The sequence below is a fragment of the Saprospiraceae bacterium genome, assembly GCA_016719615.1.
Lineage (GTDB): Bacteria > Bacteroidota > Bacteroidia > Chitinophagales > Saprospiraceae > Vicinibacter.
This window is the reverse complement of the sequence record JADJYQ010000005.1, coordinates 340001-771765: the sequence shown is the minus strand read 5'-3', so window position 1 is coordinate 771765 and position 431765 is coordinate 340001. Positions and strand designations below refer to the sequence as shown.

Below are 431765 nucleotides of genomic sequence, written 5' to 3'. Positions count from 1 at the left end.
TTTAAATAGAGTAAGAATATTATAAAACAATTAAAAATGCATAAAATAATATTTTTAAATTTAAGTACAATTTTTATGTCTGCAACGATTGTAACAACTTGTGGATGCAATTTACCAATGAAGTTACCAATGGAAAACAAGTGTGATGGTAAAAACCTGAATGTTGAGAAGTTTCGCAATGGCGATCCTATTCCAGAGGCAAAATCAGAAGGAGAATGGAGAACTTATTTACAGGCGGGCGAAGCGGCTTGGTGTTACTGGGATAATTTGTGGATAAATGGAGTGAAGTATGGTAAGTTGTACAACTGGTATGCAGTAAATGATCCAAGAGGATTAGCACCAAATGGTTGGCATATCCCAAGCGATGATGAATGGACGATTCTAACGGATTATTTAGGAGGTGAAGTCATTGCAGGTTTTAAAATGAAATCAAAAAGTGGTTGGTATGATGGGTGTATTATTAGTACTAATAGTAGTGGTTTCTCAGGTCTTCCGGGCGGCTTCCGTTACTATGATCAATTCCACTACATTGGTAAGTACGGCTATTGGTGGAGTTCTACGGGGTACAGTACAAACCGTGTCTGGTACCGCTTCCTGAATTGCGTGGATGGAACAATAGGTAGGTACGACGATGGTGAGGAAATAGGGATGTCTGTTCGTTGCCTCAAAGATTAATTTATTTGATTCATTTGACAATTTACCACGAAGCGGACGATTTTTTAAAATGGTACTTATAGTGATTTACTGTTTATAAGAGGCGATTTATTGTTGGCTATTTTTTGTTTCACGAAAGATTTTGAAAGTGTCCAAAAAATGGAGATTTTAATTTCTAATATAAGTCTAAACCTCCTCGAATGAACTTGTGATAGTAACTTCCAAATGATTCTGCATTTTTAAAATCATTCCAAATATTAATAGGTAATCCATCAAATATGTAACTCTTTTTAGATGTTTCTAAAATAAAATATCCGTCTTTTTTATTACAAGAATAAAATCTTGCATTTATAATCCAGGAACTTTTACTTGTGTTTACTTCATCTGTAAAATTAAACTTGGTGGTTTCAATTTTATTTAATGCTTCGTCGTAGGATCTGAAGTTGTCCTGTAAGGTTTCACAATTTTGTCCTTTGCATGATAAGAAAATAAATAGTAAGAAAATTAATTGAATATTTTTCATTTAATTAAAATTTAATATTTATTAATAATATATTTAAGCAATTATTTACTATATGCATATAAAATTAATCTGAAATTAATCATCAATAATGTTGTTTGATTTTGAATTATTTGTCAGTAATTTTCTAGAATTAATACCCGTTTTTCAGTATCAATAGACCATTTTTTGTAAATATCTAGAACATTTCTTCCTAATAGTAATGGTGAAATAGATGGAGAAATAAATACATTTACATTTTTGCCAGTATTATTTCCAATTTTAATCGAAGGTAGCATAACTCTTCTAAATTCAACTATTGAACCATCAGCCAACTTGTACAATACTGGATTTAAATAATTATTTTTAGTAATAAATCCTTGATTAATAAACTTCGATTCAAGCATTTCAGTAATCGATGTTTCACTAGCACCTGAATCAAGAATATAGTTGTAATTATTATTACAAATTGAAATGCTTAATATATAAACCCCTCCTTTCAGCTCCAATGGGACTTCAATTTTATGTTCGTTATTTAGTGCCGTGCCTTCATTATAATTTTGAGGACTAAATGGATCTTCACTGTCTTTAATTTTATATTTGTCACTTGCTTTTAATAGGGTAATTAAATATATAAAAGCATTGTAAAGTTTTTTGTCAGTATATTTATCGCCTGAAGTACAAGATGCAAATTGACCTTGGTCCAAACCAATAATTATAACTGCCCTTATTTTGAACACATCCATCTAAATTTTTACAAGTAAACTTATTCGACCCAGTCTCTGTAATTTTTACAGAATTAGGATTTATATCGTCTATATGGAATTTCTGGCTTCCATCTTGACTTCGAATACCGTTTCTTTTTTCTATTTGCTCAATTGTTATGTAGCCGTCAGTTGAAAATGAAAAAGTTTTAATTAAATATGATTAAGGATGATTAAGAGAATGATTAATATAAAGAATTGTTTCTTCAATGGACAATTGGTGTGCACAATTTAGCCTAAAATTAGAAATAGAAATGAGTAAAGTGAATAAATTATCTAAATATTTAATATTCATAATGATTCTTTTGAAAAACGAATTTGTAATCTATTTAAAAGATTTTAGTACCCACAATAATTGCCTAGTGAAAGCCTTTCTGTAAGTGAAAATTTATTTTACTAAAACCATACAAACATAATTTCTCAATATCTTTATCCGCTCTTCAAGTATCATGTCGCCTAAAAGACTTGTTCCATCAGGTTCAGTTTGATTCCTTGTTAGAATTTTTATATACTCAGCTTTGACTGCATAATTTATATTTTGCGGAAGGTAACCTCTATATTTTGCAAAATAATAAGGGTTAGCAGTCGAAGTTGTCACTCCAACAACATCCCCTTTATCATTGATTAATGCCCCACCACTATTTCCTGGTTGTATAGAAGCTGAAATTTGCATCATACTTGCATCATCTTCCATTCCTGTGACTGCACTTACTATACCTTCTGTTACTTTAATTCTTGATCCTAATGTTGTTGGATCAGGAAACCTATCGCATACACTTTTGTCCCAATATTATAACTTGTACTAATAGAATATGGTAAATTAACTAAATTTTTAAAAGAAGGATCATTAATAACTATTAGTGCTAGATCATTTGATTTATCAACTTCAACGATTTTAGCCTTATAAATTTCTTGGCCTGAAATATAATCAAATTTTACATCTACATGATTTGCTTCTTTTACGACGTGATAATTTGTAATAATATAACCTTTACTCGAAACAAAAAATCCAGAGCCCCTAGTTTTATAGTCATTAGCTTGACTATTTTCATCTTTGAAATTTGGACGATTATGATCTGCATTTGTTGAATATTCACTAATATCAATGCCATAAATCGCCCATTTATTATTATCTTCTGCATCTCCCTCAATAATATCAAAAACCTTAACATCTTTTGGTAGTTTTTGAAAGATCAAAACTAAAATCTACAATTTCTTCACATTGCAGTTCTTTTCTTAATGGAAATTGTACAAGGTTTCTTATTTTTATAAGTTCAGATTTCCTGTTTCCAAGATAATCAGAAATAAAAAAAGCATTAGGACTGCCAGGTCTATAAGTATTGACCCAACCATAGCATTTCCCGATGCCAATTCTTTATTTAGGTATCTTAAATTTACTACTATAGCACTATCCCAAATTTCAACACTTGTTAAATTTAAATTGTTATTAGACCTCAATCTTACTTTGGGTGAATTATTTGTAGCAATTAGTTTACCCAATGATTGCAATGTATTTTGATTAAGGTTTCTTTTAGATTTGAATTCATTTGCCAAGTAATTTGAATATGACCATTTGTAATTCTCAAATAGTTTATTATAGTTTTGAACAAGGCATTTTTTATAATCGTTTTTTGAAGGATATACATTATCACATGCCAACTGGTTATATTCCTTATGAATTTCATGGCCTTCACAATCTAAAAGCTGAATCAAGCAAGAAATAGTAGATTTATTTTGATAAGAACTACCTGCATAACCAAACGTAAATAAACAAAAAGCTACATCGCATTCATTCAATTTTGCCCTTTTAAATTCTTCATACTTTATTGATTGTATTTTATTCTTTTGATTTAGTCTCAATATTAATTCTTCTTGAAGAATGTCACTATATATTAAATCTCTATTTTGACTAAAGACAACTAACTTTTTAAAACCATTAAGGTGATTTAGATTTTGTCCATTAGCATTGTTTACTAGAGCTATACAAAAGCATATTAGCAATAATTTTAAAATGCTATTCATTTGATTTCTTTATAAAATTAAAAATATATACATTTGAATCCTCATCCTTTCCTGTAAAGCTATCAATGTATTCCCAAACCATTCCTAAACATAAAATTATAAATACCTATAATCGAATGATACTTTATTGGTTTACCATTTATATCTTCAATCTTAGAATCTTTTTTACGAACACTAAAATTTTCTTGGCCATAATCTATACTGACTATTGGTTTTCCTTTAAAAGGATTTCCAGTAACTACAACTTGACAATACTTAATTTGATCAAATTGGTTTATGTTGACGCCATCAACTATAACTTGAGAATATACCCCGGTGTTAAAATGTATAGTTAAAAATAAAATTATTCTTGAATTCATCACTTTAGAATTTATTTTGATCTTTTCCGGGCATAAAGATAAAAAATAAATTTCTTTATTAGGCATCTTAACTCTCATGACAAATCTTTAATACACTCCAATAGCTGGACCAAAATAATTAATAATAAACCCAAATTTACATTCTACCCTATAGGCAAAAATGTAAATCTGGGTTACTCAAAATATTCCTAACATAATGGGTACTAAGGTAAGTACCATGATCCCTGGGATAGTCCTATGGAGTTCATTGGTTAATAGAGTACTGGAGACTCCTCGGTCTAGAAAACCATCAATGAGCTCTTATTGGCTTCAGTAAGTAGGTTATAAAGACTCCAGAGGTTGATTTGACCATCCTTTTGACTGAGTTGGGGTCACTGTAATAACCCTTTACAACAGAGCTTATTTGAGAGTCTGTTAAAGCCATTTCTGGAGCACTTTCATAATAGGGCCTCATCCTGCACTTCCCTATAAAATGAGCAAACTGTGAGTCTGTAAGTGAGTAATTGGTCAGGTTTTCCAGCCAATTTAAATGCTCTTCCGGCCTGTAAATACTGATCATTTCCTTCAATTGTGAGTTTACCATATGGGCAGAGCTGGTTTTGAAATCCAGGACTACCCCATCTGTAGAAACACAAAGATTAGAGCATACAAACACCTGAAATCCCACAAAAAACTTAAAGTGTTGGCTGGCTTTTTGGTCCCTGCCAAGGTTATCCCAGGAATAGGACTTCACTCCACCAATGACTAATGATAGCTGCTGGTTGTTGATGATGGATGTCACTTCTGGAACTCTAAACAAGTACATCATTCGCTCATAGTACAAGGTAACTTCATGTGGGAGTAGTTCTGCAGCTTTTTTAAACTCTTGGCTTCAGGAATCTTCCCATTACAGGGTGAGAAACCCTGATTTGAGGTTCTAGAGCACTAAAGCCTAGAGTGTCAATAGCCTCCCTGGTAGTTTCCACAAGTTGAGCCTGGGAAATAAGAGGATGATTATCTTTTGAGAATACTGGAATTATATGTCTTTGCTTTATTTGCTCCAGATCTATTGGCAAAGTATTAGCCACAATAAATGTTTGATCAATGTCCATTTTCCAAGGATTTAGGGTTTGAAAATTTGTTTACCAGGGCTGCTTTTCGTTCAATGAAAAAGCCCATGTTTTCATCACTTTTATAAGATTTATAGAGTTCTCCTAAGGTTTTAAGGTTATCCGCTGACTGGATTTTAGTGATATTATCTTCTTCTCCAGATAAACACCACTGCTTTATTTTGACTCCAGTAGATTGGTCAATGATGAATTCCGGAGAATTGATAAATAATCCAGTCCTGTCCTTATTACAACTAGCTAAGTGTTTGATATTTAAGTCAAAAACCAAAGTAAATTCATAGTCCACCCCATCCCTTTGGATGGCTTTTAGACCTATTTTCTCAGGGACCATTTTACCATTCTTGTCAGATAGGACATAATCCTGCTTTACCCTAAGGGTGGCTATCAGATGTACTGGAGAATTGATCATCTTTTGAATGAGCTCATTGCGCCTAGGGAGTTACTTTTGCCCAATTAGCAAAGGAATTTCCAGCTAGTCCAGCATGAAAATCTATTAAATACTCCCAGCTATGAGAAATGGAATCAATGACAATGACCTCCATTCCTTCATTTAATGCAAGGTCAATAGCTTGAATGTATTTTTCTGGAGTAAAGGTGGACAAATAGCTTAATATAATAATCTCCTAAATGTGCATAGAGGTCTGAGGAACTGTTTTCAGTGTCAATAATGCACACTTTACTAAAAGATCCACATAAACCTGCAGCTAGTTGAAGGGAGGAGTAGGTTTTACCACTTCCAGATGGTCCTTGAATTGCCATTTTAATTTTGGCTTGTTTTCTTTGTGCTTTTCGAATATTCATGATATTGAATTTTATACGGTGATAAAAAAATTATACAAAAAAGGAAAAGGCGTACACCGAGGGCATACGCCAGTCCTTAAAATGGCAGCAGTTAAGCTTCAACAAGGCTACCATTTTTGCTAAAGGTGTTCACATCTGCTTTTACTTTGGATGGAGTTTCATCAGGAGAATAAGCCCATCTGTAGTTTAACTCAATGATTTCTCCAGTTTCTGGAGCAACAAAATCATAGGGCTCACAATTTTGTTTGATGATCCTTCCAGGAATTTGCTTACCAACTAAAGTAGCAGCTACTTGCTCAGAAAACGTAGAGGAAATACTGCACTTTTTGGCATTTGCATAAAAGCTACCTGTTTGAGACTGGACAATTTCCAGATCTCCTTGAAGAATGAGGACTACAAAGGATTCCCCATCCTGATTTTGCCTTACGGCATAAGCACTTACTGTTACCATTTTCAATAAAATTTAAGAATTAATAAACCCCTATTGAAGGGGGGAGGGATACTTTCCCAACCAGAGATTGACGGGGGTGTGGGAATACCGGGTAACCTAACTCATCATCATATATATTATTTAAAGGAAGAGTTGATCATTTGTATTGATAATAATAGCCCGTAATCAAAATAAATGATAGTATATATTATGAGCTTGCTTGTCATTGTAACAACAATACATAATGTAAAAATGGAAGTATTAAAATCAATAAGTGTTTTGGTTTGAAAGGATCAGTTCGATTAGCATAAAATCGATATAGATTAAATGTCTAAAATCATTTGAATTTAAACGATTAAAAAGAGGCAATAGAAGTCAAAATGAAATGTAGCACAAATAACTTAACCAATAAAAATTCTATATTTTACTTGCAAATTGTTTGCAAATAAAAAAAGGAGCTACAAAATTGCTCTTGTAACTCCTTGATTTTCAGTCGGGGCGGAGGGATTCGAACTCTCGACCCCCTGCTCCCAAAGCAGGTGCGCTAACCGGACTGCGCTACGCCCCGAATTCGGCATGGGTGTGGGTGTGAGTGTGAGTGTGTATTTTAAAGCTTTTGCGCTTAATCTTCTTTCACGTTGCGGTACATACCCAACAACATTTTCGAAATTTGCTCGTATGCCTGATAAAAATCTTCGAAAAGAGCATCATCAATCATCCGCATTCCTTTTAATACATCTAATATAGCTACACATTCAAATGCAGAGGACCGGGCCACTGTAAAAAAATGCTTTTTCTCTTTCGGACTAAATCGACCTGTCCCTTCTGCAAGGTTCAGCTGAATGCTTAAAGTTGCCCTTTTGAGTTCGTCAATCAGGTATTTATCATTCAAAGAGCCGGCAAAGATATACTTTAATACCTTTTGGTTGGTAATCTTGATGAGCTGATATATTTCTAATTTCTCAAAGTCAAACATTCATTGATTTTATAAAAAACAAACTTCAATACACACACTTTCGACCACACTCACACTCACACTCATGTTGAATTTGCGGTGAGGGAGGGATTCGAACCCTCGGTACCCCTTTTCAAGGTACGACGGTTTAGCAAACCGTTAGTTTCAGCCACTCACCCACCTCACCTACAAATTCCTTTATCTTTATTTTTTTTACAGCCTTTGCTGTTCTTTTTATTCCTTCAAGGGAGGGATGCCGACGAATCCGCCTTCATGTCTCCTGCTTAATTTCATATTTCTTTGGGCGGATTGTCGGCATGCTGACAAGCTACGCTTCGTCAGCATTCGAACCCTCGGTACCCTTTTCAAGGTACGACGGTTTAGCAAACCGTTAGTTTCAGCCACTCACCCACCTCACCTACAAATTCCTTTATCTTAATTAAATCCTTCTTCAAGGATCTTTTTTTCTTTCAACTCTTCAATTGCTTCTCAATCTTGCAGCACTCCCACACACCACCCCACACTCCCCCATGCCGAATTCCCCTCACACACACCCCCACACCCCCCCCCCCCCACTCACACCTCCCGATTCCTCGGACCCTCGAGGCCCACACCTCACCTACAAATTCCTTTTATCTCAATAAATCCTTCTTCAAGGATCTTTTTTAATTTTTTTCAATTCTTTAGTTCTGCCTAGATATTATAACACACACCCATACCGGATTCCACACAACCACACACACACACACACTCACACCCATGCCGGATTCCACCTCACCTACAAATTCCTTTATCTTTATTTAAATCCTGCTTCAAGGATCTTTTTTTCTTTCAACTCTTCAATTGCTTCTCAATCTTGCAACACACACACCCACCCACACTCACACCAATGCCGAATTCCTACACACACACTCACACACACACTCACACCCATGCCGAATTCCCACACACTCACACCCACACCCACACTCATGCCGGATTCCACACCCATGCCGGATTCCATTATCTCTAAAAATCAATGAATTACAATGATATTCACGAAATAAGCTCGCAAAAATAGGAAATCTATTTTATTCGTTGGCTTTTCTGGATTCTCTTTTGTACGACTTCTGCAATTTCCCGATAAAGTGGGTCTGCATCGAGAAGGTATTTCGCCATATTACAAGAATATAGAACCGTAGCGTGGTCTTTACCGCCAAAGAATTCTCCAATTTGCTTGAGGGACTTCTGTGTAAACTGTTTGGAAAAGTACATCGCCATTTGACGGGCCATCACAACCTGCCTTTGTCGTCCCTTTCCGACCAATCGTTCCATGGGTACTTTATATTGGTCAGCTACAATTTTAGCAATGATTTCGACACTGAGCTCCTGATTAATTTGATTGACAAAACTCTGAACAACTTCCCGCGCAAGCTCAATATCTATTTTCCTGAAATTCAAAGACGATTGGGCAATCATGGATACTAATGCTCCTTCCAGTTCGCGGATATTGGATTTAATGTTTTGGCAGAGATATTCCATCACATTATCAGGCAAATGTTGCTGATTTTGATCCAATTTGGCTAATAATATGGCCATTCTGGTCTCAAAATCAGGCGAGGTCAGATCTGCACTTAAACCCCATTTAAAACGACTGACCAACCGTTCTTCGATATCCTGTAAGTCTTTTGGCGGCCGGTCGGCACTAAGCACAATTTGCTTACAGTTTTGGTGAAGTTGGTTGAATAAATGAAAAAATATTTCCTGGGTACCTGCTTTGCCTGCAAAAAACTGAATGTCATCCAATAACAAAACATCCAGATTTTGATAAAAATTAGAAAACTCTGATACGCTATTGTTCTTAACGGCAAGGATAAACTGATTCGTAAACTTCTCAGCATTAGTATATACGATGTTCTTATCCGGAGAATTTTGTAAAATGCCATTTCCAATTGCTTGAACCAAATGTGTTTTACCCAAACCCACAGATCCATAAATAACGAGCGGATTAAACATATTGCCAGGCTTTTGTGCAATGTGTAGCCCTGCTTGGCGCGCAACCCGGTTGCAGGTTCCTTCAATGAAGTTCTCAAATTGGTATTTAGGCGATAAATTCGTCTCAAACTTCAATTTTCGAATGCCCGGAATTACAAATGGATTTGCAATAGCCCCTGGATCACTAAATGCTTCTTTTTCAGATTTTAAAGGCTTTTTACTAAATCCGGGCTTGTGGTGATCTTCCACCAAAATTTGGTACTCCAACTTTCCCTGATCTCCTAACTCCTTTCTTACACAACTGCGTAGCAAATTCAAAAAATTGGACTCAATCCACTCATAAAAAAATTTATTAGGTACTTGAATCGTCAATGCATGATCTACCAATCTGATAGGCACTATGGGTTCAAACCATTTTCTAAAATTGTCTTTTGGAACTGCATTCCTAATGAGGTCCAGAATTTTATTCCAAACCAATACGGGATCAGTGGTGCTATGTTGTAAAGTTGGCTTCAATATCACTGCTTCGGAAATAGGGAAAAGGATTGCAAATTTGCAAAATTTCCGTCGACTCTACTGAATAATAAATAAAAATATTTTGTTTTATAAGATCCTGCATCCGTTTATTTTAAATATAACATTTAATCCTCAATTATAAATATATGATTGCTAAGGAATAGGATTTGATCTTAGTTAACCAATGGGTTCCTAAATCCAGCTAAATGCAGGAATTTATCGATCGCCGTTTTTTTATCTTCATCTAAATGATAAGAAATATGTTGTCGGAAATAAGGGATCAGGATTTCCTTAGGAATATTAAATTGCTCAAAATTTTCCTCGTTCAGCAAATAATCAAGTCCTTCTTTAAATGCGTTTCTTAAACACAACTCCATTTCAGCAGATAATTTGTTTTTCGAAACCCACACTGCAAAAACAAAGGGAAGTCCGGTAAAATTATTCCATTCATATCCAAGATCCATAGAATAATTATATTGATGTTCTGCAACAAAAACTTCATCACCAATAATCAATTGAGCAGTTTTTAATTGTATTTGTTGGGTCTCACTTTTGCAAAAACGGACTCCTTTCCAAGCCCAATATTCTTCTGCTAATATTTTAACAAGAATGTTTGAAGTTCTGGATGCATCACTCAATACAATTTGTTCAATTTCTTCAAATTTATATTGACTGAACAAGCGCACAGTCTTAACAGCACTCACAGAACCAATACAATAATCAGTTACTCCATATAGTTTGTCAAAATCACTCAAGGCGCCAACTGGCAGCAATGCGATATCCACTAAATTTTCTTTCAGCAAACTCGCACAACGCGAAGGCAATGCTCGCTCCCACTGCAATAGGCCCTTTTGCTCAAGTTTATTTAAAGCATAACTAAATGGAAGTGAATTTAAATATTTGACGGAAGCTAGTCTAAGCATTAGATGCCAATGTTTTGAGCAAGGTGATCACAATTATTCTCACACACGATTTGCCATTCCTGATCATACCAGCCAACAATATATAAACAAGTATTCTGATGCCCAATAGTTTCCATCAAACTCAATGGTTGTTTCCGTATCAAACACATCATTGCTCGCAACGTTCTTCCATGTGTAGCAACTAAAGCTTTTTTAAAATCTACCAATTGCAAATCATTCAAAAACGATTGGATGCGTTGCCCAAGTTCGTAGGCAGATTCTCCCCCATCAGGTTTGTCGTGATAATTACCTAGTGACCATGATTGAATAATCCGGTTATACTTTAACATGAGGTCCGGATCTCCACATTTTCCTTCGTGCTCTCCCCAACATATTTCATCGATTCTATGATCCCTGATAATTGGTAAACCAGTACTTTCAAAGGCAGCAATCGTTTGATAAGTTCTGATTTGAGAAGAAGCCCAAAATCCATCAAATGCTACATCTTTATATTCATTATAAAATGCTTCTGCTTGCTTGCGTCCGGTTTCATTCAAATGCGAATTTATACTTCTCCCTTGCACTATTCCGGAAAGATTATAATCCGTTTCACCATGCCTCAATATGTAAAGCAATTTCTCCACTGAAATATTTTATGAATGGACAGGTAAAGAATAATACCGCAAGCCTGAATTTAAAGATGTATCTTCTTTTGTATATTCTTTGATCTCATGATAAAGAGAATCTCGTTCAATAGCCCTTCGGCCAACTTGTAAAATCAGTTGCACGATATCATCTGTCGTCATGCTTGGATTCTGTTCTTCAGATCCGGCCATTGAATAAATTTTTGTGGAATCATCTATGGTTCCATCAATATCATCAACTCCAAATGCCAATGATAACTGAGCATAATCCCGCCCAAGCATTGGCCAGTAAGCTTTGATGTGATCAAAGTTATCCAAAAATATTCTGGCGATCGCATAATTTCTTAAATCTTCAATCAGACTTACTTCTTCCAAATGCGACATTTGGTTATTCTTATTTCTGAATTTAAGTGGAATAAAGGTTTGGAAACCGCCGGTTTGATCTTGCAAATTGCACAAACGCAACATATGATCCACGCGATGTTCATAAGTTTCTATGTGCCCGTAAAGAATTGTGGCATTTGATTTCATGCCCATTTCATGCCACAATTGATGAATGCTTAGCCACTCATCGGAAGAACATTTTCCACCCGCTATTTTTTCTCGAATTTCTTCATCAAAGATCTCCGCTCCGCCTCCTGGCAAAGAATCTACGCCCGCAGCTTTCACCATTTTTAAGCCTTCTGCATAACTCAGTTTTGCTTTTTTGAAAATATAATGATATTCTACCGGAGTCAGGGCTTTCAAATGAATTTCCGGTCGATGATTTTTAATGGCTCTGAAAAAATTGCAATAAAATTCAAGATCATATTTAGGCATGACTCCACCTACGATATGTACTTCGGTCACCGGCTTAGAATCATATGATTTAAACTGATCCATCATCTCTTCTAATGTATATTCCCAACCTTCTTCTCTTTTCTTAATCAATCGCGAATAAGAGCAAAAACTGCAGGTATAAAGACATATATTGGTAGGTTCTATATGAAAATTTCTATTAAAAAAGGTCTTGTTACCATGCTTTTGTTCGCGAATCGCGTTTGCCAATACTCCCAAATAGCTTAAATCTGCGTATTTATATAGATCCAAACATTCACCAGCTTCAATCCGCACTCCAGCCAAGACTTTATCGCGTATTTGCAAAAGGTTGGGATGTTTGGGAAGGGTTTTCATGAGAGAAAAATGAATTAAAAGAATTACAAAGTTACAACAACAATTCTCCCTCTTGGTTGCGCCAAGAACTATTATTGAGGATCCCCTATTTTTTCATAGTTTTGCAGGAGTGCTTTCTATACTTATTCCCGAGTTTAAAACAGATGTTCGAAGGCTGGTTACACAGCTATCGAGTCAAGCTGAAACCTTATGTGTTCCTTATGAAATTCTTGTGTTAGATGATGCTTCAGGTGAGCATTGGTTGGAACTTAATACTTCCATCCTGCAATTGAAGAACTGCTTCATTATTGCAAATGATACCAACTGTGGCCGAGCAGCTACCAGAAATAAATTGGCAAGGAAAGCTAAATATAATTACTTGATTTTTTTAGATGCCGATGTCCAAATCCAGAGTCCGGAATTCCTGAAAAATTATTTAAATCTATTCTCTGAAGAACGCGATCAGGTATTTTACGGATCATGTATTTATCCTCCTCAAAAACCCGTCGATGAAATTTATTTATTGCACTGGATGTACGGTACAAAAATTGAAAATCCAAATTTAAATATTCGCCAAAAAAATCCTTACCGCACATTCCATACCGTAAATTTTGCCGTTAAAAATTCAATAATACTCAAATTTCCATTCGACGAAAACATTCGGAATTATGGGCACGAAGATTATGTGTGGGCATGTTTATTAAAACAACATGGAATTGCCATCATACATATCGATAATCCGGTTGTACATGAAGGCATATATTCGACCCGCCAATTTCTCAGAAATACAGTATCAGCTGTAAGAAATTCAATAAAAATTCATAAATCAAACAAAGGACTGATCCAAACTAAACTTACAAAACTTGCAGATTATATTTACCTATTACGACTCCATCAGCTGTGTCTCTTCCTATACAAAAAACTGGAAAAAACAATGATCAGAAATTTAAGGGGACGAAATCCAAATCTTTGGTCCTTGCAAATTTTTAAATTAGGTATCTATTTGAGGTTTTGGTCCAAAAGCTAAACACTTATTTTTGTTAACCAAACCTATATAAATTCCTTCGCTCTTGTTAACTTGCATGGGATTCAGAAATCCCAAACAAAAACGCAAGAACAACATGAAGGCAGGATTAAACATATTGCACTTTATTGTAATATTTTTATGTTTCATAATCAGCTTTTTTATTCCGATTTTCGCACAAAATACCCTTATCGGTAATTTAAAAGATGCCAAAAGCGGAGAACCCTTGATTGGAGCAACGGTTATCTTAAAGGGCAGTTCGATTGGCACAACCACTGATTTTGACGGACAATTTTTGTTAAAATTTGAACTTTCCTATCCAATCTCTTTAGAATTTAGGTATAGTGGATATGCCACCAAAACGATCGACTTAAGCGAGCCCGGTAAAAGTCTGAACATTGAATTGGAAGAAGAATCCGTAATGATCGATGTTGTAGAAATCAGTGGACAAAGGATAAGCGACAAACAAAAAGCGTCTCCGCTCACCGTAGAGTCCATGGACCTCATCGCCATACGAGAAACGCCATCTGCAAGTTTTTATGACGGACTCGGATCCTTAAAAGATGTTGATCTTACAACAGCAAGCTTAGGATTTACCATCATTAATACCAGAGGATTCAACAGCACCAGTCCCGTTCGTTCACTACAAATCATTGATGGTGTCGACAATCAATCACCGGGACTCAATTTTTCATTGGGCAATTTCCTGGGCTCCTGCGAATTGGATGTCAATAAAGTTGACCTCATTGTAGGTGCCAGTTCCGCATTTTATGGACCGAATGCATTCAATGGTGTCATTAGCATGGAAACAAAAAACCCTTTTATCCATAAAGGATTGAGTTTTCAATTAAAAGCTGGCGAACGAAATTTATTGGATGCCTGTTTGCGTTGGGCTGATGCTTTTAAAAATAAAGACGGTCATGAGTACTTTGCTTACAAATTAAATTTATTTTATCTGACTGCTAATGATTGGGAAGCTGAAAATTACGATGCGGTGTACAATTCCATTTCAGCTGATTCGAATCCCGGTGGTTATGATGCGGTGAATATTTACGGTGATGAATACCAGGCTGAATTCGATTATAGAAATGCAATTATCACTTATCCTGGTCTAGGTATATTTCATCGCAGAGGTTATCGCGAAAAAGATTTGGTCGATTACCACTCACAAAACTTTAAAGGAAATGCTGCTTTCCATTTTCGATTAAAGCCAGCATTGTCATATGCATCACCTGAACTTATATTTTCAACAAGTTTAGGCGGTGGCTCTACTGTTTACCAGGGTGATAATAGGTATAGTTTAAAAAATATTACTTTCTTCCAACATCGCCTTGAATTGCTTAAAAGGGAAAAGTATTTTCTACGTTTTTATGCAACGCATGAAAATTCAGGGGATTCCTACGATCCCTATTTTACTGCATTGAAACTCCAGCAATCTGCCAGCGACAATTTTAACTGGGTCACCGCATATAGCAATTACTGGACTTTAAACGTGGTTCCAAAAATTAATTCAAAGGAAGGTTACCCAAAAATTTTAGATTTTCTAGGAAGGCCGAATGAATATAAAGCTGCCGTCAATTCATTTTTATTTGGCTTGCAGGATTCTCTAAGCTTGTGGCATAGTCTCGCTCAGATATTCGCCAATACCGGTAACAATCAATTGCGTACCAATTCCTTTTTCGAACCAGGATCAGCTGAATTTCAAAGTGAGTTTGATGATATTACTTCCCGGATTTCTTTTTCTGAAGGTGGTACAAAATTTTACGACAGATCTGCTTTAGTGCACGGCCATGGTGAATACATCTTTTCGGACCTTGTACAAGCCTCAGATATCAACGATCTGGATATTGTTGTAGGTGCAAGCGCAAGAATTTATTATCCTGATTCAAAGGGTTCCATTTTGCTGGATACAGGAAATACAAACATCAATACTTACGAATATGGCCTTTATGCCGGTGGCAATTTTTCCTTTTTAAACAACGAAATGCGCATTAATCTGACAGGCAGAGTTGATAAACACGAAAATTTTGAATACCTTTTTTCTCCCGCTGCATCCATAGTTTACCAGCCTTCAAAAAATAACTATTTAAGAGTTTCCTTTTCATCTGCGATTCGCAATCCTACCTTGTCAGATCAATACTTGCATTATAATGTAGGGAGAGCCATTTTATTGGGTAATATTAATGGGATCAATGATCTCATAACCGTGAATTCTTTTGTGGATTTTTTAAACAGCGGGATTCGTGATACGCTCGAATATTTTAATGTACCTGCGATACGTCCGGAAAAAGTAAAAACAATCGAAATTGGCTATCGCACGACCTTGTTAAATTGTATTTATGCAGATTTGGGATATTATTATAGCAAATATGAAGACTTCATCGGTTATCAAATTGGCATTAATGCCTTTATACCACAGGGAAGCGCATTACCAACAAGTGTTCAAGCCTATCGCGTAAGTGCAAATGCTAAAGACAAAGTAACGACTCAGGGTTTTTCGATTGGATTAAATTATTTCTTTAACCAACTCTATCAACTCAAAGGAAATTACAGCTGGAATATTCTTAATACGCAAACTGACGATCCGATCATTCCTGCATTTAATACGCCGGAGCATAAATATAATTTAGGCATTAGTGGCAGAGATTTACAAATCCTGGGAATGAATAATTTCGGATTTAATATCAATTACAAATGGATCAAAGGATTCATTTTTGAGGGTTCCCCACAGTTTACTGGATACATTCCAACATATAGTCTAACGGATGCTCAAATAAACTGGAATTGGAAATCTCAAAACACGACTTTTAAATTAGGCGCCTCCAATGTTTTTAATCAAAAAAGTTATCAAACTTATGGTGGTCCATTAATCGGACGATTGGCATATATCAGCATACTTTATGAATTTAAAAAAAATTAATTAAACAAAAAAAATTCGAACTATGAAAAAACTTTACACTTTATTATTTCTTTTATCCATAACCGTCCAGTTTTCATGGGCTCAAAGACGGTATTTAGATCCGATGTTTCCGGTGCTCCGAACAGCTGACGTGGTCTTTGGAAAAAACATTGGTGTAATTACCGGTGCACCCGCAGCAGAAGACTTGAAAGCAGATATTTACACACCTGCCGGAGACGCTAAAACTGATCGTCCATTGGTGTTAATTGCACACACAGGAAGTTTTCTTCCACCACTTTACAATGGTCAAATTACTGGTGCCAGAACTGATTCTGCAGTAGTAGCTACGGCTGCATATTTGGCATCCAGAGGCTTTGTTGTAGCAGCTTATACCTACAGACTTGGTTGGCTGCCCACTTCTCCAGATCAAAATGCAAGAACTGGATCCCTGTTGCAAGCCGCTTACAGAGGTATTCAGGATACCAGAAGCTGTATCCGTTATTTTAAAAATCAGTTGCAGAAGACAGTAACCCTTATGGTATCGATCCATCAAAAATATGCGTATGGGGGAATTGGAACTGGTGGTTATCTGGCATTAGGTACAGGGAGTTTGAATGATTTTGGAGAAGTTACTTTGCCTAAATTTATCAATACACAGACTTTGTTGCCATTTATTGATAGCACTTTATTAGGCAATATGTATGCAACTACACAAACGCCACTTTGTTTGCCAAATCATCCAGCTTACAGTTCAAATTTTCAAATCAGTGTTAATCTGGGTGGAGCTTTAGGTGATTCATCATGGCTTGATGGAGAAGATATCGAACCTGCCTATACGGGAGTACATTGCACCAACGATTTTTTTGCGCCCTATTATGAAGGTCCGGTCATTGTTCCTACCACTAACCAATTTGTGATCTATGCCACAGGAACGAGAAAGTGTATTGAAGTTGCTAATAACTTAGGCAGCAATGAAATACTTAAAAACGTGGACCCGGTTTTAGATGTCTTAAAAAGTGGAATTGATGCTCAAAAAGCAACGCAAACCATTTTGCCTTTGACGCAACAAAATATTCTTTTAGGTACGGATAATTTTTACGGACTTGATATTCCACTCATTTATAATGGAAAAGTGACTCCTCAAGGCTCTCCATGGGAATGGTGGGATCTCAATACCTTAAAAGTCATCGTGCAAATTGTAAACGCCCAACGCGGTACCAATTTCAACGCAGATACACTACACCTCAATGGCTTGGCCACAAATCCTGACATGAGTGCTGATAAAGGAAAAGCTTATCTGGACACCGTGTTTAGATTGGCCCTTCCAAGAATGTGCATTGCTTTAGATCTCGGTTGCCAGGCAGTTGGCTTGAAAGAAGTTGAAGCATCAGAAATAGGCTTATCCATTTCACCCGTTCCAGCCATACATGAAGTGCGTTTTGAAACCAAGGCTGAACATCCGATTCGTTCCGTTTACATCCATGATGTACATGGCAGACTTATCAAAGCCCATTCAGATATTAACTCCGCTAGCTTTGTAATGCCGCGAAATCAATTGCAGGCAGGTTTTTATATTGCTCAAGTACGCACGAAAGACAATATTGTAACAAAGCAAATTATCATTCAAGATTAATAAATTCGCATTAACGTTTTCAAAGGCCATCCATTCGATGGCCTTTTTTTTTATAATTATAAAGTGGCTGAAGAGTTCCAAAATAAATTCATGAATCTTTAGCTAAGTTTGAATAATACAACACAAAATAATGATCCCGGAATTGTCAATAGGAATCGTCGTGACAGTGAAAGGTGGAAAAAAGACAGGCCTCTTCGCAAAAATTTTGCGCTGAAGTAAAGCAGTAATTTCATGGGGCACAGATTTCGAGAAGGGGTATGTATTTGAAGCAGTTTTGGCTCGTAATAGAATTTTAATGACAACTCAGGGATTATTGCTTTAAGCTTATCATATCAGTATATGCGCTCAGATAAGATTTGATTTTATCTGATTTTAGAATTGCATACTCAGTTATCAGCCAACCGGCTATTCCGCAAAAAATTCCAGCCAGAATATCAATGACGTAATGATGTTGGGTATATACAGCCGCCCACCAAATTCCCACTGTAAAGAAGCCAAGAATGGCACTCCATACAAAATAGCGATTCCGGATGCTGTAAATAAACGCGACCAAAGGATAAGCAGCATGCAAAGAGGGAAATGCAGCAAACACATTTGAACTCTTTTCATACATGCCTTTGTAAAGGTTGATATCGAGAAGCGCATCTATTCTTAACAATCCAGCTGCATTTCCAGGTGTCTGAGGAATAAATTCAAATCCATGTAATTGAATATACCAAGGTGGTGCTGCCGGGTAAGTATAATATAGAATAAATCCCAAAATATTACTGACTAAAAAACAAATTGAAAAGCGAAGTAGTTGGTTGGGATTCTTTAGAAATAAATAAAATCCAAATGCAAGAGGAATTGGCACCCAATTAATATAAAAAAGACCTGCAAATAAATCACAAGTTGCGCATAAATGTTTTAGAAAAAATTCATTTGGCGTAAGGATTTCTCCGGCTTCATAAATCCCAAAAATTCCTTTTTCCAAATCGTATAAATCCCGAATGTTTACTTCGTGAAACAAGTAATTCGGAAATGCTTTCATTCCGTCCCATATAATCCAATAGATCAGAAAAATAAGGAATGCAAAGACAAATTTTTTACCGTATGGGTGAATGGTATAGGCTGTAACGCAGAAAACAGAAAGAAATATATGCTCGCCCTTAATTCCAATTAAACTGTTGAATACCCATAAATACATCAATGCCAAAGCGACCAAGATATATTTGTCTTTCGTCATCATTCTCTCCGCTATTAATTATTAATCTTCAAATTCATCTTTTAATATGCAAAAATAAATCCTTTCAATATAAAATACATCTATGAATTTAAGACTCTTTTGCAATGCATGAGCCTGGTGTAGGCCGTATAATTCGCCAAGATAGCCAAAAGTGTAATGGGCAAAGTAAAAAATGAGATCGTCTCAAAAATATGAAATGGAACACCCTCAATATGCCAATAAAAATCTCCGATAAAATAAAAAACCAAGCCGCATATAATCCCGGAGATACCTAGTGTGATGATTCTTTCCGGCCTTTGCATGAGTCCATCACTACAACTTATTCCGAGGCCTTCGGCTCTAGCCCTTATATAACTTACCATCATAGAGCCAATCATGGCTACAAATGCAAATAATGAACTTAAAAAATAATGATAAGAAACCAAATAATAACAGATTCCCAAAAACATGACCAACTCACTGTACCTGTCTAATACGGAATCATAAAGCGCTCCAAACTTGGTTGATGATTGAGTTTGGCGCGCCAATTGACCATCCAGCATATCAAATAAGCCCGCGATCAATATAAGTAATCCGCCCCAACCTACAAATGACAAATCCATGCGTTCTCCTTGTTCTGCTCCAAATACGAACCAAACTGCCACTAATAAATTTAACATAAATCCTATAGTCGTAATATGATTCGGTTTTAATCCAAATAGCATAGCCAACTTGACAGCAGGTGCTAAAATGGATTGCATATATAGTTTGATTCTATCTCGAAATTGCATGTTTTTTGAAGTCATTTCGGAAGTTGATCCCATAGACAAATTTAAAACTCAAATTTAACTCTTGCCCGAATACCTGATTTAGAAACATTCGGATTATCCAAATAATTTAAACGTCTCACATAATCCACTCGTACGATTTTGAAAATATTATAGATGCCTACACTAGCCTCCACATAAGGCTTTTCTTCAAGTGTGTAGGTAGATGCTATCCCATCTGCAGTGGCGGGGAATTTATACAAACTGGCATTTAATGCAGGATCGTTTTCGTCCCTTACTCCACCATAAAGCAATTTTACTGAAAATACTTCCCTCCATTTTAACTTTTTAAACAAAGGGATTTTATTAAACAGGGCACCTGCCAAATAATGATTGTAATTGACAGAATAATACTGATCACTGACGAATTCCAAAAAATTCATCAAATTATAGGAATTCAACTGGTATGAATATGTTTGATTGGCACGATGTACATATAATAATGGAAATGGAACCTGACCAAATACTTTACCTCCTTCCAATGTTAAATCGGCAAATCCAAATTGTGGAAAATAAATTCTCTTATAAAGACTTGCAGAAATATTGTGATAAGCATATTCTCCACCTAAAACATCTTTCAAACCAAGGCCGTAACGCAAGGTAAAGATTGGATGTTTATTAGGCAATGGTACTCTATATAATTTCCCTTGAAAAAATTGTTCATTTGGAGCCCAGCGAAAGGTAAGACCGAGTTCCAAAGTGCGCAAGGATTGAATGCTATTAAGGGTGTCGCTGTAATCGATTTTGTTGTAATGCAATGTACCTGCCGGGTGTTGCGTCCAATGCTTAAATTCAAATTTTAGAGACGTGTGATTTTTAAATTCATTTAAAAACTGGAGTTTGTAAATATCATTGTAAAGCCATTTCTCATTATCTCCTCTCTTAAAAGATAAAAGAAAATTATCTTCCTGCACAAACTGCAATTCCTGACCAGGTATCTTGGTATCTTTTTGCAAACTCACTGTGAGCTCTTTAATCGGAAATACGCTGATTCTGTCTTTCGCAAATGAATAAGTACCTTCTAAATAATATTTAAATTTTTGATCTTTAAAGCCGTAAGCAATATAAGATTCAAACAAATATTTGGTACTGAATACAGGTGTCGTTCTGCCTCCAACACGCAAGCGAAATCCTTCCACCGGATTAAAACTATAGAAGGTATTCACTGGCCCGATTTCAACAGGCCCTGCTACTTTATACCCTGCCAGTAATATAGTCGCTATGTCCATTATTCTTCTGAAGCTTGGCAATTTTTGAAGACTATCCATAGTTGCATATACCCCTGCTTCTGATTTAGTCAAGGTATCATGCCGCGCTTCGACCCAAAAGGAATCTTGTTGACCCGCCAATTTCTTCGCTTCGATTTGAGTCGGTCCTTCATAATCTGAATCCGGTCTGGCCTGATTAAATTTAAAATTTTTATATGAAATGTTCTTCTGACCAAAAATACCCATTTTGGCATTTGTAATTCCAAAATCGGCCATGATCTCATCTTTATCGAGAATATAGCCCAATGAATCTGCTTTCACAAATCGCTGTCGGATGGAGAGTTCTTTTACCCAGTTTAAATTGATTTCTTTATTAACTGCCATCCTGACCTCCTTCACCGCATAACTTCCATTCTTCGTAATAAATAAATCACCCTGAAATAAATAATCAGTTCTGTTCTTTGGATAAAATGACAACTGAAAACAGGAATCCTCATCAATAAATACGGTATCTCTGATATAAAATCTATAAAAAGTTGGAGACAGGTTTGCGATAGGACTTAAAAACAAATTACCAAAAAGTTGAATGTTGCTTTCATAAATATCTATATCCTGATATAAGTATTGAAAATATTCAGCCAGAGATTTGTCGTCAATAAATTGACTAAAGTTCACAAATCTTTCACCTTTTAAAATCTCTTTAGTGGCTTTGGGTTCCTTTCTATAATAGACATCCCAAATATTTTCTTTCAAATAAACGGGCAACAATGGTTTGCCATTCATTTTAGAAGAATCTAAATTATCAAATACAAATTGAAAATTTTTAAAGATCTTTTTATTTTTAAACTTCTCAGAAACATTACTCAATGCAAATTCAAGCTTCTGATATTTTTCATACTCATATTGCTCGAAATTTGATTTTCTGTTAATTTTTTTATTGGCAATAACTTTTTCGATCAATTCAATCGCAGGGTTATTCTTCTTCGAATATTTTTGTTTTGCTGATTTGACAAGCACTTCGTTCAGTACGCTATTGTTAGGCTTTAGTTGAAAATTAATAACTTGTGTCTCACCATATTTTACAGCAATCACTTTGGTTTCATAACCTACATATCTGGCTTCGAGATTTAAATACTTTTTGGAGGTTTCTAAGGTATACAATCCATCAAAATCAGTATTCGTACCGGTGCTTGTGTTCGAAAAAAGCACATTTGCAAATGCCAGTGGCTCTTTTGTATTTGCATCTGTTACAATGCCTTTAATCACGGTTCGTTGAGCCTCTACAATACCAAAAATCAGTATTAAACTCAAAAACAAACCTGTTAATCTCAAAAGTATTGTGTTCATAGAAACTTCCTAATAGGCTTACTAACTATTGTATGTCACTTGGTTATACTTATTAATTTAAAGGACCTTGAAATGGTAAACCTGGCCATACAAAAACTTCACAAACAACAATTCTTTAGAATGAAAGTTGATTTCACATGCGAAAAAACTCAAGTCCGAGACCCATTTAGCAGTGAATATAAAGTTGAACTAAAATGTTTGAATAAACGCCGGCAAGGATGTCATCAGCCATTACGCCCCAAGCTCCAGGCAATTTTTCCACTTTTCGAATGCCTAATGGTTTATAAATGTCGAAAAAACGAAATAAAACGAACCCAGCCAGGTATAATGACCATGATACCGGAATAAACACCAGCGATACCATAATTCCCGCTACTTCGTCTATGACGACTTTTTGTGGGTCCTTGCCCCAAACTGCTAACAGTTTAGAAGAACTCCAAGTTCCTAACAAAATAATGAACAAACTTAAAACAGGCAGCAAATATTCTGCAACGCCTTTATTGGAAAACAAAAAGAATAAAATGAATGCAGCAACGCCTGCAGCTACTGTCCCTGCTCCTTTTCCGAAATAACCTAGCCCGAAAAAACTGGCAATGACTTTATGAAAAAGCATTTACAATGATTCCATTAAATCCTCATAATAATCAAGGCCTAAATGCGTGATGAGGTCCTCTCCCATCAGGTACCTAAGCGTATTTTGTAGCTTAATCAATTGTTTAAAAATATCGTGTTCATGTTTCAATCCTTCCTTGACCTGTGGCGATTTATAATAAAATGACAACCACTCCTGAATGCCCTTCATCTTGGCCCTTTGTGCTAAATCCATAAAAAGTGCTAAGTCTAAAACGATAGGCGCAGCTAATATGGAATCCCGGCACAAGAAATTGATCTTTATTTGCATCGGGTAACCCATCCATCCGAAAATATCAATATTGTCCCAACTTTCTTTATTATCGCCTCTTGGCGGATAGTAGTTGATCCGCACTTTATGATACATTTCTCCATATAAATTTGGGTTTGATTGAGGGTCAAATATTTCTTCAAGCACGCTCAATTTGGAGACTTCTTTAGTCTTAAAATTTTCAGGATCATCGAGTACTTTGCCATCTCTGTTGCCCAGGATATTTGTTGAAAACCAACCGGAAACCCCTAATGCTCTTGAATACAATCCGGGTGCCACGATGGTCTTCATAAGGGTTTGGCCAGTCTTAAAGTCTTTACCTGAAATTGGAGTTTGATTTAAATGGGCCAATTCAACCAAGGCCGGTATATCACAGCTGAGGTTAGGTGCCCCATTTGCAAAAGGAACTGATAATTTTAATGCCGCATAAGCATAAATCATGCTGGGGGCAATACATGGATCATTGTCTTTCAAACCTTGCTCAAAAGCTTTCAAGCTTAAATGCACGTCTGAAGTTTCAACGTATTTTTCAGTGGAAGCACACCAAACAATGACTGCTCTTGAACAATCATTCTCTTTCATAAAATTTTTGATATCCTCCATGAGCATTTGAGCCAATTCAAATTTCGTATCTGCCTTTTTGACATTTGGGCCATCAATATTTTTGACATAGGTATTGTCAAAAACTGCCGGCATGGGTTTAATTCTTTCGAGTTGCTGCTTTAAAGGTTCTAAATGCTTGATTTCCAAAACTTCTGCAGTGACTGCAGCTTCATACATATTATCTTCAAAAATATCCCAACCTCCAAAAACGATGTCTTCCAACTTCGCTAAAGGCACAAAATCCTTAATCATTGGATTTCTGCTTTCCGTTCGTTTGCCTAAACGAATGGTACTCATTTGGGTCAGCGAACCTATTGGCAAGGCAATATTCTTCTTTACTGCTTCAACACCGGCAATAAAAGTTGTTGCTACTGCCCCCATCCCAGGAGTTAAAATTGCCAATTTCCCCTCTGCAGCAGCAGGTTTTTGGATCGAATTCTGATTTTGTTGCATTTAATATTTAGTTTTTTATGAAAGCCACCCCTCTCTTTGGTACCAATTTATCGTTTCTTCCAGGCCCCTTCGAAGATTGTATTGCGCCGCAAATTTAAAATCTCTTGTTAATTCTGAGGTATCACATGCCCAACTTGGTGCAAGTATCTCATGAAGTTTGTCTTTATTGAGTAAAGCTGGTTTACTTTTAAAGATATGGATAAACTCGCTGACACCGGCAATAAGACTACCTGCAATCACCGGCAGATTCAATCGGATTGGTTTAACGCTCAATAGTTGAGCGATTTCTTTGCCAAAGGCAGTTTTATCATAAATGTTCCCATCTGATACGACATACTTACAACGACTGACTTCAGCTTCTAAAGCACTCATTACGAGTTCACTCAAATCTTTGACATAGATAAAACTCAATGTCTGGGGAGCATTACCTATGTATAATTCTATTCCCGCTTTAAGCATTTTTATCATTTGTAAAAAATCTTTCTCCCTGGGGCCATATACCCCGGTTGGCCTAAATACAATAAAATTGAGATCAGGCAATTCTTCAAGATGTTTTTCAGCCAATAGCTTACTTTTCCCATAGTAGCTGCATGGTTGTTCCTGCCTTTCATTAGATAGGATATCCCCGGCAAACTTACCCGGGCCTAATGCAGCTAAACTACTTATGTATACAAATTTTTGGATAGGTCTTTCTGATTCAACCGCTGCCTCAGCTATTATTTTTGTGGCGTGCGCATTCACTGAAAAATAATCTTCAATCTTTTTTGTCTTTGTGATGCCGGCATTATGTAATATATAGTCCACTTGATTTTCGTGTAACAGCTTTTTGAATGCTGGTTTATCAAATAAACTCAAACTATGATATTTTACATTAAATTCTTTCAAATAAGACAAATCACTGTTTGGACGAACCGTCACATGGACCTCAAAGCCTTTTTCCAAAGCTTTTGACACAAAATGGGAACCCACAAAACCGGTAGCGCCTGTAATTAAAATATTTTTCATAAAGCCCTAAAAGTACAAACAGTACGATTCATAAGTACCATCCATTTCGGCAAATACACAAACCGCCTAAAAAAATGAAAGCTCTTGGATTTGATATCATTGGGAAGACTTAATTTGCAGAATCAAACACAGATTTCTAAACCATGGAATACCGTAAACTTGGAAAATCAGGTCTTCAAATAAGCGCTCTTTCATTTGGTTCGTGGGTCACCTTTGACAGACAGGTAAATGAACTGCTTGCCACTGAATTAATGGCTTATGCTTACGAACAGGGCATCAATTTTTTCGATAATGCTGAAGTGTATGCCAACGGTCATTCTGAAATTATCATGGGTCGGGTTTTAAAAAATTTAAAATGGGATCGCAGCAGTTACCTCATTTCCAGTAAAGCGTACTTCGGACGGGGTGATAAACGTCCGAATATGACCGGATTGAGTCGCAAACATCTTTTCGAAGCCTGCCATGAAGCACTTAGCCGCTTACAACTTGACTATATCGACCTTTTCTTTGCACACAGGCCAGATAAAAAAACGCCTATGGAAGAAGTAGTTTGGACCATGCATCAACTCATCCTCCAGGGCAAAATTTTATATTGGGGAACATCCGAATGGTCTGCTCAGGAAATTATGGAAGCACATATGGTAGCAAGGGAAAATCACCTCATTGCACCTATTGTTGAGCAAGCTCAATACAATATGCTCAATCGGGTAAAGATTGAAGTCGAATTTAATCAGATTTATAATACGGTTGGACTTGGTACGACCATTTGGTCTCCTCTGGCTTCAGGCTTACTTACTGGAAAATATACGGAAAATTCAATTCCTGAAGATTCCAGATTACATTTAGCAGAATACGCCTGGTTAAAAGAGAAAACCCTGACTTCTGAAAATCTTGAAATCATTCGACAGCTCAATGATTTCATCTTAGACAGTGGTATAACTTTGTCTCAATTATCCATCGCATGGTGCTTATTGAATCAACGAGTCAGTTCCGTAATTCTGGGTGCAACAAAATTGAGCCAACTGAAAGAAAATCTCAAATCCTTAGATTTGATTTCTTTTTTCAACGAAGCAAATATTGAAAAATTGGAATCCATTTTGAAGAACAAACCAAAAGCTCCTGTTTATTAAACTTTATCTTCTAATTTTGTAAAAACATTAAAATGCGCATTCAATTTTATACATGGGTTTTCATTGTATTGGCTGCAGCCTCGTCTTCTGCACAATGTGATTATTCAAGAGACCAATTTGGTTTTACTGTTGAAAAAGGAATCTTTTATGGTGTATTGCCCGATTATAGAGGCATCATGGATTCACTTTTTCTCGATTTATATATTCCGGTTGGTTCTTCTGAAATCACGAAACCATTAATAATATGGGCGTTTGGCGGCGGTTTCTTTCAGGGAAAACGGGAAGATTTCGGAACTATCTGCGAAGAAATGGCCAAACGGGGTATCCTTTCAGCAACGATTGACTATAGACTGGGCTTTGATGGACCTGGCTTAGGACTGAACCCGCCTTTTTCATTCGATGCAGCCGAAGTTTTAAGAGCCGGCTATCGAGGTGCTACTGATATGAAAGGTGCTATCCGATTTCTCAAAGCTAAACACGCAGACTATGCAATTGATTTAGATCGCATTTGGCTTGGTGGTGCCAGTGCCGGTTCCATCGTTGCTTTGAATGCAGCATTCTTAAATAAAGAATCCGAAAAACCAAAAGAGGCAGGCTCCATAGGTCCGGTCGGAGCCAAAGCAAGACCTGATTTAGGGCCCATTGAAGGCAGTTTGAACTTGAATGGATATGATGCGCAAGTGCAAGGGGTATTTAATATTTTTGGGGCTTTACTGGACACCAATGCAATAGATGCAACAGACCGAATTGCAGTTTTCTCATATCATCAAACGGGAGATCCGATTGTACCCTGCCTCGCCAATACACCCTATTACCCAATCTCGCTGATCGCACAAAACTACCCTATTGTTTATGGCAGTTGTGTTATTACAGACAGGTTGGATCATTTATCAATCCCAGCCACACATTATGAAACCTGGATTTATCCGGGCACCGAACATGCCGTACATAATCAAAATGCGGTTTTGGATTATATGATTGAGCAGGCTAAACCTTTTTTGTGCAAAAATATAACCGCCAACAAACATGCCGTTAAAGACGAAGTATTTCTCATTCCAAATCCAGCCCATGATTTTATTCAGTTGCAAAATTTAAACGGACAAACACATTTTCAAATAATGGATATTTCTGGAAAAAATTTTGATAAAGGAATCCTTAATCAAAATGCTTCCATTTCTATTCATAATTACCCTCCCGGGTTGTATATCATTGCATTAAAGCAAAATTCATTTTCTAAAATTATAAAATGGATCAAATCATAATTTACAGCTGTATTTTTTATGAAGTATGACATATGCATCATCGGTGCCGGAATCCTTGGTGCATCCACTGCCTATCAATTAATCAAAAAAAAATCAGATTTAAAAATCCTGTTGCTGGAGAAAGAAAATTCAGCATCGTTTCATCAAACAGGCCATAACTCCGGAGTCATCCACTCTGGCATTTATTATAAGCCGGGATCATATAAGGCCCGAAATTGCATCCAAGGTTATCAACTATTGATTGACTTTTGTCTGCAGCATAACATCCCATTTAAAAATATTGGTAAACTAATCGTAGCAAACCACGATTGGGAAATCCCGCAAATGGAATCAATTTATCAGAATGGAGTTAAGAATGGCCTACAAGGTTTGCAAATATTAAATAGTGAGCAAATCAAAGAATTGGAGCCCAACGTTACTGCATTAAAAGCGATACATGTTCCACAAGCTGCAATTATCAATTATAAAACGGTTGTTGAAAAATTATTACTTATTTCGCAACAAAATTTCTTAGATATCCAATATAATAAGACTGTAACCGAGATCAATAATAATATTTCAGATATCAGGATTCACTGTAATGATGGAAGTGAGTATGAAACTTCATTTCTCATCAATTGTTCAGGCTTACAAACAGACCGGATTACTAAACTAGCGGGGATTAAAATACCTTACAAAATTATCCCCTTTAAAGGCAATTATTATAAACTTATCGAATCCAAAAAAGACATTGTACAAAAACTAATTTATCCTGTTCCGGATTCAAGATTTCCTTTTTTGGGAATTCATTATACCCGCTTGATGAATGGAGATCAAACATTGGGACCAAATGCTATATTGGCATTCAATCGGGAAGGATATACTCCGAATTCGTATAATTTTAATGACATTCAAGATATCCTGAACTTTCCGGGATTTTGGAAACTCATCTTCAAGTTTTGGAAAACCGGCCTCAATGAATACAGAAGAAATTATTCTAAGGAATATTTTGCCAAAAAAGCTTCCGAAATGACAAAAGGCATTGTGCCCTCCGATTTACTTTATGCAGGGTCCGGAATCAGAGCCCAGTTGGTTGACCGGAACGGAGCTTTGGTTGAAGATTTTGTAAATATCCGCACAAAAAACATGATCCATATTTGCAATGCTCCTTCTCCTGCTGCTACAGCCGGCCTTGCCATAGGCCAACAAATTTGCGATAGCTACTTTGCTGATTCATAATCTTTAAATTTCAAATAAATACCCATATAATTTAGTTCCTGAATTAAGATTAAAGTCTCATGTAAAGCTTAATTCCTCTTAGGTAGCTTATCTTTGTCGTCCGAATAAAAACATGAAAGAAGATTTAAGTTTTAAGGTTAATGTTGACAAAGAATCCTTTGTTTTCCCATCCGATCAAATGGATCAGAGCCAAATTCATCAACTTGATCATCAACATTTTCAATTGCGCGTTGCCCATTCACATTATAACGCGAAATTAGTATCCTTACAGATAGATAAGGGGATTGTTTGTCTACAAGTAGGAAGAAAAAAGAAAGTCATTCAAATAGAAGAACCATTATCTCGCCTCATACACCAATTGGGTTTTAATAAAAGCAAATCCTTATATGATGATGCACTTCTTGCTCCAATGCCCGGGCTAGTGCTGGATATTCGAGTGCATCCCGGTCAATCCATAAACAAAGGAGATCACCTGATTACATTAGAAGCTATGAAAATGGAAAATATTCTGAGATCACAGCATTCCGGAATAGTCAAGGAAATTAAAATTAAAGTTTCCGAAAAGGTTGAAAAAAATCAAACACTGATCTTATTTGAATTACCGGAAAATGGCATCTAATTTTCATTCTTGGCCCTACCAATCTAAACAAAGCTGGATTGACCAAGTTCTAAAGGATAACCCCCGCACGAATAAAAGCGATTATACTTTTCAGCTTGAAGAAGCTATCATTTCTGATCCATTTCCATTTTTCACAGATCTTTCACCGGATACGAACTTGAATATCAACTCAATTGTTCCTTCAAATTGGAAATGTGGAACATTAATATTTTTGGATGATCTGAATCAATCTGCAATAGAATTACAAAATGCATTGTCAAATGGTATAGAATACATCCCTATTACTATTCTTCACAATTACAATACTCTTCAACTTGAAAAAATATTCGACAATATTCATTTAGATTTCATCCAAATTACCTGGTTATTTCCTGATTATTATGAGAATTATAAAAAAACCTTCGATTTTATTCTAAAAATTCAAACAGCAAACATCGCCTATTGTGTAATACCCGAAATAGTATTACATCGAATGGATTTGATACTTTACAATTTTCAATTCATAATTTATCAGTTAAGTCAATATCGGATTGCCTGTTAATTGCTTTAAATAATATTTCTGAAAATAATTCCCAATTAAAAAATCTACTTTTTAAAGTCTACCTTAATCGCGATTTTTTAAAGAACATTTATTCCTTGCGTGCTTTGCGAATTGTTTTTCAAAACATCAAATTGCTTTTTGATTTAAAAATTGATTTTAAAATTGAAGCAAGAATACCAATGGAATATTTAAGTACTGATCAACACAACAATTTGATCCAACTAAGTACTTTGTCATGTTCTGCTGTATTATCAGGAATGGATTATCTGGTATGTGAGCTTCCAAATATTCCATTGGAGCCCAATGCACTAAAATGGAAAACTGCCTGCTTTCATCTTCAGCAAATACTCAAACAGGAAGCAAAATTAAATGGATTGAAAGATCCATTAGCAGGTTCATACTTCATTGATAGTATGACATTAAAATATGCCCATGAATTATGGAGTTCACTCCAGAAAAAAATAAAAGAATGATTCGCAAATTACTGATTGCAAACAGAGGTGAAATTGCCGTACGCATTATTCGCACTGCAAAAAAAATGGGTATCAAAACAGTAGCTGTTTATAGTGCGGCTGATATAAATGCATTGCATACGCAGTTGGCCGACGAAGCATACTACATCGGGGAATCTGCTTCCAGAGATTCATATTTGAAAATGGACAGAATCGTAGAAGTGGCTCATAAAAGTGGTGCTGATGCCATACATCCAGGTTATGGTTTCTTAAGTGAGAATCCGGAGTTTGCTAAAAAACTGGAAGTAGAAGGAATTTGTTTTGTTGGCCCAACTTCTCAATCTATGCTTCAAATGGGTTCTAAAATAAAGGCCAAACAACTTGCTAGAAAACTAAATGTCCCATTGGTTCCGGGCACTGACGAACCCATAAATGATCTTGACTTGGCAAAAACGATCGCCAACAAAACCGGTTATCCTCTTTTAATTAAGGCCTCAGCAGGCGGTGGTGGAAAAGGCATGCGATTGGTGTCGAATGAATCAGAATTGGAAACACAATTAAAATCTGCTTCCAATGAAGCACTTACATCCTTTGGTGATGGTGCTGTCTTTATTGAAAAACAAATCCTCAGTCCAAGGCATATCGAAATTCAAATCCTCACCGATAAATATGGCAATGGCGTTTACCTTTTTGAACGCGAATGCAGTATCCAAAGAAGACATCAAAAAATCATCGAAGAAGCTCCTTCCTGTTGTCTTGATAATTTGGTTCGGGAAAGAATGGGCAGCGATGCTCTGAAATTAGCATTAGCCTGTGGTTATGTAGGTGCAGGAACTATAGAATTTCTCGTTGATGAAAATCTTCATTATTATTTTCTCGAAATGAACACGCGTTTACAAGTTGAACATCCCGTAACAGAATATATCACAGGCCTCGATTTGGTGCAACTACAAATTGAAATTGCCGAAGGAAAAGCCATTCCATTTAAACAAAGTGATCTTAAAATCAACGGACATAGCATAGAACTTAGAATCTGTGCCGAAGATCCATCAAATTCTTTTCTGCCCAGCACAGGCAAACTCGAAGTTTATAAAATTCCTGAAGCTTATGGAATACGTGTAGACAATGGCTATGCTGAAGGAATGGAAATTCCCATACAATATGATCCCCTCATCGCAAAACTCATCGTACATGGGAAGGATAGGAAAGATGCTATTCACAAACTCAAAGCTGCGATTCTTGAATATTATATTGAAGGAATTGAGACAACTCTCGATTACGGTTCATATGTCCTAAATCATCCGGATTTCGTTTCTGGAAATTTTGACACAAGTTTTGTATCAATTTATATGGATGACTTTTTAAACTCTCTAAATGAAGAAACGCACAACGAAGCTTTTGCATTGATGGGTTTGAAAATTTATTTAGCTGAATTGAATAAAATTAAGACGCCATTAAGCCAATCAAAAAACTGGTATACACAACGCAAAGAATTATAAGCGACTTACATGCTGGATTTAAAAAAAATAAAAAATCATATACTCATAACTGACTTTGGAGAAGGCGATGCTCCGACAGAACTGTATGTAAGCTCAGAATTGATTCCGGTAAAATCCCATGTTTTAAAAGAAGATGTAAACCCAGATCTCAAATATTATGTTTCTGGATTAGTTCCCTTTTTAAGAGGGCCCTATGCGAGTATGTATGTGAACCAACCGTGGACGATCAGACAATACGCCGGTTTTTCAAACGCTAAAGAAAGTAATGCCTTCTATAAAAAAAACCTGGAAGCCGGTCAAAAAGGATTGTCCGTTGCATTTGATCTGGCAACACACAGAGGTTATGATTCAGATCATCCCAGAGTCACAGGAGATGTTGGCAAAGCCGGGGTTGCTATTGACAGCATTGAAGATATGAAAAGTTTATTCGAGGGAATACCCCTGGGACAAATATCAGTATCTATGACTATGAATGGCGCAGTTATTCCCATCATGGCATTTTATATTGCAACAGCCGAAGAGCAAGGCGTCGACATAAGTCAGCTTTCCGGAACCATCCAAAACGATATATTAAAGGAATTCATGGTCCGCAATACTTACATATACCCACCTGAAGCTTCTATGCGGATTGTGGGTGATATTTTCAGTTATTGTGCTCATCGAATGCCAAAATTCAATTGTATTAGCGTTAGTGGCTATCATATGCAGGAAGCAGGTGCCAGTGCAGATATTGAATTGGCTTATACCCTTGCTGACGGATTAGAATATGTAAGAACAGGTTTAGCCGCCGGTTTAAAGATTGACGAATTTGCGCCCAGGATTTCTTTCTTTTGGGGCATTGGTATGAATCTATTTGTTGAGATTGCAAAATTGAGAGCGGCGCGTTTATTGTGGTCTGAAATGATTTCAAAATTTGAACCTAAGAATTTAAAATCATTGGCCTTAAGAACCCATTGTCAGACATCAGGATGGAGTCTGACGGCACAGGATCCTAATAATAATATCACCAGGACTACTATTGAAGCATTGGCTGCAATTTTGGGAGGTACTCAATCTTTGCATACCAATGCACTTGACGAAGCCATCGCACTTCCAACTGATTTTTCTGCTAAAATCGCCAGAGACACTCAATTGTATTTACAAAAAGAAAGTGGATTATGTAAAGTAGTTGATCCATTTGGCGGATCTTCTTATTTGGAATATCTTACTCAGGAGCTTTATCAAAAAGCAAAAGAACTCATAGATGAAATAGAGGCAGAAGGCGGAATGACACAAGCCATCCTGAAAGGATTACCTAAAATGAAAATCGAAACTTCCGCAGCTAAAAAGCAAGCCGGAATTGATTCTGGTAAAGAACAAATTATCGGGGTCAATATTTTTAGATCAGATTCAACGATAGATTTTGAAATTCTGGAAATTGATACAGAAAGTGTAAGAGTTGAGCAAATCAAACGACTCCATGAACTTAAAAAGTCGAGAGACGATATCAAAGTACAGGAGACTTTGTTGCAATTGGAAAATGCAGCCCGAAATAAAGAATATAATATTCTTGAATTAGCAGTTGAAGCCGCAAAAGCACGAGCTACTTTAGGAGAAATCAGTTTAACTTTAGAAAAAGTTTTTGACCGTTACACTGCGGATTCGAAAATGATAACAGGAGTGTATGTGAAAAATTTTACAAATACAGACAGTATCCAAAAGGTACGCGCACTTGCCAATTTGTTTTCAAATCTCGACGGCAGAAGACCTCGCATTTTTGTAACCAAACTCGGACAAGATGGTCATGACAGGGGTGCAAGAATTATTGCAACCGGATTTGCAGATTTGGGATTTGATGTGGATATCGGACCCCTGTTCCAAACTCCCGCGGAAGCTGTGAAACAGGCTCTCGATAACGATGTTCATATTATTGGCATTTCTTCACTGGCTGCCGGACACAAAACACTGGTTCCTGAATTAATGGAAATCCTCCGATCAAAAAATGCATCAGACATATTAGTGATTGTGGGTGGAGTAATCCCTGAAAAAGATTTTCCTTTTTTGTTGAATTCCGGAGTTGCAGCCGTATTTGGTCCCGGGACACCCGTTCCGGATGCAGCAGAAAAAGTATTAAAATTGTTGCTGCAAAAATTCTATCCTGAAGCTTTAGCTTAATAGAATTGATTTCACCACTGGAATTTGACCCATTTTAGTTTCTAAATTGAATTTATCTGCTCTTAGCACCGGCTAAGGTCAAACCAATCATTTTCTTTGATCTGTGGTTCTGAGCTTGCTCCATTTCTCCTATTTTTGACTACTTCCATTTAGCCTCTTGCCTAAACCTCAATTCAAGTTTGTCGCTGTTTCAAGCCCACAAAACATTCCAGAAGGGTCATTTGCCTTCATAGTGAGTACCAAAATGGTTTAAAAGGCAGAACCCCCGCAAGAAATTTTTAGTCGAAGTGATTTAAAATTTCCTGGAGCCAAGACATTTCAAGATGAATGTATTTAAAGCGGTTTGATCGTGTAATAGATATCTATTGCTAATTCTGACATCTGATAGTTTCAAAATCCACAAATAATTCGCTAAGGGTTCTATATAAAATACGAAAGCCTCCCCAAACGGGAAGGCTTTCGCTTTTATTTTATTGGATAAGCCTAAAGCTTATTTCAATTTCGTCATTCTCTTCGTAGCTGTATGATCAGCTGCATCTAATTGATAATACAATACTCCATTTGCATCGATATCATCTCTTGTCAAGCGAATTGAATTCAATCCTTTCACTCCCTGGATGTCATAAACTCTGATCACTTTACCGGTTACATCGTAAATGGAAAGTAATGCAGGCGCAGCAGTAGGTAATCTGAAGTTGATCACAGTTTCCACATCAAATGGATTTGGTGAATTCTGATACAATTCAAATACTCCGCTTTCAACAACACCGTCGTCTGTACGGATTCCTAAATCAACACCTTTATCTTCCAATAAAGAGTTGTATGCTTCAGCATAAGTCACATCGCTTGTAATCGCCAACAATTCGTTGATGCTCGCATTCTTTAAGGCTTTGAAGCTTATTGTAAATAATACTTCATCTGCATTAAAGCTTTGCGCTTGTCTGTTATTCCAGCTTGTTGTGATCTTACCTGCATCTACAAATGACAATCCGAAGTTTGTTTCATCCAATTCAAGAACACCAGATTCGAATTTCTCAAAGAACATTGCTGAATTATCAAAATTCAATGTGAACTGATAACCGATAATGTCTGTGAAGTTGCTTGATTTGAACGCGACTGTATAAGTCTCGCCAGCAACTAACTCACCTGATTCGATCTCAAGATGTAATTGCTCATTTGTTCTGCTTGTAGAGCTTGTCACATTATGTGCTATTGCATTTCCTGTAACATCACCCAATTTAACTGCAACAAAATCTTCGTTATGCGTCGATGCATCCACCATTGAAATTGTTTTCTCACGTGGAGCACTATATGGCACAGCTGGATTCGGGAATACATAATCTTTAGGTACAAATGTCCATGACTGAACTTTTGTAAACTCAGAGTTTACACCCAAAATTAACTTCCTGATTTCAGTTACATCTGATGCAGTGATTGAAGCACTTGCATTTACATCCGCAGCTATTAGCTTATAAGGCGTATTAAGATATTCAATACCTAGAATATGTCTTTGAATCTTCACGATATCTGCAGTAGATACTCCATTGACATGGTTATCGTTACGCAATGGTCTTACCATATATTCCATTGTAGGACCATGAGTCAAATCACCAAACATGAAGTGTCCATCTTTCTTAGTAACAACTTCACGCATCATTTGCGCACCGATATACATTTGAACATTTGCAGATTCGGTTTCGTCACCTTTTTCAGTAACAAGATTACCAGTGATTCTTCCTTTCTGTAAACCATCAGGACAGATATCTTGATTGTCCTGAACGATAACTACTGTTCTGCAATAGTCTGTATTTCCTTCTTCGTCTTCAACCCACATTTGTACATCAACTACTAATTCATCATTAGCACCTGCTGCTACGAAATCTGAACAACAGATGGTAATTCCAGTCTTTGTATCATCTCCGTCGAAGTAGAATAATAAGTCTTCTGCATCTGTGCAATTGTCAAAGCTTCCTCTGTCAAGGTCTTTAGCCCAAATTGTAACACAACCACTAGATGGCATTGGTACAGTTATTACACCTGTCAAACAGTATGGAGTTGGAGCTTTGCAGTCCTTCACTTCGAACAACTGACAAGTAATACCAACATTTCCACAACCGTCTTCAACGTGCCAGCAAATATTGTGTATACCTACTGGGTAAGTACCACTTGCACTGAATGGATCATTTTCATTGTCTGCATAAGGATTATCATGGAACAATGGTGTACGACCAGCAGCGAATTCTTTACGAGTTAATGGACCTACAACGGCATCTTTACCGGAATAAGCACCTTTTCCATCGTTAAAGAAATCGATCTTATACTCATAGAATAACCAATCTAATGGGCTACAGTTATCTGTTGCATCAGCAGTGATGTTCAAATGTCCGTAGCAAATTCCATTTGTTTTGACAGCTGGTTCGCAATCACCTACAGTAATTGTTACAACAGGTTTATCTGTATCTGTTACTTTGATGATTTGTAAGTACTCCCATCTTCCGTTAATTGGATCTAAACTTGGATCGTACTGACACCAGTCAATAACAACCCAGGTACGAAGAACCTTGAAGCATGCATCTGGCTCAATAGTGAATACTTCATCAAAATGTTCAATACTTATCAATGAACAAAGATCATCAGCTCCGTTTTCAACAACTGGTCTTCCTAATAATGGATTGTCTGGACTTAAGTCTGCACCACAACCAGCGATGGTTGTAGCCTGACCTGTACAGTTACCTGGCCAGGTAATATCATCATCAGAATCGCAATTGTCTGCACGGTTGATATAGAATGGATCACAGTCAACAACCCAGATGGTCTGAGTAGCTGTTACGCTGATACCATTTGGTCCACGTGCTACAACAGTTCTTGTTAATTGTCCCTGACCACATTCGCGATTATCATTTACACTAATTGTTGGATTGTTTCCGCAATTGCTAAGAACATATCCATCAAATCCCCAAGTCAATTCATATTTTCTATCAGCGTGAGCTGTATCAAATAATGAACGGTAGTATTCACAAGCTCTATTCCATGCCGGTGGATTTGAAGGCGGTGCACCAGGTACGAATCCTGGGTAACCAGTAATATCATTTCTTACGCAATAGTTATAACATACTAAGTCAGTAGTCACGACTTTCTTTCTATCTCCAAGGTCAGTTACTACTCTACCGAATGTAGGATCTGTTGGATCGTCGAGTTTATCAACATCAAACCAGAACCAGCAGCTCACTACAATATTTGGTGGTGCTACAACTGTAGGTACTCCTTTATCCTGAACTTCAATCTCAACCATACAATCGTTGAATTTACCAAACAAGTTACCGTTTTGGTTCATTCTTGAAGGTGCGATCGGACCTGCTCCCGGATCAACATCAAATACTCTCATCACAACCATAATGCTTTGGTTCACATCTGAACAACAGAATTTAACATGGTCGTCGAAGTAGATTTGATTTCCATCAAGAACAGCATTGTCATCACCATTGATACCGGCACAGTTTGTACCATTATCAGCCTGATTTGCATTACTTCCGTTATTGGTTCCACGCAAATGCTCCATGCGAATTGCCTTGAAGAAGATGTGTGGTTTACAATTGTCGAATGAACCATCATTGATGTCTTCAGCGAAGATCTTACCATAGTTTTCACCAGGTGATTGATTTCCACTGATACCTACAACGATGTTGCGATCACATACTGCTGTTGGAGGTGTATTGTCAATAACATTGACTTTAACAACTTTCTCAGTTTTGTTACCACAAGCATCTTCGGCAGTAATTAAAACTGGCCAGATACCTAATTTCATATTGATAACAATCCAGCTTCCATCAGCTTGTTGAATAGAAGTACCAGTCCAAGTCCTTACTGTATATCGAACAGAATCTGCGCAGTTGTCTGTGATCCATGGAGAAGGTACTTCCCATGTTCCATCGCAATTCCAAGGTCCTGTTCCTACTACAACTGTATCTGGATAAAGAACTTTTGGTCCTTCCTGATCAAGTACTTTAATAACCTGTATCCACTCAACCGGATTGATACCAGCAGCTGGTGGTAAACACATATTGCGAACTTTCCAGTAACGAAGGATTTCATAACCGTTTTCACAGATATCATATACTTCATCATCGTAGCGGATGGATAAGTTACAATTCTTATTGTTTTCTGTTAAAGCAATTCCGTCTAAACTTGGAGCACCGGTTCCATGCCACATCACTACGTCATTTGGTCCCCAGCATGCTCTTGCAGTTCTCCAGTTTGGATGCTCATCGTAATAGATAGGTGTAGGTGATGGATGTCCATTATTTACACCTCCGTCAATACAATTCCATCCCAAAGTTTTTGGTAATCTATCTCCACTGAGGTCGCGTGCAAAAGGATCAACAATAGATGGGTCACCACCTGTTGCATACCAATATGCGCTATCCAGTAAATATCCATCCACACAATAAGGCTGTGGAATGATATGCGGAGTTACGTCTTTATTATAAATCTTCGCATCACAGCTCAAAGCTGGAAGATCAAGATTGTCATAATTTCTTGGCCACCTGATTTCAGCAAGATCGAATCCTTTCACCCAAATCGTTTGTGTACACTGTGAACTATTACCCAATTCATTGGTCACCGTAAATGTTCTGTGAATAATGAATACATATGGGAAATCACAATCTTTTGCTTTCTGGATGGTATCATCGTAATGTACATCATAATATATGATACAGCTTGTAATTGCAGGATATCCTAATGCATCAGGATCCAATTGAGAATTACAACTTACTGTAAGATTTGGTGGACAATTGATTCTAGGAGTAGCCTTGTATTCAACAAACACTTTACTCCAGCACTTATTACCAGTCACAGGATCGATCACCGTTACTTTAAAGTATCTGCCGATATCTGCAATGGTAAATATAGTACTGTGTGTTTGGCCTGTAATCCAATCTTGAACGATCAATGTGAATTTGTCTTTACATCCATATTTCACACCTGCCAACAATTCATCTGCAGTAATCTCACCTCTACAATCTGGTCCTAAAGAGAAGTTAATTTCATCCACACAAGCCAGATCGTTTCCACCTGGAGTTGCTTCAATTACTGAAATGGTCCACATACACATCGTGCTGTTGCCGGCTTTATCCGTAGCAGTAGCAACGATCTTATGATCTCCAATACCCAATTGAGTATTCAATGGTGGATTTACATCTATTCTTACAGAATCACAATTGTCATCAGCCCATAATGCAGGATTGATTTCAAGGAATGCAAAGCAATCACCACCTGGCAGATTAATAGAGTAATCTTTCGGGCAGTTAGTGAATACAGGAGCCTGATTATCTCTGATCGTCACACTGAATTCGCAAGAACCAGTATTTCCAGACATGTCAGTCAATGTATATACTACGCGGGTTGTTCCAACACCGAAGAATTGAGTAGTTTTTGTTCCACCTGCAACTCTACCGCCTGTAGGGACCACATGAAGTGGGCAACCAGGAACTGGAATTGGAATGTATTCTACATCTACTGTACCCATGCAACAATTATCCATAACCGTTGGGTGGATCCACATAAAGTTTGCACCGCACTGATCAAGGTCATTGTTGAAAGTAGTATCTCTTTGAGCATAAGCTCTTTGAGAAATTACTGTTAAGCCCCAGCTATTCAAAGTCAATGTAGAAGGTGCTGCAGAATTGTTTTCGATTTCAAGTCTCCAGGTACCTGCTGCAGATTTTGGACATAAAGCTGCAAGTGGCTGCTCAGGCATATAGTTATTACCTGATGCCAAGTTTGCACAAACCGCATTGCGAACTTTTGTCAAATCTAAATCCGAAATACGAGCAGATATGAAATTGGTGAAACCATTACAAGTACCATCATCCCATAATTTGATTCTTGTTCCATCTGGATGAATCAAAGTACCTTCTGTATTGGCAAAGTTGGTAACACTCAAATTTATATTTCTAACCCATACGTCAATGATCTTAGTAGTAGGAGTCACTGGAACATTCAAAGTGAACAGGTAACAACCTGGTCCGCTAAATGTACCCGTATTACCGTTAGGCAACAAGGTGTCATTTGTAGCACACATTGGAGTTTCAAGATCGCTTACTCTTACGTTAAAGCAGCAAGTATCTTTTTGTGCAGCAATCGTTTGAAGAGAAGTTGTCAAACCGTTGGTTGGGAATACATATTGCTGCAATATTGGATTCATTCTACCAATTGACGCAGGATCACATGCCTCAGCAAGTCTCCAGTCATCAGCTATATTGCGATCAAAGATGCAATATCTGTAATAAGATCCTCTATTGGCATTTGTTGCACTTGTTCCACTCCAGCCGGCAGCTGTCATTGGAGGCGTACCTAATCCAACGATATTAAATCCATTGGTAGTTACCGCGTCTACATTTCTCAAACCTAAATGGTTCAATATATATCCGCGTGGCGTACCAATAGTAGCTTCTGACATGTTCATATTAAAGAAGAACTGAGCTGGATTATCAGGGAAACCTGGAACAGCAGCACCAACATGTAATGTCAATACGCCACCAGCACCGAGAATTGGACCAGGCATGTTAGGTAAAGTATAAGTACCTATCAAAGTTCTACCTTCAAATATTTGAAGCGATAAACAACTTACATCAATGGATGATGGACCAAAGTTGGTAATTTCAATATAATCACCATTCACATCAGCAGCTGAAATAAATGCAGGAACCGGGCTAGTTGGACCAACGAGTGTTCCGCCTAATTGCTGAGTTACTTCAGTGATTAACAGGATTGGTTGATCTTGTACTGTATAACATACTTTGTTCAAACCTTTAGGGAAGTTGCTTCCGCTAGCATCTCTGATTCCTTTCTTCAAGGTATCACCTGCTTCATTAGTGATGGCATAAAGTACTGCTGTATGAGGACAAACATCTGTAACAGAAGTTGGAGCCAAGCCCTGAACATTATTGGTTCCGCATACACCAGGAGTATTCACTAAGTCGAGATCACCTGGACAAGTGATAACAGGTACATCCCAGTAGTCATTTACAACCACTTTGATGGTACAAGTATCTCTATTGTTACAAAGATCTCTTGCTTCATATTTAAGAACAGTCGTTCCAACTGGGAATCTGTATTGTGTTGGATTCGGACCATAAATCTGAGTAATTACGATACTGTCAGCTTGCGTACAATTATCTGTAGCAACTAGCTTAGGTACAGTTACATAAGCATCACAATGATCAGCTTCTGCATTTTGTACAATTGGAGGAGGACAGTTCAAGAATCTTGGTCTTTCATTATCAATAATGCTGAACCTACCCACATCACTGCTTACATTTCCACAATCATCAATTGCGAAGAAAGTAACATCAATGAATCGGGTATTACTACAACCCCGCACCCAATTGTTTACGTCATAATTATTGCTGTAATTGATTACATCACTACATTCATCTGTAGTATTAAAATAAGCCCTTCTATTCAACCAGCTTATTAATTCATCATCATTATTACCAGATAAGTTTCCACAACTCATCGTAGTATCTCTTGCAAATGCAATGATTGTAGGAGGTCTAGTATCTCTGATGATAAATGAAGCTTCTCTTGAAGATGAATTACCTGAACAATCAATCGCAGTAAATCTGTATACGACACTATCCGTATTGCTGCAACGATCGTATTCGCGAACGAGATCATGCTCAAAGCGAACGGTTCCATTACAAGGATCTCCAAGGATTGTTCCTCTACCGTTAATCGCTAACCAAGCGTTCAATTGTGCAATGTTTCCACGGCTATCGCATTCAACAATTTCGTTGGCAGGGTTTGCAACCCATACCGGAGGCGTTGTATCGCGAACAATGAATTTAGCTATTGAAGCATTTGAAATATTTCCGCAAGAATCCAAAGCATTGAACATGTAAGTCAAAATGCGATTTTGTCCGCAAGTAACTTCAGTACGCATCAAAGTTGTATCCCAAACGAAAATACCATCTGTCAAACGATTGATATCGTTTTGTAATGGAAGTGTATTAAGTCTATCTAAAATATTCCATTTAAGATTTCTAGCATTCGGTTGTGGTGAATGGAAGCCTGAAGCTGTCATACCACCAAACATAACTACGCCACTACCCCATAAGGATTGAGCAAATACAGGTCTGGTTGCACCACCAACCTCGCGAATCATAACTGTCATTGTCGGAGGACCTACAATTGCATGTCCAAAGAAATTACCAGTATAATTAGCTCCAGTCGGTTGATAAGGTCCAGCCAATATTGCACCTGATGCTGTGACACTTGGTACCCAAGTACCGGCAGGAGGATTACCTGGTGTATACAATATCTGTACTCCACCAAATCCAAGAGAAATATTACCGCCCACATTTGGAGCAGCATTCAGTAATAGTCTACCACCACAAGCTACCCATCCTTCAATTAAAGTACGGTTATTGTTGACAAAAGTATTAAATGCACTTGCTTCACCATCGCCACCATCCAAATAAATGAATCTGTAATTCTGTGAGAAGATCGTAGCAGCAGGAGCATTGAAGTTAAATTGATCCCAATTACCTGCTCCAAAGATTTGATTCATTGAAGTTGTATAATCATCATATCCGGGACCACCACCCCAAGGCAATGAAGTTCCTGTTACAAAAGCAGCACGAGCGCCAGCGACAGGTCCACAACTTACGCCGCTGCAGAGATCCGTTGCACGAGCACCACCATGATTAGCAATCCAAATTTCAAAATCTCTTGTGTTTCCTTGACCATCACATTCAACTGTAGTGTCCTTAGCAGCTGAAGTGATTTCAGGTTGCGTGCGATCAACAACAGTTACACTAGCTTGAGCTGAAGAGCTGTTTCCGCAAGCATCAATAGCCCAGAAAGTAACAAGAGCTGATCCAGTATTGCGATTGCAACCGCCTGTCAAACCATTGAAGTTATTGATATAACTAACTGAAGTGAAACATGAGTCTAAAGCAATTCCATCTCCGTTGGTACGTAACCAACCGGATACCTGAGAATAAGGATCAGTAGTGTTGTCGCATTCAAATGTAGCGTTCACCGGACGTACGTTCCAAATTGGAGGAGTTTGGTCCCGAACCTGTAATGTAAATGTGAAACTGCTTGAATTTCCGCAACGGTCTCTTACTGTAAAGGTCACAGGCACCGCAGCACCGCAATAATCATTGATAAGACCGTTAAAATTATTCGACCATAACAAATAAGGAGATCCATCACAAGCATCGGTAGCAGTAGCACCTGCGTGAGAATCTATCCACTGATAAACTCTTGCATAAACGTCATTTCCGCATTCAACTACGAGATTACCACCACCTGTAACAACTGGAGCAGTTATATCTCTTACGGTATAGTTTGCATAACCAACTCTAGTATTTCCGCAAGCATCGGTAGCAGTAAATTGGAACACATAAGTTCCAGTTCCAGGACTACATGAAGATTGTCTGTCAAATACTCTGCTGGTTACAGTCACTGCGCCGCAATTGTCTGTTGCCGTAGCACCGGCAGCCCATGCCGCCATTGATGGGGACAAGGTTGCCTGACAATCAACTGTAAGATTCGCAGGTACATTTAATACCGGACGAATCGTATCTGTATAAATATTTAATGTATAAGAATTGTTACAACCATTTGGATCATCCACGATATAAGTAACTGCGTAGATTCCACAAGCAGGAGCAACGAAAGTTCCATTTCCACCATTACCCGGATTGGTTACACCGGCACCAGTAAAGGTTCCACCCGGAGTTACAGGAGTCAAAGTAACTGCCTGACCCACGCATGGATTAACAGGTGAAATAGTGAACGAAGCATTCAATAATGTTCCATCGCGGATAACAATAAGCTCACAAGTCTGCTCAGTGCAAACAATTAGTGGATTACCTGGAGTAGCAGGATTTGGACCCGTAGATGGGCCACAAGCTGCTGTGGTAATATTCTCTGTCATGCACAACTGGAAGTTTAATCCACCAGGAGGCACCGGACCATTAATTGTAAATGCACCAGTTGCAGTATTCAATGTTATCTGTGGCAATACAGCAGGATTGGTTCCCCATGATCTGGTTACTGTTCCAGCAGCATCATAACTTGGACTGTTTACCAAAGGTGTAAATGTTGTCACCGGATCATTAGCTGACCAACAAATTTCATTTTGTACGCTGAAATTAGGTGTTGGTTGCTCAGAGATTTGCAAGCAAGCAGAACCTTGAGCGAAACAGTCACCACCAGTAGCACCTGGTACAGTTGCTACTGTATAGGTAAAGCAATAACAACCCGCTTGGGTATAAACCAAATTATTACCCATGATTTGCGCACCTGCCGGAGGTGTATTTGAAAATGTCCAAGTTCCACCAGGGCTGGTTGCAGTACTTGCAAACAACACTGATAATGGAATAACTCCTCCTGGTTCAACAAGACATGGCAATTGTTTATTAGCCAATGTTGCATTCGCAAGTGGAGCAACAACGATATTTCTAGAAAGTACGTTTGTACATCCGTCAGGACTGTTTACAGTATAGGTTACTACATGAGTACCTACACCAGCAATTGAAGGACAGAATAGATAATTTGGATGTGCGCCATTTATGACTACACCCTGTCCTGTAAACACACCACCTGGAGTACCTGTAACCAATGCCGTTAAGTTCACACAAGCTGCATCTACGCAAATAGGTCCGAAACCGGTCCAGTTTGGTGAAGAAGCAGTAGTTGTATTGGTTACGGTAATGGTCTGACAATACTCTTTGCGGCATTCAACGAATGAGCAATTTGCATTGTCGTAATGCTCTTGCATACAAATTGTAGCAGTACCTGCACCAATGATCGTCACTAATCCTCCTGCAGAAACTGTTGCAACAGCTGCATTGCTGGTGCTAAATGCACGAAGGAAGAAAGTGGTCTGAGGATGAGGAAGCGTGCTTTCAAGATAAGTAGGCACTATGTTATAAGAAATCGTTGGAACGCCTGGCGCCCAGCATATTTCATTAGGTAAAGTAAATTTCGGTGTTGGCTCTTCACCAACTGTTAAACGATATTGCATGGTTGATACACAACCTGGAGTAGCTCCGGGCCATGCTTGAACTGTATATTGAACAACATAACAACCTGGATCTGTATAAATCAAAGTATTTACTCCGTTGATAGCTCCGGTAATACCACCACCCAATGCATTTGCAGGGCTAGATACCATAGACCAAGTACCACCTCTTGTAGCCGCTGGGCAAAGGAAGGTTTCGAGGTCAAAAGTACCCATGGTATAATAGGACTCAATATTTACTGGAATAAAGAATTCACTTGCATTTGCAAATCCGCCATAAGTAACAGCAGATCCCAATCTCCTTGTTCCACAAGCTAAAGTGAAGTCATTCTCTGGACAGATTGCATTAACGGGTGCATATACCTCAACATTATGAGACATCACTGCTGTACAACCAGCTCCGTTCTGAACTGTGTAAGTGATCACATGTACACCGGGACCTGCAGCTCCAGGACAGAATTGGTAGTTTGGATGTGCTCCAAAAACAGAAACTCCTGTTCCTGTAAACACACCACCTGTATTTCCTGTGATCAATACATCTAAATCAATACAAGGATCTGTAGTACAGAATTGGTAAGGATTTGGACGCGTCCAGCTTGGATTAACTTCTACGTTGGTTTGTGTAATTGAAAGCAATTCACAATAAGTTCTTGTGCAGAAGCTGGAAGCCCCAGCAGCTCCACAAGCCGCATAATTCAAAGTTTCCGTTAAGCAAATATTGAACACACCTCCACCATGTATAATGATAGTAGGCTCTTGAATATTATTTAAATTAAATGTTGGCACTGGACCAGCTCCTGATTGAAGCGTGGCAGTCCATGCATATACTCTTGAAGACGTTCCGTTTCCGTAAGTTTCTCCTGTATAATTAGTAGGAAGCGTCAAAGAAGCGTCTATACCATCCCAACAAGCTTCCTCCGCCATATCAAAACGCGTTTGAGGTTCTTCTCCAAGATTAATGAATATATCATCTACAGCTTCACCACAACCTCCAATTGCACCAGGATATGCTGCTGGAACAGTATATCTGAGCTGATGACAGCCAGGGCCAGCTACTAAAATTTCATTTCTAACTGTTGAAGCACCTGAAATTACACTCCAAGTACCACCTCGAGTCGTAGCATTGTTTAGATACAATTGATTCAGATCAAAATAAACAAACGGTCCAAATCCAAAATCAAAATCAAAGCAACCTAATGATCTATCTGAAACCAAGCTTGCATTTCTAACTTCATGTACTTCGATCAGCTGACAAGAGTATTTCATGCAAGATGCTTCTCCAGTCATAACGCAAATCAGGTGATAACCAGGACCTGCGACTGATGGATTAAATGTTCCGTTAGGATCATCACCAGTTCCGTCTGTAACACCTGGACCTGACCAGAAAACTTCTGCAACTCCGTCTGGAGAGCCTTCGTCAACTGAATTATCTGGGTTGTTGAGCGTCAATGTGATATCAGTTACATCTTCACAGGTATTCTGTGGAAGTGTGAATGATGGGTCACTAGCTGCATAAACCACAATTTCTAAAGTATCAACATCAGTACAGGTGACTGGTTCTTCAACTTCTAAAGTATAAATCGCATAATGCGTTCCTTCACCAGCTGTTGCCGGATTGAAATCTGCCGTAAGACCATTTCCATGATCTGTTACACCAGGACCGGTCCAAACGCCTAATACACCACAAACTTGCGCATCGCCATTATTTCTTAAAGTATAATCCACATTATCATTTGCACAATATAATTGTGGGCCAATGATATCAATATGTGGTTTCTGACTGATTTCTATAATTCCGGTACAAACGATGTCATCTGGACAGCTTTCTACGCGGTATTCGTATTCTATAGCACCGCAACCGCCGTTGTAAACAACTCCGGTTACCATATCGCCTACTACTACGTTAAAGGCTGGATTATTTGCGGTTATTCTTACAAGGCCATTTCCAGATTGAACGCCAGGATTTGTAATTCCTGATGTAACACCACCAATATATGATGAGCCACCACCACCGCTGGCACCCCAACCAGAACCATGGTCAGTAGTTGATGTTCCTCCACCACCGCCATAAAATCCACCACCACCACCACCGCAGCCGTGAGCTGCAACATTTGTACTTCCATTACCACCTAATCCTAAAGATCCATGTGTAGCACCTCTGGTAAGTAACCCCGCTAATCCTCCGGATGCTTGGGTTCCTCCACCTCCACCAATTGAATTGATATAATTACCACCCGGATCTCCGGTAAGGCCACCGCCATTTCCTCCATTTGAGTTACATGCGGCACCACCACCACCACCGGCTACTATTACTCGATCACCTAATGTATTGCCTCCAACTCTTATATCGGAAGCACCTCCACCTCCACCGCCGTTTGCTACCTGAGGGAAATTATCAAAACCACCATTTCCACCACCGTTAAATCCACCCGGGCTATTCATGTCAGTTACATCATCACCTACTCCTTGACCACCTACGTAAATATTTAATACCTGACCGGGTGTTACAGCAAGGGTTCCAGAAGCATATCCTCCTAAACCACCTGTTCCGCAGAATCCAAACCAACTTCCAGCTCCACCTTGAGCACCCCAGGCTTCGATATTCACCTGAGTGACTCCGGCTGGAACAACCCAAGATTGAACTCCACCTGTATGATTAAATGTTTCTTCAACACCACCTATAATGCCAGTTACTGTAAACTTCCCACCCATTGGGGCGTTTGTTGTCAATAAATCTGCAAAAGATATGGTTGCACCCGGCTCCAAACAAGCAGCATAAGACTGCAAAGTGCAAGAACCCGGTACGTGATTGTCTATTTCTATTATGGTGCAATAAATTTGTTCGCAACGTTGGTCACCAACACTTGCACAAACAGTATAACTACCCGGACCAGGGAATCCATCGCCATCCGAATCGTTAGGAGTGAATGTACCTGTAGTACCGTTATCATCAACTCCACCGCCAAACCATCTGACATTGTCAGCAGTCAACGGGTTTCCGGATAAGTCGTTAGGATCTATTAAACTTAAAACCAATGGCCAGGTATCTGTTTCGCAAAGCACACCGGGATTTCTGATTCCTGCAACACTCGATTGAGGAGCAGCTGCCTGGAAGATGCGAATTACTCTGCCATCTTGAATTGTTTGGCAAATACCTGTTGGGTCAACAATTCTTAATAAAATTCCATATTCACCAGCTGGTACTTGCGTGTTTAAAACCGGATGGCTAAATCCTGTTAAAGGCCCAGTAATAGGTGCTCCACCAATTAAATCATCTGGATTTGGACCAGGACCTACTACGACATCCATAGTAACCACGTAGTCACTACAACCATTCAATAAGAAATACCTTTGGAAAAATGGCTCATCTTGACAATAATCAGTAGCCACATCCCAACCTATTCTTGGACATTCCCTAATGGTAATATTTATGACATCAGTAACTGTAGCACCGCTACAATCATTATAAGTATATGTTATTGTTGACACTCCGCAACCACCGTCATATCTGGCAGCATGAGAGTTGCCCGGGCCCGGAGGCGGAAGTAAATTTAAAGCTAAACCCGGAGTGTTGGAAATCGTCCAAACACCACCTTCAGGAGCTGAGCCTAATAATAAGGTTTCAAGATCCAAAAGTTGATCAGGACACCAGCAAATTCCGAAATCATTGATTAAGAAAGGAGCTGCAAAAGATTGCTCTACCTGGATGACGCGGGTCAATTCCACATGGCAATCAGCATCTCCTACTGTATATGTTACTGCGTAAGCACCGGGAGCCGGTGGATTGAAAATTCCACCACCTGCAGAACATCTGCCGGCTGTGAGCTGATCACCACTCCACTCGCCGCAATCAACACCCGTGATAAATGCACATAAATCTAAAGGCAAATCTGTCATACAAACCGGACCAGGATTGGTCCAATGTGCATCCATCGGATTCGCGCGGATAAATACATTGCAATTAGCTAAAATGCCACTTACGTTTCCGCTGCAATCTTCAGCCCAAACGGGAATTGGCTGAATGCCCAATTCTGTACAATCGAAAGTAGCCAGATCATTGTGCTCAATCGGATCGGGATCGCAATTGTCAGTCGCAACCGCATTATCATCAAACCAATCTGCTGGAACTGTCGCAAATGTATATTGGCAGGTCACCGGATCGATGGCCATATTAAAAGTATCCATTGGAATCGGACATGTTACAGCATCAGGTGCCATAAGGTCCTGGATAGAAATGACATCTGGACAAGTAAGAACTACAGGTCCGTTGCCATTACAATCTGTATAAGTAAATACCACATCAAACATTGCGATAGGAGGACAAGTAAGTCCACTTGCATCAAATGGTCCTGGAGGTGGTGTTTGTATAATATCTGTTGGGTCGATTATTGGATCGCAGTTGTCAGCGAACAGTGAGCTATTTCTGAAATCCGGAATCGTAACCATACAATCGGCATCAGCTGTTAATAAAACTGGAGCCGGACAATTCGCAGGTTGAGCAACTGGCAGTGTATTGTCGGTAATTGTTATTGTAAATGTACAGCAGTTTGCAGGAACAGTAGGACTTGCTCCGCCTGGATTCAATGGACCATTTCCAAAACAATCCTGCGCACAGATGCGGATAACAAGGGTCCTTAAAGAAGGACAACCGGCTCCGGTTACTGTTGGGAAAGTATTGTTTGGAGCTATAATTGGAGCGATCACTCTTTGGCTATAAGTAAACCCTGGTCCACCACAAATATCCATTGAAGTGATCAAAGGTCTGAAATCTTCCACTGTATATTGACAAGCAGCGTTCCAGTTGCGGCTTTGGTTGGCCACGCATGTTGGAACAGGAGCTGTAAGATCGCGTAAAGTCACATTAATTGTACCTATATTAGATAAGTTACCGCAAGCATCTGTTGTTCGGTAAGTCACCGGTTGGACACTCGGACTGGTAGGACATACCAAAGTAAGAGGAGCACCCGTAATTGTGATGTTTGCCAATAAGGTTGCATCATCAGTACAGTTGTCATCTACAACTCCATTGCCCAAAGATGCCCGGATCATCGCCTCAGTGACCTGGCAACCAGCAATGACATCGAAGGTCCTGCTGATAGGATTATCGACGGTTGGAGGAATGTTATCTTCGATTCTAAAGATATCTATTCCGACGATGGAACATAATATATTATCTGCGGGATCAAGCGGATCACCTAGATAAAAATATACCGCAGCAATCTGCACCGTGATATCTGCATCCGAACACGTAGAAGTACGTGGCAAATTCAGCAAAGTCCCGGCAAGCGGAGCCTGTTCCACAGTGATTAAAACCCAGTCAGGGCCGTTCGCGGTTGCAGTCCATCTTGGTAAAAGATCTGGAACTACTGCATTGCAGGCTCCATTAAGTCCACCCAAAAATGGGAAAGGTCCGACAGGTCCAGTTAAGGTACCAGCGGGCCCGGGAGCACCAGCGGGACAAGCTGGGATCTGAGCGTGGCTCATCGTAGCCAGACCAACGGAAAGCAACAGCGCTAGTAGCCATCCAAAAGACCGGAATTGGAATGTAGAATCGTTTTTCATGAGATTAGGTTTACTGTTCATTTTAATTTTAGTTGATGAGGTTTTCAACAAAAAGCAGCTGAATCGCCGGATTGACTTTCTCCTCGTGCACAATGCGCGTTTTGAAATTTCCGGAAATCAGTTGTTTATTGCTATTATCAAGGTTTATCATTCTGTTGTGGAAGGTCCTGTATGTTGGATTAGGTCCCTCAGCTACTGCACCAAAAGCAGTATGTTTTTGGAAAAAGTTCAGGTGATCCTGTGTAACCAGTTCCGGATAAATCAATTTAGAGAACTCAACTTCTCCTAAAGATTTCAAAGAAGCATCTGACGGAATTAGGACGATGAATTTCAAAATATCCATCCTCATAAAGGAATTGAGATATTTACCATTGTCGAGGAATTCGCCATAAAATTCAAAACCCGGTTGCGCTTTGACAGCGGCCACCAATTGTTTATAAGTGGATTCCAATTCTGCTTGTGGAACAAATGAGTTGTTAGCGGCTGGTGTCGGAGGCGCTGCCGGAGCTGAAGTAGCTGCAGCAGGCTCAGGAGTATTCCCTTTTGATTTGCAGGCGCACGACAGGAAGCAAATGGTAGCTACGACCACCATAATAGTCCATGGAATAGAGTAAGACAGACTTAAGTCTGTTAAAATTCTGCGTCTTTTCATCCTAGGTTTGGTTCTATAAGCTAAAAAAGGCCGTCAGGATCTAGTTTATCCTTAAGACAATCAATAACTTACAATATTATGCTTCGTCAGGGATGGCTTCTACATCCCTAATAATACCTTGCAAATATAAGTGCTGGTTTCAATTCGTTACTATAGTCCTGTAAAAAATTTATATTTTTTTTTTACTAAAATATATATAACTATAAATCAGCATTATATAAAACTATTTTTTTAATATGTGTTAATTTAATGTTTCCGTCTCAATACCTTAACCCATATCATATATAAAAAAAAAGGCGGATGTAACCGCCTTTTTTTAATTATCTTACATATTATGAAATCCTTAATTTGTTAGCTGCAAAATCAAGGTTTCACTTCGCAAAGGAGTCTCGATTTTACAAAAATAAAATCCGCTAAAGATGATTTCACTTCTGTCGATGCGGACCACGTTTCTACCTTGCTGTCCATGACCGTTGATGATTTTGATCACTTTCCCTGTCTGTGATACCAAGCTAATCCTGTAATGTTCTGCTTGTGAAAGGTTAAAATGAACCTGTGTTTGATTCGAAAACGGGTTTGGATAGGCCCCTGAATAGAGATCGGCATCAGGTTCTGTTTCCAAGTGATTCAGTTCCGGGCTTATTTTTTCAATCTTCTGAAAGCTCGTAAGCTCGTCTTCTCCATCTTTCAGCGGTGGTATACAGCCTTCATCGTAAACCAAAGTAATGTATAATATTGTACAATTACTTGGTAATGGGGCGTTTAAAGAAGGATTGAGCGCACCATTTCCACAAAGATCCTGAGCACATACCCTTACTTTAGCCAATCTCGGACCGGCAGCCAGGTTTACGACAGGATAAACATTATTGCCATAAGCTCCTTTGATTGGATTGGTGAGCGAAACTATCCGCTGGCTGTATATGATACAAGTGATATCACAATCAGCATCGCAAGCTTCAATGACGGTAGGTTCAGCTGTAAAATTCTGAAAAGGGTAATTCGGATCCGGCCAACAGACTGTAAAATCGGGAGCAGGAATCAAAACAGGTGCAGTAAGGTCTTTTACATAAATACTCACAACTTCAGGATTTGATGGATTTCCACAGGCATCCGTGGTCGTAAAGGTGTAACAATAAACGCCTTCCGGATTGTATGGACAGGTAACCATAGGTCCACCATCATAAGAAATACATTCGAATCCACCATATTCAACAACAAGATTATCCAATAAGGTCGCATCACTGGTACAGTTGTCACTTACATGGGATTCTTTGACCAATGCCAGTAATTGAGCTTCTGTGATTTCGCAATCTGCATTGGCATTTAAAGTGAAATTAGCAGGTAAATTAATAACCGGCGGAACATTTTCTGTCACCGTAACATCAATACTCTGCTCTGCTGGATTTCCACATGCGTCGACGATGTGAAAGGTCCAACAATAGATTCCTTCCGGACATTCAGGATCCTGAGGCGGATTCTGTCCACATGGCGTCACCCAACTATTCGCAACCAAATAATTTTTACTGGTGCAATTGTCTTTCACATGCGCATTCTTTAATAGCAATTTAACGTCGGTAGCGTCAATGATACAATCTGTAGTCACGTTGATGGTCATATCACCAAAGCCAACAAAAGACGGAGCAGTTGCGTCTACCGCTTCAAAATGATCTGTAAGTACGATACTGCATAAGATGTCATCGCTTGGATCCACAGGATTCCCCAAATAAAAATAAATGGCTTCGATATAGACATCGATTTCATCATTGGAACAAACTGCACCTCCTGCCATCGTAATTTGTAAATTTGAAGATGGCGCCTGACTAAGGTTGATCAGTTGAAATCCCGGTCCTGGGGTAGCTGTCCATCTACTCAACAAATCCGGTACCAATACCTTGCAATTGTTGCTATTGATAAAAACAGTTACCGGGGTAAAATTATTTTGGACAAGGGTATTGCCCAATCCTGGATTACAGGGTGGCAATTGCGCATACATGATTTGTGAAATCAACATGCAAAAGAGAAAAATTGGCGTTTTAAGGGAAAAGAATTGGATAAATAGTTTTTTCATAAGAGACAAAATTTGAATTGAATTTTACTTTAGACCCTGTAAATCTAAAGAGAAACCCGCAGACTTCAAATGCTTGTCATTGATGAAATTATATTAATTTTTTAATATATATTATTAATTGTTAATCAACAATTTAAATTAATAAAAAAGGGGTCCTGTCAATCTGTAAACCTGCAATTTTGTACCCACTTGTGCTTCTTTTTGATAGGCCACCTTTCTTTTTAAATCTGGCATCCCCACACTATCATTTGTAAAATTTAGGTTTTGGCCTGCTAAAGCCCTATAAGCATAGCCGGAGTAGGCATTGTTGGGTTCCGGACAGGTATGGTGGATGAAAAACTTCATCTGGTATCCGGCATGTACCCCGGACGCATCTGTCAACATCTCTCTTTCGCGCGCTGGAAGCTTCTGAAGAGCAGCATTGCTCAATGCCAAAATGCGATACCCTTGATTGGAAGCATTCGCAAACAAGTTTTTTCCTTGCATGCGGCTGACTAAAGCTGCATATTCGCTCATGTCCTTTTGCTGTGCAAGGTAATTGCTTAATTCTTCCATTAATTGATTTGAAAGCTCTTGTTTTGCGAGGTCTTGTGGACTTGGAGGTGGCAAAGTGTCCGGCATGACCCGCTTTTCCGACGACCGGCCGGTCACCTGATCAAGCGTTGATGGCTCTTTTTTCATTTTGCAAGACATATGTGTCAATAAGATTGTCATTCCCAGAAAAAAGAGGCAGCTCGATAATTTTTGCATAGTGCTCATTATTTTTTCATTCAAACTGCAAATGTAGCAGCACAATTTGAATTTTGCTTTTTGCGAGTCTCTTCAAATTCAGGCTCTATTTCTCAACCCTGCTTGCACGATTGATGTCTACCTTTGTGCAATGCATACAGATAAAATCAACAAACTGCGCGCTATGAAAGCCAAAGCGCTGGAAGGCGGGGGCCAGGCCAGAATCGAATCTCAACACAGTAAAAAGAAACTCACTGCCAGAGAACGCATTGAATTACTTTGTGATCGGGGAAGTTTTGAAGAAATGGGCATGCTCGTTACGCACCGAACTTCTGATTTTGGAATGCAGGAACAAATGTTCTATGGCGATGGGGTTGTAACGGGTTATGGAAGTGTTGATGGCCGGTTGATTTATATCTATGCCCAGGATTTTACTGTTTTTGGCGGTTCCTTATCTGAAACTCATGCCGAAAAGATTTGCAAACTCATGGACATGGCTTTGCGAAATGGAGCTCCCGTAATTGGCTTAAATGATTCCGGAGGGGCAAGGATTCAGGAAGGCGTTCGATCACTGGCAGGATATGCAGATATTTTTTACCGGAATGTGAGAGCCTCCGGAGTTATACCACAAATTTCTGCTATCATGGGTCCGTGTGCCGGTGGCGCCGTGTACTCCCCTGCTATTACCGATTTTATCATCATGGTTGAACATAGCAGTTATATGTTTGTAACGGGGCCGAATGTTGTAAAAACCGTTACCAATCAGGAAGTAAGTGCCGAGGAACTGGGAGGGGCACATACACATGCTACCAAATCAGGGGTCACGCAACTCACGGCTGAAAACGATAAAGAATGCATTTTGAAAATTCGAAAATTACTTTCTTATCTGCCCCAAAATTGCGAAGAAGCGCCCATGCATTTACCCTATGAATATGGCGACGAAACCAGACCGGAGCTTTCGCAAATAATCCCGGAACTTGCATCACAACCTTACGATATCATTTCGCTTATAAATCAATGCGTGGATCCGCAAAGTTTCTTTGAAATCCAGGAAGATTTTGCAGAAAATATCGTTGTTGGATTTGCCAGATTGGCGGGCCGAAGTATTGGTATTGTAGGAAATCAACCCATGAATCTTGCAGGATGTCTTGATGTAAACGCTTCGCGAAAAGCTGCCCGGTTTGTTCGCTTCTGCGATTGCTTCAATATTCCAATTCTCGTACTTGAAGATGTACCCGGCTTTCTTCCGGGTACGGATCAGGAATGGAATGGGGTCATCAGTAATGGCGCAAAATTATTGTATGCTTTCAGTGAAGCAACAGTGCCACGAATTACAGTAATAACCCGCAAGGCTTATGGCGGGGCTTATGATGTAATGAACAGCAAACACATTGGAGCCGACTTTAATTTCGCATGGCCCACAGCAGAGATAGCTGTCATGGGAGCAAAAGGAGCCAGCGAAATTATTTTCAAAAAAGAAATTGAATCTTCTGATCATCCGTCCAAAACACAATTGGAGAAAGAAAATGAATATGCATCCAAATTTGCAAATCCATACCACGCTTCGGCAAGAGGTTTTATCGATGATGTGATCGAACCCGCAGAGACGCGTATTAAACTGATCAAAGCATTTGCAAGCCTGGAATCCAAAGTGGATAATTTACCACGCAAAAAACATGGCAATATTCCACTTTAATAGTACTGCTCCATTTATCTGATTTCTGACAATCCAAACAGTGATCAGTTTTTTTATTGTTCAGCAATATGAGTTTTTGAGTGATTTCACTTAGATCAATAAAGCTGTTAGATAACTTGTTAATAAATTTCATCAAAAGTGCAGTACCACATTTATCCTTATCTTTGCAAGCTTTAATAGCACACCAAATTGCCGCATTAAAATTCGATATATGATGAATCTATTTAATACTTACATTTTCAAAAAGCAGGATTTCAATAATTTTTCTACGCGAATCTTATTAATGTTGATTTTTACTTTGTTTTTAGGATTTTTTAGTTCCTGCAATCAGGATCAAAAGCAAACATCAGATTCATCTGAAATGAAATTTGAAAAATTGGCAAGTGATCAAACCGGTATTCAATTTAACAATCAATTGAAGGAAACAGAAGAAGAAAATGTGCTCATTTATGACGGCTTTTATACAGGTGCTGGAACAGCAATTCTCGATGTAAACAATGATGGATTACAAGATGTGTTTTTTGTTTCCAATCAGAATGCCGAAAAATTATATTTAAACAAAGGCCAATTTAAATTTGAAGACATTTCGAAAGCCGCTGGCATTGAAGGCGGAAATGAATGGACCGCCGGCGTAGCTATTGCAGATGTCAACAGCGATGGATACGATGACATCTATGTATGTTGCCATATGTTTCTGGATCCCGAAAAAAGACGCAATAAACTTTACATCAATAATCAAAACAACACTTTTACAGAACGCGCCAAAGAATTTGGATTGGACGATCCCGGATTTTCAATTCATGCAGCATTTTTTGATTATGATCTCGATGGCGATCTGGATGTATATGTCGTTAACCAGCCGCCCAATCACAATGAAACCAGAAACCCCATCATGAGCAAGGGGATTCCTGACTATCAGTACTCAGATCATCTCTACCGCAATGAAGGAAACGGTAAATTTATAAATGTAACAGAAGCTGCAGGAGTGCAAAATTTTGCATTCGGCTTAAGTGTAACCATCGGCGATTTTTTCAATGATGGTTATCCTGATATTTATATCGCCAACGATTATGATTATGGAGATTTTTTATATGTAAATAATGGAAACGGTACTTTCCAAAATGTTTCGACATTGGCGATGAAACACATCAGTAATTTCAGCATGGGTGCAGACGCAGCTGACATTAATAATGATGGCTGGCTTGACATTTTTGTTGCAGATATGACTCCGGAAGATCATTATCGCAACAAAACAAATATGTCTGCCATGAGTCCCGAAACATTCTGGAAATTTGCAAACAGCGGACATAATTTTCAATACATGTTTAATACTTTGCAACTCAACCAAGGCAATGGCTTATTCAGTGAAATTGGATTGATGGCAGGGGTTGCAAAAACAGATTGGTCCTGGAGTGTATTATTTTCTGATTTTGATCTCGATGGATTCAAGGATTTGTATATCACCAATGGAATCCTTCGCGACATTCGAAACCGGGATTTTATCAGTTATGCTTTTGATGCGTTTAAAAATAAAAAAACTTCCAATCTGGAAATTATAGAAAAAGGACCTTCCATGCCTCTTTCAAATTATATGTATCGCAATGATGGCTTATTACACTTCGATAATATGTCAGCTAAATGGGGATTGGAAGATAAGTCTTTTTCACAAGGTGCCTCGTATGGAGATCTGGATAATGATGGGGATGTAGATTTGATCGTAAACAATATGAATCAGGATGCATTCATTTATAAGAACCTCGCAACAGATCATAAAACAGGAAATTTTTTGCGCCTTCAATTGGAAAGTAAACAAAAAAATCACAAGTCATTTGGTGCACGTGCATTAATTTATTACGGAGAAAACAAAATGCAAATAGCTGAGCTCTACAATACCAGAGGTTATATGTCTTGTTCCGAACCTATACTGACTTTTGGATTAGACAAAATTGAAAATGTAGATTCACTTATCGTTAGATGGCCATCCGGAAAAACATTGCAATTAAAAAATGTAAAAGTCAATTCCGTTTTAAAATAAAAGAAGAAGAGGCCACTTCCACAATCGCAGAACAACTGCTTCAAAGAGTGCCTTTCATACTTACCGAAGAAATAACTCCCAAATGCTTTGATAAAATTAGCCATCAAGAAAATAAATACGATGACTACAAAAAAGAAGTTTTAATTCCCTATAAACAATCGACTCTTGGCCCGGCACTTGAAAGCGGAGATTTGAATAATGATGGGCTTGATGATGTATTTTTAAGTGGTTCTTCAGGCACTGCATGTCAACTCCTCCTCCAGAGCAGCGATGATCAATTTGTAAAATCTCCATCTCAACCCTGGAATAAATATGCTTCACAAGAAGTATTGGATGTTACGTTTTTTGACGCGGACAATGACGGAGATATAGATATCTATACCGTTAGCGGTAGCAATGAATTTCCGGAAGGATCTCCTTTATTTGCAGACCACCTTTATCTGAATGACGGCAAAGCCAACTTCACAGATGCATCACAAAATATACCTAAACTATTATTTAGTAAAAGCACAGCGGAGGCAGCCGATATTGATGGTGACGGCGATCTGGATTTATTTCTTGGAGGCAGATTAGTTCCAGGCAAATACGGACTTTCTGAAAGAAGTGCTTTGCTGATCAATGATAAAGGAATATTTAAAGATCAAACAAAAGAATGGTGCCCGGAAATGGCTGAACCCTTTGAATGTGTGACCAGTGCATGTTTCTTTGATATGGATCTGGATTTGGATGCAGATTTAGTAGTTGTGGGCGAATGGTCAACAGTGCGCATTTTTAGAAATGATGTAAACAAGTTCACAGAAGTTACCAAAGAATTAAAAACTGACAGTCTGTTTGGTTGGTGGAATATTGTGATCCCGGTAGATGTAAACAATGATGGTAAAAAAGATTTAGTGCTTGGAAATTTGGGTTTAAATGCAAAATTTAAAGCGAGCAAAGAAAAACCTTTTCATTTGTACATCAATGATTTTGATAAAAATGGAAGCTGGGATACTTACCTGGCATCCAAAAGCAAAGAGGGCAAACTTTATCCCGTAAGAGGCAGACAATGTTCTTCTGAACAAATGCCCTTTATTTCAGATAAGTTCAAAACTTATGATCAATTTGCGAAAGCCTCTCTTGAAGAAATTCTGGAAGGAAAAATGGATGGCACTACCAAAAAAATTGCAACTGAATTCAGGAGTCTCATTCTTTATAACAAAGGGAGTAATGGCTTTGAAGTTTCGCCTTTGCCCAAAGAAGCTCAACTTTCTACTTTACAAAGTATGGCTTTTTATGATTTTAATCAGGATGGAATTTCTGATTTACTAATCGCCGGAAATTATTACAACAGAGAAGTTGAAACCGCACGTAATGACGCAAATGTTGGACAAATTTTTATCAATACTCCTCAAGGGCAATGGGTACCTGTATTAAATGCCATGTCAGGATTAAAATTGCAACACGATCTTAGAGAAATGCGCATTGTAAGAGGAAAAAATAAACATATGATCATTGCTGCCAATAATAATCAAGTGCTTCAGTCATTTCTTATAAAATAGGATTGGCAAAGATTTTAAATTACATTAAACAATCTAAATCTGCTCTTGTTACTCCATTGTAGTTTGAAAACAAGGATTCAATTTTAAGACCTTCAGAATGGCGATAATTATTACAGAAGAGTGTATCAATTGCGGGGCATGCGAACCGGAATGTCCGAATAATGCCATTTACGAAGGTGGAATTGAATGGGCCATGGCTGATGGAACGAAATTAAGCGGTCTATATAAATTGGAAGACGGCACTCAGGTAAATGCGGATGATAAATTAAAACCCGTAAGCAACGAATATTATTATATCGTACCCGATAAATGCACGGAATGTAAAGGTTTTCACGAAGAACCGCAATGTGCCGCAGTTTGTCCGGTAGATTGTTGCGTTCCTGATCCTGATCGAAAAGAAAGCGAAGCTAAATTATTAAATCGCCAGTCTAAACTACATTTGGTTTGATTTTGAGAAATTCAATTTTTAAAGAAATTTTTCATTCTCTTCAGGCGATGTTTTTAGCTTCTTAAACCAAATCCAGATCCATAATCCATCAACTCTATTCTTTCATCTATACACCCAAAATCACTACTCTTCGTGGTACTTCGTGACTTTGTGGCCTCGCTTTTTTCGGGATCTTCATTTTAATTGATATTTACTAATAGTCGGTAATACTATTCATCTTTTTTTTGCCACGAAGACGCAAAGGCACAAAGGACCACTAAGTTTTTCCACTTCGTGGTACTTTGTGTCTTCGTGACTTTGTGGCCTCGCTTTTTTCGGGATCTTCATTTTAATTGATATTTATTAATGTTCGGACATACTATTCATCATTTTATTGCCACGAAGGCGCAAAGGCACAAAGGACCACTAAGTTTTTCCACTTCGTGGTACTTCGTGTCTTCGTGACTTTGTGGCCTCGCTTTTTTCGGGATCTTCATTTTAATTGATATTTATTAATAGTCGGTAATACTATTCATCTTTTTTTTGCCACGAAGACGCAAAGGCACAAAGGACCACTAAGTTTTTCCACTTCGTGGTCCTTTGTGTCTTCGTGACTTTGTGGCCTCGTTTTTTCGGGATCTTCATTTTAATTGATATTTATTAATAGTCGGTAATACTATTCATCCTTTTATTGCCACGAAGGCACTAAGGCACTAAGGACCACTAAGGAATTAAGCGCTTAAGTTATCGATGTACCTAACGAATGTTCTTCCATAAGTAATTTACAGCTGCATTTGATAACGCAGCATTTTTCCGAAAAAGCATGCGGTATAAATTACATTTTCTGAAAATTGGTCCTGGTTGTTCCTTTTTTGTTAACAATTGTTAGTTGATAAAATCCTGCTGTCCATCCCGCCAGGGAAATTGTTTTTTCATACGAACGAACGTTTGTTAGTTCATGTATCAGTTTTCCGTTTAAGTCCATGATGGCAATGGTTTCCAGGGGCGATGCCGAACTAATGGTAAGCAAATCTGTGGTAGGATTCGGATAAACATCCACCCCGTTTTTTGCTTTCGGATCATTTGTTCCGGTGATGGTCAGATCGACCTCAATAGTTCGATTATAAGTTCCACAGGGATTGGTGATGGTGAGTTTTACCTTATAAATTTTGGCAGAATCATAGGTATGGACCGGGTTGAATTCGGTAGAAGTTTGTCCGTCGCCAAAAGTCCATAAATAAGTTTCTCCATTGCTGGAATTGTTTTTAAACTGCACGGTTCTTCCGGAAACAATAGACCAGGTATAATTGATTGAAACTGCATTTGCCAATGAAAGTCTTTTAATCGTGATCGCATCATTGGACAGATCAGATTTTACGTGCATGGCAATTCTTTTATCTCCCTGAAGGGTGTACCTCGTTTGATGTGGTCCAGGACCATCAAGATAGCGCGGGTTTCCGCCTAAACCTGCATCAAAGTAATATCTAGGGTTCTGGAGATCGCTTGTTGGAGTTAAACGAATTTGTTTACTATAACATCCTGGATTAGGATCCAAAGTAAAATCGGCGGTTCCTGTTTCAGGATATTTCTCCCGGATCTCTACTTTATCAATGGCCGTGCGATTGTTATGACCTCTTAAAATCTGGAACTCTACCACTACTTTTTTACCCTTAAATTCAGAAAGATCGTAAGCCAGCCAATACCAGGAAGTATCTACTGGAGTCCAGTTCATCGTGGGCGTCGCTTCATGTGTTTTAATTTCCAATGAGCGACCTGATAAACATTCCTTCTCGAGATGTGTAGTTCCGCAAACTTCTTTAACCACGATCCGGAAACTATCCTGATAAATACTGGTTGAAAAAGAATGATGTGCAAAATCCAAATATAAATAGGGTTCTACTGCTGTAGATAAATCAGCTATTTTCGATGTAATGACAATGGGTTGATTTCTGTATACCTGATTCGGATTGTCAAACAACAAAACATTGTCTAAAATTCCCTTTCTGTTTTGGGCGCGTACGGTATTCCAAGTAGAATTATCTAGAGGATTTTGGAGCAACCAATTTGAAGGGAAGCTGCTTGCAACAAATTCTTCTACCATAGGATAGCTGCCTGTTTTTTCCGGGAGCTGAATCAAATCAACAGTCACATCCAAAGTATCGTTGTAGGGGTTTTGATCGCCGAAGTGTTCGACCCACGCTATGATCACTTTTTGCTGCGTGCCGGTTACGAAAATTCCCTTTTCAAATTTTAGCTCCAAAGTATCGTATGGAGCAATACTTAATGCATATGTTTCGGAAACAAGGCCATTGTCTGATTGCGCATAAATGGTAAATTCATCAATTGGGGTGGTACTTCTATTGATAATTTTGAATACCGGCGAAACATAAGCTTCATCGCAGGTGTAATAGCTTGAAGTTGTATTCGCCGAAATGTCAAGACCCAAATCTGTATGAATATTGCAACCGATCAGGGTGTCAGGACTTGCTATGGCCAATTCCCTTCTACTCAGTGCTGTGCCTTCATATCCGGAAATTGAAAACCACTTTTTGGCTCTTGGATTGTTATTTGGTAGTGTAAGAGTTGTTGCTGAACTGATGCCGGCAGGCTCCATATATTTTTCTCCCAATTGGTAGATTAAAAAACTATCCTTAGCAGATCTATTCCAACTAAGTTCCAGTTCATTTGGACAATACTTGCTTACTTGAAATCCCTGAACACCGCTGGTAATTGTGAAAAAATCACTTTGTACCGTATGAAGACCTTGACGAATATGTATCAAACAAGAATCGCTTGAAACATTATTGGGGATCACAAAATTACTCAACCTTGCCCCTGCTGCTTTCCTATCTATTTCAGACCAATGGATTCCACCATTGGTAGATAGTGAAATATAAATACTGTCTGAACCATAGGCTGTAAAATGAATTTGGCTGGATTCAGTAATATTAAATTGCTCTCCACCTATGGGGTAAGTCAATCGCAATTCGCGATCTTCAAACTCATAAAGGATAAAAAGATCTACTTCGTTGGATGGAATAAATTTGCCATCGATTTTAAGAATATACTCACCAGAAGTCGGTGCTAGGATTTCTACCTGTTCAAAATTATTTAAGGTGTCGGTTCCTTTGGATGCACCTGCAGCCAAAGTAGCTGCATTGGGGCTAGGATCCAATACCCAGGGTTTTATTTGCGTACCACTTGGATCTGTTACGATGCAATCCAAATCGTTTATAAGCGCTTTAGAAGCTAATAAAGAGGCTTCTTTTTCCGGCCAGTAAATCATAATTTTAGCAAGTGCTGTATTCGCAGGAATATTTATTTTGTATTCCAATTTTTGCCCTTGCGCGATTTTCATTTTTTGATAGCGTTTGCTTTCTATGAGTTTAAAAGCTCTATAGGCATTGATCACCCCGAATCCAAATTGGTAATCGGGTCCCAGGGTTCCAATGTCTGTAGCGGTATTCATAACAGCCGCTTTAATCAATGCAGACTCGGGATTTTGACCGCCATTAAAATTTTTATAGGCCTGGTACAAAAGCGCGCAAACTCCGGCAACGCCGGGTGCCGCTGCGGAAGTCCCTCCAAAAACGAGTGTACCGTTGTCCGGAGCGGTTGATAATTGATTGGTCCCTCTCGCTGAAATCTCAGGTTTTAATCTCCGATCGCGGGTTGGACCTCTTGATGAACTTGATTCAAGTGTGCCATCCAATCTCAGGTTTGCTACGGTTAAACAGTTTTTACCAATTTTATGCCCGCCTGTAACATTCCCCCATTGGTTTCCGGCTCCATAGCCACAATCTGAATTATTGGAATTGCCCGCAGAAAAAACATGGAGAAGTTCTCTGTTTTCAAATAGTTGCTTATCGACAATTTGGGCTTCGAGAGTATAACCCACATTACAACCATTGCTATATGATGAATTCGTGATGACTACTCCTTCATTTTGATGATAAGGCAAAGTGTTGTCCAAAAAATCAGGCTGATAGTTAATGACAAACAATTCTGCACCGGGAGCCATTCCTATAACTAATGGATCGTAGTTACCGGCTCCGGTCAACACCCCTGAAACTCCATCTCCATGTGTACCTACATCTGCCAGCACGTCATTGGTAATTCTGCCCTGAAAATCAATATGCGGCCCTACAAAGCCATCGTCGCGAACCATCACTTTTACACCCGCACCATCCAAAAATATGTTTTCTGCTCCATTGGCGGTAAGCATATTAACCCTGTGCAGACTTTGACCTTCGCGATCTTCAGGAACACCCGGTAAGGACTCGCAATCTAAAAACTTAACGAACGATTGTTCGGCCAGCCATTTCAATTGCATGTCATTTACCTGAGCATAAGTTATGTCACTGCTGGAATAAAATTTCCCCAATTGGATCGAATGGGATTTTAACAAATTTACACAGCTTGGAGTCAATGTATTTTGAAGAAACTGTATGACAATTTTTGAAGATTCGCCTATTTTTTGGCATTCATTTCCATACAATAAGTTTCTCGACAATTTGTGAGCAGCTGACAATCGGAAACAGGCCGTCAAGCCTTTTAAATCTAAGGCAGATCTTGATACTTCTTGTTTAATTCTGCATAAATAAGTTTGCTCCGGCACATACTCCAATATTTCAATTCCTTGATTGGACAAAAATTGTTGCTCAACTGCAGATAATACATGATCAAATGATAATAAGCGATAATAGTGTTGATCCCATAATTCAGATGCAAAAAAGGACAATCCTTCTGTGCGATCTCTTTCAGAAAAATGCAAACCATTGTGCCAATAAACGGTGGGTGTTTGTTGGGCAAACAAAGCATTGGATAAAACCAGGAAGCTAAAACTGAGAACTATCGATATTTTTTTCATTTGCAGCTTAAATAAGCTACGAATATAAACATCTCAGGCATTTTGAAAGATACTTTAACAAATAGCAGCGGTGTAAGGGACTAAACTTGTTAGCTTACTTCTTATCGGGATCGTAATTTTCTTTAACGATACTCATCAACCTGAGGCAAGGATAATCTAATAATTCAGGCAACTTGTGATTTGCTACCACCAATCTGTAAAAATGGTCCTTGTGAAATAAAACTTTGCCAAATTGCTTGATCTCCATAGAATCCACCGGTGCCAGCGTTTGAATGAGTACCATGGCTTGACCTGTAGTATTGCTCAAAGTTTTTAATTGATCTAACTGCATACCCGATGCCAATTTTTCTTTGGACTCAAATGCAATGAGCGATTTAACAGGTGTTTTATCTAAGGAACGATGATTCCACTTTTGTTCCCAGCTACCCAGATACTGATTTTCCAATACAAACTCCAGGATTCGCAATCCATCTTTTTTAAGTTGTTGAATGTCTTCATCCGTCAATAACCTCTTGGCGTCTATTCGGCCATAAGTGAGATTCTCGCAATCGCCAGATTTGAGATCTGTCCATTCTGTTGCTTTTCTTGAGCAAGCGATGGTAATAAATAAACTTAGCAGACATATACAATAGCGAATCATGTTTGTAAACTTTTTAAAAAGGAATTGACAATTAGTGCAAAACGACTATTCCTGAATCCGAAGAGCAGCCATAATATAAAACAGATCATAATACTAAAACCCAAAGTCAACATGGAGATCAATCGGAACACCCATGTAAGGTCTTCGGTCGCAAGGGTATAAACTCCGATTTTTGAGATGTTCATATTGTATAAGGTAAGCAAATTGACTTTTAAAAGAATGATGAGAGACATTATGGTCAAACTCAAAAGGAGATATTTCAGTTTTGGTTTCCAAAGCATAGGGCTGGCTACAAACAGCGCGATTAGAAATGCAAGTGGGACCGTAAAAAGTTGAAAAATGTACAATTGAATAGAATGACTTGAAATCTTGTATTCTTTCATTTGATTTTTGCGTGCAAAATCATGCTCTGCCTGAATAACTTCCGGGTTTCCGTACCTCAGGTAAAAAATATTTGAATCAAAATTTCCGGCTGCATCCTGATAATTCTGCGTTTCGATGTATGCCTTTGGGAAAGAGGCCTTCAAGAATAACTCTATAGAAGACCTAAAAGAGTATTGAATGGCTGATTGCACAGGATGAAAACTTTGGAGGAAAATGACGATGGCATAAACCCCTAAAAAGAGTAACAGAAACTTGAGGATTTCTTTCATACTACTGTTCCATATGTTTTTTAACCTGAGCGATCCAAACCAACCACATCAGAATAGCGATCAAAGTAAAAATGATGACCCCGCCATGCAGATGTAAGAATTCAAATCCATTTTTCCAATGCACCCCGGCAATATAGAGACCTGCGATTCGGAATAAATTGAGTGTTGACAAAACCAAAAGACCATAAAATAAACCTTTCAATTTATGCTTCCAGGCCACAAATGGAAAAGTGATGATAGCGCATATATACAAAGCAGTTGCTTCGATACCATCGCAACCATTTTTAATGCTGACTCTGAATTCATCACCAACAATATTATCTTCCATTGTTTCCGTTTTAAACTGCATCCAATTCAGCAGTATATTGGAAAGATAAGCTTGTTTATTCAACAAGGGACCCATGATATAATTTTCGTAAAAAGGAGAATAATAAAAAATGTAAAACAAAGACATCAGCAGAATAAAAGCCGATAGAAATCTGAATATAGGAGATTTGGAATTCCACCAGATTTTTAATGCAGACATATTAAATGATTTCGTGTTATAATTTAAAACTGTTGGTATTCAAATTTGACTTCATATTTTAAGAGCTCTTTCCTGCTTTTGAACGATAAAATCCCAATAAATTATTGCTTATTGAAAAGGAGTAAGACGTGAATAAAATAAGCTAATATGGGCACTGTTACAATCATACAAATAATGTCGGCGGTTGTATATTCTCCCCAGATCAAATATATGAGGACCCAACCAACAACGGCCAGAACGCAAGCAATCAAGAAGGCTTTATCAAATACATTGCGATCAAATGGAAAATGCAGCATTTTATAATTTAAGCTACAAAGTTAATAGGTTTCTTGTGAATGGGGAAGGTGGATGGTTGATAGTTGATAGTTGATAGTTGATAGATGCCCCGACATGAAGGAGCCTCTTTTAACAATAACTTGCTGATGACTGGAGTTGGTGGTTGGTATTTCCGACATGAAAATGCTTTTTATTATGGATAAATGATAAATCGATTCATCTTCTGTTCGGAAAACAGAGTTTTCCTTTCGCCCCAGCGTATCCCGCTTTGAAAAAATTTGGCGTGTATATTTTACACTAATAAAGCGGGAGGAGACTACGCAGAGCAGGGCCAATATATACGAGACACCAAAGAAATGGCATGCGAAGTCTCAAGAAAATGTCATCAGCATCTCAGAATTGGTAAAAAAAAAGGGCGATGTAAAACACCGCCCTTTTTTTATAGATTGATTTAACAACTAGTCTTTAACAGTAGATCTCTGAGCGAAATTGTAGATCGCTACAGAAGCAAACGTAAGAATAAGCAAACCAAAGATGAATAAACCCCACTGAGTCATTGTAGGAACTGGAGTTCCACCAATGGTCAAGAGTTTTTTACACTCTGAACCTAAACAACCAACAGCTGCAGGATCTCCGGCAGAATTGAAAATGCTTAAGTCGTAAGTATTTCTTGCACCGTTGTTGTTCGCAAGGAAGATGGTAAATGAACCACATTCTGGAATTTCAAGTGAATAACTTACGTTGGTACCCATACATACAGCACCTGGAGAACCCATATTGATAGGCGGTGCATAACAAGGAGCACCTGCAGCAGTCCATAATAAAATTGGGCCTGTTCCAGTATAAGCAAATGTAATATTACAGTTAGCAACAGCAGCAGCAGTCCAGTTAATGGTAACACACTGAGGCGCTAACAATAAGTTTTGGAATTGGTAAGTTTCCCAGTAAGGAGCAAAATAACCTGGGTTGGTACAAGTACCACCTGGGCAAGCTGAAGCACCTGTTGTTAAAGGCACACCTGTTTGTCCTGTAAAACCTCCTGATTTGAAGGTATCGCAATTATAAGCAGCAGGTTTCATACCATTCATAGCGGTTCTGATAGGGAAAATGGATCCTCCACCTCCACCAGCGAATACCACTCCGGTAGAAAAAAGTATAAATAATATAGCTAATTTTTTCATGATTCTATGTTTAAATAATTATTGGTGAATTAAATGCGGCCTTCGTAAACAGCTCTCAAATAGTAATTGATATCGTTTACATTAACTGGTCTTGAGATTGCTCTAGGAACCATACCTTGATTAGCAACATCGATGCTGATAATCAATTTTTGGTTAGCGATATCAAATAAAAATGTAATTCCTCTTCCAGCAGATTTTTCAATATACTTAAAAAAGTAATTGTTAGCTTCTTGAAAGCTTGTAAAATTGAATCTGGAAAGATTTGCAACATACTCAGGAGCTAAATCTTGCAAGGTAGCATCCAAAACGATAAGCCCATCTGGTGTAACAGTGGCCGATCTTTGTGCATTGGCTGTATTGATCGTAAAAATCAAACATACAAATGCCATTAATTTAATTAAATTATTCATGGTATTGGTTTAAAAAATATTGTGAAAAAAAGGTTTAAAATATCTAACCAATACAATCCGGAAGGACAATAGAGCAACCTTTGTGCTGACATGCATCACGCTCAGGATTGATTGGATCATAAAAACGACCTAATGCTTTTACCAAGTCAGACCCTGCTAGCATAATCGATGAATGAGTCTTGGTTTAGCGCGGACATAGAATGCCCTTAGGCTGGTACAAAATTAGAAAGAATATGTTTTTGGTACCCCCTCGAAAAGGGTATTTTTTATATTATGTTTAATATTAATGTATAAATTACTCATCATTCATTGTTGGTAAGTTATCTTCAGATTTTTTGAGTCCATAATCGCTTTTGGAATGAAGCCAAAATTAATATAAAACCGAATTCAAATTTTTTCAAAGTCAAAATTATTAAATGAAGGCTTATCATCTGCCATTTTATACTCCAAACTTACTCGGGATGTGCTTAAGACTATTTATGAGTTGAGCATTATTTTAATTATGCAAATAAGGCTTTAGAGCGTTTAAGTCTCTATTTTGAAGCACAGAAAATTTTCAAAAATGTTGTCCGTTCACCTATCAATAAAAAAAGCCAGCAGAACGCGGGGGGTTCGGCTGACTTCAGAACTAGTTTACAAGGGTTTTCTTGAGATTATTCGGGGTCGTGGTCAGAATAATGGGTAAAGACAAGAAAACCTGTAGGGTTAAAAATCTTAAAAGCTTCCTAAACAATTTCAAAAAGCTTCTCATACTCTGTATAAAATATTCATCATCAATACCTTTGTCTAGAACTCTTTCAAATGTCCATTTTGTCTGGAGTCCGACATCGCCGCGGTTATTGCATTCAAATGTCCGCAACGACAGTGCAAACTTAGTTGGCAGGAACCGACCTAAAAAGGGTGTTTTTCCTGTTTCCGGAGGGGATAAATCCTGTTATTTTAGGGGATTAAGGTTGAACCAAGCCATGCTTTATGGCATGAAGCACTAAACCAATTCGGGATCTAACATGGAGTTTTTGAAATAAATCGTCTCGATAACCATCAATAGTTTTAGGACTCAAGTGCATAAGATCCGCGATCTGTTTATAGTTTAATTCCGTGCAGCAGAGCACTAAGAATTCAATTTCGCGTTCTTTTAGTGGTGACATCATTTGCGAATCGCCCGGAATACCTTCACTCTTAAAGGAGTCAATCATTACTTTGGCCACATAATCTGAATAATAAAATCCTTTGGTCATGACAGAATGAATCGCTAAAAACAATTCATCTTCCTCGGCATCTTTTAGCACATATCCTTTTGCGCCACTTTTAAACATTTTGATGACCGACATTTCATCGTCATTCATGGTCAGGCACAAGATCCTCATTTGAGGATAGTTCTTTTGAATCCATTCAGCCGTTTCCCAACCGTTCATAAGGGGCATATTGATGTCCAATAGGACTAAATCGGGCAACTGATCCAGAACAGTTAATTTTTCTGTTAATTCCCGCCCATTGCGACAAGTAAAGATGACTTTGAATTCATCCCGGGCATTTAATAAATTGGCAATGGCCTGAACCATCATCGTATGGTCATCAACAATTGCAATTTTTACAGGCATATCTATGGTGTTGCCGGACAAGTGATTTTGTAAAAGTTCCTTTTTCTGGGCTTGAAGTTAGTTCTATATTTCCATTTATCAGTTGAATGCGCCCATTGATATGTTTTATTCCGATACCCATGTCGCCTTCATTTTCTCCTTGAGTCAGTACAAAACCCTTGCCATTGTCCTCTATCCGAATTATTAATTCATGAAAGAGATATTCCAGTTGGATCAGGATCTTTGAACATTGTGCATGTTTAAGAGCATTTGTTATCACTTCCTGGATCACGCGATAAAGTATTATTTTTCTTTGTTGTTCGATTTCAAAACGAATTCCGGATTCCTTTAGATCGACCTCTATGATTTTCATTTGGTTTATTCGCTCGGTATCTTTAGTCAACAATTCAATGAGTGGGTATTTTGCAAGCGCGCCCGGGTCTAAAGATTTTGACAAACGTCTGATTTCTTCCAAAGCTTTACTAATCACCTCAAATAAATTTGGAAAGCGCTCATCCTGGTATTGTTTGAGTAATGATTGGGTTTGAATTTTGGCAATGGTAACCAACTGCCCAATATTATCGTGAAGTTCAAATCCAATTTGTTTTAAGGTCTCTTCCTGAATCTCCAATTCCACCCGGGTCAGCTCTAGTTGATATTTGTTTTTTAATTCCTCCTTTTCACGGATAAACCTGTTCTTATTTCTGAGATAATAAAGCAAGAAACCCAATAAAAGTATAAACAGGATGGCTACAACCAGGCAGCCTATGATGATACTGAAAATGACTTCTCTTTCAAGCATAGCAATCCGAAAAATATGCACAAATACATAAAGTAGCTTAAAAATATAGTGACTTTACGCATGGCTGAAAGTAAATCAATGTAATGTTCGAATAGGTAATTATACATTGCCATATAAGGTATGTTGATCATATAAAATGAAAACAAGCCTACAGCAATCCAAAACATGACATCCTTTTTCAATTGAATGATGCGATCGCTTTCTACCAATTGTTTTAAATAACAAACTGCAGCCATGCATAGTACTATGGAACCTAAAGTAAAACTGTAGGTATGCAGTGATTTAAAAAGTATTTGAATAAACGCGATATTCAAAGCGAAAAACAAGAGATAGATACCCAATGCTACGGTCAATATTATTCTGCAGACTCCAACTTTGAGGTTACGGATCAATAAATAGGTCCACATGACAATAATGATACTCGTCGTCAAATTGTAATATGGCAAGTTAAATGCCAGTTTATTGGCTTTAAATACTGATTGGGTAAGAATAATACCTAAAAGATCACTGACAAATATGAAGCCCAGAATATAGGGAAGTGTATGTAGCGTCGTGCCTGATAGTTTCCTAAAAAAGTATAGGCTTATGATCAAACATAGTGCTTCTGAAGCAATGGCAACATCTTGTAATATACTAGCCACGCTTTACGAAAAGTTTAAGCGCTTAGTATTGGCAACCTGAATTAATGGGACATAAAACATCTGCATTTTTTAATAATGAAGAAGAAGTACAAGGGTTGGGCGGTGGACATAAACCTGCGTGGTTTAAACCAGTGAAAGCTTTGACGGCATCATTCTGACCAAAAAGCCAGTTCAGAAAGTCAGTTTCAGACATATTTTCGGGTTTAAACAATGATTTAGGAGCATTCCAGGGGCCATTAGGATTCACTTCAAACAAATCAGGATCGAAATCTATGTCTTCTCCAACTTCGTTTCTGTAGGTTGGGACAAACATTATAGAAAGATGATTTCTGTGACTATAAGGAATGGAATCTGAATATTCAGAAGTTCCTACTTCCGGATAAACAATTGGGTAAACTCGCAAACCTGAAAAATTGACAGACAAATTATTCTCTTTCACCTGATCTTCGACAGCAGCAATAAAATCCTTGAGCTTTTGTAAATCAAAGGTAAAATACCTACTATCGGCAAAATTAGCACCATACTGACCCGGATTGGTACCTGAAAATGTATCATTGATAATGGCCTGCCTTTGGTCCCGGTATTTAGCGACCATCCGAATCATATCTTTATAAGGTATTTTGTCAAAAGCGGCTGAACCAGGGTTCAAGTTTTGTTGCGAAGGACCATTTTCTTTTTGTGCCAACAATGAATTTGACATACATAAACCAAAAAGCATAAAGATTATTACAAAAGCAGATAAATAGGGCTGGAGGGATAATTTTTTCATAATTGGGAAAAATATTTCTCCAAATGTAATTAACAAAATTTGTATTAAAAAACGAAGAATCTTATTTTTAAATATAAATCGTTGATTATCTGCAATATACTTATTATAAAAACCGTGTATTTCTTTTAAAAAAGGGTGTTTTCACTATTTAAGGGGGTGAAAACACCGGGGTGTTTTCACCCCCCCTCTTGGATAGAGAAATTTATAAACATTCCATTTCTAATTGAAATTCATATGTCTCTATTTTAGGACCCAATTTCGATTTGGCATGTGCTAATGGCTAAAGAAAGACTGCTGCTCATAGAAATCAGCTGGCAGATTAGATTTCCTTGCTAAGCTTGCGTTTGGCTGGAAGTTCAGGCTCCTCACCAAAATAAGTTCTCTATTGCAATTAAAATTTCTGCATTGGGCAGGCAGGGAGGAAGACCAAGCCTTTTTTCAATGAATATTAAGGAAAAGGGATTCTGAGCTCATCAAGCCCGAAAACAGGGATTTTGGAAATTCTTTAAAGAAGCGGAGGAAGAGGGATTCGAACCCCCGGACCTGTTACAGTCAACGGTTTTCAAGACCGCCGCGTTAAACCGCTCTGCCATTCCTCCTGAGCGCATTATTTGCAATCGGCTGCAAATATACAAGGATATTTAAAAGAGTTAAACGGATTCCTTTCGACAAATGCCTAACAATCCTTGAAAATATATCAATGAATGAATCTCATTTGAAAAACATTAAGAATTCTCGCTTTTAATTTTTGTAAGTTTGGATTCAAATACAAAAAATGAGCGGTATGCATATATTAAAAATTTCTGTTTTTGTTCTTGGAATTGCATCTTTAATGACCCAGTGCAAGCCAAAAGAAAGCAATAATTCTCCGGAAAATCCAGCAGATATAGAGCTTCTGCCTTCCGATGCTTCTGCTGAGTTTCCAAATGCCGGAATTGCGTCGATGGATTACCAAAAAGGACAATTTACTTACCAGATTACAGGCGATTATAAATTAGGGGAACAGACTTCAGATGCGCCGCAAAAAATGTGTGCAAACTCAGCTCAGGGCCAACATATCCATCTCATCGTTGACGATAAACCATACGAAGCAAAATATGACAGCTCTTTTCATTACCTAATCTCAGATGGGATTCATTACATCTTATCATTTTTGTCGAGATCTTATCACGAAAGCATCAAAACAACTCAGGCATCTGTGGTTTTAAAAGCCACCATTCAAGATAGTTCATTCAAAAAAGTAGAACCTGTTAATGATCCTATGCTATTTTATTCCAGACCAAAAGGCTCATACATTGGGGAAGATGCTAAAAATATCATGTTGGATTTTTATTTGGTCAATTGCAAGCTGGGTGAACAGTATAAAGTGAAAGCTGAAGTTGCTGGAAAAGAATTCACTATAGACAAGTGGCAAGCTTATTATTTAAAGAATTTGCCCATGGGCGAACATACTTTAAAACTTACATTAGTGGACTCTTCCGGAAATCCGGTCAATACGCCATTGAATCCTGTCAGCAGAACTTTTGTTTTACAGGCACAACCCGGTCAGTAATTCAAAGCTTTGCATGACTTAAAAATTATTCTATATTTGCAGCCCATTCTAAACAAACTGGTGGCTATAGCTCAGCCTGGTTAGAGCATCGGATTGTGGTTCCGAGGGTCGTGGGTTCGAGTCCCATTAGCCACCCATCTTTTGAATTTGAATCGATCATATGCCAATAATTTAGCTTCAAAGCAAGCACGCGTATTTATATCGTAGTTCATCGTGATATATCATTGAATTTTGAAACCAGACGCTTCCCGCCCAAATTTGCATTTATAATATAAGCAACTGAATTTAAATCTGGTATTTTGATCCATGAATTGGATACACTTTCCCCAATAGATATGCATCGACCATCTAATGAATTGACGGACCACCCAAATTTGAAGGATTGGCTTGAAATAAGCATAAATTCGCCTTTTCTGTGGACTATTTTTTGATCCGTTTTTTCCAACTCGTGTGAAATCACAGGTTCGTATAAAACCTTGACCTCTACACGTTCACTTAAACATTGAACATCGGGTTTTCGAATGACCCAATCATAGAAATAATAATAATAACTATCGCCATTGTTGGATGTCAACAGACGGATTTTGTCTTGAATAAAAAGAGGATAATAAAATCCGACATCACTCCTTTGAAGTTTAGGGCTATTTTCACCAAATGACCTCTGATTTTGTTCGAGATTAGTAGTAAGGGTATATAGTTTATCGGATGCAGGAATTAAAAAACCCAAATAGACCTGATTTTTTCCTTCCACCAAATAAACCTCCTTAGTGCCAATTCGCATTCCGAGATCATTGAGCAAATCAATAATTCTCATACCGGGAAAATCAGTATATAGGCTTATGGAATCCAGAAAAATATCTTGATAAACATTAAAATGCATTTGCGCATTGAGAAATGAGGCATGATATGCAGAATTATTGAATAAGGGCTTATACAGTCCGCCATGCACAAAAGGATAAACAAAATTTTTATAAGTTTCTGCCCAATAAGTTCGACTAGCTTCCAGGCTATCAGTTACAAAAGTGCTTCCTGAGAAAACCGGAATTAAATCATTTTCATTTTCATACCACAAAGTTTCTTCTGCATCAGATTTTAAAATAGCAGGTGCTTTGGAAATTAAAGTATCGCTAAGAATGGTTGGTGGTAAAACAGGAGGAGCGATCACGAGATTCAAAGTGTCCGTATAAACGTCTTCACAAAATCCTTTTGCTTTTGCAAAATATTTTCCGGTTTGGCTTACTACAATTTTTTGCGCTGTGCGCTGATCAGACCAAACCACAGCTGCGGCAGGCATCACAGACAATTCTAAAAACTCAGCATTACACAAAATAAAATCATAATTGTGGCTTAAAGAAAACGATTGAACCGGATTTCGAATAAATGCAATGTGATTTGAAATCTGCAAACATTGGTTGCTGTCAAGAGCCGAATAAAAAAACAATCCCTCTTCTTGAACCCGAATGGAATCTAAGTTTGATCCAGTATTCCAATGAACTTGAGCGTAATTTCCAGAAGCACTGATAAGGGTATCTATTTGATCACAATAATAAACGACTTTTCTTTCAATTCCCGCTCCTAATTCCCGAATACATCGGCCTTCTTCAACGACATAATGTTTATCTGCAGACAATTTAAAGTGTTTATCAATAATTCCTGAAGGCCAATAAATCATCAGACTATCGACATTAGAAAAACTTTTAAGTCCAAAATGAACATTAAGTGAATTTTGAATCCCAAATGCTTCTCCCCCATGTAATTCTCTCGATTGAAAAAGCGAACCGGTATATACAACTATGCGTGCTCCAATGCCATTTATATTGGAGTTTTTACCTTTTAAAGTAAATTTAATAAAATGATTTTCATTTCCTGAATTGATCCACAACTGATCTTTTTGATTGTTGGGAGTATTGAGTAAATCCGCATGTAATGCATAAATATCAATAAATCCATCGGAGTTAAAATCTCCATATGCACAAGTGCTAAAATTTGCATCTTGTAAGGGCGTGTGTACTTTTGTAAAATGCATGTGTCCATCATTCAACCATAATTCGGAGGCATTGCCTGAAACTAAAACATCGATATCCCCATCATTGTCAAAATCGGCAGGAATTGCCTGAATGATAATGGCGCCGGAGTTAAAACCGGAAGCAAGAGTAATTTCTTCAAATCCATGATCTGATTTCTGCCTGAATAATCGGCAAGGAGTGTAATGATTGATGACCAGACAATCTTTCAAGCCATCATTGTCAAAATCTTCGAAAATGCTTATCCAACTTTGATCTCCAATATCCAAGCCATACAAATCCGCTGATGAACTCCATTTCCCTTGATCATATAACCATAACTGATTTAATCGCCTGGGATCCGTACTGTCTTCTACGCCAGCTCTGCACTTTGATATATATAAATCCGGGTCGCCGTCATTTTCCAAATCCGTCCAAATACAACCATAATTTCCTGCATCAAAACTTGGATCCGCAAAACCCATTTGAATGATATTAAGATCGCGTTGCAATAAACCTGCGCCATTATTCATGTAGATTCTGTTGACTTCATTGTCGTCACAAAGTGTAAAATCAAGCCAGCCATCGCGGTTCAAATCATAAATTGCTGCAGCCTGAGATAAAAAATAAGTATCGTCTATCAAAGTTTTTGTAAACCCGGATGCATTTTGATATAAAATATGCACCTGAGTTCTCTCCCCACTGATTAAAATATCATTAAAACCGTTGCGATCGATATCCGCTACATTAATAGACCAGGCCGGGAAGGTGTTATGATAATCTAAAGACTGCCAAAAAAATTCGCCGGAACCCAATTGCAGTCCCATCCATAAATGTTTTGCCTGATCGAGGATCAATAAATCATCCAATGCATCGCCATTGATGTCTGCACATGCCACGGGTATGCCACTATAAAATGATTTGTTGGTTGTTTTGTGCGTCCAATTATATTGCGCCGCAGTAAATTGCGCTATGAAATTAAAAAAAAGTATAAAAATAAGGTGGGTGCTACCTTTGTGCATAAATTATATTTTTTACAAATATAAAGAAACGCAAGAGAATCAATGAATTTAAAGTTATTCGCAGACCGATTAGAAATCTACTTTAACTATTATGTAAAATCAAAAACCATTTTTCAAATCCATTCTCCATTTATTCATCATTTTCTGAATGCTGTTTTTGATGCTGATCGCATCTATTATGATTTTCGAACCATAGAACAATACTGGCGGCAGATCATGGATGATGCTCATGAAATTCCGAGCAGTGAATTCGGTAGTTTGCATCAACAATCATTGAAACAGGTAAAAACCTTTGCCGCCAAAGCAATAAGTCAGCCGTCACATTATGAAATATTATACCGCTTGGTCTATTATTTAAAACCGCAAAAGAGCCTTGAGTTAGGAAGTTGCTTAGGTATGAGTAGTTTAGCAATGGCATTAGGAAACAGGGAACAATTGTTGACAACCGTTGAAGGCAATACATTCCTCGCAGAATATTGTAAACAGACTTTTGATAAATATCAAATCAATAACATCCATGTAATAAACCTCTTGTTTTCAGAATTTTTAAAAGACCATCAACTTGAAAGCTATAATCTTGTTTTTTTAGATGGCGATCATCATTACGAAGCCACTTTGAAATATTCAAAACGGATTCTTGCTTCCTTATCTGCAAATTCTGTTTTCGTATTGGATGACATTCATTGGTCAAAAGGAATGAATCGCGCATGGAAAGAAATCATTCATTGGCCAGAAGTCCAATGCAGTCTGGAAACACAACGTTTAGGCTTTCTTTTTAAATCTCCGAAAATTACGAAAGGAAATTTTGTGTTTATTCCTTATCGTTTCAAACCCTGGAGCATTGGCTTATTTGGCTAAAAGCAAACATGGCATGACTTTATTTCATAAAACCTAAACGAGGTCTGTTAAAGACATCTCTGCGATCCTTACCGGGAACGAAAGATTGCACGTCTTCCAACTCTATGATATTTTGGCTGACCAATTGAAGTTCCGCTTCGTCCAAATTTGATAATCGAATATTCTGGTAACGAATAATTTCTTCGCAAATGGATCTGACCAATCTTGCATTACCAAAAAATCTATCTTTTGAATGGAATAAATAGGCGAGATAGGATTTCAAATGGGTTTCTGCAGCATCTGAAATTCGGAGATCTGCATCATTAAACATTTTTAAAGCGATTAAAAAAAGCTCTTCTTCTGAATAATCTTCAAATTTTAAAATTTTATCGAATCGACTACTCAAGCCTGGGTTTGACTTTAGAAAAGCTTCCATGGGTTCCGTATATCCGGCTACAAAAACAAAAAATTGACCGCGCTGATCTTCCATTCGTTTCAAAAGCGTTTGAATGACTTCACTTCCATAATCAGCATGAGTCTGACCAGTACTTGTCAAAGCATAAGCTTCATCAATAAATAAAACGCCACCCATCGCTTCCTCGATCTTTTCAGAAGTCTTGATGGCTGATTGGCCAAGATAACCTGCAACAAGCCCCTGGCGGTCTGTTTCAAGCATGTGACCTCTTTCGAGAATACCTAAAGCTTTATAAATTTTAGCAATAATTCTTGCCACTGTACTTTTTCCGGTACCTGGATTTCCAAGAAACACGGTGTGTAAATAATGTTGATTTAAAACTTCCTTTCCGGATTTTCTGGCGAACTGAACAATTTTTACCAATTCCCTAATTTCTTTTTTAACATTTTCTATACCGATCAGTCTATTGAGTTCGGACATGGCGAGGTCTAATAATTCCTGATCAATGGGAATGAGTGGCTTCGAACGCAATCGTTCCAAATGTATTTTTCGCACATCCTCTATGGTGATTAAGCTTAAAGAATCAACATCTGCATCACCGGGTGCTTCACCATTCATGATTCGTATTCCCAGATTTATTTTCGCTTTATCGACCAAATCGAATACGAATCTTGCATTCCCAAAAGTATGATCTCTGTTTCGAAAAGCGTCTAATATCAAATGATGCAAATCTTCTTTAGCATCTTCATTAAAACTCACTGCTTTTTTTAACATCGCGAATTCAGCAATTTCATAAAGTTCCTGAGGCAGATAATCCTGAAACTCAAAAAACAATTTGATGCGAGATTTCAAACCTGGATTTGAATCCAAAAAATATTTCATTTCTTTAGGATAACCCGCCATGATAACCGCAATGTCACCATCGCCATTCGACATTTCTTTTACTAAAATTTCGATCACTTCGCGACCAAAATCTTTGCTGTCGTCATTCGTGCGGGCCAATGCATATGCTTCATCAATAAACAAGACCCCACCCCGGGCTTTTTCGATAACTTCTTTGACTTTTGGAGCTGTTTGTCCAATATATTCTCCTACCAATTCCGCGCGATCCGCTTCATAAACATGTCCTTTGCTCAAAACGCCCATTTTCTTGTATAGTCTGCCCATCATTTTTGCAATGGTCGTTTTACCTGTACCGGGATTGCCATAAAATATAGAATGTAGGGCCAATTTTTCCAATTCATGGATTCCCTTTTCCTCTCTTAATTGTAAAAACTTAACATATTGGGTATGCTCTTTGACTTGTTTTTTGATTTCCTGCAAACCAATCAATTGGTTCAACTCATCTAATACCTCTTCAAGACTTTCCTCATAGACTTCGTGTCCTGGCAAAAGAATGGGATCAGATTTATAGGGTAAAGTTATTGGAGGAATCCCTTCTTCAAATCCGAAGCCAATTTCAAATGGCATTACCGCCAGCAAATGATCCAGAAATACGACTTCTACCGTGTACAATCCCTCCCACCAAGATCCTTTCACATTTGAACCCCATCCAGCCGTTATAAAAATATTTTCATCTTCTTTTCGCACGGGCACAAGGCGGATCACCTGTCCTTTCAGTTCTCTTGATTCATTGAGGAACTTGATAAACAATTCGCATTGCCAATTTGCTTGATTGCAATTATTTTTTAAAATGAGTTCTGCATATACATATCGCGTTTCTTCTCCTTCAAAAATCTTCAAAAATCGCCTTTGTTCAACTGGAATGTCTTCGAAGGGGCCTTCGTATAATCGCAAAGATTGAAGCTCAACATATGGATTTCCTGTATCAGCCTGGCTAGCTCCCGGGTCCTCCACATAAAAATACCTGCTTCCAACTTTTTCGCCATCCATATAAGCCTCCCAACAGTAGGTGCCTTTTTTCCAAAACGAGCCTTCTTTTTTATTGCCCCAACCTTCACGAATATGAACCGTGTGATCGAATTTTGAAATTTTTCTTCTAAAGTTCAAATTGCAAACTTCTTTTTTAGTTTTGATCAAGCTAAAACAGCGCAATTCTATTTCCGTCTCCCATGATTCCCGATCAAACCACTTATTAATAAACGAAAGTTCGACGTAGATATAAGATGTTGCAAATCGATCGAACACCTGCCTGTATTTTTTCTTATTATCAGCCAACCACTCGGTGGAGGCATAAACTCTGATTTCCCTAAACTTATATTTTTTATTGTCCCCTATTTTGATGATTTCTTCCATAAGTATTGATCGAATTCAAAATTAAATATATAACATAAAATAGAAAGCCATTGACAAATTCGGCATTTTTAAAGGAATTCAACAAATTTTGCCATAAACCTTTTGACCCATGAGTTGTTTTAGTGGCACCATTCCCTATGGCTATCATAAGATTCAAATTTGAAGACAACAGCATACCTGAAAAGACGGTAAACTCAGATGGGTTAGATAAATCCATATTGGAGATTACCGAAGAACAGGACATACACCTCAATCACAATTGCGGCGGCGTGTGTGCTTGTTCGACCTGCCATATTTATGTCAATGAAGGAGCTAAATTTCTGGAAGAAATCAGCGACAAAGAGGAAGATTTTATTGATCGTGCGATCAATCCGAGGCTTGAATCCAGATTAGCATGTCAATGCATCATTTTGGATGAATCGGCAGAGATTGTTGTCGAAATACCTGATCAAAGAAGGATTATTGGCCACGAACACTAAATTTTAAATGAATATGGCTTTCGATGCTATTGAAAACTTACCCATTGATTGGGCGGATCACGAGGACATTGCAATCTGTCTATATGAAAGATTTGGCCCTGCTTTTGATGAATCCAAAATTTACCGCATTCGTTTTACGGAATTGATTGAATGGGTCTTGGAAATTCCAAATTTTACCGGCCGCAGAGAAGATTGCAATGAGGCCCATTTGGAGCAAATTCAAGCAAAATGGGTTTATGAATTTCGCGATAATAAATCCTAATTACTCATCATGAATGTATATGATCGTTTCTTTTCTATAAAAGGAATTGTTCTCGATATTGACGGCGTTTGTACTGACAATTCCATTCTGGTCACAGACCAATCCGAATTTTTCAGAATGATGAATGTAAGAGACGGATATGCTATCAAAAAAGCGCTTCTGGAAGGTTTTAAAATAGGAATTATTTCAGGAGGTAAATCTGAAGGCTCCAGGCGAAGATTCGAATTATTGGGCGTTACGGATATTTATCTTGGCATTGAAAATAAACTTGAAGTATTTCTGGGTCTCCTTGAGCAATGGCAATTATCCGCTGACCAAATTGCTTACATGGGCGATGATATTCCTGATCTTGAAGTCATGCAAGAAGTTGGATTAGCAAGTTGCCCATCAGACGCAGTTCCGGAAATTCTAAAGATTGCAAAATATGTTTCACCAATAGCAGGCGGTCAAGGTTGTGTTAGAGATCTCCTCGAAAAAATTTTACAAGCTCAAGAAAAATGGCTTTAAAAGCCTGGATCTCGCTGATCAGATTTCCGAATCTACTCCTCATTTTTGCCTGTCAGCAATGGGTTTACCATTTTCATTTAAAAGCACATCTACCGCCCGAACCTGAAACCCTTTCAAATTTGGATTTTTTTTATTTAAGTATCAATACACTTCTCATTGCTGCGGGTGGCTTTATCATCAACAATATATTTGATTCAAAACTTGACGCAGCGATCCCTCTGAAAAATCCCATCCCAAATTATATAAAGCTGAGAGATGCCTGGATTCTTTATTTTTTAACAGTGGCCTTGGGAATTATGCTTACGGTTTGGCTTGCAGACAAAACGAATCGGTGGGAGGCTATTTTTTTGAATCCTTTATCCGCATTATTATTATTTCTGTATTCATGGAAGTTAAAATGTTCGCCTATTGTTGGAAATATTGCTGTATCTGCATTTACTTGTGGAGTCATTTTGATAATTCCTTTTGCTTTTTGGCCTTCCTTAAAAATTTTGCGGGCCCTGGATTTTTATTTGTGGCTTAGTTTGATCTACCCAATTCTCATGTTGGCATTATTTGCATTTTTGGTTAATTTCATCAGAGAGATTTTCAAAGACATGGAAGACATGGAATCAGATGCAACACAAAACTGTAATTCAACTGCTGTTTATTACGGCAAACCAAATGCACTAAAAATTGCCCAATTTTTCTGGATCATTCTTATTCTCATTTTAAGTTTTCATATTTACCAATTTTACAGCAAACAACATTTGATTTACTTATTTTTATTCATTGTTTTGCCCGTCATTGTTCTAAGTATATTTATTTTTAAACCGCTACTCAAAAGACGTATTACTTTAGTGAGTTTAGGATTAAAGTGTTTTATGTTAAGCGGATTAATTTATTGGACCCTGTTTAAATGAATCAAAAAATCAACCACCGAAAAATCATTCTGGCTTCATCTTCACCGAGAAGAAAACAGTTACTTGAAGAAGCAGGTTTCTGGTTTGAAACTATCCATCTTGAATTTGATGAAAGTATTCCGGAAGGAATGCCTGCATTTAAAGTTGCCCAACACATTGCCATCGAAAAAAATTTAAGGGCGCTGCCTTTTTTGAAAAAGGATGAGATCGCGCTTACTGCGGATTCAATAGTTATACTCGGGCATAAGATTTTTGGCAAACCCCAAGACAGAACAGAAGCCTATCATATGTTAGCCAGCCTTTCCGGCAAAAAGCACAGAGTAGACACAGGAGTTTGTCTTAGCGATTCGACAAAACAAATTTCATTTACAGGAAGTTCTGAGGTATACTTCAGAGCTATGAATCATGAAGAAATCAGCTGGTATATTGATACTTATCTTCCATTTGATAAAGCGGGTTCTTACGCAGTTCAAGAATGGATTGGTTTATGCAAGATCTCTGAAATTTCCGGCAGTTATGCAAACATCATGGGATTGCCAACAGATCTCGTTTACGAAGGACTTAAAAATTTTGAAGGAGCACTTATGTTTCCCCAATAATACAAAGCCAATCAGACTTTTGATGGATGGAATGCAATTTCAATCCATTCTGTTGTAAATTTTTCTCCATATCCTCTCTATCCGATTCCAAAAATCCTGATAAAGCAATCATACCCCCGGATTTCATTGACTTCGCCAGATTAGCTAAGCTTTCTATTAATACATTTCTGGTTATATTGGCCAGTATGATATGGAACGATTCATCAGGAATACTATTGGCGTCCCCTAAAATCGTCAGCTGAGGTTTTAATTTGTTGATCAATAAATTTTCCTGTACGTTTTCGATGGCTAAAGGATCATTGTCTATAAACACAACATTTTGCGCATCTTTTAACAAAGCATAAATGCCCAGGATTCCGGTTCCGCAACCAAAATCCAAAATTTGCATCCCTTTAAAATCCTTTGTGGTCATCCATTCCAGGATCATAGATGTGGTTTCATGATGTCCGGTGCCAAAGGCCATTTTAGGTGCGATGATGAGTTCATGTTTTACACCCGGATCTGTTGGATGAAAAGGAGCCCGCACCAACAATTGATCCTTGATGCAAATGGAATGAAATTGAGATTCCCACAGTGCATTCCAATCTCTAACCTGGTGAAGTTGCCGGGTGAATGCAATATCGTGTTTATTGCAATAATTCTCTATGGCATTTTGAATTTCCAAACGCTGAAGATCCACAAAAGCTTCTATGCTTTCATCCTGCTGTATGAAAGCCTCTACGCCCAATTCATATAACATGGCAATGTGCAAATCCTGCAACTCGGAATTTATGAATAAAGTAAAGGATACTTGTGGCATTTCTATTCTCAAACTTTCTTAGAAAAAGCTTTCCACGTATTTTCAACCAGTGCGGTTATCGTCATTGGGCCAACGCCTCCCGGCACTGGAGATATCGCTGCTGCTTTACGTGAAACGGCTTCAAAATCGACATCCCCCACCAGTCTATAACCTTTGGAGCTGGAAGCATCTTCCATTCGATTAATACCCACATCGATCACTACAACTCCATCCTTTACCATATCTGCTTTCAAAAATAATGGGATTCCCAAAGCTGCAATGATGATATCCGCTTGTCTGCAAAAGTAGGCCAAATGATCTGTCTTACTATGTGCAATCGTTACGGTGGCATTTCCCGGTTTTGATTTTTTAGACATCATTAAAGCAATTGGCGTCCCTACTATGTTACTTCGGCCTAAGACCAGACAATGTTTACCTTCTGTTTCAATCTGGTATCGATCGAGCATCATCATGATTCCCATTGGAGTGGCGGGCAAGAAAGAAGGCAAACCCAAGGCCATTTTTCCAAAATTGTAAGGATGAAAACCGTCAACATCTTTTGCGGGATCAATGGCCAGATTAACAGCATGTTCATCTATATGGCGCGGCAATGGAAGTTGAACGATATATCCATCAATATCCGGGTCCTCGTTTAAAGATTTAATGACATACAACAATTCTTCCTGACTGGTCGTCGCTGGTTTTTTGATAAGCGTCGATGCATAACCCACTTCATCGCAGGCTTTGATTTTATTGCGCACATATGCCTGACTTGCTGGATTATCACCCAACAAAACAGCAGCTAAATGTGGTGGACGAACATCATTTTGACAAAACAAACGTACCTTATCCTGAATCTCCTTACGGATTAAAGCAGATAATTTGTTACCGTCTAATACTATCATATATTTTTACTGTTGAATGAAAAATAAGAGGCAAAGATAGGACAATAGGCTTTCTTTGGACATAACGATCAGTCCGGATTTCAAAACAAATATATTTACTTGGCTGAGCGCTATGTTGATTTGTTGGTCCATTGCTTTTTTTTTGGTGGTCGGTTTCAGAAAAGCTCCTAATTTCCTTCAGAAAGTATTTTATTAGGCGTGCGAAGTTTGCTCATAAAAAATATAAATCTTCGGATCTCCAAAGTGACTAACTTTCAATTTTCAAAATACTCTCTGGCTCGGCGATTAATGTTTGATTGCATTTCAGCTGCATCAAAAAAATTATCCCCTTTGACTTCATTTGGAGCATTTTTGTACAATTCAATTTCCCATTTTCGATTGAATCGCTCGCCTATTGCCGTCGAATGTAAAAGTCGAAAATCACTTCCTGCCAGATCGGGATTGTAGAATAAAAATTTGACATTGGTTTGTCCGCCTTTTGCAACTTTATGATACTTCCATATTTCATAGGGGAATGCGCCGTTGTCTTTATCTTCTTTTATGATTTCATCCGGCTTACCATAACGCAAATACATGATCCCCCTGTCGGTTTCAAATCCATAACCAAATCCAGATTTAAATTCCTCATCCAAAAACCGGGCGAGTTTCAAATAATTTATAAATGCAAAACGAGCCGTATCCGCGCGTTCGGTAAAATAAGTAAACAAAAACATTCTTTTTTCTTCCTCTTTCTTCTCTTTGAGAAGTTGATTCAAAGTAGAAACATCTACTCCAGAGATCAATGGATGGACAGCCCGCACACCATAATCAACCAGCTCCATCTGAATCGTATCAAAAAATAATTTGTCATCTTTCCTGCTTGTAAACAAATAGTGGATTCTGTCCCAAAATGGATTTTCACGAATAAAATTACTTTGTCTGACATCTAGTACCGTTTTATCAGCATTCATCAACTCTACCTTCAAGACATAACTACCACTTGTTAGTTCACTGATATCCTGTTGAATAAAATGAGGTTCTATACTGACCGATTTCCTTTTTTTATACCATTCTCTAACCGTCACATATCGATTGAAGGAATCTTTCTTAATAATATTAAATTTCATAAAATAGGGCGCCTCCGGATCCTGATCTACATAACTTTCCACATAGGCATACAGTATGTGTTGATGAGCAAGGTAAGTCTGGTATGGCAAAGGCTCGCCGTAAATTCCATTTTTATACAATTGGTGGCTGCTGTCTGAAGATGATTTGGCATACTGTAAAAACTGAATATCCGACAAAGCCCAATGACTCTTTTTATCCAAAACCTCAATAGAATCGATCAAACCAAGTTCAATTGCAGGGTTATTGACATCTTTTAAATTTGTTTCCAGAGTATATTTGCCGGGCGGAATTTCCCATTTTTCTGAATGAAAAAATGGCAATGCTGATTTAGAGAGAGGTGTCTGTAGTTGAAGTTTGTTGGCTTTGATAATCTCGTCTGCTCTTTTTAAGATGAGCGTCAATTCGACAGACATACTCATCAAGCTATCTGCAGTGTAGCTTTTACTCCACTTTTTGTCACTGATGTAAATGCGCAAATCCAAATAAGGCGTGTGACCGGCGGCAAAAAAATTGGAACCCTGAACAAAGGCTTCCTGCGCAAATAAATTGCTGAAACTGAAGATTAGATAGCATGCGATTATCCAACTACATTTCCAATTCATTCTTTCTTCAACTTAAATACAAAGAGTGTTTTCTGAATTTCAACTTTTAGTTCGAGTTGATGATCTCCTTGCTTTTTTAAATGAAACGTATAATCCAATCCTTTTGTGAGTTGTAGATCATTTTTTTTAAGCACATAATGGGCCTGTTGTTCAACACCTAAAAAATTGGAAGTCATAATCGAACCATCGAAAAAGAAGAAAGCCCCTTCTAAAGTATTGGTTAACTTTTCATTTCGAAAGGCTTGCTGAACAATCCATTTCCCGGTAAGAAACTCAGGATCAATTTGGTTTTCATCCTTACAGGCTGCCAAAATTCCAATAAACCCGATGAAGTATAATAATCTTTTCATGTTATAAGAAGGCAAAAATAAGGTATTAAGGGCATTTTTGCGCTGTAATCTCTATTGCTTAGCTTTACAGATTCAAAATGGAGTTTTGAAAAAAGTATTGATCACAGGTATTAATTCAGGCATCGGTTACCATCTTGCATTGTTGTTGGCAGACCACGGATTCAGGGTGATAGGAACCTTGCGCGATTTCGACAAAGCACCAGCTGAAATTTCGCAACATCCCGGTATCCGCGTATTCGAAATGCATATCGATTCTGATGAGGACATTGAAAATGCATACAAGCCAATAAGGGAATTTATCGGACGAGACGGCTTGTTTGCATTGATTAATAATGCAGGTATGGTGGAGCCCGGCCCACTGGCATACATCCCCATAGATAAATTTAAATACGTTTTCCAAATCAATGTCTTTGGACCTTTAAAATTGATTCAATTGTGTTTGGATTCACTTCTAACTCATGGTAAAGGATCTAGGATCATCAATATGAGTTCTGTAAGCGGTTTATTTGCATCTCCTTTTCTGGGTGCATATGCCGGGTCTAAATTTGCGCTGGAAGGATTGAGTGACAGCCTTCGGCGCGAACTGAATTTATTGGGAATTCACGTCATAAAGTTGAATCCCGGGAGTTTAAAAACCGGCATTTGGAGAAAACAGCTGGATATGGCACAAAATACCAGACGAATCTATTTGAGCCTTACCTCAGGCATGCCAATGAAACTATTCTCAAAATGGAATCAGAATCCATCCCGGTAAAAGCCATTGATCAGGCCATATTGCACGCTCTGTTAGCAACTCATCCGAAAACAAGTTACCTGATCCATCAAAAGAAATTTCTTTTTCGGCTACTGACTAAATTATTGCCTGTTAACTTTGTCGATCGATTGATCTATCAAAAATTGAAACAATCCACTAAACACATACGGCCATTTTAAATTCATGATGAGAATCCACTTTTTAGCAATTTTTCTTGCCATCCAGCTTTTTGGCAATTTGTATTCACAGCAATCCTTCACCAGAAAAGACAGTTTGCGTGGAGCACTCCGACCGGAAAGAGCCTACAATGTCCTTTTCTATGATTTAGATATTAAATTCGATATATCCGCGCAATCAATTGAAGGAATCCTGGAAATGGAATATATACCGTCAGAAAACCTCAAAAAGCTTCAGCTGGATTTGTTTGAGAATATGGAAGTTGTAAAAGTCCTCAAAGGCGGTAGAGAACTAAAACATCATAGAGAATTTGATGCCCTATTTATTGAAACAGCAGATTCAAAAGGAAGTAAGGAAAAAATAAAGGTTTATTATAAGGGCAAACCCATCAAGGCTAAAAACGCTCCCTGGGATGGGGGTTTCGTTTGGAAAAAGGATGAAAATGGACAGCCTTGGGTTGGTGTAGCTTGTGAAGGCACCGGTGCGAGTTTGTGGTGGCCCAATAAAGATCATTTATCAGATGAACCCGATAAGGGTATGAAAATCCGATTAACAGTACCAGAAGAACTAATGGCTATATCTAATGGCAATTTAGAAACAGTAAGTCCATCTGAAAAAGGCTTTAAAACCTGGATCTGGAAAGTTTCTTATCCCATCAACAATTACAATGTCAGTTTTTATATTGGCGATTACATCCATATATCCGACAAATACCAATCTAAAGACAGCACTTGGCTGGATCTCGATTATTATGTACTCAAAGGAAATGAAAGTAAAGCCAAAGCACATTTTGAACAGGTTCATAAGATGCTGGAGAGCTATGAGCATTATTTTGAAAAGTATCCTTTCTGGAACGATGGTTTTGCTTTGGTCGAATCGCCCTATTTAGGAATGGAACATCAGAGTGCCATAGCATATGGAAACAAATTTCAAAGAGGATATCTGGGTGGCTTGATTCCTGAGGAATTTAATTTTGATTTTATCATCATCCATGAAAGCGGGCATGAATATTTTGGAAATGCAGTTTCCGTAAGTGACCATGCAGATATGTGGATCCATGAAGGATTTACTACTTATATGGAGGCTTTGTATTTAGAATATTTATATGATAAAAAAGCGGCCCTTCGCTATTTAGATCATCAACGAAAGCTCATTAAAAACAACAGTCCGATCGTGGGCCCAAAAGATGTCAATTATAGTGGATTTCCAGATAGCGATCAATATTATAAAGGCAGCTGGATGTTACAAACATTGCGTTTTGCTTTAAAAAATGACGCCCAATGGTTTAAATTGATCAAAGAATTTTACACAACTTACAAATTCAAAAACATTCAAACAGAAGACTTTATCAATTTTGTCAACAAATTCACCGGCAAAGACTTTCATCCGTTTTTTAATGTTTACTTATACAAATCTGAGATTCCAAGTGTGCAACTTAGAGTCGAATATTCCGGGACGAAAACGAGAATTTTTTATAAATTAAATTGTTCTGAATCAAAACTTGAAATGCCCATTGAGATCAACCTGGATGGTAAAATTATTCAACTTGATGCTAATACCAGTGAAAGGAATATTGAATTCAATAGAGTTTTTAAAAATGTGAAAGCCGTCAATCATCAGGCATTGGTGAATATTCCGTAAGACCCGCGGCTGAGAGGAAAGCTTTAAGCGAAAAGCAAAAAGCAAAAAGCGAAAAGCTCTTGATGCAATAAAAATAATCGCGTATTCTAATATTTCAATAATCCTCCCGACATCATTATCATCTTTTTATTGGATAAGATCTTCATGTCGGGACTCCATAATCTATAATCCTTCATGGTCCTAAGTGCCTTCGTGGCAATAAAAAGATGAATAGTATTACCGACTATTTATAAATATCGATTAAAATGAAGCTCTCGAAAAAGCGAGGCCACAAAGGCACGAAGACACGAAGTACCGCGAAGAGGAAAAACTTAGTGGTCCTTAGTGCCTGTGCGCCTTCGTGGCAATAAAAAGATGAATAGTATTACCGACTATTTATAAATATCGATTAAAATGAAGCTCTCGAAAAAGCGAGGCCACAAAGGCACGAAGACACGAAGTACCGCGAAGAGGAAAAACTTTGTGGTCCTTTGTGCCTTAGTGCCTTCGTGGCAATAAAAAGATGAATAGTATTACCGACTATTTATAAATATCGATTAAAATGAAGCTCTCGAAAAAGCGAGGCCACAAAGGCACGAAGACACGAAGTACCACGAAGAGGAAAAACTTTGTGGTCCTTTGTGCCTTTGCGTCTTAGTGGCAATAAGGATGATCAATAGAATAACGGAAAGCCAAATAGAAAAACATTAAGCTAATATGAAAGCTATATTAGATAAGCTCAAAGGCAAAGAATTTACCTTTTTGAAAATAGAATTGAAATATTAATTATTCTCCAGCTTCTGTAACCGGTTGTTCTTTGACACCGTAATTGCGCTCCTTGATACGGGCTTTCTTGCCTGATAAGCCACGGAGATAGAAGAGTTTTGCTCTCCGCACTTTACCCTTTTTGATCAATTTAATTTCAGATATGTTCGGAGAAGATATGGGGAAAATTCTTTCTACACCTATGCCGCTGGAAACTTTTCTTACCGTAAAGGTCTTGTTTTTTCCCTCTCCACGAATGTTGATCACGTCGCCTTTGAAATCCTGGATACGTTCTTTATTTCCTTCGATGATCTTATAGCTCACCACGATGGTATCGCCAGGTGAGAATTCCGGAATCCGGCTAATGTCCATCAATTGATCTTGTACGTATTTAATGAGTTCCATGGCTTGTGTGTTTAACGAACTTTAAAAAGAGTCGCAAAGGTAGTAAAATAACTTTGAAATCTGGAAAGCCATTTTGCTATCATTAACGAATTAATGTCGCAAAACCTTTACTTTCAAGGAGTTGTCCTCTTGGTGTTTTGTATCGAAGGGTGTAAACATATACTCCATTTGGCAAATTCTCGCCTCCATTGTCTTTCCTACCGTTCCAACCCTGCGTTGGATCGTTGGTTTTAAAAACCTTGGAACCCCATCGATCCCAGATCACCAATTCAAAGTCCGACATCCCGTAGGTATAACCAACTCCTATAAATTCCTCATTATTGGCATCTCCATTCGGAGTGAATGCATTCGGCATATGATATGTCACAATGGGCTCCACATCAATATATTGAATTAAGGTATCGCTACAACCATTGATATGATTTGCAACCAGCTGTACTTTCTGTATACCGGTGTCTCTGAAAGTATATTGAAAAAAGAGCTGACTGAATTTATCTGAATTGTTGATTTCCCAATTTCTGGAACTGGAAAAAGTAGATTGATCGGTGAGACTCACTTTAGGGTTAAATACGTTTATCTTGGAAGGATTGATATCAAACTTAGCTTCAGGAGATTGCCTAACTGTAATTAATTGATTATAAGTCCTTTCGGTATAACAACCTATAGGCGAAGTCACTTGAAGTTTAACAGAAAAAATACCTCCGGATTCATAACGATGGCAGGGTGCCAGCCCCTTGCCCGAAGTACCGTCTCCAAAGTCCCAAAGTATTTGATAACTTGTATCAATGGGCACTGAAAGGTTTCGAAGACAAATGGTCAATGGTGAACAACCCTCTGTTTGGTTGGGATCCACAATTAAAAGTGGTGGCACAGGATAATAAGGAATGGTTATGGTCGTGTCGGCCAGGCAACCATTGACATCCCTAACCTGCAGCATCACTGCTTTTCGGCCGGGGGTCGTAAACGTGAATACTGGATTTTGTGCAAATGCATTTCCGGAGCCTGCAAAATTCCAATTCCATGAAGTAAGCAGATTGCTGCCGGTATAAGAAAGGTCTGTAAACTGGATGGGGCCGGCAACACAAGTATCAAACTGAAATTGATAATTCGCCCTGATATCTGGAAATACATTCACTTTAATATTTAATGAATCCGCACATTGAGTTCCTTTATTGACAAACATTTTTCCAACATAAGTACCCAACTGCGGAAAGCTGAATCTTGCATTTCTTGAAGTACTCGATTGCTTGGAACCCTGAATATCAAAATCCCACTGATAGCTGGAGATGAATTGAACGTCAGTGCTTCGATTGATAAAATCTACATCCAGCTCACCGCAAGAATTGATCACAAATGTTTCTCCACTGTTGATGGTAGAGTCTGCCTGAATACTTGCGAATACTTTCGGTTCGCAGTAAGTTACATTAAACTGAAAATCACGTCTGGTTTCCGTAAGCAGGACTCCATTTCGATATTCTTTGATACAAACTCCAACCACAAACTGGCCTTGTACCTCAGGTTTACCACTAATGAAGCCGGTAATCGGATGAATCGTAACCAGGGGATTCCCACCCATAGGGTATATCGTTGAATATAAAGGTGGTTTAAACGTCACCGGCAAATAAGGCGGTAAACAGGAAGAAGGATCGGGCGTAACTCCAAAACAACTGTTTTTTCCACCTGCCGAACCGTCTTGACCGCCGGCAATAAGAGGTGCACAGAATTCATATGTAATGAGATCTCCTTCATTATCAATAGCTGAATGATCGTAATCGATAGGATTATTGACACAGATCACTACAGGAGGTAGGCCTTTAAATTTAGGACTGCTGTTACAAAGCCTTTGTGCTTCTGCAGTAATCTCAATAGTTAAAGCAGCACCAGCCAGGCCCGGATCCAGTATATTACTAATCGTTTCATTGCGACAACAACGCTGGTAGGAAATATAATATGATCCTGTAGATAGAAGTGCCAAATTTCCTGTTGTAAATTGATAACTGGCTTCTTCCACGCAGACCCCAGGAGGTACTATCAAACAAGGATTACTTGCATTGGGATCGATCCTGTTTATGGGCCCCTGATACCTTAAATTTGTAATATCTTTAACAAAGCGAAATCTACCGTCGATGAGCTTTTCATAAATGCCAAACTTGGCATCGGTGTCAAATAATGCGCCTTCTGGATTGCTGCAATCCCTGTATAATTTCATGGTGATCCTGAAATTGACCGTTTTTCTGGATGTATCCAATAAAATGCATTCATAATACATATCACCACCAACTATATGTTTGGCCTTGAGGGGCATCCAAACGCCACCAAGTCCGAGGACGCATAAACAAAATATAAATTTTTTCAACATCAGATATACAAAAGCAAACGAATGAAAACGTTATTTGGTTATGTAAATTTACAGGTTTATCTGAAAAAATTCCGATTCCATACATGAGCCCTAATAAAGAATGAATCCACGCTATTTTGAAGAAGCCATTGAAACCGCCCAATTGTTATCAACTGGAAAGATTATTCTTTATCCTACAGATACCATTTGGGGATTAGGTTGTTCCATACATTTTAAAAATTCAATTTCAAGAATTTATGAAATCAAAGGCCGGGATATACAAAAATCTCCAATCCTCCTGGTTTCTTCCCTGGAAATGCTCAACAGGTATATCCACAGAATTCATCCTCGCATTGATACTTTGTTGAGTTACCACCAAAGACCGCTCACGGTGATATTTCCCAAAACAAAAGATCTACCCGATGAAGTTCTTGCTTCAGACGGTTCCGTCGCCATTCGCATTTGCCAGGATCCATTTTGCAAAATCATGATAGAAGCTTTGAATGCTCCGATTCTTTCCACTTCTGCAAATTTATCAAACGAGCCCAGCCCGCGCATATTTACCGAAATCTCTGAAAGCATAAAGCAAAATGTGGATTACATCGTAAGGCATAGGCAAAATGAAATGACAGAAGGTGTGGCAAGTACCATCATTCGCTATGATAAGGATGGGGAAATTATTGTGTTGCGGGAATGATGAGGCTTGTTAGTCTGTGGACTTGTAGGCTTTTAGGCTTGTGGGCTTGTAGGAAAAAGTCTGCTTGACTATTTGACTGCTTGGAGGAATAGTCTGTAAGTCTGTAAGTCTGTAAGTCTGTTAGTCTGATGGTCTGTTAGTCTGTTAGTCTGTTAGTCTGTTAGTCTGTTAGTCTGTTAGTCTGTTAGACTGTTAGACTGTTAGACTGTTAGACGTAGTCTGTTAGACTGTTAGATACTGTTAGAAACAACGCGAACTAACGTATGTTAGTTCAATAAATTTCAACTATTTTTAATTTATTTTTTCGAACTTTACTTGTTAAAATAATTTGCTTTTTGCTTTCCCTCTTATAGATTATGGAGTATGGAGTATGGATTATGGATATTAAGAGCTAACGAACGTTTGTTAGTTACGCAAACTATCAACTATCAACTGTGAACTATCAACTGTATATTGCCACCTAAAAACTTCCCTTTATTGCGCGAATGGCAATCTGGATTATTTCATCCTTGCGGAGTCTGTCGCGTTGTTCGAGTTCTGAATTAAATAACCAGGCACATAAAGCATAGCGAAATTCCTGTTCAAATAATTCCGCTGCTATCCCCTTTCGCAAATTTTCGGGGCAAGCCTTGTATTCTTTTTGAATTTGTTCCTTGATTTCTTTGCTTTCGTAAATCCGATCGGGGTGATCCTGAGATATCCTGCTATAGAAAAGAATTTGTTCAAGTATCCTTTTGTCGATATATTCTACTAAATCCTTGTCCTTCAGAATTTGATTTTGATCCTCATAAAGAACATCGGGCAAGACGCCAGGAGCAAACAATGCACTTCCGGCTGATTCAGCAGGAGCTTGCGATTCTTCCGCTGCATCAGCATCTGAAACCGGTACTACCGAATTATTTTGAGTATGATAAGCTTGGATATTTTTTCCTGATAGGGTTGTAAACCGAGCAATGGCAAGCCTGATAGCAGATCCATCTGCCAAATTGAATTGTTCTAAAATCGTTGATTTGCCAAAACTTGTGTCCCCTATAATTTTAGCGCGGTTCAAATCCTTCAGAGCCATTGCAAAAAGTTCTGCCGCCGATGCTGTGTTACTATCCATCAAAACGGCAATGTTTTGCACTTTGAAAAATGCATTTCCCGTAGATTTATATTCTTTCTTTTTGACATGAAAGCCATTCGTATGGAACAACAATTTTTCTTTTTCGTAAATAAGTTGGTTTAAAATATAAGCAACTTCATTCACCAAACCACCACTGTTGCCTCTTACATCGATGATCAAATGTTTTCCTTTTTTCTCTGAAACAAATTCCTCCATGTATTCCATGAATTCCCTGTAGCTGCCTTTAATGAACTGATCTATTTTTAAATAAACAATATCCTGATCCATGAGATGTACCCATTTTACCGCAGGTTCTTCATAAGAATCCACTTTCCATATATGATTTTGTACTTTGTTTGTTTGCCGGTGATAAGCTTTTAGGTTTACAGAATCCAACTTTGAATCCAAAATTTGTTGGAGCAATGCATAAATTCTATCGCGGTTTTTACTGACAACAAGGCCATTCAATTCCAAAACCTCATCCCCATTGCGAATTCCTGATTGGTAAGCTTTACTATTCTTCAATGTATTAAAAAAAACCAGATTGCTGTCTATGAAATAAAGTTCAGTTCCGAATCCGGTTTGTTTGCCGGATAAAGCATTTTGATAAGTTTGAAATTCATCAGCCGGAATGTATTCAGAATAGGGATCCAATGCATTTACATAAGATTCCAAAGCAGATTGAATAAGTTTTTGTTGATTCAAGGAGTCTACATACTTTGATTGAATGTAAGAGATGACATCCTGAATTTTTTGAATATGGTTTTGTTCTAATTTTCGAATTTCGGTTTGTTGTTCAGGACTTGGTGGAAGCAATTTTACTTTAATTCCTGCCCAAAAACCTAACACCGCGACCACTCCTAAAAGCAGTGGTTGCCAAATGCGATAATTGGAATAGCGATCGCCTTCCATTAATAATAAGTGAACCTTCTAACTTTGGCCACATATTTTGCTAAACGAACGACCTGACATGCATATCCGAATTCATTATCGTACCAGGCATATATCGTAACCGTTTTACCGTCTGCCGACATAATAGTAGAAGGGGCATCAACCACACATGCACAGGTGGTCCCGACCGCATTGCTGGATACATATTCGTTAGATGTAGAATAATGCAATTGTTCGACAAGGTCGCCATGTAAACTGGCATCTCTCAATTTTGCAAGAATCTCATCTTTATCTGAGATTTTATCAAGACTTAAATTGAGGATCGCCAATGAAACGTCAGGTACCGGAACTCTCACAGCATTGCCGGTAAGTTTTCCCTTCAGATGCGGCAACACTTTCGCAACTGCACTTGCTGCACCGGTACTTGTGATCACCATATTGATAGGTGCTCCTCTACCTCTTCGCGGTTTGCGATGGAAATTGTCGAGTAAGTTTTGATCACTTGTATAAGCGTGTACAGTTTCTATATGACCTTTTTGCAAACCAAATGCCTCATCTATCACTTTAATGACCGGAACAATGGCATTTGTAGTACAGGAAGCTGCGCAAAAAATATTTTCGTTTGTGGTATCTGCAAGATCATGATTTACTCCTACAACTATATTCGGGATATCTTTTCCGGGCGCTGTAAGTATGATTTCAGAAATACCGGGGCGGAGATGAACGCTTAACTTTTCGCGAGTATCGAATAGACCTGTATTATCGATAAGCAATGCATCTTTGATCCCATAGTCTTCGTAGTTGATTTCAGATGGATGTCCTGCAAAAATGATCAGGATCCGGTTTCCGTTGATAATGGCTTCTTTTCCATCTTCGCTGACTTCAATTGCGCCAGGAAAATTGCCGTGTATGGAATCGGTTTCAAGCAAAGCCAGGCGCTTTAAGACTTCTTCATGTGGATCTTTCATACCGGCGCGTACGACGATTGCTTTCAAACGCAATTGCTCGCCACTACCTGTTTGCGAGATCAATCTCCTGGCAACCAATCTGCCGATCCTGCCAAAACCATACAGGACTACATCGCGAGCTTCGAATTTTCCATTGCTATTTTCAAATTCCTGACTCAATTTGGAAAAAATAAATTCTTCAAGGTTCGATGATCCGTCTTTTTTCATCTCCCATTCAGATGCCAACTTTCCAATATCAATTCGCGAGGGTTGCAAAGCATCCATTTTTGAAATGATCTTGGTAATCTCCAAACTCAAATTCAGATCAAGTGGTTTGTCGATATAGTTTTTAGCAAATAAATGATCGCTGATGATTTGACTTGGTCGCGCGTCGTAGAGGTCTTTTCGAAATAAGACCAATTCTATGGAACGGTCGAATCTAAGATCTCCCACCAACTTACCTAATTCGAGAGCATTTTTTTCTTTTTCCCTCCAATCCTTAAGTTCGAGATCTGCAGCTATGTTTTGGCTAACAATACTCATATCTAATTTTTGCAAATGTCTTAAAAACCCACCTGCCTTCAAAGGAAGTGCCTGCTAATTTTAACCCAGGTACTGCTTCAATAATTTACTTCTGGAAGCTGAACGCAGTTTATTAATGGCTTTGTCTTTTATTTGTCGGACCCTTTCGCGGGTCAATCCGAATTTATCTCCAATATCTTCGAGAGATTCAGGATGTTCAACCCCGATCCCGAAATATAGTTTGATTACATCTGCCTGACGGTCTGTCAAAGTCCCCAACGCCCTTTCAATTTCCTGGCGTAGCGAATCTTTAAATTCGAGTTTGGCATCTGTAGCAGGAGTGCTGTCATTTTCAAGTACATCGAGCAATGAATTGTCCTCCCCTTCCACAAATGGCGCGTCCATCGAAACGTGGCGGGCAGCAACCCCCATGGTAGTTTCGACTTCTTCGGTTGGGATTTCGAGCATAGTAGCCAATTCTTCTGCTGAAGGCTCGCGCTCAAATTCTTGTTCCAATTCCGAAAATGCTCTGTTGATCTTATTTAACGAGCCGACCTTATTTAAAGGCAACCTGACAATTCTGGATTGCTCAGCTAAAGCCTGGAGAATGGATTGTCTGATCCACCATACGGCATAGGATATAAACTTAAACCCTCTAGTTTCGTCAAATCGCTGTGCGGCTTTGATCAAACCGAGATTGCCCTCGTTGATGAGATCGGATAATGAAAGTCCTTGATTCTGGTACTGTTTTGCTACAGAAACCACAAATCTGAGGTTGGCTTTGGTCAATCTTTCAAGAGATAATTGGTCTCCCTGTTTGATCTTTTTCGCCAGGTCCACTTCTTCCTCCGGAGTGAGCAGATCCACTTTGCCAATTTCCTGTAAATATTTTTCGAGAGACTGACTCTCCCGGTTGGTAATGGATTTTGTAATCTTTAGTTGCCTCATGAAAGGTATATTAATCTATAATTCTTTACTAGCCAATAATTTACAGAAAGAAAAACGGTCTGGAACCAAATAAGTTGCGAAAATAATGCCATACCCTGATAAATAGGTCTAAATAGATTTAATGTTTTGCAAATAAAAAAAGTTCAAGAATATGACTAAAAATATGTAAACAATTCTAATATTGCCGCCTCATGCTGAAAAAGCACTTTTAAATTCCAATCAAATCCATCAAATGGGAAGAGTTCAGATACAAGTTGAGTTTATGTTCAAATCGTCGCCGGCGACGGTTTACCTTTTCGTAACTCAGCCTACCTGCATGGTTCGTTGGTTTTGCGACAAGGTCGATAATATTGGTGACAGATATACTTTTGATTGGGAAGGTGACCATGAAGAAGCAACTTTAGCCATAGATATCGAAGAAGAATTGGTAAAGTATGTCTGGGACGAGCGCGAGGATGAGTTCCTGCAGTTTCGCATTTATAAAACGGACATCACCAATGAGACGATCCTGGAGGTCACTGATTATTGCGATGACGATGAAGTAAAAGAGCAGAAGGAGCTTTGGGAGGTCTATATCAAGAAATTTAAGACTTTCTGTGGAGGTTGATAAGGATCCTGGTCCTTTTCATTAGTTTCCCTCCGATCTCCCGCATTAGACGCAGAAAAGAGGATCGATGCTTTTTATATGAAATGTTGATATTATTTCATTCATCAGTTTACCCAAAATAAATCAATATTCCTGTGCCTCCCACTGGGAGTTCACTTTTGTATAAGGTAGTAAGCAGCTGTAGTATAATAATTCCTTAGATAGGGAATTGCCGCAAATATGCTAAACAGTATTTTCGGTTGCAGCCCAAATTTGAATTTGTATATGGGATTTGTCAAGTAAAACCTTTTGTTGACAATCGACAATTGGCTTTGCCTGCAAATTTTTTCAAAACGTTCGATGCTGATTCCGGTTTCTTTTATTTCCATTAATTCTTCAAGCACTGCAGGGGCTTGTTTGGTCAGCTTCAGCAATGATTTGTAAAGAAATGCAGGCAACAAATGAACCCAGGGCAATCTGGCAAGCCAGGAAGAGCGACACATCTGCTGATGCCCACCAAATGGCATATTCCAGGGCGGGAATCCAAAAAAAATCACCCCGTCATTTTTTAAAAACCGAGACAAATGCGGAATAAATTTTTCTTGTTCAGGAATATGTTCAATCACATCTTTTAATACGATGACATCAAACAATTCCATTCCATTGTCCTGCGGACGAAGTTTATAAATGTTTTCGTTGAGAAATTGGATTTGTCCCGATGCAACTGCTTCCTGATGATATTCATTCGCAAGTTCGATCCTGCTCTTGTTCAGGTCAATGCCGACCGCTATTGCAGAAATTTCTAAAAAAGCTTTAAGTACCCCAGCTTCGGCACAACCAATTTCCAGAACTCTAAAATCGGGATCTAGTTTTTTAGAAGTTTGGATGAAAGGAATGATAAAGTCGCGTGCTGTGAGATATTGCATCTCAAAATACCGGTCTTTATCTTTATGATATTCGAACATGGAATCAGTTGCCGGTGAAATTAGGCTTCCGCTTGGCTAAAAACGCATCCACCCCTTCCTGGGCATCTTTGGTAATCATGAGATTGCCAAAGGAGTCCAGTTCAAACTCATATCCGGGAAGCTCGTAATCAAAATAAGAGTTCACAATTTTGATGACCTTTTGAATGGCGACCGGGGCTTTGGCTGCAATTTTTAAGATGATTTCTTTAGATTTTTCCAATACTTGTCCTGGTTCAACGATGTGATTCACCAAACCCAGTCTGTAGGCTTCTTCGGCATTGATCATATCACCTGTCATTAGCATTTCGATGGCTTTCCCTTTGCCGATGTAGTGGACCAGGCGCTGCGTACCGCCATAACCAGGGATTAGTCCTAAATTCACTTCGGGTTGCCCAAATCGGGCATTTGTGCTGGCCACCCGAATATGACATGCCATGGCTAATTCGCAGCCACCTCCAAGAGCGAAGCCATTCACAGCTGCAATTACAGGAATATTTAGCTTTTCAATTTCCGAAAAAAGTGCCTGACCTTTTCTGGCAAGAGCAATGGCCTCCTTCCGATTCAGTCCGACAAATTCGGAAATATCTGCTCCGGCTACAAACGATTTTTGTCCGGCGCCGGTGATGATCAATCCTTTTATATTCTCAATATCCCTTTCTATTTGATCAATAGCTTCGTATAAGTCATTGATTACTTCATGGTTAAGAGCATTCATGGTTTGCTCTCTGTTGATGGTCAGGGTACAGATGCCATTTTCGAGTTGGCTGATTACCTCTTTCATATTTTTAAAATAAGCCGCAAATATATTCAGACTGCTGCTTAAAGTATCCGGTTTCCTGAAAACCTGAGAAATGTTTCCAAATTGAACACAATAGTTAGCAGCAAACGTTAATCATTAGAATTTCCAATAAGTTACATCTATTTTTGCCCAAATTTTAATAAAGCCATTATGAATTTAAGATTCCTTTTAATTTTTTGTTGCCTTTCCTCATTCGTCCTGAATGCTCAGGATGGAGACCTGAATATGAAGATAGTTGCCCATGTTCCTGCACCGGAAGGCGGAAGCGGAATCTGGCATTTTGTTGATAGAAATGGAGTTGAATATGCAGCCTTAGGATCGAGAACAGCTCTGGTGGTTTATAGTCTAGAGGATCCTTCAAAACCAATAGAACGATACAGAGCAAGTGGAGTCAACACTACCTGGAGAGAAGTATTCTCTTATGGCGATTACATATACGGGGTCACAGATGCATCTTCAGACGGGGTCATTATCATCAATATGAAGGAAGCTCCCTCTAAAATCAGTCATAAGTTTTGGACGACCAACGTCACTGCAAATAATCAAACCGGTGATATAACGACATGTCATACGGTATTTATTGATGAAAAAGGGATTCTAAGTCTCAATGGTTGTGGCGCCTGGAGAGGGGTCCTGTTTTTTGATTTAAATGTTAATCCTGAAAACCCAAAATTCCTGGGTTCAGAAACCAAAAGATACTGCCATGACAATTTCGTGCGAAATGATACGATGTATTCCTCTGATATATATGAAGGATTGCTAACCATTTGGGATGTAAAAGATCAGCAAAATCCAAAAGAACTCGCTACGATCAATACCCCATTTGCATTTACGCACAATGCTTGGCCATCTGACGATGCTAAATATGTATTCACAACAGACGAGCGCGAAAATGCTTTTGTTGCATCTTATGACATCAGCGATCTTACCAATATTAAACTACTTGATCAATGGCGTCCAAAAGACACCGAAGGTACAGGTGTCATTCCACACAATACGCGATATTTGAATGGCTATCTGATCACAGCATATTATACGGACGGAGTCAAAATCATCGATGCTCATAAACCGGATAATTTAATTGAAGTTGGTTCTGTAGACACTTATACCGGAAATCAAAGAGGATTTCATGGATGTTGGGGCGTAAGCCCTTATCTTCCAAGTGGTACTATTGTTGCTTCAGACATAGAAGGTGGTTTATTTGTCATTCAACCCGAATACATTAGAGCTTGTTACCTTGAAGGTAAAGTCACAGACAGCATCACCAATGAAGTGATTTCAAATGTCTCTGTTGTTTTGAAAACACCCCGTAAAAATGAAGAACAGACCAATTTGAAAGGACTGTATAAAACCGGCTATGCAACGGCTGGTAGTTATGATGTTGAATTTACCCATCCTGATTACATACCTCAAACTGTGAGTGTTGATTTAGAACACGGTGTAGTTACTTTGCGCGATATAAAATTGGTTAAAAGAGCTACTATCATTCAACGCGTTATTGTAAAAGAGAAAGGAAGTTTGCAGGAAATTGAAGACGCTCATGTAAGTATTTTCAATCCTAACAGAAAAGTAGAAGGAACGACAAATGCACTGGGAGAATCAGCCCTAGCGGTGCCACAAGACAACCAGCAATATCAGATCGTGGCCGGAAAATGGGGCTATTTACATGGTGCAAAAGTTTTGGATTCCCAAAATCCACAAGGGGATATAACCATTCTTATCGAAAAAGGATATCAGGACGATTTTTTGTTTGATTTGAGTTGGAATGTAAAATCGACTGCAAGCGCGGGGCTATGGGTGCGCGCTGAGCCACTCGGTTCAACAAGAAACAACAGACCTGTACAGACAGACTTAGATGTACCTAACGATTATGGTTATGATTGTTATGTAACTGGCAACAGCAGTTCAGATCCATCAGGTGACGATGTAGATGGTGGCGCCACTACTCTTACCAGTCCCAATATGGATTTATCTACTTATCGTCAGCCCTTATTAAATTTGGAGTATTGGTTTACCAATGGCGGCGGAAATAACAATCCCAATGACAGTCTGGCTTTTTATTTGATTAACTATGATCAAACGCCGACAGACACCATTCTGTTTTTTCAAACCGATGTAAATGATACCAACTGGAGAAAATTAGAAAAAATAAAAATCAAAGATTTTCTTCAAAACCTAACATCTGTTAGTCTCTATGTAGTAGCCGGAGATTATGATCCCGGACATTTGGTGGAAGCAGCCATTGATGCATTTCTCATAACAGAAGGAGAAATTGTAACAAACAAACAAACAGCACCTTCTATCGCATTTGAGCTTTATCCTAGCTTGTTTTCGGATGAAAGTTACTTGCGCCTAAATGACCATAAAGCAGATATTTTGTACTGCTCCATATTCAATACCTCAGGTAAACTTGTTGAGCAAATGGAAATTCCGGCTCAGACAAGGATCGTAGCTATAGGTAAAAAATTAGATGCAGGAATGTACTATTTACAATTACAAAGCAAAGATGGACGAAGCGGTTTTGCCAAAATGATTAAAACGCAAAATTAAAAACCGGATTATTCATCCAACCATTGATTTTCCATCGCAAAGCGAACCAGGGAGGCCGTGTTGGCGGCCTGAGTTTTAGATAAAAGGTTTTTTCGGTGGCTATCTACGGTATCCACGCTGATGAATAGTTCTTTAGCTATTTGTGGATTCGTCATTCCTTTGGCAATCCATTTTAATACTTCAAGCTCTCGTCTGGTTAATACCGGAAGATTTTTGTCTTTTTCTCTTTTTTCCTGTAGTTGTATATTGGCCTCATGGCTGAGATATTTCAGGCCTTGAGCAACTGAACGAATAGCAAAAGGAGTTCATTTTTATCAGCATTTTTTACGACATAACCATCGGCACCATTATCTATCATTTTTGCAATATAACTGCCCTGATGAAAAGTACTCAGCGCAAGAATTTTCAATGCAGGATATTCATTTTTAATTTCACTGCACAATTCAATTCCGCTTTTTCCGGGAAGGCTGATATCCATTAAGATCACATCACAGATATGTAATCTTAAAAATTCCAGACATTCAGCTGCATTTATCGCATGCCCGGCCCATTGGATATCGGCTTCATTTTGCAATGCAGTCCGAATTCCTTCTACCACAAGGGGATGATCATCGACGATATAAATTCGAATCAAATTCAGGCGTTTTATACGGGTAATGATATATATATTGAAGTACCTTTTTCCTTAGTTGATTGAATATTCAATTTGCCCTTTAGATACTCAACGCGATATTGAATGTTCATCAAGCCCATACTGGATATGGGTTCCATTGTGCGTTCAAATCCTATGCCATCATCTTCAACTGTAATTTCAACATCCGTTTCTGAAAAAACAAGTTGTACCAAAACGCGATGCGCCTGGGCGTGTTTCATTGCATTGGTAACCAATTCCTGGACGATTCGATAAATGTAAATTTCTGCAGTGGCATTCAAGGCCCGATCAACACCCAGACATTGCAATTTAACTGGAATCGTACCGGAAGTTTCAACCGTTTGTGTATAATCAGCAAGCGCTTCGCGCAAACCTAATTTCACAAGCGCTGCCGGCATTAAATTATGTGCCACATGACGCAGTTCCTGTATAGATTTATCCATCAGATGCATGGCATTTTCAAATTTATAATGATTTTCGGGGCTGATCATGAGATGGTCTTTCATATTCATCATTGACAATTTAATTCCGGACAACATACCGCCCAGGCTATCGTGCAACTCTTGCGCCATTCTTCTCCTTTCATTTTCCTGACCTTGCAAAATCGCATCAATAGTTTGAATGTGTTTATTCCTTTCGAGCTCTGAAATATATTGAAGTTGCAGTTTCCTTTGGTTCGTAAAATATTTATATGCCAAAATAACGATGAGCAGCAAACAAATTAAAGTCACAACAAGCAAAGTGTTTAATCGATATTGCTCCTGGATCTTTATTTTTTGTACATCATTATGCTTTTTTAACTGATCAATCGTTCGCGCTTTTTGCTCATGTTGGTAGCTTGATTCCAATAAATTCATATGTTTGACAGCAGACTCTGTCATCAAACTATCTTTCAAAACCAAGGCTGTTTCCAAGGCTAAAAAAGCTGATTTATAATCGTTTTCTATTCGATAAAAAGCAGACAAATTTTTCCACGCAGCATATTGATTCAGTTTATTCTGACTCATCAGCGCTTGTTTCAAATTTCGCTCAGCATATGCTTTTGCCTCCGGGCCATTTCCATCTTGAAGTGATAATTGAAATAAAGCCGAAAGGACTTCACTTACAGAGTTTCCATGTTTGCTTTGTTCCGCATATTTTAATGCCTGAACTAACAATTTTTTCGCAGATCTATGATCCCCTTTTTGTTGAGCTATGATACCCTTTTTTAAATAATAGGAATAAGTCAGATTGAGTTCTGTGCTATCCGGCATGTATCCTTGCATTTTCGACAACATTTCATCAGCTTTGACAAAATTTTGCGCAGACATAAGTACATTTGAATAGCTTAAACACGCTGTCATGAAATTTAATTTAGAATTTAATTTCTCTGCAGTCTGCAAAGCTAACTGCGCATAATACAATGCTTTGTCTATGTTCTCGACATACCTAAAAATATTAACAAGATCTCTGTAAATATATAATGTAAGATCTTCCACATGAACTGCAAAGTAGATTAAGGATTGCTGATAAGCTTCCTGTGCCCGCAAGTAGTCTTCCAGTCGCAAATACAGTTGGCCACGCAATCGGTGACCAAGCGCATTCATTCGGGGACTCGAAAAAAGGACTGCCCATTCGATCAAACTATCGAGATAGAGATGTGTTGTATCGTATTCTTTTTTAGCCAGGTAATAATTCGCATACCAATAATAAGATTTGCAAATACCTACAGGAAAATTTAATTTCCGACTCAGAGAAACTGCCTCATCAACATAAGCTTTGACCTCTATTCTCTGCTTGAGAAAGGTACTTGTTTCATAAACATTCACCAGGGCTATGATCCTATGGGTATCCTGTTTAGGAAACTTCAAAAGATTCTCGATGGCCTTAGTTTTTCTGGATTGAAAGGCACTATCGGCCCATTCTTGCGTATGCACTTGTGCCGTACAAAAGAGTAAACAGTAAATAAAGGAATACGAATAATATTGGCGTTTGTAAAGGCCTTTCATGCTGTAAAGATTTTTATTTATTGCCAATCCTAATAACTTTTCATAAAAATCCCACTTTCAGGGGATTTTTATAATATTGCAGAAGATCCCCTTTTTGGGTGATTTATGCCCTAAAGCCGGGCTTTACTTTTGTGCCGGATTTAAAATCATTTTTTTCCACATTTCTTATTTCATTCTAAAAAATAAATTAAAAGCAACGCATGAAAATCATCGAAAAAAATTCAACCCAGCTCAGCTTTGAAAGCGCCGAAAATAATCTACTTGAATTCTCTACGAGTAATTTTGGCACTATTGATAGTTCAAAGTATTCTCTTCTCGAATGCTTATATGACAAAAGATTAAATCAACAACCCCTGCATTCGAGATTTGAAATATTAAACAGTTACCTGGATGATTTAAAATCGAATCAACTTTTTACATACAAAAGGGTCATGACAACTGGATGCGATGCGCTCGTGCGAACTCAGGATGGAAAAGAAATGATACACCTTGCATCCAATGATTATTTAAATATGTCGCAACATCACAGGGTGAAGGAAGCTGTGGTGAAAGCTGTAAAAGATTTTGGTTTAGGTTCAGGTAGTGTTTCAATGCTTTCAGGAACACACGCAATTCACTCGCAGCTTGAGAAAAAACTTGCAGCATTTAAAGGCGTTGATCATGTCATGTGTTTTTCGTCCGGATATGCTACCAACATTGGCGTTTTAAGAGCGTTGCTAGGTGAGCGCGACGTTGCCATATGCGATATGTATGCACATGCTAGTCTGATGGATGGTTGTGTTTCTACCAACAGGATGATCTTTAAACACAATGATCTAAAGTCTCTTGAACACTGCTTGCAAAAAGCTAAAAATTACAATAACAAAATGGTCATTATCGATGGAGTCTATTCAATGGAAGGAGACATTGCCAAACTTGATGAAATCATTGATCTTGCCCATTCATATGGTGCCTGGGTATTGATGGATGATGCTCATGGCACTGGGGTCGTAGGCGATTGCGGCCGCGGAACCATGAGTTATTTTGACCATCAGTTTAAAGTTGACATTCTCACCGGAACGTTTAGCAAAGCTGTTGGCGCTGTGGGTGGCTTTGTTGGGGGAAGTAAGGAATTGATTTCATATCTCCAAATTGCATGCAGATCTTATATGTTTTCAACCTCGCCTGCTATTCCTGTTGCAGCAGGTGTTTTGGAAGCCATAAATATCATGGAAGAAGAACCGGAAATCATGCAAAAACTCCATGAGAATATCAATTATTTCAGGCGCAAAATTACAGACCTGGGTTTTGTGATTGGAGAAACACAAACTGCGATCATTCCTTTGATCATTGGTGACGATATCAAAGTTAAAACAATGGCCTATCAATTAAATCAATCAGGCATTTTAGTCAATGCAGTTCCCTATCCTGCCGTACCCAAAAAACAGACCCGTGTAAGAATTTCAATCACAGCCAATTTAACGAAGAGTCAAATGGATTACAGCCTTAAGCATCTAGAACGCGTAGGAAAGGAGTTGAACATTATTAGTACTATTTATCCAAAATCAGTTTTACAAGATGCAGCACTTGTGTAAATCATTCAACGATAGCATTTGTAGCTTACTTTTATTAACATCTCCCATTTTATCCGGTTTAACAACCGATTGCAATGCATTGGTATCAGTGAGTTGAATTTCACTTTAACGAAAAATTTATATACCAGGACGCTTTCAAAAATGAAATGGAAGACAAATCCTAAATACTAGCCTATGTTACATATAAACTCAAATCCCCAATTCCTCGTTGCGCCTGCTATTGTTCTTCTGCACATCTTTTAAGCACAATCTGCAGTCGGGTGCATTCAGCTATCGCTTTCAAATGCTTACTTCTCTGCGCTTCGTCAGGTTTTGATAAATTCATATTACCATCAAAATGGGCTTTTTAGATCTGCATTTAGACTTTATATCAACTCACACTCTACGAATCACATTGCTAAGAATGATTCTCACGTCAACTATATCCTCTGTCCACCAAATATTTGAACAAATATCGAACAAATAAAGCCGATAATTAAAGAGCCGGAAAGGGCGGAATTAAGGTTTCAATATATTGAAAATCTGCTTGATTTTCAATATAAATGCGCCTGGAATGATTAAAATGCCTCAATAAATCATTAATTACTGATTTTCAACGAATTAATTGAAATAAATTTGACATTCCGACAAATTTGAAGTAAATTACATCGAAGTAAGAAGATAAGGCATAAATCAATTTGCATATTCTCTCATTTTAAAAAGCACCTGATAGAATGTGCAGATGAGATTTTCATTTCAATAATTGAATACTTCTTACTTTTTCAGATTTCGAAGAAATTCCCATAATCGAATCGTTTAGACCGATTTTGTTTTTTACAAGTATCTATTGCCTCAATTGATACTAAAATTATTATGATACTATACATCAAATATATGGTCAGCCTGCGATGCAAACTCCTGGTAAAGGAAGAGCTCTTGAAGCTAGGACTAAATTATGTCAATGTCGATCTGGGCACCGTAGAAATCCTGGAAGACATTACTGACGAACAAAAGGAAAAATTGAGGATCAATTTATTGCGATCCGGACTTGAATTAATGGACAATAAAAAAAGCATTTTGATAGAAAAGATCAAAAATGTCATTACGGAAATGATTCATTATTCAGATGAATCACCCAAGGTTAATTATTCAGAATACATCAGCAGTAAACTAGATTACGATTACAATTATTTATCCAATATCTTTTCTGAAGTAAAGGGCATAACTATTCAACATTACATCATTTTAAATAAGATTGAAAAAGTAAAGGAACTATTACTTTATGATGAACTTAATTTGACTGAAATCTCCTATAAATTGAACTATAGTTCTGTAGCCCATCTTTCCAACCAATTTAAAAAAATAACAGGACTTTCGCCTTCCTATTTTAAGCAACTTAAACAAAAACGCAAAGGAAATCTCGAAAATCTATAACAGTTTTCCCATAAAAGTATATTGCGCTTTAGTGTTTATTCATAGCCACTTTTTATTACTGTCTGGATCATTTTAAATCTTCCATTGGCTTTTACAAAATTAGGCATATGTGCTGGAATGACGATTGACTGACCTGTTTCCAATACAATAGATTTTTTATCAATTACGATTTCCGCTTTGCCTTCGATTATTTGAACAAAGGTGTCGAAGGGTGAAGTTTTCTCCGTCAAGCCTTCCCCACTATCAAATGACATCACGCTGATATTGCCAGTAGATTTTTTAAGTATGGTTTTAATAACTACAGAATTCGGGACATATTCAATAATTTCAACTGTGATATGGGCAATCCCCTTTTCGAGTTCTAATGTATTCATCATAATAAATATTTTTCAAAACAATTGCTTGGTAATATTTCAAAGGCTCAATTATGAAGTTTTTAAAAGTTCAAATGGTAATTAAATTCATCCAAAATGAAGCGTGTTCAAAAACAGAACTCAAGGTAGGTTATTAATAATAGATAAAGTTACATAAGACAATTTATTATTTATATGCATTACTTGTTTAATAAATCTCATTCCATCATTTACAACTAATTCAAATGAAATTATAATATAAAAATATTGAGTGCTTCCCTGAAAAAAGCTTACCTGATATCATCAGGTAAGCTGTATTAAAATTTATCTTGAAATCATTATCCCAAACATCCATTACAATTTTGGAATAATATCTATGATAACTGTGCGGTTATAAAATCTTTCTTCAGGATATTCATTATCAAAAGGAGATAAATCCTGGTTTTCACCAAATCCATATACTTCAAATGTGACATCCTTGCGATTGGCAAGTATCAATCCCTTTTCAAGTATTCTTAAAACATCATTGGCACGGTCGAGAGATAAGCCAAGATTATGACTGTCGTCGCCGATGATGTCTGTATAACCATGAACCAATAAGGTTGAGTTCTTAGGAATGTTTGGAACCACAACTTCAGCTATATATTTTTCATAAATTTTTATAGTTCTGTAATCGTTGAATTCATAAATGAAACTGTAGCGCATACCTTCCGCATCTTGAGGCGGAGTCCAAAGGACCATGTGTACATTGGCATCTCTTCTCACAATTTTACCATCTTTGGTAACGCCAATCATCGTAACCTTGTAATCACCTTCTGGCCTGTTTCCAAGAATGGCCTTGCCGGGAATGCTTATGCGATCGTGATAATAAGGTCCAAAAGTTTTCATTGCAGATTTATCATCTCTGATTTCTAAGGACCAGGATGAAAAAGAAGTTTGTGCACCTTTTGCATTAAAGGAAACGTAACTATCAAGGGGTGCTTCCTGCACCGCTTTAATTTCTACAGGTTTCAATAAAGAGCCCGGGCCATTTTGGAATTCCATGAGCAATTCAGATGAGGTACTTTCAATGGAAACTCTACGGTCGCCTTCTTTCAACAGTTTCAATTCAAGAGTTGCACCGGGTTGTTCTGATGGTATTTGTGGTTTATCCAAACCTGAAATATTGATTCGAAGCGAGTTGATGCCAAAAATATCAACAAGATAATTTTTAATTTCATTAGCCATCAATTGACCATCTTCTGGGCCTTTTTCAGATGATCCAACAAGCTGAATCGTAGAAGCTGGATTTTTAAGCATTCTGTCTCCAAGAATATTCAAGACATTATAGTACACAACCATTTGACGCTGTGACCTTCCTTTTAAATTTTTTGGAATTTCCAAATCGAGTTGTTCAATTTGAAATGTCTTGGCTTGTTCCTTGTTTAATAAAACATATCTGTTTGGAATTTCATGAGATCCCAGATCGAAAAATACATAATTTCTGATTGGAAATATTTCTCTTACTTTTCTTGCGACAGGAATGTTTTTTGGCGCAACTACGGAGAAACTAACATCTGAATCAAGAATCATTACTTCTGCCGGCGTCGGAATTAATTTTCCCATTCCCAATTTGATGGCTGCTCCAACTCTTAATGTTGAAATATTCCAGGTCTCAATCGATCTGGGTGATTGTCCGAAATAAGGTTGAAAAGAAATAAAAGGCGATAATACAAATTGTGTATGATGGGCCTGCGATGATAAATAAATATCATAAGCTGCACCAATTTGCATTGATACGAGCGAATTATTCACATTGCTAAAATCTCCATTCACATCAGGTGTAGGTTCTTGTTCAGGAAAATCAGGATTTATTCCTAACTCATAGGTAAAAGATTTATCTATGTTAAAAGCAAAACGGGGTCCACCAAATAAATAAAAATTCGAACCGAAGGGTGACAATCTCAAACTGGGTTCTACGGTGACATAGCTCAAATTTGTTTGCAGATCTGCAGGACAATTACAAATTGTGATCACCTGGTCATAAGATCCTTTGCGGCTATCATAGCCAACTTGCAAACCGATTCCCAAAAGAGTTCCGGGACGGTAATATTCAACAAGTGGAGCAAGATACAAAGCAACACTGGTTCCATCGTGAAAGGCAACGGGTGCTCTAAAGTCCGCATTTAATTGCTGTGTTGAGCCCCGGTAGAAATTAAGGTTTGCTCCTGCAGCCACACCAAACAACCAAGAAGGCCTGGTATATTTCAATTCCTGAGAATGCAGCGGTATAAATAAACTGAAAGTGGTTAATAAGATCATCAATATGTACGTACCCACCGACTTATTTAAGGAACGCGGATTTCGCGTTCCTTTAAAAAATATGATTGTTGTTTTCATTGTAATAAATTTTTAAGGTCTGTTAATAATGTTAGTGCTCGTCAAAACTACAGCACCGTTAATGCATAGCATTCTTCCTTCGGCTGTTGCTCCTGAATTCATCGTGACAGAAGTTAATGCCAGAATATTGCCCTGGAATGATGTAAAATCTCCAATAGTAGCAGAGCTTCCAACCTGCCAGAAAATATTATCTGGTTGGGCACCTCCACTTAAAATGATGCTGCCTCCGGCTCCGCCAATACTTGTAAAGGAAGATCCAATTTGAAAAATCCAAACTGCATTCGGATCACCTTGCGCATCTAAAGTTAAATCTCCTGAAGCAATCAATAAGCTCGAAGTTGATTTGTAAATACCTGGTGTTAGTGTGAGACCTCCCTGATCTCCTGATATCAAAACTGGCGCAGGCACAGAAGCACCTTTTGCAAAATTGTAAGCAGCCGTTAAATCATTTTTTGCTTGAATCAACATTGCTGCGACGCCCGGTGGACTCACATCATCTGAGGCAAAAATGGCTCCGTTTACAACAATACCGGGAGGAAAACCAGTAACAGATGCACGAACTCCCGGACTGATCCCAATATCCATATCATGAATTTCACTTTGCCCTGCATTATTAGTAATTCCAACACCTGCTATAATTCCAAATCGCGCAACGGAATTTAAATTAACATAAGGGGCACCTGCAGGAGGTTTGGTAGTGAATGTCCATATATAATCATTTGCCAGTGGAGTTCCAGCAAGGTTTTTTGCAGCAGTCGTGATCCTTGCTGTATACACTGTATTTGGCAATAGATCACCCGTTGGATTAAATGAGGCCGTAATTCCGGTATAAGTTACTACACCCGCAACAGCATTGTTCCCGGCCGTTAGTAGAAAACTAGTTCCATTGATGGTAAGAGGATCCATCGCAGTACTAAAATTTGCGGTGATGGTTTTATTTAATTCAACAGCTGTTGCATTATTTACCGGATCAGTTGAAATAACTGTTGGCGGTATCAAGACTACGGTAGTAAATGACCATACATAATTACTTACCAATGAAATGCCGGCTAAGTTCTTCGCTCCGGTTGTAATCGTTGCCGTATAAAGCGTATTTGCAATCAAGGGATTGTTAGGTGTAAACCTTGCGATGATCCCAGAATAACTTACCACACCACTTACAGGTATCCCTGCATAGCTTAAGGTAAAAGTACTTGAGTTGATCGTAGCAGGATCCATTTGCACACTAAATGTTGCGGCAACTTGTTTGTTCAAAACGACTCCGGTAGCATTATTTAAAGGATCTGTCGAAATCACCGTTGGAGGTATATTTGCTATGGTTGTAAAAGTCCAAACATAATTACTCACTAACGAAACACCTGCCAGGTTTTTAGCAATCGTTGTAATCGTAGCCGTATACAAGGTATTTGCTTTCAAAAGAGCCAGTGGCGTAAAACTAGCAGTGACACCAGAATAAGTAACCAAACCTAAAACAGAATTAGTTCCTTCCTTTAATAAAAAACTAGAGGAATTAATGGTGGTCGGATCCATCGCTGTACTAAAGCTTGCGCTGAGTACTTTGCTCAATGCAACTCCTGTTGCATTATTAATGGGATCAGTCGAAATAACGGTAGGCGGAGGATTTGCGATGGTTGTAAACGACCACACGTAATTACTTACCAGAGAAACACCTGCTACGTTTTTAGCAATCGTTGTAATCGTAGCTGTATACAGCGTATTTGCTTTTAAAAGAGCAAAAGGTGTAAAGCTTGCCGTAACACCGGAATAGCTAACATTACCCAATATGGAATTCACTCCCTCTTTCAATAGAAAACTAGAGGTATTAATAGTGGTTGGGTCCATCGTAGTACTAAAAGTAGCAGTGACAACTTTATTGATTGCAACTCCGGTAGCATTATTGATTGGACTTGTTGAAATTACAGTAGGAGGAGGTATCGTCACTGTTGTAAATGACCAAACATAATTATTCGTCATATTAAATCCTGCAGCATTCTTAACACTGTTGGTTATTGTTCCGGTGTAAACAGTATTCGACTTTAAATTCACGGAAGGTATGAATGTTGCCGTAACACCAGAATACAATAATATACCAGGAATTAGATTGGAACCTTGCTTTATATAAAAATTGTTTGCATTGATTGTTGAAGGATCCATTGGTACACTGAAAGTTGCTGTAATAATTTTGCCCAATAGTACACCTGTAGCATTATTTGTTGGATCGGTAGCAATAACTGTTGGCGGTATATTATTAACAGTTGTGAATGACCAAACATAATCAGCTGCAATTGAAGTGCCGGCAAGATTTTTCACAGCAGTAGTTATAGTTGCTGTGTAAACTGTATTAGGGTTCAGTGGATTTGTGGGTATAAACGAAGCTCTCGTCCCAAAATAATTAACAGTACCTTGGATAACTGTGGTTCCGCTTTTCAAAATAAAACTACTTGTACTAATCGTAAGTGGATTCATTGGTACACTAAAATTGGCAGAGATTACTTTATTCAACAACACACCAATCTCATTATTCACTGGATCGGTACTTATAATTGTTGGAATGACTATAGTACCGGTACTAAATGTCCAGACATAATCATTCTCCATGGCAGTGCCTGCAAAATTTCTAACGGTTGATGCAATCCTTGCCGTATAAGTCGTGTTTGCAAGTAATGGAGTAGAAGGTATAAACGTTGCTGTATTGCCAGTATAGCTAACGGCACCTGACACTGGTGAAATTCCATTTTTTAATGTAAAACTAGATGCTGTGATGGTATTTGCAACCATCGGTTCACTAAACGTAGCCGAAATATGTTTACTAAGTATCACATTCGTTTCATGATCAAAAGGATCAGTACTTATGACTGTAGGCGGCTGAAAAACCGAAGTCGTAAAAGTCCAAATATAGTCACTGACCAAAGAAACACCTGCAAGATTTTTTATCCTGGTTGTTAGAATTCCCGTGTACGTTTTATTGGACTCTAATAAATTGGTAGGTGTAAAAAAGGCCGTATTTCCGGAGTATGAAATCACACCTTCAATTGCATTAAAATCTTCTTTGATTATAAAACTGGTTTGATCTATGGTAGACGAATCCATAGCCATATTAAAAGTTGCGCTGATTACTTTATTGAGTGCTACGTTATTCTCGTTGTTTGCCGGACTTGTTGTAACTACAAGGGGTCCAATAATCAATCCTGTACTAAACGTCCAAACATAATCTGTCTGCAAAGCATTTCCATTTACATCTTTAACAGCTTGCGTGACTCGCCCTGTATAAATCGTATTTTCAATGAGTGGAAATGTAGGAGTAAATGTAGCAATTAGCCCATCGAATTCGAGCGTTCCTGTTAATAGAGAAGGTCCTGAAATCAAAATTGAATTCAGGTTAATAGTCGCAGGATTCATCTCTTCATTAAAAGTAATTGTAATAATTTGGTCGAGTGGCACACTTGTAGCTCCATTCGTAGGGTTTGTGGAGATCACCAAGGGACACAATCCCGCGACCTCGACAAAATCATCCTTTTTGCAACCTGCAGATAAAATAAGCATGATCAGGGTGAAGTTGCTCAATAGTGTTTTGAATTTCATTTTTATAAAATATTTACACCCGCAACTGGCGGGACATGTGCGAAATAATTTTCACATCACAAAATTGTTATAATAAAAATGAAATACTTTACACAACTCTCGAATACTCTTACAGAATTCAATGATTCATAAAATAACTGAAAACAGTTGTTGTAAAATAATTAACATCAATAAAAAATGAAGTAACATTTTGATTTTATGACTTGAAAGATTATTTTGAATCTTGAACATCATTACCCAACAGATATCCCCAGGGTTTAAGTCCATCTACATGATCCAAAATAACTTTTAAAATAGCGGTGATGGGTATGGATAAAAACATTCCGGAAATACCCCACATTGCTGCCCCTAATATAACAACCACTACTGACACCAATGCATTCAGGCGAACCCGTGAGCCTACAATTTTTGGCACGATAAAATTATTATCTATTAATTGAATAATCACATATAAGAGTACAACTGCCATAGCATAGTTGTAGCCTTCCTTGGTAGTAAGCGCTACTACAACCGTTAGTAGTGTGGCGAACATTCCTCCGATATACGGTATAATATTTAAAAGAGCTCCTGTCAAACCTAAAATAATGGCATGCTCAATTCCAAGAGCCCATAAACCCATGATATTTAAAATGGCTACTATGGCTGCTTCAAGTAACAATCCTATCAGATACCATTGGATAATCTTCTTTGAACTATGTAAGACTTCAAATACTCTGACATGACTCTCTTTATGAAATAATCGCTTGATAAACTCAATAAAAAAATCCTTGTAGTACAAGACCATAAATAAATAAACAGGCAACAGGACCATGGTGAATAAAATGTCGCTCATAACTTGCATGAAGGAGCCGACAGCAGATCCCAAGTATACAAAAATATGGTCTTTCGATTTTTGCATCCATTCCTGAATGACCTCAGGTTTTACCTTGAATTCAGTAGAAATCCAATTTAAAATATTCAAACCGGGCTGTTGATTCTTCTCCATCAAAACAGGAATAGAATCATAGATTAAAGAACCCTGTGCAAAGATCAAATACACGATCGCCAATGCTAATAAAATCGTCAGGATCACAACCACACTTATAGCCAAACTCCGGGGCAATCCCCTTTTTGACATCAACTCCACCAATGGAACCAATAGAATTGCTACAATTAAAGCGTATACAAAGGGTACGATGATGTATTGCCCTAAATATAAGGTAGCCAACAATGCAGAAGCACCAATGGCCAAATATGCAAATTTAATATACCCCGGAAATTCAATAATCGGCTTCATAAAGAGATATATTTTCTCGAATGGAAATAAGGTACTGCTGTATGGGGTTTTTCGCCCTTACAATTACCATGAATAGGAAATTCAGATTTCATCTCGACATGCTTATTCCTTAGCATTTATTATCATGTTAAAAGCCTTTTGCTGCTTTTACTGATCAAATGACTATTATTTAGAAATATTATTTTAATTCCGGGAAATTAAACTTTGTGTTCAGGCTTTTTAAACAGACCTTTCATTTTCTGAAAATAGCTATTACCTGTCTCTCTAATGTTATCCATATTGGCGGATGAAATACCGGTCACAGCTAACATTAAGGCGTTGCCTAAAACTTTCCTCAAGTGGCTATGCGAACTTCCCAGCAATACTTTTTTAGAAAAATATCCGGCCGACAAGCTCATCGCCAATCCCAGAAGATCGCCGGTGATAGAATGGTTTTTATAATGACCTGCCACTGCTGATTTCAATAATTGTATAGGATTGACCTTCTCCAATGATTCTTTAGCATAAGAAACCAAGTCCAACCTTGCCTGTTCGCGCAATTTTTCTTTGGCCAATATAGTAGCTTTCAGTTCAGTTCTAAATGCTGACTCCTTCATTTCAATTTACTTATTAAAATACTCCGAAAACAATTTACTGACTGGCTGCAACAAGAGCTCATATAGGCTGTAATAAAAAAAGACGAATATCAAAACATAAATCCCGGAAACGATTAAAAAACCATAATAAGTTTTCCCAAAAAGTTCTCCCAAATAAAAAGCCAAGCCCATACTAAGAAATAAAAGTATCAATAAAATGACCAACATCAAAATCAGCTTTGAAATAATTTTCGTTACCATCAAAGTAGATTTTTCAAGTGCTTTTAGCTTAGATACCTCAATGCTTAAATGGTAATAGCTTTCAGCTTTATTGAAGAGATTCTCCATGATGCTTATTGGATTATCAGCTTCCGATCTTTCATTCATTGTGTTAATATTTGTTACACCCTATTCAAACATTCAATAATTTCAGATATTTTGAAAATTCCAGACATTCAAAATTCAGAAATGATCTATTATTTTATATAAAAGTTCCCCAATTGGAATGTTTGGATCAGCTTTGTTCGAATGATTATTTTGAATGGTTAATACTTACAAAATCAGGCTGCAAGTCATGTGAATCATTTTTTTTCATCCTTTGAAATTGGTCCAACAAATCATTAAATTTCTTTTCGAAGATCGACAGATAATCGTCTTTCGATTGTAACAATTTCGCTCTTGTGGTTGAGCCCTTATCGGGTGCCAATAAAACTCCCAAAGCTACTCCGGCTGTTACTCCCAGTAAAATGCCAAAAATCAATTTTTCATTACTCATTATAGTGATAATTTAAAGGATCTAGAAATATATTTGATGCCTACTTCATGATAGAAATTTAAAAGTAGCTTCATACAATAAAAGAAAAGATGGAAAGGCAGATCAAGTTAAACCTATTTCATACTACCTTTCCAGGATGGTGCTCCAGAGCAGGATTTCTGGTAACATCTATTTCAAACAAAACTGCAATAATAAACATACAATAGCTTACACTTTTGTAATCATATTTTATATATTTATTACATATGAAACTCTTTAATATTATAATTCTTATTTCGATTCTGAACAGAATACAGACTTAAAAACTTCATCAGAACAGGAAAGAAACGCCAATATATCCAGCATAGGATTTAAGATGAGTGCGATCCAGAATGTAATAAGAGTTGGTAACGATATTACTGCTGTTGTCGCTTATATCAATCAAACCAATAACTCCTCTGAATCCCAAACCAAGCCGTAAACTATTGTCAGCCGAAATTCCAAAATCAATGCCAGCTCCGTATGCAAATCCCAAGTCTCCCTTTTTAACAGATAATACCGGAGTAGTGGGGTTTGTTCCATCTCCACCTGTGCTAAGCAATTTACTACCTACATTGATTCCAATTTGAGGGCCAACGACCAGATTAAAATTCACTGCTTCAGATTTACCTGTATTCAGAGATAATAACAGTGGAATGTTAATATATCGTAAGGTAATATTATGTTCACGATCTACCTCCTTATATTTTTGAGACAGCGAACTGTAAATGATCTCACCTTGCAAGCCAACATGTTCTGTAAAATTTACAGCTAATAAAGCTCCAAAACCTAGACTAAACCTTACTTCGCCGGTAATTGAACCTCCGGTCGAAGATTTAAAATCAAACGCAGAAAAACTCGGCATAAATCTTAAGCCGAATTCACCGGATTGTGACCGGCCGATAAAACTAAAAGCCAACAACAGTATTATTAATGATGTTTTATTGATGTTTAATATACCATACTTTTTCATATAAATATTTTTTATGTTTTTCTTTCACAAAAGTGCAACATCTATATTCAGATAACTTACACCTATTCTTTTATTAGTTACAAGAATCACATATTTACACAATTAATAATATAACATATGCCATATGTATGATAGTCAAGAGATTTAATCCTGATCTCCAGACTTTAGTATTTCATCTTCCTATAATGACAAAATCTTTAAGCTATAATCCTGCACTTAACTTTATGAAGTTATATTTCAAAAAACAAAATGTGAGAAAACTGCAATAATTTTCTTAAAATGTATAAAACTAAATTAATAAATCAAGCTGATCTTTGCATGGTAACAACATCGTTATAAACTTTTTCGCAAGTTGCGAAATACACAAACTAAATTATCATGAACACGAAAGAATTAGAAGGAACCTGGAACGAGCAAAAAGGAAAACTCAAATTAAAATATGCCGTATTAACGGATAATGATTTGATGTACGAAGAAGGCAAACGAGACATCATGCTTGGTAAACTTCAAACTATTCTGGGCAAAACAAAGGAAGAACTCAATCAAATTCTTTCTTCACTTTAAATGCAAATCATTGCATTTAATAGATCCTGATTCAACAGCCATCTCATTAATATCTCCATTAATTAACTAAGCCCTATGAAAAAATTGAACTTTAAAACAAAATTACCAATTGCGCTAATGAGCCTCACCCTCTTGCTCTTCATTTCAAACTGTACCTCACCAAGTCAGGATGTAAAAAATTCAAAAGAAGATATTTCCAAAGCTAAGGATGCATTGATCAAGGCTGAAAATGAAGTGGCTGCAGAAATTATAAGTTTCAAAAACAAAAGTCAGCAACAGATCAACGCCAATGAAGAAAACATCGCACAATTAAAAGACAAAATAAAAAATAACAGCAAGTCCGTTAATTCCGCATTCAAGGAACAGCTAGAAATTCTTGAACAAAAAAATACGGCTATGAAAACAAGAATAAACGAGTACAATAACAATGGCAAGGAAAATTGGCAGGCCTTCAAAACCGGATTCTCCAATGAGATGGACCTTTTGAGTCAATCGCTCCATGATTGTATAGCTGATTTGAAAATTTGAATATTAAATTCCCCTTGTATCTTCCGATATTGCACTTAAGCCAATAATATTAAGATGGTTTTCATTTAAAACAATTTCATGAGACCTTAAACTTCATTGGTACATCTTGATAAAATGTATAAGTGAAAAAAATGAAGCCACGCTGACCTGCTAAATGACATACATTGGCAGGTCAGCCTCATTTAAATACATTTAATGCCAATTTAAATTGTAAATCACGAGGATCACACAACGCATCACTTGCAATCTATTGATGTAAAAACGACCAACAGTGAGCATTGTTGAATTATATTTCGAAATTTACAGCTATAATTTATGACAATTCGTTTTCTAAACTATCTATAAGAAGGAGACATTAAATCTATCGATTAAAAGTTGAACGGCAGCAGAAATAAAATATTTAAAAAGCGTAATAAATGCAAATCTTTATACCTCATTTGTAATAATTGATGAGCGAAATACTTCACCTTTGTAAGGTAATAATTCTATTACAAATCAATGAATTCACATGAAAGCACCTACCACAACCCCAACTCCTGTAAAAGCGAGTTGGGCAGATCAAAAAGCCAAACTTAAAGTCAAATTTCCAGCTTTGGTCGATTCTGACCTAATTTATGAAGATGGAAAGAAAAATGAAATGTTGACTAAAATTCAAGTCAAACTTGGAAAAACACCCGAAGAATTAACGGCTATTATTTCTGCGCTTTAATCCTTTTAGAAATCGTTAAATGTAATGTTTAACGATTTTTTTTATATCAGCCTGTTGCCCAACAGTACCTAATCCATCTATAAAAAACCGATCCCCTCATCATAAATTGCGAACCAATCGCTAAATTGCATCGCTCAAAATTTTTGAGCCTTAATTTTAACATCATGGAAGGAATCATTATTAGTTTAATCCTGGGAGCTATAGCTGGCTGGCTTGCTGGTCAAATATATAAAGGTAGCGGACTCGGAACCATCGGAAATATTGTGGTCGGTATCCTTGGAGGAATTATCGGCTACTGGGGTTTAGGCTTACTTGGAGTAAGTCTGGGGTCCGGTTGGATCGGATACATTTTAACAGCGGCTATTGGGGCAATTGCTCTTCTGGCACTGATTAACTTAGTTATGAAAAGCAAGTAATTTGTTTGAATAATTTCAGAGGAAAATAAAAAATTTGATAAACCCATTTGAATCGATCGCAAATCAATCTTTATTGTACTGCGAAGATTTTTTAAATTAATAAAGAGCATTTGATGTGTAATGATTTTAATTTTTTATTTTTCGATCACTGTTATAAACTCTAATTTTATAACAGTCAAATCCAATTTAAATTGAGATGAGTCAAAACTCGTGAATTCAATATGTGACAGGTAAAACTAAATCAATAGCTGCGTACATTTAATAAACTTATTCCTGAGGCTTTTCGTAAGTCCCGCCATTTTTTCCAAATACAGAAATATGCACATAGCGCTTTGGATTTAAGCGGAGATCCTGTAAAAGAAGATCCAGGTTTTTGGTGGTCTTATTTAGATTTTGGTAGAGCGCAGGATCGTTAATTAGTTTACCCAAACTGCCTTGGCCGGAGTTTACATCTGACAAAACCTGATTCAATTGCACAATGGTTTGTTTGCTCTCACTAACTGTTTGGGTGAGTTGCTCCAGTGTTTTTTTACTTTCCTTCAAGGTCTGGTCTGCGGTTTGAAACATTTTGCCGGGATCGGCAGCAGCGATGCCAGCCGAAATTTTATCCAGATTTTTGACCGTGTTTGAAAGGGCATTTGCATTTTGTGCCAGAGCAGCTGTTACGATTTCAAGATTTTTCATAGAGTTCTGCATACCGCCTGTTGAACTTTCCAATAAATGGTTGATGCGAGAAGTTGATTGCGCAAGATTTGCAATGATGACATGAATGTTTTTCACGGTTCCGGCCAATTGCGTATTTTCATTCGTAGCAGCAGTGTCTAACAATTTGTTGAGCCCATTACCAATGGACTGGGTATAATCATTGATTTCCTCTTTGCTGATCATACTCGATAACATTCCTGCGATTTCGCCGGGAATAAAACTCTTATTCGGAAGACAATCAGATAGACAGATGTTTTGATAATCGAGTATTAATGCCTTTCCGCCCATTAAACCCTGGCTTACCAGGATGGCTTTGGTGTTTTTAGGTAGATTCAAATCCCGTTTGACTTCTATCGTCACGAGAATTAAGTCTGCATTTTCAGGATCAAGATTGATCTTGGTCACTGAACCGATTTTATAACCTCTGATAAGTACTGGTGCTGAAGCATCCATTTGACCAATATCTGTAAACCTAATATAATAAGTATTTGCGCGTTCCAGGATATTACTCCCCTTCAAATATTTGTAACCGAAAACGGAAACAATAATCGTCACTAAACTAAGAATACCAACTTTGACTTCGTTTCTCAAGATGAGCTTTTTGTTAAAACAGGCCCAAAAATAGGAAAAAACGCGACAACTATAGCCTTTGTATCGAGCAGCTGAGCTCCTAAAGAACTGTTAATCTGAAACATGAGTTTTGGATCATTTACAAAAACCCGGCATTCCATCAATTACTAGATGGAAAACTCACCACAAAGGCCTCTTTGAAACCCGCCTGTATCCATTTATCCTGCTCTGAGAGTGCTTGTTGCTTGTCGTGGTAATTTCCGGAATACACCTTGTAAAGGCCAGATTCAAAAACTATTTCAACTGATTTATTTGTACTCCATTGCGCATCATTTCCCGGATCCAGCGGACTGGTAATCAATTGGACTTTGTAAACAGCTTCATTTTGGGGAAGGGACGAAGTTGTATTGTTTATTGTTTGTGCGATCAATTCCCTTTGCGGTGAGACCTTGAAATATTTATGAATTGCATTTACGAGTTGATTGGCTATCGTCATTTGGCCTTCATAGGAGCATAAATATCTGCATTCATCAGGATGACTGAGAAAACCGGCCTCTACCAAAACACCCGGCATGCTAATTTGATGCAACACCATAAAACCGGCTTGTTTTACCCCTTTGCTCTTGCCGGGATGGTTATTTGAAAATTCATCTTCCATAAGTTTAGCAAATTCAATGCTTCTTTGAAGGTTGCGATCCTGTAAGTGGTTTAAAAAGATTAAGGATTCCGTATTCATTTCTTCGAGATCCTCGGATTCGTCTTCAAACAGAACCGATAAATTCTCGCGTTTGGCCACTTCCAGATTGTCTTCCGTTTTATGCAATCCCATGACATAAGTCTCTGTACCTCTTGCTGCCCTGGGATGGCCTCCAAAAGCATTACAATGCAAGGAAATAAAAAGATCGGCATCCAGTTCATTGGCAAAAGAAGAACGCTTTTTCAAAGGCACAAATGAATCTTCTTCACGCGTCAGATAGATTTTCGCCTTGGGCAAACTCACGGTCAGTTTTTCCCGCGCCATTTGGCAGATGGCCAGACAAATGGATTTTTCGCTGCAAAGATGGTTTCCGGCGCCATGATCTTTTCCTCCATGGCCCGGATCCAGAACAATCACCGGGTCTTCCATAAGGTTTTGACAGGAAATATCAGCAGCGGCCCAAAAGAAAATCCATGTTAAGGATAATGCCAAAGGTAATTTGAATGCAATTGCATTCGTTGCAAAGGTGTCGTAGTTTTGCATTTTGAGTAAAATTCAGCTCAAATATACATATTATAATTATACAAATATATAAACATCTATTTTTATTTGATTAAAGTATTATTTATACTTATCATTCATCTTTCGGGGGTCCTGCTTTTTGCCCAGCAAACGGACAGCCTGCCGGATAAACTTGTAAAACCTGTTGCCGACAGTTTGATTTTGCGGGCTGACAGCCTATTGCTCATTTCTCCCGACAGTCTGGAAGTACCTGTAGATTATAGTGCACGCGACCGGGTGCGCTTTGAATATGCCGAGCGCATCATACATCTTTATGGCGATGCCTACATTAAGTATCAGGACATGGAAATCAGAGCTGCCTATATCAGGGTTGAGCTCAATAAGAATTTGGCAACTGCCGAACCGGCCATAGACTCCTTTGGTCAAAAGTCGGGAGTGCCTGAATTTAAAGAGGGGGATCAGAATTTTAAAGCTCAAAAAATAACTTACAATTTCGAATCCAAAAAGGGTTTGATTGAAGAGATTGTCACAAGAGAAGGAGATTTGTACATCCATGGGGCTGAAACCAAATTTATTTCCAAACTCAGCAAAGACAGCGGTGGAGATGATATCATTTACAATCAGCACGCCATCATCACCACCTGCGACGCCGAACATCCACATTATGGCATTTACAGCAATAAACAAAAAATCATTCCCGATAAAGTAGCTGTGGTCGGGCCCTCGCATGTTCAGATTCAGGGCATTCCTACCCCGCTGTGGTTGCCCTTCGGTTTTTTTCCCATATCCAAAAAAGCGCGATCCGGTATTTTGTTTCCGAAAGAATATACTTACGATGACCGGGGATTTGGTTTGACGAATATTGGCTATTATCTACCCCTCAGCGATTATTTTGATTTAAAAATATTGGGAGATATTTTTTTTAAAGGTTCTTATAAAATCGGAGTCAACGGAAATTATAAAAGGCGATATAAGTACAGCGGCTCTTTTGATCTTCAATATGAAAACCGGATCCAGGAATTACCGGCCTCGTATCTCACCAACATCAATCGCCCAATCAGTTTAAAATGGTCGCACAGACAGGAAACCGGTGCACATCCTTACCAGAGTTTCGGTGGCAACGTTCATATTGAAACCAAAGGTTTTTCAAAACTGCAGTCCAATAATTACAATGCGGCCTTACAAAATATTTTAAGATCCAGCCTCAATTACAATTTACAGTTTCCAAATAGTCCGCTGTCCTTGTCGGCCGGAATGTCGCATTCGCAAAACCTGATTTCTAAAATCGTCGATGTCACGCTACCTGAAATAAATCTTCAAATGCGAAGCATCAACCCTTTCAAAAAGAAAAACAGAATTGATGCTTCCGAAAAATGGTACGACCGCATTGCTACCAGTTACAATGCGCAATTCAGAAACAGCGTGCATACGACTGATACCATATTATTTACAGACAAAGTTTTTGATGATCTGCGTTATGGTTTCAAACATGGATTGGATATCAATGCAAATTTTAAAGTCTTGAAGTATTTGAGTTTTAATCCGAGCATTAGTTACGACGAAGAACTCAGTTTTTTTCAGCATGAGATCAATTTGCTTGATTCGGTTTTTTTACCGCCTAACGCGACGGATTCCGTGTATGGAAAATTGGATACCTTACGACGTAACTCTTTTGCTCCCTTCAGAACGATTACGGCATCAGCCGGTCTCAGCACTCAGTTATTTGGACAGATCCTGGCGTCCAAAGGCTGGTTCAGGGGCCTACGCCACCAGCTCACGCCTTCTATTAGTTTTAATTATTCGCCCGATTATCACAAAAACCCTTTCAATTACTACAAAACCTATGATACAGATCTGCGTCCCGAAAAAAACATCAGCCGCGAGTATCTTAAATTTACCGATAGCCCATTTGGGGGATTTTCGGTACCGGGTGAAAATTTTAATATATCATTTAATCTGTCTAACAGACTCGAATTAAAATACTACAAAAAGAAAGACAGCTCTTTTCACAAATTGCCCATCATCGAAAACCTCAGCATCAGCACCAATTACAATGTTTTTGCTGATTCATTCAAGCTGAGTCCGATTGCCGCCAGCGGGAGCAATCGTTTGCTCAATGGCATGGTCACGGTTTATTATGGAATGAGCCTGGATCCCTACGGCAGAGATTTTATAGAAGGTAAGGAGCGGCGAAGCAAAGAATTTGCGATCAACAGAAATAAACATTTGCTCATTCTCAGTTCCGCATTTATCAATACTACTTTTTCATCTACACTTGGACAAATTGTATCGCTGTTTAAAACCGATCCAGAAAATCAAAAAACGAACAACTTACCCGGCCTTGCAGAATTATTCTACAATTTCAACTTACAATACATCTTAAACTTTCGTCACAGCAGACAAGCAAACGGAGAAGACAAAGTTGAGCGCTCGGTACACAGTTTCAGTCTGCAGGGCAACATCCCGCTGACGCGAAACTGGAAAATCAACCTCTCCAATATTTCTTACGATTTCAATTCGAAAGGCTTTCAATATCCCTCACTGGGCCTAGAGCGCGACTTACACTGTTGGTTGATGCGTTTCGACTGGTCACCGCAATTTGGTTATTATACTTTTTTTATTGGCGTTAAACCCGGCAGTCTTGAATTCATTCGCATTCCGAGCAATCAATCATTTACGGGTGCGAATCGGTAGGCAGACTGCTGTTGTTAGTTGTTGGTTGTTAGATGATAGTTGGTAGTTTTTGCTTGTCCCGATATGAAAAAACACTTATTGTCTTAGCCCCTGAAAGTTTCCCCAAAAAAAGTAGCCATTTAAAATATAGAATATTGCTGCACAAAACCTGTTATTCATTAATTCTACTTATTAAGCGTCAAAAGATCCTATCACCGTGCCGCCGATACGGCTGTGGTTGAATGATCGGTCAGGGTGATCGAAGGGGCATGGTTGCGGTTGAGCTGGTGAATGTGGTCGATATTGACGATGATACTGCGGCTGATCCTGAAGAACATCTGCGGGCCTAAATAATCCCAAAAAATACGAAGCGTCTTGGCCACTGTCACATTCCGCTTCGATCTAAGATGTATCGTAGTTTAATTGATCTCCGCCTCAAACTACAGGATGTCGTTGGTCTCAACCATGTCGTATCCGTTTTGTTGGCAGATGTTTGATATTTTATTCTTCAGATTTAGTTCTTTAAAATTTTTTAATTTTGAAACATGAAAAAACAGAATGTGTACTTTTTAGAATATATGAAATATTGTGTAAGTACAACTGTTAGTGGCAACTCTATGACGACAGTGCAAACCGTGAACAGACAGACAATGAAATTAAAAACATTCTTATTTTTTAGCATTCTGACCATTTTGACATCTTGCAATGGACAGACAAAAAACAACGCATCAAACGCGGACAATTCAAACAAACATATTGCATCTGGTGACACTGTAAATGAACTTGGCAAACATTTATGGTATATTTTTCAAGACACAAAAAACAATTACTGGTTTAGTAGTAATGGCGAAGGAGTGTATCGTTATGATGGAAAAACGATAGTCAATTTCACAACAAAAGATGGACTTGCAAACGACACTATAAGACAAATTCAAGAGGACAAATTTGGGAATATTTTTATTTCAACTTTCGATGGTATCAACAAGTTTGACGGAAAGACATTTACTACTTTGCAACCAATCAAAAGCAAAGAATGGAAATTAGAACCCAATGATTTGTGGTTCTATATATTGGGTAAAAAGAATGAAGGTGCTTATCGCTATGATGGAAATAAATTATATAATCTGGAGTTTCCCAAACACTATCTTCACGATGAAATTTATCCACGAGTTGTCAATTCGTTTTTTAGTCCTTACGAAGTGTATTCCATTTATAAAGACAGAAAAGGTGCAATATGGTTTGGCACTTCCGTTTTTGGAGCCTGTCGTTTTGATGGAGAAACAGTAAAATGGATGTACGAATACGATTTGACCTATGTACCTAATGGCGGCACTTTTGGTATTCGTTCAATTTTTGAAGACAAAAAAGGCAGTTTTTGGCTTTGTAACACTTGGCACGAGTATATTTTCGATTTTGAAAAGACAACAAAAAGCGACAGACTTCAATATAGAAAAACGGAAGGTATAGGAAACGAAAAAGTATTTGATGGGGATAAATACGTTTATTTTTCCCACATTGTAGAAGACAACAAGGGAAATATTTGGTTGACAACTTGGAGTCAAGGTGTATATAAATATAACGGAAAAGACATTACGAGTTATTTAGTAAAAAACGGTTCTAATGATGTGAATTTAATTTCTATGTATAAGGACAATCAAGGCAATTTGTGGCTTGGAACACCTGAAAACGGGACATTTAAGTTTAATGGAAACACATTTGAAAAATTTAAGCCATGACGACCGAAAGAATAGCAGCCACTAACAGCACCTACAAGAAATTGGCGGTTCAGTGGTTACATGAAGCTTTGTGCTTCGTATCAAGTTCAGTGGTTGCAGACAGTTTAGTGCTTCGAAATCGCCAACTTTTTGTAGCTGTAAAACGTTATGCTCGACCATTAAAAAAGTGAAAAAATAATAGTTTCTTAATTAGGAAACAAGTATCTTTGCACTAAATGGACCTTAAACCTAGATTTTCAGTCAAATTTCTTGAGGGTGTTAAGGAATTTCTGGATAAATTGGATGAGAAGTCAAGGGATAAGATCATCTACAACATTTGGAAATCTCGCATCAAGAATGACGATGAATTGTTTAAAAAGCTTTCTGGTGAAATCTGGGAATTTAGAACAACATACAATAGTCTGACCTATAGGCTATTTGCATTTTGGGATAAAACTCAAAACAGAGCGGTGATCGCAACTCACGGAATTATCAAAAAATCAAACAAAACGCCTAAGAAAGAAATTGAAAAGGCGGAAAAGTTAAGAATTGAATATTTTAAATCAAGAAAATATGAAAACCTATAGTTTAGATGATTTAACGAATAAATACATTGGGAAAAGAGGAACACCTAAACGTGACCAATTTGAACAAGAATTACGAATAGATTTATTAGGCCAAGCAATTAGACAAGCTAGGCTTGAAAAGAATTTAACACAAGAGCAGTTAGGTGAACTTGTTGGAGTGCAAAAGGCACAAATTTCCAAAATCGAAAACTCAGCAACAGATGCAAGATTTGCAACTGTGTTAAAGGTATTTAAAGCGTTACATGCTAAAGTTAATTTTAGTGTTGAGATCAATAAGAAAAAACTAATGCTAACTGAATAAAATGGCCAGAGCATAACATTGTATTGCCGCCACGCCACATGAAATATATTCTTTCACGCTCGGCAGAGAATATTTATCTAAGCTTTTGCATGGTGACCGCTGAATGCGGCACGACGTCAATATCGACACATTATGTGTTATATAAAAAAAGATTCCAATGAAAAAAGAGAAAACAACATTTAACGGAATAAAATTATTTACAGGAATTGCGCTTTTTATTACTATAACATCTTGCAATGGGCAAGCGAATAATGGTGATAAACAAAACATAATAAAAGAAAAGAAACCAATACCCACTGATTCGAATTTTGAAATCGACCAATCTAACAAGCAGATAAGTGGCGTTATACCTGCTATATTACAAGACAGTAAGGGCAATATTTGGTTTGGCACTCAAAATGGTGCGTTTAAACTATCTGGCGATTCATTAATTCATATTGATGGTTTTAAAAGTGAATCAGGAAAAGGTGTCACCATAGAAGACATTGCAGAAGATAAAGATGGAAGAATTTGGTTTGCGCATCATGCTGGCATTAGCAGTATTGATGGTACATCTGTGACCAATTATTACGAATCAGATGGGTTAGTAAGCAATAGTACATGGTGCATAGAGACGGATGTCAATGGGAATGTTTGGATTGGAACAATAGAAGGGGTTTGCATATTTGATGGACAAGGGTTCACTAAATTCGAACTGCCCGAAGGGAAAAAAGATACAACACTTGCTATATCAAGTACAAAAATGGTTCATAGTATTCTTGAAGATAGTAAGGGTACAATCTGGTTCAGTACTAATGCAGGTCTATTTTCATATACAAATAAAAAGTTAAAAAATATTTCTGGCGCAGTGGGTTTTCCAACCAATTTTGTTAGCAAAATAGTTGAAGACAAAAAAGGTGGATTCTGGGTTTCGTCTTCAAAAGGACTTTTTCATCTCAAAGGGAATAGCTTTACCAATATTTCAGAAATGCATTTTGAAGAAAGTAAAGGAACAGGCAGTTTAATTGTAGATTCTAAGGGTGATACTTGGTTTAATTGCTCTCGTAGTATATACAGATTAAGTGGTGAGAAACTCACTGAATATCGAATAGAAGAAGGAAACTATGGTCCGCTGACTTTTCAAATTTACGAAGACCAGCAAAATCGACTTTGGTTTGTGGGGTTTGGAGGAGCATATCGTTATGAGAATGACAGATTTATCAATATTACACAAAATGGCCCTTGGTAAAAAATACGAACGCATAACAGCAGCTACAAGAATTTGGCGGTTCAGTGCTTCGTATGACAGTTTTGTGGTTCAACTAACATTAGTTCTTCGTATGAACATTTGTGGTAAAAATCGCCAACTTCTTGTAGCTGCAAAACGTTATAGGCGATGCTAACAATTACTCAATACGCCAAGCTAATTTCAATTTTTAATGAATCTATTTCGTCAATTTTTTGTATCTTTGAATAGTGAAAAAAGAGAGAAAAATACAGCTCGATTTTGTAATAGATAAACTAACTAATTCTATTCAAAATACTATTTCCGGAGATAGTTTTGCAACTGAGGTTAGCCGCTTAATAACAACCGACCTTAAACAAATAACTAAGAAAAATGGCTGGAACTTTAACTGGAAGCAAGAACTTGCAAACAATTCAAGAGAGGTTTATAAGTTGACAATATTAAATAATTCAACTATTATTCAAGGCCTATTGAGCTTTACCATGAAGCCTGACCATATTTATATTGAATTGATTGAAAGTGCTCCTTTTAATCTTGGTCGAAATAAACTTTATGAAGGAGTGTCAGGAAATCTTGTTGCATTTGCATGTAAGGTTTCATTTCAAAATGGTTTTGACGGATTTATTTCCTTCACAGCAAAAACAAAACTTATTAAACATTACGAAAAAACATTAGGCGCTTACCATTTCGGAAATCATCTAATGATAATTCACACTGAAGCTGCTAATCAACTATTAAATAAGTATTTTAAAAGTTAATAAAATGGGACACATTAAAGAACCGGTCGGAATTGACCTAATAATCAAAAGCAGACCCCTAACCAAAGAAGAAGAAACTGCCATAAGCGAATATATTCGTACTTACAAAAAATCACATTCTCAAAAACGGATAGTAAAAAAACGATCCGTAGTAACAACAAAAAGAAAAAAAGTTACTGTCTGATAGAATACTCGCTTCTTCGCAATGAAATGGCACCGCCTATAACATGGCATAAACTCTACTCCGCCAAGCATCTTTAGTCATCCTCTTTTAATTTTTTCCGGTAATATAAAGGCAATTTATCAACCTTGGCTGCCAAGGTTTGGCGGAGCAGCGTCTATGCCTGACACGTGTCAGCCTTCAGGCTATGACAATACAATAACAAAATCAAAGCTCTAAATGAACACAACAATAACAAAGAGCAATAATAAAATTATCCAACTTAGTAAATAAATAAATCTATGATATATGGCAAATAAATCAGAAAACAACAGACGCCAATTCATTCAAAAAGCATCAATAGGTTTATTTGGTTTGGCATTAAGCGAAAATTTGTTTGGTCAAACTCAAAACACTTTCAATGCGGATAATAAAATAATTAATAACCGATATCCAGCAATAGACGAGGAATTAACTTACGCTATTGTTAACGCTTCTCATTTTGATTTTGAAAAAGTAAAAAAACTTGTAACTAAAAGACCAGAGTTAGCAAACGCTACATGGGATTGGGGATTTGGCGATTTTGAGACGGCAATTGGTGCATGCTCACATACTGGCAGACGAGATATTGCAGAATTCCTTATAAGCCATGTTGCCAAACCAGATATTTTCACATTTGCCATGTTGGGTATGTTAAGCAGTGTAAAAGAACTAATCAAAATTTTTCCCGGAATTCAGAGTCATCGGGGACCACACGGCATTACTTTATGGAAGCATGTGCAAACTCGATTAGCTAATAAAGACATTACCAGCAAGGACAAAGCAAATGTGCAAAAAGTTGCAAATTATTTGGAAAAGTTAGGAAATTCCAATGTACTTGCCGATAGTATTGAAATGACGGAAAATGATAAAATAATTTTTTTATGAAATTATAAATTTGGCGCTGGTGAAACTGATATTTTTATGATAGAATCATCAATAACTGCTCCTGATTATATCCGTATTCATCGAAAAGGAATGGAAAGTAAGATATTGCTTAAAATAAGCGAAAACACTTTTGCTCCAACAGGTGCACCCTCAGTAAAAATATTATTTGAAGTAAAGGAAAATAAAGTTATTTCATTTACAATCTATGAAACTGAGCCAATGGTAACTGCCGTTAAAATATGAAATTTAATACGGCGTTATTGAAGAGAAAGAAAATAAAAAAAGCCCGAACCGGTAACAACGCTTTGACAAAAAAACTGGACTCATATAAAAAATCATTTTAGTCACAGTAAATTTAGAGAAAATGGCAGAACAACGAAGACATTTTTCCTCCGCATTTCATAGCCTGTGTTTTTTAGGGTTGAACATTTGAAGTTCTATAAAATCCACCTTGAATTTAAATTATGTTTGGTAAACATTTTGTTGAATATTTACAACCTGAACAAGTTCCACAATTCTAATGCGCAAGCATGACTTTCCTGACAAACTGCCGGCGATCATCTCTTATATTAAGAATATACACTCCCGGAGCAAGTGATTCTGTTTCACATATCCAATGGCTTGTAAACTGTCTTATATTTTTATGGGCTATGATCTTTCCATTTGAGGAAATGAATTCAATTTCCAGTGGGAAGCGAAGGGACTCAGAAAATTGAAAATGGATTTCATTTCTGATTGGATTTGGGAATATGGTCACCAAATCAGAGGTCTTTTCTTGCGTATTGATGATAACATCGCAAGCATCCAGAACGATATTGTGCAAAACAAGAGCACTATCTTTACACACTTGTTCCGGTGTTAGATCACCATTGATTCGAATGAAATCACAAAGCGCACCATCTTCCAATGCTTCAAAGGCGATGGTAAATAGAATATCATCGGGCATTGCACTTCGAGGTCCTGAGGCCAGGTCCATCCAACAGGTAGTGATATAACCCATATCCGCATATCGCAAGCCAAAGATTGGATCAGTTAAAGTGATTCCAGAGTTATTTAGAATACTATCAAATTTTAATGCAGCCCGATTAAACTTCATTGTAAATTGATATCCTTCAATATAATTGAAGTTATTGGAATAAAAATCGACCTTCATTTTTTCGCCTTTTCTGATTTGCTTATTTTGAATCACAAATACTAGGCTATCCTTTGGTTCCGGGATTATTATTATAGCAGTATCTGAACTTACTAAATCGTTTACATCGCCTAACTTATAAGCTCTGAAATCAACGATTTTTTTTTCAAAAGACTTCAAGTCAAGCTCTATACTTAAATTGGGAATTCTGGGTATTGAATCAATTACCGGAAATACCAGCCATGCCGGCATTTTGGGAAATTTATCTATTTCTCTTAAGATCAAATTTCTTATTTCTCTAACATCTGCTGCGGTGATTGTTTGCGAATTATTTACATCGGCGAGGATAGTTTGAAAACTATTGTCGAAGCTTTTAATACCTAAACTATGTTTATTAATGGCTACCATATCGCAAATGGAAACAAAAGCATTGGGATCATCATCTTTACTTGCTCTTAATGTGTAATTGGCAGATGGAAGGTCACCGAATTGATAATTTCCATCATTTACCAATTGAAATTTTTTCAATGTATTATTTGTTAGCAATTCGACGATAACATTTTTTGAAGAAATTGTATCTTTTCTTTCGAATATACTATATACTTCTCCCATAATCTTTCCACCGAAATGTCCTCCACATATTCCTAAGGGGTCTGTGACTAATATTTCTGTTTTTGCATGATCTGAATTTCCTTCTTCATCTTCTACCCATAGCTGTACTTCAACAATTAATTCATTATTTGCACCTGCAGCTACAAAATCATCACAACAAACAATAAGTTCTGTCAGCATTTGATCGCCATTAAAATAATACCTTAGGTTTTTATCAGTAGTGCAGTTATCTTGGCTTCCCAGGTTTAAATCCTTTGCGAATACACCGATGCACCCATTTGTTTTCATTTGAACATTGAAGAGGCCTGAGATGATATACGGTGTGGGCGCCTGGCAATCCTTGATTTCAAAAAGCTCGCAGAGCGTCGTGGACAAACCAGAAGTATCTTCAACAAACCAACAAATTTTATGGATACCTACAGGATATCGGCCACTGGCATCAAAAGGATAATTTCTGTTCGTTGTATAGATGTTAAAATCGTTTGAAGGATCCATGCCAGCTTTTAATTGATTTTTAGAAACCTTTCCCACCCAACAATCGTAGCCATTATAAGCACCGACTCCATCATTATATAAATCAATTTTATACTCAAAATTAAGATCATCTTCCGGAGTATCATCATCTGTAGCCGAAGCTTTTATACTTAAAGATCCAAAACAGAGCTGGCTGAGCGAATCCCGAACTGCAGGCGTGCAGTTTCCAACTTCAATGCGGATAACCGGCCGTTCAGCAACAATTTTATGTAAGGGATTTCTAAGATGAATTGATTTGGCAACGCCGGTATTCATTCCAAGGAATAGAAAAACCAATAGCAGATTTTGCACTCTTAAAAAATATAAATTGGGCATATCAGCCAAGGCCCCATTTTCTTTTAGGAATGGAGATTTAGTGTTCATCATTAAGGTGTTTAGCAAACGAATATAAACATTTTTCAGTAAAATAGTATTTTTATTATCCGATATTCGAATTTTACACCGGTCTGGAACAAACAAAGTAGTACTAATTTTAAAAGCTTCCCTTAATTAGCAATGAAAAATACGGAAAATTGCTGTACAAAACCGGGTATCCCTTAAATCTTCTTATAAAGTGTCAAAAAGTCCTCTTTCCGAGCCTCCGATACTGCGATAGTTGAATTATCGGTCAGGGTGATCGAAAGGGCATTATTGCGGTTGAGCCGGGTAATGTGGTCGATGTTGACTATGGCGCTGCGGCTGATCCTGAAGAATTTCTGGGGGTCTAAGGAATCCTCAAAAATGCGCAGGGTCTTGGCCACCGTCACATTCCGCATCGACCGGAGATGTATCTTCGTATAATTGATCTCCCCCTCCAGCCAAAGGATGTCGTTGGTTTCAACCATGTCGTAGCCGTTTTGGTGGGAGATGTTTGAAATATTATTCTTCAGATTTAGTTCTTTAATTTTTCTAATTTTGAAACATGAAAAAAACAGAATGTGTACTTATTAGAATATATCAAAAATTGAGTTAGTACAACTGTTATCAACAATTATAAAAACCGCCATTATGGTAAAAATTAGTGATAAGATGATATTAAATGCAAAGAACTTAATTTTAGTTCTTATGGCAATTCAAATAACATCGTGTACAGGACAAGTGAATGAAAAATCTGTTACTAATTTAAAAGAAAATGAAGTAAACACCCAACCACTCATTTTAAATCAAAGCACGACATTTCCTCAAATTCACACCAACTTAAATGGAATGGTAAGAGAGTTTGTAAGGACGATTCATCAAGACAGAAAAGGGCACTATTGGTTTGGAACAAATGGGGATGGAATTATACGCTATGATGGACGAATACTTGAAAAAATGATAATTGAAGATATCCACCCATATTTTAGGGTTTTAGAAATTGTAGAAGATACCGTAGGTAATATTTGGTTCGGAACATCTGAAGGACTTATAAAATATGATGGTGTAAAATTTAAAACATTTTCATTCAAAGAAGGACTGACAGGTGTGAATGCTGAAATTTGGGGTTTAACCATTGACAAAAACGGGCTTATTTGGGTCGGGGCAACAGGAGGAGTTAGTCAATTTAATGGTGAGATGTTTATACCTTTTTCATTGCCAGCTTCAAAAGCCGAAAACGCAAAACCTATGCTATCTGACAAATTGGTTTTTAAAATCATAGAAGACAAAAATGGAAATATGTGGTTTGCTACTGATGGAAATGGAATTTTTAAATATAAAAATGGAGAATTTATTCATTTAACAGCTAAAAATGAACTTACCGACAATAACGTTGCAGATATTTTGGAAGACATACATGGAAATATTTGGATTGGTACCTTTAATGGCGGTGTGAGTAAATATGATGGTAAAACATACACAAATTTTACAAAGGATGGAATTATTGTAGGTGATGAAACTTACAATCTTTACGAAGATAGCCAAAGGAATATTTGGTTTACGGCAGAAGGTTATGGTGTTTACCGATATGATGGTAATAATTTCAAACAATTCACAACCGAAGATGGCTTAACATCCAATGTCACACAAAGTATTACCGAAGATAACAAAGGACAAGTATGGTTTGGAAGCTGGCAAGGATTATGTATTTATGATGGGAAAATAATTATGAATGCTAAGGACAAAGAACCTTGGACGAATTAAAATAACGGTTGCCAACAATCAGCCGTTATGATGGAAACACAATATATAACATCGGGTTAATAGAAATGGTGTGCGAAGTTATTGATCACTCATTTGTGCTTTTAATAAAATTTGAAGCAGGTTTACAGCTCGAAATTCTAAACCGAAACTTCATTAAGCTCTGTCGCGCTGTGGGGCATCCAAATATGATATTAGAAATATGGAAATTGAAATACGACCATTAACTAAAGATTTGATAGACGATTATTTGTTTTTCTTTGACAATATGATTTTCAAAGAAAATCCTGATTGGTCAAGTTGTTATTGCATCGATTATCATTTTATTGGAGATATTGAATCCTGTACTCGTGAGTCAAACCGTTCTGGGGTAATCAATCTAATCAATGAGAATAAAATGACAGGTTATTTGGCCTTCGAAAATATGAAACCAATCGGATGGTGTAATGCAAACAACAGATTAAATTATCAAAGATTGCTCAAAGACTATGATTATATTGACAATCCTGATGATAAGGTTTGTTCAGTTGTTTGTTTCTTAATCCATCCCGATTACAGGAGACACGGGATTGCAAAAAAGTTGCTTGGACAAATTATTGTAAACTGTTTGAATAATGACTATGACTATGTTGAAGCTTATCCAAAAAAAGTGGAGTTATCTTGTGCAAGCAATTTCAAAGGCCCGTTAGAATTATATAGAAGATTTGATTTCATGATAAGTAAAGAGTATGACAATTATTATGTGATGAGAAAAAATTAAAATAAATATCGTGTACACAGCTTGGATAGAGCAATGGCACCTATTCTTCGTCACTACTTAGACACTACAGCATTTTGCACTTCACAAGTTTTTTCGGATGCAACATTTTCACTTGTAATGAACAAGTAATTTCCTATTTTTACAAAAGGATAATACTATTAATTGTGATCACTTAAATATGGCATCTATTGCACTTATAAATAAGGTCAAAATTTGATGATCTAAACATAGAACTATGAAAAGCAAAATTCTCAATTTCCTCCTCATTTTAAGCTCGCTCATTGGATATCTGGAATGGAGTGGTAACAATCATTCATTTCTGTTTCAAGCTGAAGCTGAAATATTTTCAAAAATTATTTCCAATCCGGCTTCAGTCTTTCACCCTTTAACTATTTTGCCAATGATGGGGCAGTTGATCCTGGTTTTTACACTTTTTCAAAAAACACCCAACAAAATTTTGACTTATATCAGCATAGGTGGCTTAGGACTGCTGTTGTTATTAATTTTGTTGATAGGTCTCATGAATTTGAATTTTAAGATGATCCTTTCCACACTCCCATTCATTGTGATCTCGGTATTGACGATCTTACATCATCGAAAACATGAAGCTTAAAGGATTTGCACCCAATACCAATAACAAAAGCTCTTATTTGAAAATTTCGTTCAGCAAATTTTTATTTGGCGATAATGATATTCGTTAAAATGAAGAGCTCTAAATGTCTTATAAAATTGGCATTCAGAAACTTCCTAAATTCTGCTCATCCTGATTCAGACAGTTTTCCACTTTATCTATCTGTTAAACAAAATCTCTCTGTACTTTGGCAGCGGCCAGTATTTGTCTTCTACATACAATTCCAGTGTATCCACGTTTTCGCGCACTTGCTGTAATACCGGTTTAACTTTGTCGCAATAGTGAATAGCCTCATCACGAGTGTTGGTATGTTTGCCATGATGATCCATCTCAGACCTCAGCTTAGAAATGCTATGGTACACCCCGTCGATACATTTTCCAATCAGCTGAGCCAACTCCGTCTGCGTTTTGACAGCCGTAACTGACAGGCCTGCATCGGTTGCTGACTTGATGTTGTTCAAAATATCGGTCTGGTAACGCAAACAAGCCGGAAGGATTTGATTCATACAAAGCTCCTCTGCCAGATTTGCTTCTATCTGCACTTTTTTAATATATTTTTCGAGATAGATTTCGTAGCGAGCTTCAATTTCTTTTTCGTTGAGGATGTGACTGTCTGCAAATAATTTTTTGGCTTTTGCAGTGACATAGGCATCCAATGCCAATGGTGTTGTTTTGATATTTGGCAATCCTCTCTTGGCTGCTTCATTGGCCCATGCTTCGCTGTAATTGTCGCCTTCAAAAAGAATTCCTTTGCAAGAGGTAATGCAAACTCTTAATTCTTTGAGAATCGCTGAATCTTTTTTCTCACCGGCATTGATATGCTGATCCACTTTTTCTTTAAAGTCGTTGAGCTGATTGGCTACGATCATATTGAGTACCATCATTGGGTCTGCACAATTAGCAGAGGATCCCACCGCGCGAAACTCAAATTTATTTCCAGTAAATGCAAAAGGTGAAGTTCTATTGCGGTCTGTATTGTCAAGCAAAACATCCGGGATCATTTTGTGGATATCGAGTTTAAGATCTTGCTCTTCTTCTTCTTTCAAATCGTGATCCACTCTTTTCTCAATGGCTTCCAAAACTTGGGTGAGGTAGTTGCCAATAAATACTGATATAATCGCAGGTGGGGCTTCGTTGGCTCCCAATCTGTAGTCGTTACTCTCAGCGGCAATACTAGCCCTGAGCAGGTCCGCATGATCGTGGACCGCTTTGATCGTATTTACAAAAAAGGTAAGAAATAATAGGTTGTTGCGAGGTGTTTTTCCGGGTCCCAATAAGTTGGTACCCGTGTCAGTACTCATAGACCAGTTGTTGTGTTTTCCGGATCCATTAATGCCTGCGAATGGTTTTTCATGGAACAGCACAATCAAATGGTGTCTGCGCGCCACGCGATCCATGAGGTCCATCAAAAGCTGGTTGTGATCGACCGCAATATTGCAGGTTTCAAACATCGGAGCACATTCAAACTGGCTGGGCGCTACTTCATTGTGCCGCGTGCGTACCGGAATGCCAAGTTTGTGGCACTCCATTTCCAGATCCACCATAAATGCATAAACGCGTTCCGGAATGGCTCCAAAATAATGATCTTCGAGCTGTTGTCCTTTGGCAGGGCTTCTTCCAAAAATAGTTCTTCCTCCGGCCATGAGGTCTGGACGTGCATAATACATGGCCTTGTCGATAAGAAAGTATTCCTGCTCCCAACCCAGTGTGGCTGTCACCTTATTTACAAATCGATCGAAGTAACGGGCAACTCCAGTAGCAGCTTTGTCGAGTGCTTCTATAGAGCGCAGCAAGGGTGCCTTATGGTCAAGAGCTTCCCCGGTATAGGATATAAATACGGTAGGAATGCAAAGTGTTTTAGAACCAGCAATGTCCATGATAAATGCAGGTGATAAGGGGTCCCATGCTGAGTAACCGCGGGCTTCAAAAGTTGCACGGAGTCCGCCACTTGGAAATGAAGAAGCATCGGGTTCCTGCTGCACGAGTGCATCGCCATCAAATCGCTCAAGAGCCGTTCCTGCCGCATTGATGGTAAAAAAGGAGTCATGCTTTTCTGCCGTACTACCTGTGAGTGGTTGAAACCAATGAGTATAATGTGTGGTACCGTTTTCCATGGCCCATGATTTCAAAGCTGCTGCGATCTGATCTGCCAAATCGCGGGATATCTTTTGTCCGTTTTCAATCCCCTGTTGATAGGCTTTGTAGGCTTCATGTGAAAGATATGATTTCATCTTACTGTCGGTAAAGACATTGTCGGCGTAATAACTTGAAATCTTTTTGTTTTCTCTTTCCTTAGGATTTTTAGGTCTGGATAAAAACAGGTTCATGGCAGCACTCCGGTTGGTTGACATAGCTAAAATTTGATTTTTGTATAATTATGACAGCACAAAATTATTTAAAAATATTTGGCTTTTATGCACTATTCAAAGCTTTTTAACAAAAATTATTAATTAATTTTTATTATTAATTGAATACTCGAGCAAAAAAGTCTGATAATAATCAAATATTTAATTTTTATATGGATAGTAGTGTTTTAGCGGTTATCACACATCAGACAAAAAATTATTTGCTTAGAAATTTGACTCCCCAGATATTTTACTTGACCCAAAATTTAGCCTTGGATCTCAAGTAAATTGGGTGAAAATCTTGCCCAATTTTGACTGGATCCAACTGATTCAATAATTCCTGAGACCCTTTGCTCCAGATATCAGCAGCGGCTTATGATCATTAAGTCTTTAGTGAAAGCTCTGCCCTCTATGCCAATTTTGGAATCGCGTAACGGCCTTACTTGGCTTTTAACTAATAATTTTCATTCTCCCGCTGTGACCCGCGCAATTTTAAATATGGATTCGCCGCTTATGTTCATTTAATTGGGATAAGCTAATCCCGATTTTTGAGATTTCTCTCCAAATCTCTTTTTTCGTCTTTTTCACGAATGGATTCTCTTTTATCGAAGGATTTTTTTCCTGAAGCTACAATGAGCTCAATTTTAATGAATCCACGATCATTCAAATAGATTTTATAGGGGATGAGGGTAAATCCTTTTTCGGATATCTTACGTTCAATTTTACGAATCTCTGTTTTATTGAGCAATAATTTGCGCTCTCTTTTAGGATTATAATCTGTTTCCTGGCTTTGTTTGTATTCTGAAATGTGCATATTCTTGAGCTTGACTTCACCATGCTCCACAATGCAATAGGCATCACTTAAATTCGCATTGCCTCCTTTTATAGATTTTACTTCACTCCCACTTAATACCATTCCTGCTTCAAAGGATTGATAAAAGTGATAAAGATGCGCTGCTTTTCTATTTATTATTTCTAGCTTACTCACTTCACGGCAAATCTCATATAATCTGAATGATGGACTTGATCTCCTTTTAAATTTGAAATGGAACCGGTCATTACATCGAATGCTTCTCTTTTATACATCACGATCTGGGGATAATCGTGCAATTCGTTGATAAATTTTAATTCGATTACAGGGTCTGGAATCCACTTAAACAAAACGGGTTTAAAGTCGTTCTCTTTTACTTTTGCTTCGAAATACCACTCCTCTTTTCCCTGTTTGTAAATTCTCATATATTCATGGACGCTGGCATAGCCCATATTGAGATCATATGCAACACCTGTATATTCGGAATCTGAGATCTTCACCCATTTCTCATAGAATTCCTTGTCTTTGTGTTTCCAAATACCGGTGATCCATTCAATCTCTATGGGTTTAGGATTGATGATGGTTATTGCAGGTTTGCATTGAACCCAAAACATCCCAATAGCGCACATTAAAATTAGCATTCTCATCATCTGCACATTAAATTTTATTCAAAACAAAATCTGTCATCTTTGTGAAGAGATGCATGCGGGCATGCAATCCTCCGATGCCGTGATTTTTATTCGGATAATAATAAGTTTCAAACTGTTTGCGATTTTTAATCAATGCATCTGCCATCTCAATAGTATTCTGAAAATGTACATTATCATCTGCCATACCATGCACTAACAAATAATTTCCTTTGAGTCGATCTGCAAAATTCACCGGTGAATTTTCTTCATAACCTTTGGCATTGTCTTTGGTGCGTCGCATATATCTTTCTGTATAAATGGAATCATACCATTTCCAGTTGGTCACGGGTGCTACTGCAATAGCAGATTTAAATACATCATTACCTTTCAATAAACACAGACTAGACATATAGCCGCCATAACTCCAACCAAAGATTCCTATGCGACCGGCATCTACGAAATCAAGTTTTCCGAGATATTTTGCTGCATCTATTTGATCCTCTGTTTCATATTTTCCCAATTGCAAATAGGTCATTTTTTTAAATTCTTCTCCTCTTCCTCCAGTACCGCGGTTATCAACCACACAAATTATATAATCTTTTTGAGCAAGCATTTGCAACCACCAATAATATCCAAAAGAATTCCATCGATTCATGACTTGCTGACTACCGGGACCGCCATATAAAAACATAAATACCGGATATTTTTTTCCCAGAACAAAATCTTTGGGTTTGATAATGGCCGCATTCATCAATGTACCACTGCTATTCGGAATCTTTGTCAATTCAACTTCAGATAATTTGTAATCTTTCATTTTAGTGGCCAATGTCAAATTGAGTTCCAGATCGCGAACTTTATTTCCCTGGCTATCAATAATGGTGTATTGTGTTGGCGATTTAATATTTGATGAGGACAATACCAGATACTTTAATCCCGGGCTGGCTTGTACACTTTGATAACCGGTTGTTGATCCTATTGGTAAACTAACACCCGTTCGTACATCGACTAGTCTAACTTGTCTTTCAAGTCCGGAATTTACTGCAAACTGACATAATATCTTGGTTTTGTCATCATTAAAGCCGTAAAACTCGCTCATCTCTTCATTTCCGGAGGTCAACTGTTTGTCTAAAGTTCCATTCATATTGTATAAATACAAATGCTTGTAGCCATCCATTCCACTGGACCATAAAAATTTTTGATTTTCTAGAAACTTTAAATGATCTTGTACATCAATATAATATTTGCTTTTTTCTTCTAATAAAATCCTGGAGGTATTCGCTTTTGTATTTATAAGAATCAATTTCAAGTGATTTTGATCGCGGTTCATCCAGCTCACACAAAGCTCATTATTATCCAGCGTCCATAACATTCTGGGTAAATAGTCATCTTCTCTGGGACCTATATTGAGTGGCTTGGCCTTTTTCTTTTTCAAATGATAATTCCAAACGGTCAGTATAGCATTGTCTTCGCCAACTTTAGGATATTTAAAAGTATATTTTTCGGGATACACTTCATTTCTATAATATTCCAGCGTAAATTCCTTGACCCGGCTTTCATCGAATCGAATAAAAGCAATCTGATCTCCCGATGGAGACCATTCATAGGCTTTTGTCAGCGTGAATTCTTCTTCATAAACCCAGTCGGATGCACCGTTGATAATTTTGTTGATGACTCCATCTTTGGTAATTTGTATTATTTTTTGATCATTTAAATCCTGATAGTATAAATTGTTTTCAAATACAAAAGCCACTTTTGTGCCGGTTGGATCAAAAGAAGGATATTTTATTTTTCCTTTTGGAAAAATCCGATCCAATTTTTTAGTTACTCTGTCGTAAACGAAATATTCTGCAACGAAAGAATACCTGTATATGGATTCAGACCCGGTAGCTAGCAACAATTTAGTTTCATCCCGGTTAAAACTATACGATTCTAACTTTCCTTTCAAGCTTGATTGAGATGATGCGTCAAACAAGATCTCAACTTCTTTGCCATCTGCGATTGCGTATTTTGAAATTTGAGTTCCTGTCATTCGCGAGTAATGCAAACCATCTTGCATAAAACTAAAATGCGGCACTCCTTTAGCTGAGAAAGTTCCTTTCTCGTAGATGTCTTCCAGGGTAAATAATTTATCCTGTCCGATGAGTAAGAAAGGAAACAACAATAACAATAGACAGCAGCGAATATTTATCATATTTTACCAATTAATTTAATAAATAAATTCATGATTCTTTTTTTAGAATCGGTGTAAGGAGGGTGAAAATTTCTGAGTAATTTAAACCATTTTCCTTGTACGCTTATTGCGCGAAGGTGTGAAAAACTTTCAAAACCATATCTACCATGATTCGAACCGGTCCCACTCTCTTGCAATCCCCCAAAGGGCAAATTGAAATTGCAATAATTGAGCAGACAATTATTGTAAGTCACACCACCTGATTTAATGTGCTGGGTCATTTCCGACAACCAGGATTTATTTTCACTAAACAGATATAAACTTAGAGGAGTGGACATCTTGTTTAAATTTGAAATGATCTCTTTCTTGTCTTTATAAAATAGAATGGGAAGAATAGGACCAAAGAGTTCTGATTCCATTGATACATGGCCCCAGTCGCTGTTCCATAAAAGCACCGGCTTGATTTTTAAACTTTCTTGATGGTATTCAAATTTACCTTCCAATTGCGCGCCCTGTTCAAGACTTTGGTACACGATCTTGCACAATTTATCAAAGTGATTTTTATGAATGATTCCGCAATAATTTTCATTGCTAATAACATGTTCGCCATAAAAATTTTCAATGGCAAGATTCCACTCGCGAAGGAAAGGATCTTTCAGTTTTTCCGGAAGTAATATAAAATCAGGGGCAATGCATGTTTGCCCTGCGTTCAGACATTTTGCAAATGCAATATCTTTTACGTAACGCTTCAAATCCACATGTTCATCAATGATGACAGGAGATTTACCACCCAATTCAAGGGTAACTGGTATCAATCTGTCTGCGGTCAATTTGACGAGTTTCTTTGCTTTTTCTTTCGAACCTGTAAAGTAGATGTGGTGAAATGGAAGAAGAAGTAGCGATTCAGCGCACTGCGCATCTCCTTGCACTACCATTACTTCATCTTTTGAAAAACAGGATTCGATAATTTCTGCAATCAGTTGAGATGTATGTTTTGTAAATTCAGAGGGTTTCAAAACGATCTTATTTCCAGCCGCCCAGGCAGCAATCAGCGGAATGATACTCAGGTTGATGGGGTAATTCCAAGGTGAGAGAATCAACACAACTCCTTTGGGTTCGTGCAATAAAAAGCTTTTCGTGCCAAACATTTCAAGTGGATTCTTCACTTGCTTTTTTTGCATCCAATATTTTAATTCTTTCCGGGCTTTTCGAATTTCAACCAGGCAGGTTAAAAGTTCTGAGCCATCCGTTTCTGCAAAAGGTTTTTTAAAGTCCTTATTGATGGCTTCTTGGATTGCCATTCGATTTGACAATAATGCCTGTTCCAGTTTTTGAAGTCCATTTAATCTGTACTTTAGGGAAGGAAACGGAGCGTTTCTATATGCATCCAATAAATTCTGGAAGCTCCCTTTTAGGTCCAGGAATTCAAGGGAAAGATGTTCTATAGCAGGAATGGAAGACATAGATCAAAGATAAGCATTGCAGTCTTAGTGCTTGAGTTTTAGGCAGCTTGGATGCATTATATTTGAGCTCAAACTGCACGATATGCATCTGCCACAGCTTTAGCGACCTTATGGGCTACTGTTTCATCAAGCGGTGGAGGAATGATACAATCCGGACTCGGATTTGGAACAGATGCAGCGATAGCAGAGGCCGCAGCAAATTTCATGGAGAGGGTAATTTTTTTTGCTCTTACTTGGAAAGCCCCCAGAAAGATACCTGGAAAAGCCAGAACATTATTGACCTGGTTGGGAAAATCGGATCTTCCGGTACAAACGATAAAGGCTCCTCCTGCTTTCGCTTCTTCGGGTAAAATTTCCGGAATAGGATTGGCAAGGGCAAGAATTAGTGGATCCTTCGCCATGATCTGAATATGCTTTCGATTGAGCAGGTTCGCTTTACTTACGCCAATAAAAACATCCATACCTACCAGAGCATGTTCTACCGTGCCCGACAGATTTCTTGGATTCGTGTAGGCCATGAGTTCCTGTTTAATGCCTTGAAGTCCGATTCGGCTGCGGTGAATAATACCCATGGTGTCGCACATGATGATCTCTTTTACAATGTGCTGGTTGATTGCCGTTGGATCTTTACGTCCGAGATATCTAGCAATAGCAATGCCAGCGGCTCCGGCCCCATTGATCACAATCCTTAGATCCTCCATCCTCCGACCAGTTAGTTTACAGTAATTCATCAAAGCTGCCAACACGACTATAGCAGTGCCATGTTGATCGTCGTGAAATACAGGGATCCCTATATCCTGTAAACTTTCTTCAACTTCGAAACACCTGGGTGAAGAAATGTCTTCCAGATTAATACCGCCAAAAACCGGGGCTAAATTTCGGATGATTTGGATGAGTTCATCGGTTTTCTGAGTGGCCAGGCAAATTGGAAAACCATTGATTCCTGCAAATCTCTTGAACAACATAGCTTTGCCTTCCATAACAGGAATGGCTGCGTGTGGCCCAATATTGCCTAGTCCCAATACAGCAGAACCATCACTCACGATCGCTACCGTATTTCCCTTAATCGTATAATCATAAACTTTTTCAGGGTGGGCATAAATCTCTTCACAGGGTGCTGCAACTCCGGGAGAATACGCTAAGGACAGATCATCAGCCGATTGGATGTCCAATTTGTTTTCGACAGATATTTTACCCCGCAGTTCCTCGTGCAGCTTAATTGAACGCTCAAAAATGTCCATACATTGAATTTCAGTGCAAAAATGCTGCCATTATTGATAATCTGGATATACCTGCCAAATAATTCAATAAAAATGAGCTGTAGCTTTACTCCACTTACTCTTTTATATCTTTTTTCTAAAGGAAAGCAGTTTGTACTTTGAACACAATTTGATTATAAAATTTAGAGTTTAAATAAAAAGAAGCAGTTTTATTTTAAAGTGTCAAGAAATCTTAAGGTGTATGATTAAGCTTAGCAAAGAAACTACTGATTCCAAATGGGCAAAGCATTTGAAAATCAAGTTACCGTTTGCTGCGATTTGGCTGCTTCTTTTGGAAACAAAATTCTAGAATTTAATATTTTTAACCGAGCTTACGAACCCTATGACAAACTTGATGAGTCAACTTTTTAAAGAATTTTTCCAATCTGAAAAAACAGCCGGAATTTTATTGCTATTGGCTACTTCCGTATCATTGATTTTAGCTAACTCAGGTTTTGGAGAGGCATATCTTGGTCTATTCAAGAAAGAAATTTTTGGACATCAAATTTTATTTTGGATCAATGATGCTTTGATGGCGCTTTTCTTTTTGCTGGTAGGATTGGAAATCGAGCGCGAATTATTTGCAGGCGAATTGAGAGATATCAAAAATTCAATGTTGCCCATATTTGCAGCATTGGGTGGTATGTTGGTTCCTGCGGCGCTTTACATGTTATTTAATGCAAGGACTGATTTTGCTACAGGTTTCGGAATTCCTATGGCCACAGATATTGCATTTTCATTGGCCATTTTGGCATTACTAGGAAATAGAATCCCATTGTCTATCAAGATTTTTCTTACAGCGCTTGCGATCATTGACGATTTGGGGGCAATACTGCTTATTGCATTTGCTTACAATTCCGGACTAAGTATAATTTATTTATCTGGCGCTGGTTTATTGATCGCGACCATGTGGATCATGCGGAAAGTGGGTTTTATGAAATGGTGGCATTACATACTGCCCGGAATCGCACTGTGGTATGCAATCCATGAAGCCGGTATCCATTCTACGATTTCAGGTGTCATTTTAGCGTTTCTCATTCCCTTTAAAAAGGATGACGATCATTGTCCTTCATTTACTTTGCAACATTTGCTGCATAAACCTGTGGCTTACTTTATACTTCCACTTTTTGCATTAGCCAACACGGCCCTGGTGATTAGTTCCGAAAGTTTTGCAGCTTTATCCTCCACTTTATCAATGGGGATTATTTTTGGATTGGTGATTGGAAAACCATTGGGGATCTTTTTATTCTGTTATGCTGCGGTTCAAACTGGAGTAGCCAGGAAGTTGCCCGATATTGAATGGGCACATATATTGGGGGTTGGGTTTCTCGCTGGCATTGGTTTTACGATGTCGATTTTTATTTCCATTCTGGCCTTTCCCAATGAAACTTATATCAATATTTCAAAACTTTCAATCCTAATGGCTTCCTTCATTTCAGCGGGCGTGGGTTACGGAATATTGCGTTATTTATTTGACAGGAAGCTGGTATCGCCCTCCTGACCCACAACAGTAAAAAAAAATTGAAAGTAGTGAGGCAGGTATTTTCACTGATTGATTGCAAAGCTGAATCCGCAGCGTATTAAGTTGAAATGAGAAGGCCTGGTTGTTTCATAAAATTCCTCCATACTCCTTTCTTTTCTAATTCATTAAAGGCCAAGAAATTTTATAACGATTATGTCAATATTTAAAAAAAACTAACAAATGTTAGTTACCTGATTGCTTTTTCTGTTCTTGTTGCATCGGATTTGGAACATCTACAGGGCCGGTTCTCCTCCTGGTCCTTCTTTTTTCGGATGATTTGAATAATTCAAATCGCGATGGCTCCTCATTCATATTCCAGCTATTGTTATCTGTATCAATATCTGCTGTTTCTAATAATGGGTCCAATTGGATGGATTTGACTTTTTTAGATCTGATAAAAGTTTTGATTACTTTATTTTCATTTTTTCTCCAGATCTGGACACTTAGTTTTTCATCTTCAAAAGTGCTGTCTTCATAATTCCAACGGAGTATAATGGGCATGACCATTCCACCCTTGTTTGAGAAATGTAATTCGTAGAGATAAGTGCTGTCTCCGCCTTTTTGTAATTCTGCAGGAGCAAGATTTTGGTGAAATAAAATTTTTGGAGTTGCCCGTGGAGATTCATAGTAATAATAAAAATCTCTTAAGCTAGTATCTCTATCTACCAGAAATGACATCCCTGAAGTTCGGTTTCTGTGCTTTGTTATCGTTTCATTTGTGCCGGGTTGCTGCCAATAATAACTCACTTCTCGTTCGGGGGCTGAATGATTGGCGAGTCGCACAAATACACTGTCGATAGAAATATCTACAGGTTCAATATCATAAAACCAGGCGCGCCAAAACCAATCGAGGTCTTCTCCGGAGGCGTCTTCCATGGATCTGAAAAAATCTGCCGGGGTAGGATGCTTAAATGCCCATCTTTTTGAATATTCTTTAAAAGCTTTATCAAAGCGATCCCTTCCAATGATGGTCTCTCTGAGAATATTTAATCCTGCAGCTGCTTTAGCGTAAGCATTGGATCCAAATTGCACGAGATTTTCACTATTGGTCATGATGGGTTCCAGCTGATCCTTTTGCAATTTCATGTAACTGACGATATTCGATGCTGCACCTCGTCCGGCAGGATAATTTAAATCGAATTCTTCCTGAGTCAGCGTTTGCACAAAAGTATTAATCCCTTCGTCCATCCAGGTCCATTGACGTTCATCACTGTTGATGATCATCGGAAAAAAATTATGACCCACTTCATGAATGATCACTCCCAACATTCCGTTTTTAGAACCTTCAGAGTAGGTTCCATCTTTTTCAGTCCTTCCAAAATTGAAACAAATCATGGGATACTCCATACCATTAGAAGCTTCAACAGAAATAGCCACGGGGTAGGGGTAAGGTATTGTAAATTTGGAATAAGTCCGGAGGGTATGCGCAACGGTTTTAGTCGAGTATTTTCTGTATAGTCCATAAGCCTCTTTGGCGTAATAACTCATACACATCACTTTTTTTCCTTCCACTTCTGCAGACATCGCATCCCAAACAAATTTTCGTGAACTACCCCATGCAAAATCTCTTACGTCTTTTGCATGGTATATCCAGGTTTTTTCTTCAGTAGATTTTTTAGCTTCAGCTTTTTTAGCTTCATCCAGGGTGACTACTTCAATGACTTCTGAAGATTTTTTGGCCTGCTGCCATCGCAAATATTGGTCAACACTTAATACATTTTTATAATTCTGGCATTCGCCTGTTGCTGCAATGACATGGTCTGAAGGTACAGTTAATCGAACTTTATAATTTCCAAAAGGTAATGCGAATTCCGCCCGACCTGTAAACTGTTTATGCTGCCAACCCTGAAAATCGGAATAAACACACAATCTGGGAAACCATTGGCTCATGGTGAATAAATGATTTCCATCTTCCGAAAAATACTCATATCCACCTCTGCCACCATGGTCTAAGCGATCCGGAATTTTGTAATTCCATTTTACGTAAAACTTAAAGGAAGCTCCGGGACGCAATGGCATCGGCAATTCAATGCGCATCATGGTTTCGTGAATAAAATATTTTAAAGTTTGTTTTTTAGCATCTGTCACCCTTTCAATATTTACTCCAAAGCCCTGCAAATTTGGCCTTCTATCGAGTTCGAGCAAATTTCTTTCAGTAACCATTTTACCCGTTTTACTGTCTAATGCTGCATAGTTGTTACTTGATTGAGGATGATGTTCGTTTTCATCCAATTGCAACCAAATGTAGTTTAGCACATCGGGGGAGTTATTGTAATAGCTCACCCATTCTGATCCATAGAGATGCAAATTTGCTTCGTCTAAACGCGCTTCGATATCGTAATCTGCTCTCATTTGCCAATATGCGTGGCCCGGCGCACCGGAAGCTGTGCGGTAGCTGTTCGGATCCGACAATATAGTACCCAGTTGTTCAAAACGATTGCCGTGATTGGAAGTGGGATTATTGCGAATGTTTTGCGCAACCGATGCATTGATCATCAGGCAAATGATAACAAATAGAGAGGCGATTTTTTTCATGCTGCAGTTAGACTTTTGACGCGTTCCATTAAGTAATACAAAGATAATATTAAAATTACGAAACTTGTCGTAGTTGTGATTTTTTGATTGCTAATATTCGTGAAATATTGAATGAATCCCTTGATAATCAGTATCATAATTAAAATAATCAATTGCCCGGCTTCTAGTCCGGTATTGAATGCAAACAAAGGCGCAAGCAATCGATCAAAACTTCCCAGCATGGATTTTAATAAATAAGAGAATCCTAATCCATGAATACATCCAAAGATGGATGCAAGTGCATAACGGGAAGTCAATCGGATGGTATCTTGTTCTTTTGATAAAAGATTTAAAAGACAAGAAATGGAAATTGTCGCTGCAATAGCGAATTCAACAAAACTAGAAGGCATATTGATCCATCCCAAAGTGCTTAATGCCAGCGTGAGTGAATGTCCTATCGTAAATGCGGTGATCAGCCAAACCAATGATTTCCAGTTCGTCCAGGCAAAAGGAATGACCAGGACGATAATATAAAGGATATGATCAATGCCTGCGGGATCTAATATATGTGTGAAGCCAGTATGGAACCAAAGTCCGAAATCCTCCATTCTTTCTACTTTTACGTCATGCAAAAATATAAAACCCTATTCGTTAACAGCTTTTTAAAAGCAGGCCTGGTAATCCTGGTAATGCTCTTTGCAGGACTCCGGCATCCCTTTTATGTTGGGCTTGCTGAAATTCAACACAATTCGAAGAACCAATCTCTTGAACTTAGCATCAGGCTTTTTACGGATGATTTTGAAAAATGCCTATCCGCACATTTTAAAACACCGATAAACCTTTATGCAGAAGATAACGCGTCTTTATTAGATTCAATGGTAGCCTTATACATCAACCAGCATTTTAAAATTTATGCGCAAAAACAAAACCTGCCTATGCACTTTGTAGGTTATGAAAAATCGGAGGAAGCTACCTGGTCTTATTTTGAATTGCCATTGGCAACAATTCCGGAAACACTGCAAATACACAATACGCTGTTGTACGATTGCATCCGCGAACAATCGAATATCATGCATTTGAAGACCCATCTCAAAACTTCTAGTTACAAATTGAATTTTCCGGATTCTACTTATCAGTGGGTATTGTATAAAAACTAACAATTGTTAGTTTTTATACTAATTTTAATCGATTTGAATGATTTACGGAATAGCTAAACTTGATCAGGTTTGACGATTAAATTGAATAGCTAATCACCGGTTCATAGATTTTAAGGATAAGCACTTTAAATGATCACAAGCGGCCGGTATAAAAATAAAAAAGCCTTGCAGCATCAATACTACAAGGCTTTTATGATTATCTTTTGATGTTTATTACATCATTCCTACCATACCACCTCCGTGGTGATGGTGACCACCGCCGCCTTTTTCTTCTTTAGGCATTTCGTTCACCACGCATTCGGTCATAAGCACAACACCTGCGATAGATGCTGCTTTTTCCAAAGCAATTCTGGTGACTTTCGTTGGGTCAATAACACCTGCTTTTTTAAGATCTTCATAAACATCAGTACGGGCATTATAACCGTATGAACCTCTCTTGCTGGACACGTTCATAAAAACAACTGATGCTTCTACTCCTGAATTATCTGCAATTACACGGATAGGAGACTCCAAAGCTTTTTTCACGATTTCAACTCCGAATTTTTCATCGTCATTGGTAATTTTTAATTTATCCAATGAAGCAATACTGCGAACCAGGGCAACTCCACCTCCGGTAACAATACCTTCTTCTACAGCGGCTCTTGTTGCATGTAAAGCGTCATCTACGCGGTCTTTCTTTTCTTTCATTTCGACTTCTGTAGGAGCACCTACATTCAAAACTGCAACACCACCAGCTAATTTAGCAAGGCGTTCCTGCAATTTTTCTTTATCGTATTCAGAAGTTGAAGATTCGATTTGGGCTTTGATTTGGTTGATGCGGGCTTCGATCATTTTTTTCTGACCTTTTCCTTTTACAATCGTAGTGTTGTCTTTATCGATGGTAGTTTTTTCGCAAGTTCCCAACTGGGCAAGTTCGCAATTTTCAAGTTTATAACCTTTTTCTTCTGAGATCACGGTACCATTGGTAAGAATCGCAAGATCCTCGAGCATTGCTTTTCTTCTATCGCCAAAACCAGGTGCTTTAACTGCCACCACTTTCAATCCACCGCGCAATCTGTTGACGACCAATACGCCTAAAGCTTGTGAATCCACATCTTCAGCAATGATCATTAATGGTTTTCCGGTTTGCACGACCTTTTCCAGTATCGGCAACATCTCCTGCATATTCGAAATTTTCTTATCGTAAATCAGGATAAGCGGATTTTCATATTCCACTGTCATGTCATCTGCATTCGTGATGAAATAAGCACTTAAGTAACCTCTGTCAAATTGCATTCCTTCCACAACTTCAACCGTTGTTTCTGTACCTTTTGCTTCTTCAACGGTGATCACTCCATTAGTGCCTACTTTTTTCATGGCACTTGCAATCAACTCGCCGATATGCTCATCGTTGTTTGCAGAGATTGAACCAACCTGTTTGATTTTAGAAAAATCATTTCCAATTTGCTCAGATTGTTTAGCAAGATCGGCAATGACCTGCGTAACTGCTTTGTCGATACCTCTCTTAAGGTCCATTGGATTTGCACCAGCTGCCACATATTTCATTCCTGCAGTCACCATCGCCTGTGCTAGGACAGTTGCCGTAGTGGTACCATCTCCTGCAAGATCATTGGTTTTAGAAGCAGCTTCTTTTAAAAGCTGTGCACCCATGTTTTCAATAGGGTCTTCCAGTTCTATTTCTTTTGCAACAGTGACCCCGTCCTTAGTGACTTGAGGTGAACCGAAGCTCTTTTGAATAACAACATTTCTACCTTTTGGACCCAGTGTTACTTTCACGGCATTTGCCAATTGGTCGATACCCGATTTTAATCGTTCGCGGGCATCTGAATTAAAGCTTATTTTCTTTGCCATATGATATTAATTTGAATTTTTTTAATGGATGAAATCTTAGTTTAGATAATTACGAGAATATCGTCTTCCCGCATAATGAGGTAATCAACGCCTTTGTAGCTGAATTCCTGACCGGCATATTTGCCATAAAGTACAATATCTCCTTTGTGCACCGTCATCATATTGCCTTCCTTTCCAGGTCCTACAGCAATGACTTCACCACGTAAGGGTTTTTCTTTGGCAGTATCGGGTATAATAATACCACCTTTGGTTTTTTGCTCAGCCGGAGCCGGCTTGATAACGACGCGATCGTTAATTGGCTTCATATCATTCAATTTTTAGATTAACAGATTAAATTTTGTTTTAGTCTCCCTCCCGAATGCACACATTATGCCAAGCCAAAATTCTGGTACATTTGGCAGTAAAAGCAGACAGGAAATCTTGGAACGGCCTTTTGCTACTGCGATGATTGCGCCATTATGGCATAAATGAAATAAACTATCGCGGTCATTAATATTTCGATAATGCTCAGGATGCTGCCAGTCGAGACCAGATCAATGAAGCAAAAATACAGGCCGAGCAAATGATCGGTGGCCAAAATGTAAAACAGGCCATTATGATAAACATCGTTCCGAAAACGATCAGATAGATCTGCAAAATTCCCTTTAAAAGCCGGATCTCAATAGCATTTTTCAGAAAATACCACAATAGAAAACCGCCAAACAAACAGATCAGCGTCAAACAACTACTTAATGCAGTAAAGATTTCAAAATACGTTCGTTGGATACCTCCGCCAAGATCCATTTGATAATTACTTGTGAGCTCTATCAATTGCTTTTCCTGATCGTTTTTCGCTTCCGGCTTTCCAATAAAACTCAAAGAATGTAAAATAGCAGTGACCAACAGAAAAAAGATGGAAACTTTAAGTGCGGTCTTTAATTGCCTGGATTCATACATAATAATTCGTTTTCTTATTAATTGAAGTTCCCAAAGATAGTGGAAAATGGAGTATGGATGGATTTTGGAATATGGATTATAGATGATGGAGTAAAGATTTTGGAGGATGGATTATAGATGATGGAGCAAAGATGATGTGGAGGGATGATGGAAGATGGATTATCGATATTGGGGCAAAGATTTTGGAGGAAAATTATGGATTAGGATGGTGGGTTCTTCAATTTGGATTGAAATATGAATATTGATGTATTTCAATTTCCGGTTGATCTTGAATAGAATCCACAATGTTCGTTTTCTAAGAACATTTAATAAATCTGGCAAATTCAGACATATTCAATAAAAGTGTATGAATAAATCTCCACAATTAACGCTGGATGAAAAATTATAAATATGTATAAAATGATCATAAATGATGAACAAACATACGCCGACATGTTTTCCAGACTAACAGACTAACAGACTAACAGGCGACCTTTTGGTCGAGATTCATTTTACTGCGTTCCTCCTCCCTGAGCGGGATCTGCCGGCTGTTCGGTGGGAGTTTCTTCGGGCACTGTATTGCCAATATTGCCTTCTGCAGAAGCGATCATGGATGCAACTACGCAAAGGGCGACTAATATACCTGCTAACCACCATGTCAATTTCTCAATAAAATCTGCTGATTTGGCTGCACCAAACATTTGGTTGGCACTTTGTCCGCCGAAAGTTGAGTCAACGCCTCCTCCTTTTGGATTCTGAATGAGGATCACCCCAATGAGCAGAATACAGTCCAAAGCAATCAAAATGGTAATCAACGTCAACATGTTATCAAGATTTTAATTTTTCAATAGCGGCTGCAAATGTACTGCCTTTTTGCGGATATTTCAGCATCAATTTTTCATACATCTCGATAGCATCCTCTCTGTGACCCTGTCGGGCCAATAATCGCGCAAGTGTCTCAGAGACAATCTCTTCGCCTAATGTTAAGCTCTTCTCAACGGCCGATTTGGCTTTTACAGATTTGACTTTTTTGCTAGGTTTTACTTCTTTAACTGGTTTATTTTGATTGATGTTTAAATCTTCGGAATCCGGCGATAAGGTCTTCAGCCAACTGTAAAAATCATCTGCCTGGGCATGTTTTTCTTTTGATTTTTTAATTTTTTTGGCCGGTTTGGTGCCATCCGTTGTGGCCGACTTTTTGGCAATTCTTGCAATTTTCTTTGAATGTTTCATTTCTGTTTGAAATTGTTCTTCAGGAATGATGATCAACTCCTCAACGACCGCACTAACTATTTCGGTAACAGTTTCTGATAAAATTACATCGACCTCCGCTTCTTTGAGTTGCACTTTTTCTTCCTGTAGCTGCGGTTTTATAAAATCAATATCTTGACTACTTTCTAATTTTGGGGTTTCTGATAAATGGATTGCTGTTTCAAGTTTATGCAACAAAGCGTAATCTGGCCAATTTTGGGATGCTGTAAATGCCGGATCGGGCAAATGTGTGATGGCTTCATCTAAAGAATCTGCTGCCTCTAACCATAAAGCAGCTGCCAGTGGTTTTGACTGCAACAATATTTTAGCTTCGTCCTGATTCATATTACCAATTTGTAAAAGCTTTATTAAATATATCTTCTACCAACAATTGGTTGATATCAGACGTAATTTGTTGCTGAATATTTGAAAAATTTACATTCGCATCAAAATCCTGGTACCGCGAAAAACTTAATTTCCAATTTTGTTTTTCATCTTTTACATTTTCCATTTCAACTTCAATGTTGATCGTACATCGGTTGATGGCCGAAAAAATACCGGGTTGCGGGGCTTGACTGCTCACATCAAAGCGGGTAATACGGCATCGAAAAACGAGATCTGGTTTTGTATTATTTAAGGAAAGCCTTGAATCCTTTCTTATTTTATTGGAGAGTGCTTCCGAAAATTCTACAGGATAACTGGCTGGGCTATTGTAATAGACATCTTCTACGGATTCGATGCGGAATGAATTAATATCCGGCGCGATGCTGATTCCCTTAAAACTATAACAGGAAAGCATCAGAAAAAGACATCCGGTCATGAGCACTCCTTTCATCATGTATCCAAAGAATATTGCTTTATTTTTCGATAGAGTGTACGCTCAGAAATTCCCAATTCTTCAGCAGCATCTTTTCGTTTGCCATTGAATTTTTTAAGTGATTTGGAAATCATTTCTTTTTCCATATCATCCAATGACATGGAATCTTCCATGACTTCTACCGCATCAAAATTTCCTTTTTCTTTATGGATGACCATTCCGGACCCTTCTTCGCGGATATTATGCAGTGGGATTGTTTCTTTACTCCACTGTGTGCTTTGCCCGGCATTGTAAGGTATTGCTGCAGGAACTGGAGACATAGCTCCTTCCATAGCTTCGGGCATTTCCAGATCATTGGCATGCACCAATTGATAAAACATATTTTTCAATTGGCTCAGATCCTGTTTCATGTCAAAGAGCAATTTGTATAAAATTTCCCTTTCCTGGAAACTGGTAGGATCCGAAAAATCAGCATTGGGTATTGGTAAATTCCGGGAATGAATATTGGGTATGATTTTGAGCAAATCGTTTTCTGTAATTGTTTTTTGATCAGAAAGTACGGACAATTGCTCAACGACATTCCGCAATTCTCTAACGTTGCCGGGCCAATGGTAATTTTCAATCAAGGATGCGCTTTGTTCGTCCAACTCAATAGCGGTAGTTCTGTATTTTTCGGCAAAATCTTGCGCAAATTTTCGAAATAGAATCAGAATGTCTTCTCTTCGTTCATTCAGCGATGGCACTCTAATGGGAACAGTGTTTAATCGATAATAGAGATCCTCTCTGAATTTTCCACTTCGCACGCGATCGAGTAAGTTTACATTCGTTGCCGCAATCACCCGCACATTCGTTTTTAAAACTTTAGAGGCTCCAACTCTAATAAATTCTCCTGATTCGAGAATGCGTAATAAAAAAGCCTGAGTGTCTTTGGGCATTTCTGCAATCTCATCTAGAAAGATCGTACCACCATCAGCAGTTTCAAAATACCCCTTCCTATCAGATGCAGCACCTGTAAACGAACCTTTCTCGTGTCCAAATAATTCGGAGTTGATCGTGCCTGCTGGGATCGCACCACAGTTGACTGCAATAAATGGATTGTGTTTTCTTGGACTTAAATTGTGAATGATTTTAGAAAAAATTTCTTTGCCCGAGCCGCTTGCCCCGGAGATCAAAACGGTAAGATCTGTCCCGGCGACTCGTATGGCGGTATCAAGCACCTGATGCAGGTTTTCTGACCTGCCATAGATACCAAATCTTTGTTTTATGGATTGAACGGATTCCAATTTTTTCAATTTACGATTTCACCAATCAGTGTTGCACTGGTCACATGTAAGACTTTTACCTGGACATAATCACCTATTCTTATTTCCCCATGATCATCAAAAACGATCATTTTATTATGTGTGTTTCTTCCCTTCCATTGCTGATCTGATTTTTTTGATTTTCCTTCAACGAGTACTTCAAATGTGCTTCCGATGTCCCGTTGATTGTGTTGTAGGCTGATCTTGTTTTGCAATGATATAATTTCGTTTAATCTTCTTTTTTTGATCTCTAATGGAATATCGTCCGGGAATTTTTTAGCAGCCAGTGTACCCGGTCTTTCCGAATACATAAACATATAAGACATGCTGAAATCAGAAAATTCCATTAAGCTTAATGTTTCCTGGTGTTCTTCTTCCGTTTCAGAACAAAATCCGGCAATGATATCTGATGAAATTGCACACTCTGGAATTGCCTTGTTAATCTCGCGAATTTTTTCCATGTACCACTCCCGATCGTAGGTTCGGTTCATCAAATCTAAAATCCTGCTATTTCCCGACTGACATGGAAGGTGGATGTACTTACAGATATTTTGATGTTCTGCCATCGCGCTTAATACATCAGCACTGATATCTTTTGGATGTGAAGTTGAAAAGCGAACCCGCATTTGCGGATCAACCCTGGCAACCAATTTTAATAATTTTGCAAAATCGACGAGGATATTTTGATGCTCGTCTTTCCATTTATAGGAGTCCACATTTTGTCCGAGCAGGGTTACTTCGCGATATCCCTGTGCAGAAAGCATTTGAACTTCTTCGACAATGGTATGTGGATCACGGCTTCTTTCGCGGCCACGCGTAAAAGGCACTACACAGAATGAACACATATTGTCGCAGCCCCGCATAATAGACACAAAAGCGGAAACGCCGTTACTGTCGAGTCTTAAGGGCGCTATATCTGAATAGGTTTCCTCTCTTGACAGAAATACATTGACCGCCTTCTGCCCTTCATCGACGGTTTGGATGAGATTTGGCAAGTCCCTGTAGGCGTCGGGCCCCACCACCAGATCCACTAGTTTTTCTTCTTCCAGCAATTTGCTTTTCAGGCGTTCGGCCATACAGCCAAGGATCCCTACTTGCAAATGGGCATTGTTTTTTTTGAGGGCTTTAAATTCTTTGAGCCGTTTGCGTATGGTATCTTCAGCTTTTTCGCGAATCGAACAAGTATTGAGCAATAAGAGATCGGCCAGTTGAGGATCCGGGGTAAGGCTGTAGCCATTTTTTGCAGGATGCTGGCAACGATTTCAGAGTCCGAAAAATTCATCTGACAGCCGTAGCTTTCTATATAAAACAACCTTTTGAAAGCAACTACATCTGCCTGCACGGTCGCCAAAGCTTCGCCTTGCCGTTCTTCGGGCAAAAGGACCTGTTCGCTATCATTCCGGCTATACAACATATTCGTAAAAAGGACTGCAAAGATACAAAATTCTGCCAAAATGGCAGAAAGGCATGAGAATTAATCCTGAACCAAATTAAAGAAGCTGAAAATCACGGCTGAATAAATAATAACCCGGGCTTTCGTAGGCTTTCTTAATTCTTAGGGAGTGGATTTGGATTTTAAGCGTTTGGTTGAAAAAATTGTTGAAAGCGATATGGAAATATGTCCTAAATTTACGGACAGATGTCTAAGCACTTCATTATGACCACACGAAAATTGAATTATGAAAGCAGGTTAAATAAGCAAATTGCAGCCTTATTTAACGAATCTGAAATGAATTATTTTAAAGTAAAATTTAAGTCTCCTCTGACTTATAATGATTTTCTCTCCAATAAAATGTTGATGATTTCTGCGATAAGAAAAGGAATTCCCTATTCATTGTTTGACTTGATAAAAGAATGGGCTCCGTTTACAGAAAATGACTGGATTGAATTTCTCGACATTTCCTCAAAATCCATGCAACGTTATAAAGCAGCATCCGCGCATCATTTCAAACCCGTGCATTCCGAGAAGATCATTGAAATGGCGGAAGTAACAAAAACAGGCCTTGAAGTTTTCGGCAACATGGAAAAATTAAGACTCTGGTTAAATACACCAAATTATGCTCTGGGCAAACTCAAACCTCTGGAATTGCTCAAAGACTCCTATGGCAAAGAATTGGTCATAAGCGAACTCATTCGCATCCAACACGGAATACTCGTTTAAGTTGGAAGTCTTCAGACTTGTCAGAGAAAAATTTGCGAAGCCCTTATCCGGTAAGGGTGCAGCTCTCAAAGGCGCCCGATGGAATTCCGTCGGGGTAGAACTCATTTATGCAGCCAAAAACAGGTCATTAGCTATGGCAGAAGTGGCCATTCATTTCACATTGGCGACTTTGCCCGATGATTATGTTATAGTAACCATCTTTATACCCGATAACATTGCAATTAAAAAATTATCAGTTAGTGAATTACCTTCCGATTGGAAAGATTTTCCTCACCCCTCCTCAACTCAAAAGATTGGAGATGAATTTGTATTGGAGGGAAAATATGCTGTTCTCATGATTCCTTCGGTGGTGACACACGGTGATTATAATGTACTCATAAACCCCAATCACAAAGATTTTAAAAAAATGGTGATCACTCAAATTGACAAATTTCCATTTGATAAGAGAATATTTAAATAAAATGTATCCGTCCTACCATCTACATCTTTACTCCAGTAGGAAAACGAACGTGTATCATATTATATATCAATTCACCATCAACAAATTGTATTTCAGTAAATGGTTCATTAAATCTCAAGACCATGAAGTTTGCGTTTCCAGTATTGGAACATCCCCACAGAGATCTACCTGACCATGATCCAGGATTCGGGTCAACTTTGGCCATTGTTTATAAATATAAATTAGTGAAGCTAACTTTGTGATTAGAGGTCGACAAAGGCACTTTCCTTTTTTTATCTCAAATTCACATAGGTTTATAATTCAAAACTAAATATGTCTAAGAAATTTAAAATTGCAATCAGAAACGGCCGGAGATTTACAGGTATTTTTATTATTGCATTTTTATTTCAGCTTGTTGAATTATCTGGTCAATTGTCTGCTCATTTGTATTTAGGAGTAACATTATCAAATTATAGCACTCGGTTATATGATAGAGCTTACCACGAGAGATTTAAGCAGTATTACAAATATGCCCCTTTGTTTAATTTTGGATTAAGCTTGAACAAATCAATAGATCATTATGAAATTACTACCGGCGTTGGGATCAACCAAAGAGGTTATAGAGATTATCTTCCTCCTCCATTTGTAAATGGTGAATATTTGCTTAGCGAAAGTACATTTTTAGAAATTCCATTTCTATATACATACAGAACTCATTATTTCAAAAATAAATTAGGCATCGGCGGGGGCATTTTATATAATTGCAGATTGCATGCAGGGGAACATGTCTATGGTGAAGAAGAATTTGGTTTTGATATAAAGGCATTACTTGATATTAAGTTATCAAAGCGATTTAAAACGGAGTTTACTTTTACATTTGGAAATTTTGATAAAATCTTGCGTAACAAACGCATGCAATACGTGCATTATATTTATGGTTTAAACCTGGTTTATAAATTTATGGAAATTTGAAAAGTATGAACTTAATATATTGTATTCCAGTAGCTGGAAAATTGCATTCATTGAAATCCCAAATTTTCAAGCAGACCCTATTGAAATCTACTTTTGAAATTTTCAATTTTAGAAATAAGCTCTGATGTTTTTTCCTGGTAATCTTCTCGTTTTATAGCGTTGAGCGTTTCTTTCACGTCATCTAATTTATCATAGAACATCTTTTCCTGACCCACAAATTGTTTTTCAATTGCTTGTAAAACTTTTTCAATTTGCAAAGCATTTAAATCATTTGGAGAAGTATATTCATTGTCTGCGTATTCTTTGATATATTTTTCTAAACAGCCCAGACTATGCTTAAAGGGTTCCATCAATTTTTCAGGATACTCAAAAGTATAAATGCTTAAATACTGGTGAATGATTCCAATAGAATAACTGTTATCGCAATCGCCCAATTTTTGATAAAAGTGATCGGCCCATGTCGTGTCTGCTTTGAGTTTTGCAATGGCTGCATCTGAAATTCTTTTGTCATGATCAGTAAGCGTGTAAAAAAGATAATCTTCGATTTTTTGTTGGTAGTTTATTTTTTCCAAAGTTTGCAGTATAGCATATTCACCTTCACTCAGTTTGGGCGAAAACATCGCTCTTATACTGCCCATATGCATAAACATATAAATAAGCAATCCTATGATCACATTGAATATCCAAGTTGCTTTGAAGACGATACTTTGACCGAAGCTTCCATCATTTTTGTAAATCGAAAAGGCATACGGAATGATCATAAGTAAAGGCAGTAAAATGTAACTGGAGAAGGCAATGAAATCCATGGGATTTGAAATAGACTGGTTTTGGTAAGTGGACCAATCGGCCCGGATCATCATGGCCGTATAAACTGAGTATAATATACAGGCTGTGCCAATCATCAAAATAACTTTAACAATACCAGTGTTGACATGTATCCATTGAAATGTTCCAAGGTTGTATAATTTTAAACTCAATAGGATACTCAGCACTGAATAACACAAAAACAAAAATATCAAACTCAGATATGGCACTGCAAAATGCCCGCTGTTGCCGTTAGTTTTGATCGAGTTGATAATGACACTGATGAGGTATGTTGCAATAAGCAGATAAAGTATGGTTTTCGGATGCATATTTTATTTTTATATCAATTTAATTCCACCTAGTAGCTATGCCAGAAGATCAATAGAATTTCAAAATAGCTCCAAGTTTTACTAAAAAATGATGATCAAATTTAAAGTCCCGGCTTGAGTCAAAGCCAGCCAATGATGAATTGATCGGCAAGCTGGGATTTTTATTTGTTGTGAGTGATTCTATTTTACACCTACATATCCTGAATTTATTTTTCTGATATTATAAATACCCTACTCCTATATCCCCCGGGTAAAAACATTTGTAAATAATAAGTGCCGGCAGGTAATGCAACTATATCCAGTGTTTCTGTATTCTGGCCTTTATATCCTGAAAACCGGCTGCCACCTACAGCTCGTCCAAATCCATCTATGATCCTGAGGCCAATTGCTTCTACGTCTTCCTGAAGTTCATAATGAATCTGTAAAATTTGATTTACCGGATTTGGAAAAACACTTATTTCGCCAAGCGTATGAACTTCATTCACAAAATTGGGCTGTAAAATAGCATCACCAATATATTTTGTAACAACATCATTGTTAGTTGGCGCAGCTGTTATGTTTATGGTATAATCTTCTGTCTCTCCACTAGCATAAGTTCCACAATACGTTCCAAACGCAACTGTAGACATGACTATGCGCATTCTTGTTTTGCCAATTGTTGCAGTGGAGGGCACGATAAATGAAATGGTAGTATTTCCTAAATTGCTATATTTTTTCTGACCTGCCTTTTCATTGTTTTCTGCGAAATCTCCGTCTCGGTTGTAATCGATATATACTCTGAAATACACTGGTTTTTTAGTTCCGGTATAACCAGGTGAGAGTGTAATTGTTTGACTTGATCCTAATGCCAGATTGGTTGATATGGCGGTACCATCGTAATATCCGCCGTCACTTCCGGATACTCTCGAAATACTTCCAAGAACAACATTATCAATATAACCCGCAGCGGTACTGCTACCCGCAGAAGCACAATGAATTAAAAATTCTGAAGTTACAAAATTTCCACTTCCACTGTTGCAATTGGCTTTTACCCGCCAGTCATAACGTTTTTCAGACAAACCACTTATTACAATACTGGTAGATGTCGTACCTGATGTAGATGTCCAGGTTCCTGAAGTAGATAATTTATAGTCGATCGAATAACTGATGGCTCCGCTCACCGCATTCCAATTGAGTGTGGCTGAGTTTGGTGTGGTCGTTGAATTTAAATTGGTGGGATCTCCACAGATATCTAAAGTAACAAAATTTGTTTGACTGTAATTGCTATTTGAATTGCTACAATTGCTTCTCACACGCCAATCGTAAGAAGTCGATGGTGCCAGTCCGCCTAATGGAAATGAAGTACTGGTTCGTGCTGCATCCAATAAAGTCCAGGTATTGTCGGAACTCAATTTATACTCAAGCCTGTAACTTATTGCTCCTGTTACTGCATTCCAATTTAATGTTGCACTGTTTGTGGTAATGGAAGTAGTGGTCAAGCCGGTGGGTGCATTGCAAATTTCTTCAATGTTTTGGAGCCCACTTTCCCAAACGCCTCTGCCATAGGTTGCCACGCGAAGTTTATTTCCGGATTTTTGTATTTCAACTTCATTAATGGCCACTAAAGGCAATCCCGTTCCATGTTCGGCCCAGGTATTGTTGATATTGTCTCTGTAGTAAACACCAATGTTCATTCCTGCATAAATGGTTTCGGATGCATCTTCATCGACCACTACAGATCTTGCAGAAAGAGAAGGCAGACCGGTTGACAAATTCGTAAATGTGCTACCCATATTTGTGGATACAAAAATTCTATTCGAAGTACTATTGCAACTGATCCAAATTTTCTGTGGATCATTTTTACTTGCATAGATAGAGGTAATACTTGCTGATGCGCTAACCGAATTCCAGTTTGCTCCGCCGTCACTTGTTCGGTATAAAGTAGCGCCCTGAGATGCATAAATGTATTTTGTGTTGGCTGGGGAAACGGCAAGTGCGTCTAACTTGACAGTGATTCCCGGTGATAAATTGGTCCAGCTGCTCCCGCCATTTGAAGATCTCCAAACACCCGTCCAGCCTCCATAAACTGTATCATGGTTGGTGTGGTGCATGACAAGAGGAGTTACCCAATTTCCTTCTGATGGCTTGCTTAAATTCGTCCGGCTGGCACCGGCATTGGTGGTTTTGTAAATAGAGCCATATTGACTGGTACCAATGGCAATATCCGCATTTGTCGGACTAATGATGTTATCCATGCCATCCGCACCGAGCCAATCTACCCAAGTGCTGTTGGACCGCCTGAAAGAGGAGCCATTATCCTGAGCTCCGGTCGTGATCACATTTGCATTTGTTTTTGAACAGGCAATGCGATAAAACTGGCGAATGCCTAAGCCTGCTGATAGGTCCGTCCAATCATTACCATTGTTTGTACTTTTATAAATCCCGCCATCAGATCCTGAATAAATGTTGCTTCCTACCCATTCCAATGCATGCACATCAGCATGGTTATACCCCGTAGAATTTGGATAAGACCAGGCCGTTTCAGCAAGAAATGAAGTTCCACCATTGGTCGATTTCCAACAAATAATCCCGGCAATATGCACTTCATTGACCTCAAGAGGATTCACACAAATGGCCATATCATAAGTTGCCTGACCTGTGGTGCCCGTACCATTGGTCTCGTAACCAAAATAATTGGTTCCGGCAGATGGATTTCCAACAACAGTAGTTATAAAGTTGACTCCCGAATCCGTGGATTTGTACATTCTGCCGAATAGACTTCCGCTGGCCTGCACGGCATATACAACGGCCGGATCATCCGGAGAAACGGCCAAAAGAGTTCTTCCGGTATGTGTAATGCCATTGCCACTGGTCACTGGATTCCAGCTAAGACCGTTGTCTGTTGACCTATAAACGCAACTGGTTCCACTGGAACCGGAAGCATACATGATATCTGGATTTCCCGGTTTAAATTCAATATCTTCTTTAGTGGTGGTATGAACCTGAGTCCAGTTCGTGCCAGCATTTGTTGATCGCCAAATTCCATTGGTTGCGGCACAAAAAACGATGTTTGCATCAGTTGGATGCACTTTTATCTGCCTGCTGTTTGTGGGTCCGCTTCCGGTTGTTGTCCAGCTGGTACCTGAATTGCTTGATTTGAGCACTCCCCCGGAAGAAAGTGCAGCATAGAGAGTTGTAGTATTATTTGGATCAATACAAATATGGAATACACTCATCCAGGATGAGTTAACAAAATCAATTAAGGTCGTCCATGTAGAGCCGCTGTTGGTACTTTTCCAAATACCACCCCCAGGCGAACTCACGTATATGATCGCATGATCCGATGGATCAACAGCTACTGATGTCAATCGTCCATTACCGGGATTCCAACCAGATGTATAATTCCAGGTTTGAGGACCCAATTCTGTCCAGGGCATATTTGCACGGGATTTGAGACCCATACCCCTTAGCGCTTCATAATAAGCCCGGTCTTCTCTTTCGGCAGCAATAAAATAACCAAAATCATCCAGGTGAAACTTGCGCTCGTAGAGCCAGCGCTGGTATTGCTTAAATCCGCTACCCTGACCGGTACCTATATTTGCGAAATAGGCATCAGCCCAGGCTTCGACTTCCCGAATGTTCAGGTCCTTGCGTTCCATCAATTCAAAAACATTGCTTTGAGATTGGCCGGTATTTGCAAATGTGAACACGACTAGTAAAATGCCTATAAAACGGCCGAATGTATTCAGGTTGGGGCTTTTCATGACTAGTAAGTTTGGTTGCTACAAATATAATTACATTCATCCAAAAAAAAGCAAAGGGAAGGTTTTTTTTAAATAATTTGATTGGGTTCCATTTAAGCATTCAGAATTCGTTACCAGGAACGATACTAACAAATGTTAGTTATTGTCCGGATTTAAAAAAAATTGGCCTGTTATATAGCTAAGGAATTTAAGCCACAACCATAGAATCCATTCAAAAAACAGATGAAATTCTATGGAATTTTACGTTTCTTACAAAGAATACATTAAAATTGATCAACGATTTTCAGCACTTAAATTTTTTCCACTTCCATCCATATGTAGGCATTTCGTATCTTCCCCCATGGCTCATTTTGGTCTGCTCGGCACATCGCTCCAACACTCTTTTTCAAAGGCTTACTTCGAAAAAAAATGGAGGGAAGAAAATGTCATCGAACATGATTACGAACTCGTCGAATTGCCCAATGATAGGTCGCTGAGACAATTTTTAAATACAAATGAAAAATTTAAAGGGCTCAATATTACCATCCCTTTTAAAGTTTCCATACTAGACTCTTTGTCTGCGCTTACGACCGCGGCAAAGGAAATCAAAGCCGTAAACTGCATTCTCCGTTCAGACGCCGGTTGGGTCGGTCACAATACAGATGCAGAGGCCTTCTCGTTAAGTATGGAAGGATTTGTACCAAGCAATTTCAAGGCAAAAGCACTGATTTTGGGTAGCGGTGGTGCTTCGCGAGCCGTTCAATATGCCTTAAAACAGATTGATATTGAATACGAGCTGGCTTCTCAAAGCGGTAATGGAATTTCATATGATGATCTTCATCTTCAGTGGGATCCGGCCTGGAAACTAATCGTAAATACGACCCCATTAGGGATGTATCCCGATGTTCAAAGTTGCCCGAAAATACCATATCAGCTACTGGATGAAAGTTTCTACCTGATGGATTTGGTTTATAATCCTGAAAAAACCCTATTTTTGGCACTGGGAGCCAAAAGAGCTTGCCAAACAAAGAATGGCCTGGAAATGCTGCATATACAAGCAGACTTGTCCTGGGAATTCTGGAACCAATAAATCAACTATGGAAGAAACTGACGAGCCTCGTTTAGATTTTAGCAACACGGAAACAGCATTTTCACATAAGTCCGACCGCGAACTTCGCAAAACCTATTGGCTGTTTAAATTCATGAATAAACCCAATGTCGTAAGTGTGGGTAATTTTTTAGGAAACCTCGCAGCTAAATTTCCGTTTCATTTATTTGATCCTATCATTCGGGAGACTATTTTTTACCAGTTTTGCGGCGGCACCAGCTTACTGGAATGCCAAAAGGTGGTTGACAAACTCTATGCGAAAAATGCACTCACCATACTTGATTTTGGGGTAGAAGCCCGGGAGACTGAAGATGACTTCAACCATACCTTAGAAGAAAATTTGCGGGCTATTGAATTTGCCGCTTCGAATCCCAATGTTCCTGGCATTAGCACCAAACTTACTGGTTATGTTCCATTTTCAGTACTTGAAAAACTGCATGCCGGTGATAGTCTGAACGCACATGATCAAATCGCCTGGGAAAGATTGGAGGAGCGCTTTGTGAGTCTTTGCAACCGCGCTATGGAATTGGGAGTCTCCCTTTTCATTGATGCAGAAGAATCCTGGATCCAAAATCCTATCGATCAACTGGTCGATAAGTACATGGTCCTTTATAATAAGGAAAAACCCATTATCTACAACACTTACCAAATGTACCGCAATGGCCGCCTCGATTATTTAAAAGCTAGTTTTGAAGACGCGCAGTCAAAAAATTACATACTTGGAGCCAAAATTGTACGGGGGGCATATATGGACAAAGAGCGCATTCGCGCGAAGGAAAAGGGCTACGAAGATCCCATTTTGGCGAATAAATTATTGACCGACCAACAATACGACGATTCCATCCGCTTTTGTGTAAATCACCACGAGCAGATTAGCATATGCAACAGCAGCCACAATAAAGCCAGCACTTTACTACAGACCGAACTCATGGCTCAAAAGGGGATCCCCAATGATCATCCTTTTTTGAATTTTTGTCAACTATTGGGGATGAGCGATAATCTCACTTTCAACCTGGCTTCAAAAGCTTATTGTGTTGCCAAATATGTGCCCTATGGACCCGTCAGAGAGATCATACCTTATCTTACGCGAAGGGCCAAAGAAAATACCAGCCTCACCGGAGATATGAGCCGCGAACTTGAATTGTTGCATACCGAAATGCTTAGGCGCGGATTATTGAATAATTGATTAATTTTGTCGCCTAACAAGATTATAAGATTTCACAGGATATACAGGATTATAAGATTTGAAAGATTAACAAGATTATAAAAATAATTTAAGATAAATATTATGAAAAAAGTAGGATTCATATTCTTCATCACCCTATTCGTTAGCAGTCTTTCCCATGCACAAAAAATTTATGCCTGGTGGGATGCTGGAGTACGTGTGGGTTACGGTCTGACCGGCTTTCTCAATTCTAATATATTAGATGACAGCAAGTATGATTACAAATTAAAAACCGGTTATTCTTTGGGTGGAAAATTCGGGATGTTTTTCGGTCTCTACAATGGCTTTACCATTGAAGCCAATATTGCATCGTACAATCAGGCCTTCGATTATTCTAGAAACAATACGCAACTCTTACATGAGATCAATTGGAAATCATTGGATCTGGCCTTATTATACCGAAACCAGCGCAATGGAGTGTATGTAGAATTAGGCCCCATGTTGTCACTTATCAATAAAGTCGAACAGGATGATCCTACAGCTCCCGAAAAAACAGACGTGAAAGAGTTTTATGAAAAGAATTACATTTCCGGCGTTTTCGGGGTGGGCGGATATATCTTAAATTACGAAAACTTTACCACTATGCTGGGCATCCGCCTCGGATATGGTTTTACAGATATGGTCAATGCAAAAGGAAGAGCTGCGAATTATCCAAACCCTTCTTCTGTGAGTCAGCCATATGCATCTGAGAAAAGTACAAATGCTGCATTTGTACAGTTGAATCTTGAATTTAATTTTGCATTGGGGTATTATGGAAAATCCTCATGCAGCAAGAGGGCTTCCATGTTTAAAATGTAAATTCAACATCCGTTTGTTTCCCGCAGATTCCGCAAATATAAAATCTGCGAAATCTGCGGGAAACAATCCCTGTTGATATGAAAATCTCCTACTTGCACATAGCATTATTCCAGGCCATGCGAGTTTCTACCATATTTTTATAATGGAAGTTGTTGACATTATTCAATTCTGAAAGGATCATCAATAGAGAGGATAACTCATCCAGACATTGATTATTGACCATAGGATGTTTGATCTTGGACAAACGATCATAATCTGTTTGAAATTGATTCAGGGATTCCCGGATCTCTTCAAGAAATCCTCTATACTCCCGATTGATATATCCTGAAACCTCAGATAATGCTTTCATGGCAACATCAATTTGATCACAGCCATAATCCAATTCATTGGGTACTATAAAATCGCTGTTTTTATCGGCAATCAAACTCCGTTTAGCATCCCATTTTGTACTAATAGCCGTTCTGAGTTTGGACAGTCCTTCCAATTCTGTAAAAATTTCTTTGGGAACATCAGCAGGTGCATTTAAGGCAAAACTGTTATTCTCACTCGACTTTTCGATAAAGGCCTGTAATCTTTCCAAACGTAGGCTATAGGCATTCAGCGAGCCTCCCGGTACCCAGCTTGTGACCCGGTTAAATATGGAATCATTGTCTAATACTTCTTTCGACCATTCGAGTACTGCCGATTCGAATGCTTCTGTGCACTGCGGGTAGCAAGGCGGAAATTCTTCAAATAGTTTATAAATATTTTGGCCGGAGAGCGTCCAGGAATTGATGAGTAATAACAAGCAAATACATTTTTTCATGGTTTAAAATTAACAAAATTGTGGAATTTGGAGAAAAGACTGAAGCTCAAAGCTTAAAGCTCAAAGCTTATGGCTTATAGAGCAAGCTAAAGGATTATCGGGTAAGGAGTATGAATTCAGCATTAACTAACAAATGTTAGTTTTGGGATATATTTTGTTAATACTGACCTGTTTGTAGTAAGACGAGGGTGCAAGCGTCTTCGGTTTGAATGCCATGATATTGCGCAAGTGCCTTTAATTCCGGATTTTCGGCACCCGGATTAAAGATAATCCTTTTGGCTTGTGACGATAAGATGTAAGGATAATATTGCTGTTGATTTGCTGCATTCAGATATATGGTGATGGTATCAACATCCTGCTGTATGGTGGTTTGCCCGTGAATGGGAATTCCGTGAACTTCTTCTTCTTTTTTGCCAATGGCATAGATCTCATGCCCTTTATTTTTCAATAAGGACAAGGCTTTGTAAACACTCCTTTCCGGATTAGAGCTGGCGCCTATAACGATGGTTTTTTTGTTTGTTGGCATATTTTAATAACAAATTGCGGGGCTATAAGTTTTTAAGCATGTTGTGCTAATTTCTGATTATTTGAAGCATGAAAAATTTGTAAAATCAACAAAGTAGATAAGAAATAATTTTTTTATTCTTTAACTTCAATCCCCTCCTTCATTTGATTATAAATTTGATCTGCCTGAATAAACGGTAAATATAAATCAGACAAATAAGTTTCCTTTTGTTTTACAACCAGTATACCCCTTGCTGTTCCTATAATCATTGTTAGTAAAGTCAAAATTAATTTTTGATCCAGTTTTAATTTTTTTAATTCATGATCATATACTTCTTCAATGTTACGGATATTATAAACGGTAATAAATGACAAGGTTATAAGCTCAGGTAATTCAAGTTCATCAGATTTGTAATCGTAAATCAAATGAAATTTAACATGTAAATTATTATCGTTTAAAATATATAAAAAATTAAAGTCAATTTTAATATTTATATTTTTATAAATTAATGTCTCATCAGTGTCTTTATAGGAAAATTGAATTTTATCGAATTTGATTAATTTTATTTCTATTGCCATAAAGCACTAATTGAGAATTTCAGAATTAGCGGCTGAATAATAATTCATACCAGAATGTTCATATTTAAAAGATTCTCCCGAATAATCATTAAACGCGTTTGTAGATATAATTTCTGTGTCTTCTGATTTAATATGAGCAAACAACGCTTCCTCAAGAGATAAAGAAATCTTCAAATGAGTATTTCTATCTGTTTCGAAATAATCATTAAAATCTTCAAATGAGAGAATTGGTACTTTATTAATAGCTAACGATAATTCAATTAGTTTACTCAATTTATGATCAAAATCTCCATTAAGAATTTGAGAAATATATCCTTTGCTCACACCAAGTTGATTTGCGAACTGTGATTTATTAAGATTGCTATCAGATAGATAATTTTCAACTTCTCTGTATAATTTCATCTGAAAATCTACTAACCAGTATTCTTTTGATTTTAATAATTCTTTGCGATTCATCATTGTAAATTTTCGATTGTTGATTTTTTTAGTGCCCTAAATGTTTTAAGATCTTGATTTTGGCTTGTTTTTAACCCCCAAAACACAACTACCCGACCCCTACCATCATGTTGATAATTATAGATACGTAGATGTTTTGATTTAAATTCATATTCAGTGCTTGTATCTTTATTTCCTTTAAGTTTACGATGTTTGGTCTCTGGAAGCGTTTTTAAATTTGCAAGCTGATCCATATAAGCAAGAATAGTTTTGTATTCTGACATATATTGATTGTTTAATTTAATAGATTCTTTAAACGCCTCTTGTTGGTTGACACCGTCTATAACTAAGTCGTAGAACTTAATACTTCCCTGTATTGATTCTATTTCCTTTAACGTAAAGGTAGGCATAATAGTTTAGTTCAAAGTAAACTACTGGTTGGTTTATTAATTAAAAGTAATAATAATAATCTTTGAAAGGCTATTAGTGCTATAACATACTGATATTCAGGTACATAAAAAATATTATACAACCCGTGTAAATTCGTATATCACTGCCTATTTCAATTTTCCAGATCCTGAATATAGCTTTTTTAATTTCTTATATTTCAGGTAAGAGGCATAAGCAGATATGCCACAAATTTGAAGCCCTTTGTAGCCGTCAAGGATGCCGAGTTTTAAAAAATACATTTTAATAAAAGTCCACAGCGGATTGATGATCAAATGATGGATTTTTGCTTTTTTACTTTTTTCAAACAGCGATAATGCGGCCAGATCGGTGTAGTGATTTACTTTAACAAAATGATCATGAATGCTATAGTAACTGTAATGTAAAATATGGCCATCCAATCTTGGAAGGTGATCAGACTTTAGCCTAGGCTCAAACCATTCATGGGGTGTATTTCCGGTCCATTGGCCACATCGCCTGTCGAAAAGCCTCAGATTATAATCCGGGTACCAACAAAACCGCACCCAATGCCCGCAGTAATTGGTAAGTCTGTTTAGCCAATATGCATCAGCCAGTGGTTTTTCTTTCAGACTTAAAATTGACTTTTTCAATTTTTCATCCAAAGCCTCATCGGCATCCAGAGACAAAATGAAATCAAATTGAGCTTGTTCGCTGGCGAAGTTCTTCTGTTGAATATATGAGTCAAAGGGGCGTTGAACGATTTTGGCCCCAAAGGTCTGTGCAATTTCAAGGGTGCGGTCAGTGCTGAAGGAATCAACAACAACTATTTCATCAGCAACTTCTGATAAAGAATTGAGGCAGCGAGTTATATTCTTTTCCTCATTGTAGGTGATGATGACTGCAGAAAGCGGCATATTCGAAATTATAATACTGCAAAGAAAATGAAGCTCGGCTTAATTTTGTTCGATAATTCAATATGAAGATCCTGATGGTTTGTTTGGGTAATATCTGCCGTTCACCGATGGCACAAGGAGTTTTAGAAAACCTGGCCCAGCTGCATCATCTGTCCTGGGAAATAGATTCGGCCGGCACAAATGGGTATCACAATGGCGAACATCCGGACCCCAGAGCGATACGTGCGGCCCAAAAACGGGGAATTGATATTTCCCGGCAAATTTCCCGACAAATTAAAATGGCAGATTTGGATTATTTTGATTGGATCTTAGCTATGGATGATCATAACTTGTCTTACCTGAAATCCATGTGTTGCACTAACGAACAGCGTGGTAAGATCAAACTCCTCATGGAGTTTGCGCAAGATGCGCCACAAATGTTTGTTCCCGATCCATATAATGATCATCGATTCGATGATGCATTGGATTTAATAGAGCTCGCTGGCAAGGCAATTCTTGCTAATTTTACCAAAGACTGAACCTCGTGCAGGCTATTTTGTTTCCCTTACAAATCTTCAAACATGCTCGATTTATCGATAGAAAATGCACTGAACGCACAATTGGAAAAAGAAGCTTTTGCCAGCTATAGTTATCTGGCCATGGCTGTTTGGTGTGACCAGCAGAGTCTGGATGGGTGTGCGCAATTTTTTTACCGCCAATCTGACGAAGAAAGAATGCACATGATGAAAATATTGCATTATCTCATTGAGCGCAATGGCCACATTCACGTACCTGCATTGCAAAAACCTGAATCTGAATACGTAAGTATACAAGAGGTTTTTATATCTACCTTTCAACAAGAACAATCGGTAACCCAATCTATCAATGAACTGATCAACATGGCCCAAAAAGTCAACGATCATTCTACGCAGAATTTTTTGCAATGGTATGTTTCCGAACAAAGGGAAGAAGAAGCCACCGTCATGAAAATTCTCGATCGCATCAAATTGATTGGCGAAGGAGCACTTAGTTTGTACTACATCGATCAGGAAGTCGACAAAATCAATAAACTCATCATGGCTGCCGAAGCCACCGGAGCTTAAGGCACAAACTGCCGGAATCACAGATTTTGTTTTGATATCAAGGTGAAATGGTAACATTAATTATCATATTTCATTTTTTGTCTATGTATTTTAGATTGTTTATCATCGCTTTACACATTAGTTAATTTATTATTTATTCTTAACTGTATAGGTTTAGGAGGAATCAGTTAATTTTAGCGAAAATCTAAAACATGAAATTAGTGAAGCTCGTTTTATTTGCACTTCTCTTAAATGCAACGGCTTTTGCTCAAAGAATTACACCGGTTGTTATTTCCAATGGCGGAAATTATCTAAAAACGGGAAGTTTTGGTTTGGAGTGGACGCTGGGTGAATTTATGGTAGAGACGCTCAATGGTCCTACGAATAAAATTACACAGGGTTTTCATCAAACAAACATCACCATTGTCACCACAAACAATCCCGGTATCAGTGGTCTATCTGTTTATCCAAATCCATTTTCAGATTATCTTATCATTGAAAATACCAGGCCTTCAGAAATTGAATTTCATCTGATGAATGCAGAAGGCAGATGTATTGAATCCAAAAAATTGCATCCGGAATTCAGGAATGGAAAATATAACAATAAAATTTGTACCAATGAATAGAATTTATTTCGCCCTCTTTTTAGCATTTATAACACAGCTGGTTGTTGCTCAAAATGCTGCTTTCAAATATCAGGGTATTGCAAGAAACAACCAAAACGCCCCACTCGCCAACCAGAATATTTCGCTGCGGCTAACGATTCTCAATGCCGCGAATAGTCCGGTGTATTCTGAACAACATATGGTGACTACTTCACCTATTGGTTTGTTCAATGTCAATGTTTGCCAGGGTTCAATGCCTTCAGGCAGTTGCGACGTCATCGATTGGTCTAAACCGGATTATAAATTAAAGGTCGATATGGATGCTTCAGGTGGTACGACCTATGCACCCATGGGAACTTCGCCAATATTGCAAGTACCCACAGCTGCATTTGCTACTAAAGCTTTAAGTGCAACCAATGATGCAGATACGGATCCTCTCAATGAAATTCAGGCGCTTACCTATAATTCGGCCATGCACAGTTTGGTTTTGAGCCGCGGTGGCGGAACGATCGATTTAAGTGAATTAAAAAATGATCCCGATGCTGATCCTGCTAATGAGATTCAAACCATCACTTTGGATTCTGCTACCAACACCCTCACACTTAGCAAAATGGGCGGATCGGTAAAATTGCTTGCCGGAAACGATCTTTGGAAAATGAATGGCACAAACATCCTGGAATACGTGAGTGGCAATCAATCCATCACCTTCGATAAATTGGGTTCCGCACCTTTGAATCTTGCATCTTTTGAAATCAATTTCAGACCTAATGCAAAAAAGAGATTTTTCTCCGGGCCTTCCGATTGGTATGAAGAATTTTGGACTAAACCCGCCAATGCTGTAGGTGATACGATCGTATATGGTTCTATTGTCAAAGAATATCCAACCACTTTTGCGCAACATTACTTGCGCTTCAACAGAGATACTTTTCAATTGGGAAGGATTACCAATACGCTGAACGGTGCTTCCAGAAAAAGCCCAACCAATGATTTTGCATTATTGTGCAGAGCTTATAATGGTGCGACTCCAGTAAGATTGATCGGTGTAGCATTAAATGCATTTGAAGGCATCGGACAAATTTACAATGCCGTGGGCGGTCGTCCTGGTGGTGTGATCACAGCCGCCAATGTCAATAATACGGTAGTACCTTATGTAGGACTCTTTCACCCAACTACAGCCAATACCCTCGTAGGTGGTCTTTTTCTCCAGGGTAATCAATCTGTTCTAAATGCCAATGTGAAAAATTTCTCGATGGACCATCCAAATGATCCCAGCAAAGAGATCTGGTATGCTTGTGTAGAAGGACCTGAAGCAGCCGCTTATGAAAGAGGCAGCATTCAATTGGTCAATGGCGAAGCATATGTTCCATTCTCCGAACATTTTGAATTGGTAATTAATCCGGCAACAATGACCATTCAATTGACTCCCGGTTCTGCTGATTCAGAAGGCCTCGCCGTCGTTGAAAAAACGAGCAAAGGCTTCCGCGTGAAAGAATTGAGAAAAGGTCAGGGCAATTACAGCTTTGACTGGGAAGCAAAAGGTGTCCGCAAAGGTTACGAAGACTATAAAGTGGTAAGAATTAAAGGACTTGAAACTCCGGTTCCGGTGCCTATGCACTCTGGTTTGCCGGAAGTACAGGAAGCGTTTAAAGGCAACGCCATTCCATTAAGATCTGCCCATCAGAACTAAACTTCTAATTCCATTGACATATGTAAATGCCTTCTGGTTTCGATCAGAGGGCATTTTTGATTATGATGAACTGTGATGGACTATGATGGACTATGATGAACTGTGATGGACTATGATAGACTGTGATGGGCAGGATTTTCTAGGTGTAAAGGCTTAAGGGAAAAGGCTAAAGGGTCGAAGGGAAAGGTGATACTTTTTCATTTTTGTCTGAAGCAGAATTTTCAGAATTAGAGAATTTTCAGAATGGAGTATAGGTGTAAAGGCTAAAGGGAAAAGGCTAAAGGGTCGAAGGGAAAGGGGAATCTTTTTCCTTTTTGTCTGAAGCAGAATTTTCAGAATTAGAGAATTTTCAGAATGGCATGAGTGTGAATGGAAGTGTGTGAATCGCCTTTTTCCTTTAGCCTTTGGTCTTTAGTCTTTAGCCTTTCCTCACCCCCACCTACAAATTCCCCCGCAACTCCTGTTCTCTTTCAATGGCTTCAAACAAAGCTTTGAAATTGCCTTTGCCGAAGGATCGAGCACCGCGTCTTTGAATGATTTCGAAAAACACGGTCGGACGGTCTTGAACCGGTTTGGTAAAGATTTGGAGGAGATATCCGTCGTCGTCGCGATCGACTAAAATGTTGAGTCGTTTAATTTCGTTGAAGTCCTCATCGATATGTCCTACGCGCTCGAGCAATGTTTCATAATAATTGTCGGGCACGTACAGAAAATCAACGCCATTTTTGCGCAATTGGTCAACGGTCTTTAGGATGTTGTCGGTTTCGATGGCAATGTGTTGAACGCCGGCCCCCCTGTAAAATTCGACGTATTCTTCGATCTGCGATTTTTTGCGGCCATGTGCAGGTTCGTTGATGGGAAATTTGACATATCCAGTTCCATTGGAAACCACCTTACTCATTAATGCGGTGTACTCTGTAGAAATGTCTTTATCGTCGAAGGTGATCAGCAGTTTGAAGCCCAATACATCCTGGTAAAATTTGACCCATTTGTTCATATCGCCCAATTCGACATTGCCTACGCAATGGTCTACGTATTTTAGACCTGTCGGTTTTGTTTGGATCAAACTTTTGCGCGCCTGAAATCCCGGCATAAACGGTCCCTGATAATTTTTGCGCTCGACCAAAGTGTGTATGGTCTCACCATAGGTTTTGATTCCGGCAATGACGATGCGGCCATGCTCATCATTCAGGACTATGGGTTCGAATGCAGATTCCGCTCCGCGCGCTATAGCCGTGTGGTAAGCTTTTTCTGCATCTTCTACCCAAAGGGCCAGTGCTTTGACGCCATCGCCGTGGCGCAGCACGTGTTGCGTTATTTCGTGTTCGGGTATTAAAGCCGACGTGAAAACAAATCGAATTTTATCCTGCTGCAGCACAGAAGAGCAAAATTCGCGATGACCGGTTTCTGGACCTTTGTAGGCGACCCATTCGAAACCAAAAGCGGTCTGGTAAAAATGAGCCGCTTGTTTGGCATTGCCCACGTAAAACTCGATATAGTCGGTTCCCAAAATCGGGAAAGCATCTGTTATTTGTTGTGTTTTGATATCTGTCAATGTTTGCATAGAACTTAATTTATAGGCTGTGAAAGTAATCAGGAAGTAATATTGTTCATAAGGATCCCGCCACTTTGTCCGTTGCTGAGCCAGGATTTGTGATAATCTGCATCTTCAATGCCGGCGGCTGCTTCGGTCATGAGCAGGGGTTTGAAAGTATCGACCATGACGGCGAGTTCGCGCGTTTCTTTGGCGCCGATGCTCTTCTCGATGGTTCCGGGATGCGGACCATGTGGAATGCCACCGGGGTGCAGGGTGATCATGCCTTTTTCGACGTGTTTGCGGCTCATAAAATCGCCATCGACGTAATAAAGCACTTCATCGCTGTCGATGTTGCTGTGGTTGTAAGGTGCCGGAATGGCCAGGGGGTGGTAATCAAAAAGCCTGGGCACAAAGCTGCAGATCACAAAATTTTTGCCGTCGAAGGTCTGATGTACCGGCGGCGGTTGGTGTACCCGGCCGGTGATGGGTTCAAAATCGTGAATCGAAAAAGCAAAAGGATATACGAAGCCATCCCAGCCAATGAGGTCGAAAGGATGGTTTTGGTAGTGGTAAGGGTAGAGCATATCCTGTTTTTTGATATACACCAGAAAATCGCCTTGCTCGTCGTGGGTTTCGAGTACCGCCGGTTTGCGGATATCGCGTTCGCAGTAGGGCGCATGCTCCATCAGCTGGCCGAAGTCATTGCGGTAACGTCTGGGGAAGGTAATAGGGCCATTGGATTCGACGATCAGCAGTCGGTTATGTTTGTTGTTAAAATGGATCTGGTAGATGGTACCGCGGGGCACGACGAGGTAATCGCCATAGGCAAAATCGAGATTGCCATACATGGTTTTGAGGCAACCCGCACCTTCATGGATGAAGATGACCTCATCTGCATCGGCGTTTTTAAAATAATAGCGATCTTGATTTTCGGTGGGTGCGGCAAGGATGATCTTACAATCGTCGTTGACCAGCACGGGCACTCTGCTTTTCAGATAATCTGCTACCGGCTGGAGCTGAAAGCCTTTCAGACAGCGGTGTTTGAGCTGCCGGTCGTGAAATGTTTTGGGCCGGATGTCGAGCGGATTTTCTACCTGCAGGATCTGTGTAGGTGGATTGCAATGGTAGAGCAGCGACGAAAGGTCTGAAAATCCCTCCGTAGAGAACAACTGTTCCTGATAAAGTTGTCCGTTGGCTTTGCGAAACTGCGTATGCCTTTTTGGAGGAATTTTTCCCAGTTGGTGGTAATGCATAAAGGGTCGTAAATTTGAAAATCAAAGATACGAATTTTATGAGCGACCGCTTTGTGCAGATCATCGTGAAGGGCAAAGTTCAGGGGGTGTCCTACCGGCATTACAGCCGCCTCCAAGCCAGGGCCCTGGGCCTAAAGGGCTGGGTCTGCAACCGCGACGATGGCGACGTTTGTATTTTTGCCGGCGGTCGGCGGGAGGCTGTTGATGCTTTGATCCAATGGTGCCACAGGGGTTCGCCCCAGGCCTTGGTCCGCGAAGTTTTGGTCACAGCCATCGGAGCTTTTGAGGCCGATGATTTTGAGATCAGAGTTTGATGAGCGCTTCCGATGCTAAGTCGCTACGCGCGATGAACCGGATCATCGCGCCGAAAGCCATTTTTGAAAAAATAATTTTAAATTTATTTCAAAGGCGGCTTGATTAGACCCGGCATTGCACTGGTTGAAACCGGGCTTTTGCCTATTCAGTTTAAGCACAGAATTTTAAGACCCATACAGGAGCATCAGGCTGCTACTTTTATGGTCAAAAGCTGTATATATTTGTTCAGGCGGTACGCGCCCATACAGCAGCCCATGAAATCTTACCTGACCGGCATCGTTTTCATTTTGATCTTGGCGGACCATCCTATACGCAGCCAATCCAAAGCCTTCCGCTATTTTACCGACGAAGACGGCCTGCCGGGTATGACGGTATATGGCATCCTCCAGGACCCCAAGGGCTTTCTATGGATTGCCACGAGTAAGGGGATTTGTCGGTTTGATGGGAGGAGTTTTAAAAGGTACCAATTGAAAGGTATTAAAGGATTTGACACTCCATACTCATTTATTGATAAAGAAGGAATACCCTGGTTTTATAACCTCGCTGGAGAAATATTATTTGTTAGAAACGATTCTTTGCAGCGCTTGGAAATACAAGCTATAAAACCGGCTGCCAATATTTATTCTTTATATATTGAAAATCCATATTTATATATATCTTGGTCTCAAACGAGTTCCCCTGCTACTTACCGTTATAATATCTTTAATCTCAAAGAAAATAAAAAATTAGAACATAATTATATATTTCTGGGACCAAAAAATGGAGAGTTAATTGGGTATGATTATAGCCGACGTAAAGATTTATTTAATGTATACAAAGTAGATAAAAATGAACTTATATTTTCACAAAAGATTAGTAATAAAAAACAAGTTGATTTTATTTATGAAATAGACAGATATATACATAATTCAAGTAATCTGGATATCTATATTGCTTCAAATTTTATTCGGATTGTGGATTCATGTGGCAATCTCATAAGTAACAAGTATTTTCCAGATTTAACAAATGAAAATATCAAATACATTTCAATCATCAATGAAGATGAATTATTTATAAACACCAATAAAAATAGTTACTCATTTTTTCTAAAAACCGGTTTATTAAAACTAATACCTTATTTTAATAACTCTATAAATACGATTTTTGAAGACTCTTATAATCGAAGGTGGATTAGCACTACAGACCACGGATTGATTTTAGATCCCAACAATTCTTCTCAGGTAATAAATTATAATCAGGGATTTCTTGCGTCCAATGAAGTATATAATATTAATCATTTATTAGGGTATAATTTTTTAGGCCATAATAATGGTAAAATAAGTTGTATTAAAGAGATAGATTACATAAAGTATCTTAATTTACCCGGATTAGGTCGTGTTCGATTTATTTTAGGATGGAAAAGTAAAACATTATTAATAGGATTAGACTTGGGAATTTATATTCTTAATTCATCATTAAATTCTGAAACAAATTGTTCTGGCATGCAAATTGGCAGCCTGAAAGCAGCCCATATTAAATCAGATTCTGAACTTTTAGTTTGCTCCTCACTGGGAATATACTCTTGTGATCTAAATGAATTAAAAAATGGCAATTGCAAGGAATTTGTGAGTCGCCGAGAACTTGATGCACGTGCGCTTTGTATTAAAAAGTACAAGGGTAGAATTTTTGCAGGAACTGTAAATGGCTTATATGTACGCGGCAATAATTTTTCTTGGCAAAAATTATTAAACAAGGACATATTTATTAATCAATTGTATAATTATAAGGACTCACTGCTTTGGATTTGTACTGATGGTGAAGGCATGTTTCAATTTGATGGTTCCAAAATAGTAGACTCATTAAATATAGATTTTGGCCTTCCAAGCAATAATATTTCATCAGTTTGTTATTTAGATTCCGAGAGAATTGCAATTGGTACTGATAATGGTGCATATATTTATAACTATATTTCAAAGGAAGGATTTATATTAGATCAAATAGATGGATTGCCGGGAAATGAAATTAATGACATAAAATATAACAATGGAGTAGTTTGGATTGGAACATCTAAAGGATTATTTCAAATATCTTCTAATGAATTGATTCCAAATCAAGAAAAACCCCTTATTGAAATCAGCGAAGCATTTGCATTTTCAAGATATGGCTTAATACCTATTCAATCTCGATTGAATCACGATCAGAATCATCTAAAATTTAATTTCCAAACCAGAAGTTTAATTTCCAAAAGTGCATTGCAAATTTATTATAAATTGTTTGAGCAAGATACCCAATGGCTGAAATCTCAATCTAATAGTTTGGAATTCATTGGGCTGGCTGCAGGAAAATATAACTTACAATTAAAAGTCTTAAATGAGGATCAATTGAGTTCTGAAATTGTGACAAAAACATTTGAAATTTATCCACCTTGGTGGAAAACAACTTGGTTTAATGTTGCCATGATTCTGGGGATAAGCACATTAGGAGTAGGATATAGTTTCTTTCGTCATCAAAAAATTAAACGAGAGGAAGCAAAAGAAAGAGCTATTTCAGATCAAATGAATATGCTGCGAGAAGAAGCCCTGCAAAACCAAATGAATCCACATTTTATGTTTAATGCATTAAATGCTATTCAAAGTTTTTTGACTAACAACGATCAGTTTAATGCGATGAAATATTTGTCTAAATTTGGCCGTCTTATTCGAATGATTTTCGAACAATCAAAGCAAAGAAGAATCAGCTTAGAGCAAGAGATCGCATTCTTAAAAAATTACCTTGAATTAGAAAAATTGCGATTTAAAGATAAAGTCAGTATTGAATTTAATATTGCTAATGATGTTGAAGAAAAATCATCTGAAAAGATGATCCCTTCTTTAATCATTCAACCGATTATTGAAAATGCATTTAAGCATGGATTATTGCATAAAGATACTGATGGCAGAATTAGCATTTCAATGGAGTTTGTCAATGGTCAATTTATATGCATTGTAGAAGACAATGGAATCGGAAGACAAAGAGCGGCATTGATAAATACTTGGAAGAAAAATGGTAGAAAATCAACCGGACTTGCTTCTACAAAAGAGCGATTAGGAATACTTGATAAAGGGAAGAAGATGATGGGCCTGGAACTAACTGATTTATATGATCTTAACGGCAATCCAGCCGGTACTAGAGTAGTAATAAAACTGTAAAATTATGCACAAGTTAAAAGCAATTATTATCGAGGATGAAGAACAGAGTCAATTGGCTATCAAAAATATGCTTGAAAGTCATAATGACATGATATCTGTACTTGGTATATTTGAAACTGTAGCACAGGCATTGCCATTTTTAAAAGTAAATGATGTAAGTTTGGTATTTTTAGATATTGAATTGCCAAATGAGTCTGGGTTTTCATTGTTTAATTATAAATTGAATTCTAATCTTAAGGTGATTTTTACTACTGCTTATAATCAGTATGCTGTCCAAGCTTTTAAAATATCTGCTGTGGACTATCTTTTAAAACCGCTAGATCCAATAGAGCTTAAGGAAGCTATTTTAAAAGTGCACAGATTAGACGCTAACCATAAAATGAATGAAGCATACCGTATTCTAATTGATAATTTACATTATGGAAATAATCGAATAGCAATCTCCCACCAAAACGGTTACGACATGGTTGAAACCAACGACATCCTTTGGCTGGAGGCGGAGATCAATTATACGACGATACATCTCCGGTCGAAGCGGAATGTGACGGTGGCCAAGACCCTGCGCATTTTTGAGGATTCCTTAGACCCTCAGAAATTCTTCAGGATCAGCCGCAGCGCCATCGTCAATATCGACCACATTACCCGGCTCAATCGCAACAATGCCCTTTCGATCACCCTGACCGATAATTCTACCATCGCAGTATCGGAGGCCCGGAAAGAGGATTTTTTGACACTTTATAAGAAGATTTAAGGGATACCCGGTTTTGTGCAGCAATATTCCATATTTTTAATTGCTGCATTTTTAGGGGAAACTTTCAATACGACTAATATCTATACATATTACATTTCAGGTGGTTTAAATCACTAATTTGATAAACAAGTACCCAAAGAAATGTATGAATTGAACATTCTATTGCTTGCAATTATCATACATCTCTGCCCAACTCCTTGAAATGTTCATATTAGGGGATACAAATTTTAGCTTATCAATTTCATCAAGAATAGGTTTGCATGAAGCAAAATAATTTCTGGCTTTCTTTTTCCAGAACATGTCTTTTCCGGTAAAGCTGATAGTGCTTTGATCGGGTTTTACAAACACAAAAGCATAATCCGAATTAAATTCAATTCCACCTATATACGGGTAATACTTAAATAATTTAATTGAGGGATAATTTGCTAATACTTCCATTATGGATGGCGATTTACCTCCCATTGTTCCGGAAGCCTTGTAATCCATTACTACAAATTGTCTACTATCAATGATAAATGAATCTACTCTCTTTGGCTCAAGGGGCTTGGTCCCAGGACTGCCCTGTTCATCAAGATATATGAAATGCGTATTTGCAAGGCTGCCTGCAAAAATTAGTGCATCATCGTCGCCGGTAGCGATTACAAAGTACCCGGTTGTTTGCTTATGGGTTTTATCAATATAGACTCCATTCAATACTCTGTCTGTAGGATTGCGTTTAAATCTGGATAGATCAACTTCCTGTGTACTAGAGATTTCATTTGGTTGTTGAACACCGCTTCCTTTTTCCCTTGTAGGAAAAGTTGTTGCATAGGGTTTAATATCTGTAAGATCGCGCATATGGTATAAAGAAGTTGCACCACAGGCTTTCATGGATTTATGCAATTTATCTAAACTTAGTAACCGGCTGTCTTCCCATACCGAATCGTCCTCTAACTTGCTGTACAAATCACCATACTTTTTAAACCCTTCGTAATCGTCGAGGTAAAAATGAAGTTGAAATAAATTAATTAAAGTATGCTTGAGAAGTTTGTATTGTTGTTTGTCACTCTTGTTTAACTTTGATATCTGGTCAGCAAAATAATCCATGGCAGGTTGTATACGTTGACGAGCATCCTGGACATTCATTCCAGATTTATATGACTTGAATTCCTTTTCAATCAGATCAATTTGTTTCTTATAATTAGTGTACTTTGGGTGAGGCGAATCTAGCTCATAAAAAGTCACCCAGTCTCTTTCCTCGCGAAAACCATATTGTTTGGTTAGATGGATGGACAAATCTCTTAAAGCAGTCTCTATGTATTTTTTAACCAGAGGTTTAATGCTCTGGTCTCTTTCATCATTTATTTTCTCGTCAAGATCCCTACTGTGTGCATACCTAGAAGAAGTCCAATCCTGCAGATTTTTGGAATTGCGGATTTCGAAGGTCGTCATCGTATTCTGATTGGCATCCAGAATCCTTATTGTAATAGGTATATAAAAAACAACTTTATAGCTATAAGAATTAGTGATTTTTCCTGCCTTATCTGCGGTAGAGTTGGTGATTTTCCTGTTTTCTGTATATTGAATGCCATCCAAAAGTATATCAATAATAAACTCGCCATCTGCCTCCAATTTTTTATATCCACCTATGTCAATAAAATTATTAATCAACATGATGCGATTCGTTCCCTGAGCCGACAGAAAGCCAACTGGCTCAGAGATCCGTGGCTGGTATGTTTTTAATGGTGACAAAGCAGACGATTCCGGAAAACAAGTATGCGATATGGGCGTGGAATTTTTGTCCATATCTACTTTCTGGCTTAAAAGGCCAAAGTTATAGAATATCAATAGGGCAAAACATGTCTATTTCAGTTTAGAATTTTTGAAAGCTATATAATAATTAATAGCATAAAATCTATTTTATTCCCCTTTCGAATTATAATAATGGGTCAATATGTACTTAAGCAGAATTTAGAATTTCCGTATTTAAAAGTATGATTACATGGACTTGAAAACTCAGAAGTAGGATTGAATTCACTATTCATCATATATATATAGTTGTATAGACTTGTTATTTTTTTGTCATTAAAGTACTCGCTTAAATCAATACAATTTATATTATAACCAATTATATACTCTGATTTAGTGAATAAATAAACACCAAACAAAATAATTTAAAGACTCTCATAACTGACTGTTAAAAAGATTAAATGTAAAATTAAATAATGCAATTAGAACTAATAGCAATATTTATCATTTACGAAGTTAAAAATATTTAGTCATTTTTGTACCTTATTTTTTTATAAATTAGTATATATTTATTAATTACCTACGTAAAACCATGCTTATTTAATTTGTATATATTCATTACGAATTGATATAATATTTTGTCGATGTGTTTTATAAAAAAATAATTGCCGATCTGGAAAATAGTGCCGTCTTGGTTTTGATTGTTTGGACAAATACACTTGTGGTTTAGAAATATTCTTTAACAATCTGAATCAGTAATCATGGAAAGTTCAAATACCGAGAGCCAATCACTTCCTTTGCAGGTAGCTGAATGTAAAAATTTAGTATCAATCCAATTTACCAATAGATAGTCATCCAAGAATTAATAATTCTTCGGATGCAGAAAAGATATTCCGGATAAATTGGGGTGATGATATGGAATTGGTTGAAGAATTCAATGTGTTGTTCCTTAGCCGAGCTAATTATGTAAAAGGTAAAATCAAATTAAGTCTTGGTGAATTGACACTACAATCTAAGAAACAATTAATCATACATCCAACTATATCAAGCCAGGATATTCTAACTCACTTTTATATACCATTATGTTAGTAATATTTCAAAGTAACTCTTTTCATAACCCAAAATGAACACCCATGAAACTATCAGAAATTCAAGTCAGTTATCATCCTAAAAGCGCTGACAGGCCTCAGATTAAAACCAGTCAGGATGCCTATGAATTAATAAAACCACTTTACAGTGAGGATTTCCAACCAGGTTTTACTTTGGCAGGAGTTTAATAGCAAATAGAATGGAATATTCAATTTGTTATATCTTTGAATGCGTTCAATAGTGTTTACCTTGGTTTAATATAAAAGGTGGCAAAAAAGGTGGCAAGAAAAACAAAACCCTTGTTAATCAAAGACTTACAAGGGTTTATCGTAGCCCGTAGGGGAATCGAACCCCTGTTACCAGAATGAAAATCTGGTGTCCTAACCCCTAGACGAACGGGCCGGGAAAGGAGGTGCAAATATAAAGCAGTTTAGAAATTCACTGAACTTTTACCGCTATTTTCTATTTATTTTGCAGTCAAGTAACAAATTATGAAAAGAATCGCCATAAATGGCTTCGGGAGAATAGGCCGCCTCACCTACCGAGCGCTCGCCGAAAGACCCGATATTGAGGTCGTTGCGATCAATGATCTCACAGATATTCCCACTTTAGCCCATTTGCTGGAATACGATACCGCTCAAGGTCGTTTCGACAAAAACATTGGTCATCATCCCGATTCCATTCTGGTCAATGGTCAAAAATTGCTCGCTTTCAGCCAAAAAGATCCTAAAAATCTGCCCTGGAAAGACTTGCAGATCGATGTCGTGCTCGAATGCACCGGTGTTTTCCTGACCCGGGCTGCTGCGCAATCCCATATCGATGCCGGTGCCCGAAAAGTAATTCTATCTGCTCCGCCCAAGGATTCCGACATCCCAACTTTTGTAACCTGGGTCAATGATGATGCGCTCCAGCCCGGAGATCATATCGTATCGAATGCCTCCTGCACGACCAATTGCCTGGCCGTAGTCCTCAAAGTCTTGCATGAAAATTACGGAGTCTCTTTTGCCAGCATGAATACCATACATGCTTTTACACAAGATCAGCGGCTACAGGATGCACCTCACAAGGACCTTCGAAGGGCGCGCGCGGCTTCCATGAACATTATACCAACCAGTACAGGCGCCGGAAGTGCCGTTGAAGCAGTATACCCCGCCATTAAAGGTAAATTAATGGCTTCTTCTTACCGGGTACCTATCATTACTGGTTCTCTGATTGAACTGGTGTGCAAACTGGATAAATCCCCGACCGTTGATGCGGTGAATGCCTTGTTCAAACAATATGCGCAAAACCAACTGCGTGGCATCCTCGAATATACTGAAAAACCACTGGTCTCCACAGATATCATTGGCAACAGCCACAGCGCCGTTTTCGATGCACTCCTGACCCATGTGTCCAATGGTTTTCTCAAAGTAGTGGCCTGGTACGACAATGAAGCCGGCTACTCCGCCCGATTGGCAGATATGTGCGAAAAATTTGCAAAGCTCTAAAGCTATTATCGTGAAAAATCTAAATGTAAAAGATCAATATGTATTGTTGAGAGTGGACTTCAATGTGCCTATCAAAGACGGAATCATTCAAGACGATACACGCATCGTAAAATCACTCGATACCATCCGTTACCTCCTGGATCAAAAAGCTAAAGTAATTGTAATGTCCCATTTGGGCAGGCCTTTAAAAGAATTGACGGCAGACGGACAATTGGATGTGCAGAAATTTTCTTTGAAACCCATCGCCGAAAAACTGGAAGCTCTGCTCCAAACGCAAGTACTTTTTGCAAGCGATTGCGGCGGACCGGACAGCCTTTCAAAAAGATCGCAATTGCTGTCGGGCGGAATTTTACTTTTGGAAAATACCCGCTTCCACAAAGGCGAAGAAAAAGGAGATCCACAACTGGCGCAACAGCTCGCAGTTCTAGGCGATTTTTTTATCAACGATGCTTTGGGTGCCGCACATAGAGAACATGCCAGTACAGCCACCATTGCCCGATATTTCGACAAAGACCATAAAGCATTTGGCCTGCTCATGCAAAGCGAAGTCGAAAACGGCCAACGCGTTCTTAAAAATCCCCATAAGCCCTGCACTGCCATTATCGGGGGCGCAAAAGTTTCTGATAAAATTTTATTGATCTCTAATCTGATGGAATTTTGCGACTCGATACTCATCGGAGGTGGTATGGCTTATACTTTTCTCAATGCCCAGGGATTTGAAATTGGAAATTCTCTTTGCGAAAAAGACAAACTCGAGCTCGCACTCGAACTCATCGCTTTGGCAAAAGCTAAAAATGTGCAACTGCTTTTACCCAATGACAGCGTGGTTGCTAAAAATTTTGAGGATAGCACTGCAACTCTTATTACTGATCATCCGGCAATTCCACTCGAACATATGGGACTGGATATCGGACCAAAAACAATCGAACGCTATACGTCTGTAATTCTAAAATCCAAAACCATCCTCTGGAATGGACCCATGGGTGTGTTTGAAAAAGCAGCGTTTTCAAATGGCACAAAAGATGTTGCCCTGGCCATCGCGGCTGCCACGACAAAAGGTGCTTATTCTTTGGTAGGTGGTGGCGATTCTGTGTCGGCTATCAAAAAATTTAAACTCGGTGATCAGGTAAGCTTTGTCTCGACTGGTGGTGGAGCCATGCTGGAAATGCTCGAGGGAAAAGTATTACCGGGTATTGAAGCGATTTTAAATTAAATCTTTAGACAAGTTCGTTTCTGCGCCCTAATTGTCTGTGTTTTGATGTCGTATATCGTTTAACCCAGAATTGTCATTAGGATTTGTAGTGAGCGTCAAAAATGCAAAAAAGACAGAACTCCTCGCAAGAAATTTGCGCGGAAGTGAAGTAAGTATTTCATTGAGCACAAATTTCGAGAAGAGGACTGTATTTGAAGCAGTTTTGGCTCGTAATAAAATTCTAATGACAATTCTGGGTTTTAAGAAAATTCAATTTTCGGTTTATCAGATGATGGGGCTACACCAAATCATCGGGAAACTGGGTCTCACAAAATCATTTCACAAAATAAAATGTAAGTTACACTGAAAGTACAGGTCTTTTCCTAAATACTAACAAATGTTAGTATAAATTTTTTTTATCGAAAAATAAACGATTATTCTCAAAAATTACTAACGATTGTTAGTAAAAGTACAGTTTCAGAAATACTTTCGAATTACAAACTTTGATACCTTTCCTTGAGTGCAGTCAATCGAAGTTCGCCGTCTTCCAGCTTTTTGCGTTCTTTGGCAACCAAATCTGCAGGCGCTGATGTTACAAATTTCTGATTCTCCAATTTTTGTAGTACCGACTGGATGAATCCTTCCGCATACTTGATTTCTTCAGTTAGTTTTAATTTTTCAGCTTCTATATCCAAAGTTACCGGAAGTTCCAGGTAATAGGTATCGCGAAGCCCCATAAAAGATTGTGCATCCTTTAATTCAGTATCGGTCAGTTGCAGCGAACTTAAGTTGCAAAATTTCATCAATAAACTAATGGCGCCCGGACTTTCAAGCAGTGTTTTTTGATTTCTGTTGAATATAAACAATGGCGTTTTCAAATCTCTGGCCAGTTGATGTTTGGCTCTTAACTCGCGGATGTTTTTGACGACGTTGCGCAATTCCAACATGCTTTCAAGGACATCTTTGTCAGGCGATTTACCTGTAGGATAAGGGCTCACGATGCAAAAATCACCAGCTTCCCTTTGCTTTAATTGATGCCAGATTTCTTCGGTAATAAATGGCATAAAAGGATGCAATAAACTACAGATGGTTTCAAAAGTTTCCTGCGCACATACCAAGAGCGCGTTTGACAAACTTTCTCCTTTTGCAGGTTTGGCTGCTTCCAGAAAAAAAGCACAATAGTCATCCCAAACAAAAGCATAGATCTGCCGCAGAGCTTCCGACAATTTAAATTGACCAAAGAGCTGATCTACCTGCAAACAAAGCTCGTCGCGGCGATGTTGGATCCATTGAATGAGCAATGTATCCTGCTCACTTTCAAAGTTGCCCGATGGATGTTCCCATGTTTTGATTAAACGCAGCGCATTCCAAAGTTTATTTGAAAAATTTCTTCCCTGTTCGCAAAGTTTGTCATCAAATAAAAGATCACCTCCTGCCGGAGAACTCGCCAAAATTCCAAATCGCACCCCGTCAGCACCGTAATCGGCAATTAATTTGAGCGCATCCGGAGAATTTCCCAGGGATTTTGACATTTTACGGCGTTGTTTATCGCGCACCATCCCCGTGAAATATACTTTACTAAAAGGTATGGTTCCATGCCATTCATAGGAAGCCATGATCATACGTGCAACCCAAAGAAAAATAATATCCCATCCGGTAACCAAAACACTGGTCGGAAAGTAATATTTGAAATCTTTCGTATCGTTGGCCCCATCAAAAACAGACATTGGCCATAACCAGGATGAAAACCAGGTATCCAAAACATCTTCGTCTTGTTTTAAATCTTCAATTCTCAAATTCGGATTTCCCGTTTGTATTTTCGCTTGTTTCAAAGCTTCGTCTGCAGTCTCTGCAACAAACACTTCATTACCTAAATACCAGGCCGGAATCCGATGTCCCCACCATAATTGCCTGCTGATGCACCAATCGCGGATGTTTTCCATCCAATGTCGATAAGTGTTTTTAAAATGCTCAGGTATGAACTGGATCTCACTTTCTTCTACAGCTTTGAGTGCCGGCTGTGCAAGATCCTGCATTTTTACAAACCACTGAAGGCTCAAACGAGGTTCTACAACTGCTTGTGTGCGTTCACTCCTGCCAATATTGGTCGTATAATTTTCAATTTTGACTAAAACACCCTCCGCTTCCAGCAAAGGACCTATTTTTTTTCGCGCTTCAAATCTGTCAATGCCCACTAAAATTTTGGCTTCAGCGCTCAGGCTTCCATCTTCATTTAAACAATCAATGACTTCCAGCTGGTGTCTGATACCCAGTTCATAATCATTTGGATCGTGTGCAGGTGTAACTTTCAAAGCACCGGTTCCAAATTCCTGATCGATATAGCTATCTGCAATGATGGGAATTGCTTTATGGATGAGCGGTATGATGACTTTTTTGCCAACGAGATGGGTATATCTCGGATCATCCGGATGTACACATACGGCTGTATCAGCCATAATGGTTTCAGGTCGCTGGGTCGCTATCGTGATGCCTTCGCTATCTGATCCTTCCAATTTATAAAGGATGTGGTACAATTGCGCCTGCTCGGTTTGGTACAAAACTTCTTCGTTGGAGAGAACCGTTTTTGCTTCCGGATCCCATTGGATCATCCTTTTCCCTCTGTATAATTTGCCTTTTTTGTAGAGATCGACAAATGCTTTAATGACTGCCTCCGATCGAATTTCATCCATGGTAAAAGCAGTGCGTTTCCAATCACAGGACGCGCCAAGACTTTTCAATTGATCCAGGATAATGCCACCGTATTTTTCTTTCCATTCCCAGGCGTGCTCCAAAAATTTTTCTCTGCTGATATCCGATTTTCGAATGCCCTGACTTCTCAATAACTGAACGACCTTAGCTTCAGTAGCAATGGATGCGTGGTCAGTACCGGGCACCCAACAGACATTCATTCCTTTTTGTCTGGCGCGTCTGATAAGGATATCCTGAATGGTATTATTCAGCATATGCCCCATGTGCAAAACACCGGTCACATTGGGGGGTGGAATGACAATGGTGAAAGACTCACGAGCATCAGGCTTGGAATCAAAAAAACCATGAGCCATCCACTCAGCATACCATTTTCGCTCTGTAATACCCGGATTAAAATGTGTTTCCATTGTGTTGCAAATCTATTTATCGAATAGCATATCTCATGTTCTTCAAAAGATAAGAACCATTCGTTTTATTTCTATTGAGAAAGACCAATTTTTCTGATAAATTGCCGGAAGGCTTATAGCTAAGTTCTTTTCCGGTAAGTTGACTCAAAATTTTATGAATCGTTTGAGGGTGAACTACAATCATAACGGATGCCGGATATATATGATCGATTTTTTGTACCAAGGCTGCAATATCAGCCTGATCGTAATAAATCAGCTCAATTCGCTTTGAATCCAACAGAGGTTGAACCGTAAGGACATTGTTTCTAAAGGGCGTAGAATAGAATGCTCTCATGTCAAGCTCTTTAAAAAGTTTCAAAAGATGGATGGCCCGATATCTACCTTGGATACTTAAACCGGGATCCATACCAATGGTGTCTTCCTCTGCATGAAATAACAAAAAGATGGATTGTTGCGGATTTTTTGAAGGCCTTTCCAATAAAAGGCTGTCTCCATTGTTAAAATAGGCAATGCCCTTATGGATCCTGATGACCTGCGGGTCCGGTGACTGACACAAGCATACCTGGCTGATCACTGCCAAAATCAAAATAGAAATATATCGAAAAACGGACATCCGGATTTTATTGAACCAACAAAAATAGAATGATATGATTATCAATGGATTCTGTAAAATCTATTTAACAGCTGATTAACGGCCGCAAAAACGCATTTACTTGCTTTTAAATGGGGTCCGAAGTGTATAATTTTTCTGAGGTTTGAGGTATTCCAGGAGATTGGGAACCCAGCGATTGTAAACTTTATTTCGGTGGGTCACATAACAAACCATTTCTTCAGGCACTGCGCCAATCGTACTTTTTATTTCAATCGCAGTACGCGCCAGAGAAATGATCTTAAACCGGCCGCCAATCCCATGTTTTATAAATTGAATCAAAATATTTAAGTAAAGCTGATAATGACCGTTGACTTCTTCCGAGGTACCTAAAAAATGGCCAACCAATTCTTCTCCGTCGTCGATGAAACTGTAAAATGCAATGAGTTGCTCATCGCGAAAAAAACCAAAGACTCTAAATTTGTCTCCTATGCCCATTTTTAAACCTGAAAAATAATTGGGATGTAAATCCACTAAATTAAAATCTGAATTATCTGCAGCCCTCTTATAATACTCAAATAAAATTTTCTCATGTATGCGGATATCTTTCACCGAAAGCTCGCGATGTGTCAATCCGGAAGCAGCTTCCAGGGCTTTGCGCAGCCGCAATCTATATTTCGATTGCAACGCATCCATATAATTTTCAAAACTTTGCCAGGAAGGCTCCAGATATAACAACATAGAGGGCTGTACAAAGAATGGGTGCATAAAATTTAATGGCAATTCCTTGTCCATTTTAAATGAATTCCTGTAAGGAAGCTCTTTGATCAAACAAACAGATGCTCTATGGATCAATTCAGGTTCATCAAACATTGCCTTGAGCAATTGATCAATCATCTCTTGGACATCAAGCATATCAAGGTCATTGCGATACTTAAATCCATAAGCTCCGGTAGCCAAAAGATTTCCACACACTAGCGTAATAAAGTCTACTTTGGAAGCAATCAAGCGTTTGACGTGGTTGTAGAAACAGGTCGTCAAACCTTCTTGCTTTCGCTCTTTCATTTTCAACCTTTCTGCAGCGTTAAAAGGCAATAATTGAAAATAAAATGCAGCCGCAGGTCCACTTTGATCTTCTACTAAAGCATATTTAAATTGAACATTGTTTGGCCGATACAATTCGATTGCCTGAAGATATTCACTACTCAGCAAGAGTGATGCAGGCTGAAGCTGATCCCATTCCTTAAGGAATTCTCCAATCGATGAAGCGATTTTAAAAGAATACCCGGATTTCTGCAACAATGTTTTCAATCGTTCAATTAAACATCAGAATAACTAAACTGGAGGTGAAAAGTTCAAACGACGCTTTATTCCTTCTTAAAATGCAGAGAATAAAGTATATTTGCAATATATGATATGTATATATGTATAAATATGAATAACTTATCAATATTACTAGGCTTTATTGGACTTCTTCTTATTTCTTGTTCCGCTGGCAAAGAACTCCAAAGGGCACAATCGGAAAATGGAATTTTAAAAAATCAAGTCGATAGTTTGTATTCGCATATTGCCCTTCAGCAATCAAACCTATCTGCATTTGAGGATACCAAAATTCAATTGAGAAAAACAGAGCAGACCTTGATCCAATTTTATCAAAAATATGAAGGTTTAGATCCTGCTCAAGCAAAACAAAATACTACGCCTTCCACTTCAAATGCGCTTATGAATGATAAGGATTTGGCATTGCGGAATCAATCCCTTCAAAATCAAATCTCAGTATTAAATGCTCGCCTCGATAGTTTCAGCAAGAATCCCGTTCCATCTAAATCCAGAACTGCGAAAACAGAACAAACAAAATTATCTTTAAAACAACAACAGCAAATCATTAATCTTCAAAAGGAAAATACGGAATTGAAAAAAAACATTCAGGAGTTGCAAGCAAAAAATGATCAATTGGATCGCGAACAAAAACAATTGCTGGAAGAATTTAAAAAAACAATTCAGACATTGGATCTGGTCAATAACCAACTCACAGAAAAAAATGCTTTGATAAAAACGATGCAGGAAAATGTAAGTCTTATCCCAAAAAGAGATGAAACCGAACTTAACGAAGCAAAAGTAGAAAACGAACAACTTAAAACACAGAACAACTTATTAATTCAGAAATTAGAATATTTAAACAGACTTTTAGCAGATAAAAATGCGGAACTTTCTGAAAATATTGCTTCAAAAGACTTGGAAAATCAAATCAAATCTTACGAAGCAGAACTCGATGACAGAGCCCAAGTCATAAGATCTTTAAATGGTTTCATAGATGCCAAAAATGCGGAACTTCAATCTTTAAACGATAGCCTGGAAATTAATCGCGGAAGAACTCAAGACTACCAACAGCGAATGGCCGCATTGGAAAAACAAAACAGTTTATTGGAAGCCCATCGAATAAATGAAGCATCCAAACTAAAATCTGATGCGGATATTCAACATCAAATGGAGCAGTTAAACAAGGATCATAAACTCAAACAGGAAATGATCCGAAGTTTGACTACCGAAGTCGAAAAAGCAAATGAAAATTCTCTAAATTTGAAACGCGAGCTTGAATTGAAAATAAATGAATTAAACGCTGCACGCGGGCAACTTGAAAATTCAAAAATGACTGCAGCAGAAAAGACACAGATTAAAGAAATACAGGACAGCTTGATATTAATCCAAAAGCAAAAATCAGACTTGATGAATGAATTGAATAGCATTCAGAATACATCAGAATCTTTGATGGAAATAAAAAATACAACGGTTCAAAAAAATGCTTTTCTCCAAAAGCAACTGGAATCTGCTGCTTTCGAAATCGGACAACTTCAGAGCCAATTAAAAAATTCCCTACAGGCCAATAAGCCGGCACAGAAGTCCACTCCACCAAATCATCCAAACCTTACGAAACTACACAATAAGTGCAAAGAAATTCTGAATCCCTATTCCAACCAAAAATCCGCTGCAATCATTAGGCAGGGCAGTTTATTCATTTATTTGCCGCATCATATACTGTTTACACAGGATTCCTACGTTATGACTCCGGAAGGATCTGACTTATTGAATAAGTTGGCAGTAGTTTTGAAAAATGAATCAGGCATGGAACTAGAAATTTCGGGATATACCAAAAAATCAGATCCAACCGGATTATCGGTTGATTTTATGATTCGAAATGCCAGTACTGTCTTCAAATTGTTTTCCGCATTGGGTCTACAGGCAAATAAATTAAAATTAGGTGCAAAATACATAGGCGATGATATCATTTCGACGATTGCACCAAAAGGAATAGAACTAAAATCGCATGCGTTTTAGGATTTTAAAACTAAGTATTCTATTAAGTATTTGGTGCTTGTATAATGTAAAGGCCCAGACGCTTCGTTGCCATATCAGTGCAGGAATAAATCCGGTTTCTGTAAACGCTAAACCAAATCTTGCAGTTCGTGAAAAAATGCAATTTCAATTGGTGTTTCATATTTTATACACCACAGCCGAAGAAAATATATCGATGGGGCAGATTGTAAGTCAGGTTCAGGTACTCAATGATATCATGAATCAGGCTGTAGTTTGGCCAAATCCTCAAATTCCTGCAGTATTCAGATCCCTTAAAGAATCTCCGCAATTTCAATTTTGTTTAGCAGATTCAGATCCGCAAGGAAACCCAACGATGGGCGTGACAAGAACTTTGATAAAAGACCTTTCGATTGCCTGCAAAAAGGAATTTGGAAAAAGAAATCTCATGCACAAATCTTTAGGTGGAGTTGATATTTGGGATCCCAAAAAGTATATCAATATTTTTATCATCAATCGCGATCAATGTCCCGTATTAGGTGAGGCGATATTCCCATGGAATGCAAGCTCAGATGAAGATGGTGTGATCATCCATTACAAAGCCTTAGGTTATACGGGCCCAGCAGCTGATTATTACCCTTTTCATCAAGGTAAAACTTTAGTACACGAATTGGGACATTATTTTGGTTTATTACATTTGTCCAATGATCGGTCTGATTGCAACGGAGACGACGAAGTAGAGGATACGCCTACCCAAGCCAATGAATATTTTGGATGCCCAAAATATGAGGCTGAGACTTGTGGAAATCTGAATATGTTCATGAATTACATGAGTTTGGTTGAGGATGGATGTATGTTATTATTTACCAAAGCTCAGATAAACAGAATGCAGCAGATGATCCAAACATACAGGTTAGATTTGCCAACAGCAGCAAACTGTATTCCTACTTCACAAAATGAGCTAACAGATGTTAATGGATCATTTGAAAATGGTTTCTGGCTCCTTTATCACAAAGATCATAAAAATTGGAGTGCGGATATCGAGTTGTACGATACCGGCGGTAAGCTTATCTGGCAATCTTCAGTTGTTGCAGTGCAATATTTAACAATTCCTGATCTCCTACAAGAGATGGGCAGCGGTTTATATTTTGTAATATTGCGCGATCAAAAGAATCAAAAAGTCTTGAAATTATTTACCAATTAATGGCATAAAATGTATTCGAATTTGAAGAAATTGATTTTGTTTTCGATGCTGTTTTATTTTTCATGTAAAAGCAGCCAAAGAATAGAAGTTGCTGAACCCGAATCTATAAAGCACTGGCTGACGATCGAGAAACTTCCCTGTTTTGGGCATTGCCAGATCTATCAACTGTCGATTTACAGAAACGGTTTGGCTATTCTGGAAGGCAAAGATCATATGGATAAAAAGGGCGTTTACTTTACAGAAATAAATAACTCAAGGATGGAAAAACTCATGCGACTTGAGAAATATATAAAATGGCAATCGATCAAATCTGAATACATTGTCAATATTGCGGATCTGCCCATGACCAAATTGAAATATTATGACAAATTCGGGGCCCTCGTAAAGTCTATAGAAGCCAACGCTAATTTACCGGAAGAGCTAAATAGTTTCGTTAAGGAAGCAAGCGGAATTATCGAGAAAGAAAAATGGACTCAGATTCAAAAGAAAAATGAAATGAATAATCCGGAAATTATTTTTGATGAACTGATCGTCGATATGGATAGTACCATAAACATCAATGATCTCGAAGTAAGTTTCCAGAATTACGATTTAAAAACCATCAACAGAATTTCACCATTGATGAATTTGTGGTTGGTCAAATTCAACCCGGATAAAATTGGCAAATATGAAATCTTAACTACACTGCGCAAAAAACAAGGGATCAGGCATGTCAGTTTCAACAGGCGCGTGTTACCTAGAGAATAAACCAGGAATTGTCATTAGAATTCCGGGATCATATGTCTGTTCATATGGCATTCAGAATTTCCTGCAATACATTCTGCTTACTGGGATCTACAAAATTTGAAAAACTTTCTTTCCTAAACCAGCTCATTTGACGTTTAGCATAATTTCTCGTCCTTTGTTTGATAAACTGAACTGCATTTTCCAGACTTATTTTTCCATCGAGGTATTCAAATAATTCTTTGTAACCAACCGTATCCAAAGCCTGAAGCGATTGGTAAGGTCTCAATTTGATGGTTTCTTCCAACAATCCATCTTGCATCATTTGATCAACTCTTGCTTCAATTTTACGGTAAAGCCAGTCCCGGTCTGGCATCAAACAATATTCGCGAAATTCAAAACTGCGATCCATGGGTGCATTTTTTCGAAATGATGAAAAACTTTGGCCGGTCATCTCATAAATTTCAAGGGCTCTGCAAATTCTTCTTGGGTTATTCCGATCGACAAATTCATAATAGACGGGATCAACTTTATGGAGTCTGGCTAGTAAACCGGACAATCCTTCAGCTTCCAATAACAGACTGACCTTTTGCCTGGACGCTTCGTCTGTAGATGGTAAATCATCCAGTCCATAAAGCAATGCTTTGAGATAAAGCCCTGTGCCTCCGCATACAATCGCTCGTTTGTGCTCTTGAAACAACGCATTTAGAACCAACAAAGCTTCTTTCTCGTAATCACCTACAGAATAGCCTGCATCGACTTTTACATGGTCAATAAAATAATGTTTTACAGCTTTTAACATATATTTTGTGGGCTTTCCCGTACCTATATCAACTTCTTTATAAATTTGCCTGCTGTCTGCAGATAGAATCGGGCAGTTCCATTGTTGTGCAAGCTGAAATGCTAATTCCGATTTCCCGCTAGCAGTGGGACCGGATATCACGATAAGTTTGCCATTAGCCATGAATCTATAATTATTTAATTTACTTCACACAGAACTTACCATATCGTGTTTTATAAATTCGTAAAAATATGGGCCAATATAAGCTTTCGCTTCTATTTTAGGCGCATCTTCGTTTCAGGAACTGAGCACATCCCTAAAAATGCTGCGGTTTTATTCATTGTAAACCATCCCAATTCATTTTTAGAAGCTTGTTTGGTGGCATGCTTTCAACATCGAGATCTTCATTTTTTAGTGAGAGGAGATATGTTTGAAAAAAAATGGTTAAAGCCTATTTTAAAATGGACCAATCAAATCCCCATTTTTAGATTTAAGGATGGCTTTACAAACATGAAAAAAAACAAAAGCACTTTTGATGAATCCTTCAAAGTACTTGCCGATGGAAAAGCAATTCTCATATTTCCAGAAGCAAGCACCCTCATGGTAAAATATCTTCGACCGCTCCAAAAAGGCGCTGCAAGACTTGCCCTTGGTGCCATTGAAGAATTTAATATTGAGCCATTATATGTCATTCCAACCGGAATCTTCTACAGTGCACCAACCAAAGCCCGAAGTGATGTCATGATCAGGTTTGGAAAATCTGTTGAAATCAAAAAATGGCTGAGTACTTGTACTGATAACAGCGATAAATTAACTGAAATTACCAAGACTTTTGAAAAGCATTTAGATCAAGTGGTGGTTTCTATTCATCCAGAGCAAGATGTCAGAGAATTTGATAAACTCTGCGATATGGTAGAACCTAAATTAATGCCTTTCCCAGCTGCCCAAAAAATTCAGGCACACACTGCTTTTGAAAAAATGAAACAATTTGCATTAAACTATCAACAGTTAAATCATCAGGATCATAAACTTGTCCGTCAAACCCTTGGCGAATATTCAAATAAATTTACTTCATTGCCTTCTTTAAATTTTAGACTCGATAGCAGTATTTTTCAAAGATCCTGGTTAATTCTAAAACTCTGTTTTACATTTTTAATATCCATACCTGGTATTCTTTGTTATGGAATTCCACTTTTACTGTCCAAACAATTTGCAAAAACCAAAATCAAACATATTGAATTCTATGCACCGGTTCGACTTGCGGTTTCTATGTTCTTACATGCGAGCTTTAGTGTAATTGCATTTTGGGTGATCACAACTCAAATGAATATGTTTTGGGGAATGATCATAGTAGTGCTTTTGCAATTTTCACTTTTTGGATTTATGTTATTTCTGGATTTTGCAGCATATGCAAAATATAGCTTCACCGGAATTTCAGAAATGGATAAAAAAGAAAAACAAAAATTGTTTCATCGCATTGAAAAATTATTTTCTTTGTAATGAAATTGTAGACTTTAAGATCTAATATTTTTAAAATAAATAATATTGTAAATTAAATATAGCACCATTGAATTTAATTTTCATGGCAGCAATTCATATCTCGACCTCATCCAATTAAAGGTTTTATTTGATATTTTAAAGATCATATGAAGCTTTTCTATACTGTAAGTAAAAAATTCCTAATTTATTGTCACTTTGATATGGAATGTTGTATTTTATTTAGGTTTTAATCATTCCGATGGGCATTTTAATAAAGCTCCGGCAAGTACCAATAAATTTAGCTTCTATTACTTGTTAGTTTTCAAGGATCTGCCTTTCTTTGAATCCCAATTATTTATAACAGAATAATATTAGAAGATCATTAAATCCTGTTCTCAACAGGAAATCCATATTCACACTATGAGAACTGCCGGGCCGATCAGCAATGATGCGGCCTTTTTAATTGATTGCAATTTTATTTGAATGTTACCAGATTCCACAACTACATTTGAGCCATTATACAACTTGCTTTCCAAAATATGAATCTATGATGGCTGTTATATATTCGAGCTGATCTGGTTGCAGTAATGTATGTATGGGTAAACGGATTAAACTCGCTTCAAAAGAATCGGCATTAGGCAGAAATTGATTCCGCTTATTCGCATAAAATGGACTCCTGTGTAAAGCCAAATAATGAAAACCAGATTCGATCGATGCATTTTTCAAGAAATGTATAAAATCATCCCTGCGATCAGGTTCTTGTAATTTAATAAAAAAATAAGAACCATTGATTTGGTTTCCTTCCGGCACATCCGGCAATTGGAAGTGACCTTTTTGGCATAATGGCGCAAGTAATTCCATATAAGTTTGCCAGATTTTCACTCTTTTCGTTATCACTTCATTTATGGATTGTAATTGGGCCGCAAGCACACAGGCTTGTATGCCAGACATTGCATATGACGATCCAAGGTCTAACCATTCATATTTCGAGAGTTGCTGCTCTTTGTAAAATTTTCTATTGGTTCCTTTTTCATAAATGCAATTGGCTTTGCTGATCCATTTCTCCCTATTTAATAAAATACAACCTCCTTCCCCGCAAGATATTGGTTTTGTATAATGGAAAGAAATACTTCCCATATCTCCATAAGATCCAAGGGGCCTTCCCAAATAAGTAGCTCCAATCGCATGTGCAGCATCTTCTATCAATGCGATCTGATGTTGCTTGCAAAAATCAACAAGTGCATTCATTTCAACAGCAATGCCGCCATAATGCATGACCACTATGGCCTTCGTATTTGCGGTGACCAAGGGCTCTATGGTCGACAAATCGACCACCGGCCTGTTGGGGAGACAATCTGCGAAACGCAATTCCCGGGTCCGAAGACAATAAGCATTGGCTGTTGAAACATAAGTATAAGCTGGCACAATGACCTCATCTCCTTCTTTCAAATCGAGAATCAATCCAGACATTTCAAGAGCATCCGTACAACTGTTTGTCAACAAACTATAAGCAGGCTTAAAGTTTAAGTTTAACCAACGTACAGCTTCTTCCGCAAATCGATTGTCCGTATTAAAGCTTCCGGTAACTAGTAGCTCTTTGAGATACTGCTCGATCGAAGGATGAAGATTTTCAACATGTAATTGAATGGTTTCCACAAAAAATGCAACTGATGAAAAGAATTTGCCAAAAGTACACACAAAATGATTCCCTTCACATCGCATTTTAAAGCAATGTAACTTTGTGCGCAACACTCATTGAATTCTGTAAGACAGATAAAATGCTAAGCAAAACTAAAACACAAAGTCTTCAAGCAGCGATTATCCATATTCTTGCTGCAGCCATAGGCAGTCTGAGTACTTTGTTTTTGTATCCTAAAGATTTAGAATTATACGGAATTTACGGATTTCTTACCAATACGGCCTCTCTGCTGGTACCCTTCGTGAGCCTTGGTTTTGGAAATGTCATGCTGCGATTTTTTCCATATTATAAAGATCCCGGAAATCATCATAAAGGATTCTTTGGATTTATATTAACTGCCTATGGTATGGGAATTTTAATTTTCTCGTTCATGTTTTGCTTCTTTTATAAGTTCATTTTGGATTCCTTCCATTCGGATAACAAACTCGCCGAAGTTTATTTTTTGATTTTACCATTTACGATACTACTGGTGTGTTATGAATTTGCATCGCAACTTTGTATTAATTTTCAAAAAATTAACTGGACAGCCTGGACTGCCCTCCTATTGAAAATATTTTTACCCCTTTTATTTATACTTTCGATTAAAAATTTTATTGCGTACAAAAGCTTTATCACACTCATCTTTCTTTATTATGCAGTTGTCGTTTGTTGGATCATGATCAGGATCTCAAAAAAGGAATCATTTCTGGTTCAATTTAGCAAAGATTTATACCAACAAACCGAACGAAATAAATTATTACAATATGCCGGATTTTCTTTACTGAGCGGGACAAGTGCTGTGCTTGCGCTGCGATTAGATTCCTTTTTTGTGGGTTCAATGATGGGCGCAGAAGCCACCGGTTTATTTACCTTGGCAATGTTTATGAGCAATGTGGTATTTATTCCTGCGACCGCCATAACGGATGCACTCAATCCGTCTATTGCACATTATAGCAAAGAAAATGATCAAACTGCCCTTTTAAAATATTACCAATCAGGATCTATCCACATGATGATGGCTACCTTTTTTTTAGTGATCATGCTCATGATATCTTTCGATACCTTGAGCAATATAATGCCGAATGCAGCGAAAATTAATGCCATTAAAACTGCAGTGTACTTTCTATTGTTTTCAAGAGCCATCGATGCTGCGACCGGAACCAATCATCATATACTTTCCTACTCCAAATATTATAAATATGAATTGTATCTATTGATCGGAATGGCCATTCTTAATATTTCTCTAAATTATTACCTGATCCCCAAGTGGGGCATTACCGGCGCAGCTTTTGCCACTTTTGTTTCTGTAGGTTTGTATAATCTGTGCAAAACGCTGTTGGTATATTTTTTATTAAATATGCATCCTTTCACCATCCAAAGTCTGAAAGTTTTAGGTATAGCATCCGTCACTTTTGTAATTTTCAATGGTGCATTTGAATTGGAAAATCCATACATGTCCTTGTTTTTACAAATGATTACCTCCGGATTTAGTTTTTTACTTTTGACATTCATTTTCAAATGCTCCCCGGACCTGAACAAATTTGTAGCGGAGAAATTTATAAAAAGGTTTGATGATTAAGGGGCAAAATGGATAGATTTTGAGGATTTGATGAATAAATTGGATTCGGCTTACATATGCCCATTCAGGGTAGATCATTGGCGCAGGAAACTGGCAACTTCTTTTCGTAGACAGAGAGGAAGAAGTCTGCTTGACTATTTGACTGCTTGAAGGGATAGTCTGTTAGTCTGTTTAGTCTGTTAGTCTGTTAGGCTTTATCAAACTGGAAACTGGAAACTTCTTTTCGTAGGCACATAGGAAGAAGTCTGCTTGACTGTTTGACTGCTTAGAGGGATAGTCTGTTAGGCGTTTAGGCTTTTAGGCTTTATCAAACTCGAAACTGGAAACTGAAAACTGAAAACTGAAAACTTCTTTTCGTAGGCACATAGGAAGAAGTCTACTTGACTATTTGACTGCTTGGAGGAATAGTCTGTTAGTCTGTTAGGCTGTTAGGCTTTATCAAACTGGAAACTGGAAACTGAGAACTGAGAACTGCAAGCTTCCTCCTACTAATCAATCCGGTCGATTAATAAAATGAGAGATAAAATGGCCGTTGCCTGGGCAATGGAATCGGCAACAACTTTAGCCCAATCCACTTCTTTCTTTTCGCCTTTAGCCTTGGCAGGCTTTTGATCTTTATAACCCACATTGACAACCGCCCCTTTTGTTACTTTGGGGTACATTTTAAAAAATAAAAAATTCTTGGTCCGATCCACTCGACCGTTTGCATGTTCAACAGTTACCTTTTGAGGGTCTCCTGATTTGGAAATTCCAGCTGCATAATAGTCAATGTAAAACTTTGCAGATTTGCCTTCCTGGTAAGCTACAGATATGGCATTATTGCTGGAAAGTAATTTCTCAGGATATAAATCTTTGACATTGGTTGCTCCTGCTATTCTCACCAGATCTTTTTGCTTGGGTATAAAAAGATAATCTCCTTGTTTTAAAATAATATTGGTGTGCGATTTTACTTTTTCCAAAGCCAAATTTAAATCTATAACCACATAACCAATACTGTCGCTGGATCTGTATAAAGTAGCACCCGCAGGAAATGCCTCTGCTGTCAATCCTCCGGCCCGTGTAATGATATCTGACAAACGTTCGTTAGGGTTGATGAGCGCATAAGGTCCCGGATATTTGACTTCACCTTCCAGTTGTATAATCTGTTGAAACTGAAATTCCGGTTGACTCCTCACAACGATGATATCAAAAGGCTCCAGTTCAAAACCAGGTGAAACCTGATCGGCTTGTAAGGACAATCCCGTGGTGATGGTTTTGACAATGGTTTTAGAGGGTTCCCCGTTTTTAAGCTGCATTCTGAAAACATCAATTCGATTGGAAGCTGCGAAAAAAGTAAAACCACTGGCAAGACTTACAAGATCCGTAAGCTTCATGCCATTGCCGTATGCATATCGCCCGGGATTGCGCACGGCTCCTGAAATTTCAACAAACAAGGCTTCGTCAAAATGACTTTGCGAAAGCACCACTAAACTGTCGTAATTTTTCAAATAAATATTCTCACTTGAAATTTCTGATTGCATGATCTCATCCAGTCTTACCCGGATCACTTCAAAATCTTTATTGTTTGCCGGATTTTTTCGATAGAGAAGTGCACTGTGATAAGCATCCGATTTTAAGCCTCCTGCCAAAAGTATCAGGTCCTTTACACGTGTATCTTCATTGGGATTATAATTAAACTTGCCTTCCTGTCGGACGGCACCATTGACACTGATATACGCCTGATCAACAAAACTGCTTTTTTTATAAATCATCAGTTCATCATTGGCTTGTAATAAAACATCCGCAGCGCTATTCCCACCAATAATGGCAGCCACATTGACCCGCTTTAATGTATACGTGCCGTTGGCATTATGCCTTTTGAGAAATGCCATTTCTAAATTGGATGCATTTGTAAAATCAACTTTCGCAACCAAAGCAGATAATTTAATGCCTGGTACAAATTGATAACTGGCTTCAACGCGCACCTCTCCACTCACATACAACAATTCTTCAGGTCCTGTCTTTATGGAATATACGATGATCTTATCGCCTCTTTTTAAAAGGAAATCAGCTTTTTTTGCGCGTAATTCATCAAACGCTACATCAATGATCACCCTTTTATCATTTTGAATCCTTTCAATTTGCAGCGTCTTTGTGATCGCATTCTCATCAAGGCCACCGGCATAACTGAGCAGTTGATTCAGATTTTCAGTTTCCAATAATTCATAGCGATACGGCCTTTTGACCGCACCCAAAATACTGACTATTTTCTCAGCGACAGGGATCTGAATAATATCGTTGTTCTCGAGGTAAAAATCTTTCTCAACCAGCGGATTCTCCATAAATTTATAAAGATCCAAATTGCTCGATTTCCCCTTTCGGATCACCTTAATTTTACGGACACTTCCTATCTCAGTTGGACCTCCTGCTGCTGCTAAAACATTAAATGCAGTATTCAAAGCAGGTAAAGAATATCCTCCCGCTTGTCTTACTTCGCCGAATACATTGACATTTATCGTTCTGGAAATATTGAGCGAAAGATCAAATTGATGATCGCTGAATCTGTAATATCTTTTAAAAAGATCTCTTAGCAATTTTTGCGCTTTTTCAAGGCTGATACCTCTGAGAAATATTCTTGGCATTCTTGCAGGTAAAATATATCCATCAGCCTGGATTTCAAATACATCATTGTATTGACTCAATCCCCAAATGCTGATGGTAATCTGATCTCCGGTGCCTAAAATATAGGTGGGCGGAGGTTTTTGAGAATCCCCGCTTTTGTATACGCTGAACTGATTTTCGCGAAATAAATGTTGCCCCCAAATTTCGGAGGCTTCTCTTTTTGCATTTAAGCCTAATCGACTTGAGTCTGCCAAACGACTTGTATCTTTTGATGACAAGACCAATTCTTCCGATTTTAAATTCAATGAAGCAGATCTTTTATCAAGCGCAGAAGGAGCCATTTTACGAGATCGCTTTTCTGCTTTTTCCTGTTCTATTTCGCGCATGGCTTGTTCTATTTCTGACTGCATTGCCAGCGCTTGTTCAGCAGTCAATTTGTCCAGATGTGAGAGCTCAATTCCTTTTTCAAATAATTTAGCCCGCAATTCATCTTCAGTGATGCCTCTGTTTTCGAGTTCAAGTTTGGCCTTATCCTCAGCAATTTGCCTGGTTTGAGCAAACAATAGATAGCCTTGCGTATCCAGAATTATTAAAATAAAAAAGAAGATCAGACTTTTAATTTTTCTCATTTTCCGGCAATTAAATACAGACAGGTATAAATTTCTGAATGTTTTCGCAATGCACCTGCATCATTGAAGGATTATTATTTCGAATAGTGATGATTATAATAATCCATATAGGCGCCTGAAGTTACATTTTTCAACCAGTCTTCGTTCTGAAGATACCAATCGATCGTCGCCGACAATCCTTCCTCTATGGCCAGACTTGGTTTCCAGCCAAAGTCATTTTTAATTTTTGAGGCATCGATCGCATATCTCAAATCGTGACCCGGCCGATCTTTTACAAATCGGATCAATTGTCTGGAAGTTCCTTGAACATGCCCCAATTTGAGATCCATGAGGTCACATATCATCTGCACCAAATCAATATTTGTTTTTTCACACTCCCCGCCAATATTATACGTCTCTCCAACTTTTGCTTCATGAAACAGCAGATCGATGGCGGCAACATGATCTTTTACCCATAACCAATCTCGTACGTTCAAACCCTGGCCATAAACCGGCAACTCTCTTTTATGAATAATATTATTGATAATAAGTGGTATCAACTTTTCGGGAAACTGATTCGGTCCATAATTGTTGGAGCAGTTGGACACAATGACCGGCAAATGGTAGGTATGATAAAAAGCGCGAACCATATGGTCTGATCCTGCTTTTGAAGCTGAATATGGCGACCGGGGATCATAAGCAGTTTGTTCTGTAAATGCTCCCGTTTCGCCCAGCGATCCATATACTTCATCCGTACTCACGTGGTAAAATTTATGTCCAACCATTTTATGTTTCCAAAAATCGCGAGCGCATAACAATAGGTTTAAAGTACCGAGTATGTTGGTCTTCATAAATGCCGTTGGATCCTGTATAGATCGGTCGACATGCGATTCTGCCGCTAGATGAATGACATCCGTAATAAGATTGGAATCAAAAATTTTTTTGAGATCGTCAAGCTCATTGATATCGGCTTTGATAAAATGATAGTTGGGAGATGATTCTATGTCTTTCAGATTCTCCAGATTTCCGGCATAAGTGAGCTGATCTAAATTAAAGATTTCATCATCCGGATAATTATTTACAAACCTTCTTACGAGGTGCGATCCTATGAAACCGGCCCCTCCGGTAATTAAAATTCTTTTTTGTAAAATGCTCATGATGCTTTTGGACCTAAAACTTCTTTAAAATATTCATAAGTCATTGCCAGACCTTGTTTCCGGTCAACTTTAGGAGCCCACTGCAATAAATTTTGCGCAAGTTGGATATCGGGCCGTCTTTGTTTAGGATCGTCTTCCGGAAGCGGATGGTAGCTTATTTTGGAAGGACTGCCAATAACCAATCTGAGAATTTCTTCGGCGAATTCGCGAATGGTGATTTCCTGAGGATTCCCCAAATTCACGGGCATCGCAAAATCGCTTAATAACAATCTGTAAATCCCTTCCACCAAATCATCGACATAACAAAACGACCTGGTCTGAGAGCCATCACCAAAGATGCTGAGATCTTCTCCCTGGATCGCTTGCTTGAAAAATGCAGGCAAGACCCTGCCATCATCAACGCGCATACGCGGGCCATAGGTATTAAAAATTCGAACGATACGCGTTTCTAACCCATGATATCGGTGATAGGCCATCGTGATGGCTTCCTGAAATCTTTTAGCTTCATCATACACACCCCGCGGACCAATGGGGTTTACATTGCCCCAATAATCTTCTGTTTGTGGATGAATGAGGGGGTCCCCATATACCTCAGACGTTGATGCAATAAGTATCCTAGCCTTTTTCTCCTTTGCCAGGCCAAGTAAATTATGAGTACCCAATGACCCAACTTTCAGAGTTTGGATAGGCATCTTTAAATAATCTATCGGCGAAGCCGGAGATGCAAAATGCAAAATATAGTCGAGTTTACCAGGCACATGCACAAATTTGCTAACGTCGTGATGGTAAAATTCGAATGCTTTCAATTTAAAAAGATGCTCAATATTGGTCAGCGAACCGGTGATAAGATTATCCATCCCGATAACCTGGTAGCCTTCGCGAATGAATCGATCACATAGGTGTGAACCAATAAACCCGGCTGCACCGGTAATTAAAATTTTTGATGGGCTCATACGTTTGCAAATGTACAAATAAGCCAATAAGTGATTTGATAATCAATGGCAAATAAAGAAAATTTTAAATATATATTAATTTATTTTAATATTTAATTTAGTTATAATTTAATTATTTACACATTATGAAATATAACTATATTAAAGAGACGATTTGTTGATTTTAAAACGATTCCCCTTGCCTTTCTTATTTTTGATCCAGGATCTCACTTTACCTTTAACTTCCACTAATCTATTACCCATATGCTCCAATATAGATCGACCGCAATCATTGTTCTATTCCTGTCCGGAATGTTCACCCTTTACGGCCAGAATTCTGCTGTGTGGTATCCCGAATTTCACTACAGCATGGGGATCCCGGGTGCAGATCTTGCCAAGCGATTTGGTCCACATTTGGGCATTGGTGGAGGATTGAACTACCAAGCTGGTTCCAATAATTTTAATTATGGTCTGCGTTATACTTTATACTTTGGTTCCGAAGTAAAAGAAGATGTTTTAGTGCCGTTTAGAACAGATTTTGAAGGATTGCTCATCGGTTTTGATCAGTTGCTCTCCGAAATGAAATTGCGCGAAAGAGCTTTTCTCATTCAATTTTCAGCGGGTGGTCTCATACCGGTATCGCCCAACACCAGTAGTCGCAAAAGTCTGAAATGGCAAATGGCTTGTGGATTTTATGAACATAAAATTCGCTTCGTAGATGATGCGCGTTCACTCCCGCAGTTCACAACAGCTATGTTGAAAGGTCTCGACAGATTAAGTAATGGAATCGCACTGATCCCTTCCATCGGTTATGAATCGCTTTCCAATAAGGGCAAATTCTCATATTATGCAGGCCTTGAAACTGTTTTTGGATTTACCAATAATCAAAGATCCTTTCATTACGATCTTGGTATTTCCGAACTTGGAAAATCGCGGCTGGACATAATGCTCCAGTTTAAACTCGCCATTTACCTCCCCTTTTATCTCGGCAAACATTCCGAAAACATCGAATACTAACGAATGTTAGTTGCATACCGGATTTTGAGTTTCCTTTATTTTAAAGCCATTCGCCTGGCTGCTTTCTTTTTGCCGGATGCTAAAGCATTTGTAGAAGGTCGAAAAAATTGGGAACTCGGTTTTACAAATTTCAACGCACGTTATCCATTACATGAAAGACCTCGATTATGGGTCCATGCCGCATCTTTAGGTGAATTGGAACAAGGTCGCGAATTAATTGAAAAAATCCGTTCTGAATTTCCGGATTACCTCCTTATTCTGAGTTTTTTTTCACCTTCTGGTTACCAAAAAAGAAAAGATTACGATCAGGTAGATTATGTATGTTATTTTCCTTCAGACATTGGCGCAGATGTGAACAATTTTTTAGATCTTTTGAATCCACAACTTGTTATTTTTATCAAATATGAATTTTGGTTTACAACTTTGTCGCAATTGCACAAAAGAAATATTCCTTATTTTTTTATAGCCGCCATTTTTAGAAAAAATCATTATTTGTTAAGGCCATTTTTTAGAAGCTTGCTCCGAAAGGTCATGCAAGCAAAACATGTCTTTCTACAAGATGAACAAAGCAAAGCATATCTTTTAAGCAAGGGTTATATGCATAGTACTGTCGTTGGTGATACCCGGCTGGACAGGGTCTTTAGAATGGCCCATGAACCATATGCAGATGAGCTTGTATCAACTTTTTGTGCAAATGCTCCCATTTTTATCGGAGGTAGCGTTTGGCCGGAAGACGTCCGACTTTTAAAACCAAGTCTCAAAAACCTTTTGGAAAGATCCTGGAAACTCATCCTCGTTCCTCACAAAATCCGCAAAAAAGATTTGGAGATAATAGAACGCACATTTGAAAATTGTACAGAAAGATACAGCCAATTCGAAAATTTAGAAACGACCAGGGTTTTAATCCTCGACCAGGTAGGCCAATTGGCCCGAATCTACAAATATGCCACACTTGCTTATGTGGGCGGTGGTTTCGGTAAGGGCATTCACAATATTTTGGAACCCGCCAGTTTTGGAATTCCGGTTTGTTTTGGACCGAATTATCATAAGTTTCCTGAAGCAAAAGAACTTTTGGAAAGAGGCCTGGCATTTACCTTGGATTACCCGCCCGAACTTATAGGCATCACGACTCAAATTCAGGGCCGGTCAGCACTTTTGAAAGAGAAAATCCTAACGTACATTGCAGAAAATTTGGGGGCAAGTGATCAAATTTTTATCCATTTACAAGCAGACTTAAAGCATTGGCAAAAGCACACATAAAGGAAATCGAAATTTTAAAACAGGACCTTAGTTCCTTACACATAGCTGTGATCGGCGATGTCATGATTGACAGATATATCAATGGAACTGCGCATCGCATTTCGCCGGAAGCACCGGTACCCATTATATTGCAAAAACAAATTTTTGACAAACCCGGCGGAGCTTCCAATGTGGCAGCCAACCTCAAGTCTATGGGCTGCAAAGTGAGTCTGATAGGATTGGCTGGTAAGGATGAAAATGCTGCGATCCTTGAAAAATTATTGCAAAATTCAGCCTGTGACTGGATTTACTTACTCACGGATCCAGGAAGACCAACTACCTTAAAAACCAGGGTTATGGCAGAAGGGCATCAAATCACCCGGATTGATGTTGAAAGCGAAGAACCTGTGTCTTCATCTATACAAGGCCAGGCGCTCCTCAAACTGGAAGAATTATTTACCGCAGATAAACCAGAAGTACTCATCCTTCAGGACTACAATAAAGGATTGTTGCATCAAGAATGGATAGGAAAAATCTTGCATCTTGCCAAGAAATATGGAGTCAAAACTGCGGTTGATCCCAAAAAGAAAAATTTTTTTGAGTTCCATTTGGTTGATCTGTTTAAACCTAATCTCAAGGAGGCTGTTCAGCAATATCCCTACCCATTTAAAGGATTAAACCAACTACCTGAGCTTCTAACTATCTGAGAAGCAAGCTTAGCTGTAAATCATTGATGATCACCCTGGCTTCAGAAGGCATTTGGATTCAAAGTGGTGAAAAAGGCAGAATTTACCCAACACAGCCCCGAAAAATTGCCGATGTCAGTGGGGCCGGAGATACCGTAATCAGTCTGGCAGCGATTTGTATGGCTCGTTCGTTATCAGATGAGTTTATGGGAATTTGTTGTAATGAAGCAGGTGGGCAGGTGTGTGAGAAAACGGGGGTCTACCCAGTCGATAAAACACTGTTATTGCAGCATTTAGAGAGTTAATTTGTTAAATTTTACAGCTAACAATATACATATACTATATTTGTGCGCTTTTTTAAAAGAAATTTTATTCACGTTCATCAATTTACCGTTTTTATGAAAAGAATTTTTACAGTTTTCACAATTTTATGCCTGAGCGTTGGCATTATGCAGGCTCAGACAATTTTATGGGGAGGTCCCAACGACCCCAATTCTACCTTTGCAGGTGGTTTGAATGGTTGGACTACACAAGGCCTAAGTTCTGCTGATCCAACCAAAGCAGATTCTGCTATTTGGTATTACAGCCCTGCAGGTACTGCAGCCGGAGGTGCTTATTGGGGCGCCAGAGGGCCTATTGCTTCTGCCTCACGCGCCAATGGTGCTATGGTTTTCAATTCAGACTTGTATGACAATGCAGGTATTGTTGGAAACTTTGGAAATGGCAAATGCCCAGCTCCGCACACAGGAGTTTTGACCAGCCCGGTCATCAATTGTTCTACTTTTCCGGGTGTTGCATTGAAATTCAACCAGTATTTTAGAAATTTCCAATCTACTGTTTTTGTAGATGTCACCAATGATGGCGGCGCTAACTGGACTTCATTTCCTGTCAATGGCGACATTGCAGTAAACCAGGAAACAGCAACCAACAGTCAAATTACCATCGACATCTCTAATGTGGCTGCTCAACAGGCGAATGTTCAGATCCGTTTTCGTTTTGAAGGCGAATATTATTACTGGATCGTTGATGATGTTCAGTTGATTGATGTTCCTTCATTTGATTTGGCACTTAACAGCCATTTCTACACACCAGCAGCTTACCGTCAGCCTAAAGATCAGATCTGCTTTGATACCATGATCTTTTCTGCCAATTTGAACAACAAAGGAAGCCAGGCACAAACAAATGTTGTTTTGGTAGGTGAAGTTATCGACATCGACAGAAGAAAAGTCCTTTTCAGAGATTCTGTATTGATTGCACGCCTTGAAACAACAGACGACGATACCTCCTTCCGCACAGACAACTTTTTGTTCCTAATAATTTAGGATTCGGAAGGTATTTTTTCCGTTACACCGTATATGGCAAAGATGCAAATGGTGATTACAATCAAATTGACAACATCCGTGTTGACTCTTTTGAAGTTTCCTTAAATGAATATGCTAAAGCTCCTCGTTCAACCAGTGGTGTTAGAGCAGGTAGTGGAGCAGGTTATATTTTCGGAAACTTATATCGCACATCCAACTGTTGGAATGCAAATGACTGTTGGAAAGCAACCAAAACCCGTTTTTCTATGGTAGCCAATCCTGGAGGTTCTTTAGATGGTTATTCCGTTTCAATTTATTTCCTAAAAGTTACAGATGATGTTGAAGCCGACTGGTCCAATTTTGAAGGCACCGGTGGTATTACTTCACCTTCTGTAGAAATTTTATCTGCAGAATCTTTCACAGGTACAACAGAACAGAATTTCCAAATGATTGAAGTAGACTTGACAGACTTTAATACAGGTGATCCTGGTATCGTTTTAAAACAAAACGCTCGTTATTTTATTGGTTCAGAACATCCACCAACACCTACAGGCGCAGTTCCAATTTTCCACGCTATCAGTAACGAGAAAAGTTACAATGCTCAGTCGTTTTCAACTTTTGTTGTGGATGCTGCTGGAGAATGGTTTAACGGATTCCAAGGTATCAATACACCAATTCAGGAATTGGTTATTGACTTGTGTGTGAAGACTGATGACAAACCACTTGCAGAAAACGTTATGCAAATTTATCCTAACCCAGTTATGGATAATGTATTAAGAGTGTCTTTGAATTTTGAAAAACCAACGGATGCAAACATTACAATTGCACAATTGGATGGAAGAATCGTAGGATTCGACAGCCATAAAGCAATAGAAAAAAGCATCATTCCAATTCCAACTACGGAATTGAAAGCAGGAACTTACCTGGTTCGCGTTTCGACTGAAGAAGGTACTTCAACTAAAAAATTCACAGTTGTGAAATAATATTGCTTAACAGCAAATACAAAACCCGGAAGCACCAACTTCCGGGTTTTTTTTTGCAACTCTGTATAGGGAGGAATGGGTTGAAACCCATTCCTATTGATAGTTGAGGGTTCATTTTTTGTGCTTTTGGGTTTGCGTTTCTAAACTAAATTTTTTGTGTTTTCGTCTTTGAATCCGGCTGAAGCCGGCATTCGTTTGTGTTATATAATCTGGAATGGGTTGAAACCCATTCCTATTGATAGTTGAAGGTTCATTTTTTGTGCTTCTGGGTTTGTGTTTCTAAACTAAATTTTTTGTGTTTTCGTTTATGAATCCGGCTGAAGCCGGCATTAGTTTGTGTTATATAAACTGCTTGAAATTTAAACCGCTCTGCGTAGCCTCTTCCCGCTTTAAGAAACTTCAATGCTTCATACTAAATTTTCAAAGCGGGATACGCTGGGGCGATAGGAAAACTCCGTTTTCCAAACGGATGATGAATTGAATTTCCGGAATGGGTTGAAACCCATTCCTATTGATGATAAATATAAAATTCAGCATTTTTGGGTTCTCGTTTATGAATCCGGCTAAAGCCGGCTGTGTTTAGATTTTGTCTGCAAAGCATGTGCATTCATTACTTTGCGCATTTTTTTTGACAGAAAAATATCCCGATATTTATTCTGAAATCTACTTTAACTGAATTGTTACGATTTATTCTCAATAAATCTTTGCTCCATTATCTATAATCTATAATCTTTACTCTATCATCCTTACTCTTTTATCCATACTCTATAATCGTATCCGTCCCACGAAGTACACTTAGGCAACAATGTCAATGTTTTCCTTCGCGATTGACCTGCACCAATTCTGCGGAAGTAGTTCTGAGATACGATTTATAGGATGATCCTTAATTCTGTGGAAGACATCGGTTAACCAATCATATGGGTTAATGTCATGGAGCTTGCAAGTAGCAAACAAGGAATAAACCATAGCCGATCTTTGGGCTGATTCCTCAGAACCTGCAAACAAATAATTCTTTCTACCCAGAGCCAAAGGACGGATAGCATTTTCTATAAGCTTATTATCAATTTCTACTTCACCATGAACTGTATATGCCAGTAGCTTATCCCATCGTTTGATTGCATATCCAAAGGCTTTTCCAATTGCACTGGCTGGAAGTATAGACTCTACATTTTTATCAAGAAATTCTTTAATAGTATTCAAAACCGGAATGGCATTTTCCTGTCGCCATTTTTGTCGTTCTTCTTTGGATAGTTTTTGTTCTTTGGCAGATTCCTCAATTTTATAAAGAATTTGGATTTGCCTTAACACGTAATCTGCGCGCTGTTTGTCATTATCAAGTGCTTGTTCAAAATAACTTCTGGCATGTGCCCAGCAACTGAACATAATAAAATCTGGATTATTTTCACAGGATTCATAAACGCTATAACCATCTGTTTGTAACTTACCTCTAAATCCCTGGATATGATTATTAAAATATTCTGCGGACCTACCTTTTTGATAAGTAAATAAGACTAAATTTTTTTGTGGATCTCTGCTGACCCACATATATCCTAAATGACATTTTCCTTTTACTTCATCTGATTGCACTTTGATTGGGCTTTCATCCGTTTGTAAATAATTAGCGGATAGAACTTCTTTTTGATGAGCACCAAAAATGGGCTCCAATGCATTGACATATTGACTGCCCCAGCCTCCAAAAGTCGATCGAGGGATATCCACTTGATGCATTCTTTTTGAGTTGTTGGAGGAATCTATAATATGGGTTATGATCCAAATACTTTCCAATAATAGCATAAGCCATAAAATCTGGACCAGCTATGCATTTATCAACTACTCTCGAAGGCATCGGAGCAATGATTATTTTTTCTGACTTTGGGTCTTTGTATTTAGGCCTTTCGTAGCGATTGACATAGATGACTCCTGGAATGTACTCCAATTCTTCAGTGACATTTTTGCCAATACATTTCATATCATCCGTTTTCCCCTCTGGCTCCAGTACAATGACTTCTCGCCTTAAGTGATCTGGCAGTTCTTTCCTTCCTCCGCGTTTGTGTACTGCCTTTTCTCTGGTGTGGGTTATTCTTTCAGTTAAATTTTCTAATGGTTGCTCCTCCTCGTTCACTTGTGTAAATAATGTATTCGGTGGGAGAGGTGGTTCGTTGCTTATGAATCGCTCCGATTTTGCTCCAAATATGAATCGTTTTAATTGCGCTAATTCTTGGCGTAAGTATTCGTTTTCCTTCTTGTATTCTGCAATTTGCGTAAGCAAATATTCATTTGTAATTTCTTTATTTGAATCTTGTATCACAACAACAAGATCGCAATTTATTTTCAATTTACATAATTATTTTTCAAATATTTTTCGCCAATTATATGTCTCTTTCTATAACGAATACTGTTCAATTTAATGCCCTGCATGATACACATTAATTGCGTCCAACTGATGTTCAATTTTATATGATTAGTTTGCGATTCCATAATTTCAAAGGTACCTCTATCTAAACGCTTGCTCAATAATACTAATCCTCCGGTATCGTAAACCATCATCCGTATTTGATTACGCCGTTTATTAGTAAATAGATATACGTCACCGCTCAATGGATTACTTTGCATGATTGATTTAATAATTCCAAACAGTCCGTCATAACTTTTGCGGAAATCTGTAATACCGGTATATAGAAAATACCGGTGTCCGCAAGTAAACGGAATCAACTTTTGGAATTGATCAGTTTCAATAATGTTTCTGATCCGGGATTCGCCTGAAAGTTGATCGTCACTCCATTAGGATATTCCAATCAAATTGTTGAATTTGGTGGTTGGATAGATCCAATTTGAATAAATTCATTTTTTGATTTTGATGGTTCCTTTAAACAGTACTTCTTTCTCCAATATTGAAATTGATGTATTGGGAACCCCTTTGTTGCCATAAAACTTTTAAGCGACATTCCGCTAGTTTCCAATTCAATTTTCAGCAGTTCAAATTCTTGCTTTGTCATAAAAACTATTTTCTGGCAAAGCTATCGGGTGTTTGGGTCTCTCGCAAGATGTACTTCGTAGGACGGATTCAATACAAAAATACTTTCGTAATCATGTCAGATTTTATAGGGGGCTGAACTACATGATATGACAAACAATGAAGATTGTTTATCAGGTTATATCCTTTTGGTTCAGTTTTCATCATGCCAAATGTTAAATAATTATGGTTTAGGCAGCATTTGGCTACGATTAACGTATCTTACATTGGTCTGGCCAATATATCAAAATGAAATTATTAAACTTGATTGTTAAAACTAAATATTAATTTTATGAAAAATTCACATTTTTCTTTTATGGTATCAGTTAAAGGCACCTTAATTTCAATCGGAACTAGACAGATATTGCTCTTGCTTTTATTTGCATTTCAAATTTCTGCGGTTGTTTGTCAGGAAGAACCCTACTATCCCTGTACGCCTCCTGTCATTGATGATTCCGATTTGGAGCATGGAATTCCGACCTTATGTTCCCAATACGGAAGTTATTCAAACTATGTATCATTAGGCGTTGATAAAATATCGGACTTTAATCCAACAAATAATGAACTGTCTGGGTATATAAATATCGATCGCGATTTATTAATCGACGTAAATAATTTTAAGTTTATTAATGCGATTATCATGATAGAACCTGGAGTTTCTATAACTGTAGATGAAAGTATAACATTTAAAATTGAAAATTCGAAATTATTTGCTTGTGATCAATTGTGGGAAGGAATAATACTTACTGGAAACTCCAAAATCCAAACTTCAACAAATACTATTATTGAAGATGCACAAGGAGCGATTCAGACGATTAATCACCAGTGTTATATGGATATTCAAAACACAACTTTCAATAGAAATCGGATTGGAATATATATGGAAGCACCAGCGAATGCATTGATTAAGCCTAACGCATATATTACAGCATTTAGAAGAAACGCTTTCACCTGTACTGGACCTTTAAATGGAACTACTAATGAAATAACGACTGCTGGCATAAAATTAAATCGATTTCCAATCACACTACCTAATGGAAGCATATTGTTTCGCTCCGGATTTAAACGATTAAAATATGGTATTTGGCAGATCAACATAGGAAAACGAAATAGAATGAATTTAAGAAATTTAAAATTTGATGATATTAAAATTGCAGGAATTCGAGCAGAAAATGGAGATGTTGATTTGCTAAACTGCGAATTTCTTAATAATAATAGAAATGTTTCAATTCAAAATGTTTATTGGCTAAATATTAATTGGTGCAACTTTACTTTAAATAATAATTTATCAACACAGTATTTTCAGTATATTTCATTAGGATATAATTCAATTGTCACCACGGTACATAAATCTAATTCATACGTTAATATTGAAAATTGTGATTTTAAAGATGAGTGTGGCACAGCAGGTAGTAGATTTATTTCATTAAATGACAAGGATTATATTAATGACTTTTCAAATTTCCTTGATGGTGATGTGGAGGATAATGTTTTAGTTAATGTAAGACATAATGAGTTTAGGCAGTCATCCACAGGAGTGAGCACCCGTTGCATTTATTTTTATGGGAACTATCCAGAATCATCATTAATTGGATTTTATGATAATGATTACTTTATCGGGAGTGGCACAGGGTTATTTGAAGCAATTAATTCGCAAGGTAAAAAATCTAATTTTTTTGTTTCTGATAATGTTGTACAATACACTTCGACTCCTGTAAATAATATCGATAACTTATTTACATTTAGCGGAGACTATAATATTAAATTTACTTTTTCGGAAAATATTGTGGCTCCATGGGTTGGAAATCCAGATTGTTTAACATCTCCATTGCCCTTGAATCGAATTATTACACCATTTAGTATAGAAAATGCTATGAATTCAATAATTTGTGGCAATCAGGCTTATGATTGTTTTAGAACCTTCTTAATTTCGGGAATATGTGACCATGCTTTATTTTCAAGCAATATTTCGCGATACGGTACACTTTTGGAGTTGTCTGGAAGTTTCTCATCACAGAGAGCCTCTTGGATTGGCAACCAAGATTGGACTGGAAATCAATTTATTCCTTTATGTGGTGGTGGATGGACTGCAGGTATCTGCGGATATCAAGATTATGCAATTTTCTCTCTTTTTAATGTTCATCAGAATCGACCTTCTACCTATTATCCCACTTATTTGACTCCTGAAATCATCCCACAAACAAATATTCATTGGTGGACATATGTTAATCATGCAGTTAATAATTGTAACTCACCAGGATTTCAATTATCTCCTATGGATGAATTAGTTCTCTCCGATTCAATAAGCGAAATGATTACTAATCCAACTTATCTATATAATATCCAATACACTTATTACAAAACATTTAAAAGAAATTTGGATAATCTAACATATCCTTCTGCGGTAAATTCTTATGTTTCCGATATTGAATCCAACACAAATATGGATGTATGGTATGACATTGAATTCGAATATAATAGATTATACTACACTTCATCCACGGATAGTAGCACAATAAAAGAATTATTAAATAATTTAGAAACCTTAACTGTATCATTGGATAGTAATTATCAAGATGCTTTGTCAATTGACGACGATTCATTAAAAATTATTTCTGATAGTATTTATTTTATAATGGATACTTTAAATTCAATATCAATTTTATTGAATGAAGAAAATATTGAAAGAATATCGGACTTATATTCAGAAGTAATAAATGTGAGTACATCTAATGACAATGAACTCTATATGAAAAGGGTTTATTCTGCTTCAATGTTCTATCGACTTAATGGATTTATTACTGAAGAAATGGCAGACGACTTATTCGAAGTTGCCAATAGTTGTCCTTCTGATTTTGGCTATTTGCCATACTTTGCCAATAATTTATTGCCACATTGCTTGCGGGATACTTCGATACAAGATAATGAATGCGAGACTACATCGCCATTAATATTACCGACAGGGCAGCACGAAATCAATCAATATATTTCCAATTTAAATAAAAGTTTAATCAATTTGGACGGTAAATTGATTAAAAACTTTAAACATGAACATCAATTATTTAATGATAGAAGTATTAAGCCCGGACTATATTTTATTAAAACAGGAAACAATGTGGAGAAATATTTTCATAATTAGTTTATCTATTCAGTATTTACCTATAGAAGCACAATACACAAGGGCTGATTATAATTGGCTTATTGGCTCTGATCAATTTAATGATGTCAATAAGATACAGATTATCTTCAATGATTTGGGTCTGGATAGAATTATTGGAATTCAAGCAGATGAGAAGAATAGAATACCTGCGAACTATTCAAATACTGCGGTCTCTAATTCCAAAGGAGAGCTTAGAGTATTTTCTACTGGATGTTATATAGCCAATGAAAAGTATGATACATTAAGGGGCTCACATAATTTGATATCTAAAAGAAAATTGGATTACTGTAGGTCTTGGGTTGGATGGCCTATTGATCAATCTGATTTACTTTTGCCTTGGCCTGATTTGGAAGGAAGTTATAAATTGTTTTATACCAATTGGGGAAATCCTTATATAAATTTTGATGAGGACAGTTTGATGCTTTTTCCAAGTTTTTCGGAGGCTCTATTTAGCTGTAACATTCATACAGATACCCAAAATGAAATATTTTTGGAAAGTTGTTGGGATACTGTATTAGCTGATACTGTTTGTGAATCATATATTACAGCTTGCTATCAAGATAACATAAAGGATTGGTGGATAGTCAACCCGCGAGCTGGATCAAACTGTTATTTTGTTTTTGTATTTAATCATGAAGGAGTTAAAGTTTATTCTAAACAATGCATTGGACCCTTCGTGGGCAGGAAGGATAATTTTGGTCAGGCGAAGTTTAGTCCTAATCGAAATAAATATGCGCGTTTTAATGGAACGCAATTGATTTTATTAGATTTTAATCCATCAGATGGCTCATTTTCGAATCCGATTGAACTTAGGAACAGTGTGAATGATTCAATAAATACTAGAGGAGGAATAGCATTCAGTTCAAACAGTAGATATTTGTACGCTTTTAACATAACAAAGGTCTACCAATACGATTTGTTCGAGCCGGATGTGAAAGGCTCAGAGATACTAATCCGCGATAGCTATATTGATACGCTTGCTGGTATTCATGTGAATTATCACCACGGATTATTGGCGCCTGATGGTAGAATATATATCAGTGAGATGTGGTGGTCTAATAAACTAAGCGTTATTGAATCACCAAATTGCAAAGGAACACTTTGCAATTTTAAGCCTGGTGAAATCTCATTGCCTGGACTTAATTTTTTTAATTTACCGAATTTACCGACTTATCGCGTCTGGGATGATAGCGATGTGTGTTTGGTCAACTCATCGAATGAAAATAAAAGTGAATACGGGAATTTTTATATTTTAGATTTAAACAACTATATTCTCCGTAGGAATTACAAGTATGATGGATTTACCGATTATAAAATGAAAATAATAGATATAGAAGGAAGATTAATGAAGCAATTCCATGGTATGCCTGACAATATTGCTTTGGACCCAATTAAAGGAGGAATATACTTTATACTTTTAGAGAGTGAAGGCAAAACAATGTTTCAGAAGATTTTAATCTTATAGAATGTTATATGAATTAAAAATAGTTCTATTTCAAAATGAAAATTAATTTCTAAATTTAATAAAATTTATTGCTTTGAAAATGACAACACAAACTAGAATTAATTCCCTTTTTTTATTAATTGGCGGAAAAACAATTTTAGAAGCGAATATTCTAGAATCTTATTATTCGCACTCCTTTGCCTTTTTATGACTTACAATGAGGTAATTGCACAGGTGTCTAATTTCTGTACGTCGGCACCACCGCATCAATCAATTTCGCAAAACCCTGATTCTATTAGTTTCGATAGATTTGGAAATTCATATGGTGACTTTTTGGATTCGACGCAGAATGTTAATTTCGAAATCTGTAATTGTGGATATATTGTATCCCTCCGACCAACTACATCCCAGCACCAGGTAGGAGCCATTCCAATTCCGATAACTTGGTCTCGGTATCTTATCCAAGATTGACCTGAGCCACTCATATGGGTTTGCATCATGAGCTTTACAAGAGCCAAAGAAGGAGTACATCATTGCAATACGCTGTGCTGCATCATGGGACCCCGCAAAGAGATAATTTTTACGTCCCAGAGCGAGTGGCCGAATTTTATTTTCAATCAGATTATTGTCCAACTCTACCTGACCATGATCGAGAATTCGGGTCAACTTTGGCCATTGCTTATTAATGTAAGTTAGTGCTTTGCCTAATGCACTTTTGGGTTCCACATCAGTATTCAGTTGAACATCGATCCAGCTACGCAACTCATTCCATATAGGAATAAGTTTTTGGTCGCGATACATTTTGCGTTCTGTAGGTGGTAGATTATTTCCATCTCGCTCGATAGCATAGATTCGTTGTATAATTTCAAGGGCTTGCTCACTGCTGAGCTTGTGCGTTTGGACAGCCTCATGGAACTGTCTTCTTGCATGTGCAAGGCAACCCACGAGTGTAATACCGGGAACTTCTGCAAATTTATCATACACCTGCCAACCGTTTGTCTGAAGTATACCTTGGTAGTTCAACAATATTTCTTTTGGGCCATGTTGTCCACGGCCTTTTCGATAATTGAAGAATACAAGTTTAGTTTGTGGTGAATAATATACCCACTGATAGCCCTGATGCGTACTACCGGGTTTATCCTGATCCAGAACTTTTATCGGCGATTCATCTACCTGTAAATAAGCGCTCGATATTACTTTACGTTGCAATGCTTCATACAGCGGATGTAGCAAAGTACATACAGCAACGAACCACTCATTGATCGTACTATCGCTTACTTCCCATTGATACTCTCTTTTGAACCGTTGGATCTGTCGGTAAAAAGGAAGATGATCGATAAATTTTGATACCAGTATATGCGACAATAAACTTGATTCTGCGATGGCCTTAGGTATTGGACGTGATGGCAATTTACCAATCACCACTCCATTGCCATCAGGTTTTGCATATTTAGGACGGATCGTTCTTTTCTTTACCAGGCTGGCCGGTGTATATTCCAATGTCTCCGTAATCTCTTCTCCGATTTTTACCATTCCGGTGGTGTCTTCTTGTGGTTCAATCAGCACTTCTTCAATAGGCAAATGATCCGGAAGTTCCGTTCGACCCGGATGTTTCTTTGTACTGTTGCGGTCATACTCAATGTGTTGCTTTTGTCCAGCCGGATCTGATATGTTGGTTTGTTCCTCTGTGTTAAAAAGAGAAAGTTGATTTGTATTGACTTGACCAATGAAGCGTTCTTGCTTACTTCCAAAGATCAATTTCTTAAGTTGTGCTAATTCATATTCCAGTTGCCCAATGCGACTTGATGTTTGTTCCTGGAGTTTTTTAATAAAGTCATTCTGCGCTGCAATGATTGCATCCTTTTCGGCAATAATTGCTTTGTAATCCATGATGCAAAATTAATTTCATCATACCTGCCATTACAGTAAATTGCCAACAATATTTACTAACAAGACTATGCCGAAATTGTGGATAACTTACTGAATCTTTTGCGTTGAACACAATGTCGAATGGATACACCACTAAGCAACATGACTAGGTGATCATAACGCAGTGACAATTTTCGATTTCCTTCACTTTGCTCAATGATTTCAAATGTACCTCTTTCCAATCGTTTATGATACATCACATAGCCATCCGTATCCCATACCAGCAACTTCACTTTGTCGCGATCCTTATTAAAAAAAATAAACACATAACCACTCATGGGATTGTCTTCCAATACCTGGCGTACTACTCCACATAGTCCATCTATACCCTTGCGCATGTCAACAGCAGCCGTACAGATAAAATAACGTTGTGCACTATGAAAACCCAACATGGTTCAGCTAAAAGTTTCTTTTCTATTTGCAGATTTCATGTCCTGCAAGTTCGCGCAAAAAAGCAGATGGAGCCTGACCTTTAAACCACATCTCTACTCCGGTAGGAAAACGAACGTGTATCATATTATTTATCACATCACCATCAACTAATTGGATTTCGGTAAATTGCTCATAAGACTCCGAGCTTCGAATTTTGCGTTTCCAATAATGGAACATCCCCACAGAGATATTATAACGTTCGCAATATCTTTTGACAGATTGAGCAGTACTTTTTTGCCGTTCTATATGGCGCTGCCAATACATTGATGTGTTTTTCATAAACGCAAAACAACTAAATCATTTCATATCAGGCAAGATGCACTTAGACGGTGGGATACTTTATTACTTGCATCTGCAAACACAGAAATCACATGAGGTCTTGAAATGTGTCTTTTAGGTCAGGTTTGAAACCGAGGAAGTCTGTTAGTCTGTTAGTCTGACTGGATTGTAGGTTGATAGGCTGGTAGGCATGTAGGTTTGTAGGAACATTAGTTTGGGGGAATGTTTTCATGATTTGGTTTTTACGCTTGACTGTTTGACTGTTTGACTGTTTGACTGTTTGACGCTTGACTGTTTGACTGTTTGACTGTTTGACTGTTTGACTGTTTGACTGTTTGACTGTTTGACTGTTTGACTGTTTGACTGTTTGACTGTTTGACTGTTTGACTGTTTGACTGTTTGACTGTTTGACTGTTTGACTGTTTGACTGTTTGACTGTTTGACTGTTTGACTGTTTGACTGTTTGACTGTTTGACTGTTTGACTGTTTGACTGTTTGACTGTTTGACTGTTTGACTGTTTGAAATTCAAAAAACTAACTATCGTTAGTTTTTTGAATTTCAAACATAACCAGCTCTGCGTAGTCTCCTCCCGCTTTATTAGTGTAAAATCTACACCCCAAATTATTTCAAAGCGGGATACGTTGGGGCGATTGGAAAACTGCGTTTTCCAAACGGATGTTGAATCGAAGTCATTATTTCCCTTGCTCAAAAAACATTTCCTAGTATCTTCAATCTTTGCTCCATCTTCATTGGACCTAACTCCTTAAACCATAATCTCCTCTTTGGGGAGGAATGGGTTGAAACCCATTCCTATTGATGGAATATCTAAAACTTCAGCATTTTCTAATTCCCATTTATTAACATGATTCTTTGGGATCTCGTATACGAATCCGGCTGAAGCCGGCTATGATTGATTTGCCTGCGGTGAAATTCCACTCATTACTTTATGCTCTTTAATTGACAGATAAATTTTCCAATAATTCTTTTGAATTCTGCATTAATAGAATCGTTACGATTTATAACCAAAAAATCTGTTCTATTATCTATAATCTATAATCTTCTCTTTGTGGTCCTTCGTGCCTTAGAGCCTTTGTGGCTATCTTCTTCACATTATTCTTTGGAAACGAATCTACCGCTGGCCTTATCAAACTTCAAACACACCAAAAAAAAAGTCCTGCACTTCTGCAGGACTTTTCTGTTTTTCGTTTTGAAATAGATTTATCAGAAAGTACAATTTAATTTTTTTTGAAAAATAGCCGGTTGAAGGCGCCAACCGGCTATTTATAATCCCATGAACATATCCAAAACTAACTTACTAAAATATAAAATGAAAAGACGAATTTCAAATTGCTGGGGGGTAAGTTCCAGGAAAATTTGTTAATAGGTGCCCCTTGTTTGGTGCAAAGAGCACCCTATTAACAAATTATAATCCCATGAACATATCCGAATTTTACGGTCGCCGATACGTTTACCGGCATTCTGATTGTATTTCTTCCCTTTGTTAAACAATCACAGTACAAGTATCCGACGATTTGAAAGCCCCTACAAGTACAAAAAAATGGCCTTGTCATATATTGTTTTTTTATATATATCCATATATACTAACTAAACAGCTGTAAATCAGGTCTATAATTTTAAGATCACCCATAAAGTGTTTAAAATATTTCTTTAAAAATTTAATTATTGGGTGAAAACCTCTAAAATTTTAACTAAAAAATTTTAAAACGGACTTAAAACATCCGGATTTAAGAGAAAAGTAGTGTCTGTTAGGGTATGTAAAAAGGCAAGGAGGCTTTTCTTCTGGCGGCTGTTCAGACCTAAGGGTCGGATAAACCCATCTTTGTTTTCTACAAAATGGCCACCGCTGTTATAATGCTCAATCACTTCCTCCAAAGTTTTAAAACGTCCATCATGCATATAGGGCGCCGTAAGTACAATATTGTAAAGACTGGGAGCTTTAAATTTCCCATTGTCGATTCTCAATCCGGTAACCACTCCCCGGCCTTTATCGGAAAATCCATCTAAAGATGTTACAGAATCTATCCCATTATTGAAAAAATCATTGGCATGCATCAAGGGTGCAGCGTGACAATGAAAACATTCTGCATCGGGTATTAATAAATCAGTATTAAAGTACAAGTCATTACCTTCCTGTTGATCGGAGTTAAAAAACACCTCCCCTCTCAACTGCCTCTGAAAAAGTGATTGTCCACCGGTAAGTAGAATCCTTTCATATTGTGCAATGGCTTTTGTTGCCAATTCTTTGGTGATTTCTTTCTTTCCACAAATCCCAAAAGCTTTGCGGAACATTTCAGGGTAATCCTTATGTCTTTGCAATTTTTTTTCAACATTGGGCCAATCTTCATGCAATTCTATAGGATTCTGAACGGGCTCTATGGCCTGACTTTCCAAAGTACCCACTCTCCCATCCCAGAACAAACCTTTGACGAAATAAGCCGAATTAAGAACCGTCATAGAACTTCGAGTGCCAATCGTTCCGCCAACACCTGGACTTACGGAAAGATTATCCGTAAAAGCTTTACGGGGGTCATGGCAACTTGCGCAAGACAAAGTACTGTCCAAAGAAAGGATGGGATCAAAAAACAAATGTCTGCCCAATTGAACACCATCTAATGTAAGCGGGTTGTCGGGGGTTTCAGGCAATGGCGGTAGTCCTTTGGGTATTTGCAAAGGATAATCAATAGGATTATAGGGTATGTGTTTTAAATCATTTTCGGATTCGCCCTCATTTCCCTCACATCCAATCAAGAGAAATAAGCTAAAGATCCAATACCAAGTTAAAATTGATTTCATCCAAGTGAATTATTCAATTCTAAAGGCATCTTTAAATCTATTCATAAAAGCATCCATCACTGTACTCTTATTGTGAATTTGCGGATTGCTTGCAATATCCATTCCTTGAAGGCTATCTGCAAAGAGCAATTTATGGTTTACGTGCAAAATGATTTTTGTCGTTTTATCTTTTTCGATTAGAATACTCTTTTTAAAAAGCAAAGGTTTCATGGCGTCGTCAAAACCAGAATGATAGGTAAAATTATATGCCTTGGTACCATCATTGTAAGACCCCTCCGTTTTTGAATAGATATAGGAGTTCCAACCGGCCCAATATCTGCTTCCTTCGCCCAATGGATGTGTTGGCAGATATTCCACAGGTTTGGTTTTGTTTTGTGTTTCTGTCAATCCGAGATTAAATGCCAATGAATCGTATGTAGCCGCAGGTATACCTTCAAACCTAAGGATCAGTCCCTCAGAAGCCTTTGTTTCGGAAACATGATGTTCAGAAATGGAAACATATTCGACTTCTGATAGTGCTTGTTTTAATCCTTCATGGTACAGCGCCAGCTTGCTCAGAAAAAATTCGGACTTGGTAAATAATATATTTCCTCTGTTAAAATAGTCATAGGATTGGCCTTTGACCCAATAGAAATTCTCGTATTCACCCTTAAATGCAATTTCAAGACTTCCGGTACCTTCAACGACGGGTAAATTGTCATCGCAGGCATGGTAAACAAAAGCAAGGGCGAGTATAAAAATCAACTGTATACTTTTTTTCATCTTTCGTGTTTATTTATATAATACGTTTAATCGCCTTAAATGATATTCTAATCGCAAATTTTTTCGGAAATAGTTGAAATGAAATATCTCAAAATAGTAATAAGCAAACATTAAAAATCCATAATGCTCAAAACAGGTTTGGTATGACCATCCATTTCCTAATGTTTTCAGACTAATTTAACTCAATTAACATTAATTTACGCATAAAGGTTCCGTCTGTTGGATTTTACTTGTTGTTCTTTTTTTTCTCAAGCAAATAATTTTGAATGACCTTCTTAACCTGATATGAAAACTCCTTATCCAAAATCCAACTGAAATAATTTTGTTCCTTTTCCCAAACTTCGTCAAAAGTTTGGTTGACATATTTTCCAAAATTGAATACAATTTCAGATTTTTCATTCAATTTCAGCCTTTGAGTGGCATCAATGGTACCCAGATCATTGGTAAAATCATTCAAAGCCTTGATATCATTTCGAACGGGCGTTTGCACGAGCTCTCCGTCTTCATTTACAAAATCGACATTTTTGTAACGCTCCAATTGTCCAAAAAGGACGTCCACAGTTGCGCGGGTATCTGCCAATGCATCATGAGCATTGGTGAGATCTTTACCACAATAAAACTGATAAGCGGCTTTGAGGGTACGGGGCTCCATTTTGTAAAAAATCCTTTGAACATCGATCATTTGCCGTTTATCCAGTTGAAGATCAAAGCCATATCTGTAAAATTCTTCAGCGAGCAAGGGTATATCAAAACGCAGACTGTTGTATCCGGCTAAATCTGCATCGCCTATAAAATCAAACAACTCTTGCGCCAATTCTTTAAAACTAGGTTTATTGGCCACTTCTTTGGGTCCGATACCATGCACTTTAAAGGCTTCATCCGGTATAGGAATCCCGGGATTTACGATTTGGTTAAATTCTATGGGTTCGCCTTCATTTTTCCTGTATTTTATCATTGCGATCTGTAATATCCGGTCCCGGATGACGTGCACGCCCGTGGTTTCAAGATCGAGAAAAATCAGGTCCCGCTTCAATTGAAATGGATTCATGATAGTTGGTTTTGTTCAGCAAAGCCTATGAAACTTATGAATGGGCTTGCCTATTAATAAGTAAAGTTCTTCCGCGGCAAAAGTACAATAAATCATGGGCTGACTCCAGTGATTCCGTTATGCCAATTTCAGTGATTTCTTACCTTTGCAACCCGGTATTAAGGAATATCGGGTTTTTGATTGCAAATTGTTGCGGAAGCGGTAAAATGTTTTGGGGTCCTGTTGGACATCCTTGGTTTCCCGCTGATCGCACAGATCAAGCGCAGATTAAATATTAAAACAAACACCCATTCGGAATTCCACACGCACACCCACACCCACACCCATGCCGGATTCCGGGTGCTTAGCTCAGTTGGTTCAGAGCGCCGCCTTGACAGGGCGGAGGTCGGCAGTTCGAGCCTGCCAGCACCCACAATGCGGAAGATGACTGTTTGACGGGAATGGGTTGAAACCCATCCCTAATTATTGTTGCGGATTCAATTTATGTGCTTTTGGTTTAGGTTTTCACATTAAAATTATCAAGGATTTAATCTATGAATCCGGCTGAAGCCGGCATTAGTTTGTGAAATCGCGTTTTATTTCGCTCATAAAAAATTAACGCCGAGATATGGCAGGTTTGACTGTTTGACTGTTTGATTTGCCTTTTTGCCTGTTTGCCTGTTTGCCTTTTTGCCTGTTTGCCTTTTTCCCTTTTTTCCTGTTTGTTTTGTTGAAATTCAAAAAACTAACTATCGTTAGTTTTTTGAATTTCAAATAATATTAGTGACCCAGCTCTGCGTAGTCTATTCCCGCTTTCATTAGCCAACTTCGTAATAAAATATTTTTTCAAAGCGGGATACGCTGGGGCAATAGGAAAACTCCGTTTTCCAAACGGATGTTGAATCGAAGTCATTATTTCCCTTGCTCAAAAAACATTTCCTAATATCTTCAATCTTTGCTCCATCTTCATTAGACCTAACTCCTTAAACCATAATCTCCTCTTTGGGGAGGAATGGGTTGAAACCCATTCCTATTGATGGAATATTTAAAACTTCAGCATTTTCTAATTCCCATTTATTAATATGATTCTTTGGGATCTCGTATACGAATCCGGCTGAAGCCGGCTGTGTTTGGATTGCCCACGGTACAAGAGCACTCATTACTTTCCACATTATTTATATTAGAATTATCCCGATCGTGATTCTGATATTCGCTTCAACAGAATAGTTGCGATTTATTCCTGTTCATCATTAATCCTCCCGACATGATCGTCAAATTCTTATGAAGTAATTTCTTCTTGTCGTAGCTCCTTAATCCATACTCTATAATCCTTACTCCATAATCTTTACTCCATAATCCATACTCTATTATCCTTACTCTATTGTTTCATAAATATTTTCTTCCAATGTTGTTTCCCATCACTCAATTCCAGCACATACGTACCTGTTTTTAAACTACTGATATCCAGTTGAAATTCTTGTTTACTTACAGATTCTATTTTTCCAGTCAGGGCTATTTGCGATTGTATATTTAAGATCTTCCATTGATTAAATTTCATACTGGCCGTAAATCGAAGGTATTTGCTGACCGGGTGCGGAAAAATTTCAATGTGATGTGGCGTTTGATTTGGGTTACCTGTGGCCGGTATGACTACAGTTACAGGATCCGAGAGTTCACTATGACAACCATTTGAATCAACTACCTCAACGCGATATTCTCCATCAGCGCCGTTGGCCCACCAATATGGAGCGGTGCTTGAACCTGTAAAATTACCCAAATGAAACCAACGGTAACTACTATATCCTGCATCCGAATATACCGAGTCTCTGCTCACTCTTAAACTTGGTTTAGGAGGTTTTGGAAATACGATCACATCGATTTGTTCGGATCTTTCAGCAATGCACCCGAAGCTGTCGATGTAATCAACCCGATAAGTTCCAGCTTTAAAAATCCAAAGTCTTTTGTCTTTTATGGGTAGTTCAATTCCATCCAAATACCATCTGTACTCAAATACATTTCTGGCATCGCAAGCTATCAAAACCGTTGAATCACCCTCACAAAAACTGTTGCGGAAAGGTGGCGTGATGCAAGCTGTGTCTTTTATTTTATCAAATACTTCAAAACTCGATGAAGACAAACAATTGCCTATGGTGACGGCGACATTGTATTTTCCAGGAGCTAAATTTTCCAATGTAGCGCTAGTATCTCCGGTTGACCAAAGAAACCTTGCGTCTGGATTTGAACTGACATTGGTGGATACTCTGGCATCATTAATTCCAGCACAGCTGATACCTTCAACATTTAAAAGAATCCTGAGAGAACAGGTATCAGAAATCTGGTAAATGGCACTTGCACTGGCATCTGCGAAATAGAGATTACCTTCTGCATCTTCACCAAATGTGGTGATCGAATTATTGGAATGATCGTAGACCAGAGTATTGACCGCAGTATTTCCGGCTCTGCGTTCGAGGGTCCATATTTTTCCGCTGCAATAATCCCCGTAAATATATTTTCCAAAGAGTCCGGGATATTTTGAACCTCTGTACACATAACCACCTGTTACCGAACAACCGTTAATATTTTCATCACTCAAATATTCATGAATGGGAAAAGTATAATTGGCTTTTGCTTCGCAACCTGTGGTATTAAAATTCGCATTGCCTTCATAACATCTCCAGCCATAATTTTTTCCTCCGGGATCATTAGCTGCCTCAAAATCAATTTCTTCCCAGTTTCCTTGTCCCACATCTCCAATCCAAAGATCCCCAGTCATTCGGTCGAAACTAAATCGCCATGGATTTCGCAGTCCCATGCTCCATATTTCAGGAGCATAAGAAGTATTTCCTACAAAAGGGTTCGAGCTTGGAATTTTATAAGTAGGGCTCGTATTGACATCAATGCGCAACATTTTACCCAATAAAGCCATTTTTGTCTGGGAATTATTTTGAGGATCATTTGCACTCCCACCATCACCCATACCTATATACAAATAACCATCAGGCCCGAATTTGATACAACCTCCGTTGTGATTAGAGAATGGTTGCACGATTGTCAAAAGTATCCTTCCAGATGTAGAATCTATCCGATTTGAATCAGCAGTGATTTTGTACTCTTCAATGACGGTCTTAGTTTGGGTAGCACGATCCGTATAATTTACATAAAGCAAACCATTGGTTTTAAAATCCGGATGGAAGGCCATACCTAACAATCCCTGTTCGCCTCCTGTTGCCCTTACTTTTGCAGTAATATCAAGAAAAGGTGTCGTTGTCAAAGCATTATTCCGGATGATGCGGATACGTCCAACTTTTTCAATTACGAAGATCCGGTCATCGCCGCAATGTCCAATGTCGACCGGAATAGAAACGCCGGTAATCCAGCGATTAATTTTAATGCCGCTTTGCCCTGCTAAAAAATGGTTGGCTCCTAATACCAACAATGTTGCTAAAATAAAATTTCTCATATGTTATTCAATTTAATCGTTTACGACAACTCTGAATCGGTTGGTGTGTCCCTCTTCATTCATAAGCACGAGGTAATAAAAACCATTTACCAGAAACTTGTTATATATTCTTTGTTCGCCTCTTTGAAAACTAACGAACGTTTGTTTATCGATCAAATGACCCAGACTATTATAAACCTGAAGGTGTACGAGCCCTTGATGTTCCAAATTTTGTATATAAAGCCCTGATTTTTTGGATGAGGGGTTTGGAAATACTTTGAAATATTGTCCACTGGTTTGATTTCTGACAGTCTCATAGGTCGATGTTACCATCTGCACAAAGACCGTGAATACTTTGATACAGCCTTCCACATCCGTAGCAAACAAAGTATAGGGTCCGGCTCTGAGATTGGTAATACTAGAAGTGCGGGCACCATTACTCCACAAATAATTATAGGGACCTTTCCCCCCGCCCAAAGTAATGCTAATGGCTCCGGTACCGTTTCCATTGTCTTTTAAGATCACACTGTCCCTGATAAAAATTTCCGGCCACCAGTTTAGTTGAAGTCTGATGATGCTGTCGCAGCCATTCTCTGCTGCACCATCGATTTCAACATCGTAATTTCCCGGTTCTAAAAATGTTTGATTTCTAAAAGTATAAGCAAGTCCGAAACAAACAGTGTCCTGGAATATTCCGAACGATCTTGGTTTAGAAAACACTTCCACACAATCAGTATCCGTGCAGCCATTAAATCCGGTCACTGTCAGGCAATAATTTCCCCCGGAGTCAATCAACAAATAGGCTAGATTACTTGAATCACTCCAGGAATAATTGAAAAAACTTTGCGCAACACTAAGGGTATCCAGATTTCCTACGCAAATACTATCTGGTCGCAAGATTTGAACTGTAGGAGCCACAGATAATTCAACATCAAAGCAATTCGAACCCGTACAATTATTTTCATCACTGACAGTAATGCAATAAGTTCCGGGTGCATCAATAATTACTTTCCTGCTAGTGTCGCCTGTAGACCACACATATTTGTGATAATTGCCGGCATCCAATTGTGTAGACTGGCCTTCACAAACAAATAGAAAACCGGATGGAATCGGCATAAGGCCTTCTCTAAATGTAATTTTAATTTCGTCTTTATTTGCACAAAAGCCATTGCTGACTTCGTGTATAAAAGTATAGGTCCCGAATTCGCTGACCGTCACAGAAGTCATCGAATTTGTTGAATCAGAAAAGATGCTAGTTCCTGGTCCGGATACAAATTTCCAAACTCCACTTGTATAACTTCCAAAGCTGTTCAACGTTGTCGTGTAACCGCAAATATTTTGATCTAAACCTGCAGACACCAAAGGTCTTTGACGGAAAATCAAGGGTTGAATATTTGAAATACTCAAACAGGGATGGTTAAAATTGATGCCTCCCATATTGTTTTTTCGTCCAACTACGCGGGCAACGTGATACCAAACATTAAATCGGAATCTCGCCGGATCAAAAGGAAATATACCATTTACATTGTTTTTAATAATTGAAGTTGTTGGATTTATTAAATCTGTAAAAATGATATAAGTTGAGAGATCGTTTGGATCCTGGACTTCGGTCCCAATAAATTTTACGGTAAAACTTTGCCCTTCGCAAATCTGCAATGTATCCATGGGCATGGCTCCTGCCTGAGACAGGCAACCGCAATTTTCAAATCCTTTAAATACAATTATACATTTATTGCTGTCGCTAATCTCAAATTCATAAGAGGATTTGCATAAAAGAATATCTGAAATAAAATTTCCGGTAATGGAGTCTATTTTACCACGGCCCTTACTAACAGTATACGGTTTAATTCCTCCTTCGATATCAAAAGAAACTACAAATGCAGAATCGCTTGCAATTTTTTGGATGTCTACATTTCTTATAAACATTTGTGGATTGACATTCAGCGTAATCAAACTAAATGATGTTGTGTCGCAAAAATTGACTGCCCTTACTTTCAATTGGTAAGTACCTGGATTCAGATCTTTGAGGATGGTAAAACTATCTGATGTAGAGGCCATCAGAGAATCATTTAAATACCACATATATGATTCTGCTCCCGGGATAGTATATATGGAATATACATGCTCGTCATTGCCGGGACAAATCAAGAGGTCTCCCGTGATGGCAGCAGGTTCATTTAATTCGAAATTGTTAAATCCTTTTCGAATTTTGATCACATAACTGCAATTATCTCCGTGGCATCCATTCAAAGCCAGTTGATATTTGTTTCCCACAATAAATTCACCAAATTCAATGAGTATGGGACCTTCTTTACATTCGCTTTTACAAATGAGGATACTATCTGGTCTCGCTCCGCAAGATTGCCATAAGGCTGCCTGCATTCCTCTGTAGAAAATTCCATTATCTTCTACACCTGAACAATTGATAGGTAATATCTCGATGATAATACTGTCTGTAGGTGCTACAAATGACAACCACCTTGGATTGTAAACCGGATGCATTGTATCGCAAAGAAAATAATGAAGACTCGTATCAATCACTCCCAATGAACCGCAATAATTGTGTAATTCGATGGTGCTGCAAAATCCCAAAGCTTCCTTGCACTCATTTCCTGCCAGCGGTTTGTCACATTCCAAGGCATTAAAGACAACAACTCTGAAAGTATCGATTAAAATTTCAAAATCATTGATCTCAGGATTAGTTATACGTCCACTATAATAAGCTTCATCCTTGGAAGATGCCTGTATAATTTCAAAAGTATTCTGATTGCTGATGAAGACAACGCTGGTATCCTTAAACCATTTATAGTTATTGTCATTTAATGTTGGATCTGCAAATGTCTGCACGGTATAATTCGTTCCTGCATCAACAAAAATGATGGAATCAATATCAATTGGATCCTGAGGATTAAATGAATAATAATACCGTCTGGGTAATTTCTTTAATGGAATGAGATCTTCGAAAGTAAATTTGTTGCCAAAAATGACCAGCCCAAATGGAAATGAATTGCCCCAAGTGGTTAAACCACTGAAGTCAGGAATATCTGAAAACCGATTGTTTTCAATGCGCATGCTAAAAAGCGGAGCACTCGTGAGGTCAGGCACCCTTCCTGTAAAATCATTATTATAAACCCAAAAGTGATTCATTTGAGTGAATCCTGAAAACGATGCGGGTAATATTCCAGTGAATAAATTAAATTGCAAGTACAACTCGCGCAGGGCAGTTAATTGACTCCATGCCTGCGGTATTTCACCACTCAACATATTCTGACTTATATCGAGCACGGACAATTTATTTAAAGCCGATAGTGAAGCAGGGACGCTTCCAGTGAGTTGATTCTTACTTAAATTGAGCGTGACAAGGTTTGACAATATTCCAAGTTCTTCCGGAATACTTCCTGTGAGTTGGTTATTAGCCAAAGAAATATTTTTTAAGCTAATGCATTGAGATAATTCTTTAGGAATCGTTCCTGTCAAAGCATTATCTTCCAAAACCAAATCCTCCAATTTCGTCAATTGTCCTAATTCTGGAGGTATTGGTCCGGTGAGCTCATTGCCAAATAAATAAAAAATGCGGAGATCAGATAACATTCCGAGCTCAGGAAGTAAGATCCCATTTACATTATTATTGATGAGCACGAGGCTTTGAACGCAACCACTTGGATTGAGTAAAACTCCAGACCATTCGTTCATCGGTTTGTTGAGATTCCATGGTGTGGTCCAGCTCAAACCATTGGTTGCATAATAAAACTGCACGAGTATCGTAGAATCCGAAAAACGAGAGCAGGACCCCGAATAATTTTGAGGTGATTCAATACACCTAGATTCCGGTCGTAAGTCTAAAAATGCTAATATTAAAGCTACATAGAACAGCATCTGCTTTTGGTTTTGAACTGCGAAAATTGGAGCATCGTTTTGTCTTGATGAATAAACATCAATGTTTCAGTAAATATAACTGAAATAGCAGAATTCTACCAAATGAAAAATGGAAATTTAAGCAAAAGCCTTAATACTCCATGGATTGCAAAAGGAAATGCCATATGAAAAAGCAATGATATTAAAAATTAATCTAATGCGTAAAATATTTTAATGCAATAAAATACATATGTAGCTTGGCTTTAATTCTGAGTATTATAAGTTCACTTGCGGTTGGAAAAAGAAATCTCCTAAAAAATGCAGGATTGGAGCATTTGTCTGAAGCAGGATTTTCAAAATTAAAGAATTAACAGAATAAGGAAACACATGTTTCTAGGCCTATACCAATTCTGAAAATTTATAAATTCTGCAAATCCTGATTCTGAATAAAGGGATTTTGTCTGACGCAGGATTTTCAAAATTAAAGAATTAACAGAATGAGGAAACACATGTTTCTAGCCCCATACCAATTCTGAAAATTCATAAATTCTGAAAATTCTGATTCTGAATAAAGGGATTTTGTCTGAAGCAGGATTTTCAAAATTAAAGAATTAACAGAATGAGGAAACACATGTTTCTAGGCCTATACCAATTCTGAAAATTCATAAATTCTGCAAATTCTGATTCTGACTAAAGGGATTTTGTCTGAAGCAGGATTTTCAAAATTAAAGAATTAACAGAATAAGGAAACACATGTTTCTAGCCCCATACCAATTCTGAAAATTTATAAATTCTGCAAATCCTGATTCTGACTAAAGGGTTCTTGTCTGAAGCAGGATTTTCAAAATTGAAGAATTAACAGAATGAGGAAACACATGCTTCTAGCCCCACACCAATTCTGCAAATTCATAAATTCTGCAAATTCTGATTCTGACTAAAGATTTCTTGTCTGAAGCAGGATTTTCAAAATTAAAGAATTAACAGAATGAGGAAACACATGTTTCTAGCCCCATACCAATTCTGAAAATTCATAAATTCTGCAAATTCTGATTCTGACTAAAGAGTTCTTGTCTGAAGCTGGATTTTCAAAATTAAAAAATTAACAGAATGAGTAAACACATGTTTCTAGCCCCATACCAATTCTGAAAATTCATAAATTCTGCAAATTCTCATTCTGACTAAAGATTTCTTGTCTGAAGCAGGATTTTCAAATGAATTAACAGAATGAGGGAAACACATGTTTCTGGCCCCATACCAATTCTGCAAATTCATAAATTCTGCAAATCCTGATTCTGACTAAAGGGTTCTTGTCTGAAGCAGGATTTTCAAAATTAAAGAATTAACAGAATGAGGAAACACATGCTTCTAGCCCCACACCAATTCTGCAAATTCATAAATTCTGCAAATTCTGATTCTGACTAAAGATTTCTTGTCTGAAGCAGGATTTTCAAAATAAAGAATTAACAGAATGAGACACGTTTCTAGCCCCATACCAATTCTGAAAATTCATAAATTCTGCAAATTCTGATTCTGAATAAAGATTTCTTGTCTGAAGCAGGATTTTCAAAATTAAAAATTAACAGATGAGGAGACACATGCTTCTAGCCCCACACCAATTCTGCAAATTCATAAATTCTGCAAATTCTGATTCTGACTAAAGATTTCTTGTCTGAAGCAGGATTTTCAAAATTGAAGAATTAACAGAATGAGGAAACACATGTTTCTGGCCCCATACCAATTCTGCAAATTCATAAATTCTGCAAATCCTGATTCTGACTAAAGGGTTCTTGTCTGAAGCAGGATTTATATGTTGTGGGATTCAGATTTATCTTGTTTAGGGAAATATTTAGGGTTAAATAGAAGCTTGTATTCAAGGCTTAGTCCACCGAAATTTATCAAAAGTCCAAGAGGGTAATCGTAGGCAACAGTATAGTTTTTAGCCTGGACAATATGAACATTTTCAAGATTGGCGACAACTTTATTTTCAATCACAAAATCCGCGCGTCTTGTACCAACTTCAAAATTTTCATAAAACACTATTTGCTCTTGTTCTCTTTGAAAATTTAGGCCTAATCGATCTAATTCAATAGCAAGGCATCTTTGGTAAATAACTTCCTGAAATCCAGGTCCCATGGTATTATGCACTTTCATGGCACAACCTATTATTTTAAATGTTAATTCATCTTTTTCCATTAAGTAAATCTAGGATTTAATCTACCAGCCACCATGTAAAAACGAAAATTTTTATAGTTAATTTTAAAATTCAAGGCCTGTAATCGTTGTTTGATTCAAGATTTTTAGAATTGGATGCACATGTTTCTAGCCCCATACCAATTCTGAAAATTCATAAATTCTGAAAATTCTGATTCTGACTAAAGGGTTCTTGTCTCAAGCAGGATTTTCAAAATTAAAGAATTAACAGAATAAGGAAACACATGTTTCTAGGCCTATACCAATTCTGAAAATTTATAAATTCTGCAAATCCTGATTCTGAATAAAGGGATTTTGTCTGACGGATTTTCAAAATTAAAGAATTAACAGAATGAGGAAACACATGTTTCTAGCCCCATACCAATTCTGAAAATTCATAAATTCTGCAAATTCTGATTCAGAATAAAGGGATTTTGTCTCAAGCAGGATTTTCAAAATTAAAGAATTAACAGAATGAGGAAACACATGTTTCTAACTCCATACCAATTCTGAAAATTCATAAATTCTGCAAATTCTGATTCTGACTAAAGATTTCTTATCTGAAGCAGGATTTTCAAAATTAAAGAATTAACAGAATGAGGAAACACATGTTTTTAGGCCCACACCAATTCTGAAAATTCATAAATTCTGCAAATTCTGATTCTGAATAAAGATTCCTTGTCTGAAGCAGGATTTTCAAAATTAAAGAATTAACAGAATGAGGAAACACATGTTTCTAGCCCCACACCAATTCTGAAAATTTATAAATTCTGCAAATCCTGATTCTGACTAAAGGGTTCTTGTCTGAAGCAGGATTTTCAAAATTAAAGAATTAACAGAATGAGGAAACACATGTTTCTGGCCCCACACCAATTCTGAAAATTTATAAATTCTGATAGTAGTAGGGTCACCAAATATTTACTTCCGGTTGAAGTGTAATTCCAAAAATCTGGAAGACTGAATCAATGACTTGTTGTGAAAAATAAAGAATCTCCTGACCGGTTGCGTCACCGCAATTGACAATTACGAGAGCTTGTTTTTCGTAACAAGCTACATTGCCAATGCGCTTGCCTTTCCAACCACAATACTCGATCAGCCAACCCGATGCGATTTTGTAAGTACCATCAGGCAAATGATAAGCCGGCATTTGTGGGAATCTACTTTTAAGTTCATGGTGTTGATCTTCCGGAATATTTACATTTTTAAAAAAACTACCGGCGTTGCCAATTTCGTTTGGGTCTGGCAATTTACTTCTCCTGATCTGTATTACTGCTTCACTTATCTGACGAATGTTAGGATAACTAATATTTTTTTGTAGTAATACTTCTTTAATAATTCCGTATTCAAGATTTAATTGATGCTTTTTACTCAATCTTAAAATGACGTGGGTAATGATAAATTTATTCTTCAAGCTGTTTTTGAAAATACTGTCGCGATATCCCATTAAACACTCAGCTCGGTTCAGTTTTTTAAAAGTCGACGATTCCAGATCAAATCCTTCTATCCACTCCAAAACATCTTTGATCTCCACACCATAAGCTCCTATATTTTGAACGGGGGCTGCCCCTACTGTTCCAGGTATTAAACTTAGATTTTCAATGCCTCCGTAGTTATGATCGAGAGCCCACATGACTGTTGCATGCCAGTTTTGACCAGCTCCAATTCTGACCAGGACATCCTCTTCGTTTTCTACTAAAACTTCCAGGCCATTCATTTCAACTTTAATTATTGGATCTATGATGTCTTTTGTAAATAAAATATTTGTTCCGCCTCCTAAGATTTTAGTTTGTCTAATATCAGATAAATGCTCTAAAAGTTCAAGGGAATGGAGGTGAATGACATGATGTGCCTGGACTTCTATGCCAAAGCTGTTATATGGTTTTAAGGATATCAAAGTCTATTAATATTGAGCATGTAATAATACGTACTAAACGAACAAAATCCAATAGTATAAAATGAGCTAATACAATGAAGATAAAATCTATGAAATCTAAATTAATTTACACCTCCCCAGGTTCCATCTGCAATTCCACCAAAGTCTTATAAGTTCCTTTCTCTATTGCCAATAACTGTTCGTGCGTGCCGGATTCTACAATTCTTCCTTTATGCAAAACATATATGCAATCTGCTTCGCGAATCGTCGATAGGCGGTGAGCAATGATTAATGATGTCCGGTCATTCATAAGCTCGTCCAAAGCTTCTTTGACTAATCGTTCGCTTTCAGCATCCAATGCAGAAGTAGCTTCATCCAAGACCAAAATGGAAGGATTTTTAAGTATGGCCCGAGCAATAGCAATACGCTGTCTTTGGCCGCCACTGAGCTTAATTCCTCTTTCGCCAACTATAGTATCAAATTGGTCAGGGAAAGACTGAATGAACTCAAGTGAATGTGATTTTTGTGCTGCTGCAAAAAGTTCCTCTTCCGAGGCATCTGGTTTTCCATAGAGAATATTCTCGCGGATGCTTCCGCCGAAAAGTAAAATTTCCTGTGGAACGATGGCAATATTTTTTCGGTAATCTGTAAGATTGTAATTACTTACTACTTGGTCGTCTACTTCAATTTTACCTTGCCCCGGTTGATAAAATCGCATCAGCAATTGTACCAGCGTTGATTTTCCTGCTCCGCTGGCTCCTACAAAAGCAACGCGTTTACCGCGAGGGATCTCAAAGTTGATGTGTTTAAGAACTTCAATTTCACTTCGTGATGGATAAGCAAAGGAAACGTCTTTAAATGCTAGTTTTCCTTCAAACCTAAGGGAAGTTCGATTTTCAGTATTCAGTATGATCTCCTGATCGCGATCCAGGATGTCCTGGATGCGCTCTGTGGCACCAATGGAACCTGCCAAAGCAGTATACAAATTTCCTATACCTGCAATCGCTCCACCAATGATCCCCGTATAAATGATAAATGAAAAAAGATCTCCAATTTGCATCTCACCTGTCTCCACTAGCATAGCCCCTCTCCAGAGTATAAAAAAAAGTCCGCCAAATAAAACTGTTATGATGAAAATAAAAAACAAGCCTCTTTTTTTTGCATATAACATGGACAAGTTCAACATATTTAAGATGGAATGCGAATAACGCCTGACTTCAAAATCTTCGTTAGCAAATGCTTTTACGTTGTGAAATGATTGCAGACTTTCTTCGACGATGATGTTGGTAGCTGCCAATCCATCTTGTCTGGCTCTTGATAGTTTCCGAATGTATCTCCCGAAAAAAATACTGGCGATCACGATGACCGGAAAAGTCATTAGCATGGTGAGGGCTAAATGAGGGGTCATCCATGCAATGATGATGATCCCGCCTATCAATACCACCAATTGCCGGATCAGCTCTGCAAGGGTAATAGAAAAACTGGCCTGTAATTGTTCTACATCAGCAGTCAAACGACTTGTGAGTTCACCAATGCGATGGCTTTCAAAAAAGCCATTTCCTGAGTGATGATTTTTCATAAAGCGCTTTACGCAGGTCTGCCATCCCGTATTCACTCACATAAGCAAAAAAAGTTGTACGGTAATAGGAAAGAATTCCCTGAACGATCAGGATCAGTAAGAACACCCAGCCAAATTGAGGTAAACTCAAATTCCATTTTCCTTTGCCAATCGCTGTATTGGCCATTTCTCCAGCTGCTGCAGGAAAAATCATAAACAGACTGCTCCCGATGACCAGGAAGATCATACCAAAGACAAAATACCATTTATAGGGCTTTATGAACCGAAAAATGCGGTAGGAATTCAGAAGTAATTCTTTGCTGATCTTCGTTTTTGATGTTTCCATAAGGAATGAAAACATCAAATCTGGGAAAGAAGTTTAGAGAAGTGCAGAGTGGAGTATGGAGTATAGATTATAGATTATGTAGTATGGAGTATAGAGTATCGATTATAGAGTATGGATTATAGAGATTATTGATTATGGAGTATGGAGTATAGATTATGGAGTGTCAATGCCTAAATAGGGTTGACCGTTTTGTGTAACTTTTTACTCGAATTATTTGCAGAGAATACATCAAGATTCTGAGGTGTTTTTTGCTCAAAATATATGGGGTTCGATACCCCATATATTTTGTTATTTGCATCAAATGACTCTTTCATCCTCGGTGTTTTTGCAATTGTAAAGTTATATCCAAATTTTCAAATTCAACAGGACTTAATCTTTGTAACTCTTTATGAGGTTTTTCTAAGTTATAAAGTTGTACACTTCGGTCAACCTCTATAGTCAATTGATGATAATTTTTAATATCCCTGTGTATCAAATAGTTATTCTTTATGATTCCATTAATCCTTTCAGCTTTACCATTTTCCCAAGCATATTCACACATACTGTTTCTGATTTCATATTTTGCGGTAAGCTCTAAAAAAGGATTTTGCATAGTATTGTCCACCACCATCGGAATGGAATATTAATTCGCTCATCTTTTGTTTGGCTCGCAACTTTATAGCCATTTTTAAGGCTGGCATTGTGGTACAAATGGTCGTTAAATTATCCGACACGTTATGCCCAACAATTCGTCTAGAATAAGCATCAAGGATAAAAGTTAAATAATAAAACCTATTGTTTAATTCAAAATAGGTTATGTCGCTTTGCCAGACTTGATCAACTCGATTGATTTGGAGATCTATAAGCAAATTGTCAAATCGTATAACCCCTGTGTTGTCTGTTGTTCTTGGCCTAAATACTTTCTTAAGGGACATCAAACTATTTTCTTTACAAAAGGCTTCAAAACGGTCCCTGCCCATGGATTCTGGCCGAATTTTATAAAACAGATCACGCACTCCCATCGTAGGGTGATCTTCACGAATTTGGTGTATGAGCCACAGAAGTTGTGCTTCTATTTCTAGATCCTGGTGATTCCTTTCTATTCTTTGATGAACAGATTGTTTGCTGATATTCATTACTCTGTACAACTTATTTAATGAGAATGGATATCGCTTTCGCTCCTGTCTGAAGTAGCAGATTGTGCTGAAGAATATTTTTTTTAATATCAATCTTGTATGCTTCTTCTGCTAATTCAATCATCTTAGTTTGAAAGTCAATTAGGATCTGTTTTTGACCAATTACTCGTTCCAATTCTGCAACTTTTTGCTTAAGTTCTATTATTTTTTTAGTGTCGGAATTTGTTTCAACAATCATGCGAATTTGGCTTTTAGCTGCACCAAATTTACTCATCCATTTGTATACATTGGTAGGGCTAACCTCGTATTCCTTACAAATTTCACTGACTTTGCTCCTGCCTTGCTCTATCTCGAGAACCTTCGATCGTTTGAAACTTTCTGAAAAATGCCTCGCCATACGCTGCTCAATGCTCATTTTAAATTGCCTTCTAATTGTTGCCATTTTTATGTTTTTTAATGATAAAATATGGTCAACCTATATCAGGCACTGACATATATATAATAGAGTGTGGAGTATTAATGCTAAATGGGGTTGCCCGTTTTGTAATATTCAACTTCACGTTTTATTTTCTTTAAATCTTCTCAGATAAATTTTAAAGTGAAATCTCCTAAAAAAAACCGGTGTACCATTTTGCACATGGTACACCGGAAATTGTCATTAAATTTTAAACTATGTAAAACTTCTGATCTAAAATCAGTGTTCGCTTATAATTTTTGAAACAAGGCCTTAGACAATGGTTGATTTTCGTGATACAAATAAACAACATAAGTTCCTGGCTTCAGATTTGTTAAAGACATTGGGACTTTATTGTCACCTACTTCCAATTCAGCACGCGTTTTTAGTAAACTAACACCCGTTACATCGGAAACAACTAAAGTTACATTTACCTTATCACTGCTTTTAATTGAAACAATGATGTCATCTACTGCTGGGTTTGGACTCACATCGTAAATAACGATATCAAATTTATTTCCAATTCTTCCACCCACGGTGATTCTCTTGGAAACTTTGCACTCAACCCCATTTATTACATAATACAAAGTCACTGTGTAGGTACCTGCTTTAGCATAAGTATGTTTTACAGAAAAATCTGAAGAAGTGTTACCATCTCCAAGATCCCAGTAAAATTTATCTGGTTTGGCATTAAATCCAGCCTCAAGTTTAACGGTGAGTTGGTCGATTGTAAATTTAAAATCATAATTGCATGGATCATTTGGATCGGTTCTGCCGCCTACTTTGACTTCTTTTGTAATTTGGCATAATTTGCCATCTATCAAAACATAGAGTGTGACTTTATAAACACCTGCACGAGCGTAAGTGTGACTCGTTTCAGCATCAGTGCTTCCTGTACCGTCGCCAAAATCCCATTTCAGTTTATCTGCTTTTTTTCCTTTTAGATCAGCACGGAATTTTGCTGATAATTGATCAGTTGCAAATCCAAAATCAAGGCCCTCGCAAGGATCTGCATTTGTTCCTCGGCCAACATGAATCCATGTATTGAGGATGACCGTGCAAAATTCGCCGGTAATTTTTGTAACCACCAGATATTTTCCTTCCTTGGCATATACATGCCTTACTTCTACACCAGTACCCGTTGTTCCATCTCCAAAATCCCAGCTTACCTCTTTAATCGGAATTCCAGCAGAGGCCTTAAAAACATATCCATTGCCCGCTGTGGTATTTAAGGTAGCTGTACTGATATTTACTTTACCACAACATTCATTATTCCATGAAGTTGGAGGAGGTGGTGGTGGAGTGGAGTCCTTTACTTCTACCTTAAAGGTGTATAATTTTTTACAAGTTCCGTTTGTGATGATTAAATTCACCACATAAACTCCCGGAGCATTGTATTGATGTCTTAGGTCTTTACCGGTTCCGCTTGTTCCATCGCCAAAGTCCCAATGGTATTCAACCCTCTCGGTAGCAGCACTTGCGTGAAATTCAACCCAGCCGTCACCATGGACGATAAAATCGAATTTGCCATCACAAGGTTCTCCACCTGAAGTGTTTCTTGCACAAATGACAAAATCCAATTGAAATTTACCTTCCTGAGCAGGTGCTTTCTGAACTAAAGGTGCTGCCTGACAAGGGTCTGTTACACTTACCAGATAAGCTCCAATATTCGGGTTCAATTTGAATTCATGCTCGTAGTAGCCATCTGCGTTCGTTTGAAGGCGAACACCGCCGGAATTGGTTGCCGGGCTAGAAGTTATTGTTACAGCCCAGTCAGCCACTGGCTTTTTGTCGGTGTTGTAAACAAAACCGTAAATTTTAACAGATTGTGCCTCCAGACTAAACATAGAAAGGAGAAAAGCCACAACCATCATTAAAGAATGTCGCATAGAAATTTAAATTTTAAGGTTAGCTAAAAGAATCATTTTGTAAACAATTATATCATACGCTTTTGGCAAGTCGGAGGTTGCCAATGGTACCATATTTAACATATGCTACGTAAAAATACGACTATTTATATGATAATTGCCTAAATTTATTATAAACCAAATCCAGTGAATTGAATATCTGTTTCTTATTCATCTTGTTCAAAACAAATATGATACTGGATATATAAAGTTTCAAATTATGAGAAAAAAAAAGTCCGGACGAGCGTCCGGACTTAATAAACCAATCTCATGAAAAGGTATGAAAAGACGAAGCATCTTTAATCGACATTATCGTGGAGAAATGAGTTCTCTTCCCGTATTTCGGGCTTGTTATCTTCATCCATGTACATTCGTACTTTAGAAGAATTGAACTCTGAAGATGGACTAACCCAATCCAACTTCACATTCCTCCGCTCATAAGCCGGTATATTTTCAGTTTCACTTAAGTTTTTTGTATCCTGTAAGGGAGAAGTCATCACCGGAGTACGGCCCTTCCTTCCATTGACTGCATTCAAATCAAAATCTTTATCAGGAGCTTGTCCGAAAGGTCTTTCAAGCTGATGGTTTTGTGGAACCCAGTCGTTAGCTCTTTTTTCATCGGGTTGTTCTTCAAATTCAAACACATAAGGTTTGCTTTCCGTTTCCCCCTGAGTCATCATTTTTTCTAAATCTTCATCCAAGGCTACTTTAATAGCTACTTCGTCTGTACGAGCCTTATACCCTGAACCAAAACCAGTGGCAATCAAGGTAACGCTGATTTGATCATTAAGACTATCATCAACGCAAGAACCCCAGATCAGGTCCGTTTCGAATCCTGCTTCTTGTTGGATGTATTCGGTAATAACGCCAACTTCATCCATTGTGATCTCCGGATTGCGTCCGGTTGTAATATTTAATAAAATATGTTTAGCTCCACGAATGTCATTATCTTCAAGAAGTGGCGAATTCAAGGCATCTTCAATAACTTTTTTAGCGCGATCATCCCCGGCTGCAGCAGCTGAACCCATAATTGCAACCCCACTATCTTTCATCACAAAATTTACATCTTCAAAGTCGACATTTATATAACCGGGTACAGTTATGATCTCAGCAATTCCTTTTGCGGCAGTTGCCAGTACATTATCAGCATGTGAAAACGCACTTGACATAGGCAGATTGCCATAAATCTGACGTAATTTATCATTAGAAACTACGATCAATGCATCGACATTTTGTTTCAGTTGTTCAATTCCTTCGTGTGCATGTTTACCTCTGCGCGGGCCTTCGAAGGAAAAGGGCAAAGTCACTATGCCAACCGTGAGAATTCCCATTTCACGGGCAACTTTAGCGAGGATCGGACCAGCTCCGGTGCCAGTTCCACCACCCATACCTGCTGTGATAAACAACATTTTAGTATCGGCTTCTAAAAAATCCTGGAGATCTTCTGTTGATTCCATGCAGGCCTTTTTGCCCATTTCAGGGTTATTTCCGGCACCACGACCAACAGTTAAAAGCGGACCTAATTGAATTTTAGTTGGAACAGAGCTTAAATCAAGCGACTGCTCATCTGTATTGCAAACAGCAAAATCCACGCCCCGGATACCTAAATTATACATATGAGTCACTGCATTGGTCCCACCTCCTCCTACACCGATGACCTTTATGATGGAATTTTGACTCATATTATAAAATTCAATATCTGTTTGTGATGTAAAGATACGTATTTATATATTAGAAATAAAAATAAATTATGATTTTTTTTTATATATAAATAAAATAAATATTTCAGAACTCAGAATCTGCCCCTGGTCTAAAAAATCCAGTAAATCCTTCATAGACCCCATCTTTTAATTTTTTAAAAAGACCGGGACTTTTTTCCACTTCAGGGACAGCCCCTTCCAATTCATCTTCAGGATCCAGGTTCATGATATGGATCTGCTTTTTGGTTTCCGGAATATCCGGTAAACCGGGTGTTACTTTTTTCATTGATTCCAATAGGATTCCGATACCCGTTGCATAAGCCGGATTGAGCGCATCTGCATCCATATGTGCTATTTTTTGCTCAAGCGGTAATCCGATTCGAGTAGATAAACCCGTTTGGAACTCGGCCAATAATTCAATATCTTTAAGTTTAGAACCGCCTCCTGTCAATACCATTCCTGCAATCAGTTTATTCTCAAAACCGCTTCTGCGGATTTCCCACATGATGTACTCAAACAATTCTTCTACCCTAGATTGAATGATACGCGATAAATTCTTTTCGGAAATCTCTTTAGGTTCGCGACCCATTAAACCAGGTATTGTAATAATTCTATTGTCCACAATTTCATCTGCAACGGCAGATCCAAATCTCAACTTCAATTTTTCAGCTTGTTCGTGTATGACTGAACATCCGGCTTTGATATCTTTTGTGATGACATTGGAGCCTAAAGGAACCACCCCGGTATATCGCACAATACCATCTGCATAAATGCTTACTTCTGTAGTGCCACCTCCGATATCAATCAAAACAACCCCACCTTCTTTTTCATCCTTCGACAAAACTGCTTCTGCTGTTGCGGTGGGCTCCAATACAAAACCCGCAATTTGCAATTGTGCTTTTTCTACTGCACGTACCAGATTATCCAAGGCTTCTGTATTTGCAGTTATAATATGAAAATTACTTTCAAGCCTTGAGCCCGACATACCTATAGGATCGAGATATCCTTCCTTCTGATTATCGATATAAAATTCTTGAGGTACCACGTGCAAAATCTTATCGCCATGTGGCAAAGCAATTTTATGCATATTCTGAATGAGAATATCAATATCTTCTTGGCTGATCTCCACTTTTGGGTTATCGCGATACATCACTCCCTGATGATGTAAACTCTTTACATGTTCGCCTGCAATTCCAACAAAGACGGTATTTATTTCAAGCTTGCATCTCTTTTCTGCTAGATCAATGGCATCACAAATGGCTTTTGATGTCTTGTCGATATTACTCACGATGCCGCGATTAACACCTTCACAAGGTGCTACACCGTATCCCAACAATTCAACTTTGCCTAACAAATTTTTCTTTCCAGCAAAAGCACTGACTTTGTTTGAGCCTACATTGAGAGCTACGACCAATTCCGGATTTGGATTGAGACTCGTGTCCATTTCTTTAAATTTTATAATTGATTAAAAAATTTCAACTTTCCAATTTTTCCTTCTTTCCTACAATTTGCCCTTTGAACTTTAAATTAATGGTTTCATATACATTCCAACCTTGTCTTCCCATATTCTCCTGATAAAACAATTTTAATCTGTTCAATTTATCTTCTACTTCATCGGCACCACCCAATAATATTTTTTCACCTCCTATTTTAGGAATTAATGTAAAATCTCCATTTACATCCAGATCGATTTGTTCGATCAATGCATGCGCAAAGCTGTCTGCTTGTATAGCGGTAACAAGTTTCAACAAGCTTCCGTAAAACATTTCGCCTTTGGCATCCAATCGATCGCCAGAAACAGGATACCACAATCCTGTAGCCACGGGAACCCGTGACCCATATCTGGAAGAAACTGGAATTTTATATCCCATTTCATCGAGGTAATATTGACCTCCCTTTACGTCTACCACACGAACGACCGGTTGTCTTTGTTCCAATTGGATATGCAATTTGTTTTGAGGATCTATATAAAGGTCTGCTTTACGTACCAAAGCTTGATTTAATAAATACTTTTCAAGTTGATCAAGCTTTAATGCATAAATCCCGATTTTCCTAATATCTTTTTGATAGAAATCCAGCACCCATTTTTTAACATCCGCCACTTCCAACAAACCTCCTTTGCCACCCGTCTCAATTTTAATTTCCAAACCAACTGTTCTCTCAATTCTCTTACTCTTTACGGCATGGATCCATGAAATACCGATCCCTAATAGTATCAGCAAGTTAACGGAGATAAATATCAGTCCTTTGAGTCTTGAATTCATTTGTTGAAGCTTACAGTAGTTAGCATGTTATCATTTGCGCTTTATTCAATTTCGAGCGATCACTTTTATCAAATCTTCTATCATCAAATCAAGATCTCCGGCTCCTAAGGTCATCACAACATCAAGTTCCAGCCTTGACACAAGTTCCAATAACGTTTCCTTCCTACAAATCCACTTTAAAGGATGGTTGATCGTTTCAAACAATCGTTCAGAAGTAATGCCTGGTATGGGTTCCTCACGTGCGGGGTAAATTTCAACTAAAATAATCTGGTCCAAAGCTTCGAGTGCATAAGCAAATGCACTCATAAAATCGCGTGTACGCGAATACAGATGTGGTTGAAAAATTCCAGTTATCCGGCGTCCGGGATAAATATCCCTACAAGCCTGAATAACAGACCGCAATTCCTCAGGATGGTGAGCGTAATCATCGATTAGGACTTTGGCATTCGTTTCCAGTCTCCATTGAAATCTTCGTTGGATTCCCTGAAAATTAAGCAAGCCTTTTCGAATCTGGTCTTCACGCAGGCCTAATTGCAGAGCAACACTTATCGCAGCCATTGCATTACGGACATTATGCTGACCAGGCAAGCGTAAAGATAAATCTTTTATATGATATATTTTACTAATATATTCAAACACCATCCACCCTGATTGGGTTCCAATTATGCTTGCTTTTATCTCTTCATTTTGAAATCCGAAACACTGTACATCTACCCCTATCAATTCTCTTTTGAAAAGTTCTATCATTTCAATATCAATCGTGTCGCTCAACAAAAGCCTTCCGTTTGGTTTTATTCTTTTCGCAAAATCAAGATAAGTTAATTGCATGGCCTCAAGGCTGCCATAGATGTCCAAATGATCGGCATCGAGAGATCCAATGCTCGCAATATCAGGGCTCAATTGCAAAAATGATCGGTCATACTCATCAGCCTCTTCAACCATAATTTGGTCACCCTTATCCAGATAATTCAAACCATAATTCGTGCAAATTCCACCTAAAAAAGCAGTTACTGGAAGTTCAGCATCCACTAACAAATGTGCTAATAATGCGCTGGTAGTTGTTTTGCCATGGGTTCCTGCAACAGCTATATTAAAAACCTGACTTGTTATCCATCCAAGCACTTCTGATCTTTTGTGAACCGGCCAATTTTTATGCAGTACCCATTGATATTCTTTCAATTCTTTTGGAATTGCAGGAGTTAAAATGACGAGGTCAGTTGTTAGAGGAATGAGATCAGGTTGATCTTCAAAATGTATAGACATTCCCTCCCTTTGGAGTTCGTCTGTCAAAGCGGTAGCCGTTTTATCATAACCGTGTATCCGGACTCCCCTTTTATGAAAATACCTGGCGAGATTGCTCATACCAATGCCTCCAATTCCTAAAAAATAAATTGTGCCCAATTCATTTAACTGCATGGCGTCCCAATTTTGATGATTTCATCAGCAATGGATTTAGCAGCCATTGGTTTAGCCAATTCATTGATGCGAATTTTCATCTCATTTAAAAGAGCTTCATTGGAAAGTAATCGCTCAAGTGTTGGCCACAATTCTTGTTTAACATCTTGTTCCAAAATCATATAAGCTGCACTTTGATCGACCAGATATTGTGCATTTTTTCTTTGATGGTCTTCTGCTACATTCGGAGAAGGTATTAATACACTGGCTTTACCGGTCACCATCAATTCGGCTAATGTCAAAGCTCCAGCTCTAGAAATTACAATATCAGCCGCTGCATATGCTAAATCCATACGTTCTATGAATGGAAAAAACTTTACATGGTTCGGGCATTTTTTTAAAATTTCTTTGAGCTCGGATTCATAGCCACTTCCGTACTGCCACAACCATTGCCAATTATTTTGTTGGCTCAATTTATCCATCATTGAAATCAAAGATTCATTGATGGCACGTGCGCCTAAACTTCCACCAAAAACACAAATGGTCGTTTTTTGGGGATCCAACTGAAAAAACCGTTTGGCCTCTGATGGATCTTGACTGATTAATAAATCCTGACGTACCGGATTACCAGTAATCATTATTTTTTTCTCCGGAAAATATTTTTCCAGACCTTCAAAAGCAACACAAATTTTAAGCGCTGATTTGGCTAACAATTTATTTGTAATGCCTGGATATGAATTTTGTTCCTGGATCAAAATCGGAATTCCAATCCAAGAAGCCATTCGAAGAACTGGTCCACTAGCATAACCTCCAACGCCAACAGCTACATCCGGTTTAAATTTAAAAACAGTCCACGCCGCCTTCATCATTGAAAACAGAAGCAGGAAACTCCAACGAATATGATCTAAACTCAATGTCCTTTTTAGGCCCCTGATAGGCAAGCCAACAATTCGATAACCCGCCTGCGGAACTTTATACATTTCCATTTTGCCATTAGCACCAACAAATAATATATCGATATCCGGTATTTTGCTTTTTAGCGCATTCGCAATGGCTATTGCCGGAAATACATGCCCCCCTGTACCGCCTCCACTAATCAGTACCTTCATAATTTAAAACCAGTTTTTGATCGTTGGATTCTTCCTCATCATGTGCATCTGTAGTTTCCGATTCCAGTTTCAGATTATGAATGTGTTTGCTTACACTGATAATCATACCAATAGAAATGCTGGTAAATATTAAGGAAGTACCACCCATACTAATAAATGGCAACGGCAAGCCCGTTATGGGTATCAGTCCAAGCGAAACAGCAATATTTGAAAATGCCTGCATCACCAAATTCACGCCAATTCCAATGGTTAGCAAAGCACCAAAAGCACGCGTTGAGTTACTGACGATACCTACACAATGCAAAAGCAAAGCCATGTATAAAACGATAATTCCAAAACCACCAAAGATTAAACCATATTCTTCACATATGATTGGATAAATAAAATCTGCATAGGAATAGGGTATAAAATATTTCAATTGACTATTGCCTGGGTTAGGAATGAATAAATGTCCATTCGAAATTGCCATTTTAGCCTGTTCGAGCTGATATTCATCTTCAGTACCATTGATAAAACTCGTTATCCTGGATACCCAGGTTTCAGCTCGGGTCATTCCAGGAAACCAATTTTCAAGCAACAATAAAAATGCAAATAACATGATTCCAAAAAGGATGACCAGCAAAATATATTTAATTTGAATACGCCCGATAAACATCATTATAATGGACCCCAAAAATATAACACCCGCTGTACTCAGATTTGAAGGAGCAATTAAACCACAAACAATAAGTATTGGCAACATGATAGGGACAAATGCTGATCGAAAACCTTTGATCACATCCTGTTTATCTGAAATAGATCTGGCGAGATAAAGAATCAAAGCAAGTTTTGCAAAGTCAGAAACTTGAAAGGACACTCCAACGATTGGAATATAGAGCCAACGTTTGGCATCATTGATCGTCACGCCCAGAAAAAAAGTGAGAATTAAAAGAAAGATAGCTATCAGTAATAATACAGGAGCCCATCTGTTGAAACGGGTATAGTCAATTTTACTAAAAATCCAAATAAGCCCTATCCCAACTACAATAAAACTGACATGTTTGATTAAAAAGTAAAATGTATTGTCTGAATTATATTTAGTGACGCTTACTGAAGTACTGTAAACTGCCAACATGGAAATCAAGGATAATATAAAAACTATTGTCCAGATAAAATTTGGCATCAGGATATGATTTCGCCATTTAACTATCCATTGACTCATTTTAGATATTTTTAATTTTTAATAATTTGAAGCCCTCTTTAAATTGGTTTCCACGGTCTTCATAATTTTTAAATAAATCAAAGCTCGCACATGCCGGAGATAATAAAATAGCATCGCCTGCGCTTGCAATTTGTGCGGCTTCTGCGATAGCAACAGACATCGATTGAGTATCTTTTATAATTGGAACGATACCTGAAAATGTTTTTATCAATTTGGTATTATCAAGCCCCAAACAGATGAGTGCTTTTACTTTTTTGCTAACAAGCGGTAACAATACCGAATAATCATTTCCTTTGTCTTGTCCTCCGGCCACCCAAACCAGTGGTTTATGAATGGCATCAAGAGCCCAAAAAACAGAATCAACATTTGTAGCTTTACTATCATTGATGTAATCAACTCCATGGATGGATCCAAGCCATTCAAGCCGGTGCGGATCATTGACAAATGAATCCAGCGCAGCCTGAACTTGCACCTGGGACAGTCCACATAATAAGGCAACTTGTGCTGCGGAACAAATATTGATTGCATTATGCCTGCCTTGTAATCTGCTTGTGCTTATATCTGCGACGAGATTGTTTCCTTGATACAATTTCCCAGTATCGTTTAGGTCTGCATGTATGGAAATAATTTTAGCTTGAATTGGATGTTCACTTAAATATTTTTGGATATTTTCATCTTCATTATAAACTATTAGATGATCATCTGCAGTTTGATTCTTTGTTATTTTAAATTTTGACTGGATATATAATTCCATGTTATATTGGTACCGATCCAAATGATCTGCTGTGATATTTAGTAAAATTCCAATATGCGGTTTAAAATTTATAATTCCATCCAATTGAAAACTGCTCAATTCCAAAACATAATACTTGAAATCACTGCTTGCAACAGCTCTGGCAAATGAATAACCTACATTTCCGCATTTGGAAACATGTAATCCATTTTCATTTAGAATATGGTAACACAAATTTGTAGTCGTCGTTTTTCCATTACTACCTGTTATCCCAATGATAATCCCTTTACAATAGGAATATGCAAATTCTATTTCAGAAATTGCATTTATACCATTTTGTTTGTAAAGTTTTACAATTTCAGATTCTTCCGGTATGCCCGGACTTTTTATTAAAATATCAGGCTGCAATTGCTCTGCAATTTCATGACTACCCTCCTCGAAATCAATATCATATTCGATCAATTCTGCTTTATATTGACTTCTGATGATACCCTGATCACTGACAAAAACAGATAGTCCCAGCTTTTTTGCCAAGAGGGCAGCTCCGACGCCACTTTCGCCCGCTCCAAGAATCACTATCATTATCTTATTTTCAAAGTTATGATCGTGAGGACTGCCAAAAAGATTGTTACAATCCAAAACCGAACTGCAATCGTAGCTTCATGAATACCTTTTTTCTGAAAATGGTGATGTAGCGGAGACATCAGAAATATTCTTTTGCCCTCACCATATTTCCGTTTGGTATATTTGAAATAGCTGACTTGCAAAACAACAGAAAGATTTTCCATAAAAAAAACGCCGCACAGCAATGGAATCAATAATTCCTTGCGCAGTATTATCGCCATCGCTGCTATGATACCACCAATGGCAAGACTTCCAGTATCTCCCATAAAAACCTTTGCTGGAAAAGAATTATACCATAAAAAGCCTACACATGCACCTACAAATGCCGCAGAAAAAATAACCAATTCACCTGTGTAAGGCAAATAAAAAATATTCAGATAATCAGCCACCCGGGCATTTCCCGATACATAAGCAAGAACAGCCAAAGTCGCAGCAATTATTGCCGAAACCCCAGTAGCTAAACCATCAAGTCCATCAGTTAAATTGGCAGCATTTGAAACAGCCGTCACTATAAAAATAACGATAGGAATAAATACTAACCAAATCCAGGTATGTGCATTGTCACCAAAAAATTCGACAATCCAATAATAATCAAAGCGGTTTCCTTTTAAAAAGGGAACATTGGTTAATTGTGTTTTGACATAAACGAATTCCGTTGTCAGGTTTTTCACCGGATCATAAGAGGTAAATTCCTCTACGATCATGTATTGTTGTTTCAATGCTTCGGCCTTTGGCATTCGCACGAGAACTTTTTCATGATATAACATGACAACTGCAATGACAAGCCCACAAACAATTTGGCCAGCAATTTTAAATGCAGCTTTTAAACCTTGTTTATCCTTTAGGAATACTTTAATATAATCGTCTGCAAATCCGATCAATCCCATCCATACTGTTGTAAATAATACCAACTGTATATACACATTATCTAATCTTGTAAGCAATAAAGTCGGAATGATAATTGCTAAAATAATGATGATTCCTCCCATGGTTGGAGTCCCCTCTTTTTCCTTTTGCCCTGTTAATCCAAGATCTCTGACCGTTTCGCCAATTTGGAGATTCTTCAATTTACGAATGATAGCACTGCCAAAAATCATGGATATAACCAAAGACAACAGAATGGCTAAGGCAGCCCTGAAGGAAATGTATTGAAACAATCGGCCTCCAGGTAAATGTAATATTTTTTCCGTAAATTGAAATAAATAGTATAACATATTTTCGGTTAGAAATCTAATTCAATAGTTGAATATTGCAAGAATTTTAAATGAATCCTGCGTAATAATTTGTGCTGAAATTTAACAGTACAGCAGGGACCTGATCCCTTTGGTCACAATCCTCTGCTGTAACTGTTAAAACCAACCTGAGAATGATAATAGAACCTACTCTATTTTCTTTTATAAGTTTTACAAAAATGTATTTAATATTTTTTTATCGTCAAAAGGCAACTTTTCGCCTTTGATCTCCTGATATTTTTCATGACCTTTACCGGCCACCAGAATAATATCGTTTTTTGTCGCTAGCAAACAAGATGTTTTGATAGCTTGCTGCCGATCTTCAATGATCAAATATTTTCCAACATATCGCTCTTCCACACCTTCCACCATTTCCTTAATAATATCGGAAGGTTCTTCACTTCTCGGATTATCCGATGTAAAAATTACTTTATCACTTAACATACAAGCGATTTTTGCCATTATAGGTCGCTTCAATTTGTCGCGATCTCCTCCACATCCAACCACCGTTATTAATTGCTGTTCATTTTTTCTGATTTCAAGAATCGTATTTAAAATCTTTTGCAAAGCATCCGGAGTGTGCGCATAATCAATGATTGCAGTCTTACCTGTTTGTTGATTGAACAAATATTCAAATCTGCCTTCAACAGGATTCAGCAATGACATTTTTTGCAACACTTCCGTTTTTTGCTCACCAAGACCTATTGCAGTTACATATACTGCTAATAAATTGTAAGCATTAAATACACCGATCAATTTTGAATGCCATTCCAAGTGCTCAAACTGAAGATGCAAACCATTTAAACTGTTTTCTAAAATTCTGGCTTTATAATCCGAAATATTTTGAAAACTGTAAAAAACTTGCTTGGCCTTTGAATTCTGTACCATAACACTTGCATTGACATCATCTTTATTCAACACAGCAAAAGCATCTTCGTGTAATTCGTCAAAAAACTTTTTCTTTGCGTATATATATTCCTTAAATGTTCCATGATAATCAAGATGATCGTGGGTAATATTAGTAAATACAGCACACGAATATTGAAGTCCTGAAATTCTTCCCTGATCAATTGCATGTGAACTTACTTCCATAAATACATGACTACATTTCTTTAAATGCATTTCATTTAACAATTCGAACAGGCTTATTTGATCTGGAGTAGTATGCGTTGCCGGAATTACTTTGTTTCCTACTCTGTTCTCAACTGTTGAAAGTAAACCACAGTTATAGCCTAAGTTTGTGAATAAATCATAGAGCAAGCGGGCTACCGTTGTTTTTCCATTTGTACCAGTCACTCCGGTCAGTTTCAATGAATTTAAACGATCGTCGTAAAAGCGATTTAAAACTGAACCTAAAAGCGTTGATATTGCGTCCGTAAAAACATAGGTAACTGCAACTTGAATAATTTCTGGTTTGCGTTCACAAAAAACAATTTTGCACCCATTTTTTATTGCATCAGGAATAAAATCATGACCATCCAGTTGAGTTCCCTTTTTAGCAACAAAAACTGTATTTTCATCTGCCTTTCTCGAATCGAAAGTAAACCCACTTACATTATTGCTTAAAGAACCTACAATTCCAAATTCAGTAGTTCCGGGCAATATGTCTGCTAATAATTTCAAAGAACATTTTTTTAGTTCAGAATAATTTCTACAATGGGACCTTTTACAATGGATCCCGGTGGAACATTCTGATATATTATTTTTCCGTTTCCACGGGGTAATAGTTTTGCTTTATAAGCGTCCATCAAATAACTCGCATCTCTGAGCCCCATTCCTGTAAGATCGGGCATCACATTTGCCTCAAATATTTGTTCATGAACATCAATACCTTCTGAACCTGTATAGGTTTCAACCCAGACGTTTGAATTCGAAGGTTTATAAGGTAAACCTATGAATTGAAAAAGTCTTTCAAAATCATCCTGCATGCCTTTATTTCCAACTGGCATTCGTTCAGAAGCAAGAGCCACTTTAGGCTCAGTGTTCAAAACTGCTTTTTTAGAAAACTCAGCGCGCATACATCTGTCTGCTATTTTTCGGAATACTGGAGCAGCAACCTCAGAACCATAATAAGCTGAACTTTGAGGATTATATATAACAACTATGCATGAATAAATCGGATTATCCGCAGGAAAATATCCTGCAAAAGATGCCTGGTATGTTTTGTTTGCAGCGTCTTTATGAAAATAATTAGTCACCGCAGTTCCTGTTTTTCCAGCAATTTCATACATTTCTGTATAAATGTTTTTAGCTGTACCTCTATCTACAACCGCATGCATCAATGCTTGAGCAATCTTCAGATTTTTTTCCGAAATCACGGTGTCATGCGCAACTTTTGGAGTGTATTTTCTGACCGTCTTATATCCATCAGATATTTGATCTACTAATCTCGGCTGCACGCGAATGCCTCCATTTGCAACTGTATTATAAATGCATAAGATCTGCAAGGGCGTCAATTGAAGTTCATATCCCACAGCCATCCATGGCAAACTGGTACCATACCAAATATTTTTATTTCTTTTTGGATCTTTAATAATTGGCACAGGCTCTCCATCAATTTCAATATTGGTTTTTTGATGTATTCCAAGTTTTTTAAGATAATCGACAAACTCCTTAGGATTTTTTGAAAAATGCTCATTGACCAATTTTGAAATTCCAACATTTGAAGATTGGATAAATGAATAAGCCAGATCCTTATAATGGATACCATGCATTTTGGAATCATACATATTTCTATCATAAAACCGGCATGATCCTCCTTGTAAATCAACACCAGCAGATGTGTCTACGCCTGCAATTTCCAATAAGGCTAATAAAGAGGCCAATTTAAATGTAGAACCCGGCTCTGTAGAATTGGCAACCGCATAATTATAATCTTCTACCAATTCTAAATTTTCATTCCAACCCAGATTTGCAATAGCTTTAATGGCACCCGTTTCAACTTCCATTACAATAGCGCAACCACTTTCTGCATGATGATTCCGGATTGCATCTTCCAAGGCCAGCTCTGCGACTTCCTGAATACCAGTGTTAATAGTTGAATTAACGTCCATTCCTTTTTGCGGAAGAATTTCTTCCAAGCCACTTACGGGGAGGTAAAGATTTGGACCTGCTTTTCTAGTAACTCTATGCCCAACTTTACCCTTTAAATACTCATCGAAACTCTTTTCCAAGCCAATTGGGTCCGCATTTTTTCTATCTAAACCAATAGTTCTGCTCGCAAAGTGTTGGAATGGTTTGATTCTTCTCGTTTCAGACTTTATAATCAAACCACCCGTATTCGGACCAAGACTGAACAAAGGAAATTCCTTAATGGTTGACATTTGTTCGTAGTTCAATCCTTTAGCGATAAACAAAAAACGGTTTCCTTTTTTGTAAGCCTGTTTGAGCCATGCTTTAATCTCGTCCTTAGATTTTGTCTGGTACAAATAAGATTGTAATGCATGTGCTAATGAATCCAGCTTCTGATAAAACAACTCAGGTTTTAAACCGGAAGCCTTCATGTCCATTCGTAATTCAAAGATCGGTTGTGAAGTCGCCAACGGACTTCCATCGTCTGCTAAAATCCTGCCTCTCTCTGCTTCTACAGATTCAACAGTATAATACAAATCTTTACTTTTCTTCCGGAGCTCTTTTCCCTCTCCCATATGAATCATCGCTGCTTTGACAATCAATGCAATCGCTGCTACTGCAAATACAGAAAGTACAGTATAAACGCGTGCTAAAAATTCTCTCTTGCGATCCATCAATTTTCCTTATTCTTTTCGATAAGTATGTGTGGCGGTTGTTCTTTGATAATAATTTCTTTTTCAGAAACTTTCTTACTTACCTGTTCTTCCATGCCTTCATACATCATATCAGATTTGATCGTCCAATATTTCCATTTCAATTTTGTAATATCTTTTTCCAGAAATTGCAGCTTTCGCATTCTGTATTCAGTATATTGAACATTTCCTATATAAATCAAAACCAAACCAAATAAAAAAAACACAAACATTTTATTTTTCCATACGACCATGGCACTCACTGATGGGTATTTTGCCTTGTTTATTTTTGGTGGTTTAGTATATTCTAACATTCTCAAATTTTAACAGCTACCCGCAATTTTGCAGATCGCGATCTTGAATTAAATTTTATCTCCTCAGCAACCGGCATCAATGCATGTTTATATAACGACTTAAAGGGAATACTTTTTTCCTCAAAATCACCCACATGTGGATCTCCGGAACGAATCCATTGTTTGACCAATCTATCCTCCAGACTATGATAACTTATCACCACCATACGACCTTCCGTTTTCAAACATTCAGCACTTTGTTCCATTAATGCATTCAAAGATTGCAGCTCCTGATTGACTTCCATTCGAATGGCTTGAAACAACTGCGCCAAATATTTTTGCTTTTTGCCATAACTAAATGCTTCGGCCCATCGTGCAAAATCAATACAGGTATGAAACATCCTTTTTTGTCGCTCTTTAACCAAAGCAGCTGCTATATGTTTTGCATTGGTTAACTCACCGTATTCCTTAAAGATTTGCTCCAGCTTTTTTTCAGAATATTGCATAATCACTGCTTTCGCATGCAAATGCTGATCTTTATTCATCCGCATATCCAATTCGGCGGAAGAATAGTAGGAGAATCCTCTACCTGAATTATCCAAGTGAAACGAAGACAATCCAAGGTCAGCAAGTATCCCATGAACTTTTTCCTGTTTATAATATTGCAAATACTTCTTTAAGTATTTAAAATCTGAATGAATAAATTCCAATCGATTATCCTGAGGTATGTTTGGTATGACCGCTTTGTCGCGATCAAAGACAAACAATTTTCCTTTCGATGATAAACACTCCAGGATTTTCTTGCTGTGGCCTCCGCCACCAAAAGTGACATCCACATATACACCATCGGGATCAGTCACCAGGTTTTGTACAGAAACATCCAACAAAACTGGCAAATGGTTATATAATGGAGTCTCAGACATCTTTATGTCCAAATACTTCTTCTGCCAAAGCTGAGAAATCACCGGGTTCTCTATCAACCATATTCAAATACTGCTCTTTTGCCCATATTTCAATCTGTTGATGGTATGCAAGCAAAACCAAATCCTGCTTGATGCCAGCAAAATCGCAGAGCAACTTAGGAAGCAATATGCGACCTGTTGCATCAGCATTGAGGACAGTAGCGCCCCGATAAAAATATCTGGAGAACTCTCTGTTCTTTTTAATGTATGGATTTAATTGATTTACTTCCTTCGTCTTTTCGATCCAGACTTCTTCTGGATAAAGGAGCAAACATTTTTCAAAACCACGGTTGACAACGAGCCGAACATCACGTTCTCCGATTTGAGACATAAGAACAGAAGGAAGGCGCAATCTGCCTTTACTATCCATTTTTACATCGTACTCACCATTTAGATTGTACATGTTCTACTCAGTTGGTTTCCTAGGAACAAATGTAGAACTAATTTCCACATTTTCCCACTTTTTACCACAAAAAAAATAATTTTTTTTTTAATATGAATAATGCTGATAATCAACAAGTAAACTTCATTTTAACAAACTCATTGAAAATCAATTATTTATATGAAATTATTAAATAATGCATATATTATTCATTATAGATAATATACGTATGTAATTATATTATATATATTTTATACTCAAGTTATTGATTTGAGCGCCTGTTTTAATGGAACTGAAGAGCTTTCGTCCCGTAGCTTCAGCTTTAAACTGCAAGGAGCTAACTTTAAGCCTCTAATTTTGTTTAAACTGGACCATTGAATGCGACAATGGTTTATCGTAAACCCGAAATAGATGATCAAAGAATTCTCTTATATCACCAATGCAGATCCTTCCTATATTGATAGCTTATATAATACGTATCTGATCGCACCCGAATCTCTGGATCCGGGTTGGCAAAAATTCTTTCAGGGTTTTTTATACGCCCAACAATACGACTCAGCTACATCACAGCCAATTGAAAGAAAAAATACGGAGGAGCAGATGGCCAAAGAAATGAATGTACTCCTGCTTATTGATGCTTTTCGCAAAAGAGGCCACTTACTTTCCGATACGAACCCTATTCGCCTTAGGAAAGATAGAAAAGCACATCTTGATTTGGAGGACTTTTCCCTGACAGAAAAAGATTTGGAAACGCGATTTTACGCTGGAACCAACTTGGGTTTGCCAAATGCTAGCTTGAAAGAAATTCTGCAAAGACTAAAACAAGTTTATTGCAGTAAAATTGGTTTTGAAATTCAACATATAGAATCTAATGAAAAAAGAGAATGGTTGCAGGACAAAATTGAAAAATCACCAGTTGCATTATCTTATGGATTAAGTATTGATCAGAAAAAAAGAATTCTTCAAAAATTAAATGGCGCCGTCATTTTTGAAAAATTCCTACATACAAAATATGTTGGACAAAAACGCTTTTCACTTGAAGGTGGTGAAAGCACTATTCCTGCTCTTGATTTTATGATCGAAATCGCAAAATCGACCGGTGTACAAGAAGTCGTTTTGGGAATGGCTCACCGTGGGCGTTTGAATGTGTTGGCCAACATCATCGGAAAAACATATGAACAAATATTTAATGAATTTGAAGGCACAGCTATACCCGATCTGAGTTTTGGAAGTGGTGATGTAAAATATCATCTAGGCTATTCTTCTCAGGTTTTTACAAATTCGGGCGAAAAGATCCATTTAAAACTTGCGCCTAATCCTTCGCATTTAGAAGCTGTTGATCCAGTTGTAGTTGGTATAGCCCGTGCAAAAGCAGATTTATTGTACCAAAGCAATTATGATAAAATACTCCCGTTACTGATTCACGGCGATGCAGCGATCGCTGGACAAGGTGTTGTTTATGAAACCATTCAGATGTCAAAACTCGATGGTTATTATTCTGGTGGTACGATCCATTTTATCATCAACAATCAGATAGGATTCACCACAGATTTTGATGATGCAAGATCTTCAGCCTACTGCACTGCCGCTGCAAACATGATTCAGGCACCTGTTTTTCACGTAAATGGCGATGAACCAGAAGCAGTTGTATTTGTCTCCAAACTGGCAGTTGAATACAGACAACATTTTAATGAAGATGTTTTTATTGACATGGTTTGCTATCGGAGACATGGGCATAATGAAGGCGATGATCCAAAATTTACACAACCTATACTCTATAGTATTATCAATAAGCATCCCAATGTTAGAGAACTCTATTTAAAAACATTGATTGCCCGGGGCGATGTCGAAGCGATGATCGCAAATGATCTGGAAAAAGAATTTTGGAACTTACTCCAAAATCATTTAGACTCGGTCAGAGAAAACCCATTACCTTATGTTTACCAAGAACCTGAAATTGCTTGGAAAGCATTAAAAAAAATTAATTCTGAACTTGATTTTGAAATAAGTCCTAACACAGGCATAGAATCAAAAAATGCACAGCAATGGTTTCTTAAAACACTTGAGATTCCAAAACATTTTAATATCCTACCTAAGACTAACAAAATCTTTAAAGCCTGGAAATCGAATTTCGAACAGAACATTTTAGATTGGTCGATGGCTGAAATTCTTGCTTATTCCAGTATACTTGCTGATGGCAATAATGTAAGGTTAAGTGGACAGGATGTAAAAAGAGGAACTTTTTCACACCGCCACGCAGTTCTTGTTGATGAGAGCAGCAATTCAGAACACAATAGGCTTAATGGTTTGACAGATCATCAAGGACAATTTTTTATCTACAATTCACTGCTATCTGAGTTTGCCGTATTGGGGTTTGAATATGGTTATTCGCTTGCATCTCCTGATCAATTGGTTATTTGGGAGGCACAGTTTGGTGATTTTTCGAATGGTGCACAGGTTATCATCGATCAGTTCATAAGCTGTGCACAAAGTAAATGGAATCGCATGAGTGGAATCGTACTATTATTACCTCATGGCTACGATGGACAAGGACCCGAACATTCATCTGCACGGCTGGAAAGATTTCTACAAGCTTGTGCAGAGTTTAATCTGGTGGTGGCCAATGTAAGCAACCCCGCTAATTTTTTCCACATCCTTCGCAGACAAATCAAATGGAATTTTCGAAAACCACTTATTATCATGTCTCCAAAATCATTATTGAGGCATCCAAAATGTGTTTCACCATTAAAAGATTTTTGTGGCCAAACTCGATTTTTGGAACTCATTCTTGATCCACCAGAAAATCCAGCTTCGCCATCGATAAAAATGATTTTATGCTCGGGACAGTTTTATTATGATATCCTGCAGGAAAAAGAAAAACACAAGTACAAAAATATTGGAATTGTTCGAATAGAACAGTTGTATCCATTTCCAAAAAAACAAATACAAAATTTATCGCAGCAATATCCCGGATCAAAATGGATTTGGTGTCAGGAAGAACCTCGCAATATGGGAGCAGCAAATTTTATCGAAAATCAATTAAAAGATTTGAATATAGAAATTATTGCAAGACCTTCAAGTGCTTCCCCAGCGGTAGGACATAAAAAAATTCACGACTTACAACTTGTTGATTTGTTAAACTTAATATTTCAATAAAATGCCCGATTTATTTGTTGGACAAAAAACGAATGCCGAAAATTATCAAATTGTTGAAAGTGAATTTCATCACTGCATCCGCGTCATGAGAAATTCTATTGGGTCAGAGGTATTGGTTACTGATTTTGATGGGATTATTCATACAGCAATCATCCAAAACATTGAAAAAGACAAAGCTATCCTGGAGATTAAAAAGATCTACAAAACTGAATCTACTGATATTCCGAAAATTGCTATTGCAATTAGTCTAACCAGTCCGTCCGACAGGTTGGAATGGTTTGTCGAAAAAGCTGTTGAAAATGGCGTTCATGAAATTTTTCCCATGTTATGCGAACGCACTGAAGTCAAAAAGGTAAATATTGAACGATTATTGCGTGTCGTAAAAGCTGCAGCTAAACAAACCATTAGGCCCTTATTACCTCAAATTTCAGATTTAAAATCGTTTGATACTATTTTAAATAATTCATCAACCTATCCTCAGCAATTCATTGGCCATTGTCAGGACGACCTGGAAGGATTTTTAGGAAAATTATATGACGCTAAACTCAATACCCTAGTATATATAGGTCCTGCCGGCGATTTTAGTGCGAAAGAAATAAAAAATGCTTTGGATAAAAATTGCATCCCAGTATCTTTAGGCCCTTATCGTTTGCGAACAGAAACCGCAGGACTTACTGCCATACAAATTTTACAAACCATCAAACAACTATGAAACGCAATTTGATTTTATTAATTTTCTTATATGGTTTAATGAACCTTGGATTTGCCAATCTACCCCCTGTTTATAAATTAAAACTGGCACTACTCAAATACAATGGAGGTGGAGATTGGTATGCCAATCCGACTGCATTGTCAAATCTCGCGAAATATTGCAACAAGGAATTAAATACACAATTTGATCCTCAATATGCCACCGTTGAAATTGGAAGTACTGAGTTATTCAATTTTCCGTTTGTACATATGACTGGACATGGAAATGTAGTTTTCAGTGATGCCGAAGCCCAAAATTTGAGAACTTATCTTCAGGGCGGCGGTTTTTTACATATCGATGATAATTATGGAATGGATCCTTTTGTAAGACCGGTCATGAAAAAAGTATTTCCTGAACTTGAATTTGTTGAATTACCGTATTCGCATCCAATTTATCACCAAAAATTTGAATTCCTTGGAGGATTACCTAAAATCCATAAACATGACAATAAAGCAGCACAGGGATTCGGTTTGTTTTGGCAAGGACGACTGGTTTGTTTTTATTCTTATGAATGTGACTTAGGTGATGGATGGGAAGATCCGGAAGTTCATAAAGATCCTGAGGAAACCAGAAAACAAGCACTCAGAATGGGTGCAAATATTATCCAATATGCATTTAGTCATTAAAACTAAAATAATTTATTACTAGTTTTCAGCTTCGTGCTTTTGAGGCTTTCGGATCGTAACAGTTACGGCAGATTGCAGTTTCCAAGATTGGTTATCTTGAACATAACATTGAAGTAAATACAATCCCGGCACTTGATATCGGATACTCATCACTGAACTAGTCATTCGGTGTCTGATACCATTTCCATAATCAATCAAATAAATATTTTGAGGATTAAAAGCAAGATTGGTAATCCGGGTAACACCACCTACGAGCATTGATCCTTGTACTAATAAATTTTCGGCCCTGTATTGATAAACAGACTTTTGCTCATGCAAACTCAACTGGCTATCTGATGTAGAAATAAGGTTTGAATACGACTGCAAATCCTGTTCCGGCATTTCAACAGTCTGCGCATTTCGAAAAGATTTCCCTAGAACCAAATAGCTTCCGGCAAACCCAATGATGGCAATTAGAAATGCCAAGAGCAAATCTTTTGATCGCTCATTGAGTACGCCTTTTCGCAAATCCCTTAATGACTGTGCCGTTTGTTCCATAATCTTAAGTTTGGGATGGACAAATATAAGGGTATTTAGAGGTAGTTTTTAATATAATTTACTGATTATTAATATTTTATAATTTATATTTTTATTTAATTTATAATGAGCTGATTATATATTGAGATTCTTTGGAACTGTTAGCAAAGCCTTAATTTACAGCCGTCCCCGACATTTGTGTCTATATTTGCCACTCAATTAATACTATGGAATGGATACAACAGGTTTTTGATTTTATTGTAAATATTGAAGGACACCTTACCGCCTTGATAGAATCTTATGGAATTTACATTTATATCATCTTATTCCTGATTTTATTTATAGAAACAGGCTTAGTCATAGCTCCATTCCTACCTGGTGACTCATTACTTTTCGCAGCCGGCGCACTTGCAGCGGGCGGAAATATGGATATTTTTATACTCTTCGGAGTCTGTTTTTTAGGTGCGTTTTTAGGCAATCAGTTAAATTTCGCAATTGGTTCCGGATTCGGTAAAGCCATTTTTGAACGAGAGAAAAAATTCATCAAAATAGAGTATCTACATAAAACTCAAAAATTTTATGAAAAACATGGTGGAAAAGCCTTGATCATTGGAAGATATCTTCCGTTTATAAGAACATTTGTGCCTTTCGTTGCCGGAGTGGGCAAAATGAAGCCTTCAAAATTTACTTACTTCAATCTGGTTGGAGGTTTATTATGGGTTATCCCTGTTTGTGGGATTGGTTATTTATTTGGCAATATTCCTTTCGTAAAAGAAAATTTTTCAATCATAATTATAGCAATACTTATTGTAAGTTTGTTCCCTATGATTTGGGGAATCATCACCGCTATGAAGCATCGAAAAAACTTTTAGAATGCAATTCAGGAAAACACTGCAAAAATATAGTTCACACTTATTAGGAATTGCCGGGATCAGTGCTTTCATATCTTCCTTAAATTTTTTAGGCTGGTTATCATTACAATCAGATGTAGCAGCAATTATAAGATGGCTTGGATTAATGGCCTTATTTTTTATTGGCATTCAAAAAAATAAACTTACTCCCTGGATTTTTATAAGCATGTTAATCGGTGCTGAAATTGGTTACGATTTTCCTGCAATTGGTAAAGAATTGAATGTATTCAGTAAAATTTTTATTAAACTGATTAAATGCATTATAGCACCATTGCTATTCGGAACTTTGATTATCGGAATTTCAGGTCACTCAAATACGAAACAACTTGGTCGATTGGGATGGAAATCATTACTTTATTTTGAAGTAGTAACGACCGTTGCGCTTATCATCGGTTTATTAGCAATTAATTTGAGCAAAGCTGGAGTAGGCATTCAAGCTTTTGAAACCGGTGAAGAAGTTCCTCAAGTAGCTCAAGCGCATGGATGGAAAGACATTATCTTACATAGTTTTCCCGAAAATTTTATCAAATCCATTGCTGAAGGTCAAATACTCCAAATAGTTGTTTTTTCTGTGCTGTTTGCAGTTTCCCTATTAATGATCCCCATTGAGAAGAGAACACCGATTTTAGTTTTTGCTGAATCTCTTTCTGCAGTAATGTTTAAGTTTACTGACCTCGTTATGCATTTTGCACCCTTCGGTGTAGCCGGAGCTATTGCATATACGATTTCAAATATCGGTATTGATGTTTTGAAAAATCTGTTGCTCTTACTTTGTACATTGTATATTGCACTTATCGTTTTTGTATTGGCAGTATTATTGCCGATCGCATTAATATCACGGATTCCCATCCGAAGATTTTTATCACATGTAGCTCAACCTGTTACGATAGCATTTGGCACTGCAAGTTCAGAAGCAGCCTTACCGGTAGCTATGGAAAATATGGAAAAATTTGGTGTATCCCGCGAAGTAGTTGCATTTGTATTACCAACAGGATTGAGTTTTAATCTTGATGGCACAACGCTTTATCTTTCCCTGGCAACTATATTCGTAGCGCAAGCAGCGGGAATTGAATTATCTATTGGACAACAAATAGTCATGATGCTTACACTCATGCTCACCAGTAAAGGTGTTGCAGGTGTAGCGCGGGCTTCACTTGTTATACTTGCAGGAATGGCGTCATCTTTTGGATTACCTGAATGGCCCATTGCCGCTATCCTTGGAATTGATGCTTTAATGGATATGGCTAGAACCGCAGTGAACACTTTAGGCAATTGCCTCGCTACTGCAGTTATTGGTAAATGGGAAAATGAAGTTACGATTCCAAAAAAAGGCGATCATTGGCTTGAGGTTGAACATCCCACTAAAGAAATTGATTTACCTGAAGTCTAAAATTTATTGCCCGGTTTTACCAAAAATTCTTTGCTTAAACCATTCAATATCTTCTTTCCGATTCTCAGGTCTGGGTTCTTCCTCAAGATTAATAATTCCATCGTGATCTACAAGCTTCATTCTAAAAATGATACTTTCATGATCATGTATATCGCCCCGTGTTGAACCAAATCTCAAATCATAATAGTTAAATTCACCTGGAATGGTTTGAACGACCTTGTAATATCCATCGCTGAACCATGGTAATTTCTGCACAAGATATTGATCTTGATACGGGCTTAGCAAATTGTGATTGGCTTGTATGTATTGAAAGGGTTTAAAATCACGTTTTGAGTCAAACATGGAATAATAACCACATACATATCCGGTATCTGTTTTTGCAATACCATACCATAGTACATTATTTAATATCGTTGGAACCGTCATGTACTCCTTCACTTGAATATTTTCTTCGTGCAGACTGTTCAGAAATTTTTCATCAATATTCGACTTATTTATAAATGTAAACAACATATACAATGAACTCAAAGTAAGCCCACTTATTGCTATCAAACTTCGTAGTTTATTTTGTGGACGAATAACTGCAGCGACTAACAATAACAAGCCAAATGGAATCGTGTATAAAGGATCTACTATAGAAATATTAGAAATGGATACCCGATAATCACTAAATGGCCAGAATAATTGAGTCCCGTATGTTGTCAATGAATCTAATAAAGGATGTGTGAAAATGGCCCAAAAAAATAATTGTATCCATATTTTAGAAGATACGTTTTCAAAATAATCCTGTTGCCTTTGTAGCTGCTTGAACCGAAGTGCAAAAAATACAATTCCAACAACGACTAAAGACAAAACGACCAACCAGGGTGTAGTTCCGGCAACCAACTGAGCCAATAAAAAAATGACCGTCGAAGCCATTAGGAAAAATAACAGCCCTAAACCAAAGCCTGCCCATTTCCAATATTTATTCTGGTACCATTTTTTATCATATAGTTTTTTCACCAGTGGACCTAAAATCAACGGAACGATACATGCAAAGATTAATGAATGCATCGGACCTCTGTGAAACATCATTGCATTAACCGGTTCCAAAAAAAATTAGCCATCACATCCAAATCGGGAATAGTGCCCGCTACTCCACCCCAGATCATTGCTCGATTGCCCATCTTACGACCTGCAACCATTTCGCCGCATGCAGCTCCTAATACGATTTGTGTGATAGAATCCATGGTTAAGATTAGATTGTCAAAGTAACAAGCACTGTTCTGTTTTGTTGGAAATATATTGACAATTTTCCCTAAATACCTTTACTAATAATCATTTTCATATTACAAAATATTATAATGTGAATTTTTCAAACGACCAGAAAGTAATAGCTTTCGAGGTTGCTTCCCCAGAAAAGCTGCATTACACGGAAACCAAATTCATATAAGTTTTCCAACTTAGGCCCAATCCTAAAGATATTTTTATGTTTTGGTCTATAAACAATTCAAGTTTTCAAACATTAGTGATTTTCAAATTGTTAGTTGACATTGTGAGTTCGATACATGAAGTATTTATTTGAAATTCCATGTATTGATCTAATAACGTATAATGAAGATTTCGTCTTCTTTTATTTGTAAATTTGTAAAAAAGAGATATGAGCGATCAAAATCAAGCAAATCAATTAAATATTGAGTTATCGGAAGAAATTGCAGAAGGAATTTATTCGAACTTGGCTATTATTTCCCATTCACATTCTGAATTTGTATTAGATTTCATCAGATTAATGCCTAACGTTCCCAAGGCGAAGGTAAAATCCCGCATCGTATTAACGCCCCAACATGCCAAGCGTTTGTTGAAAGCCTTATCCGACAATGTGATAAAATACGAAAATCAATTTGGTACAATCCAGGATCCTGAACCACAAATTATACCACCAATGGCTTTTAATACGCCAACTGCGCAGGCATAAGTTTCCCTAAAAAATTTAGAATAAGAGCGTTTGTGAAGGATTACCACTTGGTAAACCTAAATGCTTATAGGCTTTGTCAGTAGCAATCCGACCTCGCGGAGTTCTTTGTATGAATCCTTCCATGATCAGAAAAGGTTCATGCACCTCCTCGATAGTACCTGATTCCTCACCAACTGCAGTAGCTAAAGTGCTCAATCCTACTGGTCCTCCAGCAAATTTTTCAATGATGGCCAGCAGTATACGGTTATCCATTTCATCAAGTCCTAAGCTGTCAACGTTCAAAGCATTTAAACCATACTTTGCAATCTCCATATTAATTTTACCATTACCCTTTATTTGGGCAAAATCGCGAAGCCTTCTAAGCAAAGCATTTGCAATCCTGGGAGTTCCTCTACTTCGTCTGGATATTTCGTGTATACCTTCAAGTTCAGCCTCAACATTTAATAAACCAGCTGACCTTGCAATAATATTTTCAAGAATATGCTGATCATAATAATCCATATGGCATGAAATGCCGAAACGCGATCTCAGAGGTGCTGTAAGTAAGCCCACGCGAGTAGTAGCACCCACAAGGGTAAATGGATTTACTTTTATTTGGATACTTCGGGCATTAGGACCGGTATCAATCATGATATCAATCCTGTAATCTTCCATAGCCGAATATAAATATTCTTCAACGACCGTGTTCAATCGGTGAATTTCATCAATAAACAGGACATCGCCTTCTTGCAGACTTGTAAGCAAGCCAGCCAAATCACCAGGCTTCTCCAATACAGGACCAGAGCTTGCTTTTAGGTTTGAGCCCATTTCATGAGCTATAATATAAGAAAGCGTTGTTTTTCCTAAGCCGGGTGGCCCATGCAGCAATACATGATCCAATGCTTCCCCTCTCAACTTGGCTGCCGCAATAAATACTTTTAAATTTTCAACGACGTGGCTTTGTCCACAAAATTCTCCCAAATCCTTTGGTCGCAAAGCCCTTTCAATTTGTCGTTCTTCCTGATTCTGATTTTCAGCTTGACTGTCTAATAAGGGATTTCTCATTTTAGGATTTTCAAAGAAATGATCTCAAATGTAAGCGATTCAGCCTAAAATAAGGCTGATCTAAATTAAATAAAATGATAATACAAAGACAGAATCGAATAAGGATCTAAGCTTGATTTAAATTTGTAAAATTATTCACTCCTTTTAAAAATTTGATATGGCCGGACAAAAAATAACATGTGTAAATGGTAAACTAAGCGTTCCTGATCATCCTATAATTCCTTTTATCATTGGAGATGGTACCGGCCCCGATATTTGGGCTGCCTCGGTAAAAGTTTTTGACGCAGCTGTTGCCAAAACATATGGTCAATCCAAGCAAATTGAGTGGAAGGAAGTACTAGCCGGAGAGAAAGCTTTTGATCAAACCCAAAATTGGTTACCTCAGGAAACTCTGGATGTAATTGCAGAATGCCTTGTAGCTATCAAAGGACCATTAACTACCCCCGTGGGTGGCGGAATTCGTTCATTAAATGTAGCATTAAGACAACAATTGGATTTATATGCATGTATCAGACCTGTTAGATGGTTTGAAGGCGTTCCATCTCCTGTAAAAGAACCGGGAAAAGTAAATATGACCATTTTCAGAGAAAATACTGAAGATATTTATGCAGGTATTGAATTTCAATCAGGAACAGAAGACTTGATAAAATTTAGGGAAATACTTCAGCGTGAATTTCCAGACCGATTTAAAAAAGTTAGATTCCCGGATAGTGTTGGGTTTGGAATTAAACCAGTGTCTAAAGAAGGTACAGAAAGGCTAGTGAGAGCAGCCATTAAACATGCTTTGCTAAATAATTCTAAATCTCTTACAATTGTCCATAAAGGGAATATCATGAAGTTTACAGAAGGCAGCTTCATGGAATGGGCATATGCTCTTGCAGTTAATGAATTCGGTGGAACATTATTAGATGGTGGTCCCTGGGTAAGTCTACCAAATGGTTTGATTATTAAAGATGTCATTGCCGATGCATTTCTTCAACAAATATTATTAAGACCGGAAGAATACGATATTATTGCAACCTTGAACCTGAATGGAGACTATGTTTCAGATGCACTTGCTGCACAAGTCGGTGGAATCGGGATTGCACCAGGTGCCAATATTAATTACATTACGGGTCATGCTATTTTCGAAGCAACTCATGGCACAGCACCCAAATATGCCGGCCAAGACAAAGTGAATCCAAGCTCTGTAATACTTTCAGGAGTAATGATGTTTGAATATTTAGGTTGGGAGGACGTGGCTCAAAGAATTACCCGTGGACTTGAAAAGGCCATTCTGAACAGAAGAGTTACGTATGATTTTCATCGCCTCATGGAAAATGCAACATTATTAAAGTGCAGTGAATTTGGGGATGAAATTATTGCAAACATGGACTAATTGTGTAGGATTTTATTCGCAATCTAATGATACTATTGTATTCATAAAAGGGTCTAATCTAATTTATGAATACAATAGTATATGGCAATGGGTAAAATTCGCTAATCTTAACACCAAACTTATCCTTTCTGCCGGGCTCATTTTAATCAGATCGGGTTTAATTATTTCCTCGATGGACGTGATTTTTTAAAGGTATTGTTTTAGTTGAAGCGTAGCTTTCAATACTAAAAAACGAATGATCACATCTAAAATACTATCGATATAGCTATTGTCCAACTGTAGATCATTCTTTTATATATTCATAAATAATCTAAAATCAAATGTTTTTAAAAAAGTTATTAAAGCATGGAAAGGATTTTTAAAAATACTATTTCTGCAAGGCCTAAATTATGACGCAAAAAAAATCCCGAAGCCAATAAGACTTCGGGATTTTTCTTTGAAACGGTGTTCAAAAATTAACCCTTCGGAGTTAAAATGTTTCCATCATTTTTTGGCAAGGTCTGTTCTTCATCTGCAGAAATGTTTCCTTTTAAATTAATTCTACTTTCCTGCCCACCTTCGTTGGTAGTCACACTCACACTTTTGTTGATTGGACCTACGCGTTGAGTGTCATAACGTATTTCAATTACGCCTTTTTCTCCGGGCATAATAGGTTCCTTGGGCCAGGTAGGTACCGTGCAACCACATGATCCTCTGGCGCTCATAATGATAAGAGGTTCAGTTCCAGTATTGGTAAATACTGCTTTACGCAAAGGTTCTGAGCCTTTTTTAATTTCACCATAATCAACTACAGTGGATTCCCACTCCAGATGAGGTCCTGTTGTTTTAGTGGCAGCTGGAACTTCTGCAGGAGTTGTTTGAGCTGAAACTATACCCAGGAAAAGTACCAAAGCAATTAAAGTTAAAATGTTTTTCATTGGATAGAATGTTTTTTAATTATAACAAATGTAACGAAATATCATTCAGATTAAGACACAAAGATATTAAAATCCGATGTTAACACGCTGTTAAATGTAGAATTTAACTCATATTTAGCTATTTGAGCTTAGACGCAGAGGCTAAAAATAAAAGCTTATTTTTGTGTTCCAAATACATATCATGATTCTTCTAAAGCCCATACAGGATATTCTTGATTCAATTTCCGGTGAATTCAGCAATTATAAAAAAGAAGTGATTCAAGATTTTTGGATCTGTCTGGTAAGCAGGGAATGTTCCTTGTTAGGCAGAAAAGAAGTCCTAACTGGCAAAGCCAAGTTTGGAATTTTGGGAGATGGAAAGGAAGTCCCACAGGTTGCTATGGCAAGAGCATTTCAGAAAGGAGATTTCAGATCCGGATATTATCGGGATCAAACTTTTATGATGGCGATCGGATTATGTACAGTCCAGGATTATTTTGCTCAGCTTTATGCAGATCCACATCATGACCCATTCAGCAAAGGCCGTCAGATGAATGCTCATTTTTCTTCGCCATTAAATGATCAATTTGGTTATCCTCTGGATCATACCGGCCATTATAATGTTTCCGCAGACATCTCCAGTACAGCAGGCCAGATGGCAAGAGCTTTGGGACTTGCTTTAGCTTCTAAATATTACCGTAAAATGGATGACCCGATTTTGTCTTCGGGATTTTCAAAAGATGGAAATGAAGTTTGTTTTTGCACCATTGGCGACGCATCTACTTCAGAAGGAATATTTTGGGAAACCATGAATGCAGCTGCAGTCATGCAAGCACCTCTTGCTGTATCAGTTTGGGACGACGGTTATGGAATTTCTGTCCCCATAGAATTACAAACAGTAAAACAAAACATTTCAATAGCACTTTCGGGATTTGAAAAATCTGATAATTCCAATGGAATAAAAATATGTAGAGGCGCTGCGTGGAATTATCCTGAACTGGTGAATCTTTACAAGGACGGTATCGAAGAATGTCGTCAGAATCATATTCCAGTTTTGTTTCATATCAGAGAAGTTACACAACCTCAAGGTCATTCAACTTCAGGTTCACACGAGCGTTATAAATCAAAAGAAAGATTAAAATGGGAAGCTGAATTTGATTGCATTCTGAAAATGGAGCACTGGATTTACTCCAGCAATATTCTTACAAAAGAACAAGGTGAACAATTAAAAGAATTGTCCAAGTCGTTTGTCCGTGCTGAAAAAAATATAGCTTGGTCTAATTTCATTGCACCGAATTTGCAATTAAAAAATGAAGTCATTGAATTGCTAACTACCGCAAATTGCCTGGAAGCTGCCAAACAATTGCAAATAATTAAAGAACCATCCGTTCACGAACTCGTTGAATTGGTGAGGCAGTGCTCCATCGCATCCCATTATCCTGAATCGATTCCTTCTTTGAATGCCTGGCTTCGCAATCAATACGAAATAGCACATGATATTTATCATACTGATGTATATTCTGAGACTAAATACGCTGCAATTTCTGTAGAAGAAGTACCCGCAGAATATTCAGAGAATTCGCCCGAAATAAATGGATATCAAATCCTGAATCAGTTTTTTGATTTGAAATTTGAAAACGATAAGCGATTTCTTGCATTTGGTGAAGATGTTGGAAAAATCGGTGATGTAAACCAGGGCTTTGCCGGCCTGCAGGAAAAATATGGAGAAACCAGGATTTTCGATTGTGGAATTCGCGAATGGACAATCGTTGGACAAGCAATTGGAACAGCAATGCGTGGTCTGCGTCCGATCGCAGAAATTCAATATCTGGATTACATCGTATATGCTTTATCACCTCTAATGGATGATTTAGCAACCCTTAGGTATAGATCCGGAGGAAAACAATCCGCTCCGGCTATTATACGTACCCGAGGACATCGCCTCGAAGGAATTTGGCATTCAGGATCTCCTATTGGAATGCTTTTGCATTCTTTAAGAGGAATTTGTATTTGTGTTCCCAGAAATATGACGCAGGCTGCTGGAATGTATAATGCTTTGTTAAAAAGCGACGATCCGGGATTGGTCATTGAATGTTTGAACGGTTACCGATTAAAAGAAACCGTACCTGACAACCTTGAAGCATTTACAGTGGCATTAGGGAAAGTAGAAATTTTAGAAGCAGGCTCAGATTTAACTTTAGTTAGTTACGGATCATGTATTCGGATCGCACAGCATGCTATTGAAACATTGAAACAATTTAATATATCCATTGAACTCATTGATGTACAATGTCTGCTACCTTTTGATATTGATCATGAAATTGGAAAATCCATTGAAAAAACGAATAAATTAGTCATCCTCGATGAAGATGTACCTGGTGGTGCAAGTGCTTTCATTCTACAACAGGCATTAGAAGCTCAAGCTGCTTATAATTTTTTGGATTGCCCACCTCGTACCATAACTGCCAAGAACAATAGACCGCCTTATGGAAGTGTTGGTGATTATTTTACAAAACCTAATTCAGAAGATGTTGTTGAAGTAATATTAGAGATCATGAAATCCTATGATCCATCAAAATTTAGAAGCTAAATTTAGAGTAGACTTGAAATTATTAATTTACGTAAGCAACCATTGTTAATTGTATAAAATAGTACATTGAAAGGCAATTTAGTCATCATACCAACTTATAATGAAATTGAAAATATCGATGCAATTATAACAGCTGTCATTGAATTGCCAATAAGTTGTGATATCCTGGTTGTAGATGATGGTTCTCCTGATGGAACAGGTCAAAGAGTCGAGGATTACACCAAAATGTATCCAGATCGGGTTCACTTGCTCCAAAGAACAGGAAAATCAGGACTGGGCAGAGCCTATATTGCTGGATTCAAATGGGCTTTGGAAAAACCTTATTCCTGTATCGCAGAAATGGATGCAGACTTCTCACATCCCCCCGAAAGACTTATTGAATTATTTGAAACTTGCGGAACAGGCAAAGCAGATGTTTGTGTAGGATCACGATATGTAAAAGGAGGGGGGGTATTGAATTGGCCTTATTCAAGATTGCTTTTATCAAAAGGAGCTTCACTTTATGTGAGATGGATCACCCGTATGCCTGTTCTAGATCCCACTGCGGGATTTGTATGTTATACAAGGGAAGTATTAAAATCAATTGGCTTGGATCACATTCAATTCATTGGATATGCCTTTCAGATTGAAATGAAATACACTGCATACAAGTTAGGATTCTCCATCAGAGAAATTCCCATATTATTCCCTGACAGGATTAAGGGAAAATCCAAAATGAATATTTTTATAATAAAAGAAGCTTTGTTAGGTGTTTTTAAACTTCGATTTAAAATATTTAAACGTCAAAAATAATTTGCAAACAGCACTTTATTTTCTGCCAAAATCAGCAGGATTTTCTCCCCATTCTTCAGTTTCCCATTTAAGTACCGGATTTGAATATTGATGCGTATGTAACCAATCTACAGCTCGCTTCACCAAGTCCTGCAATGGTTTGTTATGATGATCAAAAACCAGTTTTGTGGCTGGATGTTTCAGCTTTACCCATTTTATTGCAATTTTTGAATCAGAGTATATCGGCACTGAGTTTTGTTCCAATTTTTTTAAATATGCCAGTGCATGTACAATTGCCAAAAACTCTCCTAAATTATTTGTGCCTTTCTTTAAAGGTCCCATATGAAATATTTCTTTCCCTTCAAATGGCAAAACGCCGCGATATTCCATATCCCCTGGATTTCCACTGCAAGCTGCATCAACAACTACTGCATTTTCCGGAATGACATTTCTCCAATCTCTGTTGATTCTTTTCTTAGGAACTGATTTTGATTCATAAACTTGCAAATATGCATCTCGAGCTTCTATTTCAGAATTAAAAGCTTTGTATTTTGCATTGGGAAATGCCTTAACTTGCAACAAACATTCATCCCAGGTTTTATAGATCCCTGGCTGATGTCCGTTCCAAACAACATAATATTTGTTTTTTTTAGACATGAAAGAATTGACTTTTATTGATACACATGCTCATATTTATGCTGATGCATTCCAGGATGATAGGGATACCGTCATTAATAATGCACTAAACGTAAATGTACATAAAATAGTCCTTCCTAACATCGATGTTAATTCAATGTCGGGCATGTTAGCCTTGCAAATTAAATACCCTGAAATTTGTTATGCAACCATTGGTCTTCATCCTTGCGATGTAAAAGAAAATTATAAAAATATCCTAAACGAATTTGAATCACAAATTCAAAATCCTATTTTTATTGGCATAGGAGAAACTGGCACTGATGCCTATTGGGATCTTTCGAATTGGGAAGCACAAAAATTAGCTTTCATTACACAGTTGGAATGGGCAAAGTCAAGCAGTAAACCTATAATTATACATTCCAGAAACAGTCTGGATGAAAATATTAAGTTAGTGCAATCACAACAGAATGGCAAAGTATCAGGGGTTTTTCATTGTTTTGGAGGCAACTTGGAACAAGCTAAGCAAATTATTGATCTTGGATTTTATTTAGGAATTGGCGGCACGATTAGCTATAAAAACAACCCATTAAAAGAAGTGATTTCAAAAATTCCATTATCAAGCATATTATTAGAAACAGATTCTCCATATTTAAGCCCCGTACCATTTCGGGGTAAACGAAATGAACCTTCATACATACCAATCATTGCTTCAACTCTTGCACAATTTTATCAATGCCCAATCGATGAAATAGCTTTACAAACTACTCAAAACGCAAATAAGTTATTTCAATTCTGAGTGAAGATCTATTTTTAATAATCTCCGCCGCCTTTCCATTTAATTCCCGCCCAATCATCAAGCTTTAAACGAGCTAATTTTGTACTTTTGCACCAGAGGAAGGTTGCAAGAGCGGTTTAATTGGCGCGCCTGGAAAGTGCGTGTACCCCAAAAGGGTACCCAGGGTTCGAATCCCTGACCTTCCGCTGATTTATGAACACCCATTTCTTTGTTTACATCTTGTATTCAAAATCTGCTGATATTCATTACATTGGACATACTTCCAATTTAGATGATAGGGTTTTACGTCATAATAAAGGTCTTGAAAATTTTACTTCAAAATTTCGACCCTGGACTTTAGTTTTCGCTTTAAAAAAAGACTCTAAAGTTCAAGCATTTGCCCTCGAACTCAAGTTAAAGAATCTTTCAACTTTGAGACTTTTGAGTTTCATCCAAAAATATTCTTCCGACAATATACTTTGATCATTCGTTGGTTCGAACGCTGACGAACAAGGCTTTTTCATTCCATTCCATCTTGAAATTTTCATGCCTTGTTGTCAGCGTGCCGACATCCCAAACTTTCGTTGCTATTTCATTTTATTATTCACCTTTTGGGATCGTCGGCATCCCTGACCTTCCGCTGATTTATGAACACCCATTTCTTTGTTTACATCTTGTATTCAAAATCTGCTGATATTCATTACATTGGACATACTTCCAATTTAGATGATAGGATATCCTTAACTTAAATAAAATTCTATTCCAGACTTACTTCAGAAAAGGAATATTCACTAATAGAGTCACCCGTGCTTCAATGAAGCCAAAGTGATCTTGTCCATTTAAATGAAATCAGAATAACGCGACAAATTTACTTTTGATCTCGCTATCATGCATTGAGAAATGCAAATCAGTCAAATCTCGCGAAATCTATCCTGTATTTTTATTGCAATATTTATAGTAAAATATTCCTGGATTAATATTTTACAAGCAGGGTTTTTCCGCTTTTATGTTTGGATCTTACTTTAAGGATATAGGTACCACTTGCAAGCGCCCTTGTATTTATTTTAAGAAGACTTTGCTTAAGAATTTGACTACCCATCATATCAAACAAAGTTATTTCTTCAATATTATCAGAGGATTCAATATAGCAATAATCCAAAACAGGATTAGGCGATACTGTAATATCCAATGATGCATTCTCGTGTTTTGTGTTCACAGAAATACCTTGAAATGCAAAATATCCGGGTGCAATGCTTGTATTAAAATTATATAACTCGTTAATATCTTTATCATAAACGAACACCTTGCCAAATGATTTAAAATCGGTAACTCCGGCACATAGTACATTAAAATTTTCAGAAAATGACATTCCATAAACGGCATCGTTTAATTCTTTGAATGTTGAAGATGTATTTCCCGTAATATCGTACCGACCTAAAGTAGTCTCTCCAAACTCCTGATAAATTACACCAGACTTCATTAGCGTAGATGTACCGCAAAGAGATTGAACATCGGCTAAATTATGATTCCGCACTTCATTGTTCTTTAAATCTATCACTGAAACTGAACTTCCAGTAAAATCTTTATTGTTAAGACTCAGCAATACATCTTCATAAAGCATTAAGTTTTCAGGATTTTTTCCATCAACACCCAAATCTATAGTTTGATTCCACTTTAAGGAATCCAAATCTATTTTTAAAATCTTTCCAACTTCCTGTCCAAATACGAAACCGTTATTTACCCCTATATATGCTACACGATCCTTCACCACAATATTTTCGGTAGTAAATCCCATTTCAGTCTCTGGAATTTCAAACAATAAACTAAAATCCATTTTATTCAATATTTGCACGTAGGAGTTCAAATTTTTTAAATATTCGCCCCGGGTCACGATAATCAACTCATCTTTTATGGCCAATTTTCTAATCCCTTCAATTTCCTTTGTCCGGATATGGGTCAATGTGTTCAAATTGAATTCTATCAAATATTTATCAGCAGCGATCCAAATCGAATTCTCATGAATGAGGAGATCTGATGCAAATCGTGCATTTGGAATTTCCGAGATTTGCTGATAAGTTTTAGAATTAACATCAAACACGCCTAGGCTCACAGGTACTGTAATTTGACCGCTGACAAAGTCAAAAGACCCTTCATTGAGTACGAATATTTTACTTAACTGACTATTTAATTGAAAAATACATATAACAAATAGTGCTAATATATTTAATAATTTTTTCATGGTATAGATTTGTACAAAGATAGCCCTTATTGGAAAAAAGAAAGTGTATTTCAAATTGAATTTCGAAGTACTTGAACATTCTAAGTATTATCTGCTATAATAGTCATGTAATTGACTTTTCGCAAAAAGATAATTACTGCTTTACGGGATATTTGACATCAACAATTCCCCTTTTAATTTTATCAAGTTTCGATTGTATAATGCGTTTCCGCATTGCGCTAATTTTTTCAACAAATAGGATACCTTCAATATGATCGTATTCATGTTGAATAATTCTTGCATTCATATCATCATACTCTTCCTCGTGCCATTTAAATTGCTCGTCCTGGTATCGGATTTTTATCACCGGCTTCCGCAGTACTTCAGCAGTAATTTTAGGAATACTTAAACAACCTTCATCAAAACCCCATTGTGGACCTTGTTGATCCAAAATTTGCGCATTCAAAAAAACCTTCTTAAACCCTTTGCCTTGGTCCTCCTTTTTATAATACTCCAAAGAGTCAATAACAAATAAACGAATAGGAATTCCTATTTGCGGGGCAGCAAGACCAACTCCTTTTGCAAAATACATGGTATCCCACATATTTTTGATAAGTTGATGAAGATCGGGATAGTTCTGGTCAATGGATTTTGATACCAATTTTAAAACCGGATTCCCATATAAAACTATTGGAAGAACCATAAAATTTAATATTCAATAATGTCCTAAATATCGTTGTAAAATAATAACTGCACTTACCTTGTCGACCAATGCTTTATTTCTTCGATCCTTTTTTTTAACTCCACTTTCCAAAATTGCAGCTTTGGCAGCGACCGAAGTATTTCGTTCATCCACAAAATCAATCTGAACATTTGGCAACATCTGAAGTACCCATTCAGAGAATTTTTCAATTTCCAACATTAAAAATGTGTCCGTTCCATCTTTATGCACAGGTTTGCCAAGTACAATTTTATGTAAATTCTCTGTTGTATTGTATGCGAGCACAAAATCTTTCAAATCATTGGTAAAAATGGTGTCAAGTCCACTCACAATTAATTGCATAGGATCAGTTACAGCCAATCCACATCGTTTAATTCCGTAATCAATTCCCAGTATCCGCGACATCCTCAATTTATATACAAAGATAACTATCTCCTTCCTGATAAAGAACAGGAACGGTAAGCGATAGTTTGATCGCTTACTTAAAAAAAAAGACCCCCTCCATAACTTTTATGGAGAGGGGTCCCATCCCAAAAACAGTAAACTCTTTAGAACAAAACGAATTTAGCCTTACTTGATGACAACCATTCTCTTCGTCGCGGTATAACCGGCCGCATCCAATTGGTAGAACAGAACTCCTGTTGCTCCTAATTGTGATGTATTGAGTTCAAACTGGTTATATCCTTTAGTTGCGTTCATAACACTCTTGTGCAGAACTTTACTATTGAGATCATAAACCGTAATCGTTGCTTGAGCTGCATCTGGCAGTTCATAACCAACAATCGTGAACTCAGAGAAAGGGTTGGGTTGATTTTGGTAAACAATGATTCCTTGATGAGTCTTCACTGTACCATTTTGGTTTCTGAATCCCAACTTGAGATCCATATCTTCAACTTCTGCATTAAAAGCTAATGCAGGAGTAATTATCGAATTAAATTGTAGTGCATTTGAGAGATTACCTTGTGAAAGAGCCTTGAATTTAAGCGTGAATAATTTATCACCATTGTTGACGTCGAAATCAACATTAGTGTTCCAGCTTAAGGTGACCAATCCTTGGCCAAGCGCAACCAATCCTAAATGATCTTGGTTTAGGCTACAAGCCGCTGATTGAACATCTACAAATTCAAGTACTTTTGGATCAAACTGAATCGTAAACTGCATACCAGTTAATCCGTAATTATTTAATACACTGACAGGCACAACCACATCCAAACCGGATGTAAATGTCATTTCTTGTGTGATCAATTCCAAGGTAGTATTGTTTCCTCTTGTTGTCACCGCACCAAATCCTGCAGTTGCATTACCGGTAATATCTCCAATTTTTATTCCCTTGAAGTCAATTCCATTCATGTCTTTATTGAAAGGATCAATTTTGTAACTTCTTGGCCATTTCTCCTTCAATACTTCATCACCTGCATTGCTAAACTGATAAGCAGCATCCACAAACGCCCAGCTCTCATTGTTTGCAAATTTCGAATTGATTCCAAGTATTAATCTTCTCAATTCAACAATATCCTTTGAGGTAATATTCAAGTCATTGTTTACATCCGCCGCAATAGTTTTGTAAGGAGATGTCAATGTTTCAATACCCAGAATATGTCTTTGGATTTTCACAATATCAGCAGTAGAAACACCATTTAATGGATCCGCATTTCTGGAAGCTACAACATTGTAATTTCCATTGTTCAACGGCATGTTTGAAAATGCATATTGTCCATTACTTGTAGTGATCACTTTTGATACCGTTGGTTTGCCCTGCGAATTCTGATCTACAAGACTCACCTCAACATCATTCATAGACTGATTGTCTTCGCGATTGGAAACTAAACCATTGATCGTTCCACTTTGCAATGTTTGTCCGCAAGCCTTATTGTTATCTTGAACTTCAATAAAAGTTCTACAATAAGCCTGTTTACCTGTTAATCTGTCCGTTACCCACATTTGCACGGTTTGTTGACCTAAAGTATTGCAATCAAATACAATCGATCTATTATTTGTGTCGCTGGAAAAGCTGAGTACGATTGGATTTTTACATGCTCCATAACTTCCCTGATCAACATCATTTGCCCATACTTCAATCATACCCCAGTCGATACGTCCATCTCTGTTCGTATCTAAAGGCATCAAATCAATCGCAACTCCATTGATGCAATAAGGTGTTGGTTCTTTACAATTCAGAATCGTAAACAAACGCTCCTCAGCAGTTTTATTTCCGCAACGATCTTCAAAAACATATTTTATTTTATGCGTACCTAATGGATACCTTCCGGTTGCATCAATAAAATTGCCTACCCCAGATCTGATAATATCAAATGTTCCATTATTACCCAGATCTATCAAATATTCCCAAGCGAGTTCATCACCTGGTGTGCAATCATCTGATCCGTGTGCTACGAGGCTTATAAAACCATTCGTACAAGAATCTAGCGTACAAACTGTAGTATCCTGTGTTGGAATAGCATCCAAAGTAGGATCAACCAAGTTATTCACCTTAATGATTTGATCATGTGTGGCTACCTGAAATTGCGCACCTGATGGTGTGTACACAACCTGACACCAGTCAATGACTTTCCATTTACGGATAATCTTATAGCAAGCATCGCCACCCTGGACAATTCTAAATAAATGATCTTGTGAGCTTATTCCTAACAAATCACACTTGGTTTCATTGTGCAGAATTGGAAATAGACCTAATGAGTCCGGAGTTAATCTATCCGGATCTAAGCACATGTAAAGAGTTGTGTCACGTGGCCACCAAATATTGCTGAAGTTATATGGATTAAAGTTCACAAATGTGATGGTTTGAGTACAGGTCTCTGATCCATTTCCATCACTAACAACCCATGTTCTTACGATCGATCCAACATTACATTGTGTTCTATAATCAACATGACTTGGATCGATGTCAAATTCACAATTGTCATGAGCAAAACCATCATGGAAATTAACGGTCACAGGAACTCCTCCTGCACCTTTATAAGTTAATGATCTTGCTTTATTAAAGTATGCAGAATCTGTTTGCATGACTCCAAAAACACTTAGGTCATTTATATCGAAGTGGAAATCACATGAAACTGTAAGATCTTTAGGTGGGTGACAGGTAGGCTTAATTTTATCCTGTACTTCTATTTGCACCATACAATCATTATAGTTACCGTGTTTATCTTTTGCACGGAATATGACAGTTCTTGTTTGACCAACATCAGCACAACAGAACTCCACATATGGTCTGAACCATGTAATGTTCTGACCACAAGGTGCACCATTGTCCATTCTTCTTACCAGAAATGAATCAATATGGCAGTCGTCATAACTTCCATCATCAAATGTTTTTGCATAAACATGTGTTGTCCCGTAAATAGATAGTGATACAACTGTTTCCCGATCACAAATTGCAACTGGTGCAGTTTTGTCCAATACAGTTACGAGTATAGAATCTACGCCGAGATTATAACATTTGTCATAAGCACGATAATAAATTTTATTTACTCCAACAGGTAAAACAACAACTCCTCCATTAGAATTATTCTTGATTCCGCCTGGATACACTAAATCGACGCGTACATCTCTATTATTACAAGAATCAAATACGATTGCCGGAGGTATATTTACAGTTGCCTGACATTTATATCCGCCATCAGTTGTTGCTTCAAAATCATAAGGGGCGTGCACATATGGTGCTTCGCGATCTACAACTTCAATAAACTGCATACAGACACGTACAACTTCGGAGTTACACCACCATTCCCTGATGGTCCACATCCTCATATATTTTTGTACACAATTGATAACCCCTAAATCAATATCTTCATAAGTCACCGCGATATTGCAATAAATATCACGCACAGGCCAAATATCGATGGTCTCAATAATCAAAGGCGATTTTGAAACGGTATCAGAATATTGAGGAACACCTGTATAATCGGGGTGGGGATGGCCATTCTTATCGAGCGGGATTCTATTGTATTGAATATCTTTACAATTGATCGCATTGCCTAAAGCAATGGTATGACTTTCAGGACAAATCACCCTTGCCGTATCAAATCGCTTCAACAAAATTGTATCGCTGCATACTGGCGATTTATTACCCCAAATATCATAAGCTACATATTTGCGAACGACTTGTTTGATATATCGATTATCACAATTTAGTGGCATAATTAATTCATCGGTTAAAATAACCGTGTCTAAACCGCAACCATCATATGCATAAGGAGCATATGTTGATGCGACAAAACAAGGAATTGTATCGCGTGCACATTCAATTGTGGGCGGCAATTTGTCTTCAATCTTTGCATAACCCCAACATCTGTTTCCTGAAATGTTGTCGCGAATTTCAACTTTTAAAGTTTCACCAACATAAGCTCCGGTTACTACCGGTGAGGTAGGAATCGGGATGTCGTATTTTAAAACTCTAACAGTGAATTGTCCGCTGGGACAAGCCGTTAAGGTGTCATTAAGCATCATGGCAGCTGTCACCGTAGCTTGGCAGTTTGCATCTAATGATACTTGAATAAGTGAATTACAAGCCATTGAACATTGGGCTTGGAGTGTTCTGGTGGGATTAAATACTACCAGCCACACAAGGCAGATAGAAAAAAACAGGCGTGAACCTGAATGAAAATTTTTTAATCTGCGGAAGTCAAACGTAAAGTTCGTTTTCTCCATGAGATCCTCTATTTAGTTGTTAAAAAATAATAAATGCATATACAGTCTTACCGAAGTGCCATACTTCAGCAATTGCTAAAAACATTTTTATTCTTCCTCAGATAACCACAGATTTAAATTGAATCTGTTTAGGTTCTTCAAAGGAAGAGCCTAGAGGGTCTAAAATCATTGGGTTGGATGGTAAGCTAAAATGCTTGTAATAAAGAGAGGATCTTTACAATTCTTTGGTTGGGATAAAAAACTTACTACCGCAAAGGTAGAATATATATTCAAATTACCAACTATTTGTTAACTATTTTGTTTCAGCGTATTATAAATAGCGGATAATCGTAATACAATGGCAAATGTAAAGGGCTTGGATATATTTTACACTAATAAATGAGGTAATTTTTTATATTATATTATTTTATAATATATATTTATTTGAATATCAGCTTTTTTTAAATGAATTATTTTTAAAATATTAGACTGTATTCCAAAAATCACATTTCTGCGCTATTTACTTGCGATTTATGGCATCTTTATCAAATTTCCCTGCTCAACTGCATCTCCACTCTTGAAATAATAGATAAAACTTCCTTCGCCAGGCAATTCATTTGATTCAATTAAAATCTCATTCATTCCCTTATGTACCTGAATAATCTTTTGGATCAATATCTTTCCACTCAATTCAAATACATAAAAGTTAGCTTGCCCGCGGGAGCTCGAATGGAAGCGCATTCTACACAGCTCATTGAATGGATTAGGATCTGCAAACCACTCACTGATTCTCGGAATTTCGTCAACACCTTCTATAAAACTAAATAAGATCGGAGTTGGAACGTCCCCGTCTTGAAATATTTCATTCCGCAATTCATTACCCGGACGAATGGCATCAGAAATAATACCACTTCTACTCGCTCTCAATACAAAACGAATCACAGGCTCTCCTGAGTTCCAATGGAAAACATCTTCATTGGATATCAGTGATACTTTTAGTTTTCCATCCTCAAAATTGTATTCATCTTCAGTTAAGTTTCTGTTTTCTTTCCCGTCTATAAAAAGTTGCAACTGATATAGCTCTAAATATTTCGGATCTATTTGCAAATGAAACTGTATTCCACTTGCGTTTAAGGATTTATCTGTTTGTAGCTCCAATTGGATAAGATCACCTTTTGAATACTTTTTATTCATCATGTTCAAACCAACTTTCCGAAGTCGATCTTCCATGCCTTCATCAAAGTTTGAAACTTCATTGCTGATATCCCCAACTTTTATGGCTCTTAAATTGATCAGTGAATCTTGCCAAAATCCATCCAATAGAATACCCTTATCAATTTGATCTGCTAATGGATTTAATACATTCACAAATTTGTACGCTTCATCAATAAATCTCCAGGACTCATTAACTGGAACATTATCAATTTTTCCTAAAATAAGTTTCCTTATCCAGGTAATATCTGCAGTAGTTAATCTTCCATTTTTATCGACATCTGCTGCAATCCATTGGTATGGATTATTAAATTCTTCTACTCCTAATATATGTCTTTGCAGGAGAACAATATCCTGCGTGCTTAAACCATAAGTCCAATCCTTATTGTGGGTCGCTTGTAATCTGTAAGGCTTATTCGTAATAATTCTATTAAAATGATAATTGCCCAAATCATCTGTCATTCTTTCCTGACCCAGACCATCAAGATATACTTGCACTCCAGACATAGGTAGTCCGGCCGTACTTTTTATGATGCCATTTACATCTCCGATTCTGACGGCAGTAGTACAATGATTATTTGGGTCAAATACATGAACCCTGGCAATACAGCTACCGATATTTCCTGCAGAATCTTTTACAAAAACCGTAAAAAAGAATGTATCCGGAATAGTTTGTAAATCTGCACAGGTAATATATCTGCAAGTATCATTAAAATTTGAACTCGAGAAAGCAATGAGTAATTCATCCGATGCTGTACAATTATCATGATAATCATCTAGTAGGCCTCGGGCCGTCAATTTAATACTATCATTAATATTCATATTAAGAAACAAAATTCTACAAACTACTGCAGGGTTTTCAAGGTCAACGACTATTACAGTTGTTGTATCATATATGATTCCGCAAGAATCCTCAGCTGTAAAAATAACTTTTGTTGTACCAACCGGATAATTTCCACTGGCATTGGCACCTCCGCTGTTAAATGAATTCGTGATCGTAGCAAAAACATCACAACCGCTTAAACTGGCAGATTGCAAATTTATAAATCTGGAACAAACGCCAGAACCGTTTCCAATTGTGGTGTCGCGCGGACCGGTCAATTTAGAATGTGCCAGGCTAACTAATAAAATTCTTTGAGTATCTCGAGCAGTCTCTCCAGTACAAGCTGAATAGGCGGTCCAGACTCGCTTCAAAATTTCGCAACTATCGGGATCAAATTCAATGGATAAATCTGTGAAATTAAAGTAAACGCTTGCACAAGTATCTTCAGGTATCGTTGGAAAACTGTTCAAATCAAGCGGACTTCTCCCCGCACAGGCAGGTAAGATAGTATCACGAGCCCAAATAATATCAGCAACATCAAACCTATAATAATTCAAGATTGTAAGTAGTTGTACGCATGAACTATCAACAGACCCATCAGGGTAAGTAATATAAAATTTTCGAATGACCTGGCCATTTTTACAACTATCAATTTCTACATCATCCAGGTATGAACTTTCTATGGAGTCCAAACAAGCTGAAATGACATAATACCTACCTGTAAGATCTAGATCCGTATAATCCTGGCTACAACTTAGTTCCAAATCATTGGGACAAATGGGCGGCGCTACCGGATTTTTATCTTGAACGTAAATTTCAATCATACAAAAATTCATATTTCCGCTGCAATCTGTTGCCTTCAAAACCAACATCAAAGTATCGCCAACATCTTCACAACAAAAATAAACTTCATCGCTATATAATGTATCCTGAGGTCTTCCACATGCTGCAGTCATTCTTCTGATCTGAATCGTATCAATGCAACAATTATCGTGTACCAAACCCCTGGCCGCAATAAATTCAGCGGTGACCGCAATTTTTCCTCTTGGATCAAGTGAAACGACCAAACCAGGCGGACAAATTAAACTTGGGCTAATTCGATCCCTCACCATTATTGTAGATGTGCAGGTATCCGAATTGCCACAAGGGTCAATGGCTATATAATTCAAAGTATGTAATCCAACACTTAAGGTAAGCATACTTCCGGGAACCACAACATAAGAACTATCCACTCTGATGGCCGTTAAAATACCAGCGTTTCCGCTACAAACGTCTGTGACCTGAGCAGCAGGTAATAAGTAACTAGCTGTACATGTATTATATCTCGTAAATAAAACAGTATCCCTCGGACAAACAATATCCGGTTTTGTGGTATCTGAAACGAGAATTTCCTGAGGATGTGATCTCATAGCGCGAGTACACCAATCAACAACCAACCAACGACGGGTAATTTTTATCATTCCTCCACAAACGATTATCGAATCATCAACATGTGATGCAGCAAGATTACATAAGTGACTTACCGTATCACCAAATAAAGTTGGAACTCCTGTACTGGTCAAATCTGGATTTGGACAATAGACTGTGTCATTAGGTGGAAATTGAATGCTGTCTACACTTGCCTTCTTAAAATAAATATCCTGAATACAACTGCTAGAATTTCCGGACTGATCAGTTGCAATCCATTTCAAATGCATAACCATACTATACCTGGGATACAAACAATTAAATTGTTCTAATTGCATATCTGCTAAAAGCATTGCATGTGTTTGACAATTGTCAGTAGAAAATACAAACTGACTATAATTAACTTCAAAAGGATTATTGGCACATGAAATGGTATCTGCTCTGCAAATGATCGTTGGTGGCAATTTGTCTTCTACAATTAATGTTGTCCAACAACTCATACCTGTTGTGGTATCAATAACGGTTGCCGTTATCGTTTTGCCAATATTAGAACAATACACCTTGTTTTGACCTGTTTGTCCCACAAATACCTTAAACACTCCGTAGTTTACATGATTATCCGTCAGCAACATTTTAGGTGAAATTATTGCTTCACCATTCTGGTCCACAGATATTTGCACTTGTCCTTTACAACTTAATTGCGCAAATTCAATAGCTTGATCGCTTAAATTATCAACTCCGTAAGTTGAAGGCCAATCCTCAGGACAGGCCTTCAAATCATTACAGAATTTGAATCCAAACATCCATACTAAAGTAAATACAGACACTTGAATCAACTGTTTTGGGATGGGATGATTTATAAAACGATTTTTCATAAAGGTCGATTTTTTAAAAATCAAAAATGTATGCTTATAATATTTTATAATGCAATTAATTTAATGTGCTGAACTTGATTCTCCTGTGAAAATTTTAAATAATAAATACCAGGAGCTCCAAAATGAATCCTTGGAATTTCAATCTTATTTAATCCCTGTTTTAGTTTAAAAGAAAGCTTTGTCAATATTTTTTGCTCCGCAGAAATAATCTCCGTTGCGATATGCGTATCTTGGTTTGTACGCAGTTCTATTTGTACAGTTTCATCAAATGGATTGGGTGCATAATTTTCAATGTAAAAAGCATTCGTGGAATGATTCCACATTTGTAACAATCCTTCAATATTATATTGCGAAACCGGTGTATACACTGCTTGCTCAAAATCTCTCAAAAAGCTAAAAGTTGGCTGACACTCCAATAGTGAATTTTTAAACTCAATTTCAAACAACGGAGTATTTTTTGAATAATTTATAATATCACTAGAATGATATGCAATTCTCAATACATTTCCACTTATCGAATAATTTTCTTCAGACCATAATGGAAGAGAACTTTTTATTCGGGATAATTCGTTGATACAAAGTCCGTCTAAAACAATACCAAATTGCACACCTGTCAAATCTCTATGGTTCTCCAAATAATACTTAACGGAATGAGCATCCAATTGATAATATACGGTTTCTGATTTTATGGCATTTTCAGAACTAAATCCATTTACGGAATAACTCAAATTCACATCTCCGAGTTTTATAGCCTGAATACTAACTTTTTTATCTTCGAAGATATTTTGAATCATTAAATACTGGCAAGCATCAATTTCCGGAAGTGGAAATAAATTATCTTGAAAAACATACTCAGGATTTATAAAAACATAACTCTTTTTATGAGCTAATTCAGTTACCCTACCTAAAATCAAATTTCTCAAATGAACAACATCCCTCGTTGTCACAGTGCCGCTCATGTCGATGTCTGCAGCAATATGTTTCAAAGGATCGTCGAAAATTTCAATACCTAAAATATGTCTTTGAATCTGAATGATATCAGCTGTAGATAAACCGTCGGCGTAATTTTTAGATAATGATGAATAAATTTGCGCCTGTGCACTTCCAGGTATATCTGAAAAAATAAAATTACCTGTCCGGTTACTTTCTACCGTTTTTTCAATTTGAGAAGATGTGAATTTTACTTGAACATCCGTGACGGCTTGATTATTTTTGGTGGTAATGCTGCCTATAATATTATATTTTTGGATTGATGTCGGACAATTTGAAAATACATCATCGATCACAATAAAAGTGTAGACTTCACTGCTGTTTCCTGCTTCATCCCAAACCACAAGTTTGACTTCCCTTTTGCCAATACTATCGCAGGTATATATCCGAATAGTATCATTCATGTCCGAAGAAAAAGAATATCTTAGATTCTTCGCTTCAGTACAATTGTCGCTACTTTTATTATTAAACAATTTAGCGTTTACCGAAGTCATGGCTCCGTTTGCCATTAAGGTCAGGCTCGAAGAAACACCATACATTGCAATTGCATAAGGGTTCTTTGAATCTCTTACTTCAATTTGAATTTGGATAGACCCTTCATTGTGGCAAGAATCTTTAGCAAAATAGTTTATGAGGTGACGTCCCACCGGAAATAATCCACTTGCATTTTTTCCATTACCGGCCCTGTTTATGGTTTGATCAGAAAAATAATCAACTTCAAACCGGAAGCTGATATTTCCGGTGCTTCCACAATCCATTGCTTGAATATCCGGAAGAATGACATTCCCGGCTTCACAATTTGAAGTTTGGATTCCGACTATGGTATCGTTCACCCCAAATAAAACTGGCGCAATCGTATCAAATATTTTTATCTCTTGAGTATATACATAATAACCATTTTCCGGAACTCTTGGATTCGGCTGGAATAAAGGATTGTATTTACACCAATTGATAACTTTCCAATGCCGCAATACTTTTGCACAAACGCCCCCATGATTAAATTGATAGACATCATCCTGACTGGTTATCTGTAGGAGTGCACATTTATCATCATTTACAATAGGAGCACCAGAATGGATTGTATCCAAATCTACTCTGCATGCATATATCATCGTATGTGGGGGCCAGGTCAAATGTGCCGGATTGAAACCATCAAAATTGTGAGTTCTGTTAATTGTTATGGTTTGTCTGCATTCTGAAATCAGACCATGTCTGTCTTCAGCAATGTAAGACCGTATAAAAGTACCTGAACCGCAAGCATCCAAATTATCTTCATCCAAAGTATCAATATCCAGCAAACCGCAATTATCAAATAAATGCACATGAGCTTTCTTCAATAAGCTGTCCAAATGGACTCCACATTGAACCGTTAAATTAGGAGGGCAGATTATTTCCGGCGGAATTTTATCGCGAACCAAAGCCTCAACCATACAATCTATGTACCTCCCTCTTAACAAACTATCACTTACAGGACCATAACCCGGAAATACATCATAGACCCTTAAGATTAATAAGATGCGAGATGAATCTGCGTCAGCGCAACAAAAACGAACAACATCATCAAAAGCGTTCGCTGGATTGTTTGGCGAAATACAATCAACAATCTGCGTGGCAAACATCCTTTTGATTTTAAAATATAGATGATGGCAGTTGTCTGAAGAACCCCCATCAAAAATATAAGCAGGAGCTTCTGCGAATCCACTTTCAGTTAAACTTATGGATTGTGCAGGTGCACAAACGACTTGGGGTAATTCTGCATCGTGTATGGTTACTGTCATGGAATCGAGACCCGACATACGGCAGTTATCTTCAATTCTATAATACACTTTAAAGACACCGGGAGTAAAATAAAACAAGCCACCATTGGAACTTAAACTTCCATATGTGCTATAAGTCTGAAATGTGAGTATTGGACTGCAATTTCCGCTAAAAGTCGCTGGCGGAAGTTGAATAGTGGTATCACACCTGGAAAGACTTCTGATGTGAATGGTAATATCAGCAGGAGCCTGGACATTTATGGCAAAAGCTGCATCATTCTTTACCACCTCGAATGCAACGGATCTGCCCTGAACGGACAAAAGTAAACATCCAATCAGGACAGACCAAGAGGACATGGGAAATTTCAATACTTGCCAAATTCTTTCTAAAGAGTCTATGGTGCACATATTCGCTGAGTTTCAGTAATCGTTGACAAATGCTACCAGCTATTCATGAATGCCGGATTTTACCAGCTCATAAAGTCTATAAATCTGCTTACAGTTTATTTCTAAACCGGATAAAAGAAATAGACAATTTTAGTAAGTAGCGCTAAAAGTCTGCTTACTGTCGTGGGGATTATTACTGAAATGGGAGATGTTTCTAGGATGTGAGATTTAATCAAAATGATTAATCACATTACAAAATTATGTAATATTTAATTAATTACATAACAATAGATTAAAAATATATTACATTTTTATTTTATATATATAATACTATATTACAAATTATTTAATATTAAACAATAATATAATATGTTATAGACATTTACGATCCCTGTTTTATGCAACTAAATCTATTCTGGTTCGTCCAATTTAATACTTACTAGGTTAAAAGCAAAGTTTGTAGCTCTCTCAATATGATCATGAAAATTCAAAATGCTATAACTAATTGGGCTGAAGATTGATTCCCCTAACTGGATCTTATGTTAAGATTGACCTATATTATTATTATGAGTGTATTCCCAATCTCAATGACTGCGCCTCTCGTATGGACCCGTGTGGTTAATTCACTAAGCCTTAAATAAAAAACTAAATCAAATCGAGTTTATAAGGCTCTATTACGGGTTCCTGATACCTATAACGTTGACAGATTTGTTTGCAATCAATGGCTGTTACCTTCCTGGATTCTATCGATCCCATTCAATTTTTTGAAAAGCAGAGTTGAGCGTGGAGAGATTCAAAAAAATAAACCCAGAATCGCGTTTGATCACAATCATACGCAATTCTGGGTTTAGCTCAAAAAAAAAGCCCCCTCCCGATTGCTCGAGAAGAGGCCATCCCAAAAACCGATTTAACTTTTCTCATGTTTGGCGATCTAAAACCGCCGCACAAAGAGGACTTTGGGAAAGGTGGTGATCGATTAATCGATCACTACCATCCTCTTAGTTGCTGTATGGTTTACGGCATCCAACTGATAGTACAATACTCCACCAGCATTCAATTCAGACTTCTGTACCTTGAAGGTATTTAAGCCTTTTGTGCCCTGTGTTTCGTATACTCTCAATACTTTGCCAGTTACGTCATAGATGCTCAGTTTAACCGCTCCAGCTTCTGGTAAACGGTAGCTGATTACTGTCTCCTTTGCGAATGGGTTTGGAGAGTTCTGGTATAATTCGAATACACCAGATTCTACAACTCCTCTTTCTGTGCGAACACCTAAGTTAACATCTTTGATATTCAATGATGCATCATAAGCTTCTGCTGTTGTAACATCAGATGTGATTGCCAACAGGCTGCCAATACTTGCCTGGCTGCTTGCACGGAATACAACTGTGAACAAGGTAGCATCTGCATCAACGCTTTGTGCTACTTTGTTATTCCAGCTAGTAGTTAAGATACCTTCATTGATTCTTCCAGTTCCGAAATTGCTTTCGTCTGCATTTAATTCTCCAGCTTCAATTCCTTCAAATGTCAATGCTTGACGATCAAATCTCAATGTGAACTGGTATCCAGAGATATTGGTAAAGTTGCTTGATTTGAATTCAACTTTGTACAGTTCACCTGCAACAGTGGTGTTGTTTTCAACTTCAAGGTTCAATTTACCATTGCTTCTAGTGCTGCTTCCAGCTACTTGATGTCCTCTGGCGTTATTAGTTACATCTCCCATTTTAACTGCTACGAAGTTTTCAATGATGTTAGATCCGTTTTGAACATTAGCGTTAATCTCACGAGGAGCGCTATATGGTTTTGTAGGATCCGCGAACACATAAGTCTTCGGTACAAATGTCCAAGACTGAACTTTATTAAACTGGCTGTTGACACCTAAGATCAGTTTTCTGATTTCAGAAACGTCAGCAGCAGTAACAGTTTCACTCAAGTTAACATCTGCAGCAATCAATTTGTAAGGAGAGTTCAATGATTCGATTCCAAGAATATGTCTTTGGATCTTCACGATGTCAGCAGTACTTACTCCATTAACTGGATCATCATTTCTTAAAGGTTTAACCTTATAAGAATTGGCAGCCAAGTCTCCGAATAAGTATTTACCATCAGCCAATGTGATCATTTGTCTCATCATGTTATTTGATAAGTACAATTGAACATCAGTTAATTCAGTTTCGTCATTGTTTTCAGTTTTCAAATCTCCGGTAATTCTACCTTTGAATGAACCTGTGTTAGGACAGATATCTTGATTGTCCTGAACAATAACTACAGTTCTGCAATAGTCAGTATTTCCTTCTTCGTCTTCAACCCACATTTGTACATCAACTACTAATTCATCATTAGCACCTGCTGCTACGAAATCTGAACAACAGATTGTGATTCCAGTCTTTGTAGGATCTCCATCGAAGTAGAATAATAAGTCTTCTGCATCTGTGCAATTGTCGAAGCTACCTCTGTCAAGGTCTTTAGCCCAAACAGTAACACAACCACTAGATGGCATTGGTACAGTTATTACACCTGTCAAACAGTATGGAGTTGGAGCTTTGCAGTCTTTCACTTCGAACAACTGACAAGTAATACCAACATTTCCACAACCGTCTTCAACGTGCCAGCAAATATTGTGAATACCTACTGGGTAAGTACCACTTGCACTGAATGGATCATTTTCATTGTCTGCATAAGGATTATCATGGAACAATGGTGTACGACCAGCAGCAAATTCTTTACGTGTTAATGGACCTACAACGGCATCTTTACCGGAATAAGCACCTTTTCCATCGTTAAAGAAATCGATCTTATACTCATAGAATAACCAATCTAATGGGCTACAATCATCAGTTGCATCAGCAGTGATGTTGATATGACCATAACAAATTCCGTTTGTTTTAACAGCTGGTTCGCAATCGCCAACAGTGATTGAAACTGTAGGCTTATTGGTATCAGTAACTTTGATGATTTGTAAATACTCCCATCTTCCGTTAACAGGATCCAAACTTGGATCGTACTGACACCAGTCAATAACAACCCATGTACGAAGAACCTTGAAGCAAGCATCTGGCTCGATTGTGAATATTTTATCAAACTATTCGATACTAATCAAAGCACAAAGATCATCTGCACCATTTTCAACAACTGGTCTTCCTAATAAAGGATTATCAGGGCTGATGTTAGCTCCACAACCAGCGATGGTTGTAGCCTGACCTGTACAGTTACCTGGCCAGGTAATATCATCATCAGGATCGCAATTGTCTGCACGGTTGATATAGAATGGATCACAGTCAACAACCCAGATGGTCTGAGTAGCTGTTACGCTGATACCGTTAGGTCCACGTGCTACTACAGTTCTGGTTAATTGTCCCTGACCGCATTCGCGATTGTCATTTACACTAATTGTTGGATTGTTTCCGCATGCGCTAAGAACGTATCCATCAAATCCCCATGTCAATTCATGTTTTCTGTCAGCGTGAGCTGTATCAAACAATGATTGATAGTATTGACAAGCTCTGTTCCAAGCTGGTGGATTTGAAGGTGGTGCACCAGGTACGAATCCTGGGTAACCAGTGATATCATTTCTTACGCAATAGTTATAACATACTAAGTCATTAGTTACGACTTTCTTTCTATTTGTCAAATCAGTAACAACTCTACCGAAAGTAGGATCGTTAGGATCATCTAAATTGTCAACATCAAACCAGAACCAGCAGCTCACCACGATATTCGGTGGAGCAACAACTGTAGGTACACTCTTGTCTTGAACTTCAACTTCAACCATACAATCGCTGAAGCGGTTGAATAAGTTACCACCTGGGTTCATTCTTGAAGGAGCAATTGGACCTACGCCTGTTTCGCGATCAAATACGCGGAAAACTACCATTACAGTATTTCCAACATCTGAACAACAGAATTTAACATGGTCGTCGAAATAGATTTGATTTCCATCAAGGATTGCATTGTCATCACCATTGATACCGGCACAATTTGTACCATTATCAGCCTGGTTTGCATTGCTACCGTTATTGGTTCCTCTCAGGTGCTCCATACGGATTACCTTGAAGAAGATATGAGGCTGACAATTGTCAAAACTTCCCTGATCGAAAGATTCAGCAAATATTTTTGCAAAATTTTCTCCAGGAGACTGATTTCCATTGATAGAAACAACAGTTCTGGCTTCGCAAACTGCAATCGGAGGTACATTGTCTAATACGTTTAAAGCAATTCTTCTCTTTGTGATATTTCCACAGCAATCTTCAGCAATGATGTATCCACTTTGAAGACCCAATGGCATATCTACAACGACATAACCACTAGTTTCATTTCCAAGTACAGTTCCGGCCTCAACTTCTACAGTATAATGTATTTCATTACTGCAATTGTCAATCAACCAAGCTGGTGACACTTCCCAACGACCTGTACATGTCCATACTTCCATATTTACTATAAGCGTATCTGGATATAAAATCTTTGGTCCTTCAGCATCAGCAACTTTAATGATTTGGTTCACACCGCCTAACTGGCTAGTACACCAATCCATAACAGTCCACTGTCTGATAATTTTGTAACAACCAACATCACCGGCATCGCAACCAGGAGTTGCAAGGTCAATCGTGATATCTTTCCAGGTTACACCTAAGTTTCTACAGTTAACGCCACCTGGGTAGCCTGTTCCATGCCACATCACAACCTCATCTGGTCCCCAACAAACTGGATTTGTTGGTCTCCAGTTAGGGTGAGCAGGATAATAAATTGGATACGGGCTTGGATGACCAGCATATTCGCCAGCATCGATACAGTTCCAACCTAAAGTCTTAGGTAAACGCTCGCCAGCGAGGTCACCTGCAGGACTTGGAAGGAAACCACCAGTTGCAAACCAATGTGCGGAATCAAGTAAATAACCATCTACGCAATATGGATTTGGAAGGTAGTGTGGAGTAACATCTTTATCATATATCTTACCATTACATGAAAGCATTGGATTTTCGATATTATCCCAGTTTAATGGAACAACTGCATCTGATAAAGTCCCTAAACCAACCTGAATTGTTTGAGCACAAACTGCTTTGTTTCCTGAATTATCAGTAGCAGTCCATGTTCTTACAATAATTCTATCAAATCCAAAATCACAACCTAAGATGCTTACATTGTCTTTGTAAGTCAAACCAGCACCACCGCAGTTTTCAACCACTGTTGGGAAACCTGTATAGTCTGGTGAAGTTGGAGAATAACAAGGTACACAAGTATCTCTTGGACAAGTGATCGCTGGTGGCCATTTGTCTTCTACTGTTGCATGTCCCCAGCAGCTGTTTCCAGTTGCAAGATCGCGAACAGTAATTTTTAATTCACGTCCCAAATCTTGACTTCCAACTTGAACGCCAGGAGTATTAGGTGCGCGATCGATGATTGCATTGGTTACCCAATCGCGTACTTCTACGACGTAATCATCATAACACTTATATGGACCTCCTGAAAGAACTTCGTCAGCTGATATTGTAGCTAAACAGTTTTCATCGAGGCTTATTTGAATTTCATCATGACAAGCTAAAGCAGTTACTGTATTTGGATATGCATTTACGCATACATCAAATGTGCAACGACCTACGTTTCCTTGAGCGTCAACTGCTTCATAACAAAGAGTTGTACAACCTACAGGGAAATAACAGCCAGGACCGTAAGGACGACCACAGGTCTGGCGAATGCGAATCATATTGTCAGCAGTAGCATAAATAATATCTCCTACATAACCAATTGGACGACAAGCACCCAAGTGACCGATAGAAGCTGCTGTATTTGAAGAAATACCACCTGCAATGATACCTGTATTGATTTGCATCAATCCGTTTCCGAAAGGACGACCTCCATTACAAGAACCAAAGTTTGGTGAAATCATTTCAAAACGGGTTCCTAAACCTCCACCGATGAATAAACCTCTGGTTTCTCCAGCAGCAAGGAATAAGTTAGATGTTCTGGTAGAACCAATGTTGACAACAAACGATCCATCGCAGTCGTATACAGTATCTCTGGAAGGCGCGCCCGCACCACCCATATATAATGTATCTCTTGCAGGTGCTGTAACGGGTAAAGCCCTGATACCATCAGCAGCAGTGGTTCTTCTCATCAAAGTCCACAATGCTTTTGGAGATACCCCGTTACAACCGGTAGAGGCAGGGTTATTGTTATAACCTGTCAAACCTTGTTCCCAAGTCTGGCCAGCAGCATTCTTAGCATAAACTTCGAAAATACCACCTGTACTGGTGATACCTGCGCAACCTGCAGAGAATGAACTGATGAATCCGAGAATCGCAACCTGTTGAGGTGTATTGTTGGTAACGTTAAAGATAAATCCTGATGGGTTTACGGCATCGTAACCGCAGAAGGCAAATCCAGCATTACAACCTACAGAAGTAGCTTCATTTACAAAGTTTGCACTTGGACAGTTATCCATAGCCATTAATGGCGGTGCATCCCAGGAGCCTTCGCATTCTCCGGGACCTAAGTTTATGATCACTGCTTTAGGACAACCAATAAAGGTAGGTGGTTCAGTATCTTGAACGTTGATCGGTAATACCGCACGTACTAACTGACCGTTATTTTTAGCAAAAGTTCTAAATACGCGATAAAAACGACCTGCGCTTGCAGAGAAAGTATCGATACCAGCGCCTGCAGGCATCATACTATCTACGCATTCTACGCATGGTCCTCCGAGTCTGAACTGGAATGAAGGAACGCACTCTCCGAAAGTTGTGTTTGCTCCCCAACCATGGTCAGGTCTTACAAAGTTATTACCTACAGTATAAAGACCCGGGGCAATATTATACGTTTGAATAACACCATTACCTGATTGATAATTACCAATAGGAGTCCAAGGACCACCCGCATTGTTTGCTATTTGTAACTGGTAAACATCACCAAATGATGCCGTTTGTGTAGTACCAACTGCTAACTGAATCGCTGGAACCAAAGGTTGACCAGGATTACATGGTGCAGTAGGTGGCCCTTGAGTTGGTAATACAGGTCCAGGAACTGTGGTTATCGTAACGATACCGCAACCGAAACAAGTATTACAACCTTCTGCAAACGTACAACCGGTTTCATTTCTTGGAACATTCGGTCCTAAGTTTACAATTTGAGTAGAAGCGCAACCCGGAACATTCAGGGCTGGCTTAGGTACATTGACTAAAGCGCGGCAACTGCCAAGCGTCAAGCCAATAGTAATGGCAGGAAGGGTGTCATTGGTATTTACACCATTGATCACCGTTTCTCCCACAAAGTAACAAGTACCGGATTGGGTTTGGGCCTGTAATCCGAGACCTGAACTTATCAAGCAAAGCAACAATAAGCTTGTCGCTAGCTTCATAGGATTCGTTAAAAAATTTATTTTCATGAGATTTTGGTTTTGCAATTAAAATAAAGATTAAAAAGCCAGTAAGTCAAAGACTCCTGCTTATTTTTTGAATTTATTGACCATTTCAGTATAGTCTCTATTCCAGCTTTTTGCATAGAAACCGTATGCTCCTGTCGCAGTACCATCATTGCTGTTTTTATGCAATATTGGATATACCTGCGCCATAATAAGGGGCATATCAAAAAATGGCTCAACAACATTGGTTAATACGTGCTGGTAAGCATCAAACAAAATCCTTTTGTCCATGTTGTTTGGATCTTGTTTCAATTCTTCCAACAAAAGATCAACCGCATTCTGAGCAATTTCAGAACACTCAATTTTTGACTTGAGCGGTGGAAGTACAGATTCCGGAGTTGGAACTGATTGTGCTGAGACATGATTTGCGACACTCAGCAAGACCAGCATAAAGACACCGGTTATGAGAGTTTTGGCAGAACATGAAACAGACTCAAAAAAGTAAAAATTCGTCCTTTTCATGAGAAATAGTTTTGGTTATTTAATAAAATTTTTTGCTTCGCCTATATATAAAACACACTGATGTTCCACGCAGACATTGACTGCGCAAACATCAAAGCACTTTACATATTTTTTTCAAGATTTGCAGGAATCGCTTCGTCGGCTTCATCCTTCCCCCTCAGGTTTGCTTCATACCTATATAATCCTACCTGATGAGGTTCAATCCATCTACGCAAAGATATACAGATTCCATTTCTGCCACACTTTTTTTTTAATATTTTATAAATATATGTGTATGACACTGTAAATCAATACTATATAATCTAAAAAATCTTAATAAAACCTTAACTAAGAGGGACATGATGAACCAGGATTGACTGGGATTGACTGTGATTGACTGTGATTGACTTGTGATTGGCTGTGATTGGTTGTGATTGGCTGTGATTGGCTATGATTGGCTATGATTGACTTTGATTGGCTATGATTGGTTGTGATTGGCTATGATTGGTTGTGATTGACTTTGATTGGTTGTGATTGACTTTGATTGGCTATGATTGGTTGTGATTGACTATGATTGGTTGTGATTGACTATGATTGGTTGTGATTGGCTATGATTGGTTGTGATTGGCTATGATTGACTATGATTGACTATGATTGGTTGTGGAAATGATCAGAATTCTACAAAATGATGTAATATCATGTGAACTCCTTCACACTTGGTGCGCTATTATAATACAGAACCCGAGATTCTTTTAGATCCATTACAAGTTGCAGAGAATTAACCAGTTCATCAAGTAACAAAGACTTTGAAGATTTAAAACAGCAAGAATCTATGAACATTTATCCAAATTTGAACTGCTTCAAAAATAATATGTCCATAAATTTTATTGGACCTTGACCATCATCCAAATCATGAATTCACTAGTTAGCTTTCTTCACCGTGATCAATTGTATCGCTGAATTATTATTCGCCACCAATATATAAGGCTCACCGGAATAAGTCTTGCGGATCAATGCAATATTCTTCACATCAGATGAAATTACCAATCCACTGCTTTGTGGGTCTGTTTCGTCAAACCAGCCCTTGGTGTTCCCTTTAAGGAATAAGCCAGATCCAGCATCAGCTCTACCTGTTTCAACTTCAGAAACAAATAAATTGCCTCCGACCAAAAGGTCCTTTATCTTGTCGCCATCGAAATCCTCAAAAAGAATTCCATTAATTGGAGCAATCTGAGCGCGGTTCGGCAATGGTTTCATTTCAAATTTGCCATTGTTATTGATCATAACTACGCTTTGAAATGTATTCGCCTTGTAATTCAACGCATCTTTCAACATTTCACCATAAACTTCTTCCAATGTTGATTTTCCAAATTCATCATATGTTTTGAATTTATCCAATATCTGAGGCATTTGCTCTGAAGAACATTGACGGCCTCTGACCGGAAATAAATTGCCATCTTTTTTATACCAACCCAATACAATATCAGATTTATTATTGTTGTCAAAATCGCCTGCATAGACTTGAAATGGTTTATGCTTAGATGTTTGGTATTTATAATTCGCACCTAAGTTACCCACTATAAAATCCTGATCTCCATCGCCATCCACATCTGCGGCAACAATTCGATTCCACCAACCTGAGGTTTCATTCAAGGCCCAGTCTGCAGAAGAATTCTCTAGTTTGCCATTCTTATTGATAAACAAACTAATATTCATCCACTCCCCTACTACAACCAGATCCATATTCTGATCTTTGTTGATATCCAGCCAAACCGCATCGGTAACCATACCGCAATTGGCGAGTCCTGTAGACCATTTCTCTGTTGCATCTGCAAATGTTCCCTTGTTGTTTTCTAAAAGATAAGATTTGCCTGGAAAGGGGTACTTTCCTGGTGAAAGTCTTCCGCCAACAAATAGATCCTGATCCCCATCATTGTCAAAATCAACAGCAACTACACAGGATCCACTGCCCGTAATTAATGGCAATTGATTCGACTTTATAAAATTACCTTCCCCGTCGTTTTCATAAAGCCTGTCCTGGTATGCTTTGGGATCATCCCATTCGTTTCCGCCACTCACTACATAAAGATCTAAATCACCGTCGTTGTCTTTATCAAAAAAAACAGATCCTACATCTTCGTATTGTTTGTCATCTTCGAAGCATTTAAAATCCGTCCTTGAAAACAATCCGGAAGGATTCTGCAAAAACAAAGCTCCAGCTTGCCCGCTTGCACCTCCTACATAATAATCATCTGCACCATCTGCATTGACATCACCGACACAAATGGCCGGACCAAATTGCGACATTTTATGAGGAAGCAAAATTTGTCTTTTGTGATAATCATCGTAGTCATTTTCTTTATGGAAATAAATTGCATTTAATTCTTCTGTCCGATCTGAAAATAGTTTTCAGGAGTTATTTTGTTTTTCTCCGCATTTATGGCGTCTTTATAGTTGAGAATTATTTTTTGATCTACAGAAATATTTTCAAGCAGTTGTTGTTTGCCATCAGACCAAACTACTTTTAGGGAATTAATTTTTGAATCACTACCGGTACCAAAATAAAGATAATCATCAACTACCGATTGGTAGCCTCTGGTAGTAGTGAGTTCAAAAATCTGATTTCCATTATTGGTAATAATTTCAACTTTTGAATTTAGTTTTAAAGCATACTTTGGTGCATCCAGTTGAACCTTGAGAAAGTGATTATCAGATCTTTCAATGGCGTTATTTTTATATACCAAAGCCTGCTCATCTATATTGTTAACGACAAGATCTGCATCTCCATCATTATCAAGATCGCCATAAGCTGCACCTGAGCTAAAACTTTTATAGGCAAGATTTGCCTCCGATGATTTATCTGCAAATGTCAAGTCACCATTATTTTCGTAATAAAAATTTGGCACCTTAGTCGCGATCATTTGCACATTTTGTTGCCTTAAAAACCGCATAATGGACTCCGAAGGTTCGCCCTTTTTTCTCATTTCATTCGCATGGTTTATCATGGGTTTGAAAAAATCCTTATTCAAAAAATCACGATAATATCCGTTTGAAATATAAATATCTTTCCAACCATCCAGATTAAAGTCATTTAACAAAACGCTCCAACTCCAATCGGTATTATGGATACCACTCATTTGTCCAATTTCACTAAATGTTTTGTTGCCATTGTTTAATTGCAACATATTGCGCATATATGAATAATGGTAACCCATCATGTGATAACGCCAGAATCGCGGAATATCCATGCTGGCAATATTTACTTTCTCTCTATAATTATCTTCAGCAAGCATATCTAAAACCAGAAAATCCAGCAATCCATCATTATTTACATCAGCAGCATCAACGCCCATACTGCTATGACAGGTATGTTGTACAGCAGTGTAGAGAATATTTTTAAAAGTACCATCTCCTTTATTTTCAAAAAAATAATCCGGTTGCTCATGATCTACTGAAATATAAATATCTGGATAACCATCGCCGGTTAAATCAGATGTAACCAAACCTAAAGTCCAACCATAACTAAGAATACCAGAAGAAGCAGTCACATCTGAAAACGTATTATTGCCATTATTTTTAAACAATTTATTGGATGTTTGCATAGGTGGATCGCGAAAGCGATCATAATGTGTGGACTCGCCTGACATCCGATCAGGTGGATGATTCCCAACAACCAGATCGAGATCACCATCTAAATCCATATCAAAAAAACTAGCACAAATGCTATAGCCATTATCATTGATACCAAGTTCTTTGCCCTTTTCTTCAAAACCAAGTTTCCCATTGTTCATGAGCATCAGATTTTCTCGCAAAGCAGGATCCTTATCCGGATAAAAAGAACGGCAGAGATAGACATCTAAAAATCCATCATCATTGATATCTGCCACAGCGCCGCCCGTAAACCAACCCGTAAATTTTGAAAGACCCGATTTTTCGGAAATGTCTTCAAACTTAAAATTGCCTTTATTTAAATAGAGTTTATTAGCGACCAAATTTCCAGTAAATAAAATATCTGTTAGACCGTCATTGTTCATATCAAACAACAGCACTCCACCTCCATTAAAAACATTGATAAATTCTAGCGGATTAGGAAGCATATCAGGTCTTAAGTCGTTTCTGAAATTTACACCGGTATGTACGGAATCCATTAACTCGAATGCCTGTAAATTTTGATCCACCAGTGGTCTTCCGGATTGATTACTATTACAAGCAGTCATCAAAAAGAGTCCCATAAATATGACCCAAAAATTAATTTTACTTTGGATTGTGTTTCTATTTTTAAAATTCATAGTAGTAGCTTAAAATATTATCTTATGTTTCTAAAAAAATATAGTGCATTATTATTAATACCTGCCAGTACACTTGGTTTGGTATTAATTTTAATGGATTTGATATCTTTCATCATAGGGAACAAAGAAACCCGATTCATTTGCTTTCAATTGTTTTCCAAATAAATTTCCCTTCATGCCCTTATAAAAGACACCCACAGAAGCATCAGCACGGGTCGTTTCTATTTCTGCATTAAATAAATTTCCAGCAATGGCGACATCTTTAATACCATCTGCATCAAAATCTTCTACGAGGATAGCCTGAACGGTGCTAAACTGACATGCTTCGGGCAATTTTTTGACCTGAAATTTTCCAGCATCATTCAGCAACATGACGCTTTCAAATAAATGCGCTTTCAGTGATAAACCTGTTTCCAAACCTTCTCCATAAATATCTTTTAGACTCGCATCTGCAAATGAGTTATAATTTGGAAATTTTTGAGCGATCGAAGGCACTTGTTCTGATGAGCACTGACGTCCGCGAACTGGGACCAGATTTTTTCCATTGTATTTTGCAAGAACAATATCAAACGTACCATTTTGATCGTAATCATCACAATAAACCATGAAAGGTTTCTCTGTGGACGCATGAAATTTATAATTAGTTCCTAAATTTCCCACTATAAAATCTTCATCGCCATCGTGATCAATATCAGCCTGGACAATTCGGTTCCACCAACCTTCTGTATTTTGCAAATTGTATTTTTCAGAAGCTGCTTTTTCAAGTTTTCCGGATAGGTTATCAAAAATAGTAATAGGCATCCATTCGCCAACAAGGATTAATTCCGGCAAGGCATCACCTGAAATTTGAGTCCAGACTGCTGAAGTAACCATACCCACTGTTCTGAGTTGAGTTGCTTTTTCGTCAGTGACATCTGTAAAATTTCCTTTCCCATCATTCTCCATCAGATATGATTTGGGAGCATATGGATATTTGTCAGGAATAGTTCTTCCGCCCCTGAAAATGTCGAGGTCACCATCGCCATCCATGTCTGCAACCACAACGCAAGATCCACTTGATCTGATTTTGGGAAGATTTGCGAGGTTCTTCGAAAAATTACCAACACCATCATTGATATACAATCGATCCTGATAAATCGGGAGTTCTTCATCCATTTCTGTACCTCCAGAAATTACATATAAGTCTTTATCCCCATCACCATCCGCATCAAAAAACAGACTCTGCATATCTTCATAGTCTTTATCTTTTTCAAATACCGGAATTTTTTTTGCGCGAAAAGTGGAAGAATCCGTTTGCAGATATAATTGTGCAGCTTTAAAATGTGGCGCGCCTACATAAAAATCCTCTTTCCCATCGTTGTTCACATCCGCAACAGCAATAAAAGGGCCCAGTCTACTAAGCTGATGCGGCAGTAAAATTTGAAATTTATAGTCGTTAAAAGTATTTTCCTGATGATAATATAAGGGTAAGATACTGGGCTCTGTATGTTCCGCAAAAATGGGCTTATAAGATCTCTGAAAATTAGATTGCTGATTCGCTTTTGTATAATCTGCGATGATCATTTGATTAGTACTAACATTTGTTAGTACCAATTTTTTAAAATCCGGCCAATCAATTTCTATGCGATCAATTTTTTCAATATTTCCAAGGCCGAAGTGTGCAACAGGTTCACAGGAAGACAAATAACCTCTTGATGTTTTTAACTGCACGTATTGCGTTTTATCCCCATAAAACAAGCTAACTTTTGCACCAATTCCAAACTGATTAGATGGTTGGCCTTTGCATGCAATCCTCAAGTAATTTTGAGCTCCATCCAACTTGTTTTTATAAATAAATGCCGGGTCATCTATATTGTTAACGACGACATCAAGGTCTCCGTCATTACCCAGATCACCCAATGCGGCGCCATTTGAGAAACTTGTTTCATTGAATCCCCATTCCTTCATCATTTTCTTAAATTCCAGATTCTGTTGATTCTTATAAACATAATTAACCAATTTTACGGAAGGCAAAATTCCCAAAACCTGTTCAACACTGTCCACTATATTATTTTTTGCCTTCAGAAATTGTCTCATTTTTTCATTGGTATCTCTGTCGTAAACATCTCTGCGGTAACCATTAGTGACAATGATATCTTTAAAACCATCATTATCCAAATCACTCATCAATGCAGCCCAAGACCAATCTGTTTTATCAACACCTGCCAATTGAGATATATCGGTAAAAAAACCGTTGCCATGATTGTACTGGAGCACGTTGTGCATGTATTGATCCTGGAAACCCATATCTTTCAATTTCTGAAAATATTCAGGCTGCATCGCCGGCATCGTTGTTTTTGACCTTCGGTAATCTTCTGGTCTCATTTCAACAACGAGGATTTCTTCCTCCCCATCGTTGTTGATATCACCAAAATCTACGCCCATTGAATAATAGGGAACGTGATTGGTCAAGGCTTTTACACTTTCTTTAAAAGTTCCATCGCCATAATTGACAAAAATATAGTCATTTTCTATAAAGTCATTTGCTACATAAAGATCCTGCGTACCATCTTTGTTGAGATCCCCGGCAACTGCACTCAAACCATAACCATAACTTGGATAAAACCCGGCTTCTTTACTGACATCTTTAAACTGCCCATTTCCTTCGTTTCTCAACAATTTATTGGTCGTATTGGGATCAAACTCCCCCTTTTCCATAAGGCCTTTCACTTGCGTAATGGAATCTTCATTAACCCCCCATCTTTCCGGACGGTTTGTTACAAACAAATCCAGATCGCCGTCAAAGTCATAGTCGAAAAAAGTGGAAGCAATAGAGTATCCCGGATCCGCGACACCATATTTATCGGCCTCATCGATAAAAAGTCATATTTTTTTGATTGATGAGGAGCAGATTCTTATTTTTTCAGGAATATTTAGAAATCCGCCTCTTGTGATATAGATATCCATAAATCCATCACCATTAACGTCTGCTGTGGAAACGCCACTTCTCCACCCATCAAATTTGTCGATTCCGGCAAGTGCCGAAACATCCTCAAATTTGAAATTGCCTAAATTTTTATAGAGCTTATCCTGTACCTGATTCCCCACAAAATAAATATCCTGAAATCCATCGTTGTCAAAATCCGCAATAGCCACACCTGCACCATTATATATATAATTAAAACTATAAATATGTTCACGTGGTGTTTCGACGATGACATTATTAAATGTGACGCCTGATTGTTCGGGTGTTATAAGCGTAAATAACTGACCCTCAAAACTCTTATTCTTATCTGTATTACAGGATAAAGTGCAGGAAAGAAAAATGAATAATAAGGCAATTAAACGAGTGGCTGATTGTTCCATCCTTTAAAATTTGGATTGCAAATTTACCAAAGATCATTTTGTAAAAACCAAATTAACAAGGATTTAGGGAATGAACTTTGTAATTCTTCTAAATTTGCGCCAAAATAAGTTTGCATGAAAACACATTTAATTTTATTTTTTTCAATTCTAGTTTTAGGATGTTCAGATAGTCCAAATAAAAATGAAGTTTCTAAAGAAGAAGTTGGTCAGGAACAAAATGATATTTCGAATAGTTCAGATAAACCCACTTTAGATTCCAACGACCCATTTATGATTACAACACCTGAAGGATTTTATGAACCTACCGGACTCAAAAAGTTGAATTTGATAGAAATGTACAAATTAGGTACCGGCGGATCCTTTAAGAAAGATTTTCCATTAAAAAATCAAAACGGTGAACCCGTTGATTGGTCAATCATGGTAAACCCTGAAAAGACCATGTTTATGCAGATGTATACAAATGACAAAGGAGAAGTCGTCGAAGGTGTTGTATTTGAAGTTACAGATGAGATCAAAGCGATGATCATTAGAGTCAGGATGGGAACTAACTAAAAATAGCGTAATTTTTGTCCATCGCATTTGCTTTTTCTATTATTGAAAAGAATGACCTGCCCTAAAGTAGGAAAAGCTCACATGCTTTACCCTTCACCTTCTAATTTCGATGTAAGCAATAGAGAATCCTTAATAATTCGATGTAAGAATTTATTGTCCGATGGAACCAAAATTACCTATTCATCTCAGGTTCAATGAAATGGAATGGGAAGTTATTTGGGCATTTCCGGCTCCATAGCTGGCTTAACAGCCTCTTCTATGACCTCCTTCTTTTTATTCAAACCAAATGTCAGCGTCAACTCGTGGGAACCATTATTAAAATTCTGGAACTCCAAATACGACTGATCGTAAGAATAAAATATGCCTAAGCGGTCCAATTTAATGCCCGCTAACATTGCGATGCGATGCCATGAAGGGTTGAAACTATAGGTAAAACCGGCATAAAGTCTTTCATCCATCAATTTCGCTAGAATATTGAGATCTGTTCCAAAAGGAGCGTCCGAAATTTTGCGCAAACCTAAAGAAGGTTCTAACACTACTCTGTATTCGGGTAAACGCCAAATGCCTCCTAAAAATGCAGTAAAACTCACCGGTTTATCTTCCTCCGGGCTTGTAGAAGTAATATTGGAATCATCCAATTTAGTTTGAACTAGATGTGGAATGCTAATCCCAATGCGATACTTCCCTTTTATTTCTGAATAAAAGCCAAAATCAGCTGCAAAATACTTTTCACCATTTACTGCTCTGTTAATAACCGGATCCGGGTTTTGGTGATTCGGGTCCGTAATAGCTTCATTATCAAGATTATATTGAATATATGCTCCTGAAATACCCAATGACATTTTCATATCTTCGTTAGGCTTAAAATGGTAAGCATAATTCAATTGTCCTAGAAAGCGATTTGCAACACCATAATTTTCATTGTAAACCATGGCCCCCAGTCCCATATTATTTGCCGGACTGCCATCAATACCCAAGGTCAGAGCTTTAGGCGCGCCTTCAAATCCGGACCATTGATTCCTGAAATTGAATAATAATTGGCTTTGTCCTGACATGCCTGTAGCAGCAGGATTTAGCAAGAACAAATTCAAGTAATAATGATTATAAACTGACTGTGCTTTTAATGCAGTTGCATGATCTTGAGCATGTAAGGACTGTGACATCCAAGTCAAGAGTACACCTGTCAAAATGCTTATTATATTTAATTTTTTCATAATATTTAAAATATTATTATACATTATATTATCTTACAATTGTGACCGTTCCTCTGAAATATTGATCATTCTTGCCTGGTTCTAAAACTTTGAGGATCCACATATAAGTGCCTTCCGTCAAAGTGTTACCATCATCATCTTTACCATCCCAGGTATTCAAATAATTGACAGCTCCGAACACCTGATTACCCCACCGGTCGTATATCGTAAGCGTATTTTCAAAATTCGTTACACAATTGATTTCAAAAAACTCATTGAATCCATCTCCATTTGGAGATATCGCCAATCTTGATTTATAACAGTCGTTATCGGTTGGGGTACCAATACAAACGGTAAACTCTTCTGAAGCTGTACAACCATTTGCATCTGTTATTTGTAAGTTGCAGTCACCTGCTGATAAATTATCAGCTATTTTATTAGTATTTCCATTACACCAGGAATAAGTCACTGGTGCTGTCGCCCCGGAAAGTTGGGCTTCCTAGCGGCCATTATTATCAATATTAGTACTTGCGCAAGCTATTTTTTTAACCGTAAGGTCTATTGCCGGAGCATCCGGTAATAACAATAAATTGGATACTTTTGAATTTCCGGCAGCATCTGTTACTGTCACGCGATAGCTGATATTGGGACATAAATTGGTGGCAGTATTGGAATTCAATGTAGTATCATGCGACCATTTATATTTATAAGGCAATCTGGGATCAGTAGACGTCACTGCCACGATAATCTTGCCGTCACATTTTCCCCTGCAACTCACTGGTAAATTGCCCAGTTTTGGATCGATATTTAAGTTTACTGTAATTGTTGGCGGTGTGGTATTTGTAGCATCGCAAATAAACGTATCACATTTGACGCAACTATTCTTGTCTGTAACGCAGTACACATAAGTACCCGGAGCGCAATTAAGCAGATCTTCTGTATTACTTATTACTTGGCCGGCTGCATTTCTCCACTGGTAGGTGTAACCAGGAGTTCCCCCTTTTGGAGTCGTATAAGTAGCGCCATCATTTCCAGAATATCGCTTGGTGCTATCAAGCGTAACCACAATTTCATCCGGTTCGGTTATGTCGGCGCAACCAGTGGCGGTGTTGCCATCGGCATCTGTAACTGTGACACAATATCTTCCCGCACACAAAGAGTCTGCGATATTTCCGCGATCTCCATTACTCCATTGTGCTAACTGGTATGGAGTTTTTCCTCCGGAGGCAGATACATTCAAAACACCCCGGCAATCGCCAAAGCAGCGGTTGGAATCTAACTTTATAAAACTTACAATTTTTAAAGGTGCAGGGTTAACACAAAACGTATCCATTTTAGTACATCCATTTGCATCCGTTATCATAAGCTCATAACAAACCGCTGTAAGATTCATGGGATCTTCTTCTGTTCGAGGCGGATTGGGTTTGTTAGGAAGTCTGAAATATTTGAAAGTATAAGGTGGAGTTCCACCCATGACCGTTAAATCTATTTTGCCATCGCTAACAGTTTGTACGTGAGTTACTACCGCAGAACAAACAAGTTCATCGGGCTGCGTAATTACAACTATTACAGATGTTGTCCTTGCATTTCCATTGCCTTCGTCGATGACAACCAATCTATATTCACCTGCACACAGGTCGGTAGGTGCCAATACTGTGGAGACGACGGCTCCAGAAGGTTGAAGTTGCCATTCATAGCGAAACGGACCTTTACCACCAGTGATCTGTGTATTGCTTACACTGCCATTGCATTCCCCATTACATTTTACATTGGTCTTTGTACCTATTGTAATACTTACAGGTATCATTACTGTTCGACATTTTACCGTAAAATCAGGTTCACCTTTGGTCACTGCAAAATTATCACTGTTGCAATCAGAAAATTCCAATGGACTGCCTAATAAATCGGTAAACTGAATTTTGGTATCAAATGGACAATTTGGAGCAGCTAAAAGTGATTCAAAGCATACCGAAAACATGGATGCGCCATTGGCAAGATCTTGCGGACCAGCTTGTGAATCCCAGGTAACCCGGATAGAATCTTTAACCACATTAAAATTGTTTGGTCCTAATCCAGGCAAAACAATCCCACTGATTCTTTTAAAACTGAGTTTTGTATTATCGAACTTCATGCTGAACTGAAAATTCTGAACGCATTTAAAACCATCAACCCGAATAGGGATGCAAAATTCAGCACCTTCTTCTACCATTGTATCTCGTACATAAAGATGCAAGGTTTTTGCAGGAGCATCAGTGATGGTTAATTTTCCAGAAGTAAATTTTACGGGCACTACATCGCCATTGCCATTGGTAAATTCAACGATCACAGGTACTCCATCAAAAGTGATATCAGTCATAGCTCCCGGATTGCCAACCGGGCGCAAACAAACCTCAAACAAGGTTGTGTTGTCAGCCAGCGTAATTGGATCCCGACCGGCATCCCAGTTAATCTGAACCCCACTTCTATCAGGTAAAGCTGCGTAATTCTGACCCCAGGATAGCGACCAGGCTGCTGAATTTAAAGTGTCAAAAACTGCGACGGCCGTGTTCCAATGCATGGTAAACTGCCCTGTCTGTATAAGTTTAAAATTTTTCGTAGTTACTTTTATGCATTTTACGACACCTGCCGGTGTTGTTTCTGTAGAGGCGATGATTTGAAGTCCGCTGGTATCCGGCGGAGGACCACCACCCTGACAACCTGCGCCATTGATTTTAACTTTTCCATCTGTAGAAGTGAGACTAACTTCATCAAAATTCCCATCTAGGACTTCTATTGAAGTTGGTTTGTTTGTAAGTCTTACAAATGACGAGTCGCATTCCTTGCCGATGAGTCGGAACCGAACCGTAAACAAGGTTGCCCCATTTGCAAGATTTTTGCCAGTACCTCCCGGAGCGTCCCAGGTAAAACCTATCTGGCCATTTTTGACACTGGCACTCCCGACATGGGTTGAAAAATTGACATCATAATTGGCTGTTTTGATCACATCCACTATCGCCAGAACATTGGAATCATAGCTAAAGGAATACTGAGTGGCCAATATGTTGTTGAATCCTGATACCGTGACGGGAACCTGGACTGTATCATTCTTATTACCGGATACATTGGCAATCGTAAGATTTACCTGAGCTGACAGGTTAAAACAAACGAAAAAGCTGAGGAAGAGCAGAACGTAATTTTTCATAGTTTACTGGATTCGGGTAAAATAATGGACTCCAAACCATTTACAAAATTAATATAGCTTTAATAATCTTTATAATGAATATAAGAAATTTATATAATACATTCGTTTTTACTGTTAAAAATGACCATTGCAGGGCTTTTTTAACAGTTTTGAGTCTTATTTGCTTGATTAATAAAGTTCTGAATCAGGTGTTACTTAGGCAAATCTAAGTAAAATACTCAAGTTCACAAAGATCAGACCACTGAATTAATACTTTTCTAAGCATACCGATCGATTCTTTTCAAAGGATTTATGTTACTTACATAAGAAAGCCTGACCATGTCACCATGATCAGGCAATAACACTGCATTTACTCAATCCTTATCATCTGATAAGAATTAATCGTTTTGTATCTGTAAAATCTATGGTATTCATCTGCAGGAAGAAAACTCCATAGGTATTCAATTCTTGTGATTTCAGCTCCAACTCATGGTAACCTTTTGTATATGCCTTCTTAGATCTGTAGATCACTTTGCCATCGAGTTCGTAGGCAATGAATTCTACTTCCTGATCATTTGTCAACTCAAAGGCAATTTTGGTCGATTCTTTGAATGGATTCGGTTGATTTTGATAAAACACTGAAGTTTGTATCTTTTCGGATTCCAATTCACCGCGTACCTTCAAATCAACAGTCATGATTTCAAGGTTTTCATTATAACATTCAGGTTTTAAAACTTGAGAAAGAGATATCCATTTTGCATTTTGTACGGGTACAATTGGTTTTACGACCAGATACCAAATAATATCATTTGCACTCAATTGATAACTAATCTGTTGTCCTAAGGCAATGCGGATTTCATTTGATTGTACATTAAATTCCTCATCGCTGATTTGTATTTTACCTGGTTCAAGTCCAAGTACCTTAACGCGCTTATCATCAAACTGCATGGATAACTGCATTCCTTCGAGATGTGTTGCCGTTTCAAAATAAACCGGAATTCTGTATTCTTTTCCAGCTTCCAATGCCATGTCATCAATAACTAACAAACGTTTGTTTACATTCCTAACGGTTGTTTGTTGCGCATTACTGGCATCGACGTCGATGTTAATATCACCCATCTTCATTCCGAAGAAATCGGCAGTCAATTGATTTCTGTTGATCAGATTGTAATTGATCACTGATTTGAAAGCACATGGATCCATCGGACTAGGCACTGTCGCATTGACCGGCACGAATTTCCAGGATGGTGATTTTTCAAATTTGTTCGTGATTCCCAGAATCAATCTTCTGATTTCAGAAATATCTGCAGCTGTGATTGAACAACTCGCGTTGACGTCGGCTGCAAGAAATTTATACGGAGAATCAAAGGTTTGAATTCCAAGTATATGCTTTTGGATCAATACGATATCATAAGTACTTACTCCATTCACATAATTGCCATTGGTCTTTTCTGCACGAATATTGTAATTCATTCCGGGAGTGATATAATTGAATGCAAACACTCCATTTTTATCCGTGTAAGTCGTGTTGGTTCCTGCAGGGCTGGGTCTTTCCCAAATCGCAGACACCCCTTCTACAGGACTATTTGTAATGGTTGTCACTTTTCCTTGTATGGTCAATCCCGTTGGACATACCTTATTAGGATCCTGAACATCTAATTGAACTTCGCAATATTCAGAATTGCCAGCCTGATCGACTACATAAACCCTAACGATATTGACACCAATGTTTGAGCAAGTGAATAACATAGATGGTTCGAATCGTCCGTTGATCAGGAAGTAATATTTTAAGCTATCTTTTGGAGTGCAATTATCCTCACTGTTTATATTAAAGTCCTTAGCCCATATCTCTACACTCAGTGTACTAGGCATAACAGTAGTAACGATGTGGCCAATACAATATGGAGTTGGTTTCTTACCATCGCGAACAGTAAGCAGGTAACTACATGTTGATTTGTTGTTGCAAGCGTCCCATACGGTGAAAGTCACCTTATGAACCCCTATTGGGAAATAAGCAGATATTGATTTACCTGAGCCTACATAACTACTGTCAACAATGTTGTCGTTGTACAAATCGATATGGTGATGCCATACGAGATCTGATGAATCAGTACAATCATCATCAGCTGAAGCTATAAGATCTATATTTCCGCCACATCCCGGTCCAAATACATCTATCGTTCTGTTATTACAACTGGTTAAGAACCTTGGAGGTACCGTGTTTGTAATTTTAATGACTTGCGTCCATGTCCAATAACCAGGAGAGTTCTGTTGATTTGGATTCCATACACACCAATCGATAACTACCCATTTTCTTAAAATCTTCAAACAGGCATCCGGATCTAAAGTAAATACCAGATCATCATAAGTGGTAACTACGTTTGAACATTTATCAGCTCCATAAACCCAAGGTTTGCCAGTAATGTCGGGCGAAAGTTGTGGTTTGGATAAACAATTTGAATTACTGAAATAATCTATTGGCCATTGTACAGATACATTATTTGCGGTAGAATCAACAATTCGAATGCGTTGCGTACAAGTAGAAACCAAACCTCCGGGGTCTTTGGCTTCAAATTTTCGATAAATATATCCCTGTCCACATTTTAAATCAGTGGTTACCGTTTCTATGACATCTACACCACAACCATCATAGGCATATCCATCAATCAATGGAGCAGAATGCTTTAAATATTTATCTTTGATGACAAAGGTCTTGCGATCGGCTGGATTTTCTCTTACAGTGCCGAAAACTGAATAATCAGCGTAATCAAATTCACAGGAAACTGTAATATCCGGTGGACAGAAAATATAAGGTGCTAATTTATCTTGTACTTCAATTTCTACCATACAAGTATTGGAATTTCCATGAATATCCCAGACTCTAAAACCAACCATTAAAGTCTTGCCTATATCTGCGCAACAAAAATAGACAAAAGGTCCCCATTCATCTCCATTGTAGGCTGTATCACAAGGTACCCCATCGTCCATTCGTTTGGCTTCATATCGACGGATTCCGCAATTGTCGTGTGAACGATCATCAAAAGTTGCCGCTTCTACTTTCGCGCTTCCATCAATGGTAAGTGTTACCACTGTTTTTTGATCACAAACTGCAATGGGTGGAATTTTATCCTCCACGAAAACTTCTGTTGCACAATCGGTATAGTTTCCACATTCGTCGGTTACCTGGAATATCACCCAATTCAATCCCAAAGGCAAATCCGTAATACTATATAGACCATTTGATAGTTTTGTAACATTGGCAGAAGAAGTTCCTTCGTATGTTGGAGAACCGGTAGGAGAGGCTATTTTATAGCCGACTTTTACAGTAGTTCTGCTGCATTCTTCAATAACGGTGGGTGGAGCAAGCAAAGCTGTACCACTACATTTCCAGACATCTGTGCTGATCGTTACATTTAAAGCGCATGTAACTAAAGGTCCGCGCTCATCAACTATTTTGATGACTTGATAATGGAAGTAAACATTTTGTCCATTTGGGCGACACCAATCAATATAGGTCCATTTTCTTAAAACTTTAAAAGTCTTAGGACAAACTGGCAAGATTTGGTCTTCATAAGAAACTGCAATTTTACATACACTCCACTCAGGATAAATGGCTTCGCCAGCAACTGTAGGAACTCCAGTTATGGATGGAAATGGTACTGTATCCAAATCGAGACAATCGAATATGGTATCTGCTGGCCAAACAATATCTACAAGAGGATCAATTTTTCTAAAATACACACATTGTTCGCATGTATCAGAGTGATTGCCACTTCTATCCGTATAGTAATAAGTGATGACCCTTTTTCCAATAATGTTTGGCAAGGAATCACAATCAAATTTAATAATGACATCCGAAATGACATGACGTGTTGTGTCTGAACAATTGTCAATTACCAATGGATTTTCGAGAACATAGTTTTTCTGATTGCAAAATACAGTGTCCGGTTCAGGGCATCTTATCTCCGGCGGATATTTATCTTCCACATAGATAGAACCCCAACAGGAATTATTGCCTAGGTAAACCGCTACGGTGAGCGTTTTTCCAATATGGGCTGAAGTCACTGTTGCGTTTGGCAAAGGAACCCCAGTTGGGCCAAATACCACAACGGTATAAATACAACCAACACCCGGATCTTCAAGGATCATATCGGGCGTAATTTTTGCTTCGCAATTATTATCAACGGAGACCTGGACGAGATCATCGCAAGCCAGCGGACATTGTGCGAAATTTTCCTGAATCAACAAGAAACAAACAAAACCAATGGATAAAAACCATCGGAGTGTTGGTTTGGTGGGGAACAGGATTGTAAAATTTTCCTTTCTCATTTTAATTCGGTTTAAAGGATTGAAGTAAATCAGTTTGTTATCAATTAAAAATATACTCAACAATAGACCACAGGGTCTTCTATCAATTCATTTGTTTTACAGCAAGTTGAACTCATAAGCAGCTTTAATCAGTCCGGATGCATTTTTAACATTGAGTTTTCGCATCAAACTTTTGCGATGAGCGCTTACGGTATCTTTGCTTATAAATAAAAGTGCAGCGATGTCTTTATTGGATTTTCCTTTGGCTACCAAGTCGAGAATTTCTTTTTCTCTTTTGGTGAGCTGATGAGCTGCATTGAACCTGTTGATATTAAGTTTGGATTGAACGTTTTTGCGGTTAACATCTGTTAGTTTGATGTCACTACCCATAAAAATCTCCCCATCCATAACTGTTTCAATGGCATTTTCCAACTCGAGCATTTCTGCATTTTTTGAAAGGAACCCATCGGCCCCTTTTTTAAGAACATCTCTTACAACTTTTGAATCTGTATACATACTTATACATAAGATCCGGAGTTGTGGGTGAAGTTCTTTGAACTTTGGAATCATCTGACCTGAATCAGCATCTCCTAAGTTCAAGTCCAAAAAAAGCAAGTCAACAGGGTCGGCTTGAATCAATCTCAGAACATCCGGAATATTTCCTGCCTCGCCAAGGCAGATCATTGTAAGCCGTTTGTTCATCTGATCGAGCAGCAGTCTGAATCCTTTCAGAAAAAGTTTATGATCATCTGCCACTACAAATCTGATCCCGTCCATGTGTTAAGTCCCGGTTTTTTTGAACATATTATAAAATAGCAAAATAAGTGCCAAAAGACAGGCAAGGTGGTGGCGATTGACCCTAAAAAATGAAAAGGTATGACAAAATAATATATAAATAACTGATATTAATATAATTATATATTATAATAAATATAAATATTTTATACAATAAATGATAAATTTATTTTATGTGTTCTTCATAATCGGCTTTCAAGCAATCGAAAACTCCAATATGGTATCAAAATGAAATCTATAATACAAGAGGATGCTGAATATACGAATCTAATTGAAACGATAATTGACGGAACTATGCCGAAGCAATGGGAAGCTAAATTCAATTGCAGGGTTGGCCTTTTTGTCGGAATAAGGGAAATAGGGATGTTTTGGATTGTCCACCCATAAGGCTTTAAATGACAGAATTCAGGATTTTATTTAAATAAACAGCAATGGAATCAACGATCCAATACTTTGTTTCTCTTTAAAACCCTGAATATCATTTACATATAAAAGTTTTTAATTTATATTTTCAGATTAAACCATTAAAAGCCATCGGGTTTGGGCAATAAAGCTTCAGCTTCTATGATTTCAAAGCCTTTTACACTCATTACAGAAGCCTGAAAACCAGGCAATAAGGAAAACGCCCCAAACTCTCCCTTCTTATTTACGGCAATATAAGCAACTTGAAAGGCCTCTTTGGTTTGGATGGAAGTAAGTCGTTTGATGGCAAGTTTACAAGCTTTTTGAGGATGCATGCCCTGACGCATCATTTCAACAATCGAAAAAGCACCCACTTTTTTAAGAACGGCCTCACCCAGCCCTGTGGCTGTAGCCGCACCGATTTCGTTGTCTACATATAAACCTGCTCCAATAATTGGTGAATCTCCCACCCTTCCGCGCATTTTAAAAGCCAAACCGCTGGTGGAGCAAGCGCCGGAAAGTCTTTTTTGCTTGTCGATGGCCAATATCCCTATGGTATCATGCCTCTCCACATTAATTACAGGTTGGTATTGCGATTTGACCAGCCATTTATGGTATGCCTCTTTTGCAAACGGAGTGAGTAAATTTTCCCTTATAAATCCTTGCTCTAAAGCAAATTGTTGAGCACCCTTTCCAGCCAGGATCACATGTGGGGTTTTTTCCATTACCATTCGAGCCACTGAAACAGCATGTTTGATCTCTTCCAAAAACACTACTGAGCCTGCATTGCCTTCGGAATCCATGATACAGGCATCTAAAGTAACATTTCCTTCCCGATCCGGGAAGCCCCCATACCCAACTGAAGTGTCTTCCGGATTAGCTTCCGCTATTTTAGCCCCTTCTTCAACAGCATCAAGCGCAGATTTTCCTTGAGATAAGCTGCGCCAAGCGCTCTGAACAGCATTCTCGTTGTTCCAGGTTGCAATGACCATTGGGAAACCTGCCTTTCCAGCTGCCCGATCCAAATCTTCTGCAATTTGTTTTAATACTTTATCCATACCCATTCCAAGTATAGCCCCAGCTCCCAGAAAATTTCGACGATTCCACATTATTTGATGATTTGAATTTCATCACAAAATAACCAGGATTCTCCACCTGCACCCAAGTGCCATGCCGGCATTTTGCCTGCATTCCTGGCTGTTAGCCTCAAATATTTAAAATCCCTTTCCGGCTTGAATTCGTAGGATTTTATTAAAGTTGATTCTGCTGTTTGGGGAATTTCCGTTTTCAATGATCCCATCTCAGCAAAAAAGATCCCATCTAGCGAATATTCCAGTTTTACTTCCGATGGCAAAAGAATCCATGACCTTTGATCCTGCAAAAAACGAATTTGAATTGCACCGGGCTTTTCAGTTCGTTCCAATTCCAGTTCAGCAATCAGATCATTTGATTGAAACCCTTGCCAAAAACCATCCCGATAATCTCCACCGCCCAGGACACCATCTATCAAAGCATCAGGACCAGTAGCTGCATATTGATTTGCATATGCCGTTTTTAGGATTAGTTTTAATCCTTTAGGTTTCTCAAAAAAATCTGCTTTTAACCATGAACGGCCAACTTCCTCATTTTTTAATTTAAAAAAAAGTGAACTTCCCCTGAAAATTTCAAAGGAGCCTATATAGTCAAGAATGGGACCGTTTATGGTATCTAAACAATACTGGATTTCCAGATTTTGCAATGAACTTAATTCAATCTTGGTTGAATCCTGGAATACATGCTGGCCCTTAGTAATGTATGGCACAATCTTATAATCATTCCCAATTAATTCAGGAGACCCAACATTTTCAATTTGCATATGATCCGAAAGTGTAAATTCTAATAAATCACCTTCCTTTAGCGAAAATTGATAGCCCGGAAATTTTCCATTCTTAAGAAATGCTTTCACATATGGATGAGAAAGTTCTGAACGCGTCTTGATAGAAATAGGAGATCGGCCCGGAACTTCTATTTGAACACTTCGGAAACTAGGTAAACCTACATCATAAGTAGCATTAAAAGGATGAACCGGGTAAAATCCCAATGCACTGAAGACATACCAAGACGACATTTGTCCACAGTCTTCATTTCCTATTAAACCATCCGGAGTATTTTTATAAAATTGCTCTTTAATCCGGCGAACGTATTTTTGTGTTTGAGCTGGAGACTCCGCATAATTGTATAAATAAGCAAAATGATGACTGGGCTCATTTCCATGAGCATATTGGCCAATCAGACCTGTTATATCAGCCTGTTCTCTTCCGGTCATTAAACTTTCTGAAGTAAAGACAGCATCGAGATTTTTTTTAAAATTTGCAACACCACCCATCAATTGAATCATTCCTGGAATGTCATGGTGCGCACCAAATAAATATTGATATGCATTGGCTTCTGTAAAATGAAAATTGACTTCCCTGGGATCAAAAGATTCAATAAATTTCTGATTAAATTTTGCTTGCAAAAAACCGGTCGCAGGGTTGTACAAGTTTCTGTAAGCAAAAGGAGAATACTTTTTACTTATACGTGATTGGATATATTCGGCTGCAGCAAAATCGAGACTATTTTCAATAGTTTTTGAAACTGATTCTGATTCTTCATTAGAAGCTATATACCCTTTATCCATAAAAAGTAATCCTGAATTTTTTCCAAAATTCAAACTTTGCATTACGGCTTCTCTGGCAAGTGCTGTGTCGAAATTGAAGTCCTTATGTGCCATGGCATTGGCAATCACCGGAATTGAATGATTTCCGATCATACACCAGGTTTCATTTGCCGCGAGTTCCCAGACCGGTAATTGACCGGAAGTTTGATATTGTCTGAGAAATGTGCGGATGAATCGGGCATTGTAATCCGGATATACCAACTGATACAAAGGATGTGTAGATCTGTAAGTATCCCACAAAGAAAACACCGTAAAGTGATCATCTATTTGAGTGGTGTATATTTTATGATCCATTCCAAGGTATCTACCATCAGCATCCTGGAATAGGCTTGGGTGGATGAGATTGTGATAAAGTGCTGTATAGAAAATTGTTTTTTTTGTATGATTATTATCCTTTACGTTAATTCTGGATAGATGATTTTCCCACTCAGTCTCGGATGATTTCTTCATTTCTTCAAAATTGAAAGCATCCCATTCAGCTTCAAGATTAATTGCAGCGCCATCGGCATCAACCCCTGAAATCGCTACATGTAACTGAAGTCTTTTTGAATTGTTGTTTTCAAAAATCAAACATAGTTGGGTGGAATCAGCATTATAACGGAAAGAAGAGATTTTTTTATCAAACTGAATATTGAAAAAGAATTTTTGCCGCTTAGCCCAGGAAGATGAAAATCTAAAACCTTCAAGACCTGTGTCTGATATTTTTGTAAAGCCGGCATCTAAAAGCGGGTCCCTGTGTTTTAAATCCACAACCAACCATTGTTGATCTGCATTTTCAAAAGTATATCGATGCATGCCAGTGCGTTTGCCTACGGTCATTTCAGCCCAAATCGCATGTTTTTCCAATTTTACTTTATAATATGCCGGAGCGGCATATTCTGTTCCTTTTTTAAAAGATGATTTATATATTTGATTAGAAAAAATATCCTGGGGAAGATTTCCTTGACCCGGCATTATTAAAAGGTCGCCAAAGTCTGCAATACCTGTTCCGGAGAGATGTGTATGACTAAAACCATAAATAATTGTGTCGGTGTAATGATACCCACTACAACCATCCCAACCTTCGAGTCTCGTATCAGGACTCAGCTGCATCATTCCGAAGGGATAACATGCTCCGGGAAATGTATGCCCATGACCTCCGGTGCCGATAAAAGGGTTTACGTAGTTGTTAAATGTTTTTCTTTGGCAAGCTGAAATTAGTAAAAAAAGACTGAATAAAACGAAGTAACTAACAAATGAAATTTGACAATCTTTATCGGTGTTATTTTTCAATTGCTTAAATTTAAAGTAAATTCAATTGTTTACGTTTGTAAGTTAGCTTGTTGAAATAAATGAAATTCTTAAAATATATCAACGCATTTTGGGCATTTTGCGTTTTCCACCTGGACGAAACATCATACGTTGATCCATCTGGCCTGCCATTTTCATTCGGCCCTGTTGTTTCATCACTTCATCCAACATTTTCATCTGATCTTTAAATGCATCAATGGTGATGTTTAATTTTTTGAGCTCCCGGTAGACATTGTTAGCTTGAGTAAAGCGATTTTTGGTCAGGTGTATGTTGATCATTTGTATCATGATCATTGCCTTTTCATTATCTGAAGGCAATTTCAAGGACTGCGCTTTCGTCAACCAAACTTCAGCCTCTTCTGTTTTGTTGCGCTGCATAGCGATGCTTCCTTTAATTAAGAAATAATAAGCTCTGTTTGTTACGTATAAAAAATTTGGAGATAGTGTAAGGGCAAGTCTTTTCTCGCAGGCATCAAAATCTGTTGATTGCATAAACATAGCTGCAGATTGAACGGTGCCTAACAAAACATAACTTGCCAATAAAATCAGACCAATAATCAATAAAGGCAAAGCATACCAAAAACTTACCGCAAATGCTAATATCAGGCCTCCTATTAAAAATAAAGCCGTCAAAGCCAATTTCAAATAAATATTTAATGTAAACATATCGTGTGTATCAAATTAGTCAGCAAAGGTAAACTAAAGCCTTTAAAGTTTGAATTTTGGAGTTTTGAACCCTCAAAAATGCTTGAAATTCGATTGAGGTTTCTGCTGGTTAAAAATCGTGCTAATATTTTTTCAAAAATTCATACTGATGAATAATTCACTTAAATGGTCGAGATAAATACATACTACTATTGCCTTTATTACACTATTTTAAGAATTCGAATCGACAAAGCCCAAATCACCATTTTAAAAAAAGATACCTTTGAGCAATAATATAATTGAACTTGAGTTCCTTAATGGATCGAACTTTAATAAGACGAATTTCAAAAACATGAGAATCATATTAATAATAATTATCATACTTAATATATTTAGTGTCAATGGTCAAATTGATCTAAATCGAGATTTTCCCATTATTCCCATACCCAAATCCATACAGGTTGTTGGAGGAACTTATGCTTTGGAGCAATTGGATAAAATGCTCGTCCCCTCCGGATCTGAAGCAGCCATTGAAATTGGGAAAACCATACAGTCAGTATTAAAACTCGGTGACCTAAAAGTTATCAAACAGAAAAAGATTGATAAACCATCACCTAAAAGTTTGACTTTATCATTACTACCAAAAGTAGATCAGGATGAATATTATAAAATAAGTATCACCAAAAACGGAATTTGGCTACAAGGCAGTTCGGAAAAAGCATGGTTTTATGGATTACAGACCTTAGCCCAATTATTTGAATTGCAAGCCGGAAATAAAACAAATAACTCACTTCCTTATTGCCTGATTGAAGATGAACCCAGATTTAAATACAGAGGTTTACATTTGGATGTGAGCAGGCATTTTTTTTCAATTGCTTCGATTAAACATTACATCCGTCTGATGTCCCGATTTAAGTACAATACATTTCATTGGCATTTAACGGATGACCAGGGCTGGCGCATTGAAATTAAAAAATTTCCAAAACTCCATGAGCAAGGGAGTAGCCGTAAAGCTACCTTAAAGGGCCATGCCAGTCATTATCCTGCTGAATTTGATTCAAGCACTTATCAGGGCTATTATTCGCAAGAGGAAATCAAAGAAATTGTAAGTTATGCTTCAAATCATTACATTGAAGTGATCCCTGAAATTGAAATGCCGGGACACAGTACTGCGGCACTATCTGCTTATCCTGAATACAGTTGCAGTGCTGAAGACAGAGATGTGAGTTGCACTTGGGGCGTTTTCAATACCGGGATTTATTGCACACAAGATACAAGCTTGTGGTTTTTGAAAGAAATATTGAATGAAGTTTGTGCTTTATTTCCAGGTAAATACATTCATATTGGAGGTGATGAGGTCTCCAAAGAAAATTGGAAAAAGTGTGAGAAATGCCAGGCTGTAAAAAGGAGACAAAATTTAAAATCAGAAGAGGAACTGCAAAGTTATTTTTTAAAACAAATTGAAAGACATTTATCTGAGAAAGGTAAAACACTTGTAGGTTGGGACGAAATTCTCGAAGGTGGGCTGCCTCCAAATGCTGTGGTCATGTCCTGGCGAGGCACCGAAGGTGGAATCGAAGCGGCCAAAAAAAAGCATCCCGTAATCATGTGTCCCGGCTCCCATTGTTACTTTGATCATTATCAATCTTTGAATAGTTCTGAGCCATTAGCGATAGGTGGATTTACATCACTTGAAAAGACTTATCAGTTTGAACCCATACCTGTTGGTCTAAAAACTAACGAACGTTTGTATGTCTTGGGAGCACAGGGAAATGTATGGACTGAATATATGCCGGAATTCAAAAATGTTTTATACATGGCGTACCCAAGGGCTATTGCTCTCGCGGAGGTCAATTGGGCTTTCCCGTCAAACAGATCTTATCCCGGATTTTTAAGCAGACTTAAACATCATATATCCTGGTTTAAATCTGAAGACATGAATATCACCCAAAGTATGTTAGATCTTTCATATCAAACCAAATATGGAGCACAAGGCATTGAACTCGTTTTTAATAAACCACCTGTTGAAGGAAAAATTCTTGTTGAATCTACCAGGGAAGGTGATGTAGTCAGTGAATATTTAAAACATGACACCTTTATACTTCATAAAGACATTCAATTTAAAGCCTGGTATCAAATGGAAGATGGTTTTATTGGAAAGCCACTCCGCATCGTTTTTAATGATCATTTGGCTGTTGCCAAACCCATGGTACTTAACGAAATGCCCGCAGAAAGATATTTTTCAGGTGGTCTGCAATGTTTGCTCAATGGAATAGACGCGCCATCCAATAAATTCGGAGGTCCGGAATGGGTTGGTATGGAAGGAAAAGATTTTACAGCTATTATAGATCTCGAAAAAAACAGGACTATCAAAGCGGTCCAATTCCAATTTTTCCATGACCCCGGATCATGGATCTACCGTCCTTCAAATATTGAAATTCAAACGAGCGAAGATGGAAAAGAATTTTCAGAATCCATAAAATATCAAATAAGCGAAACTCAATCAAAATATATACAAGCTGAAGTCCCCATGCATGCGATATCCACAAAATTTATCAAGGTCAGTATAAAAAATCACGGCAAGATCAAGGATAATTATCCAGGAGCCGGAAAAAATGCCTGGTTGTTTGTGGGTGAAATACAAGTAAAGTAAAGTTAGTTTAGAAGCAGTTTTTCGGGATACATTGGCAATTTGTTTGAGCTGCCTCATAAAATTGTGCATTATAAGCGAAAAGAATTTCAGTTGAATTCGCAAAAAAAGATGATAGAAATTAAGCTAAGTCATTTTCTACTATAAGTATCCAATTATAGTCATGTTTAAAAACTAAATGTCGCGGAAAAATTTGCGAGAATGGCACTAAAAAGTCATTATTCTTTTTCTGATTTTCAGAATTGTCATGGAGTCGGTTGTAAAGTAAAATCCCGGATACATTTAAATTTGCCTTTAACAACTCCAGGAAATCTTTCGACTCAAATTTTTTTGGGATAGTGCTATCTTCAAAAATATCCATACAAATCAGGTCGTATTTCTTTCTCGAATTTTTCAAAAAGTCTAATCCATCTTCACAATAGCATTTGAATTGTCCGGTAAATATATAGTCCTGATACTTTTCAAATAAAAAAATAATTTCCGGATCTTTTTCTACAAAATCAAAGTTTGCCTGAATATTAAATTTGGACTGTAACATTTGAGGTATGCTTCCCGTCCCCAATCCTAATATTAAAATTGATTTTGGATTCTTAGATTCAATTTTAATTTTTTTAAAAGCGGCAACAAAATGCTCATATTTTAAGCCGTAAGAATAAATGGCTGTATCACTCACTAGCTTAAATTCACCGCAGGACAGAAACAAATGAATGGTAGGGTTGAATTCAGAGGACAATTGTTCTATTGGAATATCCACGATATAACTCAAGAGCTTCCAAAATAGATTGGGTTGTTGACCGGAAGTCAAGTTCATATAGAATCCCAATTCCTGAATTCCCGACTTTCCGAGAAAATATATTCGAACAATTTTTTATTGGAATCTGTTAGAGGAACATGTCTTCTTTCCATTACTTTTTGAGCAGTCGCAAAGAATTTATCCAAAGTAAAAGTTGAGAAACCAGAAGCACCGCCCCAGGCAAAATCTGGCACGAATTGCCGCGGAAACCCTGCCCCAAATACATTAGCCCCAAAACCAACAACCGTGCCGGTGTTGAACATAGTGTTGATACCACACTTCGCATGATCGCCCATGATCAATCCACAAAATAGACTTGCAGTTTTATCAAATCTTTTGGTGTTATAATTCCATAGTTTGACATCTTCGTAATTATTTTTCAAATTCGAAGCATTCGTATCTGCACCAATATTGACCCATTCGCCTATGATACTATTGCCAAGAAAGCCATCGTGAGCTTTGTTTGAATATGCTTGAAAAATGCAATTATTAATTTCGCCACCAATTCTTGATTCGGGACCTATAGATGTTGCGCCATAAATTTTGGCACCCATCTTTACAATAGATCCTTCACAGATCGCTAAAGGTCCGCGCAACATACTTCCCTCCATTATTTCAACATTTCTACCAATGTATATTGGACCTGTTTGAGAATTGAGTGTACAAGCCATCATGCGAGCACCCTCTTCTACAAAAAGCTGATTTCCGATGATCGCATTACTTTCATGGATTGGTGTTGTAAATCGTCCGGCTGTTATCAATTGATAATCCTGTTCCAATTCAATGGCCTTCCTTTGGAATAGTTCCCAGGGTCTGTAGATTCCATTGACAAGATGTTTATCAACGAACTGTTTATTAAATCCATTCAAAGAAAAATGTTGCAGAAAATCCAGGCATTGCTGTTTGTTAAGGCGTCCTGCAACCCATAAATCGTCGCATACCAGAAACTCACCTTCTTGCAAATTAGAAATGAGGTAGCACAGATCATTATTTGGGATCAAATGACCCTGAACCACAAAGTTATCATTCTGAATTTGGGCAGGATAAAGATCAGATAATGGAAAAGAAACGCAATGGCTTGTTTCTGCATGGAATCTCAAAGCCCATTTCTCCATAATGCTCAGAATGCCAAAGCGAAAGGCTGCCAAGGGTCTGGTCCAAGACAGAGGTTTGAACTGATCCTTATGTTGGGGGTCCACTAAAATGAGGTTCCTGATGAACATAAATAAAAAACCCCGCAGGTTGCGGGGTGATTTTTTTTAAGTTTTAGCAAATTTCGATCCTGCGAATTTCTTGTTAAATTTATCAATTCTACCTGCAGTATCTATAAATTTCATTTTACCTGTAAAGAAAGGGTGAGATTTTGATGAAATCTCCAAACGAATCAAAGGATACTCATTGCCATCATCCCATACAATGGTTTCTTTGGTAGCAGCGCAGGAACGCGTCAAGAAAGCCTCATTACATGAGAAATCTTTAAAGACAACAAAACGATAATTAGCCGGGTGCAAATCTTTTTTCATGGCTTTTTTGTATTTTGGAGTGCAAAGATAGTATTTTTTTTAAAATTTTAAAAAATAAATAAGAGGCTTTTTTATTAACGAACTCCTTGATAATCAATAATTAACAAGCAGTTTGTCTCGAAATTTGTACCTTTCCGAACCGAAAAAGCGCTATGAAATTCAAAAAAAACTACCTCCTACCGGTAATCCTCCTTTCAGGCATTTTGGCAACTTACGGAGCTTCCTACATGCTCAAAAACACATTTTGGGGACATACTCCTTTGTATTTATTACTGGGTAGCTGGTTGGTACTTTCGCTTTCCGTTTTTTGGAAATATCAATCTACAAATGAGCATCTTCTTTATTTTCTGCTTAGTACTGCAAGTGGTTTGATTTTAGGCAAAGCATTTGTTTATACCAGTCCTTTATTGTGTATCGGGTTTATTCCGCTGCTCTATGCTACTTACAAGCTAGAGCAGGGATCGAGAATTTTTATGTGGGCCCATTTTTTATACGCGTTTCATGCCTTTATGTTGTGGAATATATTGGCGACTTATTGGGTAGCTAATGCTGCGTTAGTACCCGGATTGGTTGCTTTTATACTCAACAGCTTATTTATGTGTATCCCTTGGTTGGCGGCCATTTGGATTGGACGAAAAATTAAATATCTATGGCTCCCCGCTTTGATCGTTTTTTGGATAAGCTATGAATGGGGACATCATCAATGGGACATTTCCTGGCCTTGGCTTTCATTGGGTAATGGATTTGCTTTTTACCCCAATTGGATACAATGGTATGAATATACAGGTGCATTTGGTGGAAGTTTATGGGCTTTGTCACTAAATGCATTGGGTTTATACATCCTGATCTCTAAAAAGTTAAGACTTATATTATGTTTTTCAGCAATGCTATTATTGGGTATACCCATTTATATTTCGAGTTCCATTTTGAAAACTACTGAATTAAATGGTGAATCAGTAGAAGTTGCCATCGTTCAACCCAATTATGAACCGCATTTTGAAAAATTTTCAGTGGATGAAAATTTACAAATGATTCAATTTGAAAAATTATCCAGAAATTTTATTAGCCCACATACAAAATATCTGATTTGGCCGGAAACCAGTTTTGAGTATTTAGAAATAGGTGCATTTGCAAATGATTGGCGAGTCATAAGGATGCGCGATTTATGTAATATGTATGGGAAAATGTGTCTCGTAACCGGATTGGGAACTTTGAGAACTTTTCGTGAAGGCGAAACACTTTCGGAAGCTGCAAGACCCAGTAATAGAGGTGGGCCCACAAAATATTTTGAAATCCAAAACAGTGCCGCTCAAATTTGTGGCACAGGAAATGATTTTCCGGTTTATGTAAAATCTAAACTGGTGCCAGGTGTAGAAACTTTTCCTTACAGACATTTACTCCCATTTTTAAAACCTATTGTCGACAAACTTGGTGGTTCTATTTATGGCTTAGGAAAACAAAAAGAAAGAAGTGTCTTTGAATCCGATGGATTAAAGATTGCTCCTGTTATTTGTTATGAATCGATTTATGGAGCTTACGTAGGTGAATATATCCGCAAAGGGGCTCAGGCAATATTTATTATGACCAACGATGGCTGGTGGGATAATACCCCTGGCTACCGCCAACATTTGTATTTTGGAGCATTACGTGCTATTGAATACCGAAGGTCTATTGCAAGATCTGCAAACACAGGAGTTTCTTGTTTTATTGATGCAAAGGGGGAAATAAAGGATAGAACTGAGTATGGGAAATCAACAGCAATTCGAAATAACATCCGTTTTTCTAACCAGGAGACATTTTATCTCAAATATGGCGATTTTATTGTTTATATCGCACTTGCGCTTTCCTTTCTGATTCTTATGCTTGGTTTTGGGGCAATTTTGAAAGTTCGGTTTTTAAAAAATCAATAACGCGCACCTCCACAGCATCTACCTGATTTTTTTCTGCAAGAAATACACTTACAAAATCAAGCAAGTGCACCAGATATAAGGATTTTTCCAAATAGGAATCCCCACGAGCATAAATATCCATTACTGATGCAGCATAATGGCCAACAACTTCTTTGGTTAATTCCATCCTTGCCTGAATTCTGGAATATTCTTCGCGATCTCTTATAAAAACAGACGCGACAAATGGATGATTCCAGCGCCAACCAACCAATTCATTATGATTCATTTCAGGAATTACATTATGCCAGCACAACATTTTGCTATTTTCATTGATCTGTTGTCTAAACCTTAAACAAACTGGTTCAAAATGATCAGAACTGTAAATTACGACCCACTTATCCTGTAATAAGTCAGCTAATTGTCTGGCTTGTTCAATGATCTCTTCACGACAATCTTCCATCAATTTAATTGAAGCGATTAATTGTTTCACATAAAAATGATCAATGATATTTAATTTGTGCAATGCATATAGTTGTGCCACCAAAGAATAAGAGAGGCAAGCCCTTGGAGAAGACCACCCAGAAGGCAATTGAATAATATCCTGTTTTAATTCATGAGCCCTTCTGATCAACTCACCACCAGAACTTATGACAACTACTTTTGCACCTCGTTGAACCAATTGATGATATGAAGAAATCGTCTCTTCCGTATTTCCTGAATACGAGGAGACGATGGCCAGCGTATTTTCTGAAATAAAATGTGGCACCGTATAGGACTTTCCAACTGTAATTGGAACGTTACAAACATCCCGAACAATAGCCTCTACAAAATCTGCGCCTACTGCTGAGCCTCCCATTCCACTAATATAAATATTGAGGACAGCTTGCTCACCAGAACTTACGTCGCTCAATTTAAACAATTCCAATCCCTCTTTCAATTGATCTGGAAAACGACGAACCATTTCAAACATACTCATTTCCATGTTTTGTTTACTTGGACTCCGCAAAAATACGCCAATATTTTATATGAAATTGCATATTACACCTGAGCACTTCTCCAAACTGATCATAAAGTTTATTAACTTTCTCCTAATGCGACAAAAATAAATTTAAGCACCAGCTTATATGAATTTCTAAAAATTTAGAGAAAATAATTTGAATTTATTCTCTTTCTAAAAGTCATCTGAATTTAGGCAAGTAATTACTTCCGACAAGGACCGTGGACCTATTTCTATTGTTTTTGAATTATTTCAAATTAGACTTTTCAAATTAAAACTAATTTTAATTTTCTTCCCATTTCGTCTCAATTTTAGATTTATCTTTTTACCCTCTTCTTTTTGAAAACTTGAAAGTATTTTACTTAAACTTAACCAGGAACAAGGCCATCCATTAATGCTTACCAGCTCGTCTTTCGGCAAGATCCCGGCTTCATATGCAGGTGAATTAGGTATGACTTGTGATACATAATAATTTTGCAAATGATTCCCGCCACTGATGATGAGCATTCCCGATTTATCAAATTTTATTTCCTTGTATAACTTTTTAGTAGGTTTCAGAAAAAGTTTTTTCCTATGGTAATCAATATAAAGTTCAAATTTCTCTAACATTAAATTTCCAATCAATCCTTGTTTATTCTGCTTTTCAATTCTAGAATATTCTGTATCAACCATTAAAAAATGCGAAATCACATTTGAAAGAGTAAAAGTATCCAAATAAATGAGCCCAACTTTACCTACAAATCCCTTCAACATACCACCCAATCCGCTCCCGAGATATCCTGGGATCATTTTATCTGGTAAATCAATGTTGGATGTAGAATCCGTGTACATCAAAAGCGACAAACTTGCACCTGTATCCAACAGCAAGTTTAATTTTTGTTTTTGGCCCCATTTAGTAGCTACTTCCGTTTCCAAATAAGGCTTATTTTTATAAATTTGAATATCCAATTCAGTAAATCCTTCGGGTACTTTTGTTGAAAGTGGATGCAGAATGATATTTCGTTTTTTGTAATCGATTTGTATTATAAACTGACTAAAAAGGGAAGCACTTAAAATACCATGTACCGGCTCTCCTATGACCTGGGATATATTAGTGGAGTGATCTTCAAGAACTATGAGCTGCGTTAAACATTTATACCTCAAAGGAAAATTTAAGCTCAGTGGGTGGGTCAATTTCGCAGGAATTTCTGTTTGTAAATCAGATCCAATTACCTTTATATCCCTTTGATATGCATTGCTGATGATATCCGTCCAATATTTCTCAAAGAGAATAGTGTGCTCTGCACCTGTATCAAAAATCAATTGTAATGGAATTACATTTTCAATTTGGACATCAATAATGATAAATGATTGAACATACCTAAAAGGAATCCTGATCGTAGCTTCCTTGGCAAGGATACTATTATGAACAAATAGCGTTTGTAATGAGAATATACAAACTGACAAAAAGACTTGAAATCCGGTTCTATAATGGATTAAAGAATGAATAATTCAAAATTTTATTTCACCTTAAATGTACCACAATATACAACGTTCAAAGAAAATTGAAGATTTGAAGTGTTTCCTTTATAAACCTTAATCGCCAAGGAATTTAATTTCAACAAGAGCATGTTAAAAAACAAACTTTTTTTGATATCGACCCATAATTCCAAAAGGATTGCCAAATGAATCTACAATGACTTCAAAATAGGAGCACTCCAGATTTTTACTATACATGAGTTCCATACTGGCCGTATTTAGAATATCTAAATTCCCGGTTTCAGGGCCGGTATCTGCATTGTCCCTGCGACTGGCGACCAAACCCGAGTTATTTCTGAAAATCCGCAATTCCCGTGACCAGGGTACAATATTAAAATCTGCAACAAGTATTAAATTCTGATGAGCATTGGAGAGCGTATTGGACAGCGCAGTCAGAAACTGATTAAGTTTTCGGTAGGCCATCAGTGTAATAGGCGGCAAATGATTACATACTATAATTTGAAAGCTATCATTCTGCGAGCTCGTAATATATAAATTGAGGACCGGATTGTCCATAAGTTCAAATTCGTTTGGACTGCTTAAGTTGAATTTCGAAAGTATCGCCTTGCCCAAAGGATCTATTCTAGGCAATAAATATTGATACGGATATTCTTGTTGATAAGCCTTTACCCACTCAAGCATATCCGGCGTAAATTCTTGCAAAATGATCACATCTGGTGCTTTTTTAAAAACAAATTGAAGCATTTTAATTTTGTCATCGTTGCTCAAGGTGGGGTTGATAAAAGCCAACTGTATTGCATTAGGACTCGAGAATTTCGCTAGTTTTAAGTCTGTATTAAATGAATTCATGAGATAAAAGGCCATAAGTGCTGAACATATCATAAATGTGTACAAGAGCTTCTCGTGTTCAATAAACAGCGTAATAACTCCACCTAACAAACAAAACAGCATCCAATGGATCGCATAATTTGAAATCAACTTTGCCCATAAAAATCCTTCAGGTGGTGATACAAAAAATAAGCTAACGGCTATAATGAGGATAACCATGCTCCATTGTACCCTCTCAGATTTTATATACCAATCGTTTGAATTCATATTAAGATTATCTCTACGCCACCATTTACTACCAAGTAAATTTATAAATAAACCATATCAGAAAAATATAAAAACATATAGAAAAATATTTGCGAGATTGTATATCATCATATTTCAAGTCAAAATAGTTAAACTCCATTTTATTAAATAGAATAAGTCTTTTTAATGTTATCTGCTCATTTACGGTGAAGCTATTTTACCAAAATTCTAAATTCATCTCATCCATGCAATAAATTATCTTAGTAAACTTATTCTCTCCTTAAAGCTTATTTTGGTGCCATCTGGATGTGCTAAGTTAATGTTTAAAATATAATTTCCAGCGGTCAATGGACTCCCATCCAAATCTTCACCAAGCCAAGTCACCAATTGGCCGTCATAAACCTGATCCCGGTAAACAGGGCTCATCAATTGTCCGCTTAAATTGTATAAATCCAAATAGCATAAGTAAGCGGGTTTATCAATTTTGAACATTAAACCCAAGAAATCTTCAAATCCATCACCATTTGGGCTGATTCTATTTGAATTTAAGTGATAAGGTTTATCTTTCTTTACCGTGTCCAATTTTAAGCTTTGGCTATTGGCTAAACCCGGACTTGCAAAATACACCCAATGGCCTGCAGTTTGCCATGATGATCTGAGCGCAGAAGGCAAATTCATCTCTATTTTCTCCAATGATTTTCCTTCCGGATCTTTGATAAACGGGTGGTGCCATTCTTTTGTAAATGCAAAACTGTCTATAGTATAACGCTCTCTCCCATTATTCAAAGTCAAAAACAAACTTGCACCATTATCTTCCATGGGTAGTATTTCAACTTCCTCTATCTGAACGCGATTATGAATAGGGTATATGCCCATTAAATCGGTGGCATTAGAAGTCATGGCCAGATATTGGTAGGGTGCCAATACTTTATCAATACGCAAAGGGTAAGCTTTTGTGGAATCGAGCCCATCAGACAATTCTAATTTTTGTAAAGAAATATACTTGTTGCTCCGATTATAGATTTCCACAAAATCATGATGGGAACTGTATGCATCGAATAATACCTCAGACCAAACCACATCGCCAGGTTCCGGATCCACGCCTAGCGCAAATTCAAAACTTAAATGCTCAGATAGATTCCCTAAACAATCTGAAATACTTTCAATTTCAATTTTATAATGTTGACCGGCTCTGAGTGGCTGGTGTAAAAGTATTAGTAACTCATTTGACTTATCTGTAAATTCAATGGTAGCAATGGAGCTCGTTGGATTCAACTTAAAAAAACTCGTCAAATTGGGAATATCAGGATGCAATTTTTCACTAAAAACCAATTTAATTTCCCAAATACTTAAAGGATATACTGCCAATAATTGGGGGCCCTGACTATCATAAGAATTGCTTAACCATGAATTTTGAAATCCGGGTGTTCCACCTAAAGGATGCTTACTGAACTTCCATCCTCCTTGGAGCGCACACAAGTCAAATACGGAAACCCATTCCAATGCATAGCCCCCTTCTGCTTTACTGGCATCTTCAAAATCCTGAGATGTGTATTCAACTTCATATACGAGTTCTGATTTTTCATTTCTTATGGAAAGTACATCACCATCGTTATTAAGCGAGGGAAATTTATCCAGAGGTATCGTCTTTCCAAATGGAGAAAACGCAACAGCATCTGAACTGTTGCCTAAAATAATATATTCAGAAGAACGGATGACGCTATCTGGTAATTCGATTGCAGTACTTTCATCATACAATAAGCATGATTTTAAGCTAATATCAGATTCTGTTCTGTTATATATTTCAATGTATTCTGCATCCGGAAGCTTCCAGGCAGGAGATGGGTCGCACATAATTTCGGTAATGCACAAATCGAGGTATTTCGGACTCCGAATGAAATTTATTTCGAAAGCATAAATTTCAGATTTAGAGATATTTCCAAAAAGATCCATCACCTTTTGATAAAACAAAGTATCCTTTTTGGAGGCATAAAGATTTTCGTTAAATTTCAGCTTTAAGTGCACAGGACTTAACCATTCAAGACCATTATGCTCCCCGTTATAGTTAAGTTTGAAAAGTGAATTTTGCTTACTACGTAGCGTGTCTATCGTTTCATTAAAAGTAAAAAGTATAGTGTGCGCATCTAAAATTTGATGTTTAATAATGAGAGGTCTGGTGCTATCATAACCCACGGAAATATTATCAAAAGCAAAAGCTTGTTTACGGGTTTCAGAATACAAACAATGCACACCAAAGTATTGGAATTTATGAAGGTCTGGCAGTTTAAAACTAAAATCAGCAAGTTTTTGGTTTTCGCCGGTTATTAAATTTTCAAGGTATAATTGCCAATAAACCGAAGAATAACAGATGATGTGAAATTTAAAAGCCAATGGTCCTGTAGCTAATATGCCTTGTTGACCTGATGCGATTAAATCTTTATGGACACCTTGCTTTGCATAAATTTTCCAGGTATCTGTGATTCCATTTTCACCAATTTCCAGAATTATTGCAGTGTCTGGTGTAAGACTTAATGAATCTGAAAGTAAAAAAACTTCCAGTTTGTTAGTTGCTGATGGATCAAAATCCAAATAAATATGAAAAGCCCAACTCAGTGAGTCAGCTAAAGAATAGGGTCTCCACAAAGTTGATCGTCCAGCTTGTTTTGCATGTAATTGCAATCGCCCTTCTGAATTTACAATAAATTGTTCCCGATCACCTCGCCATTGGCTATCAAGAACGGAATCAAAAGGATCTGACCATTGGGCAGTTAAATGCGCTGCCGCCCACAGCATAAGGATGCATAGGATGTGTCTCATAATGCGAAGTTAATAAAATAACAGCTTGCATGAACGCATTAACTTTGTAAAAAATAAAAAAAATGCATTTAGCAATAGTGGGTGTTACCGGCTTAGTTGGTCAAACAATATTGACAGTTTTGGATGAAATGGATTTTAAATATGACCAATTGAGTTTCGTAGCTTCAGAGAGATCTGTAGGTAAAACGATTGAATGGAAAGGAGAAGCCCATACCATAAAAAGTATGGTAGATGTCCTTGAATCGAAACCGGATATAGCCTTGTTTTCTGCAGGCGGAAATACCTCTTTGGAATGGGCTCCTAAATTTGCAGCCCAAGGAACTTTTGTCATAGATAATTCATCTGCCTGGAGAATGGATGCAAATTGTCCGCTCGTTGTTCCAGAAGTTAACCCTCATACCTTGAATTCAAATTCTCGAATTATCGCTAATCCTAACTGTTCTACCATTCAAATGGTAGTCGCTTTAAATCCTTTGCATCAGACTTTTGGTATTCATAGATTGGTTATTTCTACCTACCAGTCTTTTACAGGAACCGGAATGAAGGCTGTTTATCAATATGAAGCAGAACGCGACGGAAATCCAGTACCTGAACCCAGAGCTTATCACCACCCTATTTTTGAAAATTGCATTCCACAATGTGATGTGTTTCTCGATAATGATTATACAAAAGAAGAGATGAAGCTGGTTCACGAAACGCGAAAAATTATGAGTGATGCAACGATGCGCATTTGCGCTACAGCAGTGAGGGTCCCCGTACATGGCGGCCATTCAGAATCTGTCAATGTTGAATTGAAAAAGCCTTTTCAAATAGATGAAGTACGAACTTTATTTTCAAAGACACCCGGCTTGGTCTTAATGGATAATCCAGCACTTTTCGAATATCCAACACCCCTACAGTCCAAAAACAGAAATGAAGTTTTTGTAGGTCGTCTAAGACTGGATCCTTCCCATGAAAATGCATTAAACCTTTGGATTACAGCAGATAATCTTAGAAAAGGTGCTGCAACCAATGCCGTTCAAATTGCTCAATTGCTCGTTGATAAAAGCTTAGTTTGACCAAATGATTATATTTTGTTGGAAAATATGATATTTGGATTGATTTTTGCGTCCTTTATTCGTTAAAGCATATAAGAATAATATGAAAAGCTTACATAATGCTAGCTTTGAAAAATTATAATATTAACAACTACCTCTGTTTGAGAGGAAAATGAATCAATTTTTAGTACCGAAAAAACAATTTCATGAGATCCAGATTGGTTATTTGGGGAACCAATAAAGACGAGCAAAGGGTATTACTTGCCATTTCTCTACACGCAGAGGAAAACAAGGTGGCTATTTGGAGCATACCTGAAGCATCCATTACCGAAGATTTTTACAATCAAATGATGACACATTGGAGAGAGGGTTCTGATATCCAGCTGCCAGAAAATGCTGAACATCGAATTATAGAACTTACCATGGCGGAAACAATTCTTCCGGATGATCTGAAAGTTGAAAAGTCGGATGTCATCCAAAGGGCTCAATTGGAATGGCATTTTATCGTGCTTTCTACAAAATTGTATAAAAATTTTAAAACTGAACTGGAAGACCTTGGCGACAAAATAAAACGCCTGGAAGAATACAATGCTGATTTATGGGATGAGCTAAAGCAATTCTGGAATAATGTACAACAACATATTTTTGATAAAAATATCTTACGCGATCATTCGGACTCATTAAAAGAAAAACAAATTCACTTTTTGAAGAGCTTAAAAAACACAGAAAAGCACAACAATCTGTATTCAATCAAAAATCTAAAGAAATATCAACTTCTTTTACCGATAAATTAGACGGCATTGCACAAAAAATCCTGAATGGGTCTGTATTAAAACCTTTGTTTGACGAACTCGTCCAATTACAAAAAGAGCTGAAAGAAAAAGATCTTCAAAGGAAAGACAAAGACTTTATTTTGGCAAGGATTAATGAGTGCTTTAAATCAATTCGGGAAAAAAGAGAAACACAACAAAATCATAAAGGGCAGGGTGAATCAGGCCATGAAAAGTTTCATAAAAGATTTGAAGGCTTGCTCACTGCTATTAAACGCATAGAGCAATCAATTGAATTCGAAGAAAAAAACATATTCTTTGAAAACAAAAGAATCGCAACAACCGATGGACAGCTCGAAGCGCAAATTAGAGTGGCCAAAATAAAAATGATTGAAGAACGCCTAAAATCGAAACAGGCCAAACTTACCGAATTATTAGAAACTAAAGCGAAGCTTGAGATTCTCGATGAGAAGATTAAAAAACGAGAAGAAAAAAATAAAAAACACTCCGGAGATTGCAGCGAATCCAACGGAAGCCATTCAAGAGGAGGAATAATATTCAGTACTCAAGTTTATTTTTATAATTTCACCAATATGTCAAAAGACAATATACAACTTCATAAATTATTTGATGATCAGGGACAATTGATCTCCCCTGGTTTACCTGAAGAAATAAAAAATTTTCTGATCGATATAGATGGAACTATATGCGATGATATACCCAATGAGGAGCCAGAGCGAATGAAAACCGCAGAAGCATATCCGGATGCATTAAAAGCCATCAATCATTGGTTTGAAGAAGGACATATCATTACATTTTTTACTTCGCGGACCGATGCTCATAAGGACATTACTGAAAACTGGCTAAAGTCTAATGGATTCAAATATCATTTTCTGTTATTGAATAAACCAAGAGGAGGCAATTACCATTGGATTGATAATCATCTCATAAGAGCCACCCGATATGAAGGTAAATTCACCAAAGAATTTATAGAAATAACCAAAAAGGTTCAGGTATTTGAGCCGTAAAATCTGAGTTGTTGGTAGGAAGAAGTTCGTTAGGCTTTTAGGCATGTAGGGGTTTAGGCATGTAGGGGTTTAGTCTGTAGGGAGAAGTCTGTTAGTCTGTTAGTCTGTTAGTCTGTTAGTCTGTTAGTCTGTTAGTCTGTTAGTAATCAACGCAGACTAACATATGTTAGTTCAAATAAATACATATTTTTGTTATTTTTTTTTTTCGAACTTTACTCGTTAAAAGATATTGCTCTTTGCTCTTATTCATGTCCCGTAGGGACAAAATATTGGTAGCAGTTTAGGAAAATCATTCCTAGCGTGCCGTAGGTACGCAAGATAGATAAAGCATTATAGAGCCTAGATTAAAGTTATGCTAACCTGACCAACAAATGATAGTTTCTGTCAATGGAAACCGGCTGATGGTAAAAAACAGATTTTGCAGCTTTAAATAATTTTTAGAATTTAGGCTTATTAACTCTAAGTGCACAATCGCATTCTTTTGAATCTTGAGCCTATTACATGATTACTTAAACCAACTACAAACCTCACATTTAGTTTTTTCTACTTATCTCAATATTAATTTCTTGACTACACTTCCGGATTTTCCAGTAAGTTTCAAAAGGATCATTCCTTTAGGAAGATCCTGCGTATTTATTTTTAATACGGGTTCATTTCCTTCAAGTGAAATGGATTTTAATACTTGGCCATTCACATTTACGAAATGGAGCTCCTTATAATCAGATTCAATATCCCGACGAAGTAAAATATAGGATTCAACAGGATTTGGATATACAGAAACGGAATATTTTAATTCCTGATCTTTCGTTCCAACAATTTTATCAGAATCTGCCAACACCCCTTTTCCAGGAAGTGACGTACAAATATGGTCGCCTTCATTTGTTGTCAAACAAATATCTGAATTATAAAATTTTGGATTGATAAATTCGATATTATCGACAACCCATCCCAGGATAGTAGAAGTATTAGGACTCACATTTAAACTGTCATTTGCAAATCTGAATCTCACTTGAATGTCTTGATTTTTAAAATCGGAAAAATCGATTACAGAAGGAATAAATCCAGCACTTTGTCCTGAGAAAGCTTCGATATTAGGCGTAACAAATGTTTGGTAATTCACAGGGCCTGTGTAAGTATTCAGACTGAATTTTTGAGACTCCACTTGTCTCCATATTAATCCATCTGTTGAAACTTCAACAATTCCACCATCAAATCCCTGTTCAGTATTAAAAAAATGATAAAACAAAAGTGATGGTTCTTCTCCTTTCATGTTTAAAGCATTCTTCATAAAGACAATAAAGTCATCAGATCCATTTTCTTTCTCTTCAGCAATCCAAGAAAAAGATTGATCCACACCAAATCCCTCTTCGCGATACCAAATCTGGTCACCTTTAGTTAAATCTATATCCCAATTATCTTCTCCAGTTTCAACATCATCATACCAAAAAGTGCTTGAAGCAATAGAAGGGCTGCTGGTTATTTTATACGTAATTCTTCTTGTCTCCAAAGACTTAAGCTGACCTAAATTCCAGACCAAATCATTTCCATTAATCGCAGGCGATACGGTAGCTGAACCGGCTACATATGTACATCCAGCAGGAATGATATCTTTGAGCTCAACGTTATTTATAATGCCTGGCTGAAAATTATTGACTTCCAAAGTAATATAGAATTCATTACCTGGTTTGACTACATCATTTTGAACAAAATTGTCGGGAGTAGAATAGTAACCTGCACGCTTTGACAATAAAATTTTATTTATACAAATAGGCGCTGACAAAAAACTCAGGGTTTCATCTCCAACCATATTGTTTGAACCTTGCTTTGCAAAATATCCCATTCCTCTTCTTGCAAAAACGTCCCAGATTAAGCATGCATTTTTACCCGCATTATTGATGGTATCTGCCTTAAGAATAGCGTTTCTTCCATCGATAAATCCAGGAGAGCAAGGTTGCAATTTCATACCATCAAACACCAATTGAATTGCAATATTGTTTCCGGCAGTTTTATTTCTCCAATCCGGATCAAAACCATATTTATCTGCCATCGCCCAATAAAGGTCCCATAAAACCGTAGTCCAAACTTCACCTAAATTGTGAACTTCCGGATCAATGTTTTTATAAGTAAATTCATTAATATTCATGTCTGTGGTGTATAATCGGCGCCGAATTCCAAATCCATCCGGTTTTTCGTTAAAAGCATAGGTACCTACACCCCTTGGTTTTAGCCCATTATCACCTGGTTTCGAAGTAACAATTAAAGCCATAAAATCACTCCAACCTTCACCCATTTGCTCGCCATTACCCAGGCAATTGGAACTTGCAGGTCCCCCTGTTAATCGGTTTGAAATACCATGTCCGTATTCATGCGCAATAATTCCGTTATCGAAATCCCCATCTAAACTATCAGGGCCGGCGTTCGTATCCGGACGTTTAATTTCAATGCGCAAACCCCCGTTGGCTATCATCATCTTCAGACGATTACAAATCGTTTTAGTGGTAAAATATGCAGGAATCGTTACCTGACCACCTACAGCACCCGCGCCCATACTGACAAAAACGTCTTCGAAGTTGCAAATAATGACCCCCGCAGCACCGGCGCGTTGGGCATTAAGTGCTTTTACCCCAAATTCGCAGGTCCCTCTTTCAATGAGTACGATTTTTCCCTGAACTTCAGCCCGTTTAAATCCGTTGACACAACCTAAAAGTGGATTCGCAGAGTAGTCATTACCAACTACAACATCAGCTTCAATTGGAGTAGCTCCTGGAGCCGGACCGAAACCACCCCGCCTGCAATCTATAGCTCCGGCAAAAGAATCCGGTTTGGTAATATAAGTTTCTTCCTGAGCAGCCAGCCACAGATACATTTGCATGCGTCCGCCGTTACCATCTGCAGGAGTCGAAAAATTGGCATTATCTGTTCCGGAACCATCTTGGGCTTCTGCTCTTACTGCATCAGCATCTCTTCCACCTTTGCCGTAATTATTCACCTGAAAGTTACCGGCAACTTCATTAAATCCAAAATTATAAGTGATGTCGTGCATCATATTATTGAGGTAAAAGAGGTTTACAGTTGCAGCATCTTTATATGCAGCTGGTTCTTGGTTTTGATGAAAAGGAAAATCAAATACCAAATCATTTCCTCCATTGGGTTCGGACCCATCTGACAAATTATCTGCATTTCTATCGAGGTAAGCATGAACATTATTACCTCTGGTAATTAAATATTCGGGACCTGCTACACCATTGGTATCGTGCCATCCGAAAGGCGAAGCTTTAGCATCAGCAGGATTGACTACAAATTGTCTTGCTCCGTGACTTGGACTTTCATCGGGAAGCGCGACTACATTATAACTATCCGGGGCGGCAAATAACACATTGGGAGCATGCAGCTGTGTCAACATATCTTTTACAGGAACCGGCTGATGATGAAAAACGGCTGGATCCGGGATACATTGTTTGTGATGCTTGTGCTTGAATGAACATTTGACGAGCCAATTATGCTTGTCAATAACTTCTCCGGAAACTGCGTCAACACGCACTGACCAATAATCATTACTTACACTCATTTCCATGCTCAGATCCCAGGCAAGTCTGATAGAGCCATCAGCGAGCGGAACAAGGACCAATTTAACTGGGATATTGCTATGTGTAAAATTAGTCTTTGGCAATTCTGCATTTTCATCGCCATTCCGGAGGATATTGGAAGGAATGATTGCATTTGGAATATCCAGGTGTTTGACAATACTCATCAGTGCAGTTCGCTCATTGATCTGAGTTCTGGTAGTATTAATCTTTTTTGAAATGTTGGTATGAAATCTTGACGGACTGTCAAAAACTTTTCCCAGCTCATTGACGTGATAAGACGTTATAGCATTGTATATTTCGATGCCTTTAAAACGTTGAATGAGATAAATATGGGTGATCTTATTGTGATCAGACGTGTACAAATCTTTGACTGCAAGATCTTTAATATCTTCACGCGAAAGGCCAAGTGATTCAGCCTGTACTTCTAAGGTCCTTAAACTGAGATCCAGTGGAGTCTGAATTTGAGTATTACATATATTTGTAATACATAAAATAAACAAAACGAATAAATTATACATTATTATTTTCATATATAAGGTGAGTTTTCAACTGGTGAAATTAACATTTAATTTGGAATTTGTATGCAGAAAAAAGATTTGATACTGGGGAAGAACGCTTTGAAGGAGGCAATTGCTGCCCAAACGGAAATTCAAAAAATTTTTATTTCAGATAATTTGGAATCTGAAGATACCAAAGCCTTTTTGAAATTGGCCAGATCTCATAAAATTCCCATTTTGAGAGTTCCTAAAGCCAAACTAGACCATCTTAGCCGACAAAACCATCAAGGCGTGATTGCTTTTACCAATCCGATTCCATTTCACCAACTCCATAATTTGGTAGATGGCTTATTTATGAATGGGCAGGATCCAGCGCTCCTCATTTGTGATGGAATTACCGACGTTCGCAATTTTGGTGCGATGGCCCGGTCTGCTGAAGTATTTGGGTTAAATGGCATTATCATAGGTCAAAAAAACAGTGCCCCAATCAATAGTGAATCCATAAAAGCTTCCTCAGGAGCTTTGCTTTCTATACCTGTCTGCCGTGAAAAAAATCTTCATCATAGTATTCGTCAACTTCAGGCCAGCGGCGTTGTTATTATTTGTGCTAGTGAAAAAGCAGCCACCTCAATTAGAAATATAGATTTGAAAAAACCACTTGCCTTTGTCTTTGGTGCAGAAGGTAGTGGAATTTCGGAAGATATTCTGGCCTTGGCTGATGAAGTCGCTTGTATACCGCAGTCCGGACAAATACAATCCTTAAATGTATCTGTAGCTGCCGGTATCTTTTTTTATGAATGGAAACAACAAATAATAGAACAAAAATAATGATGAGACACATCGCAACCTTATTAAGTATTCTCTTTCTACAACCCATATTATCCGGCCAGGAGCAGGGCCTTTTATGGAAAGTCGAGCATCCTCAAACAGCCAAAAAGGCTTATGTTTTTGGTACTATCCATTTAATTCCTGCCAAACACTTCTTCCTTCCTTCAGGTTTGGACAGTGCATTTGAACAATCATCAAAAATTTTTATGGAGATTGACATGGATGACATGGAAAATCTTGGAAAAATATTTGGGATCATGGATAAACTTTTCATGGAAGATGGCTTAAGCCTTGAAGATCTCGTAAACGAACAAGATTATAAATTGATTGAAACTCATTTTGATAATTTAGGTATGCCATTAAGCTTACTCAAAAGAATGAAGCCTTTACTTTTAAGTGCATTAAGCGGTACTGAAGGAAATCCAATGGCACTGAAAGATGGTAGCTTTAAATCTTACGAATTCGAATTAGCAGAAATGTCCAAACAAAAAAACAAATCGCTCGAAGGTTTGGAAACATTGGATTTTCAGATTTCACTTTTCGATAGTATACCCTACACCGTCCAGGCAAAAATGCTCATGGAGTCGATTCAGGCACCAAGTGATAAAATGGATGAATTATACAATATTTATCGCGCCCAAGACATCGGTAAAATGGTGCATGGAATCGAGTCTGAAGACCCTAATTTAAAACCTTATCTGGAAATGCTCATCTTCAAACGAAATCAGAGTTGGGTGCCCATCATCGAAGCAGAAATGCAAAAAGGAATCAGTCTTTTTGCTGTGGGTGCAGGACATTTAGGAGGATCTAAAGGATTATTGCAACTTTTAAAGCACAAAGGTTATATGCTTACCCGCGTCAACTAACAACTGTTAATATCCAAATATTTATAAATAATTATGGCGCTAATACTTCCGGTCCGAGACAAAACTCCCCGATGGGGTGAATCTTGTTTTTTTGCGGAGAATGCCACCCTTGTAGGTGATGTCATGTTAGGCGAAGCCTGCAGTGTATGGTTTCAAGCAGTGATTAGAGGAGATGTACATGAAATTCGCATTGGAAATCAAGTCAATATTCAGGATGGAGTAATTATTCATTGCACTTATGAAAAGGCCGGGACTTATATAGGCGACCGGGTATCCATCGGCCATAGAGCCATTGTCCACGGCTGCAAAATAGCATCAGATGTATTAATTGGAATGGGTGCCATCGTTATGGACCATTGCGAAATTCCATCAAACGTATTGGTTGCAGCTGGTGCTGTCGTTTTGGAAAACTCGGTTCTGGAATCGGGTTACATTTATGCAGGTGTGCCTGCAAAAAAAGTAAAAGCTCTGGATCAGGATGTGTTTAACTTTCACATTTCAAGAACAGCGAAAAATTATGAAATGTACGCAAGTTGGTTTAAACATTAATTTTTGCTTCAAGCTGACTGAAAATATTATTTTTAGATCAAATAAAAAGTTCGTAAATCAGTATTTATAATTTAACACAATTTCCTTAAGGCATGTTTTGTATTTGATCACTATTATCCCTGAATTGTCAATAGAATTTTATTTCAAGCTAAAACTACTTCGAATAAATTTCTCTCCTCAAATTAGTGCTTTATGAAAATCTTGATTTTATTATCTCGAATTTCTAACGAGGAGTCCTGTCTTTTTGCATTTTGACACTCACAACGAATCCGGATCACGATTCTTGAGTTATAAAAAAACATCCTTATAATGTTTGAGCTCATAAGTTCCGTTTGCATCAAACAAAATACCAATCACATCAAAACGGATTTCCCAGTAATGGTTTTTTTCCACCATATATGCTGCAGCTGCTTCCTGCATCATCCATTCTTTTCGGGAAGAGACAAAACTCTCAGGCTCTCCAAACGCGGAGGAGGATCTCGTTTTAACTTCAACAAATACGAGGATCTCTCCATGTTTCGCAATAATATCTATTTCCGACCTTCTATATCTCCAATTCCTAATGATGATTTCGTATCCAATTTCCAATAAATATTTGTTGGCGAGATCTTCTCCTTTTTTACCGGTTTGGATATGATCGGGACCCATTTTAAATAAGAATTAGACCGTGATGTTCTCCTTCCAGGAATTCATGCCGCCTAACAAATTTCTGACATTTTTAAATCCTGACTGTTCAAACATCATTTTGGCCATTTGGCTTCGGTTTCCACTTCTGCAGTAGACGATGATTTCCTCTTCTTCCAAACCATGCATTGCGCCAATTTTTAAGGGAAGCTCTGATTGCAGAGGTGCCAGTTCCCCTCCAATATTAAATTCTTCATGTTCGTAGACTTCTCTTACATCAATGAGTGTGATGCGATCACCATTTAAGATGCGTTGATGCAATTCTTGTACCGATATATCATTCATATTTCCTGATTATTCAATTTGTTAATCACAATCTGCAGGTTTGTCCTGCTGAATTTTCAATTGTATAGTAGATCCCAAAGCGATTGATTCGCCCGGATTTGGGTATTGCCAAACAACGATTGCATTTTCTTCATCCGTAATTTCACTCATGTATTGCAGATCTGATAATTCAAGCTTATAAGTATTTAATAAAAACCTTACTTCTGCAAAATTCATACAACGAAGTTTTGGCATATCTACTTTGCCACCACTTTGAGTTGATAATACAAAATCCAAGGTATCGCCTTTTAATATTTCAATATTATCTGTGCGTTTTTCAGCATCTGTCAATACTTGACCTTTGTACTGTACTTCAAGTATATGTTGCTCAGGACCGGGATCATAGCGAATTTCTTTGACCCGTGAATACAATTCAAAATTGTTGTATAGTTCTTTTCGTTTGAATTCAAAACGCTTGCCATACAATATTGGTAAATCACTTGAAAGCAGCCCTTCCGCGCGGTATTTTGTAATCGTAACATAAATGGACCTGCCTTCTTTGACCATAGAACCTGCAGTTGGAATTTGAGAAATGATGAGACCCCCCGGTTTGCCTTTCCAGAAGATTGAATCCGTGACTAATAATACAAAATCTTTCTTTCGAGCATGTTTGATGGCTTCTTCCTGACTAACCCCAATATACTTTGGCATTTTAATTTTTTGTCCATGATTGGTATACAATCTCAAAAAAATTGAATGTAAAATCCAAAGAATCAAGAATACTAAAAAGAGACGAAGTAGCGTGTGCCCAAACAACTTACTTTTAAAAAAAGCGGGAATTTCCGTGATATGAATTTTTGCTTGTTTGGGTTGTATAGATGCCATTTTTTATAAATAGTTGCAGCGTCAATTGTGCAAGTTGCAAAGATAAGAATAAGGATTGAGCTCTTTATGATCTTCCACCGCTCATTGAATGTGAAATCGACATGGCTCTTTCCCTTAAATTATATTACAAATTAATTTAATATGTTAGTATTTTTGTGGTCATAGAACGCATACCAATGGATCGCAATAAACTAAAAATCGGAATTCTCTTCGGCGGCAAATCCGCTGAGCATGAAATTTCCATCCAATCCGCCAAAAATATTATGGAAGCATTAGACCCGTCCAAATACGATGTGGTATTAATTCATATTGATAAGAATGGAAGATGGCAGAGCATCCCAGACCGTCAACGGCTCGACGAAGTAAAGACCGGAATGAGTATAAGTACACCAGAAAACAGCACTCAGGTTGTACTTCCACCTCAAAGTTCGGGTAATATGTTTCCTGTTGGAAATAATATGGCCAATGAAAAAATAGATGTGATATTTCCAATCTTACATGGCCCCTTTGGAGAAGACGGCACTGTGCAGGGTTTGCTAAAACTTGCCGATCTTCCTTTTGTAGGACCTGGAGTTTTGGGATCCGCTGTTGGAATGGACAAAGATATCATGAAGCGACTTTTGCGGGATGCAGCTATACCCATAGGTGATTATCTCGCTTTTCGCAAAACAGATCCGTTTCCGGAATTTGAAACGATAGCTGAAAAACTTGGACTGCCCCTATTTGTTAAACCAGCAAATTTAGGATCCTCTGTAGGTATCTCCAGGGTTCAAACCAAAGATGAATTTGAAAAAGCTTTGCAATTGGCTTACTCCTTTGACCGGAAGATTGTCATCGAAGCAAATATTATAGGCCGGGAGATTGAATGCGGAGTTTTAGGCAATGAAAAGCCTATAGCTTCCATACCTGGTGAAATCATCCCTAGCCACGCCTTTTATTCCTATGAAGCCAAATACCTCGACGAAAAAGGAGCTCAAATCGAAATTCCAGCCCGAATTTCGGAAGAACAAACCCAAAAGATACAGGAATTGGCTATCAGGGTTTTTGAAGTTTTGGAATGCGAGGGACTTAGCAGGGTTGATTTTTTCCTTACCGACCAAGGGGATATATTCGTGAATGAGATCAACACAATGCCTGGTTTTACAGCAATAAGCATGTACCCCAAGATGTGGGAATATTCAGGTATTTCCTATGCAAATCTGATTGATCGGCTCATCCAATTGGCCATAGACAGGTTTCAACAGGAAAAATTGCTCGTTTCCAATTATCCGTCTTCTTCTTAAAATGTATTTCCTAATCTTTAGTTAATCAATTACTTGCATTTATTTTGACTCCGGCAAGCTGCATTTTCCACTCCTGCCTGAATAGCAGCCAGTAACACCTATAAAAATTTTTCATAAAAAGTTTTGTGCAAGAACATTTAATTGTTAAAATTGCGGAGTATTAAACCTATTTTAAACATGCAAAACTTGCACATTATGAAAAAACAACTTTTTCTTTCTTTTCTGTTTATGTTCGCTTTGAGCATTGGTAGCTTTGCACAAAGCAAGATGTTTGGTGGTATTGATCTTGGTTTCTCTTCCAACGATCACCACAGTTCTTTTAATATTGGGCCAAGTCTTGGTTATTGGTTAAATGACAATGCTGCAATTGTTGGAAGCGTTGGATTTAGCTCTGAAAAAGACAAAACAGCTAACCCAGAAGTTACAACTTCAGGTTTTGGTATTGGTGTACAATATCGCCATTGCTGGAAAAATGACAATTTCTACTTTTACTTAGCTCCCGGAGTTGGTTATGGTACTGCAAAAGTTGACGATGGAACAACTGATTTCTCTGTAAATACTTTAAATGTCACTCTTTCTCCAGGGATTTCTTACATGCTTTCAGACAAATGGTCTATCAATGCTGAAATGGGCTTGTTAGATTACACAAGTGTTAGTGCTGACGGAGCTGATACTGATTCTCAGTTCAGTGTTAATACGAACATGAGCTCTTTGAGTTTCGGTCTTTGGTATCATTTCTAGGATTTAAATAAATCCATTAAAAGAACTAAACCCTCGGATGAACTCCGGGGGTTTTTTTATTACAGGATAAACAAGATAGACAAGATTATTAGGATTGGCAGGATTGACAGGATTAATTGTTAAAGCAGGAGATAGAATTAAAAGCAATCTGATTTATATTTTATTCATTTATAATTAAATGGACTGGTAAATTTGGTGAGGATTCTGTTTTATAAGTTTTGATTTCGGATTCTGTAAATCATCCCATAAAGAATTTTATTGATCCAAATTGGCCCATCAAATCTTGACTTTATTGGAGGTGGCTTATCGTTTATTTTACAAGCCACGAATTAAAAACTGATGGATTGATTCACGAGGTTTTATACCAAGCTAGAAGTTTTTCTTTTGATAATTCAAGCAGCCTTGGCGGTGATGGATTTAGGTTTTTACCGGACAGCACCAATTCATATTTTTCTAAATATGAATTAGCCATTATTTTACTGTTGAATACATCTCTGGCATAATCATGACATCTTTGAGGAGAAAACACATCCACATTTTTAATAGCCTCCACAAACTCATGTTCAGCATTAGATAAAAACCCAACATCCTTATTTATGATTTCAGGTAATGAACCATAAGGCGTTGCAAAAACCGGACAACCATAAAATAAACTTTCTATAATTGCCAATCCAAACGGTTCGTGCCACCTGACCGGAAAAATTAAACCTAACGATTCATCCAGGATTTTGAGCTTTTCATTTCCGCCCAGCATCCCATAAAATTGGATGCTGGGAGAAATCGTAAATCTGAAACCCATATTAAAATTCATCCTGTATCCACCAATTACTTTTAACCTGGTTTTTGCTGATTGGCTAATACTTATAGCCCCTTTCACATTTTTTACGCTCCATGCAGCCTTTCCCAAAAAATGACAATAATCTCTTTTGTTTACAAATGTTGGCGGCAGATAATCATCCCAGTCTAAACCATTGAGTACATAACAAGAAGAATTATGTCTGGCCGCATGATTTTTAGAAACGAACACGCTGTTCATATTTAATTCAGACAGGTCCTTAGAATTGCCATGTATCGTCATCAAATATTTTGTTCGCAAGTGCTCTACGGATGGAGGTCTAAAATGAAAGTGAACTATTTCAATATCCGCAGGTATTTGATCATTGATATTCAGCGCTGGATCAATGGTAAGGACATTGGCAAAAGGACAAGTTGAACCTTTTTTTACGAGAAATGTGACCTTGTGATTCATTTTGATAAGCTCTCGTCCGAGACACCAAACGACCCTTTCAATTCCGCCATAAGTTTTCGCCGGGATTATCGAATCATATACTATGAGGATATTCATCTTAATGTTAAAGTTCGATGTATTAAAATAAAAGTTTTAATTAAAATTAAAAAATTAAACAAACATTTATAAATCAAGTCTAAGCAGTGTTAATCTTTGTGCGAATATATTTCCAGGACAATTCAGAACAATTAAGTTACATTTATAAATCATAAAATGGGTACAAATATGATCTCACTTTTAAATTTAGCAGCTAACAAACCTAATCATTTCAAAAAAATAATCCACTCTATTTTATGGAGCCTTTTCATTTTGTTATTTCCGGCTCATCATGTATTTACGCAGGATCTTTATTTTCCTCCATTGACGGGAAATCAATGGGAAACTGTGAGTCCTGAAAGTTTAAACTGGTGTGCCCATGAAATCCCGGCTTTGTTTGATTATCTCAACGCTGAGGAAAGTAAAGCCTTCGTCGTATTGAAGGATGGAAAAATTGTCATTGAAAAATATTTTGATCAGTTTAGCAGGGACTCTCTATGGTACTGGGCCTCAGCGGGAAAGACACTGACCGCTTTTTTATGTGGAATGGCCCAACAAGACGGAATCCTGAAAATTTCTGACCCAAGTTCCAAATATTTAGGTCAGGCCTGGACACAATGTAATCCCGCCCAGGAAAATGCGATCCGTATTTGGAATCAGCTCTCCATGACTTCAGGCCTGGATGATGGGGTGCCGGACAATCACTGCACACAGGCACCTTGCTTGCTTTACAAAGCAGATGCAGGAAACAGGTGGGCTTATCATAATGCACCCTATACGCTGCTGCGTGACGTGCTGGAATCTGCATCGGGGCAAAATGAAAATAGCTATACCCAAAGCAAATTAAAATCGAGAACCGGAATGAAAGGATTGTGGTTTACATCCGGATTTGACAATGTGTATTTGAGCGACGCGAGAAGTATGGCGCGTTTTGGCCTTTTAATCCTAAACAGAGGGATTTGGAACCAGGATACCCTATTGAAAAACAGGGAATATTATGAAGAAATGGTCAAACCGTCTCAAACTCTGAATCCAGCTTACGGGTATTTGTGGTGGTTGAATGGTCAGAAATCATTTAAACTGCCCGGACTTCAAATTGATTTTCCCGGCTATCTCGTACCGGACGCTCCAAAAGACATGTTTGCCGGAATTGGTAAAAATGGACAGATCCTCTGTGTCGTACCGAGTGAAAACCTCATTGTGATGAGGATGGGTGAATCAAATGGCGGAGATGAAGTATCGATTTTGTTAATTAGGGAAATGTGGACTCTGTTGAACAAAATCAGATGTAATATCCCGGTTAGAAGTACAGAAATCAACATTAAAAATCGCGAAATTTCTGCATTTCCGAATCCATTTCAATCGCAAGTAAGTTTAAAAGGCATTGAAAATGGCACTGAAATTTGGATTTACGATTTTTTGGGCAGGCTTATCAATAAAAATATATATTTTAATAATATATTACTTAATGATTATAAACAAGGTATATATTATATTAAAATTAAAGGTATAAATTACACTATTCCAGTTTGGAAATTATAGAATTGCTCAAATCGTTTGTTAAGGTTTTTCATATTCCTTTTAGCTATAAATCAAATTTTTATATCTTTGCAATCCGTTTTTCAAAAGCCGGTTATGGATTCTTTTCGAGTATATGCGGTTCCGCTAAAAAGTTTGCGAAACGGCATACATCGGTTCAATTGGACTTTGGATAGTTCTTTTTTTGAACATTTCGAAGCCAGTCCTATCCGGAAGGGAGTGTTTAAAGTAAGTATGGAATTGGATAAACAAGATGATTTGTCTTCATTTCAGCTTAATATTGAAGGAAGTTATAAATCAGTTTGTGACCGTTGCCTGGCAAATATTGAAATTCCAGTCAACCAGCAATACCAACTTTACGTAAAAACCTCACTTGAAGTAGTATCGGATCCGAGTTTGATTTGTCTTAGTCCAGGGGAAGTGGAATTAAAAATGGCAGGTATATTTTATGATTACATCTGCTTATCCTTGCCCATCACCCAAACTATAAATTGTGGTCAGATGGAAAGTCCACCTTGTGACAAAGACATTTTAAGTAGAATTCAATCTGCAGACGATTTTCAATCAGAGGAAACGGTCTGGGATGCATTAAAAAAATTAAAAGAGAATTAAATTATTAAGTTATGCCAAATCCTAAATGGAGGCACTCCAAACAACGCAAAAGAAAGAGGAGAACTCACTATAAAGCTGAGACCCCGCAATTAGCTACTTGTAAAACCACAGGTGTAACGCATATTATGCACCATGCATTTTGGCATGAGGGCAGTATGTACTACAAAGGAAATGTAGTCATTAAGGGTGCTGCTGCAGAAGCTCCGGCCGAACAAGCCTGATCAAAATTATAATCAATATCTGAAAAGCTCCCATAATATTATGTGGAGCTTTTTGCATTTAAATAAGTCATCATGAAAAAAGTAATTTTAACCACCGATGCCCCAAAACCGATAGGTCCCTACAGTCAAGCTATCCTCTTTGAAAAATGTCTTTACGTATCAGGTCAGATCGCATTAGATCCTAAATCGGGAGATTTGTGTACATCCACAATCCAGGAAGAAACGCATAGGGTCCTCGACAATATAGGTGCCATCTTAAAAGCAGCTGAAATGGATTATTCAAATGTTCTGAAATGCACTGTATTCGTAAAGGATATCAATCAATTCAGTGCCATCAATGCTGTTTATAATACTTATTTCCCGGGCGAAGCACCGCCTGCCAGAGAACTGGTTCAGGTGGCAGAATTGCCCAGGTTTGTAAATATTGAAATCAGCTGTATTGCCGGATTTTAATGACCAGTTGCCAATATTCAGTTGGCAGTTTTATGCGATTGAATAGAAATGAATGAGAATTTGGAATAAAGAGGATGGAGGATGGATGATGGAGTATAGATTATGGAACAAGGAGAATGGAGGATGGAGTCCTGATATAAAGTAAACTTTCAAACATCCATGCTTACAAACCAAACTAACAGACTAACAGACTAACAGACTACCAGACTACCAGACTATCAGACTACCAGACTAAATCACATTAAATTTAAGATAGAAAAAAATCATATGGAAACTGCAAGAAAAATTATCCTTAGTGGAATACAGCCTACCGGTAAATTGCATTTTGGAAGATATTTTGGTGCCATTCAGAATTGGGTTGAGTTGCAAAAAGAATATGATTGCATTTATAGCATCGTCGATTATCACGCCATGACGATGCCTTATAATCCGATTAAGCTCAAAGAAAATGTCTGGGATTTAGCGATCAATTTGTTGGCATGTGGGGTAGAGCCCGAAAATTTATTTATTCAATCTTTGGTGCCCGAACACGCAGAATTGTGCTGGATTTTATCATGTATGTGTAGTTATGGAGAGCTCAGCAGAATGACCCAATTCAAAGACAAAACACAACAAATAAAGGAAAAAGATAAAGACCTTTTTGTTTCAGCTGGTTTGTTTATATATCCAGTATTGCAAGCAGCAGACATCCTGATTTATAAAGCAGATTTCGTGCCTGTCGGAAAGGATCAGGAACAACATCTTGAGTTGACCAGAAATATTGCTGAACGCTTTAATTATGTAACCGGGAAAGATTATTTTAAACTTCCGGAGCCCCTGTTTACAGAAATTCCAAAAGTGATGTCAACAGCTGATCCTTTGAAAAAAATGAGCGCTAGTGCGGGAGACAAACATTTTATTGATCTCTTTGGTGATCCGGATCAAATTCGCAAACAAATCAGATCTGCTGTTACTGATGCAGGTGAAATAAACACAAAGCAGTTAAGTCCGGGCGTTGAGAACTTATTTATGTTGCTCAAAGCATCGGATAAAAATAGTTTTCAATCTCTGATGGTGGACTATGAAAACGGAAATCTGCCTTATAGTAGCTTAAAAGACAGGGTCGCCGATGCACTCATTGAAATAGCCAGACCCATTCAGGACAAGAAAACTAAATTGCTCAGCAACAAAAAAGAAATCAAAGAGCTGATTAAAAAATCTTCAACTAACATTCGTAAGCGGGCAGCACAAACTGTTATGGAAGTTAAATCATTAACCGGAATTGGCTAATAAAATTGATATTCCTAATAAACTAAATGTCTTGCTTTTATCCTAAAATTTAAATTTTAATTATGACTATATTTTGTGTAGGCAGAAATTATTCAGAGCACGCCAAAGAACTTCATAATCAGATACCTACAGAGCCCGTAATTTTTTTAAAACCCGCTACAGCAATATTACCGGAAGAAAGATCTATGTATTACCCGGAATTTACGCAAGACTTACAACACGAAATTGAATTGATTTTTAAGTTCGATAAAAAAGGAAAATCAATCCCCGAACAGCAAGCCTGGAATTATATCAGTCATGTAAGTGTAGGCATTGATTTTACAGCCAGAGATCTCCAGCAAAAGTGTAAGGAAAAATCATTGCCCTGGGAAATCAGCAAAGCTTTTGATTGCTCTGCCCTTATAGGTAAATGGATTCCGATAGAGGAAATTCAAAAGGAAACTTTATCATTTGAACTTTATAAAAATGGGGTAGCTGTTCAGCATGGCAGTGCAAGTGATATGATATTTTCTGTTCCATTTATTGTTCAATATCTAAGTCAGTTTTTTAAAATCAATAAAGGTGATATCTTGTTTACAGGAACGCCATCTGGAGTAAGTTCTGTACAAATTGGCGACAAATTGCAGGGATTTTTGAATGGCGTAAGCATGTTTGAAACAGAAATAAAATAAATGCAGGTCTTGCGAAGTTCAAGAATGCTTAAAATTTCGTTTTCAACAAATTGAAGTTCATAGCCTACGATAAATTTCTGCAAGTTCTTCTAAAATCATACCCGTCGCTCCCCATATCGTCAAAGACTCCCATACCATTGCTGGTACCCGTAGTTCAAGACCCTGTGAAGTTTGTATGGTTTTTATGCTTTTTATTCCGGAATCCGATATCAAATGGAGTGGAATTTCGTGCAGCGCTTCGACCTCTTCTTTTTGCAATTTGTAATCTGGAATTTTTGGATACCAGGCAACAAACGGAAACACATGGTGATTGCTAACAGGAATGTACAAAGAACTCATGGCGCCAAGGATTTCAATTTCGTGAGGATCGATTCCTATTTCTTCTGCACATTCGCGGATCGCAGTATCCTGGATAGATTTATCAACTATATCTTTTCTACCACCGGGCAAACTAATTTGCCCCCGATGCACATCATTTGTCTTATTATTTATTCTTGTTATTAATGGAAAAAACAAATTGTCGGAGTTTTCATAAAGCAAAACCAGAACCGCTGCCGGATGCGCATTGAAAGGTATAGGAACTTCTAAACGGGCGGCATAAGGTGCCATTTGTAAATGTGCCTGAACCCCCGGCAATTTTTGAGTTAATGCTTGTTTGAATTTTAATTTCCAATTTTCCATTTAGGCAAATCGCCATTGAAATTAAATAAATCTGAAATAAATTGGAATTTTGAAGTCGTTATAAAATCTACTTATTTGCTTGCTTCAAGTATTCCTCAATCGCCATAGTCATGGAAGGCGTTTCAAGGGTAGGCGCCTGAATATCGAGAAAGAGACCAGCATCTGTGACTGCTTTTGCCACAGCGGATCCAAATGCAGCAATTCGAATAGAACCTTGCTCGAATTCCGGAAAATTATCAAAAATAGATTTAACTTCCTGTGGACTAAATAACACCACTAAGTCGTAATTGGAATCCTTTAAATCTTTTAATTCGGAACTAACCCGCCGATACATGGGAGATTCTAGGAATTTGACTTTAAGAGATTTCAAAAACGAAGCAACCTCAGGATTACCAGACTCAGAACAAGGAATCAGGAAAGGACCTGCCTCTTTGTGTTTGGTAAAATAATTCGCGAGTTCTGTAACGGATTTAACTCCATTAAAAACTTTTCGTTTTCTGAAGATGATAAATTTCTGAAGGTAATTGGCAATCGCTTCAGTTGCACAGAAATATTTGTTCATTTCATTAATCTTGAAACGCATTTCTTCAGCAAGGCGGAAATAGTTTTCAATAGCGTTTTTACTGGTAAACACGATACAAGGATACTCATCGTGCCGGATCCGTTGTCTTCTGAATTCCTTTTCAGTATACCCTTCTATAGTTATGAGAGGTCGCCAATCCAGATGAATTTTATATTTTGTTTCCAGGTCAAAATATGGGGATCGCTCTGGTTTAGGCTGAGAAAGCAGAACGTTTTTAACCCGTTTCAATCTGTTCTCTTTCTTGGCTGCGATGGTTGTCGTTTTTGTCGGCATATCCTTCAGCTTTCAAAACACACCATGTCTCGTCAAATAAATGTATAAAACGGTAACTGGTGCAATTTCGAAGGTGCAAAGATACAATAAAAAGTGAAATATATGATCCCGCCACAGATTTATTGAAAATATAATCTCTCTTAACTGTCTGTATATCAACAATATAATAATAATTATCCCGACCAGAAACATACATTTTTCTCCAATTGCAGGATTCACAAAACTGATAATAAAATTTGCAGGGATGAGTATAATGGCTAAAATGCAATTAAAAACCACCATACTGAACAAGTAGCGATCCGTATCTTTAGATAGCCCATAAATATAACCTAAAACTTTGACCATCAAATGTTTAATACTATAAACCAGCAATACAAAGCCAGAAATATATAGTATATATACCGGAGCCTTTAGGCCTTGAAAATGAATAATAAACAGGTAAATAAATAAACTGAGGCCAATAAAATACAATCCATAGAGCAAATAGAAAACGAGACTTACATCTTCTCTGGATTCGCGATAAAGTAAACTTAAGAAATTCACATTTATTAGGCTTCTGTACAATTTGAGTGTTACAGACCGATTGATATTTAAAGCAATTGCCAGTAAGAAGCTTAAAAACAGCAATCCCCAAAAAAGGAGTGACTTTATTTCTGACTCTTTAATTTTATAAATATTTCTTTCTTTGATCCAATCGATCAAGGGATTGGAATCGTTCAAAGTATTCGACTTTGAAGAAATTGCCTGTTCTTTTAATTCAAATGGATTTTGATAAATCTTACTGAGACTATCCGACACCTGCAAATGATCTTCGTGGCTAGCATCACGGACCGATTTTGATAGTTGGAATGGATTATTCGCCTGAGCGGATATGGAACAGGATTGACAGAAAAAAATGAAAATTAAAAATAGAAAATTTACTTTTAAGGACATATAAATTTAAACCCGATTCCATGAATATTATCAATTTTAATATCTGGGTCTTCGCTTAAATATTTACGCAGTCTTGAAATAAATACATCGAGACTTCTTCCCATAAAATAATCATCTTCGCCCCACAGTGTTTCGAGAATCAGCGACCGTTTGATGACTTTGTTTTTATTTTTTAGCAAATAACTTAATAATTCACTTTCCCTTTGTGTCAGGATTCTGGGCTGATCATTTAATACGAGTTGGTATTCCATTGGCATATAAAAATACTTGCCAACCTGAATTTCCTTTTCTTCAGAGGGTGCTTCAAAAACTCTGCTGCGACGGAGGAATATTTCAATCTTCAGGATTAGTTCTTCAATACTAAACGGTTTGGTCAGATAGTCGTCGCCACCCAATTTAAGTCCATGAATCCGGTCGTCCTTCATGGATTTGGCAGTTAGGAAAATGATGGGAATCTGGTGATCTTTTTTTCTAATGTTTTCTGCAATGGTAAATCCATCCATTTCAGGTAACATTACATCGAGGATCACCAAGTCAAATTTTTCCTCTTTAAATTTGTCGAATGCAGCAGCTCCACTAGCACAATGAACCACTTCATAACCTTGTAACTCCAGGTGGTCTTTGGTTATAAATGATAGCGTTTCGTCATCTTCTGCATACAAAAGTCTGGCCCGTTTCATTTATGCGAATTTTTGACCAAGATACGAACAATTGTTCCTTTCTTGTATTCACTTTGGATCCCCAATTCAAAACCATGGGCGTCGCATATCCTTTTTACATAATAAAGGCCTATTCCAAAGCCTTTCACGTTATGCACATCCCCGGTTGAGACTCTATAGAATTTCTGGAATAAATAGGGCATATCCTCTTTTTTAATGCCAATTCCTTTGTCCTCAATTTCGATTACGCACGCATCGATCAGGTCAAAGGTCCGGATATAAATTTCGGGAGTTTCCCTGCTATATTTAATGGCATTGTCCAAAAGATTGCTCAAAACATTGGTCATATGAAATTTATCGGCCTTGACTTTATGTTTTTCAGCGTTCAATTCTGTTTCCAAAATACCCCCTGCATCGCGTACGCGAAGCTGCTGATTGTTTACCAGTTGCGACATCAATTCGTGCAAGTCAATATCTTCCAATCTAAGACTGAAAGTTGAAGATTCCATTTTCGCTAATTGCAATACTTTTTCGACCTGATCATTCAATCTTTGATTTTGATCTTTTATAATCTTGGTATACTGACTCAATCGCTTATCTTCTTCAATCAAAGGATGATTCAGGAGAACTTCAGAAGCTATTTTGATGGAGGATATGGGGGTTTTAAACTCATGTGTCATATTATTTACAAAATCCTTCATCAAATCTGAATATCGCTTTTGCCGAAGAATAATATAAATTGCAGAAATTAATATCAAACAAGCGGCCAAAATAAGTCCAGAGAAAAACAACATATTGCCTAAACTTTGATAGAGGTAGGATTCTTTTTCCGGAAATTTTACAACAAAATAATGAGTATCATCCGACTTTTTCTTTGCTTTCTTTTTCTTGGTCGCTGATACTTTCTTTTGGTTGGGCACACTACAACATTCACTGTAAATAAGTTCATTGGTACTGCAATCATAAACACCGTATTCGAAAGGTGTTGTCAGATGTTGTTTTTCAAATTCTGTTTCAGGCAAAACAGCCAGAACAGTCTGATCGATGGGTGAATTCACTTTTACTTCATAAGAGTTGCTGGCTTCCTGGACGATCAAACCTTTTTCCGAAATTTTTGCCTTGTTATACTTGCCAATACCCAGTGCTGTATTTCTTAATGCTTTACTAACATCTCTATGAAATTCCCGATCTTCTCTGTTGAAGCTTTGTTTAATAAAATAGGCTTGCATCCCCAGAATTCCAAGAATGACCAGGGCACTAAAAACGATGATTGCAATAATCTTTCCGCTTGACAAAAATGCAAATTTAATTAAGTATTATAACCCCCCGTTTTGAATAATGTTTAACCATTCGATAGTGCTAAAAGTTCCTCCCATCTGTTTTCCAGCTGGGAAATGCGAAGCTGAATCTCCGCTAGCCGCCTGTTGATTTGTGCAATTTCAGATTCTGCCAAAACATTCCCGTTAAATTTTTCAAGCAACAGATCTCTTTCCTGGTGAATTTTATCCAACTCCCTTTCAATTTGATCCATTTCTCTTTTTTCTTTTTGACCCGGTCTTTTAACTTTGGCATTCGAAGATTCTTTAGGCACAGCATCCACGGTCTTTTCAGGAATTAATTTTTCACTTTTTAATCTGAAATCCGAATAATTTCCGGGAAAATCATCAACCTGTCCCTCTGAAGTCAATACAAACAAATGTTCCACAATTTTATCCATAAAATATCGGTCGTGTGAAACGATTAATACACAGCCCGGAAATTCTATCAGGTATTGTTCCAAGACATTGAGGGTAATAATATCCAAATCATTGGTAGGCTCATCGAGTATCAGAAAATTCGGATTTGCCATTAGAATAGTTAATAAATACAATCTCCTTTTTTCACCACCGCTCAATTGTGAAACAAAAACCTGTTGCTGTGGCCTTGGAAAAAGAAACCTTTCCAAAAGATTCTCAGCTGATAATTTATGCCCCTTTTTTAAAGGAATATAATCCGCGATACCTCTTACGACATCAATCACTGTTTTGTCATCCCTCAATTGCAATCCATCCTGCTCGTAAAATCCAAATTGTACGGTCTCCCCTATTATTATTTTTCCCTGATCAGGTTTAATTTTTCCCGTCAAAAGGTTTAGTAAACTCGTTTTACCTGAGCCATTTGGACCCACAATACCGAGTCTGTCTGTAGGTTTAAATTTATAACTTAAATCTTTAACGATGGATTGGTCTCCATAACTTTTGTGGATGTGGTGGAGCTCCAGCACTTTGGATCCTAACCTCGGCATTTCCAAAGGCACTTCTGCCAATTCTGCATTTTGAGGACCCTGAATGGTCTCTTTTAGTTCATAGAATTTATCTACTCGCGCTTTGTTTTTAGTAGTGCGGGCTTTTGGCATTCTTCTAACCCAGTCCAATTCTTTGCGCAAAAGTTTTTCGGTCTTCTCGCGATAAACTGATTCGTTTTGAACGCGCTGCGTCTTCTTTTCAAGAAATTCCTCGTAATCGCCCTGGTATTTATACAATTGGCCTTGATCCAATTCATAAATCTGATTACAAATGTTATTCAAAAAATAACGATCGTGAGTCACCATAAATAGCGTAATCGAAGATTGACTTAAATAGCGCTCTAACCACTCAATCATTTCGAGATCCAAATGATTCGTCGGTTCGTCAAGAATAAGGAATTCCGGATTTCCACAAAGAATCCTTACCAAGGCTAACCTCTTTTTCTGGCCGCCACTTAGGCTGGACACCGGAAAATCAAGAGGTGGTAATTTAAATTTTCCCAACAACTCCCGCATTCTAGTATCTACTTCCCAAACATCCGGCTGATCCAATGAAGCCAATACTTTTTCATAAGATTCTTCAGGATGTTCGAGATGTGCTTTATGGAGGTTTGTGAGGCCGCTCATCCATTCAAAGGGATTATTAAGAATGGCGTCCAAGAGTGTATCCTCTTTTTGGAAAACCGGTTCCTGGCTTAAATAAGCCATCCTCACATCTTTGTTTTTATACAAATAAACGTTTTCACCTTCCAGGGCCTCTTCACCTGTGATCATTCTCAGCAAAGATGATTTCCCAGTGCCATTTCTGGCAACCAATGCAGCTTTATCACTTTTGTTGATCATGATGCTGAGATCGTTAAATAACAATTTCTCACCAAAAGATTTGCTTGCCCGCTCTAGTGTCAAATAATTCATTGGGGGCAAAGCTAAAGTAGTAAGGCCAATTGAAAGTGAATATTCAACAATATCCTGAGGACGATCCTGAGAATTTACTTATTACTGCTTACTCCTAAATCACTAGTTCCCTATCCAAATTTTTCCGGAATTCAGGAGTTCTTCTGTTTTTTTATTGAACAAAAGGTAAATGTAAAGCCCAGGTGCAAAAAGCTTCTTATCAATTACAGGCTCATTGATCCACATCCTTCCATTCATATCCACAAGGTGCAACTCAAAGTCAATGGTAAGATTTTCGAATGTAAAAAAAGGGCCGGAGTCCAAAAGCTTATATTTGTTAGATCCTTTTGGATTAGCTACTTCTGTGAAATTAAATTTCTCAAAACAACCCATATCATATTTGCCACGTTGTGGCCTGGGATTGTTTAGAAGATCAACTTTAACCAAATCTGAAACTTCATTCGTGCCAGCATCAATGGCCGCAGATGTTTCGCTCAATTCAAAATTATTATTTGTAATATTTTCAAAAACTCCAAATAAACTTGAAGTTGATATTGAATTCTGATCATGTCCCATCGCCTTCCACATAGCGAAATTGATATAACTGGCACCTTGATCAACCGTCATTTTATCGGTAAGTAAATTATAATCTCCGAAATAATTGGTGCAACTCGATTCGATGTCGAGCGACCCTTTTGCAGAAGCACTCAGTAGTATATTATTTTTAACAAATAAACTATCACCATCGATCGCTAAAATACACCATTGAGATGCCGCTGGTACAATGACCGTGTTGTTATAAATTTTAACATCATTACAACCGGTTGCAGCATCTCCATGAAACAAAGTGATTCCGTTGCCTCCGCCTCCTGAACCATTATTGTAAAGGAGATTGTTGTAAACCTGTGAATAATAAATACCTTGCAAATTGAGTCCTATTCGATTGTTGTAACAAATATTGTTATAAATTTTTACATCTATAGAAATTCCGGGACTTCCACTGCTTAAATCTGGGTTTAATTGAATACCCGCCGCTTTTGAATTTCCGTAACATAGGTTAAACCGGATTACAACGCGATCGCTATTATTTGAAACGTAGATGCCATGTTCACCATAAGAATTTTTACATAAGTTAGATTCTGCCAAGAAATCATCCGTATATCCGGTAAATATTCCGCGGTAACAACTATCCACCTCGCAATCCCTAATGGTGATGTGATTAGCGAGTACAGCCCTGATTCCATCTTCACCGGAGCCAACGGGGTCTGATATTTTCTGCACTTTAAATCCAACGACCTGAATATAGTGAGATCCCTCTATATTTAGACCATCGAATCCGCGACCGCAAGATTGATTAATAATCACATTCCTACCCTTCGCAAAATAAACGATTTCTTTTCCCGGCTCTCCGCTGTTTTTATAAAAATGGTCAAAGCCCTTATACAATCCATCATAAACCAGCACACTGTCTCCTGCCTTTACTTTGTTGGTTGCCGTTTGAATCGTTTTAAATGCTGTATTAAAACTAAGGCCATCGTTAGTATCATTGCCATTGAACTTGACATGATAATTCACTGCCCAAGTCAAGGTGCTCAGGTACAAAAAAAACACACTAAATGCGATGGAGGATTTCATAAATTTACAAATAAGCTGATGAATAATTCTAAAATTAAGGTGCTAAATCCAAAAATGCATGGGTGAGCAAGACTGGATAACAGCTAAATGAGCCTTTTGGGCGCTTGTTTGCTGCTTATCCGCTCCAAATATAATGAACTAAATTGAATGTTTAAATCATCCGCAATAATAATTGGCAAGGCCTGCTATAAATCGTTTGATTTTCAATGAAATTTGAATACAAATACAAACTTAGATTATTGAGCTCTGTTAGTTGCCTATATTTACGTGAATTTCCAATCTAAATGGAATTGCCTACAAGACAATTAGCAGCCATATTGTTCTCAGATATTTCCGGTTTTACAGCCGTCATGGAAATCAATGAAGAGAAGGCTATGCAAATGCTTGCGAAAAACCGCGAAATACATAAACAGGTAGTTACCCATTTTGGAGGCACCCTGATCAAGGAAATAGGAGATGGGATGCTTTGTCGCTTCGACACCATCACACAATCGCTTGATGCAGCACTTGAATTACAAAAAAAAGTAAAGGAACATCAGGGATTACATTTGGGCATTGGCATTCATGCCGGTGAAATCATTTATAAGGAGAAAGACATTTTTGGCGACGCTGTAAATCTTGCATCGCGTATTCAATCTCTTAGCAAAGCTGGTTCAATTCTTGTAACTGATAAAATTTATCAGGAGATTACTAATAAGAAGCAATATCAAATAAAACTTCTTGGAAGTTTTCATTTTAAAAATGTTCAAAATCCAACTCTGGTATATGCTATAACGAATGAAGGCATTTATGTTCCGCTTAAAAAAGAAATATCCGGCAAACTTAAAACCCCCACATCTGCTTATCAAAAAATTGTTTTATCCATCGCCATAACTGCTGCAATTATTTATTTTTCATGGTTTCAATTCTTTCCAAAATCAATTAACATAACATCGGAAATAACAGAAATTCCAATTGTTTATGTTTCCACATTTGAGAATAAATCAACAGATTCGAGTTTGAATTATTTTGGGTATATGGCACGCGATTGGATGAATCAGGGATTTATTGAAACAGGAAAGATCTCTGTTATTAAAGAAGATGCATATCAAAAATCAACAAAACCCATTCATCACATTCCTGCTTCTGCAAATACACATATTAAAGGAATTATTTATGAATTCTCGGAAAATGAATATATGATTACCGTTGAAGTGGTTGATGTTATTACAGACCAGATAAAGTACGCCATCAAGTCTTCTCATTTTACGAAAAAAGATTTTAATAAAACATTGGAGGATCTTTCGCAACAACTACTTGGTTATTTTCTTTCAGGAGAAACTAAATTGACCCAAGGACAACTTCCACCCAAATACAATGCCTATGAAACTTATTTAAAGGGACAGCAGACGCCATCTTTTCAAAGTTATCAGAAACTCCAGTTTTTTCTGAAAGCAATTGAATTGGATAGCACATTTGTAAACCCCTATTTTTCAATCCTGGAACTAGCCAGCACCTGGGGTTATCAGAATTTGACGGACTCGACAATATTGCTACTTGAAAAAAGATCAGCCATGCTTTCAGAGTTCCAATTTCTACAATTTGAAGCATACAAAGCGCGTATTCGAGGTGATCTTGAGCGTAGCTCTGATCTCCAGTGGAAACTTTACACCCAATATAAAGTGGAATCCGGTGCTACCAAAGCAATTTATTATGATGTATCCTCAAACAAAGCTACAGATGCTGTCTATAAATATCACCAATATCGTCCGATCAACAAATCTATTCTAACGAGCAATTATAAAGAACAGGCTTACCTTGGTGAAGTGTATGAAGCTTATTGTGCATTGGAACAATTTGATTCTGTAATTTACTGGATCCACAAAAATAAAATTCCCGTATTACATTTCACGGTTGCACTTGCACACCTTGAAGCAACTTTGCATCTTAAAAAATGGGTTGCGTTAGATAGTCTTCTGGAAAGTTATACCAACAATCTTAATGTTGATCAACAGCTTTATACTAAACCAGCACTTTATTGGAAAATATGTAGTGAACTTTTTTTGCTTCAGGAAACTGAAAAACTTTCACATTATTTGAATTTGATGGAAAAGGTAAATGAAGAGAACCCTGCAAATATGTTTTACCATTACTATAAAGGTATGGCCTTGTTTTTAAAAGGAAATTATCAAGACGCAGCCAGAGAACAAGTTTTACATTATGATCAAACGCCTCAATTCAGGTTCTTCATTGCATTTCCAGCTATTTGTTATCTCAAATCCGAACAGCTCGATAAAGCAAAAGAATGGATGAAAAAAATTCAATCTATTGGAAGCGGATATCCCGGACAGCTTGAATACGCAAATGCTGTGTTTTATTGCCATTTGAAAAATTATGAGAAAGCCATGTATCATTTGAGCCGCGCATTATCTCAGGGTTATGAATTTGATTTTTATAGTTACCAAAATGATTTTCTTTTGAAGGACCTCTTTTCTTATAAAGCCTTTTTGGATTTTACAAAAGCTAAATAAATAAGAAGTTAATGAAATTCATTTCATTTAAAATCATTGAAACTTAACACTTACAAAGTTTAATTAAAAACATGCAAGTCTTTACGCGTATTGATCAAATAAGAAACAGCCTCCATTCACATCGAGAAAATAATAAACGCATCACTTTTATTCCAACTATGGGAGCCTTACATGATGGCCATATGTCATTGATTCGAATGGGTCAACAAAACGCAGACATCACTGTATGTAGCATTTTTGTAAATCCTACCCAGTTTAACAATGCTAAAGACCTTCAAAGTTATCCCCGGATGTTGGAAAAAGATGTAAAAATGCTTGAAGCGTTTCATTGCGACATTTTATTTGCACCAGATGCATCCGAGGTTTATCCTGAAGGATTGGAGACCCGTCTCCATTTGAAGCTGGGAAAATTGGATCAGGTCATGGAGGGTCAATTCAGACCCGGACATTTTGAGGGAATGTTGCAGGTTGTCAAACGGTTGTTAGATATCATTCAGCCCGATGATCTCATCATGGGCCAGAAAGACTTTCAGCAATTTACCTTAGTTCGGTTCATGCTGAGCGAGCTTGGAATCCCAACCAAACTCCTCATTGCTCCTACATTGCGCGAAAAGGATGGACTTGCTATGAGTTCCAGAAATATCCGATTAAGTGCCGAAATGCGAGAAGTGGCACCCGTAATTTTTAAGAACCTCGAATATTTAAAGTCTCATTTTGAAAGCATGGACGTGTGTGACCTAAGCCAGGAAGTCATGGAAAATTTGGATCGGGCAGGACTCAAAGCGGAATACGTCGAAATCGTGGATGGCGACCTTCTGGAATTGGTTGAAAACCCTGAAAATCACAGGAATATTGTGGCCTGTATAGCTGCATGGGCAGGAGAAGTGCGTTTAATTGATAATTTGTACTTAAAAGGAGGTCCGAATTGAACTATTTGGCTTCAATCTGACTTATTGGAGGTGAATTCTATTTTTAAGCTAATTTTGCACCGATGTTCCTGCAATTTTTTAAATCAAAAATCCATCGCGCCAAGGTTACAGAAGCGAATCTGAACTATGTGGGAAGTATTACCATTGACGAAGTTTTGATGAATGCCGCCAATTTATTTGAAGGAGAAAAAGTCCAGGTGGTCAATAATAACAATGGAGAACGCTTTGAAACTTACGTGATCAAAGGGGAAGCAAATTCAGGCATGATTTACTTAAATGGAGCAGCAGCCCGAAAGGCTGAAGTTGGAGATATTATCATTGTCATATCTTATGCTTTCATGACACCCGAAGAAGCAAAAACATTCCATCCCGTTTCTGTACATGTTGATGACAACAACCGCATAAAGTAACTTTAGTTTGCCAGCCCAACTCAAAAATGTTCTCAAGCTCCTGCTGTTTTTAGGCATCGGCATATCTATTATGTACTATTTATACACGCAAAATCAACTTGCATATTTAGAACATTGCAAAAAAGAAGCAATTCCAGCCGAGCAATGTAATTTGCTCCAAAAGCTCACTGAAGATTTTCGCCAACTTAACTATTTTTGGATTTCTCTGATATTTGTAGGATTTGCAATGACTAATTATTCGAGAGCAAAAAGATGGCAAATCATCCTGGAAACTATGGAGTATCGGACTCGCTTTGCAAATGCCTACAGTTCCATATTTATTGCCTATTTGGCCAATCTTGGATTCCCGAGAATTGGTGAATTTGTAAGAGCCGGAGTCTTTTCAAAACAGGAAAATATTCCTTTTGATAAAGTTTTTGGATCCGTGGTATTAGATCGCATCGCAGATATGATCACTTTTTCGTTATTGGTATTACTCGCTTTTGCTTTGGATTGGAATACCTTTCAAATATTTTTTACAAAATTCGCCAGCTTACCGGGAGTACATGTGAATGGCTTGTTGTTGGGTATTGTCATTTTAGCCTTTTTTGCACTTTGGTTATTGAGAGAAAGTTTGTTGAAATTAAAAGTAATCCAAAAAATGATCCAGGTTTTAGATGGAATTTGGGAAGGTGTTAAGTCAATTCGGAATTTACAAAAAAGGAATGCATTTATATTTCATACCATTATGATTTGGGTTTGGTTTTTTTTGATGTTCGTGTTTGCATGTAAGGCGTATCAAGCTACATCCGGGTTAAACTTCGTTCAAATGCTGGTGGTTTATGTTTTTGGAAGTTTTGGTGTATTTATTCCTTCACCCGGAGGTATGGGTACCTTTCATTATTTGGTCATCGTATCTTTAGGACTTTATGGAATTCACCAGGCTGATGCTTTTTCATTTGCCAATATTGCCTTTACCTGGGGACAATTTTTAGCACTATTGGTGTTTGGAACTGCGAGCCTTATTTGGGTAAATTGGAAAACGAAATCTGGGATTCCCTCAAATGATCCGAAATAATGTATTTGAGACTATCTTCTAAATATAAGACCATAGACGAGCTTCAAAAGCTAAAGCTCGAGTGGAATGATGAAGGCCTGAAATGCGTATTTACGAATGGTTGCTTCGACATCTTACATGAAGGCCATGTCCGCTATCTTGAAGAAGCAAGATTATTGGGCGATAAACTAATCGTTGGGATTAATGGAGATCAAAGTGTAAGAAGATTAAAAGGGCCAACAAGGCCAATCAATTTTCAGCAAAGCAGAGCAATCGTACTTTCGGCCTTACAGTCAGTTGATGCCGTTATCATTTTTGAAGAAGACACACCTGAAAACCTGATTCAAAAAATAAATCCGGAAGTGTTGGTTAAAGGTGGAGATTGGAAAGTGGACCAGATCGTTGGTGCTGACCACGTGTTGAATATGGGTGGACAGGTATTTTCACTTACTTTTCATCAGGGATTTTCAACCAGTTTGATCGTTCAAAAAATGAAATCTGAAAAATGACAAAAATTCAGGATCTGACTGATTTTCTTGAAGGGATTGCACCATTGAATCTTCAGGAGACCTATGACAATGCCGGGCTTATTTATGGGGATAAATCCTGGGAAATCAAGGGTGTTCTTTGCTGTTTGGATGCAACTGAAGAAATTTTACATGAGGCCAAGCAAAGGAACTGCAATTTGATTGTCAGCCACCACCCCATCATTTTTAAAGGCTTAAAACAAATACAATATCAACATTATGTTGACAAAGCAATCATTTACGCAATTAAAAATGATATTGCCATTTATGCTATTCATACCAACCTGGACAATGTTCTCGAAAATGGAGTTAATCAAAGAATTGCCAAACGATTGAATCTCAGCAATTTGCAAATTTTGGCTTCAAAACCAAACCATACAGATATCGGAACCGGTATTTTGGGAATTTTAGAAAAACCATTAAGGCCTGCTGATTTTCTTACATTTCTTAAATTACAAATGCAAACCCAAATTATCAGGCACACGGCTTTGTCCTCTCAGCAAATAAGTAAAGTAGCCATAACAGGAGGTTCTGGGGCTTTTTGGATAAAGACAGCAATTGCAGCTGGTGCTGATGCCTATGTTACAGCTGATGTGAAATATCACGAATTCTTTGAAGCAAATGGTGAGATTCTCCTTTGCGACATTGGTCATTATGAAAGCGAACAATTCACGATAGAGTTGTTATACGAACACATTTCGGAAAAATTTCGTAATTTTGCATCCCATTGTGCTAATTTGAATACAAATCCAATACAATATTTTTAATTATGTCTAAAAATACGCCACAGGCTGATGTGCCTATAGCATTGAAACTCAAGCAATTGTATGAACTACAGCAAATTGATTCTGAGGTAGACAAATTGCATATTATCAAAGGAGAGCTACCCGTTGCTGTCAGTGATTTGGAAGACGAGCTGGCCGGATTAAATACCCGAATCCAGAAATTAGAAACTTCCATCACGGATATGGACCAGGATATTGCCAACCATAAAGGGAATATGAAGCAATCCGAAGAACTCATTAAAAAGTACGAAAAACAGCTCAACTCTGTAAAAAACAACAGAGAATATGATGCTTTAAATAAAGAGATCAACTTGCAGCGTCTTGAAATCCAACTTTCTGAGAAAAAGGCCAAGGAAATTGTGGAGCAAATCAAATTAAAAAAAAGCTACTCTTGACACTGTTAATGAAAGATTGGGGCACAAACAAAAAGAGCTTGAAGAAAAGAAAGAGGAGCTGGGTAAAATCATTGAAAAAACGGAAAAAGAAGAATTAACCCTTAGTAAAAAGTCAGAGAAAGGGCGTAAAAATATTGAAGTAAGATTACTCAATGCTTACGACAAAATCCGCCATCGTTACCGCAATGGTTTGGCTGTTGTTACCATTAAAAGAAATGCGTGTGGAGGGTGCTTTAACCAAATACCACCTCAAGTTCAGCTGGAGATCGGGCTTCGCAAAAAGATTATTGCCTGCGAACACTGCGGCCGCGTTTTAGTTGATGACCAGATCATGGAAGGGGATATCTGATAGATGATCACAAAGCCATGAACCGTCATCAAACTTTATGGCTAATCCTGTTTGTTATTATTGCAAATTCCTTTGGGCAAAAGATTATTGCTAATGATTATTGCCAGTTTGACCATGAGGTCCGAAAAATCTATGCTGACATTCTCCAGCTTAATTTTGAAATCGCTGAAAAACAGCTGGCTAAAATAGCCAATTCAGAAATCCATCATCGGAATAAAGCTTATTTGTTATTAGAAAATGAATTGGATTTTTTCAAACTTTTTATTCTCGATGACAAAGGTGATTTTGAAAAAAGAAAGTCACATAGGGAACGTAGGCTTAAAATTTTAGAAAAAAGTGATTTAGAAGATACCTGGAAAAGTTTTCTGATGGCTGAAATTGATTTACACTGGGCGTTAGTGTATATGAAGCAACAGGAGCAGCTTAAAGGAATTCAATTATTGTATGGCTCCAAATTGCTTTTGGATAAAAAATCTGCACAATACCCTGCGTTTTATTACTATAAAAAATCACTTGGTATCCTTCAAGCACTCTTAGGAACCATACCTCCAGAATATCAATGGGCCAGTCGTTTGGTTGGGTTGGATGGCAATATCAGACAGGGAAAAGAAACCCTTCATCAGTTTATTATTGCCAGTCAGCAAGACAAAGGTTTTTTTTTGGAAGAAGCTTATGCTGCGAATAGCTTTATCATGTGTTATTTAGAGCATAAACCCAAGGAAGCTTTTCAATATTGGGTGAATAAAACACACCGACAAGAACAAGGGCCTATTTTCGCATGGGTTCACGCAAAAATCGCATTGCGAGCAGGTTTTAATGATGGTGCCCGTATGGTATTTAGCGTGCTGCCTCAAGACCATTTTGAAAAACTTCCATATTTATACTACTTACAGGGATTAAGTGAATTGCAGGCATTGCAAACTAGCTCAGACCAATATTTTGCTTTATTTCTAAAATCAAATACAGGCCTTAACTACATCAAAGAAGCCTGGCAAAAAAGAGCCTGGAATGCATTACTACAGGGCAACCAAACCGCATATAAGTTATATATGTCTCAATGCCTTGTACAAGGTGTTGCTCAAATTGATGAAGATCAACAAGCTTACCTGGACGCCAAATCTGCTCATCTGCCAGACACTATTTTATTGAAAGCCAGATTATTATGTGATGGGGGTTATATTGAAAAAGCAGAAAAATATCTCTTAAATCAGGCAACTAAGCTTCAAGATGATCCTGAAAAGAAATTGGAATACAATTACCGTTTAGCCAGAATTTATCATCTCGGACAGAAAAACGACCAAGCCTTGAGGTATTATCAAACAGTAATGCTGACGGGACCCGAAAACTCATATCTGGTTTGTAATGCCCATTTACAAGTAGGGATTATCATGGAACTCCGATATAATCGGACAGAAGCAGAAATGAATTTTAACAAAGTTTTGAAGTTAAAGCCCGATAAATACAAGAATTCCTTGCATCAAAAGGCAAAAGCCGGACTGACAAGATTGCGTTCAAAATAATTGCACAGGTGGCCGAGGAAACCTATTTTTGCATCCCCATTCGGACAAAAGTTCTTTTTTGGCGTGGTAGCTCAGCCGGTTAGAGCGTGCGATTCATAATCGCAAGGTCGAGAGTTCAAGTCTCTCTCACGCTACTCAGCTTTTCATAACATAGGGCTCTGGCCCTATGTTATGCATTATGACTAGTTCAATCCCGCACTATACACCACCCCATAAAATTTTTCCTAGTTAGAATAAATGAAGGGATTACTTAAATAAACTATAAGAGTTATTGCGGCTTGATTTATTATTTTTGAGTAGATTAACTCATTGAAATGGCCTTCTATTATATCCTGAAATCAAGTTTTATTTTGGCGTATTTGGCAAATATCTTTACAATTTTAACGGGTTTAATTGCCTTTATAGGTTCGATTATCGCCATTTGTGAATATAGAAGAAATAATCTAATTAAACGCGCAGAATTTTATACCTCGGTCTTTAAAATGTTATTTATTGATGATACTTTTAAGAAGATAAGAGATAAACTCGATGAGATTTATGAATATGAGAAATCTAATGTAACCGATGAAATATTTAATCAAATTACCAATGACCCTAAGTTGGAAACAGAATTAGTAAAGTATTTTAATTTTTTAGAATATGTGATCACTTTAAAGGAGGTTCTGAAAGCATTAAATGAAAATGAATTTAACAGCTTACTTAACTATCAATTAAAATCGTATTCTAAAATAAAAGGCTTGAAAAAATATTGCGAATATGGTTTTGAAAGTCTCAATAGGGAGTTAGAAAAGATTAAAAAATCAGATAAATGAACTATTCTATTTTAGCTTTTGTTAAATTAGTCTATGACCAATAAATATCTTTTTACCTATGGGACGCTGAATCCTGAAGCCGAACTTTTAAATTCATTTGCGCTACCTTACAAGCTTGTAGGGAAAGCCTTTGTTTTTGGAAAAAAAGTAATAAATTCCGAATACCCGGCAGTAATTAAATCGAACAAAGAATCAGGAGAAAAAATATTCGGCTACATTCTCGAATTCAATCATCAAGATGATGCCTTTTTAAAGCTGGATAAATATGAAGAATATTATCCCGGGAAACCTAACAATTCACTTTATTTAAGAGAACTAACACATGCTTACCTAACTGAATCACAAGAGAAAGTGGAATGTTGGATTTATTGGGGTAATGAGAAAAATCCGAATTTATTGAAGACTACATCATCTTCAGATTTGAGAGTATAAAATATTTCTAATTTTAATGCACATATAAAAGATAAGATTCAATATCTTTCAGCGATTCTCCCCTTATAATATATATTCCATTCGCTAAGCTTTCCAGTTGTTTCAAATCATTACAAAGTTTTTTACCATCAATGGTCCAAACTGAATAAGTCCCCTTCTCCTTACAGTTGTTAGTTAGAATTTGGGCTCCACTTCCCTTTCGAAATTGGATCGTCTTTAGTTGCGTATGACTTGATTGCATATCTTTAAATAAATTGCAACTTTTATAATACCTGCCATTCCATACACAATCCCCTTTTTTGACCGATACTCTTAAATTATTAAAATACGGTGCCATTAATTCAACATAAGCTCCCGCAGACCCATTCGACCATTGAATCTCATAGTCAGCCGGATTAATCAACTGACCATTGGTTTCAAACAAACCGATGATAAACTGACAAGCACCACCACAAATAGTCTTACAAATCGACGCCGGATAATTTAGTTGATGCAACTCATCATAATCATCCTCGCACGATGAAAGTATAAATTTCATTTCACTACATGGACCGGAACATTCTATGTTCACGGTATCCTTGATTTTTTGCTCACAGATATCTGCAAACTCAATAGATTTGGGTCTTCCTGTTTTCCAACTGTAATATTTATAGGTAACAGTCAAAATATCATCCTTAAAAAGGAGGATAGGGTTTTGATTTTGCAAAGTGTATTCCGGATGATTGGAATTTTTTGAAATATTCCAAAACAATTCACGTTCTCGAATCTTGGTTTGAATAAGATTTGAATTGCCGTCGACAGCTGAAATTTGAATCATCCCATTTGGCATACATTCTTTTTCTAAAAAAATCATACAGGGGTCGATGATACAGGGACTTACATAGATGTCAAAAGTATCTGTGACTTCGCAATCGTTGTTATAAGATCTCAAAATATAACGCGTATTTTTAGCTGGGCTGGCTTTGGGATTCGGGCATGAAGTACAGCTTAGTCCTTCTTTCGGAGACCATTCGTATTGATACGCCGAATCAAATTTTTTGATCATTTCTATGGAATCTTTCAGACAAATGCTGTCTGCTCTAAAATTAAATTCCAGACCGGGTTCTTTCAGTATAAATTGCCGAACAATGGTATCACTACAGGGTTCTTTTGACTCTACTATAAGTTGAATTTTAAGAAGTCCGGTTTCGCTGGTCGTTAGAACCGGATTCTGCAAATCAGATGTTTGAGTCTGTCCATTTATATTGAATTCCCAAAAATATTTTTCCAGGGTTGAAAATGGATCCGTTGATTTATTCTGCATTTGCAGTGTAATTGGTTTTCGGCATTCCTTAAAGCTCAAATCAAAATCTGCAATAGGTGTTGAATTGCAGATGCGTACATTGATTTGAAAATCTCTTCTGAGGACAGATAGTAATTTTCCATTGCGATATTCTTCTACGCAATAGGCAATGAGATATTGGGCAATGATAGGTTCTGCGAATCCTGCCATATAACCAGTTGCGGCGCCAATTTGAAGCGGAGGAGTTCCTCCAATCATATCTGAAAGGCTGTAGGCACCACTGAATACCACGAGATCATAAGGCGGATTGGAAGGCGTGGCAGGCCGTGGATTCAATTGATCGGCCCCGAGATAAGGCGTACACATGCGGTAAACTAAAGAATCCCCATCAGCATCTTTTGCTTTAAGATCAAATGCAATGGGTAGACCACCGCATATATATATGGGTGGATAAGACCCAAGTTGTGGACTGGAATTGCATTGGATCAATGCTTCTTCTGATATTTCAAGGGTGTAAGTCGCACCGGATTCCAAAGGATCCACAATATTGCGGATGGTATAATTTCTGCAACATCTTTGGTAAGCCAAAATATAACCACCCTGAATGAAGGGCAGCTCCACCGTATCTATGTAGGAGGTTGTATGCACACAGACATCGCCACCAACAATTCCGCAGGTTTTTGATAAAACCTCATTCAAAGTATCGTCTTGTCTGAAGTCCATGAGCAGACGCCCAACATTCCCCAATTGCGATTGGAGACGACCTTGATGATCAAATATACCCATAGCTGCGGGGTTATCAAATTGTGCTGCTGGATTTCCATTTAAGCAATCTCTTCTAAGTGTAAGTGTGATCTCGTATAACTGATTTCCTAAACACCGGTATGTGATATCTCCACCTACAATATGAGTCGCATTGGTCACAGGTAAAATAAAAATACTGGCTAAAAAATAAAGGAGACTTTGAAAATACCAGAAAAAGACTGAGCGGATAAAAGAGCTCTATTAAAAATATACGGGATTTTGTTTAATAACATCTTCTTTATTTTAGACTCGCTAAATATACAACAATCTCCTTACAGACACTCGTTTTGCGAGTTTGGCTGCCTGAATAAGTGTTAAAGTTACAAACCACTCAAGTTAATAGGACCTCTTATGTGTGCTACTTGAAGTGTAGTATCTTTAAGCCACAATTATTCAACAACCTTAACAATTTATATTGATTTATGAAATGTCCAATGTTCTCATTTAACCGAGTCAGTAATTTTTCATTTCTGCTAAGCTACATTTTGATTCCTGCGTTGTTAATTACTGCTTGTTCCGGTTCAAAAAATTTAAATCACACTTCAAATGATGAAATCGTTTCCTTTGCCATCATTCAGATTAATGATTTTTACGAAATTGCTCCTCTTGAAAATGGAAAAATTGGGGGCGCAGCAAGGATTGCCAGTTTAAGAAAAAAAGTACTCAAAGATTTTCCAAATACCTATACTGTTCTTGCCGGTGACTTCCTCAGTCCGAGTTTATTGGGCACGCTCAAATGGGAAGGCGAACGCATCCGCGGAAAACAAATGGTTGAAGCCTTAAACTTATTAGGATTGGACCTTGCGACCTTTGGAAACCATGAATTTGATATTGATATGGCCTCCCTTCAAAAGCGGCTCAACGAATCGAAATTTGATTGGGTCTCCTCGAATGTTTTGCAGGTAAACAACGGACAAAAAGCCCCATTTACCATCCAGCAGAATGGAAATACACGGTCCATCCCAAAAAATAAAATAATCAGATTTTCTAATGCAAAAGGAAAGACGATTCGCATTGGATTTGTAGCCCCTTGTTTGCCTGCCAATAAAACTGATTTTGTGTATTACGAAGATATTTATACAAGTACTGAACAACAATTAAAAATCATCAAAGACAGCGTTGATTTTATCATTTCACTCAGCCATCTCAATAAAGAAGACGATTTAGCCATGGCTAAAAAATATCCTGAAATTAATTTGATATTGGGCGGACACGAGCACGAAAATATGAAATATGAAATTGGAAAACGGTGATGACCAAAGCGGATGCCAATGCAAAAACAGCCTATCTTCACAAAGTCCATTTCAACACCAACAAGAAATCATTTACTTTAAAATCTGAACTTGTCAAATTAGATGAACATATTGTATTAGATCCCGAAGTTCAAAACCTGGTTACCCAATGGAAATCCATAGAATATAAAATCATCCGCGAAATGGGATTTGAACCCGATGAAGTTTTGATGAAACTTTCAACTCCTTATGATGCAAGAGAACAAACGACGCGAAATAATCAATGCCCGTTTGGTGAATTAATTGCCAAATCCATGTTGGCAGCTTATTCCGGAGCTGATGCGGCCATCCTAAATTCAGGAGGCATCCGCGTAGACGACATGTTGAGCGGTAGTTTATCACAATACGATATTCTCAGGTCATTGCCTTATGGAGGTTCAGTCCTTTTAGTGAGTATAAAAGGATCTTTGCTCAGAAACGTACTAAATGTTGGAGAAAAGAATAAAGGTTCAGGCGGCTATCTACAACGATATCGATTGACTCAAAATTCAAATGATCAATGGTTTGTTGGTACAGAACTCTTAAAAGATGAAGCTTGGTATAAGCTTGTCATTAATGATTTTCTAATGACGGGAAAAGAAAAAGGCCTCGATTTTCTTACACGCCAAAATCCGGAAATCAAAATTTTAAGCGAAGCTGATCCGAAAGATAAAAATGCACTGACAAATGATATCAGGAGTGTGATTATTGATTATATAAAGAAAGGGGGGAAGTGATCGCTTTAAGGATTTACATTTCTTTTCGATAATTACAATATGAACACTGTAAGAATATATTTTTTGTAATCATTTGAAGAAATCTATTGAGAAACAAACGAGAATACTTCTGACATTAACTTTATAGTAAGTATATTATTGATTGGCATAACAATTTGAAAATTATTGGACCATTCATCAAAAAATAATCTATTTTGCAGTAACAAAATAGGAATAGACTTAAGTATATGAAAGAAGAAAAGAAAACCAAAACGAAGCAAACCAAGCCTGTTGCACAAAATGAACTTGTTCGTGGTGCAACTTCCTTCTTTGAATCCAGGATCCAAATTACAAGGCTGCTTCCAGCCCTTGCAATTGCCTTAACATTCATTGGTTATATTCCATCGTTAAGTGCCGAATTCGTCAACTGGGACGACCAGGACTATGCCAGCAACAATCCACTGATTCATAATTTTTCAAACTTTTTAAAATTTTTTACAACCCCGGTTCAAGGAAATTATCATCCATTGACCATGATCAGTCTAGCATTTAATTATGCGATCTCCGGATTGAATCCATTCAGTTATCATCTGGTCAATGTTTTATTCCACCTCGCGAATGTGTTTCTTGTTTTTAAATTTATAAATGGATTGCTTCCCGGAAAAATATTTATTGCATTCAGTGTAGCATTATTTTTTGGCGTGCATCCCATGCATGTCGAATCAGTAGCCTGGGTTTCAGAACGCAAAGATGTGCTTTATACTTTTTTCTTTTTATTGGGATTCATTCAATATTTAAAATATATCGATCTAAATTCGAAGAGGAACTATTGGTATTGCTTTCTTTTCTTCTGTCTATCCATCATGTCCAAGCCAGCTGCGATTATTTTTCCTGCAGTCCTTTTCACATTGGACTTTTATAGAAATCGGCCATTTAGTTTCTCGATCATTAAAGATAAAATTCCGTTTGGACTCATTGCTGCATTCTTTTTATACCTGACTCTTCATGCCCAAACCAGTGCGGGAGCAACACCCACTTCAGAATTTTATACCTGGGACACAAGGATATTTTTTCCCTTTTATGGATACATGATGTATATCTACAAAATGTTTTTACCTATAGGGCTAACTGCTTTTTATCCCCTGCCTCCTATTAATGAGGGACTCAAAACAGCTTATTATATTGGACCGATCGTTTTTTTATTATCCTCTTATTGGTCATACAAAACATGGAAACAGAATCGCGAAGTAACTTTTGGTTTTGCATTTTATTTGGTCAATTTATTTTTAGTCTTGCAATTATTTTTGGTCGGTAGTGCGATCATAGCCGAACGCTATACTTACGTTCCCTACATAGGTTTGTTCTTTGTATTCAGCTGGTGCTTAGAAAAAATGCTCTCACAAAAGAAGAACTTAGCATATGGTTTGGTGATCGGCGCAGGTCTTATTTGTACGGGATTAACTTACAAACATGCAACGACCTGGCAGAACACCGGAAGCTTATGGGACAATGCTATACGATCCTATCCGGGAGCCAAAGCATATACCAACCGGGCTTATCTTTATCAACAACAGGGCCAGCTGGAAAAGGCTTTGCAACATTATCAAACCTCATTAAAATACAATGTGATTGATGCGGAAGTGTATTACAATATGGGCGTCATTTATTTTAATCTCAATAAAGATAGTTTTGCTTTGACTTCCTACGGCACTGCATTACAATACAAACCCGAATATGAAGAAGCATTTAATGGCAGAGGTTCTGTTTATGCCAGAATGGGACAACACGAAAAAGCTTACGCTGATTTTAACAAATGTCTGAGCCTGGACCCCAATTATGCACTAGCCTACAAAAACAGGGCTTCATCCTATTTCATTGAAAATAAATACGACTCTGCTATTGTAGATTACAAAAGATATATCGCCTTAAATAAATCGGATGTGGAAGGCGTTTCGAATTTATGTGTCGTTTATTTAAACAAAGGAGATAATGAAGAAGCTATTAAAATCTGCGATCAGGCCATTCAACAAGATCCCAAATTTGCAAAAGCATATACGAATGCCGGAGCCGCTTATATTAATCTCAATAATTTTCCTAAAGCCATTGAATACCTCAGTAAAAGTTTTACACTGGATTCCATAAGTGAAGAAAATTTGAAATTCCTCAGTCTGGCATATTTAAAAAATGGAGATACAACCAAAGCCTATTCCATTTTTGAATATGCGCAGAAGTTGAAGGCCAGATAGATAGGAGAGTTTGTTCGTTGTTGGTTTGTTATTAAACACTGCCGGCTTCAGCCGGGTTGATACCCTGAAACTCAATAACGAAAAGTTAAATTGAACCTGTGGTAAGTTGAATTTTAAATCTTTATATGAATAGGAATGGGTTTCAACCCATTCCGCATTGGGAAAGAAGTTGATAGTTGTTAGTTGTTGGTGGTTAGGAGTTCGATGTTGATTTGAAAGATTCATCCGTTTATCATCTATTTCATAAATTGAAATTTTCATGTTACGTAAATCTCATTTATACATTGCCGGCTTCAGCCGGGTTGATAACCTGAAATCCAATAACGAAAAGTTAAATTGAACCTGTAGTAAGTTGAATTTTAAATCTAAATATGAATAGGAATGGGTTTCAACCCATTCCGCATCGGGAAAGAAGTTGTTAGTTGTTAGTTGTTAGGAGATCGATGTTGATTTGAAAGATTCATCCGTTTGTCGTCTATTTCATAAATTGAAATTTTCATGTTACATAAATCTCATTTATACATTGCCGGCTTCAGCCGGGTTGATACCCTAAAACCCAATAACGAAAAGTTAAATTGAACCTGTGGTAAGTTGAATTTTAAATCTTAATATGAATAGGAATGGGTTTCAACCCATTCCGTATCGGGAGGATGTTATTTGTTTTCAATTTGATGAGATAGATCTCCGATTTAACTTCCGTCCGGAAAACGGAGTTTTCCTATCGCTCCAGCGTATCCCGCTTTGAAAAAATTTGGCGTGTAGATTTTGCACGAATAAAGCGGGATACGCAGAGCTGGTTATAAAATAGCTTTCATCTTAAGCTTGAAATCCTCCAACAACTAACATCTAACATCTATCAACTACCAACTAAAAAGGCCCAATGTCAAAACAACATTGAGCCCGAATAATACTGATTTTGGAATTGTTACTTGCGCAGGTCCCTGAGTATGTTGATGGACTCTGCTACATAAATATCTTTGGAAAGATTTTTAAGAAAATCTTCATTGCGTGCAATCCTCGAAGAGTCTGCATTGATATATGCCATATCTGATTTTAGATTTTCGCAGATCAAACCCTGGATAGGGTTGTCGAGAATTTTCTCAAACTTTTTGGCATCTTCATTTCTTTTATCATACCAGGCTTTGTATTTTTTATATTCAAGTGGTATGACGGTTTCTTCTCTGGTTTTGGCCAGGCGTTTTGCGTTTTCGTCGATGAGCTTAAATGTTTGATTCTCTTTTACGCGTTCATTGCTTTTTTTGCGTAAATCCTCGAGGTTTTTTACTACAAATACATTTTGATTGTAATTCTGTTTTTCAATCACATCATACTGGAGTGGATGATCGTATTCTTTTTCTCCATTGATGATATAACTATAGGTATCGGGTAATAGAATATCCGGATCAACACCTTTTAATTGAACGGAACCTCCATTGACGCGATAATACTTTTGTATGGTGACTTTCATTTCGCCCAGCGGTCTCATATTTGCATAGGGAGTAAGCTGGTCTAAATTTCTGAATTGTTGAACTGTTCCTTTGCCAAACGTAGGTTCACCCCCGACAATAATTGCTCTTTTATAATCCTGAAGACAGGCACTGATGATTTCGGAAGCTGAGGCACTGTTTGAATTCACAAGGATTACTAATGGACCATCAAAATGCACTTTTGGATCCGGATCATTGTAAGCTCTTGCACCTTTTTTATCTCTCACTTGAACGACGGGACCTTCAGGAATAAACAAGCCCGACATATCTACAACTTCTTGTAAAGAACCACCACCGTTATTTCGCAAATCGAGAATAATACTTTCCGCACCTTCTGCTTTTAACTTGGCAATTTCTTCAGCAATATCTTTTGCCGCCGATGGACTGTTGGCATCGTTGAAATCTGCATAGAATCGGGGCAATCGAATGAACCCAACTTTCTCCTGGATCCCATCGAGCTTTAACATCGCTGATTTGGCAAATCCTTCATCCATAATCACTTCATCGCGAACGATGGTAATGGATTTCACTTCGCCGCCTTGTTTTTTTACTTTTAATGTGACTTTTGTTCCTTTCTTCCCCCTTATTTTACTAACCACATCGTCAATTCTCATGCCTTTTATGTCAACTTCATCTTTACCATCCTGTTGAACACCCATGATGATATCATTGGCTTCGAGCTCACCCTGCCGGCCGGCAGGACCACCCGGAACAATGGAAGATACTTTTGTATACTCTCTTTCTGTTTGTAATCGCGCACCGATTCCTTCCAGTTTTCCAGACATGTTAATATTAAAATCTTCCTTTTCTTTAGGATTCAGATAATCTGTGTGAGGATCGTATAAATGGATAAAAGTATTTACAAATAATTCAAATCGGTCTGATCTCCTTACTTGTCGCAGGCGATCAAAAAATCCGTCTAAATTATCTTTTACAGCTTTATCAATTTCCATTCGTATGGAATCATCAGGTCTTTTTTTGTTTTCTTTTTCCAAAGCGGCTAATTCATCAAAATAGCGATTCAGTTTTTCGTGTTTAACAGACCTGCGCCAGTAATCCTTCATTGCTTTTTCATCAGCAGGCCAGGATCGTTTGTCTGAATCAAATTCGAATTCTTCGTCTTTTGTAAAATCAAAAGGCATACCGATGACTTCTTTATAGTAAGATTCTGAATTAGCAATTCCCTGATCGAGCAACTGCAATGCCAAATCAAAGAATTCAACTTTTCCTTCTTTAAAATGATCATCCAGATCCTTTTTATATTTTTCTAATTGTTTGACGTCCTTATGGGTATAAAATCTTTTTCCCAGATCCATGTTGTCTAAAAAATCCTTAAAAGCTTTTTCTGAAAAAGCATCATCGACCACTGGCGGAGCATAATGAAATCTTTGCGAACTTTCATAGATCAGTTTTAACAAGTGGCTTTCCTTGGAAGTCGGCTCGTGTTGAGGCTGGCGGCAATTTCCGGTGAAATAAAATACGAGAACCAATATCGGCAGTAATAAAAACCAATTTCTTTTTGAATTCATCTTCTTCTTCATTTTGTAAATAACATATCTAACAATAATCCTGGCAAAACGATTATGCAAACTGCCAAAGTTTATAAAAGCTTTAACAAATATGCGACCGCTGTGCTCAATTATTCAATTTACCAACACAAATATACTACGAATTGTTTCGTAGATGTCAATTATTTTCAAATTGTGACCGTATTTGGAAGGAACTTAATATTGAAGATTGAGAATAGATTCAGCTTCCCTTTGTTTCCCGCAGATTTGCGCGGATTTTGCGCAGATTAAATTATTTAAGTTCTTACTTTCATGTCACATTGATTCCTTTTACCAAACCACTTATATCTGTTTTTTGCGATATAATTATAAACCGCATCGCGCAGCCATTTTGGAATAATATAGGCCAAAATAATAAGCTTATGTATTCCTCCGAGTCCCAGGCCCGTTTGTATAATGGCCTCTGAGGCAAAAAACCATTTTCCAGACTTATACAACAAAACCGAATCCGGAAAATCCTCCATTTTTACATGTAATGGAAGGCTGATTTTTCCGTTTTTAAAATCCGAAAGGGTAAACATCAAAAATTTTTGGTTTTTATCCCTTTTGCGAAGCCAACTGCATAATTTTGAGCATAATAGACATTCGCCATCATAAAACAAATAGATTTGTTTCGAACTCTCCATAACTAGTAAACACTGGAAAGGCATTCCGGATCACAGCAGTGAGATTAAATTGATATTTTATTTAGCTTTATCCCAATATAAACAACTGAATAACAAATAGATAATTATAAAAAAGCCAGTTTGATGGGCTGTTTTCTCATTTCTTTATACTTTTGTGCCGCCTAATTCAAAAAATAATGGAAAACCTCATTTACTATTTACCCGCATTTGGAATCATCGGACTCCTTTACATGGCCTACTTGTATAATTGGGTCTCTAAACAGGATTCAGGAAATGAAAAGATGAAATTTATCTCCAACAACATCGCAGAAGGTGCCATGGCTTTCTTAAAGCAGAGTACCGGGTACTTGCAATATATGTCGTTGTAGCTGGTGGTTTACTTGGATTTCTGAGTTTTATGGTACCCACAACGCATTGGACCATCGTGGTTGCTTTTATCATTGGTGCTCTATTTTCTGTAATTGCCGGATTTATTGGAATGAAGGTTGCCACGCGTGCAAACGTCAGGACTACCCAAGCTGCAAGAAGTTCTTTGGTTAAAGCATTAAATGTTTCTTTCAAAGGGGGTACCGTGATGGGTCTCGGAGTGGCCAGTTTGGCTGTTTTGGGTTTGAGTGTTTTATTTGCTTTTCTGTTTTACAATTTCATGGGTGGAAGTTGGTCCGGAGCCGAGGTAAAAGGCGTGAACTTAGCCGCCGGTGAAGTGATGACGGTGATCCTGGAAATCCTCGCCGGATTCTCCCTGGGTGCAGAATCCATTGCACTGTTTGCAAGAGTTGGAGGTGGTATATATACCAAAGCTGCTGATGTGGGTGCTGACTTGGTAGGAAAAGTTGAAAAAGGTATCCCGGAAGACGATCCGCGCAATCCTGCCACGATTGCTGATAATGTTGGCGACAATGTTGGAGACGTTGCTGGTATGGGTGCTGATTTGTTTGGTTCATACGTGGCCACAGTTTTGGCTGCAATGGTTCTTGGAAATTATGTCATACGCGATATGGGTGGCGACATTAGCGCTACCGATGCTTTCAGGGGTCTGGGACCGATACTCTTACCCATGTTCATTGCATGTATAGGTTTGATATTTTCTATTATTGGAACATTCTTCGTAAATATAAAAGATGAAAGTGCAAAAGAACAACAAGTTCAAAATGCACTGAATATGGGTAACTGGGTTGCAATGGCTTTAACAGCTATCGCTTCTTATTTCTGTATCCAATGGATGTTGCCTGCCACCATGAAAATGAATTTTTTCGGAATAGGCATTCAGGATGTGACTTCCTTACAAGTCTTTTATGTTGTCCTTGTTGGTTTATTTGTCGGAACAGCCATTTCATACCTCACCGAATATTATACGGGGCTTGGAAGAGGTCCGGTCAATGATATCGTTCAAAAATCAGGAACCGGAGCTGCCACAAACATCATTGGAGGTTTGAGCAATGGTATGATGAGTACGGCCTTTGCGGTGCTCATTTTTGCTGCTGCCATCTGGATCAGTTATTCATTGGCAGGTTTTTATGGTGTTGCGATTGCAGCTTCTGCTATGATGGCAACTACTGCCATGCAATTGGCAGTTGATGCATTTGGACCCATTGCAGACAATGCAGGAGGGATCGCCGAAATGGCGGAATTACCTAAAGAAGTAAGAGTTCGCACAGATATACTCGATTCTGTAGGAAATACTACTGCAGCTATAGGTAAAGGCTTTGCAATTGCCTCTGCAGCTTTGACCGCCTTAGGATTGTTTGCAGCTTATGTGACTTTTACAGGTATTGACGGTATCAATATTTTCAAAGCAGATGTATTGGCCGCTCTCTTTGTTGGAGGGATGATTCCCGTTGTGTTTTCTGCACTTGCCATGCGATCTGTGGGAACAGCAGCAATGGATATGGTGAATGAAGTTCGTCGCCAGTTCAGAGAAATACCCGGTATCATGGAAGGCACAGCTACTCCTGAATACGGACGTTGTGTTGAAATTTCTACGAAAGCAGCTTTACAACAAATGATTTTACCCGGAGCGATCACTTTGATATCGCCCATCATTATAGGATTTGTAATGGGCCCTGAAGCTTTGGGCGCTTATATGGCCGGAGTGTGCGTAAGCGGGGTGGTTTGGGCCGTGCCTGGGATAATGCTAAAAAATCATTTGAAGCAGGCGTTATGATCGACGGACAAGTTTACCACAAAGGTTCAGAACCTCATAAAGCAGCCGTCATTGGAGATACTGTTGGAGATCCTTTCAAAGATACTTCCGGTCCGTCCATGAATATTCTCATCAAACTCACTTGTTTGGTTGGATTGGTCTTAGCGCCCATCTTAGGTATGAAATCCGGTAAGGGACATGGATATGTTCCGGAATCTGAAAACCGCAAAGAACAATATCAACAGATCAGTCATCAAACACCAACGAATTTGTGTTGGGTGGATGGGAAGTGTTGGGATATCCCTGATATTGAATTATAGATAAACCCATTTTGGTTCCACAGTAAAATGAAAAACTAACATTTGTTAGTTAAATTATACTGTCAAAAGCTTTAAGGGGCATTCTAATATAGAATTCTGGAAAAGAAAATAAAGCCTCTATATCTGTGTACCAGGAGTCAATGGTAAAGGGTTAAGAGTCAATATAAGAAATTGCAATTTATATCATACGTTCTTTAGTATAATATATCTTTAATCTTCCCGACAGTATCACCACCCATTTACTTAAAATTTCTTCATGTCGAGACTCCGTACTCCATGTAGCGTACCTACGGCACACGGTGAGGTGTTCTTCTACCTTTTTTATCAATATTTTGTCCCTATGTGATATGAGCAAGGGTCAAGGGTTAATAGTCATCCCGACAGAAGAAGTCTTTTATTGACAATAACTTAATGATGTCGGGAGCTCAAAGTAATATTCTTTAATAAAGTCAATATTCTAAAAATAGTTTAAAATTATGAAACTAACACACGTTAGCAAGTGTTACTCTCTACAAGCCTACAAGCCTACAAGCCTACAAGCCTACAAGCCTACAAGCCTCACAATAATTTCCGCCAAGAAATCTTCTCCATAATTTTACTTTCTATGTCTTGGATGGAAACCCGTTCCTGCTTCAGACTATCCCGATCGCGAAGCGTAACCGTATCATCTTGCAAGGTATCGAAATCAATCGTCACACAATAAGGTGTACCAATAGCATCTTGTCTGCGGTATCGGCGGCCGATCGCGTCTTTCTCGTCATACTGACATTGAAAACTAAATCGAAGGGTTTCAAAGATATTCCTTGCTTTTTCTACCAATTCCGGTTTGTTTTTCAATAAGGGTAGAATAGCGCATTTAACAGGAGCTAAAACGGGATGCAATTTTAATACTACCCGCGTTGAGGCTTCTCCCTCTGCATCCGGCACTTCCTCTTCTTTATAGGCATCGCTCAACATTGCCAAAAACATCCGGTCGCAGCCAATAGATGTTTCAACTACATATGGAATGTAGTTTTCATTGAGCTCCGGATCGAAATACTGCAGTTTTTTTCCGGACAGTTCCTGATGGCTTTTTAAATCAAAGTCGGTGCGCGAATGGATGCCCTCCAATTCTTTAAATCCAAATGGAAATTCAAATTGGATATCTACGGCTGCATTCGCATAATGCGCTAGATTATCGTGATCGTGGAATTTGAGTTTGGATGAACTCGTGCCCAAAGCAAGATGCCAGTTCATCCGCTTTTCTTTCCAATGTTTATACCACTTCATTTCGTCACCCGGCTTTACGAAAAACTGCATTTCCATTTGTTCAAATTCGCGCATGCGGAAAATAAACTGACGCGCGACAATTTCATTACGGAAAGCCTTTCCTATTTGTGCAATTCCAAATGGAATTTTTTGTCTGCTTGTTTTTGAAACATTTAAAAAGTTGACAAAAATGCCCTGTGCTGTTTCCGGTCTTAAATACAATTTACCCTCTTCTCCAGCGATGTTTCCCAACTGCGTATTGAACATCAGATTAAACTGTCTCACTTCCGTCCAGTTTCTAGAACCGGTATCCGGATCAACAATTTCACAATCTTCAATCAACTGTTTTAAGCCAGGCATATCACCTGCAGTCATGGCATCTGCCAATCTTTTGCTTATTTGATCAGCCTTTGCCTGAATTTCTAGAACTCGTGGGTTGGTTTGTCTATAAAGGCTTTCATCAAAACTCTCCCCAAATCGATTGCGCGCTTTTTCAACTTCTTTCTCCAATTTAGCAGTCAATTTATCGACATGGTCTTCGATCAATTGATCCGCCCTATATCTCTTTTTGGAATCTTTATTGTCGACCAACGGATCATTGAATGCGTCAACATGCCCGGAAGCCTTCCAAGTTTTTGGGTGCATAAAAATCGCAGCATCCAGTCCGACGATGTTCTGATGCATCTGCACCATACTTTTCCACCAATACTCTTTGATGTTGTTCTTTAAAGCTATTCCATTCGGACCGTAATCATAAACGGCGCTGAGTCCGTCGTAAATTTCAGATGAGGGATAAATGAATCCGTATTCTTTACAATGTGCTGTTAGTTTTTTAAATAAATCTTCCACGGTGTTAGTTGCTAGATGTTGGTTGTTAGTTGATAGATGTTAGTTGTTGGTTGATAGAATTGGTGTGAGAACAAAATGAAAATAACTACAATTTATAATTCGTTTGGAAAACAGAGTTTTCCTATCACTCGAGCGGAGTCTGAAGACTACGCTCAGCTGCGTTGTTAGTTTTTGGAATAAATTTTCCACGGTGTTAGTTGCTTGTTGTTAGTTGTTGGTTGTTGGTTGTTGGTTTGTCGAAAATAATAATATTCAATAAAGTTCATCATCAACTAAAAATAATCATTCGGACTATCAGACTTCCAGACTTTCAGACTACTTTCTACAAGCCAGTAAATGAACAGTCCTGCTTTAGGCTTTTAGCTTTAGGCTTCTTAGCTGCCAACTACACATCAATATTCGCGTAAACCGCATGTGTTTCGATGAACGCCCGACGCGGAGGAACATCGTCACCCATAAGTATACTGAAATAATAACTTGCAGTCGATGCATCGTCGACAGTAACCTTACTTAAGGTTCTGGTAACGGGATTCATCGTCGTGTCCCAGAGTTCTTCGGAGTTCATTTCACCCAAACCTTTGTAACGCTGGATGTGCACACTGTCTTCTTTTCCTTTGCCAATTTCTGCAACGATTTCTAACCGTTCTTTTTCATTCCATGCATATTTGGCTTCTTTACCTTTTTTTACCAAGTAAAGAGGTGGTCTGGCAATGTACAAGTATCCATTTGTAATCAATTCGGGCATGTATCTGTAAAAGAAAGTCAGGATCAGGGTTGTAATGTGACTTCCATCGACGTCGGCGTCGCACATGATCACAATTTTATGATAGCGAAGTTTTTCGATATTGAGCCTGCGATCGCCTTCAGAATCCTCAAAAATATGCACACCTAATGCAGTAAATATATTCTTGATCTCCTCGTTTTCGTAAATTTTATATTCCAGTGCTTTCTCAACATTTAAAATTTTACCACGCAATGGGAGTATGGCCTGAAAATGTCGGTTGCGTCCTTGTTTGGCAGTACCGCCCGCCGAATCTCCCTCTACCAAAAATAATTCAGATTCAGCAGCTGATTTGGATGCACAATCTGCAAGTTTCCCGGGCAATCCGCTTCCGGTCAATATATTTTTGCGCTGCACCATTTCACGGGCTTTACGCGCCGCATGGCGTGCAGTAGCTGCTAATATTATTTTATCAATGATTCTTCTGGATTCCTTAGGATTTTGTTCGAGAAAAGCCATCAAAGCATCACCTACGATACGAGAAACAATACCAACGACTTCAGAATTACCGAGTTCACCTTTGGTTTGACCTTTGAACTGAGGCTCCTGGACTTTAACGGAAATAATTCCGGTAAGTCCTTCTCTGAAATCTTCACCACTTATTTCCATTTTAAGCTTGGTAAAAAAACCATATTGATCTCCATACTGCTTAAAAACTCTGGCAAGCGCCCTTCTGAATCCACTCACATGTGTTCCTCCTTCGCGCGTATAAATATTGTTTACATAGGATAGCAGGTTTTCCTGAAAACCATTGTTGTATACCAAGGCGATTTCAACTTCGACATTTTCTTCTTTTCCGGTGATGTAGATGACATCCTCAGTAAGAGCCGTTCTGCCCTGGTCGATATATTTTACAAATTCTCTTAAGCCGCCTTCAGAATGAAATGTTTCTTCGTGTTGTTGGCCTTCTCTTTCGTCTTTGAGAAAGATGGTGAGTCCACTATTGAGGAAAGAAAGCTCGCGCAATCGCTGAGCAAGGGTATCAAAATGATAAATCAGGGTTTCAAAGATCTCGTGATCGGGCTTGAAGATCACCGTTGTTCCCCTGGATGAAGATTCGCCGATCATTGCTACGTCTGCAACCGGCTTGCCGCGTTCGTATTCCTGCATATATACCTTACCCTCTCTTCTCACCTCTACGCGCACATAAGACGAGAGTGCATTTACACAAGAAACCCCTACCCCATGCAGACCTCCGGAAACTTTATAAGAGTCTTTATCAAACTTTCCACCTGCGTGCAAAACGGTCATAACCACTTCAAGAGCAGATTTCTTAAGCTTAGGGTGTATGTCTACAGGTATACCCCGACCATTGTCTTCGACCTTAATGCTGTTGTCTGGTAAAATGCTCACCAGAATATGGCTGCAATGGCCGGCCAAATGTTCGTCGATAGAATTATCTATGACTTCCCAAACAAGATGATGCAAACCTTTTACATCGGTACTTCCGATATACATTCCAGGCCTCCGCCTGACCGCTTCCAATCCTTCCAGGGCCTGAATACTCGATGCACTATAATCTCCTTGCTGTGTTGGCATAATCTTATTTTAAAAAGAGCCCAAAGATATACAATTCGGATGAGAAAAAATGGCCTAAATTGCTAATAATGAACCTATTTATACAAGATTTGCAGGATTAATATGAGGACCTGTGATCAGCTTTGATGACTTTGAGGAATTTAGAAAACTGCTCGGCGTAATCTCCATCCTACAATACTGGATTACCAATTGAAGAGCAAATAATTTCAATGCGGAAAGTGTTGGGATGAAAGGGAAACTTCGCTTTCAAAACGAGCCATATCCTTTTTAGCTAAAATAGTTTGTTAACAGCTCTCATGATGTGCTGATTCCTTTCAGCATCCGTTTGCAAATCTGAGATTTGCTATCACACGCGCGAAGTCTGAAGGCCACGCTCAGCGTACGTCGTCCATAAACTACGCTGAGACAATAGTCAAGTTTTAATTGCCGGGTAAATCCTTATTGAAATCGGACAGCTCTTATTTTAGCAAACTTCTCAGTTTTTTGTCCAATTCGTATTCATCACCAGGAGTATATCCGGCATGGGTATAAAGGATATTTCCTTTTGCATCAACCACGAAGGTCTGAGGTATTGATTGAAAGTTAAGGGCACGCATCATTTCTTTGTTCTGATCGGAGAGGATGGTATATTTCCAGGATTTCTGGGCCACCATGGGTTTTACTTTATTGAGCGCCTGAGCATCATCTACTGTAATTGCAACCAATTCGATACCCATAGGTTTCCATTCTGAATATAAATCTTTTAACGCATCCAGCTCCTTTTTGCATGGTGAACACCAGGTTGCCCAAAAGCTAACAACTGTTAGTTTGTTTTTAGCAAAGCTCTCGTTGAGTTGAATATTTTTTCCATCAAGCGTTTTCAGTTGCGCCGTAGGGAATACTTTACCCAAAGATGCAAAAGAGCTAAGAAAGAGGAAAAGGACAGGTAGTAATAAATTCACGTATTTCATGAGAATTAAGAATTAAATAATGAATGTAAAAGTCTTTAAAAAATCCGTTACTTTAGAGCCTTCAAAACAATTTAACGAATGATTAACCACAGGCATATCCACATCACTTTATGTTGTATCATCTTTACAATCAGCATCTTACAATCTCAAGAATCCTTGATTTTAGGGGGGTGGTTTTCAGGCTAACGCCAACGTTTTTATCAGAGACAGTCAAATCGGGGCTTTCAACATTCCACAGTACGATCACCAAATTTATGGTGGCGAATCCTGGATGGACCTGAATGCTGCTTATGCTGGTTTCAGCTTTGGCATTCGCTTTGATGCTTTTCATAATTCAAATTTGCTCAATCCGGTCAGTTCATACACCGAATATGGCATCGGAAGATGGTATGTGCGTAAAGAAACGGACCAATTTGAAATAGAGGCCGGATACCTCTACGATCAGATAGGTAGTGGCATTATTTACCGTGCATATGAAGAACGCGCTCAATTATTGGACAATGCTTTGATTGGAGTAAGCGGAAAATATAAGCTTAATAATGACTGGAGCATTAAAGGATTTACAGGCAAACAAAAAAATCTTTTTGAATCATACAATTCCATCCTGAAAGGAGTTTATTTAACTGGTTTTTATAAAGCCAATGATACCAGTGTTTGGAGCATTTCTCCGGGCATTGGATTTGTAAACAGGACTTTTGGCGATGAAATTGTAAATCAACTTTCAACAATTCTTGCAGACTATGATGCCGTCGATCAGTTTAACCCGTATTACAATGTCAACGCATTTACGATCTTCAACACTCTGAATATAAAAGATTTTACCTGGTATGCAGAAGCCGCTTTTAAGCCCAAGGATATCTATTTTGATCCAAATGCGGTGAGAACCTTACCAAAAGGGCAAACTGCTTTGGGAAAACTTGTCGATAAAAAAGGAAGTGTGTTATACTCAAGTCTGAGTTATTCTAAAAATCAATTAGGGATTACGGCAGAAGTCAAAAGAACTGAAGGAATGATCTTTAGAGCGGAACCATCACTGAGTTTAAACAGAGGTCTCATTGGCTACATCCCGCCTATGGCTAAAATAAACACGTATAGATTAAACGCCTATTATTATCCCGCTACTCAATTCCTGGATGAAATGGGGTACCAGCTTGACATTAAATATGGCATCGGCGATCACTGGAATTTTTCATTTAATACTTCTGAAATCCGGGACAAAGATTTTGATGTAAAATTTTACAATGAATACTACCTGGAAGTCATCTACAAGAGTGCATCAAAATGGCAACTAACAGGTGGCATACAACTTCAGGAATTTAATCAATCCCTTTATTATGGCAAAACCGGTGAACCAACCGTAAAAACATTTACACCCTTTGCAGAATTTTTATACAAATTCAATCGAAAAACTTCATTGCGATTCGAAACACAATACATGGACAACAAAGAGGATATCGGAAGCTGGTTTTATGGCCTGGTCGAATTGGGCTTTGCTCCACACTGGTTGATCGAAGTTTCAGATATGTACAATACCAAGGCACTTAAAGGAAAGGAAAAATTAAATTACCCTGCAGTAGGATTTGCATATACCAAAGGAGCAAATCGATTTTCTGTACGTTATGTAAAACAAATAGAAGGCATTGTATGTTCCGGCGGTATTTGCAGGCTTGAACCTGCGTTCAGCGGAGTACGTGCAAGCATCACTTCAACATTTTAAACGATTCAAATTACAAAGGAATATGAAAAATAAAAAAGTCATCGCTCTGTCTTTCATTCTCACCCTGTGTTTGAGTTCTTGCTCAGATTGGGAGCAAACCGTAAATTTACCGGATAACAACGCAGTCGAATCCAAACGCGTTGTTTTACTTGAAGAGTTTACTGGAGTCTCTTGTGTAAATTGTCCGGCAGGAATAGCCATTTCCAATGCCATTGCAGATGCTTATCCCAATAATGTGGTTTTGGTTGGTATTCATTCGCGCTTTCTTGCACAACCTGCTACTAAAGGTCAGGTAGACTTAAGACTTCCCGATGCTCAGTCTATTGAAGATTTTCTAGGTGACTGGCTCGCAAAACCAGAAGCCGCAATCAACCGCCTATATTCTACACAAGCCATCAGTTACCGCTATGGAAATCCAGACAGTTGGAAAGGAATTGTGGAAGCTGAATTACTCAAAGAAGTTGAATTTGAACTTACCATCAAACCAACTTATAATGAGGCTACCAGAGAATTGAATGTTACTTTAAATGCAAAAGCTTTAAAAGATATCAACAAACCGATCCACTTACATTGTGGCATCACACAATCAGGCATCATTGCCGATCAACTCAATAATCAAAGTCCAAAAATTGTAAACTTCGAACACAATCACGTTTTGCTAAAAATGTTATCGGCCATTTCTGGTGACCGAATTTCTACATCTGCAATCGCCAATTCAAGTTACACCAAAACTTATACATTTACGATGCCTACGGATTCCATTTTGTGGAAAACTGATCATTGCAATGTTTTTGGTTATGTATCTCTGGATGAAAATGAAAAATATATTTTACAGGCAGCCGAGGCGCCGCTAAAATGAGGCGAATTGATGCAGAGTGGTTTGATTTTGGATAATGGATGATAGAGTGTGGATAGTGGATTAAAGATTATAGAGTAAGGATGATGATAGTCTGAGCGCAATAACTAACAAATGATAGTTATTATAAATTATTTCAATTTTTTCTTTAAATTTACTTCTTAAAAAAGTTTAAGACTAACAGACTAACAGACTAACAGACTAACAGACTAACAGACTAACAGACTAACAGACTAACAGACTAACAGACTAACAGACTAACAGACTAACAGACTAACAGACTATCAGACTAACAGACTATCAGACTATCAGACTATCAGACTATCAGACTAACAGACTATCAGACTATCAGACTATCAGACTATCAGACTAATCCATCTGCATCAAACTAATTGCGCAACCTCCGCCCGGCGCTAATTTGATTTTTAATTTGTCTTTTGAATTTAAGCTTCGCGATTCTATTTTATAATCCATTGGATTGGATTGCCAATGTGCGGTCGTACCGTCCATATAAATTTTTGCTTCGTATTTTTTGCCCGGTTCGAGAAAATCAAAAATGATGGTATGATCGCGTGCCTGCTCATCTGTGATCATTCCTACAAACCAATTATTTTTTGCTTTTTGCTTTCGCGCCATGTACACAAAATCACCAGGCATCGCATCTATAACAACTGTTGTATCCCAATCGGTGGCAACGTCCTTTATAAACTGAAAAGCAATAGGATGTTTTTCATAATTTTCAATCAGATCAGCGGCCATTTGCAAGGGACTATAAAGCGTTACATAGAGTGCTAATTGCTTGGCTAATGTCGTATTTACTTGTTGCTTTTCAGGAAGTCCATAAACATTTAATTTTAACTGAAAAATCCCGGGAGTATAATCCATAGGCCCACCAAGTAATCTTGTAAATGGAAGAATTGTTTCATGCTCCGGGGGATTGCCCTGGCCCCATGCATTGAATTCATTTCCTCTACCAGCCTCGCTGCTAATCCAGTTTGGATAAGTCCTATGTAAACCCGTAGGTCTTACCGCTTCGTGTACATTCAGCATGATTTTTCTATCTGCTGTTTTTTTTGCCACATGTGCGTAATGATTGACCATCCATTGTCCGTCGTGATGTTCGCCTCTGGGTACTAATCTGCCTACATAGCCCGTTTTGACAATTGGGTAGTTGTATTGTTGCATCAAATCAAAAGCATCGTGCATTTGTCGCTCGTAATCTGTTACGGTTCCGTAAGTTTCATGATGCATGATGAGCCGAACATTTTTTTCAGCTGCGTATTTACTGATCCGGTTCAGATCAAAATCCGGATAAGGTTTCGTAAAAATGAACTTACGTTCACTCCAACCGCCATCGCCATTTTCCCAGCCTTCATTCCACCCTTCAACAAGCAAATACGGAATTTTATGAGCAGATGCAAAATCGATATAAGCCAACACATGATCTGTAGATGCACCGTGGGATTTATGTTTCAGGCTGTCGAAATTGGTTTGGCAAACCCAATCTTTTGTTTTCAAATGCATCTCCCACCAAATCCCCAAATATTTTCCCGGTTTTATCCAGCTTGTTTCATTGAGTGCGCTAGGTTCATTTAAATTTAATATTATCCGATTCCGCAATAAATCTGATGCTTTTCTTGCAAACAATATAACCCTCCAGGGTGTCTGGTCTCCTGCATTGAGATACGCTTTGTTTCCGATTGCATCTGCTACCAGTTCTGTTTTTAAAGTTAAACTTTTTCGATGAATACCCAACATCATTGCCGGATAGTTTACCAATGCAGCTTCGTGAATACTGACATAAGCATCAGATTTTGTGCGCATGGTCAATGGAGTTTGCACCGTAGTGTCACTGATTAAACTTTTAAATCCAATGTCGTTTCCGGGATTTCCTTGTAAAGCATAAATCTCTTTCAATTTTGTTTTGCTATAGCTGTATTCATTTGAATCCGAATCTCCCGGAATCCAAAAACAAGAATGATCGTCAGATAATGGAAAGCTCGTGAGTTCATCCTCTATGATAAAATGACTAAATCCATCCTGTACCGGAAAAATATATCTAAATCCTACCCCATCATTATACAATCTTACCTCAATCATCCACTTGCGTCCAGTTGACATGTGTTGAAGATGGACCAACATTCTTTTACAATGATTCCTAATTCTTTTTTCCTCACCCCAGACAGGTTCCCAAAATAGATCGATGCTTGAAGTATCAATGCTCACTAATTCAAAACCTTTATCAAAAGAAAGCTGATTTAACAATTTTATGCCCATTCGCCCTTCTTTTACCAATGGCATTTTATCAGCATAGAGTGAATATTTCACTATACCATCAGCAGTCAGCTGAATATTAAATTGCATGGTAAGATCGGGCGAAAACAAATTAAAAAACCGGGTTGCAAGCAATGAGTTCTCTGAAGAGACAAAGATGAAACAAAAAAATATTACGGATTTATACATAATCAGACTCAAAAAATTTCGGACAAAATTAGTTTAATTGTATGAGAAGCAGGCATATTACCGCAAGTACAAATAATTTATGATTTAAATAATACACATTTATGAAAACAATAGCGACATCTCCAATTTCATTCCAAATATTTAATTTTTTACTTTTGATCACCTTCTTTTCAATCTTTTAGATAGAAAGCCAATAAAGTTATTGCGTTGGCTTCGAAAGAAAAATACAATGTAATGGATTTCAAATCGCAAGTTCGGCATTCGGATGGAGAACTGTGTTCTAATCCAGACAAATGGAACTCGATATTATACTAGCTTGCTAAGATTATGCTCATTCGAATGGCAGTTAAGTTAAATTTGTTTTGAAGTCATCCCCATAAACAAAAACATTTCTAAAGCGTTCCCTAATTTAGATGCTTTTGTAAACTAAGAATTTCCTAATCATGATTTTACAGGTTTTAACTACAAAGTAGTAACGAATAAGAAATGGATTTGAAATCACTCTGGATAGGCGACAAGGTGAAAATTGTTTCGAGAGACGCAGTTGGGAGCTTTGAAGGAATCAGCAAAGAAGGAATGGCTATTGTAAAACATAGCGAAGTTTTGGAAAAAGTTGATTCAAAAGACCTTAAACTTTGGAATGAACCGGAGCCTGAGCTCCTGTTGTCAGTAGAAGAGCAGACCATAAAACCAGGCATCAAAATAGTCAATAACACTTATAAAGTTTTTGATGGAATTATAGATTTGCATTATGAAAAACTTGCTCCGGAAAGACTCAACAACCCACATCCTCATATTCTTGAATTTCAGCTGTCGAAGTGTAAAGAATTTATAGAAGAGGCCATCCGACGTAAGATTCCATATTTGAGAATTATTCATGGGAAGGGTGAGGGAAAATTAAAAGCTGCAGTAGAACATCTTTTGATGTTTTATCCGGATATTAACTCCTTTTACTCGACTCCTGATTTAGGCGCTGTAGAAGTCAGAATGCAATTTCGTTATGAATGAACTCTTTCGATATATGTTGAAAATTATTTTCAATCCAAGATTTATAGCTCTATTGGCTATGCTGATTACAAGTTGCAAAGACCTTAGTGAGAGCAGTCCAACTATTGGGAAAACGAAAATTGCTTGTGATATTCAAATCAAAGACCTCATGCTGCAACAAGAAGCGATCTTCGAACAGCGATATAAATACGCAGACCTAACATTGGAATTTTTTAATGAGCGCGATCTCATGCAATTATGGCTAGCTGATAGTTTCCGAAATGTAATTATTGGCAGACCCCTCGATAGTTTAGAAATTCGGCACTTTAAAGTAAACCAGCAAGTAAGTCCGCGGCATTTTCCATTTGCCGTAGGAGCCATTGCTTTATTAACCCACCAAAACAATAGAGATTCCAGCCTTACTTATGAAGACTTTCTCGATTTATGCGCAGGACGAAAAAATGATAATGTTAGATATTCTACATTGGTCATTGAGGATTCAGGATCGGGCGTTGCTTTATATATTTTGGATCTTCTGAAATCAGAAAAATTCACCGGATCCGTGTATGCATTAAATACCAAAATGGCAATTATAGATTACTTAAAAAAGAACCCTAATGCAATTGCAGCCGTTGATTGGGCAGAATTCAGCGACTCGGACGACAGCCAGAAAAAATCACTTTTAAACGGACTTCAAAGACTAGCCATCAGCCGACCTCTTGATTCCTTGCAATATGGATTTTTACTTCCCGATCAATACAATCTGCAGGATAAACGTTATCCTTTACAGAGGACCTGGCAATTCATCAGCTGTTCCGGAAAATCCGATCTGGCTTTAGGTTTTGCTTCCTTTGTAGCGGGTGAAATCGGTCAAAAGATTGTGCTGAAAGCAGGCATGCTTCCGATTTTTCAAACAGAACGATGGATTGAATTCACTAATGGCGATTATAAAATTGTAAATTAAAGAAATTGTTTGTATTATGTATGTATTAAATATTTAATATAAAATGAGTTTACAGTTCAAACCGGATCAATAAAAACAATAATTTAACTAAAGTCCATTGATCTTTTGATCAAGCCGGTTGTCCAATGGATAATAAATTATTGATAACATCACATTTAAAAAAAGCCGGAACGATGAAAAAACTTAATTTTGGCCTCATTTTCAAAAACAAGACAATAACTATGAAATCCATATGTAGTGGAATATTGGTATCCTTAATTGCAGTGTTAGGATTAAATGCTCAAACTGTGCAAGAAGGCTTAAGGCATTTGGAAAACGAAAACTTCAAATCTGCAATGGAGGTATTTGATAAACTCATAACAACTCAGCCCAAGGTCTATATTCATCATTATTACAAAGCTGAAGTATTTACAGCTATGGGTAATATACAAGATGCTAAATCATCCTATTTAAAAGGACTGGAGATTAGTTCAAAATGTGATGAATGCCTTGTGGGTCTCGGTAAATTGGAACTCAATAAAAATAAACACCAAGAAGCCATCAAGAATTTAGAATCAGCTTTAAAAGGCAATTCTAAAAATGCAAGTATACAAGCATTGGTTGGAAAGGCTTACCTATACATTGACAAACCTCAAGCTGAAACCGCATTAACATATCTGGAAAAAGCTCGCGACCTTGATCCAAAACAAGCCAAATATTGGATTTACCTGGGAGATGCTTACCAACTAAAAGGAGACCTGGGTCAGGCCATGACTTCTTTCGAAACAGCAGTTGAAAAAGATAAAAATGATCCGGAGACCTATGTAAAAATGGCCCGTATTTGGGCAGATGGTAAGAATTTGGATTTGGCCATCGAGAGACTGGAAACTGCTACTAAATTGAATCCCGGATATGCTATTGCCTATAAGGAATTATACGAAATGTATATCCGTGCGAGAAAATTTGATAAAGTAATTCCAATATTGGACAAATATGTTGAGTTGAGCGGTACTGATGTCGATGCTAAAGTACGACTTGTAAAATTTCTTTGCTTTCAAGCTAAGGATTATACCAGAGCCATTACTGAGGCTAATAAAGTGTTGGAAAAAATCCTGAACAATACACACTTCACCGTTGGTTAGCCTGGTCTTATTTTGAAAACGGAGAATACAATTATTCACTTCAATCAAGTTACAATCTCTTTAACGCATTAGAGAAAGGGGATCCAGCGCTTCAAAAGTTATACCCAAGTGATTACGAATATGCAGGTAAAGCAGCTTTAAAATTAAAACTTGCTGATACCGCTGGTTTGTTTTTTACAAAGTTGATTTCCTTGCAACCTGAACGTGAAGCTGAAATTTCCGGCGCGTTGGGTAAGGCATTTTATGATATCAAACTTTATGAAAAAGCGGAAAGCTGGTACTTGAGAAAGGATTCTATAAGGCCTCTGACGACCGAGTTATTATATCTGGGAATGGCCCAAAAATTTCAAAAAAAGTTTGTTGAAGCTGACACGACTTTTGGTAAATTGCTTGTCAAGTCGCCCGGTTATGAATATGGTTGGTTACAAAGGGCCGACATACAACATAAAATGGATACTACCGAACCTAAATCATTTAGTGCGAAACCATTTTATGATAAATTTATTGAGCTTGCTTCGGCTGCACCTTCTAAGAATAAAACAGGTTTGATAGAAGCATACCTGTTTATGGTTGTCTATCATGCGCAAACCGGATCTTATGATGCTGCAAAATCTTATTGCGATATGGTTTTAAACATTGATCCGGAAGAAAGCCGTGCTTTAGAATTTTCCAAAATCCTGAATGGCGGAACTAGCACAAAACCTAAGAACAGGTAGCAGCTAAAATTTATTTTTTAGCTCAGAAGTTTTAAAAGTTCATCCTGATAGCGATAGAGGTCTTTGGGCTTTTTTAGAATCATTTCCTTTAGGTGAAATATTTTTTCTGTAGAATTCCAAGACATGGCTTCAAAAATGAGAGAAACGTCTGCCAATACCTTTCGAAACTCTGGTTCCGTTGGTTTTCGAAATCCGGTTTTCAGCAAAAATGCCTGAATACAAGCTCGCTCTGCCCTGAATCGGTTTCCTTCATAATGTTTATTAATATGAGCGGTGACTTTATCTCTGATTTCCCATATCGCTGTTGGTGTGCCTTTACCCAGGTTTAATACTAAATTGGACCCCGTTAGTTTCCTGAGCATTGTGACATTGCATTTATACGATTTAGATTTTTGCAATTTTGCATATTCAGCAGCGGCCAATTTAGCCAATGCAGCTTCTTCTGGTTTAAAACCATTTCTGTAATAGAACCAGAAAGCACCTGAATCCAGGCCTTCATCATTGTTTAAGCCAAACTGGTAGGGTTCAACTTCAAAATATTCGACACCAAACAATTGATGGTAAAGTCTAAGCAATTGCCCCAGAAAATAGGCTGATTCTCCGCCTCTAAACCATTCGAAAACATTGGTACCAAAGAGCGCTCGTTTGCCAAATATCCAGGCACCTCCATAAGCTGCAGGGTATCCATTCTTGAAAAGCGTATAGCCAACATAGGATTCTAATGGCAACTGTCGGTCTGGTGTCATGGTAAATACGGCTATTGACACACCTCTGTCCAATACGTAATAACGAATGGACTCTGTATCCATGTAAGTAACCGGCTCTGTTTCCCTTTGAAGAAAAATGAGCTTCAATTTTGATACTTTTGGGATCAACGCTTTCATTTCTAATGAAAGAAATTCAGCATTTGGGAGCGCTTCAGTTATGAGCGACTTCAAATTCAAATCTCTCAACAAATCCCCATGAAAATAATATTTATCGACAGGAAGTTTGTTAAATGAAACTGAGTGCGAATCCTCTTTTAAATGAATCCGGAATTTCAAACCCAGTGGATCAAAAAGGAAGTCTTTTAATATTGCGTGGTGCTCTAGACGTTGAAATTCATAAATGAGAAACTCCAGTATTTGTTTGGGCTTTAGGCATAAATTTTCGATGAGTTCCTCGTTGGTTTCTGAAATATCTGCAAGATCTTTCTCCAGGTCTGGAAGCGTGAGTTGCAATAGCTTAACCAAATCACTAGATTTCTTTTTGTAAGACTCGAGTTCTACAAAAAAATCCTCATTAATAAGCCATTTAACCAGTTTGTGAGCAAAATTGGAAACGATGTGCGTATGCGGAAGACCCGAGTTTTCCAACTTAGAGGCAACTTTAGGCTGTTTCTTGAGGTATTGAGAAATGCGCAATAATTCCTGCTCACAAATTTGGCTGTGTTGCTGGGAAGCGGGATACCCAATGATAAAAAGCAATTGTTGATGATACTCCAAGAGTAGGTTTGGGACAGGCAAAGGCTCTTTTTGAAGATCCAACAATAAATTTAAGCTGGTTCCTGCACTCTTTGCATCGAATCGATTTTGAATCGCTTTTAATGCACTTAATTTGGTTTTAAAACTGCCTTTCATAGTTTGATCAGGGGCTGGTTGGTTCCTGAAACAAAGAAATTAACAATCAGAGCCTTGGGACAAACAAAAATATTAAAAATTCTAAAGCGACCTTTAGAATAGTGTTAAATATTAAAATGTTAATTATAAATTATTAATTAGCTAACATTTACACATATATAAATATATAATATTAAAATCAAATCATTAAAAAACCCGGTTTTTTTAGGACCGGGTTTTTTGAAATTTTCAAAATGCCATTATTTCTTTACCGCTTCGGAAAGACCCTTTCCAGCTTTGAAGCGCACAACGCGACGCTTAGGAATTTTGATGGCTTTGCCCGTTGCAGGATTTCTTCCTGTTCTTGCTTTACGCTCCGCAGTGGAGAATGAACCAAAGCCCACTAAAATAACACTTTCGCTTTTTTTGAGGCTTTTTTCAATAGCCGTCAAAACTGCGTCCAATGCAGTACCTGCCTGAACTTTTGTTAATTCTGCCTCTTTGGCAATAACGTTGATTAAATCAGATTTATTCATGTTCTAAATTTTAATGATTAAATTTACGACACAAATATATATTACAATTTTTACTTATGCAAGACATATATAAATATATTTTATATTTGAATTGCCCTAAATTAGGGGACTTCGGTCTTTCTATTTCTGCAAGTGCCTGTAAAATAAGGACATCCAATTCACTTTACGCTTAAAAGCCCTTTAAAATGGACATCCTCCGGAATATTAAAATTTTAGTTTTATTTTCAATATTATTCCTTTTGGGCTTATCCTCCTGCAATCGGGGGACGGGCTGTCCGGCTGAAGAGGCCAACACTAAAACCAATAAAAAAGGAATGCCAACCAGTAAGCCAAAGTCCGGTTTGTTTGACAAAAAAACCACGAAAAAAATCGATAAAGGTTCTTAATCAGTATCTTATCAAGAATTGCTGGTAATTTGTTGAACCCAAATCGCATCTTTCCTTTTTGATAACCAGGCTCCCAGTCCATTTAAAGTCGTAACCAACCAAAAAACGATCAAGCCCGGAAATAATACCGCCCACCATGCAGAAGGATTGGTCCTTGCACTGCTCATTATATTCCCAAGACTAATGTCTTCAATGGGCAATCCCAAACCTAAAAAAGACAAGGAAGATTCCAATAAAATGATGTTTGCCACACCAAAAGTCAAAACTGGAAAAATATCCAATGACACTTTTGGCAATACATGTTTTAAATAAATTCTAAATGGCCCGGCACCTGATACTGCCAGAGCATCCAGAAAGGGTTCTGATATGATTTTATAGGTATAGGTCCGACTATATTTGACAATGATAGGGGTATACAAAAATGCCAGGATAAGACTCAAAATAAGGCTTCCAGGTTTTATAAAAATCTGAACCATGATGAGTAAAAACAACAATGCCGGAATAGACTTCATTATTTCAACATATCCAAGACTGATCCGATCCAGTGAAAACCTGCATTTGGGATTTTTATCGATAAGTAATAATGCAAGGCCAAAAAAACAAACATAGCCTGCTAATAAAATGTAATGGACTAGCGATGCAGTCGGCATTTCAACAAACACAAAACCTAAAAGCACAAGGATTAAACAAGAGATCAACATGAATATCCCCGAACCAACAGATATCAATGGCATGCGATGGGTTTGATAGACCGAGAAAGAACCTATCATGATTCCTGCGAAGGCTGCCAACAGAATACTTATCAATGAAAGCCACAGGCTCCTGCTCAAGCCAACTACACATCCTGAAAATAAATCTCTACCCAAATCATAAGTTCCCAGACTATAAAATATTTTGTCCTTACTTAATGTACCAGGGCTTAACCAGGCATTTGCAAGATTTAATTTGGTAGCATCATTTTTGAATAAAGGCCAAATGCTAAATTCATACTTTAGTTTTCGATAATCCATTTGTCCAAGCCGCTGCAAATCAGCAGCAAGATTTGAACCTTGTATCAAGTCCGTTTGATAAGCAGGAAAGTACCAAGTCCCTTGATACTTGCACACGATGGGTTTATTTCCAGTCAGGAAAGTCGAAAAAAACAAAGTGAGTACCATCAAATGGAGCGATAGAAATACCAACTTCCTTTCAGTCCAGAATTGTTTGTATTTCATGTTGATTTGGATTTAATGCGTGGATCCAGAATCCTGATCAAGAAATCTGCTGCGATAAAACCTAAAATAGTAAGTGCAGAACTGAAGAAAAACAAAAATTGAACTACCGGCCAATCACGCGCATAAATAGACAGGTATAATAATCTCCCTAAACCCGGGATACTAAAAATCTGCTCAATAATTACTGAACCAGAAAAAAGAGCAGGTAAAATACCAGCTAGCCAGCCTGCCAGTGGTATAGATGCTTGTGGCAGTGCTTCCGAAATCAGAGCCCTGCGGAAACTAACGCCCGTACTAATAGCTTTTATCCAAAATGGGCTTTCCATACTTTCCATGAGTCCGTTGCGAAGCATGTGCACCAAATAAGCTAAAGCAGGAAGAACGAGGCAAACAAGCGGAAGAAAAAAATAGGAAGGATGATAGAGCCAACTATAAAATGGATCCTTCGTATTTATGGATTGCATTCCTGTAGGAAACCATTTGAAGTAAGTTGCATTTGCAAAAAAAATAACAAAAGGGTGGCAAGCCAAAATCCAGGTACAGCATTAAAAATCAATAAGAATCCGTTTATCCAGCGAATATACCATTGATCAGCTTTTAAAGCTGATTCTATAGAAATCCAAACCCCAAGTACCAATAATAATAGAATAGCTGGCAGCTGAATTGCAATTGACCAAGGAAAAGCTTGTTTAAATTTTTGCAACACCGGCACTCCGTCTATGGCTGAATTCCCAAAATCGAAACTCAGGTAATTTGTCAATGTTTGATGAAATGTGTTCTTGCATCCATGCCATTTCGGACTAAATTCTTTGTTTTGGGTTCCCTGATGGAGAATGCTCCAATAAAAAATGGCTTGCTTATTTCCTTCCGATTTTACGAGAATCTCAGTCGGATGTTCCTCAGGGTATTGATCCGAATAGTCTCCCGGTATCTGGTCTATCATCCAGATACCCAATAATAGAATGCAGAGCAGCATACCAATACCCGATAAGAGTCGCTTGATTAAATAAGACCTCATAATTGTCTCATACTCAAATTGTGCAATTCCATTTTAAAAGCTTTTGAAGCTGGCAAAATTATTTAAAGCACTCCTAAAGATCTGCTCTTTTTAATTTTTCAACATTACAAGATACTAAAAAGTGGAATACCCCGGCACGTCAATCATTTTGGGCCTCATGATCTCAATTGCAAGCTTTGCTCAAAGTAATTCCGGACCATTTACAATTTATAAAATAAACCTGAATGCAGGCGAAATCCTCCTTTCTAAATTCGAGGAAGGTTAAATGAACCAAACTTCAAGATCAGGCTTATAAGTCCGGGGTGGACATTTTGGATAACTTATTTAACGAATTGATAGCTAAAGTCTCATGAATAAAGGGCATTTGAACTATACTTCCTTGAAAATAGTTACGTTCATACCTTTGTCATTCAAATAAAGTTTTCTTATTCATGAAAAAAATAGCGCTGATCTCTGTCCTGGGCATTTTGACATCTGCCTTTTTTATAGATTACAACAAACACTTTGAAATAGCAAAGAACATCGAAATATTTGCCAATGTGTATAAGGAAATCAATGCCCATTATGTAGATGAAACTGATCCTGCAGGCCTCATGAAGGCCGGAATTGATGCCATGTTACACCAATTGGACCCATTTACGAATTACATCAGCGAAGTCCAAATTGAGAACTACCGCCTGGTTTATGAAGGAAAGTACAACGGAATGGGTGCAAGAGCCAAAAAAATAGGTGATTATGTCACGATCACTGAAGTTTATAAAGACTATCCGGCTGATAAAGCAGGATTAAAAGTTGGAGATCAGGTAACAGAAGTGAATGGCCTAGATGGAAAAGGAAAAGATAGCGAGGATCTCTTTCACATGATGCGCGGTATTCCCAAAAGTGAAGTTGAATTAACGATTTCGAGACCCGGAAATCCCGATAAATTAAAACTCAAATTGGTTAGGGATGAGGTAAATATTCCTAATGTTCCTTATTCCGGGAAAGTCAATGATAGCATTGGATATATCATTTTAACCACATTTACAGAAAATGCAGGTAAAAACGTGAGAGATGCTTTCAAGAAGCTCAAGTCTGAAAATCCTGACTTAAAAGGCATCATTCTGGATCTTCGGGATAATGGTGGCGGATTGTTACATGAGGCTGTTGAAGTCTGTAATGTGTTTATACCACAGGGTCAGTTGGTTTCTACTACGCGAAGCAAATTCAAAGAAAAAGACCAGGCTTATAATACCCGACAACAACCGGAGGATGCCAATATACCCCTGGTGACTCTGATCAATGGAAAATCTGCTTCTGCATCTGAAATTGTAAGTGGTACTTTCCAGGATCTGGATCGTGGCGTGATCCTTGGACAAATATCTTATGGCAAAGGATTGGTACAAAACACTAAAGAAGTTGGTTACAATGCAAAAGTGAAGCTAACGATCGCTAAATACTATATCCCTTCAGGAAGATGTATTCAAAGTGTCAAATATGAAAACGGCGAACCTGTTCACCTTCCAGATTCTTTAAGAATCCCCTTTAAAACTAAAAATGGAAGAACCGTATTTGATGGCGGAGGAGTTAAACCTGATATTGAAGTTTCTGATGCCAATTATCCTGAGATCGTTCAAAAATTATTGGATCAGGACCATATTTTCAATTATTGTACCCAATATTTGATGAAGGAGAACCTACCTCATGATTATAAAAATTATCAATACAATGATTATCAAGGATTTAAGATATATTTAAAGAATCAAAATTTCAAGGATAATAATGAATTTCGCAAAAAGCTCGAAGAATTGGAAAATCTGAGCAAACAGGACAAATACCAAGGGTTTGAAAACCAGCTTACCCAATTAAAAACACAGGCTGAACAGTGGCAATGGGAAATTTTGGATAATCATAAAGATCTGATTAATAACATTATAGAAGAAGAGATCGCAGGTCGGGCCGGATATCGCGAAGCCATTATTCAAAAGCGGATGGATCATGATCCAGTTGTACTTTCTGCTCTTGAAATTTTGGGAAACCGGGAAAAATATAAACGGATCCTGACAAAACCTTGATAGATGGAACCACGCATCCTTCATATTGAAACATCCGAGCGATCCTGCAGCGTTTGTTTATCAGAAGGAAATAATTGCATCAGCCAGATCGTCGATGAATCGGGAGAGCACCAATCGACACTGGCGCCAAATATAAAAAAATTATTAATAGATAATGAATTGTTTTTTAATGATTTAGATGCATTTTCCGTAAACGTTGGTCCGGGATCTTATACCTCTTTGCGAGTAGGGGTTATGATGGCAAAAGGCCTTTCCGTGCTTAATCGAAAACCTCTGATAGCAAATACCGGACTTTTAGCATTAGCCATGGAGAGCAAGTCCAGGTTTCCAGATTATGCTTATTATATTCCGCTCATAGATGCGCGGAGGGATGACGTCTATTTCGCGGTTTACGACGAAGTCTTCAACGAATTAAAAGCAGCTCAATTTGCACAATTATCTTCAGCCTGGTTTAAAAACCTCGGGATCCAAGCTGCACAATGCCTTATTTCGGGGAGTGGAAGTCGCAAGTGGACTGGCATTATACCTGAATATCCAGTCCAAAGCTTAGAAGGTATCTTAACCGCTAAATGGCTTATAAAGCCTGCACTGCAGGCTTTTCAAATGGGAATTTTTGAATCACCAGCTGAACTCAAACCCTTTTATATTAAGGACCCCAACATTACGGTTGCCAAAAAAAAGATATAATTTATTGAACTTAAAGGGAATTGGTGGCATTCTTATATATAAGCCCTGCTAATATATACAAACACCTGAAATAAATTATCAGCAGAAAACATTTTCGGCACAGTTTATGCTACACTCCTAACATATTGCGAAACAACTAAAAACTGTGACATGAGGAATAAAAAGAACGAAACGATTACTCTCAAGAAAGGACCTAAGGAAGTTCAATTAGATTATTCTGATCTAAGGAGGGCTGTATTGGTGCTTCGGGCGGTCAACCACAAGCTTCGCCAGCGTGTGATTGATTTGTTGGAAGAAAACGATACAATGACTGTCACAGATATCTATATTAAACTTCGTTTAGAGCAGTCAGTAGCATCTCAGCATCTGGCTATCCTTAGAAGAGCGGGAGTTGTCGCAACAGAAAGGCAGGGAAAATTCATTTATTATTCCCTTGACCGCGAGCGCCTCAACCAGATTTCAAAGCTGGTAGAAGACTTGGCCGGTTAAGCCAAAACCCATCCATCTGATCAGGCAATAAACACACTGCAAGCGTATCTTACTGATTATCTAGCCGTTAATAAATAAAAAAAATATTTAATATTTATTTGCAATTCTGAAAAATCTTCTCATCTTTGTTCCGTTAAGGTCAACTACGAAATCAAAATAAGAACTCTCGATGAAGAAGATTAAAATTTCTTTTAATCCTGTACAGCTCGACTATTCATGTGAGCTGATGAGGGCACTTGCCCATCCGTTAAGGCTAAAAATACTTGAATTCATTGACAAAAGTGGCTCCGTTAATGTCAACAAGATTTATTCAAATCTAAAGATTGAACAGAGCGTAACTTCACAACATTTAAGTATTCTTAGAATTACAGGAGTCATTGCAACAGAAAAAGTTGGAAAATTTGTCTTTTGCAGTATCAATTATTCATGTCTTGAAAAAGCCGAGAAAGCTGTCAATCGTTTTTTAGGCAAAACAAGCTAACAATCCATTATTTTTCTTTATTTTTTGCAGATACCGGGCTAAAGTCCTAGTTTCTAATTCGAAAGATCTATTCAGGTTTTTCTTCAGCTGTATGTATCTTTTGATCCGTTTGGATCGATTTATACATCAAAAGAAACAAACATATTCCGCAAAAAATAGATGAATCTGCCACATTAAAGACAGGTCTGAAGAATTCAAATTCTTCGCCGCCCCAGATGGGAAACCATTGTGGAAATTCCCCTCTGTACATTGGAAAATACAGCATATCGACGACTTTACCCATTAAAAAGGGAGCGTAGCCTCCGCCTTCCGGAAACAATTGGGCAAGTCCGCCATGATAAGGAGATGCCGAAAAGATCATTCCGTAAAAAAGCGAATCAATGATATTGCCAATTGCGCCGGCCAATATCAATGAAAAGGATACGATGACCCACTTGTTTTCTTTGGATTCGATCATTCTATACAATAAATAAAAAAGAAAACTGACGGCAACCACTCGAAAAATGCTTAAAAAAAGCTTTCCTTTTGCACCTCCGAAGGTCAATCCAAATGCCATACCTTCATTTTCTACGAAATGGATCCTGGCCCAGCTCATTCCAAATATGAGAAACTCCTCCCCCTGTTCCATATGTGTTTTTATCCAAATCTTGGAAATCTGGTCGATGATCAAAATGACCAAGATGGTCAGAATTGAAATAAAATAATAATGTCGTTTCTCCATAAGACTGCAAATTTAACCAAGCCTGTCAACATTCAACAGAATGCAATTTTATGTGTTTGTATGGAATGTCATCTTTAAGATCCACCGAATATGTATTAGCCCCTCCTTCGCCACATATGGTTGGCGATGGGTTTAGAGTTCATCATTTTTTTCCGGGAAATGCCCCATTTGATATGCATCGCCTGAGCCCTTTTTTAATGCTGGACTATAATGCACCCTTCAACTTTCCGCCTTCTATGCAACCGAAAGGTGTGGATGTTCATCCGCATAAAGGCTTTGAAACTGTAAGTGTAGTATTTAAGGGCAAAGTTGCACATTACGACAGTGCCGGAAATTCGGGAGTCATCGGAGAAGGGGAAGTGCAATGGATGACTGCTGGAAATGGAATTCTACACAAAGAATTCCACGAAGAAAATTTCAGCAAATCTGGAGGCATCTTCCATATGGCGCAATTGTGGGTGAATTTACCATCAGCATTTAAAAGCAAGCAAGCTGGATATCAGGAAATCAGTCGCGAGAAAATCATTCCCCAAATGATTGAAAATGGAACCGTCGAGTGCATTGCCGGAGAATTTAATGGTTTTATAGGACCGGCAAAAACCCATACTCCAATAATTCTATTAATTATTGACTTGAAAAAATCCGGAGTTTTTAATTATTCCTTACCGCAAAATTTCAATGCATGCTGTTTGATGGTTGAAGGAAACGGGATTTGGAATCATAAAACCGCAAGCCCGGAACATCATTTGGTCGTCTTTCAAAACGATGGAACTCGCATTTCATTCGAAGCAAAGGAAAACAGTAAATTATTGTTAATGGCAGGAGAACCCATCCATGAACCTATCGCTTCCTATGGTCCCTTTGTCATGAATACGCAAGAAGAGATCCGTGAAGCTTTAAATGATTACAGGGCCGGGAAGTTTGGTTTTTTGAACTAAAGATTTATGAAAACTTTCTCTTCCCCAAATACATTCCAAAAACATATTAAGTAATAAGAGGGCTAAGGCTCTTCTCCCAAATTCTGTATACACCCATCGACTTGACTCCAGATATGAGCTAAAGTTTAGATGTTTTTCCATGGTTCTTTGAACACGAACTTCAATTAATCATCGACGCTCGCCATATTAAATTTAAATTACAAGAGTAAGATTACTCCATCCAAATATGGTTTGAAGGTAATTTAAAAAATACAATTTTAATTTTTCCTGCGATAGCTCAATCCAAAATCCAATTCGTCGCGTATACATAGAAATCTACTTTATGAAATGGCTGCAAACTATTTTATTGAAGCTTACTATACTAACATGCATAAGCGCAGGAGAAGCCTTACACTTTATTGGGCAAATCATAGATAAATCGACAAAATTTCCGATTGAAGATGTTATTATTTTCCAATTAGACAAAGAAGTAATACAAGTTAGTAATGCCTTGGGCTTTTTTAAAATTGAAGTACACGATAGTCCTTCTATTAAACTAAGATTAGAGAAGTTAGGATATAAACCAATTGTTGCGCAATTCAATTATGCTAGTCAGCAATTTCCAACCATGATTTTCGAAATGGAAATTCAACAGTTGGAACTACCGCAAGTAACCGTACAATCTGCTTTTTATTCAAAAACAAACATCATTTCAAACTATGATCTTTTAGGAAGACCGATCTCTTCTGGTCAGGAAGCTTTGAATCTTATTCCCGGACTATTCCTGGCACAGCACGCAGGTGGGGGAAAGGCCGAGCAGATTTTCCTCCGCGGATATGATATTGATCATGGAACTGATCTGCAATTGACTGTCGATGGGATACCTGTGAATATGGCAAGTCATGCACATGGTCAAGGCTATGCCGATTTGCATTTTATTATTCCGGAATCAATAGATCGCATCAATTACAGAAAGGGCCCTTATGATATCTCAGATGGAAATTTTGCAACAGCAGGCGCTGCCCATTTTAAAACCAAAAAAATATTAAGTCAAAATTTTATACAAGCCGAATATGGGCAATTTGGACATTCCAGATTCGTAGGTGGGATCAATGTAGTAAATAATCAATCGCTTAAAAATCCAACGAATGCTTATATCATGGGCGAACTTTTAAGCTCCAGAGCTTATTTCGATGATCCTCAAAATTTTCATAGAATTAATTTCTTTTCAAAGTATAATCGAAATATTGGATCTACAAAAAAATTGGAACTTAGCTTTTCTATTTTTGATTCAAAATGGGATGCTTCCGGACAAATTCCGGAAAGAGCAGTCTCCAGCGGAATTATAAATCGCTTTGGTGCTATTGACCCTAATGAAGGGGGTTCAAGTTATCGCATGAATTTAAATGCCATGTTGAGTGCACAAGGCAAGAAATACAATCTCATACGTCATCAGCTTTATTTGACGCATTTGCGATTTGATCTCTTCTCCAATTTTACTTTTTTCCTCCATGACTCTATAAATGGGGATATGATTCGTCAATTGGAAGAAAGGTATATTATAGGCTATTCAGGAGATTGGCAAAAGAGATTTCATCTATTTCATAAAAATGCAATGTTCAAATTGGGAATAGGAAACAGGACTGATATTATTCCAACCAGCCAATTATTGCATATGCCACAAAGAAACAACAGTTTATCAAGTCCCATTTCTATTGGTAATATTCATGAAAATAATTTTTCTCTATTTACAGATATAGATTTTCAGATGATGGAAAATCTCTCCTTCAAAAGCGGATTAAGGGCAGATGTCATTCATTTTTATGCAGACAAAAATCAAATAAAAGCATCCAGCTGGCAAAAAGCAATTAGTCCAAGATTCACGATCCAATATACTCCCAATGATAAACTGCTTTTTACTTTCAAACTTGGAAAAGGATTTCACAGTAACCATGCGCATGTAGCATCCCATGAAAAACCAGCCTCTACATTGCCAGCAGCGACTGGAATTGAATTAGGCATGTTTCAAAAATTGTTTGATAAAATGTTGATCGAAGTTAATGTGTGGCAAATGGAAACAGAAGACGAATTAGTGTATGTAGGTGATGAAGGCATTGTAGAAATTAATGACGCCGGAATTCGAAAAGGGATAGAAGTTAATTTGCGATTCCAGGTGGGTGATGAGTTATTTTTTGATGCAGATCTAAACTATACAAATGCAAGATTTAAAAATACAAAAATGGAAGGCAGGTACATTCCTTTGGCAGCTCGTTGGACAAGCACTATGGGATTACATTATAACCCAAAGTCGCCGGGACTATTTGCTTTCTTGAGGTATCGATTTATTGCCGATCGACCAGCGAATGAAAACAACAGTTTAATTGCTCCCGGATCATTTATTTGTGACGCACAATTAGGATACAGGATAAAATCCTGGGAAATCAGTGTAGAAGTTCAAAATATATTTAACAAAAACTGGAATGAAGCGCAGTTCGAAACCGAATCAAGATTATTTGATGAAAAGGATTCGGTAACTGAATTACATTTTACTCCGGGTACCCCATTCAGATCAAATCTAATATTGCAATATCTTTTTTGATTTTATTTAAAATTATTATTTCAACTAAAAAAATTCGTATGAAAATTTTAAAACAATTTTACAAACTTAAAATCAAGCAAAATTTTTGTTTGTTATTTCTGCTTTTTTTATTCCAATGGAGCAACATATTTGCATCCAGCCACAGAGAGGCACCACTCATCGCCTATGATCCTTTAGCAGACAATGTTGATTTGTATGCATTCAGAAGTCCTGACAATCCTGACTTTATTACGATCATTGCAACGTATGTGCCATTACAATTTCCACATGGCGGACCCAACTATTATACATTTGGCGAAAACGTCAGGTATGAAATTCACATTGACAATGACGCTACCAAACCTGGAGATGAAATTATTTACAGGTTTACATTTAAATTAAGAAATGAAGATCCAACTACATTTTTCAACATCAGATTAGGCAAACAAAATCAAAAAGCAAGTTATCAACTTGAAAAAAGTACAGATGGTGGTGTGAGTTTCATGACAATTATAACAGATGGTTATGTTCCACCCAACTATATCGGACTTCGTTCGATTACCAGTTCTGCTGGTTTAAATTCTCCATACTCCAATTTATTTAGAAATGCCATCACGAATACTGGTGGTGGAGAAAAAATATTTTGTGGCCCGACAGATGATCCTTTCTTTGTGGATTTGGGCGGTGTATTTGATTTAGGCAACTTACCAAGACAAGGTGAAAAAGCAAGAGATGGGATTGCATGTTTGAATGTAAGTGCAATTTGCATTCAGGTACCCATAAATATGCTATTAAAAACAGGAGCACCTAGCGCCCCCGAACTATTTTAGATCCTGATTATGTCATAGGTGTATGGGCATCAGCAAGCAGACCGGCGATACGTACATTAAGTGCAGGTAAAGAAATTCATTCCGGAGATTGGGTACAGGTTTCAAGATTAGGAATGCCATTGACAAATGAAGCGGTAATTCCCATAGGTTACAAAGATTATTGGAATGGATTGAGCCCTTATGCGGAAATTTCAGATACTATTTTGGATGAATTCTTTTACAATCCTGAACTGGCATTATATATGGATGATCGCCTTTTTGGTTCTGCGGTTCCAGCATTTTCAAAATTAAGAATTCAGACAAATTCTCTTGGACTAGCCGATTTCGGATATGGAAAAAATGGATTATATGGTTTGAAAGGAAGCGCTGCAGTAAGCGGTACAGCTTTAGATGATGCCATATTCGGAACTTTACTTTTACCAAAACCAAATGCAGCACGGTCGGTTGATTTGTGGCCGATTTTCCATACAGGTGTTCCAAATTTTCCACCTTACCAGTTAGCCACCGGAAAAAATGGAAATCCACTTGCAGTTGGTAAACCATTTATCCACAATTTTCTTCCGAATGGCGGAGATATGCTTCGCTTAAATATGGCAACTCCGGTAACACCGCGTAACGATCCTGATTTTAGTACATTAGGTATCATTCAGGCCGCCGTTTTGGGATTGTTGGATCCAAGATTTAATACCAACACTGATATCCAGGCGATACCGAATATGGATGGATTTCCTAATGGCCGCAGATTGGAAGATGATGTGACCAGAATTGAATTACAAGCCGTTTCCGGAGTAGCATTAGCCGCCATTGGACTTTGGTATGATGATTACGTACCGGGTAATTCGCCTGTGACCAGCCAACTTCTGGGAGTTTTAGGCTACACGACTGGTGTAGAAAAGAATGATGCTGCTTTTTCATCTACATTTCCTTATCTGGCAGAACCCTGGTCAGGTGATGGAGCCTGTGGTGGAAAAATTATTACAGGTTTGAAGGATCCAGGGAATAATGGAATTATTGGATTAGGTACGAAAGGCATTGCTGCAATGAATTATCCAAATCCATTTAAAGAAACTACAAATTTGAAACTCCAATTGCAAACCAAAGAGCAGCTCGTTGCAAATATACTCACAGTTCAAGGTGCACCTGTTCGCATTTTATTTGACCGCGAATTAGAAGCAGGAGAACATAATTTACCATTGAATCTTTCAGATTTGACCAATGGAGAATACATCATTAGTTTAACTTCAAAAAACAGAGGTTACCTCCAAAGTATTAAAATTACAAAAATAAATTAACGATTTTGTATGCAAGAACTTTGCACAGCATGCAAAGTCCTTGCATTTTTTTTTAAAACATTACAAGCATTCAATTTAAACAAAAATGAAACATTTAATTTTCATTGGATTACTCTCCATTTTATGCTCCTGCAATCAGAACCTGGATACCAATCCATCTAATGCTCAAGATTGGACAACAGCTTATACAGATTTTCCCAAACTTATAGACCGCCATGAAGCACTTCAATACGGAAAAGAATGGGAAAACATACAAAGTGAATACGGCTCATACCGTGATCAAATCATCCATCAACAGGATGAAGTACAAGCCAGAATCAAACTAGCTGAATTGTTTTGCAATGAAGCTAAAATAACTGGCGAACATCCATATTATTACCCATTGGCACTGGCACAATACGATAGCGCACTCGCCATTTTGAATGGAAAAGAAACGGATGAAACGTTCAGGTCTTTAAGTGGAAAGGCCAGTGTTTTTCTTTCTTTACATCACTTTGAAGATGCATTACAAATTGGTAAGAAAGCATTGGCGCTCAATGCACATAACGCCAACATTTATGGCATCCTCACAGATGCGAATGTGGAGTTGGGAAATTATACAGAAGCTATAACATATGCCGATAAAATGGTATCCATCCGACCTGACATCAGGTCTTATTCGAGAATTTCCTATTTAAGGGAATTGCACGGTATGACTCCGGAGGCCATTGATGCCATGAAACTTGCCATTCAATCATCCTATCCCGGAACAGAAGACAGAGCCTGGGCGATGGTGACTTTAGCACATCTGTTATATGATAATCAAGCGTTTCAGGAATCACAAAATGTTGTGGATCGCATTTTAAGTGAGAGACCTCTATATCCATTTGCCCTTGAAATTAAAGCTATGTTAGAAATTCAAAAAGGAAATCAAGAGGAAGCAGAAGCTTTGTTAAAACAGGCAATCTCCATCATTCCTGAAGTTTCATTTCAAATTCAACTTGCGGAGATTTACAAATCTCAGCATCGGGATATTGAGTTCAATAATGCATTACAAAGCATTTATGAAATGATGAAAGAAGACAGTGATAAGGGACATAATATGAATTTAGAACTGGCTCAATTATATTTAGACTTAGGCAATGAGCCACAGAAGGCACTTGAATTGGCATTAAAAGAATATCAAGTCAGACCTCAAAATATTATGGTCAATCTTTTGCTATCGAAAATATATTTAAAGCAATCAAAAATTGAAAACTCTAAAAAGCATGCTATCGTTGCAAGCGCCACAAATTTTGAACATCAGGAATTGAAGTCGATTCAAAATGAATTGAGACTTTAATAAAGGGTTCACAGAAAATGGTTTTCATTTTGCAGGGCTATCATTTATTTCAGACGCAATGCTGACAATCGACATTTAAATATTAAATATTTTAAAGGGCATGGATCGGATCTATGCCCTTTTTTCATTTTTATTTAGTTAAAAAATTGACTTTAATCATGGGATTGAGTAACTTCGTAAATTGTTTAACCTTAAAAACCTCTACCATGAGAAAGTTTGAGTGCATTGGTAGATTCAATTCTACCCCCCCCCCATTCTACGAATCACTTCGTAGATATTGTTAAACTAGCTTTATTCCTGCTTATGATTCTGTTGCCTGGAATATCGAAAAGCCAAGATACTTTGATCTGTGATAATGGTGGGTTTGAGGATGGGTTTAGTTATTATAATGGATATCTTTCAGAATTTCTTTTTGGTTTTGGCAGTGGTACATGTACTCCTACCAAACTTGATTTGCCAGTAACATTTACATTAACAAATATGCCTGCAACACATAAATTTGCCATTATGTCCAACGGAATTGATCCGGTAGTCAGCGTTAATCAAACTGTATTTGGATCCAAATCATTACTTCTAAATAGTTACTGTAGCCACTTGAATAATTGTGTACACTATGCAGATATCAATAGGATAAAAAAAAGATTTCTAGTTACTGAAGAAAATCGAAATTTCACAGTGTGGTATTCCGCAGTATTAGAAAATCCTGATGAACATGTTGATCGTCAACCATTTTTTAGCATTCGCTGTGATCTTGGTATAAGCGCCGATTTATGCTTTGATGGAATCAGTTTTCCAGCTAAAGAACTGCCAAGAGATCTAATTTCGGGTTGTAATCCAAATGATTCTTTGTGTTATCAAGAAAATGATTTTGTAAAATACACCGATTGGGCCTGTCATCGTATCCTCATCCCCAATGACAAAATAGGTGAAATAGCTACTCTCGAAATTACAGCTGCTGATTGTGCAAGAGGTGGTCATTTTGGCTATGTCTACATCGACGGTATCTGCGAAGAATGTGACAACAGCAGTTATGGTTCGGGTACACTCGACAAAAAACCTTATATCATTGTATCTTGTGATGGTGATTCCATTACCTTAAAAGGAAGGTACACCCCACCTACAATCGATTGATATACTATACTCGATAGTATTTCTGTACCAGGCTTTAATATTTACGGAATGAGTATAGACGCAACTACCAAAACATTTTCATTCAGAGTTGTTAAAACTGATTTTCAAAGTCCAAACCCAACTTGTCGCGATGTCATCGCTTACCTGAAATTTAAAAATGCGGCCGGCGATTTTCTTCCGGATGTACCTACTAATGCCGTTGAGCTGTGCTATTCGGATTTTGTACTTCCAGATGTAGATATTGTCATTGGCCAATGCAATCGCAATGATCCCAACAACAATGTTTTTTCAGATGATTATTATTACGTGAGTTTTACCATTTCAAATGCAGACAACAGGCACTGGAGATTGGAACGACTGGTGGATGATCCTTACCCAGATGAATCCGGACGCTACTTTTTAAAAACCGATGGATATGGAAATGGCTCTTATAATCTTGGACCTTTCTTAATTCAGGAAGGCAGCTGGGTGTTGACTCTATTTTATGGTGGTTGCTCCGATACCTTCCAGATCATCCCCCCTGATTATTGTTCAGGTTGCTCAGAGCTTTCGAAAGTTAAGATCAGCAATATTCAATGTAATCCGGCAACGGGAACATGGTCTTATGATATCTTTATTCCAGGGCCTGTTCCTCCTGTTGGCGATTGTTACGAATTAGAAGGTAGCCAAAGGGAATTTAACATTACTTATACCATCGATGGCAATCAGATGAGTAACCAAGAGTGTTTAAATCCAACAATTAATTATAAGGTAAACTGTCAAGATATACAACCTACTTGCTCTGCAATTTTGGACATCTGTCCACCAAAACCTTGCAACAATGGTAATTACGAAATCTGCGATCTGGAAGCTTATTTTGTTGGTGTCAATTGTATCGATAATGGCAATGGTAATTATTCTTATACAGTTGAATTTAATGTAAGTGACGCTCCTTATCCTTGCTATCGAAGTTTTACGCCAGGTAATTTAAACCTGGTCGAAGGTTCGTTCAGTAATCCGTTGGGCCCATTTTATGATGCTGAAAGGTATTTTGTGATCTATTCCTGTGGAGAGGTCATTCCCTATACCTGCGTTTGTCCGAATACAGGATGTTACAAAATATTTAAAGTTCGCAAACCAGAAGACTGTATTACACGGGAAGATTTTGGCGGTGCAATTGAAAGCTCGATCCTGAATAATGGCAAAGAACTTAAAATCATACCAAATCCTGTCATTTCTGATGAATGGTTAATTCGATCAAGTCTGGAAAAAACAGATTTTGAAATTATCAGTCATTCCGGAATTAGCATATATGCTGGAAAATTTATTGGACCTGAACATCAGTTAAAAATATCATTGCCCAAAGGCTTGTATCTGTTAAGATATTATAATTCGAACGGTACAAGTTCCAGTTTAAAGTTTATTAAGATGTAAATCTTTTTTTTAATAGGATGAATGCTTTAAATGCATTCATCCTTTTCTCATTACATATTCATCCTAATCATGAAAGCACATAAAATTACTTCATATACCATTTTATTGATTTGCATTCCTCTTTTTATCTTAGGTCAAAATGATCATTGTAATACTCTTAAAGAAGATTCAACTAAATGTTATGTTCTAAAACAATATATTAAACCCCAGATAGTCCTTGAAAAAAAATGGGAAACTAAGGAAATAGCTTACACTGGCCAAACCCCACTAGTTGCGAAACTAAATAGGGATTGTATTCCTGAAATATTGTTAAGGGGATTTAATTCACAAGATGGTTCTACTCTTGATACACCAAGAGTGCATATCTATGACGGAAGAGATGGTACTTTGAAAATGAAATTTGATTGTGGGGGCTTTGCTCCTGAACTTACACCTGTGATTGCAGATGTAGACAATGACGGTACAAATGACATAGTTGTTTCTACAACTTATGGAACTTTTCAATATAGATATCATTTAATGTGCTATGACTATTTAGGGAAACTGAAATGGGTTTCAGATGAATATTTATACAATAATAATCTACCAGTTACTTCATGTTTTGGAGTTGCAGATTTTAATCAAGATGGCATGATGGAGGTCTATTGCAATAACCGGATCTTTAATGGTCAAACCGGCAAATTACTGGTAGAAGGTGGCATGAATGGCATGGGAGCTACATTTAGTAAAAATTATATAAATCCAATATCAATATCTGTAGCTGCACAACTCGATAGTGACCTAAATGACCTGGAATTGGCTGCAGGTTATACTATCTACAAAGTAATCATATTGAATCCAAATGGAAAAACAGGGAACCAAATGATACCTATCAATATAAAAGTAGAAAATAGATTTCTTGATGGAACTACAGCTGTAGCCGATATTAATGGTGATGGGCAATTAGACGTCATAGTTTCCTACGCTGCTAATGATATTAATTCCAAAGTGTATGCATATACGCTGGTTAACGGCACTCCAAATCTAATTGCGCAGAATTATATTCCCGGTAAAGACGAACACAATGGTTGTCCAAGTATTTCTGATATTGATAGTAATGGCATTCCAAATATTTTAGTGAGTAAATATAATTCACTACACAATTTTGAATATGACGGAACCAATAAGTTCATTCTCAGATGGTCCTTTAAAGTAATGGATACTTTAGCTACGATGGGCATTACAACCTTTGATTTAAATGGTGATGGTATCCAGGAAATTATTTATCGGGATCATTTTAATTTACTGATCATAGATGGCAGTGTGAATCCGCCACAAATCATTGATAGTTTAAGATGTATAGCAGGGACATATGGAGAATACCCCATTATTGCAGATATCGATAATTCCGGAAAAGCTCAAATTTGCACTGTCTGTGGTGGTATTGGACCCTGGCCACAGAATATTACACGAGGCTACCTCACCGCCTTCGGCTCTCCAGATAGCCTTGCGGGTTGGGCCCCTGCAAGAGCTGTTTGGAATCAATACGCCTACAATCCGCTATACATCAACGACGATCTCACCGTGCCCAGGGTGCCAAAAAATCAGGTCAGTTATAAAAATGGCAAGTACAACAATTTTTTGCAGCAGGAATCTTTACTCGACAGCAACGGCATGTATAAAGTAAGCGCTGCAAGTTTGTGGGGAGAGATTGCTTGCATTAACTACGATCAGATAGCGGAGGAATACACCGTGTCATTCAATGTTTTTAACCACACTAATGCGTCTGCCAGAGCAGATAGTGCATTGCCGGTTTCATTTTACAATAGTGACCCTACAACTGGCGGTAATTTGCTGGGTATTTTTTATACACCTTCGCAATTAAATCCTGGTGATCGCTTGCTGCAGCAGGAGTTTAAGTTTAAAGTCTCACAAATACAGGACTTGTACATGGTGGTCAATACCAAACGCGATAGCATTGGCGCATTTGATCCTAAAGATTTTTCATCTTTAGAATGTGATTATGCAGACAATGTTTTTCACACTACAGAGCTTCCGAAAACTGAAAGTATCTCTGCTTCTATCTGCAAGGGCAGTAAATATCCTTTCTTTGATACCATGTTGACCCTTCAGGGACATTATACACACATCCTTCGCAATCAAAAAAATTGCGATAGCCTGATCACCTTACTCGAACTAACAGTTGTTGATACCATTCACAGTTTGCAAACCCTGTCTGTTTGTGATAGTTTTAACTGGCAAGGCATCGTTTACCGCGAAAATTCAACAATTGTGAATCATTTTCAGGTTGCTCATGGTTGTGACAGTGTGGTTACTTTGAATCTGAACATTCGCAAAAGTAGCGATACGCTTATTCAGATAAACGCTTGCAGAAAATTTGGATTTAATGATAAAGTTTACACGGAAGGAGGTAAGTATTTTATAAAATTGAGAAACCGCCAGGGCTGTGATAGTCTCATCGAACTCAATCTGAATATAATTTCTCTGGATACCAATATCACCAAATTGGGAAATACCTTAATCGCATTGGACAGTGTAGCCACTTACCAATGGGTCGACTGCGATGAGCATTTTATGATTATTCCCGGTGCGACTCAAAAAACCTACACAGCTGATAAAAATGGGAACTATGCGGTAATCTTAAATACTCCTCCATGTGTAGATACTTCTGTTTGCATAAACGTGATTGTTTCTCATGGTACTCAATACGACAGACTGCATTTGCTCGCTTATCCAAATCCTGCTACGAACCAACTTCATTTGTTATTTCCGGATCCCGTTACCGGTGAATTTCTTGCAAGCATAAGAGACATACATGGACGGACTATTTTGAAAAACGTTCTCGTGAAAGAAGAACGCAAAGAAATTAATGTTGATATCAGCGATTTAGCTGCTGGTTTGTATTTTGTATACTTTCAGTCCGCATTGGGTGCACATCATTTGATATTCATGAAATTGTGATGCATTGATAAACAGAAATTTCGATGACTGTGCAGAACTTACTAAGGATTTGATACCTTTCCCAAAGCGTACATTTCTTCCAAAGTTGGAGCAGCACTACCACCTGTTTTTTCCAAAGTAATCGCAAAAGCTTCTGCTTTATCAATCGAATTCATGGCAATGGGTTGCATGGATGTTTTAGAAGGAATATCGAATACACCCAAATCGACTGGACTGCCCTCTTTAATGGCCCACAACTGATACTGTTTTCCCTGGGGTGCTGAAGGCAAATGAACCAAATCGAGAAATACAGTCTGCTGGAGCGAATCCCACAAAACCGCTACCGAACTACCCGATGCTTTCTGAGGCAATCCATTTAATAAAATGATCCTTGATTGCGGATTGTTCCATGTAGTCCATTTTTTTTCAAACTGTGCTAATTGTTCTTCTTGATTGTTTAGTTTGTGATTTACAGATACCAGTTCCTCTTTATGAGTAAATGCGGTAGTCCGTTCATTGAAATACAATGCAACTGCTGCAAAGGCAGTGATCAGGCTTGCAGCTAAAGCCCAATTTTTAACTCCCGAAAATGAAATTACTTTGCCTGATTGAAAGGCATCTGTCTGTTTAACAAGAACGGAAAATTCCTTTATGGGCTCTTTTGATAATTTGGATTTGATCTTGTCTTTTAAATGTGAAGGTGGCTCAACTTTTTGAATGTCCAAATAATTTTCAAAAGAAAGAGCTATTTCATTTAATGCTGTTTTGATTTCCGGATAAATATGAGACATACATTCTACTTCCTTCCTTTCCTGTTCGCCTAAGGATTGCAAGACATATTGTTCAAGTATTCCGGATTCTATATAAGCCTTTAAGTCCATTAAGCTTTAAATATATTTTTTAGTTCTAAAATTGCATTTCTCGCTCTTGTTTTCAGCGTTCCTAATGGCATATTGAGATGTTTCGCCGCTTCATCTTGTGTAAGACCTTTATAGTATAATAATTCAATAACCTCTCTGTAATCTGGTTTGAGGCTTTGCACAAAATCTTTAACACCTATCGTCGAAGGATTATACTCCACAAATTTATTGCTTTCAATGTTTACGACAGATTCCAAATTTTGGATGTTGTTATTGACTTTATTTCGAAAAGTGTCTAGTGCAATATTCCTAGCGATTTGTGCCATCCAGATCAATAAACTACCTTTATTAGGATCAAACTGGTGAATGTTGTTCCAGATTTTAATGAAACATTCCTGTAAACAATCCTCTGCTATTTCCTGCTTCCTTACTATTTTTAGGATAAGTCCATACAATAACGCACTACTCGCATTGTAAAGTTCATCAAAAGCATCATGATCCCTGGCAAGGATGCCCTTAAGTATTTCAGCTTCTCTATTTTTTGCAATAATTGACAAAGGATACTATATATTCTACAAATGTAATACTAATTGCCATGTAAAAATGGCAATTTACAATTACAAAACTTTATTTGGGGATAAGTAATTTAGAAAAGTCAAATGCTTGTTCCTTGCAAATTGTTATCTAATTCAAAAATATAGATATAGAATATACTGTAGATTGTAATGATACATTTCAGGATTAATAAAGGCCTATGTCAACACCAGCCATTATTTATTACAAAAAATCGGAATGACTCCAGAATGTTGCTGCATGGTATTATTTTGTAAGATATAAGTATATAGTCCGGATTTAATTTGAGGTATCGAAATGGGATCATTCACATTTGATATCATTCGATCAAAGATGGTATGTCCTAATAAATCAAATACCATAAGTTTGATCGGCAACATTTCATTCACACTGCCAAGTATACGCAATGCTTGTTCAGATCCATTATAAACCAAATTAAAATTGATTTCATTTTTCTGTTCCTCGCTTGCAACAATAATGATTCCGTCTTTAATTCTATACTCAATACAGGCATCCGGAATTGAATAATATTTAATAGTGTTGTTAATATCGTATAAAACTTCCCGGACCATGGTTGTACAACTCGGATGAGCAGAAGGCATCAGGCAAATAAAATGATCCGTTGGAAATAATTCACGATATTCCAAGGTCAGAAAAGGAACATTTTTTTGAAGTTTCACATTTTCAAGGCTCTTATTTATCCAAACAATTCTGACATTTCGCGGACAAATTTCGTTGAATATTTTTCTGCCCACATCCAAGATAATATCGGAAGTCAGGGTATCAAATTCGACAAACTCGGAATTGTGATGTATTCCAAATTGCAATGTTGCTACCTCATAATTTTCTGTAGGTATGACATCACAATAAATTTTCTGATTTTCAAAGCGTAGTTTAAAATCTAATTTGAACTCCTGATTTTGGCCAATGAGAGACCCGACAAAAACTAAAATGAGAATTATACTTAAATATTTCATATACCATTTTTTTAATATTCCTACCAAAAATAAGAATTTCACCTCACTATTCAAACAAAAAGTAGATAAATTGTACAATAACAAAACATTTTCCCTGAAAATTGGATTAACTTTAAGCCCCTCTCTAAAGAATATGTCCATGCGAATTTCAACTCTTTTGGGACTTTTTTGGACCCTTGCTGCCATTTGTACAGCACAACGCGAACATGTCCGCCATTTAGTCCCGGAGAACAACAAAGCAAGCTGCTGTTGCGGCCAATTTGTAGAAATCTTTTTTCCTAACCTCGATTTTGAATCCGCCCCGCTGCCAGGGCCGGGAACCTTTTTTACATATGGCACAGGAACAAATTTTGGAGGTTGGACGGTAACCCAGGCTACCATTGATCATTGTGATGCCGGGGTTGGCAATCTTGGCGCCGGTAACCCCAATGGTGCGACGTTTTTTATTGATTTACATGGTTCACCAGGTCTGGGTGCTATTTCCTATAACTTATTCGGCTTGACTCCCGGTAACCAATACCGCATCGAGTTCTGGACCGCACAAAATGGTGGTGGATTCTCTTCTACAGGGTTTTTAAGAGTTGGCGGCGGAGCCTGGCTCAATGTCAACTGGATCGTTTCTGTTTCCGGTGCTGTTGCCTGGAGAAAAGAAATGTATGAGTTTACAGCACAGGCAGCATCCACAACAATGGAATTTAGCAGTACTGGTCCGATGGTTTTTGCAGGCACTCTCGTAGATGATATCAAGATTTTTGAATGTCCCGGTGATCTGGAAAAACCGGAGGTACTCAATCCTCCGGTCGATCTCATGTTCGAATGTGAAAATCAGGTTCCCAAAGCACCTACTTTACTCATTAGTGATAATTGCGATCCTAATCCGGTAATCACTTTAAAAGAAACAAAAGAAAACATCGACCCTTGTACTAAAAAGATAACGAGAGAATGGAAAGTAAAAGATGTGTGCGACAATGAAACCATCATTACTCAAATTATAGATATTATCGATCAAACACCACCCGCTTTTACGAAATTGCCAGAAGACAAATTTGTAAAATGCGAACAGGATGTGCTCAAAGAATTCAATGACTGGCTAAAAAAGAATGGAAACGCAAATGCACAAGATGACTGTGGTCCACTTAGTTGGCGCAACAGTTATGACCGCCTTCCTCATAAATATTGTGATACCATACTTACCGAATTCATTGCAGTAAGTCCCTGCGGACTCGAAATTTCAGAATATGCCACATTTTATGTTATCGATACGACGGCACCCAAATTTTTCGTCCAGGCACAATCCAAAAACTTCAGTTGTATATCTGGAAAAAATGATTCTTTGCGGAATTGGTTAAACAATTATGCTTTTTCAAAAGTCTCTACCAACTGTGATACCTTTTTTCTAAGTCACAACTTTGACAAAGATTCAAGTAAGAATCCAATCGTCGTTACCTTTTATGCCAAAGACCGTTGCGGGAATGTTGACAGCAGTACTGCAAGTTTTACATTTCGAACCGCCAGTGATACCTTTAGAATAATTGAATACTCTTGCAATTTTACAGCCAATCGTTTGGATACGGCTTATTTTACTTCCAATGGCTGCGACAGTATTGTCATCTCTGAAAAAATAAAACTATTTCCCGATTCCCTATATATTCAGAATTTTACCTGTGATACTTTATTGGCAGGATTTGATACCCTGATACTAACGAACGTTAGTGGTTGCGACAGTATCGTGTTTACGCATACCGATTGGAAATCTAGTCCGATTACTTTATTACAAGTTTTCGATTGCCATTTTCCCGCTTATCGCGTGGATACCATGTTTTTCCAGGGCCAATTCTGCGACTCTAGCGTCATTACCGAATACATCCCACTCAAAACGGATACCACGTTTTTACAACTTTCGACTTGTGATTCAACGAAAGCTGGAATTCAAACACAGATTTTAAAAAATGTGTTCGGTTGCGACAGTTCGGTCATTACCCATTCCTTATTGAGTACGGTTCAAACCCATTTTCAAAACAGCTTTGAATGCGGACTGGCGCTGCCGTATACAGATACCCTGGTTTATCAAAGCAATAGTTGTGACAGTTTGGTCATCACTTCACACTTTCCTTTAAAATTAGATACCACTCTATTGCAAAATCAAACCTGTGATCCGATGCAGTCGGGTGTTTTTCAAAGAAAACTCATCAACCAGTCAGGTTGCGACAGCCTGGTCATCGAACAGGTCACCTTACTCCCATCAGATTCCATCAACCAGAACAGCAGCACTTGCATTTTGTCCCAGGCCGGAATTTTTACAGACCGACTTAAAAACAAATTCGGTTGCGACAGCATTGTCAGGCGTTTTGTCCAGTTTATTCCCTCTGACACCGCGGTCATTCAGGCTTTCACCTGTGATCCTTTGTCGGTTCGCAACGACACTTTGATTTATCAAACTTCCACTTGCGACAGTATTGTATTTCGTGCCATTCAACTCTCGGCTTCTGATACCATCGACATTCAACTGTCCACTTGTATTTATTCACAATCAGGTTTTGATACGCTGCGTTTAACGAATCGTGCAGGATGTGATAGTTTGGTTTTTATCCATACTACCTTTATTCCTTCCGATACCTCACATATAAACACCACGACCTGCAATCCCCAATTAGCAGGTTTGGATACACTCGCCTTACGCAATAGCGTTGGTTGTGATTCCCTGGTTTATATTTCAAGTACTTTCCTCCCGATCAATTTATTGTGGACGCTCGATTCCATTCGCTGTTTCGGTGCAGATGATGGAGCCTTTCACATACTCAATACTGGCGATTTCACCAGACCATTCGAAATATATTTAAATGGGAACTTACAATCAGGGAACCCCACCCTGGATCATTTATCTGAAGGAAACTATTCTGTTTATATCCGCGATCTGATGGGTTGTATTTCGCAAACTGTGCAATTTGAATTATTCAATCCGACAGCTTTGGTGACGGATTTAGGTGCAGATCAAACCGCAAAAAAGGGCAGTCCCGTCAAAATAAATTTACAAACCAATAAAAATCTTCAACAAATCATTTGGCAGCCCAATCATCCGAATGCTTGTGTAAATTGTGCTGATTACGATTTTATCGCCGATCAGGATGTTTGGGTCTATAGTCTGGCTATTGATGATAGAGGCTGTAACAGTCTGGATTCCGTTTTTATTAAAGTTCTGAGAACCGGCAATGTTTTTGCACCCAATGTTTTCTCTCCCAATGGCGATAACATTAATGATTATTTTTATATCCACGGAGAGGATGGTGCTATCGTCGAACAAATGTTAGTTTACAATAGATGGGGAGAATTGCTCTTTGTAACAAATCATATTGCTGTTAACGATCCTTCAAAAGGCTGGGACGGAAGTTTTAGAGGAGAAAAAATGATTCCGGGTGTTTATATTTTTTATGCAAAAGTGAATCAAAATGAAACTCCATTTATTTTACAAGGTGAATTGAATTTGATCCGATGAACATTCGAAAATTTATTTTGATTTCAGGAATCAAATACATATGGATTCAATGTTTGTTATTGCTAACGACAACTTTGAATGAGATAAATGCTCAAATAAACTGCTGTTGTGGCTCTCCCACTGAGTTGAATTTTTCAGGACTGGATTTCGAAGTAGATCCATTTCCACCGCCGGCAGGTTATTTTTATTATTTCGCAGTAAGTCCACTAGGCCCCTGGACTGTATCCAATGGAATCATCGATCATGGAGATCCTAATTATTGTGGCGGACTAGCATATGGCAACCCTAATGGTGCCAGTTACTTTGTTGATCTTTTTGGTTCAGCGCCCAATGGACATCTGGCCGGCACTTTACAATATCAACTTACCGGCTTGACTCCTGGAAATACTTATTATATCGAATTTTGGTATGCTACCTATAATGGCATTGGAAATTATTCAGCTAATTTAAGCATTGCGAATGGAGCATGGTTGAATGTAAATTGGACCGCCAATAATGTTGGAAATGCAATCTGGCTTAAAAAAACGTATTCTTTTAAAGCGCTTTCCAATTCTGCTTCTCTGGAGTTTACAGATACGGGAGCCAGTTCCCCAACCTATGACATTGGGATGTTGCTGGATGATATTAAAATTTTTGAATGCCCGGCTGATCAAACAGCACCTGTTGTTTTAAATCCTCCTACAGATTTAGAAATCGAATGTGAAAAACTCATACCAACACGTCCGCAGCTTCAAATTTCGGATGATTGCGATCTCAATCCCACCATAGTTTTAGAAGAAACCACTGATGGAAACGATCCCTGCAATAAAACATTAACCCGCAACTGGACCATCACAGATGATTGCAATAATTCTACACAGCTTCATCAAATCATCAAGATCAATGATATAGATCCACCGGATTTAATCAAATTGCCGGAAGACAAATTTGTAAATTGCATAGAAGATGTAGTCAAAGAATTTAATCATTGGATTCAGAAAAATGGATATGCCCAGGCAACTGAAGACTGTGGAATTTTAAATTGGAGAATAAATTACGACCGATTGCCAAAAAATGTTTGTGACACTTTAATAGTTGAATTTATAACAAGTGATGTTTGCGGAAATGAAAGTTCCGCTTACGCACAATTTATCGTACGCGACACTATTGCTCCAAATTTCATTATTGAACCCGTTGATAAAATTTACGGAAATATAAACAACCCAAGAGATTCACTCAAAGAGTGGTTATTACAGAATGGATATTCAAAAGTTTCAGGGGGTTGTGATTCCGTAAAAATCAGGACAGATTTTAATGGAGATTCTACGACTAATCCACTGGGCTTATGGTTTTATGCTGAAGATGATTGTGGCCATGTGGATAGCAGTTTTGCCAATTTTTCTTACCAGGGAAACAGTATCAATTGTTGTTGTGGAGTTCCCACAGAACTATTTTTCAGCAATCTAGATTTTGAGTCTCCGCCTACCGCTCCTCCCGGTGGATGGATCGATTACAGTGCCGGAGAAGTATATGCCGGATGGACCATTACATCCGGATCAGTGAGTATTCACGATCCCGCACATTTAAATTTAGGCGATGGCAATCCAAATGGTTCGACGCAACATATGGATTTGCATGGATTCAGTCAGGGATCTGCCGCTTATACATTGACAGGACTCACTGCAGGAAATAAATATACCATTAGCTTTTGGTATGCCATACATATTGGAGGCGGCAATGTCAGTGCTTCTTTGCGAATAGGCAATTTGTTGAATGTAAATTGGAATGCAAGCAATCCGGGAAATGTAAATTGGCTACAAGCGATGTATGAGTTTACGGCAAATGGGCCGGTAGCCACTATGGAATTTTTTGGAAGCGGCTCAAGTCCCTGTTGTGGAATGTTGATAGACGACATTCAGATATTTGAGTGTCCTGAAGATCTTGAAGGTCCAGAAATATTAACTGCTTTAGATGATCTTGAAGTAGAATGTACAAAGGATGTGCCCAAAGCACCCACAATTGTGTTAAGCGACAACTGTGATGCAAATCCAAAAGTAAGTTTTAAGGAAGTTTCGCAAATGATCGATCCTTGCACCCAAAAAATCACGAGAAGTTGGGAAGTAAAAGATGCGTGTGGAAATATCACTATTGAAGAACAGATCATAGATGTCATTGATAAAAATGCACCTCAATTTAACCTAAACCCTGCCAATAAAATAATTTATTGTGATCAAAACATCAATAAGGAATTCAACGACTGGATCAAAATAAATGGAGGCGCGGTTGCAGTTGATGCCTGCGGGCCCGTTACCTGGCGAACGAGTATAGATAAAAACCCTGAAGCCACTTGCGATTCGGTTATAGTGGAGTTCTTTGCCAAAGATCACTGTGGAAATGAGGCAAGCACCTATGCACTTTTTTATGTCAGAGATACAAGTACGCCGAGATTTATTGTATCTGCGCAAAACAAAAATCTAATCTGTGTACCAGCTGCAAGGGATTCTTTAAAAATGTGGATCGATTCTTTTGCATTTGCAAAAACAACCGGGGATTGCGATACTGTTATACTTAGCCATAATTTCAATGGCGACTTCAATCAAAATCCAATGCGATTGACAGTCTATGCCAAAGACCGCTGCGGAAACACAGATAGTAGTTCCGCCACGTTTACATACAGAACCGGCAGTGATACCTTTAGAATAATTGAATACTCTTGCAATTTTACAGCCAATCGTTTGGATACGGCTTATTTTACTTCCAATGGCTGCGACAGCATTGTCATCTCTGAAAAAATAAAACTATTTCCCGATTCCCTATATATTCAGAATTTTACCTGTGATACTTTATTGGCAGGATTTGATACCCTGATACTAACGAACGTTAGTGGTTGCGACAGTATCGTGTTTACACATACCGATTGGAAATCTAGTCCGATTACTTTATTACAAGTTTTCGATTGCCATTTTCCCGCTTATCGCGTGGATACCATGTTTTTCCAGGGCCAATTCTGCGACTCTAGCGTCATTACCGAATACATCCCACTCAAAACGGATACCACGTTTTTACAACTTTCGACTTGTGATTCAACGAAAGTTGGAATTCAAACTCAGATTTTAAAAAATGTGTTTGGTTGCGACAGTTCGGTCATTACCCATACCTTATTGAGTACGGTTCAAACCCATTTTCAAAACAGCTTTGAATGCGGACTGGCGCTGCCGTATACAGATACCCTGGTTTATCAAAGCAATAGTTGTGACAGTTTGGTCATCACTTCACACTTCCCTTTAAAATTGGATACCACTCTATTGCAAAATCAAACCTGTGATCCGATGCAGTCGGGTGTTTTTCAAAGAAAACTCATCAACCAGTCAGGTTGCGACAGCCTGGTCATCGAACAGGTCACCTTACTCCCATCAGATTCCATCAACCAGAACAGCAGCACTTGCATTTTGTCCCAGGCCGGAATCTTCACAGACCGACTC

326 protein-coding genes, 8 tRNA genes and 7 pseudogenes (1 of these 341 cut by a window edge) are annotated in these 431765 nt (G+C 37.7%); 144 read left to right on the top strand and 197 right to left on the bottom strand.

Going from position 1 to position 431765, the window contains the following annotated elements; all coding sequences use genetic code 11:
* Positions 1-36 precede the first annotated feature (36 nt).
* A complete protein-coding gene (locus IPM92_12770; protein MBK9109202.1) occupies positions 37-675 on the top strand; it encodes a fibrobacter succinogenes major paralogous domain-containing protein in 639 nt (212 codons plus the stop codon).
* Positions 676-829: 154 nt separating this feature from the next.
* On the opposite strand, the gene IPM92_12765 is transcribed toward IPM92_12770, so the two are convergent.
* The 18 genes and pseudogenes from IPM92_12765 to mqnE all read right to left on the bottom strand — a co-directional run bounded on the left by IPM92_12765 (position 830) and on the right by mqnE (position 12802).
* On the bottom strand, positions 830-1177 hold the full coding sequence (locus IPM92_12765) for a KTSC domain-containing protein (protein ID MBK9109201.1): 348 nt from the start codon (positions 1175-1177) through the stop codon (positions 830-832).
* 113 nt (positions 1178-1290) lie between these two features.
* On the bottom strand, positions 1291-1899 hold the full coding sequence (locus tag IPM92_12760; protein MBK9109200.1) for a clan AA aspartic protease: 609 nt from the start codon (positions 1897-1899) through the stop codon (positions 1291-1293).
* A 406-nt stretch (positions 1900-2305) separates the two neighbouring features.
* On the bottom strand, positions 2306-2611 hold the full coding sequence (locus IPM92_12755; GenBank protein ID MBK9109199.1) for a serine protease: 306 nt from the start codon (positions 2609-2611) through the stop codon (positions 2306-2308).
* Positions 2612-2658: 47 nt separating this feature from the next.
* Positions 2659-3114: a trypsin-like peptidase domain-containing protein gene (locus tag IPM92_12750; protein ID MBK9109198.1), complete on the bottom strand. Its 456-nt coding sequence runs from the start codon at positions 3112-3114 to the stop codon at positions 2659-2661.
* Between the two features lie 69 nt (positions 3115-3183).
* Positions 3184-3939 (bottom strand): hypothetical protein, encoded by a 756-nt coding sequence (locus IPM92_12745; protein MBK9109197.1) that lies wholly within the window; start codon positions 3937-3939, stop codon positions 3184-3186.
* Between the two features lie 62 nt (positions 3940-4001).
* A complete protein-coding gene (locus IPM92_12740; GenBank protein ID MBK9109196.1) occupies positions 4002-4376 on the bottom strand; it encodes a hypothetical protein in 375 nt (124 codons plus the stop codon).
* 211 nt (positions 4377-4587) lie between these two features.
* Positions 4588-5121, bottom strand: coding sequence for a DUF3871 family protein (locus IPM92_12735; protein MBK9109195.1), 534 nt, complete (start codon positions 5119-5121; stop codon positions 4588-4590).
* A gap of 34 nt (positions 5122-5155) precedes the next feature.
* Complete coding sequence (locus IPM92_12730; protein MBK9109194.1) at positions 5156-5389, bottom strand: DUF3871 family protein; 234 nt, start codon at positions 5387-5389, stop codon at positions 5156-5158.
* Positions 5379-6208, bottom strand: a pseudogene (locus IPM92_12725) (AAA family ATPase). The gene IPM92_12730 and the pseudogene IPM92_12725 overlap by 11 nt, the downstream one beginning before the upstream one ends.
* A 91-nt stretch (positions 6209-6299) precedes the next feature.
* Positions 6300-6659, bottom strand: a complete 360-nt coding sequence (locus tag IPM92_12720; protein ID MBK9109193.1) for a hypothetical protein — start codon at positions 6657-6659, stop codon at positions 6300-6302.
* A 472-nt stretch (positions 6660-7131) separates the two neighbouring features.
* A tRNA-Pro gene (locus IPM92_12715) sits at positions 7132-7206 on the bottom strand.
* A 54-nt stretch (positions 7207-7260) separates the two neighbouring features.
* A complete protein-coding gene (locus tag IPM92_12710) occupies positions 7261-7614 on the bottom strand; it encodes a four helix bundle protein (protein MBK9109192.1) in 354 nt (117 codons plus the stop codon).
* A 76-nt stretch (positions 7615-7690) separates the two neighbouring features.
* Positions 7691-7780, bottom strand: a tRNA-Ser gene (locus IPM92_12705).
* Between the two features lie 663 nt (positions 7781-8443).
* Entirely contained in the window at positions 8444-8584 is a 141-nt protein-coding gene (locus IPM92_12700) for a hypothetical protein (GenBank protein ID MBK9109191.1), read from the bottom strand.
* Positions 8585-8658: 74 nt separating this feature from the next.
* Positions 8659-10044, bottom strand: coding sequence for a chromosomal replication initiator protein DnaA (gene dnaA, locus IPM92_12695; protein ID MBK9109190.1), 1386 nt, complete (start codon positions 10042-10044; stop codon positions 8659-8661).
* Positions 10045-10256: 212 nt separating this feature from the next.
* Positions 10257-11006, bottom strand: coding sequence for a menaquinone biosynthesis protein (locus IPM92_12690; GenBank protein MBK9109189.1), 750 nt, complete (start codon positions 11004-11006; stop codon positions 10257-10259).
* Complete coding sequence (locus IPM92_12685) at positions 11006-11629, bottom strand: histidine phosphatase family protein (GenBank protein MBK9109188.1); 624 nt, start codon at positions 11627-11629, stop codon at positions 11006-11008. Before IPM92_12685 ends, IPM92_12690 begins: the two co-directional genes overlap by 1 nt.
* A 9-nt stretch (positions 11630-11638) precedes the next feature.
* On the bottom strand, positions 11639-12802 hold the full coding sequence (mqnE, locus tag IPM92_12680) for an aminofutalosine synthase MqnE (protein MBK9109187.1): 1164 nt from the start codon (positions 12800-12802) through the stop codon (positions 11639-11641).
* Between the two features lie 52 nt (positions 12803-12854).
* Between mqnE and IPM92_12675 the strand changes: the two genes are divergently transcribed.
* From IPM92_12675 to IPM92_12665, 3 genes are all read left to right on the top strand, one after another.
* Complete coding sequence (locus IPM92_12675) at positions 12855-13808, top strand: glycosyltransferase family 2 protein (GenBank protein ID MBK9109186.1); 954 nt, start codon at positions 12855-12857, stop codon at positions 13806-13808.
* 94 nt (positions 13809-13902) lie between these two features.
* On the top strand, positions 13903-16725 hold the full coding sequence (locus IPM92_12670; GenBank protein ID MBK9109185.1) for a TonB-dependent receptor: 2823 nt from the start codon (positions 13903-13905) through the stop codon (positions 16723-16725).
* 22 nt (positions 16726-16747) lie between these two features.
* Entirely contained in the window at positions 16748-18337 is a 1590-nt protein-coding gene (locus IPM92_12665) for a T9SS type A sorting domain-containing protein (GenBank protein ID MBK9109184.1), read from the top strand.
* A gap of 310 nt (positions 18338-18647) precedes the next feature.
* Here the strand turns inward: IPM92_12665 and IPM92_12660 are convergent, their stop codons facing one another.
* From IPM92_12660 to IPM92_12635, 6 genes are all read right to left on the bottom strand, one after another.
* Positions 18648-19565: an inositol phosphorylceramide synthase gene (locus tag IPM92_12660; GenBank protein ID MBK9109183.1), complete on the bottom strand. Its 918-nt coding sequence runs from the start codon at positions 19563-19565 to the stop codon at positions 18648-18650.
* Between the two features lie 77 nt (positions 19566-19642).
* Positions 19643-20332: a CDP-alcohol phosphatidyltransferase family protein gene (locus IPM92_12655; protein MBK9109182.1), complete on the bottom strand. Its 690-nt coding sequence runs from the start codon at positions 20330-20332 to the stop codon at positions 19643-19645.
* A 41-nt stretch (positions 20333-20373) separates the two neighbouring features.
* On the bottom strand, positions 20374-22923 hold the full coding sequence (locus tag IPM92_12650; protein ID MBK9109181.1) for a carboxypeptidase-like regulatory domain-containing protein: 2550 nt from the start codon (positions 22921-22923) through the stop codon (positions 20374-20376).
* 166 nt (positions 22924-23089) lie between these two features.
* On the bottom strand, positions 23090-23536 hold the full coding sequence (locus IPM92_12645; GenBank protein MBK9109180.1) for a phosphatidylglycerophosphatase A: 447 nt from the start codon (positions 23534-23536) through the stop codon (positions 23090-23092).
* Positions 23537-24880, bottom strand: a complete 1344-nt coding sequence (locus IPM92_12640) for an inositol-3-phosphate synthase (GenBank protein MBK9109179.1) — start codon at positions 24878-24880, stop codon at positions 23537-23539.
* 15 nt (positions 24881-24895) lie between these two features.
* Positions 24896-25885 (bottom strand): NAD(P)-dependent oxidoreductase, encoded by a 990-nt coding sequence (locus IPM92_12635; protein MBK9109178.1) that lies wholly within the window; start codon positions 25883-25885, stop codon positions 24896-24898.
* Positions 25886-26028: 143 nt separating this feature from the next.
* On the opposite strand from IPM92_12635, the gene IPM92_12630 reads away from it, so the two are divergent.
* The 8 genes from IPM92_12630 (at position 26029) to scpA (ending at position 34760) form a co-directional block, all read left to right on the top strand.
* On the top strand, positions 26029-27015 hold the full coding sequence (locus tag IPM92_12630; protein ID MBK9109177.1) for an aldo/keto reductase: 987 nt from the start codon (positions 26029-26031) through the stop codon (positions 27013-27015).
* A gap of 32 nt (positions 27016-27047) precedes the next feature.
* Entirely contained in the window at positions 27048-28277 is a 1230-nt protein-coding gene (locus IPM92_12625) for a T9SS type A sorting domain-containing protein (GenBank protein MBK9109176.1), read from the top strand.
* Positions 28278-28295: 18 nt separating this feature from the next.
* A complete protein-coding gene (gene lhgO / locus IPM92_12620) occupies positions 28296-29495 on the top strand; it encodes an L-2-hydroxyglutarate oxidase (protein MBK9109175.1) in 1200 nt (399 codons plus the stop codon).
* A gap of 112 nt (positions 29496-29607) precedes the next feature.
* Positions 29608-30114, top strand: coding sequence for an acetyl-CoA carboxylase biotin carboxyl carrier protein subunit (locus IPM92_12615; protein ID MBK9109174.1), 507 nt, complete (start codon positions 29608-29610; stop codon positions 30112-30114).
* Positions 30104-30655, top strand: coding sequence for a hypothetical protein (locus IPM92_12610; GenBank protein ID MBK9109173.1), 552 nt, complete (start codon positions 30104-30106; stop codon positions 30653-30655). The genes IPM92_12615 and IPM92_12610 overlap by 11 nt, the downstream gene beginning before the upstream one ends.
* Complete coding sequence (locus IPM92_12605; protein ID MBK9109172.1) at positions 30556-31128, top strand: hypothetical protein; 573 nt, start codon at positions 30556-30558, stop codon at positions 31126-31128. Before IPM92_12610 ends, IPM92_12605 begins: the two co-directional genes overlap by 100 nt.
* A complete protein-coding gene (locus IPM92_12600; protein ID MBK9109171.1) occupies positions 31128-32606 on the top strand; it encodes an acetyl-CoA carboxylase biotin carboxylase subunit in 1479 nt (492 codons plus the stop codon). Before IPM92_12605 ends, IPM92_12600 begins: the two co-directional genes overlap by 1 nt.
* A 9-nt stretch (positions 32607-32615) precedes the next feature.
* Positions 32616-34760 carry a methylmalonyl-CoA mutase gene (scpA, locus tag IPM92_12595; GenBank protein ID MBK9109170.1) on the top strand — a complete coding sequence of 715 codons (2145 nt, stop codon included), beginning with the start codon at positions 32616-32618 and terminating at the stop codon, positions 34758-34760.
* Between the two features lie 490 nt (positions 34761-35250).
* On the opposite strand, the gene IPM92_12590 is transcribed toward scpA, so the two are convergent.
* The 4 genes from IPM92_12590 to IPM92_12575 form a co-directional block, all read right to left on the bottom strand.
* The gene (locus IPM92_12590; protein MBK9109169.1) at positions 35251-51360 is read right to left on the bottom strand and encodes an HYR domain-containing protein; all 16110 of its coding nucleotides are present in this window, start codon (positions 51358-51360) and stop codon (positions 35251-35253) included.
* A 28-nt stretch (positions 51361-51388) separates the two neighbouring features.
* Complete coding sequence (locus tag IPM92_12585; protein ID MBK9109168.1) at positions 51389-52012, bottom strand: hypothetical protein; 624 nt, start codon at positions 52010-52012, stop codon at positions 51389-51391.
* 343 nt (positions 52013-52355) lie between these two features.
* A complete protein-coding gene (locus tag IPM92_12580; protein MBK9109167.1) occupies positions 52356-54080 on the bottom strand; it encodes a T9SS type A sorting domain-containing protein in 1725 nt (574 codons plus the stop codon).
* A gap of 138 nt (positions 54081-54218) precedes the next feature.
* Positions 54219-54761 carry a hypothetical protein gene (locus IPM92_12575; GenBank protein MBK9109166.1) on the bottom strand — a complete coding sequence of 181 codons (543 nt, stop codon included), beginning with the start codon at positions 54759-54761 and terminating at the stop codon, positions 54219-54221.
* A gap of 199 nt (positions 54762-54960) precedes the next feature.
* Here IPM92_12575 and IPM92_12570 point away from each other — a divergent pair, with 199 nt between their 5' ends.
* The 4 genes from IPM92_12570 to IPM92_12555 all read left to right on the top strand — a co-directional run bounded on the left by IPM92_12570 (position 54961) and on the right by IPM92_12555 (position 60526).
* Complete coding sequence (locus IPM92_12570; protein MBK9109165.1) at positions 54961-56505, top strand: acyl-CoA carboxylase subunit beta; 1545 nt, start codon at positions 54961-54963, stop codon at positions 56503-56505.
* A 211-nt stretch (positions 56506-56716) separates the two neighbouring features.
* A complete protein-coding gene (locus IPM92_12565; GenBank protein ID MBK9109164.1) occupies positions 56717-58540 on the top strand; it encodes a CRTAC1 family protein in 1824 nt (607 codons plus the stop codon).
* Positions 58480-60078, top strand: coding sequence for a VCBS repeat-containing protein (locus IPM92_12560; GenBank protein MBK9109163.1), 1599 nt, complete (start codon positions 58480-58482; stop codon positions 60076-60078). Before IPM92_12565 ends, IPM92_12560 begins: the two co-directional genes overlap by 61 nt.
* A gap of 97 nt (positions 60079-60175) precedes the next feature.
* Positions 60176-60526, top strand: coding sequence for a 4Fe-4S dicluster domain-containing protein (locus IPM92_12555; protein ID MBK9109162.1), 351 nt, complete (start codon positions 60176-60178; stop codon positions 60524-60526).
* A gap of 814 nt (positions 60527-61340) precedes the next feature.
* Here the strand turns inward: IPM92_12555 and IPM92_12550 are convergent.
* From IPM92_12550 to IPM92_12500, 11 genes are all read right to left on the bottom strand, one after another.
* Positions 61341-65375, bottom strand: a complete 4035-nt coding sequence (locus tag IPM92_12550) for a S8 family serine peptidase (GenBank protein ID MBK9109161.1) — start codon at positions 65373-65375, stop codon at positions 61341-61343.
* Between the two features lie 94 nt (positions 65376-65469).
* A complete protein-coding gene (locus IPM92_12545; protein MBK9109160.1) occupies positions 65470-66015 on the bottom strand; it encodes a hypothetical protein in 546 nt (181 codons plus the stop codon).
* On the bottom strand, positions 66012-66668 hold the full coding sequence (locus IPM92_12540; GenBank protein ID MBK9109159.1) for a hypothetical protein: 657 nt from the start codon (positions 66666-66668) through the stop codon (positions 66012-66014). Before IPM92_12540 ends, IPM92_12545 begins: the two co-directional genes overlap by 4 nt.
* Position 66669: 1 nt before the next feature.
* Entirely contained in the window at positions 66670-67194 is a 525-nt protein-coding gene (locus IPM92_12535; protein MBK9109158.1) for an archaeosortase/exosortase family protein, read from the bottom strand.
* 734 nt (positions 67195-67928) lie between these two features.
* A complete protein-coding gene (locus tag IPM92_12530) occupies positions 67929-68651 on the bottom strand; it encodes a hypothetical protein (GenBank protein ID MBK9109157.1) in 723 nt (240 codons plus the stop codon).
* 29 nt (positions 68652-68680) lie between these two features.
* Positions 68681-69061, bottom strand: a complete 381-nt coding sequence (locus IPM92_12525; GenBank protein MBK9109156.1) for a hypothetical protein — start codon at positions 69059-69061, stop codon at positions 68681-68683.
* A gap of 947 nt (positions 69062-70008) precedes the next feature.
* The gene (locus IPM92_12520) at positions 70009-70662 is read right to left on the bottom strand and encodes a response regulator transcription factor (GenBank protein MBK9109155.1); all 654 of its coding nucleotides are present in this window, start codon (positions 70660-70662) and stop codon (positions 70009-70011) included.
* Complete coding sequence (locus tag IPM92_12515) at positions 70637-71443, bottom strand: hypothetical protein (GenBank protein MBK9109154.1); 807 nt, start codon at positions 71441-71443, stop codon at positions 70637-70639. Before IPM92_12515 ends, IPM92_12520 begins: the two co-directional genes overlap by 26 nt.
* Positions 71407-72084, bottom strand: coding sequence for a hypothetical protein (locus IPM92_12510; GenBank protein MBK9109153.1), 678 nt, complete (start codon positions 72082-72084; stop codon positions 71407-71409). The genes IPM92_12515 and IPM92_12510 overlap by 37 nt, the downstream gene beginning before the upstream one ends.
* Before the next feature lie 22 nt (positions 72085-72106).
* The gene (locus tag IPM92_12505) at positions 72107-72853 is read right to left on the bottom strand and encodes a hypothetical protein (protein MBK9109152.1); all 747 of its coding nucleotides are present in this window, start codon (positions 72851-72853) and stop codon (positions 72107-72109) included.
* A 514-nt stretch (positions 72854-73367) separates the two neighbouring features.
* Positions 73368-73452, bottom strand: a tRNA-Ser gene (locus IPM92_12500).
* 185 nt (positions 73453-73637) lie between these two features.
* On the opposite strand from IPM92_12500, the gene IPM92_12495 reads away from it, so the two are divergent.
* Together IPM92_12495 and IPM92_12490 are read left to right on the top strand one after the other, a co-directional pair.
* Positions 73638-74405 carry a phosphopeptide-binding protein gene (locus IPM92_12495; GenBank protein ID MBK9109151.1) on the top strand — a complete coding sequence of 256 codons (768 nt, stop codon included), beginning with the start codon at positions 73638-73640 and terminating at the stop codon, positions 74403-74405.
* 60 nt (positions 74406-74465) lie between these two features.
* Positions 74466-74540 (top strand) — tRNA-His (locus IPM92_12490).
* A gap of 73 nt (positions 74541-74613) precedes the next feature.
* Here the strand turns inward: IPM92_12490 and IPM92_12485 are convergent.
* Positions 74614-77430, bottom strand: coding sequence for a CRTAC1 family protein (locus IPM92_12485; protein MBK9109150.1), 2817 nt, complete (start codon positions 77428-77430; stop codon positions 74614-74616).
* Positions 77431-77472: 42 nt separating this feature from the next.
* On the opposite strand from IPM92_12485, the gene IPM92_12480 reads away from it, so the two are divergent.
* Positions 77473-78288: a class I SAM-dependent methyltransferase gene (locus IPM92_12480; GenBank protein ID MBK9109149.1), complete on the top strand. Its 816-nt coding sequence runs from the start codon at positions 77473-77475 to the stop codon at positions 78286-78288.
* A 19-nt stretch (positions 78289-78307) separates the two neighbouring features.
* On the opposite strand, the gene IPM92_12475 is transcribed toward IPM92_12480, so the two are convergent.
* A complete protein-coding gene (locus IPM92_12475; protein MBK9109148.1) occupies positions 78308-80938 on the bottom strand; it encodes an AAA family ATPase in 2631 nt (876 codons plus the stop codon).
* A gap of 137 nt (positions 80939-81075) precedes the next feature.
* Between IPM92_12475 and IPM92_12470 the strand changes: the two genes are divergently transcribed.
* Genes IPM92_12470 through maf form a run of 5 tightly spaced genes read left to right on the top strand, consistent with a single transcriptional unit; the run spans position 81076 to position 83687 of the window.
* Positions 81076-81417: a 2Fe-2S iron-sulfur cluster binding domain-containing protein gene (locus IPM92_12470; GenBank protein MBK9109147.1), complete on the top strand. Its 342-nt coding sequence runs from the start codon at positions 81076-81078 to the stop codon at positions 81415-81417.
* Positions 81418-81430: 13 nt separating this feature from the next.
* Positions 81431-81679: a Fe-S cluster assembly protein IscX gene (gene iscX, locus IPM92_12465; GenBank protein MBK9109146.1), complete on the top strand. Its 249-nt coding sequence runs from the start codon at positions 81431-81433 to the stop codon at positions 81677-81679.
* A gap of 9 nt (positions 81680-81688) precedes the next feature.
* The gene (locus IPM92_12460) at positions 81689-82186 is read left to right on the top strand and encodes an HAD-IIIA family hydrolase (protein MBK9109145.1); all 498 of its coding nucleotides are present in this window, start codon (positions 81689-81691) and stop codon (positions 82184-82186) included.
* The gene (locus tag IPM92_12455; GenBank protein MBK9109144.1) at positions 82177-83088 is read left to right on the top strand and encodes a UbiA family prenyltransferase; all 912 of its coding nucleotides are present in this window, start codon (positions 82177-82179) and stop codon (positions 83086-83088) included. The genes IPM92_12460 and IPM92_12455 overlap by 10 nt, the downstream gene beginning before the upstream one ends.
* Positions 83085-83687: a septum formation protein Maf gene (maf, locus tag IPM92_12450; protein MBK9109143.1), complete on the top strand. Its 603-nt coding sequence runs from the start codon at positions 83085-83087 to the stop codon at positions 83685-83687. The genes IPM92_12455 and maf overlap by 4 nt, the downstream gene beginning before the upstream one ends.
* Here maf and prmA read toward each other — a convergent pair.
* From prmA to IPM92_12430, 4 genes are all read right to left on the bottom strand, one after another.
* Entirely contained in the window at positions 83671-84486 is an 816-nt protein-coding gene (gene prmA, locus IPM92_12445) for a 50S ribosomal protein L11 methyltransferase (protein MBK9109142.1), read from the bottom strand. The two genes, maf and prmA, sit on opposite strands and share 17 nt — an antisense overlap.
* 8 nt (positions 84487-84494) lie before the next feature.
* Complete coding sequence (locus tag IPM92_12440) at positions 84495-85370, bottom strand: bifunctional 5,10-methylenetetrahydrofolate dehydrogenase/5,10-methenyltetrahydrofolate cyclohydrolase (GenBank protein MBK9109141.1); 876 nt, start codon at positions 85368-85370, stop codon at positions 84495-84497.
* A 254-nt stretch (positions 85371-85624) separates the two neighbouring features.
* On the bottom strand, positions 85625-87079 hold the full coding sequence (locus IPM92_12435; protein ID MBK9109140.1) for a GWxTD domain-containing protein: 1455 nt from the start codon (positions 87077-87079) through the stop codon (positions 85625-85627).
* Positions 87076-87429 carry a hypothetical protein gene (locus tag IPM92_12430; protein ID MBK9109139.1) on the bottom strand — a complete coding sequence of 118 codons (354 nt, stop codon included), beginning with the start codon at positions 87427-87429 and terminating at the stop codon, positions 87076-87078. Before IPM92_12430 ends, IPM92_12435 begins: the two co-directional genes overlap by 4 nt.
* An 85-nt stretch (positions 87430-87514) precedes the next feature.
* Between IPM92_12430 and IPM92_12425 the strand changes: the two genes are divergently transcribed.
* Together IPM92_12425 and IPM92_12420 are read left to right on the top strand one after the other, a co-directional pair.
* Positions 87515-88183: an SDR family NAD(P)-dependent oxidoreductase gene (locus tag IPM92_12425; protein ID MBK9109138.1), complete on the top strand. Its 669-nt coding sequence runs from the start codon at positions 87515-87517 to the stop codon at positions 88181-88183.
* A gap of 183 nt (positions 88184-88366) precedes the next feature.
* The gene (locus IPM92_12420; GenBank protein ID MBK9109137.1) at positions 88367-90001 is read left to right on the top strand and encodes a M1 family metallopeptidase; all 1635 of its coding nucleotides are present in this window, start codon (positions 88367-88369) and stop codon (positions 89999-90001) included.
* Between the two features lie 765 nt (positions 90002-90766).
* On the opposite strand, the gene rplS is transcribed toward IPM92_12420, so the two are convergent.
* Both rplS and IPM92_12410 read right to left on the bottom strand, forming a co-directional pair.
* The gene (gene rplS, locus IPM92_12415; protein ID MBK9109136.1) at positions 90767-91150 is read right to left on the bottom strand and encodes a 50S ribosomal protein L19; all 384 of its coding nucleotides are present in this window, start codon (positions 91148-91150) and stop codon (positions 90767-90769) included.
* A gap of 82 nt (positions 91151-91232) precedes the next feature.
* Positions 91233-93506: a gliding motility-associated C-terminal domain-containing protein gene (locus IPM92_12410; protein MBK9109135.1), complete on the bottom strand. Its 2274-nt coding sequence runs from the start codon at positions 93504-93506 to the stop codon at positions 91233-91235.
* 103 nt (positions 93507-93609) lie between these two features.
* Between IPM92_12410 and IPM92_12405 the strand changes: the two genes are divergently transcribed.
* Positions 93610-94185, top strand: a complete 576-nt coding sequence (locus IPM92_12405; protein MBK9109134.1) for a threonylcarbamoyl-AMP synthase — start codon at positions 93610-93612, stop codon at positions 94183-94185.
* Between the two features lie 460 nt (positions 94186-94645).
* Here the strand turns inward: IPM92_12405 and IPM92_12400 are convergent, their stop codons facing one another.
* Genes IPM92_12400 through IPM92_12390 form a run of 3 tightly spaced genes read right to left on the bottom strand, consistent with a single transcriptional unit; the run spans position 94646 to position 98598 of the window.
* The gene (locus IPM92_12400) at positions 94646-96202 is read right to left on the bottom strand and encodes a hypothetical protein (GenBank protein ID MBK9109133.1); all 1557 of its coding nucleotides are present in this window, start codon (positions 96200-96202) and stop codon (positions 94646-94648) included.
* Entirely contained in the window at positions 96202-97671 is a 1470-nt protein-coding gene (locus IPM92_12395; protein MBK9109132.1) for a glyceraldehyde-3-phosphate dehydrogenase, read from the bottom strand. Before IPM92_12395 ends, IPM92_12400 begins: the two co-directional genes overlap by 1 nt.
* 60 nt (positions 97672-97731) lie before the next feature.
* Complete coding sequence (locus IPM92_12390; protein ID MBK9109131.1) at positions 97732-98598, bottom strand: sigma-70 family RNA polymerase sigma factor; 867 nt, start codon at positions 98596-98598, stop codon at positions 97732-97734.
* Between the two features lie 232 nt (positions 98599-98830).
* On the opposite strand from IPM92_12390, the gene IPM92_12385 reads away from it, so the two are divergent.
* Entirely contained in the window at positions 98831-99205 is a 375-nt protein-coding gene (locus tag IPM92_12385; GenBank protein ID MBK9109130.1) for an activator of HSP90 ATPase 1 family protein, read from the top strand.
* 152 nt (positions 99206-99357) lie between these two features.
* Here the strand turns inward: IPM92_12385 and IPM92_12380 are convergent, their stop codons facing one another.
* Both IPM92_12380 and IPM92_12375 read right to left on the bottom strand, forming a co-directional pair.
* Entirely contained in the window at positions 99358-100149 is a 792-nt protein-coding gene (locus tag IPM92_12380; GenBank protein MBK9109129.1) for a class I SAM-dependent methyltransferase, read from the bottom strand.
* Between the two features lie 4 nt (positions 100150-100153).
* A complete protein-coding gene (locus IPM92_12375; GenBank protein MBK9109128.1) occupies positions 100154-100930 on the bottom strand; it encodes an enoyl-CoA hydratase/isomerase family protein in 777 nt (258 codons plus the stop codon).
* A gap of 168 nt (positions 100931-101098) precedes the next feature.
* Here IPM92_12375 and IPM92_12370 point away from each other — a divergent pair, with 168 nt between their 5' ends.
* Complete coding sequence (locus IPM92_12370) at positions 101099-103498, top strand: choice-of-anchor B family protein (GenBank protein ID MBK9109127.1); 2400 nt, start codon at positions 101099-101101, stop codon at positions 103496-103498.
* Positions 103499-103506: 8 nt separating this feature from the next.
* On the opposite strand, the pseudogene IPM92_12365 reads toward IPM92_12370, so the two are convergent.
* Positions 103507-104132 (bottom strand): annotated as a pseudogene (locus IPM92_12365) (response regulator transcription factor).
* Positions 104133-104143: 11 nt separating this feature from the next.
* Positions 104144-106138 (bottom strand): hypothetical protein, encoded by a 1995-nt coding sequence (locus IPM92_12360; GenBank protein ID MBK9109126.1) that lies wholly within the window; start codon positions 106136-106138, stop codon positions 104144-104146.
* 200 nt (positions 106139-106338) lie between these two features.
* On the opposite strand from IPM92_12360, the gene IPM92_12355 reads away from it, so the two are divergent.
* The gene (locus IPM92_12355; protein MBK9109125.1) at positions 106339-107712 is read left to right on the top strand and encodes an aminotransferase class I/II-fold pyridoxal phosphate-dependent enzyme; all 1374 of its coding nucleotides are present in this window, start codon (positions 106339-106341) and stop codon (positions 107710-107712) included.
* An 873-nt stretch (positions 107713-108585) separates the two neighbouring features.
* The gene (locus IPM92_12350; GenBank protein ID MBK9109124.1) at positions 108586-109125 is read left to right on the top strand and encodes a helix-turn-helix transcriptional regulator; all 540 of its coding nucleotides are present in this window, start codon (positions 108586-108588) and stop codon (positions 109123-109125) included.
* 35 nt (positions 109126-109160) lie between these two features.
* On the opposite strand, the gene IPM92_12345 is transcribed toward IPM92_12350, so the two are convergent.
* From IPM92_12345 to IPM92_12310, 8 genes are all read right to left on the bottom strand, one after another.
* Complete coding sequence (locus tag IPM92_12345; protein ID MBK9109123.1) at positions 109161-109499, bottom strand: cupin domain-containing protein; 339 nt, start codon at positions 109497-109499, stop codon at positions 109161-109163.
* A 333-nt stretch (positions 109500-109832) separates the two neighbouring features.
* On the bottom strand, positions 109833-111857 hold the full coding sequence (locus IPM92_12340; GenBank protein ID MBK9109122.1) for an outer membrane beta-barrel protein: 2025 nt from the start codon (positions 111855-111857) through the stop codon (positions 109833-109835).
* Positions 111858-111869: 12 nt separating this feature from the next.
* On the bottom strand, positions 111870-115439 hold the full coding sequence (locus IPM92_12335; protein MBK9109121.1) for an Ig-like domain-containing protein: 3570 nt from the start codon (positions 115437-115439) through the stop codon (positions 111870-111872).
* Positions 115440-115650: 211 nt separating this feature from the next.
* The gene (locus IPM92_12330; GenBank protein ID MBK9109120.1) at positions 115651-116715 is read right to left on the bottom strand and encodes an AI-2E family transporter; all 1065 of its coding nucleotides are present in this window, start codon (positions 116713-116715) and stop codon (positions 115651-115653) included.
* Positions 116716-116912: 197 nt separating this feature from the next.
* Positions 116913-117311, bottom strand: coding sequence for a hypothetical protein (locus IPM92_12325; protein ID MBK9109119.1), 399 nt, complete (start codon positions 117309-117311; stop codon positions 116913-116915).
* A 6-nt stretch (positions 117312-117317) separates the two neighbouring features.
* The gene (locus IPM92_12320) at positions 117318-117677 is read right to left on the bottom strand and encodes a hypothetical protein (GenBank protein ID MBK9109118.1); all 360 of its coding nucleotides are present in this window, start codon (positions 117675-117677) and stop codon (positions 117318-117320) included.
* A gap of 145 nt (positions 117678-117822) precedes the next feature.
* Positions 117823-118068 carry a YtxH domain-containing protein gene (locus tag IPM92_12315; protein MBK9109117.1) on the bottom strand — a complete coding sequence of 82 codons (246 nt, stop codon included), beginning with the start codon at positions 118066-118068 and terminating at the stop codon, positions 117823-117825.
* 307 nt (positions 118069-118375) lie between these two features.
* Positions 118376-119056 (bottom strand): PorT family protein, encoded by a 681-nt coding sequence (locus IPM92_12310; GenBank protein MBK9109116.1) that lies wholly within the window; start codon positions 119054-119056, stop codon positions 118376-118378.
* A 378-nt stretch (positions 119057-119434) separates the two neighbouring features.
* On the opposite strand from IPM92_12310, the gene IPM92_12305 reads away from it, so the two are divergent.
* The 4 genes from IPM92_12305 to IPM92_12290 all read left to right on the top strand — a co-directional run bounded on the left by IPM92_12305 (position 119435) and on the right by IPM92_12290 (position 121273).
* Positions 119435-119620 carry a CsbD family protein gene (locus tag IPM92_12305; protein ID MBK9109115.1) on the top strand — a complete coding sequence of 62 codons (186 nt, stop codon included), beginning with the start codon at positions 119435-119437 and terminating at the stop codon, positions 119618-119620.
* A 75-nt stretch (positions 119621-119695) separates the two neighbouring features.
* Positions 119696-120148 carry a hypothetical protein gene (locus IPM92_12300; GenBank protein ID MBK9109114.1) on the top strand — a complete coding sequence of 151 codons (453 nt, stop codon included), beginning with the start codon at positions 119696-119698 and terminating at the stop codon, positions 120146-120148.
* A gap of 508 nt (positions 120149-120656) precedes the next feature.
* On the top strand, positions 120657-120857 hold the full coding sequence (locus IPM92_12295) for a general stress protein CsbD (protein ID MBK9109113.1): 201 nt from the start codon (positions 120657-120659) through the stop codon (positions 120855-120857).
* Between the two features lie 164 nt (positions 120858-121021).
* Positions 121022-121273 (top strand): GlsB/YeaQ/YmgE family stress response membrane protein, encoded by a 252-nt coding sequence (locus tag IPM92_12290; protein ID MBK9109112.1) that lies wholly within the window; start codon positions 121022-121024, stop codon positions 121271-121273.
* Positions 121274-121540: 267 nt separating this feature from the next.
* Here the strand turns inward: IPM92_12290 and IPM92_12285 are convergent, their stop codons facing one another.
* Both IPM92_12285 and IPM92_12280 read right to left on the bottom strand, forming a co-directional pair.
* Positions 121541-122569: an MCE family protein gene (locus IPM92_12285; protein ID MBK9109111.1), complete on the bottom strand. Its 1029-nt coding sequence runs from the start codon at positions 122567-122569 to the stop codon at positions 121541-121543.
* A 139-nt stretch (positions 122570-122708) separates the two neighbouring features.
* Entirely contained in the window at positions 122709-123788 is a 1080-nt protein-coding gene (locus IPM92_12280; protein ID MBK9109110.1) for an N-acetylmuramoyl-L-alanine amidase, read from the bottom strand.
* A 66-nt stretch (positions 123789-123854) separates the two neighbouring features.
* Here IPM92_12280 and IPM92_12275 point away from each other — a divergent pair, with 66 nt between their 5' ends.
* The gene (locus tag IPM92_12275) at positions 123855-126461 is read left to right on the top strand and encodes an LPS-assembly protein LptD (protein MBK9109109.1); all 2607 of its coding nucleotides are present in this window, start codon (positions 123855-123857) and stop codon (positions 126459-126461) included.
* 191 nt (positions 126462-126652) lie between these two features.
* On the opposite strand, the gene IPM92_12270 is transcribed toward IPM92_12275, so the two are convergent.
* Complete coding sequence (locus tag IPM92_12270) at positions 126653-126829, bottom strand: LytTR family transcriptional regulator (protein MBK9109108.1); 177 nt, start codon at positions 126827-126829, stop codon at positions 126653-126655.
* 156 nt (positions 126830-126985) lie between these two features.
* On the opposite strand from IPM92_12270, the gene IPM92_12265 reads away from it, so the two are divergent.
* From IPM92_12265 to IPM92_12230, 8 genes are all read left to right on the top strand, one after another.
* Positions 126986-128176: a hypothetical protein gene (locus tag IPM92_12265; GenBank protein ID MBK9109107.1), complete on the top strand. Its 1191-nt coding sequence runs from the start codon at positions 126986-126988 to the stop codon at positions 128174-128176.
* Positions 128173-128346 (top strand): hypothetical protein, encoded by a 174-nt coding sequence (locus tag IPM92_12260; protein ID MBK9109106.1) that lies wholly within the window; start codon positions 128173-128175, stop codon positions 128344-128346. Before IPM92_12265 ends, IPM92_12260 begins: the two co-directional genes overlap by 4 nt.
* Before the next feature lie 45 nt (positions 128347-128391).
* A complete protein-coding gene (locus IPM92_12255; protein MBK9109105.1) occupies positions 128392-128742 on the top strand; it encodes a type II toxin-antitoxin system RelE/ParE family toxin in 351 nt (116 codons plus the stop codon).
* Positions 128729-129043 carry a helix-turn-helix transcriptional regulator gene (locus IPM92_12250; protein MBK9109104.1) on the top strand — a complete coding sequence of 105 codons (315 nt, stop codon included), beginning with the start codon at positions 128729-128731 and terminating at the stop codon, positions 129041-129043. The genes IPM92_12255 and IPM92_12250 overlap by 14 nt, the downstream gene beginning before the upstream one ends.
* A gap of 157 nt (positions 129044-129200) precedes the next feature.
* A complete protein-coding gene (locus tag IPM92_12245; protein MBK9109103.1) occupies positions 129201-130271 on the top strand; it encodes a hypothetical protein in 1071 nt (356 codons plus the stop codon).
* 227 nt (positions 130272-130498) lie between these two features.
* Positions 130499-131026, top strand: coding sequence for a hypothetical protein (locus IPM92_12240; protein MBK9109102.1), 528 nt, complete (start codon positions 130499-130501; stop codon positions 131024-131026).
* A gap of 469 nt (positions 131027-131495) precedes the next feature.
* Positions 131496-132113 (top strand): hypothetical protein, encoded by a 618-nt coding sequence (locus tag IPM92_12235; GenBank protein ID MBK9109101.1) that lies wholly within the window; start codon positions 131496-131498, stop codon positions 132111-132113.
* Positions 132114-132149: 36 nt separating this feature from the next.
* Positions 132150-132356, top strand: coding sequence for a hypothetical protein (locus IPM92_12230; GenBank protein MBK9109100.1), 207 nt, complete (start codon positions 132150-132152; stop codon positions 132354-132356).
* A 274-nt stretch (positions 132357-132630) separates the two neighbouring features.
* Here the strand turns inward: IPM92_12230 and IPM92_12225 are convergent, their stop codons facing one another.
* Complete coding sequence (locus IPM92_12225; GenBank protein MBK9109099.1) at positions 132631-134754, bottom strand: T9SS type A sorting domain-containing protein; 2124 nt, start codon at positions 134752-134754, stop codon at positions 132631-132633.
* Between the two features lie 173 nt (positions 134755-134927).
* A complete protein-coding gene (locus IPM92_12220) occupies positions 134928-135215 on the bottom strand; it encodes a LytTR family transcriptional regulator (protein ID MBK9109098.1) in 288 nt (95 codons plus the stop codon).
* Between the two features lie 220 nt (positions 135216-135435).
* Between IPM92_12220 and IPM92_12215 the strand changes: the two genes are divergently transcribed.
* The 3 genes from IPM92_12215 (at position 135436) to IPM92_12205 (ending at position 137861) form a co-directional block, all read left to right on the top strand.
* Positions 135436-136491 (top strand): hypothetical protein, encoded by a 1056-nt coding sequence (locus IPM92_12215; GenBank protein ID MBK9109097.1) that lies wholly within the window; start codon positions 135436-135438, stop codon positions 136489-136491.
* Positions 136492-136690: 199 nt separating this feature from the next.
* Positions 136691-137248 (top strand): GNAT family N-acetyltransferase, encoded by a 558-nt coding sequence (locus tag IPM92_12210; GenBank protein ID MBK9109096.1) that lies wholly within the window; start codon positions 136691-136693, stop codon positions 137246-137248.
* A 235-nt stretch (positions 137249-137483) separates the two neighbouring features.
* Complete coding sequence (locus tag IPM92_12205; protein MBK9109095.1) at positions 137484-137861, top strand: hypothetical protein; 378 nt, start codon at positions 137484-137486, stop codon at positions 137859-137861.
* Positions 137862-138037: 176 nt separating this feature from the next.
* Here the strand turns inward: IPM92_12205 and IPM92_12200 are convergent, their stop codons facing one another.
* The 6 genes from IPM92_12200 to IPM92_12175 all read right to left on the bottom strand — a co-directional run bounded on the left by IPM92_12200 (position 138038) and on the right by IPM92_12175 (position 146538).
* On the bottom strand, positions 138038-140230 hold the full coding sequence (locus IPM92_12200; GenBank protein ID MBK9109094.1) for a glutamine synthetase III: 2193 nt from the start codon (positions 140228-140230) through the stop codon (positions 138038-138040).
* A 529-nt stretch (positions 140231-140759) separates the two neighbouring features.
* A complete protein-coding gene (gene smpB, locus IPM92_12195) occupies positions 140760-141224 on the bottom strand; it encodes an SsrA-binding protein SmpB (protein ID MBK9109093.1) in 465 nt (154 codons plus the stop codon).
* Entirely contained in the window at positions 141209-141685 is a 477-nt protein-coding gene (locus IPM92_12190) for a hypothetical protein (protein MBK9109092.1), read from the bottom strand. The genes smpB and IPM92_12190 overlap by 16 nt, the downstream gene beginning before the upstream one ends.
* Before the next feature lie 7 nt (positions 141686-141692).
* Positions 141693-143855, bottom strand: coding sequence for a S9 family peptidase (locus tag IPM92_12185; protein ID MBK9109091.1), 2163 nt, complete (start codon positions 143853-143855; stop codon positions 141693-141695).
* Positions 143852-145297, bottom strand: a complete 1446-nt coding sequence (locus IPM92_12180) for an aldehyde dehydrogenase family protein (GenBank protein MBK9109090.1) — start codon at positions 145295-145297, stop codon at positions 143852-143854. The genes IPM92_12185 and IPM92_12180 overlap by 4 nt, the downstream gene beginning before the upstream one ends.
* A 68-nt stretch (positions 145298-145365) precedes the next feature.
* Complete coding sequence (locus IPM92_12175) at positions 145366-146538, bottom strand: NADP-dependent malic enzyme (GenBank protein ID MBK9109089.1); 1173 nt, start codon at positions 146536-146538, stop codon at positions 145366-145368.
* A gap of 361 nt (positions 146539-146899) precedes the next feature.
* On the opposite strand from IPM92_12175, the gene nhaA reads away from it, so the two are divergent.
* Complete coding sequence (gene nhaA / locus IPM92_12170; protein MBK9109088.1) at positions 146900-148057, top strand: Na+/H+ antiporter NhaA; 1158 nt, start codon at positions 146900-146902, stop codon at positions 148055-148057.
* 204 nt (positions 148058-148261) lie between these two features.
* On the opposite strand, the gene IPM92_12165 is transcribed toward nhaA, so the two are convergent.
* Positions 148262-150613: a M1 family metallopeptidase gene (locus tag IPM92_12165; GenBank protein MBK9109087.1), complete on the bottom strand. Its 2352-nt coding sequence runs from the start codon at positions 150611-150613 to the stop codon at positions 148262-148264.
* Complete coding sequence (locus tag IPM92_12160; GenBank protein MBK9109086.1) at positions 150610-151224, bottom strand: HupE/UreJ family protein; 615 nt, start codon at positions 151222-151224, stop codon at positions 150610-150612. The genes IPM92_12165 and IPM92_12160 overlap by 4 nt, the downstream gene beginning before the upstream one ends.
* Here IPM92_12160 and IPM92_12155 point away from each other — a divergent pair.
* Positions 151219-151749: a hypothetical protein gene (locus IPM92_12155; GenBank protein ID MBK9109085.1), complete on the top strand. Its 531-nt coding sequence runs from the start codon at positions 151219-151221 to the stop codon at positions 151747-151749. The two genes, IPM92_12160 and IPM92_12155, sit on opposite strands and share 6 nt — an antisense overlap.
* 213 nt (positions 151750-151962) lie before the next feature.
* Here IPM92_12155 and groL read toward each other — a convergent pair whose 3' ends face one another.
* From groL to miaB, 8 genes and pseudogenes are all read right to left on the bottom strand, one after another.
* A complete protein-coding gene (gene groL, locus IPM92_12150; protein MBK9109084.1) occupies positions 151963-153600 on the bottom strand; it encodes a chaperonin GroEL in 1638 nt (545 codons plus the stop codon).
* Positions 153601-153641: 41 nt separating this feature from the next.
* Positions 153642-153905 (bottom strand): co-chaperone GroES, encoded by a 264-nt coding sequence (locus IPM92_12145; GenBank protein MBK9109083.1) that lies wholly within the window; start codon positions 153903-153905, stop codon positions 153642-153644.
* Positions 153906-154107: 202 nt separating this feature from the next.
* Positions 154108-154536: a hypothetical protein gene (locus tag IPM92_12140; GenBank protein MBK9109082.1), complete on the bottom strand. Its 429-nt coding sequence runs from the start codon at positions 154534-154536 to the stop codon at positions 154108-154110.
* Between the two features lie 491 nt (positions 154537-155027).
* On the bottom strand, positions 155028-155339 hold the full coding sequence (gene secG / locus IPM92_12135) for a preprotein translocase subunit SecG (protein ID MBK9109081.1): 312 nt from the start codon (positions 155337-155339) through the stop codon (positions 155028-155030).
* A 4-nt stretch (positions 155340-155343) separates the two neighbouring features.
* Positions 155344-156111 (bottom strand): hypothetical protein, encoded by a 768-nt coding sequence (locus IPM92_12130; protein ID MBK9109080.1) that lies wholly within the window; start codon positions 156109-156111, stop codon positions 155344-155346.
* A gap of 1 nt (position 156112) precedes the next feature.
* Positions 156113-156604 (bottom strand): hypothetical protein, encoded by a 492-nt coding sequence (locus IPM92_12125; protein ID MBK9109079.1) that lies wholly within the window; start codon positions 156602-156604, stop codon positions 156113-156115.
* The gene (locus tag IPM92_12120) at positions 156601-157875 is read right to left on the bottom strand and encodes a sigma-54-dependent Fis family transcriptional regulator (protein ID MBK9109078.1); all 1275 of its coding nucleotides are present in this window, start codon (positions 157873-157875) and stop codon (positions 156601-156603) included. The genes IPM92_12125 and IPM92_12120 overlap by 4 nt, the downstream gene beginning before the upstream one ends.
* Positions 157872-159298 (bottom strand): annotated as a pseudogene (gene miaB / locus IPM92_12115) (tRNA (N6-isopentenyl adenosine(37)-C2)-methylthiotransferase MiaB). The gene IPM92_12120 and the pseudogene miaB overlap by 4 nt, the downstream one beginning before the upstream one ends.
* Positions 159299-159541: 243 nt before the next feature.
* Here miaB and IPM92_12110 point away from each other — a divergent pair.
* From IPM92_12110 to IPM92_12100, 3 genes are all read left to right on the top strand, one after another.
* Positions 159542-160045: a DUF2384 domain-containing protein gene (locus tag IPM92_12110; GenBank protein ID MBK9109077.1), complete on the top strand. Its 504-nt coding sequence runs from the start codon at positions 159542-159544 to the stop codon at positions 160043-160045.
* 1 nt (position 160046) lies between these two features.
* The gene (locus IPM92_12105; protein ID MBK9109076.1) at positions 160047-160505 is read left to right on the top strand and encodes an RES family NAD+ phosphorylase; all 459 of its coding nucleotides are present in this window, start codon (positions 160047-160049) and stop codon (positions 160503-160505) included.
* Between the two features lie 312 nt (positions 160506-160817).
* Complete coding sequence (locus tag IPM92_12100) at positions 160818-161456, top strand: hypothetical protein (protein ID MBK9109075.1); 639 nt, start codon at positions 160818-160820, stop codon at positions 161454-161456.
* 77 nt (positions 161457-161533) lie between these two features.
* Here the strand turns inward: IPM92_12100 and IPM92_12095 are convergent, their stop codons facing one another.
* Together IPM92_12095 and IPM92_12090 are read right to left on the bottom strand one after the other, a co-directional pair.
* A complete protein-coding gene (locus IPM92_12095) occupies positions 161534-162589 on the bottom strand; it encodes a hypothetical protein (GenBank protein MBK9109074.1) in 1056 nt (351 codons plus the stop codon).
* Positions 162590-162795: 206 nt separating this feature from the next.
* Positions 162796-166332: a fibronectin type III domain-containing protein gene (locus tag IPM92_12090; GenBank protein ID MBK9109073.1), complete on the bottom strand. Its 3537-nt coding sequence runs from the start codon at positions 166330-166332 to the stop codon at positions 162796-162798.
* 232 nt (positions 166333-166564) lie between these two features.
* Here IPM92_12090 and IPM92_12085 point away from each other — a divergent pair, with 232 nt between their 5' ends.
* From IPM92_12085 to IPM92_12075, 3 genes are all read left to right on the top strand, one after another.
* A complete protein-coding gene (locus IPM92_12085; protein MBK9109072.1) occupies positions 166565-167401 on the top strand; it encodes a shikimate dehydrogenase in 837 nt (278 codons plus the stop codon).
* Positions 167402-167408: 7 nt separating this feature from the next.
* On the top strand, positions 167409-168605 hold the full coding sequence (locus IPM92_12080; GenBank protein ID MBK9109071.1) for a proline dehydrogenase family protein: 1197 nt from the start codon (positions 167409-167411) through the stop codon (positions 168603-168605).
* A 102-nt stretch (positions 168606-168707) separates the two neighbouring features.
* Positions 168708-169442 carry a hypothetical protein gene (locus tag IPM92_12075; GenBank protein MBK9109070.1) on the top strand — a complete coding sequence of 245 codons (735 nt, stop codon included), beginning with the start codon at positions 168708-168710 and terminating at the stop codon, positions 169440-169442.
* 88 nt (positions 169443-169530) lie between these two features.
* Here IPM92_12075 and IPM92_12070 read toward each other — a convergent pair whose 3' ends face one another.
* From IPM92_12070 to IPM92_12045, 6 genes are all read right to left on the bottom strand, one after another.
* Positions 169531-170247, bottom strand: coding sequence for a hypothetical protein (locus IPM92_12070; GenBank protein ID MBK9109069.1), 717 nt, complete (start codon positions 170245-170247; stop codon positions 169531-169533).
* A gap of 157 nt (positions 170248-170404) precedes the next feature.
* Positions 170405-170773 carry a CoA-binding protein gene (locus tag IPM92_12065; GenBank protein ID MBK9109068.1) on the bottom strand — a complete coding sequence of 123 codons (369 nt, stop codon included), beginning with the start codon at positions 170771-170773 and terminating at the stop codon, positions 170405-170407.
* Positions 170774-170886: 113 nt separating this feature from the next.
* The gene (locus IPM92_12060) at positions 170887-171330 is read right to left on the bottom strand and encodes a hypothetical protein (GenBank protein ID MBK9109067.1); all 444 of its coding nucleotides are present in this window, start codon (positions 171328-171330) and stop codon (positions 170887-170889) included.
* 6 nt (positions 171331-171336) lie between these two features.
* Positions 171337-171786 carry a helix-turn-helix transcriptional regulator gene (locus IPM92_12055; protein ID MBK9109066.1) on the bottom strand — a complete coding sequence of 150 codons (450 nt, stop codon included), beginning with the start codon at positions 171784-171786 and terminating at the stop codon, positions 171337-171339.
* Positions 171786-172175 carry a hypothetical protein gene (locus IPM92_12050; protein ID MBK9109065.1) on the bottom strand — a complete coding sequence of 130 codons (390 nt, stop codon included), beginning with the start codon at positions 172173-172175 and terminating at the stop codon, positions 171786-171788. Before IPM92_12050 ends, IPM92_12055 begins: the two co-directional genes overlap by 1 nt.
* Before the next feature lie 147 nt (positions 172176-172322).
* A complete protein-coding gene (locus tag IPM92_12045; protein MBK9109064.1) occupies positions 172323-173087 on the bottom strand; it encodes a glycosyltransferase family 2 protein in 765 nt (254 codons plus the stop codon).
* 62 nt (positions 173088-173149) lie between these two features.
* Here IPM92_12045 and IPM92_12040 point away from each other — a divergent pair, with 62 nt between their 5' ends.
* The 4 genes from IPM92_12040 to IPM92_12025 all read left to right on the top strand — a co-directional run bounded on the left by IPM92_12040 (position 173150) and on the right by IPM92_12025 (position 176440).
* Positions 173150-173605, top strand: coding sequence for a low molecular weight phosphotyrosine protein phosphatase (locus tag IPM92_12040; protein MBK9109063.1), 456 nt, complete (start codon positions 173150-173152; stop codon positions 173603-173605).
* A 42-nt stretch (positions 173606-173647) separates the two neighbouring features.
* Positions 173648-174169: a ferritin gene (locus tag IPM92_12035; protein ID MBK9109062.1), complete on the top strand. Its 522-nt coding sequence runs from the start codon at positions 173648-173650 to the stop codon at positions 174167-174169.
* A gap of 191 nt (positions 174170-174360) precedes the next feature.
* Positions 174361-174774: a hypothetical protein gene (locus IPM92_12030; GenBank protein ID MBK9109061.1), complete on the top strand. Its 414-nt coding sequence runs from the start codon at positions 174361-174363 to the stop codon at positions 174772-174774.
* The gene (locus tag IPM92_12025; protein MBK9109060.1) at positions 174767-176440 is read left to right on the top strand and encodes a hypothetical protein; all 1674 of its coding nucleotides are present in this window, start codon (positions 174767-174769) and stop codon (positions 176438-176440) included. Before IPM92_12030 ends, IPM92_12025 begins: the two co-directional genes overlap by 8 nt.
* Before the next feature lie 439 nt (positions 176441-176879).
* Here IPM92_12025 and hppD read toward each other — a convergent pair whose 3' ends face one another.
* Together hppD and IPM92_12015 are read right to left on the bottom strand one after the other, a co-directional pair.
* Positions 176880-178004, bottom strand: a complete 1125-nt coding sequence (hppD, locus tag IPM92_12020; GenBank protein ID MBK9109059.1) for a 4-hydroxyphenylpyruvate dioxygenase — start codon at positions 178002-178004, stop codon at positions 176880-176882.
* A 29-nt stretch (positions 178005-178033) separates the two neighbouring features.
* The gene (locus IPM92_12015) at positions 178034-179230 is read right to left on the bottom strand and encodes a homogentisate 1,2-dioxygenase (protein MBK9109058.1); all 1197 of its coding nucleotides are present in this window, start codon (positions 179228-179230) and stop codon (positions 178034-178036) included.
* Positions 179231-179268: 38 nt separating this feature from the next.
* Here IPM92_12015 and IPM92_12010 point away from each other — a divergent pair, with 38 nt between their 5' ends.
* The 3 genes from IPM92_12010 (at position 179269) to IPM92_12000 (ending at position 183463) form a co-directional block, all read left to right on the top strand.
* Positions 179269-179544 carry an acylphosphatase gene (locus IPM92_12010; GenBank protein MBK9109057.1) on the top strand — a complete coding sequence of 92 codons (276 nt, stop codon included), beginning with the start codon at positions 179269-179271 and terminating at the stop codon, positions 179542-179544.
* Positions 179545-179682: 138 nt separating this feature from the next.
* Positions 179683-182712 (top strand): histidine kinase, encoded by a 3030-nt coding sequence (locus tag IPM92_12005; GenBank protein ID MBK9109056.1) that lies wholly within the window; start codon positions 179683-179685, stop codon positions 182710-182712.
* A gap of 4 nt (positions 182713-182716) precedes the next feature.
* Positions 182717-183463 (top strand): response regulator transcription factor, encoded by a 747-nt coding sequence (locus tag IPM92_12000; protein ID MBK9109055.1) that lies wholly within the window; start codon positions 182717-182719, stop codon positions 183461-183463.
* A 159-nt stretch (positions 183464-183622) separates the two neighbouring features.
* On the opposite strand, the gene IPM92_11995 is transcribed toward IPM92_12000, so the two are convergent.
* Positions 183623-185248, bottom strand: a complete 1626-nt coding sequence (locus tag IPM92_11995; protein MBK9109054.1) for a hypothetical protein — start codon at positions 185246-185248, stop codon at positions 183623-183625.
* A 1076-nt stretch (positions 185249-186324) separates the two neighbouring features.
* On the opposite strand from IPM92_11995, the gene IPM92_11990 reads away from it, so the two are divergent.
* Positions 186325-186468, top strand: coding sequence for a hypothetical protein (locus IPM92_11990; GenBank protein MBK9109053.1), 144 nt, complete (start codon positions 186325-186327; stop codon positions 186466-186468).
* A gap of 142 nt (positions 186469-186610) precedes the next feature.
* Here the strand turns inward: IPM92_11990 and IPM92_11985 are convergent.
* Positions 186611-186682 (bottom strand) — tRNA-Glu (locus IPM92_11985).
* 89 nt (positions 186683-186771) lie between these two features.
* Here IPM92_11985 and gap point away from each other — a divergent pair.
* Entirely contained in the window at positions 186772-187767 is a 996-nt protein-coding gene (gene gap / locus IPM92_11980; GenBank protein ID MBK9109052.1) for a type I glyceraldehyde-3-phosphate dehydrogenase, read from the top strand.
* Positions 187709-188980, top strand: coding sequence for a phosphoglycerate kinase (locus IPM92_11975; GenBank protein MBK9109051.1), 1272 nt, complete (start codon positions 187709-187711; stop codon positions 188978-188980). The genes gap and IPM92_11975 overlap by 59 nt, the downstream gene beginning before the upstream one ends.
* Before the next feature lie 473 nt (positions 188981-189453).
* Here IPM92_11975 and IPM92_11970 read toward each other — a convergent pair whose 3' ends face one another.
* From IPM92_11970 to IPM92_11960, 3 genes are all read right to left on the bottom strand, one after another.
* Positions 189454-192075 (bottom strand): valine--tRNA ligase, encoded by a 2622-nt coding sequence (locus IPM92_11970; GenBank protein MBK9109050.1) that lies wholly within the window; start codon positions 192073-192075, stop codon positions 189454-189456.
* A gap of 16 nt (positions 192076-192091) precedes the next feature.
* Positions 192092-192688, bottom strand: coding sequence for a hypothetical protein (locus tag IPM92_11965; GenBank protein ID MBK9109049.1), 597 nt, complete (start codon positions 192686-192688; stop codon positions 192092-192094).
* Between the two features lie 96 nt (positions 192689-192784).
* Entirely contained in the window at positions 192785-193975 is a 1191-nt protein-coding gene (locus tag IPM92_11960) for an N-acetyltransferase (GenBank protein MBK9109048.1), read from the bottom strand.
* Between the two features lie 123 nt (positions 193976-194098).
* Here IPM92_11960 and IPM92_11955 point away from each other — a divergent pair, with 123 nt between their 5' ends.
* From IPM92_11955 to IPM92_11945, 3 genes are read left to right on the top strand one after another with little or no spacing between them, the layout of a single operon-like run.
* Entirely contained in the window at positions 194099-196000 is a 1902-nt protein-coding gene (locus IPM92_11955) for a hypothetical protein (GenBank protein MBK9109047.1), read from the top strand.
* Positions 195990-197180 (top strand): T9SS type A sorting domain-containing protein, encoded by a 1191-nt coding sequence (locus IPM92_11950; protein MBK9109046.1) that lies wholly within the window; start codon positions 195990-195992, stop codon positions 197178-197180. The genes IPM92_11955 and IPM92_11950 overlap by 11 nt, the downstream gene beginning before the upstream one ends.
* Positions 197181-197201: 21 nt before the next feature.
* Positions 197202-197927 (top strand): hypothetical protein, encoded by a 726-nt coding sequence (locus IPM92_11945; protein ID MBK9109045.1) that lies wholly within the window; start codon positions 197202-197204, stop codon positions 197925-197927.
* A 40-nt stretch (positions 197928-197967) separates the two neighbouring features.
* On the opposite strand, the gene miaA is transcribed toward IPM92_11945, so the two are convergent.
* Positions 197968-198867, bottom strand: coding sequence for a tRNA (adenosine(37)-N6)-dimethylallyltransferase MiaA (miaA, locus tag IPM92_11940; GenBank protein ID MBK9109044.1), 900 nt, complete (start codon positions 198865-198867; stop codon positions 197968-197970).
* Positions 198868-198912: 45 nt separating this feature from the next.
* Between miaA and IPM92_11935 the strand changes: the two genes are divergently transcribed.
* On the top strand, positions 198913-200184 hold the full coding sequence (locus IPM92_11935) for a 1-acyl-sn-glycerol-3-phosphate acyltransferase (GenBank protein MBK9109043.1): 1272 nt from the start codon (positions 198913-198915) through the stop codon (positions 200182-200184).
* Between the two features lie 495 nt (positions 200185-200679).
* Here the strand turns inward: IPM92_11935 and rffA are convergent, their stop codons facing one another.
* Positions 200680-201885, bottom strand: a complete 1206-nt coding sequence (gene rffA / locus IPM92_11930) for a dTDP-4-amino-4,6-dideoxygalactose transaminase (GenBank protein MBK9109042.1) — start codon at positions 201883-201885, stop codon at positions 200680-200682.
* A 56-nt stretch (positions 201886-201941) separates the two neighbouring features.
* Between rffA and IPM92_11925 the strand changes: the two genes are divergently transcribed.
* Positions 201942-203420, top strand: a complete 1479-nt coding sequence (locus tag IPM92_11925) for a polysaccharide biosynthesis C-terminal domain-containing protein (protein MBK9109041.1) — start codon at positions 201942-201944, stop codon at positions 203418-203420.
* A 488-nt stretch (positions 203421-203908) separates the two neighbouring features.
* Here the strand turns inward: IPM92_11925 and IPM92_11920 are convergent, their stop codons facing one another.
* The 3 genes from IPM92_11920 to IPM92_11910 form a co-directional block, all read right to left on the bottom strand.
* Positions 203909-206650: an SLBB domain-containing protein gene (locus IPM92_11920; GenBank protein ID MBK9109040.1), complete on the bottom strand. Its 2742-nt coding sequence runs from the start codon at positions 206648-206650 to the stop codon at positions 203909-203911.
* Between the two features lie 74 nt (positions 206651-206724).
* On the bottom strand, positions 206725-207786 hold the full coding sequence (gene rfbB, locus IPM92_11915) for a dTDP-glucose 4,6-dehydratase (protein ID MBK9109039.1): 1062 nt from the start codon (positions 207784-207786) through the stop codon (positions 206725-206727).
* Complete coding sequence (locus IPM92_11910) at positions 207783-208739, bottom strand: SDR family oxidoreductase (protein ID MBK9109038.1); 957 nt, start codon at positions 208737-208739, stop codon at positions 207783-207785. Before IPM92_11910 ends, rfbB begins: the two co-directional genes overlap by 4 nt.
* A gap of 291 nt (positions 208740-209030) precedes the next feature.
* Between IPM92_11910 and IPM92_11905 the strand changes: the two genes are divergently transcribed.
* From IPM92_11905 to IPM92_11875, 7 genes are all read left to right on the top strand, one after another.
* The gene (locus IPM92_11905; protein ID MBK9109037.1) at positions 209031-209735 is read left to right on the top strand and encodes a hypothetical protein; all 705 of its coding nucleotides are present in this window, start codon (positions 209031-209033) and stop codon (positions 209733-209735) included.
* Positions 209736-209738: 3 nt separating this feature from the next.
* Entirely contained in the window at positions 209739-210995 is a 1257-nt protein-coding gene (locus tag IPM92_11900; GenBank protein ID MBK9109036.1) for a 3-deoxy-D-manno-octulosonic acid transferase, read from the top strand.
* Positions 210977-211681, top strand: coding sequence for a hypothetical protein (locus IPM92_11895; protein MBK9109035.1), 705 nt, complete (start codon positions 210977-210979; stop codon positions 211679-211681). The genes IPM92_11900 and IPM92_11895 overlap by 19 nt, the downstream gene beginning before the upstream one ends.
* A gap of 26 nt (positions 211682-211707) precedes the next feature.
* A complete protein-coding gene (locus IPM92_11890) occupies positions 211708-211965 on the top strand; it encodes a hypothetical protein (GenBank protein ID MBK9109034.1) in 258 nt (85 codons plus the stop codon).
* Positions 211966-212058: 93 nt separating this feature from the next.
* Positions 212059-212982, top strand: a complete 924-nt coding sequence (locus IPM92_11885; protein ID MBK9109033.1) for a hypothetical protein — start codon at positions 212059-212061, stop codon at positions 212980-212982.
* A 105-nt stretch (positions 212983-213087) separates the two neighbouring features.
* The gene (locus IPM92_11880) at positions 213088-213234 is read left to right on the top strand and encodes a hypothetical protein (GenBank protein MBK9109032.1); all 147 of its coding nucleotides are present in this window, start codon (positions 213088-213090) and stop codon (positions 213232-213234) included.
* The gene (locus tag IPM92_11875; protein MBK9109031.1) at positions 213228-213944 is read left to right on the top strand and encodes a T9SS type A sorting domain-containing protein; all 717 of its coding nucleotides are present in this window, start codon (positions 213228-213230) and stop codon (positions 213942-213944) included. The genes IPM92_11880 and IPM92_11875 overlap by 7 nt, the downstream gene beginning before the upstream one ends.
* A 795-nt stretch (positions 213945-214739) precedes the next feature.
* On the opposite strand, the gene IPM92_11870 is transcribed toward IPM92_11875, so the two are convergent.
* Genes IPM92_11870 through tnpB (IPM92_11860) form a run of 3 tightly spaced genes read right to left on the bottom strand, consistent with a single transcriptional unit; the run spans position 214740 to position 216656 of the window.
* Entirely contained in the window at positions 214740-215672 is a 933-nt protein-coding gene (locus IPM92_11870) for an IS66 family transposase (GenBank protein ID MBK9109030.1), read from the bottom strand.
* Positions 215563-216279, bottom strand: coding sequence for an IS66 family transposase zinc-finger binding domain-containing protein (locus IPM92_11865; GenBank protein MBK9109029.1), 717 nt, complete (start codon positions 216277-216279; stop codon positions 215563-215565). Before IPM92_11865 ends, IPM92_11870 begins: the two co-directional genes overlap by 110 nt.
* On the bottom strand, positions 216276-216656 hold the full coding sequence (tnpB, locus tag IPM92_11860) for an IS66 family insertion sequence element accessory protein TnpB (protein MBK9109028.1): 381 nt from the start codon (positions 216654-216656) through the stop codon (positions 216276-216278). The genes IPM92_11865 and tnpB (IPM92_11860) overlap by 4 nt, the downstream gene beginning before the upstream one ends.
* Positions 216657-217249: 593 nt before the next feature.
* On the opposite strand from tnpB (IPM92_11860), the gene IPM92_11855 reads away from it, so the two are divergent.
* Both IPM92_11855 and IPM92_11850 read left to right on the top strand, forming a co-directional pair.
* On the top strand, positions 217250-220096 hold the full coding sequence (locus IPM92_11855) for a hypothetical protein (protein MBK9109027.1): 2847 nt from the start codon (positions 217250-217252) through the stop codon (positions 220094-220096).
* A complete protein-coding gene (locus IPM92_11850; protein ID MBK9109026.1) occupies positions 220071-221582 on the top strand; it encodes a hypothetical protein in 1512 nt (503 codons plus the stop codon). Before IPM92_11855 ends, IPM92_11850 begins: the two co-directional genes overlap by 26 nt.
* Before the next feature lie 297 nt (positions 221583-221879).
* Here IPM92_11850 and IPM92_11845 read toward each other — a convergent pair whose 3' ends face one another.
* The 7 genes from IPM92_11845 to IPM92_11815 all read right to left on the bottom strand — a co-directional run bounded on the left by IPM92_11845 (position 221880) and on the right by IPM92_11815 (position 228826).
* Positions 221880-223451 (bottom strand): IS66 family transposase, encoded by a 1572-nt coding sequence (locus tag IPM92_11845; GenBank protein ID MBK9109025.1) that lies wholly within the window; start codon positions 223449-223451, stop codon positions 221880-221882.
* Positions 223452-223516: 65 nt separating this feature from the next.
* Complete coding sequence (gene tnpB, locus IPM92_11840; GenBank protein ID MBK9109024.1) at positions 223517-223882, bottom strand: IS66 family insertion sequence element accessory protein TnpB; 366 nt, start codon at positions 223880-223882, stop codon at positions 223517-223519.
* 22 nt (positions 223883-223904) lie between these two features.
* Positions 223905-224201: a hypothetical protein gene (locus tag IPM92_11835; protein ID MBK9109023.1), complete on the bottom strand. Its 297-nt coding sequence runs from the start codon at positions 224199-224201 to the stop codon at positions 223905-223907.
* Between the two features lie 88 nt (positions 224202-224289).
* Positions 224290-224433, bottom strand: coding sequence for a hypothetical protein (locus tag IPM92_11830; protein MBK9109022.1), 144 nt, complete (start codon positions 224431-224433; stop codon positions 224290-224292).
* A gap of 1488 nt (positions 224434-225921) precedes the next feature.
* Positions 225922-227016 carry a cytochrome C peroxidase gene (locus IPM92_11825; GenBank protein MBK9109021.1) on the bottom strand — a complete coding sequence of 365 codons (1095 nt, stop codon included), beginning with the start codon at positions 227014-227016 and terminating at the stop codon, positions 225922-225924.
* Positions 227017-227025: 9 nt separating this feature from the next.
* Positions 227026-227778, bottom strand: coding sequence for a hypothetical protein (locus tag IPM92_11820; protein ID MBK9109020.1), 753 nt, complete (start codon positions 227776-227778; stop codon positions 227026-227028).
* 226 nt (positions 227779-228004) lie between these two features.
* Positions 228005-228826 (bottom strand): 3'-5' exonuclease, encoded by an 822-nt coding sequence (locus tag IPM92_11815; GenBank protein MBK9109019.1) that lies wholly within the window; start codon positions 228824-228826, stop codon positions 228005-228007.
* A gap of 337 nt (positions 228827-229163) precedes the next feature.
* Here IPM92_11815 and IPM92_11810 point away from each other — a divergent pair.
* Positions 229164-229238 (top strand) — tRNA-Val (locus IPM92_11810).
* 945 nt (positions 229239-230183) lie between these two features.
* On the opposite strand, the gene IPM92_11805 is transcribed toward IPM92_11810, so the two are convergent.
* The 22 genes and pseudogenes from IPM92_11805 to IPM92_11700 form a co-directional block, all read right to left on the bottom strand.
* The gene (locus tag IPM92_11805) at positions 230184-232265 is read right to left on the bottom strand and encodes a PQQ-dependent sugar dehydrogenase (GenBank protein MBK9109018.1); all 2082 of its coding nucleotides are present in this window, start codon (positions 232263-232265) and stop codon (positions 230184-230186) included.
* Positions 232266-232277: 12 nt separating this feature from the next.
* Positions 232278-236120: a T9SS type A sorting domain-containing protein gene (locus tag IPM92_11800; protein ID MBK9109017.1), complete on the bottom strand. Its 3843-nt coding sequence runs from the start codon at positions 236118-236120 to the stop codon at positions 232278-232280.
* 1782 nt (positions 236121-237902) lie between these two features.
* Positions 237903-238292, bottom strand: a complete 390-nt coding sequence (locus IPM92_11795; protein ID MBK9109016.1) for a GxxExxY protein — start codon at positions 238290-238292, stop codon at positions 237903-237905.
* Positions 238293-239196: 904 nt separating this feature from the next.
* Positions 239197-240183 carry a UDP-N-acetylmuramate dehydrogenase gene (gene murB / locus IPM92_11790; GenBank protein MBK9109015.1) on the bottom strand — a complete coding sequence of 329 codons (987 nt, stop codon included), beginning with the start codon at positions 240181-240183 and terminating at the stop codon, positions 239197-239199.
* A 106-nt stretch (positions 240184-240289) separates the two neighbouring features.
* Positions 240290-242081, bottom strand: a pseudogene (locus IPM92_11785) (ABC transporter ATP-binding protein).
* Positions 242082-242376: 295 nt separating this feature from the next.
* The gene (locus IPM92_11780; protein ID MBK9109014.1) at positions 242377-242658 is read right to left on the bottom strand and encodes a transposase; all 282 of its coding nucleotides are present in this window, start codon (positions 242656-242658) and stop codon (positions 242377-242379) included.
* On the bottom strand, positions 242621-243181 hold the full coding sequence (locus IPM92_11775) for a DDE-type integrase/transposase/recombinase (GenBank protein ID MBK9109013.1): 561 nt from the start codon (positions 243179-243181) through the stop codon (positions 242621-242623). Before IPM92_11775 ends, IPM92_11780 begins: the two co-directional genes overlap by 38 nt.
* A gap of 13 nt (positions 243182-243194) precedes the next feature.
* Positions 243195-243623: a transposase gene (locus tag IPM92_11770; GenBank protein MBK9109012.1), complete on the bottom strand. Its 429-nt coding sequence runs from the start codon at positions 243621-243623 to the stop codon at positions 243195-243197.
* A 263-nt stretch (positions 243624-243886) separates the two neighbouring features.
* Positions 243887-245524, bottom strand: a complete 1638-nt coding sequence (locus IPM92_11765; protein MBK9109011.1) for a PKD domain-containing protein — start codon at positions 245522-245524, stop codon at positions 243887-243889.
* Positions 245525-245841: 317 nt separating this feature from the next.
* The gene (gene ftsZ, locus IPM92_11760) at positions 245842-247224 is read right to left on the bottom strand and encodes a cell division protein FtsZ (GenBank protein MBK9109010.1); all 1383 of its coding nucleotides are present in this window, start codon (positions 247222-247224) and stop codon (positions 245842-245844) included.
* Between the two features lie 103 nt (positions 247225-247327).
* The gene (gene ftsA, locus IPM92_11755; protein MBK9109009.1) at positions 247328-248686 is read right to left on the bottom strand and encodes a cell division protein FtsA; all 1359 of its coding nucleotides are present in this window, start codon (positions 248684-248686) and stop codon (positions 247328-247330) included.
* Between the two features lie 31 nt (positions 248687-248717).
* Positions 248718-249506: a hypothetical protein gene (locus IPM92_11750; protein ID MBK9109008.1), complete on the bottom strand. Its 789-nt coding sequence runs from the start codon at positions 249504-249506 to the stop codon at positions 248718-248720.
* A 45-nt stretch (positions 249507-249551) separates the two neighbouring features.
* On the bottom strand, positions 249552-250922 hold the full coding sequence (locus IPM92_11745; GenBank protein MBK9109007.1) for a UDP-N-acetylmuramate--L-alanine ligase: 1371 nt from the start codon (positions 250920-250922) through the stop codon (positions 249552-249554).
* Positions 250913-252010, bottom strand: a complete 1098-nt coding sequence (gene murG, locus IPM92_11740) for an undecaprenyldiphospho-muramoylpentapeptide beta-N-acetylglucosaminyltransferase (protein ID MBK9109006.1) — start codon at positions 252008-252010, stop codon at positions 250913-250915. Before murG ends, IPM92_11745 begins: the two co-directional genes overlap by 10 nt.
* Positions 251994-253211, bottom strand: a complete 1218-nt coding sequence (locus tag IPM92_11735; GenBank protein MBK9109005.1) for an FtsW/RodA/SpoVE family cell cycle protein — start codon at positions 253209-253211, stop codon at positions 251994-251996. Before IPM92_11735 ends, murG begins: the two co-directional genes overlap by 17 nt.
* 1 nt (position 253212) lies before the next feature.
* Positions 253213-254526 (bottom strand): UDP-N-acetylmuramoyl-L-alanine--D-glutamate ligase, encoded by a 1314-nt coding sequence (gene murD / locus IPM92_11730; GenBank protein MBK9109004.1) that lies wholly within the window; start codon positions 254524-254526, stop codon positions 253213-253215.
* Positions 254526-255782, bottom strand: a complete 1257-nt coding sequence (locus tag IPM92_11725) for a phospho-N-acetylmuramoyl-pentapeptide-transferase (GenBank protein MBK9109003.1) — start codon at positions 255780-255782, stop codon at positions 254526-254528. Before IPM92_11725 ends, murD begins: the two co-directional genes overlap by 1 nt.
* Before the next feature lie 189 nt (positions 255783-255971).
* Positions 255972-257423, bottom strand: a complete 1452-nt coding sequence (locus IPM92_11720) for a UDP-N-acetylmuramoyl-L-alanyl-D-glutamate--2,6-diaminopimelate ligase (protein ID MBK9109002.1) — start codon at positions 257421-257423, stop codon at positions 255972-255974.
* Positions 257424-257434: 11 nt separating this feature from the next.
* Positions 257435-259546, bottom strand: coding sequence for a transpeptidase family protein (locus IPM92_11715; protein MBK9109001.1), 2112 nt, complete (start codon positions 259544-259546; stop codon positions 257435-257437).
* Entirely contained in the window at positions 259546-259878 is a 333-nt protein-coding gene (locus IPM92_11710; GenBank protein MBK9109000.1) for a hypothetical protein, read from the bottom strand. The genes IPM92_11715 and IPM92_11710 overlap by 1 nt, the downstream gene beginning before the upstream one ends.
* A gap of 2 nt (positions 259879-259880) precedes the next feature.
* Positions 259881-260780 (bottom strand): 16S rRNA (cytosine(1402)-N(4))-methyltransferase RsmH, encoded by a 900-nt coding sequence (gene rsmH, locus IPM92_11705; protein ID MBK9108999.1) that lies wholly within the window; start codon positions 260778-260780, stop codon positions 259881-259883.
* Positions 260773-261222 carry a division/cell wall cluster transcriptional repressor MraZ gene (locus IPM92_11700; protein MBK9108998.1) on the bottom strand — a complete coding sequence of 150 codons (450 nt, stop codon included), beginning with the start codon at positions 261220-261222 and terminating at the stop codon, positions 260773-260775. The genes rsmH and IPM92_11700 overlap by 8 nt, the downstream gene beginning before the upstream one ends.
* Before the next feature lie 393 nt (positions 261223-261615).
* Between IPM92_11700 and IPM92_11695 the strand changes: the two genes are divergently transcribed.
* The 3 genes from IPM92_11695 to IPM92_11685 are packed head-to-tail and all read left to right on the top strand — an operon-like array spanning position 261616 to position 265734.
* The gene (locus IPM92_11695) at positions 261616-264357 is read left to right on the top strand and encodes a 2-oxoglutarate dehydrogenase E1 component (GenBank protein ID MBK9108997.1); all 2742 of its coding nucleotides are present in this window, start codon (positions 261616-261618) and stop codon (positions 264355-264357) included.
* Position 264358: 1 nt separating this feature from the next.
* Positions 264359-265069, top strand: a complete 711-nt coding sequence (locus tag IPM92_11690; protein MBK9108996.1) for a 16S rRNA (uracil(1498)-N(3))-methyltransferase — start codon at positions 264359-264361, stop codon at positions 265067-265069.
* Complete coding sequence (locus IPM92_11685) at positions 265066-265734, top strand: DUF4159 domain-containing protein (protein MBK9108995.1); 669 nt, start codon at positions 265066-265068, stop codon at positions 265732-265734. The genes IPM92_11690 and IPM92_11685 overlap by 4 nt, the downstream gene beginning before the upstream one ends.
* A gap of 18 nt (positions 265735-265752) precedes the next feature.
* Here the strand turns inward: IPM92_11685 and IPM92_11680 are convergent, their stop codons facing one another.
* A complete protein-coding gene (locus IPM92_11680) occupies positions 265753-266271 on the bottom strand; it encodes a hypothetical protein (protein MBK9108994.1) in 519 nt (172 codons plus the stop codon).
* A 206-nt stretch (positions 266272-266477) separates the two neighbouring features.
* Here IPM92_11680 and IPM92_11675 point away from each other — a divergent pair, with 206 nt between their 5' ends.
* Positions 266478-267122, top strand: a complete 645-nt coding sequence (locus IPM92_11675; protein ID MBK9108993.1) for a VTT domain-containing protein — start codon at positions 266478-266480, stop codon at positions 267120-267122.
* A gap of 1 nt (position 267123) precedes the next feature.
* A complete protein-coding gene (locus IPM92_11670) occupies positions 267124-268551 on the top strand; it encodes a cation:dicarboxylase symporter family transporter (GenBank protein MBK9108992.1) in 1428 nt (475 codons plus the stop codon).
* Positions 268552-268554: 3 nt separating this feature from the next.
* On the opposite strand, the gene IPM92_11665 is transcribed toward IPM92_11670, so the two are convergent.
* Together IPM92_11665 and IPM92_11660 are read right to left on the bottom strand one after the other, a co-directional pair.
* A complete protein-coding gene (locus IPM92_11665; GenBank protein ID MBK9108991.1) occupies positions 268555-269625 on the bottom strand; it encodes a metal-dependent hydrolase in 1071 nt (356 codons plus the stop codon).
* On the bottom strand, positions 269622-269780 hold the full coding sequence (locus IPM92_11660; protein ID MBK9108990.1) for a metal-dependent hydrolase: 159 nt from the start codon (positions 269778-269780) through the stop codon (positions 269622-269624). Before IPM92_11660 ends, IPM92_11665 begins: the two co-directional genes overlap by 4 nt.
* Positions 269781-270190: 410 nt before the next feature.
* Here IPM92_11660 and IPM92_11655 point away from each other — a divergent pair, with 410 nt between their 5' ends.
* On the top strand, positions 270191-270505 hold the full coding sequence (locus tag IPM92_11655) for a DUF3467 domain-containing protein (GenBank protein ID MBK9108989.1): 315 nt from the start codon (positions 270191-270193) through the stop codon (positions 270503-270505).
* A 15-nt stretch (positions 270506-270520) separates the two neighbouring features.
* On the opposite strand, the gene ruvB is transcribed toward IPM92_11655, so the two are convergent.
* Entirely contained in the window at positions 270521-271549 is a 1029-nt protein-coding gene (ruvB, locus tag IPM92_11650) for a Holliday junction branch migration DNA helicase RuvB (GenBank protein MBK9108988.1), read from the bottom strand.
* A 157-nt stretch (positions 271550-271706) separates the two neighbouring features.
* Here ruvB and icd point away from each other — a divergent pair, with 157 nt between their 5' ends.
* Entirely contained in the window at positions 271707-272927 is a 1221-nt protein-coding gene (icd, locus tag IPM92_11645) for an NADP-dependent isocitrate dehydrogenase (protein MBK9108987.1), read from the top strand.
* Positions 272928-273382: 455 nt separating this feature from the next.
* Here the strand turns inward: icd and IPM92_11640 are convergent, their stop codons facing one another.
* The gene (locus IPM92_11640; GenBank protein MBK9108986.1) at positions 273383-273844 is read right to left on the bottom strand and encodes a DUF1573 domain-containing protein; all 462 of its coding nucleotides are present in this window, start codon (positions 273842-273844) and stop codon (positions 273383-273385) included.
* A gap of 181 nt (positions 273845-274025) precedes the next feature.
* Between IPM92_11640 and IPM92_11635 the strand changes: the two genes are divergently transcribed.
* Together IPM92_11635 and IPM92_11630 are read left to right on the top strand one after the other, a co-directional pair.
* Positions 274026-276413 (top strand): transketolase, encoded by a 2388-nt coding sequence (locus tag IPM92_11635; GenBank protein MBK9108985.1) that lies wholly within the window; start codon positions 274026-274028, stop codon positions 276411-276413.
* Positions 276414-276479: 66 nt separating this feature from the next.
* Positions 276480-277205, top strand: a complete 726-nt coding sequence (locus tag IPM92_11630; protein ID MBK9108984.1) for a polyprenol monophosphomannose synthase — start codon at positions 276480-276482, stop codon at positions 277203-277205.
* A 15-nt stretch (positions 277206-277220) separates the two neighbouring features.
* Here IPM92_11630 and IPM92_11625 read toward each other — a convergent pair whose 3' ends face one another.
* A complete protein-coding gene (locus IPM92_11625) occupies positions 277221-277841 on the bottom strand; it encodes a ribonuclease H family protein (protein ID MBK9108983.1) in 621 nt (206 codons plus the stop codon).
* Between IPM92_11625 and IPM92_11620 the strand changes: the two genes are divergently transcribed.
* The 4 genes from IPM92_11620 to IPM92_11605 all read left to right on the top strand — a co-directional run bounded on the left by IPM92_11620 (position 277840) and on the right by IPM92_11605 (position 279344).
* Positions 277840-278616 (top strand): TatD family hydrolase, encoded by a 777-nt coding sequence (locus IPM92_11620; protein MBK9108982.1) that lies wholly within the window; start codon positions 277840-277842, stop codon positions 278614-278616. The genes IPM92_11625 and IPM92_11620 overlap by 2 nt on opposite strands.
* A 97-nt stretch (positions 278617-278713) precedes the next feature.
* Positions 278714-278801: transfer RNA gene (locus IPM92_11615), tRNA-Ser, on the top strand.
* Positions 278802-278808: 7 nt separating this feature from the next.
* Positions 278809-279078, top strand: a complete 270-nt coding sequence (locus IPM92_11610; protein ID MBK9108981.1) for a GIY-YIG nuclease family protein — start codon at positions 278809-278811, stop codon at positions 279076-279078.
* Between the two features lie 164 nt (positions 279079-279242).
* Positions 279243-279344, top strand: coding sequence for a GIY-YIG nuclease family protein (locus IPM92_11605; protein ID MBK9108980.1), 102 nt, complete (start codon positions 279243-279245; stop codon positions 279342-279344).
* 224 nt (positions 279345-279568) lie between these two features.
* On the opposite strand, the gene IPM92_11600 is transcribed toward IPM92_11605, so the two are convergent.
* The 13 genes from IPM92_11600 to IPM92_11540 form a co-directional block, all read right to left on the bottom strand.
* The gene (locus IPM92_11600) at positions 279569-280834 is read right to left on the bottom strand and encodes a T9SS type A sorting domain-containing protein (GenBank protein ID MBK9108979.1); all 1266 of its coding nucleotides are present in this window, start codon (positions 280832-280834) and stop codon (positions 279569-279571) included.
* 133 nt (positions 280835-280967) lie between these two features.
* Positions 280968-281516, bottom strand: a complete 549-nt coding sequence (gene def / locus IPM92_11595; GenBank protein MBK9108978.1) for a peptide deformylase — start codon at positions 281514-281516, stop codon at positions 280968-280970.
* 12 nt (positions 281517-281528) lie between these two features.
* On the bottom strand, positions 281529-281939 hold the full coding sequence (gene ruvX, locus IPM92_11590; GenBank protein MBK9108977.1) for a Holliday junction resolvase RuvX: 411 nt from the start codon (positions 281937-281939) through the stop codon (positions 281529-281531).
* Between the two features lie 165 nt (positions 281940-282104).
* On the bottom strand, positions 282105-286067 hold the full coding sequence (locus tag IPM92_11585) for a T9SS type A sorting domain-containing protein (protein MBK9108976.1): 3963 nt from the start codon (positions 286065-286067) through the stop codon (positions 282105-282107).
* Positions 286068-286712: 645 nt separating this feature from the next.
* Positions 286713-290498: an HYR domain-containing protein gene (locus tag IPM92_11580; protein MBK9108975.1), complete on the bottom strand. Its 3786-nt coding sequence runs from the start codon at positions 290496-290498 to the stop codon at positions 286713-286715.
* A gap of 44 nt (positions 290499-290542) precedes the next feature.
* Positions 290543-293653: a T9SS type A sorting domain-containing protein gene (locus tag IPM92_11575; GenBank protein MBK9108974.1), complete on the bottom strand. Its 3111-nt coding sequence runs from the start codon at positions 293651-293653 to the stop codon at positions 290543-290545.
* 955 nt (positions 293654-294608) lie between these two features.
* Complete coding sequence (locus IPM92_11570) at positions 294609-296624, bottom strand: T9SS type A sorting domain-containing protein (GenBank protein ID MBK9108973.1); 2016 nt, start codon at positions 296622-296624, stop codon at positions 294609-294611.
* Positions 296625-296714: 90 nt separating this feature from the next.
* Complete coding sequence (locus IPM92_11565) at positions 296715-301010, bottom strand: HYR domain-containing protein (GenBank protein ID MBK9108972.1); 4296 nt, start codon at positions 301008-301010, stop codon at positions 296715-296717.
* 60 nt (positions 301011-301070) lie between these two features.
* Positions 301071-301508 carry a hypothetical protein gene (locus IPM92_11560; protein ID MBK9108971.1) on the bottom strand — a complete coding sequence of 146 codons (438 nt, stop codon included), beginning with the start codon at positions 301506-301508 and terminating at the stop codon, positions 301071-301073.
* A gap of 900 nt (positions 301509-302408) precedes the next feature.
* Positions 302409-303809, bottom strand: a complete 1401-nt coding sequence (locus IPM92_11555; protein ID MBK9108970.1) for a VCBS repeat-containing protein — start codon at positions 303807-303809, stop codon at positions 302409-302411.
* 56 nt (positions 303810-303865) lie between these two features.
* Complete coding sequence (locus IPM92_11550) at positions 303866-305776, bottom strand: CRTAC1 family protein (protein MBK9108969.1); 1911 nt, start codon at positions 305774-305776, stop codon at positions 303866-303868.
* 90 nt (positions 305777-305866) lie between these two features.
* On the bottom strand, positions 305867-308473 hold the full coding sequence (locus tag IPM92_11545) for a VCBS repeat-containing protein (protein ID MBK9108968.1): 2607 nt from the start codon (positions 308471-308473) through the stop codon (positions 305867-305869).
* A gap of 165 nt (positions 308474-308638) precedes the next feature.
* The gene (locus IPM92_11540; GenBank protein MBK9108967.1) at positions 308639-309121 is read right to left on the bottom strand and encodes a VCBS repeat-containing protein; all 483 of its coding nucleotides are present in this window, start codon (positions 309119-309121) and stop codon (positions 308639-308641) included.
* Positions 309122-309235: 114 nt separating this feature from the next.
* On the opposite strand from IPM92_11540, the gene IPM92_11535 reads away from it, so the two are divergent.
* On the top strand, positions 309236-309673 hold the full coding sequence (locus IPM92_11535) for a hypothetical protein (GenBank protein MBK9108966.1): 438 nt from the start codon (positions 309236-309238) through the stop codon (positions 309671-309673).
* 212 nt (positions 309674-309885) lie between these two features.
* Here the strand turns inward: IPM92_11535 and IPM92_11530 are convergent, their stop codons facing one another.
* The 8 genes from IPM92_11530 to IPM92_11495 form a co-directional block, all read right to left on the bottom strand.
* Positions 309886-310887: a PorP/SprF family type IX secretion system membrane protein gene (locus IPM92_11530; GenBank protein MBK9108965.1), complete on the bottom strand. Its 1002-nt coding sequence runs from the start codon at positions 310885-310887 to the stop codon at positions 309886-309888.
* Between the two features lie 28 nt (positions 310888-310915).
* Positions 310916-311335 (bottom strand): gliding motility-associated C-terminal domain-containing protein, encoded by a 420-nt coding sequence (locus IPM92_11525; protein MBK9108964.1) that lies wholly within the window; start codon positions 311333-311335, stop codon positions 310916-310918.
* 30 nt (positions 311336-311365) lie between these two features.
* Positions 311366-314047: a hypothetical protein gene (locus IPM92_11520; GenBank protein ID MBK9108963.1), complete on the bottom strand. Its 2682-nt coding sequence runs from the start codon at positions 314045-314047 to the stop codon at positions 311366-311368.
* Positions 314048-314410: 363 nt separating this feature from the next.
* Positions 314411-318355 carry a hypothetical protein gene (locus IPM92_11515; GenBank protein ID MBK9108962.1) on the bottom strand — a complete coding sequence of 1315 codons (3945 nt, stop codon included), beginning with the start codon at positions 318353-318355 and terminating at the stop codon, positions 314411-314413.
* Between the two features lie 96 nt (positions 318356-318451).
* Positions 318452-319111 carry a response regulator transcription factor gene (locus tag IPM92_11510; GenBank protein MBK9108961.1) on the bottom strand — a complete coding sequence of 220 codons (660 nt, stop codon included), beginning with the start codon at positions 319109-319111 and terminating at the stop codon, positions 318452-318454.
* A gap of 542 nt (positions 319112-319653) precedes the next feature.
* Positions 319654-320640, bottom strand: coding sequence for a N(4)-(beta-N-acetylglucosaminyl)-L-asparaginase (locus IPM92_11505; GenBank protein ID MBK9108960.1), 987 nt, complete (start codon positions 320638-320640; stop codon positions 319654-319656).
* A complete protein-coding gene (locus tag IPM92_11500) occupies positions 320640-323501 on the bottom strand; it encodes a GH92 family glycosyl hydrolase (protein MBK9108959.1) in 2862 nt (953 codons plus the stop codon). The genes IPM92_11505 and IPM92_11500 overlap by 1 nt, the downstream gene beginning before the upstream one ends.
* Before the next feature lie 78 nt (positions 323502-323579).
* Entirely contained in the window at positions 323580-324185 is a 606-nt protein-coding gene (locus IPM92_11495) for a hypothetical protein (protein MBK9108958.1), read from the bottom strand.
* Between the two features lie 331 nt (positions 324186-324516).
* On the opposite strand from IPM92_11495, the gene IPM92_11490 reads away from it, so the two are divergent.
* Entirely contained in the window at positions 324517-326817 is a 2301-nt protein-coding gene (locus tag IPM92_11490) for a beta-N-acetylhexosaminidase (protein ID MBK9108957.1), read from the top strand.
* A 118-nt stretch (positions 326818-326935) separates the two neighbouring features.
* Here the strand turns inward: IPM92_11490 and IPM92_11485 are convergent, their stop codons facing one another.
* Genes IPM92_11485 through IPM92_11475 form a run of 3 tightly spaced genes read right to left on the bottom strand, consistent with a single transcriptional unit; the run spans position 326936 to position 329130 of the window.
* Complete coding sequence (locus IPM92_11485) at positions 326936-327625, bottom strand: fused MFS/spermidine synthase (GenBank protein ID MBK9108956.1); 690 nt, start codon at positions 327623-327625, stop codon at positions 326936-326938.
* On the bottom strand, positions 327622-328830 hold the full coding sequence (locus IPM92_11480) for a glucose-1-phosphate thymidylyltransferase (GenBank protein MBK9108955.1): 1209 nt from the start codon (positions 328828-328830) through the stop codon (positions 327622-327624). Before IPM92_11480 ends, IPM92_11485 begins: the two co-directional genes overlap by 4 nt.
* Before the next feature lie 36 nt (positions 328831-328866).
* A complete protein-coding gene (locus IPM92_11475) occupies positions 328867-329130 on the bottom strand; it encodes a type B 50S ribosomal protein L31 (GenBank protein MBK9108954.1) in 264 nt (87 codons plus the stop codon).
* A gap of 152 nt (positions 329131-329282) precedes the next feature.
* Between IPM92_11475 and lnt the strand changes: the two genes are divergently transcribed.
* Positions 329283-331040 carry an apolipoprotein N-acyltransferase gene (gene lnt, locus IPM92_11470; protein ID MBK9108953.1) on the top strand — a complete coding sequence of 586 codons (1758 nt, stop codon included), beginning with the start codon at positions 329283-329285 and terminating at the stop codon, positions 331038-331040.
* On the opposite strand, the gene IPM92_11465 is transcribed toward lnt, so the two are convergent.
* The 4 genes from IPM92_11465 to IPM92_11450 form a co-directional block, all read right to left on the bottom strand.
* Positions 330988-332001 carry a bifunctional phosphoglucose/phosphomannose isomerase gene (locus IPM92_11465; protein ID MBK9108952.1) on the bottom strand — a complete coding sequence of 338 codons (1014 nt, stop codon included), beginning with the start codon at positions 331999-332001 and terminating at the stop codon, positions 330988-330990. The two genes, lnt and IPM92_11465, sit on opposite strands and share 53 nt — an antisense overlap.
* A gap of 267 nt (positions 332002-332268) precedes the next feature.
* A complete protein-coding gene (locus tag IPM92_11460) occupies positions 332269-333462 on the bottom strand; it encodes a PDZ domain-containing protein (GenBank protein ID MBK9108951.1) in 1194 nt (397 codons plus the stop codon).
* 165 nt (positions 333463-333627) lie between these two features.
* Entirely contained in the window at positions 333628-334590 is a 963-nt protein-coding gene (locus tag IPM92_11455; protein MBK9108950.1) for an endonuclease/exonuclease/phosphatase family protein, read from the bottom strand.
* Positions 334591-334824: 234 nt separating this feature from the next.
* Positions 334825-337386 carry a lamin tail domain-containing protein gene (locus IPM92_11450; protein MBK9108949.1) on the bottom strand — a complete coding sequence of 854 codons (2562 nt, stop codon included), beginning with the start codon at positions 337384-337386 and terminating at the stop codon, positions 334825-334827.
* Positions 337387-337448: 62 nt separating this feature from the next.
* Here IPM92_11450 and IPM92_11445 point away from each other — a divergent pair, with 62 nt between their 5' ends.
* From IPM92_11445 to IPM92_11435, 3 genes are all read left to right on the top strand, one after another.
* Positions 337449-338444, top strand: a complete 996-nt coding sequence (locus IPM92_11445) for an aspartate-semialdehyde dehydrogenase (protein MBK9108948.1) — start codon at positions 337449-337451, stop codon at positions 338442-338444.
* 185 nt (positions 338445-338629) lie between these two features.
* The gene (locus IPM92_11440) at positions 338630-339217 is read left to right on the top strand and encodes a hypothetical protein (GenBank protein MBK9108947.1); all 588 of its coding nucleotides are present in this window, start codon (positions 338630-338632) and stop codon (positions 339215-339217) included.
* 569 nt (positions 339218-339786) lie between these two features.
* Complete coding sequence (locus tag IPM92_11435) at positions 339787-340221, top strand: phosphoheptose isomerase (GenBank protein ID MBK9108946.1); 435 nt, start codon at positions 339787-339789, stop codon at positions 340219-340221.
* Between the two features lie 547 nt (positions 340222-340768).
* Here IPM92_11435 and IPM92_11430 read toward each other — a convergent pair.
* Complete coding sequence (locus IPM92_11430; protein ID MBK9108945.1) at positions 340769-344338, bottom strand: M36 family metallopeptidase; 3570 nt, start codon at positions 344336-344338, stop codon at positions 340769-340771.
* 51 nt (positions 344339-344389) lie between these two features.
* On the opposite strand from IPM92_11430, the gene rlmB reads away from it, so the two are divergent.
* From rlmB to IPM92_11415, 3 genes are read left to right on the top strand one after another with little or no spacing between them, the layout of a single operon-like run.
* The gene (gene rlmB / locus IPM92_11425) at positions 344390-345133 is read left to right on the top strand and encodes a 23S rRNA (guanosine(2251)-2'-O)-methyltransferase RlmB (protein MBK9108944.1); all 744 of its coding nucleotides are present in this window, start codon (positions 344390-344392) and stop codon (positions 345131-345133) included.
* Positions 345133-345999, top strand: coding sequence for a TraB/GumN family protein (locus IPM92_11420; protein ID MBK9108943.1), 867 nt, complete (start codon positions 345133-345135; stop codon positions 345997-345999). The genes rlmB and IPM92_11420 overlap by 1 nt, the downstream gene beginning before the upstream one ends.
* 33 nt (positions 346000-346032) lie before the next feature.
* Positions 346033-346548 carry a gamma carbonic anhydrase family protein gene (locus IPM92_11415; protein MBK9108942.1) on the top strand — a complete coding sequence of 172 codons (516 nt, stop codon included), beginning with the start codon at positions 346033-346035 and terminating at the stop codon, positions 346546-346548.
* 288 nt (positions 346549-346836) lie between these two features.
* Here IPM92_11415 and IPM92_11410 read toward each other — a convergent pair whose 3' ends face one another.
* From IPM92_11410 to IPM92_11400, 3 genes are read right to left on the bottom strand one after another with little or no spacing between them, the layout of a single operon-like run.
* Positions 346837-347196 carry a YraN family protein gene (locus IPM92_11410; GenBank protein ID MBK9108941.1) on the bottom strand — a complete coding sequence of 120 codons (360 nt, stop codon included), beginning with the start codon at positions 347194-347196 and terminating at the stop codon, positions 346837-346839.
* A gap of 12 nt (positions 347197-347208) precedes the next feature.
* On the bottom strand, positions 347209-347517 hold the full coding sequence (locus tag IPM92_11405; protein MBK9108940.1) for a rhodanese-like domain-containing protein: 309 nt from the start codon (positions 347515-347517) through the stop codon (positions 347209-347211).
* A 21-nt stretch (positions 347518-347538) separates the two neighbouring features.
* The gene (locus IPM92_11400) at positions 347539-348207 is read right to left on the bottom strand and encodes a PASTA domain-containing protein (protein MBK9108939.1); all 669 of its coding nucleotides are present in this window, start codon (positions 348205-348207) and stop codon (positions 347539-347541) included.
* A gap of 350 nt (positions 348208-348557) precedes the next feature.
* Here IPM92_11400 and ddlA point away from each other — a divergent pair, with 350 nt between their 5' ends.
* A complete protein-coding gene (ddlA, locus tag IPM92_11395) occupies positions 348558-349664 on the top strand; it encodes a D-alanine--D-alanine ligase (GenBank protein MBK9108938.1) in 1107 nt (368 codons plus the stop codon).
* 195 nt (positions 349665-349859) lie between these two features.
* The gene (locus IPM92_11390) at positions 349860-350405 is read left to right on the top strand and encodes a porin family protein (protein MBK9108937.1); all 546 of its coding nucleotides are present in this window, start codon (positions 349860-349862) and stop codon (positions 350403-350405) included.
* Positions 350406-350754: 349 nt separating this feature from the next.
* Here IPM92_11390 and IPM92_11385 read toward each other — a convergent pair whose 3' ends face one another.
* Positions 350755-351750: a glycosyltransferase gene (locus tag IPM92_11385; GenBank protein MBK9108936.1), complete on the bottom strand. Its 996-nt coding sequence runs from the start codon at positions 351748-351750 to the stop codon at positions 350755-350757.
* A 168-nt stretch (positions 351751-351918) separates the two neighbouring features.
* Here IPM92_11385 and IPM92_11380 point away from each other — a divergent pair, with 168 nt between their 5' ends.
* The 6 genes from IPM92_11380 to IPM92_11355 all read left to right on the top strand — a co-directional run bounded on the left by IPM92_11380 (position 351919) and on the right by IPM92_11355 (position 356494).
* Positions 351919-353271 carry a serine hydrolase gene (locus IPM92_11380; GenBank protein ID MBK9108935.1) on the top strand — a complete coding sequence of 451 codons (1353 nt, stop codon included), beginning with the start codon at positions 351919-351921 and terminating at the stop codon, positions 353269-353271.
* Positions 353272-353364: 93 nt separating this feature from the next.
* On the top strand, positions 353365-353880 hold the full coding sequence (locus tag IPM92_11375) for a hypothetical protein (protein ID MBK9108934.1): 516 nt from the start codon (positions 353365-353367) through the stop codon (positions 353878-353880).
* 11 nt (positions 353881-353891) lie between these two features.
* Positions 353892-354101: a 50S ribosomal protein L32 gene (gene rpmF, locus IPM92_11370; GenBank protein ID MBK9108933.1), complete on the top strand. Its 210-nt coding sequence runs from the start codon at positions 353892-353894 to the stop codon at positions 354099-354101.
* 72 nt (positions 354102-354173) lie between these two features.
* The gene (locus tag IPM92_11365; protein MBK9108932.1) at positions 354174-354554 is read left to right on the top strand and encodes a RidA family protein; all 381 of its coding nucleotides are present in this window, start codon (positions 354174-354176) and stop codon (positions 354552-354554) included.
* Positions 354555-354821: 267 nt separating this feature from the next.
* Positions 354822-355823, top strand: coding sequence for a tryptophan--tRNA ligase (trpS, locus tag IPM92_11360; protein ID MBK9108931.1), 1002 nt, complete (start codon positions 354822-354824; stop codon positions 355821-355823).
* A 62-nt stretch (positions 355824-355885) separates the two neighbouring features.
* Complete coding sequence (locus IPM92_11355; protein ID MBK9108930.1) at positions 355886-356494, top strand: fumarylacetoacetate hydrolase family protein; 609 nt, start codon at positions 355886-355888, stop codon at positions 356492-356494.
* 57 nt (positions 356495-356551) lie between these two features.
* Here the strand turns inward: IPM92_11355 and IPM92_11350 are convergent, their stop codons facing one another.
* From IPM92_11350 to IPM92_11320, 7 genes are all read right to left on the bottom strand, one after another.
* The gene (locus IPM92_11350) at positions 356552-357175 is read right to left on the bottom strand and encodes a CoA pyrophosphatase (GenBank protein MBK9108929.1); all 624 of its coding nucleotides are present in this window, start codon (positions 357173-357175) and stop codon (positions 356552-356554) included.
* Between the two features lie 67 nt (positions 357176-357242).
* Complete coding sequence (locus IPM92_11345; GenBank protein MBK9108928.1) at positions 357243-358031, bottom strand: uroporphyrinogen-III synthase; 789 nt, start codon at positions 358029-358031, stop codon at positions 357243-357245.
* A 12-nt stretch (positions 358032-358043) separates the two neighbouring features.
* Positions 358044-358964, bottom strand: a complete 921-nt coding sequence (locus IPM92_11340; GenBank protein ID MBK9108927.1) for a DUF4271 domain-containing protein — start codon at positions 358962-358964, stop codon at positions 358044-358046.
* A complete protein-coding gene (locus tag IPM92_11335; protein ID MBK9108926.1) occupies positions 358955-359644 on the bottom strand; it encodes a response regulator transcription factor in 690 nt (229 codons plus the stop codon). The genes IPM92_11340 and IPM92_11335 overlap by 10 nt, the downstream gene beginning before the upstream one ends.
* Complete coding sequence (locus tag IPM92_11330; protein ID MBK9108925.1) at positions 359641-360918, bottom strand: HAMP domain-containing histidine kinase; 1278 nt, start codon at positions 360916-360918, stop codon at positions 359641-359643. The genes IPM92_11335 and IPM92_11330 overlap by 4 nt, the downstream gene beginning before the upstream one ends.
* Before the next feature lie 47 nt (positions 360919-360965).
* Positions 360966-362822: an ABC-F family ATP-binding cassette domain-containing protein gene (locus IPM92_11325; GenBank protein ID MBK9108924.1), complete on the bottom strand. Its 1857-nt coding sequence runs from the start codon at positions 362820-362822 to the stop codon at positions 360966-360968.
* A 102-nt stretch (positions 362823-362924) separates the two neighbouring features.
* On the bottom strand, positions 362925-364436 hold the full coding sequence (locus tag IPM92_11320; GenBank protein ID MBK9108923.1) for a hypothetical protein: 1512 nt from the start codon (positions 364434-364436) through the stop codon (positions 362925-362927).
* Positions 364437-364726: 290 nt separating this feature from the next.
* Here IPM92_11320 and IPM92_11315 point away from each other — a divergent pair, with 290 nt between their 5' ends.
* The 11 genes and pseudogenes from IPM92_11315 (at position 364727) to IPM92_11265 (ending at position 374141) form a co-directional block, all read left to right on the top strand.
* Positions 364727-366946 (top strand): adenylate/guanylate cyclase domain-containing protein, encoded by a 2220-nt coding sequence (locus tag IPM92_11315; protein MBK9108922.1) that lies wholly within the window; start codon positions 364727-364729, stop codon positions 366944-366946.
* Between the two features lie 71 nt (positions 366947-367017).
* The gene (locus tag IPM92_11310) at positions 367018-367875 is read left to right on the top strand and encodes a pantoate--beta-alanine ligase (GenBank protein MBK9108921.1); all 858 of its coding nucleotides are present in this window, start codon (positions 367018-367020) and stop codon (positions 367873-367875) included.
* Between the two features lie 62 nt (positions 367876-367937).
* A complete protein-coding gene (locus IPM92_11305) occupies positions 367938-368285 on the top strand; it encodes an aspartate 1-decarboxylase (GenBank protein ID MBK9108920.1) in 348 nt (115 codons plus the stop codon).
* A gap of 7 nt (positions 368286-368292) precedes the next feature.
* Positions 368293-369342 carry a flippase-like domain-containing protein gene (locus IPM92_11300; GenBank protein ID MBK9108919.1) on the top strand — a complete coding sequence of 350 codons (1050 nt, stop codon included), beginning with the start codon at positions 368293-368295 and terminating at the stop codon, positions 369340-369342.
* The gene (rfaE2, locus tag IPM92_11295) at positions 369342-369830 is read left to right on the top strand and encodes a D-glycero-beta-D-manno-heptose 1-phosphate adenylyltransferase (GenBank protein MBK9108918.1); all 489 of its coding nucleotides are present in this window, start codon (positions 369342-369344) and stop codon (positions 369828-369830) included. Before IPM92_11300 ends, rfaE2 begins: the two co-directional genes overlap by 1 nt.
* Positions 369827-370615: a Nif3-like dinuclear metal center hexameric protein gene (locus IPM92_11290; protein ID MBK9108917.1), complete on the top strand. Its 789-nt coding sequence runs from the start codon at positions 369827-369829 to the stop codon at positions 370613-370615. Before rfaE2 ends, IPM92_11290 begins: the two co-directional genes overlap by 4 nt.
* Positions 370616-370617: 2 nt before the next feature.
* Positions 370618-371377: pseudogene (locus tag IPM92_11285) on the top strand (hypothetical protein).
* A 17-nt stretch (positions 371378-371394) separates the two neighbouring features.
* Positions 371395-372897, top strand: a complete 1503-nt coding sequence (locus IPM92_11280) for a hypothetical protein (GenBank protein ID MBK9108916.1) — start codon at positions 371395-371397, stop codon at positions 372895-372897.
* 60 nt (positions 372898-372957) lie between these two features.
* A tRNA-Met gene (locus IPM92_11275) sits at positions 372958-373031 on the top strand.
* 225 nt (positions 373032-373256) lie between these two features.
* Positions 373257-373709, top strand: coding sequence for a hypothetical protein (locus IPM92_11270; protein ID MBK9108915.1), 453 nt, complete (start codon positions 373257-373259; stop codon positions 373707-373709).
* A 33-nt stretch (positions 373710-373742) separates the two neighbouring features.
* The gene (locus IPM92_11265) at positions 373743-374141 is read left to right on the top strand and encodes a gamma-glutamylcyclotransferase (GenBank protein MBK9108914.1); all 399 of its coding nucleotides are present in this window, start codon (positions 373743-373745) and stop codon (positions 374139-374141) included.
* Positions 374142-374154: 13 nt separating this feature from the next.
* Here IPM92_11265 and IPM92_11260 read toward each other — a convergent pair whose 3' ends face one another.
* Positions 374155-376347, bottom strand: coding sequence for a hypothetical protein (locus IPM92_11260; protein ID MBK9108913.1), 2193 nt, complete (start codon positions 376345-376347; stop codon positions 374155-374157).
* A gap of 365 nt (positions 376348-376712) precedes the next feature.
* Here IPM92_11260 and IPM92_11255 point away from each other — a divergent pair, with 365 nt between their 5' ends.
* The 3 genes from IPM92_11255 (at position 376713) to IPM92_11245 (ending at position 380460) form a co-directional block, all read left to right on the top strand.
* Positions 376713-377480, top strand: a complete 768-nt coding sequence (locus IPM92_11255; protein ID MBK9108912.1) for a metallophosphoesterase — start codon at positions 376713-376715, stop codon at positions 377478-377480.
* On the top strand, positions 377477-378235 hold the full coding sequence (locus IPM92_11250; protein MBK9108911.1) for a 5'-nucleotidase C-terminal domain-containing protein: 759 nt from the start codon (positions 377477-377479) through the stop codon (positions 378233-378235). Before IPM92_11255 ends, IPM92_11250 begins: the two co-directional genes overlap by 4 nt.
* A gap of 227 nt (positions 378236-378462) precedes the next feature.
* On the top strand, positions 378463-380460 hold the full coding sequence (locus tag IPM92_11245; GenBank protein MBK9108910.1) for a tetratricopeptide repeat protein: 1998 nt from the start codon (positions 378463-378465) through the stop codon (positions 380458-380460).
* A 925-nt stretch (positions 380461-381385) separates the two neighbouring features.
* Here IPM92_11245 and IPM92_11240 read toward each other — a convergent pair.
* Both IPM92_11240 and IPM92_11235 read right to left on the bottom strand, forming a co-directional pair.
* Positions 381386-383476, bottom strand: a complete 2091-nt coding sequence (locus IPM92_11240) for a carboxy terminal-processing peptidase (protein MBK9108909.1) — start codon at positions 383474-383476, stop codon at positions 381386-381388.
* 275 nt (positions 383477-383751) lie between these two features.
* Positions 383752-384141 (bottom strand): DUF393 domain-containing protein, encoded by a 390-nt coding sequence (locus IPM92_11235; protein MBK9108908.1) that lies wholly within the window; start codon positions 384139-384141, stop codon positions 383752-383754.
* Positions 384142-384317: 176 nt separating this feature from the next.
* On the opposite strand from IPM92_11235, the pseudogene IPM92_11230 reads away from it, so the two are divergent.
* Positions 384318-386604 (top strand): annotated as a pseudogene (locus IPM92_11230) (sodium-translocating pyrophosphatase).
* A gap of 558 nt (positions 386605-387162) precedes the next feature.
* Here the strand turns inward: IPM92_11230 and IPM92_11225 are convergent.
* The 3 genes from IPM92_11225 to IPM92_11215 all read right to left on the bottom strand — a co-directional run bounded on the left by IPM92_11225 (position 387163) and on the right by IPM92_11215 (position 391971).
* On the bottom strand, positions 387163-388701 hold the full coding sequence (locus IPM92_11225) for a glycine--tRNA ligase (protein MBK9108907.1): 1539 nt from the start codon (positions 388699-388701) through the stop codon (positions 387163-387165).
* Positions 388702-389086: 385 nt separating this feature from the next.
* Positions 389087-391021, bottom strand: a complete 1935-nt coding sequence (gene gyrB, locus IPM92_11220; GenBank protein ID MBK9108906.1) for a DNA topoisomerase (ATP-hydrolyzing) subunit B — start codon at positions 391019-391021, stop codon at positions 389087-389089.
* Between the two features lie 458 nt (positions 391022-391479).
* Complete coding sequence (locus IPM92_11215) at positions 391480-391971, bottom strand: TlpA family protein disulfide reductase (protein MBK9108905.1); 492 nt, start codon at positions 391969-391971, stop codon at positions 391480-391482.
* 271 nt (positions 391972-392242) lie between these two features.
* Here IPM92_11215 and IPM92_11210 point away from each other — a divergent pair, with 271 nt between their 5' ends.
* Both IPM92_11210 and IPM92_11205 read left to right on the top strand, forming a co-directional pair.
* Positions 392243-393688: a hypothetical protein gene (locus IPM92_11210; GenBank protein ID MBK9108904.1), complete on the top strand. Its 1446-nt coding sequence runs from the start codon at positions 392243-392245 to the stop codon at positions 393686-393688.
* Positions 393689-393710: 22 nt separating this feature from the next.
* A complete protein-coding gene (locus IPM92_11205; protein ID MBK9108903.1) occupies positions 393711-394547 on the top strand; it encodes an Omp28-related outer membrane protein in 837 nt (278 codons plus the stop codon).
* Between the two features lie 366 nt (positions 394548-394913).
* On the opposite strand, the gene IPM92_11200 is transcribed toward IPM92_11205, so the two are convergent.
* A complete protein-coding gene (locus IPM92_11200) occupies positions 394914-397007 on the bottom strand; it encodes a glycoside hydrolase family 97 protein (GenBank protein ID MBK9108902.1) in 2094 nt (697 codons plus the stop codon).
* A 492-nt stretch (positions 397008-397499) separates the two neighbouring features.
* Between IPM92_11200 and IPM92_11195 the strand changes: the two genes are divergently transcribed.
* From IPM92_11195 to IPM92_11180, 4 genes are all read left to right on the top strand, one after another.
* Entirely contained in the window at positions 397500-398015 is a 516-nt protein-coding gene (locus tag IPM92_11195) for a Smr/MutS family protein (GenBank protein ID MBK9108901.1), read from the top strand.
* Positions 398008-398958, top strand: a complete 951-nt coding sequence (locus IPM92_11190; protein MBK9108900.1) for a substrate-binding domain-containing protein — start codon at positions 398008-398010, stop codon at positions 398956-398958. The genes IPM92_11195 and IPM92_11190 overlap by 8 nt, the downstream gene beginning before the upstream one ends.
* A 221-nt stretch (positions 398959-399179) precedes the next feature.
* Complete coding sequence (locus tag IPM92_11185; GenBank protein MBK9108899.1) at positions 399180-400079, top strand: tetratricopeptide repeat protein; 900 nt, start codon at positions 399180-399182, stop codon at positions 400077-400079.
* A 191-nt stretch (positions 400080-400270) separates the two neighbouring features.
* Positions 400271-400795, top strand: a complete 525-nt coding sequence (locus tag IPM92_11180; GenBank protein MBK9108898.1) for a hypothetical protein — start codon at positions 400271-400273, stop codon at positions 400793-400795.
* Between the two features lie 17 nt (positions 400796-400812).
* Here IPM92_11180 and IPM92_11175 read toward each other — a convergent pair whose 3' ends face one another.
* The 5 genes from IPM92_11175 to IPM92_11155 form a co-directional block, all read right to left on the bottom strand.
* Positions 400813-402414 (bottom strand): hypothetical protein, encoded by a 1602-nt coding sequence (locus IPM92_11175; GenBank protein MBK9108897.1) that lies wholly within the window; start codon positions 402412-402414, stop codon positions 400813-400815.
* Positions 402415-402653: 239 nt separating this feature from the next.
* The gene (locus IPM92_11170; protein MBK9108896.1) at positions 402654-402929 is read right to left on the bottom strand and encodes an HU family DNA-binding protein; all 276 of its coding nucleotides are present in this window, start codon (positions 402927-402929) and stop codon (positions 402654-402656) included.
* Between the two features lie 397 nt (positions 402930-403326).
* Positions 403327-404529: an ABC transporter permease gene (locus tag IPM92_11165; protein ID MBK9108895.1), complete on the bottom strand. Its 1203-nt coding sequence runs from the start codon at positions 404527-404529 to the stop codon at positions 403327-403329.
* Positions 404526-405059, bottom strand: a complete 534-nt coding sequence (locus IPM92_11160) for an ABC transporter permease (GenBank protein MBK9108894.1) — start codon at positions 405057-405059, stop codon at positions 404526-404528. Before IPM92_11160 ends, IPM92_11165 begins: the two co-directional genes overlap by 4 nt.
* Positions 404981-405547, bottom strand: coding sequence for a hypothetical protein (locus IPM92_11155; GenBank protein ID MBK9108893.1), 567 nt, complete (start codon positions 405545-405547; stop codon positions 404981-404983). The genes IPM92_11160 and IPM92_11155 overlap by 79 nt, the downstream gene beginning before the upstream one ends.
* Positions 405548-405978: 431 nt before the next feature.
* Here IPM92_11155 and IPM92_11150 point away from each other — a divergent pair, with 431 nt between their 5' ends.
* The 4 genes from IPM92_11150 to IPM92_11135 all read left to right on the top strand — a co-directional run bounded on the left by IPM92_11150 (position 405979) and on the right by IPM92_11135 (position 409258).
* Positions 405979-407601, top strand: a complete 1623-nt coding sequence (locus tag IPM92_11150; protein ID MBK9108892.1) for a S41 family peptidase — start codon at positions 405979-405981, stop codon at positions 407599-407601.
* Between the two features lie 3 nt (positions 407602-407604).
* Positions 407605-408288 carry a tRNA (adenosine(37)-N6)-threonylcarbamoyltransferase complex dimerization subunit type 1 TsaB gene (gene tsaB, locus IPM92_11145; GenBank protein MBK9108891.1) on the top strand — a complete coding sequence of 228 codons (684 nt, stop codon included), beginning with the start codon at positions 407605-407607 and terminating at the stop codon, positions 408286-408288.
* A gap of 150 nt (positions 408289-408438) precedes the next feature.
* Positions 408439-408777: a helix-turn-helix transcriptional regulator gene (locus IPM92_11140; GenBank protein ID MBK9108890.1), complete on the top strand. Its 339-nt coding sequence runs from the start codon at positions 408439-408441 to the stop codon at positions 408775-408777.
* Between the two features lie 169 nt (positions 408778-408946).
* Positions 408947-409258: a helix-turn-helix transcriptional regulator gene (locus tag IPM92_11135; protein MBK9108889.1), complete on the top strand. Its 312-nt coding sequence runs from the start codon at positions 408947-408949 to the stop codon at positions 409256-409258.
* Positions 409259-409325: 67 nt separating this feature from the next.
* Here IPM92_11135 and IPM92_11130 read toward each other — a convergent pair whose 3' ends face one another.
* Complete coding sequence (locus tag IPM92_11130) at positions 409326-409979, bottom strand: lipoprotein signal peptidase (GenBank protein ID MBK9108888.1); 654 nt, start codon at positions 409977-409979, stop codon at positions 409326-409328.
* A 65-nt stretch (positions 409980-410044) separates the two neighbouring features.
* On the opposite strand from IPM92_11130, the gene IPM92_11125 reads away from it, so the two are divergent.
* The 7 genes and pseudogenes from IPM92_11125 (at position 410045) to IPM92_11095 (ending at position 422422) form a co-directional block, all read left to right on the top strand.
* Positions 410045-410917, top strand: a complete 873-nt coding sequence (locus IPM92_11125) for a pirin family protein (GenBank protein MBK9108887.1) — start codon at positions 410045-410047, stop codon at positions 410915-410917.
* 322 nt (positions 410918-411239) lie between these two features.
* On the top strand, positions 411240-413495 hold the full coding sequence (locus IPM92_11120) for a TonB-dependent receptor (GenBank protein ID MBK9108886.1): 2256 nt from the start codon (positions 411240-411242) through the stop codon (positions 413493-413495).
* A gap of 38 nt (positions 413496-413533) precedes the next feature.
* Positions 413534-415596, top strand: a pseudogene (locus tag IPM92_11115) (DUF4331 domain-containing protein).
* An 85-nt stretch (positions 415597-415681) separates the two neighbouring features.
* Positions 415682-416917, top strand: a complete 1236-nt coding sequence (locus IPM92_11110) for a tetratricopeptide repeat protein (GenBank protein ID MBK9108885.1) — start codon at positions 415682-415684, stop codon at positions 416915-416917.
* 303 nt (positions 416918-417220) lie between these two features.
* Complete coding sequence (locus IPM92_11105; protein MBK9108884.1) at positions 417221-418048, top strand: hypothetical protein; 828 nt, start codon at positions 417221-417223, stop codon at positions 418046-418048.
* 48 nt (positions 418049-418096) lie between these two features.
* Positions 418097-419461 carry a T9SS type A sorting domain-containing protein gene (locus IPM92_11100; GenBank protein ID MBK9108883.1) on the top strand — a complete coding sequence of 455 codons (1365 nt, stop codon included), beginning with the start codon at positions 418097-418099 and terminating at the stop codon, positions 419459-419461.
* 69 nt (positions 419462-419530) lie between these two features.
* Positions 419531-422422 carry a T9SS type A sorting domain-containing protein gene (locus IPM92_11095; GenBank protein ID MBK9108882.1) on the top strand — a complete coding sequence of 964 codons (2892 nt, stop codon included), beginning with the start codon at positions 419531-419533 and terminating at the stop codon, positions 422420-422422.
* A 41-nt stretch (positions 422423-422463) separates the two neighbouring features.
* Here the strand turns inward: IPM92_11095 and IPM92_11090 are convergent, their stop codons facing one another.
* The 3 genes from IPM92_11090 to IPM92_11080 form a co-directional block, all read right to left on the bottom strand.
* Positions 422464-423282: an anti-sigma factor gene (locus IPM92_11090; GenBank protein MBK9108881.1), complete on the bottom strand. Its 819-nt coding sequence runs from the start codon at positions 423280-423282 to the stop codon at positions 422464-422466.
* Complete coding sequence (locus IPM92_11085; GenBank protein ID MBK9108880.1) at positions 423282-423818, bottom strand: sigma-70 family RNA polymerase sigma factor; 537 nt, start codon at positions 423816-423818, stop codon at positions 423282-423284. Before IPM92_11085 ends, IPM92_11090 begins: the two co-directional genes overlap by 1 nt.
* Before the next feature lie 213 nt (positions 423819-424031).
* Complete coding sequence (locus tag IPM92_11080; GenBank protein ID MBK9108879.1) at positions 424032-424811, bottom strand: hypothetical protein; 780 nt, start codon at positions 424809-424811, stop codon at positions 424032-424034.
* A gap of 139 nt (positions 424812-424950) precedes the next feature.
* On the opposite strand from IPM92_11080, the gene IPM92_11075 reads away from it, so the two are divergent.
* Together IPM92_11075 and IPM92_11070 are read left to right on the top strand one after the other, a co-directional pair.
* Positions 424951-428304 (top strand): gliding motility-associated C-terminal domain-containing protein, encoded by a 3354-nt coding sequence (locus tag IPM92_11075; protein ID MBK9108878.1) that lies wholly within the window; start codon positions 424951-424953, stop codon positions 428302-428304.
* On the top strand, positions 428301-431765 hold the 5' portion of the coding sequence (locus IPM92_11070; GenBank protein MBK9108877.1) for a gliding motility-associated C-terminal domain-containing protein. The gene runs 1185 nt beyond the window's last position; only the first 3465 of its 4650 coding nucleotides appear in the window; it begins with the start codon at positions 428301-428303; its stop codon lies beyond the right edge, outside the window. The genes IPM92_11075 and IPM92_11070 overlap by 4 nt, the downstream gene beginning before the upstream one ends.

Coding starts and splice junctions, on each gene's coding strand:
- IPM92_11775 (MBK9109013.1), bottom strand. CDS start 243,181: ATGAATATCAGCAAACAATCTGTTCATCAAAGAATAGAAAGGAATCAC.
- IPM92_12180 (MBK9109090.1), bottom strand. CDS start 145,297: ATGTCTTCCATTCCTGCTATAGAACATCTTTCCCTTGAATTCCTGGAC.
- IPM92_11625 (MBK9108983.1), bottom strand. CDS start 277,841: ATGTCTAAAAAAAACAAATATTATGTTGTTTGGAACGGACATCAGCCA.
- IPM92_11095 (MBK9108882.1), top strand. CDS start 419,531: ATGAAAGCACATAAAATTACTTCATATACCATTTTATTGATTTGCATT.
- IPM92_11410 (MBK9108941.1), bottom strand. CDS start 347,196: ATGGGTCCCGATCATATCCAAACCGGTAAAAAAGGAGAAGATCTCGCC.
- IPM92_11700 (MBK9108998.1), bottom strand. CDS start 261,222: ATGTACAATCTAAATGGTGAGTACGATGTAAAAATGGATAGTAAAGGC.
- IPM92_11140 (MBK9108890.1), top strand. CDS start 408,439: ATGAGGAATAAAAAGAACGAAACGATTACTCTCAAGAAAGGACCTAAG.
- IPM92_11765 (MBK9109011.1), bottom strand. CDS start 245,524: ATGCGACATTCTTTAATGATGGTTGTGGCTTTTCTCCTTTCTATGTTT.
- IPM92_11450 (MBK9108949.1), bottom strand. CDS start 337,386: ATGAGACACATCCTATGCATCCTTATGCTGTGGGCGGCAGCGCATTTA.
- IPM92_11875 (MBK9109031.1), top strand. CDS start 213,228: ATGGTAGCCAATCCTGGAGGTTCTTTAGATGGTTATTCCGTTTCAATT.
- IPM92_12485 (MBK9109150.1), bottom strand. CDS start 77,430: ATGCACAAAGGTAGCACCCACCTTATTTTTATACTTTTTTTTAATTTC.
- IPM92_12405 (MBK9109134.1), top strand. CDS start 93,610: ATGAATCCACGCTATTTTGAAGAAGCCATTGAAACCGCCCAATTGTTA.
- IPM92_12230 (MBK9109100.1), top strand. CDS start 132,150: ATGATAGAATCATCAATAACTGCTCCTGATTATATCCGTATTCATCGA.
- IPM92_12635 (MBK9109178.1), bottom strand. CDS start 25,885: ATGAAAAATATTTTAATTACAGGCGCTACCGGTTTTGTGGGTTCCCAT.
- IPM92_11990 (MBK9109053.1), top strand. CDS start 186,325: ATGAAACTATCAGAAATTCAAGTCAGTTATCATCCTAAAAGCGCTGAC.
- IPM92_11890 (MBK9109034.1), top strand. CDS start 211,708: ATGATCACCCTGGCTTCAGAAGGCATTTGGATTCAAAGTGGTGAAAAA.
- tnpB (MBK9109024.1), bottom strand. CDS start 223,882: ATGTTGGGTTTTCATAGTGCACAACGTTATTTTATCTGTACGGCTGCT.
- ruvX (MBK9108977.1), bottom strand. CDS start 281,939: ATGTCGCGGATACTGGGAATTGATTACGGAATTAAACGATGTGGATTG.
- IPM92_12260 (MBK9109106.1), top strand. CDS start 128,173: ATGACGACCGAAAGAATAGCAGCCACTAACAGCACCTACAAGAAATTG.
- IPM92_11210 (MBK9108904.1), top strand. CDS start 392,243: ATGGACCTGAATGCTGCTTATGCTGGTTTCAGCTTTGGCATTCGCTTT.
- IPM92_11910 (MBK9109038.1), bottom strand. CDS start 208,739: ATGAGCCCATCAAAAATTTTAATTACCGGTGCAGCCGGGTTTATTGGT.
- IPM92_11455 (MBK9108950.1), bottom strand. CDS start 334,590: ATGAATTCAAACGATTGGTATATAAAATCTGAGAGGGTACAATGGAGC.
- IPM92_11080 (MBK9108879.1), bottom strand. CDS start 424,811: ATGAAATATTTAAGTATAATTCTCATTTTAGTTTTTGTCGGGTCTCTC.
- IPM92_11690 (MBK9108996.1), top strand. CDS start 264,359: ATGCCCGATTTATTTGTTGGACAAAAAACGAATGCCGAAAATTATCAA.
- IPM92_11505 (MBK9108960.1), bottom strand. CDS start 320,640: ATGTGGAATCGTCGAAATTTTCTGGGAGCTGGGGCTATACTTGGAATG.
- IPM92_11580 (MBK9108975.1), bottom strand. CDS start 290,498: ATGAAAAATCGTTTTATAAATCATCCCATCCCAAAACAGTTGATTCAA.
- IPM92_12690 (MBK9109189.1), bottom strand. CDS start 11,006: ATGCTTAGACTAGCTTCCGTCAAATATTTAAATTCACTTCCATTTAGT.
- IPM92_11575 (MBK9108974.1), bottom strand. CDS start 293,653: ATGTGCACCATAGACTCTTTAGAAAGAATTTGGCAAGTATTGAAATTT.
- IPM92_11340 (MBK9108927.1), bottom strand. CDS start 358,964: ATGTCCTTAAAAGTAAATTTTCTATTTTTAATTTTCATTTTTTTCTGT.
- IPM92_11310 (MBK9108921.1), top strand. CDS start 367,018: ATGCAAGTCTTTACGCGTATTGATCAAATAAGAAACAGCCTCCATTCA.
- IPM92_11135 (MBK9108889.1), top strand. CDS start 408,947: ATGAAGAAGATTAAAATTTCTTTTAATCCTGTACAGCTCGACTATTCA.
- rplS (MBK9109136.1), bottom strand. CDS start 91,150: ATGGAACTCATTAAATACGTACAAGATCAATTGATGGACATTAGCCGG.
- IPM92_12000 (MBK9109055.1), top strand. CDS start 182,717: ATGCACAAGTTAAAAGCAATTATTATCGAGGATGAAGAACAGAGTCAA.
- IPM92_11715 (MBK9109001.1), bottom strand. CDS start 259,546: ATGGATCGCAAGAGAGAATTTTTAGCACGCGTTTATACTGTACTTTCT.
- IPM92_11955 (MBK9109047.1), top strand. CDS start 194,099: ATGAATAACTTATCAATATTACTAGGCTTTATTGGACTTCTTCTTATT.
- IPM92_12460 (MBK9109145.1), top strand. CDS start 81,689: ATGAATGTATATGATCGTTTCTTTTCTATAAAAGGAATTGTTCTCGAT.
- IPM92_12770 (MBK9109202.1), top strand. CDS start 37: ATGCATAAAATAATATTTTTAAATTTAAGTACAATTTTTATGTCTGCA.
- IPM92_11350 (MBK9108929.1), bottom strand. CDS start 357,175: ATGGAAAATTGGAAATTAAAATTCAAACAAGCATTAACTCAAAAATTG.
- IPM92_12290 (MBK9109112.1), top strand. CDS start 121,022: ATGGAAGGAATCATTATTAGTTTAATCCTGGGAGCTATAGCTGGCTGG.
- IPM92_12375 (MBK9109128.1), bottom strand. CDS start 100,930: ATGAAAGAGGTAATCAGCCAACTCGAAAATGGCATCTGTACCCTGACC.
- IPM92_11155 (MBK9108893.1), bottom strand. CDS start 405,547: ATGAGGTCTTATTTAATCAAGCGACTCTTATCGGGTATTGGTATGCTG.
- IPM92_11440 (MBK9108947.1), top strand. CDS start 338,630: ATGAGATCCAGATTGGTTATTTGGGGAACCAATAAAGACGAGCAAAGG.
- IPM92_12580 (MBK9109167.1), bottom strand. CDS start 54,080: ATGAAAAAACTATTTATCCAATTCTTTTCCCTTAAAACGCCAATTTTT.
- IPM92_11585 (MBK9108976.1), bottom strand. CDS start 286,067: ATGGCTTGTAATTCACTTATTCAAGTATCATTAGATGCAAACTGCCAA.
- rlmB (MBK9108944.1), top strand. CDS start 344,390: ATGCAGAAAAAAGATTTGATACTGGGGAAGAACGCTTTGAAGGAGGCA.
- IPM92_11750 (MBK9109008.1), bottom strand. CDS start 249,506: ATGAATTCAAGACTCAAAGGACTGATATTTATCTCCGTTAACTTGCTG.
- IPM92_12640 (MBK9109179.1), bottom strand. CDS start 24,880: ATGCAACAAAATCAGAATTCGATCCAAAAACCTGCTGCTGCAGAGGGG.
- IPM92_11850 (MBK9109026.1), top strand. CDS start 220,071: ATGTGGAGAAATATTTTCATAATTAGTTTATCTATTCAGTATTTACCT.
- IPM92_12590 (MBK9109169.1), bottom strand. CDS start 51,360: ATGAAAAACGATTCTACATTCCAATTCCGGTCTTTTGGATGGCTACTA.
- IPM92_11530 (MBK9108965.1), bottom strand. CDS start 310,887: ATGAAAAAATTAAATATAATAAGCATTTTGACAGGTGTACTCTTGACT.
- IPM92_11815 (MBK9109019.1), bottom strand. CDS start 228,826: ATGAATCCATTTCAATTGAAGCGGGACCTGATTTTTCTCGATCTTGAA.
- IPM92_12645 (MBK9109180.1), bottom strand. CDS start 23,536: ATGCTTTTTCATAAAGTCATTGCCAGTTTTTTCGGGCTAGGTTATTTC.
- IPM92_12540 (MBK9109159.1), bottom strand. CDS start 66,668: ATGAAAGAAATCCTCAAGTTTCTGTTACTCTTTTTAGGGGTTTATGCC.
- IPM92_12740 (MBK9109196.1), bottom strand. CDS start 4,376: ATGAGAGTTAAGATGCCTAATAAAGAAATTTATTTTTTATCTTTATGC.
- IPM92_12665 (MBK9109184.1), top strand. CDS start 16,748: ATGAAAAAACTTTACACTTTATTATTTCTTTTATCCATAACCGTCCAG.
- IPM92_11465 (MBK9108952.1), bottom strand. CDS start 332,001: ATGGAAATGAGTATGTTTGAAATGGTTCGTCGTTTTCCAGATCAATTG.
- IPM92_11105 (MBK9108884.1), top strand. CDS start 417,221: ATGATTCTGTTGCCTGGAATATCGAAAAGCCAAGATACTTTGATCTGT.
- IPM92_11735 (MBK9109005.1), bottom strand. CDS start 253,211: ATGAGTCAATGGATAGTTAAATGGCGAAATCATATCCTGATGCCAAAT.
- rfbB (MBK9109039.1), bottom strand. CDS start 207,786: ATGAGCATTTTACAAAAAAGAATTTTAATTACCGGAGGGGCCGGTTTC.
- maf (MBK9109143.1), top strand. CDS start 83,085: ATGAATCAAAAAATCAACCACCGAAAAATCATTCTGGCTTCATCTTCA.
- IPM92_12095 (MBK9109074.1), bottom strand. CDS start 162,589: ATGCATCCGAAAACCATACTTTATCTGCTTATTGCAACATACCTCATC.
- IPM92_12325 (MBK9109119.1), bottom strand. CDS start 117,311: ATGAAGGAGTCAGCATTTAGAACTGAACTGAAAGCTACTATATTGGCC.
- groL (MBK9109084.1), bottom strand. CDS start 153,600: ATGGCAAAGAAAATAAGCTTTAATTCAGATGCCCGCGAACGATTAAAA.
- IPM92_11800 (MBK9109017.1), bottom strand. CDS start 236,120: ATGCTGTTCTATGTAGCTTTAATATTAGCATTTTTAGACTTACGACCG.
- IPM92_12130 (MBK9109080.1), bottom strand. CDS start 156,111: ATGAATCAGGACGAAGCTAAAATATTGTTGCAGTCAAAACCACTGGCA.
- IPM92_11245 (MBK9108910.1), top strand. CDS start 378,463: ATGAAAGAAGAAAAGAAAACCAAAACGAAGCAAACCAAGCCTGTTGCA.
- IPM92_11665 (MBK9108991.1), bottom strand. CDS start 269,625: ATGATGTTTCACAGAGGTCCGATGCATTCATTAATCTTTGCATGTATC.
- IPM92_11965 (MBK9109049.1), bottom strand. CDS start 192,688: ATGTCCGTTTTTCGATATATTTCTATTTTGATTTTGGCAGTGATCAGC.
- IPM92_11165 (MBK9108895.1), bottom strand. CDS start 404,529: ATGAAATACAAACAATTCTGGACTGAAAGGAAGTTGGTATTTCTATCG.
- IPM92_12185 (MBK9109091.1), bottom strand. CDS start 143,855: ATGATAAATATTCGCTGCTGTCTATTGTTATTGTTGTTTCCTTTCTTA.
- IPM92_11710 (MBK9109000.1), bottom strand. CDS start 259,878: ATGTTAGAATATACTAAACCACCAAAAATAAACAAGGCAAAATACCCA.
- IPM92_11600 (MBK9108979.1), bottom strand. CDS start 280,834: ATGAAAAAATTATTAAATATATTAGCACTATTTGTTATATGTATTTTT.
- IPM92_12370 (MBK9109127.1), top strand. CDS start 101,099: ATGAATTTAAGATTCCTTTTAATTTTTTGTTGCCTTTCCTCATTCGTC.
- IPM92_12330 (MBK9109120.1), bottom strand. CDS start 116,715: ATGAAGCCGATTATTGAATTTCCGGGGTATATTAAATTTGCATATTTG.
- prmA (MBK9109142.1), bottom strand. CDS start 84,486: ATGCCACAAGTATCCTTTACTTTATTCATAAATTCCGAGTTGCAGGAT.
- IPM92_12175 (MBK9109089.1), bottom strand. CDS start 146,538: ATGGACATTTTTGAGCGTTCAATTAAGCTGCACGAGGAACTGCGGGGT.
- IPM92_12070 (MBK9109069.1), bottom strand. CDS start 170,247: ATGAAAAAATGTATTTGCTTGTTATTACTCATCAATTCCTGGACGCTC.
- ddlA (MBK9108938.1), top strand. CDS start 348,558: ATGGATCGCAATAAACTAAAAATCGGAATTCTCTTCGGCGGCAAATCC.
- IPM92_11325 (MBK9108924.1), bottom strand. CDS start 362,822: ATGAATTATTTGACACTAGAGCGGGCAAGCAAATCTTTTGGTGAGAAA.
- IPM92_12295 (MBK9109113.1), top strand. CDS start 120,657: ATGAAAGCACCTACCACAACCCCAACTCCTGTAAAAGCGAGTTGGGCA.
- IPM92_11620 (MBK9108982.1), top strand. CDS start 277,840: ATGAAAGAATTGACTTTTATTGATACACATGCTCATATTTATGCTGAT.
- IPM92_12340 (MBK9109122.1), bottom strand. CDS start 111,857: ATGAAAACAACAATCATATTTTTTAAAGGAACGCGAAATCCGCGTTCC.
- def (MBK9108978.1), bottom strand. CDS start 281,516: ATGGTTCTTCCAATAGTTTTATATGGGAATCCGGTTTTAAAATTGGTA.
- IPM92_11380 (MBK9108935.1), top strand. CDS start 351,919: ATGATCTCACTTTTAAATTTAGCAGCTAACAAACCTAATCATTTCAAA.
- IPM92_11100 (MBK9108883.1), top strand. CDS start 418,097: ATGAGTATAGACGCAACTACCAAAACATTTTCATTCAGAGTTGTTAAA.
- IPM92_12075 (MBK9109070.1), top strand. CDS start 168,708: ATGAAAAAAGTAGGATTCATATTCTTCATCACCCTATTCGTTAGCAGT.
- ruvB (MBK9108988.1), bottom strand. CDS start 271,549: ATGAGAAATCCCTTATTAGACAGTCAAGCTGAAAATCAGAATCAGGAA.
- IPM92_11490 (MBK9108957.1), top strand. CDS start 324,517: ATGAGAATCATATTAATAATAATTATCATACTTAATATATTTAGTGTC.
- IPM92_11385 (MBK9108936.1), bottom strand. CDS start 351,750: ATGAATATCCTCATAGTATATGATTCGATAATCCCGGCGAAAACTTAT.
- IPM92_11345 (MBK9108928.1), bottom strand. CDS start 358,031: ATGCCGACAAAAACGACAACCATCGCAGCCAAGAAAGAGAACAGATTG.
- IPM92_11870 (MBK9109030.1), bottom strand. CDS start 215,672: ATGCATCAAGTGGATATCCCTCGATCGACTTTTGGAGGCTGGGGCAGT.
- IPM92_12125 (MBK9109079.1), bottom strand. CDS start 156,604: ATGATGAAAGGAGTGCTCATGACCGGATGTCTTTTTCTGATGCTTTCC.
- IPM92_11515 (MBK9108962.1), bottom strand. CDS start 318,355: ATGAGAAAGGAAAATTTTACAATCCTGTTCCCCACCAAACCAACACTC.
- IPM92_11675 (MBK9108993.1), top strand. CDS start 266,478: ATGGAATGGATACAACAGGTTTTTGATTTTATTGTAAATATTGAAGGA.
- IPM92_11805 (MBK9109018.1), bottom strand. CDS start 232,265: ATGAGAAATTTTATTTTAGCAACATTGTTGGTATTAGGAGCCAACCAT.
- IPM92_11405 (MBK9108940.1), bottom strand. CDS start 347,517: ATGAATGATATATCGGTACAAGAATTGCATCAACGCATCTTAAATGGT.
- IPM92_12470 (MBK9109147.1), top strand. CDS start 81,076: ATGGCTATCATAAGATTCAAATTTGAAGACAACAGCATACCTGAAAAG.
- IPM92_12360 (MBK9109126.1), bottom strand. CDS start 106,138: ATGAAAGGCCTTTACAAACGCCAATATTATTCGTATTCCTTTATTTAC.
- IPM92_12045 (MBK9109064.1), bottom strand. CDS start 173,087: ATGCCGCTTTCTGCAGTCATCATCACCTACAATGAGGAAAAGAATATA.
- IPM92_11125 (MBK9108887.1), top strand. CDS start 410,045: ATGTCATCTTTAAGATCCACCGAATATGTATTAGCCCCTCCTTCGCCA.
- IPM92_12585 (MBK9109168.1), bottom strand. CDS start 52,012: ATGAAAAGACGCAGAATTTTAACAGACTTAAGTCTGTCTTACTCTATT.
- IPM92_12515 (MBK9109154.1), bottom strand. CDS start 71,443: ATGCTTGAAAGAGAAGTCATTTTCAGTATCATCATAGGCTGCCTGGTT.
- IPM92_12660 (MBK9109183.1), bottom strand. CDS start 19,565: ATGATGACGAAAGACAAATATATCTTGGTCGCTTTGGCATTGATGTAT.
- IPM92_12035 (MBK9109062.1), top strand. CDS start 173,648: ATGCTCGATTTATCGATAGAAAATGCACTGAACGCACAATTGGAAAAA.
- IPM92_11610 (MBK9108981.1), top strand. CDS start 278,809: ATGAACACCCATTTCTTTGTTTACATCTTGTATTCAAAATCTGCTGAT.
- rpmF (MBK9108933.1), top strand. CDS start 353,892: ATGCCAAATCCTAAATGGAGGCACTCCAAACAACGCAAAAGAAAGAGG.
- IPM92_12220 (MBK9109098.1), bottom strand. CDS start 135,215: ATGGTTGAAACCAACGACATCCTTTGGCTGGAGGGGGAGATCAATTAT.
- IPM92_12430 (MBK9109139.1), bottom strand. CDS start 87,429: ATGAAAAGATTATTATACTTCATCGGGTTTATTGGAATTTTGGCAGCC.
- IPM92_11280 (MBK9108916.1), top strand. CDS start 371,395: ATGAACCGTCATCAAACTTTATGGCTAATCCTGTTTGTTATTATTGCA.
- IPM92_12525 (MBK9109156.1), bottom strand. CDS start 69,061: ATGAATAATTTAATTAAATTAATGGCATTTGTATGTTTGATTTTTACG.
- IPM92_12190 (MBK9109092.1), bottom strand. CDS start 141,685: ATGATGAGAATGCTAATTTTAATGTGCGCTATTGGGATGTTTTGGGTT.
- IPM92_12380 (MBK9109129.1), bottom strand. CDS start 100,149: ATGTTCGAATATCATAAAGATAAAGACCGGTATTTTGAGATGCAATAT.
- IPM92_12700 (MBK9109191.1), bottom strand. CDS start 8,584: ATGGGTGTGGAATCCGGCATGAGTGTGGGTGTGGGTGTGAGTGTGTGG.
- IPM92_12060 (MBK9109067.1), bottom strand. CDS start 171,330: ATGGCAATAGAAATAAAATTAATCAAATTCGATAAAATTCAATTTTCC.
- IPM92_11475 (MBK9108954.1), bottom strand. CDS start 329,130: ATGAAAAAAGATTTGCACCCGGCTAATTATCGTTTTGTTGTCTTTAAA.
- IPM92_11670 (MBK9108992.1), top strand. CDS start 267,124: ATGCAATTCAGGAAAACACTGCAAAAATATAGTTCACACTTATTAGGA.
- IPM92_12265 (MBK9109107.1), top strand. CDS start 126,986: ATGAAAAAACAGAATGTGTACTTTTTAGAATATATGAAATATTGTGTA.
- IPM92_12745 (MBK9109197.1), bottom strand. CDS start 3,939: ATGAATAGCATTTTAAAATTATTGCTAATATGCTTTTGTATAGCTCTA.
- IPM92_12385 (MBK9109130.1), top strand. CDS start 98,831: ATGGGAAGAGTTCAGATACAAGTTGAGTTTATGTTCAAATCGTCGCCG.
- IPM92_12570 (MBK9109165.1), top strand. CDS start 54,961: ATGCATACAGATAAAATCAACAAACTGCGCGCTATGAAAGCCAAAGCG.
- IPM92_12345 (MBK9109123.1), bottom strand. CDS start 109,499: ATGAATACATTAGAACTCGAAAAGGGGATTGCCCATATCACAGTTGAA.
- rffA (MBK9109042.1), bottom strand. CDS start 201,885: ATGCGATGTGAAGGGAATCATTTTGTGTGTACTTTTGGCAAATTCTTT.
- IPM92_12155 (MBK9109085.1), top strand. CDS start 151,219: ATGCAAAAATATAAAACCCTATTCGTTAACAGCTTTTTAAAAGCAGGC.
- IPM92_11200 (MBK9108902.1), bottom strand. CDS start 397,007: ATGTATAAATCCGTAATATTTTTTTGTTTCATCTTTGTCTCTTCAGAG.
- IPM92_11560 (MBK9108971.1), bottom strand. CDS start 301,508: ATGAAAAGGACGAATTTTTACTTTTTTGAGTCTGTTTCATGTTCTGCC.
- IPM92_11170 (MBK9108896.1), bottom strand. CDS start 402,929: ATGAATAAATCTGATTTAATCAACGTTATTGCCAAAGAGGCAGAATTA.
- IPM92_11825 (MBK9109021.1), bottom strand. CDS start 227,016: ATGAAATCAATTTTAACTTGGTATTGGATCTTTAGCTTATTTCTCTTG.
- IPM92_12080 (MBK9109071.1), top strand. CDS start 167,409: ATGGAAGAAACTGACGAGCCTCGTTTAGATTTTAGCAACACGGAAACA.
- mqnE (MBK9109187.1), bottom strand. CDS start 12,802: ATGAAAACCCTTCCCAAACATCCCAACCTTTTGCAAATACGCGATAAA.
- IPM92_12390 (MBK9109131.1), bottom strand. CDS start 98,598: ATGAGGCAACTAAAGATTACAAAATCCATTACCAACCGGGAGAGTCAG.
- IPM92_11565 (MBK9108972.1), bottom strand. CDS start 301,010: ATGAAAATAAATTTTTTAACGAATCCTATGAAGCTAGCGACAAGCTTA.
- IPM92_12650 (MBK9109181.1), bottom strand. CDS start 22,923: ATGAACACAATACTTTTGAGATTAACAGGTTTGTTTTTGAGTTTAATA.
- IPM92_12010 (MBK9109057.1), top strand. CDS start 179,269: ATGAGCGACCGCTTTGTGCAGATCATCGTGAAGGGCAAAGTTCAGGGG.
- IPM92_12395 (MBK9109132.1), bottom strand. CDS start 97,671: ATGAGTATTGTTAGCCAAAACATAGCTGCAGATCTCGAACTTAAGGAT.
- IPM92_12565 (MBK9109164.1), top strand. CDS start 56,717: ATGATGAATCTATTTAATACTTACATTTTCAAAAAGCAGGATTTCAAT.
- IPM92_12250 (MBK9109104.1), top strand. CDS start 128,729: ATGAAAACCTATAGTTTAGATGATTTAACGAATAAATACATTGGGAAA.
- IPM92_12535 (MBK9109158.1), bottom strand. CDS start 67,194: ATGTCTGCATTAAAAATCTGGTGGAATTCCAAATCTCCTATATTCAGA.
- IPM92_11835 (MBK9109023.1), bottom strand. CDS start 224,201: ATGAAAAACACATCAATGTATTGGCAGCGCCATATAGAACGGCAAAAA.
- IPM92_12615 (MBK9109174.1), top strand. CDS start 29,608: ATGAAAGAAGATTTAAGTTTTAAGGTTAATGTTGACAAAGAATCCTTT.
- IPM92_12630 (MBK9109177.1), top strand. CDS start 26,029: ATGGAATACCGTAAACTTGGAAAATCAGGTCTTCAAATAAGCGCTCTT.
- IPM92_11305 (MBK9108920.1), top strand. CDS start 367,938: ATGTTCCTGCAATTTTTTAAATCAAAAATCCATCGCGCCAAGGTTACA.
- murD (MBK9109004.1), bottom strand. CDS start 254,526: ATGATAGTGATTCTTGGAGCGGGCGAAAGTGGCGTCGGAGCTGCCCTC.
- IPM92_12355 (MBK9109125.1), top strand. CDS start 106,339: ATGAAAATCATCGAAAAAAATTCAACCCAGCTCAGCTTTGAAAGCGCC.
- IPM92_11375 (MBK9108934.1), top strand. CDS start 353,365: ATGGATTCTTTTCGAGTATATGCGGTTCCGCTAAAAAGTTTGCGAAAC.
- IPM92_11540 (MBK9108967.1), bottom strand. CDS start 309,121: ATGGAACAATCAGCCACTCGTTTAATTGCCTTATTATTCATTTTTCTT.
- IPM92_11420 (MBK9108943.1), top strand. CDS start 345,133: ATGATGAGACACATCGCAACCTTATTAAGTATTCTCTTTCTACAACCC.
- trpS (MBK9108931.1), top strand. CDS start 354,822: ATGGAAACTGCAAGAAAAATTATCCTTAGTGGAATACAGCCTACCGGT.
- IPM92_12205 (MBK9109095.1), top strand. CDS start 137,484: ATGAAAAGCAAAATTCTCAATTTCCTCCTCATTTTAAGCTCGCTCATT.
- IPM92_12720 (MBK9109193.1), bottom strand. CDS start 6,659: ATGGTAACAGTAAGTGCTTATGCCGTAAGGCAAAATCAGGATGGGGAA.
- IPM92_11925 (MBK9109041.1), top strand. CDS start 201,942: ATGCTAAGCAAAACTAAAACACAAAGTCTTCAAGCAGCGATTATCCAT.
- IPM92_11130 (MBK9108888.1), bottom strand. CDS start 409,979: ATGGAGAAACGACATTATTATTTTATTTCAATTCTGACCATCTTGGTC.
- IPM92_11970 (MBK9109050.1), bottom strand. CDS start 192,075: ATGGAAACACATTTTAATCCGGGTATTACAGAGCGAAAATGGTATGCT.
- IPM92_11920 (MBK9109040.1), bottom strand. CDS start 206,650: ATGAGAAAAATTAAAAGTCTGATCTTCTTTTTTATTTTAATAATTCTG.
- scpA (MBK9109170.1), top strand. CDS start 32,616: ATGCTGGATTTAAAAAAAATAAAAAATCATATACTCATAACTGACTTT.
- IPM92_11685 (MBK9108995.1), top strand. CDS start 265,066: ATGAAACGCAATTTGATTTTATTAATTTTCTTATATGGTTTAATGAAC.
- ftsZ (MBK9109010.1), bottom strand. CDS start 247,224: ATGAGTCAAAATTCCATCATAAAGGTCATCGGTGTAGGAGGAGGTGGG.
- IPM92_12670 (MBK9109185.1), top strand. CDS start 13,903: ATGAAGGCAGGATTAAACATATTGCACTTTATTGTAATATTTTTATGT.
- IPM92_11520 (MBK9108963.1), bottom strand. CDS start 314,047: ATGAAAAATTACGTTCTGCTCTTCCTCAGCTTTTTCGTTTGTTTTAAC.
- gyrB (MBK9108906.1), bottom strand. CDS start 391,021: ATGCCAACACAGCAAGGAGATTATAGTGCATCGAGTATTCAGGCCCTG.
- IPM92_12475 (MBK9109148.1), bottom strand. CDS start 80,938: ATGGAAGAAATCATCAAAATAGGGGACAATAAAAAATATAAGTTTAGG.
- IPM92_12610 (MBK9109173.1), top strand. CDS start 30,104: ATGGCATCTAATTTTCATTCTTGGCCCTACCAATCTAAACAAAGCTGG.
- IPM92_11635 (MBK9108985.1), top strand. CDS start 274,026: ATGATTCTTCTAAAGCCCATACAGGATATTCTTGATTCAATTTCCGGT.
- IPM92_11390 (MBK9108937.1), top strand. CDS start 349,860: ATGAAAAAACAACTTTTTCTTTCTTTTCTGTTTATGTTCGCTTTGAGC.
- IPM92_12255 (MBK9109105.1), top strand. CDS start 128,392: ATGGACCTTAAACCTAGATTTTCAGTCAAATTTCTTGAGGGTGTTAAG.
- IPM92_12300 (MBK9109114.1), top strand. CDS start 119,696: ATGAAAAAATTGAACTTTAAAACAAAATTACCAATTGCGCTAATGAGC.
- IPM92_11885 (MBK9109033.1), top strand. CDS start 212,059: ATGAAAAGAATTTTTACAGTTTTCACAATTTTATGCCTGAGCGTTGGC.
- IPM92_11900 (MBK9109036.1), top strand. CDS start 209,739: ATGTTAGTTGCATACCGGATTTTGAGTTTCCTTTATTTTAAAGCCATT.
- IPM92_12015 (MBK9109058.1), bottom strand. CDS start 179,230: ATGCATTACCACCAACTGGGAAAAATTCCTCCAAAAAGGCATACGCAG.
- IPM92_11550 (MBK9108969.1), bottom strand. CDS start 305,776: ATGAATTTTAAAAATAGAAACACAATCCAAAGTAAAATTAATTTTTGG.
- IPM92_12085 (MBK9109072.1), top strand. CDS start 166,565: ATGGAATTTTACGTTTCTTACAAAGAATACATTAAAATTGATCAACGA.
- IPM92_12310 (MBK9109116.1), bottom strand. CDS start 119,056: ATGAAAAAGTATGGTATATTAAACATCAATAAAACATCATTAATAATA.
- IPM92_12575 (MBK9109166.1), bottom strand. CDS start 54,761: ATGAAAAAAGAGCCATCAACGCTTGATCAGGTGACCGGCCGGTCGTCG.
- IPM92_11190 (MBK9108900.1), top strand. CDS start 398,008: ATGAATGAACTCTTTCGATATATGTTGAAAATTATTTTCAATCCAAGA.
- IPM92_11640 (MBK9108986.1), bottom strand. CDS start 273,844: ATGAAAAACATTTTAACTTTAATTGCTTTGGTACTTTTCCTGGGTATA.
- IPM92_11905 (MBK9109037.1), top strand. CDS start 209,031: ATGTTCACCCTTTACGGCCAGAATTCTGCTGTGTGGTATCCCGAATTT.
- IPM92_12040 (MBK9109063.1), top strand. CDS start 173,150: ATGAAGATCCTGATGGTTTGTTTGGGTAATATCTGCCGTTCACCGATG.
- IPM92_11680 (MBK9108994.1), bottom strand. CDS start 266,271: ATGGAACAAACGGCACAGTCATTAAGGGATTTGCGAAAAGGCGTACTC.
- IPM92_11090 (MBK9108881.1), bottom strand. CDS start 423,282: ATGGACTTAAAGGCTTATATAGAATCCGGAATACTTGAACAATATGTC.
- IPM92_11745 (MBK9109007.1), bottom strand. CDS start 250,922: ATGCAGTTAAATGAATTGGGCACAATTTATTTTTTAGGAATTGGAGGC.
- IPM92_12435 (MBK9109140.1), bottom strand. CDS start 87,079: ATGAATTGGAAATGTAGTTGGATAATCGCATGCTATCTAATCTTCAGT.
- IPM92_11480 (MBK9108955.1), bottom strand. CDS start 328,830: ATGTTCATCAGGAACCTCATTTTAGTGGACCCCCAACATAAGGATCAG.
- IPM92_12505 (MBK9109152.1), bottom strand. CDS start 72,853: ATGAAAAAATTATCCCTCCAGCCCTATTTATCTGCTTTTGTAATAATC.
- ftsA (MBK9109009.1), bottom strand. CDS start 248,686: ATGGACACGAGTCTCAATCCAAATCCGGAATTGGTCGTAGCTCTCAAT.
- IPM92_11205 (MBK9108903.1), top strand. CDS start 393,711: ATGAAAAATAAAAAAGTCATCGCTCTGTCTTTCATTCTCACCCTGTGT.
- IPM92_12530 (MBK9109157.1), bottom strand. CDS start 68,651: ATGAAAAAATTAGCTATATTATTTATACTTTTTTCTACCGGAGTGGTA.
- IPM92_11175 (MBK9108897.1), bottom strand. CDS start 402,414: ATGAAAGGCAGTTTTAAAACCAAATTAAGTGCATTAAAAGCGATTCAA.
- IPM92_11150 (MBK9108892.1), top strand. CDS start 405,979: ATGAAAAAAATAGCGCTGATCTCTGTCCTGGGCATTTTGACATCTGCC.
- IPM92_12065 (MBK9109068.1), bottom strand. CDS start 170,773: ATGCCAACAAACAAAAAAACCATCGTTATAGGCGCCAGCTCTAATCCG.
- lhgO (MBK9109175.1), top strand. CDS start 28,296: ATGAAGTATGACATATGCATCATCGGTGCCGGAATCCTTGGTGCATCC.
- IPM92_12305 (MBK9109115.1), top strand. CDS start 119,435: ATGAACACGAAAGAATTAGAAGGAACCTGGAACGAGCAAAAAGGAAAA.
- IPM92_12200 (MBK9109094.1), bottom strand. CDS start 140,230: ATGTCAACCAACCGGAGTGCTGCCATGAACCTGTTTTTATCCAGACCT.
- IPM92_12555 (MBK9109162.1), top strand. CDS start 60,176: ATGGCGATAATTATTACAGAAGAGTGTATCAATTGCGGGGCATGCGAA.
- IPM92_12235 (MBK9109101.1), top strand. CDS start 131,496: ATGGCAAATAAATCAGAAAACAACAGACGCCAATTCATTCAAAAAGCA.
- tsaB (MBK9108891.1), top strand. CDS start 407,605: ATGGAACCACGCATCCTTCATATTGAAACATCCGAGCGATCCTGCAGC.
- IPM92_12215 (MBK9109097.1), top strand. CDS start 135,436: ATGGCAATTCAAATAACATCGTGTACAGGACAAGTGAATGAAAAATCT.
- IPM92_11655 (MBK9108989.1), top strand. CDS start 270,191: ATGAGCGATCAAAATCAAGCAAATCAATTAAATATTGAGTTATCGGAA.
- IPM92_11495 (MBK9108958.1), bottom strand. CDS start 324,185: ATGTTTACATTAAATATTTATTTGAAATTGGCTTTGACGGCTTTATTT.
- IPM92_11265 (MBK9108914.1), top strand. CDS start 373,743: ATGACCAATAAATATCTTTTTACCTATGGGACGCTGAATCCTGAAGCC.
- IPM92_12455 (MBK9109144.1), top strand. CDS start 82,177: ATGGCTTTAAAAGCCTGGATCTCGCTGATCAGATTTCCGAATCTACTC.
- lnt (MBK9108953.1), top strand. CDS start 329,283: ATGAAATTCAAAAAAAACTACCTCCTACCGGTAATCCTCCTTTCAGGC.
- IPM92_12545 (MBK9109160.1), bottom strand. CDS start 66,015: ATGATTCGCTATTGTATATGTCTGCTAAGTTTATTTATTACCATCGCT.
- IPM92_11240 (MBK9108909.1), bottom strand. CDS start 383,476: ATGAATTCAAAAAGAAATTGGTTTTTATTACTGCCGATATTGGTTCTC.
- IPM92_12710 (MBK9109192.1), bottom strand. CDS start 7,614: ATGTTTGACTTTGAGAAATTAGAAATATATCAGCTCATCAAGATTACC.
- IPM92_11510 (MBK9108961.1), bottom strand. CDS start 319,111: ATGGACGGGATCAGATTTGTAGTGGCAGATGATCATAAACTTTTTCTG.
- IPM92_12110 (MBK9109077.1), top strand. CDS start 159,542: ATGACCACACGAAAATTGAATTATGAAAGCAGGTTAAATAAGCAAATT.
- IPM92_11535 (MBK9108966.1), top strand. CDS start 309,236: ATGAAAACACATTTAATTTTATTTTTTTCAATTCTAGTTTTAGGATGT.
- IPM92_12730 (MBK9109194.1), bottom strand. CDS start 5,389: ATGGACATTGATCAAACATTTATTGTGGCTAATACTTTGCCAATAGAT.
- IPM92_12550 (MBK9109161.1), bottom strand. CDS start 65,375: ATGAAAAAAATATCGATAGTTCTCAGTTTTAGCTTCCTGGTTTTATCC.
- IPM92_11975 (MBK9109051.1), top strand. CDS start 187,709: ATGAAGCCGGCTACTCCGCCCGATTGGCAGATATGTGCGAAAAATTTG.
- IPM92_12165 (MBK9109087.1), bottom strand. CDS start 150,613: ATGAAAAAAATCGCCTCTCTATTTGTTATCATTTGCCTGATGATCAAT.
- IPM92_11485 (MBK9108956.1), bottom strand. CDS start 327,625: ATGAACTTGACTTCCGGTCAACAACCCAATCTATTTTGGAAGCTCTTG.
- IPM92_11415 (MBK9108942.1), top strand. CDS start 346,033: ATGGCGCTAATACTTCCGGTCCGAGACAAAACTCCCCGATGGGGTGAA.
- IPM92_11120 (MBK9108886.1), top strand. CDS start 411,240: ATGAAATGGCTGCAAACTATTTTATTGAAGCTTACTATACTAACATGC.
- IPM92_11950 (MBK9109046.1), top strand. CDS start 195,990: ATGCGTTTTAGGATTTTAAAACTAAGTATTCTATTAAGTATTTGGTGC.
- IPM92_11185 (MBK9108899.1), top strand. CDS start 399,180: ATGAAATCCATATGTAGTGGAATATTGGTATCCTTAATTGCAGTGTTA.
- IPM92_12350 (MBK9109124.1), top strand. CDS start 108,586: ATGGTCAGCCTGCGATGCAAACTCCTGGTAAAGGAAGAGCTCTTGAAG.
- IPM92_11845 (MBK9109025.1), bottom strand. CDS start 223,451: ATGGATTACAAAGCAATTATTGCCGAAAAGGATGCAATCATTGCAGCG.
- IPM92_12765 (MBK9109201.1), bottom strand. CDS start 1,177: ATGAAAAATATTCAATTAATTTTCTTACTATTTATTTTCTTATCATGC.
- IPM92_12090 (MBK9109073.1), bottom strand. CDS start 166,332: ATGAAAAGCCCCAACCTGAATACATTCGGCCGTTTTATAGGCATTTTA.
- murG (MBK9109006.1), bottom strand. CDS start 252,010: ATGAAGGTACTGATTAGTGGAGGCGGTACAGGGGGGCATGTATTTCCG.
- IPM92_12050 (MBK9109065.1), bottom strand. CDS start 172,175: ATGCCTACCTTTACGTTAAAGGAAATAGAATCAATACAGGGAAGTATT.
- IPM92_11215 (MBK9108905.1), bottom strand. CDS start 391,971: ATGAAATACGTGAATTTATTACTACCTGTCCTTTTCCTCTTTCTTAGC.
- gap (MBK9109052.1), top strand. CDS start 186,772: ATGAAAAGAATCGCCATAAATGGCTTCGGGAGAATAGGCCGCCTCACC.
- IPM92_11725 (MBK9109003.1), bottom strand. CDS start 255,782: ATGTTATACTATTTATTTCAATTTACGGAAAAAATATTACATTTACCT.
- IPM92_11110 (MBK9108885.1), top strand. CDS start 415,682: ATGAAACATTTAATTTTCATTGGATTACTCTCCATTTTATGCTCCTGC.
- IPM92_12245 (MBK9109103.1), top strand. CDS start 129,201: ATGAAAAAAGAGAAAACAACATTTAACGGAATAAAATTATTTACAGGA.
- IPM92_12030 (MBK9109061.1), top strand. CDS start 174,361: ATGAAATTAGTGAAGCTCGTTTTATTTGCACTTCTCTTAAATGCAACG.
- IPM92_12280 (MBK9109110.1), bottom strand. CDS start 123,788: ATGCAAAACTACGACACCTTTGCAACGAATGCAATTGCATTCAAATTA.
- IPM92_11235 (MBK9108908.1), bottom strand. CDS start 384,141: ATGGAGAGTTCGAAACAAATCTATTTGTTTTATGATGGCGAATGTCTA.
- IPM92_11830 (MBK9109022.1), bottom strand. CDS start 224,433: ATGAAAACATTCCCCCAAACTAATGTTCCTACAAACCTACATGCCTAC.
- IPM92_11995 (MBK9109054.1), bottom strand. CDS start 185,248: ATGGACAAAAATTCCACGCCCATATCGCATACTTGTTTTCCGGAATCG.
- IPM92_11605 (MBK9108980.1), top strand. CDS start 279,243: ATGAACACCCATTTCTTTGTTTACATCTTGTATTCAAAATCTGCTGAT.
- IPM92_11435 (MBK9108946.1), top strand. CDS start 339,787: ATGTCAAAAGACAATATACAACTTCATAAATTATTTGATGATCAGGGA.
- IPM92_12055 (MBK9109066.1), bottom strand. CDS start 171,786: ATGAATCGCAAAGAATTATTAAAATCAAAAGAATACTGGTTAGTAGAT.
- IPM92_12025 (MBK9109060.1), top strand. CDS start 174,767: ATGAATAGAATTTATTTCGCCCTCTTTTTAGCATTTATAACACAGCTG.
- rfaE2 (MBK9108918.1), top strand. CDS start 369,342: ATGTATTTGAGACTATCTTCTAAATATAAGACCATAGACGAGCTTCAA.
- IPM92_12755 (MBK9109199.1), bottom strand. CDS start 2,611: ATGGAAGATGATGCAAGTATGATGCAAATTTCAGCTTCTATACAACCA.
- iscX (MBK9109146.1), top strand. CDS start 81,431: ATGGCTTTCGATGCTATTGAAAACTTACCCATTGATTGGGCGGATCAC.
- IPM92_11795 (MBK9109016.1), bottom strand. CDS start 238,292: ATGGAAAAAGATGAATTAACATTTAAAATAATAGGTTGTGCCATGAAA.
- IPM92_12100 (MBK9109075.1), top strand. CDS start 160,818: ATGTCTAAGAAATTTAAAATTGCAATCAGAAACGGCCGGAGATTTACA.
- rsmH (MBK9108999.1), bottom strand. CDS start 260,780: ATGTCTGAGACTCCATTATATAACCATTTGCCAGTTTTGTTGGATGTT.
- IPM92_11365 (MBK9108932.1), top strand. CDS start 354,174: ATGAAAAAAGTAATTTTAACCACCGATGCCCCAAAACCGATAGGTCCC.
- IPM92_12655 (MBK9109182.1), bottom strand. CDS start 20,332: ATGCAATTTCGAGATAGAATCAAACTATATATGCAATCCATTTTAGCA.
- IPM92_12210 (MBK9109096.1), top strand. CDS start 136,691: ATGGAAATTGAAATACGACCATTAACTAAAGATTTGATAGACGATTAT.
- IPM92_12320 (MBK9109118.1), bottom strand. CDS start 117,677: ATGAATGAAAGATCGGAAGCTGATAATCCAATAAGCATCATGGAGAAT.
- IPM92_11545 (MBK9108968.1), bottom strand. CDS start 308,473: ATGGAAAAGGGGGAGTTTGATCCCAATACGACCAATAAATTGTTGAGA.
- IPM92_11355 (MBK9108930.1), top strand. CDS start 355,886: ATGACTATATTTTGTGTAGGCAGAAATTATTCAGAGCACGCCAAAGAA.
- IPM92_11855 (MBK9109027.1), top strand. CDS start 217,250: ATGAAAAATTCACATTTTTCTTTTATGGTATCAGTTAAAGGCACCTTA.
- IPM92_11770 (MBK9109012.1), bottom strand. CDS start 243,623: ATGGCAACAATTAGAAGGCAATTTAAAATGAGCATTGAGCAGCGTATG.
- IPM92_12495 (MBK9109151.1), top strand. CDS start 73,638: ATGCATATATTAAAAATTTCTGTTTTTGTTCTTGGAATTGCATCTTTA.
- miaA (MBK9109044.1), bottom strand. CDS start 198,867: ATGGCTAATGGCAAACTTATCGTGATATCCGGTCCCACTGCTAGCGGG.
- IPM92_12145 (MBK9109083.1), bottom strand. CDS start 153,905: ATGAAGCCAATTAACGATCGCGTCGTTATCAAGCCGGCTCCGGCTGAG.
- IPM92_11445 (MBK9108948.1), top strand. CDS start 337,449: ATGCATTTAGCAATAGTGGGTGTTACCGGCTTAGTTGGTCAAACAATA.
- secG (MBK9109081.1), bottom strand. CDS start 155,339: ATGTTGACGTTGATTACCATTTTGATTGCTTTGGACTGTATTCTGCTC.
- icd (MBK9108987.1), top strand. CDS start 271,707: ATGGCCGGACAAAAAATAACATGTGTAAATGGTAAACTAAGCGTTCCT.
- IPM92_12625 (MBK9109176.1), top strand. CDS start 27,048: ATGCGCATTCAATTTTATACATGGGTTTTCATTGTATTGGCTGCAGCC.
- IPM92_12560 (MBK9109163.1), top strand. CDS start 58,480: ATGGCCATCCGGAAAAACATTGCAATTAAAAAATGTAAAAGTCAATTC.
- IPM92_12760 (MBK9109200.1), bottom strand. CDS start 1,899: ATGGATGTGTTCAAAATAAGGGCAGTTATAATTATTGGTTTGGACCAA.
- IPM92_11075 (MBK9108878.1), top strand. CDS start 424,951: ATGCGAATTTCAACTCTTTTGGGACTTTTTTGGACCCTTGCTGCCATT.
- IPM92_11320 (MBK9108923.1), bottom strand. CDS start 364,436: ATGAAATCCTCCATCGCATTTAGTGTGTTTTTTTTGTACCTGAGCACC.
- IPM92_12420 (MBK9109137.1), top strand. CDS start 88,367: ATGATGAGAATCCACTTTTTAGCAATTTTTCTTGCCATCCAGCTTTTT.
- nhaA (MBK9109088.1), top strand. CDS start 146,900: ATGACAAACTTGATGAGTCAACTTTTTAAAGAATTTTTCCAATCTGAA.
- IPM92_12480 (MBK9109149.1), top strand. CDS start 77,473: ATGAATTTAAAGTTATTCGCAGACCGATTAGAAATCTACTTTAACTAT.
- IPM92_12400 (MBK9109133.1), bottom strand. CDS start 96,202: ATGGAAGGCGATCGCTATTCCAATTATCGCATTTGGCAACCACTGCTT.
- IPM92_11880 (MBK9109032.1), top strand. CDS start 213,088: ATGAATATGCTAAAGCTCCTCGTTCAACCAGTGGTGTTAGAGCAGGTA.
- IPM92_11430 (MBK9108945.1), bottom strand. CDS start 344,338: ATGAAAATAATAATGTATAATTTATTCGTTTTGTTTATTTTATGTATT.
- IPM92_11335 (MBK9108926.1), bottom strand. CDS start 359,644: ATGAAACGGGCCAGACTTTTGTATGCAGAAGATGACGAAACGCTATCA.
- IPM92_11780 (MBK9109014.1), bottom strand. CDS start 242,658: ATGCAAAATCCTTTTTTAGAGCTTACCGCAAAATATGAAATCAGAAAC.
- IPM92_11820 (MBK9109020.1), bottom strand. CDS start 227,778: ATGAAAAAAAGTATACAGTTGATTTTTATACTCGCCCTTGCTTTTGTT.
- IPM92_11660 (MBK9108990.1), bottom strand. CDS start 269,780: ATGGATTCTATCACACAAATCGTATTAGGAGCTGCATGCGGCGAAATG.
- IPM92_11290 (MBK9108917.1), top strand. CDS start 369,827: ATGACAAAAATTCAGGATCTGACTGATTTTCTTGAAGGGATTGCACCA.
- IPM92_12440 (MBK9109141.1), bottom strand. CDS start 85,370: ATGATAGTATTAGACGGTAACAAATTATCTGCTTTAATCCGTAAGGAG.
- IPM92_12335 (MBK9109121.1), bottom strand. CDS start 115,439: ATGAAATTCAAAACACTATTGAGCAACTTCACCCTGATCATGCTTATT.
- hppD (MBK9109059.1), bottom strand. CDS start 178,004: ATGCAAACATTGACAGATATCAAAACACAACAAATAACAGATGCTTTC.
- IPM92_11400 (MBK9108939.1), bottom strand. CDS start 348,207: ATGCCAAAGTATATTGGGGTTAGTCAGGAAGAAGCCATCAAACATGCT.
- IPM92_12520 (MBK9109155.1), bottom strand. CDS start 70,662: ATGCCTGTAAAAATTGCAATTGTTGATGACCATACGATGATGGTTCAG.
- IPM92_12225 (MBK9109099.1), bottom strand. CDS start 134,754: ATGAACACTAAATCTCCATTCCTAAAAGAAAATGGGGCCTTGGCTGAT.
- IPM92_12140 (MBK9109082.1), bottom strand. CDS start 154,536: ATGTATGAATCCAGGCAATTAAAGACCGCACTTAAAGTTTCCATCTTT.